366 protein-coding genes, 27 tRNA genes, 6 rRNA genes, 1 pseudogene and 1 CRISPR repeat array (1 of these 401 cut by a window edge) are annotated in these 461,373 nt (G+C 48.4%); of the genes and pseudogenes, 204 read left to right on the forward strand and 196 right to left on the reverse strand.

The genetic code is table 11. The features are described from left to right. On the forward strand, nucleotides 1-372 hold the 3' end of the coding sequence (locus VN23_RS00240; protein ID WP_046350266.1) for a M81 family metallopeptidase. Its footprint begins 1,101 nt before the window's first position; only the last 372 of its 1,473 coding nucleotides appear in the window; its start codon lies off the left edge, out of view; it ends in the stop codon at nucleotides 370-372. A 219-nt stretch (nucleotides 373-591) separates the two neighbouring features. On the opposite strand, the gene VN23_RS00245 is transcribed toward VN23_RS00240, so the two are convergent. The 3 genes from VN23_RS00245 to VN23_RS00255 form a co-directional block, all read right to left on the reverse strand. Further along, complete coding sequence (locus tag VN23_RS00245) at nucleotides 592-2,049, reverse strand: ShlB/FhaC/HecB family hemolysin secretion/activation protein (protein WP_197432987.1); 1,458 nt, start codon at nucleotides 2,047-2,049, stop codon at nucleotides 592-594. 103 nt (nucleotides 2,050-2,152) lie between these two features. Then, a complete protein-coding gene (locus tag VN23_RS00250; RefSeq protein WP_052746395.1) occupies nucleotides 2,153-3,532 on the reverse strand; it encodes a FecR family protein in 1,380 nt (459 codons plus the stop codon). After that, a complete protein-coding gene (locus tag VN23_RS00255) occupies nucleotides 3,516-10,013 on the reverse strand; it encodes a two-partner secretion domain-containing protein (RefSeq protein WP_046350264.1) in 6,498 nt (2,165 codons plus the stop codon). Before VN23_RS00255 ends, VN23_RS00250 begins: the two co-directional genes overlap by 17 nt. A 298-nt stretch (nucleotides 10,014-10,311) precedes the next feature. Between VN23_RS00255 and gltB the strand changes: the two genes are divergently transcribed. Beyond that, entirely contained in the window at nucleotides 10,312-14,745 is a 4,434-nt protein-coding gene (gene gltB, locus VN23_RS00260; protein WP_046350263.1) for a glutamate synthase large subunit, read from the forward strand. 120 nt (nucleotides 14,746-14,865) lie between these two features. Beyond that, nucleotides 14,866-16,281 (forward strand): FAD-dependent oxidoreductase, encoded by a 1,416-nt coding sequence (locus VN23_RS00265; protein ID WP_046350262.1) that lies wholly within the window; start codon nucleotides 14,866-14,868, stop codon nucleotides 16,279-16,281. 93 nt (nucleotides 16,282-16,374) lie between these two features. On the opposite strand, the gene VN23_RS00270 is transcribed toward VN23_RS00265, so the two are convergent. The 3 genes from VN23_RS00270 to VN23_RS00280 form a co-directional block, all read right to left on the reverse strand. Beyond that, nucleotides 16,375-16,695 carry a hypothetical protein gene (locus VN23_RS00270; protein WP_046350261.1) on the reverse strand — a complete coding sequence of 107 codons (321 nt, stop codon included), beginning with the start codon at nucleotides 16,693-16,695 and terminating at the stop codon, nucleotides 16,375-16,377. Continuing rightward, a complete protein-coding gene (locus VN23_RS00275; RefSeq protein WP_046350260.1) occupies nucleotides 16,692-18,185 on the reverse strand; it encodes a S41 family peptidase in 1,494 nt (497 codons plus the stop codon). Before VN23_RS00275 ends, VN23_RS00270 begins: the two co-directional genes overlap by 4 nt. 168 nt (nucleotides 18,186-18,353) lie before the next feature. Then, a complete protein-coding gene (locus tag VN23_RS00280) occupies nucleotides 18,354-18,776 on the reverse strand; it encodes a globin family protein (RefSeq protein WP_052746394.1) in 423 nt (140 codons plus the stop codon). A 222-nt stretch (nucleotides 18,777-18,998) separates the two neighbouring features. On the opposite strand from VN23_RS00280, the gene VN23_RS00285 reads away from it, so the two are divergent. The 5 genes from VN23_RS00285 (at nucleotide 18,999) to corA (ending at nucleotide 23,803) form a co-directional block, all read left to right on the forward strand. After that, entirely contained in the window at nucleotides 18,999-19,601 is a 603-nt protein-coding gene (locus VN23_RS00285) for a MarC family protein (protein WP_046350259.1), read from the forward strand. A 74-nt stretch (nucleotides 19,602-19,675) separates the two neighbouring features. Beyond that, nucleotides 19,676-20,332, forward strand: coding sequence for a ribose-5-phosphate isomerase RpiA (gene rpiA, locus VN23_RS00290; RefSeq protein WP_046350258.1), 657 nt, complete (start codon nucleotides 19,676-19,678; stop codon nucleotides 20,330-20,332). A 97-nt stretch (nucleotides 20,333-20,429) separates the two neighbouring features. Further along, on the forward strand, nucleotides 20,430-21,131 hold the full coding sequence (gene phoU, locus VN23_RS00295) for a phosphate signaling complex protein PhoU (protein ID WP_046350257.1): 702 nt from the start codon (nucleotides 20,430-20,432) through the stop codon (nucleotides 21,129-21,131). A 144-nt stretch (nucleotides 21,132-21,275) separates the two neighbouring features. Continuing rightward, entirely contained in the window at nucleotides 21,276-22,745 is a 1,470-nt protein-coding gene (ppx, locus tag VN23_RS00300) for an exopolyphosphatase (protein WP_197432988.1), read from the forward strand. Next, nucleotides 22,706-23,803, forward strand: coding sequence for a magnesium/cobalt transporter CorA (corA, locus tag VN23_RS00305; RefSeq protein WP_046350256.1), 1,098 nt, complete (start codon nucleotides 22,706-22,708; stop codon nucleotides 23,801-23,803). Before ppx ends, corA begins: the two co-directional genes overlap by 40 nt. Nucleotides 23,804-24,076: 273 nt before the next feature. Here the strand turns inward: corA and VN23_RS00310 are convergent, their stop codons facing one another. The 5 genes from VN23_RS00310 to lgt form a co-directional block, all read right to left on the reverse strand. After that, on the reverse strand, nucleotides 24,077-24,574 hold the full coding sequence (locus VN23_RS00310; protein WP_046350255.1) for a DUF456 domain-containing protein: 498 nt from the start codon (nucleotides 24,572-24,574) through the stop codon (nucleotides 24,077-24,079). A 104-nt stretch (nucleotides 24,575-24,678) separates the two neighbouring features. Continuing rightward, the gene (gene phnE, locus VN23_RS00315) at nucleotides 24,679-26,244 is read right to left on the reverse strand and encodes a phosphonate ABC transporter, permease protein PhnE (protein ID WP_046350254.1); all 1,566 of its coding nucleotides are present in this window, start codon (nucleotides 26,242-26,244) and stop codon (nucleotides 24,679-24,681) included. Beyond that, a complete protein-coding gene (locus tag VN23_RS00320) occupies nucleotides 26,238-27,026 on the reverse strand; it encodes a phosphonate ABC transporter ATP-binding protein (protein ID WP_046350253.1) in 789 nt (262 codons plus the stop codon). The genes phnE and VN23_RS00320 overlap by 7 nt, the downstream gene beginning before the upstream one ends. A 244-nt stretch (nucleotides 27,027-27,270) precedes the next feature. Further along, entirely contained in the window at nucleotides 27,271-28,113 is an 843-nt protein-coding gene (locus tag VN23_RS00325) for a putative selenate ABC transporter substrate-binding protein (protein WP_046350252.1), read from the reverse strand. A 144-nt stretch (nucleotides 28,114-28,257) separates the two neighbouring features. Next, entirely contained in the window at nucleotides 28,258-29,049 is a 792-nt protein-coding gene (gene lgt, locus VN23_RS00330; RefSeq protein ID WP_046350251.1) for a prolipoprotein diacylglyceryl transferase, read from the reverse strand. A gap of 293 nt (nucleotides 29,050-29,342) precedes the next feature. On the opposite strand from lgt, the gene ilvD reads away from it, so the two are divergent. Both ilvD and VN23_RS00340 read left to right on the forward strand, forming a co-directional pair. Continuing rightward, nucleotides 29,343-31,202 carry a dihydroxy-acid dehydratase gene (ilvD, locus tag VN23_RS00335; protein WP_046350250.1) on the forward strand — a complete coding sequence of 620 codons (1,860 nt, stop codon included), beginning with the start codon at nucleotides 29,343-29,345 and terminating at the stop codon, nucleotides 31,200-31,202. A 331-nt stretch (nucleotides 31,203-31,533) separates the two neighbouring features. Then, complete coding sequence (locus VN23_RS00340) at nucleotides 31,534-31,839, forward strand: MGMT family protein (RefSeq protein ID WP_046350249.1); 306 nt, start codon at nucleotides 31,534-31,536, stop codon at nucleotides 31,837-31,839. A 48-nt stretch (nucleotides 31,840-31,887) separates the two neighbouring features. Here the strand turns inward: VN23_RS00340 and VN23_RS00345 are convergent, their stop codons facing one another. The 18 genes from VN23_RS00345 to dusA all read right to left on the reverse strand — a co-directional run bounded on the left by VN23_RS00345 (nucleotide 31,888) and on the right by dusA (nucleotide 52,625). After that, on the reverse strand, nucleotides 31,888-33,903 hold the full coding sequence (locus tag VN23_RS00345) for an Ig-like domain-containing protein (protein ID WP_046350248.1): 2,016 nt from the start codon (nucleotides 33,901-33,903) through the stop codon (nucleotides 31,888-31,890). 403 nt (nucleotides 33,904-34,306) lie between these two features. Then, entirely contained in the window at nucleotides 34,307-37,561 is a 3,255-nt protein-coding gene (locus tag VN23_RS00350) for a pilus assembly protein (RefSeq protein WP_046350247.1), read from the reverse strand. A gap of 17 nt (nucleotides 37,562-37,578) precedes the next feature. After that, complete coding sequence (locus VN23_RS00355) at nucleotides 37,579-38,172, reverse strand: hypothetical protein (protein WP_046350246.1); 594 nt, start codon at nucleotides 38,170-38,172, stop codon at nucleotides 37,579-37,581. Between the two features lie 38 nt (nucleotides 38,173-38,210). Beyond that, nucleotides 38,211-39,398: a PilW family protein gene (locus tag VN23_RS00360; RefSeq protein WP_156455086.1), complete on the reverse strand. Its 1,188-nt coding sequence runs from the start codon at nucleotides 39,396-39,398 to the stop codon at nucleotides 38,211-38,213. A gap of 1 nt (nucleotide 39,399) precedes the next feature. Next, nucleotides 39,400-39,921 carry a type IV pilus modification PilV family protein gene (locus tag VN23_RS00365; protein WP_046350244.1) on the reverse strand — a complete coding sequence of 174 codons (522 nt, stop codon included), beginning with the start codon at nucleotides 39,919-39,921 and terminating at the stop codon, nucleotides 39,400-39,402. Continuing rightward, nucleotides 39,918-40,565, reverse strand: coding sequence for a GspH/FimT family pseudopilin (locus VN23_RS00370; RefSeq protein WP_052746392.1), 648 nt, complete (start codon nucleotides 40,563-40,565; stop codon nucleotides 39,918-39,920). Before VN23_RS00370 ends, VN23_RS00365 begins: the two co-directional genes overlap by 4 nt. Nucleotides 40,566-40,567: 2 nt before the next feature. Then, nucleotides 40,568-40,984, reverse strand: a complete 417-nt coding sequence (locus tag VN23_RS00375) for a type IV pilin protein (RefSeq protein ID WP_046350243.1) — start codon at nucleotides 40,982-40,984, stop codon at nucleotides 40,568-40,570. A gap of 340 nt (nucleotides 40,985-41,324) precedes the next feature. Next, nucleotides 41,325-44,771, reverse strand: coding sequence for a pilus assembly protein (locus VN23_RS00380; RefSeq protein WP_046350242.1), 3,447 nt, complete (start codon nucleotides 44,769-44,771; stop codon nucleotides 41,325-41,327). A 71-nt stretch (nucleotides 44,772-44,842) separates the two neighbouring features. Further along, entirely contained in the window at nucleotides 44,843-45,490 is a 648-nt protein-coding gene (locus VN23_RS00385) for a pilus assembly PilX family protein (RefSeq protein WP_046350241.1), read from the reverse strand. 13 nt (nucleotides 45,491-45,503) lie between these two features. Then, nucleotides 45,504-46,688, reverse strand: a complete 1,185-nt coding sequence (locus VN23_RS00390) for a PilW family protein (RefSeq protein ID WP_046350240.1) — start codon at nucleotides 46,686-46,688, stop codon at nucleotides 45,504-45,506. An 11-nt stretch (nucleotides 46,689-46,699) separates the two neighbouring features. Next, nucleotides 46,700-47,230: a type IV pilus modification PilV family protein gene (locus VN23_RS00395; protein ID WP_046350239.1), complete on the reverse strand. Its 531-nt coding sequence runs from the start codon at nucleotides 47,228-47,230 to the stop codon at nucleotides 46,700-46,702. A 5-nt stretch (nucleotides 47,231-47,235) separates the two neighbouring features. Then, on the reverse strand, nucleotides 47,236-47,880 hold the full coding sequence (locus tag VN23_RS00400) for a GspH/FimT family pseudopilin (RefSeq protein WP_046350238.1): 645 nt from the start codon (nucleotides 47,878-47,880) through the stop codon (nucleotides 47,236-47,238). Between the two features lie 10 nt (nucleotides 47,881-47,890). Further along, complete coding sequence (locus VN23_RS00405; protein WP_046350237.1) at nucleotides 47,891-48,310, reverse strand: type IV pilin protein; 420 nt, start codon at nucleotides 48,308-48,310, stop codon at nucleotides 47,891-47,893. 337 nt (nucleotides 48,311-48,647) lie between these two features. Beyond that, nucleotides 48,648-49,829 carry a radical SAM family heme chaperone HemW gene (gene hemW, locus VN23_RS00410; protein WP_197432989.1) on the reverse strand — a complete coding sequence of 394 codons (1,182 nt, stop codon included), beginning with the start codon at nucleotides 49,827-49,829 and terminating at the stop codon, nucleotides 48,648-48,650. A gap of 305 nt (nucleotides 49,830-50,134) precedes the next feature. Further along, the gene (locus VN23_RS00415; RefSeq protein ID WP_046350236.1) at nucleotides 50,135-50,368 is read right to left on the reverse strand and encodes a hypothetical protein; all 234 of its coding nucleotides are present in this window, start codon (nucleotides 50,366-50,368) and stop codon (nucleotides 50,135-50,137) included. Beyond that, complete coding sequence (rdgB, locus tag VN23_RS00420) at nucleotides 50,365-50,961, reverse strand: RdgB/HAM1 family non-canonical purine NTP pyrophosphatase (RefSeq protein ID WP_046350235.1); 597 nt, start codon at nucleotides 50,959-50,961, stop codon at nucleotides 50,365-50,367. Before rdgB ends, VN23_RS00415 begins: the two co-directional genes overlap by 4 nt. Continuing rightward, on the reverse strand, nucleotides 50,958-51,593 hold the full coding sequence (locus VN23_RS00425) for a retropepsin-like aspartic protease family protein (protein ID WP_046350234.1): 636 nt from the start codon (nucleotides 51,591-51,593) through the stop codon (nucleotides 50,958-50,960). Before VN23_RS00425 ends, rdgB begins: the two co-directional genes overlap by 4 nt. Continuing rightward, on the reverse strand, nucleotides 51,594-52,625 hold the full coding sequence (gene dusA / locus VN23_RS00430; RefSeq protein ID WP_046350233.1) for a tRNA dihydrouridine(20/20a) synthase DusA: 1,032 nt from the start codon (nucleotides 52,623-52,625) through the stop codon (nucleotides 51,594-51,596). It lies immediately after the preceding gene. A 281-nt stretch (nucleotides 52,626-52,906) separates the two neighbouring features. Here dusA and VN23_RS00435 point away from each other — a divergent pair, with 281 nt between their 5' ends. After that, nucleotides 52,907-54,196, forward strand: coding sequence for a hypothetical protein (locus tag VN23_RS00435; protein WP_046350232.1), 1,290 nt, complete (start codon nucleotides 52,907-52,909; stop codon nucleotides 54,194-54,196). Between the two features lie 47 nt (nucleotides 54,197-54,243). Further along, complete coding sequence (locus VN23_RS00440; protein WP_052746391.1) at nucleotides 54,244-55,035, forward strand: M15 family metallopeptidase; 792 nt, start codon at nucleotides 54,244-54,246, stop codon at nucleotides 55,033-55,035. 374 nt (nucleotides 55,036-55,409) lie between these two features. Here VN23_RS00440 and VN23_RS00445 read toward each other — a convergent pair whose 3' ends face one another. Beyond that, nucleotides 55,410-55,877, reverse strand: coding sequence for a hypothetical protein (locus VN23_RS00445; protein WP_046350231.1), 468 nt, complete (start codon nucleotides 55,875-55,877; stop codon nucleotides 55,410-55,412). A 390-nt stretch (nucleotides 55,878-56,267) separates the two neighbouring features. On the opposite strand from VN23_RS00445, the gene VN23_RS00450 reads away from it, so the two are divergent. The 9 genes from VN23_RS00450 (at nucleotide 56,268) to VN23_RS00490 (ending at nucleotide 68,829) form a co-directional block, all read left to right on the forward strand. Then, nucleotides 56,268-57,801: ribosomal RNA gene (locus tag VN23_RS00450) — 16S ribosomal RNA — on the forward strand. Nucleotides 57,802-57,919: 118 nt separating this feature from the next. Beyond that, a tRNA-Ile gene (locus VN23_RS00455) sits at nucleotides 57,920-57,996 on the forward strand. 83 nt (nucleotides 57,997-58,079) lie between these two features. After that, nucleotides 58,080-58,155 (forward strand) — tRNA-Ala (locus tag VN23_RS00460). A 364-nt stretch (nucleotides 58,156-58,519) separates the two neighbouring features. After that, nucleotides 58,520-61,410: ribosomal RNA gene (locus tag VN23_RS00465) — 23S ribosomal RNA — on the forward strand. 131 nt (nucleotides 61,411-61,541) lie between these two features. After that, nucleotides 61,542-61,655, forward strand: a 5S ribosomal RNA gene (gene rrf / locus VN23_RS00470). Together the 16S, 23S and 5S rRNA genes with 2 tRNA genes alongside form the textbook arrangement of a ribosomal RNA operon. 339 nt (nucleotides 61,656-61,994) lie before the next feature. Continuing rightward, nucleotides 61,995-65,021, forward strand: a complete 3,027-nt coding sequence (locus tag VN23_RS00475) for a chemotaxis protein CheB (RefSeq protein ID WP_052746471.1) — start codon at nucleotides 61,995-61,997, stop codon at nucleotides 65,019-65,021. 178 nt (nucleotides 65,022-65,199) lie between these two features. Next, entirely contained in the window at nucleotides 65,200-67,284 is a 2,085-nt protein-coding gene (locus tag VN23_RS00480) for a PAS domain-containing hybrid sensor histidine kinase/response regulator (RefSeq protein WP_082752877.1), read from the forward strand. Beyond that, nucleotides 67,268-68,086: a response regulator gene (locus tag VN23_RS00485; protein WP_046350922.1), complete on the forward strand. Its 819-nt coding sequence runs from the start codon at nucleotides 67,268-67,270 to the stop codon at nucleotides 68,084-68,086. The genes VN23_RS00480 and VN23_RS00485 overlap by 17 nt, the downstream gene beginning before the upstream one ends. 23 nt (nucleotides 68,087-68,109) lie before the next feature. Further along, complete coding sequence (locus VN23_RS00490; RefSeq protein WP_046350923.1) at nucleotides 68,110-68,829, forward strand: Crp/Fnr family transcriptional regulator; 720 nt, start codon at nucleotides 68,110-68,112, stop codon at nucleotides 68,827-68,829. A gap of 9 nt (nucleotides 68,830-68,838) precedes the next feature. Here the strand turns inward: VN23_RS00490 and VN23_RS00495 are convergent, their stop codons facing one another. After that, nucleotides 68,839-69,552: a Crp/Fnr family transcriptional regulator gene (locus VN23_RS00495; RefSeq protein ID WP_046350924.1), complete on the reverse strand. Its 714-nt coding sequence runs from the start codon at nucleotides 69,550-69,552 to the stop codon at nucleotides 68,839-68,841. Nucleotides 69,553-69,554: 2 nt separating this feature from the next. Here VN23_RS00495 and VN23_RS21660 point away from each other — a divergent pair, with 2 nt between their 5' ends. The 6 genes from VN23_RS21660 (at nucleotide 69,555) to VN23_RS00525 (ending at nucleotide 72,637) form a co-directional block, all read left to right on the forward strand. Continuing rightward, nucleotides 69,555-69,749: a hypothetical protein gene (locus VN23_RS21660; RefSeq protein ID WP_046350925.1), complete on the forward strand. Its 195-nt coding sequence runs from the start codon at nucleotides 69,555-69,557 to the stop codon at nucleotides 69,747-69,749. A gap of 261 nt (nucleotides 69,750-70,010) precedes the next feature. Beyond that, nucleotides 70,011-70,388: a DUF4398 domain-containing protein gene (locus VN23_RS00505; protein WP_046350926.1), complete on the forward strand. Its 378-nt coding sequence runs from the start codon at nucleotides 70,011-70,013 to the stop codon at nucleotides 70,386-70,388. 75 nt (nucleotides 70,389-70,463) lie between these two features. After that, complete coding sequence (locus VN23_RS00510) at nucleotides 70,464-71,291, forward strand: OmpA family protein (RefSeq protein ID WP_046350927.1); 828 nt, start codon at nucleotides 70,464-70,466, stop codon at nucleotides 71,289-71,291. Between the two features lie 50 nt (nucleotides 71,292-71,341). Next, complete coding sequence (locus VN23_RS00515) at nucleotides 71,342-71,878, forward strand: ferritin-like domain-containing protein (RefSeq protein WP_046350928.1); 537 nt, start codon at nucleotides 71,342-71,344, stop codon at nucleotides 71,876-71,878. A gap of 46 nt (nucleotides 71,879-71,924) precedes the next feature. Next, the gene (locus VN23_RS00520; protein ID WP_046350929.1) at nucleotides 71,925-72,227 is read left to right on the forward strand and encodes a DUF883 family protein; all 303 of its coding nucleotides are present in this window, start codon (nucleotides 71,925-71,927) and stop codon (nucleotides 72,225-72,227) included. Between the two features lie 5 nt (nucleotides 72,228-72,232). Then, nucleotides 72,233-72,637, forward strand: a complete 405-nt coding sequence (locus tag VN23_RS00525; protein ID WP_156455087.1) for a phage holin family protein — start codon at nucleotides 72,233-72,235, stop codon at nucleotides 72,635-72,637. 399 nt (nucleotides 72,638-73,036) lie between these two features. Here VN23_RS00525 and VN23_RS00530 read toward each other — a convergent pair whose 3' ends face one another. From VN23_RS00530 to VN23_RS00540, 3 genes are all read right to left on the reverse strand, one after another. Beyond that, nucleotides 73,037-73,789, reverse strand: a complete 753-nt coding sequence (locus VN23_RS00530; RefSeq protein WP_046350931.1) for a Crp/Fnr family transcriptional regulator — start codon at nucleotides 73,787-73,789, stop codon at nucleotides 73,037-73,039. A 220-nt stretch (nucleotides 73,790-74,009) separates the two neighbouring features. Beyond that, the gene (locus tag VN23_RS00535; RefSeq protein ID WP_046350932.1) at nucleotides 74,010-74,591 is read right to left on the reverse strand and encodes a DUF1003 domain-containing protein; all 582 of its coding nucleotides are present in this window, start codon (nucleotides 74,589-74,591) and stop codon (nucleotides 74,010-74,012) included. A 163-nt stretch (nucleotides 74,592-74,754) separates the two neighbouring features. Beyond that, a complete protein-coding gene (locus VN23_RS00540) occupies nucleotides 74,755-75,591 on the reverse strand; it encodes a BON domain-containing protein (protein ID WP_046350933.1) in 837 nt (278 codons plus the stop codon). A gap of 515 nt (nucleotides 75,592-76,106) precedes the next feature. On the opposite strand from VN23_RS00540, the gene VN23_RS00545 reads away from it, so the two are divergent. The 5 genes from VN23_RS00545 to VN23_RS21220 all read left to right on the forward strand — a co-directional run bounded on the left by VN23_RS00545 (nucleotide 76,107) and on the right by VN23_RS21220 (nucleotide 78,548). Beyond that, nucleotides 76,107-76,331, forward strand: a complete 225-nt coding sequence (locus VN23_RS00545; protein ID WP_046350934.1) for a CsbD family protein — start codon at nucleotides 76,107-76,109, stop codon at nucleotides 76,329-76,331. A gap of 79 nt (nucleotides 76,332-76,410) precedes the next feature. Beyond that, a complete protein-coding gene (locus VN23_RS00550) occupies nucleotides 76,411-76,713 on the forward strand; it encodes a GlsB/YeaQ/YmgE family stress response membrane protein (protein ID WP_046350935.1) in 303 nt (100 codons plus the stop codon). Between the two features lie 153 nt (nucleotides 76,714-76,866). Beyond that, complete coding sequence (locus VN23_RS00555; protein ID WP_046350936.1) at nucleotides 76,867-77,181, forward strand: BON domain-containing protein; 315 nt, start codon at nucleotides 76,867-76,869, stop codon at nucleotides 77,179-77,181. A gap of 135 nt (nucleotides 77,182-77,316) precedes the next feature. Then, nucleotides 77,317-78,138: an alpha/beta fold hydrolase gene (locus tag VN23_RS00560; RefSeq protein WP_046350937.1), complete on the forward strand. Its 822-nt coding sequence runs from the start codon at nucleotides 77,317-77,319 to the stop codon at nucleotides 78,136-78,138. Nucleotides 78,139-78,389: 251 nt separating this feature from the next. Continuing rightward, a complete protein-coding gene (locus VN23_RS21220) occupies nucleotides 78,390-78,548 on the forward strand; it encodes a DUF3309 family protein (RefSeq protein WP_082752525.1) in 159 nt (52 codons plus the stop codon). A gap of 50 nt (nucleotides 78,549-78,598) precedes the next feature. Here VN23_RS21220 and VN23_RS00565 read toward each other — a convergent pair whose 3' ends face one another. Continuing rightward, nucleotides 78,599-78,967 carry an ArsR/SmtB family transcription factor gene (locus tag VN23_RS00565; RefSeq protein ID WP_046350938.1) on the reverse strand — a complete coding sequence of 123 codons (369 nt, stop codon included), beginning with the start codon at nucleotides 78,965-78,967 and terminating at the stop codon, nucleotides 78,599-78,601. A 264-nt stretch (nucleotides 78,968-79,231) separates the two neighbouring features. On the opposite strand from VN23_RS00565, the gene VN23_RS00570 reads away from it, so the two are divergent. Next, nucleotides 79,232-79,975, forward strand: coding sequence for a substrate-binding periplasmic protein (locus VN23_RS00570; RefSeq protein ID WP_046350939.1), 744 nt, complete (start codon nucleotides 79,232-79,234; stop codon nucleotides 79,973-79,975). A 48-nt stretch (nucleotides 79,976-80,023) separates the two neighbouring features. Here VN23_RS00570 and VN23_RS22365 read toward each other — a convergent pair whose 3' ends face one another. From VN23_RS22365 to VN23_RS00580, 3 genes are all read right to left on the reverse strand, one after another. After that, nucleotides 80,024-80,242 carry a dihydrodipicolinate synthase family protein gene (locus VN23_RS22365; RefSeq protein WP_156455241.1) on the reverse strand — a complete coding sequence of 73 codons (219 nt, stop codon included), beginning with the start codon at nucleotides 80,240-80,242 and terminating at the stop codon, nucleotides 80,024-80,026. 123 nt (nucleotides 80,243-80,365) lie between these two features. Beyond that, nucleotides 80,366-80,800, reverse strand: a complete 435-nt coding sequence (locus VN23_RS00575; RefSeq protein ID WP_052746472.1) for a YiiD C-terminal domain-containing protein — start codon at nucleotides 80,798-80,800, stop codon at nucleotides 80,366-80,368. Between the two features lie 2 nt (nucleotides 80,801-80,802). Continuing rightward, nucleotides 80,803-82,179, reverse strand: a complete 1,377-nt coding sequence (locus tag VN23_RS00580) for a DEAD/DEAH box helicase (protein WP_046350940.1) — start codon at nucleotides 82,177-82,179, stop codon at nucleotides 80,803-80,805. Between the two features lie 154 nt (nucleotides 82,180-82,333). Between VN23_RS00580 and prmB the strand changes: the two genes are divergently transcribed. Further along, the gene (prmB, locus tag VN23_RS00585; RefSeq protein ID WP_046350941.1) at nucleotides 82,334-83,242 is read left to right on the forward strand and encodes a 50S ribosomal protein L3 N(5)-glutamine methyltransferase; all 909 of its coding nucleotides are present in this window, start codon (nucleotides 82,334-82,336) and stop codon (nucleotides 83,240-83,242) included. 49 nt (nucleotides 83,243-83,291) lie between these two features. Here the strand turns inward: prmB and VN23_RS00590 are convergent, their stop codons facing one another. Together VN23_RS00590 and VN23_RS00595 are read right to left on the reverse strand one after the other, a co-directional pair. After that, a complete protein-coding gene (locus VN23_RS00590; protein ID WP_052746473.1) occupies nucleotides 83,292-83,795 on the reverse strand; it encodes a hypothetical protein in 504 nt (167 codons plus the stop codon). After that, nucleotides 83,792-84,901: a sialidase family protein gene (locus VN23_RS00595; RefSeq protein ID WP_052746474.1), complete on the reverse strand. Its 1,110-nt coding sequence runs from the start codon at nucleotides 84,899-84,901 to the stop codon at nucleotides 83,792-83,794. Before VN23_RS00595 ends, VN23_RS00590 begins: the two co-directional genes overlap by 4 nt. Nucleotides 84,902-85,170: 269 nt before the next feature. Between VN23_RS00595 and VN23_RS00600 the strand changes: the two genes are divergently transcribed. After that, nucleotides 85,171-85,977 carry a zinc-dependent peptidase gene (locus tag VN23_RS00600; RefSeq protein WP_046350942.1) on the forward strand — a complete coding sequence of 269 codons (807 nt, stop codon included), beginning with the start codon at nucleotides 85,171-85,173 and terminating at the stop codon, nucleotides 85,975-85,977. Further along, on the forward strand, nucleotides 85,974-86,765 hold the full coding sequence (locus VN23_RS00605) for a class I SAM-dependent methyltransferase (RefSeq protein ID WP_052746475.1): 792 nt from the start codon (nucleotides 85,974-85,976) through the stop codon (nucleotides 86,763-86,765). The genes VN23_RS00600 and VN23_RS00605 overlap by 4 nt, the downstream gene beginning before the upstream one ends. Before the next feature lie 5 nt (nucleotides 86,766-86,770). Here VN23_RS00605 and VN23_RS00610 read toward each other — a convergent pair whose 3' ends face one another. From VN23_RS00610 to VN23_RS00630, 5 genes are all read right to left on the reverse strand, one after another. Next, entirely contained in the window at nucleotides 86,771-87,202 is a 432-nt protein-coding gene (locus VN23_RS00610; RefSeq protein WP_046350943.1) for a PaaI family thioesterase, read from the reverse strand. Nucleotides 87,203-87,297: 95 nt separating this feature from the next. Further along, nucleotides 87,298-87,373: transfer RNA gene (locus VN23_RS00615), tRNA-Asn, on the reverse strand. A gap of 82 nt (nucleotides 87,374-87,455) precedes the next feature. Then, nucleotides 87,456-87,531: transfer RNA gene (locus tag VN23_RS00620), tRNA-Asn, on the reverse strand. A gap of 83 nt (nucleotides 87,532-87,614) precedes the next feature. Then, nucleotides 87,615-87,690: transfer RNA gene (locus VN23_RS00625), tRNA-Asn, on the reverse strand. 51 nt (nucleotides 87,691-87,741) lie between these two features. After that, nucleotides 87,742-87,817: transfer RNA gene (locus VN23_RS00630), tRNA-Asn, on the reverse strand. A gap of 72 nt (nucleotides 87,818-87,889) precedes the next feature. Here VN23_RS00630 and VN23_RS00635 point away from each other — a divergent pair. The 4 genes from VN23_RS00635 (at nucleotide 87,890) to VN23_RS00650 (ending at nucleotide 92,335) form a co-directional block, all read left to right on the forward strand. Next, nucleotides 87,890-89,149, forward strand: coding sequence for an AsmA family protein (locus VN23_RS00635; protein WP_082752526.1), 1,260 nt, complete (start codon nucleotides 87,890-87,892; stop codon nucleotides 89,147-89,149). Nucleotides 89,150-89,465: 316 nt separating this feature from the next. Next, the gene (gene ygfZ, locus VN23_RS00640; RefSeq protein ID WP_046350945.1) at nucleotides 89,466-90,455 is read left to right on the forward strand and encodes a CAF17-like 4Fe-4S cluster assembly/insertion protein YgfZ; all 990 of its coding nucleotides are present in this window, start codon (nucleotides 89,466-89,468) and stop codon (nucleotides 90,453-90,455) included. A gap of 159 nt (nucleotides 90,456-90,614) precedes the next feature. Next, nucleotides 90,615-91,403, forward strand: a complete 789-nt coding sequence (locus VN23_RS00645) for an enoyl-ACP reductase FabI (RefSeq protein ID WP_046350946.1) — start codon at nucleotides 90,615-90,617, stop codon at nucleotides 91,401-91,403. 170 nt (nucleotides 91,404-91,573) lie between these two features. After that, nucleotides 91,574-92,335, forward strand: coding sequence for a class II glutamine amidotransferase (locus VN23_RS00650; protein WP_046350947.1), 762 nt, complete (start codon nucleotides 91,574-91,576; stop codon nucleotides 92,333-92,335). A gap of 428 nt (nucleotides 92,336-92,763) precedes the next feature. Here VN23_RS00650 and recD read toward each other — a convergent pair whose 3' ends face one another. From recD to recB, 4 genes are all read right to left on the reverse strand, one after another. Further along, nucleotides 92,764-94,446: an exodeoxyribonuclease V subunit alpha gene (gene recD / locus VN23_RS00655; protein ID WP_046350948.1), complete on the reverse strand. Its 1,683-nt coding sequence runs from the start codon at nucleotides 94,444-94,446 to the stop codon at nucleotides 92,764-92,766. 250 nt (nucleotides 94,447-94,696) lie between these two features. Beyond that, the gene (locus tag VN23_RS00660) at nucleotides 94,697-95,323 is read right to left on the reverse strand and encodes a 3'-5' exonuclease (protein WP_046350949.1); all 627 of its coding nucleotides are present in this window, start codon (nucleotides 95,321-95,323) and stop codon (nucleotides 94,697-94,699) included. Nucleotides 95,324-95,678: 355 nt separating this feature from the next. Then, on the reverse strand, nucleotides 95,679-95,948 hold the full coding sequence (locus VN23_RS00665; RefSeq protein ID WP_046350950.1) for a hypothetical protein: 270 nt from the start codon (nucleotides 95,946-95,948) through the stop codon (nucleotides 95,679-95,681). A gap of 51 nt (nucleotides 95,949-95,999) precedes the next feature. After that, nucleotides 96,000-99,662 carry an exodeoxyribonuclease V subunit beta gene (recB, locus tag VN23_RS00670; protein ID WP_046350951.1) on the reverse strand — a complete coding sequence of 1,221 codons (3,663 nt, stop codon included), beginning with the start codon at nucleotides 99,660-99,662 and terminating at the stop codon, nucleotides 96,000-96,002. Between the two features lie 162 nt (nucleotides 99,663-99,824). Here recB and VN23_RS00675 point away from each other — a divergent pair, with 162 nt between their 5' ends. From VN23_RS00675 to VN23_RS00730, 12 genes are all read left to right on the forward strand, one after another. Beyond that, nucleotides 99,825-100,226, forward strand: a complete 402-nt coding sequence (locus tag VN23_RS00675) for an endonuclease domain-containing protein (protein WP_062654949.1) — start codon at nucleotides 99,825-99,827, stop codon at nucleotides 100,224-100,226. A gap of 174 nt (nucleotides 100,227-100,400) precedes the next feature. Then, on the forward strand, nucleotides 100,401-101,066 hold the full coding sequence (locus VN23_RS00680; protein WP_046350952.1) for a DNA alkylation repair protein: 666 nt from the start codon (nucleotides 100,401-100,403) through the stop codon (nucleotides 101,064-101,066). 146 nt (nucleotides 101,067-101,212) lie between these two features. Then, nucleotides 101,213-105,178: a Pls/PosA family non-ribosomal peptide synthetase gene (locus tag VN23_RS00685; protein ID WP_046350953.1), complete on the forward strand. Its 3,966-nt coding sequence runs from the start codon at nucleotides 101,213-101,215 to the stop codon at nucleotides 105,176-105,178. A gap of 244 nt (nucleotides 105,179-105,422) precedes the next feature. Beyond that, the gene (locus tag VN23_RS00690) at nucleotides 105,423-108,143 is read left to right on the forward strand and encodes a CRISPR-associated helicase/endonuclease Cas3 (protein WP_046350954.1); all 2,721 of its coding nucleotides are present in this window, start codon (nucleotides 105,423-105,425) and stop codon (nucleotides 108,141-108,143) included. A gap of 39 nt (nucleotides 108,144-108,182) precedes the next feature. Further along, nucleotides 108,183-109,760, forward strand: a complete 1,578-nt coding sequence (casA, locus tag VN23_RS00695; protein WP_046350955.1) for a type I-E CRISPR-associated protein Cse1/CasA — start codon at nucleotides 108,183-108,185, stop codon at nucleotides 109,758-109,760. Continuing rightward, nucleotides 109,741-110,307: a type I-E CRISPR-associated protein Cse2/CasB gene (casB, locus tag VN23_RS00700; RefSeq protein ID WP_082752878.1), complete on the forward strand. Its 567-nt coding sequence runs from the start codon at nucleotides 109,741-109,743 to the stop codon at nucleotides 110,305-110,307. The genes casA and casB overlap by 20 nt, the downstream gene beginning before the upstream one ends. A 14-nt stretch (nucleotides 110,308-110,321) precedes the next feature. Continuing rightward, nucleotides 110,322-111,356 (forward strand): type I-E CRISPR-associated protein Cas7/Cse4/CasC, encoded by a 1,035-nt coding sequence (gene cas7e, locus VN23_RS00705; protein ID WP_046350957.1) that lies wholly within the window; start codon nucleotides 110,322-110,324, stop codon nucleotides 111,354-111,356. Between the two features lie 4 nt (nucleotides 111,357-111,360). Next, complete coding sequence (gene cas5e / locus VN23_RS00710; RefSeq protein WP_046350958.1) at nucleotides 111,361-112,098, forward strand: type I-E CRISPR-associated protein Cas5/CasD; 738 nt, start codon at nucleotides 111,361-111,363, stop codon at nucleotides 112,096-112,098. Further along, complete coding sequence (cas6e, locus tag VN23_RS00715; protein WP_052746476.1) at nucleotides 112,095-112,808, forward strand: type I-E CRISPR-associated protein Cas6/Cse3/CasE; 714 nt, start codon at nucleotides 112,095-112,097, stop codon at nucleotides 112,806-112,808. Before cas5e ends, cas6e begins: the two co-directional genes overlap by 4 nt. Beyond that, nucleotides 112,805-113,725 carry a type I-E CRISPR-associated endonuclease Cas1e gene (gene cas1e, locus VN23_RS00720; protein ID WP_197432991.1) on the forward strand — a complete coding sequence of 307 codons (921 nt, stop codon included), beginning with the start codon at nucleotides 112,805-112,807 and terminating at the stop codon, nucleotides 113,723-113,725. Before cas6e ends, cas1e begins: the two co-directional genes overlap by 4 nt. After that, nucleotides 113,688-113,999, forward strand: coding sequence for a type I-E CRISPR-associated endoribonuclease Cas2e (gene cas2e, locus VN23_RS00725; protein WP_335339387.1), 312 nt, complete (start codon nucleotides 113,688-113,690; stop codon nucleotides 113,997-113,999). Before cas1e ends, cas2e begins: the two co-directional genes overlap by 38 nt. 106 nt (nucleotides 114,000-114,105) lie before the next feature. Beyond that, nucleotides 114,106-115,903: direct repeats of the CRISPR family, unit length 29 nt; unit sequence GCGTTCCCCGCACCAGCGGGGCTGAACCG. A gap of 152 nt (nucleotides 115,904-116,055) precedes the next feature. Next, entirely contained in the window at nucleotides 116,056-116,400 is a 345-nt protein-coding gene (locus VN23_RS00730) for a DUF1294 domain-containing protein (protein WP_062654787.1), read from the forward strand. Between the two features lie 64 nt (nucleotides 116,401-116,464). Here the strand turns inward: VN23_RS00730 and VN23_RS00735 are convergent, their stop codons facing one another. Both VN23_RS00735 and VN23_RS00740 read right to left on the reverse strand, forming a co-directional pair. Continuing rightward, entirely contained in the window at nucleotides 116,465-117,097 is a 633-nt protein-coding gene (locus tag VN23_RS00735; RefSeq protein ID WP_052746478.1) for an FxDxF family PEP-CTERM protein, read from the reverse strand. A 365-nt stretch (nucleotides 117,098-117,462) separates the two neighbouring features. Then, nucleotides 117,463-118,737 carry a ferredoxin reductase family protein gene (locus VN23_RS00740; protein WP_052746479.1) on the reverse strand — a complete coding sequence of 425 codons (1,275 nt, stop codon included), beginning with the start codon at nucleotides 118,735-118,737 and terminating at the stop codon, nucleotides 117,463-117,465. 167 nt (nucleotides 118,738-118,904) lie between these two features. Between VN23_RS00740 and VN23_RS00745 the strand changes: the two genes are divergently transcribed. Beyond that, the gene (locus tag VN23_RS00745; protein ID WP_156455088.1) at nucleotides 118,905-119,708 is read left to right on the forward strand and encodes an energy transducer TonB; all 804 of its coding nucleotides are present in this window, start codon (nucleotides 118,905-118,907) and stop codon (nucleotides 119,706-119,708) included. Between the two features lie 441 nt (nucleotides 119,709-120,149). On the opposite strand, the gene VN23_RS00750 is transcribed toward VN23_RS00745, so the two are convergent. Then, nucleotides 120,150-120,235: transfer RNA gene (locus VN23_RS00750), tRNA-Tyr, on the reverse strand. A 134-nt stretch (nucleotides 120,236-120,369) separates the two neighbouring features. Here VN23_RS00750 and VN23_RS00755 point away from each other — a divergent pair. Continuing rightward, nucleotides 120,370-120,726, forward strand: coding sequence for a translation initiation factor Sui1 (locus VN23_RS00755; protein ID WP_046350962.1), 357 nt, complete (start codon nucleotides 120,370-120,372; stop codon nucleotides 120,724-120,726). A 446-nt stretch (nucleotides 120,727-121,172) separates the two neighbouring features. On the opposite strand, the gene VN23_RS00760 is transcribed toward VN23_RS00755, so the two are convergent. Continuing rightward, nucleotides 121,173-122,042 carry a LysR family transcriptional regulator gene (locus tag VN23_RS00760; protein WP_046350963.1) on the reverse strand — a complete coding sequence of 290 codons (870 nt, stop codon included), beginning with the start codon at nucleotides 122,040-122,042 and terminating at the stop codon, nucleotides 121,173-121,175. A 617-nt stretch (nucleotides 122,043-122,659) separates the two neighbouring features. Here VN23_RS00760 and VN23_RS00765 point away from each other — a divergent pair. Both VN23_RS00765 and fghA read left to right on the forward strand, forming a co-directional pair. Then, on the forward strand, nucleotides 122,660-123,772 hold the full coding sequence (locus VN23_RS00765; protein ID WP_231743393.1) for an S-(hydroxymethyl)glutathione dehydrogenase/class III alcohol dehydrogenase: 1,113 nt from the start codon (nucleotides 122,660-122,662) through the stop codon (nucleotides 123,770-123,772). Between the two features lie 407 nt (nucleotides 123,773-124,179). Continuing rightward, nucleotides 124,180-125,019 (forward strand): S-formylglutathione hydrolase, encoded by an 840-nt coding sequence (fghA, locus tag VN23_RS00770; RefSeq protein WP_046350965.1) that lies wholly within the window; start codon nucleotides 124,180-124,182, stop codon nucleotides 125,017-125,019. A gap of 498 nt (nucleotides 125,020-125,517) precedes the next feature. Here fghA and ppa read toward each other — a convergent pair whose 3' ends face one another. Then, nucleotides 125,518-126,045 carry an inorganic diphosphatase gene (gene ppa, locus VN23_RS00775; RefSeq protein WP_046350966.1) on the reverse strand — a complete coding sequence of 176 codons (528 nt, stop codon included), beginning with the start codon at nucleotides 126,043-126,045 and terminating at the stop codon, nucleotides 125,518-125,520. Nucleotides 126,046-126,318: 273 nt separating this feature from the next. Here ppa and VN23_RS00780 point away from each other — a divergent pair, with 273 nt between their 5' ends. The 4 genes from VN23_RS00780 to ahpF all read left to right on the forward strand — a co-directional run bounded on the left by VN23_RS00780 (nucleotide 126,319) and on the right by ahpF (nucleotide 132,360). Next, nucleotides 126,319-129,000, forward strand: a complete 2,682-nt coding sequence (locus VN23_RS00780; RefSeq protein WP_046350967.1) for a bifunctional acetate--CoA ligase family protein/GNAT family N-acetyltransferase — start codon at nucleotides 126,319-126,321, stop codon at nucleotides 128,998-129,000. A 458-nt stretch (nucleotides 129,001-129,458) separates the two neighbouring features. After that, complete coding sequence (locus tag VN23_RS00785; RefSeq protein WP_046350968.1) at nucleotides 129,459-129,758, forward strand: YkgJ family cysteine cluster protein; 300 nt, start codon at nucleotides 129,459-129,461, stop codon at nucleotides 129,756-129,758. A gap of 375 nt (nucleotides 129,759-130,133) precedes the next feature. Continuing rightward, nucleotides 130,134-130,697, forward strand: coding sequence for an alkyl hydroperoxide reductase subunit C (ahpC, locus tag VN23_RS00790; protein ID WP_046350969.1), 564 nt, complete (start codon nucleotides 130,134-130,136; stop codon nucleotides 130,695-130,697). A gap of 118 nt (nucleotides 130,698-130,815) precedes the next feature. After that, a complete protein-coding gene (gene ahpF, locus VN23_RS00795; protein WP_046350970.1) occupies nucleotides 130,816-132,360 on the forward strand; it encodes an alkyl hydroperoxide reductase subunit F in 1,545 nt (514 codons plus the stop codon). 309 nt (nucleotides 132,361-132,669) lie between these two features. Here ahpF and VN23_RS00800 read toward each other — a convergent pair whose 3' ends face one another. The 11 genes from VN23_RS00800 to zwf form a co-directional block, all read right to left on the reverse strand. After that, nucleotides 132,670-133,929: a lytic polysaccharide monooxygenase gene (locus VN23_RS00800; protein WP_052746480.1), complete on the reverse strand. Its 1,260-nt coding sequence runs from the start codon at nucleotides 133,927-133,929 to the stop codon at nucleotides 132,670-132,672. Between the two features lie 274 nt (nucleotides 133,930-134,203). After that, the gene (locus VN23_RS00805) at nucleotides 134,204-134,728 is read right to left on the reverse strand and encodes a glutathione peroxidase (protein WP_046350971.1); all 525 of its coding nucleotides are present in this window, start codon (nucleotides 134,726-134,728) and stop codon (nucleotides 134,204-134,206) included. Between the two features lie 96 nt (nucleotides 134,729-134,824). Continuing rightward, on the reverse strand, nucleotides 134,825-135,964 hold the full coding sequence (locus VN23_RS00810; protein ID WP_046350972.1) for a response regulator: 1,140 nt from the start codon (nucleotides 135,962-135,964) through the stop codon (nucleotides 134,825-134,827). Between the two features lie 113 nt (nucleotides 135,965-136,077). Then, nucleotides 136,078-140,910, reverse strand: a complete 4,833-nt coding sequence (locus tag VN23_RS00815) for a PAS domain S-box protein (RefSeq protein WP_046350973.1) — start codon at nucleotides 140,908-140,910, stop codon at nucleotides 136,078-136,080. 268 nt (nucleotides 140,911-141,178) lie between these two features. Then, on the reverse strand, nucleotides 141,179-142,960 hold the full coding sequence (gene lpdA / locus VN23_RS00820) for a dihydrolipoyl dehydrogenase (RefSeq protein WP_046350974.1): 1,782 nt from the start codon (nucleotides 142,958-142,960) through the stop codon (nucleotides 141,179-141,181). A 312-nt stretch (nucleotides 142,961-143,272) separates the two neighbouring features. Then, nucleotides 143,273-144,901 (reverse strand): dihydrolipoyllysine-residue acetyltransferase, encoded by a 1,629-nt coding sequence (gene aceF / locus VN23_RS00825; protein WP_046350975.1) that lies wholly within the window; start codon nucleotides 144,899-144,901, stop codon nucleotides 143,273-143,275. A gap of 99 nt (nucleotides 144,902-145,000) precedes the next feature. Continuing rightward, complete coding sequence (aceE, locus tag VN23_RS00830) at nucleotides 145,001-147,661, reverse strand: pyruvate dehydrogenase (acetyl-transferring), homodimeric type (RefSeq protein WP_046350976.1); 2,661 nt, start codon at nucleotides 147,659-147,661, stop codon at nucleotides 145,001-145,003. Between the two features lie 121 nt (nucleotides 147,662-147,782). Next, on the reverse strand, nucleotides 147,783-149,429 hold the full coding sequence (gene pgi, locus VN23_RS00835) for a glucose-6-phosphate isomerase (protein WP_046350977.1): 1,647 nt from the start codon (nucleotides 149,427-149,429) through the stop codon (nucleotides 147,783-147,785). A gap of 37 nt (nucleotides 149,430-149,466) precedes the next feature. Further along, nucleotides 149,467-150,318 (reverse strand): transcriptional regulator HexR, encoded by an 852-nt coding sequence (gene hexR / locus VN23_RS00840; RefSeq protein ID WP_046350978.1) that lies wholly within the window; start codon nucleotides 150,316-150,318, stop codon nucleotides 149,467-149,469. A gap of 150 nt (nucleotides 150,319-150,468) precedes the next feature. Then, nucleotides 150,469-151,170 (reverse strand): 6-phosphogluconolactonase, encoded by a 702-nt coding sequence (pgl, locus tag VN23_RS00845; protein WP_046350979.1) that lies wholly within the window; start codon nucleotides 151,168-151,170, stop codon nucleotides 150,469-150,471. 65 nt (nucleotides 151,171-151,235) lie between these two features. Then, the gene (gene zwf / locus VN23_RS00850; RefSeq protein WP_046350980.1) at nucleotides 151,236-152,690 is read right to left on the reverse strand and encodes a glucose-6-phosphate dehydrogenase; all 1,455 of its coding nucleotides are present in this window, start codon (nucleotides 152,688-152,690) and stop codon (nucleotides 151,236-151,238) included. Nucleotides 152,691-152,994: 304 nt separating this feature from the next. Here zwf and edd point away from each other — a divergent pair, with 304 nt between their 5' ends. The 5 genes from edd (at nucleotide 152,995) to VN23_RS00875 (ending at nucleotide 160,071) form a co-directional block, all read left to right on the forward strand. Further along, nucleotides 152,995-154,821 carry a phosphogluconate dehydratase gene (gene edd / locus VN23_RS00855; protein WP_046350981.1) on the forward strand — a complete coding sequence of 609 codons (1,827 nt, stop codon included), beginning with the start codon at nucleotides 152,995-152,997 and terminating at the stop codon, nucleotides 154,819-154,821. A gap of 149 nt (nucleotides 154,822-154,970) precedes the next feature. Continuing rightward, nucleotides 154,971-155,594 (forward strand): bifunctional 4-hydroxy-2-oxoglutarate aldolase/2-dehydro-3-deoxy-phosphogluconate aldolase, encoded by a 624-nt coding sequence (gene eda, locus VN23_RS00860; protein WP_046350982.1) that lies wholly within the window; start codon nucleotides 154,971-154,973, stop codon nucleotides 155,592-155,594. A gap of 182 nt (nucleotides 155,595-155,776) precedes the next feature. Beyond that, entirely contained in the window at nucleotides 155,777-156,793 is a 1,017-nt protein-coding gene (gene gap, locus VN23_RS00865; RefSeq protein WP_046350983.1) for a type I glyceraldehyde-3-phosphate dehydrogenase, read from the forward strand. Nucleotides 156,794-157,660: 867 nt separating this feature from the next. Continuing rightward, the gene (locus VN23_RS00870; RefSeq protein ID WP_046350984.1) at nucleotides 157,661-158,764 is read left to right on the forward strand and encodes a porin; all 1,104 of its coding nucleotides are present in this window, start codon (nucleotides 157,661-157,663) and stop codon (nucleotides 158,762-158,764) included. 287 nt (nucleotides 158,765-159,051) lie between these two features. Next, nucleotides 159,052-160,071 (forward strand): porin, encoded by a 1,020-nt coding sequence (locus tag VN23_RS00875; protein WP_046350985.1) that lies wholly within the window; start codon nucleotides 159,052-159,054, stop codon nucleotides 160,069-160,071. A gap of 184 nt (nucleotides 160,072-160,255) precedes the next feature. Here VN23_RS00875 and VN23_RS00880 read toward each other — a convergent pair. Both VN23_RS00880 and VN23_RS00885 read right to left on the reverse strand, forming a co-directional pair. Then, nucleotides 160,256-160,345 (reverse strand) — tRNA-Ser (locus tag VN23_RS00880). Nucleotides 160,346-160,451: 106 nt separating this feature from the next. Beyond that, on the reverse strand, nucleotides 160,452-161,969 hold the full coding sequence (locus tag VN23_RS00885) for a hypothetical protein (protein ID WP_046350986.1): 1,518 nt from the start codon (nucleotides 161,967-161,969) through the stop codon (nucleotides 160,452-160,454). An 842-nt stretch (nucleotides 161,970-162,811) separates the two neighbouring features. On the opposite strand from VN23_RS00885, the gene VN23_RS00890 reads away from it, so the two are divergent. From VN23_RS00890 to VN23_RS00920, 7 genes are all read left to right on the forward strand, one after another. Then, nucleotides 162,812-164,416, forward strand: coding sequence for an ABC-F family ATPase (locus VN23_RS00890; protein WP_046350987.1), 1,605 nt, complete (start codon nucleotides 162,812-162,814; stop codon nucleotides 164,414-164,416). A gap of 134 nt (nucleotides 164,417-164,550) precedes the next feature. Beyond that, entirely contained in the window at nucleotides 164,551-165,549 is a 999-nt protein-coding gene (locus VN23_RS00895; protein WP_046350988.1) for a YheT family hydrolase, read from the forward strand. A gap of 11 nt (nucleotides 165,550-165,560) precedes the next feature. Next, a complete protein-coding gene (locus VN23_RS00900; protein WP_046350989.1) occupies nucleotides 165,561-166,913 on the forward strand; it encodes a phosphomannomutase/phosphoglucomutase in 1,353 nt (450 codons plus the stop codon). Nucleotides 166,914-167,064: 151 nt separating this feature from the next. Beyond that, the gene (nadC, locus tag VN23_RS00905; RefSeq protein ID WP_046350990.1) at nucleotides 167,065-167,898 is read left to right on the forward strand and encodes a carboxylating nicotinate-nucleotide diphosphorylase; all 834 of its coding nucleotides are present in this window, start codon (nucleotides 167,065-167,067) and stop codon (nucleotides 167,896-167,898) included. A 70-nt stretch (nucleotides 167,899-167,968) separates the two neighbouring features. Further along, nucleotides 167,969-168,268, forward strand: a complete 300-nt coding sequence (locus tag VN23_RS00910; protein ID WP_046350991.1) for a DUF883 family protein — start codon at nucleotides 167,969-167,971, stop codon at nucleotides 168,266-168,268. Between the two features lie 5 nt (nucleotides 168,269-168,273). Beyond that, complete coding sequence (locus VN23_RS00915) at nucleotides 168,274-168,657, forward strand: phage holin family protein (protein ID WP_046351123.1); 384 nt, start codon at nucleotides 168,274-168,276, stop codon at nucleotides 168,655-168,657. Further along, nucleotides 168,654-168,920, forward strand: a complete 267-nt coding sequence (locus VN23_RS00920; protein WP_046350992.1) for a hypothetical protein — start codon at nucleotides 168,654-168,656, stop codon at nucleotides 168,918-168,920. Before VN23_RS00915 ends, VN23_RS00920 begins: the two co-directional genes overlap by 4 nt. A 54-nt stretch (nucleotides 168,921-168,974) precedes the next feature. On the opposite strand, the gene VN23_RS00925 is transcribed toward VN23_RS00920, so the two are convergent. The 3 genes from VN23_RS00925 to VN23_RS00935 all read right to left on the reverse strand — a co-directional run bounded on the left by VN23_RS00925 (nucleotide 168,975) and on the right by VN23_RS00935 (nucleotide 173,499). Next, nucleotides 168,975-170,618, reverse strand: coding sequence for a methyl-accepting chemotaxis protein (locus VN23_RS00925; RefSeq protein WP_046350993.1), 1,644 nt, complete (start codon nucleotides 170,616-170,618; stop codon nucleotides 168,975-168,977). 155 nt (nucleotides 170,619-170,773) lie between these two features. Beyond that, nucleotides 170,774-172,555, reverse strand: coding sequence for a glutamine--fructose-6-phosphate transaminase (isomerizing) (glmS, locus tag VN23_RS00930; RefSeq protein WP_052746482.1), 1,782 nt, complete (start codon nucleotides 172,553-172,555; stop codon nucleotides 170,774-170,776). 95 nt (nucleotides 172,556-172,650) lie between these two features. Further along, a complete protein-coding gene (locus tag VN23_RS00935; protein WP_046350994.1) occupies nucleotides 172,651-173,499 on the reverse strand; it encodes a beta-1,6-N-acetylglucosaminyltransferase in 849 nt (282 codons plus the stop codon). A 407-nt stretch (nucleotides 173,500-173,906) separates the two neighbouring features. Between VN23_RS00935 and VN23_RS00940 the strand changes: the two genes are divergently transcribed. The 5 genes from VN23_RS00940 (at nucleotide 173,907) to VN23_RS00960 (ending at nucleotide 177,589) form a co-directional block, all read left to right on the forward strand. After that, on the forward strand, nucleotides 173,907-174,137 hold the full coding sequence (locus VN23_RS00940; protein WP_046350995.1) for an exodeoxyribonuclease VII small subunit: 231 nt from the start codon (nucleotides 173,907-173,909) through the stop codon (nucleotides 174,135-174,137). Next, nucleotides 174,138-175,031 carry a polyprenyl synthetase family protein gene (locus VN23_RS00945; protein ID WP_046350996.1) on the forward strand — a complete coding sequence of 298 codons (894 nt, stop codon included), beginning with the start codon at nucleotides 174,138-174,140 and terminating at the stop codon, nucleotides 175,029-175,031. A 14-nt stretch (nucleotides 175,032-175,045) separates the two neighbouring features. Next, nucleotides 175,046-176,893, forward strand: a complete 1,848-nt coding sequence (gene dxs / locus VN23_RS00950) for a 1-deoxy-D-xylulose-5-phosphate synthase (protein ID WP_046351125.1) — start codon at nucleotides 175,046-175,048, stop codon at nucleotides 176,891-176,893. A 163-nt stretch (nucleotides 176,894-177,056) separates the two neighbouring features. After that, nucleotides 177,057-177,236, forward strand: a complete 180-nt coding sequence (locus VN23_RS00955) for a hypothetical protein (protein ID WP_046350997.1) — start codon at nucleotides 177,057-177,059, stop codon at nucleotides 177,234-177,236. 116 nt (nucleotides 177,237-177,352) lie between these two features. After that, nucleotides 177,353-177,589: a hypothetical protein gene (locus VN23_RS00960; RefSeq protein ID WP_046350998.1), complete on the forward strand. Its 237-nt coding sequence runs from the start codon at nucleotides 177,353-177,355 to the stop codon at nucleotides 177,587-177,589. Nucleotides 177,590-177,596: 7 nt separating this feature from the next. Here VN23_RS00960 and VN23_RS00965 read toward each other — a convergent pair whose 3' ends face one another. After that, nucleotides 177,597-179,063: an aminotransferase-like domain-containing protein gene (locus tag VN23_RS00965; protein ID WP_046351126.1), complete on the reverse strand. Its 1,467-nt coding sequence runs from the start codon at nucleotides 179,061-179,063 to the stop codon at nucleotides 177,597-177,599. Nucleotides 179,064-179,255: 192 nt separating this feature from the next. On the opposite strand from VN23_RS00965, the gene VN23_RS00970 reads away from it, so the two are divergent. From VN23_RS00970 to trhP, 3 genes are all read left to right on the forward strand, one after another. After that, nucleotides 179,256-179,543, forward strand: a complete 288-nt coding sequence (locus VN23_RS00970) for a hypothetical protein (protein WP_046350999.1) — start codon at nucleotides 179,256-179,258, stop codon at nucleotides 179,541-179,543. 224 nt (nucleotides 179,544-179,767) lie between these two features. Further along, nucleotides 179,768-180,034 (forward strand): DUF2798 domain-containing protein, encoded by a 267-nt coding sequence (locus VN23_RS00975; protein ID WP_046351000.1) that lies wholly within the window; start codon nucleotides 179,768-179,770, stop codon nucleotides 180,032-180,034. A 406-nt stretch (nucleotides 180,035-180,440) separates the two neighbouring features. Beyond that, nucleotides 180,441-181,811 (forward strand): prephenate-dependent tRNA uridine(34) hydroxylase TrhP, encoded by a 1,371-nt coding sequence (gene trhP / locus VN23_RS00980; protein ID WP_046351001.1) that lies wholly within the window; start codon nucleotides 180,441-180,443, stop codon nucleotides 181,809-181,811. A 105-nt stretch (nucleotides 181,812-181,916) separates the two neighbouring features. Here the strand turns inward: trhP and VN23_RS00985 are convergent, their stop codons facing one another. From VN23_RS00985 to VN23_RS01000, 4 genes are all read right to left on the reverse strand, one after another. Next, nucleotides 181,917-184,658: a response regulator gene (locus VN23_RS00985; protein WP_052746483.1), complete on the reverse strand. Its 2,742-nt coding sequence runs from the start codon at nucleotides 184,656-184,658 to the stop codon at nucleotides 181,917-181,919. A gap of 488 nt (nucleotides 184,659-185,146) precedes the next feature. Continuing rightward, the gene (locus tag VN23_RS00990) at nucleotides 185,147-185,722 is read right to left on the reverse strand and encodes a DNA-3-methyladenine glycosylase I (RefSeq protein WP_062654789.1); all 576 of its coding nucleotides are present in this window, start codon (nucleotides 185,720-185,722) and stop codon (nucleotides 185,147-185,149) included. Nucleotides 185,723-185,886: 164 nt separating this feature from the next. Further along, entirely contained in the window at nucleotides 185,887-186,921 is a 1,035-nt protein-coding gene (locus VN23_RS00995) for a TRAP transporter substrate-binding protein (RefSeq protein ID WP_052746484.1), read from the reverse strand. Between the two features lie 10 nt (nucleotides 186,922-186,931). Continuing rightward, nucleotides 186,932-188,563 (reverse strand): flavin monoamine oxidase family protein, encoded by a 1,632-nt coding sequence (locus VN23_RS01000; RefSeq protein ID WP_046351003.1) that lies wholly within the window; start codon nucleotides 188,561-188,563, stop codon nucleotides 186,932-186,934. A 203-nt stretch (nucleotides 188,564-188,766) separates the two neighbouring features. Between VN23_RS01000 and VN23_RS01005 the strand changes: the two genes are divergently transcribed. After that, nucleotides 188,767-192,552: a response regulator gene (locus VN23_RS01005; RefSeq protein WP_046351004.1), complete on the forward strand. Its 3,786-nt coding sequence runs from the start codon at nucleotides 188,767-188,769 to the stop codon at nucleotides 192,550-192,552. A gap of 105 nt (nucleotides 192,553-192,657) precedes the next feature. Next, nucleotides 192,658-193,563, forward strand: a complete 906-nt coding sequence (locus VN23_RS01010) for a GGDEF domain-containing response regulator (protein ID WP_197432993.1) — start codon at nucleotides 192,658-192,660, stop codon at nucleotides 193,561-193,563. Nucleotides 193,564-193,631: 68 nt separating this feature from the next. Here the strand turns inward: VN23_RS01010 and VN23_RS01015 are convergent, their stop codons facing one another. Continuing rightward, on the reverse strand, nucleotides 193,632-194,444 hold the full coding sequence (locus VN23_RS01015) for a flagellin N-terminal helical domain-containing protein (RefSeq protein WP_046351005.1): 813 nt from the start codon (nucleotides 194,442-194,444) through the stop codon (nucleotides 193,632-193,634). A 188-nt stretch (nucleotides 194,445-194,632) separates the two neighbouring features. Between VN23_RS01015 and VN23_RS01020 the strand changes: the two genes are divergently transcribed. Next, entirely contained in the window at nucleotides 194,633-195,946 is a 1,314-nt protein-coding gene (locus VN23_RS01020; protein WP_156455091.1) for an anaerobic C4-dicarboxylate transporter family protein, read from the forward strand. 75 nt (nucleotides 195,947-196,021) lie between these two features. Then, nucleotides 196,022-196,426: a hypothetical protein gene (locus VN23_RS01025; protein ID WP_046351007.1), complete on the forward strand. Its 405-nt coding sequence runs from the start codon at nucleotides 196,022-196,024 to the stop codon at nucleotides 196,424-196,426. Nucleotides 196,427-196,451: 25 nt separating this feature from the next. Here VN23_RS01025 and VN23_RS01030 read toward each other — a convergent pair whose 3' ends face one another. The 3 genes from VN23_RS01030 to VN23_RS01040 form a co-directional block, all read right to left on the reverse strand. Continuing rightward, nucleotides 196,452-198,776 (reverse strand): Tex family protein, encoded by a 2,325-nt coding sequence (locus VN23_RS01030; RefSeq protein ID WP_046351008.1) that lies wholly within the window; start codon nucleotides 198,774-198,776, stop codon nucleotides 196,452-196,454. A gap of 90 nt (nucleotides 198,777-198,866) precedes the next feature. Further along, nucleotides 198,867-199,640, reverse strand: coding sequence for a substrate-binding periplasmic protein (locus VN23_RS01035; RefSeq protein WP_046351009.1), 774 nt, complete (start codon nucleotides 199,638-199,640; stop codon nucleotides 198,867-198,869). A 58-nt stretch (nucleotides 199,641-199,698) separates the two neighbouring features. Further along, nucleotides 199,699-200,373 carry a glycerophosphodiester phosphodiesterase gene (locus tag VN23_RS01040; protein ID WP_046351010.1) on the reverse strand — a complete coding sequence of 225 codons (675 nt, stop codon included), beginning with the start codon at nucleotides 200,371-200,373 and terminating at the stop codon, nucleotides 199,699-199,701. Between the two features lie 54 nt (nucleotides 200,374-200,427). Here VN23_RS01040 and VN23_RS01045 point away from each other — a divergent pair, with 54 nt between their 5' ends. The 3 genes from VN23_RS01045 (at nucleotide 200,428) to apbC (ending at nucleotide 204,239) form a co-directional block, all read left to right on the forward strand. Next, nucleotides 200,428-202,632 carry a patatin-like phospholipase family protein gene (locus VN23_RS01045; protein WP_046351011.1) on the forward strand — a complete coding sequence of 735 codons (2,205 nt, stop codon included), beginning with the start codon at nucleotides 200,428-200,430 and terminating at the stop codon, nucleotides 202,630-202,632. A 35-nt stretch (nucleotides 202,633-202,667) separates the two neighbouring features. Further along, entirely contained in the window at nucleotides 202,668-202,955 is a 288-nt protein-coding gene (locus VN23_RS01050; RefSeq protein ID WP_046351012.1) for a PsiF family protein, read from the forward strand. A 192-nt stretch (nucleotides 202,956-203,147) separates the two neighbouring features. Continuing rightward, entirely contained in the window at nucleotides 203,148-204,239 is a 1,092-nt protein-coding gene (gene apbC / locus VN23_RS01055; RefSeq protein ID WP_046351013.1) for an iron-sulfur cluster carrier protein ApbC, read from the forward strand. A 67-nt stretch (nucleotides 204,240-204,306) separates the two neighbouring features. Here apbC and pbpG read toward each other — a convergent pair whose 3' ends face one another. Then, nucleotides 204,307-205,377: a D-alanyl-D-alanine endopeptidase gene (gene pbpG, locus VN23_RS01060; RefSeq protein WP_046351014.1), complete on the reverse strand. Its 1,071-nt coding sequence runs from the start codon at nucleotides 205,375-205,377 to the stop codon at nucleotides 204,307-204,309. Nucleotides 205,378-205,621: 244 nt separating this feature from the next. Between pbpG and VN23_RS01065 the strand changes: the two genes are divergently transcribed. The 3 genes from VN23_RS01065 (at nucleotide 205,622) to aceK (ending at nucleotide 210,713) form a co-directional block, all read left to right on the forward strand. Next, nucleotides 205,622-207,343: a PHA/PHB synthase family protein gene (locus VN23_RS01065; RefSeq protein ID WP_046351015.1), complete on the forward strand. Its 1,722-nt coding sequence runs from the start codon at nucleotides 205,622-205,624 to the stop codon at nucleotides 207,341-207,343. Between the two features lie 186 nt (nucleotides 207,344-207,529). Beyond that, complete coding sequence (locus VN23_RS01070; RefSeq protein WP_046351016.1) at nucleotides 207,530-208,711, forward strand: acetyl-CoA C-acetyltransferase; 1,182 nt, start codon at nucleotides 207,530-207,532, stop codon at nucleotides 208,709-208,711. Between the two features lie 220 nt (nucleotides 208,712-208,931). Further along, entirely contained in the window at nucleotides 208,932-210,713 is a 1,782-nt protein-coding gene (gene aceK / locus VN23_RS01075) for a bifunctional isocitrate dehydrogenase kinase/phosphatase (RefSeq protein ID WP_082752533.1), read from the forward strand. Between the two features lie 78 nt (nucleotides 210,714-210,791). On the opposite strand, the gene VN23_RS01080 is transcribed toward aceK, so the two are convergent. Further along, nucleotides 210,792-211,229 (reverse strand): FKBP-type peptidyl-prolyl cis-trans isomerase, encoded by a 438-nt coding sequence (locus tag VN23_RS01080; protein WP_082752534.1) that lies wholly within the window; start codon nucleotides 211,227-211,229, stop codon nucleotides 210,792-210,794. 280 nt (nucleotides 211,230-211,509) lie between these two features. Between VN23_RS01080 and VN23_RS01085 the strand changes: the two genes are divergently transcribed. From VN23_RS01085 to VN23_RS01095, 3 genes are read left to right on the forward strand one after another with little or no spacing between them, the layout of a single operon-like run. After that, nucleotides 211,510-212,784: a sensor domain-containing diguanylate cyclase gene (locus tag VN23_RS01085; protein ID WP_052746485.1), complete on the forward strand. Its 1,275-nt coding sequence runs from the start codon at nucleotides 211,510-211,512 to the stop codon at nucleotides 212,782-212,784. Further along, nucleotides 212,781-214,760, forward strand: a complete 1,980-nt coding sequence (locus VN23_RS01090; protein ID WP_046351018.1) for a TonB-dependent receptor plug domain-containing protein — start codon at nucleotides 212,781-212,783, stop codon at nucleotides 214,758-214,760. The genes VN23_RS01085 and VN23_RS01090 overlap by 4 nt, the downstream gene beginning before the upstream one ends. 2 nt (nucleotides 214,761-214,762) lie before the next feature. Further along, nucleotides 214,763-215,260, forward strand: a complete 498-nt coding sequence (locus VN23_RS01095) for a YfiR family protein (RefSeq protein WP_046351019.1) — start codon at nucleotides 214,763-214,765, stop codon at nucleotides 215,258-215,260. 180 nt (nucleotides 215,261-215,440) lie between these two features. Here the strand turns inward: VN23_RS01095 and hrpA are convergent, their stop codons facing one another. After that, the gene (hrpA, locus tag VN23_RS01100) at nucleotides 215,441-219,358 is read right to left on the reverse strand and encodes an ATP-dependent RNA helicase HrpA (RefSeq protein ID WP_082752535.1); all 3,918 of its coding nucleotides are present in this window, start codon (nucleotides 219,356-219,358) and stop codon (nucleotides 215,441-215,443) included. 197 nt (nucleotides 219,359-219,555) lie between these two features. Here hrpA and VN23_RS01105 point away from each other — a divergent pair, with 197 nt between their 5' ends. Then, the gene (locus VN23_RS01105; RefSeq protein ID WP_046351020.1) at nucleotides 219,556-220,419 is read left to right on the forward strand and encodes a LysR substrate-binding domain-containing protein; all 864 of its coding nucleotides are present in this window, start codon (nucleotides 219,556-219,558) and stop codon (nucleotides 220,417-220,419) included. Between the two features lie 573 nt (nucleotides 220,420-220,992). On the opposite strand, the gene VN23_RS01110 is transcribed toward VN23_RS01105, so the two are convergent. The 11 genes from VN23_RS01110 to VN23_RS01160 all read right to left on the reverse strand — a co-directional run bounded on the left by VN23_RS01110 (nucleotide 220,993) and on the right by VN23_RS01160 (nucleotide 228,202). Next, nucleotides 220,993-223,050: a phosphocholine-specific phospholipase C gene (locus tag VN23_RS01110; protein ID WP_046351021.1), complete on the reverse strand. Its 2,058-nt coding sequence runs from the start codon at nucleotides 223,048-223,050 to the stop codon at nucleotides 220,993-220,995. Nucleotides 223,051-223,089: 39 nt separating this feature from the next. Beyond that, complete coding sequence (locus VN23_RS01115; RefSeq protein WP_156455093.1) at nucleotides 223,090-223,275, reverse strand: hypothetical protein; 186 nt, start codon at nucleotides 223,273-223,275, stop codon at nucleotides 223,090-223,092. A 15-nt stretch (nucleotides 223,276-223,290) separates the two neighbouring features. Beyond that, on the reverse strand, nucleotides 223,291-225,420 hold the full coding sequence (locus VN23_RS01120) for a LamG-like jellyroll fold domain-containing protein (RefSeq protein ID WP_046351023.1): 2,130 nt from the start codon (nucleotides 225,418-225,420) through the stop codon (nucleotides 223,291-223,293). 481 nt (nucleotides 225,421-225,901) lie between these two features. After that, nucleotides 225,902-227,053, reverse strand: a complete 1,152-nt coding sequence (locus VN23_RS01125; protein WP_046351024.1) for a PAS domain-containing protein — start codon at nucleotides 227,051-227,053, stop codon at nucleotides 225,902-225,904. A gap of 224 nt (nucleotides 227,054-227,277) precedes the next feature. After that, nucleotides 227,278-227,353: transfer RNA gene (locus VN23_RS01130), tRNA-Val, on the reverse strand. A gap of 190 nt (nucleotides 227,354-227,543) precedes the next feature. Beyond that, nucleotides 227,544-227,620, reverse strand: a tRNA-Asp gene (locus VN23_RS01135). A 42-nt stretch (nucleotides 227,621-227,662) separates the two neighbouring features. After that, nucleotides 227,663-227,738: transfer RNA gene (locus VN23_RS01140), tRNA-Val, on the reverse strand. A gap of 34 nt (nucleotides 227,739-227,772) precedes the next feature. Then, nucleotides 227,773-227,849: transfer RNA gene (locus tag VN23_RS01145), tRNA-Asp, on the reverse strand. 40 nt (nucleotides 227,850-227,889) lie between these two features. Beyond that, nucleotides 227,890-227,965, reverse strand: a tRNA-Val gene (locus VN23_RS01150). Between the two features lie 40 nt (nucleotides 227,966-228,005). After that, nucleotides 228,006-228,082 (reverse strand) — tRNA-Asp (locus VN23_RS01155). Between the two features lie 44 nt (nucleotides 228,083-228,126). Then, nucleotides 228,127-228,202: transfer RNA gene (locus tag VN23_RS01160), tRNA-Val, on the reverse strand. 162 nt (nucleotides 228,203-228,364) lie between these two features. Between VN23_RS01160 and VN23_RS01165 the strand changes: the two genes are divergently transcribed. Genes VN23_RS01165 through gspE form a run of 3 tightly spaced genes read left to right on the forward strand, consistent with a single transcriptional unit; the run spans nucleotide 228,365 to nucleotide 232,725 of the window. After that, nucleotides 228,365-229,216 carry a type II secretion system protein N gene (locus tag VN23_RS01165; RefSeq protein WP_082752536.1) on the forward strand — a complete coding sequence of 284 codons (852 nt, stop codon included), beginning with the start codon at nucleotides 228,365-228,367 and terminating at the stop codon, nucleotides 229,214-229,216. Nucleotides 229,217-229,228: 12 nt separating this feature from the next. Next, nucleotides 229,229-231,271, forward strand: a complete 2,043-nt coding sequence (gspD, locus tag VN23_RS01170; protein ID WP_046351026.1) for a type II secretion system secretin GspD — start codon at nucleotides 229,229-229,231, stop codon at nucleotides 231,269-231,271. Further along, entirely contained in the window at nucleotides 231,268-232,725 is a 1,458-nt protein-coding gene (gspE, locus tag VN23_RS01175) for a type II secretion system ATPase GspE (RefSeq protein WP_046351027.1), read from the forward strand. The genes gspD and gspE overlap by 4 nt, the downstream gene beginning before the upstream one ends. A 152-nt stretch (nucleotides 232,726-232,877) precedes the next feature. Here gspE and VN23_RS01180 read toward each other — a convergent pair whose 3' ends face one another. After that, nucleotides 232,878-233,096, reverse strand: a complete 219-nt coding sequence (locus tag VN23_RS01180; protein ID WP_046351028.1) for a hypothetical protein — start codon at nucleotides 233,094-233,096, stop codon at nucleotides 232,878-232,880. A 107-nt stretch (nucleotides 233,097-233,203) separates the two neighbouring features. Between VN23_RS01180 and VN23_RS01185 the strand changes: the two genes are divergently transcribed. The 6 genes and pseudogenes from VN23_RS01185 to VN23_RS22035 all read left to right on the forward strand — a co-directional run. After that, the gene (locus VN23_RS01185; RefSeq protein ID WP_046351029.1) at nucleotides 233,204-233,521 is read left to right on the forward strand and encodes a PilZ domain-containing protein; all 318 of its coding nucleotides are present in this window, start codon (nucleotides 233,204-233,206) and stop codon (nucleotides 233,519-233,521) included. Further along, nucleotides 233,518-234,072, forward strand: a complete 555-nt coding sequence (locus VN23_RS01190) for an SRPBCC family protein (protein WP_046351030.1) — start codon at nucleotides 233,518-233,520, stop codon at nucleotides 234,070-234,072. Before VN23_RS01185 ends, VN23_RS01190 begins: the two co-directional genes overlap by 4 nt. A 12-nt stretch (nucleotides 234,073-234,084) precedes the next feature. Next, nucleotides 234,085-234,996 carry a polysaccharide deacetylase family protein gene (locus VN23_RS01195; RefSeq protein ID WP_046351031.1) on the forward strand — a complete coding sequence of 304 codons (912 nt, stop codon included), beginning with the start codon at nucleotides 234,085-234,087 and terminating at the stop codon, nucleotides 234,994-234,996. Nucleotides 234,997-235,029: 33 nt separating this feature from the next. After that, nucleotides 235,030-235,608 (forward strand): GNAT family N-acetyltransferase, encoded by a 579-nt coding sequence (locus VN23_RS01200; protein ID WP_046351032.1) that lies wholly within the window; start codon nucleotides 235,030-235,032, stop codon nucleotides 235,606-235,608. Nucleotides 235,609-235,677: 69 nt separating this feature from the next. Continuing rightward, on the forward strand, nucleotides 235,678-236,067 hold the full coding sequence (locus VN23_RS01205; RefSeq protein WP_046351133.1) for a MerR family transcriptional regulator: 390 nt from the start codon (nucleotides 235,678-235,680) through the stop codon (nucleotides 236,065-236,067). Nucleotides 236,068-236,152: 85 nt separating this feature from the next. Then, nucleotides 236,153-236,545 (forward strand): annotated as a pseudogene (locus VN23_RS22035) (carboxymuconolactone decarboxylase family protein); the annotation flags it as partial. Between the two features lie 588 nt (nucleotides 236,546-237,133). On the opposite strand, the gene ampC reads toward VN23_RS22035, so the two are convergent. Next, nucleotides 237,134-238,318: a class C beta-lactamase gene (gene ampC / locus VN23_RS01215; protein WP_046351033.1), complete on the reverse strand. Its 1,185-nt coding sequence runs from the start codon at nucleotides 238,316-238,318 to the stop codon at nucleotides 237,134-237,136. 259 nt (nucleotides 238,319-238,577) lie between these two features. On the opposite strand from ampC, the gene VN23_RS01220 reads away from it, so the two are divergent. The 3 genes from VN23_RS01220 (at nucleotide 238,578) to VN23_RS01230 (ending at nucleotide 241,917) form a co-directional block, all read left to right on the forward strand. Then, a complete protein-coding gene (locus VN23_RS01220) occupies nucleotides 238,578-239,345 on the forward strand; it encodes an SDR family NAD(P)-dependent oxidoreductase (protein ID WP_046351034.1) in 768 nt (255 codons plus the stop codon). A 49-nt stretch (nucleotides 239,346-239,394) separates the two neighbouring features. Then, nucleotides 239,395-240,084, forward strand: coding sequence for an alpha/beta fold hydrolase (locus tag VN23_RS01225; RefSeq protein ID WP_197432995.1), 690 nt, complete (start codon nucleotides 239,395-239,397; stop codon nucleotides 240,082-240,084). A 213-nt stretch (nucleotides 240,085-240,297) separates the two neighbouring features. Next, entirely contained in the window at nucleotides 240,298-241,917 is a 1,620-nt protein-coding gene (locus tag VN23_RS01230) for a methyl-accepting chemotaxis protein (RefSeq protein ID WP_046351135.1), read from the forward strand. A 362-nt stretch (nucleotides 241,918-242,279) separates the two neighbouring features. On the opposite strand, the gene mnmH is transcribed toward VN23_RS01230, so the two are convergent. Beyond that, nucleotides 242,280-243,323, reverse strand: a complete 1,044-nt coding sequence (mnmH, locus tag VN23_RS01235) for a tRNA 2-selenouridine(34) synthase MnmH (protein ID WP_062654791.1) — start codon at nucleotides 243,321-243,323, stop codon at nucleotides 242,280-242,282. A 151-nt stretch (nucleotides 243,324-243,474) separates the two neighbouring features. On the opposite strand from mnmH, the gene selD reads away from it, so the two are divergent. From selD to VN23_RS01250, 3 genes are all read left to right on the forward strand, one after another. Continuing rightward, on the forward strand, nucleotides 243,475-244,512 hold the full coding sequence (gene selD, locus VN23_RS01240) for a selenide, water dikinase SelD (protein WP_046351036.1): 1,038 nt from the start codon (nucleotides 243,475-243,477) through the stop codon (nucleotides 244,510-244,512). Nucleotides 244,513-245,130: 618 nt separating this feature from the next. Further along, the gene (locus tag VN23_RS01245; protein WP_082752880.1) at nucleotides 245,131-246,447 is read left to right on the forward strand and encodes an NAD(P)/FAD-dependent oxidoreductase; all 1,317 of its coding nucleotides are present in this window, start codon (nucleotides 245,131-245,133) and stop codon (nucleotides 246,445-246,447) included. 209 nt (nucleotides 246,448-246,656) lie between these two features. Beyond that, complete coding sequence (locus VN23_RS01250; protein WP_046351038.1) at nucleotides 246,657-247,442, forward strand: ferritin-like domain-containing protein; 786 nt, start codon at nucleotides 246,657-246,659, stop codon at nucleotides 247,440-247,442. Here the strand turns inward: VN23_RS01250 and VN23_RS01255 are convergent. Both VN23_RS01255 and VN23_RS01260 read right to left on the reverse strand, forming a co-directional pair. Beyond that, on the reverse strand, nucleotides 247,439-247,888 hold the full coding sequence (locus VN23_RS01255) for a hypothetical protein (protein WP_046351039.1): 450 nt from the start codon (nucleotides 247,886-247,888) through the stop codon (nucleotides 247,439-247,441). The genes VN23_RS01250 and VN23_RS01255 overlap by 4 nt on opposite strands. Nucleotides 247,889-248,233: 345 nt before the next feature. Then, nucleotides 248,234-249,808, reverse strand: coding sequence for an ABC transporter substrate-binding protein (locus tag VN23_RS01260; RefSeq protein ID WP_046351040.1), 1,575 nt, complete (start codon nucleotides 249,806-249,808; stop codon nucleotides 248,234-248,236). A 289-nt stretch (nucleotides 249,809-250,097) separates the two neighbouring features. Here VN23_RS01260 and alr point away from each other — a divergent pair, with 289 nt between their 5' ends. The 9 genes from alr to VN23_RS01305 all read left to right on the forward strand — a co-directional run bounded on the left by alr (nucleotide 250,098) and on the right by VN23_RS01305 (nucleotide 253,782). Then, nucleotides 250,098-251,171 (forward strand): alanine racemase, encoded by a 1,074-nt coding sequence (gene alr, locus VN23_RS01265; protein WP_046351041.1) that lies wholly within the window; start codon nucleotides 250,098-250,100, stop codon nucleotides 251,169-251,171. Between the two features lie 330 nt (nucleotides 251,172-251,501). After that, a complete protein-coding gene (locus VN23_RS01270) occupies nucleotides 251,502-252,728 on the forward strand; it encodes an aspartate kinase (protein ID WP_046351042.1) in 1,227 nt (408 codons plus the stop codon). 250 nt (nucleotides 252,729-252,978) lie between these two features. Continuing rightward, nucleotides 252,979-253,071, forward strand: a tRNA-Ser gene (locus tag VN23_RS01275). A gap of 8 nt (nucleotides 253,072-253,079) precedes the next feature. Further along, nucleotides 253,080-253,156: transfer RNA gene (locus tag VN23_RS01280), tRNA-Arg, on the forward strand. Nucleotides 253,157-253,203: 47 nt separating this feature from the next. Next, nucleotides 253,204-253,278 (forward strand) — tRNA-Glu (locus tag VN23_RS01285). 73 nt (nucleotides 253,279-253,351) lie between these two features. Further along, nucleotides 253,352-253,428: transfer RNA gene (locus VN23_RS01290), tRNA-Arg, on the forward strand. A gap of 47 nt (nucleotides 253,429-253,475) precedes the next feature. Continuing rightward, a tRNA-Glu gene (locus VN23_RS01295) sits at nucleotides 253,476-253,550 on the forward strand. A gap of 33 nt (nucleotides 253,551-253,583) precedes the next feature. Continuing rightward, a tRNA-Arg gene (locus tag VN23_RS01300) sits at nucleotides 253,584-253,660 on the forward strand. 47 nt (nucleotides 253,661-253,707) lie between these two features. Beyond that, nucleotides 253,708-253,782 (forward strand) — tRNA-Glu (locus VN23_RS01305). A gap of 81 nt (nucleotides 253,783-253,863) precedes the next feature. Here VN23_RS01305 and VN23_RS01310 read toward each other — a convergent pair. Continuing rightward, entirely contained in the window at nucleotides 253,864-254,790 is a 927-nt protein-coding gene (locus tag VN23_RS01310) for a LysR family transcriptional regulator (protein WP_046351043.1), read from the reverse strand. A 573-nt stretch (nucleotides 254,791-255,363) separates the two neighbouring features. Between VN23_RS01310 and VN23_RS01315 the strand changes: the two genes are divergently transcribed. Continuing rightward, the gene (locus VN23_RS01315; protein WP_197432996.1) at nucleotides 255,364-261,879 is read left to right on the forward strand and encodes a response regulator; all 6,516 of its coding nucleotides are present in this window, start codon (nucleotides 255,364-255,366) and stop codon (nucleotides 261,877-261,879) included. A gap of 74 nt (nucleotides 261,880-261,953) precedes the next feature. On the opposite strand, the gene accC is transcribed toward VN23_RS01315, so the two are convergent. The 3 genes from accC to aroQ all read right to left on the reverse strand — a co-directional run bounded on the left by accC (nucleotide 261,954) and on the right by aroQ (nucleotide 264,365). Beyond that, a complete protein-coding gene (gene accC, locus VN23_RS01320) occupies nucleotides 261,954-263,333 on the reverse strand; it encodes an acetyl-CoA carboxylase biotin carboxylase subunit (protein WP_046351045.1) in 1,380 nt (459 codons plus the stop codon). Between the two features lie 73 nt (nucleotides 263,334-263,406). Continuing rightward, the gene (gene accB, locus VN23_RS01325) at nucleotides 263,407-263,865 is read right to left on the reverse strand and encodes an acetyl-CoA carboxylase biotin carboxyl carrier protein (protein ID WP_046351046.1); all 459 of its coding nucleotides are present in this window, start codon (nucleotides 263,863-263,865) and stop codon (nucleotides 263,407-263,409) included. Between the two features lie 44 nt (nucleotides 263,866-263,909). After that, on the reverse strand, nucleotides 263,910-264,365 hold the full coding sequence (gene aroQ, locus VN23_RS01330; RefSeq protein WP_046351047.1) for a type II 3-dehydroquinate dehydratase: 456 nt from the start codon (nucleotides 264,363-264,365) through the stop codon (nucleotides 263,910-263,912). Nucleotides 264,366-264,569: 204 nt separating this feature from the next. Here aroQ and queA point away from each other — a divergent pair, with 204 nt between their 5' ends. Both queA and tgt read left to right on the forward strand, forming a co-directional pair. Further along, on the forward strand, nucleotides 264,570-265,598 hold the full coding sequence (queA, locus tag VN23_RS01335; RefSeq protein WP_046351136.1) for a tRNA preQ1(34) S-adenosylmethionine ribosyltransferase-isomerase QueA: 1,029 nt from the start codon (nucleotides 264,570-264,572) through the stop codon (nucleotides 265,596-265,598). A gap of 165 nt (nucleotides 265,599-265,763) precedes the next feature. Then, entirely contained in the window at nucleotides 265,764-266,879 is a 1,116-nt protein-coding gene (tgt, locus tag VN23_RS01340; RefSeq protein WP_046351048.1) for a tRNA guanosine(34) transglycosylase Tgt, read from the forward strand. Between the two features lie 79 nt (nucleotides 266,880-266,958). Here tgt and VN23_RS01345 read toward each other — a convergent pair whose 3' ends face one another. The 5 genes from VN23_RS01345 to VN23_RS01365 all read right to left on the reverse strand — a co-directional run bounded on the left by VN23_RS01345 (nucleotide 266,959) and on the right by VN23_RS01365 (nucleotide 271,944). Next, on the reverse strand, nucleotides 266,959-268,227 hold the full coding sequence (locus tag VN23_RS01345; protein WP_046351049.1) for a nitronate monooxygenase: 1,269 nt from the start codon (nucleotides 268,225-268,227) through the stop codon (nucleotides 266,959-266,961). A gap of 231 nt (nucleotides 268,228-268,458) precedes the next feature. Further along, nucleotides 268,459-269,175, reverse strand: coding sequence for a ribonuclease PH (rph, locus tag VN23_RS01350; protein ID WP_046351050.1), 717 nt, complete (start codon nucleotides 269,173-269,175; stop codon nucleotides 268,459-268,461). Nucleotides 269,176-269,390: 215 nt separating this feature from the next. Next, nucleotides 269,391-270,074, reverse strand: a complete 684-nt coding sequence (locus tag VN23_RS01355; protein ID WP_046351051.1) for a heparan-alpha-glucosaminide N-acetyltransferase — start codon at nucleotides 270,072-270,074, stop codon at nucleotides 269,391-269,393. Beyond that, a complete protein-coding gene (locus VN23_RS01360; RefSeq protein ID WP_046351052.1) occupies nucleotides 270,074-270,979 on the reverse strand; it encodes a PP2C family protein-serine/threonine phosphatase in 906 nt (301 codons plus the stop codon). Before VN23_RS01360 ends, VN23_RS01355 begins: the two co-directional genes overlap by 1 nt. Next, the gene (locus tag VN23_RS01365; RefSeq protein WP_046351053.1) at nucleotides 270,976-271,944 is read right to left on the reverse strand and encodes a serine/threonine protein kinase; all 969 of its coding nucleotides are present in this window, start codon (nucleotides 271,942-271,944) and stop codon (nucleotides 270,976-270,978) included. Before VN23_RS01365 ends, VN23_RS01360 begins: the two co-directional genes overlap by 4 nt. Before the next feature lie 86 nt (nucleotides 271,945-272,030). Here VN23_RS01365 and VN23_RS01370 point away from each other — a divergent pair, with 86 nt between their 5' ends. Further along, nucleotides 272,031-272,897, forward strand: a complete 867-nt coding sequence (locus VN23_RS01370) for a YicC/YloC family endoribonuclease (protein WP_046351054.1) — start codon at nucleotides 272,031-272,033, stop codon at nucleotides 272,895-272,897. Between the two features lie 69 nt (nucleotides 272,898-272,966). Here the strand turns inward: VN23_RS01370 and VN23_RS01375 are convergent, their stop codons facing one another. Further along, a complete protein-coding gene (locus VN23_RS01375) occupies nucleotides 272,967-273,680 on the reverse strand; it encodes an NUDIX domain-containing protein (protein ID WP_156455094.1) in 714 nt (237 codons plus the stop codon). A 164-nt stretch (nucleotides 273,681-273,844) separates the two neighbouring features. Here VN23_RS01375 and prs point away from each other — a divergent pair, with 164 nt between their 5' ends. The 3 genes from prs to VN23_RS01390 all read left to right on the forward strand — a co-directional run bounded on the left by prs (nucleotide 273,845) and on the right by VN23_RS01390 (nucleotide 277,216). Continuing rightward, complete coding sequence (prs, locus tag VN23_RS01380) at nucleotides 273,845-274,714, forward strand: ribose-phosphate diphosphokinase (RefSeq protein WP_046351137.1); 870 nt, start codon at nucleotides 273,845-273,847, stop codon at nucleotides 274,712-274,714. After that, the gene (locus VN23_RS01385; protein WP_046351056.1) at nucleotides 274,711-276,180 is read left to right on the forward strand and encodes a nicotinate phosphoribosyltransferase; all 1,470 of its coding nucleotides are present in this window, start codon (nucleotides 274,711-274,713) and stop codon (nucleotides 276,178-276,180) included. Before prs ends, VN23_RS01385 begins: the two co-directional genes overlap by 4 nt. An 82-nt stretch (nucleotides 276,181-276,262) precedes the next feature. After that, nucleotides 276,263-277,216, forward strand: coding sequence for an MBL fold metallo-hydrolase (locus VN23_RS01390; RefSeq protein ID WP_046351057.1), 954 nt, complete (start codon nucleotides 276,263-276,265; stop codon nucleotides 277,214-277,216). A 283-nt stretch (nucleotides 277,217-277,499) separates the two neighbouring features. Here the strand turns inward: VN23_RS01390 and VN23_RS01395 are convergent, their stop codons facing one another. From VN23_RS01395 to VN23_RS01420, 5 genes are all read right to left on the reverse strand, one after another. Then, complete coding sequence (locus tag VN23_RS01395) at nucleotides 277,500-278,288, reverse strand: heme ABC transporter ATP-binding protein (protein ID WP_046351058.1); 789 nt, start codon at nucleotides 278,286-278,288, stop codon at nucleotides 277,500-277,502. Nucleotides 278,289-278,384: 96 nt separating this feature from the next. Continuing rightward, nucleotides 278,385-279,407, reverse strand: coding sequence for a FecCD family ABC transporter permease (locus VN23_RS01400; RefSeq protein WP_082752540.1), 1,023 nt, complete (start codon nucleotides 279,405-279,407; stop codon nucleotides 278,385-278,387). Nucleotides 279,408-279,562: 155 nt separating this feature from the next. Then, nucleotides 279,563-280,372 (reverse strand): heme/hemin ABC transporter substrate-binding protein, encoded by an 810-nt coding sequence (locus tag VN23_RS01405; protein ID WP_046351059.1) that lies wholly within the window; start codon nucleotides 280,370-280,372, stop codon nucleotides 279,563-279,565. 4 nt (nucleotides 280,373-280,376) lie between these two features. Beyond that, the gene (locus VN23_RS01410; protein ID WP_046351060.1) at nucleotides 280,377-281,423 is read right to left on the reverse strand and encodes a hemin-degrading factor; all 1,047 of its coding nucleotides are present in this window, start codon (nucleotides 281,421-281,423) and stop codon (nucleotides 280,377-280,379) included. Nucleotides 281,424-281,905: 482 nt separating this feature from the next. Beyond that, on the reverse strand, nucleotides 281,906-284,074 hold the full coding sequence (locus VN23_RS01420) for a TonB-dependent hemoglobin/transferrin/lactoferrin family receptor (protein ID WP_046351062.1): 2,169 nt from the start codon (nucleotides 284,072-284,074) through the stop codon (nucleotides 281,906-281,908). Nucleotides 284,075-284,621: 547 nt separating this feature from the next. Here VN23_RS01420 and hutW point away from each other — a divergent pair. The 5 genes from hutW to VN23_RS01445 all read left to right on the forward strand — a co-directional run bounded on the left by hutW (nucleotide 284,622) and on the right by VN23_RS01445 (nucleotide 291,587). Further along, complete coding sequence (hutW, locus tag VN23_RS01425; protein ID WP_052746489.1) at nucleotides 284,622-285,968, forward strand: heme anaerobic degradation radical SAM methyltransferase ChuW/HutW; 1,347 nt, start codon at nucleotides 284,622-284,624, stop codon at nucleotides 285,966-285,968. A 344-nt stretch (nucleotides 285,969-286,312) separates the two neighbouring features. After that, nucleotides 286,313-286,819 carry a heme utilization cystosolic carrier protein HutX gene (gene hutX, locus VN23_RS01430; protein ID WP_046351063.1) on the forward strand — a complete coding sequence of 169 codons (507 nt, stop codon included), beginning with the start codon at nucleotides 286,313-286,315 and terminating at the stop codon, nucleotides 286,817-286,819. A gap of 96 nt (nucleotides 286,820-286,915) precedes the next feature. Beyond that, nucleotides 286,916-287,554, forward strand: a complete 639-nt coding sequence (locus VN23_RS01435) for an NAD(P)-dependent oxidoreductase (protein ID WP_046351064.1) — start codon at nucleotides 286,916-286,918, stop codon at nucleotides 287,552-287,554. Nucleotides 287,555-287,648: 94 nt separating this feature from the next. Then, nucleotides 287,649-288,422 (forward strand): ChaN family lipoprotein, encoded by a 774-nt coding sequence (locus VN23_RS01440; protein ID WP_046351065.1) that lies wholly within the window; start codon nucleotides 287,649-287,651, stop codon nucleotides 288,420-288,422. A 606-nt stretch (nucleotides 288,423-289,028) separates the two neighbouring features. Then, a complete protein-coding gene (locus tag VN23_RS01445; protein WP_156455095.1) occupies nucleotides 289,029-291,587 on the forward strand; it encodes a bifunctional diguanylate cyclase/phosphodiesterase in 2,559 nt (852 codons plus the stop codon). Here the strand turns inward: VN23_RS01445 and VN23_RS01450 are convergent. From VN23_RS01450 to VN23_RS01485, 8 genes are all read right to left on the reverse strand, one after another. Further along, on the reverse strand, nucleotides 291,509-292,114 hold the full coding sequence (locus VN23_RS01450) for a GNAT family N-acetyltransferase (protein WP_052746490.1): 606 nt from the start codon (nucleotides 292,112-292,114) through the stop codon (nucleotides 291,509-291,511). The genes VN23_RS01445 and VN23_RS01450 overlap by 79 nt on opposite strands. A 237-nt stretch (nucleotides 292,115-292,351) precedes the next feature. Further along, entirely contained in the window at nucleotides 292,352-293,212 is an 861-nt protein-coding gene (locus VN23_RS01455) for a polymorphic toxin-type HINT domain-containing protein (RefSeq protein ID WP_046351067.1), read from the reverse strand. A 2-nt stretch (nucleotides 293,213-293,214) separates the two neighbouring features. After that, nucleotides 293,215-293,766, reverse strand: a complete 552-nt coding sequence (locus VN23_RS01460; protein WP_231743325.1) for a GNAT family N-acetyltransferase — start codon at nucleotides 293,764-293,766, stop codon at nucleotides 293,215-293,217. After that, nucleotides 293,759-294,013: a hypothetical protein gene (locus VN23_RS01465; RefSeq protein WP_046351069.1), complete on the reverse strand. Its 255-nt coding sequence runs from the start codon at nucleotides 294,011-294,013 to the stop codon at nucleotides 293,759-293,761. Before VN23_RS01465 ends, VN23_RS01460 begins: the two co-directional genes overlap by 8 nt. Further along, nucleotides 294,010-294,591: a flavodoxin family protein gene (locus tag VN23_RS01470; RefSeq protein WP_046351070.1), complete on the reverse strand. Its 582-nt coding sequence runs from the start codon at nucleotides 294,589-294,591 to the stop codon at nucleotides 294,010-294,012. Before VN23_RS01470 ends, VN23_RS01465 begins: the two co-directional genes overlap by 4 nt. Before the next feature lie 184 nt (nucleotides 294,592-294,775). Then, nucleotides 294,776-297,847, reverse strand: a complete 3,072-nt coding sequence (locus VN23_RS01475) for an efflux RND transporter permease subunit (protein WP_046351071.1) — start codon at nucleotides 297,845-297,847, stop codon at nucleotides 294,776-294,778. A 96-nt stretch (nucleotides 297,848-297,943) separates the two neighbouring features. Beyond that, complete coding sequence (locus tag VN23_RS01480) at nucleotides 297,944-299,047, reverse strand: efflux RND transporter periplasmic adaptor subunit (RefSeq protein ID WP_046351072.1); 1,104 nt, start codon at nucleotides 299,045-299,047, stop codon at nucleotides 297,944-297,946. Between the two features lie 243 nt (nucleotides 299,048-299,290). Further along, entirely contained in the window at nucleotides 299,291-300,724 is a 1,434-nt protein-coding gene (locus tag VN23_RS01485) for an efflux transporter outer membrane subunit (protein ID WP_046351073.1), read from the reverse strand. Nucleotides 300,725-301,022: 298 nt separating this feature from the next. On the opposite strand from VN23_RS01485, the gene gmk reads away from it, so the two are divergent. The 9 genes from gmk (at nucleotide 301,023) to VN23_RS01530 (ending at nucleotide 308,836) form a co-directional block, all read left to right on the forward strand. Continuing rightward, nucleotides 301,023-301,640: a guanylate kinase gene (gene gmk, locus VN23_RS01490; RefSeq protein ID WP_046351074.1), complete on the forward strand. Its 618-nt coding sequence runs from the start codon at nucleotides 301,023-301,025 to the stop codon at nucleotides 301,638-301,640. Between the two features lie 184 nt (nucleotides 301,641-301,824). Then, nucleotides 301,825-302,031, forward strand: a complete 207-nt coding sequence (rpoZ, locus tag VN23_RS01495) for a DNA-directed RNA polymerase subunit omega (RefSeq protein ID WP_046351075.1) — start codon at nucleotides 301,825-301,827, stop codon at nucleotides 302,029-302,031. A 56-nt stretch (nucleotides 302,032-302,087) separates the two neighbouring features. Continuing rightward, nucleotides 302,088-304,277: a RelA/SpoT family protein gene (locus tag VN23_RS01500; protein WP_052746491.1), complete on the forward strand. Its 2,190-nt coding sequence runs from the start codon at nucleotides 302,088-302,090 to the stop codon at nucleotides 304,275-304,277. A gap of 41 nt (nucleotides 304,278-304,318) precedes the next feature. Next, nucleotides 304,319-304,519, forward strand: coding sequence for a sulfur carrier protein ThiS (gene thiS, locus VN23_RS01505; RefSeq protein ID WP_046351076.1), 201 nt, complete (start codon nucleotides 304,319-304,321; stop codon nucleotides 304,517-304,519). A 67-nt stretch (nucleotides 304,520-304,586) separates the two neighbouring features. Further along, nucleotides 304,587-305,375, forward strand: coding sequence for a thiazole synthase (locus VN23_RS01510; RefSeq protein ID WP_046351077.1), 789 nt, complete (start codon nucleotides 304,587-304,589; stop codon nucleotides 305,373-305,375). Nucleotides 305,376-305,575: 200 nt separating this feature from the next. Next, nucleotides 305,576-306,277: a tRNA (guanosine(46)-N7)-methyltransferase TrmB gene (trmB, locus tag VN23_RS01515; RefSeq protein WP_046351078.1), complete on the forward strand. Its 702-nt coding sequence runs from the start codon at nucleotides 305,576-305,578 to the stop codon at nucleotides 306,275-306,277. A gap of 466 nt (nucleotides 306,278-306,743) precedes the next feature. Next, nucleotides 306,744-307,157, forward strand: a complete 414-nt coding sequence (locus VN23_RS01520; RefSeq protein ID WP_052746493.1) for an LPP20 family lipoprotein — start codon at nucleotides 306,744-306,746, stop codon at nucleotides 307,155-307,157. Beyond that, the gene (locus tag VN23_RS01525; protein ID WP_046351079.1) at nucleotides 307,158-308,516 is read left to right on the forward strand and encodes a flagella assembly protein FlgT middle domain-containing protein; all 1,359 of its coding nucleotides are present in this window, start codon (nucleotides 307,158-307,160) and stop codon (nucleotides 308,514-308,516) included. Further along, nucleotides 308,513-308,836, forward strand: coding sequence for a hypothetical protein (locus VN23_RS01530; protein ID WP_046351080.1), 324 nt, complete (start codon nucleotides 308,513-308,515; stop codon nucleotides 308,834-308,836). Before VN23_RS01525 ends, VN23_RS01530 begins: the two co-directional genes overlap by 4 nt. A 160-nt stretch (nucleotides 308,837-308,996) precedes the next feature. Here VN23_RS01530 and VN23_RS01535 read toward each other — a convergent pair whose 3' ends face one another. The 7 genes from VN23_RS01535 to VN23_RS01565 form a co-directional block, all read right to left on the reverse strand. Beyond that, the gene (locus VN23_RS01535) at nucleotides 308,997-309,308 is read right to left on the reverse strand and encodes a VOC family protein (protein WP_442905444.1); all 312 of its coding nucleotides are present in this window, start codon (nucleotides 309,306-309,308) and stop codon (nucleotides 308,997-308,999) included. A 113-nt stretch (nucleotides 309,309-309,421) separates the two neighbouring features. After that, nucleotides 309,422-310,126 carry an SPOR domain-containing protein gene (locus tag VN23_RS01540; protein WP_046351082.1) on the reverse strand — a complete coding sequence of 235 codons (705 nt, stop codon included), beginning with the start codon at nucleotides 310,124-310,126 and terminating at the stop codon, nucleotides 309,422-309,424. After that, entirely contained in the window at nucleotides 310,123-310,863 is a 741-nt protein-coding gene (locus tag VN23_RS01545; RefSeq protein WP_046351083.1) for a type III pantothenate kinase, read from the reverse strand. The genes VN23_RS01540 and VN23_RS01545 overlap by 4 nt, the downstream gene beginning before the upstream one ends. Then, nucleotides 310,860-311,825 (reverse strand): biotin--[acetyl-CoA-carboxylase] ligase, encoded by a 966-nt coding sequence (locus tag VN23_RS01550; RefSeq protein ID WP_046351084.1) that lies wholly within the window; start codon nucleotides 311,823-311,825, stop codon nucleotides 310,860-310,862. Before VN23_RS01550 ends, VN23_RS01545 begins: the two co-directional genes overlap by 4 nt. A 158-nt stretch (nucleotides 311,826-311,983) precedes the next feature. Further along, nucleotides 311,984-312,799, reverse strand: coding sequence for a response regulator (locus tag VN23_RS01555; protein WP_046351085.1), 816 nt, complete (start codon nucleotides 312,797-312,799; stop codon nucleotides 311,984-311,986). 219 nt (nucleotides 312,800-313,018) lie between these two features. Further along, on the reverse strand, nucleotides 313,019-313,552 hold the full coding sequence (gene hslV / locus VN23_RS01560) for an ATP-dependent protease subunit HslV (RefSeq protein WP_046351086.1): 534 nt from the start codon (nucleotides 313,550-313,552) through the stop codon (nucleotides 313,019-313,021). Between the two features lie 63 nt (nucleotides 313,553-313,615). Further along, nucleotides 313,616-314,740 carry an STAS domain-containing protein gene (locus VN23_RS01565; protein WP_046351087.1) on the reverse strand — a complete coding sequence of 375 codons (1,125 nt, stop codon included), beginning with the start codon at nucleotides 314,738-314,740 and terminating at the stop codon, nucleotides 313,616-313,618. Between the two features lie 361 nt (nucleotides 314,741-315,101). Between VN23_RS01565 and VN23_RS01570 the strand changes: the two genes are divergently transcribed. The 3 genes from VN23_RS01570 (at nucleotide 315,102) to VN23_RS01580 (ending at nucleotide 323,620) form a co-directional block, all read left to right on the forward strand. After that, a complete protein-coding gene (locus VN23_RS01570; protein ID WP_046351088.1) occupies nucleotides 315,102-318,560 on the forward strand; it encodes a DUF748 domain-containing protein in 3,459 nt (1,152 codons plus the stop codon). 301 nt (nucleotides 318,561-318,861) lie between these two features. Further along, nucleotides 318,862-320,691, forward strand: coding sequence for a sensor domain-containing diguanylate cyclase (locus VN23_RS01575; protein WP_197432997.1), 1,830 nt, complete (start codon nucleotides 318,862-318,864; stop codon nucleotides 320,689-320,691). A gap of 376 nt (nucleotides 320,692-321,067) precedes the next feature. Next, the gene (locus VN23_RS01580) at nucleotides 321,068-323,620 is read left to right on the forward strand and encodes a TonB-dependent receptor (RefSeq protein WP_046351089.1); all 2,553 of its coding nucleotides are present in this window, start codon (nucleotides 321,068-321,070) and stop codon (nucleotides 323,618-323,620) included. A gap of 69 nt (nucleotides 323,621-323,689) precedes the next feature. Here the strand turns inward: VN23_RS01580 and VN23_RS01585 are convergent, their stop codons facing one another. The 3 genes from VN23_RS01585 to VN23_RS01595 form a co-directional block, all read right to left on the reverse strand. Beyond that, nucleotides 323,690-324,544, reverse strand: a complete 855-nt coding sequence (locus VN23_RS01585) for an AraC family transcriptional regulator (RefSeq protein WP_052746494.1) — start codon at nucleotides 324,542-324,544, stop codon at nucleotides 323,690-323,692. Between the two features lie 262 nt (nucleotides 324,545-324,806). Then, nucleotides 324,807-326,321 (reverse strand): thioredoxin family protein, encoded by a 1,515-nt coding sequence (locus VN23_RS01590; RefSeq protein ID WP_062654794.1) that lies wholly within the window; start codon nucleotides 326,319-326,321, stop codon nucleotides 324,807-324,809. A gap of 325 nt (nucleotides 326,322-326,646) precedes the next feature. Beyond that, on the reverse strand, nucleotides 326,647-327,582 hold the full coding sequence (locus VN23_RS01595; protein ID WP_046351091.1) for a LysR family transcriptional regulator: 936 nt from the start codon (nucleotides 327,580-327,582) through the stop codon (nucleotides 326,647-326,649). Nucleotides 327,583-327,890: 308 nt separating this feature from the next. Here VN23_RS01595 and metE point away from each other — a divergent pair, with 308 nt between their 5' ends. The 4 genes from metE to VN23_RS01615 all read left to right on the forward strand — a co-directional run bounded on the left by metE (nucleotide 327,891) and on the right by VN23_RS01615 (nucleotide 332,149). Continuing rightward, the gene (metE, locus tag VN23_RS01600) at nucleotides 327,891-330,233 is read left to right on the forward strand and encodes a 5-methyltetrahydropteroyltriglutamate--homocysteine S-methyltransferase (protein WP_046351092.1); all 2,343 of its coding nucleotides are present in this window, start codon (nucleotides 327,891-327,893) and stop codon (nucleotides 330,231-330,233) included. A 178-nt stretch (nucleotides 330,234-330,411) separates the two neighbouring features. After that, nucleotides 330,412-330,927 carry a GAF domain-containing protein gene (locus tag VN23_RS01605; protein WP_052746495.1) on the forward strand — a complete coding sequence of 172 codons (516 nt, stop codon included), beginning with the start codon at nucleotides 330,412-330,414 and terminating at the stop codon, nucleotides 330,925-330,927. A 103-nt stretch (nucleotides 330,928-331,030) separates the two neighbouring features. Continuing rightward, complete coding sequence (locus VN23_RS01610; RefSeq protein WP_046351093.1) at nucleotides 331,031-331,513, forward strand: GNAT family N-acetyltransferase; 483 nt, start codon at nucleotides 331,031-331,033, stop codon at nucleotides 331,511-331,513. Between the two features lie 384 nt (nucleotides 331,514-331,897). Continuing rightward, nucleotides 331,898-332,149 carry a hypothetical protein gene (locus tag VN23_RS01615; RefSeq protein WP_046351094.1) on the forward strand — a complete coding sequence of 84 codons (252 nt, stop codon included), beginning with the start codon at nucleotides 331,898-331,900 and terminating at the stop codon, nucleotides 332,147-332,149. A gap of 684 nt (nucleotides 332,150-332,833) precedes the next feature. On the opposite strand, the gene VN23_RS22370 is transcribed toward VN23_RS01615, so the two are convergent. Further along, nucleotides 332,834-332,980: a carboxymuconolactone decarboxylase family protein gene (locus tag VN23_RS22370; protein WP_197432998.1), complete on the reverse strand. Its 147-nt coding sequence runs from the start codon at nucleotides 332,978-332,980 to the stop codon at nucleotides 332,834-332,836. A 1,116-nt stretch (nucleotides 332,981-334,096) separates the two neighbouring features. Here VN23_RS22370 and VN23_RS01620 point away from each other — a divergent pair. Continuing rightward, complete coding sequence (locus tag VN23_RS01620) at nucleotides 334,097-335,389, forward strand: lipase family protein (protein WP_082752545.1); 1,293 nt, start codon at nucleotides 334,097-334,099, stop codon at nucleotides 335,387-335,389. Between the two features lie 213 nt (nucleotides 335,390-335,602). Here the strand turns inward: VN23_RS01620 and VN23_RS01625 are convergent, their stop codons facing one another. Together VN23_RS01625 and VN23_RS01630 are read right to left on the reverse strand one after the other, a co-directional pair. Then, the gene (locus tag VN23_RS01625; RefSeq protein WP_046351096.1) at nucleotides 335,603-336,034 is read right to left on the reverse strand and encodes a carboxymuconolactone decarboxylase family protein; all 432 of its coding nucleotides are present in this window, start codon (nucleotides 336,032-336,034) and stop codon (nucleotides 335,603-335,605) included. Nucleotide 336,035: 1 nt separating this feature from the next. Beyond that, entirely contained in the window at nucleotides 336,036-336,290 is a 255-nt protein-coding gene (locus VN23_RS01630) for a DUF2798 domain-containing protein (protein ID WP_046351097.1), read from the reverse strand. A gap of 101 nt (nucleotides 336,291-336,391) precedes the next feature. Here VN23_RS01630 and VN23_RS01635 point away from each other — a divergent pair, with 101 nt between their 5' ends. After that, the gene (locus VN23_RS01635; protein WP_046351098.1) at nucleotides 336,392-337,303 is read left to right on the forward strand and encodes a LysR family transcriptional regulator; all 912 of its coding nucleotides are present in this window, start codon (nucleotides 336,392-336,394) and stop codon (nucleotides 337,301-337,303) included. On the opposite strand, the gene VN23_RS01640 is transcribed toward VN23_RS01635, so the two are convergent. From VN23_RS01640 to VN23_RS01675, 8 genes are all read right to left on the reverse strand, one after another. Then, nucleotides 337,287-337,715, reverse strand: a complete 429-nt coding sequence (locus tag VN23_RS01640) for a hypothetical protein (RefSeq protein WP_052746497.1) — start codon at nucleotides 337,713-337,715, stop codon at nucleotides 337,287-337,289. The two genes, VN23_RS01635 and VN23_RS01640, sit on opposite strands and share 17 nt — an antisense overlap. A gap of 280 nt (nucleotides 337,716-337,995) precedes the next feature. Beyond that, complete coding sequence (locus VN23_RS01645; RefSeq protein ID WP_046351100.1) at nucleotides 337,996-338,766, reverse strand: substrate-binding periplasmic protein; 771 nt, start codon at nucleotides 338,764-338,766, stop codon at nucleotides 337,996-337,998. Between the two features lie 87 nt (nucleotides 338,767-338,853). After that, nucleotides 338,854-340,623, reverse strand: a complete 1,770-nt coding sequence (locus VN23_RS01650) for an ABC transporter ATP-binding protein (protein WP_046351101.1) — start codon at nucleotides 340,621-340,623, stop codon at nucleotides 338,854-338,856. Between the two features lie 182 nt (nucleotides 340,624-340,805). Beyond that, the gene (locus VN23_RS01655; protein WP_046351102.1) at nucleotides 340,806-341,975 is read right to left on the reverse strand and encodes an FAD-dependent monooxygenase; all 1,170 of its coding nucleotides are present in this window, start codon (nucleotides 341,973-341,975) and stop codon (nucleotides 340,806-340,808) included. A 56-nt stretch (nucleotides 341,976-342,031) separates the two neighbouring features. Next, nucleotides 342,032-342,427: a hypothetical protein gene (locus tag VN23_RS01660; RefSeq protein ID WP_046351103.1), complete on the reverse strand. Its 396-nt coding sequence runs from the start codon at nucleotides 342,425-342,427 to the stop codon at nucleotides 342,032-342,034. A gap of 299 nt (nucleotides 342,428-342,726) precedes the next feature. Next, nucleotides 342,727-343,722: a succinylglutamate desuccinylase gene (gene astE / locus VN23_RS01665; RefSeq protein WP_082752546.1), complete on the reverse strand. Its 996-nt coding sequence runs from the start codon at nucleotides 343,720-343,722 to the stop codon at nucleotides 342,727-342,729. Nucleotides 343,723-344,103: 381 nt separating this feature from the next. Beyond that, nucleotides 344,104-347,049 carry a D-2-hydroxyglutarate dehydrogenase YdiJ gene (gene ydiJ / locus VN23_RS01670; protein WP_046351104.1) on the reverse strand — a complete coding sequence of 982 codons (2,946 nt, stop codon included), beginning with the start codon at nucleotides 347,047-347,049 and terminating at the stop codon, nucleotides 344,104-344,106. 235 nt (nucleotides 347,050-347,284) lie between these two features. Then, a complete protein-coding gene (locus tag VN23_RS01675) occupies nucleotides 347,285-348,319 on the reverse strand; it encodes a DUF1338 domain-containing protein (RefSeq protein ID WP_052746498.1) in 1,035 nt (344 codons plus the stop codon). A gap of 312 nt (nucleotides 348,320-348,631) precedes the next feature. Between VN23_RS01675 and gcvA the strand changes: the two genes are divergently transcribed. Continuing rightward, a complete protein-coding gene (gcvA, locus tag VN23_RS01680) occupies nucleotides 348,632-349,525 on the forward strand; it encodes a transcriptional regulator GcvA (RefSeq protein ID WP_046351148.1) in 894 nt (297 codons plus the stop codon). A gap of 45 nt (nucleotides 349,526-349,570) precedes the next feature. Here gcvA and astD read toward each other — a convergent pair whose 3' ends face one another. From astD to VN23_RS01705, 5 genes are all read right to left on the reverse strand, one after another. After that, nucleotides 349,571-351,034 (reverse strand): succinylglutamate-semialdehyde dehydrogenase, encoded by a 1,464-nt coding sequence (gene astD, locus VN23_RS01685; protein WP_046351105.1) that lies wholly within the window; start codon nucleotides 351,032-351,034, stop codon nucleotides 349,571-349,573. Nucleotides 351,035-351,310: 276 nt separating this feature from the next. Beyond that, entirely contained in the window at nucleotides 351,311-352,342 is a 1,032-nt protein-coding gene (gene astA / locus VN23_RS01690) for an arginine N-succinyltransferase (protein ID WP_046351106.1), read from the reverse strand. Continuing rightward, complete coding sequence (locus VN23_RS01695; protein WP_046351107.1) at nucleotides 352,339-353,364, reverse strand: arginine N-succinyltransferase; 1,026 nt, start codon at nucleotides 353,362-353,364, stop codon at nucleotides 352,339-352,341. Before VN23_RS01695 ends, astA begins: the two co-directional genes overlap by 4 nt. Nucleotides 353,365-353,614: 250 nt before the next feature. Next, entirely contained in the window at nucleotides 353,615-354,841 is a 1,227-nt protein-coding gene (locus VN23_RS01700; protein ID WP_269465462.1) for an aspartate aminotransferase family protein, read from the reverse strand. Between the two features lie 92 nt (nucleotides 354,842-354,933). Next, nucleotides 354,934-355,899, reverse strand: a complete 966-nt coding sequence (locus VN23_RS01705) for a GlxA family transcriptional regulator (protein ID WP_046351109.1) — start codon at nucleotides 355,897-355,899, stop codon at nucleotides 354,934-354,936. A 163-nt stretch (nucleotides 355,900-356,062) separates the two neighbouring features. On the opposite strand from VN23_RS01705, the gene VN23_RS01710 reads away from it, so the two are divergent. From VN23_RS01710 to rrf (VN23_RS01735), 6 genes are all read left to right on the forward strand, one after another. Then, on the forward strand, nucleotides 356,063-356,350 hold the full coding sequence (locus VN23_RS01710; protein WP_052746499.1) for an HU family DNA-binding protein: 288 nt from the start codon (nucleotides 356,063-356,065) through the stop codon (nucleotides 356,348-356,350). Between the two features lie 296 nt (nucleotides 356,351-356,646). After that, a 16S ribosomal RNA gene (locus VN23_RS01715) occupies nucleotides 356,647-358,180 on the forward strand. A gap of 83 nt (nucleotides 358,181-358,263) precedes the next feature. Next, nucleotides 358,264-358,340 (forward strand) — tRNA-Ile (locus tag VN23_RS01720). A 157-nt stretch (nucleotides 358,341-358,497) separates the two neighbouring features. Further along, nucleotides 358,498-358,573, forward strand: a tRNA-Ala gene (locus tag VN23_RS01725). A gap of 315 nt (nucleotides 358,574-358,888) precedes the next feature. Then, nucleotides 358,889-361,778 (forward strand): 23S ribosomal RNA (locus tag VN23_RS01730). Between the two features lie 131 nt (nucleotides 361,779-361,909). Beyond that, nucleotides 361,910-362,023 (forward strand): 5S ribosomal RNA (rrf, locus tag VN23_RS01735). Nucleotides 362,024-362,405: 382 nt separating this feature from the next. Here the strand turns inward: rrf (VN23_RS01735) and VN23_RS01740 are convergent. The 6 genes from VN23_RS01740 to VN23_RS01765 form a co-directional block, all read right to left on the reverse strand. Next, nucleotides 362,406-362,972, reverse strand: a complete 567-nt coding sequence (locus tag VN23_RS01740) for a YceI family protein (RefSeq protein ID WP_046353482.1) — start codon at nucleotides 362,970-362,972, stop codon at nucleotides 362,406-362,408. Nucleotides 362,973-362,999: 27 nt separating this feature from the next. Next, the gene (locus VN23_RS01745) at nucleotides 363,000-363,560 is read right to left on the reverse strand and encodes a YceI family protein (RefSeq protein WP_052746782.1); all 561 of its coding nucleotides are present in this window, start codon (nucleotides 363,558-363,560) and stop codon (nucleotides 363,000-363,002) included. Nucleotides 363,561-363,610: 50 nt separating this feature from the next. After that, nucleotides 363,611-364,153 carry a cytochrome b gene (locus VN23_RS01750; RefSeq protein WP_046353481.1) on the reverse strand — a complete coding sequence of 181 codons (543 nt, stop codon included), beginning with the start codon at nucleotides 364,151-364,153 and terminating at the stop codon, nucleotides 363,611-363,613. Nucleotides 364,154-364,199: 46 nt separating this feature from the next. Continuing rightward, nucleotides 364,200-364,622: a MarR family winged helix-turn-helix transcriptional regulator gene (locus tag VN23_RS01755; RefSeq protein ID WP_046353480.1), complete on the reverse strand. Its 423-nt coding sequence runs from the start codon at nucleotides 364,620-364,622 to the stop codon at nucleotides 364,200-364,202. Nucleotides 364,623-364,849: 227 nt separating this feature from the next. After that, nucleotides 364,850-365,650 carry a Cof-type HAD-IIB family hydrolase gene (locus tag VN23_RS01760; protein WP_046353479.1) on the reverse strand — a complete coding sequence of 267 codons (801 nt, stop codon included), beginning with the start codon at nucleotides 365,648-365,650 and terminating at the stop codon, nucleotides 364,850-364,852. 87 nt (nucleotides 365,651-365,737) lie between these two features. Further along, nucleotides 365,738-366,295 (reverse strand): DUF924 family protein, encoded by a 558-nt coding sequence (locus VN23_RS01765; protein ID WP_046353478.1) that lies wholly within the window; start codon nucleotides 366,293-366,295, stop codon nucleotides 365,738-365,740. A 71-nt stretch (nucleotides 366,296-366,366) separates the two neighbouring features. On the opposite strand from VN23_RS01765, the gene VN23_RS01770 reads away from it, so the two are divergent. After that, nucleotides 366,367-367,536 (forward strand): NAD(P)/FAD-dependent oxidoreductase, encoded by a 1,170-nt coding sequence (locus tag VN23_RS01770; RefSeq protein ID WP_046353477.1) that lies wholly within the window; start codon nucleotides 366,367-366,369, stop codon nucleotides 367,534-367,536. 509 nt (nucleotides 367,537-368,045) lie between these two features. Here the strand turns inward: VN23_RS01770 and ypfJ are convergent. The 3 genes from ypfJ to VN23_RS01785 are packed head-to-tail and all read right to left on the reverse strand — an operon-like array spanning nucleotide 368,046 to nucleotide 370,157. Beyond that, complete coding sequence (gene ypfJ, locus VN23_RS01775) at nucleotides 368,046-368,921, reverse strand: KPN_02809 family neutral zinc metallopeptidase (RefSeq protein ID WP_046353476.1); 876 nt, start codon at nucleotides 368,919-368,921, stop codon at nucleotides 368,046-368,048. 16 nt (nucleotides 368,922-368,937) lie between these two features. After that, nucleotides 368,938-369,747, reverse strand: a complete 810-nt coding sequence (gene dapB, locus VN23_RS01780) for a 4-hydroxy-tetrahydrodipicolinate reductase (RefSeq protein WP_046353475.1) — start codon at nucleotides 369,745-369,747, stop codon at nucleotides 368,938-368,940. 5 nt (nucleotides 369,748-369,752) lie between these two features. Beyond that, the gene (locus tag VN23_RS01785; protein ID WP_197433000.1) at nucleotides 369,753-370,157 is read right to left on the reverse strand and encodes an outer membrane protein assembly factor BamE; all 405 of its coding nucleotides are present in this window, start codon (nucleotides 370,155-370,157) and stop codon (nucleotides 369,753-369,755) included. A gap of 106 nt (nucleotides 370,158-370,263) precedes the next feature. Between VN23_RS01785 and fur the strand changes: the two genes are divergently transcribed. The 5 genes from fur (at nucleotide 370,264) to VN23_RS01810 (ending at nucleotide 374,057) form a co-directional block, all read left to right on the forward strand. Next, nucleotides 370,264-370,680, forward strand: coding sequence for a ferric iron uptake transcriptional regulator (fur, locus tag VN23_RS01790; protein ID WP_046353474.1), 417 nt, complete (start codon nucleotides 370,264-370,266; stop codon nucleotides 370,678-370,680). A 3-nt stretch (nucleotides 370,681-370,683) separates the two neighbouring features. Then, nucleotides 370,684-371,382, forward strand: a complete 699-nt coding sequence (gene aat, locus VN23_RS01795; protein ID WP_046353473.1) for a leucyl/phenylalanyl-tRNA--protein transferase — start codon at nucleotides 370,684-370,686, stop codon at nucleotides 371,380-371,382. Further along, nucleotides 371,379-372,116 carry an arginyltransferase gene (locus VN23_RS01800; RefSeq protein ID WP_046353472.1) on the forward strand — a complete coding sequence of 246 codons (738 nt, stop codon included), beginning with the start codon at nucleotides 371,379-371,381 and terminating at the stop codon, nucleotides 372,114-372,116. The genes aat and VN23_RS01800 overlap by 4 nt, the downstream gene beginning before the upstream one ends. A 156-nt stretch (nucleotides 372,117-372,272) precedes the next feature. Further along, nucleotides 372,273-373,040 (forward strand): ParA family protein, encoded by a 768-nt coding sequence (locus VN23_RS01805; RefSeq protein WP_046353471.1) that lies wholly within the window; start codon nucleotides 372,273-372,275, stop codon nucleotides 373,038-373,040. A 93-nt stretch (nucleotides 373,041-373,133) separates the two neighbouring features. Beyond that, entirely contained in the window at nucleotides 373,134-374,057 is a 924-nt protein-coding gene (locus tag VN23_RS01810; RefSeq protein WP_197433001.1) for a response regulator, read from the forward strand. 119 nt (nucleotides 374,058-374,176) lie between these two features. Here VN23_RS01810 and VN23_RS01815 read toward each other — a convergent pair whose 3' ends face one another. Both VN23_RS01815 and VN23_RS01820 read right to left on the reverse strand, forming a co-directional pair. Beyond that, on the reverse strand, nucleotides 374,177-374,962 hold the full coding sequence (locus VN23_RS01815) for an MOSC domain-containing protein (RefSeq protein ID WP_046353469.1): 786 nt from the start codon (nucleotides 374,960-374,962) through the stop codon (nucleotides 374,177-374,179). Nucleotides 374,963-375,031: 69 nt separating this feature from the next. Then, the gene (locus VN23_RS01820; protein WP_046353468.1) at nucleotides 375,032-377,290 is read right to left on the reverse strand and encodes a DNA internalization-related competence protein ComEC/Rec2; all 2,259 of its coding nucleotides are present in this window, start codon (nucleotides 377,288-377,290) and stop codon (nucleotides 375,032-375,034) included. Nucleotides 377,291-377,472: 182 nt separating this feature from the next. Here VN23_RS01820 and VN23_RS01825 point away from each other — a divergent pair, with 182 nt between their 5' ends. The 3 genes from VN23_RS01825 to VN23_RS01835 all read left to right on the forward strand — a co-directional run bounded on the left by VN23_RS01825 (nucleotide 377,473) and on the right by VN23_RS01835 (nucleotide 380,111). Continuing rightward, on the forward strand, nucleotides 377,473-378,129 hold the full coding sequence (locus tag VN23_RS01825) for a glutathione S-transferase (protein WP_046353467.1): 657 nt from the start codon (nucleotides 377,473-377,475) through the stop codon (nucleotides 378,127-378,129). Nucleotides 378,130-378,199: 70 nt separating this feature from the next. Further along, nucleotides 378,200-379,375, forward strand: coding sequence for a UbiH/UbiF family hydroxylase (locus VN23_RS01830; protein WP_046353466.1), 1,176 nt, complete (start codon nucleotides 378,200-378,202; stop codon nucleotides 379,373-379,375). Between the two features lie 7 nt (nucleotides 379,376-379,382). Continuing rightward, complete coding sequence (locus tag VN23_RS01835; RefSeq protein ID WP_046353465.1) at nucleotides 379,383-380,111, forward strand: DsbC family protein; 729 nt, start codon at nucleotides 379,383-379,385, stop codon at nucleotides 380,109-380,111. Between the two features lie 56 nt (nucleotides 380,112-380,167). On the opposite strand, the gene VN23_RS01840 is transcribed toward VN23_RS01835, so the two are convergent. The 5 genes from VN23_RS01840 to prmA all read right to left on the reverse strand — a co-directional run bounded on the left by VN23_RS01840 (nucleotide 380,168) and on the right by prmA (nucleotide 384,286). Then, the gene (locus tag VN23_RS01840; protein WP_046353464.1) at nucleotides 380,168-380,932 is read right to left on the reverse strand and encodes a DUF3025 domain-containing protein; all 765 of its coding nucleotides are present in this window, start codon (nucleotides 380,930-380,932) and stop codon (nucleotides 380,168-380,170) included. 147 nt (nucleotides 380,933-381,079) lie between these two features. Next, nucleotides 381,080-381,577 carry a thiol peroxidase gene (gene tpx / locus VN23_RS01845; RefSeq protein ID WP_046353463.1) on the reverse strand — a complete coding sequence of 166 codons (498 nt, stop codon included), beginning with the start codon at nucleotides 381,575-381,577 and terminating at the stop codon, nucleotides 381,080-381,082. 154 nt (nucleotides 381,578-381,731) lie between these two features. Beyond that, entirely contained in the window at nucleotides 381,732-382,316 is a 585-nt protein-coding gene (locus VN23_RS01850; protein ID WP_197433002.1) for a thiol peroxidase, read from the reverse strand. 65 nt (nucleotides 382,317-382,381) lie between these two features. Beyond that, nucleotides 382,382-383,398, reverse strand: coding sequence for a DUF3426 domain-containing protein (locus VN23_RS01855; RefSeq protein ID WP_046353462.1), 1,017 nt, complete (start codon nucleotides 383,396-383,398; stop codon nucleotides 382,382-382,384). Beyond that, nucleotides 383,399-384,286, reverse strand: coding sequence for a 50S ribosomal protein L11 methyltransferase (gene prmA, locus VN23_RS01860; RefSeq protein ID WP_046353461.1), 888 nt, complete (start codon nucleotides 384,284-384,286; stop codon nucleotides 383,399-383,401). A 279-nt stretch (nucleotides 384,287-384,565) separates the two neighbouring features. Here prmA and VN23_RS01865 point away from each other — a divergent pair, with 279 nt between their 5' ends. The 10 genes from VN23_RS01865 to VN23_RS01910 all read left to right on the forward strand — a co-directional run bounded on the left by VN23_RS01865 (nucleotide 384,566) and on the right by VN23_RS01910 (nucleotide 392,429). Next, nucleotides 384,566-385,018, forward strand: coding sequence for a bacteriohemerythrin (locus VN23_RS01865; RefSeq protein ID WP_046353460.1), 453 nt, complete (start codon nucleotides 384,566-384,568; stop codon nucleotides 385,016-385,018). Next, nucleotides 385,015-385,224, forward strand: coding sequence for a hypothetical protein (locus VN23_RS01870; RefSeq protein ID WP_046353459.1), 210 nt, complete (start codon nucleotides 385,015-385,017; stop codon nucleotides 385,222-385,224). Before VN23_RS01865 ends, VN23_RS01870 begins: the two co-directional genes overlap by 4 nt. A 63-nt stretch (nucleotides 385,225-385,287) precedes the next feature. After that, nucleotides 385,288-385,614, forward strand: coding sequence for a preprotein translocase subunit YajC (yajC, locus tag VN23_RS01875; protein ID WP_046353458.1), 327 nt, complete (start codon nucleotides 385,288-385,290; stop codon nucleotides 385,612-385,614). Between the two features lie 66 nt (nucleotides 385,615-385,680). Then, nucleotides 385,681-387,492: a protein translocase subunit SecD gene (gene secD, locus VN23_RS01880; protein WP_046353457.1), complete on the forward strand. Its 1,812-nt coding sequence runs from the start codon at nucleotides 385,681-385,683 to the stop codon at nucleotides 387,490-387,492. Between the two features lie 15 nt (nucleotides 387,493-387,507). After that, on the forward strand, nucleotides 387,508-388,443 hold the full coding sequence (gene secF / locus VN23_RS01885; protein ID WP_046353546.1) for a protein translocase subunit SecF: 936 nt from the start codon (nucleotides 387,508-387,510) through the stop codon (nucleotides 388,441-388,443). A 189-nt stretch (nucleotides 388,444-388,632) separates the two neighbouring features. Further along, a complete protein-coding gene (locus VN23_RS01890) occupies nucleotides 388,633-389,274 on the forward strand; it encodes a DedA family protein (RefSeq protein ID WP_046353545.1) in 642 nt (213 codons plus the stop codon). 190 nt (nucleotides 389,275-389,464) lie between these two features. Continuing rightward, complete coding sequence (gene bioC, locus VN23_RS01895) at nucleotides 389,465-390,361, forward strand: malonyl-ACP O-methyltransferase BioC (RefSeq protein WP_046353456.1); 897 nt, start codon at nucleotides 389,465-389,467, stop codon at nucleotides 390,359-390,361. After that, the gene (gene bioD / locus VN23_RS01900) at nucleotides 390,358-391,068 is read left to right on the forward strand and encodes a dethiobiotin synthase (RefSeq protein WP_046353455.1); all 711 of its coding nucleotides are present in this window, start codon (nucleotides 390,358-390,360) and stop codon (nucleotides 391,066-391,068) included. Before bioC ends, bioD begins: the two co-directional genes overlap by 4 nt. Before the next feature lie 15 nt (nucleotides 391,069-391,083). Beyond that, entirely contained in the window at nucleotides 391,084-391,653 is a 570-nt protein-coding gene (locus tag VN23_RS01905) for an SCO family protein (RefSeq protein WP_046353454.1), read from the forward strand. A gap of 20 nt (nucleotides 391,654-391,673) precedes the next feature. After that, complete coding sequence (locus VN23_RS01910) at nucleotides 391,674-392,429, forward strand: flagellar brake protein (RefSeq protein ID WP_046353453.1); 756 nt, start codon at nucleotides 391,674-391,676, stop codon at nucleotides 392,427-392,429. 50 nt (nucleotides 392,430-392,479) lie between these two features. Here the strand turns inward: VN23_RS01910 and VN23_RS01915 are convergent, their stop codons facing one another. Beyond that, nucleotides 392,480-393,370: an NAD-dependent epimerase/dehydratase family protein gene (locus VN23_RS01915; protein WP_046353452.1), complete on the reverse strand. Its 891-nt coding sequence runs from the start codon at nucleotides 393,368-393,370 to the stop codon at nucleotides 392,480-392,482. Nucleotides 393,371-393,381: 11 nt separating this feature from the next. Between VN23_RS01915 and VN23_RS01920 the strand changes: the two genes are divergently transcribed. The 7 genes from VN23_RS01920 (at nucleotide 393,382) to VN23_RS01950 (ending at nucleotide 397,021) form a co-directional block, all read left to right on the forward strand. Further along, nucleotides 393,382-394,404 (forward strand): CDP-6-deoxy-delta-3,4-glucoseen reductase, encoded by a 1,023-nt coding sequence (locus tag VN23_RS01920; RefSeq protein WP_046353451.1) that lies wholly within the window; start codon nucleotides 393,382-393,384, stop codon nucleotides 394,402-394,404. Nucleotides 394,405-394,456: 52 nt separating this feature from the next. Next, nucleotides 394,457-394,532: transfer RNA gene (locus tag VN23_RS01925), tRNA-Thr, on the forward strand. A 62-nt stretch (nucleotides 394,533-394,594) separates the two neighbouring features. After that, a tRNA-Thr gene (locus VN23_RS01930) sits at nucleotides 394,595-394,670 on the forward strand. A gap of 47 nt (nucleotides 394,671-394,717) precedes the next feature. Beyond that, nucleotides 394,718-394,793, forward strand: a tRNA-Thr gene (locus VN23_RS01935). A gap of 127 nt (nucleotides 394,794-394,920) precedes the next feature. After that, nucleotides 394,921-395,445, forward strand: a complete 525-nt coding sequence (gene def, locus VN23_RS01940) for a peptide deformylase (protein ID WP_046353450.1) — start codon at nucleotides 394,921-394,923, stop codon at nucleotides 395,443-395,445. A gap of 31 nt (nucleotides 395,446-395,476) precedes the next feature. After that, entirely contained in the window at nucleotides 395,477-396,598 is a 1,122-nt protein-coding gene (locus tag VN23_RS01945; RefSeq protein WP_046353449.1) for a hypothetical protein, read from the forward strand. A gap of 54 nt (nucleotides 396,599-396,652) precedes the next feature. After that, the gene (locus tag VN23_RS01950; protein ID WP_046353448.1) at nucleotides 396,653-397,021 is read left to right on the forward strand and encodes a VOC family protein; all 369 of its coding nucleotides are present in this window, start codon (nucleotides 396,653-396,655) and stop codon (nucleotides 397,019-397,021) included. 237 nt (nucleotides 397,022-397,258) lie between these two features. On the opposite strand, the gene VN23_RS01955 is transcribed toward VN23_RS01950, so the two are convergent. After that, nucleotides 397,259-398,116 (reverse strand): EamA family transporter, encoded by an 858-nt coding sequence (locus VN23_RS01955; RefSeq protein ID WP_046353447.1) that lies wholly within the window; start codon nucleotides 398,114-398,116, stop codon nucleotides 397,259-397,261. 326 nt (nucleotides 398,117-398,442) lie between these two features. Here VN23_RS01955 and VN23_RS01960 point away from each other — a divergent pair, with 326 nt between their 5' ends. Beyond that, a complete protein-coding gene (locus tag VN23_RS01960) occupies nucleotides 398,443-400,326 on the forward strand; it encodes a methyl-accepting chemotaxis protein (protein WP_046353446.1) in 1,884 nt (627 codons plus the stop codon). A gap of 58 nt (nucleotides 400,327-400,384) precedes the next feature. Here VN23_RS01960 and VN23_RS01965 read toward each other — a convergent pair whose 3' ends face one another. The 3 genes from VN23_RS01965 to VN23_RS01975 all read right to left on the reverse strand — a co-directional run bounded on the left by VN23_RS01965 (nucleotide 400,385) and on the right by VN23_RS01975 (nucleotide 403,145). Beyond that, nucleotides 400,385-401,182, reverse strand: a complete 798-nt coding sequence (locus VN23_RS01965; RefSeq protein WP_052746781.1) for a head GIN domain-containing protein — start codon at nucleotides 401,180-401,182, stop codon at nucleotides 400,385-400,387. Between the two features lie 130 nt (nucleotides 401,183-401,312). Then, complete coding sequence (locus VN23_RS01970; protein WP_046353445.1) at nucleotides 401,313-402,224, reverse strand: 5'-nucleotidase; 912 nt, start codon at nucleotides 402,222-402,224, stop codon at nucleotides 401,313-401,315. A gap of 69 nt (nucleotides 402,225-402,293) precedes the next feature. Beyond that, nucleotides 402,294-403,145 (reverse strand): AraC family transcriptional regulator, encoded by an 852-nt coding sequence (locus VN23_RS01975; RefSeq protein WP_052746780.1) that lies wholly within the window; start codon nucleotides 403,143-403,145, stop codon nucleotides 402,294-402,296. 120 nt (nucleotides 403,146-403,265) lie between these two features. On the opposite strand from VN23_RS01975, the gene VN23_RS01980 reads away from it, so the two are divergent. Together VN23_RS01980 and VN23_RS01985 are read left to right on the forward strand one after the other, a co-directional pair. Beyond that, nucleotides 403,266-403,907 (forward strand): HAD-IA family hydrolase, encoded by a 642-nt coding sequence (locus VN23_RS01980; protein ID WP_046353444.1) that lies wholly within the window; start codon nucleotides 403,266-403,268, stop codon nucleotides 403,905-403,907. Next, on the forward strand, nucleotides 403,904-404,164 hold the full coding sequence (locus tag VN23_RS01985) for a SemiSWEET transporter (protein WP_046353443.1): 261 nt from the start codon (nucleotides 403,904-403,906) through the stop codon (nucleotides 404,162-404,164). The genes VN23_RS01980 and VN23_RS01985 overlap by 4 nt, the downstream gene beginning before the upstream one ends. Before the next feature lie 76 nt (nucleotides 404,165-404,240). On the opposite strand, the gene VN23_RS01990 is transcribed toward VN23_RS01985, so the two are convergent. Further along, a complete protein-coding gene (locus tag VN23_RS01990; RefSeq protein WP_046353442.1) occupies nucleotides 404,241-405,185 on the reverse strand; it encodes a DegV family protein in 945 nt (314 codons plus the stop codon). Nucleotides 405,186-405,501: 316 nt separating this feature from the next. On the opposite strand from VN23_RS01990, the gene argJ reads away from it, so the two are divergent. After that, nucleotides 405,502-406,731 (forward strand): bifunctional glutamate N-acetyltransferase/amino-acid acetyltransferase ArgJ, encoded by a 1,230-nt coding sequence (argJ, locus tag VN23_RS01995; RefSeq protein ID WP_046353441.1) that lies wholly within the window; start codon nucleotides 405,502-405,504, stop codon nucleotides 406,729-406,731. Between the two features lie 57 nt (nucleotides 406,732-406,788). On the opposite strand, the gene VN23_RS02000 is transcribed toward argJ, so the two are convergent. The 6 genes from VN23_RS02000 to VN23_RS02025 all read right to left on the reverse strand — a co-directional run bounded on the left by VN23_RS02000 (nucleotide 406,789) and on the right by VN23_RS02025 (nucleotide 415,000). Continuing rightward, on the reverse strand, nucleotides 406,789-407,130 hold the full coding sequence (locus VN23_RS02000; RefSeq protein WP_046353440.1) for a zinc ribbon domain-containing protein YjdM: 342 nt from the start codon (nucleotides 407,128-407,130) through the stop codon (nucleotides 406,789-406,791). 201 nt (nucleotides 407,131-407,331) lie between these two features. After that, nucleotides 407,332-408,924, reverse strand: coding sequence for a jacalin-like lectin (locus VN23_RS02005; protein WP_082752548.1), 1,593 nt, complete (start codon nucleotides 408,922-408,924; stop codon nucleotides 407,332-407,334). A 402-nt stretch (nucleotides 408,925-409,326) separates the two neighbouring features. Beyond that, on the reverse strand, nucleotides 409,327-410,100 hold the full coding sequence (locus VN23_RS02010; protein ID WP_046353439.1) for a MetQ/NlpA family ABC transporter substrate-binding protein: 774 nt from the start codon (nucleotides 410,098-410,100) through the stop codon (nucleotides 409,327-409,329). A gap of 92 nt (nucleotides 410,101-410,192) precedes the next feature. Beyond that, a complete protein-coding gene (locus VN23_RS02015) occupies nucleotides 410,193-410,867 on the reverse strand; it encodes a methionine ABC transporter permease (RefSeq protein ID WP_046353438.1) in 675 nt (224 codons plus the stop codon). Further along, nucleotides 410,867-411,874: a methionine ABC transporter ATP-binding protein gene (locus tag VN23_RS02020; RefSeq protein ID WP_046353437.1), complete on the reverse strand. Its 1,008-nt coding sequence runs from the start codon at nucleotides 411,872-411,874 to the stop codon at nucleotides 410,867-410,869. The genes VN23_RS02015 and VN23_RS02020 overlap by 1 nt, the downstream gene beginning before the upstream one ends. Before the next feature lie 375 nt (nucleotides 411,875-412,249). After that, nucleotides 412,250-415,000, reverse strand: a complete 2,751-nt coding sequence (locus VN23_RS02025; protein WP_046353436.1) for a hybrid sensor histidine kinase/response regulator — start codon at nucleotides 414,998-415,000, stop codon at nucleotides 412,250-412,252. Between the two features lie 284 nt (nucleotides 415,001-415,284). Here VN23_RS02025 and VN23_RS02030 point away from each other — a divergent pair, with 284 nt between their 5' ends. Then, on the forward strand, nucleotides 415,285-416,445 hold the full coding sequence (locus VN23_RS02030) for an oxygenase MpaB family protein (RefSeq protein ID WP_046353435.1): 1,161 nt from the start codon (nucleotides 415,285-415,287) through the stop codon (nucleotides 416,443-416,445). Then, nucleotides 416,442-417,197, forward strand: a complete 756-nt coding sequence (locus VN23_RS02035) for a transmembrane-type terpene cyclase (RefSeq protein ID WP_046353434.1) — start codon at nucleotides 416,442-416,444, stop codon at nucleotides 417,195-417,197. Before VN23_RS02030 ends, VN23_RS02035 begins: the two co-directional genes overlap by 4 nt. Nucleotides 417,198-417,446: 249 nt before the next feature. Here the strand turns inward: VN23_RS02035 and VN23_RS02040 are convergent, their stop codons facing one another. After that, nucleotides 417,447-419,348 (reverse strand): B12-binding domain-containing radical SAM protein, encoded by a 1,902-nt coding sequence (locus VN23_RS02040; protein ID WP_046353541.1) that lies wholly within the window; start codon nucleotides 419,346-419,348, stop codon nucleotides 417,447-417,449. Between the two features lie 524 nt (nucleotides 419,349-419,872). Between VN23_RS02040 and rarD the strand changes: the two genes are divergently transcribed. Further along, nucleotides 419,873-420,781, forward strand: a complete 909-nt coding sequence (rarD, locus tag VN23_RS02045; protein WP_046353433.1) for an EamA family transporter RarD — start codon at nucleotides 419,873-419,875, stop codon at nucleotides 420,779-420,781. Between the two features lie 6 nt (nucleotides 420,782-420,787). Here the strand turns inward: rarD and mutY are convergent, their stop codons facing one another. After that, on the reverse strand, nucleotides 420,788-421,819 hold the full coding sequence (gene mutY / locus VN23_RS02050; RefSeq protein ID WP_046353432.1) for an A/G-specific adenine glycosylase: 1,032 nt from the start codon (nucleotides 421,817-421,819) through the stop codon (nucleotides 420,788-420,790). Continuing rightward, nucleotides 421,816-424,155, reverse strand: coding sequence for an AsmA family protein (locus VN23_RS02055; RefSeq protein ID WP_197433003.1), 2,340 nt, complete (start codon nucleotides 424,153-424,155; stop codon nucleotides 421,816-421,818). Before VN23_RS02055 ends, mutY begins: the two co-directional genes overlap by 4 nt. Nucleotides 424,156-424,230: 75 nt before the next feature. On the opposite strand from VN23_RS02055, the gene VN23_RS02060 reads away from it, so the two are divergent. From VN23_RS02060 to VN23_RS02070, 3 genes are read left to right on the forward strand one after another with little or no spacing between them, the layout of a single operon-like run. Continuing rightward, nucleotides 424,231-424,638: an acyl-CoA thioesterase gene (locus VN23_RS02060; RefSeq protein WP_046353430.1), complete on the forward strand. Its 408-nt coding sequence runs from the start codon at nucleotides 424,231-424,233 to the stop codon at nucleotides 424,636-424,638. Beyond that, nucleotides 424,631-425,080: an LEA type 2 family protein gene (locus VN23_RS02065; protein WP_046353429.1), complete on the forward strand. Its 450-nt coding sequence runs from the start codon at nucleotides 424,631-424,633 to the stop codon at nucleotides 425,078-425,080. Before VN23_RS02060 ends, VN23_RS02065 begins: the two co-directional genes overlap by 8 nt. A gap of 15 nt (nucleotides 425,081-425,095) precedes the next feature. Next, nucleotides 425,096-425,704, forward strand: coding sequence for a hypothetical protein (locus VN23_RS02070; RefSeq protein ID WP_046353428.1), 609 nt, complete (start codon nucleotides 425,096-425,098; stop codon nucleotides 425,702-425,704). Between the two features lie 16 nt (nucleotides 425,705-425,720). Here the strand turns inward: VN23_RS02070 and VN23_RS02075 are convergent, their stop codons facing one another. From VN23_RS02075 to VN23_RS02100, 6 genes are all read right to left on the reverse strand, one after another. Next, nucleotides 425,721-426,641 carry a carbohydrate kinase family protein gene (locus VN23_RS02075; RefSeq protein ID WP_046353427.1) on the reverse strand — a complete coding sequence of 307 codons (921 nt, stop codon included), beginning with the start codon at nucleotides 426,639-426,641 and terminating at the stop codon, nucleotides 425,721-425,723. Nucleotides 426,642-426,694: 53 nt separating this feature from the next. Then, the gene (locus VN23_RS02080; RefSeq protein ID WP_046353426.1) at nucleotides 426,695-427,921 is read right to left on the reverse strand and encodes an ROK family transcriptional regulator; all 1,227 of its coding nucleotides are present in this window, start codon (nucleotides 427,919-427,921) and stop codon (nucleotides 426,695-426,697) included. Continuing rightward, nucleotides 427,902-428,357 (reverse strand): RbsD/FucU family protein, encoded by a 456-nt coding sequence (locus VN23_RS02085; RefSeq protein ID WP_046353425.1) that lies wholly within the window; start codon nucleotides 428,355-428,357, stop codon nucleotides 427,902-427,904. The genes VN23_RS02080 and VN23_RS02085 overlap by 20 nt, the downstream gene beginning before the upstream one ends. Before the next feature lie 434 nt (nucleotides 428,358-428,791). Next, a complete protein-coding gene (locus tag VN23_RS02090; RefSeq protein WP_046353424.1) occupies nucleotides 428,792-429,586 on the reverse strand; it encodes an ATP-binding cassette domain-containing protein in 795 nt (264 codons plus the stop codon). Then, nucleotides 429,586-430,545 carry an ABC transporter permease gene (locus VN23_RS02095; RefSeq protein ID WP_046353423.1) on the reverse strand — a complete coding sequence of 320 codons (960 nt, stop codon included), beginning with the start codon at nucleotides 430,543-430,545 and terminating at the stop codon, nucleotides 429,586-429,588. Before VN23_RS02095 ends, VN23_RS02090 begins: the two co-directional genes overlap by 1 nt. 78 nt (nucleotides 430,546-430,623) lie before the next feature. After that, nucleotides 430,624-431,613, reverse strand: a complete 990-nt coding sequence (locus tag VN23_RS02100) for a sugar ABC transporter substrate-binding protein (protein WP_046353422.1) — start codon at nucleotides 431,611-431,613, stop codon at nucleotides 430,624-430,626. A 463-nt stretch (nucleotides 431,614-432,076) separates the two neighbouring features. On the opposite strand from VN23_RS02100, the gene VN23_RS02105 reads away from it, so the two are divergent. From VN23_RS02105 to VN23_RS02150, 10 genes are all read left to right on the forward strand, one after another. Continuing rightward, the gene (locus VN23_RS02105) at nucleotides 432,077-432,544 is read left to right on the forward strand and encodes a DUF4124 domain-containing protein (protein ID WP_046353421.1); all 468 of its coding nucleotides are present in this window, start codon (nucleotides 432,077-432,079) and stop codon (nucleotides 432,542-432,544) included. Between the two features lie 93 nt (nucleotides 432,545-432,637). Next, the gene (locus tag VN23_RS02110) at nucleotides 432,638-434,512 is read left to right on the forward strand and encodes an adenylate/guanylate cyclase domain-containing protein (protein WP_046353420.1); all 1,875 of its coding nucleotides are present in this window, start codon (nucleotides 432,638-432,640) and stop codon (nucleotides 434,510-434,512) included. Continuing rightward, on the forward strand, nucleotides 434,493-435,110 hold the full coding sequence (locus tag VN23_RS02115) for a hypothetical protein (RefSeq protein WP_046353419.1): 618 nt from the start codon (nucleotides 434,493-434,495) through the stop codon (nucleotides 435,108-435,110). Before VN23_RS02110 ends, VN23_RS02115 begins: the two co-directional genes overlap by 20 nt. Nucleotides 435,111-435,440: 330 nt before the next feature. Then, nucleotides 435,441-437,744, forward strand: a complete 2,304-nt coding sequence (locus VN23_RS02120) for a hypothetical protein (protein WP_046353418.1) — start codon at nucleotides 435,441-435,443, stop codon at nucleotides 437,742-437,744. 457 nt (nucleotides 437,745-438,201) lie between these two features. Then, entirely contained in the window at nucleotides 438,202-438,654 is a 453-nt protein-coding gene (locus tag VN23_RS02125; protein ID WP_231743400.1) for a pentapeptide repeat-containing protein, read from the forward strand. A 1,213-nt stretch (nucleotides 438,655-439,867) separates the two neighbouring features. Further along, complete coding sequence (locus VN23_RS02130) at nucleotides 439,868-441,691, forward strand: S8 family serine peptidase (RefSeq protein WP_046353416.1); 1,824 nt, start codon at nucleotides 439,868-439,870, stop codon at nucleotides 441,689-441,691. A gap of 10 nt (nucleotides 441,692-441,701) precedes the next feature. Then, nucleotides 441,702-442,190 carry a hypothetical protein gene (locus VN23_RS02135; protein ID WP_046353415.1) on the forward strand — a complete coding sequence of 163 codons (489 nt, stop codon included), beginning with the start codon at nucleotides 441,702-441,704 and terminating at the stop codon, nucleotides 442,188-442,190. Between the two features lie 122 nt (nucleotides 442,191-442,312). Further along, the gene (locus VN23_RS02140; protein WP_046353414.1) at nucleotides 442,313-443,455 is read left to right on the forward strand and encodes a glycerophosphodiester phosphodiesterase; all 1,143 of its coding nucleotides are present in this window, start codon (nucleotides 442,313-442,315) and stop codon (nucleotides 443,453-443,455) included. Nucleotides 443,456-443,579: 124 nt separating this feature from the next. Further along, the gene (locus tag VN23_RS02145; protein WP_156455097.1) at nucleotides 443,580-444,155 is read left to right on the forward strand and encodes a molybdopterin-dependent oxidoreductase; all 576 of its coding nucleotides are present in this window, start codon (nucleotides 443,580-443,582) and stop codon (nucleotides 444,153-444,155) included. A gap of 2 nt (nucleotides 444,156-444,157) precedes the next feature. Continuing rightward, nucleotides 444,158-446,275 (forward strand): ATP-binding protein, encoded by a 2,118-nt coding sequence (locus VN23_RS02150; protein WP_046353412.1) that lies wholly within the window; start codon nucleotides 444,158-444,160, stop codon nucleotides 446,273-446,275. A 27-nt stretch (nucleotides 446,276-446,302) separates the two neighbouring features. Here VN23_RS02150 and VN23_RS02155 read toward each other — a convergent pair whose 3' ends face one another. Together VN23_RS02155 and VN23_RS02160 are read right to left on the reverse strand one after the other, a co-directional pair. Further along, nucleotides 446,303-446,581, reverse strand: a complete 279-nt coding sequence (locus VN23_RS02155; protein WP_046353411.1) for a DUF2917 domain-containing protein — start codon at nucleotides 446,579-446,581, stop codon at nucleotides 446,303-446,305. Nucleotides 446,582-446,824: 243 nt separating this feature from the next. After that, a complete protein-coding gene (locus VN23_RS02160) occupies nucleotides 446,825-447,589 on the reverse strand; it encodes an AraC family transcriptional regulator (protein WP_046353410.1) in 765 nt (254 codons plus the stop codon). Between the two features lie 95 nt (nucleotides 447,590-447,684). Between VN23_RS02160 and VN23_RS02165 the strand changes: the two genes are divergently transcribed. Next, entirely contained in the window at nucleotides 447,685-448,881 is a 1,197-nt protein-coding gene (locus VN23_RS02165; protein ID WP_062654796.1) for an MFS transporter, read from the forward strand. Between the two features lie 337 nt (nucleotides 448,882-449,218). Further along, nucleotides 449,219-450,031, forward strand: coding sequence for a substrate-binding periplasmic protein (locus VN23_RS02170; RefSeq protein WP_082752554.1), 813 nt, complete (start codon nucleotides 449,219-449,221; stop codon nucleotides 450,029-450,031). Here the strand turns inward: VN23_RS02170 and VN23_RS02175 are convergent. The 10 genes from VN23_RS02175 to VN23_RS02225 all read right to left on the reverse strand — a co-directional run bounded on the left by VN23_RS02175 (nucleotide 450,004) and on the right by VN23_RS02225 (nucleotide 460,298). Next, nucleotides 450,004-450,381, reverse strand: coding sequence for an MmcQ/YjbR family DNA-binding protein (locus VN23_RS02175; RefSeq protein WP_046353407.1), 378 nt, complete (start codon nucleotides 450,379-450,381; stop codon nucleotides 450,004-450,006). The genes VN23_RS02170 and VN23_RS02175 overlap by 28 nt on opposite strands. Before the next feature lie 67 nt (nucleotides 450,382-450,448). After that, entirely contained in the window at nucleotides 450,449-451,267 is an 819-nt protein-coding gene (locus tag VN23_RS02180; protein ID WP_197433004.1) for a polysaccharide deacetylase family protein, read from the reverse strand. 40 nt (nucleotides 451,268-451,307) lie between these two features. Next, entirely contained in the window at nucleotides 451,308-451,829 is a 522-nt protein-coding gene (locus VN23_RS02185) for a GNAT family N-acetyltransferase (RefSeq protein WP_046353406.1), read from the reverse strand. Nucleotides 451,830-451,884: 55 nt separating this feature from the next. Next, nucleotides 451,885-452,658 (reverse strand): substrate-binding periplasmic protein, encoded by a 774-nt coding sequence (locus VN23_RS02190; protein ID WP_052746778.1) that lies wholly within the window; start codon nucleotides 452,656-452,658, stop codon nucleotides 451,885-451,887. 256 nt (nucleotides 452,659-452,914) lie between these two features. Beyond that, nucleotides 452,915-453,565, reverse strand: a complete 651-nt coding sequence (locus VN23_RS02195) for a hypothetical protein (protein WP_156455098.1) — start codon at nucleotides 453,563-453,565, stop codon at nucleotides 452,915-452,917. Nucleotides 453,566-453,816: 251 nt separating this feature from the next. Next, nucleotides 453,817-454,959: a TonB family protein gene (locus VN23_RS21245; protein ID WP_082752556.1), complete on the reverse strand. Its 1,143-nt coding sequence runs from the start codon at nucleotides 454,957-454,959 to the stop codon at nucleotides 453,817-453,819. Continuing rightward, nucleotides 454,959-455,540 (reverse strand): biliverdin-producing heme oxygenase, encoded by a 582-nt coding sequence (locus tag VN23_RS02205; RefSeq protein WP_046353404.1) that lies wholly within the window; start codon nucleotides 455,538-455,540, stop codon nucleotides 454,959-454,961. Before VN23_RS02205 ends, VN23_RS21245 begins: the two co-directional genes overlap by 1 nt. Before the next feature lie 126 nt (nucleotides 455,541-455,666). Next, on the reverse strand, nucleotides 455,667-458,573 hold the full coding sequence (locus tag VN23_RS02210) for a TonB-dependent receptor (RefSeq protein ID WP_052746777.1): 2,907 nt from the start codon (nucleotides 458,571-458,573) through the stop codon (nucleotides 455,667-455,669). A gap of 250 nt (nucleotides 458,574-458,823) precedes the next feature. After that, nucleotides 458,824-459,828 (reverse strand): FecR family protein, encoded by a 1,005-nt coding sequence (locus tag VN23_RS02220; protein WP_052746776.1) that lies wholly within the window; start codon nucleotides 459,826-459,828, stop codon nucleotides 458,824-458,826. After that, nucleotides 459,825-460,298 carry an RNA polymerase sigma factor gene (locus tag VN23_RS02225; RefSeq protein ID WP_046353402.1) on the reverse strand — a complete coding sequence of 158 codons (474 nt, stop codon included), beginning with the start codon at nucleotides 460,296-460,298 and terminating at the stop codon, nucleotides 459,825-459,827. Before VN23_RS02225 ends, VN23_RS02220 begins: the two co-directional genes overlap by 4 nt. A gap of 216 nt (nucleotides 460,299-460,514) precedes the next feature. On the opposite strand from VN23_RS02225, the gene VN23_RS02230 reads away from it, so the two are divergent. Then, on the forward strand, nucleotides 460,515-461,315 hold the full coding sequence (locus VN23_RS02230) for a MerR family transcriptional regulator (protein WP_046353401.1): 801 nt from the start codon (nucleotides 460,515-460,517) through the stop codon (nucleotides 461,313-461,315). Nucleotides 461,316-461,373 lie beyond the last annotated feature (58 nt).

Here is a 461,373-nt window from a genome sequence, read left to right on the forward strand (position 1 = left end):
GCGGATGGCGAGTGGAAGGTGTCGGGCCTTGGCAATGGGCAGTTTGCTGCAACGGGACCTTTTTATTCAGGCTGCCAAATGGATCTGGGGCAGATGGCACGCTTGGAATATCAGGGGGTGACGGTGCTGGTGAGCAGCCGCAAGCAGCAGGCGGCAGATCAGGCGATGTTCCGGCACTTGGGCGTTGAGCCTAGTGAGGTACCTGTCTTAATTTTAAAAAGCAGCGTGCATTTTCGGGCCGATTTTGGCGCAATTGCGGCAGAGATTCTAGTCGTAGAGGCCGATGGCGAGCATGTGGCCGATCTAAGCCGCTTGCAATATCGGGTATGTAAACGCCAGCCTGCGAGTCGGGCTAAGGCAAAAGATCTGTAGACACAGAGATTGCTGAGAACACAGAGCCCACAGAGAACCCCCAAAATAGTGATCACTACTTGAGGGGGAAAACACAAGTCTCGAAATACGGAGTTACACGGATAAAACCTAGCAATGGCTCTAATTGATTAGAACTGTTTTAACTCGTTTTTAGGTTTTCTCAGTGTTCTGCTTTTTAGCTCTATGTTCTCTGTGTCTACAGGCCTTTTTGCTTTTTGATCAATACTTCAAATAAAACCCAAAGTGCCCAAAGCTTTCGCCGCGCTCTATTTTGGGGGAGCCGCTGCCGTCTGCGATATATCCCCAGTCTGCGCTGATTAATCCCCAATCCTGAATTTGCCAGCGTAATCCCAACCCGATGCTGCCGAGGACTTCTTGGCTGTTGGTTCCCGCTTCGGGAGAGCGGCGGTGAATGGCGCCTGCGTCGATAAAGCTAAGCAGGCGTAAGCCCTCAAAAAATTTGGGCGTGCTGATTTCAAAAGTGCCTTGCACGCCGCTATCGCCGGTGGCGCTGCGATCGCTTACCCCACGCAGAGAGCTGCTGCCGCCCAGGGCAAATTGCTCGCCAGAGATTAGTGCTTCACTGGCAAACTGGCCGCTTAATTTAAGTGTGGCTTGCCAATCGCCAGCAAAGCGGTACAGTCCTTCGGCCTTGCCATGCCATGCCTGCCAATTGCTATGCGCGCCGCTGCGGTTGGCCTGATAGGCTTCATCATCGTTGCCGTAGCCTGATGGTAGATTGTGGCTGTAATCAAGACCAATATTGATTTCGATATCTTCACTTTGCCAGTGGCCGTTATAAGCCAGTGTGAGTGGCCGGCTGCGTACATCGGGGCTGAGCTGGCCAACGCCAGACACATCCGTGCCGCGGAATAGTTTATCGTCGAGCGCCACTTCAATTTGCGAGCGGTATTGTCCGTCCATAGGTAGATGGTGGGTGTAGCGCAGCCCGCCCGATTCACCTTTACCCGTGATGATTAAACCTTCACCTAAGCTACCGGAATCGACTTTTGATTGTGCATAGTAGGCAGCTAGGCTGCCGCCAAGGCTATAGAAGGGCATGCGGTAAAACACACCGTACTGGCTGACATTATCGGGTTGGCTAGGGGCGGTGGAGTAGCTGATTGTGGCAACATGATCACTGTTAAATAAATTGGCGTGCTGCAATCCCAAAGACAGACGCAAGCGGCCGTTATCATCCGAGCCAGAGTTATTACCGGAAACAAAAACACTCCATGGTTTTTGCTGCTGGGTATCGATGATGGCTTCAATGCTATCGGTTTCGCCTTCTTTAAAAGTGATATTGGTCTGCTTGCTTGGGTTTTCATTGGCGATGACCAGCTGTGTGGTCATCGCCTGAAAATTAGGTGAGCCGCCTTCTTGCAGTGCGGGCAGGCTGTTGCGCTGATTTTCTTCATCAAAAAAGAGCGTGTTTTTGAGTGTGACTTTACTGAGTTTGAAGCTCAGCACTTCTAAAGTGATAATGCCTGATGCTTCTTGCGGCGGTAAGGTGACGCGTAAAAAACCATGCCCACGTTCGCGTAAAGCGGATTCAAGTGCGCTGGCTGCTTGTTGTAAATCGCTTAGCGAGCGGTTATTGCCTAAATAGGTTTGTAAGAGCTGGCTGCTGGCCTCGGCAGAAAGCGGGTTTTCACCTTTTACCTGGTAGGCTGTCACGTTAAAGAGTGGCTCCTCGGCTAATACAAGGCCTGAAATTATGCTAGCGAGGAGGCTGGCAGGTAAAAAATGGCGAAATTTCATAGCGCGCAGTAGCTCTCGTTTATTTGGCAACACCAGGTTTGCAGCCAAGGTTGGAGGGAATGCCATTTTTGCTGAGCATGTCGCGTAGCGGAATCTTGACTATGCCGATGGGTGTTTTATCAAACTCAATAAATACGGGTAGCTCACGTAAGCGAATAGGGCTATTTTTGTTTGAAAAGCCTGTCTCATCTTTCCCTAAAAATAGTACTTGCTGGCTCGTATTGTCAGTAAGACTAACATTGCCGTCGCGGACGTGTACATAGAGGCCGGGCATTTCGTTATTTCCCTCGGCTTGGCCAAATAAGAGTTTCAGATCAACAGGGATGGTATCTGGCCGTGGTGCTGGCATATTGCCAAGGCTGGTAGGCGGAACGCTGGGGCGTAAGATGCCGGAAATTTTAATTAATACCGTTTCCCCAGGATTTAGTTGCTGAATGGGGCCGCTAATTGGCGTTACGGTGATGCTGCCTTCCCACACATAGGCACCAAAGCCATCCATCCCGGGTAGTTCTGGATCGGCGCAGGCTGCGGTGCATTCAAAATCAACCCCGGTACCGCGTATGCCAATCGTGGCGCTTTTGGTCTTATATTGCACTGCATCTGGTTTGGTTTTACCGATTAAGCCCGTGAGCGCGCGTAAGCCACCTTTAAAAAGGGATACGCCAAAATTACCTTCAGCAGGTACTTCAGCCTTGTATTCAAATCGATCAATCTGCATTTGGGTGTCGCTACGCAAAGACACTTTGCCGCCGTCTCTAAACGCCAGTACCACCGTCGCATCCGGCGCAGTTTCTACCCGTTCCCCCACATAAACTGCACCGCCCTGCGCCAGCATACGGGCCACGCCCTCTTTATTTTTTACGTTGGCCTTGCCAGATAAGCTCACTACTCTGGCTGCAGCGGCCACTTCTACTGCTTTATTTTGCTGAGTGGGTGCTTGCTTGGCTTCTTGGGCGCAATCACCTGCGCAAAGCCGTGCATCAAAATCTGTACCACGAATCCCAATGGTGGCGCTTGAAGTCTGAATTTTGGCGGCATTAGCCGATTGTTTGGAAATCAGCCCGGTTACTGCGCGTAAACCGCCTTTAAATAAGCCTAAAACCATGCTGTCTTCACGGCCATTCTGGCCAAAAGCGAAGCTATCAATCTTCATGCGGGTATCAGGGCGGACGGTGATTTGTCCGCCGTCATTAAATTTAAGTACGGCATGGCTATTGGGTGCGGTAATGATTTCATCACCCTCATTTAAAATAGAGCCTCTGCCAATCAGCTTTAGCCCGCCATTCTTACCCTGAGCAGACGCTGCACCTTGCACCGAGGCAACTTCAGCCACAATTGCGGCATAGCTTGGCACTTGGATTAAAAGACTAAGAAGCAATAGCTTAAGGGCAGTTGGCATCGTCTTCTCCGGCAACCCTGATTGTTTCTTTGGGCGGCTCAATTTCTTCGGGTTTTTGGGCTTCAAAGGGCAATTGCCCTGTTCCAATGAGTTGAAAGTGAATTTGCTGGTCTTGTTTTTGCAAGACAATCACTTTGACTAATTGTTTTGCCTGCTCTTCTGTTGCATTAATTGGTAATTTGGAAATCAGGCCCCCATCCGGGTTTTTTCCTGTTTTGCTGACTAGCCCGCTGGTTTTGATTTGATCGGCAGTTATATTATTGCTAACGGTTCTGCTACTACCATAGGTGATGGCGCCACCATTGGCAGAAACAGCTTTCACGCCAGGGGCGACTTGAATCACCGTAGCATCAACAGAAATCTCGCCCGTCGTGCCACTCACTCCCGGTTGTGCGCCTTGGCGTGTTCCTTGGTTATTTAATTGCGCTGTGGTGGCACCTGCAATTAAATCAGCATTCTGAATATAGCTATCATTGGCATTTATTTTGATATCGCCTGCTGCAATTAAAGCCGTGTTCTGAATAATATTGTCATCGTTTTTTCCTGTGTCCCGGCTGCTTAATCTGATTGTGCCGGTAGATTTAAGTGCACCGTTTACTCTTAATGCCCCATTACTGATCAGCGAAGTATCATCGGCACTGAGGGGGGCGCTCACCGTGAGTGTGCCTTGGTTATCAATCAGTACATTGCCCTTGGTGCTAATTTCTTGCAGGGCAAGATCCGCATTATTATTAAGCGTTAAGCTGCCATCACTTCTTGCGCTTAATTGGGAAATTTTATGATTTCCTTTATCCAGTGTGATTTGCGTTTTCCCATCAAGCTGTAGCTTTGCCGTGTTAATCTGGCTATTGGCCGTGTCGAGTAACTCATTCGCTTTTAAATTGACGGCAGTGCCTTGAATCTGGTTGTTTATAATTAATGTACCAAGTGCATTTACATTAATCAGGCCCGCGCTGTTTGCACCGCTTAAAGCAAGAGATTTACTATTATTAATTGTAATATCCCCCTTGCTGTTTAGCGTTGCCAAATCAATGGTGTTGGCGTTTCCTTGCAAATTAATACCCAGCTCGGCATCGACATTCAATTTGTTTGCACTTACTTTTGCGCCACCTGCTTCATTCAGGCTGCCGTTAATAATTTTAAACTGGACTAAATTGCCAGTCAGGCTGTCTTTAATCAGTAAATTACCATTGCTGCCAATCTGGATATCACCACTTGTGCTGCTTGCATCCAGAATTAACTCTTTATTATTAAGAAGTATTATATTGCCACTATCACTAATAAGTTTGACTTGATCTAAACTATTGGCTTTATCTAAGGTGATTCCTGTGCCCGCTTTGGCATTGAGCTGTTTGCTAGTGATGATTGCACTGCTGATTAGTTTTCCGCCGCTATTAAGTGAGATGCTGTTGCTGGAAATATCTTCATTTATATTCAAATCACCCGCCGCTCTGATTTGTATATTGCCACTGCTGTTTATTTTTCCAAGAGTAAGGGATTTTGTATTGTTGAATGAGATATCGCCTTCACTACTGATTAAACTAGCCTGATCAATGGTGTTGGCATTGTCGAGCTTAATACCCTTGCTGGCACTGGCAAGCAAAGTCTCTGCATTAAGTACGCCATTGGCAAGGCTGCTTATTTCTCCCCCACTTGCTTTAAGGCTAATGTTTTTAGCTGATATACCATCCTTTAATCCTAAATTTCCCTGGGTATCGATGCGTAGCAAGCCTGCGGTTTTAATAGGGCCAAGTGCCAGTGTTTTTGTATTAGAAAAAATAATGTCGCCATTGCTGTTTGGAACAAAGGTGTCAACAGTATTGGCTTCGCCAAGGCTAATGCTGCTGGCTTGTGCATTGAGTAGCTTAGCGGTGATTGTGCCGCCTGTAGCCTGGCTTAATGCGCCTGCGCTATTAATAAATAAATCTGAGTTTGCAATATTAAAGCCTTTTATTGAAATATCACCAACCTTATTTCCTTTTGCATCGCCAATAATGATTCTGCTGGCTTTTATACGATCAAAATCGCTCTGGCTTAGTTCTAATCCCGAGTTGATTCTGGTGTTGCCGCCTAAAGATACTTTAACAGTATCTGTAGTGCTGGGGGTATAGAAAAAATCAGTGGTGTCAATCTGGCCTTTTTCACCCATATTAAGTTGATCAGTTGTTAAATTAAGGTTTTTACTATTGATGCTGTTATTAATGCTGATGCCACTGGCAGATTGCAACCTAGTCGCATCTGTACTGCTCAGTGCGCCATCAACTGTTATTTTTCCTTCTGTGCTGATATCTACTCTTCTTGCTTTAATCTCTTTTAATAAAATAGTGTCGTTGTTTTTTAATAATAAATCTCCAGCAGTGCTTGACGCGCTGAGCGTGCCAATATTTTGAACGCTATTGTTAAGCACAATATCCCCCGTAGCTGTTAACTTTGCATTGCCGCTTAATTTAGCATTGGCGCTATCGCTCATGGTGTTGGCCGTTAAATCAATTTGATTTGCTGTTAAATTTCCTGTAAGTACTAAGCCTTCGGTATTATTAAGTTTAAATTGATCGGCACTTGATTCTGCTAAAGACAGAATTTTAGTATTATTCAGCACAATATTGCCTTGGCTTGTTTTAAGTGAGGCAATGTCTATTTTATTGCTTTGATCGAGAGAAATACCCTTTGCGGCTGTGATACTTAAATTGTTGCTGTTAATGCTTCCCTTGCTTGATTCGTTAATGCTGCCTGTTGCTGCATTTAATGTGCTGGCTTTTGTATTGATGGAGCTTGCTAAATTAATATTTCCCTGACTGGCTGTGATTGCCGCAGTATTTGCGGTAAGCGTATCGTTGAGCGTGATATCGCCCTTGTTCGTTATTTTTATATCACCATTATTACTATTGATGGTCTCTAGTGTAATGGCTTGATTGTTTTTTAAATTAAGATTGCTGCTATTAATTGCAGCCTTGCTAATCATGTTTTCTTTATCAAGTGTAACTGTACCTAAGGCAGCGATGCTTAAAGTACCCACTGTAATAATGCTGCTGCTTGCCTGACTAATATTGTTGGATTTAAGTGTTGCTGTATTTGCAGTAGATAGCTCCCCATTAAGCGTAATATCTCCCGTACTATTTAAATCAATATTTCCACTGCTTTTCAGACTGCTCACGCTGAGTATTTTATTGTTTTTAATTTTTATGTCGCCCGTTGTATTACGGGCGCTCAGTGTGTCTATTTTATTATCCAGTCCAAGGTTTAATGCTGTTGCCGAAGAGGCTGTGAGCTTGCTTGCCTGAATAATACCTGCACTTTGATTAATCGCTCCTGCCGTAGCGGTAAGGCTTAAGTTTTTTGCTGCAATAAGATTATTAATCGTTAAATTATTGCTGGCACGAACGCTAATATCATTGCTGCTGGCTAAACCATCGGCATAACCTGATAGGCCAATGCCTAAATTGCCTGTGTAATCAAGATCAATATCACCACTGGCGGTGAGTGCAATGCCTTCATTAAATACATTACTGCTATTATTGAGGGTAATACTTGTTCCCCTTGCCGCCAGGCCATTGACTTTAATACTGCCACTTTGGCTAATCGTACCTGATGAATAAAGATCAATAATGGCCACATTGCTGCTGCTAGTTACATCTAGGGTGTGAATGCTAGCAGTGCCAATAAGGTGACTGCTATTTCCTAATTTCACTTTGTTAGCAGTGATATTATCCAGCTCTAATTGCGTTAAGCCAAAACCGCTGCGGCTGCTGCCTCCAATTTGGGTCGCGGTATTGTTGCTTGTTGGTGAAATATTAACGGTGCCGCCACTGGCGATTAAGCGAGCATAAAAATCAGAGCCTTCCCCATCAGAAACTTGTAAAGTAAAAGTATCTGCTTGCAAGTTAATATTGCCAGCCGTTATTTTTCCTGTTGCACTACTGCTAGGGATTGAAATTGTTTTGCTAGCGGTGGTGATTAAATCAGCATTGCCTGTTCCTGCATTAATTTCCAGCCCGTCAAAATCAATTGATCCTGAATTTTCTATTGATACATTGCCATTATTGGTAATGATGCCGCTTTGATTAATTGCCGAGTGATCACTGACCGTACTGAATTTTAAATCAGCATTGTTTTTGATAAGAATTCCAGCACCACTTGTGGTTGTTTGGGCGGTTACTTTACCAATGCTGTTACTACTGTTATTTAAGTTAATACTGCCGCTTTCTACTAGTAACAGTAATTCTCCCGGTTCGAAAGTAGGTGAAGGTGGGTCGGATATTCTTTTTTTAATGCTAATCGGGGCTGATTGGATAATATTACCTTTATTTTTAATCCAGCTATTGTCTCCCATTTCTGAGCTTGAGTTGCTGGCACTTGAGTCTGAAAAAGCAGCGATTTCCAGTGCATTATCATTTCTTAGCTTGAGCGTGCCTTCAGAATTAACACTTATTTTATTGATATAGTTTAATGCCTGCCCTAGGTCAATTGGGTTAATCGTGCCTGATGGGGCAGGGGTTAGGGTTGAAACAGTTAAATGATCTGCTTTGATATAGCCATAAGAGGGAGATGGGCTAAGAGTCGTTTGGTTGATGCCGGTTTTGCCATAAATACTCAGGTTTTTTCCACTGCGATCAACTTCTGCCTGAATGGAAACGCTGCCTTCACTTCTGAATTCAAGATTTTTACCGCTTATTTTTGCAAGCTCGGATGTTTTTATACCCATGCTTGATGAGCTATCATCATCAATTGATCCACCTAATTTAAGCGAACTTTTGGCTTTAATCAGCGTTTTTTTATCTGTGCCGGTACTGATTGCGCCATTTAATTCAAGTGCATAAGCTTCAAATGTGATATTGCCTTGGGTAGAGATTGCACCAGAATTAATTTTTTCATTATCAGCCTTAAGAATAATATCTCCTGTTCCCGAATTGCTAATTGCATAGCTGCTCATATCAATCGCTGCTGTTGGGGCCGGTGATGGGTATTGGGCATGAAGGGTGAGAGAGTTATTTGAGGTATAGCTATAGTTGGTGCTGACCGTAATGATTCCTTCTGATTGCACCGTCACATTATTATTTAGCAGCGCAGTTGAAATGGCGGTGGTCAGTAAATAGCTTTCTGCGTTTGCAGCCGTATTAGAAAAAACGCCACCACTTTCTGTTGGGGCAGGAGGACATGGGCTTGGGCCGGGGCTAGGGCAGGCGGAAATAATATTGATGCCATATGGATCTAGTAATAATGTGCCTGCTTTGCCTGCGGGGGCTGAAGTATCCACACGGGCATTAAAATCTAAATGTTTTTTGCCTGAAGTTTCAACCAGCCCGCCATCACCGCTTAAAGCGCCGCCCCTGGCGCTGATTTCCCCGTTTACTCTAGTTATATCGTCTGCCCATACAATCACTTTGCCACCATTGCCTTCAGTGATCGCGTCGGCGCGCAAAGTGCTTTCTGGGCTGGTGTAACTGGCGGTCGAGTTGGAAACTAAAGAGTTTCCCCCTTGATAGTCTCCACCCAATAAAATACTTCCACCTGCGTTTTGCCCGCTGGTATCTACGATGGCATGATCTAGCAGCCCCACGTGCTTGCCAAGTAGCTGCACATCGCCGCCTTTAAGGCCTGTTGCGCTGATCTGCCCGCTGGCGAGTAAGGTGCCTGTTGGGCCTGCATCCAGCGTTATTTGCCCGCCCACTGCGCCATTGGCTGTAATTTGGCTGCCTACGCTGGTCTCAATTATATCGCTGGCACGCAGTAAAACTTTGCCGCCGACTTGTTCGGCACGCACGGCACGGATTTCGCCGCTATGTTTTAAGGTGCCGGCAAACAGGCCAACGGCATCACCTTTGATCTGTCCTAGATTAATTACACTATCGCTTGGTGCTTGTAAGGTAAAGCGCAGGCCTTCCAGGCTTAGGCTGACGATCTCAACCGATTTGCCAGCAGCAAGCACCACATTGCCGTTGCTGGCTTCGATGAGTCCGCTGTTTTTAATATCAGGTGAAATCAGGAAAACATCGCCATCTTGGCTGCGTATCATTCCTTCAACGGCTATTTTTCCGCCATCGCCATCAAAGCGATAACGGCCATTTAGAAAGTCATCATTTTTAATATCGAGCGTGGAGGCCACAAAGCCAGCGGTATCAATTCGGGCGTCTTTGCCGACCAAAAGACCGTTGCGGTTAATCAGAAACACGCGGCCATTCGAGCTGAGCTGGCCCAGAATTTGGGATGGATCGATGCCGCTGACGCGATTTAGCACGATGCTTTTGGCGGATTCCTGCTGAAAACGCGTGGCCTCGTCATTGGCGATGTTGAATTTTTTCCACTCGATAATCGCGTTGGGTGTGTTCTTAATGATGAGCATTTTGCCCACCTGCTGGATATCCGCCGAGCCATGAATGATTCTTGCGTTTTCAGGATTAGCGTAGGCCGGCACACCCATCAGCAGTGGTAAGGCGCTTGCAATGGCGAGTACCAAGGGGTGTAAAGGAAATTGCGGCTTCATTTTAGCCTCCGCTATCACTGGGTAATGGGATCGCTTAATTCTAGTTTGTGATATGGCATTTACCAGTGGAGTCTGATGAAGTTAAAACGATAATATTGTTTTTCTTTCTACGGTCTTTTTGTTGTCTTTTGTAATAAGTCAGCAATATTGATAAGTAAAAACCCGCATTTATTTAATGTGTGCATATAAGGGATTTCCTGCTTGAAAACATTGCTCCCTTTTGGGTTTGGCATATAGAATCAAGGCCATTTCGCCGCAAATTGATATAAAAACTTCTGCTTCCCCTAAGGGTTTTGTGATGGATCGACAAGGCTGGTTAAAGGGCACGTTGTATAGCCCGACGTTCGAACAAGATAGCTGTGGCTTCGGCCTGATTGCTCAAATGGATGACAAGCCGTCGCATTGGCTGGTTTCTACCGCAATTAGCTCTCTTGCATGTCTAACACACCGTGGCGCTGTTGCCGCTGATGGAAAATCAGGCGATGGCTGTGGTCTGCTATTTCGAAAACCGGATGGTTTTTTGCGCGCTGTGGCCGCAGAAAATAATCTGACGGTGGCCGATGAATACGCTGTAGGGATTGTGTTTTATAGCGCAGAAGCAACATTAACAAAACTCTTCGCAGCGATGGAAGAGCAGGGCTTGTCGGTAGCGGGTGTGCGTAGCGTGCCGGTTAATGTGGATGCCTGTGGCGAGTACGCCTTACAAACACTGCCGCAAATTGGCCAATTGTTTGTGAACGCACCGGCTGGGATGACAAGCCAAGTTTTTGAAAGAAAGCTTTATCAGGCACGACGTGTGGCAGAAAAAGCCAACACTGATGATGTGGCTTTCTATATGCCAACATTAAACCCGCATGTGCTGTCTTATAAGGGCTTGGTTACGCCGGATAATTTGCCAGAATTTTATCTGGATCTGAAAGACCCACGCTTTGAGTCTTCACTGGCCGTGTATCACCAGCGCTTTTCGACCAATACCTGGCCGCAGTGGAAGCTGGCTCAGCCTTTCCGCTACCTAGCGCATAACGGCGAAATTAATACCCTGCACGGCAATCGTTTATGGGCCAAAGCCCGCGAAGCGATTATGGATAGCGAGCATCTGGATATGGACACGGTGCGTCCGATTGTTCAGACCAATGGCTCTGATTCGATGTCGATGGACAATATGCTCGAAGGCTTGCTAATGGGCGGCATGGATGTGTTCCGTGCTTTCCGCATGCTGGTGCCGCCTGCATGGCAAAACGTCGATAGCAATGATAGAGACTTACGTGCATTTTACGAATACAACTCCATGCATATGGAGCCGTGGGATGGCCCAGCCGGTATCGTTTGGACCAACGGCCGTTACGCAGGCTGTGCCTTGGATCGCAACGGCTTGCGCCCGGCGCGTTATGTGATTACCAAAGATCGTCACCTGACGATTGCTTCCGAGATTGGCGTGTGGGGCTACAAGCCCGAAGATGTAGTGAAGAAAGGTCGTGTTAAACCGGGACAGATTGTGGCTGTCGATTTAAGTAATGGTGAATTCTTAGATACCGAAACCATTGATAACCGCCTTAAAACCGCCCAGCCTTATCGCGCATGGGTGAAGAAACACGCCCAGCATTTAGAGCTGGCAGAAGATAACTCTCCGCTAGAAGCGATGAGCCGTGAGCAATTGCTGGCTTATCAGAAGCAATTTCAGCTGACTTTTGAAGAACGCGATCAAATCTTGCGCGTACTTGCTGCAGATGGCCAAGAAGCCATCGGCTCGATGGGTGACGACACGCCAATGGCGGTGTTATCTGAGAAAGTGCGCTCGCCTTATGATTATTTGCGCCAACAATTTGCGCAGGTGACCAATCCGCCGATCGATCCGATCCGCGAAGCGATCGTGATGTCGCTGAACACCTGTTTTGGGCCTGAGCGTAATCTGTTTAAAGAAACAGAATTTAACGCCAGCCGCTTAGAAGTGCGCTCGCCGGTATTGTCGTCAGATAAATTTGATTCGCTGACCACCATGCAGGACCCGGATTACAAGCCGGCTTTCTTTGATATTACGTTCGACCCAGCTCAAACCACTTTAAAAGCGGCCATCGAAGCCCTGCGCGCCAATGTGCTCGCTAGCGTTCGTGATGAAAAAACCGTGGTGGTGGTATTAAGCGATAAAAATATTCAAAAAGGCCGCTTGCCGATTCCAGCGCTGTTTGCTGTGGGTGCGGTTCACCATGAGCTGGTGAATGAAGGCTTACGTTGCCTGACGAATATTATTGTGGAAACCGCTACGACGCGCGATCCGCATCACTTTGCTTGCCTGATTGGCTATGGCGCAACCGCAGTATTCCCGTACCTCGCTTACCAAACGATTAAAGAATTGGTAGAAATCGGCCAGCTAGATTTGCCGCTCGAGAAAGCCGCCAATAATTTCCGTAAGGGGATTAATAAGGGGCTGTTGAAGATTCTCTCTAAAATGGGCATTTCAACCGTTGCTTCTTATCGCGGCTCGCAATTATTTGAAGCGGTTGGCGTGAATGAAGAAGTGGTTGATTTCTGCTTAAACGGCACGGTTTCACGGATTTCTGGCGCTAATTTTGCTGATTTCCAAGATGATCAGGGCAAGCTCAACAAGCTGGCTTTCAACACCATGCGCCCGATTGCTCAGGGCGGCTTGTTGAAATATGTGTTTGGCGAGGAATACCACGCTTACAACCCTGATGTGGTGATGCAGCTGCAAAAAGCCGTGCAAAACGGCGATTACAAGGAATACCGCAAGTACGCCGATCTGGTGAACAAGCGTCCTGTAGCTATGTTGCGCGATTTGATGGGCTTGAAGCTCGATGCTGCTAAGGCAATTTCGATTGATGAAGTCGAATCCGTTGAAGATATTCTGAAGCGTTTTGATTCCGCAGGCATGAGCCTGGGCGCACTCAGCCCAGAAGCGCACGAAGCCTTGGCTGAAGGGATGAACCGCTTAGGCGGAAGATCGAACTCGGGTGAGGGCGGTGAAGATCCGGCGCGTTATGGCACGATGAAAATGTCCAAGATCAAGCAAGTGGCCTCTGGCCGCTTCGGGGTGACGCCGCATTATCTGGTCAATGCCGAAGTCTTGCAGATCAAGGTGGCGCAAGGCGCTAAGCCAGGTGAAGGCGGCCAATTACCAGGGGATAAAGTCAGCCCGCTGATTGCTAAGCTGCGTTGCTCCAAGCCTGGGATTTCTTTGATTTCCCCGCCACCGCATCACGATATTTACTCGATTGAAGATTTGGCCCAGCTGATTTTTGACTTGAAACAGGTCAATCCGGAAGCCTTGGTCTCGGTGAAACTGGTGGCTGAACCGGGTGTGGGCACGATTGCTGCCGGTGTGGCTAAGGCTTACGCCGATCTGATTACCATTTCGGGTTACGACGGTGGTACGGGTGCATCGCCTTTGGCGTCTGTGAAATACGCCGGTACGCCGTTTGAGCTGGGCCTGACCGAAGCGCAGCAAGTCTTGCGTGCTAACGGCTTGCGTGGCCGTGTGCGCATGCAGGCTGATGGCGGTTTAAAAACCGGCCTAGACGTGGTGAAAGCCGCGATGATGGGCGCAGAAAGTTTTGGTTTCGGTACCGGGCCGATGGTAGCGCTGGGTTGTAAGTTCTTAAGAATTTGCCACTTAAACAACTGCGCAACCGGTGTAGCTACGCAAGAAATCAAGCTACGCTCCAAGTACTTTATTGGCCTGCCAGAAATGGTGGTGAATTACTTTACCTTTATTGCGCAAGAAACCCGTGAATGGATGGCGGCGCTTGGGGTTCGTCAATTATCCGATCTGATCGGCCATAGCGAAATGTTGGAGCTGGCTGCGGGCGCAACCGAAAGACAAGGTCGCCTAAAACTGGGCGTATTGCTAAGCCAAGGCACGATTCCGGAATCGCAACCGCGTTTCTGCGTGGAAGCGCGCAACCCATCTTTTGATAAGGGTGAGCTGGCCGAAGAAATGGTGAAAGACGCCATTGCTGGCATTAAGAGCCAAACGCCGCAAAAATTTGAATATGCAGTGCGTAATATTCATCGCTCCATCGGTGCGCGTTTGTCGGGTGAAATCGCCAAGGCACACGGCGCGGATGGCTTGCCTAATGAATGCCTGCATATCAAATTGCATGGCTCGGCAGGGCAATCTCTGGGCGTATGGAATGCCAAGGGCTTGACGATTGAGCTGGAAGGCGACGCCAACGATTACGTCGGCAAGGGTATGAGCGGCGGGCGCGTGGTGGTTTATCCGCCCAAAGCTTCGGAATTTGAATCGCATGCGGGCGTGATTGTGGGGAACACCTGCCTTTACGGTGCAACCGGCGGCGAGCTGTTTGCTGCTGGTACGGCGGGTGAGCGCTTTGCGGTGCGTAACTCGGGCGCAACGGCCATTGTGGAAGGCATTGGCGACCACGGTTGCGAATACATGACTGGCGGTTGTGTGATTGTGCTGGGTGAAACAGGCTATAACTTTGGGGCGGGGATGACCGGTGGTTTTGCGCTGGTTTACGATCCTAAAGAGCGTTTTGCTTACCGTATTAATAATGAGCTGGTTGATATTAATCTGATTAATGGCGAGTCTTACGGTGCAGTGCGGGCCTTCTTACGCGGAAAATTGCGTGATCACGCCAAGCTAACCGGATCGACCCGCGCCATTGATATTTTGGCCGATTTTGATGAAGCGCAGGATAACTTCTGGCTGGTGAAACCTAAGGCGGCCAAGTTGGATGATCTTTTAAAGGATTGATGAGGATAGCTTGGGCTAGCGATTGATCAGCCCAACATTTCGCCGACGATAGCGATGTTGGGCTAGCTTTAGCCCAACCTACACAATCCAACATCAAATTCAAATACCGAGGTTTAGATCATGTCAGATGTATTCCAGTTTATGAAGGTTGCGCGCAACCCGGGCGAGAAGGTTGACGCGGCTGCGCGCAAGATTGTATTTAAAGAAATTTACGCTCCACTGAATAAGCCTGATGCCGGAGAGCAAGCCGCTCGTTGCTTGGGCTGTGGTAATCCGTATTGCGAGTGGGAATGCCCCGTGCATAACTACATCCCCGATTGGCTTAAGCTCGTGGATGAGGGCCGTTTGTTTGAAGCGGCCGAGTTATCGCACAAAACCAATTCGCTGCCAGAAATCTGTGGCCGTGTCTGCCCGCAAGATCGTCTGTGCGAAGGTGCCTGTACGCTGAATCAAGGTGGCTTTGGTGCGGTATCGATCGGCTCGGTTGAAAAATACATTACTGATGAAGCATTCAAACAAGGCTGGCGTCCGGATATGTCGGGCGTGGTGAAAACCAGCAAGAAAGTTGCCGTGATTGGTGCTGGCCCTGCTGGCTTGGCGTGTGCCGATGTGCTGGTGCGTAATGGCGTGCAGCCGGTGGTGTTCGATCGCTACGAGCAAATTGGCGGCCTGCTCACCTACGGTATTCCAGAGTTCAAGCTGGAAAAATCAGTGATGCAAACCCGCCGTGAAATCATGGAAGGGATGGGCATCGAGTTCTGCCTGAATACCGAAATTGGCAAAGACATCACGATCGAAGAGCTGCTGCGTGACTACGACGCCGTGTTTATGGGTATGGGTGCTTACAAATACATGAAGGGCGGCTTTGAAGGTGAAGAGTTGCCCGGCGTAATGGAAGCGCTGCCATTTCTGATTAATAATGTCAGAAATAGCATGGATACCTTACCAGCGGGTGAAGATTACATCAGTATGGCCGGTAAGCGCGTCGTGGTTTTGGGTGGTGGCGATACGGCAATGGATTGCAATCGCACCTCGATTCGCCAGCAGGCACAATCGGTGATCTGCGCCTATCGCCGTGATGAAGTCAATATGCCAGGCTCCAAGCGTGAAGTATTAAATGCCAAGGAAGAAGGCGTTGAGTTTCTGTGGAATCGCCAGCCAGTGGGCATTATTCAAAACAGCGATGGCAGCCTTGGGCTAAAACTCGTGACCACCGAATTGGGCGCGCCGGACGCGAATGGTCGCCAAGTGGCGGTTGAAGTGGCAGGCTCTGAGCAAATCATAGAATGCGATCATGTGATCGTGGCCTTTGGTTTTCAGGCAGAAGCGGCATCCTGGTTTGAAGCTCAGGGAATTAAAGTAGACAGCCGTGGCCGTACCATTGCGCCAGAGAAGCAAGCCTTGAAACACCAAACCAGCAATCCAAAAGTGTTTGCCGGTGGCGATCAGGCGCGTGGTGCAGATTTGGTGGTACGTGCCGTATTTGAAGGCCGTCAGGCTGCAGAAGGGATGTTGGAGTTTATGGGCGTTTGGTAATGGATGCTTAATGGGTTTTGATAGATCGTAGAACGGGGAAGGCAAAGCCTTCCCCGTTTGCATTTTGGCGGGGTGAATACCCACCTTGCGCTCTTACTTTGCTTTACACGATGCCTCTTTCAACTCTCGCCTCTGCCCCGTGCTCACCCTCTCTAACCAGCAGCTTGTGCCAATCAGGCTTAGCCTGAAAATTTCTGGTTTTTCCAGGCTTAAACTTTGTAGCTTTGAGCGCTCGATGAGCAGCTGGCTGTCTTCCATCAAGGCCTTATTGGCCAGCCTTATTTCAGGTACGCCCAGCATTTTGGCAATCGTATGATGTATTTCTTCGCTCGGTTTTTGTAAAACAGCGGCAACGGGTGTTTGCGCAAAAGCTTGGCAGCCGCTTAAGAGCAGGCAGATAAGCAGACGTTTCATCGCTTGGCTTTCTCTAGCGTCATGATTTCCCGGGTGGCAGGGCGCAGTGGTTTGCTTTCGCCCAATGATTGAGCCTGCCCGTTGGCAGGGCATTGCCCTGTGCTGCGGTAGTTTAAAGCGGCGGCGATGAGCCGCTCGTCTTGATCGCCCAGTGGCAATTTAAAATCTTCGCTTACTTTGCAGGTGGGGGCAAAGCCATCGGCATAGTCGCCAAAGCCTTTATGATTTTCACCTTGAAACTGCACTGCATAATAAGTGGTGCCGCAATTGTCTTGCGGGATAAATCCATAAGGCTTACCGCAGGTTTGCCCGCCGATTAAATTGACTTTCACATCCACACCGCGCAAGCCATTAATAATCGCTTCGCTCGCTGAGCAAGTGCCGCTGCCGGCTAGGATGGTGATTTGCTTTAAGTTCAGTGTGGGTAATACTTGCGGTAAAAAGGCACTGGAAATACTCGATGTTTGATAAAAAGGCCAGGTGTTATTCGGGTCTACTGGGGTTTTATCGTTATATTTTAGTTTAAAAAACGTTTTTCCCTGAGTTTGTGCTGGCCCGGCAATCATATAGCTTAGCTCGTCGGCAATATAAAGTGCGCCGCCGCCGTTATAGCGTAAATCCAGAATCAAATCCGATACGTTATCGTTTTTTAGTTTGGTGACGGCATCAATTAATTTTTTTTCAGAAATGGCGTTATGGCTATTAAAAGTTAAATAGCCTACTTTCCCTGTGGATGTGTTAAAGCTGTTTACATTTTGTACTGGGTTTGTTTGAATATCAGCCGCGATTAATGTTTTATATAGTTTCTGTCCGTTTAAATCTTTTAATACAAAGCTGTGGCTTTGATTCGCTGCTGTTGGAAATAAACCTGAGTTCAGTGCATCTGTGTTGTTGCTATAGCTTAAAGCATAGCCATCTACGCTTTCAATTTCCATTCCCCGGCGTATACCGGCTTTTTCAGCCGGAGATCCTAGCTCGGTGTAGGCAACAATTAATTTACGAGGGAACTGGGTAGAAACAAATGCATATTCCATACCATAGCCCAGCTCAAGCCCTGATTGGCTTTGCTTATTAAATTCAGCGGTGCTCTGGCTAAAGTGATAATGATCTTTTTCTTTACCGGATGCTGTAAGTGCGGGTGTTTTGAGCGCATTAAAATAATCAACCGCAGTGCTGAAATGATCGGGATTAAGATTTTGCGGTACTTCTCTGTACCAGAGATAGGTTTCATCTATCCATGATCTTAGCCAGTTTTTCTCATTTTTTAATGCGCCTGCACGGTCGGTATATGGGAGGTTGTTATTATAAGGATCTGCACCTGTTCTTGGATTAGCACATAAATCTTTGTATGTACTAGAGGCCAGCAGAGGGTTGTTTGAGGAGAGATTTGTGTCTTCTTGCGAGCCGCCACAAGCGCTTAAGGCGCAGATTAGGCCTAGGTAACTGTATTTCAGGTGGTGTTTTAAAACGGTTGTTGGTTTGAAGCGCATGGTTTCTCTCTAAACAAGCATGGTTTTTTGAAATATTGTTTTAAGTTTTTGCCTTGATTCAAGAAAGTATTCTACATCGGCTAGTATGTAAACCATTGTCCTTACCTCAAAATATATTCTAGACGCATACCGTTTTAAATAGACTCAGGCAGGCTTGCAAGTGTTTGCTTATTCAATCACCGCACGTTGCGCTTTGATCATTTCACAGGCCAGTGTGGTGTAGGTGGCAGCCCAGGCTTTTTTTACATCATCAGTAAAGGCATCGGCCAAACCTTGTTCCAGCGTCCAGAGTAAGGCGTGGCCCACGGTGGTGTAGTGTTCTTCTTGTACTGCATACTTGGCGTGCCGTTCACCCAGTTTTTGGATGGTAGGTAGCAGCACTTCTGGCTTATTAATATTGTCCACAGCCAGCTTAATACTGCTCATCAGCATCGCGCCTTGTTTCTTTATATCGCCTTTAAAAAGCGGCCTTACTTCGGGGGCGATTTCAAACAAATGCTGATAAAACATTTCTGCTGCAGCATCGGCAATCGGCAGCACAAGGGCCAGTGTTTCTCTGACCAGTGCAATATCTTTATCAGTTAAAGCCATGATGTTTATCCACGGTAAGATTGGGTAAGGGACCGCAATGCGATGACTTGCAAGCAAGCGCGTAATTGCAGAAATTTAATCATGCTGCTTAAAGCACTATGGTCTGTCAGCTATTGTCATGCAGGGCGGGCCGACTAGTGGATTGCTGCTTGCCAGCGAGGCAAGTAAGCCACCCTGTTTTTCCCAATGTGTTTTTAATGCGGTACACGCTAGAATCAGGCTATGGAAACTTCTTCTTTTGCTTCGGCTTTTATTTTGCTGCTCCTTGTGACTGATCCACTGGGTGGCATTCCTTTATTTGTCTCCTTGTTAAAGCAAGTGCCCAAAGCCAGACGAACGCGCATGATTGTGCGTGAAGTGTCGGTGGCTTTTTGTGTACTGGTGATTTTTATGCTGTTTGGTCAGCAGTTTTTACAGCTGATGCATTTATCTGAAACATCATTGGGGATTGCGGGCGGGGTGATCTTGTTTCTGATTGCTTTGCGAATGGTTTTTCCGCACCCGGAAGGTGTCTTTGGCGATACGTCCGAGGGCGAGCCCTTTATTGTGCCTTTGGCTATTCCCCTGTTGGCAGGCCCGTCTGCATTGGCAACGGTGCTATTACTGGTATCACGTGAGCCAGCCAGGCTTTGGGAATGGGTAGGTGCATTAGCGCTAACGATGCTGGTGTGCGGTTTTACGCTGGCTTTTTCAGAAAAAATTAGTTTATTGCTTGGCGAGCGTGTAACCACGGCATTTGAGCGTTTAATGGGGCTGATATTAACGGCGATTGCGGTAGAAATGCTGCTTTCAGGAATTCGTCATTATTTGGCAACGCTGCCTTGACGCTGCACAAAAGCGCATAATTAGGGCGACTTATAATTAGATTTGATGATTTTCTACTTAAATAGGAATACACAATGAATCAAGATGAATTGAAACAAGCCGTTGGCCGTGCTGCACTTGAATATGTGCCGGACAATTGTATTGTTGGCGTGGGTACAGGTTCTACCGCTAATTATTTTATTGATGCATTAGCCACCATAAAAGGCCGTATTCAAGGTGCGGTTTCTTCATCAGAGGCGAGCGTAGCTCGTTTGAAATCACATGGCATACCGGTATTTGAGTTAAATACAGTTGATCATTTGCCCGTGTATGTTGATGGGGCGGATGAAATTAATCGCCAATTGCAAATGATTAAAGGCGGTGGTGCGGCTTTAACGCGTGAAAAAATTGTGGCAGCGGTGGCTGAGCAGTTTATTTGTATTGCCGATGAAAGCAAATTAGTGGATGTGTTGGGCAAGTTTCCTTTGCCAGTAGAAGTGATTCCAATGGCACGCTCTTATGTGGCGCGGCAATTAGTTAAATTGGGCGGCCACCCGGCTTATCGTGAAGGTGTGATCACCGATAATGGCAATATCATTTTGGATGTGCATGGGCTACAAATTAGTGAAGCAAATAAATTAGAAAGCCAGATTAATGAAATTGTGGGAGTTGTCACTAATGGCTTATTTGCTCATCGTCGTGCGGATGTACTGTTGTTAGGCACAAGCAAAGGGGTGCAAGTATTAAAATAGTACCAAAGCTGCTGGCTGTTTTTTAGATACTTGCAATAAAATAGTCATATAGATATGCTATTTTATAATAAGCTTAAACTGTAGGAGTATTTCTTTAATGGCTGAACATATTTCAAAACAATTTGATGCTGAACTAGAAGAAATTCGCTCCCAGGTGATGGGAATGGCTGGTTTGGTAGAAGAGCAAGTACGCCAATCGATGCAAGCTTTGGCATCTGGCGATATGAATATCATTAATCATGTGCTGGAAGAAGAAAACCGCGTTAATGAAATGCATGTGCTGCTTGATGATATGTGTATTCATATGATTGCGCGTCGCCAGCCAGCCGCATCTGATTTACGTATGGTGATGACGGTGATTAAAGCCGTAGAAGATTTAGAAAGAATCGGCGATAAAGCGACACGTATTTGCAAACGGGCAAAGAATATTTATGAAGCGGGTCGCTTACAAGTGCCTCGTTTTAATGAATTAAATCATATTGCTGAGCATGCATTGGATATGTTGTCTAAAGCATTAGATGCATTTGCTCGTATGGATGCGGTAACGGCAACTGATGTAAAGCGCGCCGATGAGCGTTTAGATGATGAATACCGTGCATTACAACGTCAATTAATTACTGTGATGATGGAAGATCCGCGCGCAATTACCATTACCTTAGAAATCCAATGGATTGCCAAGGCGATTGAGCGTATTGGTGATTTAGCGGTAAGCATTGCCGAGCAGGTTATTTACTTGGTAAAAGGTCAGGATGTTCGTCATAAAAACCAGGAAGAAGTCGATCGGGTAGCGCTGAGCTAAGCTGATTTCAATTCGGTTTATTGAAGTTTAAGGGCAAATACGTGCAAATCGTCTTTGCCCTTTTTAACGTGTGGGGATTTTCCTGTTTGCCAGCAAGGCGGGGGCACGTTATCGTTACGCCCATGCTCTCATCTCGGTATTTACATGCCTGATTATCCTATCATTGCCGCAGTCGATCTTGGCTCTAACAGCTTTCGCTTGCAAATCGCTCGTGTGGTTGAAGGTGCGCTGTTTCCCTTAGATTCTTTGAAAGAAACCGTAAGGCTGGGGGCAGGGCTGGATGCCTCTGGCTCGCTCACGCCTGAAGCTCAGCAACAAGCGCTGGAGGCTCTTTCCCGCTTTGGCGAGCGCTTGCGGGGCTTGCCTGTGGAATGCGTGCGTGCGGTTGCAACCAATACATTTCGGGTTGCCAAAAATGCCAGTGTTTTTCTTCCCCAAGCAGAAGCGGCTTTGGGTTTCCCCATTGAAGTGATTGCAGGGCGTGAAGAAGCGCGGCTGATTTATATTGGCGCGGCGCACAGCTTGCCTGCTACGCGTGATAAGCGTTTGGTGGTCGATATCGGCGGTGGTTCTACCGAGTTGATTACCGGTAGTCATTTCAGAATTTTCCGTACCGAAAGCGTGCCGATGGGCTGCGTGAGCTGGAGCTTACGTTTTTTCCCAGATGGAATCATTACTGCCGAGCGTTTGGCTGAGGCCGAGCTTGCTGCGCGCGGCATGTTGCTTTCACTGGTGCCCGATTTTAATCATGAGCAATGGCAGCGTGCAGTAGGCACTTCGGGCACGGCCCGCTCGATTGCCGATATTTTAGAGCTAAATGATTTTTCTGCGCTGGGCATTACCCGCGAGGGGATGGATAAGTTGCGTCAGCATATTCTGGCCGCAGGGCATGTTGATAAAGTGCAGCTTAATGGCCTGCGCTCAGATCGCCGCCCCGTCTTGCCGGGTGGCTTTGCCATTATGATGGCCGTGTTTGATATGCTGGCCGTGGAGCGCATGGGCGTGACCTTTGGCGCGCTACGTGATGGTGTTTTATACGATTTGGTTGGGCGTCAATCCGAGCATGATATCCGTCATCGCTCGGTAGAGCAGTTTCAGCGCCGCTATCATGTTGATCCTTACCAGGCAGAGCGTGTAGGGCTATTGGCGGGTAAATTATTTAACCGCATGGTGGCGGACGATACGGTAGGAGCGCATCGCCTGAATATGGCGGCTTCATTGCATGAAGTAGGCCGCTCGATTGCGCATGCCAGTTATCACAAACATTCTGCGTATATTTTATTGCATGCGGATATGCCGGGCTTTTCTAAGCGCGAACAAGCATTGCTGGCGCGCTTGGTTTTAGCACACCGTGGTGGCTTAAGTAAGCTGAATGATGAAACGATCGATTTAGTTGAATGGTCAGCGATTCTGGCACTGAGGCTGGCGACTATTTTCTGCCGCTCCCGCACAGATATTGATCTGCCCTTGCTGCGCTGTGAAGCCAATAGTAAGCAATTTTTGCTGGAATTAGACAATACTTGGCTGGAAGCTAATCCGCTGACTGCTTATGCACTGACAGAGGAGGTGCACGCGTGGCAAAACATCGGCATGAAGCTGCTCGTCGTAAGCTAAGAACGGTCCCTACCGCCACCAAAGTCGGCATGGCACCAGGTAGCCTGCATTATGTTGGCCCGCGTGTAGCAGACCCAACACTGGCTACTTTGATCGAGTACGGGCAGGGTGCGGATGATTTTCAAGAAACGCATTTTACTTCTTTGGCAGAAGGGGCTGATTACCAACCGCAGTTTCCCTTGCTTTGGCTTAATTTGCACGGCCTTGCCAATATTGATTTATTAAAGGTGGTGGGCCGCCGTTTTGGCCTGCACCCCTTGGTGCTGGAGGATATCCTCAATACCGAGCAAAGACCCAAAGTTGAAGTATTTAATGGCTATGTGTTTATTTGTGTGCGCTTGGTCAGTGTGAACGATGCGGGTGAGATCAGTAGCGAGCATGTCAGCATTGTGCTGGGGCGTAATTATGTGCTGACCTTTCAAGAGCAGCCCAGCGGCACCTTTAATCAAATCCGTGATGGGCTTAAATCAAATCAATCGCAGCTTAGGCGGTTTGGCACAGATTATCTGGTGTATACCCTGCTGGATAAATTGGTTGATCGTTACTTTGTGGTATTGGAAGCGATTAGTGACCGTTGTGAAGATTTGGACGATGCGATTTCCAGCGGCCCTCATCCATCCCAACTGCAAGAAATTCAAGCTTTGCGCCGCACCATGCAATATCTAAAACGCGGCTTATGGCCGCTGCGTGAAGTGATGAATACTTTACAGCGGGATGAAGCCGATTTCTTTCGCGATGAAACCCAGCTCTATTTGCGTGATGTATACGATCATGTGGTGCAAATGATAGAAAGTGGCGAAGCGTTGCGGGATTTAGTCAACTCTTTGCAAGATAATTACATGTCTTTGCAAGCAAATCGCATGAATATTGAAATGCGCCGCTTGAGTGTGCTGACCACCATCTTTATGCCGCTCACTTTAATTGCCGGGATTTATGGCATGAATTTTGAAGTGATGCCGGAGCTAAAATGGCAATGGGGATATTTTATGGTTTTAGGAGGAATGGCGGCGATCGGTATTGGCCTAACGCTGTATTTCAGATCAAAGCGCTGGTTTTAGTGGGGGTAAGTAAGCCCAAACCTTAAACCACGGAGGAAAGGAGGACACGGAGTTTCACGGAGAAAAACATAAATAGAACATGGCTCGAAATAAGCCTCCGAAATTGCAGACTGGATAAAATCGCCATCCCCGATAAATGTATTCAGAGATGACGACCGTGTCATTGCAGAAAGCTAATATGAAGCCAATTCTTAGTAAGGTTTTCTCCGTGAAACTCCGTGTTCTCAGTGGTCTCCGTGTTTCAAGATTTGGGTTTTATTGATGTAGGGCATACTAAACCCACCAAGCAAAGGCAAATACGGCAAACATGGATAAGCCGATCGCAATCTTGGCTACCGCTCCGACCAACATGCCAATAAAGGTGGCGATGCCTACTTTTCCAGCCTGCATTACATCTTTCTTTGCCCAGAATTCACCCACTGCTGCACCAATAAATGGCCCTAGCAACAGGCCAGCTAGGCCAGCGAAAATACCTAAAATGCCCCCGATTAAAGCGCCCCAAACCGCAGCAGGACTAGCCCCCGCTTTTTTTGCCCCTAATGCCCCAGCAATATAATCCAGCGCCATCGATAAAATCAGCAGCAAGCCCAGCACGGTTAGCCAGCCATAGCCCACCCGCACAAATTGATCCAAATATGCCGCTAGCAACATGCCGCCAAAGATAAACGGGGTAGAAGGTAAAAACGGCAGTAGCGTGCCTAAAAGCCCTGAAATCATCAAGACCCAAGCCAGCACCCACCAGCCAATATCTGCAGTTAAAAATTCGGGCATGTTTTTCCTGATGTAAGAATCTAAGTGAGTCAGAGTATGAAATGGCACGAAGGTTCTTGGTTTTTTGCTGTGAAAAATCGGGGTTCTGCCACACACGATATTACCTAGCCTAGTCTCTTCCTTAAAAACAGACTGAGCTGCTCTACTAGCCAAGACAGCCCCAGCATGGCGATGATGATGGTGACGGCTTGTTGTTGCTGGAATAAAGAAAGGGTGAAGTAAAGCTGCTGCCCTAAACCCCCTGCGCCCACCAAGCCTAAAACGGTGGCCATACGGATATTGTTTTCCCAGCGGTAGAGTGTATAGGCAATCCATTGCGCGATGACTTGCGGCATCAGGGCGTAGCAAAAGGCATTTAGACGGCTGCTGCCTGAGCAAACTAGCGCGTTAAATGGCTGGGGATCGGCGTTTTCTAGCGTTTCGGTAAACAGCCTGCCCAGCACGCCGCAAGTATGCAGCGCCAGTGCTAAGGTTCCGGCAAAGGGGCCAAGGCCTACGGCCAGCACCATGATCGCAGCCCAGAGTAAATCAGGCACACCACGCAGTAAATTCAGCCATAGCCTTGCGGCTGTTTTTGCCCCTTGTCCCCAGCGGCCAGCAGCAGGCAGGGCGAGCAAGGCTGCACCAAACAGCGCGAGTAGCGTGCCAACTGCAGAAATCGCCAGTGTTTCTAAAGCGCCCTGCGCCACCAGCGATAGGTGATCGGCGCTGAAATCGGCAGGGAAAAAATCGTAAAGATAGGCGAAGAGTTGGCTGCTGGTGCTAAAGGCCTGTTGCCAATCGCTCCATAGCCAGTAGCAGGAAAAGGCCACCATGCCAATCGCCGCCAGCAGCATTTTGCTGATGCTACTTTCGAGTGCTTTACGGGCCGCTTGGCTGATGGCCTCGGTGCAGGTAACGAGCAGTAAAAATACAATCAGCAAGCTGCCTACTTCGCCGCCATTCATCATCTTGATCGAAGTATCAAGCAATTGCCCTAGCCCACCAGCGCCGACAAAACCCATCACCGCCGAAGCACGGATCGCGCATTCCCAGCGATAAACCGAGTAGGAAAGCAGCTCGGGCAGGGCTTGCGGTAGCAGGGCGTGGGTGAAAATCTGCCAACGCGAAGCACCGCTGGCTGCGAGTGCCGCAGCGGCTTCTTTGGGCTGCGATTCTAAAATCTCTGAATACACTTTCCCAAGCATGCCGCCATAAGCCAGCCCAAGCGCCAGAACTGCTGCTGTAGAGCCTAGGCCAAAGGCGCGAACAAACAGCAGCGCCCAAACGATTTCCGGTATCCCACGCAGCAGGACTAAAGCGCTTCTTAGTAGCGGCACACCTAGCCAGCGGGCAGCGCGATTACGGCCAGCGGTGAGTAGCGGAACCGATAGCGCCTGCGTGCTGAGTAGGGCGGCGGGAAAGCCAATCAGCATCGCCAGCAGCGATCCGGTCGTGGCCACGGCCAAAGTCTGGATGGTGGCTAAACCCATCTCTTGCAAAAAATCGGCGGAATGCGCGGGCGGAAAAAAGCTGCCTAAAAAAACAAAAAGATGGCTTAGCGTACCGCTTTCCCAAAGCTTCCAAGGAGCAAAACCACTGAGCTGGAAGGCGGGTGCGAACAGCAGAATAACGATTAGCGTAATCGTTAGGCGCAAGCGTGCAGCGGGATCTTTCTCCCGAACTAGCATCGAGCGCCCCGAGGCAGGCTGGCTGCTGGCGGAGTACTTGGATCATTACTTTCCCCCGCATACAGCGTATCGAGCAGGGTGGGGCTGACTTCCGCGCTCGGTAAATCAAATTGAATCTGCCCTTGGCGGATGCCCACAATGCGCGGGAAGAATTTGAGTGCCAGATCAACTGAATGCAAGCTGGTGAGCAGTGTGGCTTGGCGAGCCTGTGCCGCAGAGGTGAGCAGGTCTATGGTTTTATCTGCTAAGACTGGGTCAAGCGCGGAAACGGGCTCGTCGGCAAGGATAAGATCAGGCGCTTGATACAGCACGCGTGCCAAGCCCACCCGCTGTAATTGCCCGCCAGAGAGGGTATCGCAAGCTACAAATAATTTATCAGCCAGCTGCACCTGTTCTAGTACCGCGCGTATCCCTGCAATATCTTGCGGATAAGCCAGCGCCAGTAAAGATTGAGCAAAGGATTGTCGCCCTAATCGCCCAGCTGCCACGGCTGTAATCACACGGCTTTTGCCAGGCAGCGGCGGTGCTTGATACGCCATGCCGATGCGGCTGCGTAATTGCTGCAGACGGCGACGATCGAGCAGCCACGGATTTTGATCTAGTAAACGCAGCTCACCGCTATTGGGCGCATGGTGCGTACCCAGCAGCCGAAGTAAAGAAGACTTACCCGCGCCAGAAGGCCCAATCAGCGCAATCTGCTCGCCCTGAGTGGCGGCAAGCGTGATGTTATTTAATACGCAAGTAGCGCCAAGCGTGAGGGAGAGCTGTTGCAGTTGGAACATGGTGTACTTATGTAAGGGAGATGGAGAGCAAAAAATCTGTAGGCACAGAGATCGGGGAGAACACAGAGCACACGGAGGAAAAGCGTCTTTGAGCTGGCTTATGTCTACCGTAGGAGCGACATAAGCTGCGAATAGTTTTGAATAAACGCTGCTTTTGCGGCTAAAGCCACTCCTACGAATAGCAACTCATGATTTCTCTGTGTTCTGCTTTTAAGCTCGGTGTGTGTCTACAGACCTTAGGTTCTTACTTAATCAAATCCACTTTCTTGGCTGATTCTTCAATCGCTTTGTAATTCTCGGCCGATGTTGGGATAAAGCGGCTGGCGCGTTGTAGATCGAGCACTTCTTTATGCGCTGGGTTTTTAGCATCCAGCTTTAAGAAGGCCGCTTTTAGCTTGGCGGCGATGCCAGCATCCAGATCAGAGCGGATCGTCCAGTTGTAATCAAAGAACGGTGGCGTGGTGTAGAACACGCGCACTTTGCTTGGATCAACTTTCTTTTGTTCGACCAATTTATCCCAAACCGAAGCATTCAACGCACCCGCGTCTACCTTGCCCGAAGCCACCCAAGCCACGGTGGCATCGTGTGTGCCGGAATAAGCAGGCAAACCTTTGAAATCCTTATCCGGATCAATGCCTTTTTGCTCAATAAAGTAGCGCGGCATTAAATGGCCGGAGGTGCTGGATGCCGAGCCAAAGGCAAAGGTCTTGCCTTTTAGATCGTTCAGGCTGTTGATGTCGCTACGGGCGGTAATAAATTTGCTGGTGAAACGCGCGTCTTCTTCGCGTTGTACTAGTGGCGTAACCTTGCCGCGTTTATTAGCTTGTACAAAAGTAAAGCCGCCCAACCAAGCCAAATCAATGCGCTTGCCAGCCAGTGCTTCCACTACGGCAGCGTAATCAGTCACCGGTACAAACTGCACTTTCATGCCTAGCTCGGCTTCCAGATATTTGCCCAGAGGGGTGAATTTGCGCTGTAGCTCAGTAGGCGATTCATCAGGAATGGCTGAGACTCTTAATACTTCCTCAGCCTGGCAAAAGCCAGCGGCGAGCAAAGAGGCCACAAGGGCGATGGAGCGTAGTTTCATGGTGGTTTCTCTATGATTAAGATGTCATTGTAGGATGGGTGGAGCCGTGTTTTGGCGATACTCATCGGAGCCGCAGCGTTGATGGGTATCGCTCTACGTGCGTAGTCTTTTTTCGCGTAGAGAACGCTCCGCCTATCCTACGAGTTAAGCATTGCGTGGTTTTTTGCTGCTCCACCAAAACAAATGTGCGCCAATCAGGATCATCGGCAGGCTGAGCAATTGTCCCATCGAAAGATGCAGGGCTAAGTAGCCAAGAAAATCATCGGGCTCGCGGGCAAATTCGGCGATAAAGCGAAATACGCCGTAACCTAATAAAAATAGCGCAGAAACTTGGCCAGTGCGGCGTGGCTTGGCAGAATAAAACCAAAGCATCATAAATAAGACGATGCCTTCTAATGCAAACTGATACAGCTGCGAAGGGTGGCGTGGCAGCCCGTCTCTTGCCTGCGGGAAAATCATCGCAAAAGGCATATCTGCCGAAGTCACTCTGCCCCACAGTTCGCCATTAATAAAGTTACCTAAGCGACCAGCGGCTAGGCCAAGCGGCACGAGTGGGGCAATAAAGTCGGTTACTTGAAAAAAGCTGCGGCCCGTTTTGCGCCCAAATACCCACATTGCCACCAATACGCCAAGGAAGCCGCCATGAAACGCCATGCCGCCTTCCCAAACTTTGAGGATATCCAGCGGGTTTGAGAAGTAAAAGTCTGGCTTATAAAACAGCACATAACCCAGCCGCCCGCCGAGAATCACCCCTAGCACGCCATAGAATAAGAGATCGTCCAGCTCTTCTGGCTTCCATAGATTGGATTGCTTGGCGCGCATACGGCCCATAAACAAAAACAGCATAAAGCCGATCAGATACATCAGCCCGTACCAGTGAATGCCTATTGGGCCAATTTGGATGGCGATCGGGTTAAATTGCGGATGAATTAGCATGCAAACCAGCCTTCCGATAAAATGGTTCGATTATACCCTAGGCTATGTTGACATTTGATTCGCAGAACGCGAAACAGTGGCTAACTAAGCCGTACTTAGCCTGAATATTTCCTTTGGGCCGCCAGCACTGCATGTTGGAGTGACAAAATTACTTTTACTACGCAGAGTCGATCAGCCGTTTTCTGACTAGCCTCCTGCTTTACCCAAGTGGTTGATGCGCTCTTTATAAATACGGCTATTCAGATATTTGAAGTCTTTTTCTTGATTGATTTACCTCGTAGCAAGGAATGATTATGCCCGTCTACCGCTCCCGCACTACCACGCATGGCCGCAATATGGCCGGTGCCCGCGCCCTGTGGCGTGCAACAGGCATGAAAGATGGTGATTTCGATAAGCCCATCATCGCCATTGCCAACTCGTTTACCCAATTTGTGCCGGGCCATGTTCACCTGCATAACTTAGGCCAGCTGGTCGCCAGAGAGATCGAAAAAGCCGGCGGCATCGCCAAAGAATTCAACACCATTGCCGTAGATGACGGCATTGCTATGGGGCATTCGGGCATGCTGTACAGCCTGCCCAGCCGTGATCTGATTGCCGATTCGGTTGAATATATGGTCAACGCGCATTGTGCCGACGCGATTGTGTGTATCTCCAATTGCGACAAAATCACTCCCGGCATGCTGATGGCTGCGCTGCGCCTGAATATTCCGGTGATTTTTGTTTCTGGCGGGCCGATGGAAGCGGGTAAGGTGGATTGGAAAGGCGGCGTACGTAAGCTAGATCTGGTTGATGCCATGGTTGAAGCCGCGGACAGCCGTGTGAGCGATGAAGAAGTCGCCGCCGTAGAGCGCTCTGCCTGCCCAACCTGTGGCTCTTGCTCTGGCATGTTTACCGCAAATTCGATGAATTGCTTAACCGAAGCTTTGGGTTTGTCCTTGCCGGGTAATGGCTCGATGTTGGCTACGCACGGCGATCGCAAGCAATTATTCTTGCAAGCGGGCCGCACCATTGTTGAAATTGCCAAGCGCTATTATGAGCAAGATGATGATTCAGTCTTGCCGCGCAGCATCGCCACCAAGGCCGCATTTGAAAACGCCATGAGCTTAGATGTGGCGATGGGCGGCTCGACCAATACCGTCTTGCACCTGCTGGCTGCCGCGTTTGAGGCTGAAGTTGATTTCACCATGCAAGATATCGATCGGGTTTCCCGTGGTGTGCCGTGCTTGGCTAAAGTCGCACCGGCTACGCAAAAATATCATATGGAAGACGTGCACCGCGCTGGTGGTGTGATGGCGCTCTTGGGCGAGCTAAACCGTGCTGGGCTGATCCATTCTGACGCCAAAACAGTGCACGCACCGACCATGGGTGAAGCGTTGGCGAAGTGGGATATTAGCGTCAACGACAAAGACAGCGAAGCGCATCGCTTCTTTAGTGCAGCACCGGGCGGGGTGGCGACCACCATCGCGTTTAGCCAGTCCATGCGCTGGCCAGAGCTGGATCTAGACCGTGAAAATGGCTGCATCCGTAGTAAAGAGCACGCATACAGTCAAGACGGTGGCCTCGCCGTGTTATCCGGCAATATCGCCCCACTAGGCTGTATTGTTAAAACTGCTGGTGTGGATGATTCCATTCTTAAATACACCGGCCGTGCCCGTGTGTTTGAATCCCAAGACGATGCGGTAGCTAGTATTCTGGCCGACCAAATCGTAGCCGGCGATATTGTGGTGATTCGCTATGAAGGTCCGAAAGGCGGCCCCGGCATGCAAGAAATGCTTTATCCAACCAGCTATTTAAAATCTAAAGGCTTGGGCAAAGCGTGCGCGCTGCTAACCGACGGGCGATTCTCTGGCGGCACTTCCGGCTTATCCATTGGCCACGTCAGCCCAGAAGCGGCCGATGGCGGCTTGATTGGTTTGGTGCATGAAGGTGACACCATAGAAATCGACATCCCCCAGCGCAGCATTCGCCTTGCCGTGGATGACGCAACGCTGGAAGAGCGCCGAGTAGAAATGGAAGCCCGTGGCAAAAACGCGTGGAAACCTGTTGATCGTCAACGCTATATCTCACCAGCACTTAGAGCCTACGCCGCCATGACCACCTCCGCCCACACTGGAGCCGTGCGTGATGTAAGCCAGGTTGAGCGTAAGGGTTAAAACCCAAGATCTGTAGACACAGAGGGCACGGAGAAAGACGAGGAGAACAAGGAGAAAACCAAACAAAACAGGGTTTGGGTTTTCTCCGTGAAACTCCATGCTCTCTGTGTCCTCCGTGGTTCAAGATTTGGGTTTGTACTCCTCCATTTAATAGAATTTTTTGCATTGGTCACCCCCGAGTGGTTTTGTTGGGGGCCAGAATTACCTCTGGATTCCCGATACAAGCATTCGGGAATGACGCGTTCAGTGTTGGTATTAACTCGTTTTTCTCAGCGAGCTCTGTGTTCTCCCCGCCCTTTGTGTCTACAGAACTTTTGCTGAAAGGTCCGCTATGAGCGCCATCGCAACAGCCATCCGCCGCGTCGTTACCCGCATCCCCTACGGCAAAGTCGCTACCTACGGCCAGATCGCCAAGTTGGCTGGCTACCCCAACCACTCCCGCTTCGTCGGCCGCTGCCTGCATGATAAAGAAACCCCAGTACCGTGGCAGCGCGTGATCAACGGCCAAGGCAAAGTCAGCCCTAGAGGGCTAGATGGCAATGATGATGAACAGCGTTTTTTATTACAGTGCGAAGGTGTGGAGTTTGGGGAAGGTGGGAAGATTGATTTGAAGGTTTATTTGTGGGATGGGGAATAAAAACAGCCGCTTGATTAAGCGGCTGTTTTGTTGATGCGATATCAAAAATTAAGGCACGATGGCGTTATATTTTGAATCTGAAATAAAGCAGGTTTTAGGTAAATCCACGTCTTCTTTGGTTGGAGACAGGCGGAAAATACTTTCAGAAACAGTTTCAGTACCTTGTACTTTAGTGCTTGCCCGCATACGTACGACAGTCCAGATTGAATCAGACTTATTGTATGTAAAGACAAATGGTGCGCTGCCGTCTGCTTCGGTCTTAACTTTTACAGGAACAGTACCTGCAGCAGCTGGTGGTGGGTCCAATTTGCCATTTTTGCTATTGATACTTGGTTTTGGTACATAAGGCGTACTTGAGCTGGTAAGGGGAAGTTGGAAGGTAATGTTATCTACTTGGCTAATAACACCATCTTCACCCGCATCCAGAGTCAAGTTCTCATTGGTATCTTCAGCTTTAAAGGTTTTATCGTAAACGCAGCCGCTACCGGTTGAGAAATAAAGTGGCCATACCGAAATATTCACTTCTGTGCCTACCGGTGGTGGGTTACCGGCAGCATCTGCAACAATTGCTGACATAGATAACTGATAACGCGTGTTATCTGTGGATGAGCCAATTTTGCTGGCTTGGCCAATCGAGATTGATCCTGCTCCGCCTGCAATAGTGATTTGCGCAGATGCAATTGAAGGCTGAGTAGCGCCATTGGCTAATAGGGCGGTGGCACGTACGCCAACGGACTTGCTGCTTTGTCCGCTAGGCAGTGAGCCGGAAGTAAAGGTGGTTTCTGCAACGCCGAGTGGTTTGTTAGGGTCTGTACCATCGCTGGTTAATACTACGACAGGAGAAACTGTTTCACCGCCCCCTGTTGATTGTGAAATATCAAAAGCGACTGGAATATTGCCAACAGGCTGCCCAGCTTTATCTGTAACTTTTGCAGTAATTAAAGTCGTGTTTTGTTGTGTGCCTGCGCTAGGGGCCAGGATAGATGCTTTGCTTTGTACTGAAACATCTACAGCACTTACATTGGCAACATCGGCGGTGAGCGCAACAGACATAGAGCTGGATTGCGATGGCTTGGTTTTATCGTAAGCACTCACTGTAGCAATGCCTGTGCTGGACGAGCTAAAGGTTGCACTTGCCGCGCCATTTACAACGGGCACTTCCAGTGTGGTTTTTCCATTGGACCAAGTGCCCAGTGTGGCTGCAAACACAACGGTGCTGCTGCCTGGTGCATTTACCGTAATTGGCAAGGCAGTATTTGTGCTCAGAGCATAACGAGACGCAGCCGGAGAGCTGATTCGGAAGCTGGATGCACTGGTGCCAGTAATGGTTAAATCTTGAGTTTTGGTGTTTCCGAGTGCCGTTGCTGTGATGGTGGTCAGCCCTGCTGTTGCTCCAGTCACTTTGACTGTTGCTTTGCCGCCATTAACCGTTGTTACTTCAGGAGCAGAAAAGGTCACACTGCCGCTTCCGGAATTACTAAAGCTAACTTTTGCCCCATCAATCAATTGCTCATTACCATCTTTCACTAAGACTTCCAGCTGAGTCTCTGTGCCTGAAACCAAGCTGTTTGCTGATGCCGTGATGGTTACTGTGCTGCCAATCACTTTTACTGGAAATGCAGTGGTGAATAGATTATTGGTGGCAGCAGTGCCGCTACTTAAAGTAATACTTTCAACCCGGTTGTTTTTATCATCGCCAGCATTAAATTTAACCGTTGCTTTGCCGTCAGCCCCTGTGGTTACCCCTGATGAGCTTAATACACCCGTAGTGGTTGAGAGATCAATTAACGCGCCGTTAATTGCACCGCCATTTTTATCAATTGCTTGAATAGTTAGAGTTGCTTCATCGGTGCCACCTGTTTTGACTCCGGTAGATTTATCTGTGGATACCAAGATTTTTGTTGCCACTGCAGATGCATTGGGAACAGGTGTCGGTGTCGGTGTTGTGGATGAACTATCCCCACCAGATGATCCATTACAAGCCGTCAACATAATTGTTGCTAGCAGCAGCAGTCCACCAGCGACTTTCCGCGCGGCTTTGCCGTTGAAGTTGATTCGTTCCACTGCATACTCCTTTACTTTTTTTAAGGGCTGTTTTGCCCAATAGATTGAAACTTTTAAACCAATATAGGCAGATTAAACGATATTGATTGCAATATAGCAATCTTCGACACAAATTTTATTTTTAGTGTGTAATTTAATTTTTCGCTTAACGGTATGATTTTTTGTTTATGAAAGGATTTATCGTTTTTTTAGGCTTTAGTGTGTGCTGTTGGAGTACAAGGCTAGATAAAAAAGCAATTGGGTCTAAGGCTTAGTAGATTCTCTCGGTTTGTATCAGGGTTTGGGCTTATTTAAATTTATCTTTGATCGAAGATTGTTTGATTATAGTTTGTAAAAAAACATTGTTGTTTTTGAGTTGAAAAGTGGTGTGCAAGGCGTGCACACCACTTTAGGTTTTAAGTCTTTAGTTCACAATCTCTGTCCAAGCCGAGCGGCGGCCTTTTAATTGCGGTCTGAGGAGTGCCTGCCCTTTTTTTGGGTCCCCTTCTGAACCAATATCGAGGCTGTCACCATCCTTATTGCCGCCGTCACTAGGAGTTGTCACTGATGGAATCTGTTTTGGATCTTCATGCGCTTTGCCAAATGCATCCTCGCCTGCGGTGATGGATTGAGTGATTTTGGGATTAGAGCACATCCAATTGCTGCTGATTTCCATTGGCAATGAATACTGTCTGCTTTTACCGTCTGGTGTGCAGGCATCTCCATCTGGAACTGTGGTGAAAAAGCGCGCTTTTTCTCCTCGCTGCATTGGGTCGTTCGAAAGGCGTTCTTTGTTGATAAACATATTGGCCCGCCAGCCTCTGATTTTTTCACGGCATGCCAATAGTGCTGCTGGAGTGTCAACCGCGCTGGCATCTCCGTTGCGAGTTAGTTCGATGTCACCACCATTCTTTTTGAACTGTAGCTCGGTTAATGCTGTTGAGCTGCCTAATGCTGTAAAAGCAGAGTCTATAGTGCTGGCGCTAGGGTCCACTAATAAACCATAAAAAGTGTGGGTATCGCTGCTGGAAAGGTCGGCTTGGTTTAAATAGCGGCCGGTTCCAAAGGTCACATAATGCATGGCTTCATTAGCGCTGTTTTTATGTGCGGTGGCTTTAACCATAGGGGCCGTGGTGATGGCCTGTGGCAATAGATCCGTACCCGTTTTGGCAACCAAGGCGCCACTGCCATCTTTGGGATTAAAACGCCATAAATTGCCCGCCAAATCACCGGCATAGGTCATTAAAATGGTGTCATCAACGTTTCTATTTTCAAATAAGACACCAATTTTTGATAAGCCGCATAGGCCTGTATTGTTGCTGCAGCTGCTGGTGAAGGTGTTATCAACAACACCAGTCGCTGCATTCAGGGCAAAAATATAGCCTTTATTATCTGCATTGTCGTAGCCGCTGCTAAGTAAGACTTTCCAAGTGCCGTTTACCTTTCCTACAACAGGAAAGCCATAAGTATTGCCTAGACGTGAGTCGCTGAAGCTCCATAAAAGGACAGGTGGTGAGGCTGGGTTGGTGATATCCAGTGCATAGTATTCACCGCCACCACCACGTAAGCCGCCTACAAGGATGGTTTTCCAAGTATTGCCCACTTTAATATCGGCAATGGTTGGTGCACCATCAACAAAGTATTTGAAATCGTTGGTATAAGCACGTTCTGCCTGTTGCCATAGGCGAGGAATAACTGTGGGAGGAACAAAAGCCCATTTTTCCTCTCCAGTGATGGCATCAAAGGCGTGCAGCATCCCGTCATTCGCCGGGGCGTAAACCATTGCTTTTCTACCTGCATTGCTACGTACAAAAGTGTCATAACCCACATCGCTATAGGCTTTATTCGGTTTTTTTACATAGCTAACGCCGCCATGAATCACAGATCCTAGGTAGCCTATGCGCACACGATATAAGGAGTCTGCTGCTTTTGCATCTGGCTTGATTTCATTGCTTTTATCGCCCCGTAAATAATTAATCAGAGCGCTGGCTGTATTTTTGGCAAGCTGTGTAGAGCTAAGTGTGCCATTACTGGTTTTGAGTGCTGTGACACCTGCGGCCATCGCACTGATAAGGGTGGTGTTTTGGTCGTTGAAATCAACCAAACTGGTGCACGCTCCGGGTGTGCAGGTATAAATTTTTCGGTTTGCATGACCTAACTCTCCTAGCTTAGTGTTTGCAGACCAAGTAACGCCCTCTAATGCACTGGTCTCCAAGTTGAGGGTGCGGGCCTGCACCTCCCCTGTCCAACTGATGGTTTTAAACGAGCTTGAGAAAATCGAGCGATCATCAGGGCTCATAAACGAGCTGGATACATCGGCAGACCCAACTGAGGCTGTTTTTGATTCAATATCGCTGAGGGCTTTGGAAATCCCTGCTGCTACGGCATTGGGGTCTTTTGCACTGAAATATTCACCCCCACCATTAACGGCAGCGTGCCATAAATCATCGATGGTGGTTTTGGAGTCTCCTTCCACCTTGGGCCAGGGCACGCGTTTATTAGATAGCGGCTCGTAATCACTTCTTTTAAGCTCACCATCCATGCCTAAGCCTAGTGTATAGGTACGCATTATCTGACGCCCTTTTTCGGCCCCAGCAAAGGCCTCGACTCCTGGCACGTTATTGGTCATTGTGGAGCGAATATCATTTTTAAAGTAATACATGGCCACATCTGCAAGTGTTTCACTTGTATTAGTGTCATCTTTCATCGGATAAGGGATGTTGCTGGCGTTATCCTGTTTGCCAATGCCTGCATTATTGCCCCTGTTCCAGTAGCCATCAGTAGTGAGAATGGTGAAATTCTGCTGGCAGGTGTACTGCATGGGGTCTGTTACATCTCGGGTAGGGAGCTGGCCGGAATAAATTTTTCCTACGGCATTAAGCGCGGTTTTAAGTGGCGTTCCACCGCCCGGATATGTGCCATAGAGCATGGCATACCAAGCCGATTTTTGAGTATTGGCATAGTTCTCAATATTGAGATAGCGATCTTTGCTGTAGTGACCACCGGTTAGATTATTGATAGAAGAAAAGCCCACGCGATAGCGGTCACCAATGCTGGAAAAAGCCGCACCAGCACTGGATTTCATCATCAAAATACGTGTGCGGTAATAGCTAAACCAGTTGGCAAAATTTTGTCTTTCTGCTGCAGATTTTGCACTATTGTCTTGTGGGATAAGTACTTTTTCCCAACTAGAGCCAGGCCGGTTCAAAGCTAAACCGCACTGCTCTTCTGATGGCAATGTAGTGGATTTGAATTGCCAATAAAATGCAGGTTCTTTGTACGAGTTGCCATTGTTTGCACTGCCTACACTATCGTAGGAAAAAAAACCGTTGCTAAGGTTGTGGGTTGCTGTGCTGCCGCTGCTAAAGCCGTCATACCAGGCAGCAGTAAAGCTGGCATTCGGCATATCGGTGCCGTTGGCATTTTTGGGGGCGAGGTAACTGGTCTTAGGGTTGTAATACACGCCGTTGCAATATGAATTATGGTAGCCAACGCTATTACGCCAATGAACAACGCTGTCTGGCATAAAGCTCCATGCCATCGAACCGGAATCATCAATGATAAACATCACATTGGGTTTGATATCGCCTGAGCTTAAAGTTGATAAAGGCTTATCTGCCGTTTGGGCGGCAAAGCTATTTAGGCTAATACTCAGAATACTGAGTGCAATTATTTTCATTGTGTACCTCTGTCGCTTTAATACAGTGTGCTTTGATAAAAACTAACCGTGTTTTTGGGGCCTTCAATTCGCACGGTGATTTTGTAAATCATTTGATACTCAGAATTACCTTCTGGCTCATTAGGTGACATCTTTTGTAAGTCGCACGCGCTTCTGTTTGGTGTTTTTTGCCCTGCTGTGGCGCAGCTACGCTGAATAAAATAGGCGGCTCTATACCCATTCTCATTAAGTGCTTCATTGGCTTTTGCTTGTGGCAGAGGGGCATTCCCTGCATTAGGGTTGGCCCATACCCAGTTCACATTTGCACGCCATGCATTGCCATTTATGGGGTTGATTGCATTCGTTGGGCTATAGCCATTCGCATTGGATGCATTATTGAGCTCGGCAGGCGCTTGCAATGATCGATCCACCAACCAAAATCGTGCTTTTTCAAGAGCGGCATCGGCGGCTGCCGTGGTGCCTTGGCGCAGGGCTAGATTATTGGCAACCTGGTTGCTAGTCATCATGGATCTGACTAAGGCAATGGCGGCTAAGGTCATGACCACTAATACGATCAATGAAATCAGCAGCACTAGCCCTTTTTGCTTGTGTTTTAGGGCTTTAGGGGGCATTGGAGCTCGTTTATACAATGGATTATTGGGCATATGCTTTACGGCGCAGATGTACTGATTAAATTAGGCTGATTGATGAGCCGCTGATTACGTAGTGGCACTACGGTTTCATGCACGGAATAGCGGTAACACTGCCAGCTGGTGTCGCTGGGTTGTGCATTAGTTGGCTGATTGAAATCGCCACCAGCCCAGGTAAATTTGGCATCAGCAGCCGTGGCATTGCAGCTACCATCTCGTTTAGGTTTTTCGGGGTAGTTGCCCCGTACTAGCACGGCATAGCGAATTGCAATCAGCCGTTGCCATCCTTGGAGATTGGCGGGGGTTGTGTTGGTCCAGCTGCTGACGTTATTGGGTATATTGTCGCCGTCCGTATTGGTGTCCAGGCCATATTGCGCTTTGAGCTGGATTACATTTTCTGTCGTGTTGGTCCAGCTGCTCTCATCAACGGCCTTATCTTTGGGGGCATCCATACTGAGCAAACTACCATCCGTTTTATTACCTACTTGATTACATTGATTAGGGTTGCCTGCTAAATACACGCAGTAGGTGCGGCGAACCATCGTGCCAAAGTTAAATAAGCGCGTGGTGTTCATTGGCAGTGAGGCCGGGAAAGGCTGATTTACTGCCGTGCCATTCCAAAGTGCATTTGCGGTATGGCGCAGCAAAAAGTCTTTGCCTGCAGCGGGTGTACCTGCGCCTACACAATCAGCACTGGTGCAGGTAATTTGAAACAAGGGGCAGGCCGTTTGTGCCTGTTTACCTGGGTCTGGCCAAACCACGACTAAATCGCCGGTCTGGAACTGACTTGCCAATAAGATATTAACGAATTGATTGTCATTATTGGTGTGTGTAGTCCCCTCGCCAAACAGGGCTGGCATACCACCTGCTGGCGATGTGCTGTACATTAGTGAAATCTGATCAGAGCCACCCGCCACAGTCGTGATGCGTACAGGCACAAGAGGGAAGTTTGTGTAGTTTGCATTTTGCGAAACCACATTGCAGTTCAGTGCGCGGCTTGAGCCTATGCCATAGCCAGAACGCTCCAGATCTTTTTGGATTTGCATAATGGCAATCCCGCCACTGCTTTGCGCATTGCCACTGCCTAAGGTTGATCTTCGAAAGCCTTCGCTGGTGCTGAAGGTTTGGTAAATAGCAAGAGAGGCCAGTAGCGAAATCACAATGGCTACCATGATTTCGATCAGGCCAAAGCCATAAGAAGGGCGCATTTTATAATCCACAGCGTAAATGCCTTGTTTCCAAAGGATCGTTGGTTTCTAAAATTGTCGGGATATCTATCGTGGTGACCGCTTGATTGAGCCCCTTATTTGCGCCCGTAGCTGCTGCTGTTTTTGCGCCATTGTGTACTGGCCAGCTGATGGATACGGTGGCCCTGCGGGAGCAGGGGGTGCTGGTTGCATCGTTTGCCTGAATAGCAACAGAACAAGTGGCATCGCTAAGGTTTGCTGATACGGCCTGAGCCCACTTTTTTGCGGCATCTGAGCTGGGCGCTACATCTTTGCATTTCGCTTTTGTTATTTGAAAGTCGCTTAAATTTGTGATGTTGCTGCGCATTTCACCATCTAGCCTCTGAATTAACTGGGTGGCCGTTGTCCGGGAGCTGCTGCTCACCGAGTGGCGCATGGCATTAGCCTGTAGTGCACTAAGAGCCAGCACGCCAAAGGAAAAAATACTGATGCCAACTAAACATTCAAGCAGCATCGATCCACGTTGAGAATGAAGCGTGCTCATTTGGCTGTCCTCATACAACTTGCAGGGTTTTTTGCAGGCGCGTCAGGCAGGCAAAGCTGCGTATTGCCGCCTTCATCAGCGAGTAAGCAAATTCTTGCCGGGCTTTGAATGGTGTTGCTCTCGGCAGTGGCTTTACGGCAATCTGCTACCTCGGATTCATTTGCACTGACGATAATGCTGAGCGAGCGATTGGCGCGACCTAGCGCATCAAATCGCAGTAGCGATTGGTCTGCTACCAGCTTAAATTGAGCGGAGTTACCTTCAGTCACGGTTTTCCCTTCAATAAAGGGGTAGCTTGGGTTTGCTACAGTGGGTGCATTGCCTAAGTTGATACAATCCGGGCAGGCACGGATGAGCCATGCTGTGCCTTTGTTGTTTGCTGAGACGCTGGCGGAAATGGCCGGTGAAACGGCATCATTTGTCAGCACCAGCTCCACATAGCCATTACGCTTAATTGCCTCTGCCCGTGCGAGTTGCACGGCGCTTTGGAATGATTCGGCGTAGGTTCTGAGCTGAGTACCACGTACCCATGCTTGAAATGGTGGCCCGGCCAATGATAATAAAACGCCAAAAATAAGTAGCGTGATCATCAGCTCGATCAGGGTAAAGCCCTGCTGGCAGCTTTGAGGAAGGCGTAGTTCCATGATTAGCAGCCAGACTTTTTGCTAACCCAGCAGCTATCTGATGTTGTCCACCCTTTGCTGGTTGGGGCTGCTGTGGTGGCTTTGATGCCCTGATCGTTGAGTGTGAAAGTAAAGCCGCTTGCTTTATTTGTGCCCGTAGCGACGATGGTATAGGCATTTGCAGTTTTGTCTTTGCAGGTGATATTGAAGCCTTCTGCTGCGGTTGCATCTCTTTTGCAGTCGAAGTTTTCATAGCTGCGGTTATTCATAAAAAACTGCTCAAGCTGCACTCGTGTTTCGCTTAGCTTACTTTGTGCCTCTACCAGCCGACTGCGGATGACGTAGTCTTGATAGCTAGGCACGGCAATCGACGCCAAAATGCCGATAATCGCCACGGTGATCATTATTTCTATAAGGGTAAAACCAGCTGAAAGTCGCATTATCGTTTCCTAACATATTGGATCGGCATAATGCTTACATAGGCGGCATTTATCTAGTCGGTTGAAGTTCTTATAGCATTTTATCGGCGGCCGTTTTTTTCTGATGAGCGGTAATTTTTATTTAGAAATGTCAGTTTTAAACAGTTGCTTGATTGTTGGAGGGAGAAAGAAGGGGAAATACGGGGAGGAAGAGCGGCGGGGGATTGGGTAGATTTAAAATAACATTGTTAATATCTAATACTTGTTGCTAAAACGCTACGTCAAATCTGGTACTTTTACCGTCATTACGTGGCAGTTAATGACATTGGCAACCCATCTGTAATGGGCTGCCAATGTTTTCTTAGCGAACGATTTCACTCCAGGAAGAGCGTTTTCCTTTAACTTTTAGGTCTAGTCTCGCTGCATCCACAGAGCCAGTGCCATCTGCATTCACTTTAATACTGTCGAATTTAGAGGTGGTAACTGAGACTCGGCGCGATGGGTCGTCTGAAAGCACGCCGTCTTTATTCTTACCCACACTGATAAATACATTGGTTGATGGGTTGGCGCACAACCAGTCTTTACTTAAATTAAGCGGCATTTTGTATTCACGGCTAACGCCGCCTGGCGTGCAGGAGTCGCCTCCCGGCACAATGGAGCTAAATACACCATAGGTATCAAAAGGAAAGGGGTCGTTAGGAATACGCTCTTTAGCAATCGGCAAATTAGTCCGCCAGCCTTTGGTGCTGTTTTTACAAGTTGTTAAATCACTGCCTAAGGCAGAGTTAGCCGCTCTTTTTAAGGTAATGGTGTCAAAGTTGCCGTCGCCGTTACTAAAGTCTCCTGCTACAGAATTCGGGCAGTTATTCGATAAGCTCGCTCCATCAATTCCATCCAAAGAAGTAACCGATCCATTTAGATTGTCTTTAATGGTTTTATCGCAGGTTTTATCAAGAACTAGCTCAATTAAAGAGCCCGATGAGCGCAAGTTATTAAAGCTTGAATCGATTGATCCTAAGCTTGGATCAATTAATAAGCCATATATCGTTTGCGTATCGCTGGTGCTCATATCATTTTGATTTAAAAAGCGCCCTGTTCCAAAGTTCACATAATGAGAAGCAATGCCGCTGCTGTTTTTATAAGCGGTCATTTCTTTAATCAGCGGGGCCGAGCTGATGGGTTGGCGGAGTGCGCTGGTGCCTGTTGTGGCCGCAAGCACCGCATTACCCTGTGCGCCCGCCACATCAAAGCGCCATAAATTGCCTGCTAAATCACCTGCGTAAGCCATTTTAATTGTGTCGTCGATATCGGGTTCAGTAAAGAGCACTCCGATTTTTGATACGCCGCAGGTGCCATCTGTGGCGGTGCACGCGGTGGTGAAGGTTTTTTCCAGCGCACCTGTTGTAGCATTTAGAACAAAAACATAACCTTTGCCATCACTGTTATCGTAGCCGGAGCTAAGCAATACTTTCCATTGTCCCGCTATTTTGCCAACCACAGGAAAGCCATAGGTTTTGCCAAGCCGGCTATCTTTAAAGCTCCATAAAGGCGCAGCGGGGGCGGTGGCAGATGGATTGGTGATATCGATTGCGTAGAACTCGCCGCCACCACCTCGTAAGCCGCCTACCAGAATGGTTTTCCATGCGCTTCCTGTATAGATATCGGCAATGGTCGGGGATCCATCTACAAAATACTGAAAATTACTATCGTAATTTCTATCGGCTTGCTTCCACAGGCTAGGCAGTAGGCTTGGGGGAATAAATGCCCAGACCTCTTCTCCTGTGCTGGCATCAAAGGCATGCACCATGCCATCGTTGGCGGGCGAATAAAGCATGGCACGACGCGTTAAATTAGTGCGCGAAAACTCACCATATCCAGCGTCTGCATATGCTTTATCAGATTTTTTAACGTAGCTCACTCCGCCATGAATAATCGAGCCAAGAATTTTGGTGCGCTGGCGAAAAAGTGCGGTTACAGCTGTTGTGTTTGGATTGGCGGTGTTGGGCTCATTGCTTTGATCGCCTCGCAGATAGTTCACGAGCTTGGTGCCATCAATGGCAGCCTGCTGGGCTGTATTGAGCGAATTGGCTGTTTTTAAGCTGGTAACACCAGCAGTAATAGAGGCATTGCTGGCGTAAGTGGCCGCATCAAAATTGGTGAAACTGGTGCATGTGCTCGCGCAGGAATAGATTTTGCGGGGGTTACTGACCATATTGCGCGCGGCGAGCAAATCCTGTGCTGACCAGAGCGCAGTAGTGGTAAAGGTTGCGTTGCTCACATCAACACTTCTGGCGGATACATCGCCAGTCCAATCTCGTGTTTTATAGCTGCTGTTGTAAACCTTATTGTCAGCCGCGGTCATAAACGCATTGGATACATCGGGGGCACCCGCTGATCCTAGCCGGGAGCTGATATCGTTCAGTGCACTTTTCAGGCTGGCAGCAACGGCATTCGGGTCTTTGGCGCTAAAGAATTTTCCACCGCCATTGACGCCTGCATGCCATAAATCATCAATGGTGGTTAATTGATCCCCCACCACGGTTGGCCAGTTTTTTGTGCCATTTTTGATGCCTACAAAATCATTAACACTGGCATTGCTGTTGGTTTCGTAGTCGTCCACATAATTAAGAGTGCCATCCATTCCCAGGCCTAGGGTATAGGTACGCATCATTTGCCTGCCTTCAGGGCCCGTATCAAAAGCAGGGATGCCCGGTGCATTATTGGCCATGCTGGTGCGTAAATCGGTTTTAAAGTATTTCATTGCCACATCGGCAAGATTATTGGATTGATTCGCTCCGTCGAGCATTGGTCTTGGTACGCCGGAGCCGGTGTCCTGATTGCCTACTGATACACCGTCCCCGCTGGCATTCCAGTAACCATCAGTCGTTAAAATTTCAAAATTTTGCTGGCAGGTGTATTGGATAGGGTCGGTTACACCGCTTTTATTCCCTGAATAGATCTCCCCAACTGCCTGTAATGCCGTTTTTAAAGGCGTACCACCACTTGCTGGGACGCCGAAAAGCATGGTGTACCAAGCACTTTTTTGCGTGCCGTCAAAATCTTTAATATTTAAAAAACCGGAGCTAGCAAAGTTGTTGGCTGATAAACGCCCAATACGTGAAAATCCGATGCGGTAGCGGCTATCCATATCTGCAAAAGCCAAGCTTGCGCTGGATTTCATCATCAGCATGCGGGTGCGGTAATAGCTAAACCAGTTGGCAAAGTTTTGCCGTGCAGCGACCGAGGCGGCACTGCCATCACTAGGGATTTTTGTTTTTGTCCAAGATCCGGTAGTCAGTGTGTTGATTGAAGAGGGCAGCGAGGTATCGCATTGCGAGTCGGATGGCGTACTGCTGGAATAGGTCCAGTAAAACGCGGTTTGTTGTGGCCCATTGGCCCCGCCGGTTACGTTGTCATATGCAAAAAAATTGTTAGATAAATTATAGGTGCTGCTGTTGCTCGGCCCGCCTGAGGTGCCTGTATTAAACCCGTCATACCATGCCGCGGTGTAGCTGGCATTAGGCTTACTTGTGCCATCGGCATTTTTTGGTGGAAGGTAAGTGGTGGCCGGGTTGTAATACACACCATTGCAATAGGAATTGTGATAACCCACTCTGGTGCGCCAATTGCTCACGCTATCAGGCATATGGCTCCATGCCATTGACCCTGAATCATCAATCGTAAACATGATATTGGGCTTTACATCGCCCGAGGTTAAAGTCGAAAGCGGTTTATCGGCGGTTTGAGTTGCAGCTAGGGAGCTGACACTAAGGCCAAGCCATCCTAAGGCAATAAGACTGAGTTTCATGATGCTTGGTCCTTAATGAAAATACCAAAGGTGCTGAGTAAACAGCATCTATATCGGGGGCCGGCTTCGCTTTAATAAATGGAAGCCTGGTAAAAGCTAACTGTGTTTTTTGGCCCCTGTACCCTGACCGTAATAAGGTAGCTCACATTAAAAGATGTTTTTTCTTTTAAGCAGCTTGGACAGGCCTTAATTAGATTGCAGGGATTGCCTGTGCCTGCAGCCGTGTCAATGACTAAGGAAGGGGCTGCATTATTGCTGCAACTGCGCTGAATTAAATAAGCAGCGCTAAAGCCATTTGCATTGGCAATAGTGGCGGCACTGGTGGCTTGTACCATTGGTGCTGGAGTACAGGGCCGGGGGGTGCACGTATTACTTACCCAAACCCATGCGCTGCCCGCCCGCCACTGCGTATTATCTGTAGGACTGATCGGGTTGGTGGTATTGGTGGCGCTATAGCCGTTCGCTGCAGAATCTGCATTCAGTGTGGCTGGGTTGGTGCTTGATATATTGAGCAGCCATTGGCGGGCAGATTCCAGCGCGATATCTGCAGCAGCTGTAGTGCCTTGGCGGAGTGACAGATTATTGGCAACCTGAGTGCTGGTGGTGATCGATCTGACCATGGCAATGCCTGCCAGGGTCATAATCACCAGCACGATCAGTGAGATAAAGAGCACCAGACCTTGCTGGCGTGGGGGGGAAGGAATACGTGCCGTGTTCATGCGATCGTCTTCCTTAAAAGCCCGTGATGGGTTGGTTTAAGATAATTTGATTGCGCAGCGGCACCACGGTTTCATGCACGCTGTAGCGATAGCATTGCCAGTCTGCATTAACGGGTGCAGTGAGCGCATCTGCGCCGGACCAGCCAAGGTAGTAGGCCGCAGTGGTTAGCGTAAATGCATCACTTGGGGTGGCTGCGGTGTAGTTATTGGCACTGTCGTTTACGCAAGTGCCGGCACGGTTGGGTTTTTGCGGATTGCTCGCCCTGACCAACACGGCATAACGCACGGCTAATACTTGCGCCCACTGGGCTGGTGCGGCTCTTTGCCAGATATCGACGTTATTAATGATATTGTCGCCGTCGGTATTGGTGTCTAAACCATATTCGGCCTTCATCTGGATGACGTTTTCTGTAACCACTTGCCATACGCCATCGACCGCTGCTGTGGCATCGAGCGCGTCTAGGCTTAGCAGCGAGCCATGAATTTGGGTACCTGCTCCTGCGCAGACATTGGTGTTGCCGCTAAGGTACACACAGTAGGTGCGGCGGTTTAGACGGCCAAAGTTATACAGCCGGGTAATTTTGCTCAGTGAGGCGGGAAAGGGCGAGTTTACGGTGGCTGAATTCCATGTATTTGCGGCATGGCCAAGTGCAAAGCCATCTGTTGAAGGGGGCGTGCCTGCCGGGCAAGGCGTTGCATTGGTGCAGGTCACCTGAAACAGTGGGCAATTGGCTAAGCCAGATTGCCATGCAATCACCAGATCGTTGGTGGCAATGCTTTGGGCACCTAATATATTGGCAAATTGGGTGTCTGTGTTTACATGCTCGATATCTGCAAGCTGGGCAACCTGCCCTCCGCCCACAATGCTGCTGCCGTAAAGAAAAGTAAGGCTGTCGGATGTGCCTGCCGTTTGAATTAACACGGGGAGAAGCGGAAAGTTAGTTGCGCCGGCGACTCTGGAAACTACATTGCAGTTAAGCGCCCCAACATCGCCAATCCCCATCCCTGATCGTTCGGCATCTTTTTGTATTTGCATTACGGCAATGCCGCCATTGATTTGCGCGCCCGAGCCGCCCACGCTGCTGCGGCGGTAGCCTTCATTGACCCCAAAAATTTGATAAATTGAAATGAGAGAAACCAAGGCTACAACCACGGAAACCATGAGTTCTACCAAGCCAAAGCCATGAGATTGGCGCATCGTCTGCCTCTTTAGGTATTGCACAGTGTGCCGTTGGTGGTGTCATTCCACACTGTCTGGATATCCGCTACATTGGTGGCTCTATTAAGCTGGCCGCCACTGGCATCTGCAAGACCGTTGGCCCCTGTGACTTCACCGCGTCTTACCGGCCAAGTGATGGTGACGATGGCGCGGCGAAAGCAGCGAATGGTGCGCCCGGCGGCATTATCATTATCGATTGCAATAGAGCATATTGCCCCTGGCAACTGTGCAGCCACGGCTCTGGACCAGATTCCGGCGGCGGATGTGGCTGCTGCTGAAGTGCACGTAGTCATTCGAAAACTATCCAGATTGGCGGTGCGTGGATTAACGCGCATTAATCCATCCACACGCTGGATAAGCTGCATGGCCGAAGTGCGGGTTGAGGTGCTGGAAACATGCCGCATGGCATTACCTTGCAAGGCAAGGATCGATAACACACCAAACGAAAAAATAGTGATGCCAACCATGGCTTCCAGCAGCATGGAGCCGCCTTGCTTGGTGTGAATATGCTTGTTAATCATGGCCTCTAGCTCCTAGCGCAAGAACTGGGGTGGGTTGCCGGTGCGTCGGGCAGACACATGCGTGCGCCGCCGCCCCGATCTACAACAACGCAGACTCTGGCTGGGTCTGTAATCGGGCCGGTGCCTGCCAGGGTACAGCTGGCAGGGGTTGCGGCGGCCGAGGTATCCGCCACAATTAAATTGAATGCGGCATTAGCCCTGCCCAAGCCATCAAAACGGATTAAAGACGCGCTGGCATTGAGTTGAGGAGGATTCGTACTTCCGCCTTCGGCCAAAACTTTGCCGTCAATATAGGGATAGGTATTGCCTGCTGGCGCCGCTGTACCAATATTGGGGCAAGCGGTGCATTCACGAATCAGCCATGCCGTGCCTGTTGTCACTGCCGTAACTGCATTGGCATCCCGGTTGCCATCCGCTCCGACTGCGCTATTGGTTAAAACCAGCTCTACATAGGCGTTTCGATTAATCGCTTCGGCCCTTGCTGTTTGTACTGCTGTTTGAAATGATTCGGCAAAGCTGCGCAATTTAGTGCTACGCACCCAGCCTTGAAATCCGGGCATGGCGATGGCGACCAGCACGCCAAAGATCACCAGTACGATCATGATTTCTACAAGGCTAAAGCCCTTGTGTATTTGCAGGGAGGAAGTCATTTTCGCTGGCCTAGCAAATATTCGGTTTTTTGCTGACCCAGCAATTATTGGGCGAAGGATTAGACCAACCTGATGCGGTAATGGCTGAAGTGCGTTGATTAAGATCATCGAGGGTAAAGCCAAATCCGGTCATTTTATTGGTGCCTGTTGCCGAAATTGTGAAGGTATTTGCTGTTTGAGTAGGGCATGTAATACCGAAGTTTTCACTGCCTACGGCTGCCTGAGTGCAGGTAAATCCGACGTAAGTGCGGTTATTTACAAAGAACTGCTCTAAGCGCACACGCGTATCGCTGAGCTTGCTTTGTGCTTCTACTAAGCGGCTGCGGGTTACATAGTCTGAATATTGCGGTACTGCGATCGAGGCTAGAATGCCGACGATGGCAACGGTAATCATGATTTCTATTAATGAAAATCCGAGCTGATTTTTCATGGCAACCTCGAGGGCTTTAGCGTTATGTGCTTGTGTTTATCTATATGGAATACTAATCAGCATTTAATGATTTAGCTAAAGCACGCGAGTAACGGGGGATTTGTGAGTGTGAACGGTAACTTATGCCGTTGATCGAGGATTAATGGTTAAAAAAAAGCCCCTTGCAGGGGAAGGCAAGGGGCTTGTGATGGCAAAAATTAAAACGAATGGCTGCTTATAAAATTGTTTTTCTTTAGGAGAATGTTTTTTATAAGAAACAAAACACTTGCAGGGTGGGCCCACTGCTTTATCGTACTCACGTGGCAACGTAAGGATAGGGGCATATACATGGTGTTGCCTAAGGCAAAAACCGCTCCAGCAGCGTATTTAAAAACCGCTGCCCGCGTAAAGTGGGCTGGATATGATTAAGCTGGCGCTCGAGTAAGCCATCAGCAACTGCTTTTTCAATCTGGTGAATTGCTTTAGTCAGCGGCAAGCCGGTGCGCTCTTCAAATAGGCTTAAATCAAAGCCCCCGGTTAGGCGCAGGGCGTTGAGCATAAATTCAAATGGCAGCTGCTCTAAAGTAATTTGCTCTTCGGTCTGGATGGCCGAGCCCGCCGCCATCTTTTGTAAATATTCAGTTGGCTGCTTGTAGCGCATCTGCCGGATTATTTTATCCGGGAAGCTGATCTTGGCGTGCGCGCCCGCCCCAATCCCTAGGTAATCGCCAAACTGCCAGTAATTTAAATTGTGCTTAGCCTGACGCTTAGGCTGGGCAAAGGCACTGGTTTCGTAATGTTCAAAGCCAGCGGCGGCCAGCTCCGCTTCAATCGCATCTGACATATCCGCGCTGCAATCTTCATCCGGCAAGGCAGGCGGGTAGCGGTGGAACAGGGTATTGGGCTCTAAGGTCAAGTGATAGGCCGAAAGATGAGTGGATTTACAAGCAATGGCGGTGCGAATATCCAGCAGCGCTTCGGCCAGTGTTTGCTTAGGCAGGGCATACATAATATCGAGATTGAAATTATCAAAGTGCTGATGGGCAATCTCAATGGCGCGATGGGCTTCTTTATCATCGTGCACACGGCCTAGCGCTTTAAGGTGCTCGGCATTAAAGCTCTGAATACCAATCGATAAACGGGTAATGCCTGCGGCGCGGTAGCCTGCAAATTTCTCGCTCTCAAAGGTACCCGGATTGGCTTCCAGCGTGATCTCGGCATCGGGGTGCAAACGCACTCTGGCCCGAATCCCTTCCAGCAATTGATTAATCGCCTCAGCAGAGAACAAACTCGGCGTGCCGCCGCCCATAAAAATACTGGTAATCGGCCTGCCCCACATCAGCGGCAAACAGGATTCTAAATCGGCCAGCAGGGCGGCAATATACTGCTGCTCCGGCAGCGCGCCTTTTTGCGCATGCGAGTTGAAATCACAGTAAGGGCATTTTTTAATGCACCAGGGAAAGTGAATATACAGCGCCAAAGGCGGTAAGGCAGAAAGCGCCCAGTTAGCTTTGCCGATGGGCATGGAAATCGATTGCATGGTGTTCACTTCTTATGGGTATTGCGGGCTTTAAAGCAAAAGGTCTGTAGACACAGAGATAAATGAGAACACAGAGTACACAGAGGAAAACTTTAGGTATGGGGCATTCTGTTGCTGCTATAAACATCCCATCATTCGTAGGGTGGGTGAAACCCGCGAGCAATAAATACGAAATACGCGGGTTTCACCCGCCCTACGCGAAAAACTGTTGAGCAATGTTTTCGTGGCAAGGCTATTAAGTTTTTCTTCGTGCGCTCTGTGTTCTTCCCGTTCTCTGTGTTTACAGAACTTTGGGTTTCAAATTGCTATTTCTGATACGGGTTATGCAGCTCATCTACCAGCCTGTGCAGCACGGCTTTGATCTGGGCTTCTGATACTTCCATCAGCAGCCCGTCTTCTAGTAAATCCTGAGCCATTTGTTTTAGCTCATCCAGATTCTCATTCATGACTTTTACTTTTTCGGTGCAAGACACTACCGATTCATCGTCTCTTAGCCATGTGGCCCAGCGGGTTTCGCCTTGATTGACTGCCGTGCTCATAAGCCTGTTTCCTGTAATTTAGCGATCAGTTCACGCAAGGCTTTGCCGCGATGCGAGATTTGGCTTTTTTCGTCTGCGCTGATTTCGGCTGCGGTTTTTCCAAACTGCGGCAGCAAAAACAGCGGGTCATAGCCAAAACCCCCCTCACCTCGGCTAGTTTTAAGGATTTCCCCTTGGCAAATACCATCGCTAATCAGCGGCTGAGGGTCATCCGCATGGCGCACCAAGACCAGCGCGGCATAGTAATAAGCGCTGCGATCCGCTTGCCCAGCAAGGCTCTCGACCAATTTTATATTATTGCGCGCATCCGATTTTGGCTCACCCGCAAATCGGGCCGAGTACACACCCGGCGCACCGCCCAGTGCATGAACGCAAAGGCCAGAATCATCGGCCAGCGCAGGCAGGCCGGTAATCCGGCTGGCGTGGCGGGCTTTTTCCAAGGCATTTTCAATGAAAGTATGGTGAGGCTCTTCGCACTCGGCCACGCCCAGCTCGCCCTGCGGAACAATCTGGATATCCAGTGCGGCAAACAGGCGGTTAAATTCTTTTACCTTACCGGCGTTATTACTGGCTAAAACGATGCGTTTCGTCATTGGTAATTCTTCTTTTGTAAGATAAGCAGCTCTTGTTCGCGTTTCATTTGAAAGCGATTCAAAACACTATTGCCAATTAATAAAGGCCCATTGTCCTGATCGCGCACGCTGGCTTGTACATTATTAAGTAGCAAGGAGCCGATGCGAATCTGCGCAATCGTCACCTGCCAAGATTTAATCGTGCCATTGGCCGTTTGCGTGCGGCTTTCCTCGCCCTGCTTATAATCCACGCCCATATTGCTGGCTAGATTACGCGGCATAGATAAAAAGCTGGCGCCGGTATCAATAATGCCGCGCTGGCTGATGCCACGCACGGCAATATCGGCAAAATAATGGCCTTGCGCATCCGGGCTAAGCGTTAAGCTGCCGGCGCTGTCATTCTCTGCCTTGCTACTGGCGATATAACCTTGCCCCAATAAAAGCTGACGCTGGCGTGCGCCTATCATGACAGTCGCTTGCTCGCTGCTCACCGCCAGTAACTTGACCTCGCCTACTTGCTGACCAATGGCCAAAGTCTTTTTTTGCCCATCAATCAGCAAAATACCCTTATTGCCCATCGCCGCCAGCAGCGTCACTTCGGTGGCGAATGCTGGCGGGATCATCAATGTCAGTAAAAGGGCGAGTCGCTTCATTTAAGGATGGCCTTTGGTTACTTCACGTAGAGCGTTTTCAATCAGCTGGAAGTCAGCATCTTTAAGCAATTTGGAATCAGACAACATCCGTCGCCAAGTTCTAGCGCCCGGCTGATGCTGAAATAAGCCCAGAATATGTCGGGTCATTAGGCGAATCGGTAAGCCCTGCGCCATTTCTGCCTCAATAAAGCGCCGCATTGCGTGCATCACTTGCACTCGGGAGGCAGTATGGGCTGCGCCGCCGTAAAATAACTCATCCACCTGCGTCAGTATCCAAGGATTATGGTAAGCCTCGCGCCCCACCATTACGCCATCCAGATGCTTTAAATGCTCCGCCGCCTGCTCATGCGTGGTAATGCCGCCATTTACAATGATTTCTAAATGCGGGAAATCTTGTTTTAACTGATAAGCATAATGATATTTAAGCGGTGGAATCTCGCGGTTTTCTTTAGGCGACAAGCCTTTTAAAATCGCATTACGCGCATGCACAATAAAAGTATTACAGCCTTCATCAGCTACCGTACCCACAAAATCGCGCACAAAGTCGTAGCTTTCTTCATTATCAATACCGATACGATGCTTGATGGTGACATCAATATCCACCACATCTTTCATGGCCTTTACACAATCCGCCACCAAACGCGGCTCCGCCATCAGGCAAGCGCCAAACGCCCCATTTTGCACCCGCTCGGAAGGGCAACCCACATTCAGATTAATCTCGTCATAACCCCAGCCCTCGCCCAGCTTGGCGCAAGTCGCCAAAGCCATCGGATCAGATCCACCCAGCTGCAAAGCAATCGGGTTTTCAATCTCATCAAAATTAAGATGCCGCTGCTTATCCCCATGAATAATCGCCCCGGTTGTAACCATCTCGGTGTACAGCCAGGTGTGCTTGCTCAGCAGTCTTGCGAAATAACGATAATGGCGGTCAGTCCAATCGAGCATAGGTGCAATGCTGTAGCGGCGTGAGGGCTGAAGTGGCGTATTTGCTGGCGTAAAGGCTGGTTCTGCTTGGTTTTCTATATTCGACATGGCTACAGTGTTATGCGGGTTTGAGGGGTATTCAAGGGCTGAAAATCCTATTCGAGTGCTATTTTATGGGGTGAAAAAGCTCAAATAGGATGACTCAATTTTACGCATATTGATCAATGACGGTTTGGTTTCTTTTAGCTCGGATGTGCTGTACGGGTAAGAGATGTAAATTTTTATTTTTTTTGATATGTTTTTTGGGGAGGGCTTGGTGATTGTTACTTGGGGAGGCCGAGCTTTTTCCGGTACGGTCCAGTTTCCTATTTCTTGTTAATCGGACTTGTATGAAGGCTTACCAAGTATTGGCCATGCTGTTGGCCTTTGTTTCATCCTCGGCCCTAGCTGCCCATTATCAAATTACGGTATCTCCAGCTAATCCCATGCAATTACATGCCACTTTGACTGATTTTCCTGCAACTCTTCAGGATAGGGTGTTGCGTTTGCATGGGGTGAGCAGGGGCTTGGCTTCACAGCTTGTTGCGCCGCATTGCGATAAGCAGACTCTGGTTTTATCCGGGCCGGGCGAGTGGGTGTTACCTGCTGGCTGTGGTCAGGTGAGTTGGGATATTCATGCACAATCCGTGCTTAGTGGCGAGGTGGATTCTTCAGAGCAAAAGAGTGTTTATTTTCAGAATAAAAAATGGTGGCTTTTATCCGAGCCCACTTCTTTATTGCGGCTGGATGGCGATGCTGAAGATTCGCTGACTATTTTGGGTATGGATACGCAGCAGCAGGTGGGGGCGATGGCGCGGTCTTACGGGCAATGGCTGGTTCCGTCAGCAGGCGCACCAGAATTTTATGCTTTTGGAAATTTAGCCTTAATTCGCCAGCAAATTGGCCCGTTTAGTGTCGATTATGTGGCGGATGATGCGGCCGAAGTTGCCCGGTTACAGTTGCCTGCACTGCATGCGGATGCTTTAAGTTATTTAGCTAAAATCCTCCCTCCGGCTAAAAATACTGTGGCTAAAGATCGTCATCTTTTGGTGGTGTGGCTGGGGATTGATGAAAAACAGGGGCGCTCTGGTGGTGCAGCGGGGAAGCGTTCTTTTTTGGCAAATTATATAAAGGGGGCTGAAAAAAATACCGCTGCAAGTACTGCGCTCACCCTGATGATTCTTGCACATGAGCAATTTCATCAGCTTGCGGCCATGTCGGTTGAGCATGAGGTTAAATCGCCAACCTGGGCTGGCGAGGGGCTGGCGCATTACTATGGTTTAAAAACACTGGCACAGAGTAAGCTGCCTGCCGATGAGATTGCAAAACTTCGTGCTCATTTTATCCAGCCAGAGCAAGTGCCTAAAAATGGATTGCTGGCTTTAGAGCGCAAATACAAGCAGGGCGATCGATCGGTATATCCGCTGTTTTATGCTCAGGGTGCTACGTTTTGGTCAGAAGTAGACAGGCTTTTGCAATCGGCCAGCCAGAATAAGCGCAGTCTGGATGATTTTTTACCCTTGCTGCTGGCTGATGATTTTGCGCAGGCAGGCCAGTTGCCTCCTCGTTTCTTGTATGCTATTCGCCCCTTAAGCGGCCCGGATTTGGATACTTTGCTGGCGAAATATTTGGGTCAATAAAGTCAGGCTTCATTATTTAATACCGGTATTGATTCAGGAGGCGTGAATTGCTGCGATCTTTGTGTTTTTTATGTTTCCCAATCTTATCGTATGCAGCCTCTGCATCCTTAACCCCCGTTGATTGCACTTTGCTGCAAGAGCGCGGCGTGATTACGGTGGTTAATCCGCTGCCTTGCGATCGTTTGCAAAGGGTGCGCTTTTTGCATTGGGATATGAAGGGGCAAAAAGCGGAGGGGCAGATGCTGGTGCTGGATGTGGTGGCGCCGCAGGTAGAGGCTTTGTTCGCTGCTTTATATCAGGCTAAGTTTCCACTTCATTCGGCTTTGCCGCTGGAGCAGTTTGCTGGCGATGATGTGCTGTCTATGAATGCCAATAACAGCAGTGCATTTAATGGCCGTGCGATAACGGGAGCTAAAAGCTGGTCTAAGCATGCTTATGGCGTGGCGATGGATATTAATCCGCTGCAAAATCCATATATAAGCTTTGCGGATGATGGCGGGCTGAATGTGCTGCCTGCGGCTAGTGCGAAGAGCTATCTAAACCGCAATGAGTTTCGCCCGGAAAAGTCTCGCCGTGCTGGTTTAGTGAACGAGTCGGTGGTCAGCTTATTTGCCCAGCATGGTTTTATGACTTGGGGTGGGGATTGGGATGCGCCTATTGATTACCAGCACTTCGAAATCGGCAGCCGTCGCTATATTAATGAATTAATCCAGCTGCCGTTGGAGCAGGCTCAGGCCAATTTTAATCAGTATGCCGGGCGCTATCGTGCATGCAGTGCCAATGAGCAGGGAAGTTTAGGAGAGGTGCGTGCTCGTTGCGTGGCAAAAGTGCTGCAGTAGGGCGTGTGAAACCCCATGTTTGCTAAGCAATTTGCATTAGCAAGCAATGCAAAGCCTAAGTAACCGCGCTATTGGCATAGGGCTTAAAAATCCCCTTGAAGCACGCCGAAGCGAGGAATAAGCGGCTCGGGGTTTCGGCAAAGGGGTAGCGAGGCAGCGAGCGCGCAGTCTTTGTCGCCGCGCCGATTATCCGCAGTGAGGGGATTTCGTGCTGGCTGGGGTGGCCTTCTTTGGCTTCGTTTCTTGGCCACACAAGAAAGGAAGGTCCAGCGGGACGCCCGCACCAAAATCAACGTGCCGAAGGCGCTAAAATTACTTAGTCACGTTCAATTCCAGCTTGTCATAAGCATCAAGCAAACATCCATAAAATCGGGCTATAGATCCGAGCCAAGCTCATCCAGCCCAAAGAAGCGCTGCTTGCGCTTTAATAAGTCCATCGCTAGGTACAGCGTTTCTGTACTGTGCATTAGCTCTAATGTGTGATGAAACATCTCGGTTTTGTGCATATTGAGCAGGCCATCCACACAGCGATACACGCGGCGGCGGGATTCTTCCATTTGGCCAAAGTGATGTACCCAGTCGCAGCCTTGTAGCGTGGCATGTTTGTCGCCAATGGCTAAAGCCAGCAGCGTTTTCAATTCACCAATCTGTAGTGTCTTCCAGGTAGAGCCAGTGTCGGCGGCAAGGCCGATGATTTCCCAGATGGATTTATCATCCGTCAGGCCAATGTTTTGCAGGCCAATCAGCAGCTCGGCGCATTCAGCGTCATCCAGCTGGTGGAGTCTTAGAATAGCCGTGCGGATTTCGTTGCTTATAACAATACTCTGCTGCTCAGTAGGCATGGGGCGCTCTGGTTTTGGGTGAAATATACAAATCGGTACGCAATTTACACAGTGTTTCTATAGTCTGCTCCGCAAATGATTTGGCAGTAAAGCTTGCTGGCGTAGTGGGTGGATTTTCTTACTATTAAAAATCATATACTTACCGTATTACACCCGTTTTATTGCAAGCAAGGTGTTGACCGAATAGGGTGTCGCCGGTATAGTTCGGCCTCTCGCTGCAGCACACACAGCAACACAGTGTTCGAGCCGCAGCGAAACGATCTTTAAAAAAATACAGTCGATGAGTGTGAGTGCTTGATTCGGAAGCGAAACAAGTGCTTGCATTAATAAGGAGTAACCAGCGATGGTTGCTCTGAATAAAGTAAGCCAGTAAGTACTAGCATAGAGATTAAACTAAAGAGTTTGATCCTGGCTCAGATTGAACGCTGGCGGCATGCTTTACACATGCAAGTCGAACGGTAACAGGGTGCTTGCACCGCTGACGAGTGGCGAACGGGTGAGTAATATATCGGAACGTACCTAGTAATGGGGGATAACTATCCGAAAGGATAGCTAATACCGCATACGCCCTGAGGGGGAAAGAGGGGGATCGCAAGACCTCTCGTTATTAGAGCGGCCGATATCAGATTAGCTAGTTGGTGAGGTAAAGGCTCACCAAGGCAACGATCTGTAGCGGGTCTTAGAGGACGATCCGCCACACTGGAACTGAGACACGGTCCAGACTCCTACGGGAGGCAGCAGTGGGGAATCTTGGACAATGGGCGCAAGCCTGATCCAGCAATGCCGCGTGCGTGAAGAAGGCCTTCGGGTTGTAAAGCGCTTTTGTTCGGGAGGAAATCCTAGTGGCTAATATCCATTGGGGATGACAGTACCGGAAGAATAAGGACCGGCTAACTACGTGCCAGCAGCCGCGGTAATACGTAGGGTCCAAGCGTTAATCGGAATTACTGGGCGTAAAGGGTGCGCAGGTGGTTGATTAAGTGTGATGTGAAAGCCCCGGGCTCAACCTGGGAATTGCATTGCAAACTGTTCAACTAGAGTATGGCAGAGGGGGGTGGAATTCCGCGTGTAGCAGTGAAATGCGTAGAGATGCGGAGGAACACCGATGGCGAAGGCAACCCCCTGGGCTAATACTGACACTCATGCACGAAAGCGTGGGGAGCAAACAGGATTAGATACCCTGGTAGTCCACGCCCTAAACGATGTCTACTAGTTGTTGGGGAATTCGTTCCTTAGTAACGCAGCTAACGCGTGAAGTAGACCGCCTGGGGAGTACGGCCGCAAGGCTAAAACTCAAAGGAATTGACGGGGGCCCGCACAAGCGGTGGATGATGTGGATTAATTCGATGCAACGCGAAAAACCTTACCTAGCCTTGACATGTCAAGAATCCTTTAGAGATAGAGGAGTGCCGCAAGGAACTTGAACACAGGTGCTGCATGGCTGTCGTCAGCTCGTGTCGTGAGATGTTGGGTTAAGTCCCGCAACGAGCGCAACCCTTGTCCTTAGTTGCTACCATTTAGTTGGGCACTTTAAGGAGACTGCCGGTGACAAACCGGAGGAAGGTGGGGATGACGTCAAGTCCTCATGGCCCTTATGGCTAGGGCTTCACACGTCATACAATGGTCGGTACAGAGGGTTGCCAAGCCGCGAGGTGGAGCTAATCTCATAAAACCGATCGTAGTCCGGATTGGAGTCTGCAACTCGACTCCATGAAGTCGGAATCGCTAGTAATCGCGGATCAGCATGTCGCGGTGAATACGTTCCCGGGCCTTGTACACACCGCCCGTCACACCATGGGAATGGGTTTCACCAGAAGTAGGTAGGCTAACCGTAAGGAGGCCGCTTACCACGGTGGGATTCATGACTGGGGTGAAGTCGTAACAAGGTAGCCGTAGGGGAACCTGCGGCTGGATCACCTCCTTTCAAGAGAAAGTCTTTTGGATTGAGTACTCACACTCATCGACTGTAAAAAACAAAGATACAAAATCACATTGGTCATTTGTTCGGGCGGCGTAGATTAGCTACCTGAATATTCTGAAATGGGTCAGTAGCTCAGTCGGTTAGAGCACCGTCTTGATAAGGCGGGGGTCACAGGTTCGATTCCTGTCTGACCCACCATTCATTCCTTGGAATGGATGGTTGGAAAGCTCTGTCAAAGAGCGACCAGTTTGATTTTGATTGCAAGAAAGTAAGCGGTAATTGGGGGCTTAGCTCATCTGGTAGAGCACCTGCTTTGCAAGCAGGGGGTGAACGGTTCGAGTCCGTTAGCCTCCACCATTCCCTTAGAGTGGTGGAATAAAATTTAGAAACAAGAAATAACACACTGTCTCAAGAGAGATTCAAAGCTTGGGACGATGCTTTATTTCTGGTTTTTAGATCTGTAGGTTGGGTTAGCAGTTTTATCGCGTAACCCAACATTGCAATATAGAAATTTGAATGTATCTTTGATCTTTAAAAAAATAGAAGAAGTAATACTCAAATTTAGAAATAAATAAGGGTAGATTGTATCAAAATCGATTATTCGAAGTCAGAACTGAATGATCGATGTCGCAAACAAAGCGAAATCAGATACTTTAAAGATGTGAATCGCTTTGCTCGTCTTCATTGACGAATAGAGTGCAACACGTGTTTGAGGTTATAGGATCAAGCGACTAAGTGCATCTGGTGGATGCCTTGGCGATGATAGGCGAAGAAGGACGCGTTAGCCTGCGAAAAGCTACGGGGAGCTGGCAAATAAGCATTGATCCGTAGATATCCGAATGGGGAAACCCGGCCCTTTTGGGTCACTCATCACTGAATACATAGGTGATGTAGAGCGAACTCGGCGAACTGAAACATCTAAGTAGCCGAAGGAAAAGAAATCAACCGAGATTCCCAAAGTAGTGGCGAGCGAAATGGGAAGAGCCTGCATGTGATAAATCAAACTTTAGTGGAACAGTCTGGAAAGTCTGGCGACAGTGGGTGATAGCCCCGTACACGAAAAAGATTGGTTGGTACTAAGCATGCGACAAGTAGGGCGGGACACGAGAAATCCTGTTTGAAGATGGGGGGACCATCCTCCAAGGCTAAATACTCATCATCGACCGATAGTGAACCAGTACCGTGAGGGAAAGGCGAAAAGAACCCCGGGAGGGGAGTGAAATAGAACCTGAAACCGGATGCATACAAACAGTGGGAGCCCTTGAAAAATGGGGTGACTGCGTACCTTTTGTATAATGGGTCAGCGACTTACGTTCAGTAGCAAGCTTAACCGAGTAGGGGAGGCGTAGGGAAACCGAGTCCGAATAGGGCGCATAGTTGCTGGGCGTAGACCCGAAACCAAGTGATCTATCCATGGCCAGGATGAAGGTGCGGTAACACGCACTGGAGGTCCGAACCCACTAATGTTGCAAAATTAGGGGATGAGCTGTGGATAGGGGTGAAAGGCTAAACAAACTTGGAAATAGCTGGTTCTCCTCGAAAACTATTTAGGTAGTGCCTCATGTATCACTGACGGGGGTAAAGCACTGTTATGGCTAGGGGGTCATCGCGACTTACCAAACCATGGCAAACTCTGAATACCGTCAAGTGCGAGCATGGGAGACAGACTGTGGGTGCTAACGTCCATGGTCAAGAGGGAAACAACCCAGATCGCCGTCTAAGGTCCCAAATAATCAGTTAAGTGGAAAACGAGGTGGGAAGGCATAGACAGCCAGGATGTTGGCTTAGAAGCAGCCATCATTTAAAGAAAGCGTAATAGCTCACTGGTCGAGTCGTCCTGCGCGGAAGATGTAACGGGGCTCAAACTGATAACCGAAGACGCGAATATGCACGATGTGCATATGGTAGAGGAGCGTTCCGTAGGCCTGCGAAGGTGTCTTGAGAAGGATGCTGGAGGTATCGGAAGTGCGAATGCTGACATGAGTAGCGATAATGCGGGTGAAAAGCCCGCACACCGAAAACCCAAGGTTTCCTGCGCAACGTTCATCGGCGCAGGGTGAGTCGGCCCCTAAGGCGAGGCAGAAATGCGTAGTCGATGGACAACGGGTTAATATTCCCGTACCGATGTAAAGTGCGATGGGGGGACGGAGAAAGGTAGGTCAGCCATCTGTTGGAATAGGTGGTTTAAGCGAGTAGGCGTGTGGCTTAGGCAAATCCGGGCTGCTTTAACGCTGAGACGTGACGACGAAGTCTTCGGACTGAAGTGATTGATCCTATGCTTCCAAGAAAAGCCTCTAAGCTTCAGCTTTATATTGACCGTACCGCAAACCGACACAGGTGGGTAGGAAGAGAATTCTAAGGTGCTTGAGAGAACTCAGGAGAAGGAACTCGGCAAATTATCACCGTAACTTCGGGAGAAGGTGAGCCCAGAGTATGTGAAGGCCCTTGCGGCTGGAGCAGAAATGGGTCGCAGAGAAATGGGGGCTGCGACTGTTTATCAAAAACACAGCACTCTGCAAAGTCGAAAGACGACGTATAGGGTGTGACGCCTGCCCGGTGCTGGAAGATTAAATGATGGGGTGCAAGCTCTTGACTGAAGTCCCAGTAAACGGCGGCCGTAACTATAACGGTCCTAAGGTAGCGAAATTCCTTGTCGGGTAAGTTCCGACCCGCACGAATGGCGTAACGATGGCCCTACTGTCTCCTCCTGAGACTCAGCGAAGTTGAAATGTTTGTGAAGATGCAATCTCCCCGCTGCTAGACGGAAAGACCCCGTGAACCTTTACTGTAGCTTTGCATTGGACTTTGAAGTGGTTTGTGTAGGATAGGTGGGAGACATTGAAGCATGGACGCTAGTCTGTGTGGAGTCGTCCTTGAAATACCACCCTGACCCCTTTGAGGTTCTAACCTTGGTCCGTTATCCGGATCGGGGACCGTGCATGGTAGGCAGTTTGACTGGGGCGGTCTCCTCCCAAATTGTAACGGAGGAGCTCGAAGGTCGCCTAGGTACGGTCGGACATCGTACTGATAGTGTAATGGCATAAGGCGGCTTAACTGCGAGACAGACAAGTCGAGCAGGTGCGAAAGCAGGACATAGTGATCCGGTGGTTCTGAATGGAAGGGCCATCGCTCAACGGATAAAAGGTACTCCGGGGATAACAGGCTGATTCCGCCCAAGAGTTCACATCGACGGCGGAGTTTGGCACCTCGATGTCGGCTCATCACATCCTGGGGCTGTAGCCGGTCCCAAGGGTATGGCTGTTCGCCATTTAAAGTGGTACGTGAGCTGGGTTCAAAACGTCGTGAGACAGTTTGGTCCCTATCTGCAGTGGGCGTTGGAAATTTGAGGGGGGCTGCTCCTAGTACGAGAGGACCGGAGTGGACAGATCTCTGGTGTACCGGTTGTCACGCCAGTGGCATCGCCGGGTAGCTAAATCTGGAAGAGATAAGCGCTGAAAGCATCTAAGCGCGAAACTCGCCTCAAGATGAGATTTCCCCAAGGCTTTAAGCCTTTTAAAGGGTCGTTCGAGACCAGGACGTTGATAGGTCGGGTGTGGAAGCGCAGTAATGTGTTAAGCTAACCGATACTAATTGCCCGTAAGGCTTGATCCTATAACCTGAGACGCGTGTGCGCGACGGTATAATCTACCCAGATTAAGAGTTAAGTTTGAGTATTGAATTACTTCTTCTATTGAACTGAATGCGTTGTGGAGCAATAAGCACAACGTGTTAACCCGTTAAAGTCTGGCGACCATAGCGAGGTGGTCCCACTCCTTCCCATCCCGAACAGGACAGTGAAACACCTTAGCGCCGATGATAGTGCAGATTACCTGTGTGAAAGTAGGTCATTGCCAGACACCTTATGCAGTAAACAGAACCCCCGTACTCGAAAGAGGCGGGGGTTTTGCTTTGCGTGCAAGGAAAGCCGCTGCAGTGCAATTACAAAATCAAGCCTCTGTGGTTTGCTTGTCGGGTTACGCGGTAAGGCGGCTAACCCGACCTATACAAAAGTAAATCTTGCACGTTCGAGCCGCTACTCCACTTAAAGAGGCTATGATCGGTCTTGTTAGCTCGATTTTTTGCTTTTTTCTGAATGGATAGATTCATCTGGGTGTAATTTTTTAATAAGCGCTGTGAATGATCTTTAGTAGCGTACACTCCTTAAATAATACGCTAGCTTGGCGTTAGGATGATGTATGACCGCTGGAAAAGTAACAAAGAAAGCCAAAACTCAAGTTTTGGAACATCCGCCCAGCCTTGTTGTTCCGCTAGACACTCCTCCTACTGTTTCTTTCCCCATTATTGGTATTGGCGCTTCTGCAGGTGGCTTGGGAGCGTTTGAAGAGTTTTTTTCGGGAATGCCTGCAGATCTCGATATGGGTATGGCATTTGTACTCGTGCAGCATCTTGCTCCGGATCATAAAAGCATCCTCAGTGATTTGGTTCAGCGCTACACCCATATGCAGGTCTTTGAAGTTGAGGACGGCATGGTGGTGCAGCCTAATTGTGCCTACATCATCCCACCCAACCACAATATGGCGTTTTTGAATGGTGCGCTGCATTTGCTTGCGCCTTCTGAGCCGCGCGGGCATCGCTTACCCATAGATTTCTTTTTTAGCTCACTGGCGCAAGATCAGCATGAGTTGGCCATTGGCATTGTGCTATCCGGCTCGGGAAGCGATGGTACTTTGGGCATTCGGCAGATTAAGGGAGAAGGCGGCATGGTCATGGCGCAGATACCTGCCACGACCGAGTTTGATGGTATGCCAAGCAGCGCGATTGCCACTGGCTTGGTAGATTATCAGCTAAAGCCTGCGGATATGCCTGCTAAGTTGATGGCTTATGCTGCTCAAGAGTTTGGCAAGATGATTAGCACGACTGTGGTGCCAATTGTTAAGGATGAAAATTCACTCAATAAAATTTTTATTCTGTTACGCACACAAACAGGTCACGATTTTTCTCAGTACAAGCCGAGCACGATTTTACGGCGGATTGAGCGGCGTATGGTGGTACATCAGCTTGATTCAACTGAGCAGTATGTTAAATATTTGCAGAAAATGCCTGATGAAATAGAGGCTTTATTTTGCGATATTCTGATTGGTGTCACTCATTTTTTTAGGGACTCTGAGGCTTTTCTGGCGCTAGAAGAGCAGGTGATTCCTCAGTTATTTAAAGGGAAGCCTGCCGGAGCAACGATTCGTGTTTGGTCGACGGGGTGCTCAACTGGCGAGGAGGCCTATTCCATCGCTATTTTGTTGCAAGAGCAGCAGGAGTTGCTAAAGCAAAATTATACGATACAAGTTTTTTCTACGGATATGGACCGGCGGGCGATTGCCACCGCTCGTGCAGGGTTATATCCGGCAAGCATCGCTACGGATATTTCCCCGCAACGGCTAGCGCGTTTCTTTACCGCGGAAGCCGATGGCAGTGCGTATCGTATCCACAAAGGGATCCGCGACATGCTGGTTTTTTCCGAGCAGGATGTGATTAAAGATCCGCCTTTTTCTAAATTAGATCTGATTAGCTGTCGTAACCTAATGATTTATATGGGGGCAGAGTTACAGAAAAAGCTGATTCCCATGTTTCACTATGCGCTGAACCCTAGCCGGTTTCTTTTTCTTGGCACGTCAGAAACGGTGGGAGAGTTTGCTGATTTATTTGCCGTGCTTGATGCTAAATCCAAGCTTTATCAGCGAAAGCAAGATGTCTTTGGTATTAAAAGGGCCTTTCAGCCATCGATAGCGATTGCGACGGCGGGGATAGCGCTTCCTCAGGCTGTAAGCAAGCAAAGCCACCCAGCAAAGCGCTCTATGCGTGAGGTAACGGAGCAAACGCTTTTGCAACAGCTTGCACCGGCTGCAGCATTAGTGAATGAGCACGGCGATATTTTGTATTTGCACGGGCGCACGGGCATGTATTTAGAGCTGCCTGAAGGCGAGACGGGTATTAACAATATCTTGAAGATGGCGCGTGAAGGATTGCGCCGTGAGCTGATTGCCACCTTGCATAAATCAGTAAGTAAAAATAAAACAATCCAGCGGCTTAATTTGAGCGTTAAAACGAATGGTCATTTCACTCCGGTTAATCTTACGGTTCGCCCTGTAGCTATGGGCCAGTCAGCGGGGGAGATGCTGTATTTGGTCATTCTGGAAGATACAACCCAGTTAGTTACACCCGCTTTACCGATTCATTTACCACTGCTTGAAGGGGGAGAGCACAGCAAGTTTGATGCACGGATTGCTGCTTTAAATGAAGAGCTTTGCGCTAAAGACGAATACCTTCAGGCAAGCAATGAGAAATTGGAAACCATCAACGAAGAGCTCAAATCTTCTAATGAAGAAATGCAATCGGTGAACGAAGAGCTGCAGTCGACCAATGAGGAGCTGGAAACATCCAAGGAGGAAATGCAATCGATTAATGAGGAATTGACCACGGTAAATATGGAGTTACAGACCAAGGTGGCTGATTTATCCCGTGCCAGTAATGATTTAAATAACCTGCTGGCGAGCACGGGGATCGGGACTATTTTTGTTGATCATCAGTTGAATATTCTGCGTTTCACCCCTGCCGCAACCAAAATCATTAATTTGATTTTAAGTGATGTAGGCCGGCCAGTTGCGCATACGGTCACTAATTTGCTGGGGTATGGGCTGCTGGTCGCTGATGTGCAGGCTGTGCTTAATACCCTGATTCCAAAAGAAATTGATGTGCAGACCCAAGTTGGTAAATGGTACACGATGCGTATTCAGCCCTATCGCACGCTGGATAATCTGATTGAAGGCGCAGTGATTACCTTTGTAGATATTACTGAAATGGTGCACGCCAGAGAAGCGCTAAGCAAAGCGAATGAGCTGCTTCGTTTAGCAGTTGTGGTACGAGATGCGCACGATGCCATTACGGTGCAGGATTTAAATGGCCGCATCTTGGCCTGGAACCCCGGTGCAGAGCGAATGTATGGTTGGCGCGAGGCTGAGGCACTGCAGATGAATACGGCCGATCGGATTCCCAAGGCTTTGCAAAAAGAAGCGTCACTCCAAGTGAATCAACTTAGCCAGTCAAAAGTTCTGGAGCCCTACTATACCCAGCGTTTGAATAAGAGCGGCGATATTTTAGAGGTTTCCATGACCTCTACAGCTTTGGTAAATGCGGCAGGGGTAATGTATGCCATTGCTACCACCGAACGGGCCAGGGAGCTGACTACAGACATGCATCATGAAGGATAAAAATATGCAGGTGAATAAAGAAGGCTCCTTTTTGGCGGCAGAACAGGCTTTACGCGGGCAAGCGGAAGAGCGGGTTCGTGATAATGCAGCAGCGTTATTAGAAAACTTAAATACCATGTCGTTGCAAGAAACACAGCGGCTCTTGCATGAATTGCGCGTGCATCAAATTGAATTAGAAATGCAAAATGAAGAGTTGCGCCGGACACAGATTGATCTAGATGCGGCACGAACACGTTATTTTGATCTTTATGATTTGGCTCCAGTGGGCTACTGCACCATTAGCGAAGAGGGAAAAATTCTACAAGCCAACCTCACGGCGGCTACGCTATTGGGGAGTAATCGCAGAGCCTTGGTTAGCAGGCCATTCAGCCAATTTATTGCGAAAGAAGATCAGGATATTTTTTACTTATTAGGTAAGCAGCTGTTGGAGACGCGTGAGCCCCAGATTGGCGAGCTGCGTATGCTTAAAAGTGACGGCTTGCAATTTTGGGCGCATCTGGTTGCTTCAGCCTCAGCAGATCATGAGGGGAGCCCTGATCTGCGCCTCGTGCTCAGTGATATTACCGAACGTAAGCAGGCCGAAGAAGTACAGCTGAAAGAAGGCAGTTTGCAAAAAGCGATTTTCAATAGTGCTAATTTTTCGAGCATTGCTACGGATGCGAGGGGTGTGATTCAGATTTTTAATGTGGGCGCAGAATGCATGCTGGGCTATACGGCCGAAGAGGTGGTGAACAAAATTACGCCTGCTGATATTTCTGATCCACAAGAAATTATTGAGCGGGCTAATGCATTGAGTGTTGAGCTTGCCACGCCTATTTCTCCGGGTTTTGAAGCGCTGGTATTTAAGGCTTCCCGCGGGATTGAAGATATCTATGAGCTGACTTATATCCGAAAAGATGGCAGCCGTTTTCCCGCTGCCGTATCGGTAACGGCTTTGCGGGATGCAAGGGAAATGATTATCGGCTATCTGTTGATCGGCACAGATAATACTGCACGTAAATTGGTAGAGGCCGAACGGGCACTGCTGGATCAGGCCTTGCAGCTTAAAAATACCGAATTGGAGCGCGCTACCGCAGTGGCTGAAAAGGCCAACTTAGCTAAATCAGATTTTCTTTCCAGCATGAGTCATGAACTACGCACGCCACTCAATGCCATCCTAGGTTTTGCCCAGCTTTTAGAATCTGGCTTGCCAGAGCCTACTCCCTCCCAAATGCGTAGCATTGATCAAATATTGAAAGCAGGTTGGTATTTGCTGGAGCTGATTAATGAAATTCTCGATCTGGCTTTGATTGAGTCTGGCAAATTGTCGCTCTCGATGGAGCCTATTTTACTGACCGATGTGATGCGTGAATGCGAGACGATGATCGAGCCGCAAGCGAAAGGTCGTGGTATTAGCGTGGCATTTCCCTCTGCCAACTTGCCCTACTTTGTACATGCAGATCAGACAAGGCTTAAGCAGATACTGATTAATCTGCTTTCTAATGCAATTAAATACAATAAAGAAGGCGGCTCGGTGGTGGTTGAGTGCACTTTAAGCCCGCCTGATTCTATTCGTATTTGCGTGCGGGATACTGGCGCGGGGCTGGCTCCTGAGCAGCTGTCACAATTGTTTCAGCCGTTTAATCGTTTGGGGCAAGAAGCGCATGTAGAAGGAACAGGTATTGGTTTGATCGTGTGTAAGCGCTTGGTTGAATTAATGGGGGGCGTGATTGGTGTAGAAAGCCATTTTGGCGAAGGAAGTACTTTCTGGCTTGAGTTGGGTTTGGTCAATGAGCCGCTGTTGCCCGATCATTTGGAAGAACCCACCATCGTGGCTCAGACTCCTTTACAGGGAGCGGCGTACACCATGCTTTATGTGGAGGATAATCCGGCTAACCTGATGTTAGTGGAAAGCTTGATGATGCGTAGGCCGGATATTCGCTTGTTGAGTGCGCGAGATGGTAAGCGTGGTATTGAGATTGCCCGTACATCTTTGCCAGACATTATCCTTATGGATATTAATTTGCCGGGAATCAGTGGTATCGAAGCATTACAAATTTTGGCTCAAGATCTAAATACGGCACATATTCCGGTGGTGGCGATTAGCGCTAATGCCATGGTTCGTGATATTGAAAAAGGTTTAGCTGCGGGTTTTTTCCGTTATCTGACTAAACCTATCAAGGTGTATGAATTTATGGAGACTTTAGATCTCGCTCTGGGTTTTGTGAAAACGCAAGCCATTCGGATTAATAACAAGGAAAACGATCATGATTCATTATTCTGAGATCCTTAATGCCAGCATTCTGATTGTTGATGATCAAGAAAGTAATGTCAGTTTGTTTGAGCAATTATTGAGCGATGCCGGTTATACCCATATTGCCTCAACAATGGACCCAAGCTCTGTCTGTGAGCTGCACCGAAAAAATCGCTATGACTTGATTCTGCTTGATTTGCAGATGCCCGTAATGGATGGTTTTCAAGTGATGGAATGCCTGAAAACCAATCTGGAAGACGCTTATTTGCCCGTGCTAGTGATTACTGCGCAGCCGGGCCATAAGCTGCGAGCCTTGCAAGCAGGCGCCAAAGATTTTATCAGTAAGCCTTTTGACTTAGTTGAAGTTAAAACACGAATCCATAACTTGCTGGAAGTGCGGCTTTTATATAAAAAACTTGAAAGCTATAGCAAGGTATTGGAGGCCACGGTAGAAGAGCGAACTGCCGAATTACGTGAAAGTGAGGCACGTTATCGCAGCCTGACCGAGCTTGCCTCTGACTGGTATTGGGAGCAGGACGAGCAAATGAACTTTACCAAAGTATCTGGCCCCGTTTTAGAAATGCTGGGTATTCGGGTTGATGCACTGGCTAGTGATGTAGAAGAGAATGCAGAAGAAGGGTGGAATGAAGAGGAGCGCAAAAAATTACAGGCCACGATCAATGCGCGGCAGCCTTTTTTAGATTTTGTTTTTAGTCGTACTCACCCTGATGGATTGGTACAAAAATTTCAAGTGAGCGGAGAGCCCATGTTTGATCGGCATTGCCGCTTTATTGGCTACCGGGGCATTGGTGTAGAGCTCACTGCCAAGTAAAACACTTTTTTCGATGGTCCTCTATGCCAGCAATTCATAGTTTTCAACAAAATCATTTACTTGCTGCCTTACCGGCTGGCGAGCTTGAATTATTGGCTCCGCACCTGGAGTTGGTCGCGATGCGGCTTGGTGACATGCTTTACGAGCCGGATGAGCAATTGCGCCATGCTTATTTTCCAACCTCTTCGATTGTATCGCTGCACTATGTTATGGAGTCAGGGGCTTCTGCAGAAGCAGCCGGGGTTGGCAATGAAGGTATGGTGGGGGTGTCCTTATTTATGGGCGGGGACACTACATCCAGCTCGGCCGTGGTGCAAACGGCGGGCTACGCTTATCGCTTACACCGTCAGATTTTAAAAGAAGAGTTTAATCGTGGGGCGGCTTTGCAGGGCCTGTTGCTGCGCTATACCCAAGCGTTGCTTACACACATGGCACAAACTGCAGTGTGCAACCGGCATCATTCGGTAGAGCAGCAACTCTGCCGCTGGCTGCTGCTTACATTGGATCGCCTAGAGAGTAATGAGCTGATCATGACTCAGGAATTAGTCGCCAATATGCTGGGTGTGCGGCGGGTGGGGGTGACGGAGGCGGCTGGAAACTTACAGCGGGCGGGTTATATCAGCTATCGCCGCGGGCATATTGCGGTGCTAGATCGCTCGGGGTTAGAGCAGCAGGTCTGCGAGTGTTATGCCGTAGTTAAAAAAGAATTAAATCGTCTTTTGTCTGATGTGTCCTGCCAGTAAAAATGTGGATTAAATATTGTTCATGATGCTTGAGTAGCTGTCTTTGTCGGCTTCATAGCATTGGCAAGCGGCTATTTTTAAGCCTTTTCGGTCGAGGATAGTGATGTCGCCACGGCTATAGCGAATGAGTTTGTGATTTTGCAAAGTGGTGGCGGCCGTGGTGACCCCTACACGGCGCACACCCAGCATATAGGCCAGAAATTTTTGCGTAATATGAAAAGTATTCGAATGCGCCCGATCTTGTGTCATTAACAGCCAGCGCGCCAGCCGTGCTTCAATCACATGAAAGTGGGAGCACGTTGCGGTTTGCGCCAGTTGCCTGATGATCACATAGAGGTAGCGTTGTAAGATATGTTGCAGCGCATTGCTTTGTTGCAGCTCTTCGCAAAAAACCTCGGCCTTCATACGCAACACGGTTCCCTGTCCCTGCACTAAAGCATGCAATGGAGAGGTCTCTACTCCCAGTGCGAGCGAGGCACCGAGCATGCCTTCATTGCCGATTAATCCTACTTCTAATGTAGGGTGCCCATCCATCGATGCCAATAAAGAAATAAAACTTTCTAGTGGAAAATAAACGTGCCGGATACACGCGCCAGGCTCGGAGAGCACGTCGGAAAACTTCAGCTCAACCCTTTCGCAGCGCGCTAAAAAGCGCTGTTGATCTTGGCTTGGCAGTGCGGCTAGCAAACGATTGTAGCTAAGCGCACTCAAGTTGGTTGGCATGAATGAATCTCCCTTTAATGCTCAAAGAATGGCAAGGCAAACACAGCTATGCCTACTTTAAAGCAAAGAAAAAACTGAGCGTTTCTCTTTCCTCTATTTCCCCCATTGATCCGCGATATTTTTACATAGGGCATGCTTTGCATGAAGCCGAGGTGTTTCTGCTCGTTCTGCGAGTAAGAAAGATAAGAAAGCATTGAGCTAGATATAGTGCTTAGAAATAGCAGGACTGTCTGAGCGTTAACGCACAGAGTGTGCATTTGCTTAGGAAATAAAGAAAAGAGGTTGGTTTTAGCGCTTAGCAAAGGACGGGCATGGCTTTCGAGCATGTCTTTTTAAATAGCTTTCTAATCATGACAAAAAATAATGCTATGTGCGTCAGCGTACCGATCAAGTGAAAAAATCAGCTTATAACTGAGGCATGTGGGGAAAGCCCCATTCACAGTTTAAAGAGGAACATCATGCCTAAAAAATCAAAACAATGGCTCAAGATCTTGGGCGTCAGCGCCGTCTTGCTTATAGCAGGTTGTAACAGTATGAAAACGCCTGCTACTGCCAATGTCGCAGTTTCTGATGCTGCCGTTGAGAATGCAGCGGGCGCGGGGGGGGGGAAATATGCGCCGGTAGAAATGAATATGGCACGAGAAAAAATGGTGCAAGCGCATAAAGCGATGGCGGTCAAAGATTATAAGCTGGCTACCGATCTAGCTAATCAGGCTGAATCCGATGCCAAACTGGCACAAAGCAAAGCCAATTCGGGTAAGGCAGAAGTCGCAGAGCAGGCATTGCAGGACGATATTAGAGTGATACGTGAAGAGTTAAATCGCGTAAATAAATAAGCAGTTCATCTTGCTCTGTTGATTGCATTTTACTGTGCAAATGTATTTTATTTGCGTGGTTTCAAGGATTTCATCATGAATAAAAAAATAGTTACGCCTATCTTATTGGCCATTGCCGTGTTGGTTGCTGCTTGCAGCACAGCGCCGACGAGTACGGGTTTGTTGGATCAAACACGCATTGATTATTTGGCGATTCAAAATGATCCGGCAGTATTAACTTATGCCGCTTTAGAAATGAAGCAGGCAGGGGACGCTTTAAATAAAGCTAATGAGGCCGTGAGTAATAAGGGTAGCGAGCAAGAAATTGACCATTTAGCCTATGTAGCAAAGCAAAAAATTGCGCTAACACAGGAAGTGGCTAAGCAAAAAGCCAGCGAGGCAGGCGTTGCGAATAGCGCTAAAACCCGCGATCAAGCACGGTTAGAGCAGCGTACCAATGAGGCAGATCAAGCCAAATTGGAAACGCAAGCTGCTAAAGCACATGCCTCAGAGCTTGATCAGCAGTTGGCAGGCTTAAAAGCAAAAAAAACCGAGCGTGGCATGGTGATCACTTTAAGCGATGTGCTTTTTGGCACAGATCTATCGCGCTTGAATGATGAGGGAATGCAAACGGCTAAAAAACTAGCTGATGTCTTACAGCAAAACCCAAATCGCACTGTCCTCGTGGAGGGTTTTACCGATAGCACCGGGGCCGCTAAGCATAACCAGGGCTTGTCTGAACGCCGCGCTACTGCTGTGCGCAATGCCTTGCAAGAATTAGGCGTCGCTGAGGGCCGTATTGCTATTCATGGCTATGGAGAGGCTCACCCTGTTGCCTCAAATCAAACAGCAGATAGCCGTCAACTCAACCGACGTGTTGAAATTATTCTTTCAGATGATACTGGCCGGGTAACACCACGTTAACCAGAGTCACATCATATTTTTTCTGTTTCTTTTTTTAATCGAGAAAAACCATGAGTGATATTACAAATATCTATCCAGGCATTGATATTGATGAAATAAGGGCTGCAGCTAAAGACATTAGTGATGGTGCGGTCACCGCAGGTTATCAGGGGAACCGCCAGCAAGTGGTGGCGATGCTGAATGCGGCTTTAGCGACAGAATTAGTCTGTGTTTTGCGCTACAAGCGGCATTACTACACGGCCAGTGGCTTGCAAAATGGGCCAATTAGGGCGGAGTTTCTGCTGCATGCACAGGAGGAACAAGCCCACGCTGATTTGCTAGCTGCACGCATTGTGCAATTGAATGGTAAACCGGATTTTAACCCCAATACCCTCACCGCTCGCAGCCACGCTGAGTATGACGATTCAGATAATATTTTGTCCATGATAAAGGCCAATTTGATTTCTGAGCGGGTAGCGATTGAATCTTATCGCCAGATGATTAAAGACATTGGCGATACCGATCCCACGACTCGCCTCTTGCTTGCTGGGATTATGGCGAAAGAGGAAGAGCACGCTGATGATATGCGGGATCTGCTCGCTGCCTGATTGTATTTTTAGGCCTTATGTTTCACTTACATTTGAGGAATTCATTATGTTTGGATCAAAGTCAAAGCCACTTAATAGCGATGTAGCCACCTTGGTTAAAGATGCACAAGCCCTGCTGCAATCGGCTAAATCGCTAACAGGCGAGAAGGCGGATGAGGCACGCAATCAGGGTATGTTGCTGCTTGATACCGTTTTTCTGATGGCACATGATATGCAGGAAAGTGCTGTCGGCGCTGGTAAGGCAATGGTGAGCTCGGCTGGGGATTGTGTAAAAGATAATCCATGGCGCTCGGTGGCGCTTGCCGCAGGCACGGGTCTGCTGGTGGGAGTAATTCTGGGTCGTAAGTAAGTGCGGTGAATGCATCACTGACTATGCTGATGATCGGCTTGACGGTTGGTCTGTTGCTTATCAGCAAAAATAGGTTTGCTGGGTTTTTATCTAAACTGGAGCGAGTTGTTCTGGCTTGGGCGAAATTGCGTACGCGCTTATTAAAATTGTTTTTTGTTTTAATCCTTGCCATTTTATCGGCATGGTTTGCGATTGCGTATGGCACGGTTTTGATCGTCTACCTGACTTGGGAGAGCCTGGGGTGGAAGATCTTGTGTATTTTGACTCTTGTTTTTACAGCTGGCGCATTAAGCTTGTTTTACTACGCATGCTCTATATTGCGTTTGTCTTTGCTTACTCCACTTTTAATGCGGGATACATTAGAAGTGGAACAAGATCGCTCCAGAAGATCAGCATCCCGCCGGGAATGATGGGTGAATTCGCTGGCAAATTAAGCTGACCTTACCTTGAGAAAGTTCGGCCGCCGTATTTGAAGCGAGTGTATTTAAAAAGAGGGGCTTGGCATACGCTGAGTCCCTTTTTTATGTGGATTGAAAGATCTGCTTTATGGTGTGATTGCGGCGAATGAATTTACCTGGCCCCTGATTAAGACCCACTTTTGGCGTGATACTGAGCTTGATTACTTTTTTGTGGCAAAACACCCCACAAATGGCAGGCCTCTTGGCTTAGCTGTGCCGATTGAGGCGCAAATGGGAAGTCGGATTGTTTCGATTGGGCTTTGCTGGTTTTTATGGGCAAAAACCAGCGTGAGTAGCCAGGGGGAAATGTCAGAGGTTTACTTCTGTACAAATCTAAGCCAGAGCGGCCGGTTAAAAGACAGTGGCTGCAGGTGCGGCACTGGTATTTTGCAAATTTTTGCAGGGAAGCAGGCGATCAAATTCTGCTTTAACGACGGCATAGCACTCACAAGATCTTTTTTCTAAGCCTTTACGATCCAGCACATTAATACGCCCACGGCTGTATTCGATCAGTTTGGCTTTTTGTAAATTACCCGCAGCTTCTGTAACGCCTTCCCGGCGAACGCCCAGCATATTGGCAATCAGCTCTTGGGTCATGACCAGCTTATTAGAGGGGAGGCGATCCAAGCTTAATAATAGCCAGCGGCAGAGTTGCTGATCTAATGAATGATGGCGGTTGCAGACTGCGGTTTGTGCCATTTGGGTGAGTAGTGCTTGCGTGTAACGCAGCAATAAATGTTGCAAAGGGCCTGCTTGATCAAATGCGGCTTTAATTTGCTTTCTATCTAGCCTATAGGCAAAACCAGCGCTTTGAACAACAGCACGGCTAGGCGTGCTATTGCCGCCCATAAAGAGCGATATCCCTACAATGCCTTCGTTGCCGACAATGGCGATTTCGGCAGATGCGCCGCTTTCTAAAACATAAAGCAAGGAAACAATGCTATTGGTCGGAAAATAAACATGCTGCATTTGTGCACCAGATTCATAAAGCACATAGCCAAGCGGCAGGTGAACCAGCTCTAATTGTGGGGCTAATGAGGCATAGCTGTCCGCTGGCAGAGCCGCAAGAATAAGGTTTTGGCAAGGGAAATGAAGTTCTGTCATTTGGAGCTCCTGCTTGGCGCCTAGCTAATAAAGGCTTGGGCGCGGCAAAGTGAATGAAGTACTTACCCTTAGTTATACCGAATTCCTTGCTAATACTATGTTCTTTACCGAACACTTGTCGTAAACAGTTAGTGGTAAAAATAAAGATTTTGTGTGATTTTTGTAAGTATTTTCGCAGATTAATTGTCAGTTTTCTACTCAAGCGTTTTTATGGTGCGCTTCATTGCCCAGATAAAAAATTTGGCCCTTTGGGCGCTGAGGTTTTGTTTTTTTCAAGCACCTGCGTGAGTAGTTTTATTTGTTTTTGCTGCATAGAGACAAGCTCCGACCATTGTTGATCACGCAAGATATCAATTTTTTTGTTCAAGGCGAGCACTTCCAGCTCTGACTTTAAATTCACTTCGTAATCATGCTCGGCCGCGGCTCGATCTTTAGCGGCATGCCGGTTTTGCGACATCATAATGACAGGGGCTTGTAGGGCCGCCAGCATGGATAAAATCAGATTAAGGAAAACATAAGGATAAGGATCAAAAGATTTATTGGTCAGAATCAGCGTGTTCAGGATGATCCACGCAAAAAGTATGGCCAGAAAAATAAGAATGAATGTCCATGAGCCACCAAAAAGAGCGATTTTATCGGCCAGCCGCTGGCCCAAAGTTAGAGTGTCATTGAGCTTTTGATTGGTGTTATGGCTGATATTCAGGCGTTTTTTTAAACGCTCCATGACTTCTTGCTCGCTTTCGCCCGCTTCCTTGCAGGTTTTTAAAAACTGGCTGGCGAGTTGTTCGTTTGAGTTGCCCATGATGCGGAGTGTCCTTGCAATGGCCGGAATGTTGTAGAGGGAGGCTTAAAAAGCAGCATGCTGATATGGATAGATGATTGAGCGGTGGCTGCGGATGCCAAACGCAAAAAGGATCGCCAGCCCGCTGGGGGCAGTGATCCTCTTTAAGGGGGAATCAATGCGCTTAAATGCTGATCAGGCCCTTGGCTTCAACACGCTTCACACCACGCACATTTTTTGCCAGTTCGATGGCTAAAGAGCGCTCTGCTCCGCTGGCTACTTTGCCGCTGAGTGTCACCACACCGTGCTCTGTGCTTACCGAGATATTTGTGCTTGGCACGTTGCGGGAATAGAGAAACGTGGAGATCACTTTTGCAGTAACCCAGCTATCGCTAATGCTCTGATCAGCATCGGATGCGGTGCTTTTGACGCTATTGATGACATTGGTTTTAGCACCATTCACTACAATCTGGTTATCTACCGAAACCACGCCACGGGTGTTCATGGCCAGCGTACTGGCCAGTGTTTTGGATTTTACAGTGTCTGCCGTACCCGCTAGCCGTACCTTGCCTGCCTGTGTATCGACCGTTGTGCTTAGCCCATCGGTGTTTTTACTCCAAATCAACTTTGATTTAATGGCGGCGCTGATATTTACATCATCAATTGTTTCGCCATAGCTACGGCTCGCTCCCTCTTTGGCTGGGGCGTAATCCGCCTGAACCACAATCTGATTATCTACTTCTTTAATTCCGATCACGCCCAGAGCGATTTGCTTGGCTAAGTCTTTATTGATCTCTTCATCTACTTTTCCACTCAGTATTGCTTTGCCGTTATGCACGGATACTTTGAGGTCGTTGGCCCGCAAGTAAGGACTTAAAGCATAGGTGGTCCAGATCTGGGTTTCTTGTTTGGCATCACTGATTTCCTGAGGGATGCTGGCTGCAGCAAGAGGGCCGCTGAATACGGTTAAGGCTGCGGCCAAGCCAGAGGCAATCAATAGTTTGTGAGCGTGTGTGTGCATCTTGTTTCTCCATTAGAAAAAAAGAGGGGCATTAGAAGTAGCGCTTAAAAGTGGCATTGAAGTATTGATGCGCTTAAGCGGGCTTTTCTCGCCGCCATTAAAACCACGGCTGGCAAGCTTGCCCGGCGGCTTCTTAAAGAAGGCAAGTGCTTAGGCATAAACAATGCGTGTGAAGCAAAAAGCTGTCTGTACGCTAGCGCTCTTAAGCGCCATTTTTTATTCCAAAATCATTTTTTAACGCATGAGGAGGAAGGGAGAAAGAGCCATTTCGTGAAAGGGGAATGATTGAGGTGTGATGATTATATTTCTTAAACAGTAAGAAATATAAAAGATTAAATGCGCTTATGTTCGGCAGCGTACTGACCAAGCTAATGCATCTGTTTAATCTGGTTCTGTCGTTGGCCGCTTGCACACCAAGAACAGCTTGGCGGTATGTTGCTGACGAAGTGTTAACGGTTAAGAAGGGGTTGAAATGGCATTAGGCTATTTGCCTCCTAAACACAAAGGAGCTTGATATGAATTGGGATATCGTCGAAGGCAACTGGAAGCAATTTAAAGGCAAAGTGAAAGAGCAATGGGGCGATTTAACAGATGACCATCTGGATGTGATTGCTGGTAAGCGCGATAAGCTGGCCGGCCAAATCCAGGAATCCTATGGCATTACAAAAGATGAAGCCGAGTTGCAAATTACGAAATTCGAATCACTGAATAAAGATGTTCCGTCTAAACGTCTTCCATAGTTTCGTTTAGCCCTTGGCTTGCCTGGCTGATGAATCGCCAGGCAAGCCATTGTCATCATTGCCAGTACCGGAGAACAAGATGTCACTTTTTCCCTTGATCGTGCTTGGGCTGATTACAGGTTTTATCATTAACAAAATACTGAACACGATAAGCCAAGGGATGGTGCTGGATGTGATTTTTGGTTTGTTGGGGGCCCTGATTGGCCGCTGGGTGTTCATCTCCTTAGGTTGGGAGGGAATGAGCGGGCTTAATCTTTACAGCTTGTTTATTGCGCTGGCTGGGGCGGTTTCTTTGATCGTTATTTTTCGTGCCAGCTTAGGCGCTCTGTTCTTGCTACGTATTTATCGAGAGCTTGTTCGTCGTAGATTAGATCGTGTGTAAGCCGCGAGCGTTTGATAAATAAAGCCAATGTTGGTGCCTTAAGCTACGCAATTTTATGAGCAAAGTCTTGCGCAGTATTGCAATGGCGCAATAACTCGTTTGCTCTGAAATCGAATATTTTCGTACTTTTTATATTTTTTAGGAGAATTAACCATGAAACACCTCGGCAAGTATTTCGCAGCATTTTTTGTGGCGACCGCATTATTGTCTGTGGCTGCTTGTTCATCTACTCCAACCCAAGAGGGTACGGGTGAGTATCTGGACGATAGCGTCATCACCAGTAAAGTGAAGTCGGCTATTTTTGGCGAGCCTACTCTGAAGTCGATGGAAATCAATGTAGAAACATTTAAAGGCGCTGTGCAACTGAGTGGATTTGTGAGCTCGCAGGCCGCTTCGGATCGTGCTGTGCAGCTGGTTAAAACCGTGAAAGGTGTGAAATCAGTTAAAAATGATATGCGAATTAAATAATCGCACATTGAATGTTGTTTTTTAGATTTGCATGCAAGCAGCCTGTGAGGGGCTGTTTGTGCTTGCAAAGTGTGATTATTTCCTGTGTTTAGGTTTGAGCTGTCGTTTCTTCACCTCAATAAAGGATTATTCGTCATGAATATCATTACAACACCTGATAATACTGAACTTTTTGTTAAAGACTGGGGCTCAGGTCAGCCTGTTATTTTATTGAGTGGCTGGCCATTATCATCGGCTAGCTGGGAAGATCAGGCGATGGTGCTTGCAGAGGCAGGCTACCGCGTTATTAGCTATGATCGCCGCGGCTTTGGTCGCTCATCCCAACCATGGAATGGCTACGACTACGACACTTTATCGGATGATCTGGCTGCGGTTATTCAGCAAACGGGAGTCGTTGATGCCACGCTGGTGGGCTTTTCGATGGGAGGGGGAGAAGTCGCTCGCTATATGTCTCGCCACCAGGGCAAGTCTGTGGTGAAAACGGCGCTGATCTCTTCGGTACTGCCCTTTATGCTGAAAAGGAGCAATAACCCCGACGGTGAAGAGCAAGAGATGTTTAACAATATGATTGAAGATATTAAAGCAGACCGGGCCAAGTTTTTTGCCGGGTTCTTTAAGAAATTCTTTGGTATTGGCATCATTGCCCAGCCGGTGAGCGATGAGCTTATGCAGTGGATGCAGAATATTGCGATGCAAGCCAGCTTGAGAGCCACTATTGAATGCGTGAAGTCATTCTCAAGCACCGATTTTCGTGATGAGCTTAGTGCATTTAATGTGCCCACCCTCATTATTCATGGCACCGATGATAAAACAGTACCCATCGAAATATCTAGCCGAGAGGCTGCTCAGGGTATTCCACAGGCCAAGTTGATTGAGTACGAGGGCGCACCGCATGGCTTATTTGCCACAGATAAAGACATGCTTAGCCGAGATTTAATCAGCTTTCTTAAGCAATAGCACTCGTAGTTGTATACCCCGCAGATGAGAGTAGTCAGTCCAGTTGAATGGGGGCTTAGAAATCGATGGATTATTTCGAGCGGTAAGGCGCAAGGAAACCGCATCTAGCGATGCAGCGACGAGCAACGCAGCAGGTCGAAAAAAGCCACGATTTATGCCCACCTTATTCAGCAGGACGGTCATTGAGCCTCTGCGGGAGGTGTGTCAGCGGCCTTGATGCCGGATTGAATTAAAATTTTGAGGGGAAAATCATGAGTTTAGGAACCATATTACTGATCGTACTGATCCTGATGTTAATCGGTGCCATCCCAAGCTGGCCACACAGCAGAGGCTGGGGTTATGGCCCAAGTGGTGGTTTAGGCATAATTGTCATTATTATTATCGTTCTATTGCTTCTGGGACGCATATAGGTAATGCCGCAGATAGGAACTGTTGCTTAATAACAGCCGCTACGGCGGCTTTATTTTTGAGCTGTGTTTGCTAATGGAGGCAGTAAGGCTTCTGGACAGCAGGATGCAAGTCGTAAATCTACACATTGTTCTGGCTGTCCAGCGCAACATTCCTCGGTAAGATAGGCGACTAAATCGAGCATCAGTGGCAAATTAGCCCGATAACGCTGAAAACGGCCTTCTTGCTCAACTGAAACCAGCCCGGCATGCGTCATTCCCTTTAAATGAAATGATATGTTGTTGGGCGGTAAATCAAGCGCTGCCGCAATCTCGCCAGCAACCATGCCCTCTAAGCCTCGCTTTACCAGAAAACGATAAATATCAAGCCTAATCCCTGATGAAAGAGATTCAAAAATTTGTGTGGCAGTTTGTTTTTTCATAAGGCAACTATACAAGAACAATTGAAATAAATTTTAGCATAAGTGACGTATGCCGCCGAAGTAAGTTCTGTCTTGAGTATATTTAATGAGCGATCTAATGACTGCGAAATTGCATTTGCAGTGTAGTAGTAATAAGTTTGCGCAGTTTCAGATAGTGAAAGTGGCTTAGATAGGGGGCTCGCTTGTCTGGCAAAGTTGTTAATGAGCAGAAACTGGCCAGAGAATTCATCTAAATTTAGATGAGTTAATTTATTAGAGAAAGTGATGTATTTAATTCATGCTGGTATTTGTCTAGTGCTTAGTACTGCTTGCCTTGCTGGGCCATCGATTGACTTAATGGTAGAAAATGCGGCCGAACCGTTTTCCCGCGCAGATGGCAGTGGCTATAGTAATGAATTAATTGTGGCTATATTTGCTGCAGTGGGGATTGAAGCAAAGCTTAAAGTAGTGCCCTATACGCGTTGCAAAAATATGGTGTTGGAAGCAAGAGGGATTGCTTGCTTTAATATGGCTTGGGAGCCTGCATTAGAGGGAAAAGTAAAGTTTCCTTCTGTGCCGCTTTATACGGTTACCCCTATTTATTTTCAAAATAAATCGCGGCCAGTTTCTGCTCAGAATGAAGCAGAATTAGCACTTGGTACAAAAATTGGGGTGGTGCATGGCTACGAATATCCGCCTAGCGCAAGTAGCCTGCCTAAGCGCGGGGTAGTGTTTGTAGCGGGAAATAGCGAGCAAATTAATTTAAAGCAGTTAGCCAGTGGTAGCTTAGATGCGGCTTTAGTGATGGCCAATGAAATACAAATACCTGCTTACTGGGCTAAAAGCGCAGGGGTAACGGGGCAGGTTGAAACGGTTTTTTCAAGTACAAAACAAGATGTATTTATTGGCTTTAGTATCCAGCATCCTAAAGGCTTATGGGCGCTTAGCCAGTTTGAGCAGGGATATAAAATAATTAGTGATAATGGCAGACTGAAGCAAATTAAAGCGAAATGGGGTGCGCTAAAGTGAAAAGCATCTGAACACGCTGAAGAGACAATAATGTTTTTCCTTTGATCATTATATGGCTAAAATTCTTAATTGGGATTTTCTATCGGGTGACGCGGGAGTCATCGATAAACGTAATTCATCGTGTATGAATTCGTGCATTGTGAATGCAGCTTTAATTAAGGCAGGATTGGGCTCGGAAAAAAGAAGCAGAATCAGCGGGCGTAATTGCAGATCAATGATTCTGGCCGCGGCTAAATTACCATCTTGAATAAAGCGCAGTATTTTTATAAATCAGAATGGATATACGCCGCTGCAGCAATTGCACCGTGGCCACCTATACAGCGGCTCATAAAAATAAGATGATCCTCGCCACTTAAAAACTTGAGCGGTGTTTCTTCATTATCTGAAATATCAGCCAGCTACATATTGAGCACTAAAACGTGCAGCAATCTTACCCTCTGCATTACCTACGGTGATTTCCAGCGCCATTCTGGCTCGTCCTTTACGTTGCAGCGTTTGTAAAAAACGTGCGGTGTGGCTAGCGTCAGGCTGGCAAACTTTAGCCACTAGGTCGCTCTGTAAGGGGCTTAAAAAGTGGGTGCTGCCGGTTTGAATGACCACTTCCATATTTGGCCCTACTAATTCAGATACCCACAACCAGCCTGCAATGGTGGCTAGCGTGCTGATGCTGCCACCAAATGCGCTGTTATGGTCGTTTTGATTAGGGCCGTAGGGAGCGCTCAGTTGCCACAGGGATTGATCTCCCAAGAGCTGAACCTGCATGGCTTTTAAAAGGGGGAAACCCTGATGAAGTCGTGTGGTCCAGCGTTGGGAGAAATCGCTCATACTTACTGCGTTACTTGATACTTAGGCGGTAAAAACAATGCGGCAATTTGCGGCGCGCGCTTTAGTTTAGACAATGGTGCATCTGGCATATCGTCGTAGCTTTGTGCGCGGGCACGGCTGCTTGGCGGTGTGTTCATATTGCGAGTGAGTGCTGCTACCGGCGCTGCTGCTGTGACCCGTGCTGGAGCGCGTTCGCGTCCACGGCTTGGGGCGGGTGTGATCTCTATTGGAGTAGTGCCTGGGGAGAAGCCAATAACCGGAATTAAAGGCAGATCACGTTTGAGCATTTTTTGAATGCCAAGGTAAGCTTTCTCTTCTTCTGGTGCCACCAGAGAAATAGCGATACCCGTCGCGCCAGCGCGGCCAGTGCGGCCAATGCGGTGCACATAGTCTTCCGGATTAGTGGGCAGCTCAAAGTTAATCACAAATGGCAGCTCGTTAATATCTAAGCCGCGAGCCGCAACATCGGTGGCAACCAATACTTTAAGGGTGCCATCTTTAAATGCGGCCAGTGTTTCTAAGCGAGATTGCTGGGTGCGATCGCCATGAATGGCTTCGGCAGAAAAGCCTGCGCGTTTTAGCTCGCGGCCTAATTGCTCTGCGCCAATCTTGGTGCGGCAAAATACGATCACTTGGCTCATATTGTGCGTGCGGATCAGATGGGCAACGAGGGCTTTTTTGCGGCTGTTTTCTACCGGGTGCAGCTCTTGCTTGACCGATTCATTGGCTGAATTCTGACGCGCCACTTCGATGACTTCCGGGTCGTGCATAAAGTCTTCGGCTAGCTTTTTGATTTCTGGCGCAAAGGTCGCAGAAAACAGCAATGTTTGCTTGCGGCTGGTACACAGCTCAAAAATCTTGCGAATATCGAGGATAAAACCCATATCGAGCATGCGATCGGCTTCATCTAAAATCAAGATTTCGACTTGGGATAAATTAACCGTCTTTTGCTGAATATGGTCCAGCAAACGCCCAGGCGTTGCGACAAGGATTTCAACGCCTTCTCGCAGCTTAGGGATTTGCGCCTTAATATCCATGCCACCAAATACCACATGACTACGTAGTGGCATGTGCTTGCTATAGGTGGTGACGCTTTCAGAAACCTGATCGGCTAGCTCGCGAGTCGGTGTAAGAATCAATACACGGATGGGGTGGCGAGCAGGGGACGCGCTGGTGTTTGCGTGCTTTGCGATCTTAGTGAGAATCGGTAAAGTAAACGCAGCTGTTTTACCGGTGCCTGTTTGTGCTGCACCGAGAACGTCACGTCCGGACAGAATGACAGGGATGGCCTGCGCTTGAATCAGCGTCGGATGTTCATAACCTTGCTCGGCGACTGCCTTGAGCACTTCCGGAGCCAGCCCGAGCGATGCGAATGTCATGCGTGTTTCTTTCCGAAAAATAAGAACAACGTTCCAATTTACACGAAGCCCGCCTCTCTGCATACCCTAGCTGACAACTGGAAAAACGCGGGGCAGGTCGCCAGCCCGCCAATCGGTTAAACTAGCGGCATATAAAACTTGATGAGAAACAGCCATGTTTGATCACGCCTCACAACATTTATCAACGCTTCGAGACTTACATCGCTTTGCGGTGAGTCGTTTTAATGCCGCCGAGCTTTTTTATGGTCACGGCACTGATAACGCTTGGGATGAAGCGGCGTATCTCATTTTGGCGACGTTAAAATTGCCATTAGATCGTTTAGAGCCCATGTACGACGCAAAATTACTGCCAGAAGAATTAACACAAGTCTTGGCGGTGTTAAAAGAGCGCGTAGAAACCCGCAAACCGGCTGCTTACTTAACTAAGGAAGCGTGGCTGGGCGAGTATAAATTTTATGTGGATGAGCGCACCATTGTGCCGCGCTCGTTTATTGCCGAGATTATTCGTGAGGGCGGCTTAACACCGTGGATTGAATACCCAGAGCTGATTCACCGCGCTATGGACCTTTGTACCGGTTCGGGGTGCCTTGCGATTGTGATGGCCGATGCCTTCCCGGATGCGGCGATTGATGCGCTTGATTTATCGCCTGATGCGCTGGATGTGGCAGAAATCAATGTGCTGGAATACAGCCTAGGCGAACGAATTGATTTGATGGATTCGGATTTATTTAGCGCGGTTGAAGGCGAGCTATACGATCTGATTATTTCTAATCCACCGTATGTAGACGCGCATTCGGTAGAAGAGCTACCGCCAGAATATCTGCACGAGCCGGAAATGGCTTTGGGTAGTGGCGAAGATGGCTTGGATATTACCCGCCGTATTTTAGAAGAAGCAACTCGCTTCCTGAACCCGCTGGGCGTGCTGGTGGTAGAAATTGGCCACAACCGCGACGAGTTGGAGGCTAGCTTTCCAGAGTTGCCGTTTGTTTGGTTGGAAACCGAGAGCGGCGATGGCTTTGTGTTCTTGCTAACGCGTGAAATGCTGGTTGAAGCTGGGATGTAAGGCGGGGCGTAGCTTGAGGATGTTTATAGGGGCCTTGGGCCCCTTTTCCTTATCTCTTCAAACAACGCAATAAAGCAACAGCCCCTGTAATCATCGCCATTGGGTCTAGCATGGCATCCCAAAGATTGACGCTTTCTAATACGCCAAGCGGAAACAGCGCTAGGGCGAGCAGCCATGCGAGTGCTAAAGCTTTATGGTCTTGTTGCCAAGCGAGGGCTAGCGAAATGGCGCACCAGATCAGCAACACTTGTGGTGCATAGCCCAATGCATAGATATCAAAGGCCCAAACCCCTAAGGCCGATGAATACAGTGCCGTGCCGCTGATAAGTAGCCAGCCTGCCAAGGCAGGGCGTAGTTTTTGCTTAAAGAGTAAGCCGCAGGCCAAGCCTGCTGTTGCCAGGCTAGGGAAACTCAGCAGGCCCAATAGCCATGGCGAGCTTAGGATAATGAGTGCGCCAATAGCCACTAAGAAGCGGTTTTTCTTCCAGCCCGAGCGGGCCAGCGCTGCGCCTGTTGTGCCCCAAAGTAGTAAGCCTGTGAGCGATGCAATCATGGTTTTGCTCCATCTAGCCAAGCACGGTTAAAGCGCACATGGCGGATTTCAGAGCGCTCCCATGTGTAGACCAGATCCATGATTTCGTCGTTCACCAGTAGAGTGGGGTAGGAAAATTCCATGCCTCGGGTATCTTCGATCACTTTTATTTTTTCCCAATTCTTACCGTCTTTAGATACGCTGAGCGCTAATTCGCTACGGCCATCTGTGCGTGGGTTATGCGCCATAATCAGCCTGCCGTCCGGCATACGTTCTACCGCAATCGCTGAATCGGGGTTTTTTACATTCAGATTTTGAATGGGTGTCCAGCTGGCGCCCCCATCATGCGTTTGCTGCAATAGCAACTGGCGGGACGGTCCGCTATTTCTGAGCAGGGCAAAGGCATCGGTGGCGCTGTAGGCGATAACACCCGGCTGCAGGTTTTCACCTTCGGCATTCATGCGGATTTTGCGGACCAGCTTGCCGTCTTTATCAAATTGCAGCAGCTCGCCAAATTTGCGGGCCAGCTCGTGGTATGCAGGCAGCAAGAACCCACCATCTTCCAGCTGAACAGCATGGGTGCGAACCAGTGTGGATAAATTAAAGAAGGGGCTGGTGATGATTTTGCTGGCAGGGCCCCAGCTGTGGCCGTCATCGGTCGAGACCATACGATTGAGCGTACTGGTGGCCCAGCCCCCCATTGATACCGACACATAAAACAGCTGCAAGCGGCCCTGACTATCAAGCACGGGCACCGGGTTGCCTACTTTTTTAATATAGCGCAGCTGATCTTTGGAGCTTTGTGCTGGCGTTGCCACAATCCAAGGCTTGATCCACTGGCCGTTCTGATAGCGCGAAGCCCAAACGCTGACGTCTGTGGCGCCTTCACGGCTGCCGCCAAACCAAAAGGCGATACGCTCACCATTAGTCAATGCAATGATGCTGGCGCTATGCGCAGCAGGCACGGGCGCACGTAAGCGTTGCATCTCCATTTGTGGGTTGCTGGCGGCAGTATGTGCAGGCTTAGCCAGCGTAAAGCGTGTTTCCGTTGGGCTACTTCGGTAATTGGCAGCCAGTAAACATGCTGCGCCCAAGCCAAATAGCAGGGAAGTCCCTTTTAGCGTCATAAGAATATGGTCAGTTTGGTCGGGGCTGAGAGTTTACCATTGCTAAATAAGAAACAGCCGATGAACTTTGGTACTGAGTAAAAGCGACAAAAGAGCTGTAGATACAGAGCAAAAAGAGGCTACCGAGTACACAAGTAATTAAAGCTTGTTTACTGAGTGTGCTTATCTCTTCTGTTTGTGGATTCAAGTTTTTTTCAAAAGAGTAAGCCGCTTGATTTGCATAAAACCATGCCCATCTCATTGAATATGCCCTTTGCTGGATCTGCCCTATGTTTAATTTTTTGCGCCAGCGTACTCGGCGGCGTTATCTGGCCAGCCAGCCCGTGCAAGATGTGCTGTGGCAAAAGATGCTGCTCTTGCCTTTATTGCGTGGCTTAAATGAGGCTGATCTGGCCCTGCTGAAGGATCATGCCGCATGGTTTTTGCATACCAAGACCATCACGCCAGTGCATGGCTTAGAGATCGATGATGAGCTGCGCCTATTGATTGCGGTGCAGGCCACGCTGCCTATTCTTAATCTGGGCTTTGATGCTTATGATGATTGGCAGGAGGTGGTGCTGTATCCGGGGCGCTTTATCAGCCGTGATCTGTATACCGATGCAATCGGCCTTGTGCATCAGGAAATGCGTGTTTTATCCGGGCAGGCGCGGCATCAGGGAGCAGTTTTGCTATCGATGATGGATGTGATTGAAGCGCCTTATCACCCCAGCAGCAATGTGGTGATACACGAAATGGCACATAAGCTGGATATGCGTTCCGGCAGCGCCAATGGCTGCCCGCCGCTGCATCAGGGCATGAACTATGCACGCTGGAAAAAAGTCTTTTCTAAGGCGTTTCAGGCCATCAGCCGGCAGGCCGCGATGGGTGAAACTGGCACAATTGATCTCTATGCGGCAGAAAATCCGGCAGAATGTCTGGCTGTGTGTAGCGAAACGTTCTTCGCTGCCCCCCATTTATTGCGTGAGAGTTATCCCGACGTGTATCAACAACTGAGTTTGTTTTATCGACAAGACCCCGCTGCGCGTAGACCGCAGTATCAATACAGACCCGTGTTTATGATGAGGGGCTGGGTATGATCGGCCTGTTGCAAGCAGGGGCTAGCCCTGAAATATGTGAGGAAGTCGCTGCTTTGGGCTTGCCGCTTTGGAGCGAGTTGCCAGCGGGCGCTGCCCATTATCTTTGCTGGCAAAATGAGCGGCTAGAGCTGGTGACGCTCGGCGAAAAAGGCACGGTTGCAGTCGATTTTGTAGGCGGAGCCGCCGCGCATCGCCGGCAATTTGGCGGAGGCCGTGGCCAGCCGGTGGCCAAAGCGGTGGGGATTAAAGGCGAGTATGTACCTAGGATCCTCGATGCCACAGCGGGTCTTGGCCGGGATGCTTTTGTTTTGGCTTCTTTAGGCTGCGAAGTCACGCTGATCGAGCGCTCACCTGTGGCCGTGGCCCTGCTACTAGATGGCTTGCGCCGCGCACAGGCCGATGCTGCTATTGGCAAGATCGTGGGCAGAATGCGTTTAGTGTTTGGCGATGGGCATCAGGAGCTGGCTAAATTGCTGGCAGGGCAGGCGTTTACCTATTTATTTAACCCTCCGCTGGCCGCGCCCGAATTTGATGTAGTGTTTTTAGACCCGATGTTTCCAGATCCAACAAAACGCGCCAAATCTAAAAAAGAAATGGCCGCGTTTCAAACCGTGATTGGCGATGATCCGGATGCCAACGAGCTGCTGCAGCCCGCAAGGCAAATCGCCAAAAAACGCGTGATTGTTAAGCGCCCCCGCATTGCACCGCTGATGGCTGGGGTGAAGCCTGATTTTGTATTTGGCGGGGAAAGCACGCGCTTTGATGGTTATTTGCCATTGAGCCGATAGATTGGTTAGCGTCGAATCACGCAGGTGGCCGTGGCATGGGCTAGTAGGGTGCCATCGGCTGATTTGATCGATCCTTCCGAAACACCAATACCCTTGGAAATATGCAAAATCTTGCCTTCGGCCACTAGTTCGGTGTTTTTAGGAATGGCTTTGACCATTTTTACATTTAAATCGACTGTGGCGTAGCTGGCCCCTGCCTCCAGCATGCTGTGTACGGCGCAGGCGGTAACAGAATCAAGTACGGTGGCGGCAAAGCCACCGTGTACACCCCCCATAGGATTCAAATGTCGCTCATCGGCTTGGGCTGTAAAGCGTACCGAGCCTTCGCTGATATGCACCATGCTCATGGGCATCGTCTGAGTAATGGAAGGCGCAGGGAGTTTGCCATCGGCCATGGCTTGCAGTAATTGCAGACCAGTGAATTCGTTTAGGTTCATGAGCGTGATATTTGAAAATAGGGAAAGCTTAAAATATCACGGCTGACGAAAAATAGACGTAAAAAAACCACAGCCAAGGCTGTGGTTTTTTTAACTGGCTCCCCGACCTGGACTCGAACCAGGGACCTGCGGATTAACAGTCCGTCGCTCTACCAACTGAGCTATCAGGGAATAAACTTGGTGTTTTTAACTGAGGCGCTAGTGCATTCCCTCAGAAAAAAGAAGCTGCTTTTCAGCAGCACCTTTAAATATTTGGCTCCCCGACCTGGACTCGAACCAGGGACCTGCGGATTAACAGTCCGTCGCTCTACCAACTGAGCTATCAGGGAATAAAACTTGGTTTTTTATGACTGGGGCGCTATTGCATTCCCCCAGAAAAAAGAAGCTGCTTTTCAGCAGCACCTTTAAAAATTGGCTCCCCGACCTGGACTCGAACCAGGGACCTGCGGATTAACAGTCCGTCGCTCTACCAACTGAGCTATCAGGGAATAACAACTACTACCTACTTTATCATCGAAGCCTAGTATCGTAAGATTGCTTGGCTCCCCGACCTGGACTCGAACCAGGGACCTGCGGATTAACAGTCCGTCGCTCTACCAACTGAGCTATCAGGGAATCGATGAAGGCCCGTATGGTAGAATCCGATCCTCTTTCTGTCAACACAAAGTATGAATTATTCGAGACGTTATGATGAAAAAAACAAGAACACTGTTGTTTTGTTTGCTTTTATTCTTTGTATTAATTGTAAGTCTGCCGCTGATCTTGCCGCTAAATAGCTACAAACCTCAGCTGGAAAAACGTCTTTCAACGCTATTACAGGCGAAAGTTCAGCTAGAAAACATCGAATTTACCTACCAACCTTTGCCTTTTTTTGCCCTAAATGGCATAAAAATTGATGAAGGCGCAGGAAAAATCGAACAAATTCGCATTCCTTTAAACTTTTCTAATCTATTTAAGTATGGCAAAAGCTTAAAAAATGTTGAAGTTGAGGGGGTGCATTTAAGTCCTGCCTTGGCTTTTTCCTTACCAAAGCGCTTTGCGGCTCTTGAGCAAGATCGCATCACTTTGGGCGATGTCTTGCTGACAAAGGCCAGTGTGATTCTGGATCAGGGTGAGCTGGGGCCGATCGATGGGGTAATGAAATTTGCCCAAAATGGTGCAATGGCCGATTTGCAGCTGGCGGATAAGCAGGGGCATATTGAAGTTCATCTTAAGCCCAAGGGCGATAATGTGGGGCTAACCGTGCAAGCAACGAGCTGGGAGTTGCCGCTAGGCTACCCCATCGTTTTTGAAAGGTTATATATGAGCGGCGAAGGCTCACCAGAGGGTTTGGTGATCGATGATATTCGCGGTGAATCATATGGCGGGGTTTTAAGTGGCAAGGCCCAGCTGACTAAGCAAAACGAATGGAATTTACAAGGGCAGCTGGTCGCTAAAGGGGTTCATACCGAGCCACTGAGCAAAATCTTCAGCCCTGCAACGTTTGTTTCTGGCCGCATGGATGCAGAGGCGCAGTTTAATTATCGCGCAGCAGACTACTTAAAATTATTTGCTCATCCAGAAATTGATGCTCATTTCTTAGTACGAGAAGGCGCTGTACATAATTTGGATTTAGTTGCCCAGTTACGCGCCGGCGAAACACCTGCGGGCCGTGGCGGGCAAACGCGCTTTGATACCTTAAAGGGCAAGATGGTGATGCGCGATCGCTCTGTACAGCTGCAAAGCATGGTGCTGGAAGCAGGTAAATTTAACGCTCAGGGCTCGGTGCAAACGGGTGGCAGCACTTTAAACGGCGCGGTTTCGGCTCGTTTGAAAGCGGGTGTGTTGGTGATTTCTAATCAAATTAGAATAGGCGGCAATTTAACGAGCCCTACTTTAAGCTCAGGCAGTGCAGCCAGAGGGGGAGCACTACCTAGCCCCGCTGAAATGATTGAAACACCGCTGTAAATGACGCTTTTTTGATAACACAGAAACGTGCATGGATGGGGGGGTACCAGACGCACTCACGCCATGCACGAGGTGTTTGCGAGCACTTAGCCTAAGTGCTCGACTCAATACGGCCAGCTGCTTTGAATGCAGTGGCCGTATTTTTTTATGTATTTTGGCGGCCATTTGCTTTGAAAAAGCACTGGGCTAGCTATAAATCGTATGATTTCTTGCTTTATTTGCTTGAGCTTGGCGGCCTGTGAAGCTGAGCTGATTCCCTTGCTAATCCTGAAAGTCATTATAATGGGCGTTTTACTAGTAGACAGCAGGGCACATCATGGCTTGGACAGATCTTTTGGCGCAGGGCGAACTGGGTGATGGCACGAGCGAGATGCAAGCATTAGCCACCGCCACTGTAATGAGCCCGCTTGCTGGTTTTGGCATCATTGCCTTTAGCGGGGAAGAAACCGAGCCTTTTTTACAAGGCCAGCTTTCTAGCGATATTCGCGCTTTGGGTGAAAATGCGGCGCAGTACTCCAGCTATTCCACGCCCAAGGGCCGGATGCTGGCTAGCTTTCTGGTGTTTCGCCGCGGTGATGATTACTGCTTGCAAATTGCTGCTGAGCTGCAAGAGGCGATCCAAAAGCGCCTTTCTATGTTTGTGATGCGCTCTAAAACGAAGGCACGGGATGTCAGTAGCGATTTGCTTTTACTCGGCGTGGCAGGCCCTTTAGCCGCTGAAAAATTATCAGCAGTGTTGGGCGATTTACCAGAAGGTGATTTTGCAACGCTACATAAAGAGCACTGCACGGTGATTGCATTGCCGGGCAAACGTTACCAATTAGCGATTGCAAGCGATGCGGCTTTGGCACTTTGGCAACAATTAGCTGCAAGCGGTGTATTGCCAGTGGCTGAATCACTTTGGCGTTTAAGCGATATTCGTGCAGGCAGCCCATGGATTACCTCAGCAACTAGCGATGCTTTTGTCGCGCAAATGGCCAATATGGAGCTGATTGGTGGCGTGAGCTTTACCAAAGGCTGCTATCCGGGCCAGGAGATTGTGGCGCGTACCCAATATCTGGGTAAGCTTAAGCGCCGCATGTATCGTGCCAGTATTGCAACTGAGCATGCCGAAGCAGGGCAGGAAGTATTTAGCAGTGAAATGAATGGCCAAGCGAGTGGTAAGGTAATGCTAGCCGCTCCCGCAGATCAAGGCCGCTGGGAAATCCTCGTGGTTGCCCAAATTGCCAGCTTAGAGCTAGGTTTACATCTGGGCGCGGTAGACGGGCCTAAACTCGAAATTCTTGATTTACCCTATGCGGTATAAGCAAGCTTTTTTCTTTCTGCTTAAGGCAAGTTTATAAGGCGCTGATGAGCAGGGAGAGAGGGTATTGATCGTTGTCATTGACAAGTTTGGCGTATCTAGGCGCGGATTCGTTTATAATCCGCCCTCTATGTCTTAATTACATATATTAAAGGTGTTTGTATGGGCTTTCTCGCCGGCAAAAAAATCTTGATCACAGGTCTTTTATCAGACCGCTCTATTGCCTACGGCATTGCTCAGGCTGCCAAACGTGAAGGTGCAATCTTGGCCTTCACTTATGTAAGTGAAAACTTACGCCAGCGCGTTATCGATCTGGCGAAAGATTTCGATACTGATTTGGTTCTGCCCTGTGATGTAGCAAGTGATGAGCAGATTGCCGAAGTATTTGTAGAGCTTGGCAAGCACTGGGATAAGCTCGATGGCTTGGTTCACTCGATTGGTTTTGCTCCACGCGAAGCCCTGAAAGGTGATTACCTTGATGCCGTAACGCGCGAATCATTCCAGATTGCGCATGACATCAGCTCTTACAGCTTTGCGGCGCTGGCCAAAGCCGCCCGCCCAATGCTGAGCGAAGGCGCGTCTCTTGTCACCATGACTTACCTTGGCGCAGAGCGTGCGATTCCTAACTACAATGTAATGGGTTTGGCTAAGGCATCGCTGGAAGCCAATGTCCGTTATATGGCCGCTGCACTTGGCCCGGATCGCGCTATTCGTGTGAATGCGGTTTCTGCTGGCCCGATCAAAACACTGGCTGCTGCCGGTATTGCTAATTTCAGCACACTGCTGAAAAAAGCGGCCGAAGGCACACCAATGAAGCGCAATGTGACGCAAGAAGAAGTGGGCAATGTAACTGCCTTCCTTTTATCCTCGCTGTCATCCGGTATGACCGGTGAAGTGGTGATGGTAGATTGTGGCTTTAGCCATGGCGCGGGCTCAAGCACGATAGATTAAGTTTTACATCTGTCCTTGAAAAACGCCCGCTTGGGCGTTTTTTGTTTTAAGAGGCTAGAAAACCCCCTCACGGCAAAAAGATCTGTGCTCTCGCTGATCTCTGTGTCTACAGGTTTGAGGTTTTTTTGAGGGGGTAACTTCCTCGGCAATGTACTAGTAAGGATCGCCCTATGTGCCAACTACTCGGTATGAATTGCAATGTGCCGACCGATATTATGTTTTCTTTCGAAGGCTTTCGCCGCCGTGGTGGCTTGACTGACCATCATGCAGATGGCTGGGGAATTGCTTTTTTTGAAGGCGATGGCTGCCGGATGTTTCTGGATTATCTGCCTTCGGCCAGCTCGCCGATTGCTGATCTGGTACGCGCCTACCCGATTAAATCGACCAATGTGATTGCCCATATCCGCAAAGCCACGCAGGGGCAGATCAGCCTAGCTAATACTCACCCGTTTCGCCGTGAGCTGTGGGGGCGTTACTGGATTTTTGTGCATAATGGCAATTTGCCGGAGCGGCCAGATCTAGCCGGTAGCCGTTTTCTGCCCGTAGGCAGCACCGATAGCGAGCACGCGTTTTGCTGGATTTTATCCGAGCTAAGTCAGCGTTTTGACAGCTGCCCACCTTTGCTGGTTTTGAAACAAGCTTTGGCAGAGTTGGCAAAGCCCCTGATGGCGGTTGGCACATTTAATTTTTTACTTTCTGATGGCAGAGCCTTATTTGCCCATTGCAGCACCGATCTGCACTATTTGGTACGCAAAGCGCCATTTACGCTGGCGCATTTGAATGACACCGATGTGAGTGTCGATTTTTCGCAAGTCACCACACAAAATGACCGGGTCGCCGTTATTGCTACCCAGCCGCTAACTGACAATGAAACATGGACCAAAATGCAGCCGGGTGAGTTGCTGTGCTTTGTGGATGGAATGCCGGGGTAAGAGATTGTAAGGAGGGGCAAAGTCAAAAAGACTTTTTTAGTGCCTTCGGCACGTTGATTTAGGTGCGGGCGTCCCGCGGGACCTTCCTTTCTTGTGTGGCCAAGAAAGGAAGCGAAAGAAGGCCACCCCACGAAACACGAAGGCTCCTGCGCTGTGGACAATCGAGTCGGCGGCGGGCGGGATTGGCTCGCTGCCTCGCTCCCTTGCCGAAACCCCGCCCCGCTTGTTCCTCACTCCGGCGTGTTTCAAGGGGAGCTTTAAAGCCCCGTGCCACGGACAGTGATAAAAATCTAGTTCGCTGGGTTTGAAAATATTTAAAACCTATTCAAGCGCCTTAATTCAGAACCTGTTTTTTTCGTGTAACCCTGTGTTTTCCGTATCTCCGTGGTTCAAGATTTGGGTTTGTTTCACTGCCTCACAAATCTACTCTACCTCAACGCCGCCGCCAGCCCACTCTGCCGAATAGATTGCTTAGCAATAGCTTTGCTCAGCACGTCATTACTTCCCCAAATCTCTACTTTTTTCTTGGCACGGGTGAGGCCGGTGTAGATCAGGCTGCGGCTGAGCAGTTCGTGCGACTGATCGGGGAGTAATAAAATCACTTCGTCAAATTCCGAGCCTTGGCTTTTGTGCACCGTTAAGGCCAGTGCGGTTTCGTGGGCGGGCAGGCGGGCGGGGCTGAACCAGCGCAGGGTGTTGCCCTCGCCTTTAAAAGCCACGCGGGGTGCGCCGTTTTCAATAAAAGTCAGGCCGATATCGCCGTTATACAGCTGCACGCCATAATCATTTTGGGTGATTAACACAGGACGGCCTGCGTACCAGAGGCTGTTTTCGGGGATGAAATTTTTAGCCTGCCAGTGCGCTTCTAACTGCTGATTCACCCCCATCACTCCCGCATGGCCTTCGCGTAAGGCCGTCAGCACGCGGAAGGTATCGAAGGCGATAAAAGCCGCGTCCACATCGCCAGCCAGTACGGCCTGCCAGTAAGCCGCGTAGCCTTGATCGCAGCGGGTGAGCAGTGTTTTGCTATTGGGCTGCCAGCCGAGCTCTGTTTCTGTCTCGGCAAATAAATCATCCGGCTGCAAGAGCGCCAATGCGCCCTTGGCGTCGCCCGAATTCACCAAATTCGCTAGCTTGCCAATACCGCCGCCTGCGGCAAAGCGGTGGCTGTGTTCTAAATTCATCACGGCATTACCCACGCTGCTAGCTGGGGCTTTGCTGCTTGCAATTTCCACCCCAGTAGCCGTTTTGAGCGCCTGAATAAAATCGGCGCTGGGCGATTTTAAGCTACACAGTTCGGCAAATACCGCACCGGCATCCACTGCATCCAGCTGATCTTTGTCTCCCAGCAAAATCAGCCGGGCATGCGCGGGCAGGGCTTCTACCAGTTGCGCCATCAAGGCCAAGTCGATCATCGAAGCTTCATCGACCACCAGCACATCCAGCGCTAGCGGATTAGCAGCATGGTGCTTGAAACTGCCATCGGGTCGCGGCCCCAGTAAGCGGTGCAGAGTTGAAGCGGTTTCGGGGATGACAGCCAGCGTTTCGGGCGTGACCGCTAGGCTAGATTTTCTTTCCCGCACCGATTCACTCATTCTGGCTGCCGCCTTACCAGTGGGCGCTGCCATTTTAATGCTCAGCGTGTTGCCTTCCATGATTTGCAAAGCGGCCAGAATACGCAGCACGGTGGTGGTTTTACCCGTGCCGGGCCCGCCGGAAATCACCGTCAGCTTTTGCATCACCGCTGCCGCTGCTGCTACTTTTTGCAAATCTGGCTGAATGCTGGATGCAGGAAATAGCTCATTTAGCAGCGTGGCTAACTTGGCCAGATCCACATCACATTTTTCCCCTGCCAATTGGCGCAGGCGCTTGGCCAGCTGCGATTCATACCACCAATAGCGGGTGAGATAGAGCCGGTCTTTGTCCTGAGTAAGCGGCTTAAACTCACCCGGCTTGCCGATTAAGGGGCTGCTGAGCGGCGCAGTTTTAATACAACTATGCCCCGCCGCCAGCGCCGCGCAAAGCTTGGCGAGGGTGGCTTTCAGCTCATCCGATTGCGGCCCGCAAAGGCGTTCAAAACTACGGCTTAATTCAAAGGCAAAGTCTGGCATGGGGGGCTCTTAAAGCGAAACGCCTAAAAAAAATGTAGAGTGGGCACACGGTTTTATTGTGCCCACGCGGCGAATGGCGATGCGTCGGCAGCTTGCCCACCCTAATGACTATCAATTTAAAGGGTAGAGCGCTAAACCTTGAACCACAGAGAACACCGAGAGCACAGAGTTTCACAGAGAAACCCCAAAAGAGTTGGTTTTCTCTGTGGGCCTCTGTGTCCTCCTTTTACTCTGTGGTTCAAGATTTAGCTCATTTTGCATACCCAAGTTGTTTGTTGAGTAAATCTGGCACTTTTGCGGCGACGGTTTTGCTGATTTTATCCAGCAGGTCCAAATCAATCTGCTGCATTTGGCAGGTTTTTGCTAAGTGTTTGGCAATATGGATCAGCAAATACGCCGAGACTTCTGCATCGGCTTCGGCTCTGTGGGCGGTGCCTTGAAAGCGTATGCCTAAGCTTGCCGCCAAGGTTGCGAGTTTGTAGTTGCTCATGCCGGGGAATAAACGGCGGGATAGTTTAAGCGTGCAATGTAATCCTTGGTATTGCGGTAATAGATTAATGCGCTGGCTTTCGGCCAATAGAAACTTCGCGTCAAAGCTGGCGTTGTGCGCCGACAGCGCATCGCTGCCGATAAATTCGATCAGCGCCGGAACCACCTCGCTGGCAGGCGGTGCCTTGTTCACCATTGCCTGGCTGATGCCGGTGAGCTGGGTAATAAAGTAGGGAATACGCACACCGCAATTCACTAAGGATACAAAGCGATCAGTAATCTGCCCGTCAACAATCCGCAGCGCAGCCACTTCGGTGATGCGGTCGGAATGGCTGATGCCGGTGGTTTCAAAATCCAGCATCACGATAGGGCGGTTGAATGAAATCATGGGGTCTTTTTATTAAGTATTTTGTTTTGTTTGAGATTGTTAAATCTTGAACCACAGAGAGCACAGAGGACACAGAGTTTCACAGAGAAAACGATAAATTCTATGGATTTCTCTGTGGCCTCTGTGTTCTCGTTTTACTCTGTGGTTCAAGGTTTAGCTCTCTATCAAGGCTAACTGAAGTATTTTGCTAATCAGCTAATTCCTTATTTTTTCTCAGTGCCCCTCCGAGTTCTCCCTTTTCTCCTTGGTTAAAGATTTGGGTTTTGTTATGAGCGATAAGTGAGTTCATAAAATATTGTAGGGTAGGCAAGATAAAGCGTCGTTGCACACTCTGCGTCTATAACTTTTAAGAGTTTTAAGAAAAATCATTATCAAATTGATTGACTGCTTCATTTAGAGTGAAAAACCAATCGCAACGATTTAAGGGGTTTGTTTCGATAAATAGCTCTATAAACTGTTTTTCTGATTTTTTTAGTTGGTTTTCATCAACTGGTAAATGAAAAAAGTCAGCACTTTGGACTGCGAATTTATTAAGTGAAATATCTTTCAGGCAGCAATATTTTATTGCTGTAGTTTCATTTACATTTTTCCATAAAACAATACTTTCAAATAATGATGTTGGCATTTATTGCTCCGCGCTCTGCTTTTAAACTCTGTGTTCTCTGTGGCGACGATCTTAGGTTTTTGCCGCCACCCCCATCAAAGCTACTTCAATATCATCCAGCAATTCCATGCTTGGTCTGCTGAAGTACACGCCGTTTTGTCCGTCTTGTTTGCCCAGCCCGCGCATAAACAGGTAGTACACGCCGCCGAATTGATCGTCAGTAAAGCTAGGCAAGCGCTGGCGCAGGAAGCGGCGCACTGCCGCTGAATAGATCAGGTATTGCAGATAATAGTGGTGCTGAGCCATGGCGGGGATGAGTTTAGCGGGGGCGTAGTCGGCCACGTTATTGCCTAGCCAATTGCTTTTGTAATCGAGCACGTAGAAGGCGTTTTCGTATTCAAACACCAGATCGATAAAGCCTCTTAAAAAGCCGTTGATATGGAAGAAATCCAGCGTGCTGGCGGCTGCGCGAAACTCGATAGGCAGCGATGGATGTTGCAGCGCGGCAATCAGGCGCTCGGGCTGGCAGTGGCTTACGCTATAGGTGAATTCCATTTCTGCCACGCGGGCTGTGGGCGGGATGCTGGCTAAGGTCAGCGCCTTGCCATCGAGCCGCGCAGAAACGGTGTCTTGCACCATCTGGCTGACCACATCTAGCCAATGCTCTGGAATACCGTGGTGCTCTAGGGCTTTGGCGGTGGTGGCGAGTAGCGTATCTGCATCTTGCCAATCCCATTCTTCTAAAATAGCGTGTAGACAAGTACCGGCCACGGTGGCGGCGGCCTCTCTTTCCGGAAAGCTGAATATGGATCTGCCGGGGGCTGCGGATGAATCGGCTTCCGGCGCATTGCTGGCGCTATCTCTATCTGGCCCTTCGGAATGATTGTGCGCGGTCATGCCAGAAAAGCTGGCAACCCGCCATGTGGGATAGAGCTTTTTTCCAAGGTAGGGCTTAAACACAAGTGGCTCGGAAGGGGCCGTTTTAAGGCCGGGCCCGCTAGCGCTAGGCGCATCGTGTAGGGCAAAGACTTCTGGCTGTTGCTCACACATCGCCGTAATTTCACCCAGCAGGGTCTCATGATCGTAAGCTTTTAGATGTTCTTTTTGCGCTTCCAATACATCACCATGCTCCCCAGCGAGTGGGTGCAGCAGCCAAGCCATGGCCGATTGCGATAGGCCGTCGCTAATTGCATAGCCTCGGCCATCTTTCAGGCCGATATTGCCCCACGCGATATAGCAGCGATTCCTCGCTCGGGTCAGGCCCACGTAAAGTAGGCGCAGCTTTTCTTCAAAGGCTTCCCGTTTGGCGCTGTCTTTATGCTCATCAAAATCATCGCTGCCTAAATCCAGCCATGCTTTGTCGTTTTGATGATAGCGCACCGCCTCGGTGTGCTTGCCCAGCAGGCGGCCATCCCATAAAAACGGGCAGAACACGATGGGATATTCAAGGCCCTTGCTGGCGTGCAGGGTAACGATGCGCACGCGGTCTTCATCGCTTTCTAGGCGCAATAAGGCTTCATCGCCTGCGTTTTTATTCTGGCGGCTAAACCATGCCAAGTGTTGCTCTAGGCCGGTGGCTTTGTGCGCTTGCAATAGCTCGGCTAGCTGTAATAGATTAGTTAGCCGCCGCTCGCCATCGCTCAAAGAAAGTAAGCGCTGCGCCACATTGCGCCCATCCAACCCCTGGTATTCCAGCCACTCTCTAAACATCGGGATTAAACCCTGCGTTTGCCAGAGTTTTTTCCAGTGGGCAAAGGCGTCCGCAATCTGGTCCCAGCCGTTGATTTCTAGGCGCAGCAGGGTGGCGGCATTGTTGCCTAGCAGGGTGCTAATCAGCGCGGCACGCACCAGCCCTTGCTTGGCTGGCTCGCTAATGGCAGCCAGCACGGTATAAAGCTCGACAGCCTCTTGCGACTCCCAAACGCTATCTCTTACCCGCAGCACGCTCGGCACGCCCAGCTGGGTGAGCGCATCCTGCATGGCTTTCGCCCGAAAACGATCAGGCACCAGCACGGCCATATCGCCGCCCGAGAGTGGCCGCTCTTTATCTGCCCCCGCCAGCTTGGCTTTGCCTTCCCCAGCCAAACGCAGCAGCCTTTCAATCTCTTGTGCGGTGATTTGGGCGGCCAGATGATTGGCGGTTTCTTTAGGCCAGCTGATTTGCACGCCTTTTTCTGAGACGCCTTCGGGCTCAGGCAAAAATTGGAAGCGAAAAGGGGCGCTCTTTCCTTCATCATCAGCAGGCGCCTCATTCTCGCCATCAACAATCAATTCTGGCCGAGGTTTACTCGCCGCTTTAACGGCGCTAAAGCTGACATGCGGATCAACAAAAGCCTCGCTAGGCCGCTCAAACAGGGTATTTACGGCGGTCACTAAAGCGGGCACCGAGCGCTGATTGGTATCCAAGCTTTCTTTGGCATCCACCAAGGCTTCGGCTTGGTGATAGGCGTGAATATCCGCGCCGCGAAAGCTATAAATCGCCTGCTTTGGGTCCCCCACCAAAAACAGCGGCGTGCTGCCATCCGCAAACACGCGCGAGAAAATATCGTACTGAATGCCGTCGGTATCCTGAAACTCATCAATCAGCGCGGCCTTGTAGCGGCGGCGCATGGCTATGGCTAAGCGCTCGCCGCCTTCCGCAGTCAGGCCTTGCCACACGCGCAGCAAAAGATCGTTAAAGGATAATTGCTGACGGCGGGCTAGGCGCTCGGGTAGCTCGATATCGCAGCGGCGGCGCAGCTCGGCCAAGCCTTGTTTTTGCCGCAATTCGCAAGCTGTGCTCAGATCATTAATTAAGCTGGCCAGTAATTCCACTGCCTCAAAGAAACCATGCTCGGGCGGCGTTTTGCCCTTGGCGGTGCCGCTGATGAGCTTACTGCTGCTGAGCTTCACCAGCTCCTTGCTGTCGATATCCTGCCAGCCACCATTGCCCGCGATATGGTCATCGATCAGCAAAAAGATTTTTTCTAATTGCTCTGGCTTATAGCTGGTTTGCTTTAAGGCCTTGCTGGCAGACAGCCCCAGCAACATTTCCTTAATGACTGCTGAATGCTCGTTCCAAAGCTGGCGGTAGTTTTCAAAAGCAGCAGGCAGGGCGGCGCTTAATTCTGCAGTATCGGCAGCGACTCCCAGCTCCACGGTATGCAGTAGTGGCTGGCCTAAATGGCCGTAGACCACCCGCAGCCATTCCTCTGGGCTGGCTTTGCTTTTAAGTAGGTATTCGGTGTAAATCGCGTCGGCGGGGTAGACCTGCTCGCGCCAAAAATCTGCGGCAATTTCATCCAGCACCGGGCCGGTATCGCTGAGAATCTCCATACCAAAATCAGCGCCGCTTTCAAAGGCGGATTGGATGAGCACCCGCTGGCAAAAAGCGTGAATGGTATGAATCGCCGCCTCGTCCAGACTGGCAATGGCGCGCTGCAAACGGCGCATCACCTCGGTTCGCCGGTCTGCGTGTTGAATGAGCAGCTGCTCACAAAACGGATCAAGCGCCTCTTCCCCCTCGAAAGATTCCAACACCTCGGCGAGCCGCCCACGGATGCGATCGCGCAGCTCGGCGGTGGCTGCTTCGGTAAAGGTCACCACCAGAATCTCTGGCACTTTTAAGCCGTGCTCAATCACCAGCCTTGTATATAAACCCGTAATCGTCCAAGTCTTCCCCGTCCCCGCGCTGGCCTCGATCATATGCGGCCCAGCTAATGGCATCTCAAACAGATTTAGGGGGCGAAGATTCATAGTATTCCAGAAGGGGGCGGAGGATGAGCGGTAGGGTGATTATAAAGGGCTAGCCTGCCTTGGTGATGAAGCTTAATGATATCTTTTGGAGGGGCTTAGAATTGCAGTTGAAAGGCAAATCCCCCCTTGCCCCCCTTTTTCAAAGGGGGGCTAGGGGGGATTTTGCAACCATACAAATCAGGTCTGAAACCTTTTTCCCAAGAGCTGCGCAAGCATATGACTGATGCAGAACAATTGCTTTGGTCAAGGCTACGCCACAAACAGGTTTGGGGTATGCAGTTTTATCGGCAGAAGCCTTTGGCGGGTTTTATTGTGGATTTTTACTCTGCAGCAGCCAGTCTAGTGATTGAGCTGGATGGATCTCAGCACTTTGAAGCGGTGCATCAGCTCAATGATAAGGAAAGAGATCAGGTGCTGGCGGCAATGGGCTTATTGGTATTGAGATTTGATAACAGACAGGTTTTACAAGAAATAGACGAAGTTATGCAGGTGATTTTTGATGTGGTTGAAAGACAAATCCCCCCTTACCCCCCTTTTTCAAGGGGGGGTAAAACCGGACCCTAGAACAAATAATATTGATTTCATCCCCCTTTTTGAAAAAAGGGGACTAGGGGCATAAGTATCTAATACTATTTTAGGTGGCACTTCAGTGCTGTAGCTTCCCCCTTTGTAAAAGGGGGATTGAGGGGGATTTTGCAAGCATATAAACCAGATCTGAAAAATAATTTAAGAGGCCAAATGACTTCCTTTCAAGAGCATATCCGTAGCGCCATGCAAGCCATTGCTGATGATTCTGCGGCGATTGCCATGCGTGCCTATCAGCGCGATCAGTTTGAATTTCTAGGCGTGGCCGCCCCCGCGCGGCGTGCCGCGACGATGCCTTTTATTAAAGCGCTACAGCCAAGCAGTGCCGAGGCTTTAATCGCAGAGGCACAAGGCCTGTGGAATTTACCGCAGCGCGAATACCAATATATCGCCATCGATTTGCTGGCAAGGCATGTCAAAGTTTTAACAGGTGCAGACATCCCCGGCTTACTCAGCCTAGTTCAGCAGAAATCTTGGTGGGAAACCGTAGATGGCTTGGTGAAAGTAATCGGCGCGATTGCAAAAGCAGACAAAGCCCAGCAAAGCCAAATGGACGCCGCGCTGCTCCACCCCGATTTCTGGATCAGACGCATTGCCATGCTGCATCAGCTAGGTTGGAAGAGCGAAACCGACCTTACCCGCTTACAAAACTACGCCAAGCAGCTTGCGCCCGAGAGTGAGTTTTTTATTAGGAAAGCCATAGGCTGGGCATTGAGGGAATATGCGTGGCACGACCCTGCCGCCATTCGTGTGTTCTTGGCCGAAATGGGCGATCAATTATCGCCACTCAGCCGCAGAGAGGCGGGGAAGCATTTGTAATAGAGATGCTTGACTATCGCCGTCAGCGATATCTCTTCAAGCTTTCTATATGTTTTTATTTAATTGTCATTTTATGAAATATATAAACATGATTGAGGCAATACTTCGCTAGAATTCAGATCTCTTTTGATGCTTTAGCCACTGATATGATTCTTCGCGGTCCCTTTCTTCCTGAACTGTTGCGTGCAGAAACCTTGGCTGATTTGCTGGAAAGCACGGCGCAGCGTATTCCTGATCATCCGGCTATTTATTGGCAATCAGAGGTGCTGAGCTATAGCGAGCTTAACCGTCGCGCCGATCTGGCTGCGCATCATTTAATTCAGTTTGGCGTAAAAGCGGGGCAAATTGTTGGCCTGTGCCTGCCGCGTGGTGCTGCGCTTTTGATTATGCAGGCGGCGATTGCCAAGGCAGGCGCGGCTTGGCTGCCATTTGAGGCTGATACGCCCGTTGATCGCATGCAGGTTTGCCTTGAAGATGCGGCTGCGCTGCTCTTGGTGGGCGATGGCGATTTGGCTGGTGTGGGTGTGCCGGTATTGAGTAGTGCGCAATTATCTGTGCCGCTTGCGGGCGATTTGCTCCGCCGTCAGGGCTTACTCCCTAGCCATCCGGCCTATGTGATTTACACGTCTGGATCAACCGGCAAGCCCAAGGGCGTGCCGATTAGGCAGGGCAGTATTTGCCATTTCTTGCGCAGCGAAAACTCAGTGTTGGGTGTGCGTCAGGATGACAAGGTGTATCAGGGCTTCTCGGTGGCCTTTGATATGTCGTTTGAAGAAATCTGGATCAGCTATTTAGTAGGCGCTTCCCTTTGGCTAGCACCTAAAATCCTGACGGGCGACCCAGATGCTTTGCCTGCGATATTAAATCAAGAAAAAGTCACCGTGCTGCACGCCGTGCCCACGCTGCTGGCGCTGTTTAGCCAAGAAGTGCCCAGCTTACGGATTATTAATCTGGGTGGCGAAATGTGCCCGGAATCACTGGTCGAGCGCTGGGCCACCCCAGAGCGGCAGGTGTTTAATACTTACGGCCCAACCGAATGCACGGTGTCGGCCAGCCTGGCCCAATTACGCCGTGGCGAGCCAGTCACCATTGGCAAGCCGCTCCCCAATTACGGCCTTTTAGTGCGCAGTGAAGATGGCTGCTTGTTGCCGCAAGGTGAAACCGGTGAGCTATGTATTATTGGCCCCGGTGTGGCGGATGGTTATTTGGGCCGGCCTGATTTAACGGCTGAAAAATTCTTTGATAATCCCTTTTCAAATCTCGAAGAATTCCCGCATGAAATTCGCTTATACCGCACTGGCGATTTGGCTCGTATCGATGAAGCAGGCCAGGTTCAATGCCTGGGCCGCACCGATGATCAAGTTAAAGTGCGCGGCTTTCGGGTAGAGCTGGGCGAAATTGAAGCCTCGCTTTGCCAGATTGCAGGCGTGGGCACGGCAGCCGTTTTGCTGCGCGAGCTAGCAGGCATTGATCAGCTGGTGGCCTTTGTGGTGGCAGAAACCAGTGATGCGGCGGCTTTAAAAAACGAGCTAAAACGCAGCCTGCCTCCCTATATGATCCCTGCCCGCTTTGAATTTATGAGCGAATTACCAAGGCTAACGTCAGGAAAAATTGATAGAAAAACTCTAAAAACCCGCGAGCTGATCGTGCCTACGGGTAAAAATATGGAAAGCGATGAGCCTGTCAGCGATGCAGAAAAAGCCTTATTTGCCGCACTCTGCACCCTGTTCCCCGGCCAAGCCTTACGTTTGGTTGATGATTTTTTTGGCGAGCTAGGTGGGCACTCCTTACTGGCGGCTCGATTAGTCTCTATTTTGCGGCGTAATCCGGCTTATGCCGGTATGACGGTGCAAGAGATTTACCAAAGCCGCACCTTACAAGTGATTGCTACTCGCTTGGATGCCTTGGCGCACAGCCAGCCTGAGCAAGTAGAAATAGAGCCGATTCGCAAAGTACCTTTCTTACGTCGTTTGCTTTGCGGTAGTGCACAGCTGGCTACCCTGCCATTTTTAATTGGCTTGCGTATGTTGCTATGGCTGGCCCCATTTTTTACCTATCACTTTATGACGGGGGAAGAGGGGGATAGCTTAGGGCTGGCGGTGGGCGTATCCATTTTGGTTTATTTAGGCAGCCTTTTATTTAGCTTTGCCATTGCCATTACTGGTAAGTGGCTGATTTTGGGGCGGCTAAAAGCAGGGCGCTATCGCCTATATGGGCTGATGTATTTCCGTTGGTGGCTGGCTGATCGCTTGAGCGATATTACGCCGCTGTATTTCTTAACCGGCTCGCCTTTGCAATCCTTATATTTGCGTGCTTTGGGCGCAAGCGTGGGTAAAAATGTCTCGCTGTCGGCGATTAGTGTGCGTGCTTACGATTTGCTCAGCATTGGTGACGGAGCCAGTATTGGTGCCTCGGTTAATTTTGAAAACTTTAGAGTTGATGCTGATCATTGGGAAGTAGGGCCGATTTCGATCGGCAAGGATGCTTATATTGGCTCTTACACCGTATTGCAATCGGATACTCATGTTGCAGATTTAGGACGTTTAGAAGGCTTATCTGCCTTATCCCGTGGGCAAAAAATTGCCGCTGCCGAAGTATGGAATGGCTCGCCTGCAAGGCTTAGCACCGATTCTGTGCCCGATGTGCCTGCTCGTCCGGTACGTCATTCTTTTTTGCGCGGCTTAAATGGCCTGGCCTACGCAGGCGGATCAGCCTTGGTGGCCATTTTGTTTTTTGTGCCGGTATTCCCCAGCTTTTTGCTGATTGATTGGCTGGATGCGCATTGGTTTGATCTCACCGAGCAAGGCGTAGCGCTGCCCGAAGCCTTTATGTTTTATTTGATGCTGGCATTGCCCGCCAGTGCGGTGTTAATTATTTTGACACTGCTTGGCTCCGCCGCCGTGCGCTGGCTACTGCTACCGCGTAATCCACTAGGCAGCTGGCCTGTGTTTGGCGCAATGTATTACCGCCGCTGGCTGACGAATCAAATTCAGGAATCCAGCCTGAATATTCTGCACGGCCTTTATGCCTCGGTTTATGCAGGCTGGTGGTATCGCCTCCTAGGGGCAAAAGTAGGGCGCGGCACCGAGATCTCTAACGCCATTGGCGTGGTGCCTGATTTGCTCACCTTGGGTGAAGACAGCTTTATTGCCGATGCCGTCATGCTAGGGGACGAAGAAATTGATAGAGGCTGGATGACGTTGCGTGCCACCGTGGTGGGCAATCGCAGCTTTGTGGGCAATGGCGCTTACGTGCCCGATGGCAGCATCATCCCCGACGATGTACTGATTGGCGTGCAATCACGCGCCCCGGCAAATGATCGTATGCGATCCGGCCAGACATGGCTGGGCAGCCCGGCGCTATCTCTGCCTGCCCGCGAACAAGTCAGCGGCTTTGCCGACAGTCTGACCTTCCGCCCAAGCCTGGCGCGTCGTTTAGCCCGCGGCTTTGTTGAAGCGCTGCGCACCGTAATGCCGCTGGCGGTGATCATTACCGTAGGCTATCTCACCGTATTAAAAGTCATGCCCTTTGCCGAGCGTGAAGATTTTCACGGCGTATTCTGGGCGTTGATGATGGCCGGGGTTTTATACGGTGTGGGCTCATTTGTGTTTATTCTGGTACTGAAATGGCTAATGATAGGCCGCTACCGTCCGCATTCTGCACCGATGTGGACCTCCTTTGTATGGCGCAGCGAAGCGCTAACCAGCCTTTACGAATCCATCGCCGTGCCCAATTTCTTTAACTTCTTACGCGGCACCCCATGGCTACCCATGGCATTTCGCTGCATGGGTTGTAAGATTGGCAGCGGGGTATTTATGGATACCACCGACATCACCGAATTTGATTGCGTCAGCATTGGCGACGATACGGTGATGCACGCATGGTCCGGCCCGCAAACCCATTTGTTTGAAGACCGCATCATGAAAATCGGCCGGGTAGAAATCGGCTCTGGCGTAAACGTCGGCCCGCGCAGCACCATTCTGTACGACGCCGTTGTTGGCAACGGCGCCCGGCTCGGCCCGCTGACGCTGGTAGTAAAAGGCGAAACCATCCCCGAAGGCCAAGCATGGACCGGCAGCCCCGCCGTGCCATGGCGGACATGCCGCAGCTGATTTACCCGCAATTGAATTGAAATGGCGCTGCTTAAAAGCAGCGCCATTTTTGCGTGTATTCCCCTTACAAATGTCATCTCTCCATCCAGAGCCGTGTGCTGAAAATTCTGGTATGCACATGCTTCTTTCCATTCTTTTGCTTAACTAGCTTACTTAATAAAAAATATTTTTATATTTTAGTCAGTTAATTGTATTAATTTTCTATTGTTTACTTTCGTATAATATAAATTATATGTCAGGAAAAATGTCACAAACGAAAGCATCGTATTGGCGTTATTGGGGAAAGGCGAAGCCTCATGGCAGCGGCTCAGCCTGGCATCTGCTGCCTTATCATGCTCTGGATGTAGCGGCGCTGATGGATTGCTTATTGGCGCAGCGGAAAACTTGGCTGAATAATTTAGCAAGTAAGCTGGGGTGGTCTGTGGGTCAGCTGCATGACGCCCTAGTTTTTTTTGCTGCGTTACATGATTTAGGAAAGTTTGCCCGCGCTTTCCAGTGTTTGTTTGATCATCACTCACCAGATTTAGTCCCAATAGTTCAATCCAAGCGCTACGACCATCGGCACGATACGCTGGGTTTACTGCTATGGCTGGATGTATTGCGCGACAGAGTGCCCGAGTCTGTTTTGCAGGATGCCGCAAGTGATAGCTGGGATATTTTCTTTAAAATTGTTTGTGGTCATCATGGTCATCCTCCCGTGGATGACTTGCCATTTGGCGCGGCGGATGATTATTTTTGCGCTGAAGATATGGATGCTGCGCTGGCATTTATATTGGATGTTGCAGGATTTTTATTAGCCTCTTCACTCCCAGCGTTCAATTCAACTCAGGAAGAAATACTTAAAGAGGCTAGCTGGGCACTTGCTGGCCTGATGGTTCAGGCGGATTGGCTGGGATCTAATCAGGATTTTTTCCCCTATCACGATCGGGCTGGCTCGCTTGAAGAATATTGGCGGATGACTGCTTTGCCTGCAGCAGCCCATGCCTTAGTCGCATCTGGAACGATAGAAAAACAGCTTCAGCCTTATGTGCAGAATGAAGCCATTCAAGCTGTATTTCCTAGCCTAAAGCAGCCTCAATTAACCCCGCTACAACAGTATGCCGCCACCGTGCCTTTGGCCACAGGGCCGCAGCTTTTTATGCTGGAAGACGTTACGGGGGCTGGGAAAACAGAGGCGGCACTGATCCTAGCGCACAGGTTGATGGCGGCTGGTTTGGGTGACGGGCTATATTTTGCTTTGCCAACCATGGCAACAGCAAACCAGATGTATAAACGGGTTGGGGAGGTTTATCGCTCTTTTTATCAAAAAGGAGAGCGGCCATCTGTTGTACTTGCTCACGCATCACGGCATTTAATTGATGCGTTTCGCCAATCCGTTTCCCCCAAAGATGTTGCTTATAGCCTGGATGAAAGTACCGCATCAATGGTCTGTAATGCCTGGCTTGCAGATAGCAGTAAAAAAGCACTCTTGGCCGATGTGGGCGTGGGGTCGATTGATCAGGCGCTGCTGGCGATCTTGCCGGTACGGCACCAATCTCTTCGTCAGCTGGGTTTGGCTAATAAGGTACTGATTGGTGATGAAATTCATGCTTACGATGATTACGTTTATACCCTGCTGTGCCGCTTGCTAGAAAATCAAGCAAGGCAAGGTGCATCGGTCATTTTATTGTCGGCTACATTGCCGTCAACGATGCGGGAAGGGCTGGCGAATGCCTATCGGCGTGGCCTTAAATTACCGGCTATTGAGTTGCTTAGCCATTTACCTTACCCCTTGATTAGTCATATTCATCAAACTGCCCATACCCAGCCCTGTGACACACGTCAGGAAGTAAAACGCCGCGTTAAGGTGCAGTTTTTAAATGATGAAGCCTCTGTGATCGCCCTGATTGCTGCCAAAGCCAGTAGTGGCGAGTGTGTGTGCTGGATCAGAAACACGGTTGAAGATGCCCGCCGAGCTTTTTCTGCATTAGAAACGATTGTAGATAAAGGGCATTTGCATTTATTTCATAGCCGCTTTGCCATGGGGCATAGGCTGGATATTGAAAATAGCGTTTTGGATATCTTCGGCAAAAAATCGACGGCTGAGCAGCGCTGTGGGCAAGTCTTAATAGGGACTCAGGTTTTACAAGAGTCTTTAGATATAGACGTCTCCAATATGATTTCTGATTTAGCACCTACTGATTTATTAATCCAAAGGGCAGGCCGTTTACAGCGCCATGTACGCAAAGTCAATGGCGATTTAAATCCGCAGGGTAGCGAGGGCCGTGAGCCACCTGTACTTTATATCTATGGGCCAGAGCCTAGCCAGAAGCCAGAGGCAAATTGGTACGCTGCCGTATTTCCTAAAGGGCAGTTTGTCTATCCGAATACTGGTCAGCTTTGGCTGACGCAACAAGCCTTGCTGCAAGCGGGCTGCATCGTGTCGCCTGGCGAAATGGCTGAGCCAGGGGCCGTTAGGCAATTGGTGGAAGCGGTGTATAGCGAAGAAGCACAGATTCCAGAAGCATTGGAAAAAGCGACTCTGGAATGCATGGGCGTTGCTAAAAGTGAAATTAGCATGGCTAAGTTCAACGCACTGGATTTGCCCAAAGGCTATTGCCGCCAAAGCAGTGAGCGCTGGGCGGAAGAGCGCAATGTCCCCACCCGTTTAGGCGATGAAACTCAAACGGTGTATTTGCTGTGTGTAGCTGTAGAAGGATTGCAGCCGCTCTACAGCAGCGAAACCGATTTTCCATGGGAAATGTCGGCACTGCGGGTGGACAGCAAAAAATTAAGCCATCTTTCCCCTCAATGGAAGCAGCGCTTTGCCGCTGATTTAGACGCTTTGTCCGCTCATGCGCCTGATAAATACGCCGTGTTACTGCCGCTGATTGCTGAGCAGGGAGAGCTAATCGGCGAGGTGCAAGATAAGGGTGGAAAAGTGATTTCAGTGCGCTATAGCCAGCACTTGGGTTTGTTGATGTGAGAAGGGCAGAGCTTGTAAATTTTTTAAAGGGGAAGACTTATGAATCTACTGGATCAAAGTAATGCCTGGCTGTCATTCAGGCTACAGGATGGCAGCGTTAGCAAAGGATCGGTTTACGATATTTTGATGACAGACAGGATTGATATTGTCTCCCCCCGTGCTGATTTTCGCGGAGCGCTATATCAGTTTCTTATCGGTCTTTTGCAACAGGCCATGCCGCCTGCTGATATAAATACCTGGCATGTCTTATATACGCAGCCGCCCACTTTAGACGAGCTAATGCAGGCATTTCAGCCACTTTTAGGTGCGTTTGAAGTGCTCTCTGATGATGCTGCTTTTATGCAGGATTGGGACCAGCTGGCCGATGTAAAGCCGATAGGAATAGAGAATCTGCTGATTGATTTAGGCTCAGATTCTAATCTCTTTTTTAACAAAACATCACAATGGGCTGGCTTGTGTGAAGGCTGTGCGGCACAGGCTTTGCTGACTTTACAAATCAATGCACCCAGTGGAGGGGTTGGGCACCGCGTATCTTTGCGCGGCGGTGGGCCACTTACCACTTTGCTGCTGCCGCAAGAACCTAATGCCAGCCTGTGGCAAAAGCTTTGGTTAAATGTAATCCCCACCAGTAGTTTGCCCAGCGAAGCCGCGCAGGAAATGCCGCTTGCCAGTTCACTGCCTTGGATGACCCCAACAAGGGATAGTAAGCAGGGCAATCCAACCACACCAGAAGACGTCCATTATCTGCAAGCCTATTGGTCGATGCCCAGGCGGATTCGTTTGGATAAGCAGAACACTAATGTGGGGCCGTGTGAAATTTGCGGTGAACACCATGAAATATTGATCAGCCAGTATCGCACCCGTAATTATGGCACTAATTATGCGGGCGCATGGCAGCACCCTCTGACGCCTTACAGTTTTGATGCAAAAAATGAAAAACCACCTAATCCGGTGAAAGGCAAACGGGGTAGCAGTACTTACCGTCAGTGGCTGAGTTTAACGCTGGCGAGTGCTGACGATGCTTCTAAGCCTGCTGGTGTGGTGCAGGATTACAGCCGTTATAAAGGTCGGCGATTACGCTTGAGTGCGCCGCCTCGTCTTTGGTGTTTTGGTTTTGAAATGGACAATATGAAAGCCAAATGCTGGTACGACACAGCACTTCCTTTGTTTGATATCGCAGGTGACGAACGTCAGTTTGGCAATGTTGTTAGTGCTTTACTTGATGTGGCCACAGAGGCAGCCAAACAGCTTAGTGAGCAGGTGAAGCAGGCCCGAAATGCTTCCGCCAGAGAACCCATGATAGAGCTGGATTTTTGGCAGCAAAGTGAGGCAGGTTTTTATGCTCTGCTGGATATTTTGGCGGCTATGCCGGATTTATCCGATGAAGAATTACTTGCCCCGCTTTATTGCAAATGGCTGCTGACTTTAAAGAAACTTTGCGAACGGTTATTTGAGCAGTGGGTGCTGGATGTGCCAATTGAAGAGATGGATATGCAGCGCGTAATTAAGGCGAAAGCCGATTTAAGCAAATGGTTAAGGCTGGCCAAGCCTATGAAAAAACTGTGGGACATTGTGAACACTTACCAAAAGGAAAATCATGCGACTGCAACTGAGTGACGAGCAAAAGAAAACGCTGAGGCTTTGGTGGCGTTCCTTGCAGGCAAGGGAAAAAGGTGATCCGCCTTTGCCCCAGTTTAATCACCAGGGCAGGGGCGAGCGGGCTAAATTGCGCCGCTGCCAAACGCCGGAAGATGTGTTATTGCAGGCCTCCCTTCACCATTTGGCTTTAGCTTTGTTTGCTTCAGATAAACCCAAACCTCAGCAATTACTGGATTTAGCTTTGGTGGCGGGCATTTTAAGCCATGTGGATCAGGATGATTTTGCGCATAAATTTGCGGCCAGTTTAGGCAGCAAAAAGGCTGATCGTCCTGCCATGAGTGAAATGCGCTTTCAGCAATTGCAAACCAGCCGAGATCCCGATGATTTTTATCGTCAGCTAAGAAGGGCTGTTGATTTGCTCGGTAATAAATTGGATGTGATTGATTTGGCCCAAAGCCTGTTTGATTGGTGCCATGAACAAAGAGAAAACGTAGAGCCAGCTAAAAGACTGAAGTTACGCTGGGCCACAGATTACTACACCGCATCGTTGACTAAAAACGCTTGATAAGGAAGACTCAAATGAATCGTTTTATCCAATTGCACACTCTGATTTCCTATCCGCCAGCTAATCTGAATCGTGATGATCAGGGGCGACCTAAAACCGCAAAAATGGGCGGTGTTGAGCGTTTACGTGTGTCTTCACAAAGCCTGAAACGCGCTTGGCGTACTTCGGATGTTTTTAACGAGCAACTGGCAGAAAAAATCGGTGTGCGCACCAAGCTATTGGGGCAGGAGCATGTTTACAAGCCGATGATTGCAGCAGGGATTAGCGAAAAAAATGCCAGTGATTGGGCAAGTAAAATTGCGGCGGTTTATGGTGCGGTGAAGAAAGACAAGCCATTAGAAATCGAGCAATTAGTACATATATCCCAAACCGAGCTATTGCAGCTTAATCAATTGGTAGCTGTGTTAATCGCTGAAAAACGCGCCGCAACGGAAGAAGAATTAGCCACCTTATTGCAAGCCCAGCAAGCCGTTGATATCGCCATGTTTGGGCGCATGCTGGCAGGTAAAACACAATACAACGGTGAAGCGGCAGTGCAAGTGGCCCATGCATTAGGCGTGCATGCTTCGGTGATAGAAGACGATTACTTTACCGCTGTGGATGATTTAAATCAGGATGATTCTGGTGCTGCTCATATTGGCGAGCTGGGCTTTGCTTCGGCGGTGTTTTACCAATACATCTGCATTGATCGCGAGTTACTAAAAAGAAATTTAGCGGGCAATGAAGCACTGACTCAGCAATCCATTAAAGCACTGATTGAAGCGGCATTAACCGTCGGCCCGTCTGGTAAGCAAAATAGCTTTGCCAGCCGTGCTTATGCACATTACGCCTTGGTGGAAAAAGGTGATCGCCAGCCACGCTCATTGTCCCTCGCCTTTTTAAATGCGGTGAATGGCGATAGCTATGCAACAGACGCAACTCAGGCACTGGTTCAGGTTCGGGACAATATGGATAAGGTTTACGGCCCATGCGCGGCAGAACGCAGTGAGTTTAATGTCATTGCAGGGACAGGTAGCTTGCAAGAATTAGTGCGTTTCTCTGTGGAGTAAGGCGATGAGCCAATATTTGGTTTTTCGCCTTTATGGAGCCATGGCAAGCTTTGGCGAAATTGCCGTGGGGGAATTGCGGCATTCCGCCGTTTATCCTTCGCGCTCGGCCTTGCTTGGGCTATTGGCTGCGGCTTTGGGCATTCCACGCAGTGATGAAGCAGGGCAGCAAGCCTTAATAAACGGCTATCGCTTTGGCGTGAAGTTAATCGCTTCGGGTACGCCCTTACGTGATTATCACACCGTTCAATCGCCTGCTATTTCCAAGAAAATCACCTATCGAACGCGCAAGCAGGAAATGGCGGATAAAGACAAACTGAGCACGATTCTTACCAGCCGTGAATACCGCACTGATGGTTTGTATATGGTTGCCGTTGACGCCTTAAACGATGCACCGTTTAGCTTGCAACAGCTTGCTGGTGCTCTAGATAAGCCGATATTTCAGCTTTATTTGGGGCGCAAATCCTGCCCGCTCGCTTTGCCTTTGGCGGCGATTGTGGCGGAGTTTGAAAGCCTAAAAATGGCGCTGGATAGCCGTGATCAGCAAGCCTTATTACCTGAAATGCTGGCCGTTTCACGTGCACTTCGCTTGGATCGCAGCCCCAGATATTTTTGGGAGCAGGGCATGGATAGCGGCATGGACGCCACGTTGACGCAAACACGGAGCGATCAGCCTTTATCCAGAGCACGCTGGCAATTTGCTCCGCGCCAAGAGTTGGTTTTTATGTCGGGAGTAGGCTCATGAGCTATTTTTCACGCATCAGTATTGGGCATAAGGCATTGGCAGATGGTGAGCTTTCAGAAGCAATAGGGGCTGGAGATGCTTATCGTGATCATCAGTTGATGTGGAAGCTGTTTCCAAGTGAGGCGAATACTCAACGGGATTTTGTGTTTCGGGCAGAAGTGCGTGAGCAGCAAGCTACGACGCGTAGTTTGCTGTATTACATCGTGTCCCAGCGTGAGCCTGTGGCCTGGCATTCAGAAGTTAAAGTGCAAAGCAAACCATATGCTCCTCTTTTAGAAGAAGGCGAATGGGTGCATTTTGATTTACGAGCCAATCCAACGGTTTCAGTTGCCGCACAAAAAGGCCAGCGTGGTAAGCGCCATGATGTGTTGATGCACGCTAAGCATTTGCATAAAGAGCAATCTGTTGCTCAATCTGCAGAGGCGGTTGAAAAAGCGGCTTTAGCATGGTTGGCTAATCGGGCGGCGAACTGGGGCTTACAGATTGATATGGAGTCAGTGCAGATTGATGCCTATCGCCAGTATAAATTGCATACCAAAGGGCGTGAAATTCAGTTTTCAACGGTAGATTATCGGGGGCAGGCCAAAGTCAGTAATTCAGAAAGATTAAGCCATGCTTTGCTATCAGGCATTTCAAATAAATCTCAAGCAGGTTTGGGCCACTCCCAAGGCTTTGGTTGTGGTTTATTACTGGTGAAACGCATGCTATGAGTGATCTGCTTCCCAAGCTAAAACCCATCCCCATCAAAGAGCGCCTTTCGGTGCTGTTTATTGAAAAATGCCAGCTGGATGTGATTGATGGCGCTTTTGTTGTGGTTGATAGCACAGGTGTGCGTAAGCATATCCCTATTGGTGGTGTGGTTTGTCTGATGCTGGAGCCAGGCGTGCGGGTGTCGCATGCCGCTTGCAAATTAGCTGCGATGGTTGGCACTTTATTGGTATGGGTGGGGGAAGCCGGTGTGCGGCTTTATTCTGCGGGCCAGCCGGGCGGGGCGCGGGCAGATCGCTTGCTTTATCAGGCAAAGCTCGCCCTTGATGACGATGCGCGTTTAAAAGTAGTACGTGAAATGTATCGCCGTCGTTTTGGGGAAGAGCCGCCGCAGCGCCGTTCAGTTGAGCAATTACGCGGTATTGAGGGGGCTAGGGTGCGGGCTACTTATCAGCTATTGGCTAAGCAATATGGTGTGCAATGGCGTTCGCGTAATTACGATCAAAAAGACTGGGATGCGGCTGATATCCCTAATCGCTGTTTGTCCGCGGCAACATCTTGCTTATACGGAGTGACTGAAGCCGCTGTGCTGGCAGCAGGTTATGCCCCTGCAATTGGCTTTATCCATACCGGTAAACCGTTGAGTTTTGTTTACGATATTGCGGACGTTTATAAATTTGAAACGGTCGTGCCAGTGGCCTTTAGCGTGGCGTCTAAGCCTTGTGCAAATCCAGAGCGGGAAGTGCGAATCCGCCTGCGGGATGTGTTTCGGCAAAGCAAATTGCTGGAACGTATTATTCCGGATATTGAAGAAATTCTGGCCGCTGGAGAGTTAGAAAAGCCTGAAGCGCACGAAGAAGCGGTTCTGCCTGCCATTCCAAATGAAGAGAGTATGGGTGATGCTGGTCATCGTGCTTGAAAACGCCCCGCCGCGTTTGCGCGGGCGGATGGCGATCTGGTTATTAGAAATTCGGGCTGGTGTTTATGTCGGCAATTATTCTAAAAAAGTCAGGGAATCAATCTGGAGCCAGGTTGCTGCAGGAATAGAGGACGGTAATGCAGTTATGGCCTGGCGAACGAATAATGAAGCAGGATTCGATTTTGAAACCCTAGGTAAAAACCGCCGTATTCCTGTGGAATTGGATGGGGCAAAGTTAGTTTCATTTTTACCCGTAGAGCAAAAAGAAAGCTAATCAATGAGGCTCTTTAACAAAACAATTTAGCTTACAATTTATGTGTAAGCTTGGTAGGTTTTTAGAAGTGAAAATAAGTCATATGGTTCAATGACTTATTTTTAGTGCGTTCCCCGCACCAGCGGGGCTGAACCGACGGTGATTTTTTGGTATTAAACGCCAATAATGCGTTCCCCGCACCAGCGGGGCTGAACCGGCCATCCACGCTAGCAAGTCGTGACTGCTTAAGCGTTCCCCGCACCAGCGGGGCTGAACCGGCTGGAAACAAATTGTCATCGCTGGCCCCGGCGCGTTCCCCGCACCAGCGGGGCTGAACCGCTGGCATCAACGAATCTGGCACCATTGAAGCTGCGTTCCCCGCACCAGCGGGGCTGAACCGACTCGCTAGTTATGCGGCCTGTTGTTGAGGATGCGTTCCCCGCACCAGCGGGGCTGAACCGCCATGTGTGATCGTATTTTTCCATTTTTAACAGCGTTCCCCGCACCAGCGGGGCTGAACCGCGACAACAAGAACTACAACATCCGCGCCCTAAGCGTTCCCCGCACCAGCGGGGCTGAACCGCCTTTCAATTGGTGGTACACATTCGCCAACTGGCGTTCCCCGCACCAGCGGGGCTGAACCGTTCTGCCCACGCGAGGCAAGCATTGCAGCAGCGCGTTCCCCGCACCAGCGGGGCTGAACCGACGCGATGTTGATGCGGTTTGCCCAGTCCAAAGCGTTCCCCGCACCAGCGGGGCTGAACCGGTAAATACACACCTGATTTAACAATATTTTCGGCGTTCCCCGCACCAGCGGGGCTGAACCGCGTAATCGGCATAATCAACAACCAGATTAATTGCGTTCCCCGCACCAGCGGGGCTGAACCGCCAAAACCCCAGATAGAATCAGGGTCAACAACGCGTTCCCCGCACCAGCGGGGCTGAACCGTAAAAATATGGCAACATACCCATAAATAAACAGCGTTCCCCGCACCAGCGGGGCTGAACCGTATCAACTTCTAAAACACCCAAAACTTCAATTGCGTTCCCCGCACCAGCGGGGCTGAACCGCCAGCTTCTGAAAATGCGTCTGGCCCAGGTGAGCGTTCCCCGCACCAGCGGGGCTGAACCGGCGTCGGATTTTCTACCCAGTGCAAAAACTCAGCGTTCCCCGCACCAGCGGGGCTGAACCTTGCCTGAGGCGTCGAGCGGCGTCGGCCTGACCGCGTTCCCCGCACCAGCGGGGCTGAACCGGCCCGCCCCAGCCAGAGCACCGCACGGCCAACGCGTTCCCCGCACCAGCGGGGCTGAACCGGTTGTTTCTAAATCAACCGTGGCTGAAGTAGAGCGTTCCCCGCACCAGCGGGGCTGAACCGCGAGTGTCAACGAAGCTAGTGTCAACGAAGCGGCGTTCCCCGCACCAGCGGGGCTGAACCGATATCATCGTTGTGGAATTAAATGGCGGCATAGCGTTCCCCGCACCAGCGGGGCTGAACCGGCCCAATTTGAATGTATGGGCAGGCTATCATCGCGTTCCCCGCATCAGCGGGGCTGAACCGCGCCCAGCCCAAGGTGGCGCACTCATACGCCAGCGTTCCCCGCACCAGCGGGGCTGAACCGCAGGTAATTTGGCTATGTCAGGGGAGGGGATGGCGTTCCCCGCACCAGCGGGGCTGAACCGTCAGGCGAGCGCCTTAAAGGAGTTTCGGCTTGGCGTTCCCCGCACCAGCGGGGCTGAACCGTCGTCAGGTAGTGCGCTTGGTAAATCAATCACGCGTTCCCCGCACCAGCGGGGCTGAACCGTCGTCAGGTAGTGCGCTTGGTAAATCAATCACGCGTTCCCCGCACCAGCGGGGCTGAACCGGTCGGCAGCTATATCGTGCCGATCGATATCATGCGTTCCCCGCACCAGCGGGGCGGAGTCAGGCATCAATGTAAATCAGGAGTGGCGCTTATTTGTGTTGTCTTTGTTAGTGGAGCTTAATTGCTTACAGAGTAGGGCTTAATCATGATTCAATATCTTCAGCGATAAGTAGCCTGTTTACTTGCTGTAATTTAATGGATGTTCACGAAACTTATGGTACTTTTTATTATTATTTTTTGTGGTTTTTTGTTGTTTGAATTGGTTTTAGGCAATTTGCCGTGGTGGATTGCAGGCGGTTATTTGTTGATGAGCACTGTGGCTTTTATTGCCTACGCGCTGGATAAATCCGCCGCTAGGAATAATCGCTGGCGCACGCCGGAGCGCACTTTGCATTTGCTGGGGGTGTTGGGTGGTTGGCGGGGGGCTTTGTTGGCGCAGCGGGTGCTTAGGCATAAGTCGGCTAAGGTGGTTTTTTTGCGGGTATTTGTAGCGACGATTGTGCTCAATTGTGCGGCGTTAGCGTGTTTGTTGGCTGTGGGTGGCTTTTGGCAGGGGTGATTAGTTTGTGTGTGTTATAAAAAAACGCCCGGGAAAGGGCGTTTTTTTATGGCTTAAATTTTGCTTAAGCGCGGCTAGCTTTGCGACGGCGTGCAGCTAACAGACCAATCAGGCCCATGCCCATCAGTGCATAGGTTTCTGGTTCTGGAACAGGGGCAGCTACTGAGCTTAGAGTGTAATTAGCACCTGCAGTACCTACAACACTACCTTTGATTAGGTAGTAGTAAGCAGCACCTTTTACCAGGTTACTAAAGGTGTGGGTGTTGTCGGCGCTGAAGTCATACCAGCTGCCGATTTGTGTGTCGCCAGCAGTGCTAAAGTCAGTGAAAGTGCCTTGGAACAAAGCAAATTGGCCTTTTTTGATGTCTTGAGTCTGGCCAACTTTAAGCCGGGCAGCAGCAGCATCAGTCGATGATGATACGGCTGTGAAGTTAAAGCCGTTTTGAATGCTGATTTCACCGGTTACGCCTGCATTGCGTTTGATTAAAACTTGAGCAGTTTCATCAGCGTGGTGCAGGCCCCAGTTGAACGATGCCAGCTCGGTTGTGCCATCATATTTAACGGTATCTGGCTGTGCGTGTTCGTGGTTTTGGTAGCTGATTTTTTCGCTATTAACAAATGTTGACGTTACTGCCGCGAACGATGTTGAGGCGGCAAAAAACAGTGCCGTTGCTAAGATGCTTTTAGTAAAGTTCATGTGGTTTCTCTCTATCCAGTTGATAAGAAATAATAGTTAAATACATTACTATTTCATTACTATGTACCTAGCTAAATATAGGATTAACTATGTTATTTCAGCCAGTTACGAGTCAGGCAATGGATAGTACATTGTCAGTTGTGTAATAACAAACAGGGATAACTTATATACGACACATTATTTTTATTAATATAAAAGTTATTTGTTTTTGAGGGTTTATTTGTAAATAAGGGTGATTTTTAATTGTAAGTATTGATGTTTTTTATTGTTTATATTTAAATAATTTAATTAATCGTTTATATGCTCTGTAGATTGTTTTTGTTACAGTAAAACCCGCTAATATTTTTCCCTAGCGGGTTTTTAGCTTAGCGCATGGCAAATACTTCGTGGTGAAACCGCGGTGGATTGCTCATTTTTGCGAGGTGTTGGCTGATGGCTTTGCCTAGGCTTTGTGGGCCGCAGTACCAGATATCGTCTAGTGTTTCGGCGTTGATTACGGCGATATTGAGGCGCTGGCCAGTGTCGCTTTCTATTAGGTGCAGGCGCAGGTTTTTGGCGTGGCAGGCGGCTTGGATTTCTGTCAAGCGGGCGGCGTCTTTGGCGCTTTTTACGCAGTAGTAAAAGTCGATTTGCTGGCCTTTAAAATCCGGGCTTTCTAGCCAAGCTAAAAAAGGCGTAACGCCGATGCCGCCTGCAATCCATGCTTGGCGTGGGCTATTGGCCTCGCCATCAAAGCAGCCGTAAGGGCCTTCTACTTTTACTTTTCCTCCTACTTTTAAATCTTGGGCCAGCGTGCGGGTGTAATCGCCTAGCGCTTTGATGATAAAGCGCAGCTCGCCATTTTGGCGCGGGGCCGAGGCGATGGTGTAGGGGTGAGCGCCTTCGCTTTGATTAAAGCTGACTAGGGCAAATTGCCCAGCTTGGTGGCTGGGCCAGTTGCTATCCATTTGGCAAATCACTTCTAGCTGATTGGCGGGCAATGGGGTGATCTGGCTGATATGGCCATTCACTTGGCGGCTTTTTCCAATTTTGCCGAGTAGTGAGTAGATCGCACAGATCGATCCGCTAATGAGTAGCGCCGCCAGGAGTGCACCCACAGGCGTCAGCCACATGGTTCTTGGCATAAGGATCAGGCCGTGAAACGCGCCCATTAAAAATAGCGGGGCAAAGAGCTTATGCACTTTGCGCCAAAAGCGGTAAGGCACGGCGCGTAGCAGCGCTAAGATCACCATCGCCAGCACGGCCCAGGCAGCCCATTCACCGACATCTTTGGCAAAGGAGACTAGTGGGTCTTTGATGCCACCGCTGCGCTTGATGCGCGGGGCGGCCCATTCCATCGCTATGATTAGCTTGGGGGATAATTTAATCAGCCAGTGCGTTGCCAGTAAAATGCCTGCTGCAATACCCAGCTGCTTGTGTAGGCCGTACATTTTATCTAAGCCGCTTAGTGTTTTTTCCAGCCAAGCTGGGCGAGTGGCTAGCAGCATGGCGGCAGACATGACGGTCATCAGTTGCACGCCGCTCAGCAGCACTAATTCATGCCGCCAATCCCAATAGCTAGCGGGGATGCCGTTTTGAAAGTAGCTGCACAGGCTGTAGAGCAGGGTGCTGATCAGTAAGAGTAGGGGAAGTGGTTTCATGATGGTTGATTCGCTATTTGGATAGCGGTATTTGAAGCCATGAATATGAATTGAAACTTAAGCCATTTAGGTATTAATGGCAGCACGCGTGGCGAATGAAAGAAGTTTACTGCCATACAGGCTGTGCCTTATGTAGAATGCCTCGCACAGTTTTCTATCCGAGCGCTATGAATATTGCCGTATCACACGATTCTCAAAGACATTCGTCCTGGCTGTGGTACGGCTTAGCGGCTTCTATCCTTGTGCATCTCTTATTTTTGTTGCTGCCCGCCGCCGCGCCGAAGGCATTGCCAAAGCAGTCGGGTAGCCAGGAGATTCAGCTGCAATTGCAGCCCAAGCCTGCTCCTGCCCCAAAGCCCACGCCCGAACCCACGCCTATTCCTACTCCGCCACCGGTAATGACAAAAGTGCCGCCTAAAGTGCCGGTGAAAAAAGATTACTCGGTGCCTGCACGCCCAGCCAGCCAGGTTGCGACTAAAGCCGTGCCTAGCAAAGAAGTGGTGATTGATGATTTGGGTGAAGCATTGGCGGGCAAGCCAAGCAAACAGCCTGCGGAGCTTATTACTCGTTACGCTGATTTAAAGCCTAGAGAAGAAGATCAGCAGGAAAACGGCGCAACGCGCGCGCAGCAAAGTGTGGATACACAAGCGCTGTTTAATATCTGGGAGCCGCAAATTCGCAAGAAGGTAGAGCGAATCGGGCAAATGAATTTTCCTAAAGATGAATATGGCCGCTCGATGTTTGGCACTTTGCAGTTTAGGCTGGTGCTTAATGGCGATGGCAATATTGCATCGCTGACTTTAGAGCAATCATCGGGTAACCCGGCCTTGGATGCGGCGGCCTTGCAGATCGTAAGACGCTCCGCCACCTTTGGCCCTGTGCCTGTGCCGCTCTTGGATAAGCGCGGCCAGATTATGCTGCTGCGCTACTATCAGTTTATTAATGAAAGAGCGGCGTGGGGCAGGTCTTGAGGAGTTGAGCTTGATGCCAACTAAATTTAAAAGACCTTTTGAGTGCCTTCGGCACGTTGATTTTGGTGCGGTATCCCCGCAGGGGACTCCCTTTCTTGAACGGCCAAGAAAGGAAGCAAAACCGCAAACACAAAACCACGAAGGCCCTTACGCTGCGGACAAGCGAGTCGGCGGCGGGCGGGATTGGCTCGCTGCCTCGCTCCCTGGCCGAAACCCCGCCCCGCTTGTTCGGAGCTTGCGTGTTTCAATGGGATTTTAAAGCCCTACGCGGAGAATGTGGTTATTACGTTTTTTTGCTGTTTGCTAATAAAAAAACAATTTTTTTGACGTCTATGGGGTAAGCATCCGCGCTAGGAGTGGCGCTGTGCCTGCGTGCAATATCAATATTCTGAGATATACAGACGAAAAAAAACAGGCTGAGCGCCTGTTGATTTTGGTTTCTGGTGGGGGGGGAAGGATTCGAACCTTCGAAGGCTAAGCCGCCGGATTTACAGTCCGGACCCGTTGACCGCTGGGGTAACCCCCCCACAGAGGCCCGAATAATACGATCCATCTGGCGGCTTGTCAACGCCTTACACGCAAATAAGTCATTTTTTCTTCATAAAATATTCTGGAATGGCTTAGACTGCCGCTGTCCAGTTTCTACCCTTAAAAAAATATCATGATGAAAAACGCTTTAGGTAGCCTTGTTTATTCCACCGAACACGGCACGATGTGCCCAGATTGCAGCCAGCCCAAAGACGCCTGCATTTGCAAAAAACAGCCGCGCCCGGCGGGTGATGGTGTGGTGCGCGTTTCCAGAGAAACCAAGGGCCGCAAGGGTAAGGGCGTTACGCTGATCAAAGGCGTGCCGCTGGATGACGATGAATTAGCCGTGCTGGCTAAGCAGCTGCGAACTCGGTGTGGATCAGGTGGCACAGTCAAAGATGGCGTGATCGAAGTGCAAGGGGACCATTGCGATGTGGTGCTGGAATTCTTAAAGCCTAGAGGCTGGGTTGTGAAGCGGGCGGGAGGCTAGGCTGTGCTTTTATGTAGGGCGTGAAACCCCATATGTGCTAACCATTTTTCTTTAGTCCTAGTAAGCAGCGAAAAAAAATAATGACACGCTCTCTGCATGGGGCTTAAAAATCCCCTTGAAGCACGCCGAAGCGAGGAACAAGCGGGCGGGGTTTCGGCGAGGACTGTTTGAGCGAAGCGAGTTCCGCAGCCGCCGCTCGATTGTCCGCAGATGAGGGGCTTTCGTGCTGGTCGGGGTGGCCTTCTTTGGCTTCGTTTCTTGGCCGCGCAAGAAAGGAAGGTCCAGCGGGACGCCCGCACCTAAATCAACGTGCCGAAGGCACTAAAAAGATCTTTTTGACCTTGTTTAGCGCGTATGGACTGAAACCCGCGTATTTATCCAACATTGCTCGCGGGTTTCACCCGCCCTACGAATGGTGTAACACCTGCATTCCCCCACTTTTTTATTTATTCCGCCAATAAAGCCGCTTTCAAGTATTCAATAAAGCGGCTGACTTTGGGCGGAATAAAGCGGCTGCGGGGCGCGATGGCCCAGATGCCGTCTGTGAGCGCAAAGGGCTCGAGCACGCTAATCAGTTGGCCGCTTTGTAAATAAGTATCGACGTAATAATCCGGCAATTGCACCAGCCCCAATCCTTTTAAAGCCGCCTGTACTAGGCTGCTGCCGCTATTGCAGCGCAAGCGCCCGTTAACGGATATTTCGCGGTGCTGCATGCCTTCCTTAAATCGCCACATATTCACCGCGCCAATCAAACACTGGTGTTGCTTTAGCTCGGCCAGCGTATGCGGGGTGCCGTATTGATCTAAATACTGCGGTGAGGCGCAAACATGGTGAATACGGCTGCCTAGCTGCGTCACCATTAGGGACGATTCATCCATCGGCCCTAGCCGAATCGCTAAGTCGATATGATCGGCCACCAGATCGGCCTTGCGGTTATCTAGTAGTAATTCAGCATTTAGCTGGGGAAAATCAATCAGGTATTGGTGCAAGATGGGTGCCACCACGGTTTCGCCATAGTAAACCGGCGCGGTGATGCGTAATTTACCTACTGGCTTATCTTGTGTTTGCAGCAGCGCCAGCTCGGCCTCGTGCAGGCCATCGAGTAGCGGGCGGCAATATTGATAATAGAGCTGGCCTTGCTCGGTAAGGCTGACTTTACGCGTGGTGCGGTGCAATAAACGCGCGGCAAGGCGCTGCTCCAGTGCGCTGACTTGGCGGCTAACCTGCGCCACCGACATCTCCAGCTTTTGCGCCGCCAGCGTAAAGCTTTGCGTTTCAGCTACGCTGATAAACTCAACGATTCCTTGCCATTGCATGGTTTGATTCTCGGTTTAACTTAAGTCCAAAAACTATTTTTAGTGCCTGCGGCACATTGATTTAGGTGCGGGCGTCCCGCTGGACCTTCCTTTCTTGCGCGGCCAAGAAACGAAGCCAAGCCGCAACTCCAAAAGCACGAAGGCCCCTCACTGCGGATAATCGGTTCGGCGAAAAAGGCTGCTCGGGAGCAAGCCCGCTACCCCTTTTCCGAAACCCCGATCCGCTTATTCCTCGTGTCGCGGCTTCAAGGGGGATTTAAGCCCCATGCCACGAGCAGCGATAAAAAGTTAGTTAGCTGGGTTTGAAAACATTTAAAACCTATTCAAATATCGTAATTCAAAACCTATTTTTCTCCGTGAAACTCTGTGTTCTCTGTGTTCTCTGTGTTCTCTGTGTTCTCTGTGTTCTCTGTGTTCTCTGTGTTCTCTGTGTTCTCTGTGTTCTCTGTGTTCTCTGTGTCCTCCGTGGTTCAAGATTTGGGTTTTTTCGCTTGATGGCGTCCCCAGCGTATTAATTATTACACACCAGTAACAATATCTTTCTTATTAGGCTAATTATCTTTAATTGGGTAATGGTTAAAATGGTGGTAATCAAAACGCAAGGATTCGTCATGAAGATGCTTAAAACACGTGCTGCTGTTGCTTGGGGGCCTAATCAGCCTTTGGTGATTGAAGAGCTTGATCTGATGCCGCCGCAAAAAGGCGAGGTGTTGGTGCGTATCGTGGCAAGTGGGGTTTGCCATACCGATGCTTACACTTTATCGGGCAAGGATTCGGAAGGGATTTTCCCTGTGGTGCTGGGGCATGAGGGCGCGGGCGTGGTGGAGGCGATTGGCGAGGGTGTGACTAGCGTTGCGATTGGCGATCATGTGATACCGCTTTACACCCCAGAATGCGGCGAATGTAAGTTTTGCTTATCGGGCAAAACCAATCTGTGCCAAAAAATTCGAGCCACCCAAGGCCGTGGTGTGATGCCGGATGGCACCACGCGTTTTTATAAAGATGGCCAGCCCATTTATCACTATATGGGCACGTCTACATTCTCTGAATACACCGTGCTGCCAGAAATCTCGCTGGCAAAAATCAATAAAGAAGCGCCTTTAGAAGAAGTCTGTCTGCTGGGCTGCGGCGTGACGACGGGTATGGGTGCGGTAATGAATACCGCCAAGGTAAAAGCAGGCGACACCGTGGCGATTTTTGGCTTGGGCGGGATCGGCCTGTCGGCGGTGATTGGTGCACGTATGGCTAGGGCCAGCCGGATTATTGGTATCGATATCAATACCAGTAAGTTTGAACTCGCCAAGCAGCTGGGTGCGACCGATGTGATCAATCCTAAGGACTTTGAAAAGTCGATTCAGGATGTGATCGTAGAAATGACCGATGGCGGCGTGGATTTCTCTTTTGAATGCATCGGCAATGTCAATGTGATGCGCTCAGCCTTGGAATGCTGCCATAAGGGCTGGGGTGAATCGGTGATTATTGGCGTGGCAGGAGCAGGGGAGGAGATTTCTACCCGGCCGTTTCAGCTGGTTACCGGCCGTGTATGGCGCGGCTCAGCCTTTGGCGGCGTGCGTGGCCGCAGCGAGCTGCCAAGCTTTGTCGATCGCTATATGAAAGGCGAATTTGCCCTGTCTGATTTCATTACCCACACTATGCCGCTGGAAGAAATCAATACCGCCTTTGAGTTAATGCACGAAGGCAAATCAATCCGCTCGGTGATTCATTTTTAAGGTTTGATCCGCGGAAAACCCCCTAAGTTCTGTAGACACAGAGAGCGGTAAGAACACGGAGCACACAGAGAAAAACGAATGAATTTTCTGATGATAAAGATGCTTTAGCTCTTAAAGCCAAGGGAGTGAAATCTCGAACCACAGAGAACACAGAGAGCACAGAGTTCCACTGAGGGAAGCAACGATTAGAAGGCTTTCTCTGTGAACTCTGTGTCCTCGTTTTACTCTGTGTTTCAAGGTTTAGCACTCTAGCAAGGCTCGCGACAAATCTTGTAAATCAGAATGAATTTTGAGTTTTTCCTCAATGGTTTTCTTGGTGTTTTTCTTCGTGCTCTCTGTGTCTACAGATCTGTTTTAAGGTTTTTTTGTCTACAGATATTTAGCTTTTTGACATCTAAAGGATAGTTATGTCCCTAGAACTCATCAGCAGTAACCGCAGTTTTGGTGGCTGGCATAAGCGGTACAAGCATCAGGCCAGCAGCACTTCGTGCGAGATGACGTTTGCGGTGTATTTGCCGCCGCAAACGGCGCAGGGTGGCAAGGTGCCGGTGGTTTATTGGTTGTCCGGCCTGACCTGCAATGACGAAAACTTTGCCACTAAAGCAGGGGCACAGCGGGTAGCGGCAGAGCTGGGGATTGCTTTAGTGATGCCGGATACCAGCCCGCGCGGTAGCGATGTGGCTGATGCGGGACGTTATGATCTGGGGCAGGGGGCAGGTTTTTATGTGAATGCCACCGAGGCGCCGTGGCAGCGGCATTATCAGATGTACGATTATATCGTCAGCGAATTGCCTGCTTTAATTGAGGCGCATTTTCCGGTGACTAATCGCAAGTCCATCAGCGGACATTCGATGGGTGGGCATGGCGCTTTGATGATTGCCTTGAGAAACCCGCAGGCCTATCTCTCCGCTTCGGCTTTTGCGCCGATCGTGAACCCCTCTCAAGTGCCCTGGGGTGAAACGGCGTTTAGCGAATATCTGGGGGATGATAGAAGCACATGGCTGGCATATGACAGCTGCCATTTAATGCAGCACGCCACGCAGATGCTGCCGCTACTGATTGATCAGGGCGATCAGGACAGCTTTATACCGCAGCAATTGCAGCCAAATGCTTTAGAGAAAATTGCAAGGACTCGCCAATGGCCGTTTACCTTAAATATCCAGCCCGGCTACGACCATAGCTATTACTTTATCGCCAGCTTTATTGAAACGCATTTACGTTTTCATGCGGATCATTTGGGGGCGTAGTTCATTTTTAGTGCCTTCGGCACGTTGGTTTAGGTGCGGGAGTCCCCCGCGAGGGACTCACTTTCTTGAACGGCCAAAAAAGTAAGCAAAGAAAGCCGCCCCGAACAGCACGAAGGCCCCTCACTGCGGACAATCGAGTCGGCGGCTGTGGGACTCGCTTCGCTCAGACATCCTCGCCGAAACCCCGCCCCGCTTGTTCCTCGTTTCGGCGTGCTTCAGGGGTGATTTAAGCCCCGTGCCACGAGCCGTAATATGAACCCTGATTGCTGTGTTTTAAAATACTAAAACCCTAAGCAAAACCTACAAAATAGCTTAATTCAACCCCTGTTTTTCTCCGTGAAACTCCGTGTTCTCTGTGGTTCAGGGTTTGGGTTCTTTAATCTCAAATCACAATAAAAAACGCGGGCCCCACCCACCCTTTAAGATCAATTATCTTGTAGGGCGGGTGAAACCCGCGTTTTATCTTGCGTATCTACCGGCAGGGTGCCGAGTATTTAATTACTTCTGCGCGCGATCGTAGCTTTCCATAATCTCTGCGTGGGCTGCGGCTTTGTCGCCCCAACCTGTAATCTTCACCCACTTGCCTTTTTCTAAGTCTTTATAGTGCTCGAAGTAGTGTTTTACTTGAGCCAACAGCAGTTCTGGCAGGTCTTCTAGTTTTTGAATATGTGCGTACATGGCACATACTTTTTCTACGGGTACGGCAATCACTTTTGCATCCATACCTGCTTCGTCTTCCATGCCCAATACACCAATCGCGCGGCATTTGATAACCATACCTGGCAGCAATGGGAAAGGTGTGTGAACCAGCACATCCACAGGATCGCCATCCAGCGACAGGGTGTGCGGCACAAAGCCGTAGTTCATTGGGTAGGACATCGATGTGCCAACAAAACGATCGACGATGATCGCGCCCGATGCTTTATCGAATTCATATTTGATCGGTGGTGCATTAGCAGGAATTTCGATAATGACATTGAAATCGTTTGGTAAATCTTTGCCTGCGGCAATTTTGCTGATGTCCATTGGATGATTCCATAGTTTCAATTGAGAACGGCGGCAATTATAAGGCTTGCGGCTGTGGCATGCATCATTGCTTGCAGGTATTTTGCTCCGCCTATCTCTGAACTTAAGTGCTGATACAAAAGTTTTCCAGCAAGGCGTTCTAATACAGACCGCATGGGTAATACGGTAAGGAGCCACAACGTAGCAGGGGAATTTTGCGTAAGTACTTCCTTACACAGCAATAAACACTTGGGCGGTATAAACTACGCAGCAATCCTTTATGATTTGTCAGCCATGAAACCACATTATCTTTCCCCTCTGTTTGACCCCCGCTCGGTGGCGGTGATTGGTGCTTCTGAAACGCCTGGCGCGGTGGGCAGCACGGTGTTTGCCAATTTACTGGATGGCGGCTATACGGGGAAATTATTCCCCGTTAATTTGCATCGTGATCAGGTATTGGGAATTAATGCATTTAAAACGCTAGCCAAAGTGCCGATGGTGGTGGATTTGGTAATTATCACAACGCCTGCTAAAACTTTGGTCGATTTAATTGAAGAATGCGGCAAAAAAGGCGTTAAAGCCGTTGTGATTATGTCTTGTGATTTTGTGGGGACAGATAAAAAGAGCCAGACGCAGCTCGATAAGATCATGGATAGGGCGCGGCATTACGGCATACGGATTATGGGGCCAACGGTATTTGGCCTCTGCCGCGTTAGCTCTAAATTAATGGCGGGCAATTATCAGGGCAAGCTTAAAAATGGCAGCATGGCCTTGGTATCGCAATCATCATCGATTACCTCGGCGATTTTAGATTGGGCCGAATCGCACGATGTGGGCTTTTCTTCTGTGGTGTCTTTAGGCTCGGCAGTGGATGTGGATGTGGGAGAGGTGCTCGATTACCTTGTGGCAGACCCTAAAACCCAGAGCATTTTGCTGTATATCGAAGATTTGCAAGAGGCGCGCACCTTTATGTCGGCAGTGCGGGCTGCGGCGCGTTCCAAGCCGGTGATGGCGCTGAAAGTAGGTCGTTATAACGATGTCTCTGCCGCACATGGCCGCACCCATTCCGAGCGTTTAATTGGCCGTGATGATGTATTTGATGCCGCGCTCAAACGCGCTGGTGTGCTGCGTCTGCGTTCGATTAATCAGCTGTTTACCGCTGCAAAAGTATTAAATGGCACGTTTAAAACCAAGGGCCGCCGCTTGGCTGTGGTCACCAATGGCATTGGCGCAGGGATGATGGCGGTAGATAGGGCGCGTGATTTACACGTGCTGTTACCTGAGCTGGCCCCTGGCACCGTGGCTTGGCTGGCTAAAAATCTGCCTGCGCAAGCTAGCCGCAATAATCCGGTAGATATCTTGGGGGACGCCTCGCCCGAGCGATTTAAACTGGTGGTTGAAGCTGTATTGGCAGATCCAAATATCGATGGGGTCTTGGTGGTGTTTACCCCGCAAGCAGGCACCGATCATTTGCGCACTGCGGAGGCGATGATTGCGCTTAAGAAAACCAGCGACAAACCCCTGTTGATGGCGTGGATAGGTGGTAAAAAAGTCGATGCCAGCCGCAAGCTACTTAATAAAGCAGGATGTGCAAGCTTTTCTGCACCAGAGCACGCAGTAGAAGTGTTTTATTCTTTAGCGGCGTGGCAGCACAATCAGCAGCTCTTATTGCAAACGCCTCCACCGTTGGGTGAGTGGGAAGCGCCGGATATGGAAACGGCGCACATGGTGATCGATAAAGTGCTGGCCGATGGCCGTAGTTTGCTGGATGAAATTGAATCAAAAGCGATTTTAAGGGCGTTTCATATTCCTGTGGCCATGACGGTGCGGGCCAATAGTGCTGACGATGCGGTGAACGCCGCCATGGGCATGGGCCTGCCGGTGGTGCTGAAAGTGGATGCCATCGATTTAATGCACAAAACCGATATCGATGGTGTGGCACTTAATTTAAACAGCTTGATTGCGGTAGCGAGCGAGGCCAATAAAATGCTCAGTCGTGCCCACGATAAGCTGGGTATTGAGCGTGTGCGCGGCCTGACGGTGCAACCCATGCATGGCAAAAAACACGCCCGTGAGCTGATGGTCGGGGTTGTCAACGATTCGGCTTTTGGCCCGGTGATTAGCTTTGGTGCGGGTGGGATTGCGGTAGAAGTCTTCAACGATATTGCCGTATCGCTACCGCCTTTAAATGATTATCTGGCAGAGCATTTAATCCGTCGCACGCGGATTAAAAAAATGCTGGCTCCTTTCAGAAACCAGCCTGCAGTGAATATCGAGGCGGTTAAAAATGTGCTGCTGCGCGTGTCTGAAATGGTCTGCGAATTACCGCAGATTCAGCAGCTGGATATCAACCCCTTAATCAGCGATGAAAACGGCGTGATTGCGGTGGATGCTAGCATTATTGTGGCAGCTGTGGACCCCAAAGCCCGCCGCTACGCGCATATGGCGATTCATCCCTATCCATCGCATCTGATGCAGCTCACCCAGCTTAAAACAGGCATGCCCATGATCTTGCGCCCGATTCGGCCGGAAGACGCCGAATTGTTGATTCAGTTTGTCAGCCGCCTATCGGATGAGACGCGCTATAACCGCTATATGAGCGTGCTTAAATCCCTGCCGCAAAGCCTGCTGGCGCGCTTTACTCATCTCGATTACGCAAGAGAAATGGCCATTGCCGCCACGGTGCAGGCAGGCCAAGGCGAGCAAATTATCGGCGTAGCCCGTTATACTGCCAACCCCGATAAAGACAGCTGCGAATTCGCCGTAGTGATCGACGATGCGTGGCAGGGTAAAGGCCTTGGCAATCGCCTGATGGAAGCCCTCTTCACCGCTGCCCGCGATATGGGTTTATCGATTATCGAAGGCGAAGTGCTCACCAGCAATAAAACCATGCTGGCCTTTATGAAACACCTCGGTTTCACTATTCAAACTCACCCGGAAGACAATGGGCTGAAGTGGGTGGTGAAGGAGCTATGAGGTGTTGATGATTTTGTAGGGCGGGACCTCGCTGGATTTTGATGTGAAATGTTGAACTTGGCAGGTTTTCCCCATGTGCGCTAAGCAAAGTGAAAAAGACCTTTTTAGTGCCTTCGGCACGTTGATTTAGGTGCGGTATCCCCGCGAAGTATTTGATTTCTGAACGGCCAAGAAAGTAAGCAAAGAAGGCCGCCCCGACCAGCACGAAACCCCTCGCTGCGGACAATCGAGCGGCGGCTGCGGAACTCGCTTCGCTCAGACAGTCCTCGCGAAACCCCGCCCGCTTGTTCCTCGCTTCGGCGTGCTTCAAGGGGGTTCTTAAGCCCCATGCAGAGAGCGTGGTTAGTACATTTTTTCGTTGATTGCTACAGCAAAACTAATTGGTTAGCACGTATGGGGTTTCACCCGCCCTACAAATGATGCAATCCCTGTAAAACACAGAACAATCGAGTAACTTTATGTCTTCCGCCGTATCCTGTAGTACTTGTAAAGCCTGTTGTTGCCAGCTGGAAGTCATGCTGATTGCCGGGGATGATGATGTGCCGCCGGAGTATGTCGAGCAAGATGCTTGGGGTGGCGAGATTATGCATAGGCTGGAGGATGGTTGGTGCGCGGCGCTCGATCGCCGCAGCATGATGTGTACGATTTATGAGCAAAGACCATGGATTTGCCGCGATTATCAAGAGGGCGATTTTGATTGCATGGAGCAAAGAAAGCGCATCCCTATCCTGACGGCGCGCTGGCAGCTTAATCAATAAAGACTACTTATTTGTCATCTGAGTATTTTCGCCTGAAGGATAGGGCTCGAAATAAACCCCGAAAGGGCATATTCAATAAGATTGTCATTCCCGAGTGCTTCTGTCGGGAATCCAGTGGCTCTGCTGGATCCCCGATAAAACCATTCGGGGATGGCGCAGAGTAGTTCACTCCCTCTCTGACTTCATCCCATCCGTTTCAAATCGAGTCAATCACAAATTTAGGCGTGAGTATTCGGCATGCCTATGTAATAGTTTTTGTTTATAGTAAATATCAATGCGCAAGATTAAAACTATCAATTAGACCTGAGAGAGGCGGGGGCTTAAGATGACTTCACTGCTTCACAAACAACACTTTCTCTACTTAGGAGCTACACCATGTCTTTGATTAATAGCGAAATTAAACCATTCAAAGTAAACGCATTCCATGCAGGTAAATTCACTTCAGTAAGCGAAGCGGATCTAAAAGGCAAGTGGTCGATTGTGTTCTTCTACCCAGCTGATTTCACTTTTGTTTGCCCTACCGAATTAGGCGATCTGGCTGATTTTTACCCGGAATTCCAGAAAATGGGCGTAGAGGTTTACTCGGTTTCTACCGATACCCAGTTCACCCACAAGGCTTGGCACGATACATCGGATACGATCAAAAAGATCAACTACCCGATGCTGGCAGACCCTACCGGCACGCTGACTCGCAATTTTGATGTGATGATCGAAGAAGAAGGCCTAGCACTGCGCGGCACTTTCCTGATCAACCCGGAAGGCCAGATCAAGCTGTGCGAAATTCACGATAACGGTATTGGCCGCTCTGCTGCTGAGCTAATGCGCAAAGTGCAAGCCGCTCAATATATTGCCAAGCACCCAGGCGAAGTTTGCCCTGCTAAATGGCAGCCAGGAGCAGAAACACTGGCACCGTCGCTTGATTTAGTTGGCAAGATTTAATTAATTAAATGCGTAGGGCGGGTGTAACTTGCCCTACGACTATCGCTTTTATTGCAAAAGCACTTTCTAAACATGCGCAAAGCGCTTTTTCAATAAGAACTACTCCGGAGAATTCATCATGCTTGAATCCAATATTAAATCTCAACTTGCTGCCTATTTAGAAAAACTGCAATTCCCGATTGAGCTGATTGCCTCCGTAGATGAAAGCAGCAGCGCGCTAGAAATGAAAAGCCTGTTGCAAGAAATCACCGAGCTATCAGACAAAATCACTCTGCGCTTTGACGATGCTGAGTTGAAACCTTCATTTGGTATTGCCCGTGTCGGCGAGGAAGCTCGTGTGCGTTTTGCCGGGATTCCGATGGGGCATGAGTTTACTTCCCTGGTGCTGGGCCTGCTGCAAGTCGGTGGGCATCCGCCCAAGATTGAAGCGGCGCTGATTGAGCAAATTAAGGCCTTGCCGGGTGAGCTGCGTTTTGAAACCTTTATTTCCCTGACTTGCCAGAATTGCCCGGAAGTAGTGCAATCGCTTAATTTAATGGCGGTGCTTAACCCAAAAATCAGCCATGTGATGATCGATGGTGCGCTGTATCAGGATGAAGTGAACGCAAGGCAAATTATGGCCGTGCCTTCGGTGTATCTGAATGGCGAAGCTTTTGGCCAAGGCCGGATGGGGATTGAGGAAATCGTTGCCAAGCTCGATACCGGCTCGGTAGAGCGTCAGGCGGAAGTGATTTCGGGCAAGGATCAATTTGATTTACTGGTGATAGGCGGCGGGCCAGCAGGAGCGGCGGCAGCGGTGTATGCGGCGCGTAAAGGAATTCGTACCGGCGTAGTGGCCGAGCGCTTTGGTGGGCAGGTGCTCGATACTATGAGTATTGAAAACTTTATTTCGGTGCAAGAAACCGAAGGGCCTAAGCTGGTAACGGCGCTGGAGCAGCATGTAAAGCAATACGATGTCGATATTATGAATCTGCAACGTGCCGAATCGCTCAGCCTCGATGAAAACGGTATCAGCCAGATTCGCCTTGCTAGTGGTGCTACCTTAAAAAGCAAATCGGTGATTATTGCGACCGGTGCGCGCTGGCGCGAAATGAATGTGCCTGGCGAAAAAGAATATCGTGGCCGGGGTGTGGCTTACTGCCCGCATTGCGATGGCCCGTTGTTTAAAGGTAAACGCATTGCAGTAGTGGGCGGGGGTAATTCTGGCGTAGAAGCCGCGATTGATCTGGCCGGGATTGTGGAACACGTTACCCTGCTGGAGTTTGGCGCAGAGCTGCGCGCCGATGCCGTATTGCAGAAAAAACTCTATAGCCTGCCGAATGTGGTGGTGATTAAACAAGCCCAAACCACATCAGTATTGGGCGATGGGCAAAAAGTCAGTGGCTTGCAATATACCGATCGTCAAACCGGTGAATCGCATCAGGTCGACTTAGCAGGGATTTTTGTGCAAATTGGCTTGCTGCCCAATACTGATTGGCTAAAAGGCACGCTGGATTTAAGTAAACACGGCGAGATTGAAGTGGATAACCGCGGCCAAACTTCTTTAGCTGGCGTGTTTGCAGCGGGGGACGTGACCACCGTGCCATTCAAGCAAATTGTGATTGCGATGGGTGATGGTGCAAAAGCTTCTCTTGGTGCATTTGATCATTTGATGCGTAGCTAGCGTTTATAGGGTGCAAAGCGCCAGAGGCGTTACGCACCGTGGTACTAAATAAAACAGCCGCGAAGACCTGTGGGTTTTCGCGGCTGTTTGTCATTGCGACTCGCTTGCAAGCATTTCATCATTCGTAGGGCGGGTGAAACCCGCGAGCGATGCTGAAAAATACGCGGGTTTCACCCGCCCTACGATGATTCGATGTTTGTAATTACTCGGTAGAAAGCCAGAGTCTTAAGTTGTTAGGATTGAGGTGAAACCTGCCAGCCTTATGCCTTAAAAGTTTATAAACGGCGGGTTGCAGCTGGCTGACGAGATTTACTTCTTGCAAGCACCTAGGTCTTTCCACACACCCCACTGGCCGCTTTTTGCTGGCTCTTCACCCGTCGTCCACCATTTGTTTTGGTAGTTACGCAGGTTCTGGCTGACCTTGGTATTGACCGTGGCGTAGGTGCTGCTTGCTTTCCAATCTGGCGCGCAGCTGCTGGATGGTGGCGGTGTTGGCACCGGCGTTGGAACTGGTGTAGGAACCGGAGTGGGTACCGGCGTCGGCACAGGTGTTGGAACTGGCGTCGGTACAGGTGTCGGAACTGGAGTGGGCACAGGTGTTGGAGTTGGTGTCGGCACAATCACGCCGCCAATATCAATTTTAAAGCTGTATTCGCCATTATTGCGGGCATAAACACGGTTGTCTTGCACCGATTTAACCGGGGATACGCTGCCGTTGCTCGCCAGTACACCCACGCTGATATAGCGCGAGCTGATGTTTACTTTTTGGGCCAGATAGAAAGGCCAGTTCACGGCTAAAGCGATATTTTCGCCAGTTTGTGGATCATAGCCGGTGGTGATCGAAAAGCTCTCCACATCACGGCCGTCTTTATCAAACAGACGGAAGGTCACCTTGGTATCGGCTTTTAAATCCTGCTGGGCACGAATCTGGCCTAATTCTTTATAAGTGGAAAGCGCGCCAGAGAAATTAACATCGGAGCAGGAGTAAAACGCCTCATCGCTATCGCTACGTTGCCACACATTATAAATAATGTGTACGCCGGTCTTTTTAGGCAGCGGGCAGCTTAGTTTGTATTTTTTATCGACTGCGGCCGTATTGCCCAGCGTGCAAAATGGGGCTTCTTCCAGATCAGACCAAGCCAGCGCTTTATTAGGATTCCAGCCATCTTTGGTGATAAAAAATTGCCAATTACGGGTTTGGTGTGCGGCGGGTGCGGTATAAATAAAATCAAATTGCCCATTGGCATCTGCCGCAATCGGCGTCACTGGCCAGTCTGTGCGGGCTAAATTCATCCCCGCATAATTAGATTTCCCCCCGGCGCAAAGCTGGCCATCTGGCACAAAGGCTTTGTGATTGCCATTAGGAAGCTGATTAACCCCTGACCAGTCATACAGCATTTGAGGGCCGGATAGCGCGACGGCTGCCTGGCAGGCCGCTGATTTTGGGTTTTCCGGGCCTTCTTTAAAGCAGCTGAGGATACGGCTGATCGGCACTTCCATCGTGCCGTGGGCGCTGGCAAGCGGGGCAAGCAGACTAGCCAGCAGGGCGGGCAGAGCATATTTATTCATTGTTTTCTCATCCATCGTTATAAGGGGATTAGGTCTTTGATCTGAGCCAAATGACCGACATCAGCTTAGTGAAAGATAGGGGAAAACTCAATTAGGGTTGCCCAGATAAAACCCCTAGATTTTGATTACAGATTATGTTTGTAAAATGGAAGCATCGTAAGAGCGGCTTCAGCCACGAATGGCTGAAGGGGCATTTTTGCGGCTAAGACCGCTCCTGCGAAAGGTCGCTATTCTGGTGGTTTTGCCTAAGAGGGAAATAAGCCTAGTCTGCTTATTATTTCTTCAGCCAGCCCTCAATCTTACTAATAATTTCCTTATCGTCCGGCTCGGTGATCGAGCTATAGGCGGTGACTGTTTTGCCATCCGGGGCGATCAGGTATTTATAGAAATTCCATTTGGGTGAGGTATCTGATGCCGCAGTTAATCGCTTAAACAGGGGGTTGGCATCTGCGCCGCGCACGCTGGATTTCTCTAGCATGGGGAATTCTACAAAGTAGGTAAGGCGGCAGAAATCGCCGATTTCTTTATTGTCGGCTAGCTCTTGTTTGAAATCATTAGATGGAAAACCGACCACCAATAAGCCTTGTTCTTTATATTTGGCATAGATTTTTTCTAGCTTATCAAATTGCGGGGTAAAGCCGCATTTACTGGCGGTATTGACCACCAGAATAGGCTTGCCGCTATAGCTGCATAAATTAAAGGGCTCTCCTTTTAAGGTTTTACTTTGGTAATCCAGTAAGGGCGGGCAGGCCGCCATGCTGATTGAGCTGCAAAAAACCATTAGGGCAAGTAAGCGCATGGAAAGATCCTTTAGGCGGTTTGCTTAGCATAGCCTGATTTTGCATGAGTCATTGTTTAAGGTGTGCAATATTTTTATGCGTGATCCGCTCGGTTTTTATGTTTCATTCATCGTGCTTTGTAGTGCTTTAATGGCCGAGCTGAGCTGGTCTTGAAAATCAGCATCGGCATGCAAGGTATTTGAAATATCTTCTAGGCCGCTGCGAAGTATGGAGATTAATGAGGCCTCTTGACGTTCGGTGAGTTGTAAGCTGACCAGAGCAGCCTCAATTCGCGTGGTGACAGTATTGAGAATAATCGATGCTGAAGCGCGGCCATTTCTTTGCAGCTCATCGGTTTTGCTGAGTGCGGCTGTGAGCGATCTGATTGTTTCTTCAATGGCAAGGCCCTGTTGTTTGGCTTGCACCATGGTATTGAGTGCTTCTAGCTTTGCTTCGGTGGCTTCAATCAGAATGGCCAGATGATCGCGCAGCCGGCCGCAGCGATCAGGATCGTGCTCGGGCATATTGCAGATCAGGGCGCGGATATGCGGGAAAGTAATCGACATCCGGCTTTTAAACTGGGTGATGCGATCCATCGTGGCCATATGGTGCAAGATGGATGTTTCCAGTGCACTGGCTGGCCCGCGCGTATTGACGGCAAGTGATTTTCCGGCGGGCAATAAAAACTCAACCACGCTATCCACTTCAAATAAAGCCAGGGCATTGAGCAAAGACTTGGCGAGCTCCACAGGGGTGTTGCAGCGATTAAAATGCTTGAGGCCTTCGATTAGCAGGCCCGTTTCACTCATGCTGGTCATGGCCATCATGGCGGTATTGGTGGCGTATTGCGCTTGTGATTTTAATTGCTGACGTTCTTTAATTAATTGCAGAACATGGGCTACTTTAGCTTGTAATACTTTTGGGTTGGCAGGCTTTAGTACAAAATCTTCTCCGCCTACATCAAAGCCTTGCAGGCGATCTTCAATAGCGTCCAGCGCAGATAAAAACAGCACCGGAGTATCGCTGATATCAAAATCACTTTTAATCTGGCGGCATAATTCATAGCCATCCATTTCGGGCATGATGACATCGGCTAATACTAGTTTTGGGCGCTGTTGTTGTGTGAGTTGGAGCGCGGCCTTGCCGTTTTCTGCCGTGATTACATTGCATGTTTCGCTTAAAGCATCAAAGATAAAATCCAGCATAAAGAGATCATCATCAACAATGAGGACCAGCGGCTTTTCTTGATTGTTCATGATCTCTATCCTGTAAAAGTAAGCGCTTGGCTAAGCAAGCCTTTTTGGAAAATGGCGGGTGGGTTAGGAGCGGATTACAAAATATTTTGCTTCTTCAATCACTTTTTTTGCATTTATGGGTTCGCGCTGTACTCCCGGCCACCCGACTCCCAGTTTTTTTTCCAGAGCATAAAATCGCTGGCGGGCATGGGGTGGCCGATCAGATAGCCTTGTACTTCATGGCAGCCAATCTGGGCGACCAGATCCCAGTCTTCTTGTGTTTCAACGCCTTCTGCTACAAGGTTGAGTGCAAATTTCCGGCCAAGATCTGCGCTGTGCTCCAGTATTGTTTTGGCGGATAAATCTTGCGTTGCACCGCGCACAAAGGCTTTGTCGATTTTGAGCTCGGTAAAGGGAATCTGGATAAGATGCTCCATGGTGGAAAACCCGGTGCCAAAATCGTCTACCGATAAACCAAAACCCATAATGCGTAAGCGGGTCAGGATATCCAGGCTCAGCACATAATCATGCGAGAGCTGGGTTTCGGTGATTTCCAGCGTAATCGATTCCGGGCTAATGCCATGCTCCTGAAGCACTTGGGCAAATAAGTCGGGCAGCTCAAGGCGATGCAGATTACCCATTGATACATTGATCGATAGCTTGATTTGCTCGCCCTGATCCTGCCATTCTCTTAGTTGGCGGGAGGCAATGCGTAGTACGCAGAAGGTCAGCTCGTCAATCAGGCCAAGTGCTTCGATGGCTGGCACAAATAAATGCGGCCCGAGTAAACCACGTGTAGGGTGCCGCCAACGTGCCAGGCTTTCAGCACCAATCACAATGTGCTCCTTGGTGCTGACCTTGGGCTGGTAGTACAGCTCCACTTCCCCGCAAGCCAGCCCGTGGCGCAACTCCTCTTCAAGCAGCTGCAATTCAGGCGGCTTGTTATGGGCTTGCGAAAGCGCCGAGTAGGCGGGTTGCTGTGATAAAAGCGCGGCCAGCTCGTTTTTTTTAACAGGTTTGGTTAGCACTCCTGCCAGCTTTAAATTAAAAGAATGAGCGAGTAATTCGGCGGCCTTCAGTACTTGCCTGTCCAGCGCAGAGAGAATGGCGATATAGCCGGTGTAATGCAGCGATCCAAGCTGGCGTAAAAAGGCAACGCCATCCATATCCGGCATTTGCAAATCACAAAATATCCAGTTGGGCAGTGGTGCTTGCCTTAGCCTGAGCAAGGCGGCTTTTGCACTCAGAATGGGTGTGACTTGGCTGATGCCTAAATCGTTTAAATGCTGCTGGATAGCGTCCAGCATAAATTCATCATCGTCGACCAGCAGGATGCTGACGGCTTGCTGGCTTTCTTGGGTAGAGGCGGTCAGCTCTGTGCTGCTGCTTAGCAAGCCGATATGCTGTAAATGCTGGCAAGTTTGCTGAAACAGCAGATGAAGTTGCTCAATATGGCTTAGCAGCAGCGCCGGGCTAATGGTCTGATTGATCTGCTCCATCGTGGCTAATTGCTTGCCCAGCAGCATGGCGCCAACGGTGCGGGCAATTGATTTAAGCCGGTGACATTCCTGATTAATTTGCACCACATTGAGCTTGGCCTGGCTGATATGGCTAAGCCCTTCCTGAATGGATTGTGCAAATTTTTCGCAATACTTGCTTTGCCGCTTTGGATCATTGCCCAGCATATTTTGCATTTGGCTTAGATCTATCAGCAGGGCATGCTCATCGCTGCTTACCGTGGGCGGTAACTCTTCGGTATCAATTTCGGCGGCTTGTTGTTGATCGCCCAGCCAGTAAGCCAGTGTTTGATAAAGCTTTTCTGCCTGCACGGGCTTGCCGATAAAGTCGTTCATACCGGCACTGAGGCAGTGCTGGCGATAGTCGGTTGATACATTCGCGGTCATGGCGATAATAGGGAGATCATTAAATTCAGGTTTTTTTCTGAGCATCTGGCAGGCGGTAATGCCATCCATTTCAGGCATTTGCACATCCATCAAAATGGCATCAAAGTGGCTTTGCTCTGCCAGCAAAATGGCTTCTAAGCCATGATTGGCAATGCTCACTTCGGCACCCATCATTTCGAGTAACTCAGCGCCAATTTGCTGGTTAAAAGGGTGATCATCGGCCAGCAGAATGCGCTTTCCAATTAAAAAGTGTTCATTGGCTTTGTTTTTTGACCAATGCGGCAGCGGCTTGGGCAGGGCCTGGATTTCAGGAAGCTCGAGGCAAAATTTAAACTCACTGCCTTCGCCCAATTGGCTTTCTACGCTGAGTGCCCCCCCCATCAGCTCGACTAATTGGCGACTAATCGCCAGCCCCAGCCCCGTGCCGCCATATTTGCGGGTGATTGAATTATCTGCTTGCTGAAAGGATTGAAATAACTGTGTTTGGGCCTTGGCAGAAATGCCTATACCTGTATCTTGGATGCTAAATAGGATGCAGCCGGCGTCATCATGGAGAATAGAGAGGGTAATCGTGCCTTGCTCGGTAAATTTAATGGCATTACTGAGTAAGTTAATCAGTACTTGTCTGATACGCAAATCATCGCCCTGTACAAATGGCGGCACTTGTTCGCTGATGATGGTGCGAAGTAATAAGTTTTTTTCTTCTGCTTTTTGCTGAATCAGTTCATGCACATTATCAATGAGCTCGGGTAGGGAAAAGTCGCGCTTATTGATTTCTAACTTGCCCGCTTCAATTTTAGAAAAATCGAGGATATCGTTGATTAAATCCAGCAAATGCCGGCCAGATAGGGTGATTTTTTGCAGATAATCGCTTTGCTTGGCGCTTAAAGGGGTGAGCTGGGCTAAATGCGCCATGCCCAGCACGCTATTGAGCGGAGTACGAATTTCATGGCTCATATTGGCTAAAAACGCGCTTTTGGCTTGATTTGCGTTTTCTGCCTGTTGTTTAGCCGCTTCTAGCTCCTGAGTGCGCTCGATCACGCGCAGCTCCAGAGTGGTTGTTAACTGCAATAAGCTCAGCTCATAGTCGATGCGATCAGTGATATCGCGCACCATGGCGGTGTAAACCGGTTTGCCTAAATTATGTAAATAGGAAATCGCCACTTCAATGGGAAACTCATGACCATCGGCGTGCTGGCCCATTACTTGGCGGCCTGTAGTACCGCTCATTTTGCGATGCCCTTTGCCCTGGCTGGCAAATTGCTGCATCAGTTCACGATGCTTTATTGCAAGTTGGGTGGGGATAAGCGTTTCAATAGGGCATCCCAGCATTTGTGTGGCGGGATAACCGAACATATTTTCTGCCGATTGATTGAATAAAATAATATTGAATTCGGCATCGGTGGTGATAATTGCATCCATTGCCGAATCGATCATGCCGGCAAGCTGAGCCTGGTTGCTTAACAGTGCGTTTTCATTGTTTTTTCTTTCGGTAATATCATGCTGTGTGCCAATAACCCTGAGCGCTAAGCCTTCGGCGCTACGGCTAACGGCCATGCCCCGATCAACAATCCATTTCCAGCTGCCATCTTTATTCAGAATGCGGTATTCGTGGCTAAAGTGTGGCGTGCTGCCTGTGAGGTGTGCCTGGATATTGGCCATCAGCCGAGGCTGATCTTCCGGGTAGACTCGTTTTTGCCACTCCTCATAGTGATTGCCGATTTCATCTTCGGCAAAGCCCAGCATTTCCTTCCAGCGCCGGCTGTAAAAGACCGTATTGGAGGTAATATCCCAATCCCAAAGCCCGTCGCCTGAGCCTTCGATTGCAAATTGCCAGCGGCTCTCACTTTCTTTGAGCTTGCTGATGTCCTGAATGCTGACCGGCACAATGCGGGCTTCTTCAATTGAAGAGGGAATCGGGTAGGAAAGCAGGGCTTGAAATTGCCTGCCTTGCAAGGTCTTGAGATTAACTTCGCTGCGAAAAACACGGTCTCCCCGCCAAAAAGCCATTAATTCCTGCCGAATGACTTCGAGCGCACCTTCGCCAAATAAAGAGGTAAAGCCCTGCATAAATTCGGCTTTGCTGCTGCCTTCAAATAGCGCCAGCGTGGCTGGATTAATATCGATTACGCGGAACAGGCTGATCATATTAATGAGGGCGGCGGGGGTGTGCTCAAGATGGGCGGCTAAATCGGTAATGCCTGCATCACGAAGTGCGGTGAGATGGATAAGCAGGGCTGTCATGTCCTGATTCCAGATTGATAAATCGGCATTGTTGAATAATTGCCGGTATTGCTGGGCTTGCTCTTGCAAGCCGGATTGCCGGGTGTTCAGCTCGCTTAAATCACGTAGCGTCATCAAAATGGCTTTGCCTGCCTGAAGGGGCAAAATGCTGCGGCTAGCTTGAATAGTTTTATAAAGGCCATTCTTGCAGCAAACGCTTAATTCGAGGCTTGGGAAAACAGGGTTTTCTTGTTTAGAAAGCAAGTTTTGCTGATGTAAATGCCGGTGTTCAGGATCCGCATCACGCCACCAGTCTGCCAATCTGGGCATCTCATCAAGCTGATAGCCAAAACTGTCGCTAAAGGCGGGATTAAGATAAATGATTTTGCCTGCTGTATCGCAAATTAGATTGGGCGCAGGCGAGGCTTTGATCAAGGCATCGAAATAATACTCATACTGCTCGCTGAGCCTATGGCTTGCCGTGATGTCTTCCACGCTGCCGATATAGCCGGATATTTGGCCATGCGCATCCCAGAGCGGCTTTGTTCTGGAGCGCAGATAGCGTAGCTCATGATTAGGCCGCAGAATGCGAAAAGAAAGCTCAAATTCAGTTTGGGTTGCGAGTGCATTCTGCCATTGCTGATGGACGGTCTGGCAATCTTCGGGGTGCAGCTTTTTAAGCCACCCATATCCCAAGCTTTCTTCAAGTGATAAGCCAAACATCGCCAGCAAGGCGGTATTGCCATAGCGACACTGCCCACTGGCATTGCACAAATAAATGCCAGCAGGGATCAGATCGATCAGTTGTTGTTGGGCTATTTCACTTGAAGCTGCGGACATTACCAGAGCACCTTCTTATTAAGGTAGTAACACTTTTCTTCCTTAAGCTTAGGTTAGTCTGGTAAACCTTCAAGGATCTTGTAATTTAATGGTAGATAATCTTATGTACTTTGGTCATTAATTAGTAAATATTGTGCATATTTTGTAAGTTTATGTCTTGCTTTATGATAAAGCGTCTGTGTCTACATGATTAAGTACGGTTATTTTTCTGCTCAAAATGGCGTAAAAAAACCCGGCAAGCCGGGTTTTTTGCTGCACAGTGACTTAGTTACTTCTTTTTCTGCGGTGGCAGATCCGTGCATACGCCTTTGAATACTTCGGCAGCCATACCAATCGATTCGCCCATGGTTGGGTGAGGGTGGATGGTTTTGCCGATATCTACGGCATCGCAACCCATTTCGATGGCAAGGCAAATTTCACCGATCATATCGCCAGCGTGTGGGCCAACAATCGCACCGCCGATGATTTGCTTGGTATCTTGATCAAAGATCAACTTGGTAAAGCCTTCGTCACGGCCATTGGCAATAGCACGGCCAGATGCGGCCCATGGGAATACGCCTTTACCGTAGTTGATGCCATTTTTCTTGGCTTCATCTTCGGTGACACCTACCCAGGCGACTTCAGGATCGGTATAGGCCACGCCAGGAATCACGCGGGCATCAAAGAAGGCTTTGTGATCCGCTGCATTTTCAGCAGCAACGTGCGCTTCGTGCACGGCTTTGTGTGCCAGCATAGGCTGGCCAACCAAATCGCCAATCGCAAAAATATGCGGCACATTGGTGCGCATTTGATTGTCGACAGGGATAAAGCCGCGATCGGTTACGATCACACCAGCGTTTTCTGCGCCGACTTTGCCGCCGTTAGGTACGCGGCCAGTTGCATGCAGTACGAGGTCGTAGCATTGCGGCTCTTTTGGGGCATTTTCGCCTTCAAAAGTGGCCCAGATGCCGTCTTCTTTAGCTTCTAGTGCGACAGTTTTGGTCTTGAGCATGATGTTGTCAAAGCGATGGGAATTCCATTTTTCCCATACTTTAACGAGGTCGCGATCTGCGCCCTGCATCAGGCCGTCGAGCATTTCCACCACATCAAGGCGTGCGCCCAGTGTGGAGTAAACCGTGCCCATTTCCAGACCAATAATCCCGCCGCCCAAAATCAGCATGCGTTTGGGTACAGATTTCAGCTCCAGCGCGCCGGTTGAATCGACCACGCGTGGATCATTCGGCACAAAGGGTAGCTTAAATACTGAAGAGCCAGCAGCGATAATCGCTTTCTGGAACTTGATGATTTTGGTCTCGCCAGTGACTTCTTTGCCATCACCCGAAGTGATTTGTACTTCCATATGGTGAGGATCAATAAAGCGCGCCACGCCACGTACGAATTCTACTTTACGTGCCTTGGCCATACCGGCTAAGCCCGTAGTCAGCTTACCAATTACTTTTTCTTTAAAGCCACGTAGCGCATCGATATCAATCTCTGGCTCGCCAAACTTAATCCCGTTGGCCGCCAAGTGTTTCACTTCATCAATCACCGCCGCATTGTGCAGCAGGGCTTTAGAAGGAATACAACCGACGTTTAAACACACACCGCCTAGCTTAGAAAAACGCTCAACGACGATGGTTTTCATGCCAAGGTCAGCAGCACGGAAAGCCGCGGAGTAGCCACCTGGACCACCACCGAGTACCACCATTTCGCATTCGTAATCAGCGACACCCGTGTGGCTGCCTGCAACTGGGGCGGCTTGTGGTGCTGGGGCAGGAGCGGCAGCCGCTGCTGGGCTTGGCGCTGCGGCTGGAGTAGCGGTGGCAGTTGCTGCCACTTCTAAAATCACCAGCAAGCTACCTTCAGAAACTTTGCCGCCCACGGCGACTTTGACTTCTTTCACTACGCCAGCATGGGTAGAAGGCACTTCCATCGTCGCTTTATCGGTTTCTAGCGCAATCAGGGATTCTTCAACGGCCACCGTGTCGCCGACTTTAACGAAGACTTCGATGATATCCACATTGTCATGGCCGCCGATATCGGGGACTTTAATTTCGATTAGATTGCTCATCATTTATTCCATTTGATCTGTGCAAGGGGCTAAGTCTGGAAAAATCTAAAGATCTACCTATTGGAGGAGCAACACGGTTCCAGATGATCAAGCGGTTTTAGCTTGACGCTGAGGGAGCAAAATCTCAAACCACAGAGAACACAGAGAGCACAGAGCACACAGAGAAAATCAATAATCTGATACATTTCTCTGTGTGCTCTGTGTTCTCGTTTTACTCTGTGGTTCAAGGTTTAGCTCTCTATCAAGGCCAGCGACAAATCTTGCTAGCTAGGAAGCGGTTTGCTCACCCTAAGATGAGATTTAAATTTCTGCTTACAACACCAAGCGGCGGATATCGCTTAGGAGCTTGCCGAGTTGCACGGTGAAGCGGCCGGCCATTGCGCCGTCGATGACGCGGTGATCGAAGGAGAGCGACAACGGGCACATCAGGCGTGGCATAAATTCTTTGCCATTCCAGATCGGCTTAACTTGTGATTTACACACGCCAAGAATCGCCACTTCAGGGGCGTTGACGATAGGCGTAAAGCTAGTGCCGCCAATGCCGCCAAGGCTAGAAATGGTAAAGGTTGCGCCTTGCATATCGGTCGGCTTGAGCTTTCCTTCACGCGCTAAGGCGGAAAGGTCGGTCAATTCTTTGGCGATTTGCTTCAGGCCTTTTTGGTCGACATTTTTGATAACAGGTACAACCAAGCCATTTGGCGTGTCAGCAGCAAAGCCGATGTTGTAATACTGTTTTAAGATCAAATTGTCGCCATCGAGGCTGGCGTTAACGGTAGGGAAGGCTTTCAGCGCTTCAGCCGCGGCTTTAATAATAAAGGCCAGTGGCGAGAGCTTCATGCCGCTCTTTTCCCACTCTTTAGCTATGGATTTGCGGAATTCTTCCAGCTCGGTGATATCGCATTCGTCGTTAAACGTGACGTGTGGAATCACTACCCAGTTGCGGTGCAGATTGGCGCCAGATAGCTTCTGAATACGGCTTAGCGGCTTGGTTTCGATAGGGCCAAATTTGGCGAAATCGACTTTTGGCCAAGGCAGCAGATCAAGGCCAGAGCCTGTGCCTGTTGCTGCGGGCGCATTTGGCGCTGCAGCTTGGCCGCTCATAATCGATTTCACATAAGCTTGTACATCGCCATGCAAGATACGGCCTTTAGGCCCTGTGCCGGTGATGCGGCCCAGATCAACGCCCAATTCACGAGCAAAGCTGCGAATCGAAGGCGATGCGTGGGATTTTTTGAAGCTGGCTTCGTCAACTGTACGCGCTGCTGCTGCGGGAGCTGCAACGGGAGCAGGTGCTGCAACTGGAGCTGGCGTTGGAGCCGCAACGCTAGCAGCTGCAGCCACCGGTGCTGCGGCAGCTGATGATGCAATGCCTTTCAGTACCAGAATCAAGCCACCTTCGCTGATTTTGTCGCCCACTTTTAGCGTGATGCTTTCAACCACACCCGCTTCAGGGGACGGCACTTCCATCGAGGCTTTGTCGGTTTCTAGCGTGATCAGTGATTGTTCTTTCTCAACCACATCGCCGACTTTTACAAATACTTCGATCACATCAACTGCATCGTGCCCACCGATATCCGGTACGCGCACTTCGATGCTGCTGGCAACGCTGGCTACGGGAGCCGCTGCCGGAGCTGGAGCAGCTGCTACAGGAGCGGGCGCTGCAACAGGAGCCGCAGCAGGTGCTGCTGCACTGGCGGTATCTGCGGCTTCTAGCAGTAAAACGATGCTGCCTTCAGACGCCTTATCGCCAATTTTAATCTTCATTTCTTTTACAACACCGGCGTGGGTCGATGGCACTTCCATCGTTGCCTTGTCGGTTTCGAGTGTAATCAGTGATTGCTCTACTTCAATGGTATCGCCAACTTTTACAAAAACCTCGATCACTTCAACGCCCTCGTGGCCGCCGATGTCGGGGATTTTTACTTCAATCAATGTGCTCATATATACGAATCCTGTGAGGGGTATGGAGTGAGAGGGGAGAAGGGACGAATCCCTCCTCCTTGTCTTTAAGCGTGCTGCTTAAGACAAAGTCTCACTGCTTTACACGGTCCAAGGCGCTGGGCGGTTGGCTGCAATGCCGTACTTTTCAAGAGCCTCTGCTACTTTCGCAGCAGGAATTTTGCCCTCGTCAGCCAGTGCTTTCAGTGCAGCGATCGCAACGTGGTAGCGATCGACTTCAAAGAAGCTACGCAATGCTTTACGTGAATCGGAGCGGCCATAGCCGTCGCAACCCAGCACAACGTATTTAGCAGGAACGTATTCACGAACTTGATCTGCAAACGCACGTTTGTAATCGGTAGCCGCAATCACAGGGCCTGTACGACCAGTCAAGCATTCAGTTACATAAGGCACTTGCTGTGCTGCCATTGGGTTAAGCATATTGTGACGCTCAACCGCCATACCATCACGGCGCAGTTCGTTAAAGCTTGGGCAAGACCAGATATCAGCATCAATACCAAAATCAGCTTTCAGTAGATCTGCCGCAGCGATCACTTCGCGGAAGATGGTACCTGAGCCTATCAGCTGCACTTTCAGTGCAGCATCTTTGGCGCCCTCTTGGAACATATACATGCCGCGCAGGATGCCTGCGGCCGAGCCTTCTGGCATGGCTGGGTGGCTGTAGTTTTCATTCATTACTGACAAGTAGTAATAGATGTTCTCTTGGTTTTGATACATGCGGCGCATACCGTCTTGCACAATCACCGCCAGCTCGTAAGCGAAGGTTGGATCGTAAGACACGCAGTTCGGAATAAACTCAGCAAACAGATGGCCGTGACCATCTTGGTGCTGCAAGCCTTCGCCGTTCAGCGTAGTGCGGCCAGCCGTACCACCGACCAAGAAGCCGCGAGCGCGTAAATCGCCCGCTGCCCATGCCAAATCACCAATACGTTGGAAACCAAACATCGAGTAGTAGATGTAGAACGGAATCATGGTGACGCCGTGGTTGGCGTAGGAGGTTGCCGCAGCAATCCAATCGCTCATCGCACCGGCTTCGTTAATCCCTTCCTGCAATACTTGGCCAGTCTTGGATTCCTTGTAGAACATCAGTTGGTCTGCATCTTGTGGCTCGTAAAGCTGACCCACATGTGACCAAATACCCAACTGGCGGAACATGCCTTCCATACCAAAGGTGCGTGATTCATCCGGCACGATAGGCACGATGCGGTTACCGATTTTTTTGTCTTTAACCAAGGTGTTCAAGATACGAACAAAGGCCATGGTGGTGGACATTTCACGCTCACCGCTGCTACCCAATAAACCTTGTAATGCGTCTAAGCCAGGTACTTCCAGTGGCTCGTCGATTGGCTTTCTGGATGGCACAAAGCCGCCGAGTGCCGAACGGCGCTCGTGCATATGCTTCAGCTCTTGGCTGTCGTCAGCAGGGCGATAGAATTTGCAAGCAATCGCTTCTTCGTCGGTCAGCGGGATATTAAAGCGATCACGCAGGTAAAGCAGATCGGTGTCCGACAGCTTTTTGGTGTTGTGCGCTACGTTTTGTGATTCGCCGGCCGCGCCTACGCCAAAGCCTTTTACTGTTTTAACCAGCAAGAGCGTCGGTTGATTTTTGTGCTCGGAAGCGGCTTTATAAGCTGCGTACACTTTATAAAGATCGTTACCGCCGCGAGTCAGACGCCAGATATCGTCATCCGACATGGCCGCAACCAAGTCGAGCAATTCTGGGTAAGCACCGAAGAAGTGTTCGCGTACATAAGCACCGTTTTTGGATTTGTAAGTCTGGTATTCACCATCGACTACTTCCATCATGCGTTTTTGCAGCAGGCCTTTTTTGTCCTGAGCAAGGATGGCATCCCAGCCTGTGCCCCAGACTACCTTGATCACATTCCAGCCCGAGCCACGGAAATCGCCTTCCAACTCTTGAATGATTTTGCCGTTACCGCGTACTGGGCCGTCAAGGCGCTGCAAGTTGCAGTTAATCACAAAGATCAGATTGTCGAGCTTTTCACGGCCAGCTAGGGAAATCGCGCCTAAGGATTCTGGCTCGTCCATTTCGCCATCGCCGCAGAAGCACCAAACTTTACGATCGCCTTTTTGCTTAAAGCCACGGTCGTCGAGGTACTTCATAAAACGGGCTTGGTAAATGGCCATCAGCGGGCCAAGACCCATCGATACCGTTGGGAACTGCCAGAAATCAGGCATCAGCCAAGGGTGCGGATAGGACGATAGGCCACCGCCTTCTACTTCACGGCGGAATTTATTCAGTTGATCTTCGGTAATGCGGCCTTCAAGAAAAGCCCGTGCATAAACGCCTGGTGCAGAATGGCCTTGGAAGTAAACCAGGTCGCCGCCGTGGTTTTCTGAAGGCGCATGCCAGAAGTGATTCCAGCCGATATCGTATAAAGTGGCTGCGGAGGCAAATGAAGAAATATGGCCGCCCGGCTCTGCTTCGTCACGATTAGCTTTAACCACCATCGCCGCTGCATTCCAGCGGGTATAGGCCAGAATACGTTCTTCCAGATTAGGCTTGCCCGGGTGCTTGGCTTGCAGGTGTGCCGGAATCGTATTGATATAAGCTGTAGTAGCGGTATACGGAATATTGACGCCATCTTGGCGTGCATGATCGACTAGCTTTTCAACCAGGAAATGGGCGCGCTCTGCGCCTTCTTTTTCGAGGACGCTATCGAGTGACTCTAGCCATTCTTGCGTTTCTTGGGGATCGAGGTCATGAAGCTGCTCTGCCATTGGTCTCTCTACCTTGTGAGTGGGTTAATTATCCGCACAGTGATTGTGAGGAGGCGGGTTGTGTGGACCCGCCTGCTTTAAAAGGCCTGCATTGTAATAGGCATGTATAGATACATCCCGTTTAACGGGGAGTATTTCGCTTGTAATAATTCACCAGACCGTTGGTCGAAGCATCGTGGTTAGTGGTCAAGCCAGGGGTAGTTAAATCGGCTTCGATGGCTTTTGCCAATTGCTTGCCGAGTTCTACACCCCATTGGTCATAGGAATTAATATTCCAGACCGTGCCTTGTACAAACACTTTGTGCTCGTACAGGGCAATCAGTGCACCTAAACGCCTCGGTGATAAACGCTGCATTAAGATGGTGTTAGTCGGGCGATTGCCTTCAAATACTTTATGTGGAACTAAAGCATCCTGTGCTTCGCCGGTAATGCCTTGTTTATCTAATTCTGCCCGGACTTCTCCTTCATTTTTACCGCGCAAAAATGCTTCTGTCTGGGCAAATACATTGGCCATCAGAATGGTATTGTGCGGCTCAGGAATATCCGGATGCTCTATGGTGGCAATAAAATCGACGGGTACGATTTGGCTGCCCTGATGCAATAACTGGTAATAAGCGTGCTGCCCGTTAATACCGGTATCGCCCCATACAACAGGCCCGGTGCGATAGTTCACGCGTTTGCCATTCAAATCAACCGTTTTACCGTTTGATTCCATATCCAGCTGTTGTAAATAAGCTGGGAATCGATAAAGCGATTGGTTATAAGGCGAAATAAGCTGGGTGCTGGCACCAAAGAAATTGATATACCAAACACCGAGCATCCCCATAATCACCGGTAAATTCTGCTCTAATGGTTTACTGCAGAAATGCTGATCCATGGTGTATGCACCATGAAGAAGATCCTGGTAATTATGTTTGCCCAAATAAATAGCAATCGGTAAACCAATCGCGCTCCATAGGCTATAGCGGCCACCGACCCAATCCCAGAATTCAAACATATTGTTGATATCAATGCCGAATTCGCTGACTGCCTTGGCATTGGTCGAAACAGCCACAAAATGCTTGGCAATATGTTTTTCATCACCCGAGGCTTTTACAAACCATGCACGCGATGTGCGGGCATTGGTCAGTGTTTCCTGAGTGGTAAATGTTTTGGATGAAATAATAAAGAGTGTGGTTTCTGGATTAAGTTCGGCTAATGTAGAAATAACCTGATCACCATCGACCGTCGAAACAAAGTGCATCTTCAGGCGTTTATGGCCGTAATCTTTGAGCGCCTGGCAAACCATCAGCGGGCCAAGATCTGAGCCGCCAATCCCGATATTGACAATATCGGTAATCGCTTTGCCGGTGTAACCCAGCCATTCACCCGAACGTACTTTATCCGAGAAAATGCCGATTTTTTCTTTAACGGCATTGACCTTGGGCATGACATCTTCGCCATCAACCATCAGCGGGTGTTTGTCTAGATTACGCAGGGCGGTGTGCAAAACGGCACGGTTTTCTGTGGTATTGATTTTTTGCCCGGAAAACATCGCTTTAATGCGATCTTCCAAGCCAGACTGACGGGCCAGATCCATCAGCAAAGTCATGGTCTTGGCGGTAATGCGGTTTTTTGAGTAATCAAAAAACAGGCCGCCCGATTCAATAGAAAACTGCTCAAAGCGTTGCGGATCGTCGTTAAACAGATCACGTAAATGCAAAGGGGACACTTCTTTGAAGTGCTCTTCCAGAGCAAGCCACGCTGGCGATTGTGTGAGGTTAGGCATGATGTGGTTTGGCATGAAGTAAATGAGTCCTTAAAAATCAGCTGTAGTTGTCATGACCACGAACACGCTTTTCTTTGAGGCTGCGCTTCATTTTTTCGAGCTGGTCTATGAGTTCTGGTCCGCGTCTGAGTGCTACGCCTACGGCGAGTACGTCAATAATCACCAGGTGCACAATACGAGTGATCATTGGGGTGTAAAGATCGGGGTCTTCCATTGTGTCGGCATAAAGGCAAAGCGAGCAACGCTTGGCCAATGGCGATTTGGAATGGGTAATACCGATGACATCGGCTCCGGCATCACGGGCAATTTCTACCGAGCGCAGTAAATCGAGTGTGCGGCCCGAGTTAGAAACAGCCACAACAGCATCCCCTGGCCCGAGCATCGATGCGCTCATGCCGTGCATATGCGGATCGGTGTATGAAACAGTTGGCACGCCTAAGCGGAAAAACTTGTTCTGTGCATCAATCGCTACCGCACCGGATTGCCCCTGGCCGTAGACTTCAATTTTCTTGGCATTCGACATAATGGTGATCGCGCGCTCTAAGACCTCGGTATCGAGTTCATTACGGCAGCGCAGCAAATGTGAAATATTATTGTCGAATAATTTGCGTGCCAGATCGTGCGCCGAATCATCACGGCTCACCATAGAGTGCACATAAGGCACGCCAGACACCAAGCTGCGTGTAAGACGCAATTTGAAATCCTGCAAGCCAGAGCAGTTGAGTGAGCGACAGAATCGAATCACGGTGGGTTGTGAAACCAGCGCTAAGTCGGCAATTTGCGCAATGGGTGCATTAGCGACCAGATTGGGTTGCTCAATCACCAGCTCTGCCACTTTGCGTTCTGATTTGCTGAGGCTATCGAGTGCGGCCTTGATACGTTCGAGCATGTATTTTTCTCACACAATTGTAGGGTGGCTTAGCCCAGCGTTTTTTGGCTGGGCTAAGCCACCATGGCACATGAAACTCGGGAGCCAGGGCAATATCGCTGAACGAGACAAACCTCGCACGCAGATCGCCTAAGCTGCCTTAGGAAAGTATCAAGTAGCCCAAAATACCTGTTTGAGTCCATTGCACTTATCCAGCACACGGCGGATAGGGAATAGCTCAGTGGCTGGTTTTTGCTCAAGCAAGGCCGTTTGCAATAATGCTTTTTTACTGTCGCCAGTGATATGTACGATTACCGAACGGGCTTTTGCCAGTGTAGGCAGAGTGAGCGTAATGCGCTGATGGGGCGCTGCTGGCGGGGTGACTGCAGCACAAAGGGCGTCTGATACACAGGCGGCTTCCAGCTCGGCTGCATTGGGGAAGAGCGATGCAGTATGGCCATCATCTCCCATACCTAAAATCAGCACATCCAGCGGGGACGGCAGGGCGGCAAGGCGTTCTTCAATGGCCGCTTGGCCTTCATGCGCGCTGGCCGCATTTGATACTTGTGAAATAAAAGTCGCTTGGGCAGCTTTATCCTGCAAGAGATTCTCACGGGTAAGACGCTCATTGCTATCCGCGTGATCGGGGGCAACCCAGCGCTCGTCCGCCAGTGTGATGACTACTTTTGACCAGTCTAATTCTTTTACTCGCAAGGCTTTAAACATGCCGGCGGGGGTTCTTCCCCCTGATACTGCAATTCCTGCCTGACCACGCGCCGCAATGGCTGCACTTAATTGCTCAGCGATAAAATCAGCCAATTGATGATCTAATTCGTCTTTTGACGAATATTCGTGCCATGACAGTGATGACATGTTTTACCTCATGATAATGAAAGAACGGGCCAGAAAACTGGCCCGCTTTATAGTCTCAATTTTAATTAAGCTTCTTCGTGCCAGCAAAGGCCGTCGCGCGATAGCAGGGCTGATGAGGCAGCAGGACCCCAAGTGCCGGCAGTATACGGCTTAGGACCATCCGGGCTGCTTTCCCAGTTGTCGATAATAGGCTCAACCCATTTCCAGGCTGCACGTTGCTCGTCACGGCGTACAAATAACGATAGATCTCCGCGAATCACATCAAGCAACAGGCGCTCGTATGCTTCCGGGCTGCGGGTTTGGAAGATTTCTTTGAAATCCATATCCAGATGCACAGGGCGTAAACGACCTTGATTGCCCGGCTCTTTTGCCATCATATAAAGACGTACAGATTCGGCAGGCTGTAGCTGAATAACCAAGCGATTTGGCGTGCTGGCTGTACGGCCATAAATGGAGTGCGGGGTTTCGCGGAAGTTAATCACGATCTCGGCAAGGCGCTCGGATAAGCGCTTACCTGTGCGTAGATAAAACGGTACACCCGCCCAGCGCCAAGTCTGGATTTCTGCTTTAAGGGCCACAAAGGTTTCGGTTTTTGAATGGGCCGGAACATCAGGCTCGGTCAGGTAGCCTTGCACAGGTTTGCCATCCACTGCACCCGCGCGGTATTGGCCACGAACAACCTTGGTGTGAACGTCTTCGGTTGTGAGCGGTTTTAAGGCACGTAAGATTTTGAGCTTTTCATCACGTACAGCATCGGCATCGATCGATGCTGGTGGCTCCATCGCAACAATGGTCAGTAGCTGCAAGAGATGGTTTTGCACCATATCGCGCAATGCGCCGGTTTTATCGTAGAAATCGGCACGGGATTCAACGCCTACTTGCTCGGTAACGGTAATTTGTACGTCGCGTATCCATTCTCTGCGCCAGAGCGGCTCAAGCAAGGTATTGGCAAAGCGTAAAGCCATTAGGTTCTGGACCGGTTCTTTGCCCAGATAATGGTCGATTCGATAAATTTGATGTTCTTGGAAATATTCACCGACTTCATCATTAATCTTGTTTGATGAAGCTAAATCGTGTCCCAATGGTTTTTCAAGCACGACGCGGGCGTTGCCAGCAGCAAGGCCAGCTTCGGACAAACTCTTGGAGATCGGGGCAAATAAATCAGGTGCAGTCGACAGATAAAATACGCGAACACGTTTTGGAAATGCATTGAGTGCATCAGCTAGCTTACTGAATTCTGCGGGATGATTGGCATCCAGCTGCAAGTATTCAATACGCGCAGCAAACGAGGACCAATCTGTATCATTATAGTGGCGCCCTAAGTAGCCAACGGCTAAAGCATGGGCTTTTTTGAGGTAGGCAGCAGTGTCTGGAACACTGCGGCCCAGACAGACAATGCGCCCTTCTTGGGGCAGATTGCCTTCTTGATGTTGGTGGTACAGCGCTGGTAGCAATTTACGCATTACCAAGTCGCCAGTGCCGCCGAACAGCACCATGTCGAAAGCGTCGATCGGAGTCATCCGCGAGAGTCCTTATTCTTAATTCGGTTTTTGGGCCTTGGCGGGCACGTAAGACTTTGTAATCTTACTACACCACTAAATAGCGGCGCAAACGAAATTCGCCAAGGCCCATGAATGATGGGGGATTACACGTAGCGCAGAATGTTAACCCTGTGTAAATGTTGACTATTGATACAGCGCAATGAAATCAAATTTCCAAGCTGATGCGGTTGAAGTTATAGGTGCTTTGTAGTAAAACTACGATCAATTTTACAGAAATGCACGTGGCGTGCTGTGATCGCGCCGTAACTCGGAGCCTTTGTCTATGTCCGTTCATCCCAAGCTTGCCGAAGTCACTGCGCGTATTATCGCAAGAAGCCAAGGCCCCCGCTCTCGTTATTTAGCCCGCCTTGAAAAAGCTGCCAGTAAGGAGCCGCTACGTAAGGGTTTAGCCTGTACGAATCAGGCTCACGCCTGGGCCGCTGCGCCAGAAAACGACAAAATAATGATGCGCGAAATGCGTCAGCCCAATCTGGGTATTGTCTCTGCTTACAATGACATGCTGTCCGCGCATCAGCCGTTTGAAATGTTTCCTGCCATTATTAAAGAGGCGGTGCGTCAGGCGGGTGCAACAGCACAATTTGCGGGTGGCGTACCAGCAATGTGTGATGGTGTGACGCAAGGCCAGCCGGGCATGGAGCTCAGCCTGTTTAGCCGTGATGTGATTGCCATGTCGACCGCAGTTGGCCTATCGCACAATGTATTTGATAGCGTGGTTTGCTTAGGCGTCTGTGACAAAATTGTGCCGGGTTTGTTGATTGGTGCATTGCAGTTTGGTCATTTGCCAACGGTTTTTGTTCCTGCTGGCCCGATGACCTCGGGTATTGCTAATAGCGAAAAAGCCAAGGCGCGCCAGTTATTTGCTGAAGGCAAATGTGGTCGTGAAGAATTATTGGCCTCAGAAGAAGGCTCTTACCACGGCGCAGGTACATGTACTTTCTTTGGTACAGCTAACTCTAATCAAATGTTGATGGAAGTGATGGGCCTGCATTTGCCAGGCGCCGCTTTCGTTAATCCGAATACCCCACTGCGTGACGCGCTGACTGTTGCAGCAGCACAACGTGCGATTGCTATTACTTATAAGGGCGATGAGTTTACGCCGGTAGGTAAGGTGGTCGATGAAAAATGTATCGTAAATGGCATTGTTGGTTTGCTTGCAACAGGTGGCTCGACCAATCACACCATTCATATGATTGCGATCGCTCGTGCAGCGGGCATCATTATTGATTGGACTGATTTCGATGATTTATCCGCCATTATTCCGCTGCTGGCAAAGATTTATCCTAATGGCTCGGCCGATGTAAATCATTTCCATGCTGCTGGCGGTATGGGCTTTTTGATTCGTGAATTACTTGATGCGGGCTTGCTGCACGAAGATGTGCTGACCGTAGCAGGCAAAAGCTTGCGTCCTTATGCGAATGAGCCTTTCTTGGGTGAGGATGGCAAGGCCGTATGGCGCCCAGCCCCGCTTGAGCCCGTTGACGACAATGTGGTTCGCCATGCTAGCAATCCATTTAGTGCTGACGGTGGTTTACGCTTGTTGGCGGGTAACTTGGGTCGCTCTGTCATCAAAATTTCTGCGGTTAAACCAGAAAATCGCTGTGTTGAAGCGCCAGCGATTGTGTTTGATGATCAAGATGATGTGTTGGCAGCCTTTAAACGTGGCGAGTTGGAAAAAGATTTTGTAGTCGTGCTGCGTTTCCAAGGCCCATGTGCCAATGGGATGCCAGAGCTGCATAAGCTCACGCCTGTGCTAGGGCTTTTGCAAGATCGCGGTTTTAAAGTGGCCTTGGTGACCGATGGTCGTATGTCGGGCGCGTCTGGCAAAGTGCCTTCTGCCATTCATATGACGCCAGAAGTCTTAAAAGGCGGCCCATTGGGCAAGGTTAGAACGGGCGACATCATCCGTCTCGATGCCGATGCGGGCGTGGTTGAAGCCAAGGTCGATGCAGCTGTTTGGGCTGCTCGCACCGTGGATGCCGCAGATCTGTCTGCTAATGAGCATGGTATGGGGCGTGAGTTGTTTGCCACATTCCGCTCTGCAGCAACTGGCGCTGAAGAAGGCGCAATCAGCATGGGCCTCGCTCATTAATTAAGTTTTTTTTGATGGGGGAGCATCGCTGAGTGAAGAAAAGCATTCGCACTCAGCGAGATACTCATCGAATTGTCATTACTGATGGGTATCACTCTGCTCCTCCCATCCTATATATCTAATATTTACAGAACAGGAAGAACAACCCCATGCAAATTCGCGAAATCATGCGCTCTTGTCCGGTGATGCCGGTTTTGGTAATCGAGAAAGTAGAGCATGCAGTTCCATTGGCAAAAGCCTTGGTTGAGGGTGGTATATGTGTGCTTGAAGTGACTTTACGTACCGATGCAGCTTTGGCAGCAGTGCGCGCCATTGTTGATAACGTACCCGGCGCGATTGTTGGCGTAGGCACTGTAGTGCGCCCAGAGCAATTTGCTGAAGCAAAAGCTGCAGGCGCGGTATTTGCGGTGACGCCTGGCCTAACACCTAAGCTGGCTGCTGCGGCCCGTGCTGCCGATATCCAATTACTACCCGGTGTAATGACCCCATCTGAAGCAATCGCTGCTTTGGAAGAAGGTTTTGATGCCTTAAAACTATTCCCAGCTGAGCAGGCCGGTAGCATCGGCATGCTGAAAGCAATGGGCGGCCCATTGCCACAAATCTTATTCTGCCCAACTGGCGGTGTAAGCCCAGAATCTGCGCCTAAACTCTTGGCGATGCCTAATGTAGGTTGTGTAGGTGGCTCATGGCTGGCACCAAAAGAAATGGTTGCGGCAGGTGATTGGGCAGGGATTACCGCCCTGGCTCGTGCTGCAGCAGCATTTAGAAAGTAATTAAATTGTAAGGTGGGTACAAAAACTTGCTCACTCTAAGATTTAAATCAATATTTCATTATTTATAGGGAATAGCCATATCGTCAGCAAGACGACAGTTGGGTATTCTTTGTATTCAATTTTTTTATGCGCGGCTCTGTAGCGAGCGCGTTTTTTCTGAACTCTCTGAGGAGCACCAGGCAATGGCAGCAATTCGTATCGCAATTAACGGCTACGGTCGTATCGGTCGCAATGTACTGCGCGCTTTGTATGAGTCTGGCCGTACTGATGAATTCCAAATCGTAGCAATTAACGATCTGGGCGACGCTAAGACCAATGCTCACCTGACTCAATACGATACCGTGCACGGCAAATTTGCTGGCAAAGTATCGGTTGATGGCGAGTTCATGGTTGTAAACGGCGACAAAATTCGCGTTTGTGCTCAGCGCAATCCAGCTGATCTGCCATGGGCAGAAATCGGCGTTGATGTGGTGATGGAATGTACTGGCTTCTTCGCTAGCAAAGCAAAGGCTTCGGCTCACATCACTGCTGGCGCGAAAAAAGTCATTATCTCCGCGCCTGGTGGTAATGATGTCGATGCAACCATCGTGTTCGGTGTAAACCACGACACGCTGAAAGCAAGCGACACCGTTATTTCTAACGCCTCATGCACAACCAACTGCCTTGCGCCGCTGGTTAAGCCATTGAACGATAAAATTGGTCTGGTTTCAGGCTTGATGACCACGATCCATAGCTACACCAACGATCAAGTACTGACAGACGTTTATCATGAAGACTTGCGTCGCGCTCGTTCAGCAACGCATTCGATGATCCCAACTAAAACCGGCGCTGCTGCTGCGGTTGCACTGGTATTACCAGAGCTGAAAGGTAAGCTAGATGGTTTCGCTGTTCGCGTACCAACGATCAATGTGTCCTTGGTTGATCTGACTTTCACTGCTGCTCGTGAGACAACAGTTGAAGAAATCAACCAGATCATGAAAGAAGCGTCCGAAGGCCCAATGAAAGGCGTGTTGAACTACAACGACCTGCCATTGGTATCAATCGACTTTAACCATGACCCAGCATCCTCTACCTATGAAGCATCGCAAACTAAGGTTTCCGGTGGTACTTTGGTGAAAGTGCTGTCTTGGTACGATAACGAGTGGGGCTTCTCTAACCGTATGCTCGATACCACTAAGGCATTGTGGAACGCTAAATAAGCACACTTCTTTAGCTTAAGCCCGGTTTCAAAAAATACCCGCAGCAATGCGGGTATTTTTTTGCCTGCTGGTTTCTTGGATCGTGGGCTAGCGCCTTTGGCCGCTCTAAAGCATGGGCGCCTTATACAGCCCTTATTTCGCGGCGTTGGAGGCTTTTTTAGGGCTTCTTGGCGGAAGAAGTGATTGGTCAGACCCATTGGATGCTCTGTGCGGTCTTAGTGTGATTAGGTATGTTTTTTTGCGGTGGGCTGGAGTGAAAGTCAGCAAGGTGTGGCCCAATAAATTAAAACTGAGTATTTTATGTGTCAGTTTTTAAGCAAAAACCATGTTGCAAATGTGCAACATGAATACTCTTGATCCCTGTTTTACTGCTGATTTACTGGCAGATCCTGATGCTTTTTTTGTTGTTTGATTGATCGTGTCAGGGAAAATAATTATGAGGATGTTAAATGACAATTGAATATTTTATTCAATTTTGTCAATTTACTTATCTTATTTTTAATAGTAAAAAAGTTAAATATTTACTTGTTTTATATATTAATATTTACCACATTTATATTTTGTTTTAATGTATTTTTGCGCTCGATTATTAAGATATAAAGTGTATTACTTAGTGTATGCCAAATAGATACTGTGTTGGTATTTTTACGTATGCGGGTTTGGTATTTTTACAGCAGAACAAAATTTATCGCTGTGGTTATATACGGGCTTCGGAGCACTTAGCTCGCTTGATTTTTATTAAGTAGATTCAGTTTTTTTACTGAGTTGGCTTTAAATAAAATGCGCTGCTGAGTGGTCTTTCAAATCCTATGGATCCGAATTCAATTATTGAATTCGTGGCTCTAAAATTGATAAAGGAATCTCAGTATGTTTAAGCGCGTTCTTATCGCTACTGCCGTATCCGCAATGTTTGCAGCTCCTGCATTCGCCGATGTAACCATCAGCGGTTCTGCTGAAATGGACCTGATGTACAAGACTAACCAAGCTGGTACAGATGGTAAGGGTAAAGTTGCTGAAGAAATTGCAGTTATCGTAAACGTTGATGGTACTGACAAGCTGGATTCCGGCGATACGCTTAAATGGCGCCTGGCTCAAAAAGTAGCGACTCCAGATCGTTACGACAGCTTTGGTCAACGTGAAGCTTGGATCGGTTACGAAACTAAGTTCGGTGAAGTTCGCTTCGGTAACCAGTTCTCTAACCAATACCTTGAGTTAGATGGCTTTGCATCTTCAGGTCAAGGCAACTTGTGGGCTGACTTTGGTTCGCAACAAGTTCAATACGCAAACGGCGTAAGCTACTTCTCACCTAAATTCAGTGGCTTTAGCTTTGCTGGTCAGTATGATTTGGGTAACGGTCGTAACTCAGCTCGCGCTATGGAATTGACAGCTAACTACACTGGCTACGGTTTCAATGTTGCTGCTGGTGCTTCTGAAGCCAAAAACGGCAAAAGTGCTTCTTCTAACGCTGCTACATTCGGTGGCGGTGCTAAGGGTTGGGGACACTCAGGTGACTTCACTGTAGGTAGTAATGCAGAAAACAAACTGCGTACTTACAATATCGATGCTAAGTACAAAACTGGTGCGTTTGATCTAGCTGCTGGTTACAAGCGTAACGAATGGAAGGGCACTGTTAATTTGGCTGTAGTGGGTCAAAAAACTACAGTTGACCAATTCTTGGTTGCTGCTGGTTACACCATGGGCAAAAACAACTTCAACCTTGGTTATCAGCGTGTGCAAGACAGCAAGACTGATGGTGCTAAGCGTGATGACGGCATGAACGTAATCAACGCTCAGTACAACTACACACTGTCTAAGAACACAGTTGCATTTGCTCAAGTTCGTCATCACATGTTAGACACAGCTGGTAAAGCTAGTGTAATGACAGCCGATACACAGCTTGATGGTTTTGCGCTTAACTCAGATAAGAAAAACGCGACACGTCTGATGGTAGGTACATGGACAGCGTTCTAATTTAGAACCTGACCTAAAAGTGAAAAGCTGGCATTTTATGTTGGCTTAGCACTTTAAAAGCTAAAAAAACGCCACGATGCACATCGTGGCGTTTTTTTGTGTGCGCTAGCATTTACGCCATTCTCTCGGGGGCTGTGTTGCATTTGGACCACACAATGTTGCAGATACGCGACGCAATATTGCATGGGTTTGTACCTATTGAGTATTCTTGTTTCGTAACACAAGCGAATACGCCTTGATGTACTGAAGTTAAAAAAACCATATTCCCTTTTAGAGAGAGATGAATAATGTTTAAACGTGCTCTGATCGTTGCTGCTGTTGCAGCTGCATGCTCAGCTTCTGCTTACGCAGAAGTTACTATTAGTGGTTCTGCTGAACTGGATGTAATGTATTACACAAACCAAACTGCTGATGGTAAGGGTAAGTTTGCGATTGATACTCCTGTTGTGCTGAACTTTGATGGTGTGGATAAGTGGGATAACGGTATGTCCACTATCTGGCGCATTTCTCAAAAGCCAGGCCCTGGCGGTAGTGATAAAGCAACAGCTCCAGCGGCTTTTGGTACTCGTGAGGCTTATATTGGCGTTAAGGGTAACTTGGGTTCGGTTAAGTTCGGTCGTATATTCCAAGCAACTTACTTACAAAAAGACTGGCCATATTTGACTGATGGTTCGGGTAACACTGGGCAAGATCGTGGTGTGACTGATGCTGCGTTCTGGGATAATGCTGTTGGTTATGAAGGCTCTTTCGGTGCTGTAAATGTATTTGCATCTGCTGATCTGGGTACTGGCTTTACAGATAAACGTAACGGTACGCAAGGTTACGAGTTGGGCGGTGGAGCGAAGTTTGGTGCATTTCACGTAGATGCTTCTTACCTTGCTAAGAAAAATGGCACTGCTGCAGTAAGTGCTAGTGGCTATGACAGTACATTCTTTGTTGGTGCACGTGGTGCATTTGGCCCAGTTACATTATCTTTGGATTGGGCGCACGACAAGTATGATCGCACCGATGTAAAAGAAGATGCTATTCATGGTAAGGTTGGATACAACTTCAATGACAAACTGTCTTTGAACGCGGGCTGGACTCACATCAAGGATAATGGTGGTGGAGATAATAAAGCGGACCAGTTAAGCACTCAGCTTGGTTATAATGTTTCTAAGAACACGATGGCTTTTGTACAGTATCGTTATATTAAGCTAGGTGATGCAGGTAAAAACCCAGTTGGCTTTACTTACCAAGCACAGGGAATGGCAGGTAATAAAGACAGCATGCAGCGTTTGGTTGTTGGTACATGGACAGGTTTCTAGTCGTTTAATTACATATTTAAACGAAATAAAAAACCCCACTTTGGTGGGGTTTTTTGCGCTAGTGCTGTTTATTATTTGAGGGTGGGGTTTTTGAGCGCCCACAACATGATTGAGCGCGTTTATTTTTTGTGGTTTTAAAACGAATAAAGCCCCTGATTTTCATCAGGGGCTTTATTTTGAATCCTGGCGGAAGCGGTCGGATTCGAACCCACGGAGGACTTGCATCCTCGGCAGTTTTCAAGACTGCTGCCTTAAACCACTCGGCCACACTTCCTTTTGTTCTGTTCTTTTCAAAACAGACAGGAACGCATTATAGCGGAACTTTTGAGGAAGTGTAAACTAAATTGTAAAAATAATTGCCCGTATATTATTTTGTGCGCTTATAGCTTTTCTAAGACGGTAAATTTGGCTAAGACAAAGGTGGGGGTGTGTTCTAGCGCAGGGGATAGGCGGATGCGATAGCTTTTGTTCTGGGCCGTAAATTTATACTCTTTATTTTCAGTGTAAATATCATTGGGAATAATAAGGAACCGTGCGGGGTTGCTGCTTGGGCCTTCAGGGGCATAAATGCATGAGATGCTGTGCTCGGCGAGTAAGGGGGTAAGCTCGACGATTAAAGGGGTTTGTGTCAGTGTTTCTACACCCACGCTGACAAACCCTTTATGGCTTCGATTGAAACGGCGCACAATGCCAATCGTAAACGGGTGGTTGCTAAGGTTTGCTAACCCTAGCAGCTCTCCAGTTTCAAGCTGGATATCACTATGGTAATTTAAGCCAAAGCCGCTGGCGCTCTCATCCCCCAGTTCCCATTTTTCAGCGCTGACATGATCTGCACTTGTTGTTGCTGTTTTCCCTTGCTGTGACATAAAGGGCAGGATGTTGGGGAGGCCGGTAATCACTCTGATGGATTTATTATTACTTTGTCTTTCATGTTTGCGCACGGGTGTGATGGTGTCTTTAGACCACAAATTACACAGTGTTTGAAGTAACTCTAAATTAGCTGGAGTTGATGATTCTGCCGGTACGCCAAGCAGCGAGGTGGGTTCACCTTGGCTAATTTGTGTGATCAGTTTTTGGATTTGCGTGGTAACAGGATCAGCAGTCCAATAGCGCCAGTTTTCTCCAACCATATCCCGCCGAATGCGTTTAGGTGAGCTGGTGCCAGTGAGATTGATTGCAAATAAATGTTGGTGTGGTTTGAGCTCTTTTTCTAAGACAATCTCATTGATCCATTTTTTTAGCCAGATGGCGATGAGCTCAATCTGGGCCGATTGGATTTTTTCAGGGCTAGCCAAAGACAACATCAGTGCTCGCACGTAGACCTGATAGATGCTGATGTTTTCAGCCGCTATTTGTGGCTTATCAGCAAAATTACTCTGCTCTGCAAATTGATAAAGGCGGTTGAGATTGCGCCAGATATGGTGGTCAATTTCTAAGTGCCGCATATAGGCATATTGTGCTTGTATCGCGTAGAGCTCCATTGCCCTCAATGTAAATTGCTCAATTTTTTGTGTGGGCACGAACTTTTTTTGGCTGCCTTGTTTAATGCAGCTTAGATAGCCTGCTGCCATTTCATGCCAAAAGCTTAAAATGGTGGGCAGCACTTGATGAGATGTGGTGCCTTCTTCAATCAGGCGGCCATGATAGATATCCAGCAGATGGCTTTGTAATGGCTGCGCTTTTTCTTCAAGATAAGGTATTGTTTTAAATCGCTCAGTTGCACTTATTTTTGGATTGCTATTGAGCTGTTTCAGCGCTTTTACAATTTCTATTTGTGCTTGCAAAATATCGCTTTCGGGCAGCTCTTCCATAAATATAGTGGCTGATTTCAGATTAAAAACACCCTCTTGGCTCGCTGGCTGAAAGAGAGAATTAACAAGGCCTTTGATATCAAACATCTGCTGTTCTACCTCGGCACACAGTATGGGTTAAAGAGTTAGATCTATTTTTAGCGTTAAATTTTCATCATCGCGTAGTCATCATCTGCTTGGCAGAAATGTGGCATGCTATCTAGTGGCAATGCAATGTAGTCATGCTTATTTAGAGTTTTTGTATCTGCGATACACAAGTCAGTCAATATGCTAATTAGATTGTTGCTTTAATTGCACGGGCTTTGCCGGAGCAACAAAATAGTGGATGAAATATTTTATATGCGGTCTGATCATATGGTTAATGGCCGCTATTTTACAGCGTTAGCAAGAAAAGAAGGGCATATCTTGCATCGCTTACCGATTGATGAGCGGAGGTTGTGCGAATGCTTGGTTTGAGTATAGATAAACTGTGAAAAAGTCGCTCTAGTATAGCGGTAGTGCTTTTAATGGGGTGAGGGCATTACAGGCAATTATTGCCGGTGGCTGAGTGGTTTTAGTGCTGATCTTATCCTTCTGGTCGCTAGGTATGGGGATCAAGACGCTGTGCTGTGATAAAATCCCCGCCTTTGTGCCCGCGTAGTTTGCAGCTCACCACTGCTGCTGGCGCATTCGCTTATATCGCTCTTTATGATGCGTTTGCACTGTAATGAGAGCAACAAGATCTGTATGTCGTGTTTGCAACGATGCACCGCCCGATAAAGCGGATAAAATATTATTTTCTTATAAAATACAAAGATGTATCTGTAGGCATAAATAAACGGACCAAGATATAAATATTGCAGATGATGCATCTGTGCGAAAGCGAGCAAGTGATCATTTTTTTAAAAAAATACAACGATGTATCTGTGTAGCAATAGGGTAAACGGACCATGATTAGTACTTTTAATATTACGATGCAATTTGGCGCGAAGCCTTTATTTGAAAAGGTTTCTGTTAAGTTTGGCGATGGTAATCGCTATGGCTTGATTGGCGCAAACGGCTGCGGCAAGTCAACTTTTATGAAAATCCTGGGCGGCGATTTAGAGCCGACAGGCGGTAATGTCAGCTTAGAGCCCGGCGTGCGCTTGGGTAAGCTGAAGCAAGATCAGTTTGCGTTTGAAGATAGCCGCGTGATTGATGTGGTGATGCAAGGTCATACAGAGTTGTGGGCTGTTTTAGCAGAGCGGGATGCAATTTATGCCAATCTGGAAGCCACCGAAGACGATTATATGCGTGCAGCCGATCTGGAAGGTAAAGTGGCTGAATATGATGGCTACACTGCTGAAGCGCGTGCTGGTGCATTATTATTGGGCGCAGGGATTCCAATTGAGCAGCATAACGGCCCGATGAGCGATGTTGCTCCGGGCTGGAAACTACGCGTATTGCTGGCGCAGGCATTGTTTTCTAATCCGGAAGTATTGCTGCTCGATGAGCCGACCAATAACTTGGATATCAACACAATTCGTTGGCTGGAAAACTCGCTGAATGAGCGCGATTCCACCATGATTATTATTTCGCACGATCGTCATTTCTTGAATCAAGTGTGTACGCACGTGGCCGATGTGGATTTCCGTGAAATTCGTATCTATCCGGGTACTTACGACGATTACATGATCGCATCGACCCAAGCTCGTGAGCGTTTGCTGACAGATAACCAGAAAGCCAAAGAAAAAGTAGCCGAGCTTAATTCCTTTGCTGCGCGTTTCTCGGCCAATAAATCGAAGGCACGTCAGGCGACAAGCCGCTTGAAGCTGGCCGATAAGATTAAAGAAGGCATGGTCGATGTCAAACCATCTAGCCGTCAGAATCCTTATATCCGCTTTGAAGTGGAAGAAAAATCCAAACTGCATCGTCAAGCTGTTGAGCTGTCTTTAGTATCTAAGTCTTTTGATAAGCCGCTGATCCAGAATCTAGACCTGATCTTAGAAGCGGGTCAAAAGATTGCCGTCATTGGTGGTAATGGTGTGGGTAAATCCACGCTGATGAAGCTGCTGATGGATGCGATTAAGCCAGATAGCGGCAAGATTAAATGGGCAGAAAAAGCCCAGCTTGGTTATTTTGCTCAGGATCATGAAGCTGATTTTGAACAAGAAATCACTCTGTTTGATTGGATGAAGCAGTGGAGCCAGCCCGGTACCGATGATCAAGTGATTCGTAGCATCTTAGGCCGCTTGCTGTTTGGCGGTGATGATGTGAAGAAAATGGTTACCGTGCTGTCAGGGGGTGAAAAAGGCCGCATGCTGTATGGCAAGTTAATCCTTGAAACGCCGAATGTGCTGATTATGGATGAGCCAACAAACCATATGGATATGGAGTCGATTGAATCTCTGAATCTGGCTTTGGATTTATTCAAAGGCACGCTGCTGTTTGTGTCGCATGACCGGATTTTTGTAAGCTCGCTGGCAACGCAAATTTTAGAGCTGAACGGTGATGGTACTTACAACTACTATGTGGGTGGCTATGAAGATTACTTGGCTAGCCGAGGTCTTGATTAAGTAAGCTTAGCTTATTTCAGTCTGCTTAGGAAATGCAAAGAAAGTTTTGAGTAAGCTTTTGTGTTAATATTGAAGGGGCGTTTATTCGCCCCTTTTTTATGTGTATTTTTGCTCTTCTGGATTGATATCTCGCTATGTCTCGCACCACTCCCTTTACTGTGCCAGTTTACCCTGCCCCTGCGTGGCTGCCCGGTGGGCATGCACAAACGATCTATCCTGCGGCGCTAATGTGGAAAAAAACGCCGATATATCGCAGAGAATCTTGGATTACGCCGGATTTAGATTCCATTGTGCTTGATTGGGTAGAGGGGCGGGTAGGCACACCCCTAGTGGTGTTATTTCATGGCCTGGAAGGCAGCTCGCGCAGCCACTATGCAACCTCTTTATTTGATTATCTTTACCCTTTGGGCTGGCGAGGCGTGGTGCCGCATTTTCGCTCCTGTGGCAATGCCATTAATCGATTACCAAGGGCTTACCATGCGGGAGACTCTGCCGAAATTGATTGGGTGCTTTGCCGCATTCGTGCGCAATATCCGGATGTGCCAATTTTTGCGGTGGGCGTTTCGCTAGGCGGAAATGCTTTGCTTAAGTGGCTGGGAGAGCAGGGCGAGGCCGCTTCTGCGGTGATTAATGCTGCTGCTGCGGTATGTGCGCCGATGGATTTAACTGCAACGGGCAATGCGCTGGATCAGGGCTTTAATCGCAGGGTGTACACGCGTGAATTTTTGCGCAGCTTACGCAAGAAGACCTTTGCTAAACTAAAGCTGGTTGATAATCCTTTTCTTGATCAGGAAAGCTTACGCCGCGCTACTACATTGCGTGAGTTTGATGACTTGGTGACGGCTCCCATTCATGGCTTTAAAAGTGTCGATCATTATTGGCAATCTGCAAGCTGCAAGCCTCATCTTGCTTCAATCCGTCTGCCCAGTTTAGTGATTAATGCAAAAAATGATCCTTTTGTACCTTATGAGTCTTTGCCTTTGCAGGCGGAAGTGTCTGATCACGTTACACTAATGCAAACGCGGGAAGGGGGACATGTTGGCTTTGTCTCCGGTGCGATGCCGGGCCACTTGCAGTGGTTGCCACAAACCTTGCATCGTTTCTTTCAGTGCCACTTACCGCAGCCTCGCTAAGGGAGCTTATTTTGCCTCTGCTTTCTCCTCGTCTTTTTAAAGCTTACGATATTCGGGCTCAAACATCGCTGCTTACCACTGAGGTGGCTCACTATATTGGTTTGGGTTTAGGTGCAGAGGCCCATCAGCGCGGCATTCAGCGCATTGCGGTTGCTCGGGACGGCCGTTTTTCCAGTCCTGCTTTGGCTGCTGCTTTGATCAACGCGCTGGTGGCAAGTGGCATTACCGTGCTTGATTTAGGGTTGGCAGCCACACCCTTGCTCTATTTTGCAGCCCGTCAGTATGCTGCAGGTTCCGGGGTAATGATTACCGGTAGCCATAATCCTGCTGACTATAATGGTATTAAAATGACGTTGGCAGGCGAAACCATTGATGGCGAAGCTTTGCAGGCCTTACGGCTGCGTATTGAAGCCGATGATTTTATTGCAGGCAATGGGCAGATTCAGCCGCTTAATATTGCTGCTGATTACTATACTGCTGTGGCAGCGATTTGCCCTTTAGCGCGGCCTTTTAAAGTGGTGGTGGATTGTGGCAATGGTGTGCCGGGGGCGTTCGCTCCTGATTTATATCGTGCCTTAGGCTGCGATGTGATTGAGTTATTTTGCCAGGTTGATGGTGCTTTTCCTAATCACCACCCCGATCCGCAGGTTGAGGCGAATCTCGCTGACTTAAAGCGCGTTGTGTTAGAGCAGAATGCAGATATCGGGCTGGCATTTGATGGTGATGGGGATCGCTTAGGAGTGGTGACTAGTCATGGTGAAAGCATCCCTGGCGACCGATTACTGATGTTATTTGCCGCGGCGGCTTTAGAAAAACAGCCGGGGCATATTTTATATGATGTGAAATCGAGTGGCTTAATTGCAACGTGGGTGAAAAGCAAGGGGGGGAGTTGCGCCGCAATCCCAACAGGGCATGGGCATATGAAACGTCATTTGCATGATTCCCAAGCCTTGCTTGCAGGGGAGTTATCCGGGCATTTTGCTTTTAATGACTGGCAAGACGATGATGCTTTGTTTGCTGGGGCCCGATTTTTAAAGCTGATGGCAGAGAAGGATTTAGAGCAAATGCTAAGCACATTGCCCCGCTCTGTTTCCACACCTGAGCTGCAAGTGGCCTTAGAGCAAGATGGGCATCAATTGGTTGCCAAAATTGCTCAAAACGCAGTTTTTCCTCAGGCTTTGCGTATTTTTACGATCGATGGTTTACGTATTGAATATGCAGACGGCTTTGGCCTGATTCGTGCGTCAAATACCACGCCGGTCTTAACGCTGAGGATAGAGGCACAAACATCGCTGGGCTTAGCAAGAATACGCTCAGAATTAGCAGCGGCAATTGCGCCGCTGGAGTTTCCGCTGGTGGCGTAATGCACGATGGCTTATAAGCTATCCGGCGTATTTTTTTTAGAGGAATTAGGTGGATGCTGCTGTGTGGCAGCTTGTACCATCCTAAGTGTATTGATGACGGGTTTATCAAGACTTTGCTGAATGCGGGTCTGTATTTATTTTTGGAAAAACAATGATTCCTGCTCCACACCTTATCGCCGCACAAGTAGCAAATGCTTTACAGGAAGACATCGGCCATTGTGACTGGACTGCTATGTTGATTACGAGCGACACCCAAGGCAGTGCCACAGTGATTGCCAGGCAAAGTGCCGTGTTATGCGGGCAGGCTTGGTTTGACGAAGTATTTCGCCAGGTTGATTCACGGGTGAAAATAGAATGGCTGGCTCAGGAAGGCGAGCGTGTTGAGGCTGATCAAGCCCTGTGCCGCATCCATGGGCTGGCGCGCAGCTTATTAACGGCAGAACGGAGCGCGTTAAATTTCTTACAAACTTTATCGGCAGTGGCGAGTGAAACGCGTCGTTATGTTGATTTAGTGAGTCATACTTCAGCAAAAATTCATGACACACGTAAAACGCTGCCAGGCTTACGCTTGGCGCAGAAATATGCCGTGACGGTGGGCGGTGGGCAGAACCAGCGCATTGGCTTATACGATGGTATTTTAATAAAAGAAAACCATATCTTAGCTGCTGGTAGTATTGCCGCAGCCTTACAAGTAGCTGTGAAGTTGGCTCCGCCTGATGTTAGTATTCAGATAGAGGTAGAAACCATTCATGAGCTGGAGCAGGCTTTACATGCTGGCGCTAAGTCAGTACTGCTCGATAATATGAATTTAACTGATCTACGCGCTGCAGTGGCATTGGCGGGAAATAGTGCTGTTTTAGAGGCTTCTGGCGGCGTAGATGAGGATACTGTGCGTGAAATCGCCGAAACAGGCGTTCAGCGTATTTCAATTGGTAAGCTAACTAAAGATGTGCAAGCAGTCGATTTATCAATGCGGTTTGTGTAAGAACGGAACAGCTATACCCCTCTTAACTTGTGTCAGTTTTTTTCTCTCGTACTTCTAAGGAGCTTTTCTTATGAATACCAATAGCGAAACTTTACTCGATCAATCACAAGATATTTTGCAAGAAGCTGAGCAACTTTTGCTTGAAGCGTCTCAGGCCGGTGGTAAAGATGCTGAGGCTCTGTATGCCCGGGCCGTTGAACGTTTGCGTATGGCCAAAGTTCGTCTGGTAGAAGTCGAACAAGTTGCGGTTGCCAAGGCTAAAAAAGCCGCTAAAGTTACCGACGAGTATGTGCACGATCATCCTTGGCAAGCCATTGGTGTGGCAGCAGCGGTAGGCGCGCTGGTAGGTATGTTGATCTCGCGTCGTTAATTGTGATGCCTCCGACTCCTCTTCTTGCCAGCGTGCAGCGTATTTTGGCTCAGGTAGCTGGTTTGCTTGGCACACATCTTGAATTGTTCGGTTTAGAGCTGCAGGACGCTTTGCAGCGTTTTGCCGTTAATTTTATTTTGGGCGTGCTGTCTGTGGTGCTAGGGGGCTTATGTCTGGCTTTAGCTGCCGTTTTGCTGTTGATTATTTTTTGGGATAGCCATCGGATTGCCGTCGCGCTTGGGCTTATGCTGGTATACGGCGGAGCTGCAATTGGCTTTGCTGCTTACTTACGTCATCGCCTAAAACACGCCGCTGATTTGTTTCCGGCGACCTGCGGCGAGCTGGCTCGTGATCGCAAAGCCTTACTTCACGCTGAGGATGAGGCATGAAATTAGCGCGCTTCTATCGTAAACAGTTTTTGCAGCTCAAAGCCGAACAGCAGCGGCAAGCGTTGCGGCAAGAGTTGAAAGCCTTTGCCCAGCCGATTAATTTTCTGCAAGAGGGTTTAGCGATCAGCCAGCCTAAAGGCGGCTTATTAGGCTGGCTGAAATTAGCACGATTTGCGCTGCGTTCTGAAGGCTTGAAAAAGCACCTTGCGCTTGCATTGGGGGTGTTACAGATTGCCCGGTTTGTGATGAGGAAACGAACTTAGCTTAGCCAGCTGTAGCCAAATAAAAATAAGCCGAGCGATGCTCGGCTTATTTTTTTATGTAGCAATGCCTAAGCTTAGCGCAGGCTCGCTGGTTTTTTGTGCATGGTCTATTTGCAGATGGTGGCGAAATTTAAAAAAGGCCAATTGCGTATCAAGATGATTCGCCGCATAAGTCAGCTCGCTCAGCTCGCTGAGCATTTGCTCACTTCTCTGGCTGCTGGCCTGCGCATTACCCCCAATATCTCGTAATCTTTCATTGATGGCTTCGCTGAAGGCGCTTTGCTCTTCTACTGCGGTGCTGATGGTTTCCATCATTTCGTTGACCTTGCTGGCGGCCTGATTGATTTCTCCCAATGCGCTACTAATGGTGTGGCTGTCTTGCCGGCATTCAATAACATGCGATGCCGCAGATTGCATGGCTGCAAGTGTTTCCTGAGTGCAGGCTTGCGTGTCGTCCAGAATGCGGCGGATGTCTTTAGTTGAATTTGCGGTTAGGTGAGAGAGTTTTCTGACTTCATCGGCCACCACTGCAAATCCACGACCATGCTCACCTGCTCTTGCTGCTTCAATCGCGGCATTCAGCGCGAGCAAGTTTGTTTGCCCGGCAATATCTTCGATCATGGTGGCTACATTGACGATCTGGCGTATGGCATGGGTGAGCGCCTGTATGGTGGTTTCTATCTGATTAAAATCATCTGTTAATGCTTCCAACTTGAGCTTTGAATCATGCCCTGCAGAATGAGCCGCTTGCACATTGACCAGCGATTGCTGACTAATGATGGCCGTGCGTACAGCTTGCACACTGATATGAGTGATTGAATCTTGCAGCAGGATGCTGCTCGAGCCGATTTCCAGTAGATGATTACTTTGTAAGCTTGCCCCTTCATGGTTAGCCTTGGCGAGCTGAGTAATATGGTTTGCTTCTTCCCGTGAAAGTTGTGAGGCTTGGCGTGCTTGCTGTAGCGTGTTTTCCAGCTGATTCAGAAAGCGGTTGATTCCTTGGCCCAGCTCACCTAATTCATCCGGGGTTTCTGCAATCCGGCTGGTTAAATCACCGGTCTCTAGTTTTGCCGTTTCTGTGGCCATTGCATGTAAGCGGCTTTTGAGCTTGCGGGCAAAATGTAGCTGGCTGAGCACAATAAAGAGAGCGCTGAATAAAAGCGGCAAGAGCACGGTACGTAAGAGCTGATCGATATGGGCGCTGATGGCCTGATTTGCTGCGCGTGATTGAGTTTGCAAGCCCGTTTCTAATTGATTGAGTACCGCTAAGGCGGGCTCCAAATCATTTTTATAAATTTGCTCCGGAATGCTTAGAGCATCTTGCGGGCTTTCGCTGGCAATGGTGATCGCGCTTTGAAATTGTTTTAGATAGTTTTGCCAGTGTTGGCTGAGCAGGGCATCGAGCTTTTGCTGCTCAGAAGGAGCCAAGTGCGCTCTGATAACGGGGCTCGCGCTTTGTACCGTTTGTTGAGCGGTTTGTAATTGTTGCTTGGCGGTATCGACTAGGGGGTCGAGCCTGGAAATAATCAGCATGGTACTGCGGATCTGATTCAGAGAATTGACTGCATTTTGGCTGTCGTGATGAAACTGGAAATCATGCGCAAGTGTGTTGCTCTTCCATGTCATCCAGCAGGCAAGGGAGACAAGGGCTACAACAGTCAAGCCGCTTACCCATTTTAATTGCGTGGTCATTCTCATCAGATTTCTCTAATTTAGTAGGAAGAAACCGGCGAAGAGTATGATTATTATGTTGCATGAATATGACAAAAAATGATCGTTTCAAACATGAGTTTGCGTGCTAAAAAATAGTCGATCATTTACTGTCTTTAGCATTTTTTAAGATTGATTATTACTTATACTTTGGTTACAGATTTACTCAGGTATCTTGGGGTATCAATCTCGTTTTTCTGCAAAATAGCGGTGTTATATGCCAGTGTTTGTAAGGCGATGCCATACAAAATAGGATTTAAATCATGCAGATTGTTTGGCATGCAAATCACATTAAAGTGCTCTGCAGAGGCGAGACCCGCATCCGATAAAATAAACAATTCACCGCCTCTGGCTCTGACTTCTTGCAAATTAGCGAGTAGTTTTTCGGTTAAGCGGTTCCAGGGCAAGCAGGCGATTACGGGTAAATCTTTGTTGATTAAGGTTAGCGGCCCATGGATCAGCTCGCCGGCAGGAAAACCATATGCGTGGATATAGGCGACTTCTTGCATCTTTAAAGCGGCTTCCTGGGCAAGCGGGTAATAAAGATGCCGGCCTACAAAAAAGAGCTGCTTACTATCGAATATTTTGTTCGCCCATTCTTGTAATTGCTCTGTGATCACCGCAAGATCACTGGCTGCCCGTGGAAGGCGCAGCAGATCATGAATGGCAGCCGCTTCCGTGGCAGGGGGCAGATGGCCACGTAGCTTGGCAAAGCAGAGCGCCAGCCGATATAAGGTCAGGAGCTGGGTGCTAAATGTTTTGGTTGAGGTGACGCCAATTTCTGGCCCCGCCGCTAAAAAGAGTTGAAAGCGGGCGAGTTGCATCAAGGTACTGGGGGAGGCGTTTGAGATGGCCAGCGTGTGTGCATGATTCTGGCTTTGTGCGTATTTAAGCGCCGCGATCGTGTCGGCGGTTTCACCGGATTGGGAAATCGCAATAATCAGCGTGTTGTGGTGCTGCACCGCATCGCGGTAGCGATATTCGCTGGCCAGCTCCACCGTGCATGGCAGGCCGGCTAAGGCTTCAAACCAATAACGGGCGATCAGTGCGGCATGATAGCTGCTGCCGCTGGCTAGCAAGGTGATGCCTTCTATATCGCAGAGAATACGAGCGGCATCGTTATCTAATAATTGAGCCAAATTGGCGTCGCAGCCGCTATCGTCCAGAATATCTGCAAAAATTGCCGCCTGCTCATTGATCTCTTTCTGCATATAGTGATGAAAGCCATGCAGCTTTATTCTGGCTTGCTGAAAGTCTTCAGGCTCTCTCTGGCAGGGCTCCCCTAGTGGGTTAAGAATTGTGCACTTGCCGGGACTAAATCTGGCGGTGTCCCCTAAAGCCAGGCGAATGATGTCCGGGGCAATGCTTTGCAGCGCTTGTGGCTGATCAGAAAAGCCTGCACTGCTTTGGCCTACTGAAATAAAGAGGGGGATGTGTCTGGAGGTGCAGATGATTTCATTTTCTGCAGACATCACGCCTATGGCGTAAACCCCGATGAGCTCACTGGCGGCTAAATGAACGGCTTTTAATAGATCATGCTGGCTGCGGTAATGCCAATGAATTAAATCTGCGGCAAGTTGGGCGGTGCTGGGCTTGTCGTTCAGATAGCCTAAGGTGGCCAGCTTATCCTGTAAGGCCTCGCTATTTTCAATTAAGCCCCGGCAGCTCACTGTAATCGTATCCCGGCTACTGGCAATGCTGTGCTTAACCGGTTTATCCCAATCCAAGCGAATTAAGGTGCGATGGGCTGTTTGCTCATGTAAATGCAGGTGCAGAGTCAGAATGGGGCAGGATAAAATCTGCGCTTCTGGCTGATCGGTGATTAAAGTCGCACTGCAATGGCCTTGCTCAATCATGGTATTGAGTTGTTGGCTGATATTTTTCAGAACATTATCTTGAGAAACGATTCCAATCAAAGCACCCATATTCTCGCTCCAATATTTTGTTGGTTCCCTTTATTATCTGATATATGCCAAAAAATATATGACTTATTTTGTAAGAATAAAGAGGGTGTCGGGGGCTAGTTGTTCAAATGCGCGCTGAGCTGTGAGGTGACCAAGCCATCGCCAGCAAATTTTCGGGCAAAGAGTGATGGGCAGGCAAGTAAGCGTGTTACATCGCTGATCTCAAAGGTGCGGGGTGACCAAGCCCCTGTTTCCCATTCCAGATAATGCTGTGAATCATTGACTAGTTCTTTAGCAATGGGCGTGTGCATCAGGATGGTTTGGACAAACATTTCATCTGGCACCAAGGTCTGGCGAAAGTACTGGATTACTTCTGGGTTTTCCGCACAAAACTGAAGCAAGGCTTGGCAGGCGCGCCTAGATAAACACCACCACTGAGAGCCGGAGTAAATGGTATGAATTGCGCGTGGTAGTTTGCGTTGTAATAGGCCAAGCCGGTTAAGCGGGCGTTGTATTTTTTGCAATAACTTACCCGCTAGGCTGCCCTTGAGCCACTCCGGGTGATAGCTTTGATAGCGGTAGCGGATATCAAAATCGGGATCAGGCTGAGGGCGAAACTCAATAAAGCCAGCGTGCTGCTGCAGCTGATTGATCGTTTCTTGTTTGGATTTCAGTGGATAATCTTGAGCAGAGAGCAATATCAGATAATCACAATCGTCTTTCAGTGCCGCTTGAATTAGTGCCAAGCTCGCACTTACCAGCGAAAAACCGCCCCAGCGACAAGCTTGCCGTTCAATAAAGCACGCTTCTGCAGGCGTGGCCTCTTGCATGGCGGTTAAAATATCGGCCGGTGTATTGGCATCAACATGAATATAAAGCCGGGTATTTTCTGCAAAAAGCTGTTGGCATAGGCGGCCTAATTGCGCTGGGTGAGCGTGGCATAGGATTAAATAGCCAATACGCATTCTGATTTCCATTTAATAAATGGTTTTAATTCTAACCCGAATACTTTGCAAATAAATGATGTTATGCACAAACTTTAAGCACTTTTACAGAGTGAAAGGAAAAAAAGCAGGGCGTTAGGCAAGATAGTGCACTGAATATCCAGCGCTGTATCATGTTGACAGACTACCCGCGTTGTAAGCCCAATGCCCTCCGAACCCGCTTTGCCTGCGCCAAGCCCGAGCGATGTGAATTAGCTGATGATTAAATAATCATATATAGCTATTGCGGTTTTAATTAATAAGATGAAATAAATAATGTGGTAATAGTCTGTGCAACAATGCAATGACACAGGACCTAAGCCTAATCAATATTGACTGTATAGCCTCATAGGGCTAAAGTTTGCGGTTTTATTCGGGATATTTAGCGCATGCCGAAAGCAACTAAAAGCCCCGTCAGCTTTGAAGCTGGTCTTCAGGAGCTGGAAAGTTTGATTGCTGAAATGGAAGCGGGCTCGCTGCCGCTGGAAACAGCATTGACGACTTATCAGCGTGGTACTGAATTACTACAATTTTGCGAAAGCCGTTTAGTGGATGCCGAGCAGCGCATTCGTGTGCTTGAAGGGGCGGAGCTCAAGCCTTTCTCTGCGGATAAAGAATAGATGACATTAGAATTTAAAAGCTGGATGCAAGACGTTCAGGCTCGTATGGAGCAGACGCTTAAAACTGTTTTACCTGCGGCAGATCATTTACCCTCTCAATTGCATACGGCCATGCGCTATTCAGTGCTTGATGGCGGCAAGCGGGTGCGCCCTTTATTGGCATTTGCGGCGGGCGCTGTTGTGGACGCCTCACCCGATCGTTTGCAGTATGTAGGCGCTGCGGTTGAGTTGATTCACGCCTATTCGCTGGTGCACGACGATATGCCGACAATGGATGATGATGTTTTGCGTCGTGGCAAACCAACATGCCATATTGCTTTTGGTGAGGCTACGGCATTATTAGCAGGCGATGCTTTGCAAACCGCTGCGTTTGATATCCTGACTTCCTGTACATTGGCAGATGAGCCTCGTGATCAGCTAAAAATGGTAAATATACTTGCCCGTGCTTCGGGCAGCCTTGGTATGTGTGGTGGCCAAGGAGTGGATCTATATAGTGTGGGGCAAGCTTTAAGCTTGCCTGAGCTAGAGCAAATGCATGGCTTAAAAACGGGGGCGCTGATTCGTGCCGCTGTGATGCTGGGTTCATATTGCGGTGTAGCCATCAGCGATGAAGACCGGGGCAGATTAGACTACTACGCTCAATGTATTGGCTTGGCTTTTCAAGTGGTTGATGATGTGCTGGACGAAGAAGCGGATTCAGCCACTCTGGGTAAAACAGCAGGCAAAGATGCGGCGAATAATAAACCTACTTATGTCTCCTTGCTGGGGCTCGCCACGGCAAAACAAAAAGCCGCTGAGCTAAAAGCCGAAGCGCTGGCTGCGATTGCTCCTTTTGGTGAAAAAGCCCGTGGCTTAGTGCTCTTGGCCGATTTTATTGTGGAACGCACTAACTGATGAAGAAACTCGATATGAGTTACCCCCTGCTTGATAAGGTGTCTTGTCCGCTGGAACTTAAAAAATTGGCCAAAGCCGATTTGCCCCAGTTGGCCAATGAGCTGCGCAATTATTTGCTTGATTCCGTTAGCCAAACGGGTGGGCATTTTGCTTCTAATTTAGGCGCACTCGAGCTGACCGTTGCGTTGCATTATGTTTTTAATACGCCACACGATCGCTTGGTTTGGGATGTGGGCCATCAAAGCTATCCGCATAAAATCTTAACGGGTCGTCGTGGCCAGATGCATACCATGCGTAAACAGCATGGTCTGGCAGGGTTTCCTAAGCGTGAAGAAAGCGAGTACGACACTTTTGGCGTAGGGCATTCAAGCACATCGATTGCAGCGGCACTAGGCTTTGCTGAAGCGGCCAAGTTGAAAGGCGAAGATCGTCACGCGATTGCCGTGATTGGCGATGGCGCAATGACGGCAGGGCAAGCATTTGAAGCTTTGAATAATGCCGGTCACCGGGATGTGAATCTGTTGGTGGTGCTGAACGACAATGAAATGTCGATCTCCCCGAATGTGGGTGCACTGACCAATTACCTGTCTAAATTGCTATCAAGCAAGTTTTACAATGGCATTCGCAGCGCCTCTGGCCGGGTGCTGGATGTGGTGCCGCCTTTAAAAGAGCTGGCGAAAAAAGGCGAAGAACACGTTAAAGGCTTGCTCACACCGGGTACGATGTTCGAGCAGTTTGGTTTTAATTATATCGGCCCGATTGATGGGCATGATTTAGATACGCTGGTGACGACACTGGCGAATATCAAGCAGCTTAAAGGCCCGCAGTTCTTGCATGTGGTGACGCGCAAAGGAGAGGGCTATAAAAAAGCCGTTGCCGATCCGGTGAAATACCACGCCGTTACGCCGTTTGAAAAAGAAGACGGCATGCAGGGCGTGAAGGCAGCCAAAGTCAGCTACACCAAGATTTTTGGTGATTGGCTGTGTGATATGGCAAAAATGGATGAGCGCTTGCTGGGCATTACGCCCGCCATGCGTGAAGGCTCTGGCCTTGTTCGCTTTGAGCAAGAATACCCACAGCGATACTTTGATGTAGGCATTGCCGAACAACATGCGGTGACATTTGCCGCAGGGCTCGCCTGTGAAGGCTTAAAGCCGGTGGTGGCGATTTACTCTACTTTCTTGCAGCGCGCTTATGATCAGCTGATCCATGATGTGGCATTGCAAAACTTGCCGGTGGTCTTTGCAATTGATCGCGCCGGGCAAGTGGGCGCAGATGGGCCGACCCATGCAGGCTCATTCGATATTGCGTTTTTGCGCTGCATTCCCAATATGGTGGTGCTGACGCCAGCAGATGAAAACGAATGCCGCCAAATGCTCTACACGGCTTTCTTGCATGATGGCCCAAGCGCAGTGCGTTATCCTCGTGGCACGGGGCCAGGGGTTGACGTGCAAAGCACTATGACCGCTATCCCTATGGGCTGTGCTGAAGTACGTCGCCGGGGCAGCAAGATCGCCATCATGGCGTTTGGCCCTGTGCTTAGTGCAGCTTTAGACGCGGGTGAAGCATTAGACGCAACGGTGGTGAATATGCGTTTTGTGAAGCCGATGGATAGTGCTTTGATTGCCGAATTAGCAGCCAGCCATGATTATCTGGTGACGGTTGAAGAAGGCGCAATCATGGGCGGTGCGGGCTCTGCTGTCCTGGAAAGCTTAATGGCGCAAAATACATGCAAGCCATTATTGCAGCTAGGCTTTCCTGATCGCTATGTGGATCATGCCGATCAGCAGGTACAACTGGCTGAATGCGGTTTGGATGCCGCTGGGATTGCGGCAAGTATCCGTCAGCGCTGGGTGATTTAAAGGCAGGATTGTGAAGAAAAACGAGGCGATGCCTCGTTTTTTTATGCATTAGGGTTTGTTGACGTTTCATTCACGGCTGCGTTGGCTACAGTTTTGGGGCTGAGGCGGAAAACGGCCATTCACTGCATTATGCTCCTCGGAAATAACTCGTTACGATGCGGTATTGCGCCGCTTTGATTTACAGCGACTGGATGTTCTATTTACCTTAAATCAAAGCCGTTTTGATCTGGCCTCTATTCGTGCCTTACGGGATTTATTGCGTTCATCCCCGCATGAGGCGACACCTGCTGTAATAGGTAAAGATACTTCTTTGCAATTAGCGCATATTGCCGATTTTTTGTAAGCATGGCTGGCTTTACATGCCATGCTTGAAGGGCAAACGAAAGCCGAAGCAAAAGCAAAAGCAAAAGCAAAAGCAAAAGCAAAAGCCACTTCGCCTTTGGGTTTTTATTTGAGCGCATGGATAGTATCCGCTCTTTAATTTTGCAGGCAGGCTTAAACCCGGATGTTGTCACCGCGATGTATTCCTTTGGCCAGAATGATCCGGAAATGCTGGCTGAATTACAAGCCATGCTCAGTGAAATGGAATGGATGTTGTACGATCTTGCAAATGAAATTGATCGTCGTTCCCCCACCTTAGATGGCATTTCGCAAGAAGCATTAAAGGATTTAGTTTTTCATTTGCGTGAGATCTGATCGCGTTTTATTCAGCAAGCTCGGTGTTTATATCGTTTTGATTATTGTTGTTTATTTCAATGATTTCAGTAATCAAATTGCCCAAGCTTTGTAAAGCATGATCGATTTCCGGGCTAAACGGCCAGCCGCAATTAATCCGAATAAAGTGCTCAAAGCGGTTTGAATTAGAAAACATCAGCCCGGGCGCAATTAAAATTCCTTTTTTCAGCGCAGCATCAAAAACCCGTCTAGATGAAAGTTGCTCGGGTAATTCCACCCAAAGTGCTAGCCCACCATTGGGCACATTTAGCCGTGTACCAACTGGAAAATAGCGGGCAATCGCCTCTGCGGTGCGTTCTCGTTGGGTTTTGAGCGTGCTGCGTAGCTTGCGCAAATGCCTATCGTAAGCGCTGGAACCCATATATTCGGCAGCAGCAATTTGCGACCATGCCTCGTTATCGCGGGTTTGCGCGTACTTCAGCATCTCGATCCGCGCCTGCCAGCGACCACCGCTCATCCAACCCAAGCGCATCCCCGGCGCTAAAATCTTATGCAGCGACGCGCAATAAATCACATTGCCGGTTTGATCACGCGCTTTTAAGGCGCGCAGCGGAATGTCGTCGTTGATCAGCTCGCTATAGGTATCGTCTTCGATTAATGGAATCGCCTGCGCTTCACAGAGCGCCACCAGCCGGTCTTTATGTGCCTCGGGCATGATGCTGCCCAGTGGATTTTGCAAATGCGGCACTACTACCACCGCTTTGATATTGTCGTAAGTTTGGCAGGCCAGCTCCAAGGCTTCGATCGAAATCCCCGTTTGTGGGCTGGTGGGAATTTCGATCGCTTGCAGGCCCAAGCTTTCTAAAACTTGTAGCAGGCCGTAAAAGGTCGGAGATTCAACCGCAATGGTGTCGCCTGGTTGAGCGACTGCTCGCAGCGCCAGATTGAGCGCCTCGATACAGCCGTGGGTAATGAGCACCTCATCGGGCGACATCAGCACGCCTATGCGCATCGCCCGCTTAGCGAGTACGGCGCGAAACTCTGGATTGCCTTTATTGGGAACGGCGCTCACAAATAGATCGGGGGTTTGCTTTAAGGCCCGAATCGCCGCATTTTTAAGCGCTTCGCCGGGGTAAAGATCGGGTGAGCAGCGGGCTACAGAGAAATTATGCTTAATCTGCTGCTGCCTACCGCGGGCAATAAAGCCAGAAACACGGGCATGAATCCCCACATATTGTGCCGGATCGATCTCTAGCCTTGGTTCTGTCACCGGCGTGATACGCATTCTTTGACGGACAAAATAACCAGAGCGTGGCCTTGCCTCCAGATAACCATCGGTTTCAAGTTGGCGGCACAATTGCAAGGCGGTAGAGAGGCTGATGCCGTGCAAGCGCATTAGCTCACGCAGGGATGGCATGCGCTCCCCCACTTTAAGCGTGCCTGCCACGATGGCGGCCAGATAGTGCGCCGCCCAGCGCTGGTAAAGATAATCCATAAAGTCTCCGCCTAATGAAGGGGAATCATGCAGTAACAGCGTGCTTTTACATAGATATAGATAGCGATAAACCACAGCATAACAGATGAAATAAATCACCCTTGTTGCGTAGCAGATGGTTATTTCTTGTCGCTGTTTTTGCGCCTTGCTGCCATTTAAGATGGTTTGCATCAAAAGTGGCGGGGCAAGGCGATGGAAAAGCAACACGTTTTACGAAAAGGCCAAGTGCTGCGTGGCTATTTAAGGGCTGGCACACAGATCTTGGTGCAGCGGGGCAAGCTGCATCTTCAATACACACCGCATTATATGGGGGAGCTTTTACTGCCTCAGAACCGAGTATTGCTTGAAGGCGAGTTTGAGTTGATTGAGGAAGCGGGCTGGGTGAGTTTGGCGGGGGACGGGGTAGAAATACACATCATTGATACATCGTCTGTGCGCCGTTGGGCTTGGAAAATCCAAGCATTATTGGCTGGATTTTAAGCTTGAACTTGCTTGTATGTTTAGATATGATGATGGTGTAAATCATCTCTTGGTTTGCCGTAAGCGTTTACGTCAATCAACGCGCTAAAGCCGCCGGATATTTCCGGTGCTTGTTTTTTGCTGCTGCCATAAGAAATTTTTTTTATGAGCGTTTTTTCCCTGAGCAAGGGCTTAAGACGCATTGCTGCAAGAAGGCGCTTGTTTGTCCGGCTTATGGAGTTGCTATGAAATCATCAAATCCTTCCGCTCGTCGCCGATTGTGCTTAATTCCCGCTAGGCACGCCAATTTAGTTATGCCATTTTTACTCTCTATTTTAATGACTTGCGTTGTTTCATTGATCAGCACTTTGCGTGGTGTGGGTTTTACATCCAGGCTGTTTGATCTTTGGCCCAGCGCTTGGGGCTTATCTTGGTTGGTGGCTTTTCCTACCCTGCTCTTGGTTTTGCCTTTAGTTAAAAAGTTGACCGCTTTGCTTATTGATCAGGGCTAAGTCGAGCTAGATGGCTTCGAATAACAGCCATTTAATCCGCGTTTTTTGATGCGCTCACAGGCCCCTCTTTTGCACAGCGGGGACCTGTGTCATAAAATTTCAGCTTATCCCCGCCTCGTGCGAACAAGCCTGTGCATGCCCTGTGGACAAGTCAGGCAAGTCATTGCTCTGGCAGGTTTTTTTAGTGCTGCGTATTTTTTAAGCAGTTTTTGCCGTTTATCCAATAATTTATCCAGCAAGTCCGTGGATGGCTTGTGGATAAGCCAATTAAGCTGCTGTTTTTAGTGTGCTTTTTATTCCTGATTAAAAAATAGGCAAAAAGTCCGTGCTATAATCGCGTTTTTTTACAATCTGCCTTGCAAGTAGATCTTCTACCCGCATGCAGGCGCTTAAAGAACGGATCATCATGAAAGCCCCAGAACTTCTCCTTCCCGCTGGCACTTTGGACAAAATGCGCGCCGCTTATGATTTCGGTGCAGACGCGGTTTATGCCGGTCAGCCACGCTATTCACTACGTGCCCGTAATAACGAATTTAAGCTCGAGCAAATTGGCCAGGGGATTATCGAGGCGCATCAGCGGGGCAAGAAGTTCTTTGTAGCTAGCAATATTTTGCCGCATAACGCCAAGGTTAAAACTTACCTTGCCGATATGGAGCCAGTGATTGCCATGAAGCCTGATGCGCTGATTATGGCTGACCCCGGCCTGATTATGATGGTGCGGGAGAAATGGCCAGAGCAGGTAATCCACCTATCGGTGCAAGCCAATACCGTGAATTATGCCGGGGTGAAATTCTGGAAATCGATGGGTTTAGAGCGCGTGATTTTATCGCGCGAAATGAGCCTCGATGAAGTCGAAGAAATTCGCCAGCTTTGCCCGGATATGGAGCTGGAAGTGTTTGTGCACGGCGCGCTCTGTATTGCCTATTCTGGCCGCTGCCTCTTATCAGGCTACTTTAACCACCGCGATCCGAATCAAGGCACATGCACTAATGCCTGTCGTTGGGATTACAAAATGAATGACACGGTGGAAGACGATGCGGGGGATGTGAAGCCGCAGGTGATTCAGTTTGATTTTAATAAGGCCATGGCAGAGGCGAACCAAAGCTTTGCCGCCTGTGGCGGTGCTGAGCGCCATCCTGCTGCGGATAAAACCTATCTGATCGCCGAGCAAAGCCGCCCAGATGAGCTGATGCCGATTCTGGAAGACGAGCACGGCACTTATATTATGAATTCCAAAGATCTACGTGCGGTGCAGCATATCGAACGCCTGACTAAGATTGGTGTGGATTCGCTGAAGATTGAAGGCCGGACTAAATCGCTGTATTACGTGGCACGTACTGCCCAAGTTTACCGCCAAGCGATTGATGATGCGGTAGCGGGGCGGCCGTTTAATCCAGCGCTTTTAGCTGATCTGGATGGCTTGGCCAACCGTGGTTACACCGATGGCTTTTATCAGCGCCATTACACCCACGAAGCGCAGAACTATCTGGATGGCCATTCCAAAGCCAAGCAAAGCCAGTTTGTCGGTGAAGTGATTAGCATTAAAGACGGCTGGGCCAAAATCGAAGTCAAAAACCGCTTTGCGGTGGGTGACCAGTTAGAAATTATTCACCCTAGCGGTAACCGGATTATTACCTTGTCCGCCATGCGGGATAAGAGCGGTAATCCTTGCGAAGTGGCGGCAGGCAATGGCGTGAAGATTTCTATTCCGATGGAAGAAGGCTTTGAAAAATCGCTGATTTCGCGCTTGTTTACCGAGGCAGAAATGGCCGCTTAATTGCGGCACTCAGTAAAAAGAGGGGGTGGCCATGCCACCCCCTCTTTTTTTGCTGAATACTACTAGCGCAGTTAGCGCTAATGTGGCGATAGGCCTAAGGGGTGCTTATGATTCAGTACCTTTTGCAGCCTGCTTTAATGTTGCTAAGGCAAGATCAAAATTAAAAGCCTGAATGCTTTCATTAATGATTCTAAAATGCAGTGGAAATGCGGTATACAAAAGGCTAGCGTGAGTTTCTAAAATATTAATTGCTTCCGAGTCCCCGTTAGCGAGCAGCTTGTAGAGTAGCTGTGTAATCTCACTTAGCTTTTGGGGATCAATGATGGTATTTAACTTGCCCTGCAGATTGGGTAACTTTTGCTCTAATTGTGCAATCAGGGTATCTAAAGGTGTTGCTAGGCCATCAAGCAGCGAATCAAGTGCTTGCTGGCTCTGTTCTTGGTGAAGCGCTGATTCAAGGGTTTCTGATTGCTTCTGTAATGAGACAGCACCAATGAGCCCGGTTACAGATCGCAAGGTGTGTGCCAAGCGTTCGGCTGTGTGCCAGTCCTGGTTTTCTAAAGCATGGCGTATGTTGGGAATCGTATATTTTTGCTCGGCGACAAACTTGCCTAGGACGGCCAGATAAAGCGGTTTTTTATCCAGAACGTACTTTAAGCCCAAGTTTATATCCAACCCTTCAATTCCCTTAGGTAGCTCGGCTTCATTGGGGAGCTGGGTGGAATAAATGGGTGGGCTGCTGACTGTGATTTCCTCTGGTTTAATCCACTTAATGAGCATTTTCCAAAGCGCTTCTGGCTCAATGGGCTTGGTAATATGGTCATTCATTCCTGCCGCAAGGCAGCGCTCACGATCGCCTTGCATGGCATTGGCGGTCATGGCCACAATGGGGAGTAGCTGAAATCCCTTTAATTTGCGAATTTCCCTGCTTGCCGTCAGGCCATCCATAACCGGCATTTGCATATCCATCAGCACAATATTGTAATGATTGGCTTGTAGTTGTTCTATGGCAAGCTGGCCGTTTTCTGCAATATCAACCAGCAGACCTACAGATTGTAAGAACTCACGTGCTACTTCTTGATTAATATGATTATCTTCTACCAAGAGAACTCTGGCGCCTTGAATGTGCTTTAATTGGGGAGTGAAATGGTGTTTGCTACGGGTGCCAGGTGGGTAGCTCTCTGGCTTGCCGCCTAGTGCGCTGAGCACACTATTAAATAACTGTGATGCATTAATCGGTTTGTTTAAAGTGTGGAAAACAATATTGGCATCGCTGGCTTTAATCGCATCGTGGTGATCAGAGGCCGAAACCAAGATAAAGGCGGGCATAGATTGTAGTGTCTGTGCTTTGATTTTTTGCGCGGTTTCTATGCCATTCATTGATGGCATTTCCCAATCTAAAAATATGATTTCATAAGGCTCGTTTTGCTTATCGGCTTGCTTAATTGCTGTAATAGCCGCTTTGCCTGATGCAACAGAATCGGCTCTTAATTGCATATAATTAAGTTGCGTTGTTAAAACGTCACGAGCGTTTTGATGATCATCAACGACCAGAACACGTTTATTTTGAAAGTTACTATTTAATAATAGTGGCCGAGCTGCTGCAGTACTTTTGCCTAATGGCAGGGTAAACCAGAAACAGCTGCCTTTGCCTAGCTTACTTCCTACACCAATTGTTCCGCCCATGAGCTCAACCAGCTTTTTAGAAATGGCGAGTCCAAGGCCTGTGCCGCCAAATTTGCGTGTTGTGGATGAATCTGCCTGAGAAAAACTTTGAAACAGGCGGCTTATTTGCTCATCACTCAGGCCAATGCCGCTGTCTTGTACGGAACAATGAATCACGATATCTTGATTGGATTCTGCTTGTAATTTAATTGCCATTTCGATTTGGCCATGAGCGGTAAACTTAACGGCATTTGAAACAAAATTAAGCAGTATTTGTCCCAGCCTTAACGGATCTCCAAATAAATTAAGCGGAATGTTTTTATCTATATTAAAAATAAGTTCCAAGCCTTTGTTGGCGGCTTGTTCTCCGATATGGTTTGCAACATTATCGAGTACTTTTTCTAATTCAAACTCTATCTTTTCTACTGTTAACTTACCTGCTTCAATTTTTGAAAAATCAAGAATATCGTTAATGATGCCGAGTAAATGCTGACCAGAGTTTTGTATTTTTGTGATGTAATCACTTTGGCGTGGATTTAATTCTGTTTTTAAAGCAAGGTAGGACATCCCCATGATGGCATTGATTGGGGTGCGAATTTCGTGGCTCATATTGGCAAGGAAATCGCTTTTACTTTGGTTTGCCGTTTCGGCTGCTTGCTTGGCAATAAGAAGGCCTTGGTTAATAAGAATAAGCTCTTTATTGAAGGCATCGAGTTTTTCTTGCTGTTGTATAATTTTAAAGTCTGCTTCTATACTTTTTTTTATTTCCCATAGTAAATCAAAATACTTTTTTTGATATTTCCGTGTCTTACTATCGAGTACGCAGATTGTTCCAAAGACTTCTTGCTCGCTCCAGAGCAGAGGAACGCCAAGGTAGGAAATCATATTTAGCGCTATATCGGGATTATCTTTCCATTGCTCATTTTCCAGAGCATTGGGAATATGCAAAAGGCTGCGGCTAGCCATCACTGTTTCGCAATATAAGCCGGTATTTAAGTTCGCTTTTTCTGAGTGCTCATAAGGGTTCCCTGCCGTTTCGCTGGATAGAAGTACTTCGATTTGCTCCGGTAAAACGCGCATCATCAAGCCAGCAGGCACCTCGAAAAGGTTGGCCATTACATTGATGGTGTCTTGCCATTTAGTCAGAAAACTTTCTGGTATATGGATTGGCTGATTATTCATCGATACATCCTTGCTAACACGCAAACTTGAATGGGCACTGGATTGAGCTGTTTAAATAAATCATTGTCTGAAAATCAGCAAATAGCAAAAATTCTGATTAAATTGCTATCTCCGGACGTTTCTGCCGGATATCCATTGTAAGGGGGATGCGTTTGGCTTCCTTTCAGAAGGCTGCTTAAAAAGGGCATATCACTAGTGTACTTGAGTTATTTTATTTATTGATGCTTAATTAATTATTTTTATTATTGGGGTTTTTATGTATTAATTTTATGATGATTTAGATAAAGCCTGCTTGATTCCCCATGATTTGTTGGAATAAATAGCATAGCCTTAGCAACTTATCTTTGTGGGTTTGAAAGCCAAGGCGCATCAGGTGGGTACTTAAGCTAGGTGAATGTTGCTTAATGATGAGCAGTATCCGTGAATGGAATTACAGCAGAAGCAACGATTACACCTTTGCAGTGATTGGCGCTGCTTAAATACTGAATTTATTGGGGGGGATTGCGTACCCAGCAGCTTGGGCTATGGTCATCAACCATGCCGCTGGCTTGCATAAAGGCGTAGCAAATGGTTGGGCCGATAAATTTAAAGCCTCGTTTTTTTAAAGCTTTGCTCATGGCGGTGGATTCGGCGCTTAAAGCGGGAGTGTCACTGAGTAATAGCCAGTGGTTGCGTATGGTTTTGCCATTTACAAAGGACCATAGAAAATCGCTAAAGCGACCTTCTTCCTGTTGTAGTTTGAGGTAGGCTGCGGCATTGCTGATAAAGGCAGCGACTTTAGCCCGGTTACGCACAATGCCGCTATCGCTCAATAAGAGAGCTACTTTTTCTGCATCGTAAGCGGCCATTTTCTGCGCATCAAAGCCGTCAAAGACTTGGCGGTAGTGGGCGCGTTTTTTTAATACGGTAATCCAGGAAAGGCCTGCTTGTGCGCCCTCCAGACACAATAGCTCAAAGAGCGCCTGATCATCATAGAGGGGCTGCCCCCATTCCTGATCATGATAGTTTTGGTAAAGCGGGTCATCACTGCACCAGCCACAACGGGTTAAATTACTTGTGGACATCTTGGCTTTTATCCCCCAAAAGATGGTGTTGATCTGTGGATAAGCTGTTAGCTTGTTTTGTAACTTGATGAATTTTATATGAAAAATAGCCCTGCTTATTTTTTGTGCATTGCTACTTAACGGTCATTATTTTGTAAAGAAATCAGTGTAGATGGCTGGATTACTCAAGGCTGCAGTGTGATATTCAGAGTTTTTCCTATGCTGTTATTCCACTCTGTAACGCAATCTGCGCCACAACGCTCTGCCCAGCGTTTAAGGACCACTTGCTTAACTGTTTTGGCCAGCCGTGCTTCATCATTACTCGCTGGCTGCACCAGAACCATTGATCCTTGTTCTGCCAGCGTGCAGTTTTTTCCGGTATTGCAGGCCAACCCCAGTGTGGTTTGAGTTTCCGTCGCCTGCCAAAGATCGTCGGCCAGTTGCTTAATACCCGCTTCAATGATTTTTTGATCGCGGGCATCAATTTTAGCCCAGGACGCTTGGTTTACCCCCAGCATCACCATACTCCAACCCAGTGGCAGATTATAAATATGCGTTGCTACCTGGTAAAAACGCGCGCTATGGGCTGCTAAGGCCGAGGTGATGAGGCAATCAAGTTGCTTGTCTTTCATTTTGTTGTAAACCTGATCAAAAGGAATACTGAGCGTGATGGCGCCGTAAGCTTCGATCAGATCACTGGTCGTGCGCATGCTGACTCTTACTTTTTTGCCTTTGAGTCCTTCTAGATTTTTAATCGGGCCATTACACATTAGAAGCTGTGCGGAGTAAGGCCACATGGCGAGTACTTTAATGCTTTGTTTTTGCTCAAAATAGCGCTCAAGCACCGGCTTATAGCTTTCGACGACGCGCCGTTCCATGGCTAAATTCATGGTGAGCCCGGCTAGATCAACTGCTTCGGCACGCGGATCTTGCTCAGAAATATACGATAGGATCGTTGTGCCAAAATCAGTCATTCCCAGCTTCATCAGGCGTAATACTTCGCTGCCCTTTAAGCCCACATCATTAAAAGCACTAAGATTGACCTTGATTCTGCCCTCGCTGAGCCTAGGGAGCTGCTCGGTCCAGAATGGTTTTTCGTAGTCTTTAAACTGACTGAGCATGCTCCATGAGCCAATTGCTTTTAATGGCTCAGGTGCAAGTTCTTCTTCGGCATAGAGCGGGCTGCTGAGCAGTAGCATGATACAAAACATACGCCACATGGCTTTGTCCTTAGCGATGCAAAAGAGGGGCCGCTGCGCATTGGCTGTAATCATGCACGTGCGGGCTGCGCGGAGGCTGGCTGGCTGCTTGCAGCGGGATCAGGTTTTCATCGCCTAGTAGCTGCTGGCAGGCGAGTAAAGCCGAATCTAAAGCCCCCACAATCCAAGTGTGGTGGACGCTGAGGTGCTCTCCGGCAAAGTAGATATTTTGCTCTGGCTGGCGGGCGCTATTAAAGAGTTGGCGGAATTGTCCGGGGTAAAACATGGCATCGCCCGTCGCCCATTCGGATGGCCAGGCGACATCAAAAGACTCAATAAATTGCTCATTAATATCGACGCTGCTTTGATAGAGCGTTTGTAAGTCTCTGAGCGCCAGACGTACACGTTCTTCCTGAGTTTGCGGTAGCCAGTTATAGGCATCGGTCATCCATGAATAGAGCAGTAACACACCTGCTCCTGAGTCACCCAGTCCGTAGGAGGGATAAACGCACCAGCGCATTGGCAGATCACTGGTGGATTGCCCGCCCATTGCCGCTTGCGGAAGTTGTTCCCAGAAACGGGTTTTAAAGCGTAAGCCGATTTTATACAGAGGCTCAAAATGCATGGTGCGTATGGCTTGCATTTTAGTGGGGGACCATTGCGGAGTAGAGATCATCCTTAGTGCGGCAGGCGGCAGGGCCAGAATCACACTATCAAAAGTATCAAATTCGCCAAGCTCGCCATAATGAATCACAACACGGCCATCTTGAAGGTTTTCAATTTGCTTCACGGGTGAATTCATCGAAATCGATTCAGTGCCAATTAAAGTTGCGCAAGCATTGGGCAATCTGTCCATACCATTGGCAATCGTCATCCATTGTGCACCGGAGAAATCCATACTTTCGATGACTAGCTCGGTAAAGCTGCTTTGGAATTGGTTAGAAGCCGAATTCATGACCTCTACATAATTCACTTTCTCCATACTCCAGCCCGCAATTTCGGTGAGGTAGGTGTAGAGCGAGTAATTGTCATATTGAACAATTTTGGCAAAGCCCAGCTCGAAATTTATTTCCAGTAAATCAAAAAAGGGCTGCAGCACTTCATCAAGTAGCTGCGAGGCTGTTTTATTGCGATCTTCTGGTGCCAGATTAAAGCCCAGCGCTTCAGGGTGCTGATTGGCGTAATCCAGCGTCATTGTGGCTCCGCCAAAGGCTCGTTTCCCATTGACGTACACTAAATTGCCGCTTGGATCGTATAAATTGTATGGAATTAAATCAATTTTGAAGGAGGGTGGCAGCTGCTCATTCAGGTAGCCAATCAGATCAAATACGGGCTGCTGCTCGGGGGTTTGGGGCAGGCGCATGGCACCGGCTTCAAAGTATTGATTCGCTTCGTCATTAAAGCGATGCGTATAAACCCGGCCGCCCAAGCGTTGTGGATGCGCTTCAAACAGGCGGCAATCGATGCCTTGGCTTTTAAGAATCAAGGCCGAGTAAAGCCCCGCCATGCCTGCACCCACAATCCCCACGCGTTTGTTGGCTGAAGGCGGGGTTTTTTGAGAGGGCTGCAAAGGGGTGCGCGCTTTAAGCCAAGCTTCATAAGCGGCACGTAATGAGGCTTTATTGGAGGGGACACTGGCAAACATATGCGATGAGCTAGACATGACAGACTCCAGAAAAGGATTGCACATAAACTACCTTCATAGCGTATTTTTTTATGATTTTAAAATCATAAATTAAATTTAGATGTAAGGTTTTGGAAATTTAAGTGAATGTTTCTATTGGGTAGATTAATATCCACTGCAAGGCAGCAGACATTTTCTGGAAAACTGCGCTTATGTTTTTTTTGTAGTTGGAGTGAGGGGGAATGCAGACACAAGAAGGCTTATTTCGAAAGTCAATTGCGCTACGCTTACGTCTAGCTTTTGGCGTGGTGGCGGCGACTACCCTGCTTGCTTCGGGTGCTGCACTGTGGGCATTTCACTCGGTAGATAGCACCTACTCGATTGTTTCAAAACAAAGCTTTCCTGCTGCGATTGCATCGGCACGGTTAGAAGCCAGTAGCCTAGAATTTTCATCTGCCTTGGCTAGTCTTGCCAATGCTCAGAATACGCAAACAAGAGACAGCGCCTTATCCAGAGTGAAATTAGCTTTAGCTGATTTGCCCAAGCAAATTGATGCTTTGGTGATGAGCAGCCCTGAAGATGCGGAAAAACTCTCCGAGCTGGTGGTGGAGTTATCCAAGAATGTGCCGGGTACCGATCACTTAGTCAGCCAGCAATTATTATTAGATCAACGAAAAAATAGTATCTTGCAACAGGTGGGAGACGCTCAGCAGCGTTTTTTGCAAGCGATAGATCCTGTGTTAATGGCTAAGAATGCCGAGCTGCTCTCCGCCACCCGCCGTGCGTCTGTTTCAGCAGGTGCTTCCGTTCATTCCCTGATTGACAATGAATTTTCAGAGTTGAATGCCTTGCAGCAGGCAAGGGCTGATGCTTTTCGTCTGGCTGCTATTGGAAGCGAGCAGGGGGAGCCTGCCTTACGTAAAAGGGGAGCGAATTTACTTGCCGGTATTCAAATGCATCTGCTTAAAGCCGATCCGTTGGCGCAGGAGGCCGGGAAAAAATTAGCGCAGAGCCTACATGGCCCTTTAGTCCATTCTGGACAAGAGGTTAGCCGGGCTGTTTCATTATTTGATGAGGTGATGCTGCCCCTAATTAATCAGATCACATTAAAAATGATTTCACGCAGTGATCAGATTACGTTGGATTCAACGAATGCGGTGGTTGTGCTCGTGGCAGAGCAGGTTGCTTCTTTAAGTGCAGTACAGCATTTTCGGGGCGATGTGGTGTTATTGGCGAGCTTAATTGCTCAGGCTGCTAATGCACAAAGTGCAATGCGCTTGGAAGAGACCAGAGCGTCATTTATGCAAACCAAAGCAAAGGCTAAGCAAATATTGGCCGAGTTGAATCATGGGGAGGATTTTAAACAGCTGAGGTATGAATTAAACCAGATTATTAATCTGGCAGAAACAGATGAGGGTATTTTTGCTATTAGTTCAAATAAAATAAAATTAAATAATAAATTACAAGCGTTAATCATAAGAAATCAAGATGCAACACAGTTATTGCATAATCAGGCCGAGCAGACCGAGCAAGCGCTGAAAAACGAGCTAAATGATGAAATGCTGCTATTGTCTCATCGTTTAAAGAAAAGTACCTGGTTGCTAGCGGGATTAACGCTGTTTAGTTTGTTGATCTCATTTGGTATTGGTTCTGTTTATATTGGCAGAAGGATTAGCTCCAGATTGGTTGTTTTATCTGAAAATATGCACAGTATTGCTAAAGGCCGTTTTGATGTGGATATTAATGTGAGTGGCAGAGATGAAATTTCTATTATGGCTCAAAGTTTACTGGTGTTTCGTGATGCAAGCATCTTGCTTAGAACACAATCTGAAGAGCTGATTATTTCTCGCGATCAGGCCGAGGCGGCCGTACAAGTTAAAGGTGATTTTCTGGCGAATATGAGCCATGAAATCAGAACGCCTCTAACGGCTATTCTTGGATATACGCATTTAATTTTAGAAACACCATTGGCAAACAGACAGAGAGATTATTTATCTAAAGTTCAATCTTCTGCTAATTTATTGTTAGGCGTTATTAATGATATTCTAGATATTTCTAAAATTGAAGCCGGTAAGCTGGAGCTTGAAGAATCTGATTTTGATTTGTATTTGCTATTGGAAAACCTATCTGGTGTTGCTGCGATTCAGGCAGAAAATAAAAATTTAGCATTGATTTATAGTGTCAGTATCAATGCACCACAATGGTTAAAAGGCGATCCTTTAAGGTTGGGGCAGATTCTGCTTAATTTAATTAATAATGCGATTAAATTTACCGAAAAAGGGGAGGTTGAATTAGCGGTGTCTTGCCTGGATCTAGGTAATGATAGTGTTGAATGTGAGTTTAGTATTCATGATACGGGGATTGGTATCAGTGAAGAAATATTAGAGCGTTTATTTAGCCCATTTACACAGGCGGATTCCTCAACAACCCGTCGCTTTGGTGGCTCCGGGCTTGGTTTGGCGATTAGTCAGCAATTAGCATATATTATGGGCGGTGGAATTACGGTGCTCAGCCAGCCCGATCAAGGCTCGATATTTAAATTTAAGCTATGTTTGCATAAGAGTAATCATCAGGGCATGAGTATTCCTCAATATAAAGGACGCCGTGTTTTAATTGCGGAGCCCCATGCCGCTACCCGGATTCAATTGTGCATGTATTTAGATAAAATGGGCATGCAGGTCAGTGATGTATGCTCTGCTCAAGATGCTATGCGATGTATGAAGAGTAATGAGCACCCCTTTGATTTACTGATTATGGATGCTTCTTTATTGAGTAATACTCCCGCTGAAACCGTACAGGAAATATGGGGGCTTCGTGATGAAATGGCTATTATTTTACTCACTACCATATTAAGCCACGATAGTGTGATTAGTCGCTGGGGTGCACGGGCTTTTGTTTATTCATTAAGTAAACCCATTATTGCTCATTTATTGTACGAAACCATTGTGAATAGTTTAGAGCTCAATAGCAGCTCGATGAGTAAAGCGATTGCTTATGCCGAGGCCAAAGAGGAGCCTTTACGCGGTATGAAAATCTTATTGGCAGAAGACACACCGCTTTTAAGTGAAATGAGTGTATCGCTATTGAGTGCTTTAGGCGCCAATGTGGATGCGGTGGCCAATGGCAGGGAGGTGGTTGATTTTATTTTAAATAAGAAAAAAAACTATGATGTGATTTTGATGGACGTTCAAATGCCTGAAATGGATGGTATGGAGGCCACTCGATTGATTCGGATTCAATTAGCGGCTGCTGATTTGCCTATTATTGCTTTAACAGCGCATGCGATGGAAGCAGAGCGCCGCCGTTGTCTGGAAGTGGGAATGAATGATCATTTGGCAAAACCCATTAATCCGCAACATTTACTTAAAGTTTTATTGCGTTGGACGGGCACTGTGGTGAATGAATCAACTCTTTTATTGAAAAAAGAAACAGAGAATCCTCCTTTGCCAGAGCTGCCGGGCTTAGGTTTAGATAAGGCACTAGAGCGCTTGGGGAGTCTGGCTTTGCTGAAACGTATGCTGCCACGCTTGGGCGATCAGTATGCAGATTCATCTGAGCGTTTACGCCAATTGTTGCAACAAGGGGAGTTGTTTGAAGCAGAGCGTTTGGCTCACTCATTAAAAGGTGTTGCGGGTACTTTAGAGGCGTTCACGGTTTATCAGATTGCTCAAAAACTAGAAGACCAGCTCCATAACGGTAAAACACAGATTGATGTTTTGTTGATTGAGCTGGATGTGGCTTTAGAAGAAGTGATTGGCAGCATTGATATTTGGTTAAGTGCTCAGGGCTCGTCTGTTGTACCTTGCCATGAGGAGTGCCAATTATCTGGTGATCGTGTGCAGGAGCTTGATGAGTTGTTGCGGTTGAGAAGCTTACGCGCCAGAAAATGCTTTATGCAGCTACAGTCTGGCTTGGCCGCTTTGGATAAGAAAAAAGCGATGCAAATCGGCCTTGCCCTCGATCAGCTGGATTATCAAAGTGCAAGAGAGGCTTTGCAGTCTTTTGATATCAATCGAGACTTAATCTGAAACATGCCATATTCATGTATTATCTATTTTGAGTAAGCAGCGTATCCACTTTGATTACCCGCCTTTCAAACTGTAGTAAAGTTGTTTTATGTATTGGAGCTCGTCTTGATTCACCAGCCTATTATTCTTGTTGTTGATGATGAACCAAATAATATTGAAATGCTGGCGGGTATGCTGGATGATCAGTACGAGCTTAGATTTGCCGTGAGTGCTCAAGAGGCATTAACTGCAATTAAAGAAATGCCTAAGCCCGATCTGATTTTATTAGATGTGATGTTGCCAGATATGAATGGCTATGCCATTTGTGAACGAATCAAAGAAGACCCTGCCACTGCCGATATTCCCATTATTTTTGTCACCTCATTAGGCGACGCTGAGCAAGAAGAAAAAGGCTTTGCCGTAGGTGGCGCAGATTATATTGTGAAGCCGTGCCGCGCATTGAGTATTAAAGCGCGAATTCGTAATCAGCTCGAGATGAAACGCACCCGAGAATTGTTGCACCGGCTTGCGATTACCGATGGGTTAACCAGCCTTGCAAATCGCCGCCATTTTGATGAAGCATTAAAGCAAGAAATGCAGCGCTTACAAAGGCAAGGCGGGCAACTTTCTCTTGTGCTGATTGATGTGGATTTTTTTAAGCGCTTTAATGACTATTATGGTCACCCTGCTGGCGATGAGTGTTTAAGGCGCATTGCAGCGGTGATTGCAACCGAATTGCGGCGCCCGGCAGATTTAACCGCCAGAATTGGCGGGGAAGAATTTGCCTGTTTACTGCCAGAAACAAGCCTTGCCGGGGCTTATATTGTGGCTGAACGTATTCGGCAAACGGTGCTTTCTTTAAAAATGCCTCATCAGAGCTCGACTATTTCTGATTATGTAACGGTGAGTGTAGGTGTGGCGACATCCAGTGGCACAGAGGCGGCGCATCTTTATCAGCGGGCAGATATTCAGCTTTATATTGCTAAAACATCGGGCCGTAATTGCGTAGTGCAGGATGTGGCGTTGGTATAGCGATTGTTTTGTGTAATAAAAAACGCGATCAGTATGAAATGATCGCGTTTTTTTATGAACGAAGGCGGCTAAGAGCGGAGCAATGACAATACTTGCTGTGGTGCCGCATTGGCTTGGGCAAGCGCAGCGGTATTAGCCTGAGCACGTATCTGTTGCTGTACCAGACTGGCCGTTGCAGCGGCATAATCCGTGTCTGCAACCCGGCTTTTTGCAGCGGATAAATTTTCTGAACGATTTTGCAAATTATTGGCACCGGCGGTGAGCCGATTGCTGATCGCGCCATAATCTGAGCGGGCGCTAGAAACAGATGCTAAATCACTATCTAGTCTAGATAACGCTTGCCCTGCAGCCGCTGAGCTGGATAAATCAATCTGGCCAGTACCGCTATTGAGCTTAGTGAGATCGGGTCTGGATACAGAAAGCTGATCCCCTGCATTGGCTCCTGCCTGAAAATTCAAATTACCCTGCCCTTGTAATAAAGGCGTGCCGTTAAAACTGGTGTTTTGCACAATATCGGCATTGGCTAAAGACAGTTGATTAGATTCTTCCTGAATTGCGGCTCGATCCTGGGTACTGAGGGTGTCGTTGCCCGCAGCAACGGTTAGCTCACGAATACGCTGGGTATTATCTTGTATGGTGCTCAAGGCCCCGTCGGCGACTTGGGTGAGCGAAACGCCATCGTTTAGATTAGATCTGGCCTGATTACTGCCTGCAATTTGCGCAGCAAATTGCTCAATCAGCACCGTGCTGGCCGGATCGGTCTGGGTGCTGCGTTTGGCAGACGAAAGCTCACTCAGCGTATTGCTCTGCGCTTTTTGCGTACCGCTCAAGATATTCTGTGCATTGAGCGATGGCAGGTTAGTCGCAATTCCTAAAGCCATGATATTTACTCCCGCATAAGTCCTCTCTACTAAACCATACTCTGCTTAACCTCCTCCTTCAATGGGGATACGTTCTAGCACAGACCTGCGGTTGCCCGGTGGCTAAATCAGCTGGATTTGCGTTACCTCAGTTTGTGGTTATGCGCGTCATGGCAATATGGCAAATAGCATTTTTGAGGATATTTATTGTGATTGCTCTAGAGTTTTTTGTGGTAATTGCTGCGATCTTACTCGGTGCCAGAATCTCTGGGATTGGCTTAGGGGTAATGGGCGGTTTGGGCTTGGCCATCTTGGTGTTTATTTTTGGTTTGCAACCTACAACTGCGCCGATTGATGTGATGTTGATGATCATTGCCGTGATTACCACGGCAGGTTGTTTGCAAGCGGCAGGGGGGATGGATTTTTTAGTGCGTATTGCCGAAAAATTGCTACGCCGAGATCCAAAGCGCATCACCTTTTATGCGCCTTTGGTGACGTATTTTTTTACGCTTTTCGCAGGTACAGGCCATGTCGCTTATGCCGTGTTGCCGGTGATTGCAGAAGTTGCGCATGAATCGGGTGTTCGCCCAGAGCGGCCCTTATCCATTGCGGTGATTGCATCCCAAGCGGCGATTACAGCCAGCCCAATTTCTGCGGCAACGGTGGCCTTACTATCATTACTTTCACCCGCAGGGATTCATTTAGGCGATATTTTAATGGTTGCCATTCCTGCCACCCTTTTGGGGACGATGGCAGGGGCATTAGCGGCCAGCCACCAAGGCTGTGAGTTGAAGCTTGATCCGGTGTATCGGGGTAGATTAGAGCGTGGGGAGATTCAGGCGCTGCAAGCCGAGGAGCGTTTGGCTTTGCCTAAGGAGGCCAGCCGTTCAGTATGGCTATTTCTGCTGGCGGTGATTTCGGTGGTCATGCTGGGCACCTTTCCATCACTTCGGCCTGAGTGGCTGGTGGCTGGCAAAAGCGTGCAGTTAAATATGGCCCAAGCGATTGAAATTGTGATGTTGTCGGCAGCCGCTTTAATTTTACTCTTTTGTAAAGTAAAGCCCGATGAGGTGATTAAAGGCTCGGTGTTTAGGGCCGGCTCTGCTGCGGTGATTGGGATTTTTGGTGTAGCTTGGATGGGGGACACGTTTATTCAGGCCAATATGGCGCTGTTTTCTGGCTCGCTTAAAGAGATCGTTACCGCTCAGCCTTGGTTGTTTTCAATTGCCTTATTTGGCATGTCGATCTTGTTGTATTCACAAGCCGCAACCATCCGCGCTTTGCTTCCCTTGGGGATTGCCTTGGGGATACCTGCTCCGGCTTTAATTGCGATGTTTCCTAGTGTAAACGGTTATTTCTTTATTCCTAATTATCCAACCGTGATCGCTGCAATTAACTTTGATCGCACCGGTACGACTCACATTGGCAAATATTTACTGAACCATAGTTTTATGTTGCCGGGGCTAGTCTGCTCGGTGGTTTCCGTGGGGTCTGGCTTCGCTATTTCGCATATCCTCTTGTAATATAAAGAAAAATTACCCTTAGGTTTGGGTAATCCTTCCTACTCATTAATTAGAAAAATCGTTGATGATGTGGTTATGGATGCCCAAATCGAAAGCTTATCAGCAGACTGGAGTGCGCGTAATCAGCTTGATGCCGTGCATAACAAGCAGCAGCAGTCGCTGCAAAGCGTTGCTGCGCGTGATGAAAGGGATCTGTTTACTGATGCGATCAATACGGTGCAGAAAGTGGACATCGTTGTGCCGCAGGAGCTACAGCGCAGCATGGCAGATGATAAAGCGCTGGGTACGCAGCTTTTGCTCTCACAAATGTTGATGGCTTCGGCTCTTTATTGGCCTCAGCTGGCAATGACCGTTGCGAAGCAAGATATAAGCTCTTCGGCACGCCCTCCACCACGGATTGAAAATGCCCTAGCAAGTTATCGGGCGATTTCTTCTGTTACAGAGACGGAAGCAGGGTCAGGATTGGCAGCCACAGCTTAGTGGCTGCCTTTTTTTGGGGGTCTTTTTAGCGCCTAGTTTTTAAAGCAGCCAGTGCCGTAGCCATCGCACCCTGTGCCTCTGGCTGACGTTCAACGATTTTTCTATCCTTGGGTGTCATGCTTTGTTTGACTGTTTCAGCACTTGGTGCTGCGCTGTCTGTTAAGCGCATGGTCAGTGCAATGCGTTTTCTGGCCACATCAATTTCCACTACTTTTACTTTCACTACATCGCCCGTTTTAACCACTTCCCGCGGATCTTTAATAAAGCGATTAGCGAGTGCTGAGATATGCACCAAACCATCCTGATGCACGCCAATATCAATAAATGCGCCAAAGTTGGTCACATTGGTCACGACGCCTTCCAGCACCATGTCTAGTTTTAAATCAGCAATTTTTTCCACGCCCTCAAGAAAACTGGCGGTTTTAAATTCCGGGCGAGGATCACGGCCGGGTTTTTCCAGCTCGGCCAGAATATCTTTAATCGTGGGCACACCAAATTGTGCGTCAACTAATTCGGCTGGATTCAGGCTTTTGAGCAGGGCGTTATCGCCAATAATCTGGCCAATATTTTTGCCGACTTTAGCGATAATTTTTTCTACCAGCGGATAGGCCTCAGGGTGGACGGCAGAAGCATCAAGCGGGTTTTTACCCGCCATCACCCGTAAGAAACCAGCGGCTAGCTCAAAGCTTTTATCGCCGATACGAGGTACTTTTAGCAGCGCTTTGCGCTCACTAAATGCACCGTGCTGATCGCGGTAGGCCACAATATTGGCCGCCATTGTGGCGCTCAGGCCTGATACCCGAGTTAGGAGTGGCACTGATGCCGAATTCACATCAACACCCACGGCATTCACGCAGTCTTCAATCACGGTATCGAGCATGCGTGCCAGCTCGTTTTGGTTTACATCGTGCTGATACTGCCCCACCCCAATGGCTTTGGGGTCGATTTTAACCAGCTCGGCGAGTGGATCTTGCAAGCGGCGGGCGATGGATACTGCACCGCGCAGGCTAACATCCAGCTCAGGGAATTCTTTTGCAGCAAACTCAGAGGCAGAATAAACCGATGCGCCTGCTTCGGAAACCACCAGCTTTTGCATCGCTAGCTCAGGCATCAGCTTAATCAGCTCGATGGCGAGTTTATCGGTTTCACGACTGGCCGTGCCATTGCCAATAGAGATCAGCTCTACACCGTGTTTTTTAGCCAGCGCAGCCAAGGTAGTAAGTGATTCATTCCATGCTTTGCGCGGCTCGTGCGGATAGATTGTGGCCGTGTCGAGCAGCTTGCCGGTGCGATCAACCACGGCCACTTTTACGCCGGTGCGCAGCCCCGGATCAAGACCAAGGGTGACTTTAGGGCCTGCTGGTGCGGCCAAAAGCAGATCTTTCATATTGCTGGCGAATACTTTAATCGCCTCGATATCGGCCTGCTCACGCAGCTGACTTAATAGCTCGGATTCCAAGCTTAAAAAGATCTTGGTGCGCCAGCTTTGCCTTACCGTGTCGGCCAGCCATTTGTCTGCGGGGCGATCTTGGTTTTTGACGCCAAAGCGCTCTGCGATACGCATTTCGCAAATATTGGGTGTGCTATTGCGGGTTTTTTCATTGGCGAGGCTGGCTGCGAGTTCTTCTGGCAAGAGGATAGATAGATTCAGAATGCCTTCATTTCTACCGCGTAAAATAGCCAGAATGCGGTGGGAAGGCATGGCAGAGATTTTTTCGTGGTAATCAAAATAGTCAGAAAACTTAGCGCCTTCATTTTCTTTACCTGCAATCACCGCCGTCTTGCTGCTGGCATTGCTTTGCAAAAAGCTGCGTAGCTTGGTAATCAGTTCGGCGTCTTCGCTAAAGGTTTCAATTAAAATTGCGCGTGCACCATCGAGTGCGGCTTTGCTGTCTTTTATATCCGCATCGGCATTTAAAAATGCACCAGCAGCTTGTTCAGGATTAAGTTGTGGATTGGCGAGTAGTTGTTCGGCCAGCGGTGCAAGGCCTGCTTCTCTTGCAATTTGCGCCTTGGTGCGGCGTTTTTGTTTAAACGGCAAGTAAAGGTCTTCCAGGCGCTGCTTATTATCGGCGCTCAGTATTTGTATTTTTAGCGCCGTGCTCAGCTTGCCTTGCTCGGTGATGCTATTGATCACGCTGACGCGCCGCTCTTCCAATTCACGTAAATAGCCAAGGCGCACTTCCAAATTGCGCAGCTGGGTGTCATCTAGGCCGCCGGTGACTTCTTTACGGTAACGGGAAATAAACGGCACGGTGGCACCATCGTCTAGCAAAGTAACGGCAGCAATCACTTGGGCTTCGCGGCAGGCGATTTCGGTGGCAATACGTTGGTGAATTGAAGGTAGCATGGGCAGAATCTACAAAAGCGAGAAGAGCTGTATTTTACGGCTTTTAAAGCACTCGTGTGCGTGTGGCATTTTCACAGCAATTTTAAGGGTTTATTGATTAATTTTATTGCGTGTTTCATCTATTATTTTTTGAAAATCCCCGCTGGATTTAAGCTTTTTTAGGCCGCTATTAAAACGCGCGATGAGTTCTTTTCCACGGGGGTGTTTGTTCCAAATGACTACATGCATGGGGGCAATCCAAAATGCTTTTTTTTGCCACGTGACTTGCACACGTTTTTCTGCGGAGAAGTTTTGTTGCAATAAATATTGCCCAACTTCAATATCGATAGGAAAAAGATCTATATGCTCAGCCATTAGTTTTCTAAATCCAGTCAGATCATCTGCGGCAGCATCCGTTTTTAAAATTTTTTGTTTTTCAAGCTGGGAAAATTCATCTGAATAATAATTGCCCAGGGTAATGCCAATGCGAGAGTCTTTTAAATCACTGAGTTTCTTCCATGGCCGTTTTGAATTCACTCTTTCAAAGAAAACCATATTGGCAGAAAGCACCGGATCGGTATAAAGCAAATTTTTCTGTCTTTCGGCAGAAATAGCCCAGCCAAAGCTGCCGTCTAAGACGCCTTTGCGTGCGACTTCCAAGGTGCGGTTATTGGGGTAAAATTCATAAGTTACTTGTACATTTTCACGCGCAAACGCTTCAAAAACCAGCCTAGAAAGAATGCCATAATCTGCTAGGCCCTTGCCCATATATGGAGCCCACTCCTGATTGGACAGGCGGATTTTAATCGAATCATTTGCGGCATAGCTAAGTGGTGAGCTTAATAGGCTAATAGCAAAAATAGTGTGTATAAAATTGCGATTCATTTTTTTATCTTCATAAAACGCCGGTCTATTACTAATAATAAACCGGCTTTAAACTGCTTTATTGACGTGTTGGTGCAGATGTTAGGCCAACAAATTCCGGATAGTCTGTAATAATTCCTTGTAAGGGAAATTCATGGCAAATAAGGTGTTCTTGTTCAGTTTGTGCACCATAAACATAATTATTAAAGCCTTGTGTAAAGCTTTGATTTAAAAGATCCAGATCAAGCACTTCATAATCCCAGATGAGTGTGCGTAAATGCCGGTGTGGCATTGCAGATAAAATGAGCTCATTTAATTGGGCTGGGCGGTGAGCAATTAAAAAACCACAATCAATATGTAGTTCTTTTTCGACATGTAAAGCAACTTCATGATGGAAGGAGCTGACGAGCAGTTGTTGCTGATGGATATGGTTTTTAAGAATCGCCAAGCAGTTGGGCAAAACGGATGGGGTTTTTATTTCAATATTCCAATAGGCATCAGGAAAAGCGTCCAGCGCTTCGGATAAAGTTGGGACGATATACCCTGATAAATGGGATAATTCACTGCGGCTTAATGTAGCAACAGCAATGCCATTGGGGGCGTTTCTGTCGTGATATAAAACGGCTTCTCCGTCTGCAGATAGGCGAACATCCGTCTCTATTCCTGTAAACCCGGCCGTTAAGCTTAAAGCAAAAGCCGCAAGGGTGTTCTCTGGGGCTGTGCGGTGTAAACCGCGATGTGCAAGTCGCAACATAGAATCGGTTACACTCTTGAAAAAAATGAATACCTTAATTTTAGGATGCGATGCATGCTTCGTGCTAGAAGTTTTCTGGGTAAATCTGTATTTATTATGCTGCTTGGGGCCAGCTGCTTTTCTCAACAGGCATTCTCGGTAGAGCGGCCTCGAATTGGTTTGGTATTAGGTGGTGGCGGAGCGCGTGGTTTGTCCCATATCGGTGTGCTTAAAGTACTTGAAGAGGCAAGAGTGCCGATTGATTGTGTGGTGGGGACCAGCATAGGGTCTTTGGTTGCAGGGGCTTACGCGGCAGGGCGAACACCTGAAGAGCTAGCGCGTAGGGCGACTGAGGCTAATTGGGATGATTTATTAAGCTCTAACTTGCCACGCCAATTGAATGGTGTTCGAAAAAAACAAGACGATAAGCTTAATTTGGTGGGCATTGAGCTGGGTATACGGGATAGTGGTGAAGTGGCTTTGCCTTCGGCTGCGATCAGCACCCAGAAAATTGAATTATTTTTACGTGAAATGACTTTTGGCGGAACGACCCCCTCATTTGATGCCTTGAGCATTCCCTATCGCGCCGTGGCCACAGATATTGAAACGGGCGAAATGGTGGTGCTGAAAGATGGTGATATTGTGAGTGCGATGCGCGCCAGCATGGCTGTGCCCGGGGTGTTTTCAGCGGTTTCACGGGGCTCTCGCTTGCTGGTGGATGGGGGCTTGGCTCGTAATATGCCGGTTGATGTGGCTCGCTCATTATGTGCCGATGTCATTATTGCTGTTGATGTGGGCGCACAGCCTCTAAATAGAGATCAGATTAATAGCATTTTAAGTACGGCGGATCAATATACGCGTTTAATGGTTGCCCAAAATGTAAAGCCACAATTAGATAGTTTAAAACCTTCAGATGTTTTGATTACGCCTAATTTAGGAACTTTAAATTCTGCAGATTTTAAGAGTGGTAAAGATTTTATTGTTAAAGGTGAAGAAGCCGCGACGCTGAGTTTATATCAGCTTAATAAATATTCTTTATCTGAAGAAGAATACGCGGCTTGGCAGAAGAAAAAATTAGCCAATAAGCTGATTCCTCAGCCAGTACAAACGGTTGAAGTAATGTCGATGCGTAATGTAAATCCTAATGTATTGAAAGAAGCATTAGATGTACAGATTGGCAACCCTTTAGATGGTGATCATTTTCATAAGCGCTTGGCGGAGGTTTATGCCCGTGGTGATTTTTCGCAGCTGGATTATGAGCTGACCGATCATGATGGATTACAAAAATTAACCTTGTTTCCAATTGAAAAAGATTGGGGGCCTAATTACCTTTCTTTTGGTCTGGGAATGGGCACTGATTTTGAAGGAAATAATCCCTATTCTTTAACTGCGATGTATCGCCGAACGTGGATTAATTCCCTAGGGGCCGAGTGGAAAAGCTCGCTTAGAGTGGGGGACACGATGTCTTTCCAATCTGAGTTTTATCAGCCTTTGCAATTAGATGGTTATGCTTTTATTGCGCCTTCATTCAGATATAAATCAACCCCGATTTCTATCTGGGATGCAGGTGAAAATCTAGCGCAGTATCGCTATACGCAAACTCATTTTGGTTTAGATCTTGGATCAAGCCTGACGCGGTTTGGCGAGGTGAGGTTGGGTGTTTCATATCAACATTATGATGCTACCAAACAAATCGGTGATTCAATTTACTCGGATAGCGTAGATGGGGATTATGGCGTTGGTTTTAAATTGTATTATGATCAACTCGATCATCTTTATTTTCCGGGCAAGGGCGACCTGGTTAATTTAAGTGCTTACTATGCATTAAAAGGGCAGGGTGATTTTAGTAACTATGGGCGTTTTGGTTTAGAGGCTCAGCATGCGTTTAATATTAATGGTGTGAAAGGGAATATCGCTGTAAAGGGTAATTATAGTTATAAAGAAGCCCCTTTCTTACCGGATTTTCAGTCTTTAGGTGGCTTTTTAAATTTGTCTAGCTATCGGAAAAATGAGTTATTGGGTGAAAATTCAATTTATATGAAAGCTCAGGTTTACTCACCAGTGACTTTGCTGGGCCTAAGTGTAGGTGGCAGTTATTTAGGCGCTGCAATTGAAGCGGGTCGTATGTTTAATGTACTGGATGAAGAACAAGAAGGTTGGCATTCTTCCCTGACTGGTTTCTGGGCTGCTGATACTTATCTGGGACCATTCTATCTGGGGGCCGCTTACGGTGATAACAAGAAATTGCGTTATTATTTGATGCTGGGCAATCAGTTTTAACCAGTAAAAACACTTTTTTTCTTTAGGAGGTCGTGATGTTGAAACAGAGCTTATTGGGTGGTGTATTGGCGCTTGTGCTTGCAACTGCTGCCCATGCGGGGCCACAGCAAGAGAAAATGGCTGCATGTAATAAAGATGCTGGTGCTCAGTCTTTGAAGGGCGACGCACGTAAAGCGTTTATGAGTACTTGCCTTAAAGCGGCACCCGCTTCGGCTCCTGCTGCGATGACTCAGCAAGATAAAATGAAGCAATGTAATAAAGATGCCACAGGTAAAAAAGGTGATGAGCGTAAAGCGTTTATGAGCAGCTGCCTGAAAAAGTAATCTTGAAAGCCACTTGAGACGCGGTTTCGGGTGGCTTGAAATGTCTCTCATCATCCCCATCTTCTTTCATTAAGTAAGGTTTGATCTGACTTCTGCCTTGCCCATTTGGTCTCTGTTATATTTACCCATAGCTTCAAGTTGATAATGACTTTCCTCGATCGCCTCTTTCGTAAGACCACCGGAACATCTGCCATGCCCTCTCACGACCTCTTACTTGCTGCGCTTGCTAAAGAAATTGATGTTCATACTGGGCGCGATTTTGTTTCGGCTAAATGCATTAAAAATTTAAAGTTTGAGCAAGCAGCCGTTAGCTTGGATATCGAGCTGGGCTATCCTGCTAAAAGTCAGTTTGCTGCAATCGCCAAGCAAATAGAGCAGGCCTTACTGGCGGTAGAGGGAGTGGCATCGGTTCAGGTTAACGTATCAAGCCATATTGTGGCTCATGCTGCGCAGCGTGGTTTGCCACTGCAAAAAGGCATTAAGAATATTATTGCTGTGGCCAGTGGTAAAGGCGGTGTGGGTAAATCGACGACCGCAGTGAATTTGGCGCTGGCTTTAGCGGCAGAAGGCGCCAGCGTAGGTTTACTGGATGCCGATATCTATGGTCCATCGCAGCCCACCATGATGGGGGTTGCCGATCAGAAGCCCGAGGCGGTAGAAAATAAATATATATTGCCGATTGAAAATCATGGCATTAAAACGATGTCGATCGGGTTTTTAATTGATACCGAGCAGCCCATGGTTTGGCGCGGCCCGATGGTTACGCAAGCATTAACTCAATTGCTGAATGAAACTCTCTGGGGGGACTTGGATTATCTGGTGATTGATTTACCACCGGGTACGGGTGATATTCAGCTGACTTTAAGCCAAAAAGTGCCAGTGACCGGCGCAGTGATCGTAACTACACCACAAGATATTGCCCTGCTCGATGCTCGCAAGGGGATCAAAATGTTTGAGAAAGTGGGCGTGCCAATTTTGGGTTTGGTCGAGAATATGAGCATGCATATTTGCAGCAACTGCGGCCATGCCGAGCCTATTTTTGGTGAGGGTGGCGGGGCGAAAATGGGGGCTGATTACGGTATTGATTTGCTAGGTCAATTACCACTGGATTTATCGATTCGTTTAAATGCGGATGCAGGCAAGCCTTCGGTTGTTGCCGATCCTGATAGCAAAATCGCTGAGCTATATAAAGTGATTGCCCGTAAAGTAGCAGTAAAAATCGCCGCTAAATCACAGGATTTCTCTAATAAGTTTCCAAAGATTGTGATTCAGAAAAACACTTAATATTTAATTTTAATCAGCGCAATAAAAAGCCCGAGATTGTCTCGGGCTTTTTATTGCGCTGATTAAACTAACCGGCACGTAATCTGCTGGTTGATGTTGTTTCAATCCACTTGCGTACTCTTTGTGCATCACCAATGCGAGTGTATTTGCCACTGGAATCAAGCAAGACAATGACGACCGGTGTGCCATTAATGGTGGCTTGCATTACCAGGCAGCGTCCAGCTTCATTAATAAAGCCTGTTTTAGACACGCCAATATTCCAATCTACCTCTTTTACTAGCGGGTTGGTATTGTGAAATGCCATGCTCCTGCCCGATTGATTGGAGATAAAGCTGTATTCGCTGCTGGTGGTGAAATCATGAATTTCAGGATAGCGATGTGCGGCTTTTACCATTAAAGCAAGCTCACGCGGCGTAGAAATATTATTAGGTGTGAGGCCGGTTGAATCGTAAAAACGGCTGTTACGCATACCTAAAGATTGCGCTTTTTCATTCATTTTACGAATAAAAGCAGCTTGCCCTGCAGGGAAGGTGCGGGCAAGAGCCGCAGCCGCACGATTTTCTGAAGCCATGAGTGCTAAAAGCAGCAGCTCGCCACGGGTGAGTGTTGTGCCAATGGTAAGACGTGAACTGGTATTTTTGAGCGTATCAACATCGGCTTGGCTAATGGTGAGCAGCTCATTTAATGGCAGTTGCGCATCAAGCGTTACCATTGCGGTCATTAATTTGGTAATGGATGCAATAGGAGTGAGCGAATCAGCATTTTTTTCATACATGATTTCGCCATTTTGCTCATTAAGTACCAAGACGCCAACAGATTGCACTCCTGGATTATCGAGCGTGCTAGACATGGCCAGAGCGCGTGAAACAGATACGTCTTTACGGGCATTGGCAATGGCGCGGCTGGTAATTTGCTTGTTACTCGATTTGGCGACAGCTTTGCTGACTACTTTGCTTTTTTTTGCGGTCTTCGAGGTTTTTGCAGCTTTTGATGTTTTTGCTTTAGAAACGGCGGCAGTTGATTTTTTAGCTGACGATTTAGTGACCGTTTTATGGTCAGTATTTGCCGCCGCAATGGCTGGCGCCGTTAGGCCCAGCGCTGCAACCAGAGTGCAGCAGGAGAAAATGCGGTACAGCATGAGATAAAGACTCCGAGGCTAGGGATGGCCGATTTATGTTCACGGCATCCTTCATAATTGTATTTTTATTTTACGCAAGGATTTTTAAAATGTCATGTTAAATCAAATAGTACGGTACGATTTGCTAGAAATAAGATTAGAATATTTTTTCGTGTTTTTGTTTTTCAGACGCTAGTTTGTTGTTGCAGTGCAGCAATAACTTGCTAGAATGGTGTTCCTTTCGAGTTGCTTTCGGAGAAAACCGATGTTTAATAACAAATCGATGGATGAATTTTTCCAGCAGCTTACGGATACTAACCAGAAGTTGCTGCAAAGCTGGGTTAATCTTTCACAGCCAGGTGAGCCCGCAGCAGATCTTGCACCTATGCATCAGATGATGACGGGCTTAACGCAAAGCAATCCTTTTTTGGCACAACATAGCGATTTTTATAAGCAGCAGCTCGATTTATGGCTGGGGCTGATCGGTGCTAAAGAGAAAGCGGCTGTTGCTGTTCCAGAAAAAGGTGATCGTCGTTTTAATGCTCCGGAATGGGAGCAACCTTTATTTGATTACATCAAACAAAACTATTTGGTGACATCACGCTGGTTATTGCAATTGGTCGATCAGGCGCATACCGATGAGTCGGCCCGTGAAAAAATGAGTTTTTTTACACGCCAATATGTCGATGCGATGAGCCCGGCAAATTTTGCTTTTACAAACCCTGAAGTGATGAAACTGGCTTTAGAAAGTAAAGGGGAAAGTCTGCAGGAAGGCATGAAAAAGTTAATGGAGGATATGCAGAAAGGCACTATCACCATGACTGACGAATCTCAATTTGAAGTCGGCAAAAATCTGGGAATCAGTCCCGGACAAGTCGTTTTTGAAAATGAGCTCTTCCAATTACTGCAATACACCCCTTCTACCGCCAAAGTTTATTCCCGCCCCTTGTTGATTGTGCCGCCATGTGTGAATAAGTTTTACATCATGGATCTGCAGCCCGATAACTCCCTCGTCGCTTATGCCGTTAGCCAAGGTTTTAAAACCTTTCTGGTGTCTTGGAAATCAGTGACGCCAGAAATGGGCCACTTAGAGTGGGATGATTACGTTGAAAACGGCGTCATTACCGCTTGCGATGTGGTGCGCAAAATTGGCAAGTCTGAAAAAATCAATGTGCTGTCTTTCTGCATCGGGGGTGAGCTGGTTTCTACCGCTATGCCGGTGATGCAAGCGCGTGGTCTGGATTGGATTGAATCAGTTACTTTAATGACGGTGATGATCGATCACACCGAGCCGGGTGATATTAAGCACTTTATTGATTGGAATCTGATCCGTAAACGCGAAGCACTCTTGAGCGAAGGTGGCGTGATTGGCGGCAAAGAATTATCCCGTACGTTCTCGGCATTACGCTCGAATGATTTGATCTGGAATTACGTGGTTAATAATTATCTGAAGGGTAAAACGCCAGCACCGTTTGATTTACTCTATTGGAATAATGACTCGGCCAATCTGGCTTTGCCGATGCATACCTTTTTTCTGCGCAATATGTATCTAGAAAACAATCTCACCAAGCCTAATTCATTTAGCCTTTGTGGCGTGCCGATTGATTTAACGACCATCACTACACCAACGTATATCTTTGCAGCGCGCGAAGATCATATTGTGCCTTGGCAATCTGCCTATTTAAGCACACGAATTTTTAAAGGTCCGCTGCGCTATGTGCTTGGGGCTTCCGGCCATATCGCGGGTGCGATTAATCCGGTAAAAGCCAATAAACGCAATTACTGGGTAAATGAAGATTTATCAGGTGATTCTGAAGCATGGCTCAATGGTGCGGAATCTCGCCCGGGTAGCTGGTGGCAAGATTGGAGCCAATGGTTAATCCCATTATCGGGAGAGGAGATTGCTGCGCCTAAAGTGCATGGCAATGCCGCTTTTAAACCGATCGAACCTGCTCCGGGGCGCTATGTGAAAGAGCGCTTAGATTAATGAATAAACATGGTTATGCCGCTTCATCCCTTAGTTGAGTTTTGTTAGGGTATTTATTTGGCATAATCTGATTGTTTTGTCTGAGTTGTAGCCAGCGACAGGCCTGAAGCCTTGTCGATAAATAAATCGTTGCTTAATCCGCTGGTTTGGGGATCCTAAATCAGCTTTTTAAAAGGGAAATACCGCATGACTGAGATCGTGATTGTTGCTGCTGGTCGTACTGCTCTGGGTAATTTTGGTGGCGGGCTAGCTAAAGTGCCTGCTGCAGAGTTGGGTGCAACCGTGATTCGTGGCTTGCTGGCTAAAACCGGCGTGGCAGCAGACCAAATCAGCGAAGTGATTTTAGGTAATGTTTTAACTGCAGGCCTAGGCCAAAACCCTGCGCGGCAAGCTTTGCGCCGTGCGGGTCTGCCAGATGCCGTCCCTGCATTAACAATTAATCAAGTTTGCGGTTCGGGCCTGAAAGCGGTTGCTTTGGGTATGCAAGCCATACTATCTGGTGAAAGCGAGATTGTTATTGCGGGCGGTCAAGAAAACATGTCGGCTTCGGCGCATATTTTACCAGGCAGCCGCGATGGTTTCCGTATGGGTAATACGGCACTGGTTGATACTATGGTCTACGACGGTTTAACTGACGCTTATAACAATTACCATATGGGCGTTACCGCTGAAAATATTGCCAAAAAATATGGTATCACCCGTGAAGAGCAAGATGCTGTGGCGCTGTCATCGCAAATGAAAGCGGCGGCTGCACAAGAATCTGGCCGTTTTGCAGAAGAAATTTTCCCGGTTGTGATTCCGCAAAAGAAAGGCGATCCAATCGTGTTTGATAAAGATGAATTTATTAAACCTAATACCACAGCAGAATCTCTAGCCAAATTACGCGCAGCTTTTGATAAAGAAGGCACAGTTACAGCGGGTAATGCCTCGGGTATTAATGATGGCGCTGCTGCAGTAATGCTGATGAGCGCTGCTAAAGCCAAAGAGCTGGGTTTAACTCCGCTGGCTACTATTCGCGCGGCAGCTTCTGCCGGTGTAGATCCAACCATTATGGGTATGGGCCCGGTTCCTGCCACACAACGTGTATTGGCGCGTTTGGGTTGGAGCATTGATGATCTTGACCTGATTGAAGGCAATGAAGCTTTTGCCGCTCAAGCGATTGGTGTGAGCCGTGAATTAAAATGGGATTTAAATAAAGTAAACGTCAATGGCGGTGCAATTGCCTTAGGCCATCCGATTGGCGCATCAGGCTGCCGTATTCTGGTGACCTTATTGCATGAAATGCAACGCCGCGATGCTAAAAAAGGCTTAGCCACATTGTGCATTGGTGGCGGTATGGGTGTGGCCTTGGCGGTAGAGCGTTCTTAATTTTTTGTTTTAAATAATAAAGCCTAAGCCCTCGATTTATTTGAGGGCTTTTTTCCTAGGGTTTTACATAATGGGCCAAATTGTAGAATAGCCGTATGTTGTATTCATGGCATCTCTAAATGTGCAGAATAAGCGGGTCTTTTGTCTATAAATAAGGATGGTGGCTGTTTCAATACATGCTTTATAAATAATTATCCCATGATCTTAAAGGAAAGCACCCATGCCGACGAATAGTGTTAAATTGGACTCTAGCTTGGATTCCCCCAATCCAGATCATTGGGAAGTTGCCGCAATTGCTTTGGCTTTGCAAGAGGGTTTTGACTGGCACTATCGCTTATTCAGAGAATCTAGCCGTAAGGCAAAAGTTCATTTTGTTTATGGTGATTTTCATGCCCAGCGTGCAGAAGTACGTGATCGGATTGCTTTTTATGATTTGCGGGTGATAGAAACAGCAGACAGGCTAAAGCAAGATTTTAATGCCGATAGCTTGCCGGATGCGACTTGGTCCAAAGTAAAACTCTATTTTATTGGTTTATTGATTAATCATAAACAACCCGAGCTAGCTGAAACTTTTTTTAACTCAGTATGCTGCCGTATTTTGCACCGTACTTATTTTCATAATGATTTTATTTTTTATCGCCCAGCGGTATCTACTGAATATATAGAATCAGAGCCACCCATTTATCGCAGCTATTACCCGATTCAAACGGGGCTTAATGCGACGCTTGCGAATATGTTTACAGATTTTAATTTAGAGCTGCCCTTTGTTGATTTAGAGCGCGATGTACATCGCCTTTTGCGTGCCCTGCATAAATTCTTAGGACGCTGGCCAGAGTTTGCACTCAATACCCAGATTCAAGTATTAGCTTCGCCTTTTTATCGCAATAAAGCGGTTTATATTATTGGCAAAGCGATTCATGAAGACTTAGAAATTCCTTTTGCCTTGCCACTTTGCCGAGATGCAGAAGGTAAATTATTTCTAGATGCTGCGCTGTTCGAGCCTTGGCAAATCAGCCACCTCTTCTCATTATCCCGCGCTTATTTCTTAGTGGATATGGAAGTACCATCGGCCTATGTGCGCTATTTACAAAAATTAATGCCAGATAAGTCACGGGCCGAGCTTTATACCATGCTGGGCTTGGGTAAGCAGGGTAAAACCATGTTTTACCGCGAGTTATTTCATCATCTGCGTCATTCCACTGATTCCTTTGTGTTTGCACCGGGTACTAAGGGTATGGTGATGATTGTATTTACCCTGCCATCATTTCCTTTTGTATTTAAAATTATTAAAGATGTGATTGCTCCGCCAAAAGAAGTAGATCGCACGATTGTAAAAGCAAAATATTTATTGGTGAAACAGCATGACCGGGTGGGGCGCATGGCCGACTCATTAGAATTCTCCGACGTGGCTTTGCCCAGAGAGCGTTTTAATGAAGAATTATTAGAAGAAATACGTAAATTAGCGCCATCTATTCTGGAAGAAAGCGAAGATAAAATCATCCTGCGCCATCTCTATATTGAAAGACGCATGATTCCACTTAATATCTTTATAGAAAAACGCCATGATGAAGAAATAGCCAGCGTCATCGAAGATTACGGCAATGCGCTACGTGAATTGGCAATTGCCAATATTTTCCCTGGCGATATGCTGTTTAAAAACTTTGGTGTAACCCGTGAAGGTCGTGTGGTTTTCTATGATTATGATGAAATTGAATACATGACCGATTGTGATTTCCGCCGTATTCCGCCGCCGCCTGCCCCAGAGTTTGAAATGAGTAGCGACACATGGTTTAGCGGTAATCCGAATGAAGTATATCCGGAAGAATTCGGCACTTTTCTGCTTGGCCGCCCAGACGTAAAAAAAATATTTATGCAGCATCATGCTGATTTACTGACTGTACGTTTTTGGCAGCATGCCAAGGATAGAATTAAGCAGGGTTTTATTGAAGATTTTTATCCTTATCCGCAGACCGAGCGATTTGCAAAGCGCTATCCTGATTGAGCTCAAGCTAGGGATTCAACGTGATTAAATAAAAAGCCAGTAGAGCAGGGATTGCTCTACTGGCTTTTTTATCTTCGATTACTTTACTTCCAGCAATTCAACATCAAATACCAGTGGCGCATTAGGTGGAATCACATTTCCTGCACCACGTGTACCGTAGGCTAGCTCCGCAGGAATAATCAGCGTACGCTTGCCGCCAATTTTCATGCCAGCCACACCCGCATCCCAGCCTTTAATGACGCGTTTTGCGCCGAGGGGAAAGCTAAATGGGCTTTTTCCGACCGAGCTATCAAATGGCGTGCCGTGATTTTTATCGGCTTTGGCATCAAATAACCAACCGCTGTAATGCACGGTGACAGTGTTGCCTGCAACAGCTTCTTTGCCGCTGCCGGTTTTAATATCGATCATTTCTAGCTTGCTTGGCGCCGCAGATAGCTTGGCTGGGGCCGTTTCTGCTTGGGCGAGCTGGCCCATACTGGCAAAACAAAGTGCAATTGCAAATAAGCGGATTTTCATAGTGTCAGGTCTCCTTACCGTTTGTCGACTATAGCACGTTCATAAATGTCTTCCGATCTCTCTTCCTAGCTTAACAAGGGCTGGGTGATTTTTATCCTCAATTTGGCAATAGGTAAGTATTAATAAAGAGGCAAGTAATCATTTATCGCTTAATCTGAAATCTATTTGTGGGTTTGATAAGATGGTTCGTTAGCTAACACGCTATATTCCAGCATTTGCTGTGCCTTTGTGTAAGAATAAGTAAATTACTGTATGCATGGTCATACTAATAAGGCTAGGAATGGAAAAGAGCAGAATAAAAAATTTACCTCTGGCAAAAAAATTACTACTTCTCAATGTGCTGGGCATAGCAGCTACTTTGCTAGTGTGCCTAGCGTTGTTCTCTGCTTCTTACAGCTATATTGCGATGCAGCGCTTAAAAAGCGAGGCCATGGTGAATGCGCATATTTTGGCGAGTAATATTGCCCCCATGTTGGTTTTTAATGACCCCAGTGCGGCCAAGACCTTGGTGCATTCATTTATCGCTATGCCTGATTTGGCTTATTTAAGTGTGGTTAATTCTCAAAATCAGATTTTTGCTGACTGGGGTTCACTACATCAGGACACTAAGCTTTTTTCTTTTACTCAGATCGCTAACCGGCCTATGACAGATATGTCTTTTGATCATATTGCTGTGCTTGTGCCTGTTTCATTAGACGGAGAGTTGCTTGGTGCGGTGCAATTACAAATTGGCTTTGCTGCTGTGTATAGGGAAACGTTGCAGTTTTTCTTGCTAGGGCTGGCTTTAACGGTTATTGCTATTGTGATTGCATCGATTATTCTTAATCGCTTGCAGGTTAAGGCACTTGCACCTATTTTTGAGCTGTCATCCATTGCAGAAAACGTAGTCGCCCAGCGTAATTACAGCTTGCGTTCAAATTATGAAGGCAATAATGAGCTGGGGCGTTTGTCTTACCATTTTAACCAGATGCTGGCAAAAATAGAAAACTGGGAAAACGATATAAAAGCAGAGCTAAATAAAAGTAAGGAGTCAGAGCGCTGCCTAGATATCTTAGCTAATTATGATAATTTAACTAAATTGCCTAACCGGCATTATTTTCATCAGGCACTTAGCTCTGTGATTGATAAATCAATTCTGGAAGAGAATTTTTCGGCTTTAATGTTTATTGATCTGGACAATTTTAAATTTGTAAACGATAAATACGGGCATGAGGCAGGAGATGTTGTTTTAACGGTTATTGCGCAACGTTTAAAAAGCGTATTACGCAGTACCGATATACCTTGTCGTTTAGGCGGGGATGAGTTTGCGGCTATTTTACCGCAGATTGCTGATGTAGAAGCCGCTAAGACTTTGGCAGAGCGCTTAGTCGCGGCAGTCCACCAGGATATTTTAATTCAGGGAGATATTATGCCAGTGGGGGCGAGTATTGGAATTGCCTGTTGCCCTTTACATGCGCAGGATACAAAAACATTATTGCATTATGCTGATTTAGCAATGTATCAGGCTAAAAAAGCGGGAAAAAATACTTTCTGTGTATATTCATCAGCAGCATGAAAAAATTACTCTCACTATTTTTTATTTTTAGCCAAGCCTTGGCGGCGGATCAGGGGAGCGAGCCTAGTTTAGAAGACTTGCTGGATACGGCTCTGATTAATCCGCCCAGTAATGTGGATGTATCAACTGCATCTAAATTTGCACAAAGAATTAAAAATGCGCCTTCGGCAGTCAGAGTACTTAGCCGCGATGATATCCAGCTATTGGGCTACCGTACTTTGGGCGAAATATTGCGTAGCATGCCGGGCTTATTTACCAGCTATGATGGGCAGAATACATTTTTAGGTGCACGGGGTGTGGCTATTCCCGGGGATTACAATACCCGCGTGCTGATTTTAATTGATGGGATTCGCTTAAATAATAATGTGTTTGATAGTGTTTTTGCAGGGAGTGAATTTCCGCTGGATGTTGATTTAATCGATAGAGTTGAATATGTGCCAGGCCCGGGATCGGCCATTTATGGCAATAATGCTTTTTTGGGGGTAGTAAATGTATTAACACGCGGTGCGGCCAGCTTGCGTGGCGCTGAAGCAGCGCTTGAATATGGTAGTTTTAATACCAGTAAATTGCGTGCCAGCATGGCAAACCGGCTTGAAAATGGGGTTGAATATTTAATTTCTGCCAGCCAGTTTTATCGTGGCGGACCAGCTCGACCTGTGTATATGGATTATTCAACTCCAGCGCCTGAGCTGCAGGGTAATCCTGCAATTGACAGTGATTTAAGCCAGCATTTATTTGGAAAATTAAGCGTGGCAGGTTTACAACTCACTGGCGGTTTTTCCAATAGAGAAAGAACGAATCCTGTGCTGTTTGGTACTGACCAAGACTCATTGTTGATGATTAAAAATGGTAAGGCATTGAATAAAAATCAGTATTCATTTTTAGGCATTACTTATGATTTTGATTTATTTAATAATTGGGCAATGCAGGCACGATTAAATTATCATCAGGAAGAATATAAGGGGAGTTATCCCTTTTATTATGATACTGAAACCATGTTTGTAAATAAAGAAAATGCCATCGGCCGTTGGTGGGATGGCGAATTACATGCGATTTATAGCCAGTTTTCCGGGCATAAAATTTTATTGGGGGCGGAAGGCAGGCTTAATACTGAGCAGTTTTGGCATAGCTATATTGATGGCTTTCAAACCTTTCCTCCCAATAAGCAATTATCTAGCCATTATGCTATTTTTGCTCAAGATGAATTTAATTTTTCAAAAGGAATGACTTTAATTGCGGGTGGCAGATATGATCACACCCAGTATGGTAATCATTTTAATCCTCGTCTTGGCTTGATTTGGAATCCTCAGGATCAAACTAATTTTAAATTATTATATGGATCTGCATTTAGAAATCCTAATTTTTTTGAACAAACGCAAAATGCAGTTAGCCAGTTTAAAAATGCGAGTGCAGAAAAAATAACAACACTTGAGCTGGTTGCAGAGCATTATTTTACACCTAGGACTAAAATAAATAGCTCTGTTTACCATTATGAGATGGATGATTTAATCGGCCAAGCTTATATCGATAACAGGCTTGTTTATTTAAATTTAGAAAAAGTAGTGAGTACCGGATTTGAAACAGAGCTAGAGCAGCGGTTTGATTATGATATTCAGGCCAAGCTTGCTTATTCATTGCAAAAAACATCTACTCTTAATGATCTTGAGCTGTTTAATTCGCCAAGGCATATGTTTAATTTTAAGTTTGTGATGCCTTTTTTTGATCCTAAATGGAGAATAGCAAGCGAGCTACGCTATATCAGCAGCCGGGAAATTATGTTTGGAATGTTAGAGCCTCAATGGCTGGCGGATATGAAATTAACGGGTGAGCTGAATAAGAATTGTTCGCTCTCGCTATCTGTGCATAATCTGGGTGATGTGCAATACCGAGACGCCAGTCGATCGCTTAATTTTGATACTTTTTCTGTTAAACAAGATGGCCGTGATATTAGGCTTAACGTCAATTTTAGGTATTGAAAATGAGAAGCCTATTATTGATTATACTCTGTTTGATATTTCCTTTAAACGCATTGGCTGCGGTGGATGAGCTTGAGTTAAAAGCTAATTTTATATTTCGTTTTGCTCAATTTACGACTTGGCCTCCTCCACCTAGTAAGGAAATACAGCTCTGTGTTTTAGGTGCTAAAGGTATTTATGATGAGCTGGATAAGTTTAAAGAGCGAAAAATAAATGGTAACCCGGTGAGGGTGATTAAGTTATCTTCAATTAAAAGCGCTGCAGATTGTCATGTGTTGTTTATCGGTGCGCAAGAGCGAATCAATAGCTTGATGAGCACCGTTTTACCTCTGCCTATTTTGGTAATAGGAGAAAATGCCGAAGCATTTGAAGAAAAAGTGATGATTGTGCTGGTGACCGAGCCTAATCGAATTAGCTTTAAAATAAATCGCTCACAGGCCAATAATGTAGGCTTGGTAATGAGTGCGCAATTGTTGAAATTGGCAAAAGAAGTGCGATGATTGATGGGGGACGTTTCTATTTTATTAGCGTCAATACAGCGCTGTAGGAGTGGCTTTAGCCGCGAAAGCGCTGGGTATAAAAACATTCGCTGCTAAAGCCGCTCCTACGTTGCAGACATTTAAGTTGATAGGATTAGTTCTAGGCTGGCTGAATCGTTATTAGCGTATCAGCCAACCCTATCAACGTTTAGTTAAATCTTCAAACACCTTGCTCAAACGCTTCACCGATACCGGATACGGTGTTTTCAGCTCTTGAGCAAATAGCCCAACGCGTAGTTCTTCTATCATCCAGCGGAATGGGGCGAGGGCGGCGGTGTCTCTGCCTTCTTTTTCCCATTTCAGCATCTCGGCTTCCCAACGCTTATACAGCTCGTTGATTTCTGCTCCGCGCTGGCCGTCTCTTTGCGGATTGGCTACGCGTTTTTCGGCGCGGATGCGCATGGCTTTTACGTAGATGGGCAGGCGCGGTAATTGCTCCCACGGGGTTTTGTGTAAAAAGCCTTTAAATACCAGTTGGCCGAGTAATTCTGTCATGGTGCTGGCAAATGGCGATGGTTTGGCGATGAGTTTATTCAGCGCCACGTATTCATTGGTCAGCTCGGCCAAGATACGCATGACTGCATCACGCACCGAGGGCAGGCGTACTTTGGCGCGGGATTTCTGGCCGTCGAATTCTTTGGGCTTACGTGGCGCATCGTCTTCACCAATAAAGGCGCGATCGCAAATGCAGGCTACGATGTCTTCCATTAGCTCGTCGCCATTGCACACGCCACGCAGCTGCAAAGCCAATGGATTAAAGGTTGGCAGCGATTTTGGCAGCTGTTTGACATGGTCTTTCAGCTCGAATTTCAGCAGGCAAATCACCCCGTCCCGATGTGCTGCGGCGGCGGCGTATTCGGTATCAAACAGGCGAATCGCCACGGCGTCTTCTTCTGGCACAAGGCCAGGAAAGCCGGTAATCGAGCGGCCCTGGCGTTTGAAATTGATTTTGGCTGGTAGATCGCCGAAATCCCATTTCATGATGCCGGTTTTTTCGATACTGACGCTGTCGTCCGCAGCATCGCGGAAAGTCATTTGGGCGGCTTCGCCCAGCTGAGCACGCAGCGCGATTAAGTCGCGGCCTTGCGCCAGCTCTTGCCCTGCGTCATCCACAATTCTGAAATTCATTTGCAGATGCGGCGGCAAATCTTTTGGATTGAACTCATCGCTAGGCACAATCAGCCCCGCGCCACGGCCCACGGCTTGCGCCAGTTGCGGCAGCAGCGGCTCGGTTCTGGAGGCTTTATCCAGTGCGATTAGCATTTTGGTGGCGAATTCAGGAACCGGCACGCAAATACGGCGGATCGATTTAGGCAAGGACTTAATCAGCAGGGTGATTTTTTCGCGAATCATGCCCGGCACCAGCCAGTCAAAAATAGCGTGATTCACACGATTTAAGAGGTGCAGCGGCAGGGTGATAGTCACCCCATCGAGCGGGTGGCTAGGCTCAAAACGATAAGTGAGCGGCAGTTTAGCGTCGTTCAGGCGGAAAAACTCAGGGAATTGTTCTTCCGTGACCGCATCTGCACCGTGCTGCATTAAATCATCACGGCTGAGGAACAGGTGTTGGGCGTTGTCTCTCTCGATGAGCTTACGCCATGCTTCAAAGCCAGCGCCATTCACAATATCGGCTGGAATTTTGGCGTCAAAAAACGCAAATAGTGCGTCATCATCCACCAGTACATCCTGACGGCGGGCTTTGTGTTCTAAATCCTGCACATCCAGAATCAGCGCTTGATTGTGCTCAAAGAATTTGGCGCGGCTATTGTAATTAAAGTTCACCAAGGCTTCGCGGATAAAAATCGCGCGCGAGGCCACCGGGTCAATCTTGCCAAAATGCACTCGGCGCTTGGGCACAATCGGCAGGCCGTAAAGGGTAACGCGCTCACTGGCGTTGACTTGCGCCGAGGTTTTTTCCCAATGTGGGTCAAAATAGTGGCGGTTGACCAAATGGGCGGCGATGCGCTCCACCCATTCAGGTTCGATAGCAGCCACGCAGCGGCCGTAGATCTTGGTGGTTTCAACCACTTCGGCGGCGATAATCCATTTTGGTCGTGCTTTTTTCAGGCCAGAGCCGGGGAAAATATTAAATTTAATCCCGCGCGCGCCAAGGTATTCATCGTTTTCTGGCTGCTTAAAGCCGATATTGCCAAGCAAGCCCGTCATCAGCGCTTTTAAAATCTGCTCTGGCGTGCCTGGGGCTGTTTTTATATCGTTCAGCTGTAAATCCATGTCCTGACAAATTTCGCTCAGCTGGCGATGTAAATCCCGCCATTCGCGTAAGCGCAGATAAGATAAAAAGTGCTCATGGCAGAGGTTAATCAGCTGGCGATTAGTGGTTTTATTCTCCAGCGCATCGCTAAAGAATTCCCACATGCGCAGGAAAGACAAGAAGTCGGATTTATCATCCACAAACTTGGCTTGTGCACGGGCAGCGGCTTCTTTGGCGTCGAAAGGGCGCTCGCGCGGGTCTTGCGCCGATAGTGCCGAGGCAATAATCAGAATCTCGGCCAAGCAATGCTCATCACGCCCAGCCAGCAGCATGCGGCCAATGCGTGGATCGACCGGCAGGCGGGCGAGTTGCTTACCAATTGGGGTAAGTTGGTCTTCAATATCTACCGCGCCTAGTTCGCGCAGCTGCTGATAGCCGTCGCTGACCAAGCGGCTGGATGGCGCTTCTAAGAAAGGGAAATTATCGATATGGCCTAGCTTTAGCGCAGCCATACGTAAGATGACCGCAGCTAAAGACGAGCGAACGATTTCTGGATCGGTAAACTCGGATCGGTTATTAAAATCGGCTTCATCATAAAGACGTACGCAAATACCGGAAGCGACACGGCCGCAACGGCCAGAGCGCTGGCGGGCCGAGGCTTGCGAGATTTTTTCTACCAGTAATTGTTCAACTTTTGCGCGCGGTGAATAACGCTTAATCCGCGCATGGCCCGAATCAACCACATAGCGGATACCCGGCACGGTGAGCGAGGTTTCGGCGACGTTGGTGGCCAGAATAATCCGCCGACCAGAGCTGGTGGAGCGGAAAATCCGCTGCTGATCTTCGTTCGACAAGCGTGCAAATAGCGGCAGAATTTCGGCGTCTCTTAGCTTCGCTTTACGCAGCTCTTCGGCGGTTTCACGAATCTCGCGCTCGCCTGGCAAAAACACCAGCACATCGCCGCTACCATCGGTACGCCACAGCCCTTCAATGGCTTGCACGATGGCTTCTTCCATTTCCAGCTCTTGATCGTCTTCATCAATCGCATGCAAAGGCTGATAGCGCACTTCCACTGGGAAGGTGCGGCCAGAGACTTCCATGACAGGTGCACCGGCAAAATGCTGACTAAAGCGATCGGCATCGATGGTGGCGGAGGTGACGATCACTTTTAGCTCGGGGCGCTTGGGCAGCAGCTGCTTGATATAGCCGAGTAAGAAATCGATATTCAGGCTGCGCTCGTGCGCCTCGTCGATAATAATCGTGTCGTATTTTAAGAGGTAGGGATCAGACAGCGTTTCGGCTAGCAAAATTCCGTCGGTCATCAGCTTGATATAGCTGGCGTCAGTGGTTTTATCGGTAAAGCGCACCTTAAAACCCACGGCATTTTCAGATTTTAATTCCTGGCCGATACGCGTCGCGACCGATCTGGCGGCAAGGCGGCGGGGCTGGGTGTGGCCAATCAGACCATGCACACCACGGCCCAGCTCCAGACAAATCTTTGGCAATTGCGTGGTTTTACCCGAGCCGGTTTCACCGCAAACAATCACTACCTGATGCTTGGCAATCGCCTCGCTTAGCTCGTCTTTACGTTGATTAACCGGCAGATTGTCGTCGAATTCTGGGCGTGGCAGGCGGCTGCGGCGCAGTTCGCTTTTAGCCAGCGATTTGGCAATACCCGCTTCCAGCTCGCGCAATTCTTTATCGCAAGGCTGCTGTTTGGCTTGCCGCTGATTCAGGCGATGCAGCAGGCGCTCCAGATTGCCTCTGTCGGTTAATTGCGTGTCGGCAATTTGCTGAAGGTAGTTTTGCTCTGTGCTTGGAATGGGACTAGACGCCGTGGGATTCATCGCTGGGCTTAAGCTTGTACAGATAAGAAGGCGGCGATTTTACCATGCTGGCATCCATGATGCTAAGGCGATAAATACGCGCATGGGCTTGATTGGAGGTGAGTTTTGCTGCGATGAAGGGGGATTCAGTTTAAATCATCGTTTGATTGTAATCATCGGCTCTTAAACTGGTCGTATTTTATTTTTTAAATGAAAACATGTTAAGTGAATTACTTTGCTCTTTTTTTGAAGTGGCGCGCCAGGGGAGCGTGGCATTAGCTGCAAGGCAGATTAAATTAAGCCAGCCAACAATTACGTCACGGATTCGCCAATTAGAAGAGATTTATCAAATTGAATTATTCTATCGGGGCGGCGCACGCTGGCTACTCAGCGATGCGGGAATTCGCCTGATGCCTATGGTAGAGCGCTTATTGCAGGAAGAGGCCAATATTGATTTTACACTGCGTAATGCGGGAGGCGCGCAGCAGGGCAATTTACGTATTGGGGCAACGGGGCCCTATTTTATTAGCCACAGCATTGCCCGTTTTCATGCTGCGCATCCGCAAATTCAGCTTTCTATGCAGTTTGGCAATTCCAAAGAAATGCTAAAGGCATTAAATGAATACGCGATTGATGTCACTGTTTCTTCAAAAAAAATGGAAGATGCGCGCTTAAACTGTATTTTACTTGCTGCAGAGCCTTTAGTTTTGGCTATTAGAAGTGATCATCTATTGGCTAAGCAAAAAGACCTGGATATTGCTGATTTAGCCAGAGTCCATCTTTTATTGCGTGAAGAAGGCTCTGAAACACAAAAGCTGACTCAGCAATTTTTGCATGAACATGGGATTCAGCCCAAATCAAGCTCGTGTATTGCCAATGGCGAGGCCATCCGGCAGGCGATTATTCATGGCTTTGGCGCGAGCATTATGTCCAGAGGTGAAGTGCCTCATCATCCGGCTCTCTGTGCTTTGCCATTCAGACAAACCAGCCCTTTGATTTATGAGTATCTTTATTATCTGAAAGACAGAGAAAAAGTGCCTTTGATTGCTGCTTTTTTGAGGCATATTGAGCCTTTGGTTTGATTTTTCTTGGCAGATATAAGTAGCTACGCATAAATTATCGATGCATTTTATTAATGTAAAAGCTGATGATTTTTATAGGGTGTGCAAATGCTTTTCTTGCGCACCGCCCTTGGTACGCAATGACTTTGTCGTTGTACACCCTATAAAAAATGCATTCTTTAAAAATGTAAGATAATTTAAGCCTAAGCACTTAGGTTTGTTTAGGCGTGACTAATCAGGAGCGCCAAAGCAGATACTCATAAAGAGTACGAATAGGCGGAAAAAAACGACTTATTCCTCTAGGGTCTGTTGACGTTTCATTCGCGGCTGCGTTGGCTGCAGTTTTGGGGCTGAGGCGGAAAACGGCCATTCACTGCGTTATGCTCCTCGGTAATAACTCGTTATTGCCTTCGTCGCATGCCTTGTGCCAGGTCGTTTTCCGCCACAGCACAATTGTGAATGAAACGTCAACAGACCCCAGGTTTTCTCTGTGTAACTCCGTGTCTTCTGTGCCCTTTGTGGTTCAATGCTTGGGTTTTGTTCGCTTAATCACCATAAAAAAACAGCCCCTGAGGGCTGTGGAAATGAAGCGGTTTAACTGGCTCGTTTTCTATACCTCATCATTGTTCCTGCATTGGTCGGGTCGCTGATCGAGTGTCTTCCGGTCTCTACCCGCCCGGCAAAGCGGCGTACAAAGCCATTGCTGCCCGTTACGCTAAAGTCGTACCAATGGCCACTTTCGTATAAAGGCCATGAGTGTTCTGCATTTGCGCTAGGCGCGATGGTGACTGGCCAGGGGCCGTCGGTACGGTAGTCGTTGGCGGTGATGGTGAGTGCTGCATCCTTGCTGCCGGTGTTTTGCAGCTGCAAGTAAACATCGCCATTCACGTAGTCGTAGCAAACACGGATTTCCGGATTGCTTTCCTGGCTGTTGGTATTGCCTTTAAAGTGGCGATGAAAGCCGTTGGGCCCCAGCACCCATAAATCGTATAAGCCTTGATCGCCGGTGGTATTCCAATCATCTGATAACAGCTTGCCAGGCTCGACGGTATAGCGGCGCGGGCCACGATCGAGATGCCGCTGATCGTAGACATGAAACACGCCCGTCGCTTTGCCCGTGTTACTAAAAATTAACCACATCTTGCCGTTGGCCGCTTCGCTGCGGCCACTGGTGTGTAATTCATATGGCAGGGCGCGGGATGGCCGCGTGCCTTGGTTTTGTCGTGGCAAGGTTGGAATAAGTGGTGCGGTGGGCTTGGGGAGCTTACTTTGGTTGAGCACAATTGTATCGGCCTGGCTGGTGCTGGGCATGGGCGGCACGGTGGTGTCATTGGGCGCGGCAAAGTTAAATGCCGACATTAAATCACCACACACAGCACGTCGCCATGGGCTGATATTGGGCTCGAATACACCAAAGCGGTTTTCCAGAAATTTAATCACCGAGGTGTGATCGAATACTTCCGAATTCACCCAGCCACCCTTGCTCCAAGGTGAAATTACATACATCGGCACGCGTGGGCCCAGGCCGTAAATCTGGCCGTTGGTATGGTAATCAAGCTGGGTGTCGACGGTTGATTTGCCTGCAAAGCTGCCGTCAGCATTTTTAGCAGGGGTGGCAGGGGGCGGTACATGATCAAAAAAGCCATCGTTTTCATCAAACATCACCAGCAATACTGTTTTGCTCCAAGTATCTGGATTAGCCGTGAGTGCGTTGAGCACTTGTTGCGTGTATTCCGCACCTTGAATCGGGCTGGATGGGCCGGGGTGTTCGGAGTATTTAGCAGGAGCGACTAGCCAGGACACTTGTGGCAGGGTGCCACCTGCGGCATGGGTGGCAAATTGCGCCATTGTCCAAGTAGACATGCCATTACGCCACAGGCTGCTGTCTGGCTTGGCGCGGCGGAAGTTGGCAAAGCCTTCCAGTGAGTTGTCGCCAAAATTATCGTTGGCATCTTGATAAATACGCCAGCTGACACCGGCCTCTTCAAGGCGTTCCGGATATGTGGTCCATGAGTATTCTGCCGGGGAGGTTTTGCTTTCTCCGTCATTATTGATGACGGGGCCGCCGTTTTTTCCGGTGGGATCAACCATGCCGGTCCAGAGGTGTAGACGGTTAGGATTGGTGCCGCCATGAAACGAGCAGTGGTAGCTATCGCAAATGGTAAAGGCATTGGCCAGTGCAAATTGAAAAGGCATGTCTTCCTGGCGGTAATAGCCCATCGAATATTGGGTTTTAAATTTTGGCCATTCATCCATACGCCCACCAGCCCAAGCACTTTGCGCATCGGGCATTAAATGTGGCGTGCCGGGCACGCGTTGGGCGCTGGTGAGGCGTGTATCCATATGGTAGGGCGGCATTTCTTTGCCCGTGCCGTCTTTTTGGTGCCAAACCGATTTACCGCTAGGCAATGGAATAGGCAGCTTATCGCCAAAGCCACGCACGCCATGCAAAGTGCCAAAGTAATGATCAAAGCTGCGGTTTTCCTGCATGAGGATGACCACATGCTCTACATCGTTGATCGTGCCGGTTTGGGAATTCGCCGGGATAGCCAGTGCTTTCATAATACTGGGCGGGATCAAGGAGAGTGCCGTTGCGCCACCCGCTGTTTTTGCCGCAAGGCTTAAGAAATTTCTGCGATTGATTGCTTTCATTTTATAAATAACCTGTTTAGACGAGTCGATCGCTCAGAATTAAGGTGCGCAGTGCAAAGCGGGCGGCTGTGGCTTATTGCCTGTGCTGGTTGCCGAGGATGCCGCTGCTGCCGTAGCCGATGCGGGTTTTGCACCTTCTTTAGCAGGGGATTCATCGCTATTACACGCGGCGAGGCTGAGTAAAAGCAGGCCGCTGGCAAAGCTCAACAAACGTTTTGGGGGCATGGTGCTTTCCATCGATTAAGGATTAAACGATTTAAGTGATTTGCCTGTGGTGGCAAGGCCCATTACATCGTCTTGGCTGAGCGCGCGGTTCCAGATGGCTAAATCGCTAAAATCAAATGAGCCTGCTGCGCCACCTTTGCCCGCCGTAAAGTAATTACCCTGAGCGTCTTCATTGAGTGCTAAAACATTGAGGCCAGTAAATTTGCTTAAATCAAAGGCAGAAAGATTAGCCGTTGCAGTTTGTAATGGGCGATTAGGATCGGCAATAAACACCTGTGCGGTTTTCTTGATTGAATCCACACTCATTACCAAATAAATCCAGCTATTTGCGGAAAATGAAAGCTGTGGATCAACACGGTTTTTACCATCGCCAATATTAAATTTAATGCTGTTTAAATACTGGCCAAAGGCAAAGCCTATATTGGTACCGCTTTTATAATCTTTATTGGCAATCACCGGCACATCATTGCGCAGGGTGTCAGAGCGGAACCAAAATCCAATCGAGAATCCTGGGTTTTTAGTAAAATCAACAATTAAAGGTGTTTTAAAACCACCATCGCAGCTGGTGCATTGCGGTGTTGTGCCATTTGATGTGGATTGCAAGGCTTTATTTGCCAAAGGGCCATTTACATAATTGGCCGCACGGCCTGCAATAAAACTTGTTAATGCAGGATTGGTTTTATTGGCATTCAGATTGCTATCTAATGAGAAGTACTGAGTTAATCCAGCTAAGATACTTTCATCTAAAGTGGCAGGTTTTATATAGTCAATTTGAGCGAGATAAGAGGTGAGTGTTTTGCCCGAGCTTATTGTGTAATTAAACTTATACAGGCCATTTTTTGAAACATCTAAAGCGCTATCAGTGAAGTTGTTTACACCAGCTGCCAGCTCTTTTATTAACTTGCCGTTACGGTAAACATTAACTGGCTGTTGAGATTTCCAGCTTAGGGTGATGCTGCTGCGATCGGGATTAGCCCGCGCTTGTAATTGTTTAACGGCTGGGGCTTCTAATAAAGAAATACCATCCATTTTATGGTTTTCAGCTGAGCCTCTCACGGATAGATAATTGAGTATGGTGGGGGCAATATCGGCCTGGCTGGCATAGCTATACCAATCTGCAATATTGGCGGGTGCTTTAAGCGGCAGGCCATTTATTTTTTCAGCCAGAGGCTTATTCAATGCAATAAAGCCTGCTTGATTCGATGGCTTAGGCAGGCCATCGCTATTACCCCCTTCGCTTAGGCCATGACTAGAAGTCAGGATAAGCAGCCAGTCTTCATTATTTTGCTCTTGGCGCTTTTTAATGGTGTCGATTAATACACCCAATTGCTGATCCAGCGTTTTAAGCGTTAGCTTGTAATCATTGCCAAGACCGGTGTGCGAAGCGGTTTCTTCTGGCGCATGAAAATTAGAAACGATCAAATTAAAATTACCGCTATTGATGGCTGTTTGGGTAGATGAAACTACGCAGCTATCAAAGCCAGCACAATCAATCACATTGCTTAATTGCCCTGTATTGATATCTAACTTGAGTAGTTTATTCAGTGTGCTCCAGCTGCTAATGCTGGTGGATTGAGCCTGATTTAATTGCTTGAATATTGAATCTGTTTTAAAAACTTGGCCCGCATAATCAGAGCGTACTTCATGGCGATTAGCCCAAGAGCCACTTAGGATGGACGCCCAGCCTGGGCCGCTCAGTGTTTGCTGTTGGGTGCTTGAGCCAGCAATTCCTCCTGCATAGCTTGGGCTTAAATTTAATAGAGCAATATTGCTAAGCTGTTTATTGGCAAGTGCATCGACTAATACATCGTATTGAATGCCATCGATGCCTATCAGTAATGCTTTTTTGCTGGCAGGGCCTAGTGGGGGCAGGGTAGGTGTGGTGGGGGTGCCGGGCGTGGGCGTGGGCACTGCTGTTGGTGTGGGAGGAAGTGTGGGCACATTTGTAGGAATAGGCGTTAATGTAGGAACCGGATCTGGCGCGGGCGTAGGGACCACTGCTGGTGTTGGCGGGCTGGAAGGAAGTACCAGGATGGGGGGGCTGAGTGTTTCGGGGCTGGCAGCTGTATCTTCAGAAGAATTACAGCCTGCCATCAGTGCGCCAGAAAGCGCCAGTGTGATGGATAAATAAATACTTTTGGACATTTAAACAATCTCCTTAAATCCGCGGCAATGAATAGATATATCGCCAAATGGTTAAAAATTTGGCGGATATGAGTACTGGATATGCCGCGTAGCATAAGGAGGAGGGGTGACCTGCATATGAAAAAAAACTTAAATTTTATAAGTGCGCCATTAAGTTTTTTTTGACTATGACAAATTTATATTTTTAGTATTATTTATTTGTGATGTATTGCTGTGCAAATGGCGTAGGAGTGGCTGTAGCCGTGAATACTTTTAATAAGCCAAACTCGCCGTGGCGAGAGCTGTTCCTGAAAAAGGCTTTTTACTGGATTTGGATAAGAAGTATTTCTTGCGGGTGTATTGAGCTTAGATATCGCCATGATGGCGAGGGCAGGGGCTATCATCTCCTAGCTGATGTTGGGTTTCACTAGGAAATGACGATGGAAAGTAGAGCTCGAAAAAGTAATAATCAAAGTAGGTTGCTGCGTTTTGCGCCAATCAATTATTTAAATATAACCAGCTGGTTTGACATATTGGCCAGCTCAATAATCTGATAGTTACTTGATTCACCTTGAGGATCGATTAAGCTGGTCAAGGATTTACCTGTAAGGTCTTTATTTATTTGGCCGAATAAAGTTTCAGCACCATGATTAGCAAAGGTAATTAAGCCTTGTTCAATCAAAACAAAGCGCACAGGCAGGGCATCGGCCACATTGCGAATCAGGCTTTGGATTTCTTCCATTGCCGCTTCTGTGCTTTTTAGATGCGAAATATCCATCGCAATTGATAAAATATAGGTATTTTCATCGCGTACAATCGGCAGCTTGGTAATGTCGAACCAATGCATTTGATTGTCGGGCATGATCCATGAGTCCAGATGGCGAATGGTTTCGCCTTTTTCCAGTACTTCATTGTCCCCTAGTGTAAATGGCTGTGGTGAATCCACTAAGCCCATATGTGATTGCACCAAAAGCTCGTGCCCTAGCTGAGTTTGTGTTGCGTGGTTTACTAATAAAAAGCGCCCGTGCTTATCCCGCACAAAAATTAAATTAGGGCTGGAATCAATAATTTGATGCACAAACAGCTGTTGGTTTAATAAAGCCTGCTCGGTGTCTTTAATATGCGTGATATCGCGAATAATTGCCATGCAATCTCTTGAAGATTGCGGCAATAAACGGGCTTCAAAATAGCGCTTGATCTGATCGTTGCCAGCAAATTGGTATTCAAATGCCTGAGCTTTTTGCGTGCTTTGCACTGAAATTAAAGCTTCCAGATATTGACGGGAGATTCTGGCTGGAAAGAGGCTGGATATTTTTTTATTTTCAGCGTTAGCCTGCGGATGAATATTTGCAAAACTTTGATTGAGTGGGTTAACACTACGATTTGCAAAACTAATGCACCAGACTAAATCAGGCAGGCAGGCAGGAAAGTCATCTGCCGGGAGCGTTTCTGTATCCGGGCTGGATAAAAGATGCTGGTGTTTTTTTTGTAAAAGCAAAATGAGAACGCAAGCGGCGAACCATAGTTCTAGTAAGTAAGCCATAGGGCTTGGCTGTTTTGCTAAAAGAAAGTGCAATGCCAAAATACCCGCAACCAGTGCAAGGCAGATCATACGCGTTGATAACGCTGAGATCATGGCAAGGGGAGATTTCATATGCTGTGACCACCTTGCTAAGAGGCTGCTAGTTTAGCGGTTGAATCTCTTATTTGCGATGATTGAATTGCAAAAAATAAAAAAATAGTGGTTGTGAAACAACAAATGATCAATTAAATGCGGGTGATATAAGTGTTGTCTGTATTCTTTTTTCAGCTATGTGAAAAAACAAGAAATAGAGGGGAAAGGATTTTCTATTTATACAGAAAGAATAAAGAAAGGAGTGGTGGGTGATGACGGGGTCGAACCGCCGACATTCTGCGTGTAAGGCAGACGCTCTACCAACTGAGCTAATCACCCAATCCTTAAAACATTTAGCACGCTGAACAGGAGATCAAGCGTACAAGGAAACGCTCTAGCAACTGAGCTATCACCTATCTATTAAAACATTTAGCACGCTGAACAGGAGATCAAGCGTACAAGGAAACGCTCTAGCAATTGAGCTACGTCACCCATCTTTAAATCATTCTAAAGCAAACCAGTTATGAGTTGGCGGAGCGGACGGGACTCGAACCCGCGACCCCCGGCGTGACAGGCCGGTATTCTAACCAACTGAACTACCACTCCTCAGTTGCATAACTAATCTTATTACACACTTATTCGACTAAGTGGTGGGTGATGACGGGGTCGAACCGCCGACATTCTGCGTGTAAGGCAGACGCTCTACCAACTGAGCTAATCACCCACTGAAAAACATTTAAAACAAACCAGTTATGAGTTGGCGGAGCGGACGGGACTCGAACCCGCGACCCCCGGCGTGACAGGCCGGTATTCTAACCAACTGAACTACCACTCCTCAGTTGCATAACTAATCGTACTGCACACCTATTGCTAAGTGGTGGGTGATGACGGGGTCGAACCGCCGACATTCTGCGTGTAAGGCAGACGCTCTACCAACTGAGCTAATCACCCATCTGTAAAACAATTTGAAAACTTAAATAACTATGTAACATGGCGGAGCGGACGGGACTCGAACCCGCGACCCCCGGCGTGACAGGCCGGTATTCTAACCAACTGAACTACCACTCCGCAGCGGCATAATTATCTCTTTACTAAGCAACTCACTATTTTAGTGGTGGGTGATGACGGGGTCGAACCGCCGACATTCTGCGTGTAAGGCAGACGCTCTACCAACTGAGCTAATCACCCTGCTAAAACAACAAATCTTTACTGCCAGATAGCGGCTCTGCTTACTGAGCTGCTTACCCTGTCTCGAAAGAGGTGCGCATTAGATCACGCCATAAAATACGTGTCAACACCTTTTGAATGAAATATCTATGCGGTAGTCAGTTACTGGGCTTTGCGGTATAAATGTTGATTCCCCTTTGTGCAAAGTACCTTGCCTTCGTGAAAGCTTTCCGTGCGTCTCACCTCACTACTCTTATAGCAAAAGTACAGCCAGCCTTACTTTGCGTCTTGTTGTGGCTTTTAGCCGGGCTGTTTTGGCGTGTTTTTGAGCCGCGTCCACAAGCTTTACGTTTGATTTTACCCGCAGAAATATCTGATCAAAGAGCTCAGGATTTTTCTGCGGCGCAAGATTGGTTTGGAAGCGATAGCAGCCAAGTCGCTGCTGTATCAACGCTTCAAGCTAAACTTCTGGCGGTGATTGCAGGGCAAAAAGGCTACGGTGCTGCGATTTTTACCGGATTAGAAGCAAGTGCTGTTGCTGCGCAAGTTGGGCAAACGCTACAAGGCAATATCAAATTGCTGGAAATTGCGAGCGATCATGTTGTGCTGGATGACAATGGCCGTCGCCAAATCTTAATGCTAGAGGGCCATAACGCGGTTGCCCCGGTTGACACGAGCGTGGCGCTTACGTCGCCAGCCAATAGTCAGCCAGCCGCCGCTGCGGCAACCCAGACCTCACTTTCCCGCGGGCAACTGGCAGGAGCGATGCAAGGCGCCAATGTGGCCGATTGGGCCAAGGGGCTATCTACCTATCGCGAAGGTGGCATTCAAATTGATAATATCGCTGCTCAGCCTTTTTCAAGGCTGTTGCAATTGCAAAACGGTGATGTGATTAAAACAATTAATGGCCAGAATCTGGCCCAAGTCGCCGATATTTCTCTGATTTACACTGTATTTAGTCAGCAGCCCCAAGTGTTGCTCGTTGTGCTTCGCAACGGCAGCTCGGTCAATTTGCAATATCTTATTCAGCCTTGAGTTGTTAAACCCATGATTCTGCGCCCCTTCTTACTAGCTTGCCTTTTAGCCTCCCAGTTATCTATTGCTGCCGACGATAAGGTCACGCTTAATTTTGTGAATGCTGATATCGAATCAACCATTAAAGCGATTGGTTTGATTTCAGGTAAAAACTTTGTCATCGATCCAAGGGTAAAAGGCACGCTGAATATCGTGTCTAGCCAGGCGGTGAGCAAAGAAATGGTATTTCCGATTTTATTATCGGCACTACGCCAGCAAGGCTTCACTGCGGTTGAATCAAGCGGTGTGGTGAAAGTATTGCCCGAGGCGGATGCCAAACAACATTACAGCAGTACGGGTAACCGCAGTATGAGGCTGGCGGGCGATAAAATGGTCACGCAGGTTTATCCGCTTAAATATGAGTCCGCAGTGCAAATGGTGCCTATCCTGCGCCCATTGATTAGCCCGAATAATACAATTGCGGCTTATCCAGGTGGCAATACGCTGGTGATTACGGATTACGCCGATAATATTCGCCGTCTTAATCAGATTATTGAGCGTATTGATCAGCCTGCTAGCTCCGATGTGTTTTCGGTATCGCTTAAATACGCATCGGCTGTTGATGTGGCACAAAACCTTGGCCGCCTGATGCCGGAAATCATGGTGCAAGGCGTAAATCAAGGCGCGCCCTTGGTGGAAGGTGTAAAGCGCAGCGTGGTGGTAGCAGATTTACGCAGTAATAGTTTGTTGGTGCGTAGCGAAAACATCCTGCATGCCCAGCAAATTAAAAAACTGGCGGCAACCATGGATACCCAGGGCTCTTCCGGTGGCAATATCCATGTGGTGTATTTAAAAAATGCCGAAGCCGCCAAGCTTGCGAATACCTTGAAAGGGATTATGACCGGTCAGGATTCAGGTTCTTCTTCGACTACGCCATCTAGCAGCATGGCGGCAAGCCCAGCGGGTGGTATGCCTGCCAGTGCGCCTGCTGCCCCCACTTCTGCCGCTGCCAATGTGCAAGTGGGCGGCGTGAATGTGATGATTCAAGCCGATAATATGACTAATTCTCTGGTGATTACTGCGCCGGATAATATCTATAACAATCTGCGGACGGTGATCGATAAGCTGGATGTGCGCCGTGCTCAGGTTTATGTAGAAGCGATGATTGCCGAAGTGAATGTATCTAAAGCGGGCGCGTTTGGTGTGCAGTGGCTGCTGGCAGGGGGAAATGATAATGTTTCTGCGGTAGGGGCTGCATCATTAAATGGTTTGGGCTCCTTGCTGAAAGGCATTGCAACCAAAGATCCATCGGTGATTCCTGGTGGTTTAAGCCTAGGCATCTTAAATGGCAACCCAGTGAACGGACGCATGCCTACGCTGGGTGTGCTTGCCTCGGCGCTACAAGATAGTGGTGATGGCAATGTGCTTTCCACGCCTAATTTAATGACCCTGGATAATGAAGAAGCCAAGATCATGGTTGGGCAGAATATTCCGATTATCACGGGTACTCAGGCTTCATCGGGTGCCAATGCTAATCCATTTGTATCGATTGAGCGTAAAGATGTGGGTATTAAGCTGCGCGTTCGCCCGCAAGTGTCGGAAGGTGGCAGCATTACGCTGACGGTGTATCAGGAAGTATCAAGCATCGATAAATCGGTCTTGACTGATGGCGCGGGCTTGGCAACTAAAACGCGCTCGATTGATTCTAAAGTCTTGGTTGATGATGGCCAGATTATTGTGTTGGGGGGCTTGATCGAAGATCGGGTGACTTATAAACGTAGCCAAGTGCCCTTATTGGGAGATATTCCCTATTTGGGGGCTTTTTTCCGCTACGAAGATCGTAAATCAGAGAAAGTAAATTTGATGGTATTTCTGCGCCCCGTAGTGCTAAGAGATGCCAATGCAACGCGCACTTTATCGTCCGATCGTTATCAGTATTTACGTGCCGAGCAGAACCACTTTGAGCGCCCAACAAGCTTAGTTTTACCGGATATGCCCGCAGTAGTGCTACCCGAAGTGATTGATGCGCGCAAAGCCACGCCGCTGACCCCTTCTGAACCGGTTGTTGCACCATGAGTCGTTTAGTGCCGTACCACTTTGCCCGTGATCGTGGTGTGGTGGATGCCCACCATGAAGCGGATTCCGTTTCGGTGCTGTTTCGCAAAGGCGGTGATTTTTCTGCGCTCAACGAATTACGCCGTGTGGCAGCCAAGCCGCTTAATATTTCGGTGGTGGATGCGGCTGAGTTTGAATCGCAGCTGTCCCAATTATTTGGCCAGGGTAGTGGCGCAGCGATGGTGGTAGATGATCTGGAAGAAAACCTCGATCTGTCGCGCTTGGCTCAAGAAATGCCTGAAATCGAAGACCTACTCGAAACCGAAGACGATGCGCCGATTATTCGCTTAATTAACGCGCTGCTCACCGAAGCACTGCGTGAAAACGCCTCTGATGTGCATATTGAGCCATTCGAAACGCGATCTGTGGTGCGTTTTCGGATTGATGGGCGCTTAGCAGATGTGATCGAGCCTAAACGCGCATTGCACGCGGCGCTGGTGTCACGGATCAAAGTGATGGCAGGCCTTGATATTGCCGAAAAACGCCTGCCGCAAGATGGGCGGATTACCTTGCGTATTGCGGGTCGCCCTGTCGATGTGCGGGTTTCGACTTTACCTACCGGCCACGGCGAGCGAGTGGTATTGCGACTCTTGGATAAATCGGCAGGGCGCTTAAACCTAGCCAAGCTGGGAATGGCCGCCGATACGCTCGCCACTTTAGAAAAGCTGCTCGCTCAACCGCACGGCATTATCTTGGTGACGGGGCCAACTGGCTCGGGAAAGACCACCACGCTCTATGCCGCGATGAGCGGTATGGATGCCAATTCCAGCAATATTATGACGGTAGAAGATCCGATCGAATACGATCTGGATGGGGTAGGGCAAACCCAAGTCAGTACGCGGATTGATATGACCTTTGCCCGCGCGCTGCGTGCTATTTTGCGCCAAGACCCGGACGTGGTAATGATCGGGGAAATCCGTGACTTAGAAACCGCACAAATTGCGGTGCAAGCTTCCTTAACTGGCCACTTGGTGCTGGCAACCTTGCATACCAACGATGCAGCCAGCGCGGTAACGCGTTTGGTGGATATGGGCATCGAGCCATTCTTGCTGGCGTCGTCTTTATTAGGCGTACTGGCCCAGCGCTTAGCGCGTCGCCTCTGCCCAGCTTGCCGTCAGTTGCAAACGCCGGACGCCTTAACCACCGAGCAATTGGGCAGCGATAAGCCTGTTTATCGCGCCGTAGGCTGCTCTGAATGCAAGCAAAGCGGCTATCGTGGCCGTAGTGGCCTGTATGAATTACTGGTGATCGACGAAAATATCCGCAGCATGATGCACGAGCGTGCTACCGAGCAGGCGATTAAGCTCTACGCCAGCGGCCAAGGCATGCTTAGCTTGCGTCAGTATGGTGTGCGCCGTGTTTTAGAAGGTGAAACTACGCTGGAAGAAGTATTACGTGTTACGCGGGATGCTTAGATAATTAAAGCGCACACGGTATAAATCGTAGTGCGCTTCTTTAATTTGGAAGCATTCTGGTGTGTAAGATACTTAGCCGTATTGCCTTACGGCTAAGTGGATGAATATGAGGTTTTGCGTCGTCGTTTGCCCATTGGCCTGATCTGGCTATTTTAAGCAAAAGTATCAATTTTATTGCGATATTCACCCAATGCTTGATTAGTGGCGTTTGAGCGCTGAATGCTGGCTAGTCCTACATCGGTGGCCGCTTCTGATTTTTTGGCGACTCTTGCGGCGATTTGTTCTAATTGCTGGCTGGTTTGGCTTGAGGTTTGTTTAAGGGCTTGGCTTAGGTTCACAACGTAGGATTTTATTGCAGAAATATCCGACATGATTACTCCTCCTTAAGGCATTCTCGAACTAAGATTATGAACACGGCATGAGATAAGTTTAGCTGATATTCTTTCTTTTTAGATCGCCATCCAACAGGATTTTCTGCATGAAAGCCGGTATGAGTGATCACAATAAACGGGATGCTTTGCGTATTCCCGTTAAGTGTAAAGTCAAAATCCGTCCACTTGATTATGGCCCTGCATATTATGGCAACTGCACCGATTTAAGTGTCAGTGGCTTAACGGTGGAGACCAATTATGTGCCGAGGCTGGATGAGAAATTTGACTTGTTTGTGATGCCACCATTAGATGGTGCCGGGCCAAGAGAACCGCTGGCGGTCAGAGTGAAAGTAGTGCGTTGCCACCAGATCGAGCAGGGGGCTATTTACGAATTGGGCTTGTCCATTCTTAAGGTGATTCGATGAAGCTGATGTGTTTACTGCTGTTGCTTAGCTCTTTTGCCTCCGCAAGTGATGTGCGGGTGACTGCACGTAAAGAGGCTGATTTGGTTAAAATTGATGCTGAATTCCGCGTAGCAGTAAGCAAAGAGCAGGCTTGGCAAGTGATGGTCGATTTTGAACATATGCCGCAGTTTTTGCCGCAATTAGTTAGCAGCCATATTATTAGCCAATCGGGCAATCATTTGCGTGTGTCGCAGGCATTGAATGTGCCCTTAAGCCTGTTTAATTATCAGTATGAATCGGTACGTGATATCGATTTAAAACCCTTCAGTGAAATTCACGCCACATCGGTGGGCGGCAGTGAAGCTTATCAAAGTGTCGCACTACTGAAACCAGCCCAAGGGCAGACCGTGATAAGCTACCACGCAGAATGGCTTCCGGAATCAAGCCTGCTGGCAGGGTTTGCCCTTGATACCATGCGTAATCAGATCCGTCAGCAGTTCATCGCGATGCAGCAAGAAATGCTCAAGAGGCATGATCAGCGTGCCTCTGCCTCTACTCCACAAACTCATTAAAAAATCATCTGAATGAAACTTCTCGCTTTAAAAATTGATGTCGACACCTATCGCGGCACCCGCGAAGGCGTGCCCCGCCTTGTTGAATTGCTACAGCGTTTGGGCGCAGATGCCACCTTCTTATTTAGCCTGGGGCCAGATCACACTGGCCGCGCGATTAAACGCGTTTTCCGCCCCGGCTTTATGAAAAAAGTATCGCGCACCTCGGTGGTAGAGCACTACGGTATTCAAACCCTGCTCTACGGCACGCTCTTGCCCGGCCCGGATATTGGTCGCCGCTGTGCAGATATTTTACGAAGCGTGGCTGCTGATGGTTTTGAAGTCGGCATTCACACTTGGGATCACATCAAATGGCAAGACTATGTGGCAGGCGAATCCGCCGCATGGACGCGCGAGCAAATCGATTTAGCCGCAGCGCGTTTTGCCGAAGTATTCGGCACACCCGCTAAAACCCACGGCGCAGCGGGTTGGCAAATGAACCCAGAAGCCTATCGCCACCAGCAGCGCATGGCTTTAACTTATGCCTCGGATACACGCGGCACCCATCCATTCTGGCCCGTGGTAAAGGGTGAACCAGTACGCTGTGTGCAGTTACCTACCACCTTGCCAACGCTGGATGAATTGATCGGTGTGGGTGATTTAACGCCAGAGAATGTGCACGAGCATCTGCTCAAACTCACCGCCGCCGAGCCAGAATTCGGCCACGTCTACACCCTGCACGCCGAGCTGGAAGGCATGAAATTACTGCCTACTTTTGAGCGCCTGCTCCAAGGCTGGCTGGCTCAGGGCTATAAGCTGGTCTCAACTCTCGAGCTATTTAATGCACTTGATACCAGCACCCTGCCATATCACAGCGTAGAAATGGGCGAGCTGGAAGGCCGTAGTGGCACGCTAGCACTGCAAGGGCCAAGGTTTCCTGCTTAGGAATATATTTTAAAATTTGCTGGTGTTTCATTCATGACGTCCATTTTGCTTAAAGCTCCGCGGCTTGCATTACGTGATTTTCAAAGTACTGATCTCGATGAGGTGCATGCATATGCAGAGGATGAGCGGGTAGTTATTCATCAAGAGTGGGGCCCAAATAGCCTTGAACAAACACGTTCTTTTGTGGAAAGTTGTGTGGCTGAGCCACGCCACCCCGTGCGCCGTAGCTTTAATCTGGCTGTAGTCTTGGCGGATGGCAGCCTGATTGGAGGTTGCTTAGCCTCGGTGGATACTGAGGGCTATGCGGCGGAGATTGGGTATTCATTTCACCCTAAATATTGGGGGAAAGGCTACGCCAGCGAAGCGGTGCACTGCTTATTGCAGTTTTTGTGGCTAGATCTTGGCCTGCATCGTGTTTCTGCATCTTGCCGGCCTGAAAATTCTGCCTCTATTGCCCTGCTACAGCGTGCAGGTTTTAGGCTTGAGGGACAGCTCCGCGAGCATAAATTTATTAGAGGGCATTACCGGGATTCGTTAATTTGGGGGCGGCTAGCTGGAGACGAAGTGCATGAAGGTACTGTTCTTACTGCCTTCTCAAAGTTGGATCGATGATGGTGCCAAGCTATCCATGCTCATTTTTCCCTTGCGCTGGAGTGCACTCCAGCTTTTATGCTGATGGCCATGGTGACCTTATCCATTTCTGACGTTGCAATGCGCAGTGGTTTATCGATGGATACGCTGCGTTATTACGAGAAAATCGGCCTGATCGATGCGGTGCCGCGTGCCTTAAATGGCCAGCGCCGTTATCGGGAGGACGATTTGCACTGGATCGATTTTTTGCTGCGTTTACGTGCTACCGGCATGGGCATCGCTGATATGCAACGCTACGCCCGCTTACGGCGGGAAGGGCAAACGCTGGCAAGTGTGGTGCCGCGGCGTGAAATGCTGGAAACGCACGCCGCAGCGCTGGCTTTGCAAATTGCCAGCTTGCAGGAAAACTTACTGCTATTGCACAGCAAAATCGCCACGTATCAGCAAATGGAAGCGTCACTCTCTTCAGAGCCGCGCTAAAAACGGCCACTTCGTTGCAGCCTCTCTCGCCAAAATATCTTTTGCGTGGATATTGGATGGGCTGCCTCAAAGCGATTGTTTTTGGATGCGCTCTTCACGCAAGGAGAATGGCATGCATCAGTTATCAGGCTGGAAAAAATTTAAAGAAGTTGACGACCAGGCAGGGGAGCGGGTGATTAATAGCCTGCGTGATATTGCGCCCGATCTGGGCCGCTATATTATCGAGTTTGGCTTTGGCGAAATTTATTCCCGCCCCGGGCTTTCTCTCGCGCAAAGAGAATTGGCGACCGTCGCCATGTTGTCCGCCATGGGCAATGCTGCACCACAATTAAAAGTGCATTTAGAAGCCGCCTTAAATGTGGGGCTAAGCCGCGAAGAAATCATCGAAGTGCTGATCCAGACTGCGGTTTACGCGGGTTTTCCTGCTGCGCTCAATGCCGTGTTTGCAGCAAAAGAAATCTTTGCTCAATACCACGCACCAAGCCGCCCACTGGCTCCACTGGCTGTTGCCAAAGCGTTTGTCGCAGGATTTATCGCAGGTCAGCCGCCTTTAGATTATCTAAGCGAAGCCATAAGCTGGCATATTCCGGGTGATCGCCAAATTGTGCCTTGGGCCGGGCTTTGGCAAGGGCGTGCAGAGGTCGGGCAATGCCTACGGCAGATCGCAGCAGCGGGCCAAGCCACGCAATTTGTGATTGATCGCTGGTACGACGGCGAAAACGAAGCGCTCGCGCGTGGGCATTTCGCTTGGCAATACAAGAATGGCCACGCCTATCAAGGCGCATTTGTGATGCGCTTTGTGGTGAGAGATGGTGAGATACAAAGTTACGAGATGTTTGAAGATAGCTTCGGCATTGCACGGGCGTGGCAAGCTTAGGGAGAGTGTGTGCCGTGGCCAATTCTATCAACTTATATCTGTGCCTTTCGTAGGGCGGGTGAAACCCGCGAGCGGTATTGAAAAATACGCGGGTTTACCCGCCCTACGATGGTTTAATACTTGCCCTAGCAGCTGGCGAAGTTGGCAGGATTGGGAGTGCCCCCCTCAGCCTCAAACCATGGACAGCGCTTAGTTTTTAAGCGCTGTCTGCTGATCCAATTGGCTTAATATTTGATAAGCCGCCATCACCCGTGGTGGAATTGGATAGTTTTTATTGGCTAGAATCACAATGCCGATTTTCATGGAGGGAATAAAAGCCGCATAGGCAGCAAAGCCATTGGTGGAGCCGGTTTTATTAATCCACGCCATGCTTTGTGGTGCTAAAACGGGGGTGATTTTACTCGCTGCATTGGCTTCATAAGCCATAGCATCTCTATTACCTGTTAATAATTTATTTAATTCTACAGGATAAGCGTATTGCTCCCAGATTAAGTCTTGTATGATCCCGCCAGATTTAAAATAGCCGCTGTGGGTATTGATCAGTGCTTGTTGCACTTTATCGTTTATTTTACCTATTTGCATATTGGCATTGATATATTTAATCATATCCGCCGAGCTGGATTTTACGCCGTAGGCTTCGGATGCTAAAACACCGGGGGTGACTCTGACTGGGGCGTCTTTTTTATTGTAGCCCTGAGCGTAATTTTTCATTTGCGCTGCGGGTACATTGACATAGCTATTAGTCATTCCTAGCTCAGGGAATAATTTCTTTTCGATGGCATCTTCAAAAGAAGTATTCATGCTTTTAGCAGTAATTAAGCCAAGCAGGCCAATGCTGGGGTTGGAATAAACGCGATAAGTACCCGCCGCGTGCTTGGGCTGCCAGTTTTTAAAATAATCCATCAGCTGCTCATTATTTGTAATCTCGTCAGGCACTTGCAGCGGCAAGCCGCCAGCAGTATGCGTTGCCAGATTAAGTAGGCTGACTTTATCAAAGGCACTGCCGCGTAAAGACGGCAAATGCTGGCTAACGCTATCGCTAAAAGAAAGCTGGCCATTGATTTGGGCATACGAGGCCAGTGTGGCGGTAAAGGTTTTACTAATTGAGCCAATTTCAAACAGCGTATCTTGGCTCACCGCCTGCTTGCCCTCTTTTGATGCTACGCCGTAATTATAAAAATAATTCTTGCCATCAATACTCACCGCAACTGCCATCCCTGGAATATTGAATTGTTTTTGTATGGGAGTGATTGCCGTGCTGACTATTTTTTGAATATAGGCTTGATCTATATTTTCTGCTGCGTGGCTTAATGGGCTAATTACACAGCTTAAAACAGAGAGGATCTTTAATAGCTTTGTTGCTTTTCTACGCATGAGTTTATTTCCTGTTCTCAAAATGAATAATGTGTTTTATGAAGATAGTGCTGGCATTTTAGACAGATGCGTATATCGCGGCATGGTATTTAATTACATAATTTTATGTGGGTTACACTGCGGGTTACACTTTGTTAATGGCACCTTAAGTTGAAGGCGCTTTGCTTATTTTGATGCTCACTTTTTATATTAACTTGGATATGCTGATAGACTATTAAAGCGAGCTAAATATAATCCTTCATTGTCATCAGGTGCGTTTATGCAAAGTCTTCACGGTAAAGTGGTGCTCATTACGGGGGGAACCACGGGAATTGGTTTGGCTGCCGCAAAGGCGTTTGTTGCGTGTGGCGCTAAGGTGGTGGTGGCCGCGCGTAATGGTGAGCAAGGGGCGGCGGCGGAGCTAGAACTTCGCACACTGGGGGACGCCGTGTTTCATGGCTGCGATGTGATAGATCCATTGTCCGTTGCCGCCTTAGTCAGCTTTACTATCGAGCACTATGGTCAGCTGGATGCCGCTGTTAATAGCGCGGCATGCGATACGCGCCCGATCCCGACTCATGAAATGTCTTTTGAAGATGCCAGCAAGACCGTATCGACGGATGTTTTAGGCGTCTTTAACTGCATGAAGTATCAAATTGAGGCCATGCTGCACTTGGGGGGCGGCACGATTGTGAATGTGTCATCGCTGAATGGCTTGTCAGGTGCGCCGACTGCTGCGGTGTACAGCGCGGCAAAGCACGCTGTGATTGGGCTGACTCGCTCGACGGCAAGGGAATATATCGGGCGAGGCGTGCGGATTAATGCTGTTTGTCCCGGCGCGACTGAAACACCGCGTCGCGAGCGTCGCACGGCGCATCTCTCTGAGGATCAATTGCTTGAGCATCAGACGCAGCTAGCGCAAGCCATCCCTATAGGCAGGCTCGCAAAAGCCGACGAAATTGCCAACGCCATTCTCTGGTTAAGCACCGCCGCATCGTCTTATGTGGTTGGGCATAGTCTTGTGGTGGATGGTGGCTTGCACGCTTGAACTCAAAGACTGCTTTTTGTGGATACATTATTTACGGAGTATTACATCGGTGACGCTCGTTCTGTTACCTGGAATGGATGGTACAGGCCAATTGTTTGCATCATTTATTGCAGCTCTTGGGACTGGGTATAATGTGAAGGTTGTTGTTTTCCCTCCAGCTGAGCCTTTAGGCTATAAAGAGCTTGAGCAGATCGCCCGTGCAGCACTTCCCATTGATGGGCCCTATATTATTCTTGGCGAATCATTCTCTGGCCCTATTGCCGTGTCTCTTGCTGCCTCTGGCTCACCGAATCTTAAAGGTTTGATTTTGTGCTGCTCGTTTTTGAGCAACCCTCGTCCAATATTTTCAGCTTTTCACTCACTGATTATGATTCTTCCACGGGTTCCTGTGAGTCTGCTCGCTCGGGTTTTGTTTGGGCGTTTTATCACGAGAGAATTACAAGTGGCGCTTACTCAGGCTCTTTCGCTAGTATCGCTATCGGTTATACGAGCTAGGCTGCAGGCTGTGCTGGCTATTAACGTTTCAAGTCAGTTGTCTGTGGTTAAAGTGCCCGTGCTGTATCTACGCGCGTCGCGCGATCAAGTTGTCCCCGCCAGTGCTTCAGCTCTGATTGCCAAGCTCAATCCGCGTACTCGTATTATCGAGTTGGTGGCACCACACTGTCTGTTGCAAGCTTTCCCGATTAAGGCTGCTCAGGAGGTCAATACTTTCGTGCGTGAACTTCAGAGTGGGTTTTAATATTTTTATTAAGTGAGTGTCTTTCAAGGTTGGAATCGCTGAGCTACTTAACAAAGTTTTATTGAAACCTCATTGGTGTACGGGCTTGCTCGTAGTCGCAGATTTACAACAAATAATAGAAAGGCCACATCTGCCAATCCTTACGTGGGCATAATCCAGTGAATAAGTAATTAATAATAAACACAGGGGAAGGCAATGAAGGGGCAAGCTGGAATGACATTACGTAGTCGATTGGTCTTGGTTGCAGGCATCACCTTGCTGGCGTTTATTATGATGGGCAGTTTGATGTTGCTGCATTTCAAGGACGAGATGCTGAGTGGCCGTAAAGATAAGGTTCGCAACTTAGCCGAATCGGCACAAACGGTGGTGGCGCATTTTGAGCAGCTTAGTCGCGATGGAAAAATGGATCAGCCCTCTGCACAAGTCGCTGCGCTGCAAGCTTTAAGAGCAATTCGTTACGACAAGAAAGAATATTTTTGGGTGAATGATGAAAGCCCAAAAATGCTGATGCACCCCATGAAGCCCGAGCTGGAAGGCAAAGACTTGTCTGCGCTGAAAGATCCTAATGGCAAGGCGCTGTTTCTTGAAATGGTGAAGGTGGTTAAAAGTGAGGGCGCAGGCTTTGTTAGCTATCAGTGGAGTAAGCCGGGTAGCACCGAGCCGGTTGATAAAATTTCTTATGTGCAAGGCTTCTCAGCTTGGGGTTGGGTGATCGGCACGGGTGTTTATATTGATGATGTGAATGAAAAATTCCGCAGGGTTTTATATGTGCTCTTGCCATTGGGTTTATTGATGATGGCGCTGGTGACGTTGACGCTGATATTGCTGGGGCGCTCTTTATTTAAGCTATTGGGGTGTGAGCCGCAGGAAGCCGTTGCGCTGGCCAGAAGTGTGGCGAGTGGCCATCTTGATCAAAACGTGGTCTGTAAGGCCGAAGATAAAGATAGCTTGATGGCTAGCCTGCGGGATATGCAGCAAACCTTACGCGCTATGATCGGCGAGGTGATTAGCGGCGCTGGGCAAATGAGTACGGCGGCGAGCAGTTTAAGTGATCGCTCGGCCGAAGTGGCCCGTCGCTCTAATGAGCAGAGCGAATCGGCATCGTCGATGGCAGCGTCGGTAGAGGAAATGTCGGTGTCGATTGATCATGTCACCGCGAACACCAATGATGCCCGTGGCTTGGCCGAATCGGCCAGAGAGATGTCGGGCCGTGGTGCGGTGGTGATTCATCGTGCCACATCCGAGGTGCACAAAATTGCCGAGCTGGTAAAGGGATCGGCGGTAAGGATTGAGGAGTTGGGCCGCCAGTCCGACAAGATCACCTCGATTGTTGGCACGATTAAGGATATTGCCGATCAAACGAATTTGCTGGCGCTCAATGCCGCGATTGAAGCGGCAAGGGCAGGCGAGCAGGGCCGTGGCTTTGCCGTGGTGGCCGATGAAGTGCGTAAGTTGGCTGAGCGCACTAGCCAATCCACGGTGGAAATTGCTGCGATGGTTGGGCAGATTCAATCCGGCACGCGGGAAGCGATTGTGCAAATGGAAAGTGGTGTGCAGCAAGCGAATGCCAGCGTACTGTTGGCTAATGAGGCGGGAACAGCCATCGAAGATATTCGTAGCGGGGCAGAGCAAGTGCGGAGTGTGGTCGATAGCATCAGCAGCGCCATCCGTGAGCAAAGCATGGCCACTACAGAAATCGCCAAGGCGGTGGAGCAGATCGCTCAGAGAGCAGAAGTAGAAGCGCGTGAAATTCAGCTCAGCGCCCGCTCTGCACAAGATTTACAAAATTTATCTGCCCATTTGCATCAGTCGGTGCAGCGGTTTATTTTGTAATGATCAACAGGGCTTTTACTTAGCTCCTGATTAGCAAAATCCTTCAGTTGGCTTTGATAGAGAGCCAAACCTTGAACCACAGAGTAAAACGAGGACACAGAGGCCACAGAGAAAATCATCGCATCTATCGTTTCTTCTGTGCTTTCTGTGGCATCAAGGGCTCAATACCTTGCTTACTTACTGAAGGATCTTTGTCATCAGGCCTTAGCTTGAGTAAGGTCAATTTTATAGGGTGCAAAACGCCAAAGGCGTTACGCACCGCAACAAGCCGGCGAGCAAGGAACGCAGATTCTATGAAAAATCTGCGTTCGTGCTTGTATTAGCTTGATGCTTAAAAGGAGCTCTCAGAGCTCCTTTTTGCTTTACGCCCCCAAATCCAAAATCAATTGCCTTGCACATTCGCTTAAATCACTCGATGGATCAATGACGAGAGGCCTTGCATCGCTTAGCCTCAGGTAATTGCTTTGGCTGCTGCGTTTGTAGGCGGGGTCGTAGTGTTTGCTGATTAGCTCGCCAAATAGTTCGGCTTTTTTTCCTTGATCGATCAGCTCGTTCCATTGGGCTAACACTACTTTGCCGTGCATTTCGACTAGGCGGCTTAATTTGGTTTTAAAGCTAAGCGGGTCGTCAAATAGGTTGGCGTAGTCGTCGCATAAAAAGCGGATTCGGTCTTCAAAGCTGGCCTGCACCAAGATGCAATCGGCGGCGCGAATGGCGAGCATCAGGCTGGCGGGCAGATGCACCAAGCCGATGCGTTTGCTTTCGGCTTCAACAAACACTGGGCGGCTTGGGTCAAATTGAGAGAGTTGGTGGATGAGCTGGCTATCAAAGCTTTTTTGCGAAGGCTGCGGTGCGGCAGGGCTGGCACCGAGTACCGAGCCACGATGCTTTGCAAGGCCTTCTAAATCCAGTGTTTGTGCTCCGGTCCGCTCTAGTGCATTGAGTAAGCGTGTTTTGCCACAGCCAGTGTGGCCGGCCAAAACAATAAAGCGCGATACGGCGGGGATGGCGTCTAGCTTGACTAAAATATCACCACGATAAGTCTTGTAGCCGCCTTGTAATTGCCGTGCTTTCCAGCCGATTAGATTAAACCAAGTGGTCATCGATCCAGAGCGCTTGCCGCCACGCCAGCAGTAAATCAGCGGCTTCCAGTTCTTCGGCTTGTCTTTAAAAGTGGTGGCAAGGTGAATGCCGAGGTTTTTGGCGACCAGACCCGCGCCTAATTTAGTGGCGGCAAAGGGATCTTGTTTATACAGCGTACCAACGATGACGCGCTCTTCATTGCTGAGTACGGGCGCGTTGATCGCGCCGGGAATATGGTCATCGGCAAATTCAAGTGGAGTGCGTACATCGATCACCTCATCAAAGGTGGAGAGGTCTGCTAAGGTCGCCAATAAATTTTTCACTTCATTTCACTATATGCACTTGATTGGTGTAATTGTCCCACGGCAGTGCAATGGTCGTGGAAAAATTCACTCATTTTGCAAGTATCCTGCGCTCGTCAAAGCGGAGTCAGGCTGCTAAGGTGGGCAATAAATATTTAATCAGGATGATGTCATGAGCACAAAGTTAACTTCTTTATCTCACGGTGGTGGTTGCGGTTGTAAAATCGCCCCGGCCGTTTTATCAGAAATGCTATCTAAGTTACCAACTGCAGCCTTATTCCCTAAGCTCTTGGTTGGCACTGAAACAGCTGACGATGCCGCTGTTTATTGGTTGAATGATGAACAAGCACTGGTTGCCACCACCGATTTCTTTATGCCGATTGTGGATGACGCCTTTGATTTTGGCCGTATCGCAGCCACCAATGCGATTTCCGATATTTACGCCATGGGCGGCACGCCGATTATGGCTTTGGCGGTTGTCGGCATGCCAGTCAATCTGCTACCGATCGAAGATATTCAGCAAATTTTGGCGGGTGGTGCTGCAGTCTGTGCCGAGGCGGGGATTCCGATTGCGGGTGGGCATTCAATCGACGCACCCGAGCCTATCTATGGGCTCGTGGCGATGGGCTTGGTTCATCCAAAACAGCTTAAAAAAAATAGCGATGCCAAGGCTGGCGATGTGCTGATCTTAGGCAAGCCGCTAGGGATAGGTATCTTGGGTACGGCCATGAAAAAAGGCCTGCTGGATGATGCAGGCTATAAGCAGCTGATTGATACCACCACGCAACTTAATAAGGTCGGCAGCGATTTGGCTAAACTGGCCGGCGTGCATGCGCTGACCGACGTAACGGGCTTTGGCCTACTTGGCCATCTATTGGAAGTTTGCCGTGGGGCTAAGCTGACTGCGAATGTGGCTGCGAATGATTTGCCGCTACTCTCTGCCGCTGTGGGCTTTGCCCAGCAAGGCATAGGCCCCGGCGCAATCGAGCGCAATTTAGCTAGCTTTGGGCAAGACGTTGATTTCGCCGAGCAAGTGCCAGAATGGCAGCAGCGCATCATGGCCGACGCGCAAACCTCTGGCGGCCTGCTGGTGGCTTGCTCTGCTGAAACCGTTGATGAAGTGATGACGCTATTTAAGGCACAAGGCTTTGCACAGGCGGCGGTGATTGGGCAACTTGCCGAGGGCGAGGCGAGGGTGTTGGTGGCTTAGGTTTCAATTATTTGAACAAAACCTAAATCTTGAACCACAGAGAGCACAGAGGACACGGAGTTACACGGAGAAAACCAAGAGAATAATCAGTTTTTTTATGGGTATCTGCTTTTAGCTTCCCTCCCTTTAGTGGAGAGGGGGGGCTATGTGCTAACCAAATTGTTTTTTCATTAGCGAACAGCGAAAAAACATAACAACCATGCTATTTGCATGGGGCTTTTTAAAGTCCCCTTGAAACACGCCGGAGCGAGGAACAAGCGGGGCGGGGTTTCGGCCAGGGAAGGAGGATCCAGCCAATCCCGCCTGCCGCCGCCTCGATTGGACCACAGCAGGGGCTTTCGTGGTTTTGAGTTTGTCGCTTGGCTTCGTTTCTTGGCGAAGCAAGAAAGGAAGGCCCCGCGGTGGCTAACCGCTCCAAAATCAACGTGCCGAAGGCACTAAAAAGGTCTTTTTGACTTTGGTTAGCGCACATGGGGAGAGGGCGCGAGGGTTAGTTGGCGCTTGTAAGTAGCGTATTCCACCCATGTAATCAAGCCCCTTTAAATGGTTGTTTTTCATGCCCTTTTCATGTCAGCTTCACGCATAATACGAGCAGTTAATCAACGGGGGAGGATGGCTATGACTGTATTGCAGCGCATCGTAATAGTTGGGGGAGGGGCTGGCGGTTTGGAGCTGGCAGTGAAGCTGGGTGAAAAGCTGGGCCGTAAGGGCAAGGCACATATAACCTTGATCGACGCGGCGCGCACTCATATCTGGAAGCCACTCTTGCATCAGGTGGCGGCGGGAACTTTAGATAGCCATGCCGACGAGCTGGAATATATCGCGCTGGCCCGCTGGCATCATTTTGATTTTCGCCTAGGCCGTATGACGGGGCTGGATAGAGAAGCTAAGCAAGTGGTGTTGGCCCCAACCCTTGATGAGGAAGACGGTAGCGAGCTAGTGCCCGAGCAAACCATTACTTACGATGCGCTGGTTATGGCGCTGGGCAGCCAGACCAATGATTTTGGCACGCCTGGCGTGGCAAACCACGCCATTATGCTCGATACCCCAGAGGCCGCAGAGCGCTTCAATAAACGCTTTATCAATAGCTGCTTACGTGCGCAGGCAAGGCGTAAACAAGCGGGTGAGGGGCGCTTTACCGTTACCATTATCGGCGGCGGGGCCACAGGGGTAGAGCTATCTGCCGAGCTGCATATGGCTACGCGCATTATGAGTAGCTTCGGTTTTGCCAATATCCACCCTGAGCATGATTTAAAAATTGTGATTGTCGATGCAGCTCCAAGGCTGCTTTCTGCCCTGCCGGAGCGCTTATCCAATGCTGTGGCGCTTGAGCTGCGCAAAATGGCGGTAGAGATTCACGCGAATGAGCGAGTGGTCGATGTATCGGCCTCGGGCGTCAAAATGGCTTCGGGCAAGTTTATTCCCAGCGATTTGGTGGTGTGGGCAGCGGGGATTAAAGCTGCGGATTTCCTCAAAGATATCGGCGGTTTAGAAAGCAATCGTCTTAATCAGCTGGTGGTCAGCCGTACATTACAAACCTCGCGCGACCCTAGCATTTTTGCACTGGGCGATTGCGCTGCTTGTCCGCTCGGCGATACAGGGGCTACTGTGCCACCCCGCGCACAATCCGCACACCAGCAGGCGATGTTGCTGGCGAAAAGTATTCCTCTGTATTTGGCGGGCAAAACTCTGCCAGAGTTTAAATATCAGGATTACGGCTCGCTGGTGTCCTTGGGTGAATACAGTACGGTAGGCAGCTTAATGGGCGGCATTGCCCGTGGCAGCTTATTTATCGAGGGCCAGTTCGCCAAAATGATGTATTGGTCACTGTATAAAAAACACCAAGTGGCGGTGAATGGCTGGTTTAAAACCTGGCTGGCTACATGGGGCGAATATATCGACCGTGTGAGCAAGCCCAGAATTAAGCTGCATTAAGGGTAAGAGCCTTAAACCTGTAGACACAGAGACCGGTGAGGACACGAAGAACACAGAGAAAAAACAAAGAAGTCTTGGTTTTCTCTGTGTGCTCTGTGTTCTTCCTGATCTCTGTGTCTACAGATCTTTTTTAGGAGGAGGAATATACGGATATTTGCCAAGCCTTGCCCTACTGTCCAAAATACGTCTTTTGTCTGTAGTTACCCGCCATGAAATCAATCCGCCATCAAGCCTTGCTCGCGCTGCAAATGGCCAATCACCAAGATAAAGTCGCCCTTGTGCGTGCTATCGAAGACCAGCATCCACTGGCCAGTGATGAGCTGATCGTTAGCACCGAACAAACGCCAGGCTTGAGCGATCGCCCGCTTTTAGTGCCGCCTATGGATGTGCCGCGCCGCAAAATCAGCACACCTGAAGGCCATGCTGCCTTGGTACATGCCTTGGCGCATATCGAATTTAATGCGATTAATTTGGCACTCGATATTCTTTGGCGCTTTGCTGGCCAGCCCGAAGACTTTTATCGTGACTGGCTAAAAGTAGCCCGTGAAGAGGCCTATCATTTTGTGCTCTTGCAAGATCATCTGCTGACGCTGGGTTACGCCTATGGCGATTTCACGGCGCATAACGGCCTATGGGATATGGCAGAAAGAACCAAGGATGATTTGCTGGCAAGGCTGGCGCTGGTTCCCCGAACTCTGGAAGCGCGTGGCTTGGATGTCACTCCGCAAATTCGTGACCGGCTTAGGCATCGAGGCGACAAGGCAGGTGCTGCGATTCTGGATATTATCTTGAGAGATGAAGTGGGTCATGTGGCGATTGGCAATCGCTGGTATAAGGCGCTGTGTGAAGAGCGGGGTTTAGAAACGATTGCAGCCTACGAGCAGTTGGCCTTGCAATATCAGGCAGCCAAGCAGCGCGGGCCGTTTAATTTAGAAGCGCGTAGGGCAGCTGGGTTTAGTGAGGAAGAGCTGGCGGCATTACAACAGCTGGATTAGTGCTTGGGTTTTTGGCTAATCGGTGGAGCGGCCGGCGGTGGGGCTGCTGCAGCTTTGGGGCGGCGTAGTTTAGAAAATAGCTTTTTAATATCGAAAGCTCCCGTTGCCACCACACCAAGCCCACCCGCAATCATTAAGACATACCACAAGATCAGCGTGCTGCCTGTAGGCTGCATCAGGGTGCTGGCATAGAGCATTAATTCGGCAGCTGCGGCGGCGGCCAGTAAGAGTAATAAGCTGGATAAAAATAAAGACAGCAGGCGTAGTTTGGCAAAACTTGGGGTTACCAGCAGCAAAATATAGCCGCCAATACTAAAAGCAGGAAACAGCAGCCACAGCCCTATTCCAGGCGTGATTTCTATAATGCCGAGGGGGGCAATCAGTAAGAGGCAGCCAGCCAATAAGCCCAGCACAATCAGCAAACTACCAAAAAATAGTAATGCCATCGAACTATTCCCCTGCAGATTAATATAGTGATTAAGCTTTTAATGAGCGTATATGCATTAAGTTAGGCATGTGTCATGTAGCCTGCCAGTCATTTGTAAGCATTGCATCTATCGTAGGGCGGGTGAAACCCGCGAGCGATGCTGAAAAATATGCGGGTTTCATCCGCGCTACGCAGTGATTTTTTCTGACATGGACTTATCTTGGCGTCTATCAAGCTTTTGTAGATACTCGTACTTACTTCGTCTTTATAGACTAAGCGCTAGCTTCACATACTTTTCATCCATGCAATAAGGGCGATTAAAACTTTGCCGAGTTTTAATCGCCCTTATTGATGCCAACAGAGTTTATTTCACAATTACATTACTAAAGTCTTGGCGGCTAAATGGGTTGATTTTATAGCCACTGATATTGGGTTTAGTCAGCACAGCAGCAATAGGATGGGCTAATGGAATCCACAATGCCTGATCATGAATGATTTTTTGCGCGGTTTCATAAAGCCTAGCCCTTGCGGCCTGATCCGCTATTTTTTTGCCATTCGTAATGAGCTTATCCAGCTGCGGGTCGCAGTAGCGGGCAAAGTTCAGCCCAGATTCAACGGATGAGCAAGCAAATTGCGGTGTTAAGAAATTATCCGGATCGCCATTGTCGCCACTCCAGCCCATAAATAAGAGATCGTGCTCACCAGCCTTGGCGCGTTTAATCAGCTCGCCCCATTCAATCATTTTTAGCTCGGCTTTAACGCCGATTTTGGCTAAGTCGGCTTGCAGTAATTCCCCGCCAGCTCGTGGATTGGGATTAAGCGTGCTCCCCGCAGGGCGTATCCAGATGGTGGTGGAAAAACCATTGGGAAAACCTGCTTCCGCCAGCAATTGCTTGGCTTTGGTTGGGTCGTATTTGTAGTCTTCTAAGTTGATATAGCTCCAGGTATTGGGCGGGTAGGGGCCGTCTGCGGCGGTGGCTGTACCGTCAAATACCTGCTTTAGATAGGCTTTTTTATCAAAGGCATAATTAAGTGCCTGGCGCACTTTTACATTATCAAAGGGTTTATGCTGGCTATTAAAAGCAATAAAGGCGGTAGAGAAAGCCGGTGTTTCTATCACTTGAATGCTTTTATCTTGTCTTGCCGCTAATACATCCTGTGGCTTGGGTGATAGCGCAATCTGGCATTCACCTGCTTTTAATTTCTGCACTCGGATCGTGGCATCGGGTGTGATTGCATAAATCAGCTTGTCAATTTTAGCTGCATTGCCAAAGTAATTGGGGGATGCATCAAAGCGAATCGTGCTGTCTTTTTGATAGCTTTTTAATACAAAAGGCCCTGTGCCGATTGGTTTCGTATTTAAATCACCGGTTTTACCTACGGCCAATAATTGATTGGCATATTCGGCCGAGTAAATCGAGGCAAAGCCCATGGTGAGCAGGGCAGAGAAAGTGGCTTCGGGGGCATTTAATTCAAAGCGCACCGTTTGCGCGTCTATTTTTTTAACGGCTTTGATATGCTTAGGTAATTGAAAGGTCTGCGCGTGCGGATAGCCATTGGCGGCGCTTTTATGCCAAGGGTGGTTGCTATCCAGCATCCGGTTAAAGGTAAACACTACATCGTCAGCATTCAGTGAGCGGGTGGGTTTAAAGTAATCGGTGCTATGAAAAACGACATTCTTTTTTAAGGTAAAGGTATAGCTCAGTCCATCCGGGCTGATTTCCCATTTCTCGGCAAGGCTAGGTACCAACTTGCCGGTAGCGGCGTCATAATCGATTAGGCGATTAAATAAGACGTCGGCAGAAGCATTGGTGGTGGTCAGCGAATTATATTGCACAACATCAAAGCCATCCGGGCTGGCTTCGGTGCATACCGTAAGCGGCTTGGCTTCTACGGTAACAGCCCAGAGTAAAACAAAAAGCGACGAAATCAGGCGCATGGCAGATTCTCGATGTGTTGCGATGCTTAGATAATACCGTGCTATTTATGGTTTAAAAACGACTCTTTTTGCATATTATTATGATTTTTTTGTTTTGTATTACACATTGCTTTCTTTTCTTGTGATGAATTTGCGCTTAGCAGAGGTGATTGGGTAAAGCGTGCGACAGTTTTTTTTAAAACACACGCTCTGTGTACGAGTAAATCCTCATCTTAGTGGCCTGTTTTTTGCCGCCAGTCTTACTTCACAAGGTTTATAATCTGCGTTTTTCCTTTGCAATGGTTGTGTCATGACTCGCCCGATTCGTGCTGTGATTCATACTGCGGCACTTGCAGCCAATTATGCGCATGCAAAAGCATGTGCGCCGAGCAGTAAAGTCTTTGCTGTTATTAAGGCCAATGCTTATGGCCATGGTATTGCAAATATGGTGGCTGCCCTGCCCGATGCTGATGCCTTTGCTACTTTAGAAATGCCATCAGCACTTGCCTTAAGAGAGTTGGGAGTAAAGCAGCCCATTTTATTATTGGAAGGGGTTTTTTCTGCAGCAGAGTTGCAGCTTTGTGCAAATCATGAATTTTGGCTGTCGGTGCATGATGAGCGTGGCATTCATTGGTTAGAAAGCACGGATCTTAGCCGCTCGGTGCATATTTTTCTGAAGCTTAATACCGGCATGAACCGCCTGGGCTTTCCTGCCGAAGCCGCTTCTGCTTTAGTTGGGCGCCTTAAGCAGTGCAGCAATGTAGCCAGCATCACCCTGATGGCGCATTTTGCCACCGCTGATGATCCTGAGCAGGGCGTGGCAGCACAATGTGCACGTTTTGATGCCGCCTGTGCTGATTTGAATTTGCCGGTGACTTTGGCGAATTCGGCGGCATTATTGGCTTATCCAGAAACCCATAGGCAATGGGTACGGCCTGGCATCTCTTTATATGGTTCTTCCCCTTTTAGTGACAAGAGTGCGGCAGAGCTGGGCTTGCAAGCAGCCATGACTTTAAGCGCTGAAGTGATCGGGGTGCAGGAGCTTAAAGCGGGAGATACCGTTGGGTATGGGGCAGGCTTTGTTGCGGCTAGGTCGATGCGGATAGGAATTGTGGCTTGTGGTTATGCCGATGGTTACCCTCGTCACGCGCCTACCGGCACACCTGTGTTGCTTAATGGCGTGCGAAGTCGACTGATTGGCCGCGTCTCTATGGATATGCTGGCGGTCGATTTAAGTGATCAACCAGAGGCAGGTCTGGGTAGCGAGGTAGAGTTGTGGGGTAAAAACGTGTCTATCGACGAAGTCGCGAGCGCAGCAGGCACGATTGGCTATGAATTGATGTGTGCGGTTGCGGCCCGTGTGCAGGTGTTTGTTGAGTTTTAAATAGTCTATCAATAACAATTCGATAAGAAAGCGCAAAACAGTCCCTATATGTGCTGCTGTTTTGCGTTTTTTTTTGTTGGTTTGTTTTTGCTAAGGTGTATTTTTTGAAGACGCTTTTATGCAGATAAAGAGCCTGTTCTGGGCGCTGGAATAAGTGTTTGGAGTGGCGCGTTTAAAACATATACTATTTGTTGATGATGTTTATGCCTAAACAGCATAACAATTCATGAATAAATAATGACTTAAACTGTTTTCTCGCTCGAAAAGATGGTCGGGTTTCATTACAATGATCCTTCCTTTTAAAACCTACCCAAGCAGCAGGTTTGATCCATGGCATTGATTGTCCAGAAATATGGCGGCACCTCGGTAGGCACTACCGAGCGGATTAAAAACGTGGCTCGCCGCGTGGCTAAATTCAAAGCAGAAGGGCACGATATTGTCGTCGCTGTTTCTGCGATGTCCGGCGAAACCAATAAGCTGATCGCACTGGCCAAGGAAATTCAGGCCAACCCAGATCCTCGTGAATTGGATGTCATTGTCTCTACCGGTGAGCAAGTCACCATTGGCCTATTGGCTATGGCGCTGAAAGAAATCGGCGTTGATGCTGTGAGCTACACCGGTGGTCAGGTCAAGATCCTGACCGACAGCGCGCACACCAAGGCGCGTATCCAGCATATTGACGATGGTGCAATGCGCAGCGATTTAGCCGCGGGCAAAGTAGTGATTGTCGCGGGTTTCCAAGGCGTAGATGCAGAAGGCAATATCACGACGCTAGGTCGTGGTGGATCGGACACCACAGGCGTGGCGCTGGCCGCAGCACTGAAGGCCGACGAGTGCCAGATCTATACCGATGTGGATGGTGTATATACGACCGATCCACGCGTGGTGCCCGAGGCACGCAAGCTTTCTACCATTACTTTTGAAGAAATGCTGGAAATGGCCAGCTTAGGTTCAAAGGTATTGCAGACCCGTTCGGTTGAATTTGCCGGTAAATACAATGTGAAGTTACGTGTTTTGTCTTCTTTTCAGGAAGAAGGCGAGGGCACGCTGATTACCTTCGAGGAAGACAGCAAGATGGAAAAACCCGTTATCTCCGGCATTGCGTTTAATCGTGATGAAGCCCGTATCAATGTGATCGGCGTGCCAGATAAACCGGGCATTGCCTACCAGATTTTAGGCCCAGTGGCGGATGCGAATATCGATGTTGATATGATCATCCAAAACGTTGGCCAAGACGGCACAACCGATTTCTCGTTTACCGTGCCTAAAAATGATCTGGGCCGCGCGATCAAAGTACTAGAAGGCGCGCAAAGCCAGATCAGCGCTCGCCAGATCAATGGCGACGATAAAATCTGTAAAGTATCGATTGTGGGCGTGGGTATGCGCTCGCATGTCGGGGTCGCGTCGACGATGTTCAGAACGCTGGCCGAAGAAGGTATTAATATTCAAATGATTTCAACTTCCGAGATTAAAATTTCGGTTGTGGTTGATGAAAAGTATCTGGAACTTGCTGTGCGCGTGTTGCATAAAGCGTTTGGTTTGGATGCGATCCAATAAATTGGTTTTATTAAAAAGCATCTGATTCTGTTTTAAAACAAAGTGTGCTGCGTTTTTTTGCGAGGATTGGTGATTTTTGAAAGGGGTGCAGAATTTTATATTCTGTACCCCTTTTGTATTTCTCCTTACAAAACAGAGCGCTAGCTAGTGATTGATGTTGGCATGTAAGAAAACGTGTCAAAAACTTAAATTAATTGCAGCTTAGCGGTTGACGGCCTCACGGTGTTTGCGTAGTATTCGGGTCCTTGACGGAGAGTTGGCCGAGTGGTCGAAGGCACTCCCCTGCTAAGGGAGCATACGGGCAAAACCTGTATCGAGGGTTCGAATCCCTTGCTCTCCGCCAAGCATATTGCGGCTGTAGCTCAGTTGGATAGAGTATCTGGCTACGAACCAGAGGGTCAGGAGTTCGAATCTCTTCAGCCGCACCATTTAGTTTTTCTGATTAGTCAGTAACACTAAATAGCATTAAAAGTACGATCCCATAGTTTAGCGGTTAGAACACTGCCCTTTCACGGCGGCGGCCGGGGTTCGATTCCCCGTGGGATCGCCAGAATTTAGTAGTAAAGTAAGTTCGGAATGATTAGGCCGGCTAAGCCGGCTTTTTTATTTCCTCAGTGTAAGTTGCGGCTGTAGCTCAGTTGGATAGAGTATCTGGCTACGAACCAGAGGGTCAGGAGTTCGAATCTCTTCAGCCGCACCATTTAGTTTTTCTGATTAGTCAGCAACACTAAATAGTATTAAAAGTACGATCCCATAGTTTAGCGGTTAGAACACTGCCCTTTCACGGCGGCGGCCGGGGTTCGATTCCCCGTGGGATCGCCAAGATTTAGTTTTGGTGTATAAAGTAGTAACGTTGCGGCTGTAGCTCAGTTGGATAGAGTATCTGGCTACGAACCAGAGGGTCAGGAGTTCGAATCTCTTCAGCCGCACCATTTAGTTTTTCTGATTAGTCAGCAACACTAAATAGTATTAAAAGTACGATCCCATAGTTTAGCGGTTAGAACACTGCCCTTTCACGGCGGCGGCCGGGGTTCGATTCCCCGTGGGATCGCCAAGTATTGCAAGATTGCATACTGTATAAAACACCACTCTTCCTTATTGGTCGAGTGGTTTTTTTACGTCTGAGATTCTTGGTCTAGATGTAGGCTCCATCTAATGAGCGCTGTAGCTGGGCTTGAATTCTTGGCACTACAAATTGGATAAAGGTTTCATATTTTTTGGGTAACGGGTGGCGGTAGGGGTAAACCAAAAAAAAGGGATAGGGGGCAGGTAGCCAACCATTTAAAACCTCTTGTATGCGGCCCTGTTGAATAAAGGGCGCAGCCATATAGCTAGGAAGCAGTGCCAAGCCATAGCCTGCCGCAACAACCGCTGCTGTACTGGCATAGCTATCGATAGAAAACTGGCTATATAGCTCTATTTGCTCCATTTTACCTTCACGCTCTAATAACCAGCTTTCTTCTTGCTCCTGATGCAAATCACATAAAATACGGTGTGAGGCTAAATCACAGGGATGTTCTAGCTTGCTTGCTTGTGCTAAATAGGCAGGAGAGGCATAGATACGTTTTTGTGACAGTCCTAAATGCCTTGCTACTAGGTTTTCATCGCCTACCGTACGTGAGCGAATGCAAAAATCCACGCCATCGGTGATCGGGTTTTTAAGACGTTGATCGGTATCTAATTCGATTCGTAAGTTTGGATACTTCAAGCTAAACTCAACCAAGATGGGGGCTAGAATTGTTTGCCCAAAAGCCTGCGTTGCACTGATGCGTAACGGGCCTTCTATTTTTGCTTGTAAACCTTCAATTTCCAGTCTGGATAGCTGCAACATTTCGCGCAGTGCTGCAGCATGCACCGCTAATCGCATGCCTGCTTCGGTCAGTGAAACATTGCGTGTGGTTCTTAGCACCAGCACCGTTGTGAGCTCGGTTTCTAAGCGCTTTACGCTCAGGCTGATATGGCTTTTTGTGCAGCCCAGTAAATTGGCCGCAGCAGTAAAGCTGCTTGCGCGCGCTAGCGCATCAAAGGCCAGTAAGGCATCGGGAGGGAGTATTGTTTTCATATGCAAACAGTGTGTCGTATTTAGCTAGTTTATCGCAAATAAATTGCCGATTACTATGTCATTGTCAATTTAATAAAACGATGGTGTCAAAGTGATCGCTAAAATCCGTAAGTTATTATATTTTTCCACTCTGTATTCTCTTTTTTCTTGGATAAGAAAAAATTCTACCTTTGGGCATTTATGTCGTGGCTTGGCGCGGGCATGGTGGCGTGGGATGCTGCCTTGTGGAAGGGCAATGCGTGAAGAGATTGAGGCGCTGGAACAAATTCGTGATCGTTGGCGTTCACGTTAATTAATTGATATTGCTCTTTGCTGAGTTGCTGCCTTTAAGCCTTAATAAAGTATTTTTAAAAGGAAGCATCAGCGCTTTTTGCTGAGGTATTTTTATACGGACAATGCCTAGCTGTTTTTGATTTCATCCTGCACCGCACCCCAGTTTATGCCTGAACGTTTTGGGCAATCCGCCTGAATATTTCATAAAATGATTGATTCCTTTTGGATTACTATAAAAATGGCTTAAAAGCTTGTTTTTAGCGAATGTTATTTGGCAACAGGATGGAAGCGTTGGCTAAAATGAATCATTCCCGTTCAGACCTGCTTGCTTTTCTGAATAAAGTATTGCAAATAGCAGATCAACTTGCCATCTGGCACGAAAAAAAGGGGGTGCACGGTGCGCTGCGGCCTGAATATTTAAGCTTTGTAGATGACGACGTTCGCATTAGTCCTGCTCACCCTGATGAAGCTGCGTTGAGCTTGCTTTGCTTGCGCTATACCTCACCAGAGCAAGCGGGTCGTCTGGCGCTGGTTGATAAGCGCAGCGATCTTTACTCCCTAGGGATTATTTTGTATGAGTGGCTAGTGGGGCAGCTGCCTTTTACTGCGGATGATTTGCTGGATTTGGCCCATCAGCAAATGTCATCATTGCCACCGTCCCCTATCTCTTTAGAACCGCAATTACCCTTACAAATATCTCGTCTTATTTTAAAGTTGCTCGCAAAATCACCAGATGCGAGATATGCCACGGCTAAAGGTTTGGCAACTGATCTTTCTTTATGCATACAACAATTAGAAACAAACGGGCATATTTCTTTATTTGTTCTCGGTGAAGCGGATGTGGGATCGCAGTTTCTGATTTCTGATCGTTTATATGGCCGTGAGCAAGAAATTCAATATTTGCAAGGGATTTATCAGCAAGCTGCTAAGGGGCAAACCCTTTTATGTATGCTGGCAGGATATTCCGGAGTTGGAAAATCAGCTTTAGCACACTCTATTCGGGATGAAATAGAAAATAAAGGCGGGCGTTTAATTGTTGGTAAGTTTGATCAATTCAGACGTGACTCCCCTTACTCTGCCTTAATAGAAGCATTTAAATCATTACTCCGTCAGGTATTAGCGAGCAAACAGGACGAGCTGGTTTTATGGCGTGAAAAATTATTAGATACTTTGGACGAAAATGCTCAAATTGTGATTGATGCTCTGCCTGATCTGGAAAAAATCATCGGTACACAGGCTCCTGCGCCTTTACTTAGTGGAGATGCTGCCAAACGCCGATTTAATGAGCTATTTGCTCAATTAGTCTGTTTGTTCGCGACTAAAGAGCACCCTTTAACGATGTTTCTGGATGATTTGCAATGGGCCGATTTTGCATCATTAGCCTTGATACAATCTTTTGTGCAAAGCAGTCTGGGTGCTCATTTATTAATTATTGCAGCTTATCGTGATAATGAGGTGAATATAAACCATCCCTTAATGAATATGCTTAATGATTTGCTTAAAACTAAAGCACAGGTTGAAACGCTGACTTTATTGCCACTACGTGCTGAGCATCTGAGCGAAATGATTCAGGATACCTGTCGTTATATTTCAAATGCCCCTGCATTAAGCCAATTATTAATGAGTAAAACGGAGGGTAATCCATTTTATGCACGGCAGTTTCTTAAAAATATGCAGGCTAAAGGGCAGCTTTTTTTTGATTATGCTGAGAATATTTGGCAGTGGGAATTAAGCCAGGCCCGTTTGCAAGACGCCGCCGATAATGTAGTCGAGCTGATGATGCAGCGTTTAAATCGTTTTTCTATTGAAACGCAAACAATATTGCAAACGGCAGCGTGTATTGGCAAGTCTTTTGATTTAACGTTGCTGGCTCTTGTAGAACATAGCACAGAAACCCAATCTCTTACCTTACTTGCACCTGCTTTACATGATGAATTGCTTTTGGCTGTCAATGAGGGGGGAGGGCAAAAGATATTTCAATTTGCTCACGATAGAATTCAACAGGCTGCTTATTCTATTGCTTTACAGCGTAATTTAAATGGCTTGCATTTAGAAATTGGCCGGCGGCTGTTAGAGCAAATCTCCGCCGAAGCGACTGAAGCGCCTTTATTTGAGATTGTGGATCAACTTAATTATGGCCTAGAAAAAGTACAATTGCCTCAGGAGCGCATAGCTTATGCTCAGCTTAATTTAAGAGCCGGAGTGAAGGCTAGGGCTGCAATGGCTTATCAGGCGGCCATCCGCTATCTGGAAACAGCCATTTCTTTATTGCCTGATGATTCTTGGAACCATAACTATTCATTGACGTTTGATATTTATTTAAATGCTGCAGAAGCCTGTGATTTATGTAATTTAGATGAACAGTTTGAAAGCCTGATAGAGGTCTTATTGGCGCAGGGGATCAGCGCTTTGGATAAGGCACAGGCCAGAATAAGGCAAAGCATTTATTATAGCCGAAAGGGCAGAATGGCTGAAAATCTAGAAGTAGGCCGCTTGGGTTTGATTTTATTTGGCATGGATATACCGGAAATAGATGATAGTTATGCCATGAATAACCATTTTCAAAGTGAAATGGTTATTTTTAGGCATTATTTTTTGGATAAAAAATTATCTTGTGTCTATGATTTACCTTTTGCAACGGACCCGGAAACGGACACTATTTTAAAACTGATTGCTTCAATCTCTGAATCTGCTATTTTTACAAATTATCCTTTATTTTCCCTTGTTTCTGCCTTGGGCGTAAACAGGTCTATTGCTTTTGGTAATGCGCAGCTTTCTCCATTTTGCTATACCCTGCTGGGTATTACTTTAATTGCTCAATTTAAAAATTATCAGGATGCAAGAAATATTGCGGATGCTGGTTTAAAGCTAAGCCGCGAAAAGTTATTTGATCTATGGGGATATAACCGCGCGTTTACTTATTACACTTGGAATATTAATCACTGGACTTTGCACGCCGAAACGACTTTGCCGTTATTAGATGAAAATTATAATCTGGCATTAAAAGCGCATGATTTAGTTTATGGCGCATATGTTCTGGTGGCTAAACCCTGGAATCATTTCTTTCTTGGCCGCAGCATGCTGGATGTTATTTCCAGTAGTCAGCAGCTCACTCAATATTGCTTAACGCATGAGGTGATTTTCCCTGTAACGCTGGCCCAGCCTTTTGAAGCGGCAGCCAAAGCGATTCATGGCGAAACGGCCTTATTAAATGATTTAAATAGCGAAAATTTTGATGTGCAGGCTTTTCGGAAAGTTTGGGGTGAAGTGCCGATTGTAATGGCGGGTTTACATATTGCTCAGCTTTCTTTGTATATTTACTCGCAAGAATATGATGCTGCTTTGGTATTGGCCGAGAAAATAGATAAAGATTATCCATCCACCTATTTATTAAGTCTAACTTGGCGTTTTGCCCATGGTTTGGCACTTGCCGCGCTGGCAAGAAAAAGTACGGGCAAAAAGCGCTTGGCTTTTTTAAAGACCCTATCTGAAATTACTGAGTATTTCGAGAAAATATCACAGGAAGGCTCTCCTGATAATGTAGAACATAAATTGGCTTTTTTACGTGCGGAGCAGGCACGTTTGGATAGCCGTTTTGAAGATGCAGAGCTTTTATATTGGCACGCCATTCGTTTGGCTCAGCAAAGAGGCTTTTTGCTGGATGAGGGCTATTTTAACGAGATGCTTGGGCTGTGGTTGGAGGAAAGAGTCTATGCCTTTGAGCCTATTCAGCAGATTCTTACTCAGGCGGCTACCTGCTATCGTCAATGCCATGCTCTGGCATTAATGGGGCGGGTTGAGCTGCGCTTAAAAGTTTTGCCAAGGCAAGAGCAGGAAGTGATTCAAAACGATGTGGATGCGCTGCATGCTTTGGATAGCCTAGATACTTTGGCTATTTTGCGTGCGGTACAGGCTATTTCAAGCGAAGTGGGTGTGCAGCCTTTATTGGGGCGTTTATTAAAAATAATTATTGAGGCCGCAGGTGCGGATCGTGGTGCTATTGTTGTTAGAGATCATGATCAATTGCATATTGAAGCGATTTTAAATTTTGATCAGCCTTTTTTACCGGAAAGTCTGCTGCGTTTTGTATTTAATACAGGACAAACTACTTTATTAAATGTGCTGACGCAGTTTTCTGAATTCAGGGGAGATGATTATTTTTCTCAGCATCGGCCTGCATCTATTCTTTGCCGTGCTTTGGGGCGGAGCAGTGCTGGGCGGAGGGTCCTTTATCTTGAGCACAGTACTATCAGCAATGCTTTTTCAATGCAGCGCAGGCAAGTATTGGAATGGCTATCTGCTCAGGCCGCTATTTCCATTGAAAATGCGCAAATGTATCAAGAGCTTGAATCATTGGTGGCCAAGCGCACGGTGGAATTAGAACGCAACCGCAATGTATTGGAATCCATTTTAGAATTCTCCCCCGCTTTGGTTTCTTTAAAAGATTTAAATGGCCGCTATTTGCGCCACAATTTACGCTTTGCAGAGCTATTTAATCGGGCAGGTGAATCTTTGGTGGGGTTTACTGATGAAGAAATTGGTGGCCCGGAAACAGCCAAACGATTCTTGCTTCAAGATCAGCTGGTTATTTCTGAAAATCGCCCGCAAAGGGTTGAAGAAGAAATTATGACTGCAGATGGATTGCATACCTTTTTGACGCATAAATTTCCGCTCAGGGATGCGGATGGCAGTGTGTATGCGGTGGGGGGAATTGCAATGGATATCACCGAATTAAAGCTGGCCCAGAAAACCGCCGAAGCGGCCACACAGGCAAAAAGTGCTTTTTTAGCCAATATGAGCCATGAAATTAGAACGCCGATGAATGCGGTGATTGGTATGGCGCATTTGGCATTGAAAACAGATTTAAATGAACGCCAGCGCGATTATGTGCAAAAAATTCATTATGCAGGACAGTCTTTACTTGGAATTATTAATGATATTTTAGATTTTTCTAAAATTGAAGAAGGTAAATTAATGATAGAGAGTATTGATTTTAATCTCGATCAGGTTTTTGCCAATATTGCGATGCTGACTTCGGGAAAAGCAGAAGATAAAGGCATTGAATATCTATTTCAGGTTCATCCCAGTGTGCCGCGTTATTTAGTGGGAGATCCCCTGCGCCTTGGGCAGGTGCTGATTAATATGGTGAGTAATGCGATTAAATTTACTGAGCAAGGTGAAGTACATGTGTCGTGTGAGCTCGTTAGCTCGGATACAAAACAGGTTGTTTTGCGTTTTACGGTACGAGATACCGGCCTTGGAATGAGCAATGAGCAGTGTAAAAAACTCTTTCAGCCGTTTAGCCAGGCAGATAGCACCACTACGCGTCAATTTGGCGGTACAGGTTTGGGTTTGTCGATTTCTAAGCGCTTAGTTGAAATGATGGGCGGTGAGATTGGGGTAGAAAGTGTGCCTGACCGAGGCTCGGTATTTAGTTTTACCTGTATTTTGGGGAGAGAGACTCCACAGGCTGCCAGCTCAAGCCGCTTGCCGCCTCATTTGCATGGCATGCGTATTCTGGTAGTCGATGACAATGCGGTGGCCCGTGAGATTTTGCAGCAGTCTTTAGAAAGCCTTACTTTTGTGGTTGATATGGTGGGATCAGGTGAAGATGCACTGGTTAATCTTCACCGTGCAGATGCGATTGAGCAACCTTACAGCATTGTGTTTACCGATTGGCGTATGCCAGAGATGAACGGTTTGGAGTTAGCACGCAGAATTAGTTTGGATAAAAGGCTTTGTCATTGCCCATCTGTGGTCTTGGTCACAGCTTATACGCGCGAAGATATTCGCGCCGAAGCGGAGGCCGCCCATGTGGATGGCTTTTTATTTAAGCCGATTAATCAATCTATGGTGGTAGATACCTTACTCACTATTTTTGCTCCTGAATTACTACGTGATGTGGCTTCATTTACCCGCACGGATGTGGTGCCCAATTTAAAAGGGATGCGTGTGCTCTTGGTTGAAGATAATTTAGTGAACCAACAAATTGCATTAGAACTGATGCGCTCGGCCGGGGTGGCGGTGGATATGGCAAATAATGGGCATGAAGCCATTAAAAAAATAGTTGAATTCGGACCGAAATACTATCACTGCGTATTAATGGATTTACAAATGCCGCAAATGGATGGGCATGAAGCGACTGCCGTGATTAGAAGCGATAATGCTTTTAATTCTTTACCTATCATTGCAATGACTGCGCATGCCATTAATGAAGAAAGAGCGCGTTGCCTTGCAGAAGGAATGAATGAGCACATTACCAAGCCGATTGATCCGGCTTTGCTATTTGAGCGTTTACAGTATTGGCATCAGCATCGTTTAAGTGTGGATGGCAGTACACGGGTATATATTGGAGAAGCAGTGGTTCCTATGGATGATGCAATGATGGCAACGGCGATTGCCGAGCCAGTGCCTATTGAAATACCTAAATCTTCTGCGGCCATTTCTGAATTAGATAAGCTGCAATTATTATCAGGTGTAGCAGGACTGGATATAGAGGATGGTTTAGCCAGACTAGGCAATAATGCGGCTTTGTATTGGCTGATTATTCAGCAGCTGGCCAGTACTGAACAAGATAATGTGGCTAGAATTCGCGCAGCTTTAGCGTTGAACGATATGGAAACGGCTTTAAGAACGGCGCATTCTTTAAAGGGAGCTGCGGCTAATCTTTCGGTAAATGATGTAACGCAGCATGCAACACGTGCTGAATCTTTATTACGGCAGGGCGAAACAGGGGATGGCTTATATCACACCCTTAGCCAGCTGGATCAGGCGATGCAAGTTTTATGCAATGCTTTGCAGCAGATAGAAAAGTAAACGGCCCATATTTTTGCTTTAACCAATAAAAAACACCGCAATAGCTGCGGTGTTTTTTATGACGGCTTGCTGTATTAAGCGGGCGCCTGGAGCTTGCCTTCCAATAGTTTTCTAATTTCAGGCATTTTATGCTCCAAATAATGGATGCTGGTGCTGCCTTTAATAAAGGCTTCATCCAATAGAAGCTGCTGATGCAAGGGGATATTGGTGTTAATCCCTTGTACTACCATTTCTGATAGCGCAATCCGCATTCTAGCCATCGCTTGCGCCCTGTTATCACCGTAGGTAATGATTTTACCGATCATCGAATCGTAATGCGATGGCACGGTATAGCCTTGGTAAACGTGAGAATCCACGCGTACACCGGGGCCACCGGGGGTATGGTAGGTGGTGATCTTACCCGGGCTAGGAATAAACTTGAGCGGGTCTTCTGCATTAATCCGGCACTCAATGGCGTGGCCTTTGAGTTTCACGTCTTTTTGCGTATAGCGCAGTGGCAAATTAGCGGCTACACGAATCTGCTCTTGCACAATGTCGATGCCGGTAATCATTTCGGTCACCGGGTGTTCAACTTGAACACGGGTATTCATTTCAATGAAATAGAATTCGCCGTTTTCAAATAAGAATTCAAATGTACCTGCGCCACGGTAATTAATTTTGCGGCAGGCAGCGGCACATCTTTCGCCGATTTGTTTACGCTGAGCTTCGGTAATACCCGGTGCTGGCGCTTCTTCAATCACTTTTTGGTGGCGGCGTTGCATGGAGCAATCACGCTCGCCCAGATAAATCGCATTGCCGTGCTGATCAGCTAAAATCTGGATTTCAATATGGCGCGGGTTCTGCAGGTATTTTTCCATGTAAACCATGGCATTACCAAAGAACTTTTCTGCTTCTGATTTGGTGAGCTCTACTGCGGCTACCAATTCTTCTTCGTTGTTGACCACACGCATGCCGCGGCCACCGCCACCGCCTGCAGCTTTAATAATCACTGGGTAGCCAACCGCTTTACCAATTTTCATTAGTTCCACAGGATCGTCTGGCAAGGCGCCATCGGAGCCGGGCACGCAAGGTACGCCTGCTTCTTTCATGGCGTCTTTGGCTGAGACTTTATCACCCATAAGACGGATGGATTCTGGGCGAGGGCCGATAAAGGCAAAGCCGGATTCTTCTACACGCTGGGCAAAGTCGGCGTTTTCACTTAAAAAGCCGTAGCCGGGGTGAATCGCTTGCGCTTCGGTGACTTCGGCGGCGGCAATCAGTGCTGGCACATTCAGGTAGCTTAAAGTCGAGGAAGCTGGTCCGATGCAAACCGATTCATCGGCTAATTTAACGTATTTTGCTTCGCGGTCGGCTTCGGAATGCACGACCACGGTTTTGATGCCCATTTCACGGCAGGCGCGCAAAATGCGCAGCGCAATCTCACCGCGATTGGCAATCAGAATTTTTTCAAACATGGTTTACTCCGGGCGGAGTGAGGCGTTAAACGGGGCAAAGCCACACCACTTAGCGCTCACTAGCAATGAATGATTAGCCAATAATAAACAGTGGCTCACCGTATTCAACCGGGCGGCCGTTTTCGACCAGGATGGCCTTGATCACGCCAGCCTTGTCGGCTTCGATTTCATTCAAGAGTTTCATGGCTTCGATGATGCACAAGGTATCACCCACATTAACTTGCTGGCCTACTTCTACAAAGTTTTTCGCTTCAGGCGATGAGGCGCGGTAGAAAGTGCCCACCATCGGTGATTTAGCCATAAAGCCTTCTGGCTGGGCTTCTACATCGGCGGCGACAGCAACAGCAACAGGGGCCGCTGCTGCAGGTGCGGCGGCAGGAGGCAGCTGGTATTGCATGGCTTGTGCGTAGGTAGGGATATTCTGATTAACACGGGTGATGCGAACGCGTTCTTCGCCTTCGGTCACTTCGAGTTCGGCAATGCCAGATTCTTCGACAAGATCAATCAGTTTCTTAAGTTTGCGCAAATCCATAGGGGTCTCCTCTCTATTATGAGAATTTTTGGGCTTTGATTAAATCAGGGGGCCTTGGGAGTAAAACGGAGTGCGAAATCCAGTGCGCATTCATAACCTTGTGCGCCTAGACCGCAGATAACGCCAACCGCGAGGTCGGAAAAATAGGAGTGATGCCTGAACGATTCACGTGCATGAACATTGGATAGGTGGACTTCAACAAAAGGAATATTCACCCCGGCCAGTGCATCGCGGATAGCCACACTGGTATGCGTAAACGCAGCAGGGTTAATGATGATAAAATCCGTGCCGTCCAAACGGGCAGCATGGATACGATCAATCAGTTCGTATTCGCGATTCGATTGGAATGCGTCAACGCGGGCAGCACGCAGTTGTCCCAGTTCAATGAGCTTGGAGTTGATGGTCTCTAGGGTATCAGCACCGTAGTGCTGCGGCTCTCTTGACCCTAGTAGGTTCAAATTTGGGCCATGTAGTACTAGGATATTGCGTGTGTTTTGCATCCGCTACTCGTTTTTGTTGCCTATCATTGGGCGAAGTTTGCCGCAGTATGTGCGAATTTGTCCAGAAAAAGTGGGTAATTTCGGCGATTTGCATTCTAAAACGTTTGTTTGAAAGCTCGCCAAGCCAATCCACAAGCGGGTTTTATCGTACAAGGCGATACATGCCTTGTAGTTTTGTTACACCTTAAAAAAGGCTTATTTTGTATGCAAGTAGCTGACTTTGATTACCATTTACCTGAGTCTTTAATTGCGCAGTTTCCGCCAGAGGTGCGTGGGGCAAGTCGTCTATTACATATCGATGGTCTGACTCGGGAAGATTCACACTTTAGCGCGCTACCGCAGTTTTTACGCGCAGGTGATGTGCTTATTTTTAACGATACCAAGGTGATTAAGGCTAGGGTGTTCGGTAAAAAGGATTCTGGTGGGGCGATTGAGGCACTGATTGAGCGCGTTTTAGATGAGCATACTGCGCTTGCCCATATCCGTTCATCCAAGGCCCCTAAGCCGGGTGCAAGGCTTATTTTTGCAGATCGTTGGCCTGCTACCATGATCGAGCGCAAAGAAGATCTATTCAAATTGCAGTTTGATGGTGAAGAAAGTGTATTAGATATCTTAGAGCAGGCGGGGCAGCTACCTTTGCCACCTTATATTACCCATACGCCTGATGGTGAGGATGCCAAGCGCTATCAAACCATTTATGCGCGTGACCCTGGTGCCGTTGCCGCGCCAACGGCAGGTTTACACTTTACTGAAGGTTTACTCACACAATTACAGGCAATGGGCGTGAAAACCGGTTATCTCACTTTGCATGTGGGAGCAGGTACTTTCCAGCCTGTGCGAGTGGATGATATTGCAGAACACACCATGCACCACGAGCGCTATTCTATTCCTGCAGCTACCATTGCCCTGATTGAAGAGGCGAAGGCACAGGGTGGGCGCGTGATCGCGGTAGGGACAACTAGCCTGCGTGCATTGGAAGCGGCCTCACAGCAGGGCTTTCTGGCCCAGCCAGAGGGCGACACCAATATCTTTATTACACCGGGTTACCAGTTCCGGGTGGTTGATCGCTTAATTACTAACTTTCATCTGCCTAAGTCCACTCTTTTGATGTTGGTGGCGGCATTTGTAGGTTTTGAGGAAATGCGCAGCGCTTATCAGCATGCTGTAGAGAAGGAATATCGTTTCTTTAGCTATGGTGATGCGATGCTTTTGGAGCCAAAGGCTTCAGTATAAAGGCAGCATTGGGGCTGTTTCGGTTGATGCTCTAGCTACGCCTGTGCGTTTATCAGCAGGTGCGTGGCATTTTTACGCGGCAAGCGCGTTGCTTTGCCCGTGGCTTGGCGGTAATCTTGCCGCCCGCGCTGGACTGTGTTTCCGGCAGCGTTTATGGAATAAAAAATGTTGAAATTTGAATTAAAAACCACCAGCGCTGGCGCGCGTCGCGGCACGATGACTTTAAATCATGGCGTGGTAGAAACCCCAGTGTTTATGCCCGTAGGCACGTATGGCACGGTAAAAGCCATGACGCCGCGCGATTTAAAAGAAATTGGCGCGCAAATTTGTCTCGGCAATACTTTCCATCTTTGGCTGCGCCCGGGCTTAGAAGTGGTCGAGCAGTTCGGTGGCCTGCATGAATTTATGGGCTGGGATAAACCGATCCTGACTGATTCGGGTGGTTTCCAAGTCTTTAGCTTGGGCGCGATGCGCAAAATCACCGAAGAAGGTGTGACTTTCCAAAGCCCGGTGAATGGCGATAAATTATTTTTAACGCCAGAAGAATCAATGAAAATCCAAACGGTGCTTAATTCTGACATCGTGATGATTTTTGACGAATGCACACCGTATCCGGCTGATCGCAAACAAGCTGGCGATTCGATGCGGATGTCTTATCGTTGGGCTAAGCGCTCACGCGCTGAATTTGATGCGCAGCAAAACCCTAATGCGCTGTTTGGTATTGTGCAGGGCGGGATGTATGAAGACCTGCGCGATGAATCGATTGCCGGTCTGTTAGAAATTGGTTTTGATGGCATGGCCATTGGTGGTTTATCGGTGGGCGAGCCTAAGGAAGATATGGAGCGCATTCTGGCCCATACCGCACCTAAATTGCCAGTGAACAAGCCTCGCTATTTAATGGGCGTAGGCACGCCTGAAGACCTTGTGTATGGGGTGAGTCAGGGTATTGATATGTTCGATTGCGTGATGCCCACTCGCAACGCAAGAAATGGCATGTTATTTACGCGCTTTGGCGATGTAAAAATCAAAAATGCTAAACACAAGCTTGATAAGCGCCCTTTAGACGAGACGTGCACCTGCTATACCTGCAAAAACTTTAGCCGCGCTTATCTGCATCATTTATTCCGCACGGGCGAGATTTTGGCCGCTCAGCTCAATACCATCCACAACTTGCATTACTATCAAGTGTTGATGGCAGAGATGCGCGCTGCAATTGAGGCGGATCAATTTACCAGTCATGTAGCGCAATTCCACGCAGATCGTGCGCGCGGTGTAGATTGATTTAAGGTGGCTGTGCACTACGCAGTGCTAAAAAAAACGGCATAGCTTGCGCTATGCCGTTTTTTATTAGATTGCCGTATTACTTAGCTAATTCCAGCTCATGTTTTACGGGCAGGGCAATTTTGTTTTCTGTGCTGTATTGGTAGTCATGAAAAATATGCTCAGCTGACAGAATCTGGTAGCTACCATCTTCGTGCTTGTGGCTGGTATCTTTCAGGCGATAGGTGTAGTGACCACAGGTCCAGCAATCAAAATTGCGCATATGCGTGCAAAGGCAGGTTTTATCCATCACTTTGATACGCTTTGCATCAGGTTGGATGGCGATTTCGCGGTTATAGGCCTCGATATAGCTGCAGCTGCCCTTGGCATCAAGCAGATAGCCGTAAGCCTCGCAGTTGGGGCGGATACCTGCACCAATCGACGGGCTGTTTTTTAGCATGCGCATTGGATAGCCCGTTGGGGATATCTGGTTAACTTCAATATTGTCTTCGCTGGTTTTGAAGTATTCCTGCTGCACATTGGCAGGCAGGCCGCATTCTTCCGATACGGTAAAGCGAGTCGCTACTTGAACTGCAGCAGCACCTGCCTCTAGGTAGGCTGCTGCATCCGAGCCGGTAAAGATGCCGCCAGCGGGAATAATCGGGATATCTAAGTGCTCATCCCGCATAAACTGGCTAATTTCGGCAACAATGGTTGCCAGATCGTATTGCGCCCAATCCATACCAAAGCCTAAGTGCCCCCCGGCTAATGGGCCTTCCACCACAACATAATCGGGCAGACGGTTGAGCTTGGCGTTTTTACGCAGAAATAATTGCAAGGCACGGACTGAAGAAACAATGATTCCCAGCTTGGCATCTCTAAAACGCGGGTGATTTTCGATCAGCCCCATCGATCCTAGATGCAAACCCGCGGCCAGCGTAATCCCGTCGATACCTGCATCAAGCGCTGCCGTTAAACGAACCCGAAGTGTTTCTTTCGGGGCGTTCATGGTGAGTTTTTCCATGCAGTTGATAAAAACCAGTCCTTCTCCACGCTTGGCTTCCATGGTTTTACTCACGTGCAGCTTGGTGGCTTCTTCCAGGCGACCTAAATCAAACTGAACTTCGGATTTATCCGAGTTCGTTACATTGTGTTTGTATTGCTGGAGCTTTTCTTTAACTTGCTTGGTTTTGTAGCGACGATCAGTCACTGTGTTGATCATGGCGTCTGAAATATGGCCAACACCGCCGAGGCGAGCTGCTTCAAGCGCCAGATCTGCAGTGGAAATATCAACACCCATACCGCCAATCATGATCGGCACTAACTCTTTTTTACCGAAGCGAAGGCGGAAATCATCTACACGTTTCATCGTTTGTACTTTAACCAAGTAATAAAAAGGGGCTAAACCTTATATGCACCGCATATTTTTCATCGTAATAACACCACGAGGGTGGGGATTTTGCTGGTAAATTCAAATTAAAATGAGCATTTGAATTACGGTAATTGTTGCTTTACCGCTATTTTCTGCGCTTTTTATCCCTCTCACCCCATGATTTTAATGAAATTATCTCACCATTTATGGATCAATTTATCATTTAAATCAGCCAGCTAGCGCTGCTTTTTGCAATGTGATGAGATCTTTAATCCCTTTTTCTGCTAAATCTAATAATGTATTCATTTCTGCACGGCTAAATGCTTCACCTTCAGCGGTTCCTTGTACTTCTACAAATTTTCCGCTGCCAGTCATCACCACATTCATATCGGTTTCGCAGTCAGAATCTTCCGGATAATCCAAATCTAACACGGCAACACCTTTATACACACCTACCGAAATAGCGGCTACATGCTCACGAATGGGTGATTTGCTGAGCTTGCCAGCGGCAATCAAACCATTAATTGCATCCGTTAGCGCTACAAATGCGCCAGTAATGCTGGCGGTACGCGTGCCGCCGTCTGCCTGGATGACATCGCAATCAATCACAATCTGGCGCTCGCCTAAGGCGGCCATATCCACAACTGCACGTAGTGAGCGGCCAATGAGGCGCTGAATTTCTTGGGTGCGGCCGCTTTGCTTGCCCTGAGCGGCTTCACGGCGCATACGGGTATTGGTAGAGCGTGGCAGCATGCCGTATTCGGCGGTTACCCAGCCTTGCCCCTTACCTTTTAAAAAAGGCGGCACATTTTCTTCTACCGAAGCGGTGCAGAGGACTTTAGTATCGCCAAACTCGATTAAGACCGAGCCTTCAGCATGGCGAGTGTATTGGCGAGTAATGCGGACACTGCGAAGTTCATCGCTAAGGCGTGAGGAAGGGCGCATGACGGGTCTCGTTATAATGTAAGTTTTGGCGATTATACCTTTGCTAGGGCGTTTCTAACGCCCTGCAAGGCCTGAGCCTGCAATAAGTCACACTGACACACTACAGTGACCATGTGACTGATATGTGGCGAAGCTAAAGAAGTTTGTTCAGATAGAGAGACATACGATAAAAATGGGTTGTGGCCATGGTGTTTATCCCCTGTGTGGTATCAGTACTATTTTTTGAAAATCAGCCCCAGTATTGTAAATAGCACAGGCTGATGGAGTAGATAAATAAGCAGGCTATGCCGCCCCAGCCAGCGAACGGGCGCCAGAGACTTGGCCGCACCTGTGTTCAGCCAGTTTGCGGGTATAAGGGTTTGGGCCGAGACGCCTAGTAAAACAACACCAAACCAAGGCAGTAGCGGCACATAATCTTCGGTTATCGGCTTGTAGGTCATCATGCCCAGCCAGGCGAGGGCGGGGAGATTAAACAGCGGTGCTTGCAGATAATTGCCCAGTGCAATACAGGCAAGGCCCAGCACGATGCTTAGTCCTGTTTTTTTGACGAAAAAGGGGGCAAGCAGCCCCGCCACAAAAAAGAAATGCAGCACGCCAAACCAAATGATTGCATGTGGGAAAATAAACCAGCTGCCTAGCGTGGCCGCCCCTGCACAGGCTAAGAGCTTTATTTGACGCTTGATGCTGAATTGAGCAGCTGCAGAGAAACCAGCGACAGCTGCAAACAGGGTGACGATTAAAGTGCGTAGCGCCACCCATTCAGGATCAGTGTCGGTGCGGACAGCGAGCTGGCCAAAATAAGCCAGATCGAAGCAAAAATGGAAAAAAACCATGAGTACAACGGCAAGCCCCCGGAGTAAATCGGGGAGAGGACTGCGTACTTTTGAGGGCGTGGGCATTATTTAGAATATTTTTGAATGGCAGCCTGAATTTCGGCAATCGCCGCTTCGATATCCTCATCCGTAATATTGGCACCCACAGATGAAGGATCAATATGCGTGCTGATGGTGTTGAAATCTAATTTTTGAGTGGAAACAAAAGCATTTTCAGAAAAGAACTGATCATCTGCATCGTGCCAGTTAATGCCTAGCGCGCTGATATTGTCTGAAAATTTACCGCCGTGTAATTCGGCTTGATCCATTAACTGCGGGATAGAAAACAGCACAGGAAACGAAGATAAAAAATGGATCAGCTGGCTTTCTGTAACACCACCCCACAGACCATCAGTGCAAAGCAGCAGGGTATCGTTATCGCATAGTACTATTTTGCCACCCAGCTCAATTTCTGGTTTGAGTGTGCCACCCAGACAATTATAAATTTTGTTGCGTTCAGGATGAAATAAGGCTTCTTCGGCGGTGATTTTTCCATCATTCAATAGTTTTTGAACTTTGGAATGATCTTTGGTTTGTAGCAAAATTTCGTTTTTGCGTAGCAAATAAAGCCGCGAATCGCCTACATGTGCCCAATGCAAAATACCATCCTGAATAATCCCCGCTACAACCGTAGTGCGGGGAATCTCAAGTAACTGATGCTTGCTGGCGTAATCAAAAATCGCACGGTGGCATTGCATTAAGGCATCTTGCAAAAATTGATTCGGGCTTTTTAGTATGGGCTGTGCTTTTTTCTGAAACTGATCTGTGAGCAACTCAACGGCGATTTGCGCGGCAATCTCGCCGTGTAAATGCCCGCCCATGCCATCAGCGACGACGAGCAGCAGCGCATCCCGGCTATATGAATAGCCAAGGCGATCTTGATTATATTGCCGTCCGCCTTGGCGGCTATTTTGATATACGGTGAATTTCATTCTGTTTCCAGCTGGCCTTTATTTGAATACTCCACCCATTTACGGCGCAGTGTATTAACAATGCCAGTACGTTTAACTGGGGCTGAGCCACGTTCTAAAAGTTGTTTTTGTAATTGCGGCACGCTTTGCGGCCTTTGGCTTGGATCAAGGCTTAGGCAGGCAGAGATCAGCTCGAGCAGCTCGGGCGAGTAGCGATCGCCATATCGATCATGCAGTTTAAGTACCTTATCTTCTTTTAAGCGCTGATCGGCGGCCTGTGGTGCGGTACCGGCAATACAAGCGAAAAGACTGGCTCCCACGCCATAAATATCGGTCCATGGGCCATGTGCATCTTTTTTATTATATTGCTCGGGCGCGGCAAAACCCGGCGTATACATCGGGGTGAGCTTGCTTTGCTCTAAGGCCAGTGTTTGGCGGGCCGAACCAAAATCAAGTAATACAGGCGAGCCATCTTTGCGGATATAAATATTGGCGGGCTTGATATCTAAGTGCAGCAGCTTATTGAGGTGAACTTCGCGTAAACCATTAAGTAAATGATAAAACACATGGCGAATCAGCCCCTCATCCACCCCGCCTCTGCTGTGCTTGAGCTGGATTTCTTTTTGCAAAGTGCGACCACGCTCGTATTCCATCACCATGTAAACAGTGTCATTTGCACGGAAAAAATTGCGCACCCGTATAATGTTGGGATGCTGAATATGAGCAAGGGTTTTACCCTCTTCAAAAAAACACTTTAAGCCGTGGCGGAACAAAGCGATATTCTCTTCGCTACGTGCCTGTACTAGTTCGCCTTCGGTTCTCAGTGCTAAAGAATTAGGTAAATACTCCTTGATGGCGACGGGGTAATCTTTTTCATCATGCGCCAGATACACAATGCTAAAGCCACCTGCCGACAGCAGTTTAGCGATCGTGTAGTTCTGTAATTGATAGCCGCGTGCGAGCGGTTGATTGCTTGGGGTTGCCATCCGTGTCTTTTCGTTATACTTGTGTATCTGTTAATTCTGATTTCAGCCTGAGGGAATGTAAAGCAAATCCCTTTAAAGGAGCTCTAATGATTTTAAGCATGACTGGTTTTGCCTCTGTTCAGCGCGAATTGCCAGGTGGCACGCTGAGTATCGAGCTCCGTTCGGTGAATCACCGTTTTCTAGATCTTACACTGAGAACGCCCGAAGAGCTGCGTCCTTTTGAAGGAGCGATTCGTGAACGGGTGGCTGCCAAATTAGCCCGTGGCAAAGTAGAGTGCCGGGTAAACTGGAATGCGCGTGCTGGTGGTGAGTCGGCCTTACAACTGAATACCGAGTTATTGCAACAACTATTAGCCGCTGCCGCAGTGGCTAAGAAAATTGCCCCTCTGGCTGCCGAGCTTCAGTTGGGCGAGTTATTGCGCTGGCCGGGGGTGCTTTCTGCCCAAGTGGCCGCACCAGAATCACTCGGCGCTGCTTGCCTGGAAGTGTTGGGCGAGGCGCTAACCGATTTTAGCGCCAGCCGTGGCCGTGAAGGCGATAAGCTCAAAGCACATTTATTAGAGCGCATCGCAGGCATGCAAGCGATTGTGGATCAAGTCACCCCACTGATCCCGCAACTAGCCGCATCTTATGAAGCCAGAATGAAAGCGCGCTTTTTAGATGCACTGGGCACCATGGACGACGACCGCGTTCGCCAGGAAATTGTGATCTTTGCGCAAAAAATTGATATCGACGAAGAGCTCTCACGCCTAAACGCCCACTTTAGCGAAATTCGCCGCATCCTAGATAAAGGCGGCTCCGTCGGCAAACGCCTCGATTTCCTCATGCAAGAGCTTAACCGCGAAGCGAATACCCTAGGCTCGAAATCAGTTAGCGCCGAAACCAGCCGTGCTTCGATCGAGCTAAAAGTATTGATTGAGCAGATGCGAGAGCAAATTCAGAATATTGAGTAGTGTTTTAGCCTTGCTTTACGCGCTCGTAAAAGCTAAGCCCAGCAATTGCTGGGCTTAGCTTTTTATTAATCAAGTGTTTATATCCACGTCTCTCACTGTGCTACAACTTAAATTTCGCTCAAAATTCACGTAGTCAGCCCCTGGCTTGAGTCTGTAAAGCTGTGCCATGCGGCCACCTGATGGGGTTTTTTCTTCGCTGATATCAAAGATATTGGAGGCTTCTACCCGGCGCATTAAGCTTTTACGTTGTACCGGTTTTTCGATAATGGTTTCAATGACTGATTTTAATTGGGCAATGGTAAATTGCGTGGGCAGACAAAATACTGGCGTCATTGAGTAGAGTGTTTTTTGCTGCAAGCGTAGCCTTGCGGCTTCAATAATGTGCAGGTGATCGAAAGCGAGCTCTAGGCTGGGTAGCTCTTTGTAATTAACCCAGCTTGCAGATTCTACACTGGTGATCTGGGGGCTGACGGCTTGATAGGCCACCAAGGCAAAGTAGGCGAGTGTGACGCTAAAGCCACGCGGATCGCGTGCAGGGCCTGATATCACTTGTAGCTGTTCCAAATATCCCGGATTTAAGCCCGTTTTGGCTTGTAACTTTCTGCGTGCTGTTGCATCGGTATTTTGATCTTGTATGGTGTCGATAAATCCCCCCGGCAAGCCCCAGTAGCCTATAAAAGGCGCTTGTGCGCGCTTAACGAGCAGCACCAGTAGTTGCTCGTTTTCCACGGTAAATAAAACACTGTCGACGGTAAATAAGGGGTTTGTATATTCTGTACTCATGCTTGGCTCGGCTTGTGTCTCTAAGACATTATAAGGCATATGCCTGATTTGTTTTTAGCATAATCTGCATGCTAATGATTGACATAGTGTCACAGGGACACTATTATGGCGATAACGCTTCAGCTCTTAAGTAAATGCTTGTCGTAACTCAATATTGGGTGATCATGATGGATGAATGTTCTAGCCGCTTTTATTTACCCCGTTTAGAAAGCCAAGGGGAAGAATATAAGCATTTTCAATTTGGTGCCGGTGAAAGTCATTTTCAAATTCTGACTCAAACAGCCCGCCATGTAGAAATCATGTTTCGCTATACGGGGGACCAATCCATCATTCAACTGCTTTTATTGAATGATGCCTTAAAGCGGCAGGGCGCTGAATTAATTGATCTGTACATCCCTTATTTCCCCGGTGCGCGGCAAGATAGGGTGTGCAACCAGGGAGAGGCACTTTCTGTAAAAATTTATGCTGATTTAATTAATCTGCAAAATTTTAATCGGGTGACCATTTTTGATCCGCATAGCGATGTTACAGCGGCTTTATTAAATAAAGTCCACGTTGTTAAAAATCATCAACTGATTAAAGAGGTGATGGTCGAGATTGGTAAAGAAATTATTCTTATTTCTCCCGATGCAGGGTCAAATAAAAAAATATTTGATTTATCTGTACAGCTGGGCGGATTAGAAGTAATTAGGGCCGATAAAGTACGTGATGTGAGTAATGGCCAGATTATTGATACTGAAGTCTATTGCGATGATTTAGGTGGAAAAACCTGCGTCATCATTGATGATATCTGCGCCGGTGGCCGCACTTTTATGGAGCTGGCTAAAAAGTTAAAAGCTAAAAATTGCGGAAAGATTGTTTTAATTGTTTCGCATTATGAGGGCGTGGCTAAAGAAGCCGATTTACGCGCCAGTGGAATCGAGGCTATCTTTAGCACCAATAGCCTGAAAGATATAGCAAGCTCTGATTTTTTAAAAATAAAAGACATCTGGTCCTTTATGCCTTTTATGTCAAATCAAGGAGTATCAAAATGAACTTGAATCCAGTGACTGCCATTGATGGTTATAAAGTAGACCATCGCAGACAATATCCTGATCAAACTGAAATTGTATTTAGTAATTTAACTGCCAGAACCACGCGCAGAACATACACCGATAAAATGGTTTTTTTTGGCCTGCAGTATTTTATTAAAGATTTTCTGATTAAAGGCTGGAATGCTGACTTTTTTCAACAACCCAAAGCAGCGGTAATCAGCCGTTTTGAGCGGCGTATTAATAATTATCTAGGCCCCAATAATGTGGGCACTCAGCATATTGCTGATTTGCACGATCTGGGCTATTTGCCGATTAAAATCATGGCATTGCCTGAAGGATCGGTTTACCCACTGCGTGTGCCATGCCTTGTTATTTTTAATACCGATGAGCGTTTTTTCTGGCTGACTAATTATCTCGAAACGATTCTTTCGACCAATATCTGGGGCATGTGCACCAGTGCAACGACGGCACATGAATATAAAAAAATTCTGACCCGATATGCTTTGGAAACAGACGGCAGTACTGATTTTGTAAACTGGCAAGGGCATGATTTTAGTTTTAGAGGTATGTTTGGTGCAGAAGCAGCAGCCATGAGTGGTGCTGCGCATTTATTAAGCTTTACCGGCACCGATACCATTCCGGCGATTGATTTTCTGGAAGATTATTATCTGGCCGATAGCGACAAGGAATTGGTTGGCGGTAGCGTAGCAGCCACCGAGCATTCGGTGATGTGCGCGGGTGGAATGGAAAATGAATTAGAAACATTCCGCCGTTTAATCGAAGATATCTATCCAGCTGGGATTGTGAGTATTGTGTCTGATTCCTGGGATTTCTGGCAGGTGATGACCGATTTTACTGTGCAGCTAAAAGATAAAATATTGGCTAGAAATGGTAAGGTGGTATTTAGGCCTGATACTGGATCACCAGTAAAAATGATTTGCGGCGATGCCACTGCGCCTCTTGGTAGCCCGGAATATAAAGGTGCAATTGAATGTCTGTGGGAAGTATTTGGTGGCACAGAAAGTAGCAAGGGCTATAAGCAGCTTGATCCGCACGTAGGATTAATTTATGGTGATTCAATTACTATTGAAATTGCCGAGGCTATTTGTGCAGGCTTAAAAGCCAAAGGCTTTGCTTCAACCAATGTGGTATTTGGTATTGGCAGCTATACCTATCAATATGTCACTAGAGATACCGATGGTTTTGCAGTAAAAGCAACTTTTGCAAAAATTTCCGGGACCGACAAAGAAATATTCAAAGCACCTAAAACTGGTGATGGTACAAAAAACTCTGCTAAAGGTTTAGTGGCTGTATATAAAAACCAACAGGGTGAGTTTTATTTAAAAGATCAGGCTAGCTGGAGCGATGTTTACAATTGCGAATTTATTCCTGTATTTGAAAATGGAAAAATTCTGAATGAAGTGAGTCTTGCCGAGGTAAGAGCTAGATTAGCTGCAGATTGTTAATTGAGTTGATGTAAGCGGGTGAGCCAGTCTCACCCTTTTTTTTAAGCGCTGTTATATTTACCAATCACTTCAGGAGAATGCAATGAATTCGTTTCAACGTTTGCTGTTAGGTGCAATGGTTTTGACTACGTTTCAAGCAGGGGCGGCAGCGCCTATGGTAAAAACCTCGGCACCGGGGTTTTATCGAATGATGCTGGGTGATTTTGAAATAACGGCCTTATCAGATGGCACGGTGTCGCTGCCTATGAGTGATCTTTTAAAAAATACCAGTAAGGCTAAAGTTGAAAAGACTTTAGCAAAGTCTTATTTATCTAGCCCATTAGAAACCTCGGTGAACGCCTATTTAATTAATACCGGCGAGAAATTGGTTTTGGTGGATACGGGCGCGGCAGGTTTATTTGGCCCAACACTGGGGCATTTTGGCGAGAGCTTAAAAGCTGCGGGTTATTCGCCAGAACAAATTGATGAGGTCTATATCACCCATTTGCATGGCGATCATATGGGCGGGCTAATGGCGGGGGATCAATTGGCTTTTCCGAATGCCGTATTACGGGTGGATCAGCGTGATGTGGATTTTTGGTTAAGTCAGGCCAATATGGATGCTGCGCCAGCTGATAGCAAAATGTATTTCCAGGGCGCAATGGCTTCGGTGAATCCCTATATCAAGGCAGGTAAGCTGAAAACGTTTAATGGCGATACCGATTTAATTTCCGGAGTTAAAGCTGTAGCCACTAATGGCCATACAGCGGGCCATAGTATTTATAAAGTGCAAAGCAAGGGACAAACGTTGGTGCTGTGGGGGGATTTAATGCATGTTGCCGCCGTACAATTTGCCAAGCCCAGTATCACGATTCAATTTGATAGCGATAGTAAGGCTGCGGCTAAAGAGCGTAAAAAGGCCTATGCCGAAGCAGCTAAAGAAGGCTATATGATTGGCTCTTCACATATTTCTTTTCCGGGGCTGGGGCATTTGCGGGCAGCGGGCAAGGGCTATGAGTGGCTACCAGTGAATTATTCGCCGATGTATGGAAAGTAGTTGGGGGGATGCTCATTTTAAAAAAGCCGAAGCAATTCGGCTTTTTTATTGAAAGTTCAAGCCAATCCTATCGACTAAAGGTAAAAAACAGGGCAAAGCTTGGTTTGGCTTAGGGTGTGCAAGTCGTTTTTTTGCGCACCGCACTCGGTGCGTAATGACTACGTTGTTGTACACCCTAAGAAATGCCAATTCATCTTAAGACAAAAGCTTAAGTTGATAGGATTGACTCTAAAGCTCTGTGCCCTCTGTGTTTCAAGAGTAGGTTTTTGCTAACTAATATCAATTATTCAAACAACACTAAACACCGCTCCTTTTGCTTAGGATGCGGGATGACGGTGGATGCTATGCCGTAAGCGGTGCTTAAGAGGGCCGGGGTGAGAACTTCTTGGGGTGTGCCGTAGGCGACGGTGCTGCCGTTTTTGAGCAGCAGTAAATGGCTGCACCAGCGGGCGGCGAGGTTTACATCGTGCAGCACAACGGCAACAGCGATATTTTCGGTCTGGGCCAAGCGACTGACCACGGCGAGTAAATCGTGCTGATGGCGAGGGTCCAAGCTGGCGGTGGGCTCATCCAGTAGTAAATAACGCGGCTGGCTTGGGTTAGCAAGAATTTGCAGCAGCACGCGGGCAAATTGCACGCGCTGTTGCTCGCCGCCCGATAGCTGGGTGTAGCGGCGCTTGGCCAGATGGCTGATATCGGCGAGCTGTAAAACCTTTAAACTTAAGCTGTACACCGTGTGGGGCGAGAGCTCGGCAAAGGGGTAAGCGCCCATGGCGATCACTTCTTCGACCCCCAGATCGAAAGCCAGAGTTGGGTTTTGTGGCAGCACGGCACGCTGGCGGGCGAGCTTCGCCGCTGGCATTTCAGCAATATTTTCCCCTTTGAGGCAGATTTCACCCTGATCGGCTTTGATCTCGCCAGACAGCAGCGAGAGCAGTGTGGATTTGCCTGCGCCATTGGCACCCAAAATGGCCGTTACTTCACCGGCACGCAGCTCCAATGAAACATCATTCAAAATCAGCTGCTTGGCGCGTTTAAAGTAAAGATTTTGAGCATTTAATAAGCTGGGCATTTATTTTTCCATACAAGGGTATTCAGTGCATTAGGGGGGCTTTAGCTGCGAATAAGGGTTTTCGCAGCTGAAGCCGCTCCTAATTAGGCACTCGGTTTATTTTCGTGAAATCAATAGCCAAATAAAGAAAGGCCCACCGATCAGGCTGGTGACAATGCCGATAGGCAGCTCGGCAGGCTGGGCAACAAGGCGGGCAACGCAGTCGGCGGCGACGAGTGCAATTGCACCTGCCAGCATCGAGGCAGGTAATAAACGTCGGTGATCTGCACCCAGTACCATTCTGATCAAATGCGGTACAACCAGCCCCACAAAGCCAATTCCTCCGGTTGCCGCCACCAGCGGGCCAATTAATAGCGCGGTGAGCAATACTAATTTGCGGCGGATGGCCTTCATGGGAAAGCCTAAATGCTGCGCTTCGCGCTCACCCAAAAGCAGCGCATTCATGGCGCGCCAGTGGCGCAGAATCAGGGCCGAAATCACCAGTAGGGCAGGGCTTAGCACGCTAAGCAAAGACCATGTGCCACCTGCTAGGCTGCCCATACTCCAGAATGTAAGGCTGCGTAGTTGATTATCGTCAGCCATATAGGTCATTAGCCCAATCAGGCTGAAGCAGATGGCATTGATCGCAATCCCCGCCAGTAGCAGCCCGGCAATGCCCTGATAATGTTTACCTAAGTGATAAGCCAGTGCTGTGGCAATCAGGCTGCCCGTAAAAGCGGCCGGAGCCAGCACCATTAAGCTGCCCCCGCCTAATAAAATCGCAGCAACAGCACCTAAAGATGCGCCCGAGGTAATGCCCAAAAGACCGGGTTCGGCCAGTGGGTTTCTAAATAAAGCCTGCATGGCTGCGCCGGTGAGGGCTAACACCGCACCTGCTAGTGCGCCAAATAAGACACGTGGCAAACGCATATCCAGCAAAACACTTTGCCAGAGCTGCTGCTCCGTGCCGATTTCAAATCTGGGGCTGAAGATTAATCGAGGTAACTCGCTAAGTGGAATGGCAACTGCGCCACTGCTGGCTGAAAGCATCATCAGCAAAATAAGCAAGCCGCCTAAGGCCCACAGCAGCCAGTTAGAAAACTGTGGCAAGGTTGTGCTGGGCTGGCTTATTGCGGTCATGACAAATCCTGATACAAGGGGAGTAAGAGCAGCGGATGCAGGGTTTGCATCCGCTTATGATTGCTACTTGGCCGAAACATGTTGCAGCTGTAGGGTGGGTGCAACCCGCTGTTTTCGTGGCTTTGCATGGCAAAGTTCGGCGGATTTCACCGGCCCTACTTCGATACTTGTTTCAGCTGTTGCAAAGCTTCTGGCAGACGGGGGCCAAAGCCGAGCAGAAGTAAGTCGTCCATCACCACAATTTTTTTGTTTTTGGCTGCAGGTGTTTGTGCAAGCCCCGGCATGGCAAGTACTTTTTCCATACCGCCAAGGTTTTGCATCGACATGCTGGAGAGCACAATCACATCCGGCTGTAGCGCGGCGATGCTTTCCATGGATAGCGGCTTGTAGCCGTGTTGCTTGGCTAACACATTGTTTAAGCCCGCTAATTTCAAGATGGCATCGGCCGAGGTTTCATTACCTGCGCCTTCAGGGCTGCCGCTACGACTAATCAACAGCAGGGCGCGTGTATTGCTGGCTGGGACTTGAACCACATCACGTTTAAGCTTGGTGATGATGCTCTTGCCTTTTTCCTCTTCCTGCAAAGCGCTGGCAATCCCCGCGATACGTTTTTCTAGCGCCGCCAAATTAGGTGCGCTAGGCAGCACAATCACAGGTACACCGGTGCGTTGTAGCCTTGCCAAGGCTTCTGGCGGGCCAGCCTGATCAGATGCTAGGATCAAATCAGGCTTTTGCGATAACACGCCTTCTACCGAAAACGAGCGGTAGTAACCCACTTTGGGCAATTTATTGGCAGCAGGCGGGTAGACGCTCGATTGATCGACCGCCACTAAACGCGCTTCGGCGTCTAGCGCGTAAACGATTTCAGTGAGCGCTCCGCCAAGCGTGACGATTTTCTTAGGGGCAGCGGCCAGGGCTGGGTTAAGTAGCGTCAGTAAAACAGACGCAATAAGCCATTTTTTCATGGAATTAGCCTGCCAGTGGGGTGCTGCAAAGATCGCACATCAGCTTGCGCCATTCTGGCAACTCAGGCACGCCCGGTTTTCTCACGCCAAAGAATTGCACAATCAGCTCGCCGCCATCGGTGTAAACCTCTAGCGATGTAACCCAGCCGTCGCTGGTCGGTTTGTTGACTACCCAGCACTCGCTAATGGCGGTGGTGTTGAGGTGCAGATTAAACATCGGATCAAGAATATTGAACCAAGGGCCGGTGCGTAATAGTTTTTCAACGGTGCCAGAGTGGATCTGCACCATGCCACGATTGCTGACAAAGCACATGATCGGCAGTTTTTCTGCTGCAGCGCGATGCAGCATGATTTCGGTGGCATCAATCGCCACGCGCTGTGCCAGATCATCACCCGCTGCTTTTAATGCGGCCAAGCGGGTTACTTTATGTTTGCCCAGCATCGGGAAAAAGCCGTGGGTGTCGGTCAGGCTAAGCCAGTGTTCGCGCAAGGCGGCGTTATCCTGGCAATCGCCACGCGTGGAGTCGATCGGGTAAGCTTCGATATGCATTGCCGGGATTTCAGTGGCGGCAAGCAGGCTAACAAAGGCGTCAAAAGCGGCAGCGTCGCTTTTTTCAGTTAAGTAAACTTTATGGATGGCTTCCCCTGCGCCATCAAAAAACTGCACGCTACGGCGGCCGTTTTCACTCACGGCAAAAGCGTGTTTCCAGTAGCTAAAAAACATCCGCAGATCGATATCTTTACCCAGCACCATGCCAACCGGGCCTGTTGCATGGATTTCTTCATAGCGGCCATGGCGCTCGTGCACACACCAGTCATTGCGGCTTAGTACCATCACTTCGCCAAGATTTTGTAGCTGGATAAAAATTTCCTGCGGTGTGCCATTGAGCGCAATGGCGGTCACGCCGCATTGCGCAGCAACCAGCTCGGCTTCGGATACTTGCAAGCGGGCCGCGCGATCACGGGCGCGCAGTTTAGGCTCGGCAGCGGCCAGCGCATCGTAGTTGGCTTTCAGTACGGCGGTGCGTTCTTGAGTAGATTGTGCGTGCATGGTGTGTCCTTATTGATTGGTTGATATTGCTTTGGGTGGAGTGCGCCTTATGTGCACTAACTAAAGTCAAAAAGATTTTTTAAGTGCCTTCGGCACGTTGATTTTTGGAGCGGTAGCCACCACGGGGGCGTTCTTTTCTTGAACGGCCAAGAAAAGAACCAAAAGAAGGCCGCCCCGGGCAGCACAAACCCCCTCTCTGCGGACAATCGAGCGGCGGCTGCGGAACTCGCTTCGCTCAGACAGGCATCAAAGAAACCCCGCCCGCTTGTTCCTCGATTCGGCGTGCTTCAAGGGGACTTTAAAAAGCCCCATGCCACGAGAAGCGATAAATTAATCATTACAGGAGTTGAAAATGCTCAAAAGCTTATTGGGAGCAACTTAATTCAAAGCCTGTTTTTCTCCGTGAAACTCCGTGTTCTCCGTGTTCTCCGTGGTTTCCGTGTTTCAAGGTTTGGGTTTTCCTGAGCAACATACGCTAGCTTTTAAAACCGCCAATCCGCCGATATCCGTACATTGCGGCCCGGTTGGGTGTAGCGGTCTAGTGCGCTGTTATTGGCGGCTAGGAAACGCACATCGCTGTCGTTCCAGTATTTTTGGTCTGCAATATTAAACACACCGCCGGAGAGTTTTAGATCCTTGATCGGGCTCCACCAGAGTGCTAAATCAATGGTGCCGTAGCCGGGGCTTTTAAAGTAATTAGCTTGAGATACGCGGCTTTTGGCGCTGGCTGCGGTGAGCAGCGCATTGCCGCCCCATTGCTCTTTGCTGTATTCAAGGCCGAGCACCGCTTTTAATGGCGCAACGCTATCGAGCGATTCATGGGTGCTTTCATTGCGGCCAACTGTCCAGGCCATATTGCTCCATGTGCGCCAGTCCTTACTGATTTGCCAGTGGGCACGGGCTTCTGCGCCGTAAATGCGTACACGGCTCTGGTTTTGGTTTTGGAAGGTGATCTCGGTGCCTGGTACGCACAGTGGGTCGCCAGGGCAGATATCGACTTGCTCGATAAAATCTTTGTAGCGATTATCAAAGGCCGTAAAGCTTCCGCCCACTGTGCTGTTGCCTAAGCGTGCACCCAGCTCTACACCACGGCTGGTTTCGGGCTGCAAATCAGGATTAGCAATGGCGGCGTAGCCTTGGTTCGGCGAGATATAGCTGCTGTTTAGCTCCATCGCGCTTGGGGCGCGAAAGCCTTCGCTGTATTGGCCAAACAGGGTGATTTGTTCGGCAATTTTCCAGCTAGCGGCCAGCTTAGGCGATACCTTGGCATCATCTAGCGGCACCGCTTTACCACCCTGGCTGATAAATTCTGCGTCGAGCTCAGGGCGCAGCTTAAAGGCGTCATAGCGCAGCGATGGGGACAGTAAAATGCGCCCGTCATCCCAGCCCATTTCATTCTGGGCGTAAATACCCCACTGGGTGGTTTGGGTCTTGGGCACATCGCGCACGGGTGTGATGGTGCCGGTACGCAGGGCGGCTAAATCGTTCTGCAGCCACTCGCCGCCGATGGTCCAATGCTGGCTGATCGGGCCTGCGATGCGTTTTTCGATTAAGCCCGAAATGCCCACCATATCCTGATCGTAAATAGATAAGCGCTGCCAGCTGGCTATATTGCGCCGCTGTTGAGTAGAGGTTTGCTCGTTATTCTGGGTCTGGTAATAAAGCTTGGCCTGCGCCGCATCAATCAGGCCTTGCGCCGGTGCTGTGTAGCTGTAATCCAGCGACACGCGGCTGCGGGTCTGAATATCATTAGCCTCGCTGCTGATAATCGATCGCGTCATCGGTGCCCCGATATCGGTGTAAACCGTGGTATCGACTTCGTTGCGATAGTTTTCTGCGGCCATGGCCAGCTTGTGGCCGTTTTCAAAGTAGTGCTCTACTTTTGCCATCACGCTGCGCTTATTTGTGTCTTGCGGATTAGCCGTGGTGCGGTGGTAATTCTGGCTATCGACTGTGCCCTTGGTTTCGAATTCATGGCCTTGGCGTTGAGCCGCCTGCAGCAGCCAGAAAGTGTCTTGATTAAATGCACCGGCTACGGCGGCTTGTACACTCAGGCCCTGATCGCTGCTGTCGTAATCTGATTTAACTTGGCCCGCAAAATTACCGCGTCCGCGGAGTAAATCAGTAGGGGATGTGGTACGCAGGCCCACTACACCGCCTAATGCATCCGAGCCGTAAAGCGTGGATGAAGGGCCGCGCGCTACTTCAATTGCACTGAGCTGGCTGAAATCAACCTGATCGCGGCCACTGTTCTGATACGCTCCGAAAGCAAAAGCATCAGGCAGACGAATGCCATCCACCAGCATTAGTACACGGTTGCCTTCGAGGCCACGCACATTCACGCTGGATAAACCGTAGCGGCCATTGCGGCTGATATTAATGCCTGGCTCTTCGCTGGCTAAATCGCGGTAATTCTTGATAAAGCCGCGATCAAGCTCGGAGCGATCGGTGCTGCTGACTGAAGGTGGCAATTCGTCGAGTTTTTTATCGGTACGCGTTGCAGTCACTACCACAGGCTCAAGCTGAGCGGCGGGGGCAGAGGCATTGGCCGCGAATGCACTTTGCAAAGTGGCGCTATGGTTGGCTGCGAATGCACTTTGCAAAATGGTGGCTAAAAGAGTGAGTGCGATGGCGTGAGTGCTGCGTTGCATACTAATTCCTGATAAGTGCCGTGATTTGCTAGCTGCGGCCAATTCGGCGAGGTGCGGTGCTGCAAGGGCGGTTAGAACTTGTGAGGCAGTTTTCTTTTTATCGTATCAATAGTCATTCTCATTATCAATGTATTTTTACCTTTATTGCCCTGTTTTGAAAATACTTTCAATATTTGTAAAAAAATAAGTCGTTATTCTTATAATTAAATGACACTTAATTATTATTTTTTTTAATGTAAATAAAGGTTTAGTAAAAATTAAAGCATTTTATTTGTTTTGATTAATGACAATGGCTTGTTTTATTTAAATTAAAAAAATTGCTTTGAACTTTAAAAATACAAAGTTATATGGAATAAAATGCTATTTTTTCAATAAATATATTAAGAAAATGAAAGTGGTTTTGCTAGGGTTATGAATGGCACGAATAAATATACGAATGGCATTTGTGTGTTTAAATTTGATTTAGATCATCTTTACATGGAATGGTACTGGCCTTAGTATGTTTTGTTAATGATAATTATTCTCGTTAATAAAACAGAGAATCCCATTGCAGACTATTTCGTCAGACGCTAATCAATCCCAGGCTATTGCTTCAGCCTTTTCTCAGCGCCGTGCCTTAATGCCTTTTTGGGGGCAGCAGGCTTTGGAGGCCGAAGCTTGGCCTGCGGCATGGCAAGAGATGAATCAAGCACCTTTGCTTGTGAATTCTCTGGCCTATGTGCATATCCCTTTTTGCGCTAATCGCTGCGTATTCTGTGGCTTTTATAAAAATGCATGGAAAGAAGAGCGCGGCACGCCCTATGTGGATCGCGTGATCGCAGATTTGCAGCATGCGGCGGCCAGCCGTGTGGCCGGTGGCTCCATTGCCGCAGTGTATTTAGGTGGTGGCACACCCACCGCCTTATCCGGCCCAGATTTAGCGCGCTTGCTGCGTGCTTTGCAGCAGTATTTGCCGCTGAGCGATGATTGCGAAATCACCGTAGAAGGGCGGATATCCCATTTTGATCGCAGCAAAATTGACGCTTGTCTTGAGGCAGGGGCAAATCGTTTCTCGATTGGCGTGCAAACTTTCCATACCCCACTGCGCCGTCACTTAGGGCGTAAGCATAGTGGCGAAGATGCTGCCGCTTATTTAGCTGAACTGGCTGCAGGGCAAGAAGCCGTGGTGGTGGCCGATCTGATGTTTGGTCTGCCGGGGCAGGATGAAGCCATCTGGGCCAATGATCTGGATGTGGCGCTGGGCTTGGGTTTGGATGGTATCGATGTTTATGCCTTTAATCTATTTCCCGGCCTGCCTATCCAACGCATGCTGGAAAAAGGCGTGTTCCCGCCTATGAGTGGCCTGCCCACGCAGCTGGGACTTTACCAAATGGCGCTAGATCGTTTTGCCGCAGCAGGCTGGCAACAGCTCTCAAACAGTCATTTTGGTTCTGGCCTAGGGCGAGAACGTAACCGCTATAACTTAGCCATTAAATCAGGCCATAGTTGTGTGGCCTTTGGCTCGGGTGCTGGCGGCAGCCATGCGGGCTATGCCTATTCAATTGAATCCGATTTAGAGCGCTATCTAAATGCAGCATCGCCCGCAATCGCCCGAGTCTCCCGAGCAGACCCAAGCCAGCACTGGGTTGCGGCTTTGCAAGGCGGTATCGAAATCGGCCAGATCGACGCATCACTTTTACCCACCGCCTGCCTGCCCCTGCTGCAAAGCTGGCAACAGCAGGGCTTGATTACGCCGCTGCAAAATTCACTGTGGAGCATCGCTCCACTGGCCCGCTTCTGGGGGCCAAGCATGGCGCGGGCTTTGGTGGATTGCTCTGTTGTAAAGCCCAAATCCAGAACCACGGACGGCACTGAGAAGATGGAGTTTCACGGAGAAAAACAGAGTCTGAAATAAGCGGTTTAAATCGGTTTTAACTATTTTCAAATTAAGTAGTCTGTCGCATATCGTGGCTCATGGCATAGGGCTTAATGGTCCCCTGAGGCAAGCCGATCGAGGAATAAACGGGGCGGGGCTTTCATCAATTCGTGTTTGAGCGAAGCGAGTTGAATTGATGCCGACTTGTTTATCCGCAGAGAGGGAACCCCGCGTAGCGGGGCGCAGACGCCGGGGTCGCCTTCTTTGGCTTCGTTTCTTGGCGACGCAAGAAAGGAAGGCCCATGCGGGGGCTCCCGCACCAAAAGGTAATGTGCCGAAGGCACGGAAAAAATGCTTTGTAAGTTAACTTTGTGGAAAAAAACATGAACAACACTCAATCCTTACGTGAACGTCTTAGTAAAAATCCTGGTGTGGTGCTGGAAGGCTTAGCCACTGCCGCAGCGCTGCCTATGAATGAGGTGATTGAATGTCTTCCCGCTGCGATGTGGCAGTGTATTGCCGGTGAAAAAATGGCCGAGCTATTGCTGGAAATGGCTAGCTGGGGCGATGTGACGGTGATTATGCATAGCAGCGATGTAATTATGGAATTCACAGGGCCGATTCCTGCAGGTGAGCTAAGCCACGGGTTTTTTAATTTGCCGGGGCCAACGGGCTTGCATGGGCATTTAAGGGTAAGCCACTGCGGGGCCATTTACGCGATCGAGCGTCCCTTTATGGGCCGCGCCACGGCTTCTGTACTGTTTACTAATCATGAGGGTGGCGTGATGTTTAAGGTGTTTTTAGGCAGGGATAGCAAAGGTGAAATCTCCGCCAGCCAGCTTGAAGCACTGCATCGATTTTTTGCGATGGATACAACTGTCGATGGCTAAAAAGCATGATGCGCATTATTTGGGCTACAAGCCGTTGAGGGAATGCTGTAATGTTTAAATGATTGTTATTTACTATTTTTAAAGGCCACACAAGAGATGCATGATGTATTGATTTTTGGTGCCAGCCGCGGGCTGGGGCTTTGTCTTGCGAAAGCCTGCATTTTGCGCGGCGAGAAGGTGGCCGCCATGGTGAGAGCCGAGAGCGACACTGCCGCTTTAAGTGAGCTAGGTGTTTCTTTGATCACGGGGGATGCTTTTAGCGTGGATGACTGCATGGCCACCATCAAACAGGCGGGTGCAAAACGGGTGATCAGTGTTTTGGGCGGTAAAAATGCAGCAGGGCAGCGGATTGATGCCCTAGGCAATTTAAATGTGATCGAGGCCTTAGAAGAGGCTGCGCCCCAAACACGGTTTTTACTTGGCACCTCCTTAGGCTGTGGCGATCAATGGGATTCTTTAGCGGAAGGGGCCCAGCGCATGTTGGGCGAGGCGATTAAAGCTAAAAATCAGGCCGAGCAGCGCTTAGAGCAAAGCACTTTAGCTTGGATGATTGCAAGGCCAGCTGGCTTAAGCCATCAGCCCGCCACTGGCCAATATCGGGTGCTGGCAGGTCGCGACGATGCGGGCAATTATCTGCCAAGAGCAGACGTTGCTAGCGCCATGCTGGAAATCTTTGCCGAAGATGAACGCCTTCATAAAGCGTGGACCATTCTGGGGCCGGTAGATCCTGCCTGATATCTGTTTAAGTACAGTCGCGTGGGCATAAATACATGCCACCCTACATTGAAATTCGCTGTTTTATCATCACTCATTCATTTGCTAAGGCTCTATGTATAAAAAAATCCTCCCCGCCCTCTGTGCTGCGCTAGTTTTAAGTGCCTGTGCCAATAGCCCGGTCAATGCGCCTTTTGCGGGTAAATCTTATGTTCTTATGGGCGAAGTGCACGATAATGCCTTGGGACATCAGGCCCGCTTTCAGGCTTTAGAAAAAGCCGTGAAAGCAGGCTGGCGCCCGGCGATTGCTATGGAGCAGTTTGATGTTGAGCGCCAGGCAGATTTAGATCAGGCGCGTTTGGAGCAGCCGAATAATCCTGACTATTTAATCCAGAAAATGGGTGGTAAGCGTTGGGATTGGCCACTTTACAGGCCCGTAATCGAGCTGGCCATGCGTTATGATTTACCTATTGTTGCAGCCAATTTATCGCGTCAAGACGCATCCAAAGTCGTGAAATCTGGCCTTGCTGCGCTCGCCAATGCAGAAGAGCTGGGTCTTACTCAGCCCTTGCCGGCTGGTTTGCTCGCCGCCCAGCGTGAAGAAGTGCGCGTGGGGCATTGCAATAAGCTGCCGGAAAACTTACTCGATGGCATGGCGCTGGCCCAAATCGCCCGGGATGCGGTGATGGCCAAGGTGATGAAGCCTTATCAGGCACGGGGCGTGGTGCTGCTGGCTGGCAATGGCCATGTGCGCCGCGATATGGGCGTGCCGGTCTGGTTGCCCAATTCCTTATCAATGGGCTTTGTTGAAGGCAGTAAGCAGGGGGCATTTGATCAGGAACAGCTGATTGATGCGATAAAAAGAACCGATCCTTGTGCTGGCTTGTAACTTGGATTTTATTTTTCAAAAATATCTGTTTTCTCAGTTTATGGAATAGATTTTTTGCCATTAGGGATTGCGGTAGTAAATAGAAATTGATCTGTGTGTTTCGTTTTGTTTTTTAAAATAAAGTGATGATTGTTTAAAAATGTCGTACTAGAGCCGCAACTCTATTACGACATTTTTATGTGCATAATAAGAAGGGCTAAGTTGTATAAGATAAATTTTAGGGCTACGATTTAGTGTTAGATAACAATGCAGAGTAATGTAATAGCCATGCATAAGTGGCTGATTTTGTATCGCTGGTAGTCATGCACATTAGAATTTAGTAATATACCCTGCTTAATCAGATAGAAAAGCGATTTAAATCTGTTTATTAGCCGGATCAAACACTGCTCAATATAAGGCCAACTGAAGCTATAGCCTGCTTTTTGTAAGCTATTTAAAGCGCATGGAATGATCAACTGCACGCTGTGCCAGAAGGCTTAAGGCCTGCTCGTTTTAGAGTACCTCCTCCTTTTTATCTTGGTTTGATTGTTTTTTTAGTTGCGCAGTGAAATTCTTAAAAAGTTGAGGCATGTTTTGGAATTAGAAAAATTGAGATCGCGCGGGCGCGTGTCGCTTCAGTTTGCAGTTACTGCCACTTTTATCATTATGCTGGTGCTAACGCTGGGTGCGATTATCACTTTGCAAATGCGCAATCAATCCAAAATACTTAAAGATTTAAGCCGTAAAGTCATTTCTGCTGAAGTGGCTGCGGTGCGTAGCGATTTAAATGTTTTTCTGCGTGCGCCAGCACTTGCTAACCGGATGGTGGCCGTGTTGATGAGCGAGCAATACTCCCCTTTAGATAAGGATTTATCGCAGTTTGAAGTGCCCTTTGCCCATATTCTAGCTGAGGTTTTTCCTGATCAAAAACAACTGAGTTTGATTTCTTTTGGCTCTGTGCACGGTGAATATATTGCGATTAGCCGGGAAATTTTAACAAACCAGTTTTCTTTGCTGCTTAAAGATAAGCGAACTAATTCTTATTTAAATTTTTATAAAGGTTTGCAATCTTCTGATCCCATCTTAAATCAATTTTCTCATTATGATCCAAGACCCAGGCCTTGGTATGCACCTGTCGCTAAAAGTAAAAAACCAGCGTGGACGGCTGCTTATCAAGATTATGATGCAGTGCAAGGTATTACGGTTTCTTTTAGTAGTCCGCTTTATGATCGTGCAATGAATTTTATTGGCGTAGTGGCCAGTGATATCAAGCTGGATAATTTTGATGGCTATCTAAGAGCAAGCCCAAATCTGGGTAATGGCGCTATTTATATAGTGGGAGATAATAATGAATTAATTTCTCACTCTAGCATTGAAGCACGATTGCCACGCGCTCCTTTATTAGTATTGCCAACTCAGGAAAGTGCAAAATTATTAAAGCCTGTAGATAGTGCGAATGACATGATTAAAAAAAGTGCAACGCTGTTGTTTGAAAAGAACATTGAAGATTTTGAATTTGATCTGAAGGGTGAAAAAATATATGGCCGTGTTTCTCCTGTAGCGGATAATAATGGACTAAATTGGCGTGTTGTTATCCTGATTCCAGAGCGTGATTTATTAGGTACCTTAAAAAAAGATATGCTGGTTACGCTGTTAATTGTGCTGAGTATCGGTTTATTTGCCGCTTTAGTGGCGTGGAAAATCATTGCTAGTATCACAAAGCCCATTTTGCTGGCTGCTGAAACTGCTAAATTACTGGCAAAACAGGAGTGGCAACCTGCAATTGCCGGTGGTTTACAGCTAAAAGAAACTAAATTACTGGCTAATGCTTTTGATGAAATGTCTAATGCATTGTCATGCTCGTTTGAGCAATTGAATTATCGTATCCGGCATGATCATATTACCGGCTTACTCAGCAGAGAGGGTTTGCTGGAAGAAATGCTGGAGATTGTTAAAAAATCACCCGAGATGTGCTGGGATGCTTTGTTCTTAATTGGCTTGGATAATTATCGCAGTATTCACGATAGTATTGGTTATGAGCAGGGAGAGGAACTACTGTGTGCGATTGTAAACAACTTAAAACAGCATTTGCCGCAGCAAGCTTTATTTGCCAGAGTAGCAGAAACTGAATTTGTAATTTGTGTGCCTGTCGATTTTAATGTGGTTTGTCTGGATGATCTGATTAATAAATATCTGGATAGTTTTTCTCAGTCTTTTCATTTGCAATATGATGAAGTTTTAATTACGGGCAGTCTGGGTGTGGTCTGTGCAAGCTTTAATCATATTGAGTTAATTGATAATTTAAGAAATGCCAGTATGGCTTTAAGTAAAGCAAAAGATAAGGGCCCGATTTCTTATGAGGTATTTCAGGGCAGTATGGCCGAGCAATCAACTCAGAAAATTCATTTAATCGCCGAGCTGAATGCCGCCATAGAGAAAAATGAATTTAGAGTATATTTTCAGCCGGTTGTTAGGTTAAGCGATAGTAAGGTGATTGGTGCAGAAGCACTGGTGCGCTGGCAAAGCGGCCAGCGTGGCTTGGTTGCCCCCGGCGTGTTTATCCCTTTGGCAGAAGAATCCGGCCTGATTTTACCGATAGGGCATTGGGTGCTGCGCGAATCATGCCGCCAAATTGCCGAGCGCTTAAAAAATGGCTGGGCAAGTGATTTTGATGTGCATGTGAATGTCTCGGTGCGGCAGTTGATTCAGTCTGATTTTTATCAAAAGCTGGAAGCCATTTTGCAGGAGTTTTCTTTATCTCCGCATAATCTGACTTTAGAAATTACTGAATCTATTCTGATTGAAGACAGCAATGTGATTGCTACATTAATTAGCCGGATTAGATTACTCGGCGTATCCATTGCGATTGATGATTTTGGTACGGGCTATTCATCGATGTCTTATTTGCATCAGTTTGCTTTTGATTGTTTAAAGATCGATCAATCATTTGTGAGCCGTTTTTTAGATAATCATAAGAGCGAAGCCATTGTTTCAGCCATTATTCGTCTGGCTGGTGGTTTTGATGTGCCTCTGGTGGCTGAAGGGGTAGAAACACTAGAGCAGGCGCGAAGGCTGCATGAGCTGGGCTGCCAGCGTGCCCAAGGCTATTACTTTGGGCGTCCTGCGCCTTTGGAAGAATGGCCAGAAGTGTGGTGTGGATCAGCCCCATCCGGGCCGCTTTCATAAGTCTTGCGAGACATGGCGTTTTCATCGGCTTCGGAGTTTAGCATCAGTAATTCAGTCGCAGATGCCTGCACAAAGCCCAGCCTATCTAGTAGCTTTTTAGAGCGAAAATTGCTTTGTTTTAAAACAGCAAAATATTGAGTGATGTTGTAGTACTGGGCTAATTCTTGCAATACACAGCTGACCGCTTCCCGCGCAATGCCCTTGCCCCAATGCTGACTGGATAATTCATAAGCAATCAGGGCGTGCTGATCGGTGATGGTGGCTTGTACATAGCCGGCTAGTTGCTGGGACGCCGATCGCCTGATAACCCAATTAAACCATTGCTCCGATTCATAGGGGCAAGCTCTGGCTTCTAGCCTGCTAAAGCGGGCGTGCAGCCAATCTGCAGAAATGGGTGGCGCGTTTTCAAATTCATAAATGGCCGGATCACTCAGTACTACAAACATCGCAGCCGCATGGTCGGCAGTTTGTGGCTCTAAAATAAGATCCGACGTATTGAGTGTTCGCACGCTTTGGACTTGGTTCATATTGATTTTCTGCTACAAAACATCGTCATTTCCGTGTGCCTTTGGCGGGAATCCAGTTACGCTGCTGGACCCCCGATAAAAACACTAGTGGATGACGGTTTTGCGTTGATCAGTTGTTAGGGATTTATTTCGAGCGATATTTTTGGAAATACCTTTTTTAACAGGGCATATTGCAATTTGTTTCATCGGAAATTTTGACGTACTGCCCCGCATGCAATCTCTCTAGTCCTTAGTCATTCAATTGCTAACCCAAACGCCTTGCTGACCAACATAATAGGTGTGGCAATCTTCTACTTCCAGATTGTAAACGCGAGATTTAAATGCGCGATCCCCTTCGTCATAAATAATGGACAGCATTGCTTTATGGTCAAAAACCTTGCAATCAAAATCTCCAGGGTAGGAATAGGGTACAGCAACGTCACGCTCACAACGATATGGATATGCCCAGAGATCACTGCCTGCGTCGAAAGTGACAATATGCGCTTCACTCTCGTTGTCTGGCATGCCCAGAATATCAGTTCGCACCCAGCCCATACCTGCCACTGGTGTGCGCCAAACCGGCCACACTTGCTGCACGATGGCGACACCCCCATCAGCCAACTGCAATTGCTGATCTGCACTCAATTCTTCCGCCGCAGTCCATCCTTCGCCATCCACCCAGAATGGGTGGTTCGCCGTGGCATACAAATGGTGGATCGGCTGATCGCGTTTCAAATGATCTTCTGCCGCCAGCGTATATTTAACGACCCAGATTTCTTTGTCGTCGTAAGTGAAAGTATTGACAACTTGTTTGCAGACCCGCTCACCGCCACCTTCCGGCTGCGATAACACGCGATCGCCAATCCGGATTTTTTCAATGGGTTTCAGCCCCTGATCGGTATGCACCAGTGTCCCGGCAATAAAGCAGCCACCCACTTGCTTTGGGAAATGCTTGCCTTTTTTATGCCAATTAAATAGCCCGCAACGACCGGTAAGCGGCTTCTGATATTCAATTTCTTTGTGCATGGCATCTGTATCACTATGAGTGGCAAACATTACATCGGCATGGCCGGCCGTTTGCGGTTCTAAAATCAGATTGGTGGTGCTAAGCGCTCTCATGCTTACCAATCTCTTTTCAGTAGCGCATATTGCAATAAATCGTGATGCTGCCCATGCCAGAATCCTGCTTCCTTAAAGCAGCCTTCTTGCACAAAACCAAGCGATTCTAGAGATTTAATCGACGCGATATTTTGCGGATGCACCTGAGCCTGAATGCGATTAAGCACCATATGCTCAAAGCCCCAAGCAATGATCGCCAGCAAAGCTTCGCGCATTAAACCTTGCCCCCAATGGCCCTGCGCTAGCTCGTAGCCGATATGGCAATGTTTGCCATTTTTATCCCATTTAAATAGTCCGCAACTGCCAACGATTTGCCCCTGATATTCAATTCCCCAGCGCGTGCCGGGGTTGGGCATGGTGCGCCAGTGGGTAAAAATATCGATCAACTGGCTTGCTGCTGCTAGATTGGGCATGACATCACAGCCAAACCAGCGCATGGCTTCTGCATCACCATGAATGGCAAAGATCGCGGCTGCATCGTCTGCAACAAGCTCTCTTAGGGCTAAGCGCGGTGTTTGAATGAGGGGGAAGGGGAAGTGAGTACGATCAGGCAATGAGCAATCCCGCCGCATTCAGCCTTTGCGCAATCGAATCCAGATCGCCTTCATATTCCCAATACATCACCCGGCCATGCGATGAGCTGACCAGCAGATATTTTTCGGTAACAGATTGAATTCGCTCGATGGCGATTAGTTTTTCGAAGAATGGCTCGTCATGGAATTCTTCGACGATTTCTTGATTCTCAGCCGTATAGCCATGAACCAGCATGGCGGTGCGAACGCGCAGGGCGATGTATTTCATGGGGTGTCCTTGGTGATTGATGTGTTGCTCATTTTCAGAGCAATTTGTGCGACACGCTTGCCCAAATAATGTGCCGTTATTAAATCGATGGAGTTAACTTGCCCGTCGCTGCTTTGTGCCGCTACGCCTAGCTGCGTGCCCAGTCGATTACGGCCTTGCTCATCATAGCCGCCTGGAATATCTAAGCCACACCAGAGCATGCCGTGCTGGGCGGCGAGTACGCTAAAAGAGAGCAGGGTATTAAACTGATCACCGTTTAAATTACTGCCAATGGTAAAGCCGGCGGCGATTTTATTTGCCCAAGTGCGCTGGCTCCAACGCTCCCCCGATGCATCCGCAAACGCTTTAAATTGCGCCGAAGGCCCACCCATATAGGTTGGGCTGCCAAAGATAATCGCATCTGCTTGGTCGAGCTGCGCCCAGATCGCTTCGTCAATAAAACGCCCAGCAATGATTTCTGCCCCGCTGATGCGGTAAATCGATGGCGTGGCTAGCTCCTGAGCACCGGCAAAAATGGCTTCGGCCAATTGAGCAGTGGTGCCGCTTGCTGAGTGGTAAATGATGACGATGGATGGCATGAGTTTGCGCCTGTGATTTGCTAGAGTTACGGCTGACGCTAAGTGGGCAAAATCTCGGACCACAGAGAACACAGAGAGCACAGAGTTTCACCCAGGAAATGATAGATTTAATGGTTTTCTCTGTGACCTCTGTGTCCTCGTTTTACTCTGTGGTTCAAGGTTTAGCTCCTTAACAAGGCAGGACTTAGCTTTCTGCCGAGCTCGCTCCTACCTTGCCCTTCCTATGCTTGCTAAGCCACTGCACAAAATCATCCACAAAGGTAAACACCACCGGCACGACTAAAAGACTGAGCAGGGTGGAGGTGATCAGCCCGCCGATCACGGCAATCGCCATCGGTGATCTAAAGCTGGGGTCGATGCCGATACCCAGTGCAATGGGCAACATGCCTGCGCCCATGGCGATGGTGGTCATCACGATGGGGCGGGCGCGTTTTAGGCCGGCGTCCATTAGCGCGTCAAAGCGGCTCATGCCATCCCGACGGGCAACAATGGCGTATTCGACCAGCAAAATGGAGTTTTTGGTGGCGATGCCCATGAGCATAATCAGGCCGATTAGCGTAGGCATAGAGAATGAGCTTTGGGCAATGAGCAGTGCCAAAAATGCACCACCAATGGATAAAGGTAAGGCGGCCAGAATGGTGACGGGCTGCATAAAGTCTTTAAACAGCAGCACCAGCACCATGTAAATGCACAACACGCCGGTCAGCATGGCGATACCAAAGCTGGCAAAGAGTTTTTTCATCTCTTCTGCATCACCAAAGGCAGCGCGCTCCACGCCCTTAGGCAATTGCAGCAGGCTAGGTAATTGATCGACTTCAGCACTGACTTCGCCAAGCGAGCGGCCATTGAGCTCGATATCAAAAATCACATTTCTGGCTCTGTCGTAGCGATCAATCTGGCTAGGGCCTGAAGATAACGCTACGCTGGCCACTTCGCCAAGCATTACGTCGCCATTTTTACCAAGCACTTTAAGTTGCTTGATTTGCTCCAAATCTTTGCGCGTGCTGTCGGGCAGGCGTACCACGATGGGGATTTGCCGCTCGGGCAGATTCAGCTTGGCGACGGAGGTATCAAAATCGCCGACGGTAGAGATACGGGTTGTGTCCGAGATACTGGCAATGCTGACGCCTAAATCGGCCGCGCGGGCCAGATCGGGGCGGATGGTGACTTCGGGCCGCACCAGACTTGCGCTTGAGGTAACGGCTCCCACGCCTTGCAAGGTGCGCATATCGCGTTCCACATTCTGCGCCGTAGCGACCAAGGTGGCCGGGTCGTCCCCTCTTAAAATGAGCTGGAATTTTTCCCCTGATCCGCCAAGGCCTACGCTCACACGCACACCTGGAATATCTTTGAGTAAGTCACGTAAACGTGATTCGATTTCTATTTTCTTATCACGGGCCGTGCGCTCGCTTAAGGTAAGGGTGAGGTTGGCCTTGTTCACCTCGGTGACGCCGCCTGCTGCCATCGGATCTGCTCCCGCACCCCCGCCGCCAATGGCGGTATAGACGCGCGTCACTGATTTTTCGCTAGCTAGCAAGAGGCGAGCACGTTCCGCCACGCTGCTGGTTTCTTCCAGCGTAGTACCGGGCGGCAATTCAATTTTGACCAGCGTTTGCGAGCGGTCATCTGGCGGAATAAAGCCGGTAGGCAGCAGCGGCACCAGCATCAGCGAGCCAATAAAAAACAGCAGCGAGAACAAGGCGGTGAGCTTGCGATGCTCCAGACACCAGTGCGCCAGTTTTAAGTAGGCCAGCATAATGCGGCCTTCTTTATGTTCATGCGTGATGGGTTTTAGAATATAAGCCGCCATCATCGGCGTGAGTAAACGGGCCACAATCAGGGAAGCCATCACGGCCAGCGCCGCTGTCCAGCCAAATTGCTTAAAGAATTTACCTGGAATCCCGGCCATAAACGCGGTAGGCAAAAACACGGCAATCAGGGCAAAGGTGGTAGCAACGACTGCAAGGCCAATCTCATCCGCGGCTTCCATCGCAGCCTGATAAGGCGATTTGCCCATGCGTAAATGGCGGACGATGTTTTCAATTTCTACAATCGCGTCATCGACCAAAATCCCTACCACAAGGGCCAAGGAAAGCAGCGTGACAGTATTTAAGCTGAATCCTAAATAAGCCATGCCAATAAATGCCGGCAAGATAGACAGCGGCAAGGCGGCGGCAGAAACTAAGGTGGCGCGCCAATCGCGTAAAAACCACCACACCACCAGCACCGCGAGCAGGGCACCTTCCCATAGCAGGGTCATCGATCCATCAAAAGATTCTTGCACGGGCTCGGCCATGTCATAGGCTGCGGTGATGGTGAGCCCCGCGTTGGCCGCCTTGATTTTTTCCAGCGCAGTGTGGATGCCTGCGGCAACTTCGATTTCACTTGCGCCGCGCGAACGGCTGATTTCAAAGCCCACCACCGGCTTGCCATCCAAGAGGGCAATCGAGCGGCGCTCGGCTGTGGTGTCGGTAATGGTGGCCACTTGATCAAGGCGAATGCTGCGACCATCGTTCAGTGGCAGCGTCATCTGGCCTAGCTCGCCTGCACTTTGTACGGTAGAGATGGTGCGAATGGCTTGCTCGCTACCGATTAAATCACTGCGCCCCCCCGATGAATCACGCTGGGTTTGCGCGAGGCTACGGGAAACATCGGCAGCGCTCACCCCTAAGGCGGCGAGGCGTGCTGGGTCGATTTCTACGCGTACTTCTCGGCTAATCCCGCCCACACGGGCAAACTTACCTACGCCAGAAACTGCGCGAACTTCCTTGCTGATTTTATTATCCACCAGCCAGGAAAGAGCTTCTTCCCCTAAGGTATTGGATGCCACAGTAAAGACTAAAAATGGCACACCCGAGAATTCCACCTTGCCAATCACGGGGTCTTTCAGATCGCTAGGCAGATCACCCCGCACGCCGCTGATGGCATTGCGTACATCGTCTACCGCTTCGTTGACGGGTTTTTCCAGCACAAATTCAACCGTCAGCATCACGCTACCGTCTTGAATCTTGCTGTAAACGTGCTTCACCCCCTGCAAGGCGGATACTGAGTTTTCAAGCTTTCTGGCGACTTCGCTTTCCAGCTGGGCTGGTGCAGCCCCAGGCTGAATGGCCGTTACCGTCACCATCGGCAGCTCAATATCAGGGAAGTCTTGCACCTTCATACTCTGGAAAGACAGCACACCGGCCAGAGACAGCAAGACAAATAACATAATGGCCGGGATGGGGTTTCTGATCGACCAAGCAGAAAAATTCATTACTTATCCTTAAGGGCTTTGTAGGGCGGGTGAAACCCGCCGTTTTCCTATCATTCCATGGCAAAGTCCGGCGGGTTTCATCCGCCCTACGTTTTCTTATTTAGCAGCCACCACTTTCACCACATCGCCATCGGCTAAAAATCCTGCGCCGCTGGCGATGATTTTGGCATCCTGGCCGATGCCGTTTACGGCTACGTTCTGGGTATCTTGCCTGCCTAATGTGACGCGCTGCATTTTGACTTTATTGCCCGTGCCCAGCACAAACACATAGGCAAAGCCATCACGCATGACGATGCTATTGCCCGGTAGGGTGAGCACATCGCCTTGGCCGGTTTGTAATGCGCCTTTGGCAAACATGCCGGGCTTGGCGGTTTCGAGCGAGGTGTTTTGCAAATCCACATATACCAGCAAATTGCGTGTGCGGGCGTCGACGGTGGGAGCGGCTTTGCGTACTTTGCCATTTACCGATTGGCCATTGGGCAGGGTGACGCTGACTTGCTGGCCGCTTTTGATTCGCGCGGCATCAAGGGCGCTGACTTCGGCGCGCCATTCTAGACGGCTTTGCCGGACTAATCTAAACAGCTCTTGCCCCGGCTGTACAACCGCGCCCACGGTGGCGCTACGGGCTGAAATTACCCCATTATCGGGGGCAATCACTTGGCTTTGCTTAATGCGTAATTGCTGCGCGGCAAGGCGGGCTTTGGCGGCTTGCAGGCGCGCAGCAGCGGCTTGTTCTTGTAAAACAGATTGTTTGATTTGCTGGCCGCTGAGCGCGCCATTGCTATCGAGCTTGCGAATGCGCTCGGCATTGTCTGAGGCCTCGTTCCATGCTGCTTCTGATTCTGCCAATGCGGCTTGCTGCTGGGCCAACTCAATCTTGAGCGTGTCGCTGGAAAATTGTGCCAATACCTGGCCGCGTTTCACCACATCGCCGATTTGCGCTTGCACCTCGGCCAGTGCATAGCCGCCAATTTCCGCACCAATCAAGGACTCCTGCCACGCTTCGATATTGCCATTGGCGTTGATCACCACTGGCCATGTTTGCTTGGCTGGCGAAATTACCGTGACCGTCATCGCGGGTCTTGCCGCTTCAGTGGCCTTGGCAACGCTTTTGGGTGTGGCCACCAACACGATCACGCCGCAGAGCAAAAGGCAGGCGCAGATCGCAGTCAGCTTGGGATGTTGCTTAAGGATACGCATGGGTACAGCTCCAATTGATTGGGGGCATGCTGATGTATTTGGTGTTTAGCGTAAGCGCTTAGCTGAACGGTGCTTTGCATTGCACGCTGCGTTTCGAGTACGTTCTACGATTCTTGATGTCATAGCTCGAGTCGTTATTTCGTAGGGTGCGCAACGACAAAGTCGTTACGCACCAAGAGGCGGTGCGCAAGAAAAACATTTGCACACCCTACGACATCTGCGTGCTTTGTGTTCTCTTTGTGTCTACAGATCTTTTTGCTCTTGTTTTTCAATATTCGGTGCTTTTCCACCGAGGGCTTTATAGAGTGCAATCCAGTTGGCGCTTTGTTCTCTTTGCAAGATGAGCAGGCGGTTTTGGGCGGCTAGCTCATAGCGCTCTATTTCTGCTGTTTGCAGCTGGCTGGCGCTGCCCACTTTGTAAAGCGCCTGGCTGGCTTTGAGCTGTACGCGGGCAAGGCTAAGCTGGCGTTCCAGCTCTAGCGTGCGGCGCTGACTGTCGTCTAGGCGCAGCATGTTTTCTTCGATTTCGCGCACGGCTAGCCGAGCCTGCTGCTGATAGCTATGGATGGCTTGCTGGTAGCGGGCCATGGCGGCATCTTGCTTGGCGCTGAGTTCCCCCGCATTAAAAATCGGGATCGTAAAATTGATACCAAATGACCAGTTGCGGCTGTCTAAATTAACTCCATCGCTGAGCTGGCAGCCCACACAAATCGTGCCAAGCAAAGAGGCTGATGGGTAGCGGGCGACTTCTTTCACGGCGACTTCTGCTGCGGTTGTTTCTAGTAAAAAAGCAGCGCTTTTTATATCGGGTCGATCGGCGAGGACTTCGGCAGGGATGCTTTTGATCGAAAGCGCAGGGCGGTTCGGCATCAAGCCTGCTTCTGGTGCGAGCATGGTTTTAAGGGTGTTTTCTTTCATCCCTGTTAATGCCACCAAAGCTTTGAGCGTAACGCCACATTGGGTGGCAATGTCGCTGGCCTGAAAGCGGGCTTCTGCTTGCTCGTGATCACTCTTGGCGGCATCCACAATACTGGCAAGGCCTACATCAAGCTTGCTACGCATTAATTTTGCACTTAGGGTTTGTGATTGCAGTACTTGGCTGGCTAGGGCTTCCTGCCCCTTGCAGGCGCGGTAGCCGGTTAAGGTATTGGCGACTTCTGCGGCAAGGCTGGCAGCGGCTAGCTCGTAAGCGTTTTCATTGTTGCTCAGATTGGCGTACACACCCTGCTTGGCCGCCGCGATACCACCCCAAAGATCGATTTCCCAGCGTGCATCCAGGCCCGCATTGGCCAGGTTTTTGGCTGATTCAGCAATGGGCAGCGTATTCATACTGCGGCTATAGCCAGCCGTGGCGCTCACATTGGGCCAGAGATGTGCGCCTATGGCTGCTGCTTCTGCACGTGCTTCGGTGATTTTGGCCTTGGCCTGCGCCATACTAGGGTGACTGGCCAAGGTGTGATCAAGTAAAGTATTTAGGTTTTTATCTTGCCAGCTGGCCCAGCTATTCTGTACTGATACTTGGGCAGAGTTGGGGATGGAGCCGCTCCATTCTGTAGAGGCGGGCGCTAAATCCTGCGGTGAAGGCTTGGGAATGTTTACCGCGCAGCCAGTCAGTAGCGAGAGGCAGGCGATCCAATGTAGTTGCTTGATGGTCGGGTGTAGTAATGCAGGCAACATACAAAACCTCAGGCAGCATGATAGGCGGTTGAAGACTATATTTTTTGGGCACGATTTATGCAGAGCGTATGCTAAATGAGTCGCTAATGTCAGGCAACAACGGTTTGAATTTTACGCTTTATATTTTTATTCTTACTGGTTAAGAAATATTATTGCGTGTGATCTAAGCACTTTATGTTTTAATCATGTGGGCGAATCAGCTTCATCGCCTTGGATGGTGAATTTATATGCGGCAAGCGCTCGCCTGATCTGGCGTCTAATGCTAATCTTCGCGTAGTTTTATTACAGGATTTGTTCGATGGCAAAAGGTAATCTTTTTGTGGTGACTGCGCCTTCAGGTGCGGGGAAAACCACCTTGGTCGCAGCGCTTCTTGCCGCAGACCAAAATGTACAGCTTTCAGTGTCTTTCACCACCCGTGCAGCACGCCCTGGTGAAGTAGACGGGAAGGATTATCATTTTGTAAGCCGCGAAGTGTTTGAGCAAATGATCCATAACGGTGATTTTCTGGAGCACGCTGAGGTTTACGGCAATTACTACGGCACTTCACAAACATGGATTAATACGGCCATCGATACCGGCCGCGATATTCTTTTAGAAATCGACTGGCAGGGCGCGGCGCAAGTTCGCCGTCTGTTTCCTGAAGCGATTGGCCTGTTTATTTTGCCGCCTTCGGTTGAAGTTTTAGAGCAGCGTTTAAAAAACCGCGGCAAAGACAGCGATGAAGTGATCGAGCGCCGCATGGCGGTGGCTAAAGAAGAAATTAGCCATGTTGAAGAGTTCGATTATGTAATCGTGAATGAGCATATTGATGAAGCGGTGCGTGATATTGTGAGCGCGGTAAGAGCCGAGCGCCTGAAGCTGCATCGCCAAAGCACGCGCCATCAAGCTTTAATCAGCGGCCTGAAATCGGCTTAATCTCGCTCTTTTACGCTGTTTTTATGGTCGTTTACTCAGCGGTTTTTTTGCTAGTGGTTCGGGCTGTTTCACTTTTACCAAGATGGATTCGTCGATTGGCTGACGGCCTACCCTGTTTTCTGCTAGAATCGAGGGTTAGTCGCACCTTGTGCGCATCATCCATATTATTTCCAGGGACAACGCCATGGCTCGAGTTACCGTAGACGACTGCCTTAACCGCATCGAAAATCGTTTTGATTTGACCTTAGCAGCAGCTTATCGCGCTCGCCAAATTGCCAACGGTTCTACTCCACAGATCGAGCACAATGGCCGTGAAAAGCCAACTGTACTTGCACTGCGTGAAGTTGCTGCAGGTTTGGTTAGCCGCGACATCTTGATTAAGCGTTCTTAAGCTTAAGCTTATCCGGCCCAGCAGCTTGCTGGGCCTGTTTTATTGTGGGCTCGATTATGGAAATGCTACTGGCTGATATTGATTTACCCGAGTTGGCGAGTACCGCCCCGGAAGTGTTCGCCGATGCAAATCGCTTTCTTTCCCTGAATACCTCTTATTTAAAGCTGGAAGACCGGCAGTTTTTAGCGGCTGCCTTTTGCTTTGCTGATGCCTCGCACCGAGGCCAAGTTCGCCGCTCTGGCGAGCCTTATATTTCCCATCCTCTTGCCGTGGCCACCATTCTTACCCAATGGAAGCTCGACGCTCAGGCGCTAGCAGGCGCTTTGCTGCACGATGTGATGGAAGACAGCGGTGTTACTAAACTTGAGTTGACAGAAAAGTTTGGTAAAACAGTTGCCGAGCTGGTCGATGGCATGAGCAAAATCGACAAGCTAGAGTTTCAAAGTAAAGAAGAAGCACAGGCCGAGAATTTTCGCAAAATGCTCTTGGCGATGGCGCGTGATTTACGCGTGATGCTGATTAAGCTGGCTGATCGTTTGCACAATATGCGCACCATGGATGCGATGCGAGCGGATAAGCAAAAGCGAATTGCTCGCGAAACAATGGAAATCTACGCGCCAATTGCTAATCGAATTGGCCTTAATAGCGCTTATCAGGAATTAGACGATCTGGCATTTAAATATCTGCACCCTAATCGCTATGGTGTTTTATCCAAAGCATTAAAAGCTGCCCGTGGTAATCGCCGCGAAGTGGTGGGTAGGATATTAGATTCAATTAAAGATAAACTCGCTGCGGCTAAAATTGAAGCCAGCGTGACAGGCCGTGAAAAAAACCTCTATAGCATTTATCGTAAAATGCAGGAAAAACAACTCAGTTTTTCCGAAGTGCTCGATATCTATGCCTTTAGAGTAATTGTAAAAGACGTACCTACCAGCTATCTCACGCTGGGCGCATTGCACGCATTATTTAAGCCAATTCCTGGCAAGTTTAAAGATTATATTGCGATTCCCAAGGCCAATGGCTATCAAAGCCTGCACACCACGCTATTTGGCCCCTATGGCACGCCGATTGAAATTCAAATTCGTTCGGGCGATATGCATCGTATTGCCGATGCGGGTGTGGCCAGCCACTGGATGTATAAAAGCGGCGATGAAGGTTTTTCTGATGTGCAGAAAAAAACTCATCAATGGCTGCAATCTTTATTAGAAATGCAAACCGAATCGGGCGATGCGGTTGAGTTTTTAGAGCATATTAAAGTCGATTTATTCCCCGATCAGGTGTATGTCTTTACGCCTAAGGGCAAAATTTTTAATATGCCAGCCGGTTCCTGTTGCGTTGATTTTGCCTATGCCGTGCATTCGGATATTGGCGATAGCTGTATTGCCGCAAAAATTAATCATGAATTAGTGCCATTACGCACCCGCTTAAAAAATGGCGATCAGGTAGAAATCGTTTCTGCCGTGCACGCACGCCCAAACCCATCTTGGCTGACGTTTGTGACCACTGGCAAGGCGCGCTCGCATATTCGTCATTTCCTAAAAAGCCTGCGCTTTGAAGAATCTGTATTATTAGGTGATCGTTTATTGGCTCAGGGTTTTGCCAGTTTAAATCAGCCTTTACAGCAGGTGAGCGACGATGTGTGGGAGCGCTATTTAAAAGAAAATGGCGAGAAATCCCGCGAAGTGGTGAAAGCCGAATTAGGCCTCGGTAAACGGCTGGCTATGGTTGTGGCTAAGCGTTTATTGCAATTAGCGGGTAATTGGCAAGAAGAATTAGTTGGTGGGCGTAAAGCCGCCGCCGTGGCTGTGCGCGGTAGTGAAGGCATGGCGATTCAATGTGCGCGATGTTGTAACCCTATTCCGGGCGACCCTATTTTAGGTTTCGTTAAAAAAGATCAGGGTTTGGTGATTCATACCCACGATTGCCCACAAATTGCCCATGGCCGCATTGATAGCGAAAAGCTAATTGATGTGGAATGGGATGCCGATGTAAATCGCCTATTTGATGTGCCCGTGCGTATTCTGGCGCAAAACGATAGAGGCACTTTGGCTGCGATTGCTACGGCAATTGCAGAGGCCGATGCCAATATCACGGCGGTGGCGACGCAAGAGCCGGAAGGCTTCTCTGAGCGCTACATGCAGATTCAATTTACCTTACAGGTAAGCAATCGCACGCATTTGGCCAAGGTGATGAAAAACCTGCGTCAATTGCCTTCGGCCTATCGCATTCAAAGAATGCGTTCATAAGACTGCAGGGCCATATTTCTTTTTATTTACTGAACTACATCATGAAAATCTCAATTAATGGCGAAGCCCGCGAATTTGTGGCCCCCCTTTCCCTGCTTGATCTAATTGATTTGCTTGAACTCAAAGGTAAACGAATTGCTATCGAGCAAAATGGCGAAATCGTTCCTAAAAGCCAACATGGCGCTACTTTTCTAAGTGAAGGTGATATTTTAGAAATGGTTGTGGCAGTAGGCGGGGGCTGATTATTATTTTGTAGCTCGGGTTAGCGCTTGTGCAGCTCGGTATTGTCTTCATTTATAAGAGGTGTCTATGTCGGATCAATTTCAAATTGCGGGTAAGGCTTACCAATCAAGATTGATTGTTGGCACCGGTAAATATAAAGATTTTCAAGAAACGCGTGCTGCGGTGGATGCCTCTGGTGCAGAAATTATTACCGTGGCAATTCGCAGGGTAAATATTGGTCAGGATGCCAGCCAGCCGTCTTTGCTTGAGTATTTACCGCCGTCGCAATTTACTTATTTGCCAAATACCGCAGGCTGCTATAACGCCACCGATGCCGTGCGTACCTTACGTTTAGCGCGTGAATTACTCGATGGACATAAGCTGGTAAAACTCGAAGTACTTGGGGATGCCAATACGCTTTATCCTAATGTGCGCGAAACGCTGATTGCCGCGGAAACGCTGGTCAAAGAAGGCTTCGATGTGATGGTTTATACATCGGATGACCCGATTGTCGCTAAAGAGCTGGAAGACATCGGCTGCTGCGCCATCATGCCTTTGGCTTCTTTGATTGGCTCGGGTATGGGGATTTTAAACCCATGGAATCTGCGCCTGATTATTGAATCGGCCAAGGTGCCGGTGCTGGTTGATGCCGGCGTAGGCACGGCGTCCGACGCGGCGATTGCGATGGAATTAGGCTGCGACGGCATTTTAATGAACACCGCCATTGCAGGGGCAAAAAATCCGGTACTGATGGCGCGGGCGATGAAGCTGGCGGTAATGGCTGGGCGCGATGCATTTTTAGCAGGGCGTATCCCAAGAAAACTCTACACCGCAGACCCAAGCTCACCGGTATCGGGCTTGATTGCAGCGAAGTAAGAATGTGCTTTAAAAAGGACTGTAGACACAAAGATAGGAAGAGCACAGAGCATACAAAGCAGGGGTAATGGTATTAAATTTGTACTCACCTGCCTTTCTCCCCGCGCTCTGTGTTCTCTGAGGCCTCTGTGTCTGCAGATCTTTGGTTTCCCACAATTAGTGTTTAAAATATTTAATATGCGCCGCGCGATGCGGCGTTTTTGTTTGCAAGGAATCGAGAAATGGAACACCCAAATTATATGCGCCGTATTCGCAGCTTTGTGCTGCGCCAAGGCCATTTATCCTCAGGCCAGGAGCGGGCAATTGCTGAGTTTGGCGAAAAATTTTGCATTAAATATCAGCCTGAGTTACTTGATCTGACCGCTGCATTTGGCCGATCTGGTCCTAAGATTCTGGAAATTGGTTTTGGCATGGGCGGCCCAACCGCTGAGATTGCCACGAATAAACCAGAAACCGATTACCTTGGTGTAGAAGTGCATACGCCAGGTGTAGGCAGCTTGCTTAAATTATTGGGCGAGCAAGGCTTACAAAATGTACGCATCGTGCAACACGATGCGGTAGAAGTGCTGGATAAAATGCTCGCAGCAGATTCCCTCGATGGCGCGCATATTTTCTTCCCTGATCCTTGGCATAAAAAACGCCATAATAAGCGCCGTTTGATTCAGCCTGATCTAGTCAAGCAGCTGTGTTCACGGATTAAAAGCGGCGGCTATGTACATTTGGCGACTGATTGGGAAGACTACGCCATTCAAATGTTGGAAGTCTTGTCCAACGAACCTAGCTTAAAAAACACCGCAGAAACCTACGCCGAGCGCCCAGATTACCGCCCGCTCACAAAGTTTGAAAACCGTGGTATCAAGCTAGGCCATGGTGTTTGGGACTTGGTGTTCCGTAAGATTTAATGAGGTTTAATCATTTGTCGGTTGGGTGAAACCCGCTTTATGCATATGAAATACTAAAGGTGGGCTTCGCCCCAATCCTGTCAACTTAACAGGATTGGGTTTGATTTTTATAGGGTGTGCAAGTCGTTTTTCTTGCGCACCGCCTTGCCGTAGCAACGACTTCGTCGTTGTACACCCTAAACTGCTGCACAATGACAAGCATGGAATCATCGTAGGGCGGGTGAAACCCGCGTATTTTTCAGCATGGTTCGCGGGTTTCACCCGCCCTACATGATTAATTTGATAACACAAAAGCTACCCCCTACATTTCCGCTTTTTCTACGCTTAATGGTTTATTTCGCAGAAAATAGCTTTATTTTTCCTGATTCTTGCCGATAACGCAGTGATGGGCCTGCTCTTTCGTCAGATTATGCAGGGCGGCCATTATGCTAAAGTAAATTCAGCTCTAAAGATAAGGCGGTATAAAATGCGGATCAAACACACTCTGGTGTCGCTTGCGACTTTACTAGCTTGCGTGGCTACTTCTTACGCAGAAGAAGGCGTAGTGACTGCCGCTGGTTATGGTGCACCACCGCAGATTGAGGGCTTGTCAGGGGCTCAGCGCCGCTTGATGTCGATGCGCGCTTCAAAGCTCGATGCTTATCGTGCACTGGCCGAAACGGTGCAAGGTTTTAGATTGGCGGGTAATAGTACGGTGGCGGCTCTATCGGTGCAAAATGATAGCTTCCGTATTTATGTAGATGCGTATTTACGCGGTGCGCGGGTGGTTTCGATGAATGCCTTGCCCGAAGGCGCTTACGAGACAGTGCTAGAGCTGGATATGTCTAAGCTGGCTAATGAATCGTCTAATCACAATTTCTTTGCTATGCGGGGTCGTTAATTGATCAAAGCCTGTGCGCTTTTGTTGCTGGCGTTTAATTGCTATGCAGCAGAGATTGAAGGCTTGTCTGCGATTGGCGTGGGCGGTATTCCTATGGCCAGACAAGAAGCCATTCAAGATGCGTTGATGCAGGCTTCTTTATGGAACGGGGCCAAAGTTGAAGCAAGCAGCTCGGTTGAAAATGGCCGTGTAAGCGAGCTGCAGCGTGTGTTTCCTGTTCAGATTTTAGATCGGTATAAATTATTACGTGAATGGCGGGAGGGAAGTTTTTATCATGTGATGATAGAAACAGATCCTAAGCTAGATCCTGTTCCTGCTGAGAAAATGGCGGCCTCTGCTCCGGCCGCTACGCTTGCAACGCCTGTTGCAGCTGCTGCACAGGGTGTTTTAGCCAAACCAGCACCTGTTCGTGAATGTCCGCAATCTGATTTTGCTTATCGCAAAAAATTATTGCTGGCGCATTTCCAGCTGCAAAATCCAGCGGACGCCAATGATCTCTCACATTTCCAGGATGGTTTGCAGCAAGAGCTAAGCCGGATGTTATCGGCATCAGATCATTATCTGCCACAACGCACGGTGAATGAGGCAGCGTTTAATTTACAACCCGGTTTTTATGATCCAGTTTTGCAGCCAGAGCGAGTCCGTGAATTAGCCCGTCGCTACGGTACGCAGTTTGTGGTGGGCGGGGTAATTCGGGATATTGGCGCTTATGGCGAGGAGTATGGTCTGGCCTGGGGCAGCGATATTCGCAGCGGTGAGCGAAAAATAAGCGCTAGCATTCCTATGCTCAAGCTTAATGGCTGGATGCCTGCTGTGGCCGAGCTGGGATTGAAAATCAAGCCGTCTTCACGGCGTTTTGAGGCGGATGTGTATGTGTTTGACGGCGCCAGTGGTGCGTTGTTAAAGCAGCAGCGTTTTGCTGATTCGGCAACAGGCGATGTGATACAGGGGCGGGATTATATCTTTGGCTCCCGCCGTTTTTATGAAACTGATTTTGGCAAAATGGTTGAGCAGCAGTTAGAGCAGATGGCGGCAGGCGTTGATCAGGCTTTGGCTTGTCAGGCATTTGCCGCAAGAATCAGCCGGGTGGATAAAGATCGCATTTTTATTGATGCAGGGAGTACGGCAAGAATTACCAAAGGCGATAAACTGCAGTTGTTTCGGGTCAGTGGCTCTAATCAGCTGGTGCCCGCTGTGAATGGCGATAGCAGCATGTCGCTAGGTACGCCTGAAGCGCTGCTGAGTGCGGTGACGATTACCCAGGTGCAGCCTTTGTTTGCTATTGCTATTTTAGAAAGCGGCAGTATCCGTCCTGAAGTGGGCGATTACGTGCGTTTTAGTATGAAGGAATCACGATGAACACCCTGCGTATTGCAATGGTGGCGAGTTTAATGCTGATGATAACGAGTGTTGAAGCCTCCAGTTATAGCTCCAGCCGGTATGTGCGTAAGCCGGGTGCTAGTCATGCAAAAGTAACGCATGCAGCACCCACGCATGGTAAAGGGTCATCGGCAAACCCCATGGTCGTGGCACGGCCTCAGCCCCATGTGCAAACCTTGCCCGCCACGATGTTGTCTCGCCCTGCTGTTTCAGGAGGGCAAGGCATGCTGCAATCAGAGTCTAAATTAAGCCCCGCACAAGAAACCGAGCTGCGCTGGCGCTTGTATAGCTTTCCTTAAGTAGCGACTTAGGTTGCTACTTAACTGATGAGTTTTAAAATACTTAAAATCTTATAAAACAACTTAATTCAAACCTTGTTTTTCTCCGTGAAACGCCGTGTTCCCTGTGAGCCCGTGGTTCAAGACTTGGGTTTCGCTGCGTAACATCACTTGCTTAAGGCTAAGCTTTGACTCGCCAAGGTGGGTTTTTTCTATTTTCCCCAGCCCAATACAGGCAAATTGTATTTCCACTTGGATCATGCAATCTTGCTTCTCGCCATAGCCAAGGCTCGTCTCTAGGCTCCTGGAAAAAAACAAGGCCGAGTTTTTGTAATTGGCAAACCTTGCTATCAAGATCCTGATGTTCAAAATAAATAACGCTGCCACTGTTTGTTGCAGCTTGTTCGGCTTGATGAATTGAAAAAGTCGCTTCTCCTTGCGGGCACTCAAACCTTGCGTAGTGCCCTGATTCTACGATCAGCGTAAATCCCATTTTCTGATAAAAGCGTATGGATTCGCTGATATTGAGCGCTGCTAAAGTAATTTGATTGAGGTTCACTGGTCTTTGCCGCTAGTGAGTTTGCATAAATCAAAATTGAGCGATAGCTAAGAGCAGCTAGTTACTTGAAGCTGTGCCCCTTTAAGCTGGGCATTTATTTTTTCCAGTTTTTGCTGCTGATCTGCTGATACTTTGCGCAGTGTAAAAGTCATATGAGAGGGACTATCATCACGCTCTCTCACTACGGCTGATTTTACGCCCTGATTTTTTAGTTCGTTTAAGCGTCGCTCTGCGCCTTCGCGGCTACTGAATATGCCGAGGGAAATGGCGTTTTGCCAGCGGCCGCCATTATTGATCACATAGTAATCCTGCACACCTTGATCGCTTAGTTGCTGTGCTTTTTTCTTGGCTAGCTCAATATCCGTTTGTGGTGGAACATAAACCCATACTTTGCCGCTGACGCCCGCTTCTGTATTGCTAATGCCTAGTGTTTTAAGGCGCGCCCGCATGGAATCCGTTTGCTCTTGGCCTATGCCGCTCCAGCGCATACATGCGGTTGCCAGCTCAACTTTGGGGGCGGGCGTTGGTGTCGGAGTTGGCTTTGGTGTGGGGCTTGGTGTTGGCGGGGCGGCTTCTACTTCACTGGCCATGACCGGCATAGGTCGATTGACGATCTGTACAGGCAGGCTGGCGATTAGCTTTACTTTATCTGCATTAATTTCGCTGTTTACACGAGGGGCTGCGGAAGGCGCAGGGGTATAGCTCCAAAGGAGCAAATTAGCAGCAAGCAATAGAGCACAAAACCATTTCATGAAGCGTTATTCCGGGCAAGGGCGGCAAGACCGTGCAGCACCAGCTGCTCGGCAATGATGGGGTGGTAAGCGCTTAAAAGCGGCGCAATGGCTGCGGCGTCTCCGCCGGATAAAATACAAAGCGGCGTGTCCCCGCGCAAGGCCAGCCGGGCATGCATGGCCATAATGCTGCCTGCTAAAGCGCTTAAGCAGCCGGTTTGAATCGCATCGGTGGTGCAGCGTGGAAAATCATGAAAAGCGCCATCGCTGAACGTTAAGCGCTCTGTTTGCTGTGCCAGTGCTGATTTCATCAGGCGTAACCCCGGCAAAATCATTCCACCTAAAAATTCATTATCTTCGGTCAGCGCATCAACGGTCAGCGCCGTGCCTGCGCTAGCGATCAGTAGTGCTTTATCAGGAAATAAGCTGCGCGCACCTAAAACGGCCGCCCAACGATCCGGTCCCTGCTGCTCTAAATAGCGATAGCCATTCTGAATACCCAGTGCTGCACGGCTGACTTGCAGCCATTGAATAGTGCGTTGCCATTGCGCCTGGCAAAAAGCATCAAGTTGGCTGGCCAGATCTGGCGCACCTACTGTGCAGCCGTGGATGACTTCTGGCTGGGGCAGGGCGCTTAGCTGCTGCAGTAGCTGATTAAAATCTGTGTTGAGGATAAAGCCTTCCGTAGATAAGGTTTCACCTTCACGATAGGCCCATTTAATCCGTGTATTGCCCAGATCAATTAAGAGTATTTTCATTTTGCATTCACCTTGCGTAAGCTAACATCGCCCGCATAAGCCACTTTTAAGCCATCTTCTCCTGCCAGCCTTAATGCGCCATCCTCGGCCACGCCAATGATACGTCCACGGCTTTCTTTGCCATCGGCGGAGATGAGCTTAGCTTGTTCGCCCTGCCAAAGATGCCGCGCTTCCCATTCGGTGCGCAGCGGTGCAAAGCCATCTTGATCAAAGCGGGGCAGAATATCGGCTAGCTCATTTAAGATGGCAGCAAGCAGTGCATTGCGCTCTGGCGGAGGGCCTGAGCAATCGCTTAAGTCTGCTGCATGATCGGCGTGGATGCGCTCCTCGGGAGAGAGGCGCAGATTTAAGCCGATGCCAATCACAGCATCCGCAGGCCCTAAGGCATCGCCAGATAGCTCAATTAAAATACCAGCCAGCTTTCCTTTGGGGCAAAGCACGTCGTTAGGCCATTTTAGCCCGGTGCCTTGGTAGCCTTTTTTTTCGAGTGCGCGTGTAAGCGCAATCCCGAGGGCAAGGCTTAAGCCCGCCAGGCGAGTCATTCCGCCGCTAAAACGCCAGACCACAGAAAATAAAAGACTGCCGCCCAAGCTGCCTATCCACTGCCGCCCTAAGCGGCCTTTTCCGGCGGTTTGCCATTCGGCTGCAAGTACTGTTCCGGGCTCGGCACATTCTTGCCTCAGGGCGCGGTTGGTCGAGTCAATTTCATCGACTAATTGCAGGCAAAAAGGCGTATTGGGCTTAAGGTGTTGCTTGATGATGGCTTGATCCAGCCATTCCACAGGCTGAGCAAGCTTATAACCAACGCCGTGGCGGCGCTCCAGCTCGATGCCATAATCGCTGCTGCGATGAAGCGCACCAGAAACAGCGGATCTGGAAATACCCAGCAGCTTGGCAATGGCTTCGCCTGAGGTAAATTCATCAGCATTAAGCTGACGCAGAAGTGTAAGTGTATGCAACATGGCGACATTCTAGCGGCAAGCAGGATTAAGCTCCACCTGCTTGGCTGTATATGGCGTAAAGGACACTTAAATAGTTGAAAAAGCGGTGCTAGGAGTGGCCCAATCCTAATGATTACACGGCAATATGGTGCTTATAGCGGTTTGGAGTGAGATGTTGGCTAAGGCTGATGTTCACGCAGGATCTTTTCCAGCAAGCCACGCACGACTGAGGGCTCGAAAGGCTTATCGCAAATGCCGGAAACACCCGCTTGAGTAACCGCAGCAAGCCGGCCACCATCGCTTTCGGATGAAACCATTAAAATGGGGATATTGCTTTGCCAGCTGTTGTTACGTACAAATTCAATTAATTCTTTGCCATCCATTTCCGGCATATTGTAATCGGTGATTAAAAGATCAAAAACGCATTCTTCTAAAAGCTGTACGCCCTCATGGCCATTTGCAGCTTCTTTAATATTACGCACGCCTAGGTTTTCAAGCACTTTACGCATGTAATTACGCGCAGCTTTAGAATCATCAACTAGCAATACTCTCAGCATATCCAAATCTAAATCGTCTTGATCCAGCGTTAAATCTTCAGACAGATAATCCAGCGAAACGCAGAGGGCGTGATCTAGGTTTTCTGAAGTAAATGGCTTAGGAATAATGGCGCATGTGCCAAGCTGGCGTAATGGCTCTAAAACTTTGGGCTGGGTTTCGCTGGAAATCAGCACAAAAGCAATATCTTGGGTATCGGGATTATTGCGCAGCTGGGTAAGTAGCTCAATGCCAGTCATGTCTTTTAGGTAGAGGGCGCTGAGGATTAAATTGGGGCTATTATCTACTTTTAAGGAGGCGAGTGCCTGCGAGCCTTGCTCAAAAGAAAGGATATCAATAATGCCAAGCAGCCTCAGCTTTGCGGTAATCAGTTTATTTTGTGCCGTAGAGGGCTCTATCAAAATAAGGCGTAGCTCACCAATCGAAAAGTGTTTAGCCATGATTGTATATTCACCTAATAATCACATTCCTTTATAGATGCCTAGATAAAATAAGTAAAAGGCTAAAGGGGCCGCTTGCTATTTTTCAGAGAAAAAGTATGCCAGATCGGGGTTGAATTTCAGCTGGCTGAAGATAAATATGCAAAACGCCCAATTCATTGGCTGAATTGGGCGCGGTTTTTTTACCAGCCTAGGTTTGAATAAGGCAGACGATGCCGTTTACATTGTTTCAATCGTATGGTTTTGATTGGTATAGATGCAAATATCTCCGGCGATTTCTAATGCTTTTTTAACCACCACTTCGGGGGCTAAATCGGTGTTTTCCAGCAGGGCACGGGCGGCAGATTGCGCAAATGCGCCACCTGAGCCAATCGCAGCAATGCCATGCTCTGGCTCTAATACATCACCATTGCCTGTAATAATCAGCGTGGCGGTTTTATCGGCCACAATCAGCATGGCTTCTAAGCGGCGCAACATACGATCGGTGCGCCAATCTTTAGCCAACTCTACGGCTGCACGGGTCAGGTGGCCTTGGTGTTTTTCCAGCTTGGTTTCAAAGCGCTCGAACAGGGTAAAAGCATCCGCAGTGCCTCCGGCAAAACCAACGATGACTTTATCGTTATAGAGCTTACGCACTTTGCGTGCTGTACCCTTGATAACAACATTGCCTAAGGTCACTTGGCCATCGCCACCTACCGCGACCAGATCACCCCGGCGAACAGAAACGATCGTTGTGCCGTCAAATTGTTCCATCTTTAGCATCCTTCCAATTTATATAAGGCAGAGGTGGCGGCTGGGGCGGCAAAATACAAGGGTTTATTTTTGCGATGACTGGGACAAAATCAGCAGCTCGGTCATCCCCATAATGCGAAGTAAGGCGAGAACCAAGGCGTTTACATTGCAAAGGGTAATTTGCTGCGGGTATTCCATGCATAAACCGAGTAGCTGTCCTGCTGAATCAAAATCAACCCGTGTCACTGCTGTAAAATCGAGCACAGGAAATGTATGCTGGCGTACAAAATCCCGGATGATGGCCAATTGCTCTGGTTTGTTATTGAGCAGATCGCCTTCGATCAATAAACGATCAGTTGCGCTGTGCGGTATAAAACTAGCTTCTTCTACAGGGGCATAGACGGCAGCGCTGGTCTCTATCCAGGAAGGTGGAGACACCTCAAAGGTAATTGCATAGTCAACCGCTAAGTTTTCAAACTCGTCTTGCAGCCCCTGCATCTGCTGCAATTCAATTAATAATAGCCAGAGCGGTGCTTCGGCAGGAATAGCGCGGCCAGTTTGAATTCGTTTTCTAAGCAAAGTTTCTACTTCAGTATTGCCTAAAAGTTGTAACTGGATATCTTGCTTGCTAAAGCTCTGCCAGGTAGTCAGTAATTCTGCAGCGGCAATGGTGTCGATCTGCGATATCTTCGCTAAATCCATACGCAATTTATTGCAACCCTGCGAAGCAGTCTGGCATGCTTTAATTTCTTGATCGATATTTTGGCTATTCAAAATAGCGGGAAAAGCATAGTAGTTTGAATGCTCACTGCTTATTTTTGGCATTGCGTCATGCCAAATAGGCGGCGTTTTTTCAAATTCTAAAACAAACATTAAGCCTATTTCGTCAAATAGGGGTTTATTATTATGTTGTTGTAATAATTCAAATAACATTAACCATGTTTCTGTTTGGCGCAATCCGGTAATTTGCTTAATTTCTGTAAGTAGAAAAGCCATGGCTGCTTTACTTTGGCCACTGCTATGCAGCATTGCGGCCTCTTCTTGAGCGGGGGTAAGTTGCGACTTATTATCTACCACCTCAATATTAAGCTGCGCAAGATCAAAGTCAGGTTCTTGTTGAGCAGCCGTGGGTTTTTCATTCGCTTCAACTAAGGGAATATGAGCGGGTGTATCAGGGGTGAGTTTTTTACGAATAAATGAAAAAGCCACTTTAGGAATCCAGTATTAGGTTTGCTGCCGGTTTAAATACTCGTTAATTCTAAGCTTTTTACCTTGTTTTTTGCGGATTATTTTGCCTGACATTGATATCACCTGAAAAGCGGAGCGAGTAAAGCGCAAACAGAATGCTTTTGCTCAACATCGTTTTAGCCAAACTTCCGTGTGTCAGCTCACAAAAAATATGCTTACGGCATTTTGTGTGAGGCAGCTTAAATGAGTTTGGCTTGTATGCTCGGTTTTGTATTTTGGGATTATTCCATTTATTGTGGATTAAGCTCACACCTCAATAGGCAGCTCGTGGTGACTCGGCCTAAAATGCTTACTTCCTACTGAAAAACTGAGTATTTAATTTATGGAACGCAAAATCGGCCTGAAATTTAAACGCTGGCTGCTGTTCTTTGGCTTGTTTCTGTCGCTGCTTGGATTGGTGGGAGGCATGCTCTTCCCCCGATGGGCTGAGCCGAGGTTGGAAGCTGCGCTTTCTAAAACCTTGCATCGCACCGTGAGTATTGAAGAAGTCACGTTTAATCCATTTATTCTTAAGGCTACCTTGCATGGTGTAAGTATCAGCAAGGAGTCTGTGCCATTTGCACGGTTTCAATCGCTGGTCCTTGATATTGAGTGGGCTTCTTTATGGAAAATGGCACCTATTATCAAAGAGATTACACTGACTCAGCCGCAAATAGACGTTATCAGATTAGATGAATCAAAGTATAATTTTTCAGATTTAATTGAGTTATTTGCAAATAACAATAATAAAGAAACTGCTCGTTTTTCACTTAATAATATTAGAATAATAAATGGCACCATTATTTTTAATGACCAAGTGCTGCATACTCAGCAAAAATTAACAAATTTAGAGCTGGCGTTGCCTTTTGTTTCTACCTTGGCTCACAGAGTAAATGATTACATTCAGCCCAGTGTTTCTGGTAAATTAAATGGAACAGTGTTTAAAATTGATGGTGAAAGTAAACCGTTTTCCAATAGCTTAGATACACGATTAACTTTTAACTTGCAAAAATTAAATATATCGCAATATACACAGTATATAAAACTACCTAATGAATTAAAGTTATTATCTGCTTATTTGTCAGGACAGCTCAGTTTACAATTTCATCTTGAAAAAGATAGCACAAGACTACAGATTAGTGGCCCTTTGCAATTAGAACAGTTTAATGTAGAGCTGAAAGATAAGCCATTTTTGAAAGTAAATCAGCTTTCAGTATCATTGAAAAATTTAGAGCCTCTTGCGCAAATTTATCGTTTGAGCGATATCAAAGTAGATGGCCTTGATACCACTATAAGTAAAAATGATCGTGGTGAATTAAATTGGCTACAAGCTTTTAAACAACAACCTGTTGCAGTGGATGATCACTCTAAAAATAAGAATATTATTGATATTAAAAATATTAAAATTGTTAATAGCCGTGTTGCATATGAAAATTTGCAGTTTAATGATATTAAAGCAGACGTAGCCGTTTATTCTAATCAAAAAAATAAAGCGATTCCTGTTTTATTCTCAGCAAGAACAGCAGAAGGGGAGGTGTTTTCAGCTGATTTAAAAGTATCGCCTCAGCCTTTTGTTTTAGATGGCAAAGTAAGTCTGACGGCTTTAGAGCTAAAACAGTATATGCCATTTATCTCTCCTTATTTTAACGGAATTGTTGATAGTGGTCAGCTTGATTTATCAAGCACGATTCATTTTTCTAGTGAGCCACTTGCCTACTCTTTAAAAGATACAGATATAAAATTACAACAGTTTTCTTTGCATTTACCTAAAGAGAAAAAATCCTTATTAAAGGCAGAGCAGTTTGCCATTAAAGCGCTTGAGCTAGATTCAAAACAGCAATTAATTACCGTGGCAGCCATTGAAAGCCAAGGTGGCCAACTTGGTGTGCAATGGCTGGCTAATGGGCAGTTTAATTTTTCGGCGCTGATTCCCCGTCGTGAAGCTGTGCCTGCTTCCGGGCAGTGGCGTGTGCAAGTCGCGAAAGTGGATATGAGTGAGTGGCAGCTTGATTTATCAGATAAACGCCTTGCCAAAGCGCCTTCTATTCCGATAAGAGATATTTCTTTAGTTTTTGATCAGTTAGATACCGCAGCAGGAAGTAAAGGTAAGTTAAAATTGAGTGCGCACTGGGCCGATAGCGGCTTGATTGATATCAGTGGGGATATTGTGCCGATGCCTTTTTCGGCACAAATTGCGCTAGATTTACGCAAAGTGAATGCCGCATTTTTACAGCCATATTTTACTAAGTATTTAAATATTTCTCTTGCCAGAGGTTTTTTAAATGCAAAAGGAAATTTGCAAGTTGTAAGCAAGCCTGATTTAAATGGCCGCTATCGTGGTGCTTTTAGCGTGGATCATTTCTATGCGATTGATAAGCAGACATCTACTGCTTTTTTAAAATGGAATCGTTTAGATTTTAAAGGCGTTGATGCTGCTTTATTACCACTGCGTGTTGATATTGCTGAAGTAGCATTAGATAAGTTCTTTTCTCGTTTGATTTTATCGCCAACGGGCAGACTTAATTTACAAGATATTCTGGTGCAAGATGGCAAGCAGGTTTCTGTGGCGAATGCCAATACGGCAAGTGCTGTAACGGCGGTGCCCGTGGCGGAGCAAGGCTTGCCGCCTGTTCAGATTAAAAAAATTATACTGAATAACGGTGATATCCGTTACAGCGATTTTTTTATTAAGCCTAATTTCACTGCCAATTTAACGAAGATGACAGGGACTATTGCGGGCTTGTCTAGTGCGGAAAATGCGCGCGCCCAGCTTGATTTACAGGGGTTTGTAGATAAAACTGCCCCGGTTAAAGTTAGTGGTGAGCTGAATCCCTTATCAAAGAAAATATTCCTTGATTTAAAGGGCGGAGTTAAAAACTATGATTTAACTTCGGCTTCGACCTACTCTACGAAGTATGCAGGCTATGGGATTGAGAAGGGTAAGATGTCGATGGATATTGCTTATAGGATTGAAGGTGGTAAATTAATTGCAAGTAATAATATATTTTTAGATCAGCTTAATTTAAGTGAAGAAAGAATAGAGGGCAAAGACGCCACAACATTACCCGTTAAATTAGCACTGGCTTTGTTAACTGACAGGCGAGGCCAAGTTAAGCTTAATTTACCAATTGAAGGTTCATTAGATGACCCCCAATTTAGCGTGTCGGGTATTATCTGGCAGGTAATTGGCAATGTTTTAGAAAAAGTGGTGACCTCTCCTTTTGATGCCCTGGCAAGCTCATTGGGCCATGAAGGGGCTGTATTGTCGCATGTTGATTTTATTGCTGGCAGCGAAAAAATAGATGATAAGGCAATAAAGAGCATTCAGCAGCTGGCTGAAATACTTGCAGATCGTCCTGCATTAAAGCTGGATGTGCAAAGCGTATTAAGTCTATCTGTGGATGGTCAAGGTTTAAAGAAAAAGAGCTTACAAAGAAAAATTCGCTTATTAAAAATGGCAAGTGTGGCAGATAGCTTAAGCCAGGATGAGCATGAGCTGATGATTAGCCAGGATGAATACCCAAGCTTGTTGGAGAAATTATATAAGAGTGAAAAATTTACTAAGCCGACCAATTTAATTGGTATGGATAAAGCACTGACTGTAGCAGAAATGGAAAAACTGATCTTTGAGCATACAGAAGTAAAAAATGATGATTTATATGCTCTGGGCTTACGGCGAGCTTTGCTGGTTAAATCAGCACTGTTGGTTGCTGGTGTAGATGAAGCGCGTATTTTTTTAGTGAAACCCAGGATAAGCAGCAGTGAAGATAGCAAGTCACGAGTGAAGTTTGATTTGAAATAAAGCAACACTGATCTGCTAAAACGGCCGCTGATTAACAATATATATGTTGATCAGTGGCCGTTTTTTATGTGAATTTAAATTATATTGATTAATACTCTGCAATGTCTTTAGTCTTACAAATAAAATTGAAAATGATATGGCTTACACGGATAAGTTATGTCATGTGTTTTTTATATTGTATTAGTTAATAAGCGCATATTGTTTTTGCTTGTAATACATCTTAAAAGCACCTTTACTGATGAAGTATTAGCAGTTGATGGATTTCTCTTTCACGAAGTTTATAACGTGTATTGGGGCGTTTATGTTTTTGTATGGTGAATCTGCATCGCATTTAAGCGTTTTATTATTGCTAGGGCAAGAGGCTGATAGTGCATCGTTGCTGCAAGGCATGGCAGCTAGTGATTTACCCTGCACCATCCAAGAGTGCCGGGATTTAATGCAGCTGGATCAGATCTTGAGTGCTCAACATCACGCCATTGATGTTCTCGTGATTGATCTGGCTGAAAGCCATCTTAAATACACCAAGCAGCTGATGCAGCTTAGCCAAAACTTTCCCATTGTGATTTTGGTACCAGCAGGACGTGAGGGGTGGGTAAAGCACGCCGTGCAGTTAAATAACGAGCATTTTTTGATTAAAGATGCCGCAGGTGGTTTTTTGGCGCTGCTGCCGATTGTTTTGCTGCGGGCAATTAATGAAAGCCGGGAGCAACTTGCACGTACCCGTGCCGAGCTTAATATGATGGAGCATCGTTTAAGCTTAAGTCAGATTGTTGAAGGTAGCCCTGTCGCCTCTTTTGTAATTGATTGCAATCATGTGGTGACGCATTGGAATTTGGCGTGCGAAACGTTTACTGGCAAAAAAGCCTTTGAAATGATTGGCACATCGAATCAGTGGCAGGCTTTTTATACATCGCCACGGCCAGTGTTGGCTGATTTGATGCTTGATGAAGCCTTAGAAAAAAGTGTGGGTTTGTTTTACCCCGGCAAGGTGCAACTTTCCAGCAATGTGCGGGGAGTATTTGAGGCAGAGGATTATTTTGCCCATTTTGGTGAGCATGGTCGTTGGATTTATTTTACGGCAACGCCCATTCGGGATGATTGCGGCAAAGTGGTAGGCGCGATGGAAACTTTGCAAGATGTGAGCCAAAGGCATGAAGTTGAAGCGGCGTTGCAAGCCAGCCAGGCTTTTTTGGCGCAGATTGTGGATGGCAGCTCGGTCGCTACGTTTGTGATCGACCGAAATCATACGGTAACGCACTGGAATCGCGCTTGTGAAGCCCTAACTGGGCTTGCTGCCAAGGAGGTGATTGGTAGTAAAGAGCAGTGGCGGGCGTTTTATCCCAGCGAGCGCCCCGTGATGGCCGATTTAATTATGAATGGGGCAATGGCTGAGGATGTGGATCAGTTTTATCACGGCAAATTCAGGCCTTCGCGTTTGATTGAGGGGGTTTTTGAAGCTGAAGATTTCTTTTCTCAATTTGGCCCAGAAGGAAAATGGGTGTTCTTTACTGCTGCACCGTTGCGCGATATGGATGGCTGCGTGGTGGGCGCGATTGAAACATTACAAGATATGAACGAGCGGCGTTTAGCCGAGGAGGCCTTAAAAGCCAGTGAAGCACGTTATCGGGATTTAAGCATGACCGATGGCATGACTGGCCTATTTAATAGCCGGCATTTTTATGAGAGTGTTGAAAAAGAGCTGGAACGGGCACGGCGTTACGGGCGGCCTTTATCTTTGCTTTTGATGGATATTGATAATTTTAAAAAAGTAAACGATCAATACGGTCATTTAGAAGGCGATAAAGTATTGCAATCGCTTGCTATGGTGATTAGGGGCTGCTTAAGAGAAATGGATAGCGCTTATCGTTATGGTGGGGAAGAGTTTATTGTGGTTTTGCCAGAAACACGCAGCGAAGATGCAGTCAATGTGGCGCAACGTTTACGCCAGCGCTTTGCCGATCAAATTCAGCGCCCAGCCCCGGAGCAAATACTCCATTGCACGGTGAGTATTGGAGTAAGCCAGTTTATCGTGGGTGATGATGCTAAAAGTTTGGTGAAACGAGCCGATGAGGGGACTTACCAAGCCAAGCATCAGGGGAAAAATTGCGTGGTATGGGTGGATCCTTCCTAATTCAGTGCGCTTGCTTAAAATTTTACGGCTAATAAAGTGATTGAACGATCTTTTAAATCATCTCTTTAGTTTTGTTTCATTGTTTTAAGTAATAAGCATATATAAAAACTCTGGCTTTATTAAGATGAAGCTAGGGTTTTTATTATTTATCGGTCTGTTTATATGCAATAAATGGTTGTTGTAGCGCTGCAAATGTTTTTTATTGTTTATTTTTTATATAAATCATAGGCTTAGATTTGTTGTCGGGTGTTTTTATTATTCCTTTGTCATTGCCGTTGCTTCCTGTGCTAAATTGGTTGTTAGGTATATAAAAAATACTTTTAATAACTTTAAAGAATAAAAAGGTATCCGCTTTTTATCTGCTCAGGGGGATGTAATGCGCTTTAGACCAAAATTACTGGCGATTGTGATCGCTCAAATCACTGCTGCTGCCTATGCCGAAGATCTACCAATAGCAAGTAAGGTGGAGCGGGTTGAGGTGGTGGGCTCTAATATTAAGCGGATCAATAAAGAAGGCCCTTCTTTGGTAACGGTGATTAAGCGTGATGAAATTGAAAAGTCAGGTGCCACAACTGTGGTTGAAGCGCTTGATAACTTGCTTCCAAAGGCGTCATTAGAGTTTGCTACGGATGGTGGCCGGTTTGCACCGGGTTCTAGCAACGTGGGCCTGCGCAATATGGGGGCTAAAAATACGCTGATTTTACTCAATGGCCGCCGCTTAGCACCAAATGGTTTTGCCGATGTTGATACCAGCCCGGTTAGCCTTAACAATATTCCGCTCTCTGCAATCGAGCAAATTGAAGTGCTTTACGATGGTGCAGCGGCTATTTATGGCTCTGATGCGGTAGCAGGGGTGATTAACTTTAAAACTAAGCGCAATTTTCAGGGCGTTTCGGTAACAGGTAAATATGGGCAAAACTTTGTAGGCGATGGCCAGGATTTAGTGCTGGGCATTGCCGCTGGCTTTGGTAATTTAAATGAAGATAATCAAAATTTATTAATCACGCTGGATGTGACGGATAAAAAACCTACTTTTGATAATCAGCATGATGCAACTAAAAGCCTAGATAAACGTGGTTTAGGTGGGGCAGATAATCGCTTTACGGGTTTACATGGTGGTGCTTATAAAATCAAAGGAGGAACAACAACACTATTGCCCGGTTGCGAAGGCAATGGCGAAATTGTGATTGATCAATTTGGCAACCAGAAATGCCTCTCTAGTGAAAATCTTTATCGCAGCGCACATATAAAGCGCTTAAATGCCAATGCGCTTTATAACTACCAGCTGAGTGATGATGCTCTATTATTTGCCGAGCTGGGGATTGGCCAAGACAGACAATCTTTTGAAAGTTGGCCTCTTTCTATTCCCGCCGCGCAAGCAGTGATAAAAGCCGGTGATGCGGCCTATAAAGACGTGATTAATGGGGTAAAAACCAATGGCAAAGATATCACCGTTACCCGGCGTATTTATGAAGCAGGTTTAGCGCAAAATAATGTAGATAGCGATACGCTGCGTGCCGTTTTGGGGGCTAAGGGTACGCTTGCAGGCTGGGATGCTGAAACCGCTTTGACCTACAGTAGCAATAAAAGCAGCCAAGCGAGAGACCGCGCCGATCCAGCCAAAATTACGGCTGCATTTAAAAAGGGTGGATACGATCCATTTATTGCAAACAATCCGGAAGCCTTAGCCAAAGCTTTAATTACATCACGCTATCGTGAAGGCACAGCTTCTTTATTAATTGGCGATGCGCGGGTTTCTAATGCTTCGCTATTTCAATTAGCGGCTGGCGATGTTGGCTTTGCTGCCGGGGTGAATATTTTAAAAGAAAAGGCGGAAGAAGACAGCACCGTGGCAAGTAGCCGCTGGGTTAAATCGATTTATGGTGAATTAAATATTCCGGTATTAAAAAATCTGGAAGTACAAGCTGCATTGCGTTACGACCATTATGATGATGTAGGTGGCGCTACATCGCCTAAAGTGGCCGTTTCTTATCGGCCTGTTGAATCCTTGCTATTACGCGGATCGGCCACCAGCACATTCAGAGCGCCAAGCCTGCAGCAATTAAGCATGTCACCTACCCCGAGTTATTACTTTTATAATGACTGGGCACGTTGCAAGCCAATGGGCGTTCCAAGCGGTGAATGCATAGGCAGGGTTGATTTAAATAGCCGCAGTAATCCGGAGTTAAAACCGGAAACGTCTAATAACTTAACGCTGGGTTTTGTATTTCAGCCGCTAAAAGACTTATCGCTCAGTATTGATTGGTACAACATCAAGCAAAATGATGCAATTGCTCGTTTGAATCCGCAGTATGTGATTGATCACGAAGATGGCAATCCTGCTATGGCTAAATTGATTAAACGTTTGGCACTGGATCCGGACGAAGTAAAAAATTACCCGGCTTTAGCAAAAGGAAAAATCGAAGTGGTCGATTTGCCTTTGGCCAATATTGGCCAGATTGATACCTCTGGCGTCGATATTGATTTCAATTACGCCTATAAAACCAATGGCTGGGGCAAGTTTATTTTTCGGGATCAGTTTAGCTATACGCTGAGCTATAAGAGCTCTGATCTGGAAGGCGAAGCGCCCATTGAGCGAACGGGTGGGTATGACACACCAGATTGGTCGAACCGGATTTCGCTGGGCTATCAATATGCAGAATACGATGCCACTTTAACGGCTAAAACATTTGCCCGTGTGCATGATGCTGCTGATCTGCCAGAAAACAGCAGTAACCCGGATGGCTATTTGCCCTCATACACCGTATTTAATTTATCTGCGGGTTATCAGCTCAATAAAAACACATCTTTTGTATTGGGTGTGAATAATCTGTTTGATAAAGTTTCGCCATACTCTGTTGATGGTGGAGGGCATAGCGGTACCACATCTGGCCGGTATGGATTTATTGGTTTTGATTACAAGCTTTAATTTGTAGTATAAATAAAAAAAGCAGGCCGTTTGGGCCTGCTTTTTTATGTGGGCAATGATTGAATCTAATCAAGTAGCAAGCGCCACCCAAATTTCGGTGCGCAAATCTTTAGGCGGAGTATTGTGCGGCAGATTCAGGTATTGCTCTATCACCGGAATATTGGCGGGTTGCTCGCCGCTTTGTGGCAGCCATACCCCAAATAACCAGTGATAAGCCTGTTGCAGCTCGCTATATGGGCCGCGATGTTCAATCACCCCATAGCGCCCCGCAGGAATTTGCGCCCGGGCAAGCTCGCTAGGCAAATCCCCATCGGCTTTGATCTCTACGCAGGCATCCGAGCGTAAATCTGCCTCGGCCACACTTTGCGGATCATCATGATATTGGGCAAACCAGCGCACTTTCATTGGATCGACGGGAAGCGCTGTTTTGGATAATTGCAAACGGGCAAAGGCCTCACCAATCTTCAGATACGAGCCATGATGACGGCTGGCGGCTAAGTGAATCGGCGCATCTAGTTTACGAAATTCAACGTTATACATACCAAGCTCCTGATTAATTTGAGAATGGATGTGGTTGAGTCTTTGCCGACGGTAAGCCCCCGGTGGCATGCCGTGCGCGGCAGCAAAAGAGCGCACAAACGCCGCACTGCTCTGATATCCCGCACGCTGGGCAATACGGATTAAGGGAGTTTCATTCGTTTGGGCTAATTGCCGCGATGCATACAGCAAGCGCATACGCAGCTGGGTAGCGTTGACCGTTTCTCCCATCATTTCACGGTAAATACGGTGAAAGTGAAATGGCGAAAAATGCGCAATGCCCGCTAGTTGCTCAATCGAATACGCTGCTGTTGGATCTTGCCAGATAGTATTCACCACCCGCATCAGCCGTCGCCCATAATCCTCTACCTTCCAGCTTTTACTCATAGCCTCTCCATGTCTAGCAGCCTGTCGGGCTTAAGACTGATCTACTGTGGGAAAGCTGGATTTGGCCATATTTCACGGATTTTTTTCGTTAAATAGCCAGCTATTCGCCTCAAAAATCCGTGAAATCTGCCTCAAACCGGACTTCCCCTCACAACGATCGCTTAAGCCCATCAGGCTGCTAGTAGATTAAGCAGATGCGATTGATATAGGTTGCTAAGTTTGGGGTAGGCGCATAGCGGGCACTCATCGTGCCCGCCTTTTTTTAAGCCTTAGGCTTAAGCAAGTCTTGGCAAGTGGCGCGTTGTGGATCGCTTGCGGGCAGCTTGCTGCAGATGCCATCAAGCTGAGCCAATACGCGGCCAACTGCTGCATCGTGCTGTTTGTCTTTATTCCACGTAGCAAGTTTGCTGATGATTTTTTCTAAGGAGCGGCGGCTGCGCTCATAAAAAGCGTTAGGTGTTACCGCGACTTCTTTCAGAATGCCTTGGGCCGTTTGCTCGATACGCTCCTCGTTTTGTGGAGCCAGATCAACCAGTGCGGACACATAGCTGCTGCCCCATTGCACGCGGGTGGCTGGGCCTACCGATTTTTTATACGCTTCTTCGTACCAGCCTAAGGCCGCAGTTTTATCGCCGCGTTTTTTAGCGTTGGCCCCGAGGGAGAGCATAAAGTAGTAAGGCGCATGCGAGCGTTTTAGCTCGGCTTTGAGTAATACATCCGATTCATCCAGCAAGCCTGCCTCGCTGAGTGTATAAGCCGCAGTGCTGATCACCGACTGGCGTTCGAAACCATTGGTGGTGCTTTTGTCTGCCTCCGCCACGCGTTCAAGCACTTCTTTGATAATGGGGGCTGCCAGCTTGCTGTCTTTGGCCGCATCCAGCTTGGCCAGTGCCACCTGGCTGGTAAGTGCGCTTAAGCGATCATTGGCCGAAAGTGTTTTATCCAGCGCTAGTTGTTGCAAGGCCTTATTCCAGGCATCGCTCAACTTGCTGCGCTCACTGGTTTGCGCTTTACTTAAATAACTAACTATATCGGTGGCGCTATTCACGATCACATCAAAGTTATCGCGTGTTTGCTGCTTATCGGCCAGCACTTTATGCACTAGCGCCAGCTCTTCTGCTGAGCCGTTTGCTTTATTGTCCCCAGCTGCAATGGAAATGGCTTTAAGTTGTAAATGGGTGGACGCGTAGCTTTCAGAGGCGGGCACGGCTTGGGCCAAGGTTTTAAGCGTGGCAGCAAGCTGATCTTCGGGGACGAGCTGGGCCTGATCCGAATCCCATGAGTAATCGGCCAGTAAGCGCCAATCGTCACTGCTCAGCTTGCCGCCGGCCAGCGCACTGCTCAGTGTTTCTTTAACCGGGCGGGCGTTAGAGAGGCCTAGTTCCAGCGTGCTCAGGTAGCGATCTGCATCCACTTCACCCGGCAGGCGGGTGATTTCTGATCCATCCGCTTTAAACAAAATCATGCTGGGGTAGCCACGCACCTTGAACTGGCTGGCTAGCTTTTGCGCGCCCGCGCTATCGCCATCGATATACACCGGAATAAATTGCTTGGTGCGATCAATAAAACGCTGCTGATTAAACACCGTGGCTTTAATCTGATTGCAAGGCGGGCACCATGTGGCCCCCCAGTATAAAAACAGCGGCTTTTTCTCGGCTTTGGCTTTGGCAAAAGCCGCAGCAACATCACCTTGCTCCCAGGCAATACCGGGCGGCGTATTGGCTGCAAAAGCAGAGCTAGTCATCAGGATAAGGGCAAGGGCGTGGGCGAGTTTCACGATGACCTATCTTATATTTGTTTGGGTAGATCTATCTTAGCTTATATATTTATTGGGAATAAAAGATCATGAGCATTTCTTGATATTTGTTGCGATATGACGACAGCTTGGTGGAAGCTGAGGCATCATCAACATAACTTTGTTGGGTGTGAATAGCATATGACGCAATATGGAGTTTGCTATTACGAATCAAGCAGATATTAATCGTTTGATTGAAAATGGCGCACTGCGCTCTCGCTGAACGATGCAAGCATCGCACGCAGAGCTGAACGATGCCTGTATCGCATGCGGAGCTTCGAGCGCGCCCTAAGTGATCTCATCATCCCTACAATAACGTCACCCCTGGCAGGCTGAGGCGGCTGACTTCGCGCGTCGTGGTGACGAAGTCTTTGACAAAGGCGGTGTCGATTTGGGCAAGGGTGATTGCGGCGTAGAGATCGGATGTCAGGCCTTGTTCGGCGATGGGTTTGGCCACCACATAGCCGCGCTCCAGATAATGTTGCACGCTCCAGCTGGGTAGAGCGGCGATGCCTCGGCGGCTGGCGACGAGCTGCAAGATGGCGGCGGTCAGCTCGGTCGTGCGGCGCTTGGGGTTGATGCCTGCGGGCTTTAATACTTTGCGGATTAAATCCAGCATGTCATCTGGCACGGGGTAGCTGATCAGCGTTTCATTGGCAAAATCTTCGGCGCTTAAAAAGGGCTTATACGCCAGCGGGTGATCTTTGGCGATCAGCGCAATCATTTCGTAACTAAAGAGCGGCTGATAGCTGATGCCTGGCTCATCAGCGGCTTCAGACACAATCGCCAGATCGGCGCGGTCTTCAAATAAAAGCTGCACAGGGTCGGCATGAAAGCCAGACACGATATCCAGCTCGACCTCCGGCCAGTGGCCGCGAAAATCATCCATCGCCGGCATTAGCCAATCAAAACAGGTGTGGCATTCCACCGCAATACGCAGCTGGCCCGCTTCGCCTTCCCTTAATTTAGCGATATCCCGCTCGGCCTGATCGATACGCGGCAAAAACTCGGCGGCAAGCTGGGCAAGCTTTTCCCCCGCTGGGGTGAGTTTCAGCGGACTGGATTTACCTAGGCTGGATTTACGCAGCAACAGCGGCAGCGCGTAGTGATCTTCTAAAAGGCGAATCTGATGCGACAGCGCCGATTGCGTAAGGTGCAAACGCTCCGCCGCACGGGTCAGATTGCCCGACTCACGAATCGCGAGCAGGGTTTTAAGGTGGCGAAGTTCGAGTAAGGATTGCATGGGGATAGACCTGTTTAATCTTTAAAAAACCTGAAGTCTGTAGACACAGAGAACAGGGAGAAAACCTAAAAGCGAGTACACAAAGGTAGAAAGAATATAAGCCTCATCACGTAACAATCTTCCTTATTACGAAGATATACAGCTTACAAAACTCAGGTTTTCTCTGTGTTCTGCATTTTTACTCTGTGTTCTCTGTGTCTATAGATTTTTTTGAATTTCTTTCATCAAAACCATGAAAATAATGAATTTGAATCATAGCAACTCCGCTGGCATGATACAAATCATATTCATGATAAACAGAGATTACGATGACTACTACTCATACTACAAAGGCACATATTCTTGGCTTTCCGCGCATTGGTGCACAGCGCGAGCTTAAATTTGCGGTTGAGCAATTCTGGAAGGGTGAGATTGATGAAAGTGCTCTGGCGCAAACGGGTAATGCTTTGCGCCGCCAGCACTGGCAATGGCAAAAAGATGCTGATCTTGATTTTGTAGCGGTTGGTGATTTTGCTTGGTACGACCAGATGCTGAATGCTTCGGCGCTGTTGGGCGCTTTGCCTGCACGTTTTGGTTTTGATGCTAAAAATCTAAGTCTGAAACAATACTTTGAACTGGCCCGTGGCAATGCCGCGCAACCTGCTCAAGAGATGACCAAATGGTTTGATACCAACTACCACTATCTGGTGCCAGAGCTGGATGAAAATACCGATTTTGCCGGTGGTGTGGATTGGTTCTTTTATGAAATTGAAGAGGCACGCTCTCTGGGGCATGCGGTGAAGGCGGTTTTACCTGGCCCGCTTACTTTCTTGTACCTTGCCAAAGCGAAGGCCGATGGCTTTGATAAGCTCAGCCTTTTGCCCAAAGTGGTGGCGGCCTATGCCCGCATCCTTGAGCGTTTGGCAAAATTAGGCGTGGAGTGGCTGCAGTTGGATGAGCCAATTCTGGGCCTCGATTTAGAAGCAGAATGGCTGGCCGCATTCGAGCCGGTGTATCGCAGCTTTGCCTATACCGGTCCTAAAATTTTACTCGCTACTTACTTTGAATCGGTTGCGGCCCATGCGGCCCTGTTGCGCGATTTGCCGGTAGCCGGTGTGCATCTTGATCTGGTGCGCGCGCCGCAGCAATTAGACGTGTTTGCCAATAACTGGCCAGCCAGCAAGGTTTTATCCCTAGGCGTAGTGGATGGCCGCAATATCTGGGTGAGCGATTTTTCCGCGATTCTGGCGCGGATAGAAGCACTGCAAGGCCGCAATATCTGGTTGAGCGCTTCATGCTCGCTATTGCATGTGCCGGTCGATTTGGCGCAAGAAAGCAAGCTGGATGAAGAATTAAAAGGCTGGTTAGCCTTTGCCAGGCAAAAATTGCAAGAAATCAGCGTGTTAAAACGCGCCTTGAGCGGGGCCGATGTCAGCGCCGAGCTAAGCGCTAATGCCGCAAAAGTCGCCTCACGTGCGGCATCGCCACGGATTCATAATCCAGCGGTGAGCGCCCGTATTCAAGCCTTGAGCGAGGGCGATGCTCGCCGCCATGCTGTGTTTGCGACGCGCCAAGCAGAGCAAAAACTGCGCTTTAACTTGCCGCCGCTGCCAACCACTACCATCGGCTCTTTCCCGCAAACTAAAGAAATCCGTGCGGCGCGTGCGGCGTTCAAAAAAGGCACGCTGGCGCAAAACGATTATGTGGAACAAATGCAAGCCGAGATTCGCCTTGCGGTAGAAAAGCAAGAAGCCCTGGGTATTGATGTGCTGGTACACGGCGAAGCCGAGCGCAACGATATGGTGGAATACTTTGGCGAGCAACTTTCCGGCTTTGCCTTTACCCAGTTTGGCTGGGTGCAAAGCTACGGCAGCCGCTGCGTCAAACCGCCAGTTTTATTCGGCGATGTAAGCCGCCCAACGCCAATGACAGTGGAGTGGACTCAATACGCGCAAAGCCTGACGCAAAAGCCAATGAAGGGCATGCTGACTGGCCCGGTCACGATCTTACAATGGTCGTTTGTGCGCGATGATCAGCCGCGCTCGGTCACCACACAGCAAATTGCCCTAGCGATTCGGGATGAAGTGGTCGATCTGGAAACCGCAGGCATTGGCATTATCCAGATTGATGAGCCCGCTTTCCGTGAAGGCTTGCCGCTGAAAAAGAGCGATTGGGCCGCTTATTTGCACTGGGCTGCCGAGGCATTCCGTATCTCTGCATCTGGCGTGGCGAATCAAACGCAAATCCACACCCATATGTGTTATTCGGAATTCAACGATATTCTGCCCGCCATTGCCGCAATGGATGCAGACGTGATCACCATTGAAACCAGCCGCTCGGATATGGAATTGCTCACCGGCTTTGGCACCTTCAAGTATCCAAATGAAGTGGGCCCGGGTGTGTACGATATTCATAGCCCGCGTATTCCGCCGGTGGAAGACATGCTGCGCCTGATCGCCAAAGCCGCCGAAGTGGTGCCGGTTGAGCTGCTGTGGGTGAATCCAGATTGCGGCCTAAAAACCCGCAACTGGCCAGAAACCGAAGCGGCCTTGGCCAATATGCTGGAAGCCACCCGCCAGGCGCGTCAGCATTTAGCAGAGCACGGCCACCTGCCAAGCTTTGCCAGCATCCCCGCTAAGCCACATGTGCATGGCGCGTGTGCCTGCCACTAAGATCTTTGTCCCTCTCTCCAAGGGGAGGGGGACATTCTTAAATGACTCAAGATTGTACGGCAGTGTGCCTGTCTTATGAAAGCAGCCACTTTTCCCGACCTAATGCAGCCTTAAGCCTGACTCACTACTAGCTTTCAATAGTATAATGGTAATTGTTATAAGCTAGACAGGATATGTTATGCAGGTGCCTGCATTTCCTCCCGATGAGGCCTTGCGTGTAAAAACACTGCGCGAGCTGCTGATTCTGGATACGCCGCCAGATGCACGTTTTGATAACCTCACTCGCGCCGCAGCGGCTTTTTTTCGTGTGCAAATTGCGGTAGTCAGCCTGATTGATGTAAACCGGCAATGGTTCAAATCGGCTTGTGGGCTGGATGCCAAAGAAACGGCCCGCGATATCTCTTTTTGCGGCCACGCTATTTTGCAAGACGACGTGTTTGTGATTGAAGACGCTCTATTAGACGAGCGCTTCTTTGATAACCCGCTCGTAAGCGGTGAGCCAAACATTCGCTTCTATGCCGGAGCGCCCTTAAAAACCAGTAATGGCATGAACCTCGGCACGCTCTGCCTGATCGACAAACACCCCGGCGCCTTGCTCGATTTTGAAATAGAAATGCTATCCGATATGGCAAAGCTGGTGGTGCAGGAGCTGGAGCGGCCAATGGTTGAGGCTGATGTGGTGGTGCATGTATAGGGTGGAGGTGAATGAAGAAATTGGAAACTGGGTCATGTTTTTAATTGTGGTTTGGTCTTAGTTTTCTTTTATGTTAGAGCCTGTTAGATACATTGGAGTAGGGATGCGCCGCTTGGCTGAATTGAGTGATCTTGAACCTGTTTTTTTCATCTATATGAATGCTGAGGTCATCCATTTCTTAGGCTTTGATCCTATGCCTATCGAGGCATTTAAACCCATCTTTTATGAATTCGTTGAGAGCCGCTGCTTCTTTGTGTACGAGGTTTCTGGAGAACTTGCCGGCTTCTATAAAGCATCTCGGCATCCTGGGCGGGCGAGCCACGTCGCATACTTGGGTTCACTTGCAGTTGCTCCGAAGTTTCAAGGGCAGGGCATTGCACAGATCATGGTTGAAGAGGCTATTGAGGAGCTTTGTCGCTTAGGTGCTAAGCGGATTGAGTTGATCGTCGAGTCCGACAACACGCGAGGTCTTTCTTTCTATACACGGCTAGGGTTTGAGATCGAAGGCAAACTGAGGAAATTCTACAAGCGCTCTCATGAGTCCACGTATGTTGATGATTACATCATGTCCAAGATCTTCGACTGAGTGTAAAAAAGGTCAGGTATAACACTCCAACTTTGTTAGAAAGACCTGACCTTTGCCTTCAAGCTTATCCAAAATAAACACTTATCTCACCCTAGCCATGTAGGGCGGGCTCGTTTTATCAACCCGCACTGATTGTCTGTTGTTATGTCGGGGGCAGATTGGAGGGCATAGTTTTAACGTCCACAATATTGTATTTATCCTGATTATGCCTCTTGCTCATTGCACTCGATTTTTGCATTTGTAGGGCAGGTGCAACCCGCGTATTTTTTAGTAGCATTGCTCGCGGGTTGCACCCGCCCTACGATATTTATATGTGTAGTTGAACAAGAGGCATAATCAGGGTATTTATTATGCTCTACGGTTTTACCAGAGGTTTTTTCTTATATGAGTGATTCCAAGCAAAATATGCACGTCATTGTTGCTAGCGACGTAAGTAATGGTCGTGATGGTATCGGCATTGAGGTTTACTTGGATGAAGAAATGGTTCTCGAAATTTTTCGGGACGATACAAAGAAGGAGCGAGAAGTCACTTTGTATAAAAAGGATCTTCCGCTTTCGCTCGTTGAAAACGCTATAGAAGTTTTCAAAATGAAAATTCCTTGGGAGTTCATACAGGTCGATGTGCCAAGTGCATGACCATTTCGAATTAAAAGGGCTTAGCTTCTTTGATTTTTTTCAAGGGGGAATTAAATGATATCAAAAATGTTCATATTAATAGGTGCGCTATTATTTTGGCTTCTTGTAGGAGGAGCGATAACATTTTTGCCATATTTAAGTGATAACCATACTTTTCATGTTGGGAATTTTATTCTTAGCACTCAATTATTTTCATGGGTAGCCCAGCTTTTTTTTATAATTCTTACCATCTGCTCTGATTCGCGAAAGCCAACTATAGCATTATGGTGTGTTTCAATTGTCTGGTTTATGTTTACGGCTGCTTCTTGGATGATGCTGCCCCCGTAACAAAGGTCGTAGGGTTTTTACCAGTGGAAACTGGGGACAGCTCACTGTTAGTTGTTTGCATTTAACTACGATCTGTCCCAAGTCTTCATGCATGATTATCATGTTTTATCTGTGTTCTAAATTTAATTTCCCCATCGTCTGTGTCTACAGACTTTAGGTTTTAAACCACCACCTCATTGCCGCATTGCAATCGCAACCCTATTCAGGGCATTCATATTGGCAATTACAAAGGTTAAATCTGATATTTCTTGTTCATTAAAATGTTTTTTTAACATTTCAAAATCAGCATCGGGGGCGTGGGTAGTGGCGATTTGGCTGAGTGATTTGGCCCATTGAAATGCTGCGCGTTCTTGCTCGCTAAAGAGGGCTGCAGTGCCAGCCTGTCAGGCTATCTAAACGCTTTTCATTTTCCCTTGCGGCTCTTAAGGCTTTGCTATGCAGTTTCAGGCAAAACGAGCAGCCGTTGATTTGCGAAACACGCAAATTCACCCATTCCAAAAGCATTCATAGATACGAGTTGTCGTTTCTCGATGAAATTGTCTTGAGCTCTGGGCATTCAGAGCATCGAGTTACTCCTCTCTTAGATATGAGCGCAGTACAGCGTCACAGAGTTGAAGATTGCTCAGATATGGTAGCGTTGTTGCGAGTGCGAAGTTTTAATCATTCTGTTGTAAGCTTCACAGGTAGGAACTGCATGGCGTTTCCTAATTATTACAGTTCAAAGTACTTCACCCTGCAATATAACGATATTAAGCATATTGATTTTCCTTTCCACTAAATTGCTCGAAAGTACGAAACGCCTAGCGGTTCGTACCTACGGGCTTATAGCTGGTTTTCTGAGGGAGATTATCTCGCCATTTGTGTATTTTAATTAAATTTATCGAAATAATTAGAAAGTTTCCACATTAAAACAGTGTACTGCTTCTTATTTTCATCATGTATAGTGTGCAATTAGAGTTATAGGCTTAATACATTAAAGGTTGTTGTTGGTAAAATTAATTTTATGATTTATTTTTATGCTGGTTTATATGCTTAATGCATTTGATGCTATGGCAATAGCATGAAGAACCTGATTGCAAAGTTGGCGCAAACCTTATAAATATAAAATGCTTTGTTTTTTTACTATGATAAGGATTGTTTTATTATTAATAGATGTTTAAGATTGGTTTATTAAATACCCTTCCTGAGGATGGTGAATTGTATTTTATTTTAAATGCAGTGCTTTCTTGAGGTGATATTTATTAAACAAGTATGGAGCTCATGCCACACTACGCGGTGTAGGTCAGGCACTACGAGTTTCTAATTGTTTTTATGCGCAATAACCTAGGGGCATCATGTCCACATTTTTATGCAGAAATTTCTCAAAGGCTGCGAAAAAATTCAGCTTATAAAATGCGTTGGTTTTATGGAGGTATTACCAAGTGGCCTGTTGAAAATTACTGATTTTTAATTGTTTGGTTTAATATGAAAATACTAGCCTAAATTTTGGAGGTGGAAATTTCATATAACGTTTTACTATGTTCGCTAAAAACACAAGAAAGTCTCTGTACGTTTATTTTTAATAAAGCTATATGTTATCACTAATATTTTTTATTAAACCCTGATTAATAGGTAAAATATATGCGACATAGTACTTTTGGTTCCTGTTTTAAATGGATGTCTATTGTATCGCTAAGCCTTATATTAGCGGCCTGTGGCGGAAATGATGATGCTTCTGGAGATACGACTGAACAAGCAAAAACATTTACTGCAGATGGAGGTGTATCTCCATTCTATACGTGGGCGGGCACTTTTTCGTCAATACCGGGAACATTGCTCCGCCAAGAAACAATGCCCCAGGGGCAAGTATTATCGAATGCTTCGCAAGGGGTGAAAATTCTGTACACCTCTACAAATGGAGTGGATAACAAAACGCCAATTTATGTTTCTGGTGACATTCAGTTTCCTAAGGGCACGCCACCTGCAGGGGGGTGGCCAGTGATTGCATGGGCACATGGGACCGTAGGCGTTGCGGACGTTTGTGCTCCATCTTGGAGCGGGCGCTCTCAACGAGATATTGCTTATTTAGACACTTGGCTAAACCAAGGGTATGCAATCGTATCCAGTGATTATCAAGGTTTGGGTACTCCAGGCTTGCATCCATATTTGCATTCTCGTCCAGAGGCTTATAGCGTATTGGACGCAGTGCGTGCGGCTCAGCGTGCATTTCCTCAACTATCACGCTCTGTAGTTACGGTTGGGCAGTCCCAAGGTGGACAAGCTGCAGTAGCTACAGCGGCTTATGCTCCCATGTATGCGCCAGAGCTTAACGTATTAGGAACTGTAGCGACGGGAGTTCCTTATGCCTTACATCAAATAGCTCCATTATTAGATTCATTAGTTGCCAAAATACCGTCTACTGGCTTTACTTCAGTAATTGCCACATTAGAATCATATGCATGGTTTAGCTATGCCACAGCGGAACTTGTGCTGCCAGATTTTTTATTATCAAAGCAACTGACTAATAAAGGAAAAGATTTTTATTCTTTTGCAGCAAGTAAATGTTTGGGTGATATAGAGAACTATATTATGCAAAATAAACTGACTACTGCAGATGTGTTTAACTCTGATGTAGCAATATGGACAAATCAAGTTTTACCACGAGCCAGTTATCCTACTCTTAAATTAAATACGCCACTTTTTATAGGGACGGGCGCATTAGATACAAGCGTGCCAACGGCGGTTCAATATTTACTCGCAAAAGATGCATGTACTGCCGGAAGTGTAGTTGAACAACATTACTACCCAGGTCAAGGTCATAGTGGGGCAGTCACCGCATCGCTAATTGACTCTATTCCTTTTGTGCAGAAATTATTTTCTGGACAAAAAATAATATCGAACTGCAGTACTTTATTGCCGCCTTCACAACGCTGAGCTATTTAATTGGGTAATAATCGGTGTCAGAATATAGTTAATTTTTTGTTTTTAACTGTGTTTTGACACCGTCAGGTGCATGGTTTTGTAGGGCAGGCACCAATAAGCGGAACGTATTGCATAAATTTTAAACTTCAGACGGCGCAATGCGCTTTGTTTTAATATCCCCTCTCTTTGTACTTACAGACTTTAGGTTTTTTTGCAAACCACCGCTTATTGCCGCATTGCAATCGCAACCCTATTCAGTGCATTCATATTGGCAATGGCGAATGTCAGGTCTGATATTTCTTGCTCATTAAAATATTTATTTAAAATATCAAAATCAGCATCGGGAGCGTGGGTGGTGGCGATTTGGCTGAGTGATTCGGCCCATTGCAATGCCGCGCGTTCTTGCTCGCTAAAGAGCGGGTTGCTGTGCCAGCCTGCCAGGCTATCTAAACGCTCGTTATTTTCACCTGCTGCTCTTAAGGCTTTGCTATGCAGTTTCAGGCAAAACGAGCAGCCGTTGATTTGAGAAACACGTAAATACACCCATTCCAATAGCGTTTTATTTAAAGCGCTATTCTCTAAATAGCTTTTAACGCTGCGTAATCCTGTGAGTGCTTCGGCGGATAAATCAAAATAGGGTAAGCGTAGTTTTGGCATTTTAAGCTCCTGGCTGATTGGCTGCTACATGGCGGGTCATCACGATGCGCTGGCTAAGCCGCTGTACGCTTGGAGCACAGAGCATGACGATGGTAAAGGCTGCGGGCCAGGCGGTGATAAAGGCGCTGCCCCAGCTGGCAAAAAAGTGGCCATTCAGGCCGGCCACAATCCAGGTGACCCAGCCGCTCATCACGCCGGACATCAGCAGCGACATCAGAAAAGAGAAAACCCAGCGGAATTTTTGTGTATCAGACATATTGCTTAGCTCTTGTGTGTGTTGAATGAAGATGAGCATAGCAAAAGCGATTAAATGATAATACAATCATAAAATCAAAGTTAAATTCCAAAAATGAAATCATGCTCGATGATCTGGCACTGTTTGTTTGTATTGTGGAGGCAGGCAGCTTAAGCGCTGCGGCTAAAAAAATGGATTTGCCGCCAGCCACGCTGACACGGCGTTTGCAAAAGCTGGAGCAGCAGCTGGGCTGCCGCTTACTGAATCGTAGTGCGCGGCGTATGCAGGTGAGCAGCGAAGGCCAGCAGTATTACGAGCAATGCCGCCCCCTGCTGCAAGCTTTGCAACAGGCCACGCAGGCATTAGATGCCACCCAGCACAGCGTCAGCGGGTTGGTGCGTGTATTAGCCCCGATTAATCTGGCCAATGGTATTTTCCGCAGCTGCTGGGCAAGCTTTATGCAAAAGTACCCTGAGGTAAGGCTGGAGTTAAAACTGAGCAATTTGCAGGAAGATTTGATTGCCAGCGGTGCTGATCTGGCGCTCAGGGCGGGTGAGCAGCAGGATTCCAGTTTTAATCAACGCCGTTTGGGCGAGGTGCATTGGGTGACGGTGGCTTCTGCCGCTTATTTACAGCGCAGCGGCGCGCCGCTTACGCCGGATGATTTACACCAGCATCAGCTGATTCTGGCCGAGCCGATGACGCGCTGGGTGTTTGTGCATAAGACGAGCAGGGAAAAATGCATTGTGCAGGGCCAAGCGCACTTCAGGGTAAACGAGATGGCTTTGGCAGTGCATATGGCTAAAGAGGGCGTGGGGATTTTATCCTGCCCGATTACGGTGTGCTGCGAGGAGCTGGCGAGCGGCGTTTTGCAGGAAGTGTTGCCCGATTGGCAGGCCGATAAACGCGCTGTGTATGCGGTGTGGCCACAGCAGCGCTATCTGCCTGCCAGAGTTCGGGCTTTGTTAGAGCATTTATTGGCTTTTGCTGAGCAAGAACCTTTGCTTAACGGTGTACTTAGTCGATTAAGCTAATCTTGTGTATACGGCACCATGCTTTAATTTCTTTTTCACTACATTCTTTTTCAAAGCGATACCATGCCGCCAGCAATTGATGCCGGTTTGCCCAATCTTTAAACCGGCCAAAAGCACCCTGATGTCTGAACATAGCCTGCACTTCATTATAAAAATCCGGCGCATATTCTTCGGCAAAACAAACTGGTAATTGGCTGCCCAAACCTAAATCGTTTTTTGTAGGTAAAGGCAGATAGAGCGCATTATTATCTAGATCATTGGGTAGGGCTTCTATATCGTCAATGGCATCTAAATATTCAGATCGTAAATAAATGTTGCCGCTTTCAAGGTGAATAAATCCTTCGCAGCTTTGATTAGGATCACCACCCATAAAATCGATGGCATCAATGATATCGCTTAATTTTGCTTTCACAGCTATTGCCCCGCTATGTATATTTTATTTAAGAGATAGTTTATTTTTTTAGCAATGTTTTTATATTTTTAAAAAATAATAAAACATGGAGTCCAATAATATACGCGTCATCTGCTTTGAATTGCAAATACTTTTTATCGTGATTTTTGCTGCGCTGCAACAGGCTGGGCGCAGAGTAGTTTGCAAGCTGGGTATTAACCTGTGGCTATAGAAGGTTTGATTAGCGGGTGGTTTGATGTGAACGTATTGAATGCTTTTGTTTAAAACAGGGTATGCACTTCTATTTGGGGGGGAGATTGATCAGGCCATGTTTTACTTTGAAATCGTACTCTATTTTTTTGTAAGTGCCATTTGATTTAATTTCCTGCATTCCTTTTTCAAAAATATCGGCCATGCGTTGGCCGTCTTTATGTGTTTTTGAGAAGTTCAAATAGAAAACGCTGGTTTCAATTAAACCCACTATTTTTATTTTTCCTTTGTAATTGCGGTTGGCATTAATCATTAAAGTGCCGGGCGTGGTGTTGATTACGCCGTATTGCACTCTTTTTAGCAGAATTTTCTTGAGCTGGGTATCGTCAAACGGCGATTCATCTTTAATTATTTTTTTATTATCCATCAGGATATTAGGATAGGAGTAGCCATGAGTCAGGCTGATCGTTTTGCCTTCTAAATCTTTGGCGGTCAGGTTTTTATCGCTGGATGTGCTTAAGGAAAAAATAGACAGGCCTTCTTCAAACAGAGGGGTTTTGTGCCAGATAAATTTATTTTTATTATTTTCAGTAATGGATGTATCAAAGCAGCCAACAACTTTACCGCGTTCTACTTCATAAAGGCAGCGTGCAAAAGGCACTGCATTAAATTTTACATTGATGCCTTGGCTATTAAAGGCGGCGCTGACCAGAGAAGGGGAAAGGCCTTCTACGCCTTGCTTATCTGATCGCATAGACGAGAAGGGCGCCCAGTCGTCTTCTGCATTGATAACCACAGTTTCAGCATAAAGCGGGGTGGAAAATAAAATAGTAGTAAGCCAGAGCAGGCTAAGTACGCGCATATCTTCCCCCTTGTGCTTTTATCATTTGGCACTTTGGTTTATAGCATCCTTTATGTAGATGTTTTTCTGAAATGATGCAGGCAGAGATTACGTCAGCAGGGCTTCTGCTTCTCTGATGCCTGTCTGCAAGCGCCACAAGGCTGCGTAGCTGCCATTTTCTGCTAGTAATACCTCATGTGTGCCCGCTTCGATTATCTCCCCGTGTTCCATCACATAAATGCAGTGGGCGTTGCGCACGGTAGACAGGCGGTGGGCTACCACCAAGGTAGTGCGGCCCCTGGCTATTTTATCGAGCGATCTTTGAATAGCAGCTTCGGTTTCGTTATCCACCGCGCTGGTGGCTTCGTCCAATACCAAGATTTTTGGGTCTTTGAAGATTGCCCTTGCCAATGCCAAGCGTTGACGCTGCCCACCGGATAATTTTTGCCCGCGCTCACCAATTTGGGTGTCGTAGCCCTGCGGCAGGCGCTCGATAAATTCATGCGCTTCGGCGGCGCGAGATGCAGCGATCACGGCTGTCATATCCACATCGCTTTGGCCGTAAGCAATATTTTGCGCAATGCTGGCATCGCTTAAAAACACATCCTGCCCTACATAGCCAATGGAGCGGCGCAGATCGAGCAGGGCAATGTCCGTGCTTTCCATACCGTCAATTTTAATACTGCCGCTGCTGGCGTCGTAAAAACGCAGCAGTAGTTTTAGCAGCGTACTTTTGCCCGAGCCGGTTGCGCCTACAAAAGCCACGGTTTGCCCTGCGGCAATATGCAGGGAAATATCTCTGAGCACCGCCTGCTCGCCATAGGCAAAGTGAATGTGCTCAAAGCTGAGCGCACCTTTAATCTGGCCTAGCGGCTTGCCTTCGTAATGGATATGCACTGGGGTGTCGAGCAGATTAAGCACTCGCTCAATCGCTGTCATCGAGCGCTGATAAAGATCGGCAATATCGGCAAGGCCAGTTAGCGGCCAAAGCAGGCGCTGGGTTAGAAACACCAGCACCGAATAGCTGCCCACGCCAATCTGGCCATGCAGCGCCAGATAGCCGCCGTAAACCAGCGTTACTACAAAGCCAGATAAAATCGCCATGCGGATGATGGGAATAATGGCCGACGACAGTTGAATCGCTGCAGCATTGGTTTGGCGGTAATGATTGCTGGCATCAGAAATATGCGCCGCTTCAAATTTTTCGGCGGTAAAGGCCTTGATGGTGGCAATACCCAGCAGATTATTATTTAAGCGCCCGCTAATCACTCCGGCCGCTTCACGCACAGCGGCATAGTGGGGGGCAATGCGGCGCTGAAACCAGAATGCGCCAAATAAAATCAGAGGCACAGGCGTAAGCGCAATCAGGGCCAGCTGCGGTGCAATATAGAAAAACACCGCGCTGCACATCAGCGTAGAGCAGAGCACCTGAATAATGCTATTGGCCCCGCCATTTAAAAAGCGCTCTAGCTGATTAATGTCGTCATTTAAGATCGCCATTAATTTGCCGGTGCTCTTGTTTTCAAAGTAAGAAAGCGGCAGTTTTTGCACATGGTGGTAAGCGTCTAAACGCAGATCATGCTGCAAGTTTTGCGCAAGATTGCGCCAGCGGATTTGATAGAAATATTGGAATAAAGACTCGCCACCCCAAATAAAAACCGTGATCACGCCCAGATAAAGCAACTGATGAAAGCTATCTGTGACCCCTAACGTGGCGATAAAGGAGGTCTCACGATTCACCACCACATCGACCGCTATCCCAATCAATATCTCGGGCAGGATGTCGAAAAACACATTAATCACCGAGCACAAACTGGCCCAGAAAGCATCTCGACGATATTGCCTAGCGTATTGAAACAAGCGGCGAAGTGAAGGCATGGCATCAGCTTGGAGAAATAAAAGGACAATGCTAAATGAATATCACGGAGAGGGGGAGAAAGTTTGGGTTTTCGCTAAGGGGAGGGGAAGATTGTGAGGAAAGGCCGTCGGGTTACGCTCTTGCTGAGCGAAGTTCCCTCGCACGCTTAGCTACGCCACGACCTACAGGATCATTCGTACTCTTACCTTGCCCCAAACACCATCCGTTCTGCAAAGCCTTTTCTTAGCCAGCCCATTTGATCCATGGCGATTAGGCCTAGGCTGCGGCCGTGTTTGAGTAAGGGGCCGGGGTGGTCGAAGTAGGTGATTAGGCCGTCGGTAAAGTGGGTAACAAGACCGGCGTCTTTTTTGCGCAGGCGAGCGTAGCGGGCGAGTTGCTCTGGCTCGCCGATTTCATCCTGGCGGGTAGAGATAATCAGCTCGGCCAGCGTGGTGGCATCGCGTAAGCCCAGATTTAGGCCTTGGCCTGCTACAGGGTGCAGTGTTTGCGCGGCATTGCCGATCAAAACCACACGGCGGCCGACTACGGAATTGAGCGTTTTTAAAGCCAGCGGCCAGCTGGCACGAGCAGACACGCTGCTAAAGCCTGCGATACGGCCAGAAAAACGCTTGCTGACTTCTAGCATAAAATCGTTTTCGCTCATGGCTAAGCGCTCCTTAGCAAGCTCGGGAGTTTGCGGCCAGACAAGGGTGAAATCCTTGCCATTGGGTAAGAGTGCCAAGGTGGCATCGTCAGCAAAGCGCTCATAAGCCATGCCGCCATGCGGCTCGGTGGGCGTAAGTTTCGCGAGGATGGCGTGCTGCTGGTAAGGCTTGACGGTCTGGATAATATCGTCAAGCTGACTAATTAGCTGGCCGCCATCGGCAAGCACTACAAGGCGGGCAGTGAGCTGTTCTTCTCCATTGGGGCCGTCGATTTTAATCTGGGCAAAACGGGCCAGCCGTGTGATCTGGTTGACGCGATAGCCTAGCACTACTTTGGCAGGGCTTTCGCTGAGCGTGCTAAAAGCGCGGCGGGCCAGTTTGTCAAAATCGACCACAAAGCCCAAAGCAGGAAGACCCAGCTCGCTGGCTAATAATTCGGTGCGGCCTATCGTGCCCTGTTGCGAGATATGCACTTGGGTGATGGCCGTCGCCGTCAGTTCTTCTCCCCATAAACCCACTCGATCTAGCGCCTCAAAGCTCGCCCAAGACAAGGCCAGCGCACGCGGATCGGCTTCAATCTTTGGTTTTGCATCAACAAGCAGGGCATCAACGCCAGCCGCTGCCAGCCTTTGCACCACCAAAGCGCCAATTGGGCCACCGCCAATAATCAGCACGTCTACATGGAAGGGGAGTTTTTTTAAGAGCATATCGACCTGAATTAAATGGGGGGATTGGATGATGTGTTTAAGTTGCAGGATTTTATTTAATCATCCCATCCCGCATAAGTGGGCAAAGTTTGCCAGCATTGCAACTGCCGCGCTTCAACTTGTAGCGTGGTCTGGTTGAGCAGCCAGCTCGCCAATCCGCCGCGCATATAGGCCAGCTCATCGCCACAAACGCCGACTAAATCCCGCACCAGCGCTGCTGCGGCAAGGTAGATTTCTCCTTCAATAATCGGTGCTGTGGCGAGATAGTATTGCTCTTCAATCAGCGCCAGCCAGTAAGCCCGCTCTTCCTCTGCCAGCACAGCCACCGTACCTCGCGGCTTAGCCGCCAGCTCACTTGCAACTAGATGCCCAACGGCCTGAAACCACTGCCAGTTTTCAATCGTATGCGTATCCGCGCCATAGCTGGGGATATCGGTATTGATGGGAAACACAGGCCTAACCTTTATTTAATACAGGGGGTCATTGTAAGCGAAAACGCTAAATCTAAACCCAAATCTTAAAACACGGAGGACACAGAGAACACGGAGTTTCACGGAGAAAAGCAAAGCTAAAGTTATTGCGCTGGGCGATTCTGTCATTCCCGAGTGTTTTTATCGGGAATCCAGTGGCGCTGCTGGATCCCCGATTAAAGCCTTCGGGGATGACGATCTAATCCGTGTTTTCCTCGACTTATATTTCTCCGTGCTCCTGTTCTCCTTCCCTCCGTGTTTTAAGACTTGGGTTTTTTAAATTAAAAATCCTTCACTTCCACCACCATCAACCCCGCCCGCACGCCGGGTTTAACTTTTGGGTTGGGGAAGACGACTCGCTCTTCAGGGTGGCTTACTTTGTATTCGTAGCCGGTGTCAGATGCAATCAGCGTGCCTTGGGGATAGCTGGTGAAGTTGGCTACGTCTTCCGGCAGGTGCAGCTTAAAGGCTTCGCTGTGTTTCTCTAATTGGCCCACCACTTTAAACACTTGATAGGGCCGGGCGGGCCAGTTTGGCTCGGCGGCGGAGACCATGCTTTGCATCAGCGCATGAATGCCCGCAAAGTCCTCCAGCTGGTTTTGCCCAAAGGGCTGCACCTTGCCCAGCTCCAGCGTCACCGATTGCGCGCCGTGGTGCTGGCTAGAGTGGTAAGCAAACGTGCCTGCCGGGGCATGGTTTATCAGCAGCGCACCTAAATCACAGCACTTAAGCCATTTAAGCAAATGCGTGTCGTAAGGCCGGGTTTGGTAAGGCAACAGGCCAAAGCGGGCGAAGCTGGAAGGGCGAATGGCGGTGTGCAGATCAAGGTGATAACGCGCGCCACTGGCCCCAGCAAAAAACTGTGCCATTGCCGCTTCAATTTGCGCGGCACGCTGTGCATCACGGCTTTCTGGCAGGCGGGTGTGGCGGTGATCAAATAAGCGGTTGAGATCGTCATCCAGATAGCGATCGCTACCCCGCATCGCCGCGACATTGCCCAGCAAAACCAATAGCCGCACGCCCAAAGCCTGTTGTCCACTTACCAAGTCTTTAACCAAGGCATTAAGTAGCTCAATCGGCGCAGTCTCATTGCCATGTATTCCAGCCGACAAAACCAAGCTCTGATCGCTGCCATGATGCGGCACAAATTCCAGCAAGCCCTCGCCCAGATAATGCCAATGCACCCCACTTGCCAGCGTGCCTTTGACGATATCGATGGGATGATCTTGTAAGGTAAAACTCAGAAAATCAGCAAGAACAGGATGAGTATGTGGCATGGGCGGGGTCCTATTAGGCAGGGTGAGCAAACAAACCTAAATCTTAAAACACGGAGGACACAGAGAACACGGAGTTACACGGAGAAAAGCAAAACATGAGTATTCATAAGAACAAAACACCCTACATTGCTGATTAGATCGTCATCCCCGAGTGTTTTAATCGGGGATCCAGCAGTGCAACTGGCTTTTCGGCAAAAGCAAAAAGCTGGTTTTTTCTAGGGTGAGCAAGTCGTTGTGCAACGTTTTCGGTGCGCAACGACTGCGTCGTTGTACACCCTACGAAATAATGCTCAATTCTAAATAGAGTAATAACTTTGGCTAAGGTTTTCTCCGTGCTCCTCCGTGTTCTCCTTCCCTCCGTGTTTTAAGATTTGGGTTTTATTAAAAGCAAGCCAATAAAGCCTGCACCGGATGGCGGAGGCTGGTTTTATCTATGAGTTTAACCTGACAGCGGCAGGAGTAGCCGGTGGCCAGTAGATTCTCTCCTTGCTCTGCCACGATTTTAGCCCAGCTTTGTGCGTAAATTTGCTTTGATTGTTCTCTGTGGTCCGCCTCGTGGCCAAATGTGCCGGCCATGCCGCAACAGCCTGCTGCCCGAGTGGTGAGCGTTACACCCAGCGCCGTAAATACCTTATCCCAATCGCTAAATGCGCTGGCCACATTGGTTTTTTCGCTGCAATGCGGGATCAGCGTAAAGGTGGCGGTTTTCAGCTTTAGAGCGGGCGCTTGCTGAGCAAATTGTTCCGCCAGCCACTCTTGTAGTAGCGCCACTTTAGGTGGATTCGCCAGTGTTTTGGCGTATTCGCTGCGGTAAGTCAGCGTCATCGAAGGGTCGATTCCGACCAGAGGCACGCCGTTTTGGGCGAGTTTTTGCAGCATGGCGCTGTTATCCGTCGCTGCTTGCTTAAAGCGATCTAAAAATCCATGCACATGCAGCGGTTTGCCATTGGGTTTAAACGGAGCAAGCAGCGGGGTGAAGCCGAGTTTTTTAAGTAGCTCAAACACATCCAGCACCAGCTGCGTTTCAAAATAGCTGGTGAAAGCATCCTGCACGATAATCACTGCGTTGGCATGGGGCTGGTCGTCAGCCATTGCAAAGCCACGTTGTAGCAGCGTGGCTTGCAGATTGACGCCAGTGAGCAGCGGGCTTTCGATCAGATTAAGCCGCTGCATGATATTGCGGGCTAGCGGATTGCTGATCGCGGCGTTGTAGAGCTTGGGCGCTTTGGTCATTGCGGGCAACGTGGCTTCCAGGCTGGCGACTAAGTAATCTTTGGCGGGGCGCAGATAGCGGCCGTAGTAGAGCGACATAAATTTAGAGCGCAAATCAGGAATATCCACCTTCACAGGGCATTGCCCAGCGCAAGATTTACACGCCAAGCAGCCGTTCATGGCTTCCATGACTTCCTCTGAAAAGTCCCCTTGCTTGTTCAGGCTATTAACGGTGCGGCGTAATAGATTAGCGGGTTTTGTTGACGTTGGATCAACCCCTTGCGCCGCCAATTGCCGCAGCCATTCGCGCATTAAAGAGGCGCGGCCTTTGGGGGAATGGCGGCGCTCTCTTGTGGCTTTCCACGATGGGCACATCGCGTCGTCAGGGTCGAAGTTGTAACAGGCGCCGTTGCCATTGCAATGCAGCGCGCCATCGTAATCTTTGCGGATATGTATCGGGATTTGCCGGTCAAACTGGCCACGTGTTGGTGGCTCGTCAATTTTGATTAGCGCATCGGGGCTTGCGATTTTGCCGGGATTGAGCTGATTGTGTGGGTCGAACACCTGCTTGATCTGCTGCAAACAGGGGTAAAGCTTGCCAAAAAAAGCGGGGGCATATTCGCTGCGCAGCCCCTTGCCGTGCTCGCCCCAGAGTACGCCATGATATTTTTGCGTGAGTGCGGCCACGCCATCGCTGATCTCTCGCAGCATGGCTAGGGCGTTTGGCTTTTTCATATCGATTGCTGGCCGCACATGCAAAACCCCCGCATCCACATGGCCAAACATGCCGTAAAACAAGCCGTGCTGATCGAGTAGCGCCCTGAAATCGTGGATATAATCGGCCAGATTTTCTGGCGGCACGGCGGTGTCTTCTACAAAAGGAATCGGCTTGGCGTCGCCTGCTCGGTTCGCTAGCAGGCCGACCGATTTTTTACGCATTCCCCAGATGCGTTTTACTGCTGCATCGCCGCGCGCCACGGTAAAGCCAAGCCGCGCTTCGCCTTGCAAGCCTTGCTCGATATGGGCGATTTGCGCGGCGAGATGGTCTTCCGTTTCGCTTAGCACTTCCAGTAAATTAATCCCCAGCGTGGGCCTTGTGTCTTCGGGGAAGAATTCACGAATGCCGTGCCAGATTAAATCGCCTTTGGCGAGCTGCAAAATGGTGGAATCCACCGTTTCGATGGATGCTGCACCCAGCGCCATTAAATGCGGTGCATCGCGCAGCGCCGCATCAAAGCTGGCGTAGCGGATATTGATCAGCGCGCTGAATTTGGGTAGCGGCAGCACATTCAGCTTGGCTTCAACAATCAGCCCCAGCGTACCTTCCGAGCCGCACAAAATTGCATTTAGATCAAACTGGCCGGCATCATTATAAATATGCGCCAGATCGTAGCCGGTCAGGCAGCGGTTGAGCTTGGGAAAAGTGGCCGTAATTTGCTGGCTATGATCTTTATGAATTTGGGCGATCAGGCCGTGAACATGGCCAATTAGATTGTCTTGCTCACAGACATCTGCCAGCGCGTCGCTGCTTAAAGGCTGCGAATGCCAAAGCGTGCCATCCAGTAATACAGTATCCAGCTCCAGCACATGATCGCGCGTTTTGCCGTAAAGGCAGGAGCCTTGTCCGCTGGCATCAGTATTAATCATCCCGCCTATGGTGGCGCGATTGGATGTAGATAATTCAGGTGCAAAAAACAGCCCGTGTTTGGCTAGTTCCTTATTGAGCTGATCTTTTACTACGCCAGTCTGCACTCTGGCCCAACGCTGCTCGGCGTTAATCTCCAGAATGGCGTTCATATTTTTAGAGAGATCGACGACTAAGCCATCCCCCAAAGACTGCCCATTCGTCCCCGTGCCGCCACCGCGCGGGTAAAGTTTGATGGTGCAAAAACGGGACTCACTCGCCAGCTTAAGCACGCGGATCACATCATCGTTATGCTTGGGAAACACCGCCGCCTGCGGCAAAAGCTGATAAATCGAATTATCCGTCGCTAAAACGGTGCGATCCGCCAGCGTGCTACTGATTTCCCCCGCAAAACCACGCAAGCGGAGTTCGCTAATAAAATCGAGGTAGAGGGACTGTGGTGCTGGTGTTTTAGAGAGGCGAGGGATCATAGATCTTGGCTGGTGAGAGGGCGTTGGGTGGCTAAGGTGCTTGCCTACATGCTTACAAGTATAGGTTTATCGTACGGCGTTAATAAAGCCAAGCGTTTTTTGCTTGGCTTTATTAACGCCGAATGTTGGTTGAGCACATGGTGCAATTCGTCTGGATAAAGCCTCGGACTTATTGCACCCTACGATTTGGTTTTCTCCGTGAAACTCCGTGTTTTAAGGCTTGGGTTTACTCAATCTAAGCCACTGCCGCTACCGCTGTCATTTTAAAAATCCCCTGCGCATTGGATGCATCAAAGCGTAAATCCAGCGTATCGCTGTTTGGCAGCTTATCGCGGCTGATAAATTCGTAGAAAGAGCCGGGTACTGTGCGGGTAATGGGGTGATTTTTTTCATCGAGGAAAATCCGCTGCACCATAGCCGCTTTCAGCGCGGTTTGCCGCACCGCGCCAGAGCCGGAAATCTCAACGCTGTCTTTAATCGGATAGCCCTTCGCGCGCAGCTCATCGGCTAGCTCTATCACATGCGGCACACGATCCGTGGCGTGGTTAAAGCGATTGCCTTCAGTGCTGATCCACGCCATTTCGGCAGATTCTGCCAGCAGCGTTTCGTAATCCACCAAATGCGGCACTTCATGCTGCACATCAAAACAGCCGACCAAGGCTGGTAAGAGAGTGACGGCATCATCAAAACTCAGCGAGTGGTGCTCGCTTAATTGCGTCAGCAGGCTGAGATGCTCGGGTTTTAGCGGATCGCGCGAGTTGTGCACGATGCGTTCGGCAGCAATCTGGAAATTCATTGAGAATTGCTCAACGTGCAATTCGGAAACAAAAAACTGTGAAATGACTTCAGGCAAATCGAGATGACAGTAAGCGCGGCCCGTCATTTTTAGTTTTTTAAGCGGATAGACATTGGCTACGGCAAAACCAAGCGGCTCCAGAATACGTTTAAACGCCAGCTCGCCATGCGGCAAAGCGCCGGTGCGAGGCGCATCGACAGTACGCAGTGCACCATGGTCAAACAGCACTTTCTCGCCCGCAGCCAGTTTCTCCGCCACATAACGAGCGCCCTCAGGTACCGCAGCCAGATTCTGCGCAAACAACATCATATTCATTGCTTGAGCAAGCAGGCCACGGCTTACGCGGGCATCTGACGCGCCCAGCAAGCGCGGGTCAACCTCAATCATCGCAAAAAGCTGCTGCGCTTTCTCTGCACCCGCAACACGAATCAGTAATTGAGCAAGCTGGGATGTTTCAAAGACATTCTGTTCCATTTTTGCAAGACCTTTTTAATGAATGTGAGTGGATGCGTGGTGTGTGGTGCAATGTAGGGCGGGTGAAACCCGCGTATTTTTCAGCATTGCTCGCGGGTTGCACCCGCTCTACAAAAAATGCAATGCATGCCGTTGGCTTAACTTGATGCGTGCTGGGCGAACAAACCATCACCCAATAAAGCTTCGAGTACGCCCTGCCCTTGTATTTTCGCCAACGTTACAGGACGACATAGTGTGATCAGTCTGGAATGATTTCGTTTTCACTTCAAGCGATGTATTCTTATTACATCATTACTAAAACTCATGAAGTTTATGCGACGCATTCTTCCTTCTCTTGGTGCTTTACAGTGTTTTGATGCGGCTGCGCGCCAGCTTAGTTTTACCCGTGCTGCGATAGAGTTAAACATCACGCAAAGCGCAGTCAGCCGGCAGATCCGTTTGCTGGAAGAATTCTTAGGCAGGGCGCTTTTTCATCGGATTAAGCAACGTTTAGTCATGACCGATGCAGGGGAGGCCTATGCGAGGGATATTCGGGATGTGCTGGATAGGGCAGAGGCGGCCACACTGGCCCTGATGGCGTATAGCGGCACCAGCGGCGCGCTCAATTTAGCCATCCTACCCACCTTTGGCTCGCGCTGGTTAGTGCCCAGGTTGGGGAGCTTTACTACTCGCTACCCAGAAATCCAGCTTAACTTGCTGACGCGCTTAAAGCCTTTTGATTTTGCTAAAGAAGAAATCGATGTGGCGATTCACTTTGGCGATACCTCTTGGCCCGGCGTGGAATACCACCATCTGATGAACGAAGTGACCGTGCCCATCTGCGCCCCCAGCCTGCTGGCAGGTCGCTGTTTAAATGGCCCCGCAGATTTGATCGGTTTTACTTTATTGCAACACAGCACCCGCCCCGATGCATGGGCCGATTGGTTTGAAGCGGTGGGCGAGCCCAGCATCAACGCGGTAAAAGGCCCAAGGTTTGAGCAGTTTTATATGGTGATTCAGGCGGCTTTGGCGGGGCTGGGTATGGCGGTGCTGCCGCTATTTTTAGTGCAGGACGAGCTAGCCAGCGGGCGCTTGGTGGTGGCGGTTGATCGGCCCGTGCCTAGCCGAAACGCTTACTATTTAGTCCACCCTAATAGCAAGCGCGATGCCTATCCGGTGAAGGTGTTTAAGGAGTGGCTGTTGGAGCAATGCGGTGTGCAAGCTTAAAAAAAATTGGCAGAGCCTAAAGCCCTGCCAATTTTTTGCTAAAGCCTAAAGGCTTATCCCTGGAGACAGCTGCGCTGGCAGTACCAGCGTGGCTGATTCGATCGATGCCATCGGTGTGGCGCAATAATCGGCGGCGTAATAGGCGCTAGGGCGGTGGTTGCCGGATTTGCCAGTGCCGCCAAATGGCGCGGCAGAGGATGCGCCATTGGTTGGACGGTTCCAGTTTACGACCCCAGCGTCGATTTCGGTTTTGAATTCATCCCACAGCGCCGAGTCATCAGCCAACAGGCCAGCAGACAGGCCATAGGCCGTGTCGTTGGCAATCTCTATCGCTTTGGCAAAGTCGTTGTAGCGGATAATTTGCGTCAGCGGGCCAAAGTATTCTTCGTCTGGCAGGCTGGCCACCTTGCTGACATCCAGAATCGCCGGAGTCACAAAGGCGTTGCTTGGGTCGGCGTGTTGCATTTTCAGCAGCGGCACCGCGCCAAGGGCAATCAGCTTGTCTTGCGCGGCCATCAGCTGGCGTGCGGCGGTTAAGGAGATCACCGAGCCCATAAAAGGCTGCTCGGCGGCATCAAAATGGCCGATAGACAGCTTGCCAGCTACTTCAATCAGACGGGCTAGGAAGCGATCGCCAAATTCACCCTCTGGCACCAGAATGCGGCGCGAGCAGGTGCAGCGCTGTCCAGCGGATAAAAATGCCGATTGAATGGTGTGGTGTACCGCAGCATCCAGCGCTTCGGTTGGAGCGATAATCAGCGGATTATTGCCGCCCATTTCTAAAGCAAGCATAAAATCAGGCCGGCCAGCGAATTGCTTATGCAGCGCCACGCCAGTGCCGGAGCTGCCGGTAAATAGCAGGCCATTGAGGTCTTCGTGTTTAGCCAGCGCAATGCCGGTTTCTTTTTCGCCCTGAAGCAGCGCAATCACGCCGGCAGGCAGGCCAGCGGCTTGCCAAAGCTGAACGGTTTTCTCGGCCACCAGCGGTGCTTGCTCGGACGGCTTAAACACAATGCAATTGCCCGCCAGCAGCGCAGGCACAATATGGCCGTTGGGTAAGTGGCCGGGGAAATTATAGGGGCCGTACACTGCCACCACGCCATGCGGGCGATGACGCAAAACTGCGTTGCCATCTGGGGTCGCGCTGCTGCGCTCACCTGTACGCTCTGCGTGGGCGCGAATAGAAATTTCGATCTTGCCGACCATCGCCGCCACTTCCTGGCGCGATTCCCACAATGGCTTACCGGTTTCAAAGCCAATAGCGTGGGCAAGATCTTCTTTATGCTCGCCAAGCAATTCAGCAAAGCGGCGCACGATGGCGAGTCGATCTTCTAGCGAGGTGCGTTTCCATGCTGGGAAAGCATTGCGGGCAGCAAGCATGGCGAGATTCACATCGTCGCTGCTAGCGCTGTTGCCCTGCCACACCGCGGCGTTATTTGCCGGGTTGGTAGAAATCAGTTCGCTGCCTGTGCCATCTTGCCATTGGCCATTAATAAATAGTTGAGCCATGTTGCTGTCCTTTAAGATATTGGTTGATTCAAAACCTAAAGCAAAACCCAAGTCTTGAACCACGGAGAGCACAGAGAACACGGAGTTACACGGAGAAACCCTAGGGAATCATTGTTATCATTCCCGAGTGTTTTATATCGGGAATCCAGCGTAAATAATGGATCTCCGAGAGCGGGAATGATAAGTTTGATTTAGTTAAGTCACTTGTTTTCCTCCGTGCCCCTCCGTGTTCTCCTTTTCCTCTGTGGTTCAAGATTTGGGTTTCGATCTTTGGTGCTACACCACTCTCCGTGGATAAGCTTCCATCATTCTGACCTGATCTCCGGTGCTCACTTGCAATGCCTTGGCTTCTGCGGGTGTTAGCATAATCAGGCCTTGCTCTGGCGCGGTATAGATCAGCCCTGTGCGGAATTTCTTTAATTGGCTGGTCGAGATTAAATGTGGCGCCGATGGTGCTTTTTTGCTGTCGCTGATCACCACGCTGCATAGCTCACTTTCCCGCATCACTCGCAGGCTGTCGATACGGGCTTCCAGCACGGGGCCTGCTTCAAAGATATCGATGTGCCGCTCTAAGCGTAAGCCTTCGCTTTCTAATAGATGACGGGCAGGGGTGGTATCTTTGTGCGTGGCGCCAATACAGGCTTTGGCGTCGTCAGGTAAAAAGTCGATATACACCGGAAAACGCGGCATTAGCTCGGCCAGAAAAGATTTTTGGCCGAGAGAGACCAGACGATCCGCTTCATGAAAATCGATGCGGTAGAAATGGCTGCCCAGTGCGCGCCAGAAAGGTGAGTCACCATTTTCATCAAATACCCCACGCATTTCGGCGCAGACGTGTGTCCCAAAGCGGTCGGCAAATTGCGCCAAAAACATAAAGCGAGATTTGGACAAGAGCGCGCCATTACAGTTTACGCGGTGCAGCGGGTCTAGAAAGAGCGAGCAAAGCTCGGTGTAGCCGGTGAGGTCGTGCGAGATGGTCAGCTTATCCATCTTGCTCCAGATATGCATTTCGCGGCTGGCGTAAACCGAGGTATCGATGCGGTAGGTGTAAAACGGCTGCTCCAGCCCCACGGCGGTTTCAATGCCGCACACGCCGACAATCTCGCCAGTATCGGTTTCTTCCATTAAGAATAAATAGCCCTGATCGGCCAGCGCCGCGCTGCCTTCCAAGGTGCGGCGAACGCGGTCGATTCTGGCGGCCTGAGCGCCCGGATCGGGCTTGAGCGTGGTCATGCCGGGGCCGGCTTTATGTGCCAGCTCGACCAGCTTATCGACATCGCTAAATTGACAAAGTCGCACGATTTTCATGATGCGGCTCCTGAGTGATTCAGTTTTACACAGCGCACATCGCTGCCAATGCCAACTTCTAATGCGCTGGCTAAGGCAGGTGGCAAGGCCATATCGTGGCCAAGCTGCTTAGGCAAATGGGTTTTAATACAGCGGAATTCTTGGCTTGCGGTATTGCAAACTAAGTAACTGGTTGCACCGTGAACTTCGGATGCGTAGGCCAGATGGTGCAAGGCACTATGGCGTAGCGAATAACAGGCGTCCAGTGTGGCGGTGAGCACGGGGCCAGCGTCAAAAATATCGATAAAGCGATCAGGCTCAAAGCCTTCGTCCAGATGGCATTGATAAGGTAGACGAGCGCTGGCGTGCGGCTCGCCCATCACGCGTTGGGCATCTTCTGAAAGCAGCGGCACATAGAGCGGATCAACCGGCATCACTTCTGCAATAAAGCCACGGCTGCGCCCGCCTGATTCCCGTTCCATTTCGGCAAAATCACGGCGGGTAAACTTGCGTCCCACGCTTTCCCAAAATGGCGAGTTGCCATCTGCATCGGCAATGCCGGGCAGCACAGAGAAGATATCTTTACTAAAGCGCTGGCGATGTTGGGCAATAAACAATAGCCGCGCACGGGAGAGCAAATCGGCATAAGCGGCTTTTTCTGGCTCGATATAAAAGCCAGTCAGCCGCGTACAGCTGGTCAGCTCATGCGACATGACCAAGGCGTGAATCCGGTGATTCACATGTAGCTCGCGCGAGGCGTGAACTACTACTTCATTGCGAAAAGCGTAGAAAGGCTCGTGTTGCCCGGCAAGGGCGACGATGCTGGCGGAGCCATATAAAACGCCGTTTTCTTCTAATACAAATAAATAGCTTTCTTCGCCAGGGTAGTCGATCTCGTTTTGCAGGGAATCAATCGAGCGCAAAATCAGCTCTTGCAGGCGTGCACGATCCGGCGGCAGCGAATGCAAAATCGGCCCTTTAGAGCGAGCCATGCGCTCCAATTGATCAAGGTCGGACAGTTTTCCTGGTCTTACGATAAGCATAGGGGCGATCCGAGGGTGGATGGTGTGAAAAAGTTCTGTAGGCACAGAGAACACTAAGTTCACAGAGAACGGGGAGAAAAACAAATAAAGCAAATTGCAGGGCGGGTGCAACCCGCCGTTTTCGCAATGTCATGCAAAATCTGGCGGGTTGCACCCGCCCTACAAATAGATACCCTCATGACTTTCTGTCTCTGTGTTCTTCGTTTTCTCCCCGTCCTCTGTGTCTACAGATCTTAGGTCTTTATTAAATCTAAGCCGCAACAGTCGCCGGTACCAGCTCAGCAATCACCGCTTCTAAACGGCGCAGGCCCTCTGCCAGATCCGCTTCTGAAATCACTAAAGACGGCAGCAAGCGCAGCACATTCGGGCCAGCCATCAATAGGACAACGCCGTGTTTTGTACCCAAGGTCACCACATCTTTGGCGCGGCCTTGTAATACCGGGGCCAGCTCGGCGCCAATTAATAGGCCGCTGCCACGAATCTCTTTAAATACACCGTGTTTTGCATTGATCTTATTTAAGCCATCCACAAATAGCTTATTGCGGTGTTTTACGCCATCTAATACGGCAGGCGTATTAATCAGCTCGATTACTTTGTCGGCCACGGCGGTGACCAGCGGGTTGCCGCCATAAGTGGAGCCATGCGTGCCAACAACAAAGGCGCTGGCAATCTTGGCAGTGGTTAGCATTGCGCCAATCGGCAGGCCGTTGCCCAGTGCTTTGGCCGAAGTCAGGATGTCGGGTGTGACGCCGTAATGCATATAAGCATAGAGCGAGCCGGAGCGGCCAACGCCAATTTGCACTTCATCAAAAATTAACAGGGCATTGTGTTTGTCGCACAGGGCGCGCAGGGCGTTCAGATATTCTTGCGTAGCAGGGATTACGCCGCCTTCGCCTTGCACGGGCTCTACAATCACCGCGCAGGTTTTGTCGCTGATCATGGCTTCAATCGCGGCCAGATCATTAAACGGTACGTGGCTGATGCTGCCTGGCGTTGGGCCAAAGCCTTCTGCGTATTTGGGCTGGCCGCCTACCGATACGGTAAACAGGGTGCGGCCATGGAAGGACTGGGTGCAGGCAATAATCTGGTCTTTGTCGCTGGAAAAATGATCCACAGCATAGCGGCGGGCCAGTTTTAGTGCTGCTTCATTGGCTTCGGCGCCAGAGTTGCAAAAGAACACACGTTCAGCAAAAGTGGCATCAATTAAGCGTTGTGCAAGGCGCAGTGCTGGCTCATTGGTAAAGCCATTAGATAAATGCCAAAGTTTATCGGCTTGATCGTGCAATACGGCGGTCAGCTCTGGGTGTAAATGCCCAAGGCTGGTGACGGCGATGCCGCTAGAGAAATCTACATATTCGCGGCCTTCCTGATCCCACAAACGTGAGGCCAAGCCTTTTACCGGAATAAACGGCGCAGGGGCGTAGTTGGGAACCATAACTTGATCAAAGGTGGCGCGATTTACGGTAGGCATGGGCAGATCCTGCAGACGGGATAAAGTGCATCCAGTGTAGAGCGGGCATCATCAATGAATCTTCTATAAATGCGACATAAAGCTATAGCTTTACACCTTTACGACCTAGGGAAATCAGCACGTTCATCCCGAGGGGATATGCCAAAGTGGGCGCGGTAGGCTGTTGCAAAATGCGCACCGGAAGAAAAGCCGCAAGATAAACCAATCTGCACCACAGAAATTCCCGTGCGTTGCAACATGGTGCGGGCGCGCTCTAAACGTAATTGCATATAGTGGCGGGCAGGCAGTGTGTCTAAATGTTGCTTAAACAGACGTTCTAGCTGGCGACGGGATAAATCAACGTGCTGCGCTAGCTCGTCGCTGCTGAGGGGCTCTTCTAAGTTGGCTTCCATTAATTGCAGCACGGCGCTGAGCTTGGGTTGGCGCAGTCCTAGTTGCAAAGCATGCGAAGTGCGTTGGCGGGTATCGGGCGTGCGCAGGTGTTCAATACATAAAGATTCAGCTATCTGCTCGGCCAAGCCTAGGCTTTGCTGCTTTGCCACTAAGGCCAACATCGCATCCAGCGTTGCAACGCCTGCGCCACAGCTAAAATAGCTGTGATCAAATTCATATAAATTCTGCGTGCAAATCACGCGTGGAAAAGTCGCAGCAAACGCACGCAGCTCGGGCCAGCGCAATGTGGCTCGGTGCTGATCTAATACTCCACAAGCAGCCAGCCACCAAGCGCCGCAATCAATCCCCCCGACCATCGAGGCGCTATGCAGTAATGGTTTAAGTAGAGCAAGGCGTGGATCGTTCGCAAAAGGTGGGGTCTGCGAAACGATCAGTAATACATCGATAGCTTTGCTATCGAGTAAGGCAGGCAGCTGAGGGTAGTGTCCGCCTGTGGCCAAAGGAATGGCAGCCCCATCTAATGAATAATATTGCACCTTATATAGTGCTTCATCACTGATGGTATTCGCCAAGCCCAGTACCGTATCGATACTGGCGATACTTAATAGTGGTGCTGGCGGCAAAAGCAGCACGGCAATCTGGATGAGGTTGGGATTGAGTCGATGTGGCATTGGCTTATTTTTTCAGTAATAACTTAAAATCGCAATTGTCGTTGTGCCTGATGAGTGTTGTAGTGAGGCCTAATAATTAAACATTCAGCCCATTTCAAACAGACATAGAGTAATAAGGGCTGGCACAATGCACTTTAAATTATTTTAATATCTGGGATTCATCATGAAGAAAAGAGAACTCATCGAAGCCGTACTAAGAGTTGCAGAGTACGAGTTGCCAGGTATTTCTAAAAAGGCGGTAGAAGCCACTCTGGAAGCACTGGGCGATGTCACCGGCGCAACCCTCAAGGGTGGTGGTGAAGTGACTCTGCCAGGAATCGGCAAATTAGCAGTCAAACACCGCGATGCACGTGTTGGCCGCAACCCAAGAACGGGTGAGCCAGTGCAAATTCCCGCTAAGAAAGCATTAAAATACACCCCGCTTAAAGCCATTAAAGATGCGGTCGCTTAATTTACGCTACAAGCTGTTTTTAGTGATCTTTTATAAATCAATAACTTACCGTATTGCCCCCGTTTTATTGCAAGCAAGGTGTTGACCGATGCGGCTCCAGCCCGTATATTTCGGCCTCTCGCTGCAGCACACACAGCAACACGGTGTTCGAGCCGCAGCGAAACGATCTTTAAAAAAATACAGTCGATGAGTGTGAGTGCTTGATTCGGAAGCGAAACAAGTGCTTACATGAGTAAGGCATATTCAGCGATGGATGTGCCGAATAAAGTAAGCCAGTAAGTACTAGCTTAGAGATTAAACTAAAGAGTTTGATCCTGGCTCAGATTGAACGCTGGCGGCATGCTTTACACATGCAAGTCGAACGGTAACAGGGTGCTTGCACCGCTGACGAGTGGCGAACGGGTGAGTAATATATCGGAACGTACCTAGTAATGGGGGATAACTATCCGAAAGGATAGCTAATACCGCATACGCCCTGAGGGGGAAAGAGGGGGATCGCAAGACCTCTCGTTATTAGAGCGGCCGATATCAGATTAGCTAGTTGGTGAGGTAAAGGCTCACCAAGGCAACGATCTGTAGCGGGTCTTAGAGGACGATCCGCCACACTGGAACTGAGACACGGTCCAGACTCCTACGGGAGGCAGCAGTGGGGAATCTTGGACAATGGGCGCAAGCCTGATCCAGCAATGCCGCGTGCGTGAAGAAGGCCTTCGGGTTGTAAAGCGCTTTTGTTCGGGAGGAAATCCTAGTGGCTAATATCCATTGGGGATGACAGTACCGGAAGAATAAGGACCGGCTAACTACGTGCCAGCAGCCGCGGTAATACGTAGGGTCCAAGCGTTAATCGGAATTACTGGGCGTAAAGGGTGCGCAGGTGGTTGATTAAGTGTGATGTGAAAGCCCCGGGCTCAACCTGGGAATTGCATTGCAAACTGTTCAACTAGAGTATGGCAGAGGGGGGTGGAATTCCGCGTGTAGCAGTGAAATGCGTAGAGATGCGGAGGAACACCGATGGCGAAGGCAACCCCCTGGGCTAATACTGACACTCATGCACGAAAGCGTGGGGAGCAAACAGGATTAGATACCCTGGTAGTCCACGCCCTAAACGATGTCTACTAGTTGTTGGGGAATTCGTTCCTTAGTAACGCAGCTAACGCGTGAAGTAGACCGCCTGGGGAGTACGGCCGCAAGGCTAAAACTCAAAGGAATTGACGGGGGCCCGCACAAGCGGTGGATGATGTGGATTAATTCGATGCAACGCGAAAAACCTTACCTAGCCTTGACATGTCAAGAATCCTTTAGAGATAGAGGAGTGCCGCAAGGAACTTGAACACAGGTGCTGCATGGCTGTCGTCAGCTCGTGTCGTGAGATGTTGGGTTAAGTCCCGCAACGAGCGCAACCCTTGTCCTTAGTTGCTACCATTTAGTTGGGCACTTTAAGGAGACTGCCGGTGACAAACCGGAGGAAGGTGGGGATGACGTCAAGTCCTCATGGCCCTTATGGCTAGGGCTTCACACGTCATACAATGGTCGGTACAGAGGGTTGCCAAGCCGCGAGGTGGAGCTAATCTCATAAAACCGATCGTAGTCCGGATTGGAGTCTGCAACTCGACTCCATGAAGTCGGAATCGCTAGTAATCGCGGATCAGCATGTCGCGGTGAATACGTTCCCGGGCCTTGTACACACCGCCCGTCACACCATGGGAATGGGTTTCACCAGAAGTAGGTAGGCTAACCGTAAGGAGGCCGCTTACCACGGTGGGATTCATGACTGGGGTGAAGTCGTAACAAGGTAGCCGTAGGGGAACCTGCGGCTGGATCACCTCCTTTCAAGAGAAAGTCTTTTGGATTGAGTACTCACACTCATCGACTGTAGAAAAGAAGATACGAGAAGTTTTCGTGAAAATCACATTGGGTCAGTAGCTCAGTCGGTTAGAGCATCGTCTTGATAAGGCGGGGGTCACAGGTTCGATTCCTGTCTGACCCACCATTCATTCCTTGGAGTGCATGGTTGGAAAGCTCTGTCAAAGAGCGACCAGTTTGGTTTTGAATTGCAGAAAAGTAATTGCAAGCGAGGCGAGAAATGAAATCTCGACGTTTACTAAAGTAAACGAGAGATTGAATGACGAAGCATCGCGAAGTAATTTGGGGGCTTAGCTCATCTGGTAGAGCACCTGCTTTGCAAGCAGGGGGTGAACGGTTCGAGTCCGTTAGCCTCCACCATTCTCTTGGAGTGGTGGAATAAACTTAATAGAAACAAGAAATAAAATACTGTCTCAGGTTCAGTTTAGGCTTGGGACGATGCTTTATTTCTGATTTCTAAAATCAGCAAGACGTATCTTTGATCTTTAAAAAAATAGAAGAAGTAATACTCAAATTTAGAAATAAATAAGGGTAGATTGTATCAAAATCGATTATTCGAAGTCAGAACTGAATGATCGATGTCGCAAACAAAGCGAAATCAGATACTTTAAGGATGTGAATCGCTTTGCTCGTCTTCATTGACGAATAGAGTGCAACACGTGTTTGAGGTTATAGGATCAAGCGACTAAGTGCATCTGGTGGATGCCTTGGCGATGATAGGCGAAGAAGGACGCGTTAGCCTGCGAAAAGCTACGGGGAGCTGGCAAATAAGCATTGATCCGTAGATATCCGAATGGGGAAACCCGGCCCTTTTGGGTCACTCACTGCTGAATACATAGGCAGTGTAGAGCGAACTCGGCGAACTGAAACATCTAAGTAGCCGAAGGAAAAGAAATCAACCGAGATTCCCAAAGTAGTGGCGAGCGAAATGGGAAGAGCCTGCATGTGATAAATCAAACTTTAGTGGAACAGTCTGGAAAGTCTGGCGACAGTGGGTGATAGCCCCGTACACGAAAAAGATTGGTTGGTACTAAGCATGCGACAAGTAGGGCGGGACACGAGAAATCCTGTTTGAAGATGGGGGACCATCCTCCAAGGCTAAATACTCATCATCGACCGATAGTGAACCAGTACCGTGAGGGAAAGGCGAAAAGAACCCCGGGAGGGGAGTGAAATAGAACCTGAAACCGGATGCATACAAACAGTGGGAGCCCTTGAAAAATGGGGTGACTGCGTACCTTTTGTATAATGGGTCAGCGACTTACGTTCAGTAGCAAGCTTAACCGAGTAGGGGAGGCGTAGGGAAACCGAGTCCGAATAGGGCGCATAGTTGCTGGGCGTAGACCCGAAACCAAGTGATCTATCCATGGCCAGGATGAAGGTGCGGTAACACGCACTGGAGGTCCGAACCCACTAATGTTGCAAAATTAGGGGATGAGCTGTGGATAGGGGTGAAAGGCTAAACAAACTTGGAAATAGCTGGTTCTCCTCGAAAACTATTTAGGTAGTGCCTCATGTATCACTGACGGGGGTAAAGCACTGTTATGGCTAGGGGGTCATCGCGACTTACCAAACCATGGCAAACTCTGAATACCGTCAAGTGCGAGCATGGGAGACAGACTGTGGGTGCTAACGTCCATGGTCAAGAGGGAAACAACCCAGATCGCCGTCTAAGGTCCCAAATAATCAGTTAAGTGGAAAACGAGGTGGGAAGGCATAGACAGCCAGGATGTTGGCTTAGAAGCAGCCATCATTTAAAGAAAGCGTAATAGCTCACTGGTCGAGTCGTCCTGCGCGGAAGATGTAACGGGGCTCAAACTGATAACCGAAGACGCGAATATGCACGATGTGCATATGGTAGAGGAGCGTTCCGTAGGCCTGCGAAGGTGTCTTGAGAAGGATGCTGGAGGTATCGGAAGTGCGAATGCTGACATGAGTAGCGATAATGCGGGTGAAAAGCCCGCACACCGAAAACCCAAGGTTTCCTGCGCAACGTTCATCGGCGCAGGGTGAGTCGGCCCCTAAGGCGAGGCAGAAATGCGTAGTCGATGGACAACGGGTTAATATTCCCGTACCGATGTAAAGTGCGATGGGGGGACGGAGAAAGGTAGGTCAGCCATCTGTTGGAATAGGTGGTTTAAGCGAGTAGGCGTGTGGCTTAGGCAAATCCGGGCTGCTTTAACGCTGAGACGTGACGACGAAGTCTTCGGACTGAAGTGATTGATCCTATGCTTCCAAGAAAAGCCTCTAAGCTTCAGCTTTATATTGACCGTACCGCAAACCGACACAGGTGGGTAGGAAGAGAATTCTAAGGTGCTTGAGAGAACTCAGGAGAAGGAACTCGGCAAATTATCACCGTAACTTCGGGAGAAGGTGAGCCCAGAGTATGTGAAGGCCCTTGCGGCTGGAGCAGAAATGGGTCGCAGAGAAATGGGGGCTGCGACTGTTTATCAAAAACACAGCACTCTGCAAAGTCGAAAGACGACGTATAGGGTGTGACGCCTGCCCGGTGCTGGAAGATTAAATGATGGGGTGCAAGCTCTTGACTGAAGTCCCAGTAAACGGCGGCCGTAACTATAACGGTCCTAAGGTAGCGAAATTCCTTGTCGGGTAAGTTCCGACCCGCACGAATGGCGTAACGATGGCCCTACTGTCTCCTCCTGAGACTCAGCGAAGTTGAAATGTTTGTGAAGATGCAATCTCCCCGCTGCTAGACGGAAAGACCCCGTGAACCTTTACTGTAGCTTTGCATTGGACTTTGAAGTGGTTTGTGTAGGATAGGTGGGAGACATTGAAGCATGGACGCTAGTCTGTGTGGAGTCGTCCTTGAAATACCACCCTGACCCCTTTGAGGTTCTAACCTTGGTCCGTTATCCGGATCGGGGACCGTGCATGGTAGGCAGTTTGACTGGGGCGGTCTCCTCCCAAATTGTAACGGAGGAGCTCGAAGGTCGCCTAGGTACGGTCGGACATCGTACTGATAGTGTAATGGCATAAGGCGGCTTAACTGCGAGACAGACAAGTCGAGCAGGTGCGAAAGCAGGACATAGTGATCCGGTGGTTCTGAATGGAAGGGCCATCGCTCAACGGATAAAAGGTACTCCGGGGATAACAGGCTGATTCCGCCCAAGAGTTCACATCGACGGCGGAGTTTGGCACCTCGATGTCGGCTCATCACATCCTGGGGCTGTAGCCGGTCCCAAGGGTATGGCTGTTCGCCATTTAAAGTGGTACGTGAGCTGGGTTCAAAACGTCGTGAGACAGTTTGGTCCCTATCTGCAGTGGGCGTTGGAAATTTGAGGGGGGCTGCTCCTAGTACGAGAGGACCGGAGTGGACAGATCTCTGGTGTACCGGTTGTCACGCCAGTGGCATCGCCGGGTAGCTAAATCTGGAAGAGATAAGCGCTGAAAGCATCTAAGCGCGAAACTCGCCTCAAGATGAGATTTCCCCAAGGCTTTAAGCCTTTTAAAGGGTCGTTCGAGACCAGGACGTTGATAGGTCGGGTGTGGAAGCGCAGTAATGTGTTAAGCTAACCGATACTAATTGCCCGTAAGGCTTGATCCTATAACCTGAGACGCGTGTGCGCGACGGTATAATCTACCCAGATTAAGAGTTAAGTTTGAGTATTGAATTACTTCTTCTATTGAACTGAATGCGTTGTGGAGCAATAAGCACAACGTGTTAACCCGTTAAAGTCTGGCGACCATAGCGAGGTGGTCCCACTCCTTCCCATCCCGAACAGGACAGTGAAACACCTTAGCGCCGATGATAGTGCAGATTACCTGTGTGAAAGTAGGTCATTGCCAGACACCTTATGCAGTAAACAGAACCCCCGTACTCGAAAGAGGCGGGGGTTTTGCTTTGCGCGGAAGAAGGCAGCTGCAGCGTAACTGCACAACCATCTGTGGTTTGCTGTCGGGTTACGCAATATCGCTGAGCGAGGTAAACCTCGCACGTTCAAGCCGCTAACTTGGCCTACGCGAAAATTAGGGGGATTCTTAATGGTTCCTGCAAATGAAATATTAATGATGGTTTTATTGATAAAGGATTGGTGTTTTTATATTGTCATCATTGATCTCATAGAGATCTGATGGTGAATGTCTTTCAAAGAGTAGTGCTAAGTATTTAGTATTTAGATAATAAAAATGGCTTCCTATACAGGAAGCCATTTTTATTGAATCTTATATCTGCTTATTTTTGTACTGCTTCTACTGCAATGCTGAGCTTAACGTCATCACCGATATTAGGTACATATGTACTCATACCAAATTCGCTGCGTTTGATTGTTGCGCTAGCATTTGCACCGCAAGCGGGCTTTTTCATCATTGGGTGCATATCACATTTAAAATTGCTAACTGCTAATGTAAGTGGCTTGGTTACACCTAGCAAAGTAAAGTTGCCATCAACAGCAACTAATTTGTCACCTTCAAATATCAATTTATTGGATTTGAAAGTCATTGCTGGGAATTTTTCTGTATTGAAAAAATCTGGGCCTTTAACGTGTGCATCGCGTTTTTCCCAACCGCTATTGAGGCTGCGTGTATCAATGCTGATATCTACGCTGCCGGTTTTCTTTTCTGCATCTAGCGTGATAGTGCCGCTTGATTTATCAAAGCGCCCATTTTGAATTGAAAAGCCCATATGGCTTAATTCAAAGCTAGGGTAGGTATGTGATGGGTCTAATTGATATACAACAGGTGCGGCAAATGCAGTGCTGGTTAAACCTGCTAATAATGCTGTGGCGATAAAACGCTTCATCTTCTGACTCCAGTGGGTGGGTAAAACTTATTTGCTAGCGGTGCCAGCAAGGGTGATTTTAAATTTAACGGTCACTTGGTCTGCTACGGTATCAGTATCTGCCCACATGCCATCACCTAATTTATATTGCAAGCGTAAAATAGGTAAATTGCCTTCTACAACCAGATTACCTGCCTCAGGTTTGGCTGTGAGCTGGGTGGTTACATCACGGCTGATGCCTTTAATGGTTAATTTACCTTTTGCTTCAAATTTATTATTACCCAGCGATTTGACACTGCTGGCAATAAAGGTCGCTTTAGGATAGCTGGCCACGTCAAACCATGCTTTCTTTTTGGCTTCTGTATTGCCATCGTTACCACCTACATCAATGCTGGCTAAGTCGACGATAATTTCGGCTTGTGCTTTTTCAGGTTTGGCAGGGTCAAAGTCGACTTTGGCGGCAAAGTTTTTAAAGCCGCCATCAACTGAGACGCCCATTTGTTTAAAGTTGAAATCAACTTTGCTTTTTTGTGGGACGAGTGTCTGGGCTGCACTTGCAGAGAAGCTCAGTGCGGTAAGTAGTGTAGCGCTAAGAATATGACGAATCACTGCATTCTCCTGGGGCAAACTGAAATGGTTTAGGTAAGCGAAATGGCTGTTTATTTTTTTCGTAAAAAAGGCAGCATACGGGCCAGAATGGCATCCTTATCAATAAAGTGATGCTTGAGTGCTGCTGCAGCATGTAGCCCAATTAATACCAGTAATGCAGTTGCAAATAGGCCGTGGCTATTGGCAAACAAATCGGCAAGTTCTGCATTTTTTGCAATCAGATCAGGCATTTGCCAGAGGCCCAGATAAACAACTGGAAATCCTTTTGCGGAGCTCATTAGCCAGCCAGACAGGGGCATGGCAAACATCAGAAGATAAAGCAGGTGATGCACGCCGGTAGACAGCTTGCTTTGCCATGCTGGCAGGCTAGGATCGGCGCTGGGTGCGCCTTTGACTTTTAACCAGATAAGACGAATAGCAACTAAGCCTAGTACGGTGATGCCTGCCCATTTGTGCCACGAGATGACTTTGAATTTGGCTGGGGATAATGGCATTTCTTCCATGGTCCACGCGAGGCCAAAGGCCGTACAGATGAGAAGGGCCACTAACCAGTGCAGTAGAATCTGGATGCCATCGTATTGTGTTTTACTCATTTTATTCACTATTTAATAGGGTCTGGGTTGGCTAAATGATAATCACTTAGTCTTGAAACTTGCTGCGAAGTTCCGCGAGTATGTTAGTCATTTCGACCAGTTTTTGTTCAGACAGATCAGAAAAAAAAGGACGGATGTATTCTAGATGCCGAGTAAATGTATTTTCAAAGAGGGCCTCTCCTTTGGGGCTTAGATAAACCCGAAAACTGCGTCTGTCTTCACTGATGGTTTCCCGGTTGATGATCCCGCGTGTTTCTAAGCGATCAAGTACCCCTGTAAGTGTTCCTTTTGTAATGAGCGTTTTTTCACCTAACTCACGGCAGCTCATCCCTTGTGTATTGCCAAGCGTAGCAATAATGTCAAATTGTGCAGGTGTTAAATCCATCGCACGGATGTGCCGATTGGATAATTGCTCAAAAGCTTGGTAGCAGCGAACCAGTTCACGGATGGTGACTTGGAAGTTTTCCATTAAGTAAGGCTTTAATTGTTCGTGTTAGTACTATTTATATCAGAACAAAAAAAATGCTGCAAGACAGGCGGATCACTCACTAAGAATTAGGATAGATGAATTTATAGAAATACGAGTATTTCAAGTATGGAGGCTGTGAAGCAAAAGATATTGAGATTTGACATAAAGCGCTGGAAAAACAGCGCAAGCGAGGGCTGCGAAGCGGCCCTCGGGAATAGAGGAATGGATTAATGCGCCATTTTGAATGCGGTGCGTAAATGTTTGGCAACACCGGATTCTTCATTACTACCAATTGTTAAGACATCAGGCAGGGCGGCCACAAGGCGTGGATTTGCATTGCTCATGAGTCGTGGGTGTCCTGCGGTTTGCAGCAATTCCAGATCATTTTGTCCATCGCCAAAGGCAATACATTGCTCTGTTGAGAGGCCTAAGCGCCCTAATACTACTTGCAGGGCATGACCTTTGGAGACGCCTGCTGCCATGACTTCTAGGCAATCAGGCATAGAAAAGGTGATATAGAGCGTGTTGCCGAATCGCTCACGTAGTTTTTTTTCTACGCTGAGCAGATGTTCGTGATCGCCAATATAGAGCACTTTCGCGACGCCTTCGCCGTGGTGTTTGGCCAGCTCGCTGAGCTGATAGCTAAAGCCAGAGTCCTGATGCATATCGAGTAAATATTGGCTGTGCTGATCGATTAGCCATGCATCATCAAGATAAAAATTGAGCAAGGTGCCTGCTGCAAATTCGGCTTGTGATAATTCCTGCACGACAGATGCTTGAATATTCTCCGCATGGATCAGTTGATTTTCAGGGCTATGAATACGCGCGCCATTGGATGTAATCAGGTGAGCGTGGATACCCAGCACATCACGAATACCCATCACGTCTAAATAGTGACGGCCTGTGGCAATGACAAATTGAACGCCGTTTTTTTCTAGCTGTTGCAAAGTGTCTGCGGTATAGGCATCGACCATATGTGCGTTATTAAGTAAGGTGCCATCAAGATCGGAGGCGATAAGCTGATACATCGTGGGCAATCCGGTTGATTCTGGGAGCATTGATTCTAACTTCTATCGTATAGGCTTTGCGCTTGTAAAAATGCCAAATAAAACTAATTAAAAACCCGACCCCGGTAAAGTGAGGTAACTTAATTCTTCAGCTGTTGAGCTGCGCCCTAATAGGGCATTGCGGTGGGGGAAGCGGCCAAAGCGCTGAATCACGGCGTGATGTTTGACTGCGTAATCATAAAACCCCTGTAATTGCGGCTCATTTTGCCATTGGCTCATCAAGGAAAGCGTCAGCTCTTGATCAGCTAAGTTTTCGGAATGCTCTAAGGGTAAATAGATAAATAACTGTTCCAGCGTTTGAAGCTGGGTATTCAATCCTGCATGAATCATGTTTTTAGCTGCTTGCAAAGCCAGATGATCGTAGGCAAAAGAGCGAGCGCTATTTCTAAAGATATTGCGAGGAAACTGATCGAGCAAAATGATATAGGCCAAACTGTGGAGAGGTGTTTCTAGCCAGTGATTCAGCTCGCCCTGCGCTGCTGCTTCAACTGTGGCTAGAAATTTCGTACTGATTTGGGTATCAAACTCTGCATCTTTTCGAAACCATTCTGCACGGACTTCTCGTTGTTCGCCAAACCAAAAAGAGAGGACATCATCAGGATTCATCGTTGCACCGTAAGCAGTTTAGATAGTGGGTTACAATACGCCGTTTTAGCCCAGCTTGCGTGGGGAGTGTTATGCAAAATGTTGTAGATGTGATCGTAATTGGGGCCGGTGCGGCTGGAATGATGTGTGCTGCAACCGCTGGCCAGAGGGGCCGTAAAGTCGTGCTGATCGATCATGCTACAAAGCTGGCTGAAAAAATTCGTATTTCTGGGGGCGGGCGTTGTAATTTTACTAATTTGAACACGCTGGCCAGCTGTTATCAATCAGAAAACCCGCATTTTGTAAAATCTGCACTTAAGCAATACAGCCAGTTTGATTTTATCAAAATGGTTGAATCATATGGTTTGGGCTATCACGAAAAAACCTTGGGCCAGCTTTTTTGCGATCAAGGCTCGCAAGCCATTATCGATATGCTGAAAGCCGAAGTGGATCTGGGCGGTGTGATCTGGCGCATGGATACAGGCATTGTGGCTATTCAAAAGACAGATGCTGGCTTTGAGGTGATCACAAGCAGAGAAACCTGGCTCTGCAGCTCTTTAGTCGTTGCCTGTGGCGGTTTATCGATTCCACCTATTGGTGCAACGGGCTTGGGTTATGAGATTGCCAAACAATTTGATATACCCGTACTGCCTTTGGCCGCAGCCTTGGTGCCGCTCACTTTTCAGCCACAAGATTTATGGACTGATTTAGCAGGGGTGGCGATCGAAGACACGATCGTGAGCTGTGGTGATATAGAGTTCAGAGAGGCGATCTTGCTTACGCATAAGGGTCTATCTGGTCCGGCTATTTTACAAATATCCAGCTACTGGCGAGCGGGCGATACGCTGGAAATTGATTTATTGCCCGATGTAGATTTTGATGAAATTTGGGCTGCAGCCAATCGTGATGCCTTAATCAGCACTATTCTTTCTGAGCGATTGCCCAAGCGCCTTGTGCAGGCGTGGCTGGCAGAGTGGGGAGATATCAAGCCACTGAAACAATATTCGGCTAAAGAATTATTGGCGATAGCAGAAAGCTTTCATTGCTGGCGCATCGTACCTTCAGGCTCGGTTGGGTATAAAAAAGCGGAAGTGACGCGCGGCGGGGTGGATACGCAGGCGCTATCGTCTAAGACCATGGAATCGCGCCAAATAGCGGGTTTGTTCTTTGTTGGCGAAGTGGTGGATGTGACCGGCTGGCTGGGCGGATACAATTTTCAATGGGCTTGGTCATCAGGTTATGTTGCAGGATTGAATTCCTAGGTGTATAACTAAATCTCCAGCGACAGCAAAAGGAGATCGAATGAATAGTTTCCAAGAAGTGCTGTTTGCGGAGGTGCAGTTTACCCCCGTTGCGACACGGCTAATGTGTCGTTTTGCTGGATGCCTGTAGTGCAGTGAAGGCACAGAACCAAGCCATCACATGAAGGCCATCAGGTGTCGTAGTAAATGCTCTTTGCGTGTATTAGATGTAGATGTAAGTACTGTTAAGGTTGTTGTAGCTGTAGATGTGGCCGTACCGTAGTATTTTTTGTACGTGTTTTTCCTGTAGCTGCTGTTGAAGTGAAAGTTGTTTTTATTAACATTAACCTTCAGTTTTGTATTTCATCTGTTTTACCGCAAGAAGCAACGGAGCGCACTCGCGCTCCGTTGTCGTTTCTGTTCGCCGTAAAAAAGGCTTAAATGCTGGAAGAATAGCGCAATAAATAGTCTGGGCTGATTGACCACAGCACCCGAATTTTTTTTACTGCAGACCTGCTGAATAGACCGCGCTATTTCTTAGCAAAGGTATTACAGCGGCTGACCGAGCCGCTATCCAAACCCTGTTTAAACCAATACATCCGCTGTTCAGAGCTGCCATGAGTAAATGCATCAGGCGTGATCGCTTGCCCTGCACTCTGTTGCAGGGTGTCATCACCAATGGCATTGGCCGCAGCTAAGCCTTCTTCAATATCGCCAGGCTCAAGCAGTTTATTTTGTGCCGCATAGTGTCCCCATACGCCAGCGAAGCAATCTGCTTGCAGTTCAAGTTTTACAGAGAGAGCATTGGCCTGCTTTTTTGAAACCTGCTGTTGTTTCTGGTGTACTTTGCCAGAAATACCGGAGATATTTTGCACATGATGGCCCACTTCATGAGCCAGCACATAGGCATTGGCAAAATCCCCCGGTGCACCATATCGTTTGGCTAGCTCGTCATAAAAGCTGAGGTCTATATAAATTTTTTTATCGGCGGAGCAATAAAAGGGGCCCATTGCAGACGAAGCGCCACCACAAGCTGATTCCACTTTTTTTCTGAATAAATGCAGCTTGGGCTTCTCATAGGCTGAGGCAAAGGCTTCCGGATAAATTTTATCCCAGACGTCTTCTGTTGAAGCCAGAATGCTACTGGCAAATTCGCTGGCCTGATCTTTAACGGCTTCGCGTTTGGCTGGTACTTGCTGAGTGCGTGGCGGGCTAGCGCTTTGATTGGCAATAAGGCCTAAAACTTGTAAAGGGTTTTGCCCAAGCAGCAGGCTAATCACAGCCACAATGACCACGCCACCGATACCCAGCTGCCCAATAGGCAAGCCGCCCGCTCTGCCGCTGCTGGCGTCATCATTGCGATGATCTTCGACATTATCGCTACGTCGTAAGTCTTGCCAGCGCATTGCGGGCTCCCAAGTTTTAAATCACTTCGTTTAAACCAAGTACATCCTGCATATTAAACAGGCCTGTTTTTTTGCCATTTAAAAAGCGTGCAGCACGGATAGAGCCTTGGGCATAGATCGTACGATTTGATGCCTTATGCGAGATTTCGATCCGCTCCCCCATTCCCGCAAAAATAACCGTGTGATCCCCAATTACATCTCCGCCACGTAGCGTGGCAAAGCCAATGCTGGAGGGATCTCGTTCACCGGTAATACCTTGCCTGTCATAAACTGCGCATTCATCAAGGCTACGGCCTAAAGCACCAGCGACCGCATCACCTAGCATCAAGGCTGTACCGGAAGGTGCATCGACTTTCATGCGGTGGTGCATTTCCAGAATTTCAATGTCGTAACCGGTATTGAGTGTTTTAGCTGCTACTTCAAGAAGCTTAACGAGCAGATTAACGCCTGCACTCATATTGTAGGCGTGCACAATCGCAATTTGATGAGCAGCTACTTCAATGGCGGCTTTTCCTGCCTCCTCAAAGCCTGTGGTGCCAATAATCATATTTACGCCGTACATCTGGCAGGCTGCTAAATGTTGTAGCGTGCCTTCTGGCCGAGTGAAATCGATTAAAACATCTGCGCCTGCCAGACTCGCGAAGCCAGCGCTAATGTTTACACCACAACTTTTACCAAGAAAAGCAGCTGCATCTTTGCCGATTGCAGGGCTGTTTTCACGATCCAGCGCAGTAAAAAGCTGGCAATCAGGCTGGGCTAATACGGCTTCAATCAGCATTTGGCCCATGCGGCCGCTGCTGCCAGCAATGGCGATTTTAATCGTCATAAGGCTTATTCCTTGCTGCTGGGGGCGGAGCTTACGCTACTTGCTGCAGAAGCTTGAGCAGGTGGAAATTTGACGGCTGCCGGTAATGTTTCACCCGCAAAGCTCACTAAGCTATCTCCTTCAAAAACAAGGAAGAAGCTCTTTTTTTCTTTTAGCTGACCGCCGCGTGCATCGCTATAAAGGTAGTCCCAGCGATTGGCATGGAAGGGATCATTCAGCAAAGGGGTGCCTAAGAGAAAACGCACTTGCGAGCGCGTCATGCCTTTTTTGAGCTGAGCCACCTGATCGGCTGTAATCTCGTTCCCTTGGGGGATGTCGAGCTTATAAGGTGTAAGAAAATTAGCAACACTGCACGCCGAGGTCATCAGCGCGATAGGGAGCAACAAAATAAGTACTTTTGCCTTCATCATGGGCGATATTCTTCCAGAGCGGGTTGGAGTGACCAACTTAAACGCTATATCATAACCTGATCTGGCCGCTTGCCGAAGCATATAGCCTAAATCAGGGAGATAACACATGAGTAAAGCAAACGAATTAAAAGAGATGGGTCTGAAGGCGACAGGGCCTCGTCTGAAAATTTTGAACTTATTTGAGACAGGTGAGCAGCGTCATATGACAGCGGAAGATGTCTACCGTCTGTTGTTGGCTGACAACTTAGATATTGGCCTAGCGACGGTTTACCGTGTGCTGACTCAATTTGAGCAAGCAGGTATTTTGGTACGCCACCATTTTGAAACAGGTAAATCGGTGTTTGAGCTGAGCGCAGGTGGCCATCATGATCACTTGGTTTGCGTGAAGTGCGGTCAGGTTGAAGAATTTTATGATCCAGAAATTGAAAAACGCCAGGATGCCATCGCTAAAGAACACGGCTTTGATATCCAGGATCACGAAATGTATTTGTATGGCATTTGCGCTAAATGTAAGGCCGTATAATTTGTGATTTCATGGCTTGATCATCGTTTGCAATTTCCTGCACTCTCAAAGGCTTTGCAAGAACCCAACGGTTTGCTGGCAGCCGGCGGTGATTTATCGCCCCGGCGTGTGCTGGCGGCTTACGCATCCGGCATCTTTCCTTGGTTTATGCCGGACGAGCCTATTTTGTGGTGGAGCCCCAATCCACGGATGGTGCTTTTCCCTGATGAGCTGCATATCCCCAAATCGCTGGATAAAGTATTGCGTAATCGCCCCTATGAAGTGCGTTTTGATACCGTATTTAATGAGGTCATGCAGGGCTGTGCTGCACCGCGTGATGGCGAGGCTGCTACATGGATCAGCGCTGAGATCTGTGCCAGCTACGGCGCATTGCATAGTGCTGGCTGGGCCCACTCTGCAGAGTGTTGGATCGACGGCGAGCTGGCTGGCGGTTTATATGGCATTGCCATCGGCAAAATGTTCTACGGTGAATCCATGTTTACCAGAAAGCCCGATGCTTCAAAAATAGCTTTTGTGCATTTGGTGCGTTATTTACAGCAGCAGGGTTTTGGCTTGATCGATTGTCAAATGCGCACCGATCATCTGGCTCGATTTGGCGCGCGGGAGATTTTGCGCGATGAGTTTATGGAAAGGCTAAAGCTGCTGATCCAGGCTCCTCATCATGCCGGGCCTTGGTCTTATCAACACAGGGTAGATGGATGAATGATTCACTGCGCACGCGCACTACTCAGTTGCAGTTTTATACCACTGCTACTTATGAGTGCAGCTATTTGGATAGCCAGGTAGCCCGCTCACAAGTGGCGGTGCCTGCTGAGCTCATTGATAGCCACGCCTATAGCCAGCTGGTGCAGCATGGTTTTCGGCGTAGCGGCTTGTTTGTGTACCGGCCTTGGTGCGATCACTGTAAAGCCTGTGTACCTGTTCGCTTGCCAGTGGCTCAATTTAAGCCAGATCGGGCGCAGCGCCGCGCACAAAAACAGCATGCTGGTTTGCAAGTGAGGGTGCTCGGCCTAGAGTATTTAGAATCGCATTATTTATTGTATCAGCGCTATCAAATGGCCCGTCATGCGGGCGGTGGAATGGATCAGGATAATCGCGAGCAATATCAAAATTTTATATTAAAAAGTAATGTTACGAGTTTTTTAGCAGAATTCAGCCAAGATAATCAAGTGCAGATGGTTAGCCTGATTGATCAGTTAGAGGATGGTATTTCATCGGTCTATACCTTTTATAATCCGGATCTGGCAGGAACAAGCTTTGGTGTGTTTAATATTCTTTGGCAAATTAGTCTGGCCAAAGAAATGCAGCTTCCTTATGTTTATCTTGGTTATTGGATTGATCAGTGCCGGAAAATGGCTTACAAAGTGCGCTATAAGCCCATAGAAGGTTTATTAGATGGTCGTTGGCAATCTTTACCGTTCGAGTCTTTGTTTTAAATGATGCCTTCATTATTGCATCTTGTTTTTTTGTGGCAATCCGACGGTTTTTTCAATCTTCTATCATAATTGCTACATCTAATTGTGCAACGCAATACAAGATGAATCAGAGCTGCTAACATCTATTTGATGATGAGTGGCTAAGAGACAGCAAAGATGAAGATCCGGGTGGTGTTTAATCAAAAAGGGGGAGTGGGGAAGTCAACCATTACCGTTAATCTGGCCGCGGCAGCTGCAAAAGCAGGCCAGCGCGTGCTGCTTGTTGATCTCGACCCGCAGGGCAATTCAAGCCATTATTTATTGGGCGCTGGTGTTGATCTGGCTAAGCCTGGCTTGTTTGAGTTTTTTGATCAGGTGCTTAATTTCAGTATGTATGCCAAAGCCACTCGTGAGTTTGTGCATCGCACACCTTTTGAGCGTTTATCGATTCTACCCTCGAATGCCTTGATTGCAGAATTAGAATCAAAATTAGAATCCCGGCACAAAATATATAAATTGCGCGAAGCACTGCATGAATTGGCCGAAGATTATGATGAGGTATGGCTGGATACGCCACCTGCTTTAAATTTCTTTACGCTTTCTGCGCTGATTTCTGCACAAGCTTGTTTGATTCCGTTTGATTGTGATGAATTTTCACGCCACGCTTTATTGGGTTTGATTGATAGGGTGGCCGAAATTCGCAATGACCATAATGCTGATTTAGTTGTTGAAGGGATTATTGTTAATCAATATCAAGCCCGTGCCAGTTTACCCGCAAGAATGGTGGCCGAATTAAAAGATCAGGGCTTGCCGGTATTAGATGTATTTTTGAGTGCGTCTGTGAAAGTGCGGGAATCTCATGAAAGGGCGATTCCCTTATTGATTCTTGATCCCGGCCATAAATTATCACAGCAGTTTAGTGCCTTATATGACTTACTTAAATAATAATACGTAAGAAAAATTTGCTCAAGCTCCGGCTGTGCTTGTTTAAGAAGCTATAAACAAGCTTGTATGCTAGAAAGCTTGAATAGAGGCTTTATGCGTAGAGAAGGAGGCATCATGCAAGAGCGGGCAAGGGTACTTATCGTTGATGATGAACCCTTTAATCTGGAAATCCTGTCCGAGCATCTGGGAGATGCTGGCTATGAAGTGGTTGTGGCCGAAGATGGTGAGGTTGCCTGGGATATTTTATCGCGAGACCGTGCTTTTGATACGGTGCTGCTTGATCGGATGATGCCGCGGATGGACGGCATGGCGTTGCTGGCTCGTTTACGCCAGCAGCCAGAGTTTGAACATCTGCCGGTGATTATGCAAACGGCAGTGGGCGCGGCAGAAAACGTACGCGAAGGGCTGGCAGCTGGGGCATATTACTATCTGATCAAGCCATTTCAGCGTGATATGTTGTTGGCAATTGTGGCTGCGGCGGTTAATTTTCATCGTGAAAAAAGCCAGCTGGATGCGCAATTAGCCGCTCAAGCCAGCTCTTATCAGCTGCTGATGAAAGGTGAGTTTCATTTCCAAACCCTAGAAGAAGCCCGTCATCTTACTTTATTGCTTTCAAATGCTTGTCCAGAGCCTCAGCGGGTGGCGTTGGGGTTGTCAGAGTTATTGGTGAATGCAGTAGAGCATGGCAATTTGGCGATTAGCTATGCTGAAAAAACGCGGCTTTTGCAGCATGGTTGCTGGCAAGACGAAGTGGAAGCTCGCTTAACGTTGCCTGAGTATCAAAAGCGTAAAGTAAAAGTCGCTTTTTATCGTGAAGACGAAGATATCATTTTTACCATTACCGATGAGGGTAAAGGCTTTGAATGGCAGCCCTTTTTGGAAATGTCACCAGAGCGGGCTTTTGACCCGCATGGGCGTGGGATTTCCATGGCCCGGATGCTCTCGTTTCAATCGGTCGAATATAAGGGCAGCGGTAATCAGGTGATTGCGCGGGTTCGCTCTTTAGCTGCGGAATGAGTGGTTGAAGTCAATTGAAAAACATAAAGCCGGCGTGATGCCGACTTTATGTTTTCGTTAACCTTAAATGATTTTCACTATGCCATTAGCTTGTTTTGTTGCATGAAGGCTTAGGATGCTTACTCTAATACTTCTACGGCCATCCCTTCACTGATGATTCCGCCTTTTTCGACATTGATGTTCTGACCAAATAAAACGCCCGCTGCAGTTCTACGGTATTTAACTAGTGTGCGTAATGGTTCTTGATCGCTGGATTTTTCGCCGGTTTCTGGGTCTATGGTAGTAAAGACACAGCGCTCGCAAGGTTTGATAAAATTAAAAATCACTTCGCCAATGCGGATTTTCTTCCAGCCGTCTTCTGCAAAGGCTGCGCCACCACGCACAATTAAATTAGGGCGAAAGCGCTGCATCGACAGGCTGCGGCCAACACGCTCGCTGAGATCCCCAAGGGAAGCTTCGCCAATTAGCAGCAGGGGATGACCATCGACAAAGGCAATAGGTACGTCGGTGGAGCTGTGGCGATTAAGCTCGAAGCCAGCCCAAAGTAGTACCACTTGTTCACCCAAATAAGCGGATAGCCAAGCATCTGCATTGCTTGCGCCATGACGGGCTGTGAACTCGCTTTCCCAAACACTGGCAGGGTGAAGCTGGCTAAATAGCGAAGTGGCAACAAAGAGCGAAGGCATGCCGGGGGCGTTCAGAGTCAGCCCGTCATCGCTAGGTTCTGCAGACAGCAATACCAGCTTGGGAAACTCTCTGCCTGTGACTAGCTTGCCATTAGGCTGGGCGATCATCCATGTGCGATCAAAAGGTAGGCCACTGCTGAGTACTTCGCTCTGTTGCAGGCGTTGCCCTTGGCTAGATTTAATCGGGTAGCGGTAAAGGCCAGTGAGTCTTATTGGCATGGCATAAGCTCTGAAAAAATACTTACGTTAACTGAATATAAGCTAACAAACAATAGCTTTTACCATGACTTAATGGCCTGTGGGTTGATGCCAATAATGTGGATGAGCATGCCGCCAGCGCGTTAATTTAATCTTTTCCCCCACATCAAAAATCAGTGCACCTGTTTGATCTGTGCGTAAATTTTGTGCCTGGGCGGCGGCATAGCGGGCCGTTATTTCTGGCTTAGGGTGGCCAAAATGATTTAAATAAGCGGCTGAATAAATGGCGTATTGCGGGGATGTTTGCTTAACAAACAGGATGGATGAAGATGTTTTACTGCCGTGATGCGGCACAAGCAAAATATCAATTTGCCCTAAACCCTGCTCAATTAAGCGTGCTTCTTCATGTTTGCCGATATCTGCAGGAATTAATAAGCGATGCTGGCCATTATCGATGAGTAAAACACAGCTTTGGGCGTTGTCACTGCGCGCTGTGTTTTGTTCGTTGGGCCAAATAAAGCGAAAGCGCACTTTATCCCAGACCCATGTTGTGCCCGTTTGGCAGCGCTGTCTCTTGGCCTTCTGGTTGGCCCAGAGTGGATGATCGTCGGGCAGGCTATGCCAAATGAGCGGGCTGGGCATATTTTTAAGCAGCGGCTCGGCTGCGCCAATATGATCGTTATCGTTATGCGACAGGATGAGCGCGTCTAACTGGCGAATGCGGGCGCTGCGTAAAGCGGGCAGTAAGACACGCTCGCCATTAGGCAACTGGCCTGTATCAAATAACAGCTGATGTTGGGCGGTTTGCACTAAAACTGCGAGACCCTGGCCAACGTCCAATACTGTGGCGCGGTATTGCCCCGGCTGGATGCTGCCGGAGCTACTGATAAATAAAGGCAGGCAGCAGATTAGCCCCAGCCGCCTCGCCGGTATGCCACGGGGCAGGAGCAGCAGCATCACACCGAATGCGGCGGGTAAAAGGGTGATGGGGCCGGGCATATTGAAGGCGATGGTGGGCAGTGCTGTACACCATTGCAGCAGATAGTCTGTGGCGGCAAAAAGCCGTTCTGCACCGTAGAGTAAATAACCGGAAGGATCGAGCAAGCCAGCCAAGGCAAGAGGGGTAATAAGAATACTGACAATTGGAATCGCAAAAGCATTCGCGAGCGGGGAAACCAGTGGTAGTTGGCCAAACACCACTAATAAAACGGGGGCAGAAGCCAAAGTGGCAGCTGCTTGGCTACTGACCCATGTTTTCCATTTTGCACTCTTGCCCAGCTGATTGCTGCCAGCCCAAAGGAGTGCACCCACCGTGAGGTAGGATAACCAAAAGCCAATGGATAAAACGGCAAAAGGGTCGATGACAACCGTAACTAAGAGCGCTGCGGCCCAAATGGCACTAATAGCGCTGGCTTGGGCTCGCCACAGGCAAATTGCAGCAATACTTAGCATAAATAGGGTGCGTTGCGTGGGGATGGCCATCCCTGCCAGCAGGCAATAGCAAAACGCGGTGATCACTCCGGCAATGAGTGCGGCACGTTGGGCGGCAAAGCGCGCAGCAAGCAGAGGAATGCGTCGCCAAAGCCCGTTGCAGGTTGCGGCGGCCATCGCTGCGAGCAGGGTGATATGTAAGCCAGAAATACTGATTAAATGGGTCACGCCGGTTGCGGCAAAGCGTTGCCACTGCTCAGGCAAAATGCCGCCCTGATCGCCTACAGTCAGCGCAATAATGACACCACGATAAGGTGCATCGGGCAGGGCATGGTGAATACGATCGCGTAAATGGGCGCGTATCCGATGCAGCCCGGCGCTTTTTTCTGCAAGCAGCACGCCTGATTTAACTGTGCCTGTTGCTCCAATATCTTGCTGCAAAAACCAGCTTTCCAAATCAAAGCCACCGGGGTTGCTTTGTACGTGAACTTGCTTGAGTTTGACCAAAAACCGCCAATGTTCCCCTGCTTTAACCCGATCAGCCTGGCCGTACCATTGCAATTGAATTTTGCCGGGTAAACGCGTATTAGTCGCATCAGGCTTAAATAAAAAGCGTGTACCAAAACGACTGGCTTGAGGCAAATCGCTCACAAAGCCTGTTATCTCAATGACTTGCTGCTCAAGGACTGGATTGAGGCGATCTGCCATACGGATTTGCGCACGCCAATTGGCCCATGAGAAGCCGAGCGCTAGTAGGCTGAGCATTAAAAATAGTTGAGGGAGCCGCCAGCGGCTGAGCAAAAAAAACAATGCTGCAATACTGAGCGCAGGCCAGAGCAGGGGCAAGCCGGGCTGGGCTTGCAATAGGCAAACACCACAGATAAAGCTGGCAATCAGCAGTAGATAAGCAATCAGCATAAATTAGCTTAGCAGCTGATTGCGATACTTTTACTTGAAAGCCTATCCGAGGAAGAGGGCGTGGTTAATTGATGAAACGCAAGCTGTGATTGTGGGCTTAAAGTCAGCCTGGCAATCGCTACTTCCATGACATAGTCTATTGATTAAGCTGTCTATTGCAGCAGGGTCAAAGGAGTGCGGTTATGTACCAACTGTATATCGGTAGCAAAAATTACTCATCATGGTCACTACGTCCCTGGATATTGCTTAAGCACTTTAATATTGAATTTATCGAAATGAGTGCGCCGTTGGATGGCGAGCAAGCTTATCGGGAATACGTAGAAAACGGCTTGATTCCTTGTCTTTATGATAAGGAATTTAATGTCTGGGATTGCTTGGCGATTGCTGAATATTTAGCCGAAAGCTATCCACAAATGTGGCCCGAACATACAAGAGCCAGAGCCAGAGCGCGTTGTATTTCGGCTGAAATGCACTCGGGGTTTTCTAATTTACGTTGCGTATTACCCATGAATATTAAGCTTCGTGTACAAGGTGGCGATTTAGCATTGAGTGCTAAACGCGATATTGAGCGAATTTGCAGCATTTGGCGTGAGGCTCGTCAATTAGCAGGAGCGGGCCCATATTTATTTGGTGCGTTTTCCATTGCCGACGCCATGTACGCACCCGTAGTCTGGCGCTTGCATTGCTACAACGTGCCCTTGCCTGATGATGCGGCAATTTACCGTGATGTCATGTTAGCGCACCCGGCAATGCAGGAGTGGGAGCGGGGCGCATTGGCTGAAACGTTGATATTGGCGCAAGAAGATATGCTGTCAGAAGCGTTTGGCGGGCGCAGGTAGTTTGCACAATAGAGCGTGCTGGGCTTGCTTCGGGTTTCCAAAGCGCAAAGCGGCCTGATAAACTCCCGCCATGGAAAATTTTGACGCAGATGTCATCATCGTTGGTGGTGGTTTAGTCGGCAGCGCCTTAGCTTTGGCGCTTAAAGACACCGCACTGACGGTTTTGTTAATAGAAGGCCGGCAACCCGCTTGGGATTGGCCTCAGGATTCCTGGGATCAACGTATCTACGCCATTAGCCGCGCAAGCCGGCAGATGTTGCAGCGTATTGGTGCATGGCAGCGTTTAGATGCCGATCGCTTGCAAGCCACCTCGTGTATGAAAATATTCGGCGATGCACATGGGATTTCCTTGCAATTTGATGCGCTTGAAGCGGGCGTTGATGAGCTGGCATTTATGCTGGAAAATCGCGAATTGCAAAAAGCGCTCTGGCATGGCCTGCAAGAATCTGCTCAGATTCATATCCGTACCCCCGCTAGCCCTATAAAGCTCACGACCGATCAAACGGGCGCAACACTGACGCTGGCTGATGGCCAACCCCTTCGTGCTCGCTTGGTGGTTGGTGCTGATGGAGCTAATTCATGGGTGCGAAGTCAGCTGGCCATTGAACCGCAGGTGATGCCATATCAGCAGTTTGGTGTGGTGGCTAATTTTGAGATTGAAAAGTCTCATCTGGGTGTGGCTCATCAATGGTTTATGCCTGATGGTGTGCTTGCATGGCTGCCGCTGGCTGGCCAGCGGATGTCGATGGTGTGGTCTTGTAGTGATGAAAAGCGGGCGGAACTTATGGCGCTTTCGCCTGCCGAATTATGCGAATGCGTTGCCGCTGCGGGTGGTGCTCGTCTCGGTGCTTTGCAATTGATCAGCGCAGCAGCTGCATTTCCTTTGCGATTAAATCATTTGCCTGAAACGGTGCGCGATAAAGTAGTGTTGATCGGCGATGCCGCTCATACTGTGCATCCTCTTGCCGGGCAGGGCGTTAATCTGGGCTTTGGCGATGTGGCCGAATTAGCTGCATTATTGGCCCAGGCACCGGTTAATCGTATTGGCGATTATTTGTTGCTGCGACGTTACGAGCGGGCTAGGCGTGAAGCGGTTTACACCATGCAAGGTGTGTGTCATGGCTTGCAAAAGTTATTTAATAATACAAATCCCCTGCTTAAAACTTTGAGGAATCTGGGTTTAGGGGCCACTAATCAATTACCATGGCTTAAAAGACAATTAATCCGCCATGCCATGGACGCCTGAGGTTGTTATGAATATGAAATCTGTGACTCGTATCTTGATTGCCAGCGGTTTTATCGCTTTAACAGCATGCTCTGCATCTGCTGATAATTCGACTAATCAGCTTAAACAAAAATTGGCAAAGCAATTGCCAGGCCGTGAAATCACTTCGGTTAATACCACACCTATGAAAGGGATTTATGAAGTAGTGATTGGTAAACGCCAGATTGTGTATACCGATATCAAAGGTGAGTACATTTTAGCGGGTGATATGATTGATCTGGCTAAAAAAAGCAGCCTGACTGAACAGCGCGCGGCTGAATTACAAAAAACCGACTTTAGCAAATTACCGCTGGAGCAGGCATTTAAAGACGTGCGTGGTAACGGTTCACGTGTTCTGGCCGTATTTTCTGATCCGGATTGCCCTTATTGCAAACGCTTAGAGCGCGAAAGCTTAAATGGCCTGACTAATGTCACGATTTATACTTTCCTGATGCCTTTAAGCATTCACCCGGATGCAGAGCGTAAATCAAAAGTGATTTGGTGTGCTGCAGATAAACAAGCCGCCTGGAGCAATTTTATGCTTAAGGATCAAGCTCTGGATGGTAAGGCGGATTGTGAAAACCCAGTTGAAAAAAATATGAAACTGGCGGAAAGTTTGGGAATTACTGGCACGCCTGCGCTGATTTTTAAATCAGGTCAGATTGTATCGGGTGCGATTCCTAAAGAGCAGATTGAAGAATTACTCTCTGCTAAGTAATTTATGCCGGTCAATAAAAATAGCCAAGCGATGCTTGGCTATTTTTTTGAGTTATTCTATTGTTTAATTCTTTTTTGCCTGAAGTACTGCGTGTTGGCATAAAAATGATCGTCTTGCTCTGGCCACCATTGGGGAATGCCTAAGTAAGGCAGTGGCGGCAACTGGCGGGGTTTATGCAATTGATCATTATTTAAAAAGTGAGCTAATTCCTGATCAAGCAGCAGGCATTGCTCTGTGATTGATTTTTCAAAGAAATCAGGGCTCACTTTAATAGGCCAGCATTTGCCGCTTAAGCCTAAAAAGGGCGTAAGCAGATTTTCATAATTGGCATGGCCAAAGCAAACTGCATTGATTTTAATCCCCCAATCTGCTCGATGCGTATGAAATAAATCGTGCCATTGATGATCAATCAATAATTGCAAAAGCACATCATCGCAATAGGGCAGAATCAGCCCGCATTCATCCAGTAATGTTGCTGCATCACGAATGGGCCCGCGTGGGCGATCGGCAGCAAAATGTCGCATATGCAAGGCACTGATTGCACTTTTACTTTGTGGAAATGCACACCAGACCAGCGCATTAAAGCAATCGTGCCAGTTGTTTTCCCGAGTAGCGACCTGACCTTTTTGGGCGATTTCGATCTCGTAATAATCAGTGAGCACTTCAGGGGCTACAAAGCGAATGGCTAAGCCTTGCTGATTGCGGGCAGGCGGGCCAATGGCATCCCAGTCTGCATGACTGGGAAAATGCTCAAATTGTTTAATGAGTCTAAGCAACGGTGCATAGGGTGCTTGCCGGGAGAAAAAATCAATTGGCCACATAGATATCGATTAGGTACGGCTGCAAAAAAGTGAGCGGATTAAAACACAAGTCATTAAAAGAACAAAGCCGCACAGGGCGGCTTTGTTGATTATTGCAGCAAGTACAGTGAGGCAGAACGGCTATTGCCCTGCTTGTTTTGCAATTTTTTACAGCGCAGCAAGCGCTACTGCGTAGTTTGGCTCTTCTTTGATTTCAGAAACCAATTCTGCATGCAGGACTTGATTGTTTTCATCAAGCACGACAACGGCGCGGGCAGATACGCCAGCTAGCGGGCCGCTGATGATTTCAACGCCGTAGTGGCTTAAGAATTCACGACCACGCATGGTGGATAAGCTGATGACGTTTTCTAAGCCTTCAGCACCGCAAAAACGGCTTTGTGCAAAAGGCAAATCAGCGGAGATGCATAGCACTACCGCGTTTTCTAAGCTAGAAGCCGTTTCGTTAAAGCGACGAACCGAAGCTGCACATACACCGGTATCTACGCTTGGGAAAATATTTAGGATTTTTCTTTTGCCTGCAAAAGTAGCGAGTGTGGCATCGGATAAATCCTTTGCAACAAGGCTGAAGTCTGGTGCCGTATCGCCCACTTTAGGGAAAGAACCTTTGATTTCGATGGCGTTGCCGCCAAGAGTCACTGCAGACATAGAGATCTCCGTTTTGTGGCTATTAGTGTATTCATTACGATAACAATTATCTATTGTGAAGGCGCTCAATAGCAAGCTTTAAGAGCATAGGGCTGCAATATGACAAGCGTTTAAATTAAGATGCTATTTACTTCTGGAGCAGGTTTATAGGCTGCTAGATGCTTGGATCGTAGCGCTCTAATTGCGCAATTTGCTCGGCATCATCAATGATTTCTTCTTCCGCTTCTTCTTCAATGGGCGGGAATAAACATTCAGCCATCGTGCCGTAATCGGGCTCAAAGCTCAGATCAGAGACTAACTCGCTATACATCACGATATCCGCAGCGTTCACGCCAATCAGCGCAGTGGCCATAAAACCAGAAAGCGGGATATCGGTAATCATCACGCCATAATCTTTGTGAAAATCCCGGCCACGTAGCGTGCATAGGAGTTGCACCCGGCGAAAGCGCTCTTGTTCCATCGCCCGGCTTAAGGCGTAAGGAGTGTCAACAGAAATCACTAAGATGGCACAATCCGGCCAGTCTACGGACAGGCGCTCCAGCTGGCGGGCAATGATAAGGCCAATTGCGCTGTCAATACTGGGGATGACCGCGATTACTTTGGGCTTGCCCGCAAAGCGTGATAGGGGAACGTCGATCATGCCTGAATCGACGAGCAAAAAGCTGTGGGCATATTCGCCTACAACGGGGAAATGGCCCCCAACATTAATTTCAGTATGGTTTAACAAAATAGTAGCCATGACCGATCCCATGCATTGATTGAGTGATATAGATTAGTTTTAAATATCCGGTCTTGCTATCAAAGCTAAGGGTAAAACCAATAGATGGAGTAAGCCGTGGAGTGCAGCTCGCCTAAATCGATTTGTAAAAAGGCACGTAAATCGTCTTGGGCATCAAACTTCAGGCGTCTTTTATCGGCAGCACTCAGGTATTCGCTTGGCTTAAATACTTTTTTGAGTACGATGCGCTCTTGATCATCGGTCAGCGTGACTTCCAGCATGGGCAGGGCTTGCTCGTACTGAGCCAGGTTTCGCAAGGTGGCATTCAGTTGAATAATATTGGGAAACTCGGGCACATAGCTAAGCTCCGACCATTCAGAGCGCAGCATTTCTGCATTCTCAGGCAGCGGCATAGTGCAGCCCAGCGCTTGGCAGGCAAGGATAAGCTTGGGCCGTAGCCAAGGAAACTCCATCGAAATTTGCGTGCGCTGCTGATAACCCAGTTGCGCTATAAAGCTGAGCATCAGAATAATACTTATCCCGATCAATAGAGCTTGCCATTTGGAGCGGGGTGGCGGCTCAAGTAAGCCCTCTTCGTCGCCCGTATAAATGGGGCGATAATCGTGATGGCTTTCTTCAGAGGGATGGCTTTCTTCAATTGGAGCAGCCGGTTTACTCACTGGCTCTGGCGGTGCTTTGATTTCAATTTCAATCACCGGTCCGTGGTTGTCGGAGGCTGTGATATCAAAATCAACTTCAATCTGTGGTGCGGGGTCGGGCACGATGCGCTTGGGCCGCGTTACCGGCGGTGCCGGGCAGGCTATAGCAGGGCTTGGCGGCGCTGCAGCTAGTGGCTTGGCAGCTTCGCTTGATACATTGGCTGCGGGCGCAACTGCTGTGATGATCTGTGCAGCCTGTGGCTTTGCAGTAGCCATAATGGGCGTGCTGATCGTTTCTGCGATCTGCTCGCTTTCAATGCATTCTTTGGCATTAAAGACAAAGGCGCAGCGCCCACAGCGAACCTTGCCGCGGTGGGCTTGCAACTGCGCTTCCGTTACGCGAAAAGCGGTTTGGCAGTTTGGGCAACGGGTAATATCGTTCATTTATTTACGAATACCGGATAAGCAGACCCAGCCGTCTTCAATTTGCGGCGCATTCATGGCAAACCACTGGCTGTAAATGGCGATCACTTCATCTGCCTGCTCGGCTAGAATGCCCGATAAAGCGATGCGGCCAGCTGTTTTTACTTTTGCAGCCAGCATAGGCGCTAAGGCTTTGAGAGGATTAGTCAGAATATTGGCAATCACCACATCATAAGTGTCTGCTGGCTCTGCATCGGGTAAGTAAAACTGCACTTCAACCGCATTTTGCTCCGCATTTTGTCTTGATGCGGTCATCGCTTGTGGATCGATATCGACCCCTGCCGCAGAAGCGGCTCCAAGCTTCATACCCGCAATGGCTAAAATTCCAGAGCCACAACCGTAATCCAGCAGCTTTTCACCGCCAGCAAGATGGCTATCCAGCCATTTTAAGCAAAGGCGTGTCGTCGGATGGCTGCCCGTGCCAAAAGCCAGGCCCGGATCGAGCTGAATGCTGATTGCGCCTGCATCAGGGCATTCATGCCAGGTAGGGGTAATCCAGAGGCGATCAGAAATGGCAATCGGATTAAATTGTGATTGGGTGAGACGCACCCAGTCTTGCTCTTCGACACGCACCACATCGTAGGGCGGGACGGCTAATTTCAATGTATTACTTGCTGCCGTGACAATCAGGCGGGTATCAATGTCTTCGTCAAACAGGGCGAGCACCACGCTGTTTTCCCACATCTGATCGACCGGCTCACCCGGCTCGCCAAAGATCGGCTTTTCTGCGTCGGTGCCCGCGGCAGCGTCTTCCACGCTGACAGACAACGCACCTAGATCAAAAAGTGCGTCAGAAAAGCGTTCAGCTTGGGATGATTCAGTGGTGATGCGTAGTTCTTGCCAGGGCATTTTGCTTACCTAATAGAGATTCTCGGCGGTATTGTCGCATTCCCGCCTTCTTTTGAGAACGTTTTTGCGGTGTTCTGGTGATTATAGCGCCCCTGCAAAGCGCAAATAAGGGCTTGTTAGTATTTTGCAGGGCGCATCAGGCTGGCTTTTATTTAGGAAGCACAAGGCTTAAACCTTATTCAGGCTTTCCCTAGGCTTATTTAAATATTGATATGGCTCAATATTTAGATGACATTTTATCTGCAAAATTCTTTCTAAATAGTCAGGGAGAGACGCGAAATGTCAGTATTTTTTGAGTGGAACGATGAGCTGTCGGTCGGTATTCAGGAAATTGATGAGCAACACAAGGTGTTGATCGATTTACTTAATGAGCTACATGATGCCATTCGCTTACATCATGGCAGCGAGGCATCGGTGCTTATTCTGGGGCGTCTTGCCGATTACACAAGAACTCATTTCACAGTGGAAGAAAGCCTGATGCGTATTTTAGGCTACCCCGATTACGATGCACATAAGCAACATCACGAAGATTTAATAAAGCAAATGAATGGCTTGCAAGCTCGCCTGGCAGGGGGCGAGGCGGTTACTTTTGAATTGATGCATTTTTTAAGAAACTGGCTGACCAATCATATTATGGAAGGCGATAAGCGTTATACCGAGCATTTTTTATCCCGCGGAGCACAAGCAACCTGGCATAAAAAAAGCTGGCTGGAGCGTTTCTGGGCCAAGTGAATGGTGAGCTAAGCGGCGGTTTTGTGCGGCAAGCCTCTGTTTTTTTCATATTAGGGGCTGCTGATGATTTGTTTTTATCGGGCCGACTATTCAGTTTGGCTAAAGTTCCCTTTTATTTTCGTGAAAAGCAAAGTTGCCGAGGTCAAAATACAGGACATGCGGTTTATAAAGCGGGTTTGATGACTGAAGGCAAAAAAGCTGGGTAGATTTTGTGTGGTTCACCCGCTAGAATGGGCCGCTTTGCTTTATTGACACGGAACCGACCCGATATGTTCATTGCACCCGCGTATGCAACAGGCGCCGCACCTGCGGCAGGAATGGACTTTATGTCTTTTCTTCCTATGATCGTGATTTTTGTTTTGTTCTACTTTATGTTGATTCGCCCACAACAAAAACGCGCTAAAGAACAACAAGCCATGCTGGCTGCTCTGTCTAAAGGCGATGAAGTGGTTACCAGTGGTGGTATGGCTGGTCGCATCACCAAGGTGAGCGAGCAATATGTCACTCTTGAATTAGCTGATGGCGTAGAAATCCTGTTCCAACGTGCTGCGGTTGCTGCGCGTTTGGAAAAAGGCACTATTAAAAATAACAAGTAAAGCCAATAAGGCGGTGCAGTTTGTGCTAACAACTGCACCGCCTTTTGTGCATTTCTGGGTCCTGCCATGAATCGCTACCCGCTTTGGAAATACCTAATAATTATTCTGTCCGTTGCTTTGGCAACGCTCTACACCCTGCCTAATCTGTTTGGTGAAAGCCCGGCAGTACAAATTGCCAGCGTTCGCGCCACGGTGAAGGTAGATGCCGCGCTACAGCAAAGTGCTGAGGCCATTTTAAAAAGTGCCGGTGTAAAAACCGAAGATGTGTTCCTTGATAGCAATTCGGTGAAATTTCGCTTTAAAGACACGGAAATCCAGTTAAAGGCTAAAGAGCTGTTACAAGCTAAGCTGGGCGATGATTACAGCGTGGCTTTAAATCTCTTATCGGATACGCCGTCCTGGTTGACCAAGATCGGGGCTAAGCCGATGTCTCTGGGGCTGGATTTACGCGGTGGTGTGCACTTCTTGCTTGAAGTGGATATGAAAGCTGCCGTTGATAAGGCTTTAGAGAAAACCGCAGGTGATGTGCGCCGTGAGCTAAAAGAAAAGAAAATTCGCTATGGCCGGATTGTATCAACCCGCGACAGCGTTGAAGTGCAGCTGCGTGATGATGAGACAACCAAGGAAGCGGCTAAGGCTTTACGCAAAGTCTTGCTACAGCGCCAGATTGATGTGCGTGAGAATAAAATTGTCATTTCTTATTCTCCTGAAGCATTACAGCAATTAAAAACCGACGCGGTAAAACAAAACATCACCACCTTGCATAATCGGGTGAATGAGCTGGGTGTCGCTGAGCCAGTGATTCAACAGCAGGGTGAAGGCCGTATCGTGGTGCAATTGCCAGGTGTGCAAGATACCTCGAAGGCTAAAGATATTCTGGGCCGTACTGCCACACTAGAAGTACGTATGGTAGAAGATGATCAGGCTAAAGTAGCCGAAGCGCTCAATGGCAATGTACCTGCTGGCTTTGAGCTACTCAGCGAGCGCGGCAGCGATGGCCAGAATCGTCCGATTTTGCTGAAAAAAGAAGTAGAGCTGACGGGGGATAATATCAGTGACGCGCAAGCGGGCTTTGATGATCAAAACTCGGCTGCGGTACATATTGGCCTTGATTCCACAGGTGCTGCCATCTTTAAAACGCTGACCAAAGAAAACATTGGCAAGCGCATGGCCATGGTGCTGGTTGAAAAAGGCAAGGGCGAAGTGGTTACTGCGCCGGTGATTCGTTCTGAAATTGGTGGTGGCCGCGTGCAGATTTCTGGCTCGATGGGCGTTGCCGAAGCGAACGATACCGCACTGCTACTGCGCGCGGGCTCGCTTGCTGCTCCCATGAATATCGTTGAAGAGCGCACTATTGGCCCAAGCTTGGGACAAGACAATATCACCAAGGGGTTTCACTCAACTTTATATGGTTTTCTTGCGATCTCCATCTTTATGGTGATCTATTACCGTGTATTTGGTGTGGTATCGACGGTTTCATTGGCTGCCAATTTATTATTCCTACTGGCGCTGCTGTCCTTGCTGGGCGTGACCTTAACGCTGCCGGGTATCGCGGCGATTGCCTTAGCGCTGGGGATGGCAATTGACGCCAACGTGCTGATTAACGAGCGTGTGCGCGAAGAGCTGCGCTCGGGCATGACACCGCAAGCCGCGATTCACAATGGTTATAGCCATGCTTTTGCCACTATTTTGGATTCCAACGTCACCACCTTGATCGCTGGCTTAGCGCTGCTGATTTTTGGTTCTGGCGCGGTACGTGGTTTTGCTTGGGTACATAGCCTCGGGATCTTAACGTCGATGTATAGCGCGGTGTTTGTATCTCGCGGCATCATTAACCTCATTTATGGCGGCCGTCGTGTTTCGACGCTGGCTGTGTAAGGGTGCATCGCAATGATTGAATTTTTTCATATAAAGCGTGATATCCCGTTTATGAGCTATGGCAAGCTTACAACGGCGATTTCGCTGGCAACCTTTGTTTTGGCTGTTGCGTTTCTGGTGATGAAGGGCCTGAATCTGGGTGTGGAATTTACCGGTGGTACGGTGATGGAGCTGCGTTATAGCAAGTCGGTTGATTTAAACCAGGTCCGGGAAAAAGTAGAGGGCTTAAATTACGGCGAAGCGCAGGTGCAGTCTTTGGGAACCACGCGCGATGTGATGGTGCGTATTCCTAATATCAAAACCAAAACCAGTGCTCAGTTATCGAATGAAGTGCTGAATCTGCTTAAAACGGATCGCGCTGATGTAGAGCTGCGTAAAGTTGAGTTTATTGGCCCGTCTGTGGGGAGTGAGCTGGTTTCCCATGGCGCAACGGCGATTTTGCTGGTGTGTGTGGGGATTATTGCCTACTTGGCGATTCGCTTTGAATGGCGCTTCGCAGTATCGGCAGTGATTGCTAATATGCACGACGTGATCATTATTTTGGGCTGCTTTGCGTTATTTCAGTGGGAGTTCTCCTTGACCGTGCTGGCCGGTATTCTGGCGGTGCTGGGTTATTCCGTGAATGAATCGGTGGTGGTGTTTGACCGGATTCGCGAGAATTTCCGCAAGCCAAACTTGCGTGGCAAAACTGTGCCGCAGGTGATTGATAATGCGATTACTGCCACGATCAGCCGAACCCTTATTACTCACGGCTCTACCGAGTGTATGGTTTTATCTATGCTGATTTTTGGTGGTGCTGCATTGCACGGCTTTGCGATGGCGCTGACCATTGGTATTGTGTTTGGTATCTATTCATCGGTCTTGGTGGCGTCGCCGCTTTTACTGATGCTGGGTGTCACGCGTGAAAATATGGTTAAGCCGGTTAGAATCAAAGAAGAAGCGGTGGTTTAAGTTTTTGCCTTACGCTTAACTCTACGCCGACGAGCATATCGTCGGCGTTTTTGTGTTTAGCAGGTCGTTGAAAAATGAATGGCACCATGAATGGATGGTCTTTCAAAAAGCCTCTGCTTATCAATCAATTGCAATCCTTTACGATTTTTGCCTTTTGATATTTTTCAACTGCCTATTTGGAGAGAAAAGATGGAATTTAATCCCGTTGATGTTTTTTTGCACCTTGATGTGTATTTGGCCCAAATTATTGCTCAATATGGCAGCTGGGTTTATGCATTGTTGTTCTCCGTTATTTTTATTGAAACCGGCGTGGTGATTATGCCCTTTTTACCGGGTGATTCGCTGTTGTTTGTAGCCGGTATGCTGGCGGGTGGCGGGCATATGAATTTGTATTTACTGATGGGGCTATTATTTACCGCTGCGGTTTTGGGAGATGCGGTTAACTACACCATTGGCCGTTATTTTGGCCATAAGCTTTTTGCCAATAAAGATTCTAAAATCTTTCGCCAGGATTATTTGCAAAAAACCCATGCTTTTTATGAAAAACACGGTGGAAAGACCATTATTTTGGCGCGCTTTGTGCCGATTGTGCGCACCTTTGCGCCTTTTGTAGCGGGCATGGCCGAGATGAGCTATCACCGCTTTTTGATGTTTAATCTGATTGGTGCAGCGGTTTGGGTGGTTTCCCTGCTTTATGCAGGTTACTTTCTGGGTGGCATCCCTTTCATTGCTAAAAATATTGGCTCGATTGCAATTGCTCTGGTGCTGATTCCTGCCATGCCCGTGGTGATTGAATTTATTAAAATGAAATTTGCTAAGACAGAAGCGTAAATTGGCCCTTTTTGCTCAAGCAATACTCGGATGCTGCTAGGGCATTCGAGGCCGCAGGGGCCGCTTTGCCCCGATGTATGACTAAATCTTTTTATATCCAATAGCAGCCTCTCTAAAGATATAACTTGGATGGCTCTGATGCCATCCAAGGTCATTTTATATAGTCGTAAATAGTGATTATAAGGACTCAATGAGCAAATCCTTTCATACTGAAAAAGCAGCTATGCGCGCTGCTTTTAATAAAGCAGCAACAAGCTACGATGCGGCCGCTATTTTGCAGCGCGAAGTGGCTGATCGTATGTTTGAACGTTTGGATTACATCAAAGTTAACCCTGTCACCGTATTAGATGCAGGTTGCGGTACTGGTTACTGTGCGCCGCAATTACAAATGCTCTACAAAGATGCTCAGCTGATCGAGCTGGATCTAGCACCGGGCATGTTGCAAGTGGCCAGAGCCAAAGAGGGTGGTGGTTTAAAAAAGCTTTGGGCAAGTTTGCGTGGCCAAGGCGTGGCTTATCTTTGCGCCGATATTGAATCCTTGCCGCTGGCGGATGAATCAGTTGATGTGATTTGGTCTAGCCTTACCCTGCAATGGTGTAATGAGCCGGATGCCGCATTTGCAGAATTTACCCGTGTTTTAAAGCCCGGTGGCCTGTTGATGTTTTCTACCCTTGGGCCTGACACGCTAAAAGAATTGCGCGCGTCTTTTGCTGCAGTGGATAACAAAGAACATGTGAATCGCTTTATCGATATGCACGACCTTGGCGACGCCTTGGTTAAAAATGGCCTGAGCACGCCGGTGATGGATATGGAGTACCTCACTATGACTTACGATAGTGCCAAGGCCATCATGCAAGATTTAAAAGATATCGGCGCGCACAATGTAGCGGAAGGCCGCTCGCGTGGCATGCTAGGCAAGGCAGCGTGGCAAAAAATTGTGGCGAAGTACGAGACATTCAGGCGCGATGGCTTGCTGCCGTGTACCTACGAAGTGGTTTACGGCCATGCATGGAAGCCCTTGACGAAGCCCGCAAAAAAGAATGCCGATGGCAGCCAGATTATTGAATTTCGGCCGAGGCAAGCATGAGCGGGCAAATGTATTTTGTGACTGGCACCGATACCGATGTCGGTAAAACGATTGCTACAGCTCAGCTCTTGCGTGGTTTTGTTGCTACAGGGCAATCGGCAGTAGGGATGAAGCCGGTGGCTGCGGGTTGCGAGTGGCGGAACGGCCAGCTTTGGAATAGTGATGTGGCTGCGCATGCTGCCGCATCGAATATTGCAGCACCAGCCCATTTGGCTTGTCCCTATCTGTTTGAAGCGCCAATTTCGCCGCATTTAGTCGCTAAAGATGCGGGCCGGGTTTTAGATTTGGATTTGATGGTGAGCGCTGCCAAACAGTTGCAAACGTTAGCCGATGTGGTGCTGGTGGAAGGCGCGGGTGGTTGGTATGCGCCCTTGTCCGAAGATGCATCTATGGCCGATTTAGCTAAGCGTTTGCAAGCGCCGGTGATTCTGGTGGTGGGCATGCGCTTGGGCTGCTTAAACCATGCCATGCTGAGCGCCAAGGCCATTTTAGCGGCAGGCTTGCCATTGGCTGGCTGGATTGCCAATCAGGTTGATTCAGAAATGCCGCGTTATGCCGATAATGTGCAATATCTGCAAACACATTTGCCAGCGCCTTTATTGGCAGAAATTGCTTATTCAGTGGATGCACAAAATCGGGCTTTGTCAGCTAAATCAATAGAAGCGCTTGCTTGTAGAGTAGGTGCAAAGCACACTATAAATAATTGAAAGGATATAAACCGGATGCTAAGAGCCTTATTGTGCATGTGTTGCTTTTTCTTATTGGCGGGGTGCTCCAAGCCGCAGTTTCAAGGTGCAGATATTGGTGGAGGCGCGTTGGGTGGCGAATTTACTTTAAGCGATCACACAGGTAAAACGCGTTCTTTGGCAGATTTTAAAGATAAGGTAGTGGTGATTTTCTTTGGTTATACCCATTGCCCCGATGTTTGCCCGACCACCATGATTGAATTAAAAAACGCAATGCAGCAATTAGGTAGTAAAGCCGATCAGGTGCAGGTTTTATTTGTTTCGGTTGATCCGGAGCGAGATACTAAAGAAGTATTAAGGCAGTATGTGCCGGTTTTTGATTCACGGTTTTTAGGCCTGAGCGGTACAGCGGCACAATTAGCCGAGGTGGCAGGGCGCTATAAAATCATTTATCAAAAGCAAATGAGCAGTAGTGGCGATTACACTGTTGATCATAGTGCAGGTAGTTATTTGCTCGATAAAAACGGCAAGCCACGTGTAATGGTAAGCTACGGAGCTGGAGCCAGTGTTTTTGTACATGATTTAACACTTTTGCTGAATGAATAATTAATTAAGGTGAGAAATCCGTGGGTGAAAGCGAGCAAGTCAGTCCGATTTCGGATGGTGAAGATATTGAGGCTTATCGGATCACCGCCCCGATGGAGATCGGTGCTGTGCTGCGTACGCTGGCGCAGCGCGGCACCTTTATCACCATCTATTTAAACGAAGGTCGGGAACTGATTTTATCTCGCATTCTTGATGTTGATATCAAAGGTAAAACCTTTGTGTTTGATGTTGGGGGCAATGCTGAATCAAATCAGATGTTGCTTAATTCTGCCCGCTCTTTAGTACTGGCCGTGCCTGATGGAGTAAAAATACAATTTGCAGTGGGTATTGTACGAAATTGCCAGCACGAGGGCGGGCCAGCATTAAGTACTGTTTTTCCGGCGGATTTAATTAAATTACAACGCCGAGAATATTATCGCCTGCCTACACCGCTGGCCCGGCCTTACCGCTGCCAATTATTATTTGCTAATGGCACGCGTGAATGGCTGAATGTGCATGATGTTTCTTTGGGGGGGATTGGGGCTTGGGTGCCTAATGAGCTTAAGTCCATGGTTGAAAGAGGCAATGTGTATAACGAAGTCCCTTTTGATTTTGGTCCGGCAGGAATAATGAAGCTGAATTTTGAAGTGCGTTCCTTGCGTCAGCTAGAGCAGCGTCCTGGGCATTTTGCCTGGATGATGGGCTGCCAGTTTGTGAATCTGCCAAGGCAAATAGAAGCAAATATCCAAAGATTAATGTCGCAGCTGGAAGCAGAAAGAAAGGCATTAACCGGCTGATTAAAAATGACTCATTAAAAAATAAGGGGCGAAATAAATCGCCCCTTTTTTTATTGTTGTTTTAGAAGATGTTTAGTTGTGGGCCATTTTAATTGCAGCCTAAGTTCTTTCTTTAAACGGGTATTTTTTAGTCGACGTGATTCATTTAAAAACGACATTAAGCTAGCAGATAATACCGCTGGGGCATCTTGGCGTTTAATACGCGGCGGATGAGCTTGGCCAATAAAATCAGCCACTTGATCAAAATAATCACCCATTTTATGCGGCTGATCGTCCACCACATTAATTGCGCGTAATGGCTTGCCGCGAAACAGCGCAATACTCACGGCTTTTGCTAAATCATCAGCATGAATATGATTAGACCAGCTGTCGTCCGAGCTAATCAGCGCAGGTGTGGCTTGCATAATGCGCTGCACAGGTAAGCGCTCGCTGGCGTAAATGCCAGGGGCACGCAAGATCGCCAGTTTGATTTTTTGCGATCTGGCCCACGCTTTTAAGCTGTTTTCTGCCGCTACCCGGCGAATCGCTCTGGCCGATTGCGCAGAGAGGGGCTGGGTTTCAGCCACCCATTCACCCTTGCAATCACCATAAACGCCACTGGTGCTGATGTAGGCAAGGTGACGAGGTGTTAGAATTGCTGACTTATCAAAGCCGGTGTAGCGCTCCATCTTGGCGATAAAGCGCTTGCAGCGCACATCATCCACACCATCACTCGCCGGCGGCGCACTATAAATGATCCAGCGGGCAAGGCCGGATAAGCGCTTAAGGCTTGTGGCTTGATCTAAGTCGCATCGCACAGGGATAACCCCAAGCTCACGTAGCTTGGTAGCCGCCTCAGTGCTACGCGCAGTGGCATACACTTTAAAACGTTGAGTTAACCAAGGCAGGGCGCGGATGACAACATCGCCGCACCCTATAATAAGTAATCGATTTTTTCGCATAGCGGATCGCAATGAGCAAGCAACTTACTATTCTACCAAGTGGCCAGCAAATCGCCATGAATGATGATGAAACTATTCTAGACGCGGCTATGCGTGGCGGCTTTAATATGGCTTACGGCTGTAAAAATGGCGCATGTGGCTCGTGCAAAGGCCGGGTGATTACGGGTGAAGTCACTCATGGCGACCATGCTGAAAGCGCTTTAACCGCGATGGAGCGTGAAAACGGCTACGCGCTGTTTTGCTGCGCCAGCACCAAGGCCGATATCACGATTGAGTGCAAAGAAGTCACCGCCAGCAAAGATATTCAAATTAAAACGCTGCCATGCCGTGTGCAAACCATAGATAAAGTTTCGCACGATGTGGCTGTGTTGTCTTTAAAGCTGCCAAGCAGCGAAAAGCTGGCCTTTATGGCGGGGCAATATATTGATATCCACACCAAAAACGGCAAAAAACGCTCGTTTTCAATTGCGAATGCGCCGCACGATGCTGAATATCTGCAGCTGCATATTCGTCATGTAGCGGGCGGTGAGTTTTCCGATTACGTATGGAACACCATGAAAGAGCGCGAAATCATGCGCTTTACCGGCCCGTTGGGCTCGTTCTTCTTGCGTGAAGACAGCGATAAACCGATTTTACTTATCGCAACCGGTACGGGCTTTGCGCCGATCAAGGGTATTCTGGAACACGCTTTTAACAACGGCATCCAGCGCGAAATCGTTTTATATTGGGGCGCACGCACTCTGGCCGATATTTATATGCCTGAGCTACCGTCCGAATGGCAGCAAACTCATCCTAACTTCACTTTTATTCCTGTTTTGTCTGAGCCTAGCGATGCAGATGCATGGAATGGCCGCACGGGGCTGGTGCATGAGGCGGTGATGAATGACTTCGCCAACCTTGAAGGCTACCAAGTTTATGCCTGCGGTGCGCCGGTGATGGTGGAGGCGGCCTACACCCATTGTGTTTCACGCGGTTTGCCGAATGATGAATTCTTCTCTGATGCCTTCTTTACTTCCAAGGACTTAGCGAAATAGTTCGGCCTAAAGCTTGCCTTAATGAGCCTGATGAATTATTCTGCGTGCCGTTGCCGATGTAGCTCAGTTGGTAGAGCACCTGACTTGTAATCAGGGGGTCGCGAGTTCGATTCCTGCCGTCGGCACCAGAAAATGTTCAAGGGTAAGCTCTGCTTATCTGGCAGCAAAGATTTAAGTTGTAAAGTTTTACGCCGATGTAGCTCAGTTGGTAGAGCACCTGACTTGTAATCAGGGGGTCGCGAGTTCGATTCCTGCCGTCGGCACCAGTATTAGAGTAGTAAAACCTAAGATGATTAGGTGTTGTAAAGTTTATGCCGATGTAGCTCAGTTGGTAGAGCACCTGACTTGTAATCAGGGGGTCGCGAGTTCGATTCCTGCCGTCGGCACCAGTTTTAACCAAAAGGCCTCAGCTTATGCTGGGGCCTTTTTGCATTTACGCTTCTCGAAAGTTTGGATAGGCGCGTGGCTCGGGATAGAATCGATCTATCTTGAGTTAATCAAATAAGCGAGGAAAAAATGGCTATACGCACTGTTATTAAAATGGGTGATCCGCTGTTGCTTGAGCAAGCTGCTCCAGTCGAGGCGTTTGGCACTCCTGAATTACACAGCCTGATTAGCGACCTATTCGACACCATGCAGGCTACCGGTAGTGTGGGGATTGCTGCACCGCAGATTGGTGTGAGCTTACAGGTGGTGATTTTTGGCTTTGATGTGAGTGATCGTTACCCAGAGGCCGAAGCAGTGCCGATGACTGTGCTGATCAATCCTGTACTCACGCCGCTTAGTGATGAAATAGTCGATGGCTGGGAAGGCTGCTTATCAGTGCCAGGCTTACGTGGCGAAGTGCCGCGTTATACCCAGCTGCGTTATCAGGGATTTGATGCCGAGGGGCAGATCATTGATCGCAGTGTGAGCGGTTTTCACGCGCGCGTGGTGCAGCATGAGTGCGATCATTTAAATGGCATTTTATATCCGCAGCGGATTAAGGATTTACGGCGCTTTGGCTATACCGACACGATGTTCCCTGAGCTAGCCTCATGATGTCCCTCTTTTATGCGCGTAAGGACTAAGCATGCGTTGCTGGCTTTTCTTATTACTATGCGGTCACGCCATAGCCGGGCCTTTGATGGTGGAATCTCGCACTATGGCCTGGAAAGCCAAGGCAGAAGATGCGCCTCTCTACGCTGCGGGCTGGGCCAGAGGGGATATCAAAATGCCATATCTGCTGGGCGGGACTGATGTGGCAAATCGGATTAACGATGTTTTGTATTTATCGGTAGTGGGTATTGCGGCTCCGCTTAAAGCCGGAAAAACTTTTCAGCTTACTGAAAGTAGCGGCGAGCTGGATGGCACTGCATCACTGGATTTTAGCGTGCTGCGTAATGATGGGCGGATTTTCTCGCTGGCGATGAATGCAGAAGGTTGCGGCGCATATTGCGAATCCTATGTGCGTAGCTATAGCTTTGATACAGCAACAGGGCGGGCACTAAGCGCTGTTGATTTGTTTACGCCTAGCGGCTTAGCTGTTGTAGCAAAAGCGATGCAGGCAGAGCGTAAGCGTCGTTATATGGCACAGATAAAGGCCTTAAAGCGGCAACAGACGGCTTTGAAGCGTAGCAAGCTGTCTGATTTGAGTGATATCGAAGAGCGGATTGCTTTTAATGAAGAATGCCTAGGGCGAGAGCACCAGCAAAGTAGCTCGCAGCAGGATGCACTTTCTTATATGCGGTTTTCATTGCTCAAAAATAAAGCCGCTGTTTTTAGCTCTGGGCGTTGCAGTGCGCATGTGAATCGTGCGCTGGATGACGTGGATGAGATCGATTTAGTCCTTTTGCCTAAGGATTTGGCTGGTTTGCTGAATTCTTATGGTAAGGCTCTTTTATTAGAGCAAGCCAAGGTAGCGCCTCCCAATGATTTATTTGAGCAGGTTTTGCACGGAAAAATCGGTAATGCGGCCATTACCATGCGGCTTAATCGCCCCTATGAGGATGGCTCTTTTTCTGGCGTGTATTACTACGACAAATACCGCAAAGTGCTTTCCTTGCGCGGGGTGAAAAAAGATAGTCATTTAGAGTTGACCGAGCAGCTGGCAGAGAGCGATCAGGCAAAAATCAATTTAGATATCACAGGTGCTCAGTGGTTTGGGCAGTGGCTTGGAAACAATAAGCAAGTGCCTGTCATCTTAGGCTGGTAAAACGCGTTGGCAGATGAGGCTGCTCATCTATCTTGGATAAAGGAGGCTAAATCAATGAGTGCTTTGGAAGCAGTAGAAATTAAAGCGTTTATTCCTGCTAAAGACTATGCAATATCTAAGCAGTTTTATCAGGATATGGGTTTTACTCTGGCCTCTGATACAGAGGGTGTTGCATATTTTCATTACGGTAATTGCAGCTTTTTACTGCAAGATTTTTATGAAAAAGATCATGTAGAAAACTTTATGATGCATTTATTGGTTAAAGATGTGGTGGCATGGCATGCACATTTAATAGCACAAGATATGGTGAGCAAATATCAAATTCATATCTCTGATATAGAAACACAGCCTTGGAAAATGCTCGACTTTACAGTAACAGACCCTGGCGGCGTGCTCTGGAGAATTGGCCAGAATATTGCGTAGTTTTACAGGGGTGGCTTTAGCCAATCCTATCAACTTAAGCAAAACCTGCGGGAAATGATGCTTTTGTAGATTGGATTAGCTGGTTTATTCGCCTGTTTAAAGGGCGGATAAACCAGCGTAACCCAACATTTATGCGCACCCAGAATGTTGGGTTACGCGATAAAGCCCGCTAACCCAACCTACGAATTCTCCTTAAGTTGATAGGAGTGGATAAAAGATGCCACTGCCTCCGAAACATTAATACTTTTTCTGCCATGCCGATTTATTAATCAGTAGCGCCAGCAGCATAATCCCCCCGCCAATCATCAAACGCGGAATATCCTGCGCCTGATGCCAGAAGATTAAATTAATTATCAGCCCCACCGGAATATGCATATTATTCATCGCGCCTAAAGTGCCTGCATCGACCAAGCACGCGCCTTTATTCCACCAGTAAAAGCCAAGCGCTGATGCGGCAAGGCCTAAGAAGGCTAATACGGCGAATTCCTCCATATGCTGAGGAAGCTTGCTGGCATCACCAAAAATTAAAAATGAGGGCAGGGTAATCAGCAGTGCGCCAAGGAAGAAATAGCCAAAGCTGGCTGATTGCGGCTGTTGATCCGGGTAGTATTTATTTAAATATCGATATCCCACTTGCCCAGCGGCAAAGGTGAGATTAGCCAGCTGCAATAATAAAAAGCCATTTAAGGCATGACTATCAATTTGATTGTAGCGAATCACTAAAGAGCCTAATACGGCGATTAAAGCTGCGGCTAAGGCGCGGGGATTAAAATATTTTTGCAATAAATCGTCGAGCAGGGTGATATAAATTGGTGTGAAAATCGTAAACAGCAGCACCTCTGCCACGCTTAAAAACTGGAATGACCGATAAAGGCATAAATAGGTGATGCCAAATTGCAATGCACCCGCAGCCATCGTGCCTAGTTTGCGCATTGCGCTAATGCCTGCCCAGCGGGTAAAGGGCAGAAAAACAAGGCCCGCGATGGCGACACGGCTGAGTACGGCAAAATCGCTATCGACATGACCTGCCAGAAATACGCCAATAAGATTAAACGATAGGGCCCAAACAACGGTGATAAAGGCGAGATAAGGCAAGAATTTAATCCTCTTTATAAAGTCTTTGATTTTAAATGGTTTACTCTTTTGTAAGCGGGACAAGGCACTATTCTTTTATACATTCACTTATTCATGTAAACACGAATTAAGCCAGTGAAGGAATGCTTACAAAAGTTGCCGTGTTGCGGCTTGTAATCTAAAAAGAATGGGTAGTTTTAATAAATTAACACACGCTAATTTAACGTAGTTTCGGCTGAGTTGCCTTGCTGATATGGGCTTTGCAGTAGAATGCGCTGCAAATTTCATTCGATGTCAGTAAGCATTTAGGCGGGGCCTTGTACTCACCATTTTGGAGTGTCATCGCAATGAAGATAAGCCATAAAGTAGGTCTGGCTGCTGCGCTGGTATTGTTGCTGACTGCCAGTTTGCTCTCTATCAGCCAAATTAATCAGATACGTGGCACTTTACGTAGCCAGGCCGAATCCACAATTACAGAATCGAGCAATGTGCTCGCCAGGCAAATTGAAAACTGGCTGAATGGTAAATTGCAGCTGATTGATTTGGTAGCCCAAAATATTGATGCTAAATACAGTAATGAGCAAATTGAGCAGTCTTTTGCTCTGCCCGGTTTAAAAGATCAATTTTTATTGATGTTTGGCGGCTTGGAAGAAAATGGCGGTAAGCGGATTACTAATGATCCGACATGGAATCCGCCAGATTGGGATGCGCGTAAACGTCCTTGGTATCCTGTGGCAAAAGCAGCGGCTAAGGCGGTGCTTACCGAGCCCTATGCGGATGCGGGATCGGGTGAGATTTTAATTTCTGCTGTGGCCAGATTCTCTGATAAAGGGGAATTTAAAGGCGCTTTCGGTGGAGATTTAAGTCTTAAAACGGTTTCAGATGCAGTAAATACGCTGGATTATAATCATGCGGGTTATGCTTTTTTGCTGAGTAAATCAGGCAAAATTATTTCTCATCCCAAGCCAGAATTAAATGGTAAAAATTATAGTGATTTATTTGATGGCAGCAGCCCTGCTCTGGAAAAACCCCTGAGTCCTGTACAAGGAAGTGGTAAAAAACTTTTAGTCTCTTTTACTCCCCTGAGTAATTTAAAAGGGATGGATTGGTATATCGGGGTAGTGCTGGATGAAGAAATATTAATGGCAGAAGCCAATGCGCTCAGCTGGCGCTCTGCGGTTGGAACGATCGTTGGCGTATTGCTTAGTATGCTGATACTGGGTTTGTTAATGGCTAAATTACTTAAGCCACTTGAACATTTAAATCATTCCTTGCATGAAATTAATCGGGGGGAAGGAGATTTAACCAGCCGCTTGCCTATTATTGGTAACGATGAAATTGCCCATGTTTCTCAAGAATTTAATTACTTTTTACAAACTTTGCAGACCTTAATCAGCGAAGTAAAAAATAGCTCGGTTTTGGTCAGGGAAAGTACGGTTTTTACTTCCGATGCGGCCAATCAAGCGTCCGGGCGCTTGCAAGTGCAATTGCAAGAGCTGGATCAGCTTGCAGTTTCTATGCAGGATATGTCGGCAAAAGCAGAAGAAGTGGCAAGTAATGCACAGGCTGCAGCGCAAGCGGCAGTGACGGCGAATGATGAGACTGAAAGTGGTGTGGCCTTGGTATCCCGCTCTACAGAGGCGATTCAGCGCCTTGCCGATGAAATGAACGATACCAGCCAGGCGATTAATGAGTTGGCCAAATTAAGTCAGAATATCGAATCCATTTTATCGGTTATTACCAGTATTGCGGACCAGACTAATTTACTTGCGCTGAATGCGGCGATTGAAGCGGCCCGGGCCGGGGAAGCCGGGCGGGGGTTTGCTGTGGTGGCCGATGAAGTGCGTAAATTGGCCTCGCTTACCCAGCAATCCACACGGGAGATTCGCGATATGATCGATCAATTGCGTACCGGTGTGAAGCAGGCTGAAGAGAGAATGCAGCAAAGCAGTAATACCGCCAGTATTACGGCCACCGAGGCGGGGGCTGCAAATGAAATGCTAGGCCGAATTAGAGAGGGTATTACCCGGATTAATAATATGAATTTGCAAATTGCCATTGCTGCCGGTGAGCAAAGCTCAACCACCGAAGTGATTAACCGCAATACCACTAATATCCGGGATATTAGCCATGCCGTGGCGAATGGGGCAGATAGCCAAGTGAAGCAATGCGCCGTTATGGTTGATCAGGTCAGTAATCAGGATCAATTATTAGACCGGTTTAAAGTTTAAAGTGTAATGATGGGCATCGCCGCTACAGATCAGGGGCGATGCCTATTTTATTGATCGTTCAGATTGGAAATGCGCCTACACGTTTTAATGTGCCTGAACCCATCATAGATAAATGGGTTTGCGGATCGCCATAGTACTGAATATTGCCCGAGCCAGCCACGCTGGCACTCAGTTTGTTTTGCGCGGCCACAATAATTTGACCCGATCCCGCTACGCTAAGGCTCACTTCTTTGGCTTTTAATTGTGCAGTATCAATTCGGCCAGAGCCGCCAATAGAAATAGACAGTTTATTCGTAATGCCAGCCGCTTTAAATGAGCCGCTACCGCCTAAAGAGAGATCCAGCCCCTCATTTTTTAATGATTGAATTGCTGCTCCACCTGAGCCACCTAAATTGACGCTTAAATCAGCAGCATCTAGTTTGTTCAACAGGATTTTCCCTGAGCCACCTACATTAATACTGAATTTTTTTGCACTCAATACAGGGGCTGTGATCGTGCCAGAGCCGCTTAAATTAAGGCTATTAATATTCTTAACGTGCACAATAATATTGAGTGTTTTAGTTTCTAAATCAAATTTCTTATGGCGGATTTTAAGTGTGCCATTTTCCACGATGGTTTCAATGACCGGAATAATATTATCGTCGCTTTCAATACTGATGCTTTCGGTATTGTCCTGGATAACTTCTACCCGGCCAGTGGTTTCACTGCTAATGGCTGTAAAAGCAGCAAGCGGGCGAGTTTGTTTTTCTATTTTCCCAGATCCTTGAATTGTTTTAGTGAATAGGGAGAAGGCGTGGGCGTTGCTAAATTGAAAAACAAACAGGCCTAGAAAGATGAGACGAGCGAGGCGGTTCATTTTTATTCCTTACGTTGGTTGTAGAGATAATCCGCTTAAACTGTTAATAATTATGATATGGTCGTAAGTGTTTGGCTGTAGCAATGCGATGCGCTGTGTAAAGCGTGGCATAGATTGTCGTTTTAGCGGCCTAGTTTGCAACTGGCCTGTAGTTGGAAATTCCTGCGGCCACATGGGCGGTTGGCGCAACGCTGGCGGCTGAATCGCAGTGGCCTGTTTGGTCATCAAAAAATAAATCAGGCGCAAATACTTTAAGGAAAGGGCCTTTTTCTAAGCCGCCTAAAAAGTAAGCCTCGTCGATCTGAATATTCCAGCTCATTAGGGTGCGAATCGCTCGCTCATGCGCGGGTGCGCTGCGTGCCGTTACAAGGGCGGTGCGGATTTTCATGGGGGCGTCGCCCGCATCTTGTTGCAGGCGGTGCAAGGCTTGTAGAAAGGATTTGAATGGGCCGGGTGGTAAAGGCTGCTGCACTTTGGCGCTTTCATGCGCCTGAAAAGCGAGCAAGCCATCTTGCTGGAAAACACGCTCTGCTTCATCCGAAAACAGCACGGCGTCGCCATCAAAGGCGATGCGAATTTCATCGGGGTGCTGTTCAGCGCTGGCAGACTTTGGGTAAACCCGCGCCGCAGCAAAATCGGCCGCCAGCGCATCACGCACATCGGCCTCATCGGCAGATAAAAATAGGTTGGCCTGCAAAGGCTTTAAAAATGACCACGCTGGTCGCCCGCGAGTAAACACGCCACGCAGCAGTGGCAGGCCATGGGTATAGCAAGATTTAAATACGCGTAAGCCGCTAACCGGATCGTTGCGCGAAAGAATCACTACTTCCACCCGCTGATGCTCCGGGCTATTAAAGGCCAGCAGCTTTTTGACCAGCGAATAAGCCATACCGGGCGCAGCAGGCTCGTCGATTTTCTCCAGCTGTAAAGCCATATAGGGCAGATCGTCGGCCTGATCAAAGATTTGATTTTCGGCTTCAAAATCAAATAGGGCGCGGGATGAAATAGCGATAACTAACTGGCCGTCTAGTGATGCAGGCATGGTGGGTCTTTTTAGGTGGAATGATTGAGCTTAGCAAAAAATGTAAGTGCTACGATAGCTCTTTGCAAGTTAGGTGTGGGGCTTGGGCAGGCGGTATTGTTTACGGTAGCAGGCGGGTGAGCTGCCTTTTAGTTCGGTAAATTTACGATAAAACTGGCTAAGGCTGGGAAAGCCACTGTCTTGGGCTAAAGCAGGAATAGATTGCTCGCTGCTGAGCAAAAGCTGGCAAGCGTGGCTGATGCGTATTTGGGCCAGTAGGGCGCTAAAGCTGGTTTTCATTTGCTCAGCAAATAGACGCTTGATGGTGGCCGTGCTGGCTTTGGCGGCAATGGCTAAATCGTTAAGTGTTACTTGCTGGGCAAAATGAGCTTGTAAATAGCCAAGCGCGGCATTTAAGCGCCGGTCTTGCTCCCCACGATGAGGCTCGCCTTGTAAAAGCCGTTGCTCTGGATCTTGTTGTAAGCGGGACAAAATCTCTAGCAGGCAAGCCAGCCGTGCTAAGCCGCGCAGCTCATGTAATTGGGCAAAGCGCGGTGCTAGCTCTGCGCAGGTGGCTGGGCCAAAAATCACTCCCATACGAATTTGCCCAAGCCATTGGCAAAGCGGCAATAGTTCGGGCGCGCCTTGCTTGGCTAAGGTTTGTAACCATTCCAGCGTAAAGTAAGCCACTTGTACTTCTTTTAAATCGCCTTCCGGCGCCGAATGCCAGGTATGTGCTTGGTTGGGGGCGACTAGAGCTAAATCGAGTTCAGTAAACGCGCTAGCATCGCTGCCGATATAACGTGTGCCGTGGGCGTGTTGGGTGAAGGTGAGCTCGAACTCTGGATGGTAATGCCACTGAAACGGGCATAACTGGGCTTTGGAGTAAAGATACTGCCAGCCTTGCCCCTGAGTGTTCCCCACCCATTCTCTGATTAACATCTTGCTGCTCTGATAAGGAATGAGCTGATTGTAGAAGAAATGGAGCTAGCTCTGGAACTTTATGCAAAAAATATAAGGCAGAATTTAGGGTATCTAAAGGATGTTTTCAGGAGCAGAACAATGATTTTAACGGCACGCGCTTTTTTATTTGATATGGACGGCACACTGGTTGATTCATCAAGCAAAGTAGAAGCCGTCTGGACGGCTTGGTGCCAGCGCCACGGTGTGGATTTAAATCAGGTGATGGCGATTCAGCAGGGTGTGCGTTCAGAAGACACGATCCGTCGTGTGGCACCCCATTTAGATGCGGTGTTAGAAGGCCGCTGGATTGATCAATATGAGGCAGGGGATTGCGAAGGGATTGTAGAAATCCCTGGGGCCGCTAAGTTGCTTGCCGCCTTGCCTGAGGCTTGCTGGACGGTGGCCACTTCGGCGGGCTTAGCGCTGGCTAGCAATCGCTTGGCTTACTGCCAGCTACCCGTGCCCCCACATATTGTTTGTGCAGAAGACGTTAGCGCAGGTAAGCCGGATCCTCAAGCTTATCGAATGGCGGCTAGCCGATTAAACTTTGCACCTAGCGATTGCATTGCTTTTGAAGATGCACCCGCAGGGGTGGCCAGTGCCTTGGCTGCAGGCTGCGCCGTGGTGCAGATTGGCGGAGCACATAAATTGCATCCAGATGTCTTGGCGGTGTTGCCAGATTGGCTGGGTGTAACGGTGGCGGTGGATAATGGGTCTTTATTCTTGAGCCTTCCAAAATGAGCACTTTGAATTTACTGGGCTTTGCTGCCGGAGCTTGCACTACTGCGGCATTTATTCCGCAAGTGTGGCAGGTGTGGTCTACCCGCTCTGCGAAAGATATTTCGCTGGGTATGTATCTGGTGTTTGTAATGGGGGTGCTGCTCTGGCTGGTTTATGGCGTATTTACCAAAGAGCTACCGCTGATTATTGCTAACGCCATAACGCTGGCCTTGGCTGGGGCGGTATTGGCAATGAAATTGTATTTTGAGCGGAAGTAATTATGAGGGCGAGCCGGTACTTATTAGGGCGCGCAAGGACTTGCATACCCTGTACTCGCCTTCTCCTTAGCACCGCTTAATCCAGCACTGCCTCAATCTCAGATGCAAAGGCAATGGCCATTCCGCCAGAGCCAATATTAACCCCGGCAGTGGTGCTCATTTCGCAGAGCAGCAATTGCACGGCGTATTGTTTGCAGGCGTGTTTTAATTTTTGATAGGCAGGCATATCGGTGACTACAGCAGGATCGCCGCCGTAGCTTACGCAAATGGTGGGTGCAATCAGGCCGCGTTCAAGATGGGCTTGGGCTAAAGAGAATAGCTTTTCTACACCGGCATTAAAGCCATGAATGCGTGCAACCGGTGTTGTTTCGCCGCGATAGGCGCGCACAACGGGCTTAATATCTAATGCGCTGCCCAGTGCATAGGATAAAAAGCCCACACTTTTATCGCCTTTACGCCGTGCCTGATGGCGTAATTGGCCTAAATCGGCTGGCATTAAAAAACCCTGTGCGGTTTGTGTTACTCGCTCGATATGCTTGGCGATTTCTGAGCAGGGTGCTTGCAGGCTAATTAAACGGGCCACTTCAGCCACTACTAAGCCTTGGCCGGCAAAAATATTGGCGCTATCAAATACGCGTAATGAAAAAGGCTTGGTGATATGGGCTTGTTCCCGAATAGGCCGGTATTCGGTGAGAACGGTTCTGGCAGCCTGGCTGCAATGATTAAAAATTTGGCTACGGGATTGCATCACCGTTAAGCAAAATACGGAATCAAATTCTAAAACAAGGCGTGATAAAAATAATTCGCGGATTTGCTCGGCGGATAAGGGCTCTGATTCAAAATCAGCAACACCTGCCGCAGCTTGGCGGCGATAAAAGTCGCGTGTGGCAGCGGGGTCACGGTTGTCAATAAAAGTGCGGTCATTGCCATGAATGGTAATTGGCAAAATAACAATCTGGTGCTGATCTAAAAAATCGCGAGGTAAATCGCAGCAGGAGTCCGTGACTAAGCCAATACGCATTGTTATCTCCTCAGGGGCATGATTTAGAATGACCGTCTTATGCGGTCTTTAAAACAAGGCAGTGCATTTTAAACGCATGATTTAGAGATATGCGCAATGCAATTTATCACCATCATCTCAGTTCTATTACAGGGATAAACCCTTATAAAAATAATCCGGTCATAAAATCATGTTCTGCTGCTTTGTTAAGATTTGAAAATATTCTTTTAAAACAAGGCCTATTTACTTGCTTTGGGTGTCCGCTCAATATTTGCCCCTGCAACGATGCAGAGGTGTTTTACAATCATCCTTTTTGCCCTTCACGGAGACTTCAGCCATGCCCGTTAATCTGCCTACACTCGATCCTAGCCAGCTTTATCCTGTTGCCGGAGTAGAACTCGGTATTGCCTCGGCAGGCGTTAAAACGGTTGGCCGTAAAGATGTGCTGGTGATGCGATTAGCCAAGGGCAGTCGCGCTGCTGGGGTGTTTACACTGAATAAATTTTGCGCCGCACCGGTGCGTATTTGCCGCAGCCACCTGAGCGACTCGGGCGAGATTCGTGCACTGGTGGTGAATACCGGTAATGCCAATGCGGGCACTGGTTTGGATGGCTATGAGCGCGCTAAAGAAATCTGCTTTGCACTGGCTGAGCGCTTGGATATTAGCCCGGCGCAAGTGCTGCCGTTTTCTACCGGCGTGATTTTAGAGCCGCTACCAGCCGACAAAATCATTGGCGCACTGGATGCGGCCATTAGCGATCTAAAACCGGCGAATTGGTTTGAAGCCGCCAATGCCATCATGACCACCGATGTGGCGCCCAAAGCCGCGAGCAAGAAAATTGTGCTGGATGGCAAAACCGTGACCCTAACGGGCATTAGCAAGGGTGCGGGCATGATTCACCCAAATATGGCGACCATGCTGGGCTATCTGGCGACCGATGCCGCCGTATCGCAGGCCGTATTGCAAGAGTTAGTCAGCTGGTCGTCAGATAGATCGTTTAACTCAATCACTGTGGATGGTGACACCAGCACTAACGACAGTTTTATTTTGATCGCTACAGGGCAAGCGGGTAACGCCGAAGTGACAGACACCAGCAGCGCAGATTTTATAACGCTGCGCGATGCGGTATTGGAAATCAGCCAAACACTGGCTAAAGCGATCATTCGCGATGGCGAAGGGGCAACCAAGTTCATCACCATTAATGTAGAAGGCGGCATCGATAGGGCTGAATGCAAGGCCGTTGGTTACGCCATTGGCAGATCGCCTTTGGTTAAAACAGCGTTCTTTGCTTCTGACCCTAATCTGGGCCGCATTCTTTGCGCGATCGGTTATTCGCAAGTTGAAAATCTGGATGTGGATAAGCTGGAGGTGTGGCTGGATGACGTGTTGGTAGCCAAAGATGGTGGCCGTTATGCGGGCTATAAGGAAGAAGATGGCCAGCGTGTGCTGAAGCAATCCGAAATCAGCATCACCGTAAAATTAAACCGTGGGCTTGAGTCTGCAACCATCTGGACTTGCGATTTCTCTTACGATTACGTAAAAATTAATGCGGATTATCGTAGCTAAAATACAGGGGAGCGGGGAGCAGGTTTTAAGACTCCTCACTCCCTGCTTTGTCAGGTATTAAGCTTTCTTTAGGAAACAAGCCTTCAGCATAAAATTACCCGCATCCATGCGGCAATCTACTTCATGATCGCCGCCAGACACCAAGCGAATACTTTTTACTTTAGAGCCTTGTTTTAGCACGGTGGAGGTGCCTTTTACTTTTAAATCTTTAATTAAAACAACTGCATCGCCATCCACTAGCACAGTGCCGTTGGAATCTTTTACGACCGTGTCGTCGCTGTCATCGCTCGCCACTTCTTGCATTGGCCACTCAAAACCACAGTCTGCGCAAACATAATTGTCTGCATCTGGGTAAGTGTTTTCTAAGGTGCATTGTGGGCAAGCTGGGATATTAGCCATGATGTTCTTTTTACTAAGTTGATTCAGATTCGTTGGATTATAACAGCTGGCATCATTTAAGGGCTTAGCAGGCGGGCTGGTATATCCGTGTACTTTGCACTTTCTTGTGGCTGCTCAATGGCCAGATGGGTTTGTGTTCATTCAGGCAGAAGAGGAGGCCATTGCTTTAATGGCTTCCTCTTCTGCGCTTAGTTAATGTGATTAACGTGGGCGAAAGCGAATACCCAAGCCATTGATGTATTCGCTGCTATGGCCAAAAAAGCCAATAATTTCATTTTGTGGTGGCACAGTAAAATTGAATGGTTTTAAGTTGCTAATGAATTCCGCGTTACCCATTACGGGCAGTAAGCGTTTATTGGTGCGAATCTTTAGCTGAGTAATACAGGTAACGTTGCCAAATTTATATTGCCCATATTGGCCAGACACCTCTGTAATATATTCATCATCAGTAAAAGTGATGGTAGTTAGCTCCCCGCCATTGCCGCCATGTTGCGGCATCGTTTGCGTGCCATATACAGCTTGTATTGCATCGATGATCTTGCCTGAGCGGATATAAAGTTGAGTTAACTTGGCATTTGCTGCGGGTTTATCGTCAAAGTTTCTACTTTGCTCGCCTGCCGGTCCTTCTTGCCAGCGCGCCAGCCATTCTTCATGAATTTGCGCTTTAAAGTCCAAATATGTCCAATCTGAATCTGGATCAAACTGCTTAATTTTTCCATCTTCAATGTAATCAAAGTATTCATAATGCTGGGTGTTATCAGCTTCGTATCGATAAGACTGGATTGTTGCGCAGAATTGATCTCCCTTGGGTTTTGGGTTAAATAATTGGTGAATCTGATAATAATCGGGAGTCAGAAAGGTGACTTCTTCTGTCTGGACGATTACTTTTCCCCAAGGCGTTAAAATTTTGGGACTGAGTGCTGCAAACCAAGACACCTGAATTTGCCCATACAATACTTTAATCACGGCACAGGCATCGCCGTGATCATGAATAGGCGAGCCATTGCCAGCAGGCCATATTTCTAATACATAGGGCTGGCCAGGGGAGTCCCCAAGATTGGTATCAATAGTGACGCGCAAGTAGCCAAATTCGGTCGGTTTTTCAGCTAGTTTTTTGTAGCAAATGCAATCAGGAGTCAGGATGGAGTGCTGGATGGCTTCGGGAAAATCAGGAAAGTCAGCAGGGCGCAAGCTCATTCCCTCACCGGCAACATTTGAATAAAGGTGCTGGCAAGCTTCTGGCAGATCCGAGATCACACTAATCTTATTGTCAGCCAGTAGCTCCAGCGTGACCGCATCCATAGAAACAATATGTGGGGATGGATCAAGATTTACAGGAATGGAGAGCAGCTGCAGCTTAGTTACCTCGGTATTTTGCACATCAATGTTATTGATCTCTGCGGTATTAAGCTGCTTATCTGATGCCTGTGCCCAGCTGTATTCAAAGAGCATGAGTGTGCGCAGCATCTCGCCTTTGCCATAGCGAATCCGTTTGTTATTGGTGTCCAGACTTAGCCAGTAGGGTTGGATCTCACCGCTAGGATTGAGCCCTATGCCTGCTTTCTTGGCGATTTCCGTGCCGTTGTAGAGAAGCCGGATTCCGCTGGCTTCAATTTCAAGGCGGATGGAGTTGCTATTGTCGCTTTTTAGTTCGATGGCAAATGCTTTGAATATGCTGGGCTGAACCGATACCGTTCCTTGCCCTTTTACTGGAAACTTGGCGGTGTTGCTGCCTTCTAGCGAACTATGGATCAGATGCTGTACTTGCTGATGTGGAGTGGTAGCGAGCTTCATTTTGACCTCTTAAAAGTTGTTGGTACTTAGCTAGGCTTGGATTATTACAGTGCCCATTGCAGGCATATATCGGCTTATACGGCTTGGTAAGTGGATAAATTCAAGCAATATTTCTATTGTTTGAAAGAATAATATTTATTTTAAGTAAGTTAATTTTGTAATTAATTTACAAAAAACTTACTTTATTAAATATTAAAAATGATGATAGTTCTTAATTTTTACTTTGTTAAAAATAAATGAGGCAAGAGAGTCTGGGCGTAGCAAGTCGATCATTTATTCGCAGGCCAGGCTTGATTTGATGTGGGAAAGGTCATATTCAGCAGGAGAATGTGCGGAGCTAGAGCGCATAAAAAACCCCAAGCTTCACAGCTTGGGGTTTTTATTAGGACAGGTTTTCAGCCATTAAAACGCTGGAACAATTGCGCCTTTGTATTTTTCAGAGATAAACGCTTTAACTGCCGGGCTGTTTAAGGCCGCGATCAGTTTTTTCATGGCCGGGCTGGCTGCGTTATCCGGGCGGGCTACCAGGATGTTGGCGTAAGGTGATTGTGCACCTTCGATAGCCAGTGCATCTTTGCTTGGGTTAAGGTTGGCTGCAAGGGCGTAGTTGGTGTTGATCAGGGCTAAATCAACTTGAGTCAGTACGCGTGGTAGGGTGGCTGCTTCCAGCTCACGGAATTTCAGCTTCTTGCTGTTTTCTACGATATCGCGGCTGGTAGACAGAATGTTTTTGCTGTCTTTCAGCTTAATGATGCCGGCCTTTTCCAGCAGCAACAGTGCGCGGCCGCCGTTGGTGGCGTCGTTAGGGATGGCAACGGTTGCGCCTTCGCTCAAATCTTTGAGTGATTTTACTTTGCTGGAGTACGCGCCAAATGGCTCTACATGCACCAGAGCAACGCTTTGCAAGCGTGTGCCTTTGCCTTTATTGAATTCATCCAGATAAGGTTTGTGCTGGAAGAAATTAGCATCTAGGCGTTTTTCTGCCAATTGCACATTCGGCTGCACGTAATCGGTAAACACTTTGATCTTTAGCTCTACGCCTTCTTTAGCCAGCTGTGGTTTTACAAATTCCAGCAGCTCGGCATGAGGAACAGCAGTCGCACCAATGGTGAGCGTATCGGCGGCTTGGGCATTAAAGGCTAAGGCAGCGGCCAGTAGTGCAATGATCTTTTTCATAAAAGTTTATTTCCTAGAAAGGTAAACACCAGAAAGCTGTTCATGTTTTAAGACATTCATCAGAGCAAAAGTTCGGCCATCATACTGGCTGATTATTTGCGACTAAAGTGCGTGACCAAACGATCGCCCACCATTTGTAAGATCTGTACCAGTATCAGCAGCAAGATGACCGTTACTACCATCACATCGGTTTGAAAGCGCTGATAGCCAAAGCGAATCGCTAAGTCCCCAAGGCCGCCGCCGCCGATCACACCTGACATTGCTGCATAAGATACTAAGGTAATAGCTGTTACGGTAATGGCGGCTAAAATCCCTGGAAGTGCTTCAGGTAGTAAGGCGCCAAATACGATCTGCCTTGTACTCGCCCCCATAGATTGGGTGGCTTCGATAATGCCGCGGTCTACTTCACGCAGCGCGGTTTCAACTAAGCGGGCGAAGAAAGGCGTGGCACCGACTACCAAAGGCGGGATTGCGCCAGCTACGCCCAGTGAGGTGCCTGCAATCAGTACTGTAAACGGGATCATGATAATCAGTAAGATCACAAACGGTACAGAGCGCAGTACGTTTACTAGAAAAGATAAAACCCCGTAAACCGCAGGCTGATCAAGCAGCTGGCGCTTGCCGGTTAGAAACAGCAATACGCCCAGCGGCAGGCCAAGCACTAGCGTAAAGACTAGGGAGCCTGCCAGCATCATCAGCGTATCTTGCCCTGCCAGCCAGATTTCTACCCAATCAATATTGGCGGTCAGTTGATTAAAGAATTCCATTAGCGTAATACCTCTACATCGATCCCTTCCGCGCTAAAGCGGGCGAGAGCCGCGTCTACATCGTGGCCACTCAGGGCAAGGGTAAGCTGGCCGCAAGGCGTATCTTTAATTCGCTCGATACGGCCGGCTAAAATACTGAAATCTACCGCGCAATCTCTGGCCACCGAGCCAAGAATAGGTTGGTAAGTCGATTCGCCAATAAAGGTCAGGCGCACGATTTTGCCTTCAACATGCTGGTAATCATCGTACTGCTTGTTTTCATCGATATGCTCGGCTTCGAAAACAAAGCGGCGGGTAGTGGGGTGCTTAGGGTGCAAAAATACTTGCGTAACCGGGCCTTCTTCCACAATCAAGCCGCCATCAATGACCGCCACGCGATCGCAAATGCTGCGGATGACATCCATTTCATGGGTGATTAAGACAATAGTTAGCCCTAGCCGCTTATTAATATCGAGCAATAATTGCAAAACCGATTGTGTGGTTTGCGGATCGAGCGCGCTGGTGGCTTCGTCGCAGAGCAGCACTTTAGGGCGATTAGCCAGTGCGCGGGCGATACCAACGCGCTGCTTTTGCCCGCCGGATAATTGTGCCGGGTATTTATCACGATGATCGGTGAGGCCTACGAGCGCCAGCAATTCATCCACGCGCTGCGCGATTTGCGCTTTATTGAGCGCGCCGGCAATTTTTAAGGGGAAGGCCACGTTTTCGGCTATGGTTTTGGAGCCAAGCAAATTAAAGTGCTGGAAAATCATGCCTACTTGTTGGCGCAGGCCACGCAGGGCCGAGGCATTCAGCTCGGTGACATCCTCGCCATCTAGCAAAATGCGCCCGCCAGTAGGGCGCTCTAAGAGATTGATCAGGCGAATCAGCGTGGATTTACCCGCGCCAGAATGACCAATAATGCCAAATACAGAACCAGCTGTAACCGATAAAGACACACCAGCAAGTGCCGGGATATCACGGCCATCAACCCGATATGCCTTGCTGACGTTTTCAAGTTTAATCACGGAAATACAAACCTTGTGGGCTTAATTTATAAAATTGATTGCCCTTGGCAGGCGTTTTTTTAGCTGCTCAGAGCAAGCTGCAAGCAGGCAGGTGGTGATTTTAATGCCCAATCATATAATTCCAAAATCTTTAATATGATATGTAAAGTAGCAAAAAACATAAAACGGCCAGACAGTGTGTTGTCGGGCCGTTTTTTAATGCAGTAGCCCGGCTGGGGCCTGAGTATTTTCGGCGCGGCTAAGCGCTGAGTTTGTAAGGATTATACGCGTTTCAAACAGGCTCTCGTGATAAAGGTCATTTTAAATCACTACAGCCTTAAGATAAACAAGCCGTTTTCCTATAAAAGAATACGGGACGATGACTTGGTTTGGTGGCTAAAACACTTGTTCTTGCCATTTTTGCAGCGCAGCCAGCGCCAGCTGATGGTTGGCGATGACTTGCTGTTTGATTGTTGCATCATCGGGCTGGCTTTCCAGCAAGCTGAGGCTATCGCTCAGTTGGTTTGCGGCAATTTGTCCGGCAATGCCTTTGGCACTATGTACATGGCGCTGGCGGGTTTCCAGATTGTTTTCTTGCTCCAGCATGCTAAGCAACTGGCCGATTCTATCTAAGCCTTTTTGGGCCATTTTGGCGCATTTTTCTACGGGATAGGCCAGCGCCCTTGCGGCTTGCTCCAGATCGAGTACCGCTGGTTTGGGCTCGTACAGCGGAGCCGTTTGGTTTTGCAGGGCTGCAAACAGCGATTCACGATGAAAGGGTTTGCCTATCCACAGATCAATGCCTGCGGCTGCCAGTTGATTTGCTTGTGGCGAATGTCCGGCGCTTACGAGCAAAATGCGGCCTTTAAATCCCAAAGCCCGAATGCTGCGCGAGACTTGCATGCCATTAAGTAAGGGCATGTGGTAATCCAGCAAAATGGTATCTGCATCACAATTATTCCGCCAGGTGCTGAGGGCGCTCAGGCCGTCTTCGCAGGCACTGACTTTGGCCCCTACGCTGATTAATAGGTCGGTTAAGAGCTCACGATTAATTTCTTGATCTTCTGCAATTAGAATATGTCGTCCATCTAATCGCCCAATTGCTTTAAGAGGTGCATTGGGTTTGCTGCTGCTGGCTTGATTGAGTACGGGCACCTGCACTGTAAAGTGCGCGCCGTGGCCCAAGCTGCTGCTTAATTGAATATCGCCGCCCATTAGTTCTGCAAAATCTTTGCAAATAGATAAGCCCAGCCCAGCACCGCCCGCACGTTTACCCAGCCATGTTTGCTCGAAAGGTGAGAAAACTTTCTGGCAGTCTTCGGCGGCAATGCCCGGCCCGCTATCGATGACTTCTGCCCGCATAAAGCTCTGGCTGTCTTGCTGCCTGGCGCTGAGTATTAAACACACGCTGCCTGCTTCGGTAAATTTAATGGCATTGCCGATCAGATTGACTAAAATTTGCCGCAACTTACCTGCGTCTAAGACAAAATCGCCTTCTAAGCTGCACTGAATACTGAAAACCAGTCCTTTAGATTTGGCTTGTTCTTCGAACAGGGCTTGCAGCTGCCTGATCAACACATCAATGGATATCGTGCTTTCATCCAGCTCTGCTAGCCCGACTTCCAGCTTGCTGACATTAAGCACATTGGCAATCAGGCTTAATAAATAATCACCGCTATCGGCAATACGCGACAGGCTTTGTAGCTGTGGTGCGTTAAGCGAGGTGTCGTGTTTTAAGCGATCTACATAGCCCAAAATCGATGTGAGCGGGGTGCGGATTTCATGGCTCACATGGGCTAAGAAATTGCTCTTGGCAAGGCTGGCGGCTTCAGCATCACGGCGGGCTAAGTCCAGTTCATGAGTGCGTTGCATTACTAGAGCTTCTAATTCGGAGGCTTCTCTTTCCAGCTGCAGGCGATAGGCTTTTTCCAGCCGCTCTTTTTGCCGGTTGATTTCGGCCACGCGCAAAGCCATGGCCGTGCTAAAGAGAATGACTTCAATAGCAATAGAGATTGAATTAAAGCGGGCGGTAAACGCGCTGTGATCGATCAGCGCCAGCCCGCGTAAACCCCAGGTAACAATAATAGATACCGTATAAATGGCCCAGGCAAGCGCAAATAACTTGGCCCCGGAAACGCCGTAGCGCACCGCATAAAGACTGGCCGCCACATAAAGCAAAAAGCCGACACCACCGATTTCTAAAGCCAGCAGGGCAAATTGAATAAATCCAGTGAGCGCACCCAACGTGCTGACCGCCCCACAGGCAATAATGCCCTTGAGTGCAATATCCAGCCTCGGGGTGATTTGAGGTGTTTTTAGATAAAGCCTTACAAACTGTGCCGAAAAAATATAATACAGCCCGCTTAATGTATATAAGAGCGTCAGGCTATAGTGTCCTTGCCATAAGAGTAAGGGTAAAACACCGGTGGCACTTAAGTGGGCCAGCGTGAGTGCCAGCAGCTTTAAGCCGTAAAAAAGAAAAGTTTGATCTCTTGCGGCAGAAAAAACGGCAAGAGCCACAAAAGACATCAGGAGCATGATGCCGAGCATGGCTCCCCAGAACAGCATTTCATGGTTATTCGCTTGCAGAAAGTTGCGCTCTCCCCACACCCGGATATCCGACATAACCGGCCCGGCCATTTCTTTATGCTCGCTATACACCACTTTAATCAGTACTTCTAAGCTGGTTTTAGCAGGGGTTTTCTGCAAAAAAATCGGCCTGATCGTTGCCAGTGGCCTGCTTAGCCCGCTTTGCTCGGTGCGAAAGTGTTGCACCTGCCATGCTTTTTCGCCCTTGCTCCGGGTGTAAAGGCTCACTGCACCAATTTGTGCTTCGGTATATTCCAGATAATTACTGATATCTCGTCCGCTGGGGTTCTCCAGATTAAAAGAAAACCAGATTGCATTCCGTGAATAGCCAAGCGTATGCATTAGCCCTGCAGGCACTTGAAAGCGCCCTGCATCCCGTTGCCGAACCACTCCTTCAAGATCTAGATTTCGGCTGGGATCTTGCCATATCAGTAATTCTTGCTCGAGATGAGCGCCAGCCAGATTGTCGTGAACAATCAGGGCTGAGGCGGGGGCCGCCAATAGCAAAGACAGCAGGATGCTGCTTAAGGTTAAAAAAATATTTGTCAGGATATTCAAGGTATATTTCTTAGTAAAAGCATGCGATATGTTTTCTTTTTATGATTAAAAACTTTCTATAAAATAAACATAAAATAACAACACAGTAATTATTTGCGCTAAAATGACGATTGGGTCGTTATAAATGCGAATGGCATTATTTTGCTCAGTTTAGCTTAATGTTTCAATCTCTTTGAGGCTTGCTTGGGCCGTACTGGCTAAATTGGCTTGTGCCAGCGTAGATTGCTTACATTATTAATGAATATTTATGATGCAGGAATAAGAATAAAATTGTGATGTCAAGAATGAATGCCCCAATCTGGTCTGATGCAACACTCGACCAACTGAAGATGAGCGCAGATCCGCTGGCTGATCAGTGTATGCGCGATCTTATTCTTGCTGGCAATATCAGCAAGACGAATCAGATTTTAGCTCAACTTGATGTAGACAAAGCTTGGCCGGATGATACCCCGCCTAAGTTACTGGCTTACTTAGAAGCCACTGCAAGCTTGTCTGACGATGTGGATTTTGCCCGTCTGGAGCGCGCTCAAGCCTTTTTTACGGCTTACGGAATCCCCTTTGGTATTAGCCTGATGTGCCGCTCGCTGCCTGTGCTCTATGCTGGCCGCGTAGGCGGAGCGCAGTTATTGGCGGCTACGGGCCAGTTGAGCGGGCATTTTGAACGCAGGGCCTCGGAAACACTGCGCTTTATTCTGAATGTGGCCGAGCCGGGTAGCCTTAGCCCTCAAGGGAAAGGCCTGCTTACTATCCGGAAAGTACGCCTGATGCACGCGGCCATTCGGCATTTTGCCCGCTCCAAACAAAGAGACTCGCAAGATAGCTGGCACGCAGATTGGGGTATGCCAATTAATCAGGAAGAATTAATTGGCACGATGCTGGCATTCTCCTTTCAGGCGCTTGAAGGCATGCGGGTATTGGGTGTAAAAGTCAGCCAAAAGCAGGAAGACGATCAGCTTTATCTATGGAGAGTGATCGGCCGGGCGCTGGGGATTAACCCGGATGCCATGCCTGTTAACGCCAGCCAGGCTAGGGAAGTATGGAAAGCGCTGGAGCGGCGTAATTTTGGTTCATCCGATGCCGGCCATTTGCTGACTCAAGCCCATATTGCTTTTTTACAGGCTAATTTACCGGATCTGGCGGCGGGGCTTGTGCCTGAGCTGATGACAAAACTGCTAGGGCGTCGCAATGCGCATTTTCTTGGTTTGCAAAAAAAGCAAGCCTGGGGCTGGGTGCTAGATTTACTGCGCTTTATTTTTCGCTTGAAAAGCCGTTTAGCCAATAGCTCGCATACTGCTGAGAGCTTTATGCGGGAGTATGGCGAGTTTTTTATGGAAGCATTGCAAAAGCACTGGGCAGGCCCTTATCCGGGCCGCGCGTTTCAGATCCCCGATCAATTGCGCGCACCTGCTACTGCCCCGCAGGAATACCAAAGGAGTGAGGTGTGATTTTAGTTGCAAGCGGCATCAATAATCCCGATGCCTGGCTCAATACCGTAAGTGTAGACGGCAGCTTATATACACCTGTACAGCTCACTTTATTTGCCCTTGGTTGCCTGCTGTGGGTAGTGGCTTATATATTAATTTTATTACAGGCCAAACGGCATCAATGCGTTGAAATGGCGGTGATTGCCGCAGCAAGTAATTTAGCCTGGGAGTTTGTATGGGGCGTATTACTACGCACTGATATGGGCTTATTTTTAGTCTGGACCTACCGGGCGTGGTTGTTTTTTGATTTGTTTATTTTCTGGCAAGTATTAAAACTAGGCACAGGCCAATTTGCCACGCCCCTCTTTAAGCGCTATTACCAGCCTATTGTGTGGGGCAGCGTGGTTTTCTTTATTTTATTGTATTGGAGCATGCCACTCTCCGGCATTGAAACCCCTATCGGCGCACGCTCTGCCTATATCTGCCAGTTTATTATCAGCCTGCTTTGCTTGATTTTATTAGTACAACAGCCCTCCACCATTGGCTATGCATGGGCCATTGCATGGACACGAACTTTGGGTACGGGTTTGGTTTCGGTATTTATGTATTTGCATTATCCTAATGATTATTTCGTATTAATCCTTGCCGTGGCTTCGACTTTATTGGATGTGGGGTATTGTGGGTATTTGTTGTGGCTGAGGAAAGGGGCACTAAAAAAAGATCATTTGCCACGTATAAGTAGCTCTGACGCTGCTTATTCAAACCCGCTATAAATATCCAGGGGCTGACGAAGCCTTACTCTAACACTGTGGTTCAAGGTTTAGGTTTGCTTGTTTTTGGGCTGCCTAGCTTTTCCCCGCCAGCGTTCTGGCAATCTTATTTCTCGGCAGGGCGGCTATCTAGGGCGGGTTGGTTTTATCAACCCGCACAGATTGTCCCTTGTGATGTCTGCGTTAGATTGGCGGCTTACGCCTTCAGTTAACCCGCTACACCGCTATGATTGGCGCCCTATGCATAAAGGCCTAGCCTTTCCCCGCCAGCGCCCTTGCAATCTTATTTCTTGGCACGGTGGTGCGCGGCACTTTTCCGCTAAACCATACCCGCACATCATCATCCAGACCAATGCCGTGCATATAGTTGTACAGCGCTTTATTGAGCGCAACGCCTAGGCTGTCGTGATCAACGCCGGTGGGGTCGATAAATCCTACGTCGTTTTTAGCAAAGGTGACTTCGGGTAGCGGCAGCAGTTCGATGCCGTATTCTTCCGGGTTTTGGCCGACTGGCGAGTGCACGGTACAGGCAAAGCGGTGGAAGAAGCCGGATTGGATGCAGCCCTCGGCAAATAGCTGACGCACGTATTCGAGCGCATCGACGGTATCTTGCACGGTTTGCGTCGGGAAGCCATACATCAGGTAAGCGTGGACCAGAATGCCGGCGTCGGTAAACGAGCGAGTGACGCGGGCGACCTGATCGATGGAAACGCCTTTTTTCATCAGCGTCAGCAATCGATCCGAGGCGACTTCTAGCCCGCCAGAGATGGCGATACAGCCGCTATCGGCAAGCGATTGGCATAGCTCGGCGCTGAAGGATTTTTCAAAGCGGATATTGCCCCACCAAGAGATGGCCAGATTGCGCTTTTGTAATTCGGCCGCCAATGTTTTCAGCGCTTTAGGCGGGGCGGCTTCGTCAACAAAGTGAAAGCCGGTTTGGCCGGTTTCGGCGATGATTTCTTCGATGCGATCGACGAGGGTAGCGGCCGATGCGCCATCGTAGCGCGAGATATAATCGAGGCTGACATCGCAAAAGCTGCATTTTTTCCAGTAGCAACCATGGGCCACCGTCAGCTTGTTCCAGCGCCCATCTGACCACAGCCTGTGCATGGGGTTCAGCATATCGAGGAGCGACAGGTAGCGATCAATCGGCAAGCCATCCCAAGTGGGCGTGCCGACTTCGGCAAAGGCGATATCCGGCTCTACAAAGTTAATATACTTAACTGCTCCATCGTTTCTGACAAAGGTGCGCACCAGACGTTGCTGGCTGCGTTTGCCAGCTAGATGATCGAGCAGCGCCAACAGTGGCCGTTCTCCATCATCTAGCGTTACATAGTCAAAATAATCAAACACGCGCGGGTCAGACATTTCGCGCAGCTCGGTATTCACAAAGCCACCACCCAGCGCCAGCACGATGTCTGGAAACTGTGCCTTAATCACTTGGGCAATTCTGAATGCCGCGTACACCGCGCCGGGGAAGGGTACAGACACTAGAACAATCGTGGGCTGGTGTTTTTTAACCGACGCCAGTGTCAGCTCCAGCAGCGTGGCGTCGACCAGATTAAGCGGCTCGCCCAAGGCTTTAGCCAGCGGATCAAAGCTCGGTTGGCTGGATGCCAGCGATTCTGCGTAGCGCACAAATTCAAAACGCGGGTCGACCGCATCGCGTAGTACATCGGAAATATCGTTCAGATACAGCGTGGCTAGGTGCCGCGCTCTATCTTGCATGCCGAGCGCGCCAAACGCCCAAGCCAGCGGATCGCCACCTTCGTCGTCTACAAACACATCCAGCGATTCAAAACGTGAACCTTCGGGCAGAAACTGGCGCGAGCAAATACGGTGGCCGACGGTGGAATCTCTGCCTTGCAAAAAGGCAATGGCGGGGCCGATGGTGGCTAGGTAGAGATTAAACTGATCAACAAAGGCCTGTACCTGAAAAGTGCGTTGATGTTCGGGCAAGGCGTCAATACAGGCTTTGATAGCCAGCAGGCCTGCCTTAGAAAACAACTTAAGTACCAGCGCCAGCGCTAAGTCTTCCTGCACCGCATCGATATTTCTCGAGCGTAAAAAACCGGTGATATAGGCGGTGGAAGGGTAGGGGGTGTTGAGCTGAGTCATCGGCGGGATAACAGACAGCACGCGGGGCGTTAGCATAACAAGATCCAGATAGGGGTAAACCGGCAGCCAGAATAGGGGGCAGCCACAACCCGCCATTGTAACCCGCCAGCGGCTCGTCATCGATGTGGATTAGTAAGGACAAAAAGATCTGTAGATACAGAGCTAATAAAGATCACGGAGAACACAGAGAAAAGCTAAACTATGGGAGGCGTATTTATTCTGTGCGTTTGCTTGTTTTTCTAGCAGGGGAGTTAATTGTATTAACGTAAGCAAAGGAAATCAGATGTTTTTCGTAGGAGCGGCTTTAGTCGCGAAAGCTCGGCTTGTTAAAGTTATTCACGGCTAAAGCCACTCCTGTTGTATGCATTTATGTTGGGGGCTAAAACTCGCTTTAGGTTTTCTCCGCGGGCTCTGTGTTCTCATTGATTTCTGTGTCTACAGATTTTAGGGGGCTAATCTTTAAAGCTACAGTTTGTTGCGCAATTATTCTTGAGTAAGCAATCCTATATCTATTAAAGTAGCTCTTTGCTGCAGTTCTGGCACTTTTCTCTGGTTTTTCTATGTCTACTCCCAATACTTCGCGCGGCGTTTTGTTTACTGTGCTGGCCTTTATTATTTGGGGCTTGTTTCCGCTTTATTGGAAATCTTTGCATGGCATTGATGCCTTGCAGATTATCTCGCACCGTATTGTGTGGTCTGGTGTTTTTGTGGCGGTGATTTTGATGCTGCAAAAGAACTGGGGCTGGCTGCTGCCAAGTATTAAAAATCCTCGCGTGCTGGGCGTATTTGCGCTGTCTTCTTTATTGCTATCGCTTAATTGGCTGTTGTATATCTGGGCGGTGAACGAGAACAGAGTGGTGGATGCCAGCCTAGGCTATTTTATTAATCCGTTGATTAATGTTTTGCTGGGTAGGTTGTTTTTGGGCGAGCAGCTTAACCGCTCGCAAAGCTTTGCCATTGGCTTGGCAGCCTTAGGCGTGCTGTGGATTACCATTGCCGCAGGCACTTTGCCATGGATTGCGCTGTGCTTGGGTTTGAGTTTTGGCGTGTATGGCTTGCTGCGCAAAAGAGCCAGCCTGCCTTCTTTGGAGGGCCTCGCCTTAGAAACGTTCTTAATGGCCCCTTTTGCTATCGCGGCCTTGCTTTGGTTCCAGTTCCAAGGGCAGGGCGCCTTAGGGAATATCAGTTGGCGTATTGATGCTTTACTGATGGGCGCAGGCGTCGTGACGGCCTTACCGTTGTTGATGTTTGCCTCTGGCGCCAGAACGCTGAAGCTGGCCACCGTGGGCGTCATCCAATATATCGGCCCTAGTCTGCAATTATTGCTGGGGGTATGGCTGTATCAAGAGCCCTTTGGCACGGATCGTATGATTGGCTTTTCATTGATCTGGGCCGCGCTGATTATTTACTCTGCAGCGGGCTTGATGAGTTATTGGAAGGCTAGCCGCTTGGCGGATCAAGTGGTGTGATGTTGCCTACCTTCCCTTCATCAACAGCTTTCTCACCGGCGTAGGCAGGCCTAACTCCAGCGCTTCTGCTTTGCTAAACCAGCCCAGATGATCTTCGTGCGTGAGGGCGATCTGGCTGGTGACGCTGCCGGGCAGCGGAGTGATGGTGAGGCGGAAATGGGTGAAGACGTGGACGAAGTCTTCTTCTGCGCTATCAAACTCTACATTTAAGCCAAAGCGCTGCTGGCAGGCGTTGCTGGCGTCCAGCGTGGAGGTGGTTTCCGGCAGGCTCCACAGACCGCCCCAAATGCCGCTGGGCGGGCGACGCTCTAGCAGAATCTTGCCGCTACGCTCTACCATCATCAGCACAGTTTGCCGCTCTGGCGATATTTTTTTCGGCTTAGGCGTGGGTAGCTCTGCCTGGCGGCCTTGCTGGCGGGCGAGGCAATCTGCCTGCACCGGGCAAGCCATACAGGCTGGCTTTTTGGGCGTACAAACGGTGGCTCCCAAATCCATCAGGCTCTGGGTGTAGCGCTCAATACCGCTATCGGGCAGCAGGTTTGTCGCTAGCTGCCATAGCTCTCTTTCAACCGCTTTAGTGCCCGGATAGCCGCTGATGCCTGCCCAGCGGGCCAGTACGCGCTTTACATTGCCATCCAGAATGGCGGCTTGTGCGCCAAAGCTGAATGCGGCAATGGCCGCTGCCGTAGAGGGCCCTACGCCGGGCAGCTCTGCGAGCAGGGCTGGTGTGCGTGGAAACTGGCCTTCAAAGCGTTCCATCACCATTTGCGCGGCTTTATGCAGATTGCGGGCGCGGCTGTAGTAGCCAAGGCCGCTCCATCTGGCGAGCACGTCGTCCGAGCTGGCTGCTGCCAGGCTGGCTACATCTGGAAAACGCTCTAAAAATTGTTGGTAATAGGGGATGACGGTGGCGACCTGTGTTTGCTGCAGCATAATTTCGCTTAGCCAAACGCGGTAAGGGTCTGACACTTGCCAAGGTAGATTGTGGCGGCCGTGTACGGCCTGCCAAGCGATTAAACGCTGGGAAAAATCGCTCATTTATGGGGTTTTTCTGTCTTTTTAAGTGTGGATTTATTGGTTTTTTTGGCTGCGGCATCCGCTGCTTTTTTATCAGCAGCGGCTTTAGCTATTTTCTGGGTTGCTGCTTGTGCCAGTGCTTTTCGCTTGGCCGAAGCTTCTGCCGCCTGTGTTTCAGAGGCGGCTTTTTGTTTCAGCAAAATTTGCTCTTTTAAGCTGGCGTAATCGATATGGTATTCGGGGGCATTCAGTGCGCCAGAAAGTTGAATAGGCAGCGTTAACCCCGATAAGCCTTTTAGCTCAGGCACTTTGGGGTTCGCACTGGCGCTCATACTGTAATTGATGGCATTGCTGTTTAAGTCGAGTGTGCCACCGCCATTGAGCTTCAGAATACCGGCCGTAACCGATAAGTCGTTATTGCTGGCAACACCGTGTTTTAGCACAAGGGTAGAGCGTAATTCGCTAAAGCTGGTTTTAGCTTCCAGATTAAGCGAAGGGCGTGCTTCGCCGTTCATTAAACTGATTTGCCGGCTGGCTGTGCGCAGCAGCGCTTCTAAGTCGATACCCCGCACTGCACCCTGATTTAACAAGAGCCGCACATTGCCACCCGCAGTGCGGCGCAAATCGCTGAGCTGATTGCCCACGGCAGACACGTCTAAATCCAAATGGCCACGGCCTTCAAAACGGCTGGTGTCGATTACATCGGCGAGCAGGGCATTGATATTCATATTGGCCAGCTTTTGCTGCACGCGGAAAGAAGCGCTTTTCTTGCTGGCATCGACTTCTAAGCTACCTGTGAGCTGGCCTTCATAAAGGTTGGCAGCCAAAGGGTTTAAATTAAGTTTGCGGTTTTTTGCTGCAAATTCCAGAGAGATATCATTGATATGCAACTTTTGCATCGCCAGCTCGCCAATCTTAAGCTTGCCGCTGGCATCCAGATTATTCAGCCACCAAAAATCAAAAGGCTTATCGGGATTCACTGTTTTTGCCCCTGCTGCTACGACGGGCAAGTAAGGCGATAAATCGAGTTTGTTTAAATCAACGTCTACAGCGTAATGGGGGCGAACAAAGTCTTTGACTTCGATTTGTGCTTTAACCGGCGATTTATCCAGCTGCCCTTGGCTATTAAGGCTGAGCGATTCTGCTTGTAAATTAAGCGTACCTGCGCCGTTTAGATCCAGCCCGATTGCGCCACGCGGCAAATTGCGGTTGGTGTAGCTACCGATAAGGCGATAGGCAGGCAATCTTGCGATACTGCCATTGAGTAATTCTAATGGGCTGGCAAAAGACAGGGCCAGGTTTTGCTCTGGGCTATTTAATTTGACTTCAAAGCTGGCCGCCTCTGTGCGCAGCAAGCCTTGCGCCAGGCCTGCCAGCTTAGGAATAGTGGCTTTAGCACTCAGTTGCCCGCTCGGGCTTTGCATATCTACATTTAATTTCAGGCGATTAAGATTAAGTGCGTCTTTAGCAATAATGATTTCCGGCACATCCAACTCACCTTTCCAGTTTTGCCCGGCACGCTGGCCGGATGCGCTTAATTTAAGCTCACCGCCATTAAAGCGCAGCGGTTGCCAGCCATAAACCAAATTGCCCACTGCGCTGACTTTTACATCTTGCAGGCGCAGCTCTGGTGAGCTGCCCCCTTTTTGTTCTAGCTCAAGCATTAAGTCAGCAAATAGTAAGCGATTGTCCGCCTCGTGGTAACGCATGGCAGCAGTGGCATTTAAGCTGCCTTGCCATTGCACTGGCCGATTGCTGTCACCAATTAGCAACATACCATCTAAATCTAAGCGTCCGGCCTTAGGGTCGGATAGGTTTTTCATGGTGAGGTTGAGGCGTGATATCCGCAGGCTTTCGCCTAAAAACTCATCAGAAAGTTTAAACGCGGCTTCGGTAAAATGGACGGTATCGAGCGAGAAACTCAGCTCTTTGGTCTGTGCTTTGGGTGTAAGTAAATCTTCAAAATTATAAGTGCCATCTTCACGGCGAATCACATTCAGCTCTGGCTTTTCAAAATCTAGCGCTTTGATTTTTCCTTTACCGATGAGTAAAGGCCAAAGGCTTAGCTCTACACGAACCCGATCGGCATGCGAGAAAATAGTGGCTTCGCCAGGCTCGGTCAGCGTGACATTATCTAAAAGTAATGCAGGCTGGGGCAGCAAGACAAAGCGAGCGTCACCGCGTATGGTGAGCTGCCGCTTGGTGTCTTTTTCCAGCATGCCGGATAGCTCACTTTTGATCAGATCAAAAGAGATAAAATAGGGCAAGGTGCCAAGCAGCGTCACAAGCATGACGAGCAAAAGCAGGCAAATTCGGAAGGGGCGAGAGTGTCGCCAATCTATAGTAGGACGATGCATGCGGGGATTATCCCGAAGACATGGATTAATTTCAAAGTTAAGATTGCTAAAAATTTTCACATTTAGGGGAAGAACATGGCTCAAGCCACAGAAATCAAGGTTCGCGGCTATCATTTGGATTTATATGGTCATGTTAATAACGCACGCTATTTAGAGTTTTTAGAAGAAGCTCGCTGGGCATTAGTCGATGAAAGCGGTGGTTTAGAGTGGTTTACTCAGGAAAAGCTGGCTTTAGTGATTAGCCGAATTGATATCCGCTATAAGCGTCCGGCCACGATGGGTGATGTACTGAGAATAGAAACCCGTATGGTTCATTTAAGCGAAAAAGAAGGGATTATTCATCAGCGTATTGTGCGGGTAGATAATGATAAATTGGTTGCCGAAGCGGATGTAACCATTGCGGTTATTCATGCAAATACGCCCGGTGCTATGCCGCTTGATGGTGAATTGGGCCGTCGTTTGCAAGAGATGATGAATGTTTAAAAGATTTCACAGCGGCTTATTACTGCTTGCGCTACTGACAGGCTGCGCTAGTTTTCCCAGCCAGTTTGAAAAGCCTACCGTCAGCCTTGCAGGCTTGAGTGTGGCTGAAATTGGCTTACTAGAGCAACGCTTTGTGCTGAATTTGCGGGTGACCAACCCCAATGATGTTTCTGTGGCGATTAATGGTGTGCAACTGAGCCTTGACGTAAATGGCAAGCCGTTTGCGGATGGCGTTTCCAGTGATTCGCTTACTTTACCTAAGCTAGGCTCGGTTGTGGTGAAGCTGAATGTCACTACATCTTTGAGTACTTTTATCCAACAATTTAATGCTCTGCAAGCAAGTGGCAAGCCAATCGCCTATCGTATTAAAGGTAAACTGTTTCTACCATTACGTCCTGATGGTGTAAGCTTTGAGCGTCAGGGAGAAGTAAACTTACCTTAATCTGGAAACAAAATAATGAGTGATCATGCTGCAGCACCGGCAAACCCACATGAAGGACATGAGGTTGATGGCTCTCCCAGTCCTTCTTTTTTGGAGAAAAACCGCCTGAAGCTGATTATAGCGGGTGGTTTTATCGGCTTTCTTTTAGTGCTTATTATTGGTATTGCAATTGGCATGACTAAGCGTAATTTTGAAAGAACGCACTATATCGAGCAAATTGCGCGTTTGAAGGTTGCTTTTGAAGAAACCATTGAAACGCGCAAAGAGCTGGAAACAAAAATTAATGAATTAAAAAAAGAAGTAAAAGCAAAGAAAATTGAAGCAGAAGAGCTCGAAGTTAAAGTTGAAGATTTAGAGCGTCGTAGTGGGGCTAAAGCGGGAGGCAGCAGCGAGCATGCTGCTCCTGCTGCGCATGGTGAAGCGTCCAAAGCTGGTGCAGATATTAAGCCAGCAGGCGGTGGCTATGTAAAATTTGGCGGTGGTGATTGTGTGCTGCCTGCAGGGGGCGGTAAGGGTAGTGCGGCGTGGAAAGAATGTATGAAGCAAAACAGCAGTGCTCCTGCCAAACCTGTAGAAAGCACGGCTAAACCAGCGGCTAAGCATGAAGAGCCTGCCGGGCATTAAATGATTGATGGTGGAGTTAGCGTGTGTAGAGGCTGTTGATTGTGTCTAAGCTGGGCGGTGTTGCACCGTGGTGCATGCAGGCGGCGGCACCGCTGGCGATTGCAAAAAAGAGATGCTCGCGGGTTTCGCGCTCTGGCCAGCTCATCAGGCTATAAATCAGCCCGCCTATTGATGCATCTCCTGCGCCAACGCTATCTGCTACCTGCACCTGAATAGCGTCTGCAGTAACGATGTCATTTGGGGTAAACAAAGATGCACCATCGGCGCCTCTGGTATACAAAATATGCGCTTGTGGATTCCAGCTTCTGAGTGTTGTAAACGCTTGATCAAGATCATTGCTACGAAATAATCCGACGAGATCTTCGTCGGATACTTTAATCACATCGGCCAGCTCGCTCATTGTTCTGAAAGTAGCGTCGTATTGCTCATCCATCAGAATTCTGTGATTAGGATCGTAGCTAATCTTTACCCCTTGGGCTTTTAAGTTTTTTGCCAGGGTAACTAGCTTGGTGGCTAAAGGCTGGCGAGCAAGGCTGATTCCGCCAAAATGCACCCAGCGCACATTGCTTTGCCAGCCGGAGGGCAAGGTTTGCGGGTCAAAATATAAATCGGCCGAATCGTTGCCCACAAAAAAGTATTGTGGCGGCTTGGCGGATGGCACTATAGCCATCAGCGGTGATTTATCCAACTGCTGTAAAAAACGTAAATCCAGCCCGGCAGCGAGCGATGCCTGATACAAATCCTCACCAAAGCAATCTTTGCTGATTGCGCCTGCAAAAGCGCTAGGTAGACCAAAGCTTGCCAGCACGCGCGCTACATTCCACGTTGAGCCGCCTACTTTACTGGCCCAGTTTTCGCCATCAAGGCGAATCATATCGGTGAGCGCTTCACCGGCGGCGATAAAAGTCGGAAAAGTGTCAGGGGTGGAGGAGGGCATGCGGAGGCCTTGTAATGATTAGAAATGGATGGTGTTGAAGGTTGGAGCTGATTTTAGCCATCTAGTTTCAAAAACAAATCGCGGTCGGGGGCGAAGTTGGCATAGAGCGGCAGCAGTGCTCCACCTAAGGCGCGAGCGTCAGAGCCTATTGTTCCCGCTAAGACCTGCGGTGGTACGACGCCTTCCCAGTTGAAATCCTGCATGGCGGTGACTACTGCCTGAATTAGTGCTTCTTTTACTGCGCTACAAAAGCAGCCGTCTAGAATCACGCCTTCTAAATCCAGTAGGCAGCTGCTGTTGAGCATGGCAAAGGCAATGGGCGGGGCGGTTTCGGCGATCCAAGCTTGGGTATGTGGCCAATAGGCCGCGCTGGCGGCGCGCTCATCGCTGGTGGCTCTGCCATCCAATCCCGCTGCAATAAAGCGGCTTTCCAGTTTGTAGAGCGAGGCCACATTCAGTAGTTGTGGGCTGTTCGCGCTGCCTGTTATTCCTAGCGATAATGATCCTAAAGCGCCAGCATTGCCGTGTTTACCGATATGTAAATGGCTGTCTAGCACCAAACCGCCGCCGATAAAGGTATCCACAAATACATAAACAAAATTGCGCACATCACGGCCACGCCCGGCCACTAGCTCGGCCACGCAGGCGGCGGTGGTGTCTTTAATTGATTGCACCGGCAGGCCGGTGAGGGCGGCGATTTCTGTCTTGAGCTGAAAACGCTCCCAGCGGGCGACGACGTCAGCATCCAGCCCTAGTAATTGTTGCCAGCCGCCGATATGCAGTGGTGCTGCAATGCCGATACCTTGCACACGCTCCCATAGATGAGGGCTGAGCTTGGCTTTGATTTTGGCTAGGCAATCGGCAAGATGCGTCAGGATTTGCTCAGGATCGGCAAAGCTATAGCTTAGATTCCAGCGCTCACGCACCGTGCAGGTAAAATCTACCAGTAAGATATCTAAGCTGCGGCGGCCTACTTTTATGCCGATGGCAAACGCGCCATCGGGATTGAGCGCTAGCGGTACTGAGGGCTGGCCTACTTTGCCGCGCTGCGGTGTTTCTTTGATGAGTAACTCGTCTTCGAGCAGTCGCTTGGTAATCAGCGAGATCGATTGCGCAGTTAGGCGGGTCAGCCTAGCAATCTCTGCCCCCGGCAGGCGACCATTGAGCCGAATCGCTTGTAGCACAACACGTTCGTTGTATTGGCGCATGCCGCCTTGAGACGAGCCCCTTGGCTTGAGATTACTGGCTGCGGCGGATGCTTTATCCGGCGAGAGGCTCACAAATCACTCCTTTTTTTAGTATGAAATTGCCGTAAGGCTGCAATTCGCCCGTTAGCACAATCGCGTAAGCTTGCTTCACGCGTTCATAGAAAGCAAATCGCTCGATTGCTTCACATTGGCTTTCTTCTGCATGGCCATCTGCTTGCAGCTCGTCGATAACATGTTTTTGCAGTGCGCTGCACCAGCCTGCGGGCTGATGGCTGACTTGCATAAAGGCAATCGGCTGGCTGACGTCCTGATCAAGGGGCAGCAAGCTCATTACGGCTTTAACCGTGCGGGCAATGCCAACACCAGAGAGGTGAATCAAGGGCTTGCCCGCTGCCAGCGAGGCCGCCGTAAAGTTGGCATCGGCAATAACAATTTCATTACCGTGGCCCATTTCAGCCAGTACCTTGAGTAATTCAGGGGTGAGGAGGGGGTCTATTCCTTTAAGCATCATGTTCTCCTTGGGTTTTTCTGGCTGGGGGCTGGGCCACTTGGGGGGCATCCCCTGTGCACTAACCAAAATATAAAGACTTATTTAATTAGTGCCTTCGGCACGTTGATTTAGGTGCGGGCGTCCCGCTGGACCTTCCTTTCTTGCGCGGCCAAGAAACGAAGCCAAAGAAGGCCGCCCCAGCCAGCACGAAGGCCCCTAACTGCGGATAATCGGCTCGGCGAAAAAGGCTGCTCGCTCGCTGCCTCGCTACCCCTTTTCCGAAACCCCGAGCCGCTTATTCCTCGCTTCGGCGTGCTTCAAGGGGATTTTTAAGCCCCATGCAACTAGAGTGGTCATTACGTTTTTTCGTTGTTTGCTAAAGCAAAAATAAATGGCTTAGTGCCTATGTGATGAAACTCGCCTTTTTTTAGCATTCCATTTCCATCTTTTGCTTAATTCGCCAGCCACTCTGCCGGGATATCCTCCGGCTTCATCGCTCCCGTCATCACTGCTACGGCGTCGCTCATGGTGATGGCTTTGGGGTTGAGGATGGCGGCGCGGCGGCCTAGGCGGGCGACGTGGATGCGGTCGGCGATTTCAAAAACATGCGGCATATTGTGGCTGATCAGCACCACCGGCAGGCCACGGTCGCGCACATTGCGGATCAGCTCCAGCACCATATTGCCTTCTTTGACCCCAAGCGCTGCAGTGGGCTCGTCCATGATCACTACATGACGGGCAAAGGCTGCTGCACGAGCTACGGCAACGCCTTGGCGCTGGCCGCCAGAGAGCGTTTCTACGGCTTGCGTCATCGAGCGGATGCCGATTTTTAGTGCTTGCATATAGGCAATGCTGTCTTTAAGCATGCGCTTTTTATCCAGAAAACCAAGGCTGCCTAAGAGGCCGGATCGGCGGATTTCGCGGCCCATAAATAAGTTTTCGGCAATCGTCATGGCGGGGGCCACGGCTAAGTCTTGGTAAACAGTTTCGATGCCTGCACGGCGCGCTTCGATGGGGCTTTTAAAGCAGACGTTTTGGCCATCGAGCAAAATTTCGCCGCTGTCTGGCGTGCTTGCGCCGGATAAGGCTTTGATCAGGGAAGATTTACCCGCGCCATTGTCGCCAATCACGGCCAGAATTTCCCCGGCGCGCAGCTCAAAATCAGCACCATCGAGGGCGACAACTTGTCCATAACGCTTGACGAGGCCCTTGGCTTCAATCACTAAAGGGCGTGTATTTTGGCTCATTATCGGCCTCCTTTACGGGACAGTTGATCGGTGGCCACAGCCAGAATAACCAAAATACCGGTGATTAAAATTTGGTAAACCGACGACACGCCCATCAGCGTCAGGCCATTACGGAATACACCCACAATCATTGCGCCAATTAAAGAGCCAATAATCACGCCGCGCCCGCCAAATAAGCTGGTGCCACCGAGTACCACGGCGGTAATCGCATCAAGGTTTTCTGTTTGCCCTGCATTCGGGTCGCCCACACCGGTACGCGCCACCGAGAGCAGCGATGCCACGCCGTAGCACAGCCCTGCCAGTACATACACCATCAGGATGACGCGGTGGGTTGCGATGCCAGTAAGGCGGGTGGCTTCCGGATTATTACCCACGGCATAAATATGGCGGCCCTGTGCGGTTTCCCTTAGCCAGATCCAGCTGAGTGCATAGCAGGCCAGCATCAGCACCGTGCCATAGGCGACCTGGGTTTGGCCTATGCCAAAGGTGTTGCCAAAAAAGGTCATGGCGGCGGGCAAATCGGTAATGGTTTGCGAGCCTGAATAAAGCTGGGTAATGGCAAAAGCGATATTCATTGTGCCGAGTGTCACAATAAAAGGTGGCAGCTTAATGCGGGTAACAAGCAGGCCATTCAGTAATCCAAAGCCTGCGGTAACAGCAAGGCCGATGGAAATCGCGACGATTGGATGTAAGCCATAATCATTGGCCACTTTGGTCATCACTACGCCGCCAAGCGCCATCACCATGCCACAGGATAGATCGATTCCGGCGGTTAAAATAATCAGCGTTTGGCCAATCGCAATCAGCCCCACCACCATAATCTGCTGCAAAATCAGCGAGAAATTCGCGCCAGTTAAAAACTGCTCGCTTTGAAACGAGAAAAAACCGCAGGCCAGCAGCAGCGCCAGAAATGGCCCCAGAGTGCCGATAGACGGGATGTGATCTTTCCAACTCGGCATAGATAACCTCTTTTTTGATAAAAGTGCGGCAGGCACGCAGATCAGTTGCGCTTGATCTTTGTGCCTGCAAATGACTGCTTACTTATTGCCCCAGCACATATCCATGCCGGTTTTACTGTCTTTGCTATCTACGCCAGCAATCGCTTTATTGGCGATCAGGGTGACGCCGGTATCGGTATAGCCCGATGGTTTTTTGCCTGTTTTTGCGTATTCAACACCTGCAGCTACGCCCATTGCGGCCATTTTTAGCGGGTATTGTTGTGATGTAGCGGCGATCTTGCCGTTTTTAAGGTCTTTAATTCCTTGGCATCCGCCATCTACCGAAACAATCAGTACGCCTTTTTCTTTACCGGCTTTTTTCAGTGCATTAAATGCACCGGCGGCGGCTGGCTCGTTAATGGTGTAAACCAGATTGATATCCGGGTTTTTTTGCAGACAGTTTTCCATGGCGGTCTGGCCTTTGGCCTGATCGCCAAAGCTGTCCGCCATACAAACCACAGCAGCGGGCTTGGCTAATTCATTGTTTTTTGCGTCAAAGGATTGCAAGCCAAAGCCTTGTAAAAAGCCATTGTGGCGTTGCGCACCGACGGGGTGGCCTGGCAGTAAATCGAGTGTGGCGATTTTGGCAGGTTTGCCCGCAAACGTGGCCTTGGCATATTCACCGATCAAGACACCCGCTTTAAAGTTATCGGTTGCAAAAAGCGCATCGGTGGCGTTCGCCGGATCGGTCGGGCTATCGAGCGCAATAATCAGCACGCCTTTTTCGCGGGCTTTTTTAATGGTGGGCACAATCGCTTTGGAGTCACTTGGGGCAATCAGAATGGTTTTGGCCCCTGCTGCAATCATGTTTTCAATGGCGGTGACCTGGCCTGCATTATCGCCATCGGCCTTGCCCGAGGCAGAAAGCAGTTTGGCGCCCTTGGCTTTAGCCTCGGCAGTCGCTCCCTCTTTCATTTTTACAAAGAAAGGATTGGTTTCAGTTTTAGTAATCAGGCCAATGACTGGCTCGCTGGCAAAAACGGGTGCGGCGATAAAGGCAAGGGCAATACAGATACGGGTTTGCAGCATTTCTCTTCTCCAAAGAATAGGCAGTCTGGCCTGAGGGTTACCCCATCAAATCGGCGTTTCTGATAAATCACTCGATTTGATTTAATCGATACTAAGCTCGGGTTTTTAATAAATCAATAGGGTTTATTTATAGGAAAACCCTTATAAAACAGTTGTTTAATTGTGGGTTGCTTAGCAATTAATTAGATTGAAATAATAGAGAAACTGAGGCAGCGCGCGGCTTTAGTGGCTAGACGCATGCGTTAGCCTAAGAGAAAAACGAGAGATAATATTTTTTCGTGTAGGCCAGATAAACGGCAGAATACTGTGGTTTATTTAGCTAAGCGGAGTAAGCCGATCATTATTTATGCCTAAGAATAAAGGGCAATTGATTGTTTGCAGGGGGATTGAGCTAATGGGGCAACAAGGCTGATGGCTATAATGTCCTGCTTATGGATGAGCGATTCGTTTTTAAGGTTTATGTATGAAAATTTCATTTTTATTTTGGGTTTGTGTACTTGCTACGCCCGCTTTTGCTGCCAAGGTTTATCAATGGCGAGATGCAGATGGCCGGGTGTTTTATTCAGATCAGCCTGCGCCGGGGCAAAATGCGCGGGAAAGGCATATTCGCGTGCAAAGCAGCGCAGCTAGCCAGCCGCAAGATCAGGCAGCTATGGTGTTGTATGTTTCGCCAGAATGCGGCAAGCCTTGTAGCGATGCGGTAGAGCTGCTTGATAGCCGCAAAATTAATTATGAGTTAAAAAATCCCAGTCGTTCAGAGCCTCAGATGATTGAGTTTATTAATCTGGTTGGCAGCCTTTCCGTTCGTACTCCTGTGTTGGTGATGGGCAAAAAAGTGCTTAGCCCTTGGGATAAGCTGATTTGGAGCGCAACGCTGAATAAAGCAGGTTTTCCTGTGCTAGAGAAGAAAAACGCCTCGCAAGCAAAATAAATCTAGCTATACCTATGTGATGCCCTGAGCTTTATTGATGTTGTCTGGCTTAGCGCAAATCAACGTTAACAGAGCTCGCCAGGATCATGATCTATGCACAAATCGATCCGTATTGTGTTGGCAAGCTGCGTGGTGATAGGGGCCAGCTGTCTGGGCTTGCATTTTTGTGCTGGGGCCGATGAGTTATATCGTGATGTATTTCATCGGCTGGCTGGGGCGCGTACACCCGCATCGCACGTGGTTTTGTTGACGGTAGATGACGCCACGCTGGCGCAATATCCCGACACCCCTCTTGCATTTTTTTCCCCTTTATTTGCCCGTGCCGCTCAAACCGCTGTTGATGCGGGGGCCAAAGTGATTGCGCTCGACTTTATGCTCGGCATCAGCGCTGAGCAATGGTTGGCCGAACATGAAAGCCCCAAGGCGGGGGATTTTGATCAGCCCATACGCGCCTTGATTGGGCAAGAATCACTCCTACTGCCTGCACTGAAGCAGGCTGACCGGCTACAGCTACCTGCTACGGCTTACACCATTGCCGTTCCTGATTTTGATCTGGGCCATCATCTGGGGCGAGTTGATTTACCCGCAGATGGTGATGGCATTGTGCGGCGTATTCCCTTGGTTTGGCATGACGAGGCTGAAGGAAGCCCTGTGCTATCCATGCCCTTGCTTTTGGCTTTGCGCTATAGCAATCAGCAGGCTAAGGCAAAAAAATGGCATTTGGGCGGGCAGGTGATTGATCGAAATTCATCACCGCAACGCATTGCATGGCTGGGGCCGCCCGGTACCGTGCCGCAAATTGCCATGCACCGTTTATTGGCTAAGCAAGCTTTGCAAGATCCGCAAGTTTTAGCGCTCAAAGGTAAGGCTTTAGTGCTGGGCGGCGCGTATACCGGCATGCAGGATTGGCATCTCACACCTTATGGTATGGGCATGGGGCATGCCCTGATGAGTGGCCCGGAAATACTGGCGCAGAGTGCCGAAATGTTGCTCTCTGGCAGGCGGCTAATGACGCCCGCAATCCATTGGCAATATCTTAACTTGCTGTTGATTGCGCTTAGTCTTTTATACGGCTTTATTTTTCTGAATCATAAATGGCTACTACCAACGGGAATTCTGATTTTATTATTACCTATTGCTGTGGCTTATCTGGTGTTTTTGCAAGATCTACTTTGGCCGGTATTCCCCGTGCAAATCGCTATTGCCAGCGCAATGCTGGCCGCTATTTTATTAAAGCTGAACAGAGCCGCCCGTAAACAGCGTTATTTAACCGAGTTATTTGGCCGCTTTGTGTCCCCTGCGATTGTGAAGCAAATGGCCGAGAGCGATACCATGCCAGTGATGGGCGGGGAGCGCGTGGTGGCGACGGTGCTGTTTTGCGATATTCGCAGTTTTACCAGTTTATCTGAGCTTTTAAAGCCCGAAGATGTAGTGGAGCTACTGAATGCGTGGTTTGAGCGTGCCTGCGCCATTGCCTGGCAATACGGCGGCACGGTAGATAAGCTGATTGGTGACGCTATGATGGTGGAATTCGGCACGCCGCTGCGCCATCCTGATCATGCCCGCCGGGCCGTTGCTGCTGGCCTGGCTTTGGAGGCAGCTGCGCGTGAGATGTCGGCCTGGGTGGACCAGCGTTTTCCCTCTCACTCTTTTTCTGATTTTGCAATTGGCGTGGGCTTACATACCGGCCCCTTAGTAATTGGCAATATTGGTTCCAGCTTAAAAACCGATTACACCGCCATAGGAGACACCGTCAATGTGGCGGCGCGTTTAGAAGGCTTGGGTAAAACGCTGGGCTGTGTGGTGGTGGCAAGCCACGAAACGGTGCAGGCTGTGGCGGGTGTTGTTACGGGCGATGCCACTTCTTTATTAGTAAAGGGCCGAGCCGAGCCGGTGGTGGTTTATGCCGTGCATGGGCTGGGTATGGCTTCCAATAAGGAGCAAGAACATGAAATGGATCCACATTAGTGCGTTGCTGGGGCTGGTTATGGCGAGCTTTTGCTTTGCTGCTGAAAATATTGTGGTGCTAAAAACAAGGCAAGCCTTACAGCTTAGCAATAAGGGAGAAGCAAAAGTATTAAAGCCCTATGTAAAGCTACTTGCCGGTGATCAGCTGCTTTTACCAGAGACTGCCGAAGTGCAGCTAGTGTGGATCGATTCGGGCCGCCATGAAATCTGGCAAGGCCCCGCACGTTTAAAACTCTTGAGCGATGCGGCAGAAGAGAGCAATCACAAGCCCGCTGCACAAATTAAAACCCTGCCCGCTGCGCTGCGTAGCCATTTGGGACAGGTGGGCGGCACGCTTACGTCGATTAAACAAATGGGCGGCATTATTAATGTACGGGCCGTGAGTGAGTCGGATGAAAGCGCCGCTATTGCAGAGCAGGCACGTAAGGAATTAGATGCGGATAATCCATCTGCCGATTTGTTTTTATTACAAGAGCAATGGAATGCCCAAAATTGGAGCGCCGTTTATAAAACCTTAAAACGCTTGCAAGTGCTTGACCCCAGAAACCCTGAGCTGGCGGCGGTGCTGAAGCACTTAGAGCAGAAAATGGCACGCTAACTGGGCTGGGCGTGCACGGTTTTTTACAATGTATAAAGCCGCTGGTAAGTGCATTTTAGGATGGTTTTGTTATTACCCTGACACGGGTTTTTTTACCGATTCATTGAGTGGATACTGTCATATTTGTATATATATGCGTCAGATTTTTTGATTAATTACACGTAATTTTGTAATGTAATTTATTGAAATTATTAAAAATAATGTCAGCAAGCCGCCCATCATTAATCTATTGGAACATAGCTTAAACATTACTAACCTCCAAAGAACTTTATTCGCCCAACTTGGCCAGTGATCCTCGCTGATACCAAGAGCATCCTTGGAGAGCACGTAATGAAAGCGACACTCGCATTATCTATCTTGGCAGCGGCCGTTCTTAGCGCATGTGGCGGAGGTGGTGGTGGCTCGGATACGGCCTCTGGAGCGGCCAGTGCCGATGTACCGCTTCGTATGCAAGGTGGTGGTGGTGCGTGTGGTAATGGCTGCGGGGGTAATTCTGGGGGAGGCAGTACCGGCGGCGGGGTGGGTGGTGGTGGTGGCTTGTCGATGATGCGTAATGTTGTTGTGAGTATTAGCAAGGTTGATGGCACGGTACTGGCGAGTGCTGATCTTACTTCTGGCCTCGTTTCTATTTTCCCTGGCACGCAAGCCGGGCCGTTTATCGCAACGTTTACGCCTAAAGCTAATGGCGAATATTTTGATGAAGCCCGCCGTGAATGGGTGTCTTTAGGTACCAGCTCCTTACGTGTTTTATTGCCTAATTTAAATAGCAACTTTAGCGCAAATCCTTTTACCGAAGCCGCATATCAATACGCCATTAAAAAAGCGGGCAGCGAAGCCGCATTGACAGCCACCAGCATGCAAGAAGCCAATGATTACATCAAAACCGAATTCAATACCAAGCTGGCCGAACGCAATAAAATCACGGATATCACCCTCTTGCCTACCTTTATTGATGATACCAAAGGCTTGGCAACACTCGCGGCAACCCCTGCGGGGCGTTATGGTGCCGTGCTTTCTGGTTTAGCTTTTGCGGCTCAGGCGTTTAACAATAAATTGACTACCCCTGCGCTGGCCTTTACGAAGCAGCTGGTTGAAGACATTAAAGACAATAATAAAATTGATATTTCAATTACGCCCAGCGATTTAGCCTACGGCGCAGATTTAGCCGAGCGGCTTGATGCCAGCATCAACCAAGCCACCACAACCTGGGGTGGGGCTGAATTGCAAACCGAAGTGCTGAGCGAAGTAACACCTACAACAGCCGCCTTGATGGCTGCCGATGGCAACGCCTTTATGTTGAGCTTTTTATCGGATACCAATTTATTTGGTAATGGCAGCTCAGGGCAGGGGGCTCGTCTTCCAAGCAGTAAGATGGCTGCAGGTAGCCTTGTTCCTGCGGGTGGTGCAAGTAATGTGGCCACTGCGGGTGTATTTGCCTGCAGCTCAGGCGGTACGCGCACTGTGACGGTGGTAGACGCCAATAATAATCACCAGCTGGATCAAGCGGGCGATATGGAAAAAACGGTATACGCCAATTGCAATAGTGGCAGCTCTACCCAGAATGGCTTTGAAGAAACGGGCGCGCTTAGCAATGTGACGTTTAGCTCTTTCTATAAGCTTTCAGGTACGCTTTATTACAAAAAAGATACCACTACGATAGGTGCAGATAATTCAAGCAGTGTATTCCAGGAAGACTACACCGATGAAACAATCCAGCAAGTTGATGCTAACTTTGTATTGCAAAGCCTGAAAGGGACAAAAACGCTTAATAGTTTTTCTTACTTAAATAAAAACAGCGCAGGTGTGGTGACCTATCAGGAAGCAAGCCAAAGCGCTCCAGGAGCGGTATATACCTTTGATTTTACAAGGCAGGCAGATGGTACTTACCAAGGAACAACAACCCAAGTGTGGGGGAAATATTCATCCTTGGCCGAAACCGCTGACAAGATGGAAAGAACCGCTACAGGCAATAGATCCATTGTGAACGGCAGCAATCTTTTCTGGAGTGGCTGGAAGAGCGTGACACGCAATTCAAAACTCACCAATTATGCCCATACGATGACTGCATTTGGCATAAGCATTAATCAGAAATATGATCTGGCGCTTGAAGATGAAATACTGACGTTTGACGGTAGTTTTCATCAGCTTACGGGGCAAACTACATTCAGCGCTTCGCGAGTGGATGTCACGGTGACCAGCCCGCTTGGCGTGACTAGCCAACTGGTTAATAACTATAAGCAAACTAAAAACTGGCAAAAAGATGTGAGTGACACCACCAGCTACACTGCAGAAAGTGTGCGACTTGTTAACGCGCTGGGCACGGCTTCAATCTCCAGTGTGAAATCCACGCAGGTTATCGGTTTGGGAACAAGCAATACAGGGAATAACAGCTTCTCCCTAGCGGGCTTATTAACCACCAGCAAAGGCTATACTTTCAACGTGGATAGTATGGTGCCAGACACCAAATTCACCTGGACTGCCGCCGATAAAATTTACCCCGTATCCGGCGATCTGCGTGCCTTGGGCGCAAAAAACAGCAGCTTAATCATCAGAGCCAAAGGCGGAAATAATATGGACGTGGTTTACACCACCAGCACCGGGCAAACAGGCACGATTGCCAGCCGGTGGAAATGACATGTTCCTTATTACTTCTGTATTTTAAGATTTAGGGGGTTGTGTCTTTTTGTAAAAGAATGGGAGCAGAAGGCGAGCTAGTTTGAGTGCTCTGGTTCAAAAGAAGCGATGTTATTCATTAAAGGCCACTTTTATAAGTGGCCTTTTTTTATGGAGGATGGCGATACGCTTACGGTGTACAGAGTAGGTGGTTACAGGGGATAAACAGCTGAGCATGGCATTTGGTGGCATTTTGGCACAGGCCACATAGCCTCTTGCTTTATCCCCTCTAGTTTCGAGTGGCAATGAAACTTGTTTTCAAGTAAAAAAGCTATTCAATAATAAAAGAAATAGTAATCAGTACTGTATGTGGAATATTATCGGGGATAATAAATACCTAAAAAATTATGTCTGCTGAGGGAAGTGCGATCATTTTTTTTCTTCGTACTTTGTACACTAATTGGGGAGTGATTTGAAAGTGATTGGATTTGTGGACAGCCATATGGAGCTCAACTTAGGAGCAAAGTTTAATGGTGGATTTCTGGATGATTGCAATCTAAGTGGTGGTGTCTTTAAAAACGCAATTTTTGAAGGAGTTTGTCTGTTTCGTAGTGATTTTTCTAATGCAGATTTGACTCAGGCTGAATTTTACTTGTGTATGGCTTTGGGTGCTAATTTCTCAGGTGCAGTATTAAATAATGCAAAATTTATAGGTGGCGGATTTGAGCAGGTTTGCTTTGCCAATGCAGATCTTCGATCTGCTTCTTTTCTTAAAGACAATATGGGGGGAGAAGTCATTCTATACGGTGCAGACTTTACTAGTACTGTATTGGACGAGGTGACTTTTGATGGTTGTTTGTATGATGCCACGACTATATTTCCAGTTGGGTTTTCTCCTGAGGTGCATGGGTTATTAAAAATAAATAATTAGCAATTATTACGTACCGGTGTTTGAAAGGGGGGCTGAATAACGGAGCATTCAGAGATGCGTATGAGCTGGTTTTGTGGGGGATTGCGAGCGGCTACGTCGAGAAAATTTCAATAGGTTGATGACAGGGAGAGGTAAAACAGGAAAAGTTTTGCCTAAACCACGGCTGATGAGCGAGGTGTATCAATGAAAATTGCAATGCTAGTGTTAATTTTTTTGAGTTTGATATTTATAAGTGTTATGTATTATTTTTTTAGCTTAGATTTGAGTGTTATTAACCAATCAAAATACAGAGTGGACCGTGTAGATTGTCAATCAAATTATGGTAAGAGGTGGATTTTTAATAAGATAAATTCAAGTGATTCTCAAAGAAAGTGACTATGGGTTAAACATGGTTCAGCAATCCAGTGTAAGTTTAGTGTTCAAGGGAACGTCTCAGATCTGAAAGTAGTGGTAGGTTATTTTCACGAGAATAAAGGCTCAATTTCTTTAGTAATAAAAGAAGAAAGCGGTGTTTGGGCAATGGACATTAATGAGTCCGTAGGAAATAAAATAAAACGGCATGAGAAGATAAAAATATTGTTTCAGTAATTTTATGTAACGATTGGAGGTCGGTCCTGCAACCAGACAAAATAGTCTTGTAGGGTGGGTTAGTTTTATCAACCCGCGCTGGTAGATATCAGTGTGGAGTGTATGCAGATTGATATGTCTAATAAAATTAATCATATGGTGGATGATGTTTGTGTGTATAGACGTAGAGAAGACGGGTATGGGAACTAATTATAAATTGTTTTTTTAATTGATAATAAATAATTAAATATCAAATTGACTTTATTTGGCATATTCAATATTAACTCATTCATTGCTCATTTTTTCAAACGACGCCAGTGATATTAGGCGTCGCTTCAATCTAGCGTGTATCGCCTAAAGCACAGCATAAAAACATCGCTTGCCAATCCGATTGTGTTGCAAAATGTCAACGGCATAGTCTTGTTTGAAACAATCTGGTATTTCTGTAATAACAATCACTTAGCTATTTTTAAGCCTAGTTCAGGTGCAGTTTTTGGCTACTTTCTTTGCGCTTTCTTACATTATATTTCCCCTGTTGCCCTGCGCTGCATTAGGATTTTAAATCACTGCTTGCAGTGCTTGTCATGATTAGGGCTGGAATTTTGCCCGTCAATCCTCAGCGCATCAGTCAACTACGGGACTGTCTATGAAGCAAAAAACTCTGGCAACGGCGGTTAGCCTTGCCCTCTCTCTGCTTGTTCTTGATGCTTACAGTGCCACGCCGGTTCAGGATCGTTATTACCCGCTCACTCCGGGTGATCCTTTGCTTAGCCAGCAATGGTTTTTGCAAAATACGGGGCAGAATGCTTTTTCTAAATCGGGTGGTGTGCCCGGTATGGATTTGAATTTAGATTTCACTACTCAGCGCGGTATTCGTGGTGCTGGGGTGACGATTGCTGTGATTGATGATGGTCTGGAAATTAAGCACCCCGATCTGGCAGCAAATATTAAGCGTGGCTCTAAGAATTTTGTAACGGGATCGGATGATCCAAGTCCGGATAGCCCGCACAATGCTCACGGTACTGCTGTGGCAGGGATTGCAGCAGCGGTGGGTTTTAATGGCATTGGTGGCCGGGGTGTTGCACCTAAAGCGGGCTTAAAAGGCTATAACTGGCTGCTGAATCAGTCATTCGAGGGCTTTTTGCATTCGCATGGCAAGCTGCCGGGCGATCCGCCATTGCAGGCGCATACTGATTCGCGGGTATTTAATCAGAGCTATGGCTCGCCTTCGCTTGCATCCAATAATGGCGATGTAGCCAGCAATTTGCAGCTGCAATTAGAAGAGCAGGTGTATGAAGAAGTGACCCGCCATAGCCACTGGGGCCGTGGTGCCTGGTTTGTAAAATCTGCGGGTAATGATTATCAAGCGGTGAGCGTATCTTTAGATGATGGCTCGCCTGCTTACTTGTTGCCTTTTGTGCGTGGCAATGATGGCTTGCCAATGCAGGATGCCGGCCTTGATCCTACTAATTCTAATTACTGGAACATCGTTGTTTCTGCCATGAATGCTAGCGGCGTGCGCTCGTCCTATTCCACCGTTGGGGCGAGTGTTTTGCTGACGGCTCCAGGCGGTGAGTATGGTACGGATTCTCCCGCCATGGTCACCACTGATCTGACAAGCTGCGAAAGTGGCTGGAATATCAAAGGCGATAGCAGCACAACGTTGCATGGTGGCAATGCGATTGATCCAAATTGCAATTACACCTCGCGCATGAATGGCACATCGTCTGCGGCACCGGTTACATCGGGCGCACTGGCCTTGGTGGCATCGGCCAACCCGGCTTTAAACTGGCGTGATATTCGCCATATTCTGATTAAAACCGCGCGTAAAGTAGATGCTAGTCAGCCGGGTGTGCAATTGAGCTTTAATGGCAAGGATGGGGTAGCCCAAAAGTATCTGGCGATTCCGGGCTGGCAAAAAAATGCGGCGGGTTATTCATTCCATAATTTCTATGGTTTTGGCCTGATTGATGTGGATCGCGCAGTGGAAGCGGCCTTGTCTTATGCTCGCCCCTTACCAGCGCTTGAAATCAGCGACTGGAAGCAGATTGATGCAAATGTCAGCATCCCGGATGCCAGTGTAAAGGGGGCAGAAAGCAGCTATCAGCAGTATGAAAATTCGACAGTTGAAGCGGTGCAAGTGCGCTTGAATATTGATCACGGGCGGGCTAAAGATTTGTCGGTGGAGCTGATTTCGCCATCGGGCACACGCAGTGTGATTTTATCTGCGCGTACCGGCTTGGTGCTTGAATCCAAAGGCTTTACCGAGCAAAGGCTTTTATCTCATCACTTCTACGGTGAAAAGGCGAAGGGACAATGGAAGCTGCGCGTGATTGATACCAATGGCGCTAATGCACCATATAACGTGTTGATTCCTAACCCGCGTAGTGTTGAAACGGTAGATCAAGCTAATAACAGCCAGGATGGTTTCTTAAAATCGTGGTCCATCCGCTTTATCGGGCATAAATAAGGAGCCGAATATGAATCGTTATTCAATCATCTTGCTATCTGCATTGTGCACAGCCAATGTGGCCGTAATTGCCGCACCTTCTGTTTTGCTGCCGCCTGTAAGTGGTGAAGCGGTGCAAGTGAATGGCAAAACGTATTTTAAGCAGGGCAATACAGCGTCTGCGCCAGCGGCTTCGCTCGCTTCTGAGCCACAGATTATTCGCCGGATGGCGGCAGAGCCAGAAGCAGGGCTGTATGCGGGCGATGTGCTCGGCTCTGCGCAGGAGCGCTTGCCTGCTACGGTGAGTGGCGCAGTTTTATTGCAGCTGAAAAATGCGGTGGATGAGCAGGCGCTTGTCAGCCAGTACGGCTTGAGCGTTAAATTTCGCACTCAATCCGTATTATTGCTGCAAGCTGCACCAGGGGCAGAGCTATTGCAATTGCTGGCCCAGCTGCAAGCTGATCAGCGTGTTAGCCGCGCAGAGCTGGAGTTAGTACGTAATAAAGCGCTTACTCAGTAAGCTGGTTGCCGCCTCAGCGGCAATCGCTGGGGCGGCTATTTATAGTGGACAAAGCTTATCGTCATGAGTATGTCATCGTAGTTGGCTAGATTGGCTTACCTTTCATTTTCGATACCCTATCTATGTTGCCTATTAAATTAACAACGCTGTCTACCGCTACATTATTTGCTATCGCACTGGGCCTTACAGCATGCGGTGGCGATGATGCCGATCCATTGCCAGTGATTACGCAAGCAGTGGCAACACCTCTTCCGGCCAAGTTAGTGATTGGCCATCGCGGCGCATCGGCTTTGCGCCCGGAGCACACGCTTGCGGCTTATACCAAGGCGATTGAAGCGGGCGCTGATGTGATCGAGCCTGATTTGGTGAGCACTAAAGATGGCGTATTAGTAGCAAGGCATGAGAATGAAATCTCCGGCACCACCAATGTGGCAGATAAGCCCGAGTTTGCTGCTCGCAAAAAAACTAAAAAAATTGATAATGTAGATTACACCGGCTGGTTTACCGAAGACTTTACTTTAGCCGAGCTAAAAACACTGCGAGCCAAAGAGCGTATTCCGGCTAATCGACCGGAAAACACCAAATACGATGGACAATTTGAAATACCTACATTGCAAGAAGTGATTGATCTGGCGAAAGCCAAGACTAAAGAAACCGGCCGCACGATTGGCATTTACCCTGAAACCAAGCACCCTAGTTATTTTAAGTCGATTAGCCTTCCGCTTGAAAAACGCTTGGTGGACATGCTGCATGCCAATGGCTATAAGGGCAAAACTGCGCCGGTGTTTATTCAGTCTTTTGAAGTGGCTAATCTTAAAGAAATCCGCACTCTGACTGATTTGCCGATTGTTCAGCTTTTGTCGGCCGCTGGCCAGCCAGAGGATTTTCGCCTAGCCGGGGATAAGCGCAGCTATGCAGATATTGCCACTGCTGCTGGCTTAAAAGAAGTCGCTAAGTATGCCAATGGTGTTGGCCCGTCTAAAGACATGATTATTCCACGCGATGCCAATAATAATTTGGGCACACCGACTAGCTTGGTAAAAGACGCGCATGCTGCCAATTTAGTTTTGCATCCTTATACCTTCCGCCCGGAAAACCCATTTTTGCCGGCTAATTTGCGCAAAGGCGATGTTAAATCGCTGAGCGAGCGCGGCGATTTGGCAGCAGAGCTTACGGTATTTCTGCAAGCAGGGATTGATGGTTTCTTTACCGATGATCCATCAATTGGCCGTGCGGCATTAGATGCTTATTTAGGAAAAAAATAATCTAAGCGTCAAGATGGCATTTAATGAGGAAGATTACAAAAGCATAAATTACTTTTTGAAGCGCAAATAAAAAGGCTGCACCGAGAGGTGTTGCCTTTTTTATTAAACAATTCTCGCAAAATAAATGGGCGATCTGTTATGCATTTTTAAGTGGCATTGTAATTACATAAGAATGATTTTTATATTACAATATGCTAATGTTTATGCTGTTCAGGGATTTTCAATGCTTCGTGCTGCCTTTTTAAGTTTATGCCTGATATTTTTGGGCTCTACAGCGATTGCAAAGACCGATGAAATTATCCTTACAGTAAGTGGTAAAGCGGGCGTAGCTCCCGTAATTAAATTAAATGATGTAAGCTTTGCCAAAATACCGCATATCAGCATGACCGTACTTACTCCTTGGTATCCCACCCCCCAAAATTTTGAAGGCCCGCTGCTTCGTGATGTGCTAAAACTGGCTGGCATAAATGATGGCAATATTAAATTAATCGCACTCAATGATTATGCAATATCAATTCCCGTGAGCGATGCATTGCAATACGATGTGATTTTAGCCCGCAAGCGAAATGGAAAAATCATGTCGGTGCGCGATAAAGGGCCGTTGTTTTTAATTTATCCATTTCATCAGCATAAAGAACTAATCAGCACGCAATATTTTCGCCGCTGCAGCTGGCAATTAAATAGCATTAAGGCGGAATAATTATGACCCGGTTCAGAATTATTTTAAGCGCAATTTGTATTGTTCTGCTGATGAATTTTAGCTTGATTGTGCATTTTGAATTAGAGCAAAAAAGAGAATTAGACCGGGCTAATCAATTTGGGATGGATAACCAGCTCTGGCAGTTTTTTCAGTTGAGTAATGAATATTATCGTTTACGCGAGGTTGTGCAGTATGGTGATCGGCGTCAGCTGGATAATGTGAATTTTCGTTTTGATATTTACTTTAGTCGGATTGATAGTTTTTCAAAAAATGAAATTGAATCTTCTGTTCTATTTAAAGATAAAAAATTACAATTAAAACTACTGATGCCCTTGGTTGATTTTATTCACAGCAGTGAAAAAAAGTTAAACAAAGGTTTTTCTTCTGAAAAAGAATGGTATCTTTTTCAATATGAAACTAAGCAACAGCAAGATGCTGTAAATAATCTGATTCAGGAAGCCAGAACACAGGAGGCAAAAGCAGTTGATGAATATCGGAAAAACATTACTCACTGGGGCGAATTGAGAATACTGCTCGCCACCACACAAATCTTGCTGTTAATTATTTTTGCTTCTCTGGGTATTTATGCCTTATGGAAATCAGAACAAAACCGTAAAAAATTAGCTGAGCTGGCAGAAACACTGGTAGAAGCAAGGCAGCAGGCAGAAATAGCAAATGCAACTAAAAGCCGTTTTTTAGCACATATTAGTCATGAGATTCGTACACCATTGACTTCTATTCTGGGCTATGCGGATCGCCTATTACATAATAAAAATTTAGCTTCAAACGAAAAACGTGAGATTGGCTATATTGCAAATAGCGGCACGCATTTATTAAGCCTGCTTAATAATGTATTAGATTTGTCAAAATCAGAGCAGAATAAAATATTGCTGATTATTGAAACGATTAACTTAAAAATGCTAAAAGTAGAATTAGAAACCATGTTCAGCATGATGGCGAAGGAAAGAGGTGTCATCTTTAATGTGGTTTTAGCGGCAGATCTTCCTGTTCATTTAAGCCTTGATGCAGGTAAATTGCGGCAGATTCTGATTAATTTATTAGGCAACAGCCTTAAATTTACTCAAAATGGCACAATTACTCTAACGCTCTACGGTGAGTCCTTAAGACATTGTTATTTACTGCACGCTGTGGTGGCTGATAGTGGTTGCGGTATTAAAAAAGAAGATCACCCTCGCATTTTTTCTCCTTTTGAGCAAAGCAAAGAAGGCCAATTAGCGGGCGGAACAGGGTTGGGTTTATCATTAAGCCGTGATTACGCACGCCTTATGCAGGGCGATATTACTTTTATCAGTGAAGAGGGCAAGGGAAGCGAGTTTATTGTGTCGATAGAAACGCAGCCTGTTGTGGTTTCTGCCGCTCCTGAGCAGCTTATTCGGCCTAAGCCACAATCTTTGCTTGGGCAAACTATTCTGGTGGTTGAAGATGAAATTATTAACCGTGAAATGATCTGCGGTATTTTGCAAGATTTCGGTGCTCATACGATTGAGGCAAAAAATGGCTTAGATGCCATTATGCAAGTGAACCGGTACTCAGGCATTGATAGCATTATCATGGATTATCAAATGCCAGAAATGGATGGAATGACTGCTGCCGGTATTTTGCGAGAGCAAAAATGGAAGAAACCCATTTATCTTGTTTCTGCCAGCCCTTTAGAAGAGTTGCAAAAAGCTGCTGGCTTTAGTGCATTTAGTGCGCATTTAAGAAAACCATTTAAAATAAATGAATTGATTAAACTGCTGGGTCACCGTCAGGAGTGCCACTTTAATCTGAATAAAGTGCTGCTTAATCATCATTCGGCCATTAAAGCACTGGGCTTTAAATTAGATCGCTATTTAGTATTAAGCCAGAAAGGGTTGAATCGGATTGCCGAGTTAGAAGTGCTTTATCAAACGGCACTCGATCAGAAAGCAGGGCAGGATGCGGTGCGTTATGCACATAGCGCCAAAGGAATTGCCTTGCAAATTGGTGCAGAAACGCTAGGCGAGCATTGGGCCATGCTGGAAGCCCAGCCTAAAAAAAGTGAAGTAATCAAATTAAGCCAGATTCGCCAGGATACACAGAATGAATTAGAAAAACTGCAATCTATCCCGGCCAATTGATTGGCTTAGCAGTACACGCTAAGCAACTTAGCTGCCAATTAAATGACGTGGCTGATTATTCATGCTAAAAACAGCACTCTGCTCTGATTGCGAAAGGTGTGCGTTGTTTGCAAAAACAAAGCGGCTATTTTGTAAGGCTTGAATAACCACCGTATCTGTACCCTCGATCTGCCATTTTTGCCCGCATTCCAAAATAACATCACGCCCATCGTGGCTAAGCCAGATTTGGCCTGCAGCACAATGAATCCATGTTTTGATGGCCCGGATAGAAAATACTTCTGCGGCTTTTAGATGAGTAATTTGCATGATGCCCTCGACGTTCACCGAATTACATCACTATACGAGGGTTGATACTTTGCGTTTAGTCACAAATTGCCACTGATTTAATCGTACATATTGGCAATTTATGCAATTGTAATGCTGAGTTTAAGTAGGTTCTGTGTGTTTTTGTCGCTCGCTGTTTGGTTTCGGCGCATTCTTTTTTATTAATGTCCCTCAGCGTAGTTGTTCACCGTGATTCAATATTTGGGGTTTTCTTTGCCACGCTTTTTACTTAAAAAACTCACTCGGTGCTACGCCAAATTGGCGCTTAAACATGGCGGTAAAAGCGCTGGGGCTGGCGTAGCCGGAATCGAGGGCGATATCAATGACGCGTTCACCACTGGCTAAGCGCTCCAGTGCTTTTAATAATCTGGCTTGCCGTCGCCATTCGCCAAAGGTCATGCCGGTGCTTTTATTAAAGCGGCGTTGCAGCGTTCTGGCGTCCACCCCTATTTTGCTCGCCCAATCACTGCTGCTGCGTATATCGTCGGGTGCGGCGAGTAGCTGGTCGCAAATCAGGCGCAGGATTTTGTCTTCCGGTATCGGCAACACCATGGGCAGGGTGGGAATGCTGATGATTTCGTCGAGCAGCAGCCGGATAATGCGGCCTTCGCGGCTGTCATTTGGATAGGGCTGATCAAAATTTACCGCCGCCAAGATTAGTTCGCGGAGCAGCGGGGTGATCGCCAATACGCAGCAGGGCAGATTGGGTAGGGCATCGGGGTGGATATACACCGTGCGCATTTCTACAAAAGCCAGCATATGCACCTCATGCCACACACCGGCAGGCAGCCAGATACCACGGTTGGGTGGCACAATCCATTGGCCGTAAGGCGTAATCACACGCATTACGCCGCTGATGCCATAGAGCAATTGCGCCACTTCGTGCTGGTGCCGAATCGTGCTGGTGCCTGATTCGCGCTCGCCCGATTTACCGATCAAGAGTGCATTGCCCAGTTCACGTGGTGGGCCTAAGTTTTGAATCGTCGCCATCGTGTCGTTTTTGCAATAGTTGTCGCCTTATCTGCGTAAGACAGGCGTGATTAATGACCTTAACATGCATCTATAAAACAACAAAGGTAAATGTCATGACCACGGCAATGATGGAGATCAAGCCAGCGATCGAGGCCACGCGCTATCGCGTATTAGCAGCAATCAGTAGCGCGCATTTTTTAAATGATATGTTGCAATCCTTAATTCTGGCGCTGTATCCGCTGCTCAAAGGCAGCTATCACCTGAGCTTTACCCAGATTGGTTTACTTACGCTCACCTACCAGATTACTGCATCGATTTTGCAGCCGCTGGTGGGCAGCTTTACCGATAAGCATCCGCAGAAATATGCGCTGGTGGTGGGGATGGGCTTTTCAATGTGCGGGCTGTTATTGCTCTCGCAAGCGGCTACCTTTGGCTTATTGCTATTGGCGGCGGGGCTGACTGGCACCGGCTCGGCTATTTTTCATCCCGAATCGTCCCGTGTGGCAAGGTTGGCTTCGGGTGGCAAGCATGGGCTAGCGCAGTCTATTTTTCAGGGGGGGGGAAACGCGGGTAGTGCTTGCGGGCCTTTGCTTGCTGCGCTGATTGTAATTCCGCTGGGGCAGGGCAGTCTGGCGTGGTTCTCGCCTGCAGCCCTTTTGGCGATGGCGGTGCTGTGGCAGATTAGTATTTGGAAAGCGCGTCAGCACAAAAACGCAGGCAGTAAGGCACATAGGGCGATTCAGCCTTTGCCGCAGCGCCAGACGCTCTATGCGATGGCGGTGCTGATTGCCTTGGTTTTTACCAAGTATATCTATATGTCTAGCTTTCACAGCTATTACACATTTTATCTGATCGAGCGTTTTGCCTTGAGCGCTCAAGCAGCGCAGCTGATGTTGTTTATCTTCTTATTTGGCGTGGCCTTGGGGACGATTTTGGGTGGGCCGATTGGTGATCGGATTGGCCGCAAGCGGGTGATCTGGTTTTCTATTTTAGGCTCAGCACCGTTTTCGCTGGCGCTGCCCTATATGGATTTAAACGGCACAATTGCGCTGAGTTTTATTATTGGCGTGGTGATGTCATCGGCTTTTTCGGCCATTTTAGTGCTGGCGCAAGAGCTGCTACCGGGCAAGGTGGGCATGGTCTCGGGCTTGTTCTTTGGGCTTGCCTTTGGTGTGGCGGGCATAGGTGCTGCGGTGATTGGCAGCTTTGCCGATCAATATGGCATTGCCAGCGTTTACCACTTTACGGCATTTTTACCGCTCGGGGGGATGATTGCCTTGCTCTTGCCTGATATGAAAAAAGCCAGTTGAAGTGACAAGGGGAAAGGGGCTGACAGCTTTATGGCTGAAAACGCCCCTTTTGTTGCTCTGGTTTCTGCCTTGTTTAAAACACGATGCAAGCCAATTTAAAGTAATCTTGCCATGCCGCTGTAGACCAATAGGTAAAAGGTGCTGGCTGCAAATCGGATTTTGAATATGCGTTTGATGCGCAAGAAAAGCGTTCAGGACATGCTGGCTTTTTCCCAGACATCCACGGCGCTTTGCCGTCTATGCGCTATCACTACGGGCTATTTTGCTTGAGCTATGCTGAACTGAGTAAAATCAACTAGCCCATTTTTATGATGAGCGATGAATACAGAGGTTAGCTATGTTTCAGCAAAGAGCTGCAATGTATCTGATTGGTTTTTTGATGACATTGCCGAGCATCTCTATGGCGGCTACCCCATGCTCCCGACCATTTATTGTGGCGGCAAGCCCGCTTAGTATTTTTATGGAAGTGGATGATGCAGATCGCGTTACGGGCGTGGTGCCTGATTTTCTGGCTGAGATCACTAAAGCCACGGGGTGCCAGTTTATTTATGAAGTGATGCCCAGAATACGTGCGCTGCGCATGTTTGAATCCGGGAAAATTGATTTAATTGCAGCATCAAGAACCGCAACGCGGGATGCAATCGCAGACTATATCAATGTTATTTCTGAGCAACCTAGTTTAATTGTATTAAAAGAGCGCCCGAATGGCGGAGAGCCTCTCGATGATTTAATGCAGGGCAAATTAACAGTGAATGTGGTAAGAGGTTTTGATACAGGACCGGAATATAGGGAGCTGCTTGCTAAATTGCGCCAGAAAAATCAATTAGAAGACGTATTAGATACCGATGTGATTGCACGTAAAATGCTTGAGAAAAGATGCGATGCCACCATTGTGGGTACAGCTACCTTTGCCAAATCGATTGAGAAATTTAATCTGGCATCTAAATTACAAGCGATACCCATGGAATCTCTGCCGCTGACTTATTCGGGGTTTTATTTCTCTAAAACCAGCATAAAAGAAAAAGACAGATTACTATTAATGGCTGAATTTAATTCAAGCTTGAAAGCGGGTAAGTTGAAAGATATTTTTATGAAAAGAGTTAAAAATATGAGCGAGTTTTATCATTCTATTTCGTTCGAAAAACCATGAATGATGATTGCCTGTGCTTTTTTACTTAGGCTGCTGAATGCTTTTTGGTATGAGCTATCAATCAGTGTTTTTATCAGATTACTTTCTTGTAATTCAACATTAATAATACTGATCCAGTGAAAGCGCTGCATATAGCGGGCGGGCTTGATTCCCGCTTGATCGGTTAATTCTAAAAAACGTTCCGCACCTACTCGAATACTGAAACGCCATTGTTCTGGCTGGCTGGTTTTAAAATAGGCAAATTGCTTATCGCCAACATAAAAAACTAAAACATTAGAAGGGGCGGAAAATTCATTTTCGCTTACCCCGGCGAGCGATCGGCAATAGTCTTTTGTGGCTTTGATATTCATGATTGGCTATCCAGGGATTGCCCGTTCTGCTTTGGGCTAGAAAACAGAACGGCTGATTAGGTAGAAATTAGAGGGTAGGCGTGGGTTTTACCGGTGCTAATTTCGCAGGGATATTTAGTAGCTTATCTACTGTTGTAAATTGATAGCCTTGTTTTCTTAGCACAGGAATCAGGCGTGATGTGGCCATGATGGTGGGCTTACGGCCACGGCCACCAGAATCGTGCATTAATACAATTGCTTCCGGGTGGATATATTGCTTGATTACGTTTTCTATGGCGTTGCTAGCTAGCTCGTCCATTTTGTTTTGGTAAGTATGAAACCAATCGGCACTATCTACCGACCATAAAATGGCTTTCATGCCTTTATCCCGCAGGCTTTTAATTTGGCTATCGTTTAAAAAGCCATAGGGTGGCCGCATCATACTGGGCTGAAACCCGACTACTTTTTGGTAGGCTTGCTGGGTTCTTTCAATCTGATCTTTCCACCAGACACCGTTTTCTTCCAGTTTGCTTAAATCGGGGTGGTTATAGCTGTGGTTAGCCAGCGTATGCCCTTCGGCCAGCGCACGGCGTACGGTATCGGGAAACTGCTCAATCTGGCTGCCTTGCCAGAAAAACGTGGCTTTTACATTCTCTTTTTTGAGTAAATCAAGCAGGGCGGGGGTATCCAAGCTGGGGCCGTCGTCAAAAGTGAATGCAATTTCTTTACGCTCTCCCAGACCTTCCAGAAAGTAAGTATCTGCAAATTCTTTGGCTTGCCTGTCTAATACTGCCGGTGGTACTTGGCCCCAGTTTTCCACAAAAGGCGTGCGTAGCCGGGGCGGCGTTTGCGCTTGAGCAGTGCCTACAGTAAGCAGAGCGCCCATCATCATGCTGATATATTTCATATTTGATCCTTTGAGTTGGGTTTTACGGGCAGCGCTTAGCTCAATCATGGGCTGTGCTGAATTTGTAGTAATACACCGTGGGCTGCAGTGTGCCATCGGGGCTGGCTGCATAGTCGGGGATTTCTCCCACTCGTTGCCAGCCTAGGTGGCGGTAAATGGTTTCTGCCAGCGAGCCCGCTTCCGTATCCAGCACCAGCAAGCTGCGTCCAAGCTGGTGCGCAAAGGATTCGGCGGCCCTCATCAGCAGGCTGGAAATACCCTGGCCACGGTGCTCGCTAAGTACAAATAGTTTTTGGATTTCGGCCCGATGGCTGCCATTTTGCTTAGTACAGGTCGAAAGCTGTACCGATCCCACTACCTTGCCTTGCTCTTTTGCTACCCATAGATAAAGCCCGTCATCCAGTGATAAGTAAACATGCTCCCAGTATTGCCTTGCATCCTCCGGGGATAGGGGCGCAAGAAAACCAACCGATGCCCCGCCATGTACGGCATCGCTCAAGAGTTGGCACAAGCCTGTGAGCAAGGACTGATCTGTAGAGCGGATTGCAGTAAGCGTGATCATGCTGATGGCCTGTGATTAAAATGACCTTACTATTTTTAAATAAGCAATTCATTGATCATGAATGCCGCTCGTTTTTAAATTCGGCTAAATAGCGTTGCTTTAAGGTATTAAGACGGCCATCTCGTTTTATTTTATGAAGCGCACGATTCATTCGCTGCACAATGGCTGGATCCGTACGCAGGCTGATGCCAAACCAATAATCTGGCTGTCTCATCACCAGCTGCACCGGTACAATATCATTTTGAATGCCAAGTTTCTCGGCATTGAAGTTTGCAGCCCAATCCAGTGAGAGTAATAAATCAAATCGTGCATATTTAAATTTACGCATATTAATTTCATCATCTAAGGCTAAATCAAGCTTATTGGTATCAAACCCCAAGCGAATTAAATTTTCGCTCGCTGCAGATTCGCGCACCACACCAATATTGTAAGCACGGGCATCATCCAGCTTTTTGATCACAATATCTGTGCGCTGGGATAAACGATAAAGCATGATACTGCGCGGGCTAATCGGGCCCAGCCACTGAAATTGCGATTCACGCTCAGGTGTGCGTACCAGTGAATAAATCACAGTGTTGTCTTCTTCTTTAGCTCTTTTATAAGCACGAGGCCAGGGCAGGATTTCTTTTTTTATCTGAATTTTTGCTTCAAGTGCAATTAAATCGAGTAATTCACTGGAAAAACCAAGCACTTTGCCATTTTTTTCATAATTTAATGGCGGCAGATATTCAGTTACTGCCTTGAGCTGATCAGCTGCTTGGGCTGAAAGTAGGCTGGTTTGTAGAATAAACAGGCAAAGAAAATAGCGTATGTTTTTAGATATAGCCATATCGACTCATCAAGTGCTAGCCCTGTTCGATAGAAGAGGAGTGAGGCTTTTCTGATTAAATATTAATCAGAAAAATCATTCTGTTCTGAGGCATTTATATAAATATATTGCATGCTGGTGAAGCTGAGGTGTTGGTCGCGATAAATTAAGGTAATGATATAAGGCGCGTGGGCTCTAAGAACACACGCACCCTAAGTACTATATTTTGATTAGAAACCACTTAAGCTGATTCGTTCCTAATCTTACAATAGCTATTTTATCCTGCAAAAATATTTTGCTCAAAAATAGTGCCGCATGCCTTAGCTGCGGCCGTTAATTTTTCTTTTAGTAATGATGCATTATTCGCGGTAAGTTGATCATAACTTGCAGCTGTTTTTTCATCATCTGATACGTAAGTGCATGGAACTTGAGCAATTATTTTTCCATCTACTGGATCAAGCAAACGGGCACGAGCACTGTAAATCACTCTGTAGTGCGTCCAATTAGTTGGAAAGTAGTTAAATGTCCAGCCCAGCGTTTTGACATCAAACACTAAGCTACCTGCCTCTACTGTCTTTTTTATTTCATTCGTTGAATCATCACTTAAATTAATAACTTCTTTGATTTCTTTTGATTTCAAGCGATCAGCTAGTTTATTTTTAAGTTCTTTGGTAAGCATCACTGCAGGGTCATCAATATTATTATTTTTAACTAGGTCATTGCCCGCTGAAACCATAGCAATTACGCCTAAAACGCCAAACATGGCTTTCTCGGGCGTAGACGCAATAAAGTCAGGTTTTTCGTAGTTGACGGTGGTTAACGTTTTTCCATTGATTGAGCTTATTTTTTCAGGCGATGCTTTGATCATTTCAACAGATGCACAACCGGTCATCATGAGCAGAGAGATAAGAACAGCTAATTTCTTCATTAAATTTCTCGTAGGGGTTAGACAAGGTAAGTTTTTTTAGAACGTTGTCATTATTTCATTTTTTGAGTTGCTAAGGATTACTTTTTAAAAAATAATTTTAAATTATGCTGAATTTAAGTAAGTCATTTTTTGTAACGAAATTTCTATTAAACGATATCGCCGCAGATAAAAAAGCACGGCTAAGCGTGCTTTTTTATAAATGAATCAATGCCTTATTTTTATTTTGAATTTTGATCTAATTCAAGGTTTAATCAATTTTCAATAAAAAACTCAAACGGCACCAGTAGTTCCAGCTCTTCAGGTCGATCGGCGGGGATGCGGGGGAGGGGGGCTGCGCGGTTGAGGGCTTCCATGGCGGCCTTGTCGAGCGCAGGCACGCCAGAGCTGCGCTCTAGTTTGGCCGAGAGCACTTGCCCTTCACGATTAATCAGAATACGCAAATAGACCACGCCCTCAAAGCCGCGCATACGGGCGGCGGTGGGGTAGCGGCGAAAGCGCTCTAGGCGGGCAAGCACTTTGCCTTCCCAGCTATTACTGCCGCCGCTGGCTTGTTGCTGAGAGGCGGGAGGGGCTGCCGGGGCTGCGGCGATAGCTGCGGTTTTATTCAGCGGGCCCACTTCTTTACTGCTGGCTTGCTCGCTGGCTTTTTTCTCAGGCTGAGCCGAGGCTGAAAGCGTTGATTCGGCCAGCGTTTTGCTTACAATCTGCTCACTCGGCTGAGGTATGGCCTTGGGGGTGGGCTTGGCTTCTTTGGGCGCTTGCTTGGCCGCTGCCTGGCTGACGTGTTTGGCTTCGGTTTGCTCAAGTGGAATGGCTGGCGCTGCGGCCTGTAGCAGGGTGACTTCCATTTTTTCGCTGGCAAATTTGGGGCTGACTGGTGTGCTGGCCCAGTTGCTTACAAAATAGCTGAGCAGGCCCAGATGCAGCAAGAGGCTGATGACAAGGCTGCGTTTTAAACCTTGCTCTACTGATTGTTGAGTACAGGGAGTGGCGGCAGGTTTTGCTTCATCATTTGCTAGATCGGGGCGGCGGATGATGTAAATAGCAACCATAAGCTCGCACAGAGCGACGCTTGCCACGGCCCATTTGGGGACGGGGGAGAAGGCTAGCACGATCAGCCCCAGCAACATGCCGAGGCAGGCCAAAATTTTAGCCCGCTTCGGTATAGCACGATGCTCCCGCCAGGCGCGAAGCGACGGGCCAAAACGCGGATGCTGCAGCAGCCATTGTTCAAGGCGTGGTGATGATTTGCTAAAGCAAGCCAGTGCCAGCAGCAAGAAAACAGTGGTGGGCATAACGGGTAAAAATGCACCGATAATACCCAGCAGCACCATTAAGCCACCAAGCACAAGATAGGCCCAGCGTAATGGCGCATGCAGTCCGCGTTGATGCATTAATACACCTGATCTAAATGGTTATTCATGCGGGTGAAAGCGGCCTTGGCACCGGCTACTGCGCGTGCTTCTTCGGTCGCGCTTAAGGCAATGCCATCAAGTACAGCTACAAATTCGCGCCAGTTTTTAGCGCGCCCTTCTGGTGCTCCGGCTAAGTGACGAGCACCAAACTCTTCGGACAAGCCTAAGCTTGCCGCCATTTTTAATAAAATAGCCGCGCCAAGTTTAGAGCCTTCGGTGACATACATCCAGCCCAAAGCGGTGGGAATATCTTGAGTATGTGCAAGGGTGGGCAAAGTATCGTGTGCCGGCAGGCTGCGTTCTAAGTCGGTGATATCGGCAGCAATGCGATCATAGCGGCGGCGCTCGGCTAGATCAGGAAAAAGGGCGGCCAGCTGTGCGTTGTCATAAAGCGGATCGCAATCACGCAGAAAGCCATACTGGGCAATCAGAAAGCGGGCGTAGTTATCACGGCTTGCAAATGGCTTATTGGCCATGATGCGCTTATCCAGCTGATCGTGTGTGTCAGTCGTTAAGGCTTTAAGTTGTTGGGTACGGCTTAATTCGGCAACAGCATTCATAGTGGTTTGTTTACTCTAGTCATAAAGGTTGATTGATATTTAAAAATTGCTACAGGGCGGTGCAGTTTTATGCCCGCCCTATAGAAATGCTTAAGCTTGCCCAATGGCCGAGACAAGCAAAACGGTTTAGAACTTCATGCCTAGCGACATCCTTACCGTGCGCCCCGGCCCTGGCATCAGGCTGAGTGAGAGCGGATCGAGGTAGTAGCGATCGGTGGCATTGTCGATGGTCATATCGAGCTGGGTATCGGCGTTGATTTTGTAGCTGGCAAAGAGATCAACCAGGCTGTAGGGCAGGGTTTTGATCTGTACCGCAGTGCCGCTGGAGTGTTGCCAGGTTGAGTCTTTTTCTGCGGTGTTTAATGGGCCGCTCACATAGCTGGCACGTAAGCCCATCGTTAGTTTCTGATCCAGCAAACGTGCACCGAAAGTAGCATTGGTGCTGATTTTTGGTGGAATCATATTGCTAACATAGGATGAGGTGAAGCCAACTGGCGAGCAGTCAGGGGTTGCACTCATATTGGGTATGAAGCGGGCTTTAGTGCGTAAATAGCCCGCCATTTTTGAATCGCAAATCATTGCTTTGTGATTCAGTGTGGTGGCTAATTCACCAAAGAAATCACCCCTGTCGTAAGACGATTGCAGCTCAAAACCAGAAACGCTATAGCTATCTATATTTGCCATAGAAAAATTCTGCTCCCATGCTTTTTTACCTGATATTTGTACGCGGGTAATGTAGTGATCGGTGGTGTTATTAAAGTAAGCCACTTTCAGGCGCAGCTTATCGTCTGCTGTAAATACACCATCTTTAATAAAGCTAACCCCGGTTTCCCAGTTTTTGCTGTGCTCGGGCTCCAGAGGTGAAGAGAAAGTCGCCGAGAAGCCAACGGTGGATTCATAAAGGCTAGGCATGCGCAGCCCTTCGGTGTAGCGCAGGTAGCTGCTGATATTATCGCTAAGCTTAAAGCTCAGGCCAAAAGCAGGCGCAAAGCCGCTGCCTTCACGCTCTATCGGTGTGCTGCGGCTAAACGCGCCGGGGATGTCGTCGTGATAAACCATATCGTCGACAGTGGATTCGTGCACTTGGCTGCTGCTGATTTCTACCGGATCTTCGTCTTTTTCGTGTTCCAGAACAATTTTGCTGGCTTTAAGCGGATTAGTTGCATCGCTAAACTGGCCGTTTTGATCCTGATGCCAGAGCACTGTACCGATCCGATCATTTTTATCGTTATATAAATAAATACGCTTCCAGCCTAGTGGCTCTTTGAGTTGGGTGGCGGTGACATTGCGATCCTGGCTGCGGTAGCGCAAATAGCGGCCACCGGCTTCTACGGTCAACCAGCTTGTAGGCTGCCATTGCATATTAAGGAAAGCGCTTTCCTCATTACGCGTGCCGCTGCGCAAGGTGCGGTTGTGGTTTAAATCATCAATATCTATTTTTACGCTATCAGATGGGGCGATATCTTCTTTTTGCAGTGAAAACCCATAGTTCAGGCTAAAAGCACCATAGGCGCTATCAAAGCGTGAGGTATTGCTTAAATCGGCACCATAGCGCTGCGATTGGTTTTTAGCTAGGTAGAGTGTTTCTACGCATTGCTCACATTCGTGATCCCAGTTGGTGGGTTTGCCTTCGTGTGGGTTGCGGAAAACATCGCCATTGCGCGCCGCGCTTTCCATATCGGTGTACCACAGATTGGCTTTCAGGCTAATCAGTGGGTTGTCAGCGGGCTGATATTTATAGCGTGCAGTCCACGCATCGGTGCTGACTTCGCTCGGCTTCCATTGCTTAATAATGCCGGTGTTATTGCGCAAGATTTGCGAAGGCATAATTTCGCCATAAGCACTTTTAAAATAGCGGTAACCGAGCTCTAAAGCTTGATCGTCGCTCAGATTGATGGTGGTTTTCAGCAGAGCAGAATCGGTGGTGTTCGAGGTGTTTAAAACCTCGTCACCCGCATGATAGAAGCGCGTAATGCCGTCATCATCGCCATTCTTATCAATATTCTGGTAGCTGCTAAAGCCATTTTTACCTGCAAAATAATTGCCCGTGCTGCGATGGCTGATGGCGGCGATCAGATCAAAATCATCTTGCCGGGTGGCGTAGGCAAGGCTTAGAAAGCCGCTGCGCGGGTCCAGCAGATTGTTACGATCGGTGCGTGGTGTGGTTTCAAAGTTAGTTGGTGCTTCCTTGCTATTGTCTTGCAGGCCGGTGCGGATTCTAAAGCCGCTGCGCTCACCCGGTTTTAAAATATCTTCGGTACGCAATGTTTGCATACTCACTAGGCCACCAATTGCGCCCGCACCCTCAACGCCCATGCTTGGGCCTTTGGCGATCGTGATTTCGCTGATCAGCTCCGGGTCGATATAGCTGCGATCGGCAATCCCTGCGTATCCCCGGTAAACGGTAGAGGATTGCAAGCTGCCATCAATCAACACCGGTACGCGGCCCTGGCCCTGCATGCCACGGATATTCACATCCACCGCGCCGCTATTCCTTGCATCGCCCACTACCACGCCGGGCGTACCTTTAAAAATATCGGCGGGCGAGGTGCCCCGAAAGCGATCAATATTTTCGCGGCTGATATGTGCCGACGAGCCCGGCTTTACATAGGGGCGATCGCTGGCTTCGATTTGCTCATCACTTAAAAACGCTGCTGCCGCACCGCTGACTTTTACCGCGCCAATGGCAACGGCCTTATCAGTTTGCGGCTCCGGCTTTAAAACAATGGTGCCATCGCTATTGACTTCGGCGCGCAAACCACTGCCGCTCAGTAATTGCCGTAATGCATCACGCACACTATATGTGCCTTTGAGCGCCGCGCTTTGGTGGCCTTCAGTGAGCTTGGCATCGACCAGCAAGACCATGCCTGCCTGACGAGCAAGCTCGTTCAGTGCGCGGCTCAGTGGCTGGGTGCTGATATTAAATTCTGTAGCAGTAGGCTGGGCTGAGTGACTGGCCAGTGGTGCTGCAAAAGCCAAGCTAAGCGCCAAAATCAAAGGACGAATTGCTGTGCGGCGGCGGGATGCTTTCATAGGTTTCTATTCTCTCATAGATGATTTTAAGAATCATTCACAAGTAAAACGAATGAAACGCCGATACCCTGATGTGTTGGGGAAAATATTTTTAAATATTGAGGAAGTAGGGTGGGTTAGGCCGCTCTTGGTGGCGCTTAAGGAAGCCGATTTATTTCGGCCGCGTACCCACCATGGCACTATGCTGCGGTGGGTTATGGCCAAGAAACAGTTTTATCATTATTTAGCATTTCAATTGGCCTAAGCCGCCCTACGTTTTTGAGGGAGGGATAGGGGCCGCACTCTCTATCCGCCCCTTGTTTACACGTACCGGCAAAACCTGCGGCAGGGCGGTGGTGAATTGTTTGAGTTTGCTGACTTCAAAGCTGCCACTAATGCGTAATTTGGCAAGGCTTGGGTAGGCAATAGATAGGCCAGTTGGGGTGTAGCGCTCAAATTCGGCCAGTGCGTCGGCCAGCGTGGTGTTATCAAACGTCAGCCGTCCTTTACGCCAGCAGGCGACCGCTTCCGGCGCGATATGTTTAATGGCCGATAAATCACCAGCTAGCAGACTGATGGCGTCACCTGCTTGCAAAATGGCGGTTCCGCTGGTTTGGTCTTCACGCTGATTAAATGCAGTGACGCGTACCCTGCCTTCTTTCACCGCCACATTCACTTGCTCATTGATATTGCGCACGGCAAATTGCGTGCCGAGCACGGTAATACGGGCGTGATCAGTCAGCACATGAAAGGGTTTGTCTGCATCTTTGTTGACATGAAACATCGCCTGACCCTGCAGCAAGCGCATCTCGCGCCGATCACTATAGAGCGCAACACGCAGCTCGGAGCCGGTATCGAGCTCTACCTTGCTGCCATCGGGCAGCGTTTGCGAAATAAACTGGCCACGGGCGGTGGTAAAGGTTTGCTGATATTGCGGCTGGCGTTGATCAAACCACAGCAAGCTGCATACGAGTACCACCATCGCACAGGATGCAATTGCCATTTGTGGAAAAGCATTGCAAGCGCGTTGCCAGCAGCGGTTCCAGAATGAGGGCGAAGTGCGTGTGGTGAGTTGGGTGCGAACGTCTCGGCTTAATGCTGTAGTCTGGCTGGCGGGTAATTGGCCGAGCAGCGCATCCATGTCCATCATTTCCGTCCATGCGATTTGGTGGCTGGGATGGGCTGCCAGCCATTGCTGTAATGCGATTTCTCCCGCTTGATCGAGGCCTTGCTCTTGTCTGAGTAGCCATTGAGCCGCTAGATAATCTGTGCTCATTTTCCACCCCGCGCGGCCATGCCTTTTTTGCAGCTCACCATGGCGTTAATAATGTGTTTTTCCACCATATTGATCGAAATCCCCATTTGCTTAGCAATTTCGGCATGGCTTAAGCCATCAAATTTATACAGCACAAAGGCTTCTTTGCTGCGGGGGGGCAGGGTATCGATCAGCTCAAGCAAATGGTTCATAGATTGCCTGCCCGCAGCGCGCTGCTCCGGCTCGTCGGCACGTGATGCGGCCAGCTCGAGCTGTTCATAATTATCGTATTGGCGCGATTTATTCTGCCGGTATTGATCAATCACGATATTTTTAGCGGTGGTATAGAGCAAAGCGCCCAGCGCGCTATCTTTATGGTCGCTGGCTAACACGCGCGCATAAGCTTCTTGCACCACATCCTGTGCCTTATCGCGGCAGCCGATGGAACGGGAAATAAAGTGATGCAAATCGTGGTAATAACGCTCAAACACCGAACACAACCCAAGGCAGAAAAGCGGCGAATCATACCGTTTGAACTTAAAGATAACAAGAATCATTATTATTTATAAAAATGACAAGTGATTTGTAAGCTGGGGTAAGGACGTGCATAAAAATTGGCCTCGCAGGATTAGATTTTGCGATTTGCCTCTTGACCTTGCCCCTGCGGTAAGGTCGATACTATGTCCATCTGCTTACGAGAACATTCCATGCTTACGATTGGACAACTTGCCCGCTGCTACGGCCTGAGCACTAAAACGCTCAGGCATTACGACAGCATTGGTTTATTTAGTCCTGCTTTCACCGGCTGTGATAATGGCTACCGCTATTATTTGCCTGCTCAGGTAGCGGAGCTAGGGCAGATTGTCCGCCTGCGCCAGTTTGGCCTGCCTCTGGAAGAAATTCGCCAGCTCTGGCAAACCGGCACGGATGATCAGGCACTGCGCCAGCTACTGCAATCCCACACTACACGGTTGCAGAGCGAGATCGAAGATAAGCAAGAGCAGCTCACACAAATCCAGCTTTATCTCGCACAAGCCCAAAGGAGCCCTGTCGCTATGCAAACCCCTGAGATTGTTACCCGCCCCGCTTTCCGTGTGATTGGCCTTGCCTGGAGCCCGCAGGATGAAGGCAGTATTCCTGAAATGTGGGGGCGTTTTTTACAACGCGAACATGAAATCGCCGATATTCGCCCCGGCAGCAGCTATGGGCTTTGTCAGCCATTAGCTGATGGCCTGTGGCGTTATCTGGCAGCACTGGAAGTGGCGGCTGACGCGCCGGTTCCAGATGGAATGGATGCGCTCGATGTGCCAGAGCAACGCTATGCCCGTTTTGAACATATTGGCCCGGTAAGTGGATTGGCGGATACTTTTCGATCCATTCATAGTCGCTGGCTGCCTGCCGCAGGGCTAAGAGCTATTGATGGCATCGAGTTTGAATATATGGATCAGCGATTTCTGGCCCCCGATCACCCTGATTCTGTGACTGAGTTATTTATTCCAATTTATTAATCTTTAAAATTATAATTGTTGGCTTAAACATAAACTGAGCTAGCTGCCAACAAAGAGT

This window comes from Janthinobacterium sp. B9-8, assembly GCF_000969645.2.
GTDB lineage: Bacteria > Pseudomonadota > Gammaproteobacteria > Burkholderiales > Chitinibacteraceae > Iodobacter.

Coding starts and splice junctions, on each gene's coding strand:
- VN23_RS01005 (WP_046351004.1), top strand. CDS start 188,767: ATGCAGACACAAGAAGGCTTATTTCGAAAGTCAATTGCGCTACGCTTA.
- VN23_RS02220 (WP_052746776.1), bottom strand. CDS start 459,828: ATGAGCACAGATTATCTAGCGGCTCAATGGCTACTCAGACAAGAGCAA.
- VN23_RS01095 (WP_046351019.1), top strand. CDS start 214,763: ATGAGAAGCCTATTATTGATTATACTCTGTTTGATATTTCCTTTAAAC.
- VN23_RS01200 (WP_046351032.1), top strand. CDS start 235,030: ATGACGTCCATTTTGCTTAAAGCTCCGCGGCTTGCATTACGTGATTTT.
- hrpA (WP_082752535.1), bottom strand. CDS start 219,358: ATGAATCCCACGGCGTCTAGTCCCATTCCAAGCACAGAGCAAAACTAC.
- VN23_RS02120 (WP_046353418.1), top strand. CDS start 435,441: ATGAAAGCGACACTCGCATTATCTATCTTGGCAGCGGCCGTTCTTAGC.
- VN23_RS01620 (WP_082752545.1), top strand. CDS start 334,097: ATGCGACATAGTACTTTTGGTTCCTGTTTTAAATGGATGTCTATTGTA.
- aceE (WP_046350976.1), bottom strand. CDS start 147,661: ATGGCAGAGCAGCTTCATGACCTCGATCCCCAAGAAACGCAAGAATGG.
- astD (WP_046351105.1), bottom strand. CDS start 351,034: ATGGCTCAACTATTTATTAATGGCCAATGGCAAGATGGCACAGGCAGC.
- VN23_RS00735 (WP_052746478.1), bottom strand. CDS start 117,097: ATGAACTTTACTAAAAGCATCTTAGCAACGGCACTGTTTTTTGCCGCC.
- VN23_RS01255 (WP_046351039.1), bottom strand. CDS start 247,888: ATGGCATTACTATTTTTTGGTAGTTTGCTGATTGTGCTGGGCTTATTG.
- VN23_RS00760 (WP_046350963.1), bottom strand. CDS start 122,042: ATGCAATGGCAAGGAATCGTTGAGTTTATCAGCGTAGCTGAAACGCAA.
- VN23_RS00595 (WP_052746474.1), bottom strand. CDS start 84,901: ATGACGCTAAAAGGGACTTCCCTGCTATTTGGCTTGGGCGCAGCATGT.
- VN23_RS02155 (WP_046353411.1), bottom strand. CDS start 446,581: ATGCAAATTACTCATCTAAAAGCCGCAGAAGTATTTTCTATCCGGGCC.
- VN23_RS00800 (WP_052746480.1), bottom strand. CDS start 133,929: ATGAATAAATATGCTCTGCCCGCCCTGCTGGCTAGTCTGCTTGCCCCG.
- VN23_RS00360 (WP_156455086.1), bottom strand. CDS start 39,398: ATGCGCCCTTCTTATGGCTTTGGCCTGATCGAAATCATGGTAGCCATT.
- VN23_RS00810 (WP_046350972.1), bottom strand. CDS start 135,964: ATGAACAATCAAGAAAAGCCGCTGGTCCTCATTGTTGATGATGATCTC.
- VN23_RS01785 (WP_197433000.1), bottom strand. CDS start 370,157: ATGATGAAGGCAAAAGTACTTATTTTGTTGCTCCCTATCGCGCTGATG.
- VN23_RS00635 (WP_082752526.1), top strand. CDS start 87,890: ATGATGAAAAAAACAAGAACACTGTTGTTTTGTTTGCTTTTATTCTTT.
- ygfZ (WP_046350945.1), top strand. CDS start 89,466: ATGGCTTGGACAGATCTTTTGGCGCAGGGCGAACTGGGTGATGGCACG.
- VN23_RS00940 (WP_046350995.1), top strand. CDS start 173,907: ATGCCGAAAGCAACTAAAAGCCCCGTCAGCTTTGAAGCTGGTCTTCAG.
- VN23_RS01045 (WP_046351011.1), top strand. CDS start 200,428: ATGCTTCGTGCTAGAAGTTTTCTGGGTAAATCTGTATTTATTATGCTG.
- recB (WP_046350951.1), bottom strand. CDS start 99,662: ATGAATCTTCGCCCCCTAAATCTGTTTGAGATGCCATTAGCTGGGCCG.
- VN23_RS00920 (WP_046350992.1), top strand. CDS start 168,654: ATGAAATTAGCGCGCTTCTATCGTAAACAGTTTTTGCAGCTCAAAGCC.
- VN23_RS01485 (WP_046351073.1), bottom strand. CDS start 300,724: ATGTTGCCTGCATTACTACACCCGACCATCAAGCAACTACATTGGATC.
- VN23_RS01420 (WP_046351062.1), bottom strand. CDS start 284,074: ATGCAACGCAGCACTCACGCCATCGCACTCACTCTTTTAGCCACCATT.
- VN23_RS01220 (WP_046351034.1), top strand. CDS start 238,578: ATGCAAAGTCTTCACGGTAAAGTGGTGCTCATTACGGGGGGAACCACG.
- VN23_RS01375 (WP_156455094.1), bottom strand. CDS start 273,680: ATGAGTACAGAATATACAAACCCCTTATTTACCGTCGACAGTGTTTTA.
- VN23_RS01570 (WP_046351088.1), top strand. CDS start 315,102: ATGGAACGCAAAATCGGCCTGAAATTTAAACGCTGGCTGCTGTTCTTT.
- VN23_RS01015 (WP_046351005.1), bottom strand. CDS start 194,444: ATGGCTTTAGGAATTGCGACTAACCTGCCATCGCTCAATGCACAGAAT.
- rarD (WP_046353433.1), top strand. CDS start 419,873: ATGTCTACTCCCAATACTTCGCGCGGCGTTTTGTTTACTGTGCTGGCC.
- VN23_RS02210 (WP_052746777.1), bottom strand. CDS start 458,573: ATGAAAGCATCCCGCCGCCGCACAGCAATTCGTCCTTTGATTTTGGCG.
- VN23_RS21660 (WP_046350925.1), top strand. CDS start 69,555: ATGAATCTCCCTTTAATGCTCAAAGAATGGCAAGGCAAACACAGCTAT.
- glmS (WP_052746482.1), bottom strand. CDS start 172,555: ATGGGTGCTTTGATTGGAATCGTTTCTCAAGATAATGTTCTGAAAAAT.
- VN23_RS01675 (WP_052746498.1), bottom strand. CDS start 348,319: ATGGAACAGAATGTCTTTGAAACATCCCAGCTTGCTCAATTACTGATT.
- hexR (WP_046350978.1), bottom strand. CDS start 150,318: ATGCTCGAACGTATCAAGGCCGCACTCGATAGCCTCAGCAAATCAGAA.
- VN23_RS01805 (WP_046353471.1), top strand. CDS start 372,273: ATGAAGATCCGGGTGGTGTTTAATCAAAAAGGGGGAGTGGGGAAGTCA.
- VN23_RS01125 (WP_046351024.1), bottom strand. CDS start 227,053: ATGAAATCTCCCCTTGCCATGATCTCAGCGTTATCAACGCGTATGATC.
- VN23_RS00535 (WP_046350932.1), bottom strand. CDS start 74,591: ATGGGCAACTCAAACGAACAACTCGCCAGCCAGTTTTTAAAAACCTGC.
- lpdA (WP_046350974.1), bottom strand. CDS start 142,960: ATGAGCAATCTAATCGAAATTAAAGTCCCCGATATCGGCGGCCATGAC.
- VN23_RS00515 (WP_046350928.1), top strand. CDS start 71,342: ATGAGTGATATTACAAATATCTATCCAGGCATTGATATTGATGAAATA.
- cas6e (WP_052746476.1), top strand. CDS start 112,095: ATGAGCTATTTTTCACGCATCAGTATTGGGCATAAGGCATTGGCAGAT.
- VN23_RS00965 (WP_046351126.1), bottom strand. CDS start 179,063: ATGGATTATCTTTACCAGCGCTGGGCGGCGCACTATCTGGCCGCCATC.
- VN23_RS02110 (WP_046353420.1), top strand. CDS start 432,638: ATGCACAAATCGATCCGTATTGTGTTGGCAAGCTGCGTGGTGATAGGG.
- VN23_RS00945 (WP_046350996.1), top strand. CDS start 174,138: ATGACATTAGAATTTAAAAGCTGGATGCAAGACGTTCAGGCTCGTATG.
- pgl (WP_046350979.1), bottom strand. CDS start 151,170: ATGTCATCACTGTCATGGCACGAATATTCGTCAAAAGACGAATTAGAT.
- VN23_RS00910 (WP_046350991.1), top strand. CDS start 167,969: ATGAATACCAATAGCGAAACTTTACTCGATCAATCACAAGATATTTTG.
- VN23_RS01440 (WP_046351065.1), top strand. CDS start 287,649: ATGTATAAAAAAATCCTCCCCGCCCTCTGTGCTGCGCTAGTTTTAAGT.
- VN23_RS01310 (WP_046351043.1), bottom strand. CDS start 254,790: ATGAAAACAATACTCCCTCCCGATGCCTTACTGGCCTTTGATGCGCTA.
- VN23_RS00985 (WP_052746483.1), bottom strand. CDS start 184,658: ATGAATAATCAGCCAATCCATATACCAGAAAGTTTTCTGACTAAATGG.
- VN23_RS00555 (WP_046350936.1), top strand. CDS start 76,867: ATGAAACACCTCGGCAAGTATTTCGCAGCATTTTTTGTGGCGACCGCA.
- metE (WP_046351092.1), top strand. CDS start 327,891: ATGACTACTACTCATACTACAAAGGCACATATTCTTGGCTTTCCGCGC.
- pgi (WP_046350977.1), bottom strand. CDS start 149,429: ATGCCTAACCTCACACAATCGCCAGCGTGGCTTGCTCTGGAAGAGCAC.
- dapB (WP_046353475.1), bottom strand. CDS start 369,747: ATGACGATTAAAATCGCCATTGCTGGCAGCAGCGGCCGCATGGGCCAA.
- cas5e (WP_046350958.1), top strand. CDS start 111,361: ATGAGCCAATATTTGGTTTTTCGCCTTTATGGAGCCATGGCAAGCTTT.
- lgt (WP_046350251.1), bottom strand. CDS start 29,049: ATGCTAATTCATCCGCAATTTAACCCGATCGCCATCCAAATTGGCCCA.
- eda (WP_046350982.1), top strand. CDS start 154,971: ATGCAAATTCGCGAAATCATGCGCTCTTGTCCGGTGATGCCGGTTTTG.
- VN23_RS00580 (WP_046350940.1), bottom strand. CDS start 82,179: ATGACATTCGCATCGCTCGGGCTGGCTCCGGAAGTGCTCAAGGCAGTC.
- VN23_RS01205 (WP_046351133.1), top strand. CDS start 235,678: ATGGTGACCTTATCCATTTCTGACGTTGCAATGCGCAGTGGTTTATCG.
- VN23_RS00780 (WP_046350967.1), top strand. CDS start 126,319: ATGAAACCACATTATCTTTCCCCTCTGTTTGACCCCCGCTCGGTGGCG.
- nadC (WP_046350990.1), top strand. CDS start 167,065: ATGATTCCTGCTCCACACCTTATCGCCGCACAAGTAGCAAATGCTTTA.
- VN23_RS01965 (WP_052746781.1), bottom strand. CDS start 401,182: ATGAACCGCCTCGCTCGTCTCATCTTTCTAGGCCTGTTTGTTTTTCAA.
- ppa (WP_046350966.1), bottom strand. CDS start 126,045: ATGGACATCAGCAAAATTGCCGCAGGCAAAGATTTACCAAACGATTTC.
- VN23_RS00415 (WP_046350236.1), bottom strand. CDS start 50,368: ATGAGCACGGCAGTCAATCAAGGCGAAACCCGCTGGGCCACATGGCTA.
- gltB (WP_046350263.1), top strand. CDS start 10,312: ATGGATCGACAAGGCTGGTTAAAGGGCACGTTGTATAGCCCGACGTTC.
- edd (WP_046350981.1), top strand. CDS start 152,995: ATGTCCGTTCATCCCAAGCTTGCCGAAGTCACTGCGCGTATTATCGCA.
- VN23_RS01165 (WP_082752536.1), top strand. CDS start 228,365: ATGTTGATTCCCCTTTGTGCAAAGTACCTTGCCTTCGTGAAAGCTTTC.
- rph (WP_046351050.1), bottom strand. CDS start 269,175: ATGCGCCCTTCCTCACGCCTTAGCGATGAACTTCGCAGTGTCCGCATT.
- VN23_RS01645 (WP_046351100.1), bottom strand. CDS start 338,766: ATGCGCGTACTTAGCCTGCTCTGGCTTACTACTATTTTATTTTCCACC.
- tpx (WP_046353463.1), bottom strand. CDS start 381,577: ATGTCTGCAGTGACTCTTGGCGGCAACGCCATCGAAATCAAAGGTTCT.
- VN23_RS01850 (WP_197433002.1), bottom strand. CDS start 382,316: ATGGCTACTATTTTGTTAAACCATACTGAAATTAATGTTGGGGGCCAT.
- VN23_RS00680 (WP_046350952.1), top strand. CDS start 100,401: ATGACTTCCTTTCAAGAGCATATCCGTAGCGCCATGCAAGCCATTGCT.
- VN23_RS01510 (WP_046351077.1), top strand. CDS start 304,587: ATGTCGGATCAATTTCAAATTGCGGGTAAGGCTTACCAATCAAGATTG.
- queA (WP_046351136.1), top strand. CDS start 264,570: ATGCAAGTAGCTGACTTTGATTACCATTTACCTGAGTCTTTAATTGCG.
- accC (WP_046351045.1), bottom strand. CDS start 263,333: ATGTTTGAAAAAATTCTGATTGCCAATCGCGGTGAGATTGCGCTGCGC.
- VN23_RS01555 (WP_046351085.1), bottom strand. CDS start 312,799: ATGGCTAAACACTTTTCGATTGGTGAGCTACGCCTTATTTTGATAGAG.
- VN23_RS01040 (WP_046351010.1), bottom strand. CDS start 200,373: ATGTTGCGACTTGCACATCGCGGTTTACACCGCACAGCCCCAGAGAAC.
- VN23_RS00395 (WP_046350239.1), bottom strand. CDS start 47,230: ATGATTAACAAGCATATTCACACCAAGCAAGGCGGCTCCATGCTGCTG.
- VN23_RS01740 (WP_046353482.1), bottom strand. CDS start 362,972: ATGAAGCGTTTTATCGCCACAGCATTATTAGCAGGTTTAACCAGCACT.
- VN23_RS00570 (WP_046350939.1), top strand. CDS start 79,232: ATGTATTTAATTCATGCTGGTATTTGTCTAGTGCTTAGTACTGCTTGC.
- cas1e (WP_197432991.1), top strand. CDS start 112,805: ATGAGTGATCTGCTTCCCAAGCTAAAACCCATCCCCATCAAAGAGCGC.
- aceF (WP_046350975.1), bottom strand. CDS start 144,901: ATGAGCACATTGATTGAAGTAAAAATCCCCGACATCGGCGGCCACGAG.
- ahpC (WP_046350969.1), top strand. CDS start 130,134: ATGTCTTTGATTAATAGCGAAATTAAACCATTCAAAGTAAACGCATTC.
- VN23_RS01695 (WP_046351107.1), bottom strand. CDS start 353,364: ATGCTTATCGTAAGACCAGGAAAACTGTCCGACCTTGATCAATTGGAG.
- VN23_RS22370 (WP_197432998.1), bottom strand. CDS start 332,980: ATGCTTTTGGAATGGGTGAATTTGCGTGTTTCGCAAATCAACGGCTGC.
- VN23_RS00995 (WP_052746484.1), bottom strand. CDS start 186,921: ATGTGGCGTATGTTTTGTATCATGCTACTGCTCAGCAGCCCGCTCTAT.
- pbpG (WP_046351014.1), bottom strand. CDS start 205,377: ATGCTGTACCGCATTTTCTCCTGCTGCACTCTGGTTGCAGCGCTGGGC.
- VN23_RS00590 (WP_052746473.1), bottom strand. CDS start 83,795: ATGATTGCATCGCTCACAGGCTTACTACTTTGGGGCACAACAGGCGCA.
- VN23_RS01030 (WP_046351008.1), bottom strand. CDS start 198,776: ATGCTACCTTCAATTCACCAACGTATTGCCACCGAAATCGCCTGCCGC.
- VN23_RS01800 (WP_046353472.1), top strand. CDS start 371,379: ATGAATGATTCACTGCGCACGCGCACTACTCAGTTGCAGTTTTATACC.
- ilvD (WP_046350250.1), top strand. CDS start 29,343: ATGCCCGTCTACCGCTCCCGCACTACCACGCATGGCCGCAATATGGCC.
- VN23_RS01000 (WP_046351003.1), bottom strand. CDS start 188,563: ATGTCTAGCTCATCGCATATGTTTGCCAGTGTCCCCTCCAATAAAGCC.
- VN23_RS01370 (WP_046351054.1), top strand. CDS start 272,031: ATGATTTTAAGCATGACTGGTTTTGCCTCTGTTCAGCGCGAATTGCCA.
- VN23_RS02030 (WP_046353435.1), top strand. CDS start 415,285: ATGAATGCCCCAATCTGGTCTGATGCAACACTCGACCAACTGAAGATG.
- VN23_RS00970 (WP_046350999.1), top strand. CDS start 179,256: ATGGAAAAGCAACACGTTTTACGAAAAGGCCAAGTGCTGCGTGGCTAT.
- VN23_RS00375 (WP_046350243.1), bottom strand. CDS start 40,984: ATGCGACTTTCAGCTGGTTTTACCCTTATAGAAATAATGATCACCGTG.
- VN23_RS02145 (WP_156455097.1), top strand. CDS start 443,580: ATGGGCGATCTGTTATGCATTTTTAAGTGGCATTGTAATTACATAAGA.
- VN23_RS00350 (WP_046350247.1), bottom strand. CDS start 37,561: ATGAAAATAATTGCACTCAGTATTCTGAGTATTAGCCTAAATAGCTTT.
- VN23_RS01825 (WP_046353467.1), top strand. CDS start 377,473: ATGTACCAACTGTATATCGGTAGCAAAAATTACTCATCATGGTCACTA.
- VN23_RS01630 (WP_046351097.1), bottom strand. CDS start 336,290: ATGTCTGATACACAAAAATTCCGCTGGGTTTTCTCTTTTCTGATGTCG.
- selD (WP_046351036.1), top strand. CDS start 243,475: ATGAGCACAAAGTTAACTTCTTTATCTCACGGTGGTGGTTGCGGTTGT.
- VN23_RS00485 (WP_046350922.1), top strand. CDS start 67,268: ATGATTCATTATTCTGAGATCCTTAATGCCAGCATTCTGATTGTTGAT.
- trhP (WP_046351001.1), top strand. CDS start 180,441: ATGAAAGCCCCAGAACTTCTCCTTCCCGCTGGCACTTTGGACAAAATG.
- VN23_RS00895 (WP_046350988.1), top strand. CDS start 164,551: ATGTCTCGCACCACTCCCTTTACTGTGCCAGTTTACCCTGCCCCTGCG.
- rpiA (WP_046350258.1), top strand. CDS start 19,676: ATGAATCAAGATGAATTGAAACAAGCCGTTGGCCGTGCTGCACTTGAA.
- accB (WP_046351046.1), bottom strand. CDS start 263,865: ATGGATTTGCGCAAACTTAAGAAACTGATTGATCTTGTCGAAGAATCT.
- VN23_RS02090 (WP_046353424.1), bottom strand. CDS start 429,586: ATGAGCCAAAATACACGCCCTTTAGTGATTGAAGCCAAGGGCCTCGTC.
- VN23_RS00565 (WP_046350938.1), bottom strand. CDS start 78,967: ATGAAAAAACAAACTGCCACACAAATTTTTGAATCTCTTTCATCAGGG.
- VN23_RS01400 (WP_082752540.1), bottom strand. CDS start 279,407: ATGACCGCAATAAGCCAGCCCAGCACAACCTTGCCACAGTTTTCTAAC.
- VN23_RS02010 (WP_046353439.1), bottom strand. CDS start 410,100: ATGAAAAAGATCATTGCACTACTGGCCGCTGCCTTAGCCTTTAATGCC.
- VN23_RS00875 (WP_046350985.1), top strand. CDS start 159,052: ATGTTTAAACGTGCTCTGATCGTTGCTGCTGTTGCAGCTGCATGCTCA.
- VN23_RS00765 (WP_231743393.1), top strand. CDS start 122,660: ATGCTTAAAACACGTGCTGCTGTTGCTTGGGGGCCTAATCAGCCTTTG.
- VN23_RS00575 (WP_052746472.1), bottom strand. CDS start 80,800: ATGAGCGATTTCTCCCAACGCTGGACCACACGACTTCATCAGGGTTTC.
- hemW (WP_197432989.1), bottom strand. CDS start 49,829: ATGCAATCGATTTCCATGCCCATCGGCAAAGCTAACTGGGCGCTTTCT.
- VN23_RS01635 (WP_046351098.1), top strand. CDS start 336,392: ATGCTCGATGATCTGGCACTGTTTGTTTGTATTGTGGAGGCAGGCAGC.
- VN23_RS00400 (WP_046350238.1), bottom strand. CDS start 47,880: ATGACTTCCTCCCTGCAAATACACAAGGGCTTTAGCCTTGTAGAAATC.
- VN23_RS02100 (WP_046353422.1), bottom strand. CDS start 431,613: ATGCTGCAAACCCGTATCTGTATTGCCCTTGCCTTTATCGCCGCACCC.
- VN23_RS00505 (WP_046350926.1), top strand. CDS start 70,011: ATGCCTAAAAAATCAAAACAATGGCTCAAGATCTTGGGCGTCAGCGCC.
- casB (WP_082752878.1), top strand. CDS start 109,741: ATGCGACTGCAACTGAGTGACGAGCAAAAGAAAACGCTGAGGCTTTGG.
- VN23_RS00730 (WP_062654787.1), top strand. CDS start 116,056: ATGGTACTTTTTATTATTATTTTTTGTGGTTTTTTGTTGTTTGAATTG.
- VN23_RS01105 (WP_046351020.1), top strand. CDS start 219,556: ATGTTAAGTGAATTACTTTGCTCTTTTTTTGAAGTGGCGCGCCAGGGG.
- gap (WP_046350983.1), top strand. CDS start 155,777: ATGGCAGCAATTCGTATCGCAATTAACGGCTACGGTCGTATCGGTCGC.
- VN23_RS02005 (WP_082752548.1), bottom strand. CDS start 408,924: ATGAAGCTCGCTACCACTCCACATCAGCAAGTACAGCATCTGATCCAT.
- VN23_RS02115 (WP_046353419.1), top strand. CDS start 434,493: ATGAAATGGATCCACATTAGTGCGTTGCTGGGGCTGGTTATGGCGAGC.
- VN23_RS00690 (WP_046350954.1), top strand. CDS start 105,423: ATGTCACAAACGAAAGCATCGTATTGGCGTTATTGGGGAAAGGCGAAG.
- VN23_RS00325 (WP_046350252.1), bottom strand. CDS start 28,113: ATGAAACTACGCTCCATCGCCCTTGTGGCCTCTTTGCTCGCCGCTGGC.
- aceK (WP_082752533.1), top strand. CDS start 208,932: ATGCCGACGAATAGTGTTAAATTGGACTCTAGCTTGGATTCCCCCAAT.
- VN23_RS00380 (WP_046350242.1), bottom strand. CDS start 44,771: ATGAAACTCAGTCTTATTGCCTTAGGATGGCTTGGCCTTAGTGTCAGC.
- VN23_RS01595 (WP_046351091.1), bottom strand. CDS start 327,582: ATGCAATCCTTACTCGAACTTCGCCACCTTAAAACCCTGCTCGCGATT.
- VN23_RS00960 (WP_046350998.1), top strand. CDS start 177,353: ATGGATAGTATCCGCTCTTTAATTTTGCAGGCAGGCTTAAACCCGGAT.
- VN23_RS01190 (WP_046351030.1), top strand. CDS start 233,518: ATGAAGCTGATGTGTTTACTGCTGTTGCTTAGCTCTTTTGCCTCCGCA.
- VN23_RS00755 (WP_046350962.1), top strand. CDS start 120,370: ATGATGAAAAACGCTTTAGGTAGCCTTGTTTATTCCACCGAACACGGC.
- VN23_RS01470 (WP_046351070.1), bottom strand. CDS start 294,591: ATGCCATCCATCGTCATCATTTACCACTCAGCAAGCGGCACCACTGCT.
- casA (WP_046350955.1), top strand. CDS start 108,183: ATGAATCTACTGGATCAAAGTAATGCCTGGCTGTCATTCAGGCTACAG.
- VN23_RS01270 (WP_046351042.1), top strand. CDS start 251,502: ATGGCATTGATTGTCCAGAAATATGGCGGCACCTCGGTAGGCACTACC.
- VN23_RS00250 (WP_052746395.1), bottom strand. CDS start 3,532: ATGCCAACTGCCCTTAAGCTATTGCTTCTTAGTCTTTTAATCCAAGTG.
- VN23_RS01545 (WP_046351083.1), bottom strand. CDS start 310,863: ATGAAAATACTCTTAATTGATCTGGGCAATACACGGATTAAATGGGCC.
- phnE (WP_046350254.1), bottom strand. CDS start 26,244: ATGCTAGTTCGGGAGAAAGATCCCGCTGCACGCTTGCGCCTAACGATT.
- VN23_RS00370 (WP_052746392.1), bottom strand. CDS start 40,565: ATGGAACTACGCCTTCCTCAAAGCTGCCAGCAGGGCTTTACCCTGATC.
- VN23_RS01820 (WP_046353468.1), bottom strand. CDS start 377,290: ATGCTGATTGCTTATCTACTGCTGATTGCCAGCTTTATCTGTGGTGTT.
- VN23_RS00870 (WP_046350984.1), top strand. CDS start 157,661: ATGTTTAAGCGCGTTCTTATCGCTACTGCCGTATCCGCAATGTTTGCA.
- VN23_RS02095 (WP_046353423.1), bottom strand. CDS start 430,545: ATGCCGAGTTGGAAAGATCACATCCCGTCTATCGGCACTCTGGGGCCA.
- VN23_RS01180 (WP_046351028.1), bottom strand. CDS start 233,096: ATGTCGGATATTTCTGCAATAAAATCCTACGTTGTGAACCTAAGCCAA.
- hslV (WP_046351086.1), bottom strand. CDS start 313,552: ATGGAACAATTTGACGGCACAACGATCGTTTCTGTTCGCCGGGGTGAT.
- VN23_RS01865 (WP_046353460.1), top strand. CDS start 384,566: ATGTCAGTATTTTTTGAGTGGAACGATGAGCTGTCGGTCGGTATTCAG.
- VN23_RS02175 (WP_046353407.1), bottom strand. CDS start 450,381: ATGAATATCAAAGCCACAAAAGACTATTGCCGATCGCTCGCCGGGGTA.
- rdgB (WP_046350235.1), bottom strand. CDS start 50,961: ATGACGAAACGCATCGTTTTAGCCAGTAATAACGCCGGTAAGGTAAAA.
- VN23_RS01345 (WP_046351049.1), bottom strand. CDS start 268,227: ATGAAACGTGTAGATGATTTCCGCCTTCGCTTCGGTAAAAAAGAGTTA.
- VN23_RS00390 (WP_046350240.1), bottom strand. CDS start 46,688: ATGCGCCAATCTCATGGCTTTGGCTTGGTAGAACTCATGGTTTCCGTG.
- zwf (WP_046350980.1), bottom strand. CDS start 152,690: ATGACTCCGATCGACGCTTTCGACATGGTGCTGTTCGGCGGCACTGGC.
- VN23_RS00560 (WP_046350937.1), top strand. CDS start 77,317: ATGAATATCATTACAACACCTGATAATACTGAACTTTTTGTTAAAGAC.
- VN23_RS00425 (WP_046350234.1), bottom strand. CDS start 51,593: ATGAAGCGACTCGCCCTTTTACTGACATTGATGATCCCGCCAGCATTC.
- VN23_RS01520 (WP_052746493.1), top strand. CDS start 306,744: ATGCGGATCAAACACACTCTGGTGTCGCTTGCGACTTTACTAGCTTGC.
- VN23_RS00890 (WP_046350987.1), top strand. CDS start 162,812: ATGATTAGTACTTTTAATATTACGATGCAATTTGGCGCGAAGCCTTTA.
- VN23_RS01770 (WP_046353477.1), top strand. CDS start 366,367: ATGCAAAATGTTGTAGATGTGATCGTAATTGGGGCCGGTGCGGCTGGA.
- VN23_RS01915 (WP_046353452.1), bottom strand. CDS start 393,370: ATGCGAAAAAATCGATTACTTATTATAGGGTGCGGCGATGTTGTCATC.
- VN23_RS01655 (WP_046351102.1), bottom strand. CDS start 341,975: ATGCTCTTAAAAAAACTCCCCTTCCATGTAGACGTGCTGATTATTGGC.
- VN23_RS01710 (WP_052746499.1), top strand. CDS start 356,063: ATGAAGAAAAGAGAACTCATCGAAGCCGTACTAAGAGTTGCAGAGTAC.
- VN23_RS00540 (WP_046350933.1), bottom strand. CDS start 75,591: ATGCACACACACGCTCACAAACTATTGATTGCCTCTGGCTTGGCCGCA.
- VN23_RS02065 (WP_046353429.1), top strand. CDS start 424,631: ATGTTTAAAAGATTTCACAGCGGCTTATTACTGCTTGCGCTACTGACA.
- alr (WP_046351041.1), top strand. CDS start 250,098: ATGACTCGCCCGATTCGTGCTGTGATTCATACTGCGGCACTTGCAGCC.
- ahpF (WP_046350970.1), top strand. CDS start 130,816: ATGCTTGAATCCAATATTAAATCTCAACTTGCTGCCTATTTAGAAAAA.
- VN23_RS02185 (WP_046353406.1), bottom strand. CDS start 451,829: ATGATCACGCTTACTGCAATCCGCTCTACAGATCAGTCCTTGCTCACA.
- VN23_RS02170 (WP_082752554.1), top strand. CDS start 449,219: ATGTTTCAGCAAAGAGCTGCAATGTATCTGATTGGTTTTTTGATGACA.
- VN23_RS00815 (WP_046350973.1), bottom strand. CDS start 140,910: ATGTCCGCAGCTTCAAGTGAAATAGCCCAACAACAACTGATCGATCTG.
- VN23_RS01580 (WP_046351089.1), top strand. CDS start 321,068: ATGCGCTTTAGACCAAAATTACTGGCGATTGTGATCGCTCAAATCACT.
- VN23_RS01465 (WP_046351069.1), bottom strand. CDS start 294,013: ATGAAATACATCGCCCTGCGCGTTCGCACCGCCATGCTGGTTCATGGC.
- VN23_RS00475 (WP_052746471.1), top strand. CDS start 61,995: ATGACCGCTGGAAAAGTAACAAAGAAAGCCAAAACTCAAGTTTTGGAA.
- VN23_RS01250 (WP_046351038.1), top strand. CDS start 246,657: ATGAAATCAATCCGCCATCAAGCCTTGCTCGCGCTGCAAATGGCCAAT.
- dusA (WP_046350233.1), bottom strand. CDS start 52,625: ATGTCGAATATAGAAAACCAAGCAGAACCAGCCTTTACGCCAGCAAAT.
- VN23_RS00990 (WP_062654789.1), bottom strand. CDS start 185,722: ATGTCCACAAGTAATTTAACCCGTTGTGGCTGGTGCAGTGATGACCCG.
- VN23_RS02000 (WP_046353440.1), bottom strand. CDS start 407,130: ATGGCTAATATCCCAGCTTGCCCACAATGCACCTTAGAAAACACTTAC.
- VN23_RS01050 (WP_046351012.1), top strand. CDS start 202,668: ATGTTGAAACAGAGCTTATTGGGTGGTGTATTGGCGCTTGTGCTTGCA.
- VN23_RS01625 (WP_046351096.1), bottom strand. CDS start 336,034: ATGCCAAAACTACGCTTACCCTATTTTGATTTATCCGCCGAAGCACTC.
- VN23_RS00265 (WP_046350262.1), top strand. CDS start 14,866: ATGTCAGATGTATTCCAGTTTATGAAGGTTGCGCGCAACCCGGGCGAG.
- VN23_RS01110 (WP_046351021.1), bottom strand. CDS start 223,050: ATGAAAGCAATCAATCGCAGAAATTTCTTAAGCCTTGCGGCAAAAACA.
- VN23_RS01575 (WP_197432997.1), top strand. CDS start 318,862: ATGTTTTTGTATGGTGAATCTGCATCGCATTTAAGCGTTTTATTATTG.
- VN23_RS01840 (WP_046353464.1), bottom strand. CDS start 380,932: ATGTGGCCAATTGATTTTTTCTCCCGGCAAGCACCCTATGCACCGTTG.
- VN23_RS02180 (WP_197433004.1), bottom strand. CDS start 451,267: ATGAAATATATCAGCATGATGATGGGCGCTCTGCTTACTGTAGGCACT.
- VN23_RS00510 (WP_046350927.1), top strand. CDS start 70,464: ATGAATAAAAAAATAGTTACGCCTATCTTATTGGCCATTGCCGTGTTG.
- VN23_RS00520 (WP_046350929.1), top strand. CDS start 71,925: ATGTTTGGATCAAAGTCAAAGCCACTTAATAGCGATGTAGCCACCTTG.
- recD (WP_046350948.1), bottom strand. CDS start 94,446: ATGCCAGACTTTGCCTTTGAATTAAGCCGTAGTTTTGAACGCCTTTGC.
- VN23_RS02040 (WP_046353541.1), bottom strand. CDS start 419,348: ATGCTAACGCCCCGCGTGCTGTCTGTTATCCCGCCGATGACTCAGCTC.
- VN23_RS01475 (WP_046351071.1), bottom strand. CDS start 297,847: ATGAATTTTTCTGCTTGGTCGATCAGAAACCCCATCCCGGCCATTATG.
- VN23_RS01260 (WP_046351040.1), bottom strand. CDS start 249,808: ATGCGCCTGATTTCGTCGCTTTTTGTTTTACTCTGGGCTGTTACCGTA.
- VN23_RS00280 (WP_052746394.1), bottom strand. CDS start 18,776: ATGGCTTTAACTGATAAAGATATTGCACTGGTCAGAGAAACACTGGCC.
- VN23_RS02165 (WP_062654796.1), top strand. CDS start 447,685: ATGACCACGGCAATGATGGAGATCAAGCCAGCGATCGAGGCCACGCGC.
- VN23_RS01610 (WP_046351093.1), top strand. CDS start 331,031: ATGCGCCGCTTGGCTGAATTGAGTGATCTTGAACCTGTTTTTTTCATC.
- VN23_RS00320 (WP_046350253.1), bottom strand. CDS start 27,026: ATGTTCCAACTGCAACAGCTCTCCCTCACGCTTGGCGCTACTTGCGTA.
- VN23_RS01890 (WP_046353545.1), top strand. CDS start 388,633: ATGGAATTTAATCCCGTTGATGTTTTTTTGCACCTTGATGTGTATTTG.
- VN23_RS00610 (WP_046350943.1), bottom strand. CDS start 87,202: ATGAACCTAAACGAATTCACTGGTCTGCAATTACTGCAAGCCATGGCC.
- VN23_RS00685 (WP_046350953.1), top strand. CDS start 101,213: ATGATTCTTCGCGGTCCCTTTCTTCCTGAACTGTTGCGTGCAGAAACC.
- gspE (WP_046351027.1), top strand. CDS start 231,268: ATGAGTCGTTTAGTGCCGTACCACTTTGCCCGTGATCGTGGTGTGGTG.
- prs (WP_046351137.1), top strand. CDS start 273,845: ATGATGGATGAATGTTCTAGCCGCTTTTATTTACCCCGTTTAGAAAGC.
- VN23_RS01480 (WP_046351072.1), bottom strand. CDS start 299,047: ATGCGTATCCTTAAGCAACATCCCAAGCTGACTGCGATCTGCGCCTGC.
- VN23_RS01410 (WP_046351060.1), bottom strand. CDS start 281,423: ATGCACGCACAATCTACTCAAGAACGCACCGCCGTACTGAAAGCCAAC.
- VN23_RS02130 (WP_046353416.1), top strand. CDS start 439,868: ATGAAGCAAAAAACTCTGGCAACGGCGGTTAGCCTTGCCCTCTCTCTG.
- VN23_RS01185 (WP_046351029.1), top strand. CDS start 233,204: ATGAAAGCCGGTATGAGTGATCACAATAAACGGGATGCTTTGCGTATT.
- ypfJ (WP_046353476.1), bottom strand. CDS start 368,921: ATGCGCTGGCAAGACTTACGACGTAGCGATAATGTCGAAGATCATCGC.
- VN23_RS01975 (WP_052746780.1), bottom strand. CDS start 403,145: ATGTTAATCAGAGAATGGGTGGGGAACACTCAGGGGCAAGGCTGGCAG.
- VN23_RS01500 (WP_052746491.1), top strand. CDS start 302,088: ATGGAAATGCTACTGGCTGATATTGATTTACCCGAGTTGGCGAGTACC.
- gmk (WP_046351074.1), top strand. CDS start 301,023: ATGGCAAAAGGTAATCTTTTTGTGGTGACTGCGCCTTCAGGTGCGGGG.
- astA (WP_046351106.1), bottom strand. CDS start 352,342: ATGAAAATCGTGCGACTTTGTCAATTTAGCGATGTCGATAAGCTGGTC.
- VN23_RS01115 (WP_156455093.1), bottom strand. CDS start 223,275: ATGCCCCCAAAACGTTTGTTGAGCTTTGCCAGCGGCCTGCTTTTACTC.
- VN23_RS00490 (WP_046350923.1), top strand. CDS start 68,110: ATGCCAGCAATTCATAGTTTTCAACAAAATCATTTACTTGCTGCCTTA.
- VN23_RS01535 (WP_442905444.1), bottom strand. CDS start 309,308: ATGGGATTTACGCTGATCGTAGAATCAGGGCACTACGCAAGGTTTGAG.
- aroQ (WP_046351047.1), bottom strand. CDS start 264,365: ATGCAAAACACACGCAATATCCTAGTACTACATGGCCCAAATTTGAAC.
- VN23_RS02075 (WP_046353427.1), bottom strand. CDS start 426,641: ATGCCCTCCTCCACCCCTGACACTTTTCCGACTTTTATCGCCGCCGGT.
- VN23_RS00385 (WP_046350241.1), bottom strand. CDS start 45,490: ATGAACACGGCACGTATTCCTTCCCCCCCACGCCAGCAAGGTCTGGTG.
- tgt (WP_046351048.1), top strand. CDS start 265,764: ATGTTGAAATTTGAATTAAAAACCACCAGCGCTGGCGCGCGTCGCGGC.
- VN23_RS02135 (WP_046353415.1), top strand. CDS start 441,702: ATGAATCGTTATTCAATCATCTTGCTATCTGCATTGTGCACAGCCAAT.
- VN23_RS00885 (WP_046350986.1), bottom strand. CDS start 161,969: ATGTTTGATATCAAAGGCCTTGTTAATTCTCTCTTTCAGCCAGCGAGC.
- fghA (WP_046350965.1), top strand. CDS start 124,180: ATGTCCCTAGAACTCATCAGCAGTAACCGCAGTTTTGGTGGCTGGCAT.
- VN23_RS00740 (WP_052746479.1), bottom strand. CDS start 118,737: ATGAAACCACTTCCCCTACTCTTACTGATCAGCACCCTGCTCTACAGC.
- hutX (WP_046351063.1), top strand. CDS start 286,313: ATGAACAACACTCAATCCTTACGTGAACGTCTTAGTAAAAATCCTGGT.
- VN23_RS00405 (WP_046350237.1), bottom strand. CDS start 48,310: ATGAAAAATCAGCTCGGATTTTCATTAATAGAAATCATGATTACCGTT.
- VN23_RS01315 (WP_197432996.1), top strand. CDS start 255,364: ATGAATCATTCCCGTTCAGACCTGCTTGCTTTTCTGAATAAAGTATTG.
- prmA (WP_046353461.1), bottom strand. CDS start 384,286: ATGCCCTGGCAAGAACTACGCATCACCACTGAATCATCCCAAGCTGAA.
- VN23_RS01650 (WP_046351101.1), bottom strand. CDS start 340,623: ATGCCTTCACTTCGCCGCTTGTTTCAATACGCTAGGCAATATCGTCGA.
- phoU (WP_046350257.1), top strand. CDS start 20,430: ATGGCTGAACATATTTCAAAACAATTTGATGCTGAACTAGAAGAAATT.
- VN23_RS01395 (WP_046351058.1), bottom strand. CDS start 278,288: ATGCCCAGCTTATTAAATGCTCAAAATCTTTACTTTAAACGCGCCAAG.
- secD (WP_046353457.1), top strand. CDS start 385,681: ATGAATCGCTACCCGCTTTGGAAATACCTAATAATTATTCTGTCCGTT.
- VN23_RS01080 (WP_082752534.1), bottom strand. CDS start 211,229: ATGAAAATCCGCTTATTTGCAATTGCACTTTGTTTTGCCAGTATGGGC.
- VN23_RS01355 (WP_046351051.1), bottom strand. CDS start 270,074: ATGCCCACGCCCTCAAAAGTACGCAGTCCTCTCCCCGATTTACTCCGG.
- VN23_RS01365 (WP_046351053.1), bottom strand. CDS start 271,944: ATGGCAACCCCAAGCAATCAACCGCTCGCACGCGGCTATCAATTACAG.
- VN23_RS01815 (WP_046353469.1), bottom strand. CDS start 374,962: ATGCCAATAAGACTCACTGGCCTTTACCGCTACCCGATTAAATCTAGC.
- VN23_RS02190 (WP_052746778.1), bottom strand. CDS start 452,658: ATGGCTATATCTAAAAACATACGCTATTTTCTTTGCCTGTTTATTCTA.
- VN23_RS02195 (WP_156455098.1), bottom strand. CDS start 453,565: ATGAAGAAATTAGCTGTTCTTATCTCTCTGCTCATGATGACCGGTTGT.
- VN23_RS01980 (WP_046353444.1), top strand. CDS start 403,266: ATGATTTTAACGGCACGCGCTTTTTTATTTGATATGGACGGCACACTG.
- cas7e (WP_046350957.1), top strand. CDS start 110,322: ATGAATCGTTTTATCCAATTGCACACTCTGATTTCCTATCCGCCAGCT.
- VN23_RS01950 (WP_046353448.1), top strand. CDS start 396,653: ATGAGTGCTTTGGAAGCAGTAGAAATTAAAGCGTTTATTCCTGCTAAA.
- VN23_RS01195 (WP_046351031.1), top strand. CDS start 234,085: ATGAAACTTCTCGCTTTAAAAATTGATGTCGACACCTATCGCGGCACC.
- VN23_RS00785 (WP_046350968.1), top strand. CDS start 129,459: ATGTCTTCCGCCGTATCCTGTAGTACTTGTAAAGCCTGTTGTTGCCAG.
- VN23_RS01120 (WP_046351023.1), bottom strand. CDS start 225,420: ATGTCCAAAAGTATTTATTTATCCATCACACTGGCGCTTTCTGGCGCA.
- VN23_RS00550 (WP_046350935.1), top strand. CDS start 76,411: ATGTCACTTTTTCCCTTGATCGTGCTTGGGCTGATTACAGGTTTTATC.
- VN23_RS02230 (WP_046353401.1), top strand. CDS start 460,515: ATGCTTACGATTGGACAACTTGCCCGCTGCTACGGCCTGAGCACTAAA.
- VN23_RS00665 (WP_046350950.1), bottom strand. CDS start 95,948: ATGCCAACATCATTATTTGAAAGTATTGTTTTATGGAAAAATGTAAAT.
- VN23_RS01390 (WP_046351057.1), top strand. CDS start 276,263: ATGAATTCGTTTCAACGTTTGCTGTTAGGTGCAATGGTTTTGACTACG.
- ydiJ (WP_046351104.1), bottom strand. CDS start 347,049: ATGATCCCTCGCCTCTCTAAAACACCAGCACCACAGTCCCTCTACCTC.
- VN23_RS00285 (WP_046350259.1), top strand. CDS start 18,999: ATGGAAACTTCTTCTTTTGCTTCGGCTTTTATTTTGCTGCTCCTTGTG.
- VN23_RS02085 (WP_046353425.1), bottom strand. CDS start 428,357: ATGCTTAAAGGAATAGACCCCCTCCTCACCCCTGAATTACTCAAGGTA.
- VN23_RS00975 (WP_046351000.1), top strand. CDS start 179,768: ATGAAATCATCAAATCCTTCCGCTCGTCGCCGATTGTGCTTAATTCCC.
- bioD (WP_046353455.1), top strand. CDS start 390,358: ATGAGCGGGCAAATGTATTTTGTGACTGGCACCGATACCGATGTCGGT.
- VN23_RS02105 (WP_046353421.1), top strand. CDS start 432,077: ATGAAAATTTCATTTTTATTTTGGGTTTGTGTACTTGCTACGCCCGCT.
- VN23_RS00660 (WP_046350949.1), bottom strand. CDS start 95,323: ATGATTTCATTCAACCGCCCTATCGTGATGCTGGATTTTGAAACCACC.
- argJ (WP_046353441.1), top strand. CDS start 405,502: ATGCCCGTTAATCTGCCTACACTCGATCCTAGCCAGCTTTATCCTGTT.
- VN23_RS01070 (WP_046351016.1), top strand. CDS start 207,530: ATGACTGAGATCGTGATTGTTGCTGCTGGTCGTACTGCTCTGGGTAAT.
- VN23_RS01830 (WP_046353466.1), top strand. CDS start 378,200: ATGGAAAATTTTGACGCAGATGTCATCATCGTTGGTGGTGGTTTAGTC.
- gspD (WP_046351026.1), top strand. CDS start 229,229: ATGATTCTGCGCCCCTTCTTACTAGCTTGCCTTTTAGCCTCCCAGTTA.
- dxs (WP_046351125.1), top strand. CDS start 175,046: ATGAGTTACCCCCTGCTTGATAAGGTGTCTTGTCCGCTGGAACTTAAA.
- bioC (WP_046353456.1), top strand. CDS start 389,465: ATGAGCAAATCCTTTCATACTGAAAAAGCAGCTATGCGCGCTGCTTTT.
- VN23_RS01450 (WP_052746490.1), bottom strand. CDS start 292,114: ATGAACCAAGTCCAAAGCGTGCGAACACTCAATACGTCGGATCTTATT.
- VN23_RS21220 (WP_082752525.1), top strand. CDS start 78,390: ATGAGTTTAGGAACCATATTACTGATCGTACTGATCCTGATGTTAATC.
- VN23_RS01855 (WP_046353462.1), bottom strand. CDS start 383,398: ATGAACGATATTACCCGTTGCCCAAACTGCCAAACCGCTTTTCGCGTA.
- VN23_RS00340 (WP_046350249.1), top strand. CDS start 31,534: ATGAGCGCCATCGCAACAGCCATCCGCCGCGTCGTTACCCGCATCCCC.
- gcvA (WP_046351148.1), top strand. CDS start 348,632: ATGCGACGCATTCTTCCTTCTCTTGGTGCTTTACAGTGTTTTGATGCG.
- VN23_RS01585 (WP_052746494.1), bottom strand. CDS start 324,544: ATGAGTAAAAGCTGGAAGGTAGAGGATTATGGGCGACGGCTGATGCGG.
- VN23_RS02070 (WP_046353428.1), top strand. CDS start 425,096: ATGAGTGATCATGCTGCAGCACCGGCAAACCCACATGAAGGACATGAG.
- VN23_RS00600 (WP_046350942.1), top strand. CDS start 85,171: ATGTTTAATTTTTTGCGCCAGCGTACTCGGCGGCGTTATCTGGCCAGC.
- VN23_RS01920 (WP_046353451.1), top strand. CDS start 393,382: ATGAGCAAGCAACTTACTATTCTACCAAGTGGCCAGCAAATCGCCATG.
- VN23_RS01765 (WP_046353478.1), bottom strand. CDS start 366,295: ATGAATCCTGATGATGTCCTCTCTTTTTGGTTTGGCGAACAACGAGAA.
- VN23_RS01025 (WP_046351007.1), top strand. CDS start 196,022: ATGGATGCCCAAATCGAAAGCTTATCAGCAGACTGGAGTGCGCGTAAT.
- VN23_RS02055 (WP_197433003.1), bottom strand. CDS start 424,155: ATGCATCGTCCTACTATAGATTGGCGACACTCTCGCCCCTTCCGAATT.
- VN23_RS00545 (WP_046350934.1), top strand. CDS start 76,107: ATGAATTGGGATATCGTCGAAGGCAACTGGAAGCAATTTAAAGGCAAA.
- VN23_RS01905 (WP_046353454.1), top strand. CDS start 391,084: ATGCTAAGAGCCTTATTGTGCATGTGTTGCTTTTTCTTATTGGCGGGG.
- VN23_RS01385 (WP_046351056.1), top strand. CDS start 274,711: ATGAACTTGAATCCAGTGACTGCCATTGATGGTTATAAAGTAGACCAT.
- astE (WP_082752546.1), bottom strand. CDS start 343,722: ATGCCACATACTCATCCTGTTCTTGCTGATTTTCTGAGTTTTACCTTA.
- VN23_RS00530 (WP_046350931.1), bottom strand. CDS start 73,789: ATGACAGAACTTCATTTCCCTTGCCAAAACCTTATTCTTGCGGCTCTG.
- VN23_RS00445 (WP_046350231.1), bottom strand. CDS start 55,877: ATGCCTACTGAGCAGCAGAGTATTGTTATAAGCAACGAAATCCGCACG.
- mutY (WP_046353432.1), bottom strand. CDS start 421,819: ATGAGCGATTTTTCCCAGCGTTTAATCGCTTGGCAGGCCGTACACGGC.
- VN23_RS00270 (WP_046350261.1), bottom strand. CDS start 16,695: ATGAAACGTCTGCTTATCTGCCTGCTCTTAAGCGGCTGCCAAGCTTTT.
- ampC (WP_046351033.1), bottom strand. CDS start 238,318: ATGCGTAGAAAAGCAACAAAGCTATTAAAGATCCTCTCTGTTTTAAGC.
- VN23_RS01970 (WP_046353445.1), bottom strand. CDS start 402,224: ATGCCTGCATCACTAGACGGCCAGTTAGTTATCGCTATTTCATCCCGC.
- fur (WP_046353474.1), top strand. CDS start 370,264: ATGAGTAAAGCAAACGAATTAAAAGAGATGGGTCTGAAGGCGACAGGG.
- cas2e (WP_335339387.1), top strand. CDS start 113,688: ATGAAGAGAGTATGGGTGATGCTGGTCATCGTGCTTGAAAACGCCCCG.
- VN23_RS01750 (WP_046353481.1), bottom strand. CDS start 364,153: ATGAGTAAAACACAATACGATGGCATCCAGATTCTACTGCACTGGTTA.
- VN23_RS00935 (WP_046350994.1), bottom strand. CDS start 173,499: ATGCGTATTGGCTATTTAATCCTATGCCACGCTCACCCAGCGCAATTA.
- VN23_RS02205 (WP_046353404.1), bottom strand. CDS start 455,540: ATGAATGCTGTTGCCGAATTAAGCCGTACCCAACAACTTAAAGCCTTA.
- VN23_RS00645 (WP_046350946.1), top strand. CDS start 90,615: ATGGGCTTTCTCGCCGGCAAAAAAATCTTGATCACAGGTCTTTTATCA.
- VN23_RS01435 (WP_046351064.1), top strand. CDS start 286,916: ATGCATGATGTATTGATTTTTGGTGCCAGCCGCGGGCTGGGGCTTTGT.
- VN23_RS00650 (WP_046350947.1), top strand. CDS start 91,574: ATGTGCCAACTACTCGGTATGAATTGCAATGTGCCGACCGATATTATG.
- VN23_RS01960 (WP_046353446.1), top strand. CDS start 398,443: ATGAAGATAAGCCATAAAGTAGGTCTGGCTGCTGCGCTGGTATTGTTG.
- VN23_RS00310 (WP_046350255.1), bottom strand. CDS start 24,574: ATGCCCGAATTTTTAACTGCAGATATTGGCTGGTGGGTGCTGGCTTGG.
- VN23_RS01615 (WP_046351094.1), top strand. CDS start 331,898: ATGAGTGATTCCAAGCAAAATATGCACGTCATTGTTGCTAGCGACGTA.
- VN23_RS00805 (WP_046350971.1), bottom strand. CDS start 134,728: ATGCGCTTACTTGCCCTAATGGTTTTTTGCAGCTCAATCAGCATGGCG.
- VN23_RS02150 (WP_046353412.1), top strand. CDS start 444,158: ATGACCCGGTTCAGAATTATTTTAAGCGCAATTTGTATTGTTCTGCTG.
- VN23_RS00495 (WP_046350924.1), bottom strand. CDS start 69,552: ATGCCAACCAACTTGAGTGCGCTTAGCTACAATCGTTTGCTAGCCGCA.
- ppx (WP_197432988.1), top strand. CDS start 21,276: ATGCCTGATTATCCTATCATTGCCGCAGTCGATCTTGGCTCTAACAGC.
- VN23_RS01455 (WP_046351067.1), bottom strand. CDS start 293,212: ATGAGAGCGCTTAGCACCACCAATCTGATTTTAGAACCGCAAACGGCC.
- VN23_RS01760 (WP_046353479.1), bottom strand. CDS start 365,650: ATGTATCAGCTTATCGCCTCCGATCTTGATGGCACCTTACTTAATAAC.
- VN23_RS01530 (WP_046351080.1), top strand. CDS start 308,513: ATGAACACCCTGCGTATTGCAATGGTGGCGAGTTTAATGCTGATGATA.
- VN23_RS00365 (WP_046350244.1), bottom strand. CDS start 39,921: ATGAGCACGCTTCATTCTCAACGTGGATCGATGCTGCTTGAATGTTTA.
- VN23_RS01065 (WP_046351015.1), top strand. CDS start 205,622: ATGTTTAATAACAAATCGATGGATGAATTTTTCCAGCAGCTTACGGAT.
- VN23_RS01230 (WP_046351135.1), top strand. CDS start 240,298: ATGACATTACGTAGTCGATTGGTCTTGGTTGCAGGCATCACCTTGCTG.
- VN23_RS01360 (WP_046351052.1), bottom strand. CDS start 270,979: ATGAAATTCACCGTATATCAAAATAGCCGCCAAGGCGGACGGCAATAT.
- VN23_RS01035 (WP_046351009.1), bottom strand. CDS start 199,640: ATGAATCGCAATTTTATACACACTATTTTTGCTATTAGCCTATTAAGC.
- VN23_RS01755 (WP_046353480.1), bottom strand. CDS start 364,622: ATGGAAAACTTCCAAGTCACCATCCGTGAACTGGTTCGCTGCTACCAA.
- VN23_RS01945 (WP_046353449.1), top strand. CDS start 395,477: ATGCGTTGCTGGCTTTTCTTATTACTATGCGGTCACGCCATAGCCGGG.
- VN23_RS01540 (WP_046351082.1), bottom strand. CDS start 310,126: ATGAAATGGTTTTGTGCTCTATTGCTTGCTGCTAATTTGCTCCTTTGG.
- yajC (WP_046353458.1), top strand. CDS start 385,288: ATGTTCATTGCACCCGCGTATGCAACAGGCGCCGCACCTGCGGCAGGA.
- VN23_RS00435 (WP_046350232.1), top strand. CDS start 52,907: ATGAAGGCTTACCAAGTATTGGCCATGCTGTTGGCCTTTGTTTCATCC.
- VN23_RS01835 (WP_046353465.1), top strand. CDS start 379,383: ATGAATATGAAATCTGTGACTCGTATCTTGATTGCCAGCGGTTTTATC.
- VN23_RS00355 (WP_046350246.1), bottom strand. CDS start 38,172: ATGCCCCCTAAAGCCCTAAAACACAAGCAAAAAGGGCTAGTGCTGCTG.
- VN23_RS01085 (WP_052746485.1), top strand. CDS start 211,510: ATGGAAAAGAGCAGAATAAAAAATTTACCTCTGGCAAAAAAATTACTA.
- VN23_RS01245 (WP_082752880.1), top strand. CDS start 245,131: ATGACTGTATTGCAGCGCATCGTAATAGTTGGGGGAGGGGCTGGCGGT.
- def (WP_046353450.1), top strand. CDS start 394,921: ATGGCTATACGCACTGTTATTAAAATGGGTGATCCGCTGTTGCTTGAG.
- VN23_RS00255 (WP_046350264.1), bottom strand. CDS start 10,013: ATGAAGCCGCAATTTCCTTTACACCCCTTGGTACTCGCCATTGCAAGC.
- thiS (WP_046351076.1), top strand. CDS start 304,319: ATGAAAATCTCAATTAATGGCGAAGCCCGCGAATTTGTGGCCCCCCTT.
- VN23_RS02060 (WP_046353430.1), top strand. CDS start 424,231: ATGGCTCAAGCCACAGAAATCAAGGTTCGCGGCTATCATTTGGATTTA.
- VN23_RS01405 (WP_046351059.1), bottom strand. CDS start 280,372: ATGAAAAAATGGCTTATTGCGTCTGTTTTACTGACGCTACTTAACCCA.
- VN23_RS00605 (WP_052746475.1), top strand. CDS start 85,974: ATGATCGGCCTGTTGCAAGCAGGGGCTAGCCCTGAAATATGTGAGGAA.
- VN23_RS01550 (WP_046351084.1), bottom strand. CDS start 311,825: ATGTTGCATACACTTACACTTCTGCGTCAGCTTAATGCTGATGAATTT.
- VN23_RS00915 (WP_046351123.1), top strand. CDS start 168,274: ATGCCTCCGACTCCTCTTCTTGCCAGCGTGCAGCGTATTTTGGCTCAG.
- VN23_RS21245 (WP_082752556.1), bottom strand. CDS start 454,959: ATGCATCAACGCGGACTGCATGCGCCATTACGCTGGGCCTATCTTGTG.
- VN23_RS00745 (WP_156455088.1), top strand. CDS start 118,905: ATGAATATTGCCGTATCACACGATTCTCAAAGACATTCGTCCTGGCTG.
- VN23_RS01605 (WP_052746495.1), top strand. CDS start 330,412: ATGCAGGTGCCTGCATTTCCTCCCGATGAGGCCTTGCGTGTAAAAACA.
- VN23_RS01990 (WP_046353442.1), bottom strand. CDS start 405,185: ATGCGTATTGGCTTAGTCACGGACTCCTGCTGCGATTTACCTCGCGAT.
- VN23_RS01985 (WP_046353443.1), top strand. CDS start 403,904: ATGAGCACTTTGAATTTACTGGGCTTTGCTGCCGGAGCTTGCACTACT.
- VN23_RS01090 (WP_046351018.1), top strand. CDS start 212,781: ATGAAAAAATTACTCTCACTATTTTTTATTTTTAGCCAAGCCTTGGCG.
- apbC (WP_046351013.1), top strand. CDS start 203,148: ATGCCCTCTCACGACCTCTTACTTGCTGCGCTTGCTAAAGAAATTGAT.
- VN23_RS02015 (WP_046353438.1), bottom strand. CDS start 410,867: ATGGAATTCTTTAATCAACTGACCGCCAATATTGATTGGGTAGAAATC.
- VN23_RS02160 (WP_046353410.1), bottom strand. CDS start 447,589: ATGGCGACGATTCAAAACTTAGGCCCACCACGTGAACTGGGCAATGCA.
- prmB (WP_046350941.1), top strand. CDS start 82,334: ATGTTTGATCACGCCTCACAACATTTATCAACGCTTCGAGACTTACAT.
- VN23_RS02140 (WP_046353414.1), top strand. CDS start 442,313: ATGTTGCCTATTAAATTAACAACGCTGTCTACCGCTACATTATTTGCT.
- VN23_RS01705 (WP_046351109.1), bottom strand. CDS start 355,899: ATGCCACATCGACTCAATCCCAACCTCATCCAGATTGCCGTGCTGCTT.
- VN23_RS00925 (WP_046350993.1), bottom strand. CDS start 170,618: ATGAGAATGACCACGCAATTAAAATGGGTAAGCGGCTTGACTGTTGTA.
- VN23_RS00275 (WP_046350260.1), bottom strand. CDS start 18,185: ATGCGCTTCAAACCAACAACCGTTTTAAAACACCACCTGAAATACAGT.
- VN23_RS00480 (WP_082752877.1), top strand. CDS start 65,200: ATGCAAAATGAAGAGTTGCGCCGGACACAGATTGATCTAGATGCGGCA.
- rpoZ (WP_046351075.1), top strand. CDS start 301,825: ATGGCTCGAGTTACCGTAGACGACTGCCTTAACCGCATCGAAAATCGT.
- VN23_RS01810 (WP_197433001.1), top strand. CDS start 373,134: ATGCGTAGAGAAGGAGGCATCATGCAAGAGCGGGCAAGGGTACTTATC.